The 452,495-nt window shown below is 63.2% G+C and carries 421 protein-coding genes, 3 tRNA genes and 5 pseudogenes (2 of these 429 running past the window's edge); 242 read left to right on the top strand and 187 right to left on the bottom strand.

Going from position 1 to position 452,495, the window contains the following annotated elements:
- From ACYHH6_RS04420 to ACYHH6_RS04410, 3 genes are all read right to left on the bottom strand, one after another.
- Nucleotides 1–302 carry the beginning of an SDR family oxidoreductase gene (locus ACYHH6_RS04420; protein ID WP_352583096.1) on the bottom strand. The gene continues 535 nt to the left of window position 1, outside the view, so the window shows 302 of its 837 coding nt (coding positions 1–302); its start codon is at nt 300–302; its stop codon lies beyond the left edge, outside the window.
- 130 nt (nt 303–432) lie between these two features.
- Nucleotides 433–1,326 carry a LysR family transcriptional regulator gene (locus ACYHH6_RS04415; RefSeq protein WP_352583098.1) on the bottom strand — a complete coding sequence of 298 codons (894 nt, stop codon included), beginning with the start codon at nt 1,324–1,326 and terminating at the stop codon, nt 433–435.
- Between the two features lie 230 nt (nt 1,327–1,556).
- Nucleotides 1,557–1,748: a hypothetical protein gene (locus ACYHH6_RS04410; protein ID WP_352583099.1), complete on the bottom strand. Its 192-nt coding sequence runs from the start codon at nt 1,746–1,748 to the stop codon at nt 1,557–1,559.
- A gap of 117 nt (nt 1,749–1,865) precedes the next feature.
- Between ACYHH6_RS04410 and ACYHH6_RS04405 the strand changes: the two genes are divergently transcribed.
- Nucleotides 1,866–2,162, top strand: a complete 297-nt coding sequence (locus ACYHH6_RS04405) for a type II toxin-antitoxin system TacA family antitoxin (protein WP_352557893.1) — start codon at nt 1,866–1,868, stop codon at nt 2,160–2,162.
- A 36-nt stretch (nt 2,163–2,198) separates the two neighbouring features.
- The gene (locus ACYHH6_RS04400) at nt 2,199–2,702 is read left to right on the top strand and encodes a GNAT family N-acetyltransferase (RefSeq protein WP_352583308.1); all 504 of its coding nucleotides are present in this window, start codon (nt 2,199–2,201) and stop codon (nt 2,700–2,702) included.
- A gap of 43 nt (nt 2,703–2,745) precedes the next feature.
- Here ACYHH6_RS04400 and ACYHH6_RS04395 read toward each other — a convergent pair whose 3' ends face one another.
- From ACYHH6_RS04395 to ACYHH6_RS04375, 5 genes are all read right to left on the bottom strand, one after another.
- The gene (locus ACYHH6_RS04395) at nt 2,746–3,942 is read right to left on the bottom strand and encodes a trans-sulfuration enzyme family protein (protein ID WP_352583101.1); all 1,197 of its coding nucleotides are present in this window, start codon (nt 3,940–3,942) and stop codon (nt 2,746–2,748) included.
- Nucleotides 3,939–5,372: a pyridoxal-phosphate dependent enzyme gene (locus ACYHH6_RS04390; protein WP_352583102.1), complete on the bottom strand. Its 1,434-nt coding sequence runs from the start codon at nt 5,370–5,372 to the stop codon at nt 3,939–3,941. Before ACYHH6_RS04390 ends, ACYHH6_RS04395 begins: the two co-directional genes overlap by 4 nt.
- A 573-nt stretch (nt 5,373–5,945) precedes the next feature.
- Entirely contained in the window at nt 5,946–7,298 is a 1,353-nt protein-coding gene (locus ACYHH6_RS04385; protein ID WP_352583104.1) for an FAD/NAD(P)-binding protein, read from the bottom strand.
- Between the two features lie 16 nt (nt 7,299–7,314).
- Nucleotides 7,315–7,791 carry an RrF2 family transcriptional regulator gene (locus ACYHH6_RS04380; RefSeq protein WP_352557898.1) on the bottom strand — a complete coding sequence of 159 codons (477 nt, stop codon included), beginning with the start codon at nt 7,789–7,791 and terminating at the stop codon, nt 7,315–7,317.
- A gap of 438 nt (nt 7,792–8,229) precedes the next feature.
- Entirely contained in the window at nt 8,230–8,838 is a 609-nt protein-coding gene (locus ACYHH6_RS04375; RefSeq protein WP_352583106.1) for a histidine phosphatase family protein, read from the bottom strand.
- Nucleotides 8,839–9,056: 218 nt separating this feature from the next.
- Here ACYHH6_RS04375 and tauA point away from each other — a divergent pair, with 218 nt between their 5' ends.
- The 8 genes and pseudogenes from tauA (at nt 9,057) to ACYHH6_RS04335 (ending at nt 16,181) form a co-directional block, all read left to right on the top strand.
- The gene (gene tauA, locus ACYHH6_RS04370) at nt 9,057–10,070 is read left to right on the top strand and encodes a taurine ABC transporter substrate-binding protein (RefSeq protein ID WP_352583108.1); all 1,014 of its coding nucleotides are present in this window, start codon (nt 9,057–9,059) and stop codon (nt 10,068–10,070) included.
- Between the two features lie 108 nt (nt 10,071–10,178).
- Nucleotides 10,179–10,946, top strand: coding sequence for a taurine ABC transporter ATP-binding protein (locus ACYHH6_RS04365; protein ID WP_352583110.1), 768 nt, complete (start codon nt 10,179–10,181; stop codon nt 10,944–10,946).
- Nucleotides 10,943–11,803 carry an ABC transporter permease subunit gene (locus ACYHH6_RS04360; RefSeq protein ID WP_352583111.1) on the top strand — a complete coding sequence of 287 codons (861 nt, stop codon included), beginning with the start codon at nt 10,943–10,945 and terminating at the stop codon, nt 11,801–11,803. Before ACYHH6_RS04365 ends, ACYHH6_RS04360 begins: the two co-directional genes overlap by 4 nt.
- Before the next feature lie 80 nt (nt 11,804–11,883).
- Entirely contained in the window at nt 11,884–12,066 is a 183-nt protein-coding gene (locus ACYHH6_RS04355; RefSeq protein ID WP_352583113.1) for a hypothetical protein, read from the top strand.
- Between the two features lie 340 nt (nt 12,067–12,406).
- Entirely contained in the window at nt 12,407–13,360 is a 954-nt protein-coding gene (locus ACYHH6_RS04350) for a sulfonate ABC transporter substrate-binding protein (RefSeq protein ID WP_352583114.1), read from the top strand.
- Nucleotides 13,361–13,428: 68 nt separating this feature from the next.
- On the top strand, nt 13,429–14,598 hold the full coding sequence (gene ssuD / locus ACYHH6_RS04345; RefSeq protein ID WP_352583116.1) for an FMNH2-dependent alkanesulfonate monooxygenase: 1,170 nt from the start codon (nt 13,429–13,431) through the stop codon (nt 14,596–14,598).
- A gap of 12 nt (nt 14,599–14,610) precedes the next feature.
- Entirely contained in the window at nt 14,611–15,369 is a 759-nt protein-coding gene (locus tag ACYHH6_RS04340; RefSeq protein ID WP_352583117.1) for an ABC transporter permease subunit, read from the top strand.
- A gap of 7 nt (nt 15,370–15,376) precedes the next feature.
- Nucleotides 15,377–16,181 (top strand): annotated as a pseudogene (locus ACYHH6_RS04335) (ATP-binding cassette domain-containing protein).
- A gap of 33 nt (nt 16,182–16,214) precedes the next feature.
- Here ACYHH6_RS04335 and ACYHH6_RS04330 read toward each other — a convergent pair.
- On the bottom strand, nt 16,215–16,400 hold the full coding sequence (locus ACYHH6_RS04330) for a hypothetical protein (RefSeq protein ID WP_162711955.1): 186 nt from the start codon (nt 16,398–16,400) through the stop codon (nt 16,215–16,217).
- Between the two features lie 355 nt (nt 16,401–16,755).
- Here ACYHH6_RS04330 and ACYHH6_RS04325 point away from each other — a divergent pair, with 355 nt between their 5' ends.
- The 4 genes from ACYHH6_RS04325 (at nt 16,756) to ACYHH6_RS04310 (ending at nt 20,064) form a co-directional block, all read left to right on the top strand.
- Nucleotides 16,756–17,061, top strand: a complete 306-nt coding sequence (locus ACYHH6_RS04325; protein WP_434221202.1) for a septal ring lytic transglycosylase RlpA family protein — start codon at nt 16,756–16,758, stop codon at nt 17,059–17,061.
- Nucleotides 17,062–17,312: 251 nt separating this feature from the next.
- Nucleotides 17,313–18,590 carry a polyhydroxyalkanoate depolymerase gene (locus ACYHH6_RS04320; RefSeq protein ID WP_352583121.1) on the top strand — a complete coding sequence of 426 codons (1,278 nt, stop codon included), beginning with the start codon at nt 17,313–17,315 and terminating at the stop codon, nt 18,588–18,590.
- A gap of 192 nt (nt 18,591–18,782) precedes the next feature.
- Entirely contained in the window at nt 18,783–19,400 is a 618-nt protein-coding gene (locus ACYHH6_RS04315; RefSeq protein ID WP_352583122.1) for a transglutaminase-like cysteine peptidase, read from the top strand.
- Between the two features lie 439 nt (nt 19,401–19,839).
- On the top strand, nt 19,840–20,064 hold the full coding sequence (locus tag ACYHH6_RS04310; protein ID WP_352583124.1) for a hypothetical protein: 225 nt from the start codon (nt 19,840–19,842) through the stop codon (nt 20,062–20,064).
- 65 nt (nt 20,065–20,129) lie between these two features.
- On the opposite strand, the gene ACYHH6_RS04305 is transcribed toward ACYHH6_RS04310, so the two are convergent.
- The 4 genes from ACYHH6_RS04305 to ACYHH6_RS04290 are packed head-to-tail and all read right to left on the bottom strand — an operon-like array spanning nt 20,130 to nt 22,856.
- Complete coding sequence (locus ACYHH6_RS04305; protein ID WP_352583126.1) at nt 20,130–20,498, bottom strand: helix-turn-helix domain-containing protein; 369 nt, start codon at nt 20,496–20,498, stop codon at nt 20,130–20,132.
- A gap of 13 nt (nt 20,499–20,511) precedes the next feature.
- Nucleotides 20,512–21,030: a Smr/MutS family protein gene (locus tag ACYHH6_RS04300; RefSeq protein WP_352583128.1), complete on the bottom strand. Its 519-nt coding sequence runs from the start codon at nt 21,028–21,030 to the stop codon at nt 20,512–20,514.
- Nucleotides 21,027–22,127, bottom strand: a complete 1,101-nt coding sequence (gene mltA / locus ACYHH6_RS04295; protein WP_352583130.1) for a murein transglycosylase A — start codon at nt 22,125–22,127, stop codon at nt 21,027–21,029. The genes ACYHH6_RS04300 and mltA overlap by 4 nt, the downstream gene beginning before the upstream one ends.
- Nucleotides 22,128–22,151: 24 nt before the next feature.
- Nucleotides 22,152–22,856 (bottom strand): Tim44/TimA family putative adaptor protein, encoded by a 705-nt coding sequence (locus ACYHH6_RS04290; RefSeq protein WP_112560229.1) that lies wholly within the window; start codon nt 22,854–22,856, stop codon nt 22,152–22,154.
- A gap of 199 nt (nt 22,857–23,055) precedes the next feature.
- On the opposite strand from ACYHH6_RS04290, the gene ACYHH6_RS04285 reads away from it, so the two are divergent.
- Nucleotides 23,056–23,556: an FxsA family protein gene (locus ACYHH6_RS04285; RefSeq protein WP_112560247.1), complete on the top strand. Its 501-nt coding sequence runs from the start codon at nt 23,056–23,058 to the stop codon at nt 23,554–23,556.
- Between the two features lie 338 nt (nt 23,557–23,894).
- Nucleotides 23,895–24,398 carry a protein-export chaperone SecB gene (gene secB, locus ACYHH6_RS04280; protein ID WP_112393905.1) on the top strand — a complete coding sequence of 168 codons (504 nt, stop codon included), beginning with the start codon at nt 23,895–23,897 and terminating at the stop codon, nt 24,396–24,398.
- A gap of 250 nt (nt 24,399–24,648) precedes the next feature.
- Here the strand turns inward: secB and dnaQ are convergent, their stop codons facing one another.
- The 5 genes from dnaQ to ACYHH6_RS04255 all read right to left on the bottom strand — a co-directional run bounded on the left by dnaQ (nt 24,649) and on the right by ACYHH6_RS04255 (nt 28,602).
- Nucleotides 24,649–25,353, bottom strand: a complete 705-nt coding sequence (gene dnaQ / locus ACYHH6_RS04275; RefSeq protein ID WP_352583133.1) for a DNA polymerase III subunit epsilon — start codon at nt 25,351–25,353, stop codon at nt 24,649–24,651.
- A 127-nt stretch (nt 25,354–25,480) separates the two neighbouring features.
- Nucleotides 25,481–26,065 (bottom strand): dephospho-CoA kinase, encoded by a 585-nt coding sequence (gene coaE / locus ACYHH6_RS04270; protein WP_352583135.1) that lies wholly within the window; start codon nt 26,063–26,065, stop codon nt 25,481–25,483.
- A gap of 13 nt (nt 26,066–26,078) precedes the next feature.
- Complete coding sequence (locus ACYHH6_RS04265; RefSeq protein WP_352583137.1) at nt 26,079–26,906, bottom strand: shikimate dehydrogenase; 828 nt, start codon at nt 26,904–26,906, stop codon at nt 26,079–26,081.
- Complete coding sequence (locus ACYHH6_RS04260; RefSeq protein ID WP_352583139.1) at nt 26,899–27,498, bottom strand: Maf-like protein; 600 nt, start codon at nt 27,496–27,498, stop codon at nt 26,899–26,901. The genes ACYHH6_RS04265 and ACYHH6_RS04260 overlap by 8 nt, the downstream gene beginning before the upstream one ends.
- A gap of 282 nt (nt 27,499–27,780) precedes the next feature.
- Complete coding sequence (locus ACYHH6_RS04255; protein WP_352557921.1) at nt 27,781–28,602, bottom strand: pyruvate, water dikinase regulatory protein; 822 nt, start codon at nt 28,600–28,602, stop codon at nt 27,781–27,783.
- Between the two features lie 401 nt (nt 28,603–29,003).
- Between ACYHH6_RS04255 and hemE the strand changes: the two genes are divergently transcribed.
- The 3 genes from hemE to rho all read left to right on the top strand — a co-directional run bounded on the left by hemE (nt 29,004) and on the right by rho (nt 32,013).
- Complete coding sequence (gene hemE / locus ACYHH6_RS04250) at nt 29,004–30,035, top strand: uroporphyrinogen decarboxylase (protein ID WP_352583141.1); 1,032 nt, start codon at nt 29,004–29,006, stop codon at nt 30,033–30,035.
- Entirely contained in the window at nt 30,035–30,583 is a 549-nt protein-coding gene (hemJ, locus tag ACYHH6_RS04245; protein WP_352583143.1) for a protoporphyrinogen oxidase HemJ, read from the top strand. Before hemE ends, hemJ begins: the two co-directional genes overlap by 1 nt.
- Nucleotides 30,584–30,747: 164 nt before the next feature.
- On the top strand, nt 30,748–32,013 hold the full coding sequence (gene rho, locus ACYHH6_RS04240; RefSeq protein ID WP_112560220.1) for a transcription termination factor Rho: 1,266 nt from the start codon (nt 30,748–30,750) through the stop codon (nt 32,011–32,013).
- A 215-nt stretch (nt 32,014–32,228) separates the two neighbouring features.
- Here the strand turns inward: rho and ACYHH6_RS04235 are convergent, their stop codons facing one another.
- A complete protein-coding gene (locus ACYHH6_RS04235) occupies nt 32,229–34,247 on the bottom strand; it encodes a thioredoxin domain-containing protein (RefSeq protein WP_352583144.1) in 2,019 nt (672 codons plus the stop codon).
- A gap of 69 nt (nt 34,248–34,316) precedes the next feature.
- On the opposite strand from ACYHH6_RS04235, the gene mnmE reads away from it, so the two are divergent.
- The 7 genes from mnmE to ACYHH6_RS04200 all read left to right on the top strand — a co-directional run bounded on the left by mnmE (nt 34,317) and on the right by ACYHH6_RS04200 (nt 42,505).
- A complete protein-coding gene (mnmE, locus tag ACYHH6_RS04230; RefSeq protein WP_352583146.1) occupies nt 34,317–35,639 on the top strand; it encodes a tRNA uridine-5-carboxymethylaminomethyl(34) synthesis GTPase MnmE in 1,323 nt (440 codons plus the stop codon).
- A 436-nt stretch (nt 35,640–36,075) separates the two neighbouring features.
- Nucleotides 36,076–37,950 (top strand): tRNA uridine-5-carboxymethylaminomethyl(34) synthesis enzyme MnmG, encoded by a 1,875-nt coding sequence (mnmG, locus tag ACYHH6_RS04225; protein ID WP_352583148.1) that lies wholly within the window; start codon nt 36,076–36,078, stop codon nt 37,948–37,950.
- Nucleotides 37,947–38,579, top strand: a complete 633-nt coding sequence (gene rsmG / locus ACYHH6_RS04220; protein ID WP_352583150.1) for a 16S rRNA (guanine(527)-N(7))-methyltransferase RsmG — start codon at nt 37,947–37,949, stop codon at nt 38,577–38,579. The genes mnmG and rsmG overlap by 4 nt, the downstream gene beginning before the upstream one ends.
- A gap of 67 nt (nt 38,580–38,646) precedes the next feature.
- Complete coding sequence (locus tag ACYHH6_RS04215) at nt 38,647–39,444, top strand: ParA family protein (protein ID WP_112560215.1); 798 nt, start codon at nt 38,647–38,649, stop codon at nt 39,442–39,444.
- Nucleotides 39,445–39,507: 63 nt separating this feature from the next.
- Nucleotides 39,508–40,395, top strand: a complete 888-nt coding sequence (locus ACYHH6_RS04210; protein ID WP_352583152.1) for a ParB/RepB/Spo0J family partition protein — start codon at nt 39,508–39,510, stop codon at nt 40,393–40,395.
- 490 nt (nt 40,396–40,885) lie between these two features.
- On the top strand, nt 40,886–41,512 hold the full coding sequence (locus ACYHH6_RS04205) for a DUF1326 domain-containing protein (protein ID WP_352583154.1): 627 nt from the start codon (nt 40,886–40,888) through the stop codon (nt 41,510–41,512).
- Between the two features lie 126 nt (nt 41,513–41,638).
- Nucleotides 41,639–42,505 carry a DUF2182 domain-containing protein gene (locus ACYHH6_RS04200; protein ID WP_435053208.1) on the top strand — a complete coding sequence of 289 codons (867 nt, stop codon included), beginning with the start codon at nt 41,639–41,641 and terminating at the stop codon, nt 42,503–42,505.
- A 94-nt stretch (nt 42,506–42,599) separates the two neighbouring features.
- On the opposite strand, the gene holA is transcribed toward ACYHH6_RS04200, so the two are convergent.
- A complete protein-coding gene (holA, locus tag ACYHH6_RS04195; protein ID WP_352583156.1) occupies nt 42,600–43,646 on the bottom strand; it encodes a DNA polymerase III subunit delta in 1,047 nt (348 codons plus the stop codon).
- Nucleotides 43,647–44,178: 532 nt separating this feature from the next.
- On the opposite strand from holA, the gene ACYHH6_RS04190 reads away from it, so the two are divergent.
- From ACYHH6_RS04190 to ACYHH6_RS04170, 5 genes are all read left to right on the top strand, one after another.
- Nucleotides 44,179–45,411 carry a 3-methyl-2-oxobutanoate dehydrogenase (2-methylpropanoyl-transferring) subunit alpha gene (locus tag ACYHH6_RS04190; RefSeq protein WP_352583158.1) on the top strand — a complete coding sequence of 411 codons (1,233 nt, stop codon included), beginning with the start codon at nt 44,179–44,181 and terminating at the stop codon, nt 45,409–45,411.
- Nucleotides 45,412–45,413: 2 nt separating this feature from the next.
- Nucleotides 45,414–46,427, top strand: a complete 1,014-nt coding sequence (locus ACYHH6_RS04185) for an alpha-ketoacid dehydrogenase subunit beta (protein ID WP_352583160.1) — start codon at nt 45,414–45,416, stop codon at nt 46,425–46,427.
- 1 nt (nt 46,428) lies between these two features.
- Entirely contained in the window at nt 46,429–47,736 is a 1,308-nt protein-coding gene (locus tag ACYHH6_RS04180; protein WP_352583162.1) for a dihydrolipoamide acetyltransferase family protein, read from the top strand.
- A gap of 232 nt (nt 47,737–47,968) precedes the next feature.
- Entirely contained in the window at nt 47,969–49,357 is a 1,389-nt protein-coding gene (lpdA, locus tag ACYHH6_RS04175; protein ID WP_352583164.1) for a dihydrolipoyl dehydrogenase, read from the top strand.
- Nucleotides 49,358–49,474: 117 nt separating this feature from the next.
- The gene (locus tag ACYHH6_RS04170) at nt 49,475–50,338 is read left to right on the top strand and encodes a glycosyltransferase (protein ID WP_352583166.1); all 864 of its coding nucleotides are present in this window, start codon (nt 49,475–49,477) and stop codon (nt 50,336–50,338) included.
- Between the two features lie 209 nt (nt 50,339–50,547).
- Here ACYHH6_RS04170 and ACYHH6_RS04165 read toward each other — a convergent pair whose 3' ends face one another.
- Nucleotides 50,548–51,651: a saccharopine dehydrogenase family protein gene (locus ACYHH6_RS04165; RefSeq protein WP_352583168.1), complete on the bottom strand. Its 1,104-nt coding sequence runs from the start codon at nt 51,649–51,651 to the stop codon at nt 50,548–50,550.
- Nucleotides 51,652–51,800: 149 nt separating this feature from the next.
- Here ACYHH6_RS04165 and ACYHH6_RS04160 point away from each other — a divergent pair, with 149 nt between their 5' ends.
- On the top strand, nt 51,801–52,229 hold the full coding sequence (locus ACYHH6_RS04160; protein ID WP_112560245.1) for an Lrp/AsnC family transcriptional regulator: 429 nt from the start codon (nt 51,801–51,803) through the stop codon (nt 52,227–52,229).
- 38 nt (nt 52,230–52,267) lie between these two features.
- On the opposite strand, the gene ACYHH6_RS04155 is transcribed toward ACYHH6_RS04160, so the two are convergent.
- The 5 genes from ACYHH6_RS04155 to ACYHH6_RS04135 form a co-directional block, all read right to left on the bottom strand.
- Nucleotides 52,268–54,298 carry an aldo/keto reductase gene (locus ACYHH6_RS04155; protein WP_352583169.1) on the bottom strand — a complete coding sequence of 677 codons (2,031 nt, stop codon included), beginning with the start codon at nt 54,296–54,298 and terminating at the stop codon, nt 52,268–52,270.
- Between the two features lie 30 nt (nt 54,299–54,328).
- On the bottom strand, nt 54,329–55,408 hold the full coding sequence (locus ACYHH6_RS04150) for an ABC transporter ATP-binding protein (RefSeq protein ID WP_352583171.1): 1,080 nt from the start codon (nt 55,406–55,408) through the stop codon (nt 54,329–54,331).
- 13 nt (nt 55,409–55,421) lie between these two features.
- Entirely contained in the window at nt 55,422–56,258 is an 837-nt protein-coding gene (locus ACYHH6_RS04145) for a carbohydrate ABC transporter permease (protein ID WP_112560204.1), read from the bottom strand.
- 13 nt (nt 56,259–56,271) lie between these two features.
- Entirely contained in the window at nt 56,272–57,132 is an 861-nt protein-coding gene (locus tag ACYHH6_RS04140; protein WP_112560203.1) for a carbohydrate ABC transporter permease, read from the bottom strand.
- Nucleotides 57,133–57,441: 309 nt separating this feature from the next.
- The gene (locus ACYHH6_RS04135; protein ID WP_352583174.1) at nt 57,442–58,710 is read right to left on the bottom strand and encodes an extracellular solute-binding protein; all 1,269 of its coding nucleotides are present in this window, start codon (nt 58,708–58,710) and stop codon (nt 57,442–57,444) included.
- Nucleotides 58,711–58,816: 106 nt separating this feature from the next.
- Between ACYHH6_RS04135 and ACYHH6_RS04130 the strand changes: the two genes are divergently transcribed.
- Nucleotides 58,817–59,701, top strand: a complete 885-nt coding sequence (locus ACYHH6_RS04130; protein WP_352583176.1) for a helix-turn-helix domain-containing protein — start codon at nt 58,817–58,819, stop codon at nt 59,699–59,701.
- 115 nt (nt 59,702–59,816) lie between these two features.
- Here ACYHH6_RS04130 and ACYHH6_RS04125 read toward each other — a convergent pair whose 3' ends face one another.
- The 4 genes from ACYHH6_RS04125 to ACYHH6_RS04110 all read right to left on the bottom strand — a co-directional run bounded on the left by ACYHH6_RS04125 (nt 59,817) and on the right by ACYHH6_RS04110 (nt 63,293).
- Complete coding sequence (locus ACYHH6_RS04125; protein ID WP_352556862.1) at nt 59,817–60,125, bottom strand: DUF1236 domain-containing protein; 309 nt, start codon at nt 60,123–60,125, stop codon at nt 59,817–59,819.
- 668 nt (nt 60,126–60,793) lie between these two features.
- Nucleotides 60,794–62,173, bottom strand: coding sequence for a HAMP domain-containing sensor histidine kinase (locus tag ACYHH6_RS04120; protein ID WP_352583178.1), 1,380 nt, complete (start codon nt 62,171–62,173; stop codon nt 60,794–60,796).
- Nucleotides 62,174–62,177: 4 nt separating this feature from the next.
- On the bottom strand, nt 62,178–62,558 hold the full coding sequence (locus ACYHH6_RS04115) for a YkvA family protein (RefSeq protein ID WP_352583180.1): 381 nt from the start codon (nt 62,556–62,558) through the stop codon (nt 62,178–62,180).
- A 57-nt stretch (nt 62,559–62,615) separates the two neighbouring features.
- On the bottom strand, nt 62,616–63,293 hold the full coding sequence (locus tag ACYHH6_RS04110; RefSeq protein ID WP_352583182.1) for a winged helix-turn-helix domain-containing protein: 678 nt from the start codon (nt 63,291–63,293) through the stop codon (nt 62,616–62,618).
- 457 nt (nt 63,294–63,750) lie between these two features.
- Here ACYHH6_RS04110 and ACYHH6_RS04105 point away from each other — a divergent pair, with 457 nt between their 5' ends.
- Entirely contained in the window at nt 63,751–64,212 is a 462-nt protein-coding gene (locus ACYHH6_RS04105) for a methyltransferase family protein (protein ID WP_352583184.1), read from the top strand.
- On the opposite strand, the gene ACYHH6_RS04100 is transcribed toward ACYHH6_RS04105, so the two are convergent.
- The gene (locus ACYHH6_RS04100) at nt 64,206–64,421 is read right to left on the bottom strand and encodes a hypothetical protein (protein WP_352583186.1); all 216 of its coding nucleotides are present in this window, start codon (nt 64,419–64,421) and stop codon (nt 64,206–64,208) included. The two genes, ACYHH6_RS04105 and ACYHH6_RS04100, sit on opposite strands and share 7 nt — an antisense overlap.
- Nucleotides 64,418–65,167, bottom strand: coding sequence for a COG4280 domain-containing protein (locus ACYHH6_RS04095; RefSeq protein WP_352583188.1), 750 nt, complete (start codon nt 65,165–65,167; stop codon nt 64,418–64,420). Before ACYHH6_RS04095 ends, ACYHH6_RS04100 begins: the two co-directional genes overlap by 4 nt.
- A 334-nt stretch (nt 65,168–65,501) precedes the next feature.
- On the opposite strand from ACYHH6_RS04095, the gene ACYHH6_RS04090 reads away from it, so the two are divergent.
- The 4 genes from ACYHH6_RS04090 (at nt 65,502) to ACYHH6_RS04075 (ending at nt 70,136) form a co-directional block, all read left to right on the top strand.
- Complete coding sequence (locus ACYHH6_RS04090) at nt 65,502–66,410, top strand: sugar ABC transporter substrate-binding protein (RefSeq protein WP_352583311.1); 909 nt, start codon at nt 65,502–65,504, stop codon at nt 66,408–66,410.
- A gap of 200 nt (nt 66,411–66,610) precedes the next feature.
- On the top strand, nt 66,611–68,110 hold the full coding sequence (locus ACYHH6_RS04085) for a sugar ABC transporter ATP-binding protein (RefSeq protein ID WP_352583190.1): 1,500 nt from the start codon (nt 66,611–66,613) through the stop codon (nt 68,108–68,110).
- The gene (locus ACYHH6_RS04080; RefSeq protein ID WP_352583191.1) at nt 68,107–69,123 is read left to right on the top strand and encodes an ABC transporter permease; all 1,017 of its coding nucleotides are present in this window, start codon (nt 68,107–68,109) and stop codon (nt 69,121–69,123) included. The genes ACYHH6_RS04085 and ACYHH6_RS04080 overlap by 4 nt, the downstream gene beginning before the upstream one ends.
- Nucleotides 69,124–69,134: 11 nt before the next feature.
- A complete protein-coding gene (locus ACYHH6_RS04075) occupies nt 69,135–70,136 on the top strand; it encodes a LacI family DNA-binding transcriptional regulator (RefSeq protein WP_352583193.1) in 1,002 nt (333 codons plus the stop codon).
- A 252-nt stretch (nt 70,137–70,388) separates the two neighbouring features.
- On the opposite strand, the gene ocd is transcribed toward ACYHH6_RS04075, so the two are convergent.
- Nucleotides 70,389–71,447, bottom strand: a complete 1,059-nt coding sequence (ocd, locus tag ACYHH6_RS04070; protein WP_352583195.1) for an ornithine cyclodeaminase — start codon at nt 71,445–71,447, stop codon at nt 70,389–70,391.
- A complete protein-coding gene (rocF, locus tag ACYHH6_RS04065; protein ID WP_352583197.1) occupies nt 71,444–72,379 on the bottom strand; it encodes an arginase in 936 nt (311 codons plus the stop codon). Before rocF ends, ocd begins: the two co-directional genes overlap by 4 nt.
- Nucleotides 72,380–72,524: 145 nt before the next feature.
- Between rocF and ACYHH6_RS04060 the strand changes: the two genes are divergently transcribed.
- Nucleotides 72,525–72,965, top strand: a complete 441-nt coding sequence (locus ACYHH6_RS04060) for an Lrp/AsnC family transcriptional regulator (protein WP_352583199.1) — start codon at nt 72,525–72,527, stop codon at nt 72,963–72,965.
- A gap of 14 nt (nt 72,966–72,979) precedes the next feature.
- On the opposite strand, the gene ACYHH6_RS04055 is transcribed toward ACYHH6_RS04060, so the two are convergent.
- Together ACYHH6_RS04055 and ACYHH6_RS04050 are read right to left on the bottom strand one after the other, a co-directional pair.
- Nucleotides 72,980–73,177: a hypothetical protein gene (locus ACYHH6_RS04055; protein WP_352583200.1), complete on the bottom strand. Its 198-nt coding sequence runs from the start codon at nt 73,175–73,177 to the stop codon at nt 72,980–72,982.
- A 116-nt stretch (nt 73,178–73,293) separates the two neighbouring features.
- Nucleotides 73,294–74,580, bottom strand: a complete 1,287-nt coding sequence (locus tag ACYHH6_RS04050; protein ID WP_352583202.1) for a M15 family metallopeptidase — start codon at nt 74,578–74,580, stop codon at nt 73,294–73,296.
- A gap of 789 nt (nt 74,581–75,369) precedes the next feature.
- Here ACYHH6_RS04050 and ACYHH6_RS04045 point away from each other — a divergent pair.
- The 3 genes from ACYHH6_RS04045 to ACYHH6_RS04035 are packed head-to-tail and all read left to right on the top strand — an operon-like array spanning nt 75,370 to nt 78,978.
- On the top strand, nt 75,370–76,584 hold the full coding sequence (locus ACYHH6_RS04045; RefSeq protein WP_192258801.1) for a glycosyltransferase family protein: 1,215 nt from the start codon (nt 75,370–75,372) through the stop codon (nt 76,582–76,584).
- A gap of 1 nt (nt 76,585) precedes the next feature.
- Entirely contained in the window at nt 76,586–77,830 is a 1,245-nt protein-coding gene (locus ACYHH6_RS04040; RefSeq protein WP_352583204.1) for a glycosyltransferase family 4 protein, read from the top strand.
- Entirely contained in the window at nt 77,827–78,978 is a 1,152-nt protein-coding gene (locus ACYHH6_RS04035; RefSeq protein WP_352583206.1) for a glycosyltransferase family protein, read from the top strand. The genes ACYHH6_RS04040 and ACYHH6_RS04035 overlap by 4 nt, the downstream gene beginning before the upstream one ends.
- 37 nt (nt 78,979–79,015) lie before the next feature.
- On the opposite strand, the gene ACYHH6_RS04030 is transcribed toward ACYHH6_RS04035, so the two are convergent.
- Nucleotides 79,016–79,657 carry a class I SAM-dependent methyltransferase gene (locus ACYHH6_RS04030; RefSeq protein ID WP_488500401.1) on the bottom strand — a complete coding sequence of 214 codons (642 nt, stop codon included), beginning with the start codon at nt 79,655–79,657 and terminating at the stop codon, nt 79,016–79,018.
- 307 nt (nt 79,658–79,964) lie between these two features.
- On the opposite strand from ACYHH6_RS04030, the gene ACYHH6_RS04025 reads away from it, so the two are divergent.
- Genes ACYHH6_RS04025 through ACYHH6_RS04015 form a run of 3 tightly spaced genes read left to right on the top strand, consistent with a single transcriptional unit; the run spans nt 79,965 to nt 84,038 of the window.
- Nucleotides 79,965–82,679, top strand: a complete 2,715-nt coding sequence (locus ACYHH6_RS04025; protein WP_352583207.1) for an ABC transporter transmembrane domain-containing protein — start codon at nt 79,965–79,967, stop codon at nt 82,677–82,679.
- A gap of 34 nt (nt 82,680–82,713) precedes the next feature.
- Nucleotides 82,714–83,160, top strand: coding sequence for a cyclic nucleotide-binding domain-containing protein (locus ACYHH6_RS04020; RefSeq protein WP_192258797.1), 447 nt, complete (start codon nt 82,714–82,716; stop codon nt 83,158–83,160).
- Nucleotides 83,161–83,183: 23 nt separating this feature from the next.
- Nucleotides 83,184–84,038: an MBL fold metallo-hydrolase gene (locus tag ACYHH6_RS04015; RefSeq protein ID WP_352583209.1), complete on the top strand. Its 855-nt coding sequence runs from the start codon at nt 83,184–83,186 to the stop codon at nt 84,036–84,038.
- Between the two features lie 84 nt (nt 84,039–84,122).
- Here the strand turns inward: ACYHH6_RS04015 and ACYHH6_RS04010 are convergent, their stop codons facing one another.
- Together ACYHH6_RS04010 and ACYHH6_RS04005 are read right to left on the bottom strand one after the other, a co-directional pair.
- On the bottom strand, nt 84,123–84,884 hold the full coding sequence (locus ACYHH6_RS04010; protein WP_352583211.1) for a polysaccharide deacetylase family protein: 762 nt from the start codon (nt 84,882–84,884) through the stop codon (nt 84,123–84,125).
- Nucleotides 84,881–85,969 carry a glycosyltransferase family 4 protein gene (locus ACYHH6_RS04005; protein ID WP_352583213.1) on the bottom strand — a complete coding sequence of 363 codons (1,089 nt, stop codon included), beginning with the start codon at nt 85,967–85,969 and terminating at the stop codon, nt 84,881–84,883. The genes ACYHH6_RS04010 and ACYHH6_RS04005 overlap by 4 nt, the downstream gene beginning before the upstream one ends.
- A 74-nt stretch (nt 85,970–86,043) precedes the next feature.
- Here ACYHH6_RS04005 and ACYHH6_RS04000 point away from each other — a divergent pair, with 74 nt between their 5' ends.
- From ACYHH6_RS04000 to ACYHH6_RS03965, 8 genes are all read left to right on the top strand, one after another.
- Complete coding sequence (locus tag ACYHH6_RS04000) at nt 86,044–87,222, top strand: DUF3095 domain-containing protein (RefSeq protein WP_352583215.1); 1,179 nt, start codon at nt 86,044–86,046, stop codon at nt 87,220–87,222.
- A 113-nt stretch (nt 87,223–87,335) separates the two neighbouring features.
- Nucleotides 87,336–88,679, top strand: a complete 1,344-nt coding sequence (locus tag ACYHH6_RS03995; RefSeq protein WP_352583216.1) for a nucleotide sugar dehydrogenase — start codon at nt 87,336–87,338, stop codon at nt 88,677–88,679.
- A 240-nt stretch (nt 88,680–88,919) separates the two neighbouring features.
- Entirely contained in the window at nt 88,920–90,260 is a 1,341-nt protein-coding gene (locus ACYHH6_RS03990) for an adenylate/guanylate cyclase domain-containing protein (RefSeq protein WP_488500400.1), read from the top strand.
- 152 nt (nt 90,261–90,412) lie between these two features.
- Nucleotides 90,413–92,308 (top strand): ABC transporter ATP-binding protein, encoded by a 1,896-nt coding sequence (locus tag ACYHH6_RS03985; RefSeq protein ID WP_352583218.1) that lies wholly within the window; start codon nt 90,413–90,415, stop codon nt 92,306–92,308.
- Nucleotides 92,305–94,203, top strand: coding sequence for an ABC transporter substrate-binding protein (locus ACYHH6_RS03980; protein ID WP_352583220.1), 1,899 nt, complete (start codon nt 92,305–92,307; stop codon nt 94,201–94,203). Before ACYHH6_RS03985 ends, ACYHH6_RS03980 begins: the two co-directional genes overlap by 4 nt.
- A 2-nt stretch (nt 94,204–94,205) precedes the next feature.
- Nucleotides 94,206–95,204, top strand: coding sequence for an ABC transporter permease (locus ACYHH6_RS03975; RefSeq protein ID WP_192258788.1), 999 nt, complete (start codon nt 94,206–94,208; stop codon nt 95,202–95,204).
- Nucleotides 95,201–96,382, top strand: coding sequence for an ABC transporter permease (locus ACYHH6_RS03970; protein WP_112560172.1), 1,182 nt, complete (start codon nt 95,201–95,203; stop codon nt 96,380–96,382). Before ACYHH6_RS03975 ends, ACYHH6_RS03970 begins: the two co-directional genes overlap by 4 nt.
- 145 nt (nt 96,383–96,527) lie before the next feature.
- Entirely contained in the window at nt 96,528–97,007 is a 480-nt protein-coding gene (locus ACYHH6_RS03965; protein WP_192258786.1) for a class I SAM-dependent methyltransferase, read from the top strand.
- A 133-nt stretch (nt 97,008–97,140) separates the two neighbouring features.
- On the opposite strand, the gene ACYHH6_RS03960 is transcribed toward ACYHH6_RS03965, so the two are convergent.
- Nucleotides 97,141–98,556: an adenylate/guanylate cyclase domain-containing protein gene (locus ACYHH6_RS03960; protein ID WP_112560170.1), complete on the bottom strand. Its 1,416-nt coding sequence runs from the start codon at nt 98,554–98,556 to the stop codon at nt 97,141–97,143.
- Between the two features lie 201 nt (nt 98,557–98,757).
- Here ACYHH6_RS03960 and ACYHH6_RS03955 point away from each other — a divergent pair, with 201 nt between their 5' ends.
- From ACYHH6_RS03955 to ACYHH6_RS03945, 3 genes are all read left to right on the top strand, one after another.
- Nucleotides 98,758–99,582 (top strand): hypothetical protein, encoded by an 825-nt coding sequence (locus tag ACYHH6_RS03955; RefSeq protein WP_352583223.1) that lies wholly within the window; start codon nt 98,758–98,760, stop codon nt 99,580–99,582.
- Between the two features lie 74 nt (nt 99,583–99,656).
- Nucleotides 99,657–100,172 carry a GNAT family N-acetyltransferase gene (locus ACYHH6_RS03950; protein WP_352583225.1) on the top strand — a complete coding sequence of 172 codons (516 nt, stop codon included), beginning with the start codon at nt 99,657–99,659 and terminating at the stop codon, nt 100,170–100,172.
- Complete coding sequence (locus tag ACYHH6_RS03945; RefSeq protein WP_352583226.1) at nt 100,172–101,551, top strand: hypothetical protein; 1,380 nt, start codon at nt 100,172–100,174, stop codon at nt 101,549–101,551. Before ACYHH6_RS03950 ends, ACYHH6_RS03945 begins: the two co-directional genes overlap by 1 nt.
- Nucleotides 101,552–101,567: 16 nt before the next feature.
- Here ACYHH6_RS03945 and ACYHH6_RS03940 read toward each other — a convergent pair whose 3' ends face one another.
- Nucleotides 101,568–103,331, bottom strand: a complete 1,764-nt coding sequence (locus tag ACYHH6_RS03940; protein WP_352583228.1) for an adenylate/guanylate cyclase domain-containing protein — start codon at nt 103,329–103,331, stop codon at nt 101,568–101,570.
- Between the two features lie 280 nt (nt 103,332–103,611).
- On the opposite strand from ACYHH6_RS03940, the gene ACYHH6_RS03935 reads away from it, so the two are divergent.
- The gene (locus ACYHH6_RS03935; protein WP_352583230.1) at nt 103,612–106,896 is read left to right on the top strand and encodes an adenylate/guanylate cyclase domain-containing protein; all 3,285 of its coding nucleotides are present in this window, start codon (nt 103,612–103,614) and stop codon (nt 106,894–106,896) included.
- 19 nt (nt 106,897–106,915) lie between these two features.
- Entirely contained in the window at nt 106,916–107,596 is a 681-nt protein-coding gene (locus ACYHH6_RS03930; RefSeq protein ID WP_352583315.1) for a redoxin domain-containing protein, read from the top strand.
- A gap of 67 nt (nt 107,597–107,663) precedes the next feature.
- Here ACYHH6_RS03930 and ACYHH6_RS03925 read toward each other — a convergent pair whose 3' ends face one another.
- The 3 genes from ACYHH6_RS03925 to ACYHH6_RS03915 all read right to left on the bottom strand — a co-directional run bounded on the left by ACYHH6_RS03925 (nt 107,664) and on the right by ACYHH6_RS03915 (nt 113,008).
- Nucleotides 107,664–109,109: an adenylate/guanylate cyclase domain-containing protein gene (locus ACYHH6_RS03925; protein ID WP_352583231.1), complete on the bottom strand. Its 1,446-nt coding sequence runs from the start codon at nt 109,107–109,109 to the stop codon at nt 107,664–107,666.
- A 175-nt stretch (nt 109,110–109,284) separates the two neighbouring features.
- Nucleotides 109,285–111,459 (bottom strand): SAM-dependent methyltransferase, encoded by a 2,175-nt coding sequence (locus ACYHH6_RS03920; RefSeq protein ID WP_352583233.1) that lies wholly within the window; start codon nt 111,457–111,459, stop codon nt 109,285–109,287.
- A gap of 295 nt (nt 111,460–111,754) precedes the next feature.
- The gene (locus tag ACYHH6_RS03915; protein ID WP_352583235.1) at nt 111,755–113,008 is read right to left on the bottom strand and encodes a YcaO-like family protein; all 1,254 of its coding nucleotides are present in this window, start codon (nt 113,006–113,008) and stop codon (nt 111,755–111,757) included.
- A 73-nt stretch (nt 113,009–113,081) separates the two neighbouring features.
- Here ACYHH6_RS03915 and ACYHH6_RS03910 point away from each other — a divergent pair, with 73 nt between their 5' ends.
- The 3 genes from ACYHH6_RS03910 to ACYHH6_RS03900 all read left to right on the top strand — a co-directional run bounded on the left by ACYHH6_RS03910 (nt 113,082) and on the right by ACYHH6_RS03900 (nt 117,766).
- The gene (locus ACYHH6_RS03910) at nt 113,082–115,568 is read left to right on the top strand and encodes an adenylate/guanylate cyclase domain-containing protein (protein WP_352583237.1); all 2,487 of its coding nucleotides are present in this window, start codon (nt 113,082–113,084) and stop codon (nt 115,566–115,568) included.
- A 139-nt stretch (nt 115,569–115,707) separates the two neighbouring features.
- On the top strand, nt 115,708–117,279 hold the full coding sequence (locus ACYHH6_RS03905) for a peroxidase family protein (RefSeq protein WP_352583239.1): 1,572 nt from the start codon (nt 115,708–115,710) through the stop codon (nt 117,277–117,279).
- Between the two features lie 13 nt (nt 117,280–117,292).
- Nucleotides 117,293–117,766 (top strand): hypothetical protein, encoded by a 474-nt coding sequence (locus ACYHH6_RS03900; protein WP_352583241.1) that lies wholly within the window; start codon nt 117,293–117,295, stop codon nt 117,764–117,766.
- A gap of 184 nt (nt 117,767–117,950) precedes the next feature.
- On the opposite strand, the gene ACYHH6_RS03895 is transcribed toward ACYHH6_RS03900, so the two are convergent.
- Nucleotides 117,951–118,025: transfer RNA gene (locus ACYHH6_RS03895), tRNA-Gly, on the bottom strand.
- A 226-nt stretch (nt 118,026–118,251) separates the two neighbouring features.
- Between ACYHH6_RS03895 and ACYHH6_RS03890 the strand changes: the two genes are divergently transcribed.
- From ACYHH6_RS03890 to ACYHH6_RS03875, 4 genes are all read left to right on the top strand, one after another.
- Nucleotides 118,252–118,749 (top strand): prolyl-tRNA synthetase associated domain-containing protein, encoded by a 498-nt coding sequence (locus ACYHH6_RS03890; RefSeq protein ID WP_352583243.1) that lies wholly within the window; start codon nt 118,252–118,254, stop codon nt 118,747–118,749.
- A gap of 86 nt (nt 118,750–118,835) precedes the next feature.
- On the top strand, nt 118,836–119,831 hold the full coding sequence (trxA, locus tag ACYHH6_RS03885; protein ID WP_352583245.1) for a thioredoxin: 996 nt from the start codon (nt 118,836–118,838) through the stop codon (nt 119,829–119,831).
- 110 nt (nt 119,832–119,941) lie between these two features.
- Nucleotides 119,942–120,613, top strand: a complete 672-nt coding sequence (locus tag ACYHH6_RS03880) for an LON peptidase substrate-binding domain-containing protein (protein ID WP_192258777.1) — start codon at nt 119,942–119,944, stop codon at nt 120,611–120,613.
- Between the two features lie 47 nt (nt 120,614–120,660).
- Entirely contained in the window at nt 120,661–120,915 is a 255-nt protein-coding gene (locus tag ACYHH6_RS03875) for a Trm112 family protein (protein ID WP_112560160.1), read from the top strand.
- 282 nt (nt 120,916–121,197) lie between these two features.
- Here ACYHH6_RS03875 and ACYHH6_RS03870 read toward each other — a convergent pair whose 3' ends face one another.
- The 3 genes from ACYHH6_RS03870 to ACYHH6_RS03860 are packed head-to-tail and all read right to left on the bottom strand — an operon-like array spanning nt 121,198 to nt 126,918.
- Nucleotides 121,198–124,476, bottom strand: a complete 3,279-nt coding sequence (locus ACYHH6_RS03870) for an error-prone DNA polymerase (RefSeq protein WP_352583248.1) — start codon at nt 124,474–124,476, stop codon at nt 121,198–121,200.
- The gene (locus ACYHH6_RS03865; RefSeq protein WP_352583250.1) at nt 124,473–125,945 is read right to left on the bottom strand and encodes a DUF6504 family protein; all 1,473 of its coding nucleotides are present in this window, start codon (nt 125,943–125,945) and stop codon (nt 124,473–124,475) included. The genes ACYHH6_RS03870 and ACYHH6_RS03865 overlap by 4 nt, the downstream gene beginning before the upstream one ends.
- Nucleotides 125,887–126,918: an ImuA family protein gene (locus tag ACYHH6_RS03860; protein WP_352583251.1), complete on the bottom strand. Its 1,032-nt coding sequence runs from the start codon at nt 126,916–126,918 to the stop codon at nt 125,887–125,889. Before ACYHH6_RS03860 ends, ACYHH6_RS03865 begins: the two co-directional genes overlap by 59 nt.
- 178 nt (nt 126,919–127,096) lie before the next feature.
- On the opposite strand from ACYHH6_RS03860, the gene ACYHH6_RS03855 reads away from it, so the two are divergent.
- On the top strand, nt 127,097–127,519 hold the full coding sequence (locus ACYHH6_RS03855) for a metallopeptidase family protein (protein ID WP_112560156.1): 423 nt from the start codon (nt 127,097–127,099) through the stop codon (nt 127,517–127,519).
- A 162-nt stretch (nt 127,520–127,681) separates the two neighbouring features.
- On the opposite strand, the gene ACYHH6_RS03850 is transcribed toward ACYHH6_RS03855, so the two are convergent.
- The 3 genes from ACYHH6_RS03850 to ACYHH6_RS03840 form a co-directional block, all read right to left on the bottom strand.
- Nucleotides 127,682–127,888 carry a DUF1737 domain-containing protein gene (locus tag ACYHH6_RS03850; RefSeq protein WP_352583253.1) on the bottom strand — a complete coding sequence of 69 codons (207 nt, stop codon included), beginning with the start codon at nt 127,886–127,888 and terminating at the stop codon, nt 127,682–127,684.
- Nucleotides 127,889–127,950: 62 nt separating this feature from the next.
- Entirely contained in the window at nt 127,951–128,832 is an 882-nt protein-coding gene (locus ACYHH6_RS03845; protein ID WP_352583255.1) for an HpcH/HpaI aldolase/citrate lyase family protein, read from the bottom strand.
- 225 nt (nt 128,833–129,057) lie between these two features.
- Nucleotides 129,058–130,221: an IS4 family transposase gene (locus tag ACYHH6_RS03840; RefSeq protein ID WP_352593680.1), complete on the bottom strand. Its 1,164-nt coding sequence runs from the start codon at nt 130,219–130,221 to the stop codon at nt 129,058–129,060.
- 449 nt (nt 130,222–130,670) lie between these two features.
- Between ACYHH6_RS03840 and ACYHH6_RS03835 the strand changes: the two genes are divergently transcribed.
- From ACYHH6_RS03835 to ACYHH6_RS03815, 5 genes are all read left to right on the top strand, one after another.
- Nucleotides 130,671–132,200: a DUF4153 domain-containing protein gene (locus tag ACYHH6_RS03835; protein WP_352593358.1), complete on the top strand. Its 1,530-nt coding sequence runs from the start codon at nt 130,671–130,673 to the stop codon at nt 132,198–132,200.
- 4 nt (nt 132,201–132,204) lie between these two features.
- Nucleotides 132,205–132,900 carry a response regulator gene (locus ACYHH6_RS03830; protein ID WP_352593355.1) on the top strand — a complete coding sequence of 232 codons (696 nt, stop codon included), beginning with the start codon at nt 132,205–132,207 and terminating at the stop codon, nt 132,898–132,900.
- Nucleotides 132,888–134,483 carry an ATP-binding protein gene (locus ACYHH6_RS03825; RefSeq protein ID WP_352593352.1) on the top strand — a complete coding sequence of 532 codons (1,596 nt, stop codon included), beginning with the start codon at nt 132,888–132,890 and terminating at the stop codon, nt 134,481–134,483. The genes ACYHH6_RS03830 and ACYHH6_RS03825 overlap by 13 nt, the downstream gene beginning before the upstream one ends.
- Nucleotides 134,484–134,506: 23 nt before the next feature.
- Nucleotides 134,507–135,673 (top strand): NAD(P)/FAD-dependent oxidoreductase, encoded by a 1,167-nt coding sequence (locus tag ACYHH6_RS03820; protein WP_352593349.1) that lies wholly within the window; start codon nt 134,507–134,509, stop codon nt 135,671–135,673.
- A 294-nt stretch (nt 135,674–135,967) separates the two neighbouring features.
- Nucleotides 135,968–136,909, top strand: coding sequence for an IS110 family RNA-guided transposase (locus ACYHH6_RS03815; RefSeq protein ID WP_352593346.1), 942 nt, complete (start codon nt 135,968–135,970; stop codon nt 136,907–136,909).
- A gap of 65 nt (nt 136,910–136,974) precedes the next feature.
- Here ACYHH6_RS03815 and ACYHH6_RS03810 read toward each other — a convergent pair whose 3' ends face one another.
- Together ACYHH6_RS03810 and ACYHH6_RS03805 are read right to left on the bottom strand one after the other, a co-directional pair.
- The gene (locus ACYHH6_RS03810) at nt 136,975–137,706 is read right to left on the bottom strand and encodes a DUF72 domain-containing protein (RefSeq protein ID WP_352586410.1); all 732 of its coding nucleotides are present in this window, start codon (nt 137,704–137,706) and stop codon (nt 136,975–136,977) included.
- Nucleotides 137,707–138,125: 419 nt separating this feature from the next.
- Nucleotides 138,126–138,551, bottom strand: coding sequence for a GNAT family N-acetyltransferase (locus ACYHH6_RS03805; RefSeq protein WP_352586411.1), 426 nt, complete (start codon nt 138,549–138,551; stop codon nt 138,126–138,128).
- 153 nt (nt 138,552–138,704) lie between these two features.
- On the opposite strand from ACYHH6_RS03805, the gene leuD reads away from it, so the two are divergent.
- From leuD to ACYHH6_RS03775, 6 genes are all read left to right on the top strand, one after another.
- A complete protein-coding gene (leuD, locus tag ACYHH6_RS03800; protein ID WP_352586412.1) occupies nt 138,705–139,310 on the top strand; it encodes a 3-isopropylmalate dehydratase small subunit in 606 nt (201 codons plus the stop codon).
- 63 nt (nt 139,311–139,373) lie between these two features.
- A complete protein-coding gene (locus tag ACYHH6_RS03795; protein WP_352586413.1) occupies nt 139,374–140,297 on the top strand; it encodes an Ivy family c-type lysozyme inhibitor in 924 nt (307 codons plus the stop codon).
- 184 nt (nt 140,298–140,481) lie between these two features.
- On the top strand, nt 140,482–140,865 hold the full coding sequence (locus ACYHH6_RS03790; RefSeq protein ID WP_352586414.1) for a RidA family protein: 384 nt from the start codon (nt 140,482–140,484) through the stop codon (nt 140,863–140,865).
- A gap of 13 nt (nt 140,866–140,878) precedes the next feature.
- A complete protein-coding gene (locus tag ACYHH6_RS03785; protein WP_352586415.1) occupies nt 140,879–141,229 on the top strand; it encodes a VOC family protein in 351 nt (116 codons plus the stop codon).
- An 80-nt stretch (nt 141,230–141,309) separates the two neighbouring features.
- The gene (gene leuB / locus ACYHH6_RS03780) at nt 141,310–142,413 is read left to right on the top strand and encodes a 3-isopropylmalate dehydrogenase (RefSeq protein WP_352586416.1); all 1,104 of its coding nucleotides are present in this window, start codon (nt 141,310–141,312) and stop codon (nt 142,411–142,413) included.
- Nucleotides 142,385–142,897, top strand: a complete 513-nt coding sequence (locus ACYHH6_RS03775) for a GNAT family N-acetyltransferase (protein WP_352586417.1) — start codon at nt 142,385–142,387, stop codon at nt 142,895–142,897. The genes leuB and ACYHH6_RS03775 overlap by 29 nt, the downstream gene beginning before the upstream one ends.
- Here the strand turns inward: ACYHH6_RS03775 and ACYHH6_RS03770 are convergent.
- Both ACYHH6_RS03770 and ACYHH6_RS03765 read right to left on the bottom strand, forming a co-directional pair.
- On the bottom strand, nt 142,894–143,601 hold the full coding sequence (locus tag ACYHH6_RS03770; protein ID WP_352586418.1) for a DUF805 domain-containing protein: 708 nt from the start codon (nt 143,599–143,601) through the stop codon (nt 142,894–142,896). The genes ACYHH6_RS03775 and ACYHH6_RS03770 overlap by 4 nt on opposite strands.
- A 315-nt stretch (nt 143,602–143,916) precedes the next feature.
- Nucleotides 143,917–145,758 carry a DEAD/DEAH box helicase gene (locus ACYHH6_RS03765; protein ID WP_352586419.1) on the bottom strand — a complete coding sequence of 614 codons (1,842 nt, stop codon included), beginning with the start codon at nt 145,756–145,758 and terminating at the stop codon, nt 143,917–143,919.
- Nucleotides 145,759–146,418: 660 nt separating this feature from the next.
- On the opposite strand from ACYHH6_RS03765, the gene ACYHH6_RS03760 reads away from it, so the two are divergent.
- Nucleotides 146,419–147,453, top strand: coding sequence for an aspartate-semialdehyde dehydrogenase (locus tag ACYHH6_RS03760; RefSeq protein ID WP_352586420.1), 1,035 nt, complete (start codon nt 146,419–146,421; stop codon nt 147,451–147,453).
- Nucleotides 147,454–147,628: 175 nt separating this feature from the next.
- On the opposite strand, the gene ACYHH6_RS03755 is transcribed toward ACYHH6_RS03760, so the two are convergent.
- Nucleotides 147,629–148,039, bottom strand: coding sequence for an ACT domain-containing protein (locus tag ACYHH6_RS03755; protein WP_352586421.1), 411 nt, complete (start codon nt 148,037–148,039; stop codon nt 147,629–147,631).
- A gap of 185 nt (nt 148,040–148,224) precedes the next feature.
- On the opposite strand from ACYHH6_RS03755, the gene ACYHH6_RS03750 reads away from it, so the two are divergent.
- The 4 genes from ACYHH6_RS03750 to ACYHH6_RS03735 all read left to right on the top strand — a co-directional run bounded on the left by ACYHH6_RS03750 (nt 148,225) and on the right by ACYHH6_RS03735 (nt 150,595).
- Nucleotides 148,225–149,130 carry a bestrophin family protein gene (locus tag ACYHH6_RS03750; protein ID WP_352586422.1) on the top strand — a complete coding sequence of 302 codons (906 nt, stop codon included), beginning with the start codon at nt 148,225–148,227 and terminating at the stop codon, nt 149,128–149,130.
- A 122-nt stretch (nt 149,131–149,252) separates the two neighbouring features.
- The gene (locus ACYHH6_RS03745) at nt 149,253–149,663 is read left to right on the top strand and encodes a DoxX family protein (RefSeq protein ID WP_352586423.1); all 411 of its coding nucleotides are present in this window, start codon (nt 149,253–149,255) and stop codon (nt 149,661–149,663) included.
- A 19-nt stretch (nt 149,664–149,682) separates the two neighbouring features.
- Entirely contained in the window at nt 149,683–150,210 is a 528-nt protein-coding gene (locus ACYHH6_RS03740) for an SRPBCC family protein (RefSeq protein WP_352586424.1), read from the top strand.
- A gap of 121 nt (nt 150,211–150,331) precedes the next feature.
- Nucleotides 150,332–150,595, top strand: a complete 264-nt coding sequence (locus ACYHH6_RS03735) for a YMGG-like glycine zipper-containing protein (RefSeq protein WP_352586425.1) — start codon at nt 150,332–150,334, stop codon at nt 150,593–150,595.
- A 64-nt stretch (nt 150,596–150,659) separates the two neighbouring features.
- Here the strand turns inward: ACYHH6_RS03735 and rpsP are convergent, their stop codons facing one another.
- From rpsP to ACYHH6_RS03710, 5 genes are all read right to left on the bottom strand, one after another.
- Nucleotides 150,660–151,061: a 30S ribosomal protein S16 gene (gene rpsP / locus ACYHH6_RS03730; protein ID WP_112560130.1), complete on the bottom strand. Its 402-nt coding sequence runs from the start codon at nt 151,059–151,061 to the stop codon at nt 150,660–150,662.
- Between the two features lie 105 nt (nt 151,062–151,166).
- Nucleotides 151,167–151,493: a chorismate mutase gene (locus ACYHH6_RS03725; RefSeq protein WP_112560129.1), complete on the bottom strand. Its 327-nt coding sequence runs from the start codon at nt 151,491–151,493 to the stop codon at nt 151,167–151,169.
- A gap of 7 nt (nt 151,494–151,500) precedes the next feature.
- Nucleotides 151,501–153,108: a signal recognition particle protein gene (gene ffh, locus ACYHH6_RS03720; RefSeq protein ID WP_112560128.1), complete on the bottom strand. Its 1,608-nt coding sequence runs from the start codon at nt 153,106–153,108 to the stop codon at nt 151,501–151,503.
- 309 nt (nt 153,109–153,417) lie between these two features.
- Entirely contained in the window at nt 153,418–154,377 is a 960-nt protein-coding gene (locus tag ACYHH6_RS03715; protein ID WP_352586426.1) for a CPBP family intramembrane glutamic endopeptidase, read from the bottom strand.
- 185 nt (nt 154,378–154,562) lie between these two features.
- Nucleotides 154,563–154,967: a hypothetical protein gene (locus ACYHH6_RS03710; protein WP_352586427.1), complete on the bottom strand. Its 405-nt coding sequence runs from the start codon at nt 154,965–154,967 to the stop codon at nt 154,563–154,565.
- Between the two features lie 245 nt (nt 154,968–155,212).
- Here ACYHH6_RS03710 and ACYHH6_RS03705 point away from each other — a divergent pair, with 245 nt between their 5' ends.
- Nucleotides 155,213–155,584, top strand: coding sequence for a hypothetical protein (locus ACYHH6_RS03705; RefSeq protein WP_352586428.1), 372 nt, complete (start codon nt 155,213–155,215; stop codon nt 155,582–155,584).
- 70 nt (nt 155,585–155,654) lie between these two features.
- Here the strand turns inward: ACYHH6_RS03705 and ACYHH6_RS03700 are convergent, their stop codons facing one another.
- From ACYHH6_RS03700 to rplS, 8 genes are all read right to left on the bottom strand, one after another.
- Complete coding sequence (locus tag ACYHH6_RS03700) at nt 155,655–156,851, bottom strand: GGDEF domain-containing protein (protein WP_352586429.1); 1,197 nt, start codon at nt 156,849–156,851, stop codon at nt 155,655–155,657.
- A gap of 162 nt (nt 156,852–157,013) precedes the next feature.
- Nucleotides 157,014–158,423 carry a 3-isopropylmalate dehydratase large subunit gene (leuC, locus tag ACYHH6_RS03695; RefSeq protein WP_112560122.1) on the bottom strand — a complete coding sequence of 470 codons (1,410 nt, stop codon included), beginning with the start codon at nt 158,421–158,423 and terminating at the stop codon, nt 157,014–157,016.
- Nucleotides 158,424–158,830: 407 nt separating this feature from the next.
- The gene (locus ACYHH6_RS03690; RefSeq protein WP_352586430.1) at nt 158,831–159,466 is read right to left on the bottom strand and encodes a class I SAM-dependent DNA methyltransferase; all 636 of its coding nucleotides are present in this window, start codon (nt 159,464–159,466) and stop codon (nt 158,831–158,833) included.
- 58 nt (nt 159,467–159,524) lie between these two features.
- Nucleotides 159,525–160,340, bottom strand: coding sequence for an amino acid ABC transporter permease (locus ACYHH6_RS03685; RefSeq protein WP_352586431.1), 816 nt, complete (start codon nt 160,338–160,340; stop codon nt 159,525–159,527).
- Nucleotides 160,341–160,509: 169 nt separating this feature from the next.
- Nucleotides 160,510–161,310 (bottom strand): transporter substrate-binding domain-containing protein, encoded by an 801-nt coding sequence (locus ACYHH6_RS03680; protein ID WP_352586432.1) that lies wholly within the window; start codon nt 161,308–161,310, stop codon nt 160,510–160,512.
- 236 nt (nt 161,311–161,546) lie between these two features.
- On the bottom strand, nt 161,547–162,044 hold the full coding sequence (locus tag ACYHH6_RS03675) for a MarR family winged helix-turn-helix transcriptional regulator (protein ID WP_352586433.1): 498 nt from the start codon (nt 162,042–162,044) through the stop codon (nt 161,547–161,549).
- Nucleotides 162,041–162,469: an organic hydroperoxide resistance protein gene (locus ACYHH6_RS03670; RefSeq protein ID WP_352586434.1), complete on the bottom strand. Its 429-nt coding sequence runs from the start codon at nt 162,467–162,469 to the stop codon at nt 162,041–162,043. The genes ACYHH6_RS03675 and ACYHH6_RS03670 overlap by 4 nt, the downstream gene beginning before the upstream one ends.
- Before the next feature lie 156 nt (nt 162,470–162,625).
- Nucleotides 162,626–163,177 (bottom strand): 50S ribosomal protein L19, encoded by a 552-nt coding sequence (gene rplS / locus ACYHH6_RS03665; RefSeq protein ID WP_142867183.1) that lies wholly within the window; start codon nt 163,175–163,177, stop codon nt 162,626–162,628.
- A gap of 340 nt (nt 163,178–163,517) precedes the next feature.
- On the opposite strand from rplS, the gene ACYHH6_RS03660 reads away from it, so the two are divergent.
- A complete protein-coding gene (locus ACYHH6_RS03660; protein WP_352586620.1) occupies nt 163,518–164,270 on the top strand; it encodes a sulfite exporter TauE/SafE family protein in 753 nt (250 codons plus the stop codon).
- Here the strand turns inward: ACYHH6_RS03660 and trmD are convergent.
- Nucleotides 164,252–164,950 carry a tRNA (guanosine(37)-N1)-methyltransferase TrmD gene (gene trmD, locus ACYHH6_RS03655; RefSeq protein WP_352586435.1) on the bottom strand — a complete coding sequence of 233 codons (699 nt, stop codon included), beginning with the start codon at nt 164,948–164,950 and terminating at the stop codon, nt 164,252–164,254. The genes ACYHH6_RS03660 and trmD overlap by 19 nt on opposite strands.
- Nucleotides 164,947–165,546, bottom strand: a complete 600-nt coding sequence (gene rimM / locus ACYHH6_RS03650; RefSeq protein WP_352586436.1) for a ribosome maturation factor RimM — start codon at nt 165,544–165,546, stop codon at nt 164,947–164,949. The genes trmD and rimM overlap by 4 nt, the downstream gene beginning before the upstream one ends.
- 96 nt (nt 165,547–165,642) lie before the next feature.
- On the opposite strand from rimM, the gene ACYHH6_RS03645 reads away from it, so the two are divergent.
- The gene (locus ACYHH6_RS03645; RefSeq protein WP_352586437.1) at nt 165,643–166,581 is read left to right on the top strand and encodes a tyrosine recombinase XerC; all 939 of its coding nucleotides are present in this window, start codon (nt 165,643–165,645) and stop codon (nt 166,579–166,581) included.
- A gap of 62 nt (nt 166,582–166,643) precedes the next feature.
- The gene (locus ACYHH6_RS03640; RefSeq protein WP_192251281.1) at nt 166,644–167,711 is read left to right on the top strand and encodes a TraB/GumN family protein; all 1,068 of its coding nucleotides are present in this window, start codon (nt 166,644–166,646) and stop codon (nt 167,709–167,711) included.
- A gap of 714 nt (nt 167,712–168,425) precedes the next feature.
- Here ACYHH6_RS03640 and lpdA (ACYHH6_RS03635) read toward each other — a convergent pair.
- The 10 genes from lpdA (ACYHH6_RS03635) to mdh all read right to left on the bottom strand — a co-directional run bounded on the left by lpdA (ACYHH6_RS03635) (nt 168,426) and on the right by mdh (nt 179,679).
- The gene (gene lpdA / locus ACYHH6_RS03635) at nt 168,426–169,832 is read right to left on the bottom strand and encodes a dihydrolipoyl dehydrogenase (RefSeq protein ID WP_352586438.1); all 1,407 of its coding nucleotides are present in this window, start codon (nt 169,830–169,832) and stop codon (nt 168,426–168,428) included.
- Nucleotides 169,833–169,923: 91 nt separating this feature from the next.
- On the bottom strand, nt 169,924–170,679 hold the full coding sequence (locus tag ACYHH6_RS03630) for an SDR family oxidoreductase (protein WP_352586439.1): 756 nt from the start codon (nt 170,677–170,679) through the stop codon (nt 169,924–169,926).
- Nucleotides 170,676–171,164, bottom strand: coding sequence for a hypothetical protein (locus tag ACYHH6_RS03625; RefSeq protein WP_352586622.1), 489 nt, complete (start codon nt 171,162–171,164; stop codon nt 170,676–170,678). The genes ACYHH6_RS03630 and ACYHH6_RS03625 overlap by 4 nt, the downstream gene beginning before the upstream one ends.
- A 75-nt stretch (nt 171,165–171,239) precedes the next feature.
- Nucleotides 171,240–172,529, bottom strand: coding sequence for a 2-oxoglutarate dehydrogenase complex dihydrolipoyllysine-residue succinyltransferase (odhB, locus tag ACYHH6_RS03620; protein ID WP_352586440.1), 1,290 nt, complete (start codon nt 172,527–172,529; stop codon nt 171,240–171,242).
- Between the two features lie 43 nt (nt 172,530–172,572).
- Nucleotides 172,573–175,560, bottom strand: a complete 2,988-nt coding sequence (locus ACYHH6_RS03615) for a 2-oxoglutarate dehydrogenase E1 component (protein ID WP_352556939.1) — start codon at nt 175,558–175,560, stop codon at nt 172,573–172,575.
- Between the two features lie 146 nt (nt 175,561–175,706).
- Nucleotides 175,707–176,609, bottom strand: a complete 903-nt coding sequence (gene sucD / locus ACYHH6_RS03610) for a succinate--CoA ligase subunit alpha (protein ID WP_352586441.1) — start codon at nt 176,607–176,609, stop codon at nt 175,707–175,709.
- Between the two features lie 12 nt (nt 176,610–176,621).
- Entirely contained in the window at nt 176,622–177,119 is a 498-nt protein-coding gene (locus ACYHH6_RS03605) for a DUF1579 family protein (protein WP_352586442.1), read from the bottom strand.
- A 2-nt stretch (nt 177,120–177,121) separates the two neighbouring features.
- On the bottom strand, nt 177,122–177,493 hold the full coding sequence (locus ACYHH6_RS03600; RefSeq protein WP_352586443.1) for a cupin domain-containing protein: 372 nt from the start codon (nt 177,491–177,493) through the stop codon (nt 177,122–177,124).
- A gap of 4 nt (nt 177,494–177,497) precedes the next feature.
- The gene (sucC, locus tag ACYHH6_RS03595; protein ID WP_352586444.1) at nt 177,498–178,691 is read right to left on the bottom strand and encodes an ADP-forming succinate--CoA ligase subunit beta; all 1,194 of its coding nucleotides are present in this window, start codon (nt 178,689–178,691) and stop codon (nt 177,498–177,500) included.
- A 19-nt stretch (nt 178,692–178,710) separates the two neighbouring features.
- Complete coding sequence (gene mdh / locus ACYHH6_RS03590) at nt 178,711–179,679, bottom strand: malate dehydrogenase (protein ID WP_352586445.1); 969 nt, start codon at nt 179,677–179,679, stop codon at nt 178,711–178,713.
- 234 nt (nt 179,680–179,913) lie between these two features.
- On the opposite strand from mdh, the gene ACYHH6_RS03585 reads away from it, so the two are divergent.
- Together ACYHH6_RS03585 and ACYHH6_RS03580 are read left to right on the top strand one after the other, a co-directional pair.
- Entirely contained in the window at nt 179,914–180,333 is a 420-nt protein-coding gene (locus ACYHH6_RS03585; protein WP_352586446.1) for a GNAT family N-acetyltransferase, read from the top strand.
- A gap of 30 nt (nt 180,334–180,363) precedes the next feature.
- Nucleotides 180,364–180,702, top strand: a complete 339-nt coding sequence (locus ACYHH6_RS03580) for a hypothetical protein (protein WP_352586447.1) — start codon at nt 180,364–180,366, stop codon at nt 180,700–180,702.
- A 4-nt stretch (nt 180,703–180,706) separates the two neighbouring features.
- Here ACYHH6_RS03580 and zapE read toward each other — a convergent pair whose 3' ends face one another.
- Together zapE and ACYHH6_RS03570 are read right to left on the bottom strand one after the other, a co-directional pair.
- Entirely contained in the window at nt 180,707–181,918 is a 1,212-nt protein-coding gene (gene zapE / locus ACYHH6_RS03575) for a cell division protein ZapE (RefSeq protein ID WP_352586448.1), read from the bottom strand.
- Between the two features lie 30 nt (nt 181,919–181,948).
- Nucleotides 181,949–182,488 (bottom strand): protease inhibitor Inh/omp19 family protein, encoded by a 540-nt coding sequence (locus ACYHH6_RS03570; RefSeq protein ID WP_352586449.1) that lies wholly within the window; start codon nt 182,486–182,488, stop codon nt 181,949–181,951.
- 275 nt (nt 182,489–182,763) lie between these two features.
- On the opposite strand from ACYHH6_RS03570, the gene ACYHH6_RS03565 reads away from it, so the two are divergent.
- From ACYHH6_RS03565 to ACYHH6_RS03530, 8 genes are all read left to right on the top strand, one after another.
- Nucleotides 182,764–183,774 carry an MBL fold metallo-hydrolase gene (locus ACYHH6_RS03565; protein WP_352586450.1) on the top strand — a complete coding sequence of 337 codons (1,011 nt, stop codon included), beginning with the start codon at nt 182,764–182,766 and terminating at the stop codon, nt 183,772–183,774.
- Nucleotides 183,775–183,837: 63 nt separating this feature from the next.
- On the top strand, nt 183,838–183,999 hold the full coding sequence (locus ACYHH6_RS03560; protein ID WP_023683859.1) for a DUF1328 family protein: 162 nt from the start codon (nt 183,838–183,840) through the stop codon (nt 183,997–183,999).
- 73 nt (nt 184,000–184,072) lie between these two features.
- Nucleotides 184,073–184,957, top strand: a complete 885-nt coding sequence (gene dapF, locus ACYHH6_RS03555) for a diaminopimelate epimerase (RefSeq protein ID WP_352586451.1) — start codon at nt 184,073–184,075, stop codon at nt 184,955–184,957.
- Nucleotides 184,957–186,261, top strand: a complete 1,305-nt coding sequence (gene mtaB / locus ACYHH6_RS03550; RefSeq protein ID WP_352586452.1) for a tRNA (N(6)-L-threonylcarbamoyladenosine(37)-C(2))-methylthiotransferase MtaB — start codon at nt 184,957–184,959, stop codon at nt 186,259–186,261. Before dapF ends, mtaB begins: the two co-directional genes overlap by 1 nt.
- A 12-nt stretch (nt 186,262–186,273) precedes the next feature.
- Nucleotides 186,274–188,265: a signal recognition particle-docking protein FtsY gene (ftsY, locus tag ACYHH6_RS03545; protein ID WP_352586453.1), complete on the top strand. Its 1,992-nt coding sequence runs from the start codon at nt 186,274–186,276 to the stop codon at nt 188,263–188,265.
- Nucleotides 188,266–188,326: 61 nt separating this feature from the next.
- The gene (locus tag ACYHH6_RS03540) at nt 188,327–188,998 is read left to right on the top strand and encodes a septation protein A (protein ID WP_142867208.1); all 672 of its coding nucleotides are present in this window, start codon (nt 188,327–188,329) and stop codon (nt 188,996–188,998) included.
- Between the two features lie 92 nt (nt 188,999–189,090).
- The gene (locus ACYHH6_RS03535; protein WP_192251234.1) at nt 189,091–189,711 is read left to right on the top strand and encodes a pyridoxamine 5'-phosphate oxidase family protein; all 621 of its coding nucleotides are present in this window, start codon (nt 189,091–189,093) and stop codon (nt 189,709–189,711) included.
- Nucleotides 189,712–189,771: 60 nt separating this feature from the next.
- Nucleotides 189,772–190,305 carry an NADPH-dependent FMN reductase gene (locus ACYHH6_RS03530; protein ID WP_352586454.1) on the top strand — a complete coding sequence of 178 codons (534 nt, stop codon included), beginning with the start codon at nt 189,772–189,774 and terminating at the stop codon, nt 190,303–190,305.
- A 224-nt stretch (nt 190,306–190,529) separates the two neighbouring features.
- Here the strand turns inward: ACYHH6_RS03530 and ACYHH6_RS03525 are convergent, their stop codons facing one another.
- Together ACYHH6_RS03525 and ACYHH6_RS03520 are read right to left on the bottom strand one after the other, a co-directional pair.
- Nucleotides 190,530–190,736 (bottom strand): tautomerase family protein, encoded by a 207-nt coding sequence (locus tag ACYHH6_RS03525; RefSeq protein WP_127280266.1) that lies wholly within the window; start codon nt 190,734–190,736, stop codon nt 190,530–190,532.
- Between the two features lie 165 nt (nt 190,737–190,901).
- Nucleotides 190,902–191,822, bottom strand: a complete 921-nt coding sequence (locus ACYHH6_RS03520) for an SMP-30/gluconolactonase/LRE family protein (protein WP_352586455.1) — start codon at nt 191,820–191,822, stop codon at nt 190,902–190,904.
- 289 nt (nt 191,823–192,111) lie between these two features.
- Here ACYHH6_RS03520 and ACYHH6_RS03515 point away from each other — a divergent pair, with 289 nt between their 5' ends.
- Nucleotides 192,112–192,279 carry a hypothetical protein gene (locus ACYHH6_RS03515; RefSeq protein WP_352586456.1) on the top strand — a complete coding sequence of 56 codons (168 nt, stop codon included), beginning with the start codon at nt 192,112–192,114 and terminating at the stop codon, nt 192,277–192,279.
- Between the two features lie 42 nt (nt 192,280–192,321).
- Here the strand turns inward: ACYHH6_RS03515 and ACYHH6_RS03510 are convergent, their stop codons facing one another.
- From ACYHH6_RS03510 to ccmA, 4 genes are all read right to left on the bottom strand, one after another.
- Nucleotides 192,322–192,903, bottom strand: a complete 582-nt coding sequence (locus tag ACYHH6_RS03510; protein ID WP_352586457.1) for a DsbE family thiol:disulfide interchange protein — start codon at nt 192,901–192,903, stop codon at nt 192,322–192,324.
- Complete coding sequence (ccmD, locus tag ACYHH6_RS03505) at nt 192,900–193,091, bottom strand: heme exporter protein CcmD (protein WP_112560085.1); 192 nt, start codon at nt 193,089–193,091, stop codon at nt 192,900–192,902. The genes ACYHH6_RS03510 and ccmD overlap by 4 nt, the downstream gene beginning before the upstream one ends.
- A gap of 105 nt (nt 193,092–193,196) precedes the next feature.
- On the bottom strand, nt 193,197–193,862 hold the full coding sequence (gene ccmB / locus ACYHH6_RS03500) for a heme exporter protein CcmB (RefSeq protein ID WP_352586458.1): 666 nt from the start codon (nt 193,860–193,862) through the stop codon (nt 193,197–193,199).
- 52 nt (nt 193,863–193,914) lie between these two features.
- A complete protein-coding gene (ccmA, locus tag ACYHH6_RS03495; RefSeq protein ID WP_352586459.1) occupies nt 193,915–194,523 on the bottom strand; it encodes a heme ABC exporter ATP-binding protein CcmA in 609 nt (202 codons plus the stop codon).
- A 285-nt stretch (nt 194,524–194,808) separates the two neighbouring features.
- Here ccmA and acnA point away from each other — a divergent pair, with 285 nt between their 5' ends.
- The 3 genes from acnA (at nt 194,809) to ACYHH6_RS03480 (ending at nt 199,440) form a co-directional block, all read left to right on the top strand.
- The gene (gene acnA, locus ACYHH6_RS03490; RefSeq protein WP_352586460.1) at nt 194,809–197,499 is read left to right on the top strand and encodes an aconitate hydratase AcnA; all 2,691 of its coding nucleotides are present in this window, start codon (nt 194,809–194,811) and stop codon (nt 197,497–197,499) included.
- Between the two features lie 328 nt (nt 197,500–197,827).
- Nucleotides 197,828–198,622 carry a DUF1223 domain-containing protein gene (locus ACYHH6_RS03485; RefSeq protein ID WP_352586461.1) on the top strand — a complete coding sequence of 265 codons (795 nt, stop codon included), beginning with the start codon at nt 197,828–197,830 and terminating at the stop codon, nt 198,620–198,622.
- A 428-nt stretch (nt 198,623–199,050) separates the two neighbouring features.
- Nucleotides 199,051–199,440, top strand: coding sequence for a DUF2794 domain-containing protein (locus ACYHH6_RS03480; protein ID WP_112560078.1), 390 nt, complete (start codon nt 199,051–199,053; stop codon nt 199,438–199,440).
- 140 nt (nt 199,441–199,580) lie between these two features.
- On the opposite strand, the pseudogene ACYHH6_RS03475 reads toward ACYHH6_RS03480, so the two are convergent.
- The 4 genes and pseudogenes from ACYHH6_RS03475 to ACYHH6_RS03460 all read right to left on the bottom strand — a co-directional run bounded on the left by ACYHH6_RS03475 (nt 199,581) and on the right by ACYHH6_RS03460 (nt 204,636).
- Nucleotides 199,581–200,157: pseudogene (locus ACYHH6_RS03475) on the bottom strand (GNAT family N-acetyltransferase).
- 118 nt (nt 200,158–200,275) lie between these two features.
- Nucleotides 200,276–201,016 (bottom strand): Bax inhibitor-1/YccA family protein, encoded by a 741-nt coding sequence (locus tag ACYHH6_RS03470; protein WP_352586462.1) that lies wholly within the window; start codon nt 201,014–201,016, stop codon nt 200,276–200,278.
- Nucleotides 201,017–201,256: 240 nt separating this feature from the next.
- On the bottom strand, nt 201,257–203,755 hold the full coding sequence (locus ACYHH6_RS03465; RefSeq protein ID WP_352586624.1) for an ABC transporter permease: 2,499 nt from the start codon (nt 203,753–203,755) through the stop codon (nt 201,257–201,259).
- A 185-nt stretch (nt 203,756–203,940) separates the two neighbouring features.
- Complete coding sequence (locus tag ACYHH6_RS03460) at nt 203,941–204,636, bottom strand: ABC transporter ATP-binding protein (protein ID WP_352586463.1); 696 nt, start codon at nt 204,634–204,636, stop codon at nt 203,941–203,943.
- Between the two features lie 85 nt (nt 204,637–204,721).
- Here ACYHH6_RS03460 and ACYHH6_RS03455 point away from each other — a divergent pair, with 85 nt between their 5' ends.
- A complete protein-coding gene (locus ACYHH6_RS03455; RefSeq protein WP_352586464.1) occupies nt 204,722–205,366 on the top strand; it encodes an arylesterase in 645 nt (214 codons plus the stop codon).
- A gap of 137 nt (nt 205,367–205,503) precedes the next feature.
- On the top strand, nt 205,504–206,100 hold the full coding sequence (gene thpR / locus ACYHH6_RS03450) for an RNA 2',3'-cyclic phosphodiesterase (RefSeq protein WP_112560072.1): 597 nt from the start codon (nt 205,504–205,506) through the stop codon (nt 206,098–206,100).
- Here thpR and ACYHH6_RS03445 read toward each other — a convergent pair.
- Nucleotides 206,004–206,516 carry a low molecular weight protein-tyrosine-phosphatase gene (locus tag ACYHH6_RS03445; protein WP_352586465.1) on the bottom strand — a complete coding sequence of 171 codons (513 nt, stop codon included), beginning with the start codon at nt 206,514–206,516 and terminating at the stop codon, nt 206,004–206,006. The genes thpR and ACYHH6_RS03445 overlap by 97 nt on opposite strands.
- Before the next feature lie 103 nt (nt 206,517–206,619).
- Here ACYHH6_RS03445 and ACYHH6_RS03440 point away from each other — a divergent pair, with 103 nt between their 5' ends.
- From ACYHH6_RS03440 to ACYHH6_RS03430, 3 genes are all read left to right on the top strand, one after another.
- On the top strand, nt 206,620–206,916 hold the full coding sequence (locus ACYHH6_RS03440; protein WP_352586466.1) for a 4a-hydroxytetrahydrobiopterin dehydratase: 297 nt from the start codon (nt 206,620–206,622) through the stop codon (nt 206,914–206,916).
- Between the two features lie 132 nt (nt 206,917–207,048).
- On the top strand, nt 207,049–207,411 hold the full coding sequence (locus tag ACYHH6_RS03435) for a YkvA family protein (protein WP_352586467.1): 363 nt from the start codon (nt 207,049–207,051) through the stop codon (nt 207,409–207,411).
- Nucleotides 207,412–207,729: 318 nt separating this feature from the next.
- On the top strand, nt 207,730–208,233 hold the full coding sequence (locus ACYHH6_RS03430; RefSeq protein WP_112560070.1) for an invasion associated locus B family protein: 504 nt from the start codon (nt 207,730–207,732) through the stop codon (nt 208,231–208,233).
- Nucleotides 208,234–208,380: 147 nt separating this feature from the next.
- Here ACYHH6_RS03430 and ACYHH6_RS03425 read toward each other — a convergent pair whose 3' ends face one another.
- The gene (locus tag ACYHH6_RS03425; protein WP_352586468.1) at nt 208,381–208,680 is read right to left on the bottom strand and encodes a hypothetical protein; all 300 of its coding nucleotides are present in this window, start codon (nt 208,678–208,680) and stop codon (nt 208,381–208,383) included.
- 270 nt (nt 208,681–208,950) lie between these two features.
- On the opposite strand from ACYHH6_RS03425, the gene rlmN reads away from it, so the two are divergent.
- Together rlmN and ACYHH6_RS03415 are read left to right on the top strand one after the other, a co-directional pair.
- Nucleotides 208,951–210,186, top strand: a complete 1,236-nt coding sequence (gene rlmN, locus ACYHH6_RS03420) for a dual-specificity RNA methyltransferase RlmN (RefSeq protein ID WP_352586469.1) — start codon at nt 208,951–208,953, stop codon at nt 210,184–210,186.
- The gene (locus ACYHH6_RS03415; RefSeq protein WP_352586470.1) at nt 210,183–210,656 is read left to right on the top strand and encodes a hypothetical protein; all 474 of its coding nucleotides are present in this window, start codon (nt 210,183–210,185) and stop codon (nt 210,654–210,656) included. The genes rlmN and ACYHH6_RS03415 overlap by 4 nt, the downstream gene beginning before the upstream one ends.
- Here the strand turns inward: ACYHH6_RS03415 and ACYHH6_RS03410 are convergent.
- Entirely contained in the window at nt 210,628–211,269 is a 642-nt protein-coding gene (locus ACYHH6_RS03410) for a LysE family translocator (protein ID WP_352586471.1), read from the bottom strand. The two genes, ACYHH6_RS03415 and ACYHH6_RS03410, sit on opposite strands and share 29 nt — an antisense overlap.
- 58 nt (nt 211,270–211,327) lie before the next feature.
- On the opposite strand from ACYHH6_RS03410, the gene ACYHH6_RS03405 reads away from it, so the two are divergent.
- The 3 genes from ACYHH6_RS03405 to ACYHH6_RS03395 all read left to right on the top strand — a co-directional run bounded on the left by ACYHH6_RS03405 (nt 211,328) and on the right by ACYHH6_RS03395 (nt 213,441).
- The gene (locus ACYHH6_RS03405; protein ID WP_352586472.1) at nt 211,328–211,453 is read left to right on the top strand and encodes a hypothetical protein; all 126 of its coding nucleotides are present in this window, start codon (nt 211,328–211,330) and stop codon (nt 211,451–211,453) included.
- Between the two features lie 41 nt (nt 211,454–211,494).
- Complete coding sequence (locus ACYHH6_RS03400; RefSeq protein WP_192254702.1) at nt 211,495–212,718, top strand: argininosuccinate synthase; 1,224 nt, start codon at nt 211,495–211,497, stop codon at nt 212,716–212,718.
- 150 nt (nt 212,719–212,868) lie between these two features.
- Nucleotides 212,869–213,441: a hypothetical protein gene (locus tag ACYHH6_RS03395; RefSeq protein WP_352586473.1), complete on the top strand. Its 573-nt coding sequence runs from the start codon at nt 212,869–212,871 to the stop codon at nt 213,439–213,441.
- A gap of 95 nt (nt 213,442–213,536) precedes the next feature.
- Here the strand turns inward: ACYHH6_RS03395 and ACYHH6_RS03390 are convergent, their stop codons facing one another.
- Nucleotides 213,537–214,334 carry a lytic murein transglycosylase gene (locus ACYHH6_RS03390; protein WP_352586474.1) on the bottom strand — a complete coding sequence of 266 codons (798 nt, stop codon included), beginning with the start codon at nt 214,332–214,334 and terminating at the stop codon, nt 213,537–213,539.
- 141 nt (nt 214,335–214,475) lie between these two features.
- Here ACYHH6_RS03390 and ACYHH6_RS03385 point away from each other — a divergent pair, with 141 nt between their 5' ends.
- From ACYHH6_RS03385 to ACYHH6_RS03345, 9 genes are all read left to right on the top strand, one after another.
- A complete protein-coding gene (locus ACYHH6_RS03385) occupies nt 214,476–215,723 on the top strand; it encodes a flavin monoamine oxidase family protein (RefSeq protein WP_352586475.1) in 1,248 nt (415 codons plus the stop codon).
- Between the two features lie 90 nt (nt 215,724–215,813).
- Nucleotides 215,814–216,911 (top strand): zinc-binding metallopeptidase family protein, encoded by a 1,098-nt coding sequence (locus ACYHH6_RS03380; protein WP_352586476.1) that lies wholly within the window; start codon nt 215,814–215,816, stop codon nt 216,909–216,911.
- A 64-nt stretch (nt 216,912–216,975) separates the two neighbouring features.
- Complete coding sequence (locus tag ACYHH6_RS03375) at nt 216,976–217,575, top strand: DUF1236 domain-containing protein (RefSeq protein WP_112560060.1); 600 nt, start codon at nt 216,976–216,978, stop codon at nt 217,573–217,575.
- Nucleotides 217,576–217,961: 386 nt separating this feature from the next.
- On the top strand, nt 217,962–218,381 hold the full coding sequence (sdhC, locus tag ACYHH6_RS03370) for a succinate dehydrogenase, cytochrome b556 subunit (RefSeq protein WP_352586477.1): 420 nt from the start codon (nt 217,962–217,964) through the stop codon (nt 218,379–218,381).
- Nucleotides 218,381–218,776 (top strand): succinate dehydrogenase, hydrophobic membrane anchor protein, encoded by a 396-nt coding sequence (gene sdhD / locus ACYHH6_RS03365; RefSeq protein ID WP_352586478.1) that lies wholly within the window; start codon nt 218,381–218,383, stop codon nt 218,774–218,776. The genes sdhC and sdhD overlap by 1 nt, the downstream gene beginning before the upstream one ends.
- Before the next feature lies 1 nt (nt 218,777).
- Nucleotides 218,778–220,610 (top strand): succinate dehydrogenase flavoprotein subunit, encoded by a 1,833-nt coding sequence (gene sdhA, locus ACYHH6_RS03360; RefSeq protein WP_352586479.1) that lies wholly within the window; start codon nt 218,778–218,780, stop codon nt 220,608–220,610.
- 2 nt (nt 220,611–220,612) lie between these two features.
- Nucleotides 220,613–221,050 (top strand): DUF3052 family protein, encoded by a 438-nt coding sequence (locus ACYHH6_RS03355; RefSeq protein ID WP_352586480.1) that lies wholly within the window; start codon nt 220,613–220,615, stop codon nt 221,048–221,050.
- Nucleotides 221,050–221,829, top strand: coding sequence for a succinate dehydrogenase iron-sulfur subunit (locus ACYHH6_RS03350; RefSeq protein ID WP_352586481.1), 780 nt, complete (start codon nt 221,050–221,052; stop codon nt 221,827–221,829). The genes ACYHH6_RS03355 and ACYHH6_RS03350 overlap by 1 nt, the downstream gene beginning before the upstream one ends.
- A gap of 233 nt (nt 221,830–222,062) precedes the next feature.
- Nucleotides 222,063–222,692 (top strand): YceH family protein, encoded by a 630-nt coding sequence (locus ACYHH6_RS03345; RefSeq protein ID WP_352586482.1) that lies wholly within the window; start codon nt 222,063–222,065, stop codon nt 222,690–222,692.
- Between the two features lie 227 nt (nt 222,693–222,919).
- Here the strand turns inward: ACYHH6_RS03345 and ACYHH6_RS03340 are convergent, their stop codons facing one another.
- Nucleotides 222,920–223,345 carry an OsmC family protein gene (locus ACYHH6_RS03340; protein WP_112396149.1) on the bottom strand — a complete coding sequence of 142 codons (426 nt, stop codon included), beginning with the start codon at nt 223,343–223,345 and terminating at the stop codon, nt 222,920–222,922.
- Nucleotides 223,346–223,566: 221 nt separating this feature from the next.
- On the opposite strand from ACYHH6_RS03340, the gene ACYHH6_RS03335 reads away from it, so the two are divergent.
- Complete coding sequence (locus ACYHH6_RS03335; protein WP_352586483.1) at nt 223,567–223,791, top strand: hypothetical protein; 225 nt, start codon at nt 223,567–223,569, stop codon at nt 223,789–223,791.
- Nucleotides 223,788–224,144, top strand: a complete 357-nt coding sequence (locus ACYHH6_RS03330) for a YciI family protein (protein ID WP_352586484.1) — start codon at nt 223,788–223,790, stop codon at nt 224,142–224,144. Before ACYHH6_RS03335 ends, ACYHH6_RS03330 begins: the two co-directional genes overlap by 4 nt.
- A 37-nt stretch (nt 224,145–224,181) precedes the next feature.
- Here ACYHH6_RS03330 and ACYHH6_RS03325 read toward each other — a convergent pair whose 3' ends face one another.
- The 9 genes from ACYHH6_RS03325 to ACYHH6_RS03285 all read right to left on the bottom strand — a co-directional run bounded on the left by ACYHH6_RS03325 (nt 224,182) and on the right by ACYHH6_RS03285 (nt 235,519).
- A complete protein-coding gene (locus tag ACYHH6_RS03325; protein WP_352586485.1) occupies nt 224,182–225,786 on the bottom strand; it encodes a GMC family oxidoreductase in 1,605 nt (534 codons plus the stop codon).
- Nucleotides 225,783–227,306: an FGGY-family carbohydrate kinase gene (locus ACYHH6_RS03320; RefSeq protein ID WP_352586486.1), complete on the bottom strand. Its 1,524-nt coding sequence runs from the start codon at nt 227,304–227,306 to the stop codon at nt 225,783–225,785. Before ACYHH6_RS03320 ends, ACYHH6_RS03325 begins: the two co-directional genes overlap by 4 nt.
- Nucleotides 227,299–228,141 carry a class I fructose-bisphosphate aldolase gene (locus tag ACYHH6_RS03315; protein WP_352586487.1) on the bottom strand — a complete coding sequence of 281 codons (843 nt, stop codon included), beginning with the start codon at nt 228,139–228,141 and terminating at the stop codon, nt 227,299–227,301. The genes ACYHH6_RS03320 and ACYHH6_RS03315 overlap by 8 nt, the downstream gene beginning before the upstream one ends.
- Nucleotides 228,053–229,861, bottom strand: coding sequence for a glycerol-3-phosphate dehydrogenase/oxidase (locus ACYHH6_RS03310; protein WP_352586488.1), 1,809 nt, complete (start codon nt 229,859–229,861; stop codon nt 228,053–228,055). Before ACYHH6_RS03310 ends, ACYHH6_RS03315 begins: the two co-directional genes overlap by 89 nt.
- 75 nt (nt 229,862–229,936) lie before the next feature.
- On the bottom strand, nt 229,937–230,932 hold the full coding sequence (locus ACYHH6_RS03305) for an aldo/keto reductase (protein ID WP_352586489.1): 996 nt from the start codon (nt 230,930–230,932) through the stop codon (nt 229,937–229,939).
- A complete protein-coding gene (locus tag ACYHH6_RS03300; protein WP_352586490.1) occupies nt 230,922–231,902 on the bottom strand; it encodes a sugar-binding transcriptional regulator in 981 nt (326 codons plus the stop codon). The genes ACYHH6_RS03305 and ACYHH6_RS03300 overlap by 11 nt, the downstream gene beginning before the upstream one ends.
- A gap of 1 nt (nt 231,903) precedes the next feature.
- On the bottom strand, nt 231,904–232,890 hold the full coding sequence (locus tag ACYHH6_RS03295; RefSeq protein ID WP_435053334.1) for an ABC transporter permease: 987 nt from the start codon (nt 232,888–232,890) through the stop codon (nt 231,904–231,906).
- Between the two features lie 17 nt (nt 232,891–232,907).
- Nucleotides 232,908–234,434: a sugar ABC transporter ATP-binding protein gene (locus ACYHH6_RS03290; protein WP_352586491.1), complete on the bottom strand. Its 1,527-nt coding sequence runs from the start codon at nt 234,432–234,434 to the stop codon at nt 232,908–232,910.
- 65 nt (nt 234,435–234,499) lie between these two features.
- Entirely contained in the window at nt 234,500–235,519 is a 1,020-nt protein-coding gene (locus tag ACYHH6_RS03285) for a substrate-binding domain-containing protein (RefSeq protein ID WP_352556994.1), read from the bottom strand.
- A gap of 364 nt (nt 235,520–235,883) precedes the next feature.
- Between ACYHH6_RS03285 and ACYHH6_RS03280 the strand changes: the two genes are divergently transcribed.
- Entirely contained in the window at nt 235,884–236,414 is a 531-nt protein-coding gene (locus ACYHH6_RS03280; RefSeq protein ID WP_352586492.1) for a hypothetical protein, read from the top strand.
- A gap of 273 nt (nt 236,415–236,687) precedes the next feature.
- Here ACYHH6_RS03280 and ACYHH6_RS03275 read toward each other — a convergent pair whose 3' ends face one another.
- Complete coding sequence (locus ACYHH6_RS03275; RefSeq protein ID WP_352586493.1) at nt 236,688–237,944, bottom strand: ubiquinone biosynthesis hydroxylase; 1,257 nt, start codon at nt 237,942–237,944, stop codon at nt 236,688–236,690.
- 114 nt (nt 237,945–238,058) lie between these two features.
- Between ACYHH6_RS03275 and tesB the strand changes: the two genes are divergently transcribed.
- The 6 genes from tesB (at nt 238,059) to ACYHH6_RS03245 (ending at nt 245,922) form a co-directional block, all read left to right on the top strand.
- Nucleotides 238,059–238,934 carry an acyl-CoA thioesterase II gene (tesB, locus tag ACYHH6_RS03270; protein ID WP_192254745.1) on the top strand — a complete coding sequence of 292 codons (876 nt, stop codon included), beginning with the start codon at nt 238,059–238,061 and terminating at the stop codon, nt 238,932–238,934.
- Between the two features lie 217 nt (nt 238,935–239,151).
- The gene (locus ACYHH6_RS03265) at nt 239,152–239,490 is read left to right on the top strand and encodes a P-II family nitrogen regulator (RefSeq protein ID WP_023670499.1); all 339 of its coding nucleotides are present in this window, start codon (nt 239,152–239,154) and stop codon (nt 239,488–239,490) included.
- Between the two features lie 31 nt (nt 239,491–239,521).
- Entirely contained in the window at nt 239,522–240,952 is a 1,431-nt protein-coding gene (locus ACYHH6_RS03260; RefSeq protein WP_352586494.1) for an ammonium transporter, read from the top strand.
- A 503-nt stretch (nt 240,953–241,455) separates the two neighbouring features.
- Nucleotides 241,456–244,122: a DNA translocase FtsK gene (locus tag ACYHH6_RS03255; protein WP_352586495.1), complete on the top strand. Its 2,667-nt coding sequence runs from the start codon at nt 241,456–241,458 to the stop codon at nt 244,120–244,122.
- A gap of 152 nt (nt 244,123–244,274) precedes the next feature.
- Nucleotides 244,275–244,955 (top strand): outer-membrane lipoprotein carrier protein LolA, encoded by a 681-nt coding sequence (locus ACYHH6_RS03250; protein ID WP_352586496.1) that lies wholly within the window; start codon nt 244,275–244,277, stop codon nt 244,953–244,955.
- A gap of 160 nt (nt 244,956–245,115) precedes the next feature.
- Nucleotides 245,116–245,922, top strand: coding sequence for an exodeoxyribonuclease III (locus ACYHH6_RS03245; protein WP_352586497.1), 807 nt, complete (start codon nt 245,116–245,118; stop codon nt 245,920–245,922).
- Between the two features lie 230 nt (nt 245,923–246,152).
- Here the strand turns inward: ACYHH6_RS03245 and ACYHH6_RS03240 are convergent, their stop codons facing one another.
- Both ACYHH6_RS03240 and ACYHH6_RS03235 read right to left on the bottom strand, forming a co-directional pair.
- Nucleotides 246,153–246,608, bottom strand: a complete 456-nt coding sequence (locus ACYHH6_RS03240; protein WP_352557000.1) for a cyclic nucleotide-binding domain-containing protein — start codon at nt 246,606–246,608, stop codon at nt 246,153–246,155.
- Nucleotides 246,609–246,828: 220 nt separating this feature from the next.
- Complete coding sequence (locus tag ACYHH6_RS03235) at nt 246,829–247,512, bottom strand: response regulator transcription factor (protein WP_112561232.1); 684 nt, start codon at nt 247,510–247,512, stop codon at nt 246,829–246,831.
- 145 nt (nt 247,513–247,657) lie between these two features.
- On the opposite strand from ACYHH6_RS03235, the gene ACYHH6_RS03230 reads away from it, so the two are divergent.
- Nucleotides 247,658–248,194 (top strand): L,D-transpeptidase family protein, encoded by a 537-nt coding sequence (locus tag ACYHH6_RS03230; RefSeq protein WP_352586626.1) that lies wholly within the window; start codon nt 247,658–247,660, stop codon nt 248,192–248,194.
- Nucleotides 248,195–248,361: 167 nt separating this feature from the next.
- Here the strand turns inward: ACYHH6_RS03230 and ACYHH6_RS03225 are convergent, their stop codons facing one another.
- A complete protein-coding gene (locus ACYHH6_RS03225; protein WP_352586498.1) occupies nt 248,362–248,616 on the bottom strand; it encodes a hypothetical protein in 255 nt (84 codons plus the stop codon).
- Between the two features lie 130 nt (nt 248,617–248,746).
- Between ACYHH6_RS03225 and gcvA the strand changes: the two genes are divergently transcribed.
- Entirely contained in the window at nt 248,747–249,691 is a 945-nt protein-coding gene (gcvA, locus tag ACYHH6_RS03220; protein WP_352586499.1) for a transcriptional regulator GcvA, read from the top strand.
- Between the two features lie 31 nt (nt 249,692–249,722).
- Here the strand turns inward: gcvA and ACYHH6_RS03215 are convergent, their stop codons facing one another.
- The 4 genes from ACYHH6_RS03215 to ACYHH6_RS03200 form a co-directional block, all read right to left on the bottom strand.
- Nucleotides 249,723–250,145 (bottom strand): DUF1761 domain-containing protein, encoded by a 423-nt coding sequence (locus ACYHH6_RS03215; RefSeq protein WP_352586500.1) that lies wholly within the window; start codon nt 250,143–250,145, stop codon nt 249,723–249,725.
- A 108-nt stretch (nt 250,146–250,253) separates the two neighbouring features.
- The gene (locus tag ACYHH6_RS03210) at nt 250,254–250,952 is read right to left on the bottom strand and encodes a class I SAM-dependent methyltransferase (RefSeq protein WP_352586501.1); all 699 of its coding nucleotides are present in this window, start codon (nt 250,950–250,952) and stop codon (nt 250,254–250,256) included.
- The gene (locus tag ACYHH6_RS03205; RefSeq protein WP_112561238.1) at nt 250,907–251,332 is read right to left on the bottom strand and encodes an EVE domain-containing protein; all 426 of its coding nucleotides are present in this window, start codon (nt 251,330–251,332) and stop codon (nt 250,907–250,909) included. Before ACYHH6_RS03205 ends, ACYHH6_RS03210 begins: the two co-directional genes overlap by 46 nt.
- 88 nt (nt 251,333–251,420) lie before the next feature.
- On the bottom strand, nt 251,421–251,717 hold the full coding sequence (locus tag ACYHH6_RS03200) for a YciI-like protein (RefSeq protein ID WP_352586502.1): 297 nt from the start codon (nt 251,715–251,717) through the stop codon (nt 251,421–251,423).
- A gap of 387 nt (nt 251,718–252,104) precedes the next feature.
- On the opposite strand from ACYHH6_RS03200, the gene ACYHH6_RS03195 reads away from it, so the two are divergent.
- From ACYHH6_RS03195 to ACYHH6_RS03180, 4 genes are read left to right on the top strand one after another with little or no spacing between them, the layout of a single operon-like run.
- On the top strand, nt 252,105–253,334 hold the full coding sequence (locus ACYHH6_RS03195; RefSeq protein WP_352586503.1) for a glycosyltransferase family 2 protein: 1,230 nt from the start codon (nt 252,105–252,107) through the stop codon (nt 253,332–253,334).
- The gene (locus tag ACYHH6_RS03190) at nt 253,324–254,328 is read left to right on the top strand and encodes a glycosyltransferase (RefSeq protein WP_352586504.1); all 1,005 of its coding nucleotides are present in this window, start codon (nt 253,324–253,326) and stop codon (nt 254,326–254,328) included. Before ACYHH6_RS03195 ends, ACYHH6_RS03190 begins: the two co-directional genes overlap by 11 nt.
- Before the next feature lie 4 nt (nt 254,329–254,332).
- The gene (locus ACYHH6_RS03185) at nt 254,333–254,833 is read left to right on the top strand and encodes a GtrA family protein (RefSeq protein WP_352586505.1); all 501 of its coding nucleotides are present in this window, start codon (nt 254,333–254,335) and stop codon (nt 254,831–254,833) included.
- On the top strand, nt 254,830–255,459 hold the full coding sequence (locus ACYHH6_RS03180; protein ID WP_352586506.1) for a class I SAM-dependent methyltransferase: 630 nt from the start codon (nt 254,830–254,832) through the stop codon (nt 255,457–255,459). The genes ACYHH6_RS03185 and ACYHH6_RS03180 overlap by 4 nt, the downstream gene beginning before the upstream one ends.
- Nucleotides 255,460–255,515: 56 nt before the next feature.
- On the opposite strand, the gene ACYHH6_RS03175 is transcribed toward ACYHH6_RS03180, so the two are convergent.
- Nucleotides 255,516–256,364 (bottom strand): methyltransferase domain-containing protein, encoded by an 849-nt coding sequence (locus ACYHH6_RS03175; RefSeq protein ID WP_352586507.1) that lies wholly within the window; start codon nt 256,362–256,364, stop codon nt 255,516–255,518.
- Nucleotides 256,365–256,627: 263 nt separating this feature from the next.
- On the opposite strand from ACYHH6_RS03175, the gene ACYHH6_RS03170 reads away from it, so the two are divergent.
- The gene (locus tag ACYHH6_RS03170; protein WP_352586508.1) at nt 256,628–258,322 is read left to right on the top strand and encodes an ArnT family glycosyltransferase; all 1,695 of its coding nucleotides are present in this window, start codon (nt 256,628–256,630) and stop codon (nt 258,320–258,322) included.
- Here ACYHH6_RS03170 and ACYHH6_RS03165 read toward each other — a convergent pair.
- Together ACYHH6_RS03165 and tsaD are read right to left on the bottom strand one after the other, a co-directional pair.
- A complete protein-coding gene (locus ACYHH6_RS03165; protein WP_352586509.1) occupies nt 258,319–259,335 on the bottom strand; it encodes an NAD(P)H-dependent glycerol-3-phosphate dehydrogenase in 1,017 nt (338 codons plus the stop codon). The two genes, ACYHH6_RS03170 and ACYHH6_RS03165, sit on opposite strands and share 4 nt — an antisense overlap.
- Nucleotides 259,332–260,417 carry a tRNA (adenosine(37)-N6)-threonylcarbamoyltransferase complex transferase subunit TsaD gene (tsaD, locus tag ACYHH6_RS03160; protein WP_352586628.1) on the bottom strand — a complete coding sequence of 362 codons (1,086 nt, stop codon included), beginning with the start codon at nt 260,415–260,417 and terminating at the stop codon, nt 259,332–259,334. Before tsaD ends, ACYHH6_RS03165 begins: the two co-directional genes overlap by 4 nt.
- A 101-nt stretch (nt 260,418–260,518) precedes the next feature.
- Here tsaD and hemC point away from each other — a divergent pair, with 101 nt between their 5' ends.
- The 7 genes from hemC to ACYHH6_RS03125 all read left to right on the top strand — a co-directional run bounded on the left by hemC (nt 260,519) and on the right by ACYHH6_RS03125 (nt 268,863).
- Nucleotides 260,519–261,442, top strand: a complete 924-nt coding sequence (hemC, locus tag ACYHH6_RS03155) for a hydroxymethylbilane synthase (protein WP_352586510.1) — start codon at nt 260,519–260,521, stop codon at nt 261,440–261,442.
- A gap of 1 nt (nt 261,443) precedes the next feature.
- The gene (locus ACYHH6_RS03150; protein ID WP_352586511.1) at nt 261,444–262,157 is read left to right on the top strand and encodes a uroporphyrinogen-III synthase; all 714 of its coding nucleotides are present in this window, start codon (nt 261,444–261,446) and stop codon (nt 262,155–262,157) included.
- A 113-nt stretch (nt 262,158–262,270) separates the two neighbouring features.
- A complete protein-coding gene (locus ACYHH6_RS03145) occupies nt 262,271–263,785 on the top strand; it encodes a phage tail protein (protein WP_352586512.1) in 1,515 nt (504 codons plus the stop codon).
- 10 nt (nt 263,786–263,795) lie between these two features.
- Nucleotides 263,796–265,403, top strand: a complete 1,608-nt coding sequence (locus ACYHH6_RS03140; protein WP_352586513.1) for a heme biosynthesis protein HemY — start codon at nt 263,796–263,798, stop codon at nt 265,401–265,403.
- 22 nt (nt 265,404–265,425) lie between these two features.
- Nucleotides 265,426–265,905 carry a tellurite resistance TerB family protein gene (locus tag ACYHH6_RS03135; protein WP_352586514.1) on the top strand — a complete coding sequence of 160 codons (480 nt, stop codon included), beginning with the start codon at nt 265,426–265,428 and terminating at the stop codon, nt 265,903–265,905.
- Between the two features lie 14 nt (nt 265,906–265,919).
- Nucleotides 265,920–266,636 (top strand): glutamine amidotransferase, encoded by a 717-nt coding sequence (locus tag ACYHH6_RS03130; RefSeq protein WP_352586515.1) that lies wholly within the window; start codon nt 265,920–265,922, stop codon nt 266,634–266,636.
- Between the two features lie 379 nt (nt 266,637–267,015).
- Nucleotides 267,016–268,863 carry a TPR end-of-group domain-containing protein gene (locus tag ACYHH6_RS03125; protein WP_352586516.1) on the top strand — a complete coding sequence of 616 codons (1,848 nt, stop codon included), beginning with the start codon at nt 267,016–267,018 and terminating at the stop codon, nt 268,861–268,863.
- 204 nt (nt 268,864–269,067) lie between these two features.
- Here the strand turns inward: ACYHH6_RS03125 and ACYHH6_RS03120 are convergent, their stop codons facing one another.
- The 7 genes from ACYHH6_RS03120 to ACYHH6_RS03090 all read right to left on the bottom strand — a co-directional run bounded on the left by ACYHH6_RS03120 (nt 269,068) and on the right by ACYHH6_RS03090 (nt 277,976).
- The gene (locus ACYHH6_RS03120; RefSeq protein ID WP_352586517.1) at nt 269,068–270,309 is read right to left on the bottom strand and encodes an MFS transporter; all 1,242 of its coding nucleotides are present in this window, start codon (nt 270,307–270,309) and stop codon (nt 269,068–269,070) included.
- A 161-nt stretch (nt 270,310–270,470) separates the two neighbouring features.
- Entirely contained in the window at nt 270,471–271,571 is a 1,101-nt protein-coding gene (locus ACYHH6_RS03115; RefSeq protein WP_352586518.1) for an aminotransferase class I/II-fold pyridoxal phosphate-dependent enzyme, read from the bottom strand.
- 131 nt (nt 271,572–271,702) lie between these two features.
- Nucleotides 271,703–272,167 (bottom strand): Ros/MucR family transcriptional regulator, encoded by a 465-nt coding sequence (locus ACYHH6_RS03110; protein WP_352586519.1) that lies wholly within the window; start codon nt 272,165–272,167, stop codon nt 271,703–271,705.
- A 213-nt stretch (nt 272,168–272,380) separates the two neighbouring features.
- Nucleotides 272,381–273,085 carry an ROK family protein gene (locus ACYHH6_RS03105; protein WP_352586520.1) on the bottom strand — a complete coding sequence of 235 codons (705 nt, stop codon included), beginning with the start codon at nt 273,083–273,085 and terminating at the stop codon, nt 272,381–272,383.
- Between the two features lie 14 nt (nt 273,086–273,099).
- Complete coding sequence (zwf, locus tag ACYHH6_RS03100) at nt 273,100–274,476, bottom strand: glucose-6-phosphate dehydrogenase (RefSeq protein WP_352586521.1); 1,377 nt, start codon at nt 274,474–274,476, stop codon at nt 273,100–273,102.
- Nucleotides 274,477–274,498: 22 nt separating this feature from the next.
- Nucleotides 274,499–275,512, bottom strand: coding sequence for a phosphogluconate dehydrogenase (NAD(+)-dependent, decarboxylating) (gene gnd / locus ACYHH6_RS03095; protein ID WP_142867296.1), 1,014 nt, complete (start codon nt 275,510–275,512; stop codon nt 274,499–274,501).
- A gap of 31 nt (nt 275,513–275,543) precedes the next feature.
- Nucleotides 275,544–277,976: a glucan 1,4-alpha-glucosidase gene (locus tag ACYHH6_RS03090; RefSeq protein WP_352586522.1), complete on the bottom strand. Its 2,433-nt coding sequence runs from the start codon at nt 277,974–277,976 to the stop codon at nt 275,544–275,546.
- Nucleotides 277,977–278,180: 204 nt separating this feature from the next.
- Here ACYHH6_RS03090 and ACYHH6_RS03085 point away from each other — a divergent pair, with 204 nt between their 5' ends.
- The 8 genes from ACYHH6_RS03085 (at nt 278,181) to ACYHH6_RS03050 (ending at nt 287,787) form a co-directional block, all read left to right on the top strand.
- Nucleotides 278,181–279,194: an ABC transporter substrate-binding protein gene (locus ACYHH6_RS03085; RefSeq protein ID WP_352586523.1), complete on the top strand. Its 1,014-nt coding sequence runs from the start codon at nt 278,181–278,183 to the stop codon at nt 279,192–279,194.
- Nucleotides 279,195–279,240: 46 nt separating this feature from the next.
- The gene (locus tag ACYHH6_RS03080; RefSeq protein WP_352586524.1) at nt 279,241–280,710 is read left to right on the top strand and encodes a sugar ABC transporter ATP-binding protein; all 1,470 of its coding nucleotides are present in this window, start codon (nt 279,241–279,243) and stop codon (nt 280,708–280,710) included.
- A gap of 1 nt (nt 280,711) precedes the next feature.
- Nucleotides 280,712–281,683 carry an ABC transporter permease gene (locus ACYHH6_RS03075; RefSeq protein WP_352586525.1) on the top strand — a complete coding sequence of 324 codons (972 nt, stop codon included), beginning with the start codon at nt 280,712–280,714 and terminating at the stop codon, nt 281,681–281,683.
- 2 nt (nt 281,684–281,685) lie between these two features.
- Nucleotides 281,686–282,633: an ABC transporter permease gene (locus tag ACYHH6_RS03070; protein ID WP_352586526.1), complete on the top strand. Its 948-nt coding sequence runs from the start codon at nt 281,686–281,688 to the stop codon at nt 282,631–282,633.
- Nucleotides 282,634–282,741: 108 nt separating this feature from the next.
- The gene (locus ACYHH6_RS03065; RefSeq protein WP_352586527.1) at nt 282,742–283,767 is read left to right on the top strand and encodes a BMP family protein; all 1,026 of its coding nucleotides are present in this window, start codon (nt 282,742–282,744) and stop codon (nt 283,765–283,767) included.
- A gap of 218 nt (nt 283,768–283,985) precedes the next feature.
- Nucleotides 283,986–285,497, top strand: coding sequence for an ABC transporter ATP-binding protein (locus ACYHH6_RS03060; protein WP_352586528.1), 1,512 nt, complete (start codon nt 283,986–283,988; stop codon nt 285,495–285,497).
- 293 nt (nt 285,498–285,790) lie between these two features.
- On the top strand, nt 285,791–286,846 hold the full coding sequence (locus ACYHH6_RS03055; RefSeq protein ID WP_352586529.1) for an ABC transporter permease: 1,056 nt from the start codon (nt 285,791–285,793) through the stop codon (nt 286,844–286,846).
- Entirely contained in the window at nt 286,843–287,787 is a 945-nt protein-coding gene (locus ACYHH6_RS03050) for an ABC transporter permease (RefSeq protein ID WP_352586530.1), read from the top strand. Before ACYHH6_RS03055 ends, ACYHH6_RS03050 begins: the two co-directional genes overlap by 4 nt.
- A 233-nt stretch (nt 287,788–288,020) precedes the next feature.
- Here the strand turns inward: ACYHH6_RS03050 and ACYHH6_RS03045 are convergent, their stop codons facing one another.
- Complete coding sequence (locus ACYHH6_RS03045) at nt 288,021–288,788, bottom strand: SDR family NAD(P)-dependent oxidoreductase (protein ID WP_352586531.1); 768 nt, start codon at nt 288,786–288,788, stop codon at nt 288,021–288,023.
- 235 nt (nt 288,789–289,023) lie between these two features.
- Here ACYHH6_RS03045 and ACYHH6_RS03040 point away from each other — a divergent pair, with 235 nt between their 5' ends.
- Nucleotides 289,024–289,179 (top strand): hypothetical protein, encoded by a 156-nt coding sequence (locus tag ACYHH6_RS03040; RefSeq protein ID WP_112561314.1) that lies wholly within the window; start codon nt 289,024–289,026, stop codon nt 289,177–289,179.
- 5 nt (nt 289,180–289,184) lie between these two features.
- Here the strand turns inward: ACYHH6_RS03040 and ACYHH6_RS03035 are convergent, their stop codons facing one another.
- Complete coding sequence (locus ACYHH6_RS03035; RefSeq protein WP_352586532.1) at nt 289,185–289,406, bottom strand: hypothetical protein; 222 nt, start codon at nt 289,404–289,406, stop codon at nt 289,185–289,187.
- Between the two features lie 27 nt (nt 289,407–289,433).
- On the opposite strand from ACYHH6_RS03035, the gene ACYHH6_RS03030 reads away from it, so the two are divergent.
- Nucleotides 289,434–290,393, top strand: a complete 960-nt coding sequence (locus ACYHH6_RS03030; RefSeq protein WP_352586533.1) for an LLM class flavin-dependent oxidoreductase — start codon at nt 289,434–289,436, stop codon at nt 290,391–290,393.
- 21 nt (nt 290,394–290,414) lie between these two features.
- Here the strand turns inward: ACYHH6_RS03030 and ACYHH6_RS03025 are convergent, their stop codons facing one another.
- Nucleotides 290,415–291,089, bottom strand: coding sequence for a cysteine hydrolase family protein (locus ACYHH6_RS03025; RefSeq protein ID WP_352586534.1), 675 nt, complete (start codon nt 291,087–291,089; stop codon nt 290,415–290,417).
- A 434-nt stretch (nt 291,090–291,523) separates the two neighbouring features.
- Here ACYHH6_RS03025 and exbB point away from each other — a divergent pair, with 434 nt between their 5' ends.
- The 13 genes from exbB to ACYHH6_RS02960 all read left to right on the top strand — a co-directional run bounded on the left by exbB (nt 291,524) and on the right by ACYHH6_RS02960 (nt 305,238).
- Nucleotides 291,524–292,483 carry a tonB-system energizer ExbB gene (gene exbB, locus ACYHH6_RS03020; protein WP_352586535.1) on the top strand — a complete coding sequence of 320 codons (960 nt, stop codon included), beginning with the start codon at nt 291,524–291,526 and terminating at the stop codon, nt 292,481–292,483.
- Between the two features lie 6 nt (nt 292,484–292,489).
- The gene (exbD, locus tag ACYHH6_RS03015) at nt 292,490–292,951 is read left to right on the top strand and encodes a TonB system transport protein ExbD (RefSeq protein WP_352586536.1); all 462 of its coding nucleotides are present in this window, start codon (nt 292,490–292,492) and stop codon (nt 292,949–292,951) included.
- Nucleotides 292,948–293,892, top strand: a complete 945-nt coding sequence (locus ACYHH6_RS03010) for an energy transducer TonB family protein (RefSeq protein WP_488500399.1) — start codon at nt 292,948–292,950, stop codon at nt 293,890–293,892. Before exbD ends, ACYHH6_RS03010 begins: the two co-directional genes overlap by 4 nt.
- Nucleotides 293,893–294,143: 251 nt before the next feature.
- Entirely contained in the window at nt 294,144–294,632 is a 489-nt protein-coding gene (locus tag ACYHH6_RS03005; RefSeq protein ID WP_352586538.1) for a hypothetical protein, read from the top strand.
- A gap of 182 nt (nt 294,633–294,814) precedes the next feature.
- Nucleotides 294,815–295,909, top strand: a complete 1,095-nt coding sequence (locus ACYHH6_RS03000) for a transporter substrate-binding protein (protein WP_352557039.1) — start codon at nt 294,815–294,817, stop codon at nt 295,907–295,909.
- The gene (locus ACYHH6_RS02995; RefSeq protein ID WP_352586539.1) at nt 295,906–296,535 is read left to right on the top strand and encodes an ANTAR domain-containing response regulator; all 630 of its coding nucleotides are present in this window, start codon (nt 295,906–295,908) and stop codon (nt 296,533–296,535) included. The genes ACYHH6_RS03000 and ACYHH6_RS02995 overlap by 4 nt, the downstream gene beginning before the upstream one ends.
- A gap of 19 nt (nt 296,536–296,554) precedes the next feature.
- The gene (locus ACYHH6_RS02990; RefSeq protein WP_352586630.1) at nt 296,555–297,421 is read left to right on the top strand and encodes an ABC transporter permease; all 867 of its coding nucleotides are present in this window, start codon (nt 296,555–296,557) and stop codon (nt 297,419–297,421) included.
- Nucleotides 297,418–298,338, top strand: a complete 921-nt coding sequence (locus ACYHH6_RS02985) for an ABC transporter permease (protein ID WP_352586540.1) — start codon at nt 297,418–297,420, stop codon at nt 298,336–298,338. Before ACYHH6_RS02990 ends, ACYHH6_RS02985 begins: the two co-directional genes overlap by 4 nt.
- Nucleotides 298,339–298,437: 99 nt before the next feature.
- A complete protein-coding gene (locus tag ACYHH6_RS02980) occupies nt 298,438–300,033 on the top strand; it encodes an ABC transporter substrate-binding protein (protein WP_352586632.1) in 1,596 nt (531 codons plus the stop codon).
- Nucleotides 300,023–300,967, top strand: a complete 945-nt coding sequence (locus ACYHH6_RS02975) for an acetamidase/formamidase family protein (RefSeq protein WP_352586541.1) — start codon at nt 300,023–300,025, stop codon at nt 300,965–300,967. Before ACYHH6_RS02980 ends, ACYHH6_RS02975 begins: the two co-directional genes overlap by 11 nt.
- Before the next feature lie 163 nt (nt 300,968–301,130).
- Nucleotides 301,131–302,897, top strand: a complete 1,767-nt coding sequence (locus tag ACYHH6_RS02970) for an ABC transporter ATP-binding protein (protein WP_352586542.1) — start codon at nt 301,131–301,133, stop codon at nt 302,895–302,897.
- A gap of 132 nt (nt 302,898–303,029) precedes the next feature.
- Nucleotides 303,030–303,980 (top strand): hypothetical protein, encoded by a 951-nt coding sequence (locus tag ACYHH6_RS02965; RefSeq protein WP_352586543.1) that lies wholly within the window; start codon nt 303,030–303,032, stop codon nt 303,978–303,980.
- A gap of 52 nt (nt 303,981–304,032) precedes the next feature.
- Nucleotides 304,033–305,238 (top strand): hypothetical protein, encoded by a 1,206-nt coding sequence (locus tag ACYHH6_RS02960; protein ID WP_352586544.1) that lies wholly within the window; start codon nt 304,033–304,035, stop codon nt 305,236–305,238.
- A 46-nt stretch (nt 305,239–305,284) separates the two neighbouring features.
- Here ACYHH6_RS02960 and ACYHH6_RS02955 read toward each other — a convergent pair whose 3' ends face one another.
- The 3 genes from ACYHH6_RS02955 to ACYHH6_RS02945 all read right to left on the bottom strand — a co-directional run bounded on the left by ACYHH6_RS02955 (nt 305,285) and on the right by ACYHH6_RS02945 (nt 309,843).
- Nucleotides 305,285–308,710 carry an acyl-[ACP]--phospholipid O-acyltransferase gene (locus ACYHH6_RS02955; protein WP_352586545.1) on the bottom strand — a complete coding sequence of 1,142 codons (3,426 nt, stop codon included), beginning with the start codon at nt 308,708–308,710 and terminating at the stop codon, nt 305,285–305,287.
- Between the two features lie 93 nt (nt 308,711–308,803).
- Nucleotides 308,804–309,091: a YiaA/YiaB family inner membrane protein gene (locus ACYHH6_RS02950; protein WP_192254861.1), complete on the bottom strand. Its 288-nt coding sequence runs from the start codon at nt 309,089–309,091 to the stop codon at nt 308,804–308,806.
- A 65-nt stretch (nt 309,092–309,156) separates the two neighbouring features.
- Nucleotides 309,157–309,843: a PspA/IM30 family protein gene (locus ACYHH6_RS02945; protein WP_352586546.1), complete on the bottom strand. Its 687-nt coding sequence runs from the start codon at nt 309,841–309,843 to the stop codon at nt 309,157–309,159.
- Nucleotides 309,844–309,951: 108 nt separating this feature from the next.
- On the opposite strand from ACYHH6_RS02945, the gene ACYHH6_RS02940 reads away from it, so the two are divergent.
- Nucleotides 309,952–310,560, top strand: coding sequence for a TetR/AcrR family transcriptional regulator (locus ACYHH6_RS02940; RefSeq protein WP_352586547.1), 609 nt, complete (start codon nt 309,952–309,954; stop codon nt 310,558–310,560).
- A gap of 103 nt (nt 310,561–310,663) precedes the next feature.
- Nucleotides 310,664–312,628: an acyltransferase family protein gene (locus tag ACYHH6_RS02935; RefSeq protein ID WP_352586548.1), complete on the top strand. Its 1,965-nt coding sequence runs from the start codon at nt 310,664–310,666 to the stop codon at nt 312,626–312,628.
- 76 nt (nt 312,629–312,704) lie between these two features.
- On the opposite strand, the gene ACYHH6_RS02930 is transcribed toward ACYHH6_RS02935, so the two are convergent.
- A tRNA-Ala gene (locus ACYHH6_RS02930) sits at nt 312,705–312,780 on the bottom strand.
- A gap of 157 nt (nt 312,781–312,937) precedes the next feature.
- Here ACYHH6_RS02930 and ACYHH6_RS02925 point away from each other — a divergent pair.
- Both ACYHH6_RS02925 and ACYHH6_RS02920 read left to right on the top strand, forming a co-directional pair.
- Entirely contained in the window at nt 312,938–313,228 is a 291-nt protein-coding gene (locus ACYHH6_RS02925) for a YggT family protein (RefSeq protein WP_023668602.1), read from the top strand.
- Nucleotides 313,229–313,241: 13 nt separating this feature from the next.
- The gene (locus ACYHH6_RS02920) at nt 313,242–313,553 is read left to right on the top strand and encodes a DUF167 family protein (protein WP_142869063.1); all 312 of its coding nucleotides are present in this window, start codon (nt 313,242–313,244) and stop codon (nt 313,551–313,553) included.
- Nucleotides 313,554–313,670: 117 nt separating this feature from the next.
- Here ACYHH6_RS02920 and ACYHH6_RS02915 read toward each other — a convergent pair whose 3' ends face one another.
- Genes ACYHH6_RS02915 through ACYHH6_RS02905 form a run of 3 tightly spaced genes read right to left on the bottom strand, consistent with a single transcriptional unit; the run spans nt 313,671 to nt 316,443 of the window.
- Nucleotides 313,671–314,552 (bottom strand): MurR/RpiR family transcriptional regulator, encoded by an 882-nt coding sequence (locus ACYHH6_RS02915; RefSeq protein ID WP_112561284.1) that lies wholly within the window; start codon nt 314,550–314,552, stop codon nt 313,671–313,673.
- Nucleotides 314,553–314,602: 50 nt separating this feature from the next.
- Nucleotides 314,603–315,670: an ABC transporter ATP-binding protein gene (locus tag ACYHH6_RS02910; protein WP_352586549.1), complete on the bottom strand. Its 1,068-nt coding sequence runs from the start codon at nt 315,668–315,670 to the stop codon at nt 314,603–314,605.
- Nucleotides 315,671–315,672: 2 nt separating this feature from the next.
- Nucleotides 315,673–316,443 carry an SDR family oxidoreductase gene (locus tag ACYHH6_RS02905; RefSeq protein ID WP_352586550.1) on the bottom strand — a complete coding sequence of 257 codons (771 nt, stop codon included), beginning with the start codon at nt 316,441–316,443 and terminating at the stop codon, nt 315,673–315,675.
- A gap of 177 nt (nt 316,444–316,620) precedes the next feature.
- On the opposite strand from ACYHH6_RS02905, the gene ACYHH6_RS02900 reads away from it, so the two are divergent.
- The 4 genes from ACYHH6_RS02900 (at nt 316,621) to ACYHH6_RS02885 (ending at nt 321,416) form a co-directional block, all read left to right on the top strand.
- A complete protein-coding gene (locus ACYHH6_RS02900; RefSeq protein WP_352586551.1) occupies nt 316,621–317,853 on the top strand; it encodes an ABC transporter substrate-binding protein in 1,233 nt (410 codons plus the stop codon).
- A gap of 376 nt (nt 317,854–318,229) precedes the next feature.
- Nucleotides 318,230–319,099, top strand: a complete 870-nt coding sequence (locus tag ACYHH6_RS02895) for a carbohydrate ABC transporter permease (RefSeq protein WP_352586634.1) — start codon at nt 318,230–318,232, stop codon at nt 319,097–319,099.
- Nucleotides 319,096–319,920, top strand: a complete 825-nt coding sequence (locus ACYHH6_RS02890) for a carbohydrate ABC transporter permease (RefSeq protein WP_112561290.1) — start codon at nt 319,096–319,098, stop codon at nt 319,918–319,920. Before ACYHH6_RS02895 ends, ACYHH6_RS02890 begins: the two co-directional genes overlap by 4 nt.
- Nucleotides 319,921–319,940: 20 nt before the next feature.
- Nucleotides 319,941–321,416 (top strand): M81 family metallopeptidase, encoded by a 1,476-nt coding sequence (locus tag ACYHH6_RS02885; protein WP_352586552.1) that lies wholly within the window; start codon nt 319,941–319,943, stop codon nt 321,414–321,416.
- Nucleotides 321,417–321,599: 183 nt separating this feature from the next.
- On the opposite strand, the gene ACYHH6_RS02880 is transcribed toward ACYHH6_RS02885, so the two are convergent.
- The 6 genes from ACYHH6_RS02880 to ACYHH6_RS02855 all read right to left on the bottom strand — a co-directional run bounded on the left by ACYHH6_RS02880 (nt 321,600) and on the right by ACYHH6_RS02855 (nt 326,966).
- Complete coding sequence (locus ACYHH6_RS02880) at nt 321,600–323,654, bottom strand: M3 family metallopeptidase (protein WP_352586553.1); 2,055 nt, start codon at nt 323,652–323,654, stop codon at nt 321,600–321,602.
- 87 nt (nt 323,655–323,741) lie between these two features.
- Nucleotides 323,742–324,155, bottom strand: coding sequence for a nuclear transport factor 2 family protein (locus ACYHH6_RS02875; RefSeq protein ID WP_352586554.1), 414 nt, complete (start codon nt 324,153–324,155; stop codon nt 323,742–323,744).
- A 10-nt stretch (nt 324,156–324,165) separates the two neighbouring features.
- Nucleotides 324,166–324,810 (bottom strand): carbonic anhydrase, encoded by a 645-nt coding sequence (locus tag ACYHH6_RS02870; RefSeq protein WP_112561294.1) that lies wholly within the window; start codon nt 324,808–324,810, stop codon nt 324,166–324,168.
- A 150-nt stretch (nt 324,811–324,960) separates the two neighbouring features.
- Nucleotides 324,961–325,725: a DUF429 domain-containing protein gene (locus ACYHH6_RS02865; RefSeq protein WP_352586555.1), complete on the bottom strand. Its 765-nt coding sequence runs from the start codon at nt 325,723–325,725 to the stop codon at nt 324,961–324,963.
- Complete coding sequence (gene pdxY / locus ACYHH6_RS02860) at nt 325,722–326,606, bottom strand: pyridoxal kinase PdxY (protein WP_203280705.1); 885 nt, start codon at nt 326,604–326,606, stop codon at nt 325,722–325,724. The genes ACYHH6_RS02865 and pdxY overlap by 4 nt, the downstream gene beginning before the upstream one ends.
- Before the next feature lie 108 nt (nt 326,607–326,714).
- Nucleotides 326,715–326,966 (bottom strand): hypothetical protein, encoded by a 252-nt coding sequence (locus tag ACYHH6_RS02855; RefSeq protein WP_203280706.1) that lies wholly within the window; start codon nt 326,964–326,966, stop codon nt 326,715–326,717.
- A 150-nt stretch (nt 326,967–327,116) separates the two neighbouring features.
- On the opposite strand from ACYHH6_RS02855, the gene ACYHH6_RS02850 reads away from it, so the two are divergent.
- From ACYHH6_RS02850 to ppa, 7 genes and pseudogenes are all read left to right on the top strand, one after another.
- The gene (locus ACYHH6_RS02850; RefSeq protein ID WP_112561319.1) at nt 327,117–327,749 is read left to right on the top strand and encodes a LemA family protein; all 633 of its coding nucleotides are present in this window, start codon (nt 327,117–327,119) and stop codon (nt 327,747–327,749) included.
- Between the two features lie 201 nt (nt 327,750–327,950).
- Nucleotides 327,951–328,766, top strand: a complete 816-nt coding sequence (locus ACYHH6_RS02845; protein ID WP_352586556.1) for a TPM domain-containing protein — start codon at nt 327,951–327,953, stop codon at nt 328,764–328,766.
- A 49-nt stretch (nt 328,767–328,815) separates the two neighbouring features.
- Nucleotides 328,816–329,283: pseudogene (locus tag ACYHH6_RS02840) on the top strand (TPM domain-containing protein); the annotation flags it as partial.
- A gap of 51 nt (nt 329,284–329,334) precedes the next feature.
- Nucleotides 329,335–330,228, top strand: coding sequence for a TPM domain-containing protein (locus ACYHH6_RS02835; RefSeq protein ID WP_352586558.1), 894 nt, complete (start codon nt 329,335–329,337; stop codon nt 330,226–330,228).
- A gap of 5 nt (nt 330,229–330,233) precedes the next feature.
- Entirely contained in the window at nt 330,234–330,872 is a 639-nt protein-coding gene (locus tag ACYHH6_RS02830) for a TPM domain-containing protein (protein WP_352586559.1), read from the top strand.
- Nucleotides 330,873–331,040: 168 nt separating this feature from the next.
- The gene (locus ACYHH6_RS02825; RefSeq protein WP_352586560.1) at nt 331,041–331,547 is read left to right on the top strand and encodes a GNAT family N-acetyltransferase; all 507 of its coding nucleotides are present in this window, start codon (nt 331,041–331,043) and stop codon (nt 331,545–331,547) included.
- A gap of 128 nt (nt 331,548–331,675) precedes the next feature.
- Complete coding sequence (gene ppa / locus ACYHH6_RS02820; protein WP_192254916.1) at nt 331,676–332,209, top strand: inorganic diphosphatase; 534 nt, start codon at nt 331,676–331,678, stop codon at nt 332,207–332,209.
- A 262-nt stretch (nt 332,210–332,471) separates the two neighbouring features.
- Here ppa and ACYHH6_RS02815 read toward each other — a convergent pair whose 3' ends face one another.
- Together ACYHH6_RS02815 and ACYHH6_RS02810 are read right to left on the bottom strand one after the other, a co-directional pair.
- The gene (locus ACYHH6_RS02815) at nt 332,472–333,068 is read right to left on the bottom strand and encodes a hypothetical protein (RefSeq protein ID WP_352586561.1); all 597 of its coding nucleotides are present in this window, start codon (nt 333,066–333,068) and stop codon (nt 332,472–332,474) included.
- Between the two features lie 263 nt (nt 333,069–333,331).
- Nucleotides 333,332–333,949 (bottom strand): TetR/AcrR family transcriptional regulator, encoded by a 618-nt coding sequence (locus ACYHH6_RS02810; RefSeq protein ID WP_352586562.1) that lies wholly within the window; start codon nt 333,947–333,949, stop codon nt 333,332–333,334.
- Nucleotides 333,950–334,023: 74 nt separating this feature from the next.
- Between ACYHH6_RS02810 and ACYHH6_RS02805 the strand changes: the two genes are divergently transcribed.
- Together ACYHH6_RS02805 and ACYHH6_RS02800 are read left to right on the top strand one after the other, a co-directional pair.
- Complete coding sequence (locus tag ACYHH6_RS02805; RefSeq protein WP_352586563.1) at nt 334,024–335,307, top strand: MFS transporter; 1,284 nt, start codon at nt 334,024–334,026, stop codon at nt 335,305–335,307.
- A 320-nt stretch (nt 335,308–335,627) separates the two neighbouring features.
- The gene (locus ACYHH6_RS02800) at nt 335,628–337,202 is read left to right on the top strand and encodes an alkaline phosphatase D family protein (RefSeq protein ID WP_352586564.1); all 1,575 of its coding nucleotides are present in this window, start codon (nt 335,628–335,630) and stop codon (nt 337,200–337,202) included.
- A gap of 169 nt (nt 337,203–337,371) precedes the next feature.
- On the opposite strand, the gene ACYHH6_RS02795 is transcribed toward ACYHH6_RS02800, so the two are convergent.
- Nucleotides 337,372–337,650 (bottom strand): hypothetical protein, encoded by a 279-nt coding sequence (locus tag ACYHH6_RS02795; protein ID WP_352586565.1) that lies wholly within the window; start codon nt 337,648–337,650, stop codon nt 337,372–337,374.
- Nucleotides 337,651–337,846: 196 nt separating this feature from the next.
- Here ACYHH6_RS02795 and typA point away from each other — a divergent pair, with 196 nt between their 5' ends.
- Nucleotides 337,847–339,676: a translational GTPase TypA gene (typA, locus tag ACYHH6_RS02790; protein WP_112561307.1), complete on the top strand. Its 1,830-nt coding sequence runs from the start codon at nt 337,847–337,849 to the stop codon at nt 339,674–339,676.
- A gap of 60 nt (nt 339,677–339,736) precedes the next feature.
- Here typA and ACYHH6_RS02785 read toward each other — a convergent pair whose 3' ends face one another.
- Both ACYHH6_RS02785 and ACYHH6_RS02780 read right to left on the bottom strand, forming a co-directional pair.
- Nucleotides 339,737–340,363 carry a DUF1062 domain-containing protein gene (locus ACYHH6_RS02785; protein WP_352586566.1) on the bottom strand — a complete coding sequence of 209 codons (627 nt, stop codon included), beginning with the start codon at nt 340,361–340,363 and terminating at the stop codon, nt 339,737–339,739.
- Nucleotides 340,364–340,705: 342 nt separating this feature from the next.
- Complete coding sequence (locus tag ACYHH6_RS02780; protein ID WP_352586567.1) at nt 340,706–341,740, bottom strand: L-idonate 5-dehydrogenase; 1,035 nt, start codon at nt 341,738–341,740, stop codon at nt 340,706–340,708.
- 173 nt (nt 341,741–341,913) lie between these two features.
- On the opposite strand from ACYHH6_RS02780, the gene ACYHH6_RS02775 reads away from it, so the two are divergent.
- Nucleotides 341,914–342,528, top strand: coding sequence for a LysE family translocator (locus tag ACYHH6_RS02775; RefSeq protein WP_352586568.1), 615 nt, complete (start codon nt 341,914–341,916; stop codon nt 342,526–342,528).
- Nucleotides 342,529–342,617: 89 nt separating this feature from the next.
- On the opposite strand, the gene ACYHH6_RS02770 is transcribed toward ACYHH6_RS02775, so the two are convergent.
- Both ACYHH6_RS02770 and ACYHH6_RS02765 read right to left on the bottom strand, forming a co-directional pair.
- Nucleotides 342,618–342,941, bottom strand: coding sequence for a YciI family protein (locus tag ACYHH6_RS02770; RefSeq protein ID WP_352586569.1), 324 nt, complete (start codon nt 342,939–342,941; stop codon nt 342,618–342,620).
- A gap of 173 nt (nt 342,942–343,114) precedes the next feature.
- The gene (locus ACYHH6_RS02765; RefSeq protein WP_352586636.1) at nt 343,115–343,678 is read right to left on the bottom strand and encodes a peroxidase-related enzyme; all 564 of its coding nucleotides are present in this window, start codon (nt 343,676–343,678) and stop codon (nt 343,115–343,117) included.
- A 161-nt stretch (nt 343,679–343,839) separates the two neighbouring features.
- On the opposite strand from ACYHH6_RS02765, the gene ACYHH6_RS02760 reads away from it, so the two are divergent.
- Together ACYHH6_RS02760 and ACYHH6_RS02755 are read left to right on the top strand one after the other, a co-directional pair.
- On the top strand, nt 343,840–348,639 hold the full coding sequence (locus ACYHH6_RS02760) for an NAD-glutamate dehydrogenase (RefSeq protein WP_352586570.1): 4,800 nt from the start codon (nt 343,840–343,842) through the stop codon (nt 348,637–348,639).
- 316 nt (nt 348,640–348,955) lie between these two features.
- Nucleotides 348,956–350,335 carry an MFS transporter gene (locus tag ACYHH6_RS02755; RefSeq protein ID WP_352586571.1) on the top strand — a complete coding sequence of 460 codons (1,380 nt, stop codon included), beginning with the start codon at nt 348,956–348,958 and terminating at the stop codon, nt 350,333–350,335.
- Between the two features lie 38 nt (nt 350,336–350,373).
- Here ACYHH6_RS02755 and purH read toward each other — a convergent pair whose 3' ends face one another.
- The 4 genes from purH to htpX form a co-directional block, all read right to left on the bottom strand.
- Nucleotides 350,374–351,990 (bottom strand): bifunctional phosphoribosylaminoimidazolecarboxamide formyltransferase/IMP cyclohydrolase, encoded by a 1,617-nt coding sequence (gene purH, locus ACYHH6_RS02750; protein WP_352586572.1) that lies wholly within the window; start codon nt 351,988–351,990, stop codon nt 350,374–350,376.
- 106 nt (nt 351,991–352,096) lie between these two features.
- Entirely contained in the window at nt 352,097–353,821 is a 1,725-nt protein-coding gene (locus ACYHH6_RS02745; protein WP_352586573.1) for a heparinase II/III family protein, read from the bottom strand.
- A 223-nt stretch (nt 353,822–354,044) separates the two neighbouring features.
- Nucleotides 354,045–355,430, bottom strand: a complete 1,386-nt coding sequence (locus tag ACYHH6_RS02740) for an RsmB/NOP family class I SAM-dependent RNA methyltransferase (protein ID WP_352586574.1) — start codon at nt 355,428–355,430, stop codon at nt 354,045–354,047.
- The gene (gene htpX / locus ACYHH6_RS02735; protein WP_112567326.1) at nt 355,421–356,446 is read right to left on the bottom strand and encodes a zinc metalloprotease HtpX; all 1,026 of its coding nucleotides are present in this window, start codon (nt 356,444–356,446) and stop codon (nt 355,421–355,423) included. Before htpX ends, ACYHH6_RS02740 begins: the two co-directional genes overlap by 10 nt.
- A gap of 105 nt (nt 356,447–356,551) precedes the next feature.
- Here htpX and ACYHH6_RS02730 point away from each other — a divergent pair, with 105 nt between their 5' ends.
- Nucleotides 356,552–356,773 carry a DUF1674 domain-containing protein gene (locus ACYHH6_RS02730; RefSeq protein ID WP_352586575.1) on the top strand — a complete coding sequence of 74 codons (222 nt, stop codon included), beginning with the start codon at nt 356,552–356,554 and terminating at the stop codon, nt 356,771–356,773.
- 84 nt (nt 356,774–356,857) lie between these two features.
- On the opposite strand, the gene ACYHH6_RS02725 is transcribed toward ACYHH6_RS02730, so the two are convergent.
- A complete protein-coding gene (locus ACYHH6_RS02725) occupies nt 356,858–357,523 on the bottom strand; it encodes an HAD-IA family hydrolase (protein WP_352586576.1) in 666 nt (221 codons plus the stop codon).
- Nucleotides 357,524–357,703: 180 nt separating this feature from the next.
- Here ACYHH6_RS02725 and ACYHH6_RS02720 point away from each other — a divergent pair, with 180 nt between their 5' ends.
- The 3 genes from ACYHH6_RS02720 (at nt 357,704) to ACYHH6_RS02710 (ending at nt 361,967) form a co-directional block, all read left to right on the top strand.
- A complete protein-coding gene (locus tag ACYHH6_RS02720) occupies nt 357,704–358,573 on the top strand; it encodes a transglutaminase-like domain-containing protein (RefSeq protein ID WP_352586577.1) in 870 nt (289 codons plus the stop codon).
- Nucleotides 358,574–358,867: 294 nt separating this feature from the next.
- Complete coding sequence (locus tag ACYHH6_RS02715; RefSeq protein WP_352586578.1) at nt 358,868–360,343, top strand: TadE/TadG family type IV pilus assembly protein; 1,476 nt, start codon at nt 358,868–358,870, stop codon at nt 360,341–360,343.
- A gap of 355 nt (nt 360,344–360,698) precedes the next feature.
- Nucleotides 360,699–361,967: a class I SAM-dependent methyltransferase gene (locus tag ACYHH6_RS02710; RefSeq protein WP_352586579.1), complete on the top strand. Its 1,269-nt coding sequence runs from the start codon at nt 360,699–360,701 to the stop codon at nt 361,965–361,967.
- A 30-nt stretch (nt 361,968–361,997) separates the two neighbouring features.
- On the opposite strand, the gene ACYHH6_RS02705 is transcribed toward ACYHH6_RS02710, so the two are convergent.
- Together ACYHH6_RS02705 and acs are read right to left on the bottom strand one after the other, a co-directional pair.
- Nucleotides 361,998–362,741 (bottom strand): MOSC domain-containing protein, encoded by a 744-nt coding sequence (locus ACYHH6_RS02705; RefSeq protein WP_352586580.1) that lies wholly within the window; start codon nt 362,739–362,741, stop codon nt 361,998–362,000.
- An 8-nt stretch (nt 362,742–362,749) separates the two neighbouring features.
- Nucleotides 362,750–364,705: an acetate--CoA ligase gene (acs, locus tag ACYHH6_RS02700; RefSeq protein WP_352586581.1), complete on the bottom strand. Its 1,956-nt coding sequence runs from the start codon at nt 364,703–364,705 to the stop codon at nt 362,750–362,752.
- A gap of 302 nt (nt 364,706–365,007) precedes the next feature.
- Here acs and ACYHH6_RS02695 point away from each other — a divergent pair, with 302 nt between their 5' ends.
- Entirely contained in the window at nt 365,008–365,280 is a 273-nt protein-coding gene (locus tag ACYHH6_RS02695; RefSeq protein WP_352556825.1) for an usg protein, read from the top strand.
- A gap of 33 nt (nt 365,281–365,313) precedes the next feature.
- Here the strand turns inward: ACYHH6_RS02695 and ACYHH6_RS02690 are convergent, their stop codons facing one another.
- The 3 genes from ACYHH6_RS02690 to ACYHH6_RS02680 all read right to left on the bottom strand — a co-directional run bounded on the left by ACYHH6_RS02690 (nt 365,314) and on the right by ACYHH6_RS02680 (nt 368,941).
- Nucleotides 365,314–366,348: an aldo/keto reductase gene (locus ACYHH6_RS02690; RefSeq protein WP_352586582.1), complete on the bottom strand. Its 1,035-nt coding sequence runs from the start codon at nt 366,346–366,348 to the stop codon at nt 365,314–365,316.
- Nucleotides 366,349–366,392: 44 nt separating this feature from the next.
- A complete protein-coding gene (locus ACYHH6_RS02685; RefSeq protein WP_352586583.1) occupies nt 366,393–367,682 on the bottom strand; it encodes an SGNH/GDSL hydrolase family protein in 1,290 nt (429 codons plus the stop codon).
- 65 nt (nt 367,683–367,747) lie between these two features.
- Nucleotides 367,748–368,941: an MFS transporter gene (locus ACYHH6_RS02680; RefSeq protein WP_352586584.1), complete on the bottom strand. Its 1,194-nt coding sequence runs from the start codon at nt 368,939–368,941 to the stop codon at nt 367,748–367,750.
- Nucleotides 368,942–369,066: 125 nt separating this feature from the next.
- Here ACYHH6_RS02680 and ACYHH6_RS02675 point away from each other — a divergent pair, with 125 nt between their 5' ends.
- Nucleotides 369,067–369,975 (top strand): LysR family transcriptional regulator, encoded by a 909-nt coding sequence (locus tag ACYHH6_RS02675; RefSeq protein WP_352586585.1) that lies wholly within the window; start codon nt 369,067–369,069, stop codon nt 369,973–369,975.
- Nucleotides 369,976–370,024: 49 nt separating this feature from the next.
- Here the strand turns inward: ACYHH6_RS02675 and ACYHH6_RS02670 are convergent, their stop codons facing one another.
- From ACYHH6_RS02670 to ACYHH6_RS02655, 4 genes are all read right to left on the bottom strand, one after another.
- Complete coding sequence (locus ACYHH6_RS02670; protein WP_352586586.1) at nt 370,025–371,074, bottom strand: aldo/keto reductase; 1,050 nt, start codon at nt 371,072–371,074, stop codon at nt 370,025–370,027.
- 151 nt (nt 371,075–371,225) lie between these two features.
- A complete protein-coding gene (locus tag ACYHH6_RS02665; protein WP_352586587.1) occupies nt 371,226–371,627 on the bottom strand; it encodes a type II toxin-antitoxin system VapC family toxin in 402 nt (133 codons plus the stop codon).
- Nucleotides 371,627–371,881 carry a type II toxin-antitoxin system Phd/YefM family antitoxin gene (locus ACYHH6_RS02660; protein ID WP_112559772.1) on the bottom strand — a complete coding sequence of 85 codons (255 nt, stop codon included), beginning with the start codon at nt 371,879–371,881 and terminating at the stop codon, nt 371,627–371,629. The genes ACYHH6_RS02665 and ACYHH6_RS02660 overlap by 1 nt, the downstream gene beginning before the upstream one ends.
- 70 nt (nt 371,882–371,951) lie before the next feature.
- Entirely contained in the window at nt 371,952–372,614 is a 663-nt protein-coding gene (locus ACYHH6_RS02655) for a YggS family pyridoxal phosphate-dependent enzyme (protein WP_352586588.1), read from the bottom strand.
- A gap of 147 nt (nt 372,615–372,761) precedes the next feature.
- Between ACYHH6_RS02655 and leuS the strand changes: the two genes are divergently transcribed.
- Both leuS and lptE read left to right on the top strand, forming a co-directional pair.
- Nucleotides 372,762–375,389 carry a leucine--tRNA ligase gene (gene leuS, locus ACYHH6_RS02650; RefSeq protein WP_352586590.1) on the top strand — a complete coding sequence of 876 codons (2,628 nt, stop codon included), beginning with the start codon at nt 372,762–372,764 and terminating at the stop codon, nt 375,387–375,389.
- Nucleotides 375,376–375,951, top strand: a complete 576-nt coding sequence (gene lptE, locus ACYHH6_RS02645) for an LPS assembly lipoprotein LptE (protein WP_352586592.1) — start codon at nt 375,376–375,378, stop codon at nt 375,949–375,951. Before leuS ends, lptE begins: the two co-directional genes overlap by 14 nt.
- A gap of 219 nt (nt 375,952–376,170) precedes the next feature.
- Here lptE and fsa read toward each other — a convergent pair whose 3' ends face one another.
- Nucleotides 376,171–376,827 (bottom strand): fructose-6-phosphate aldolase, encoded by a 657-nt coding sequence (gene fsa / locus ACYHH6_RS02640; protein ID WP_352586594.1) that lies wholly within the window; start codon nt 376,825–376,827, stop codon nt 376,171–376,173.
- 90 nt (nt 376,828–376,917) lie between these two features.
- On the opposite strand from fsa, the gene ACYHH6_RS02635 reads away from it, so the two are divergent.
- From ACYHH6_RS02635 to ACYHH6_RS02600, 8 genes are all read left to right on the top strand, one after another.
- Entirely contained in the window at nt 376,918–379,101 is a 2,184-nt protein-coding gene (locus tag ACYHH6_RS02635) for a primosomal protein N' (RefSeq protein WP_352586596.1), read from the top strand.
- A gap of 37 nt (nt 379,102–379,138) precedes the next feature.
- On the top strand, nt 379,139–379,834 hold the full coding sequence (locus ACYHH6_RS02630) for an aspartate/glutamate racemase family protein (RefSeq protein ID WP_352586598.1): 696 nt from the start codon (nt 379,139–379,141) through the stop codon (nt 379,832–379,834).
- A 95-nt stretch (nt 379,835–379,929) separates the two neighbouring features.
- Nucleotides 379,930–380,325, top strand: coding sequence for an AGROH133_08824 family phage infection protein (locus tag ACYHH6_RS02625; RefSeq protein ID WP_352586600.1), 396 nt, complete (start codon nt 379,930–379,932; stop codon nt 380,323–380,325).
- A 247-nt stretch (nt 380,326–380,572) separates the two neighbouring features.
- The gene (locus ACYHH6_RS02620) at nt 380,573–381,133 is read left to right on the top strand and encodes a F0F1 ATP synthase subunit delta (RefSeq protein WP_352586602.1); all 561 of its coding nucleotides are present in this window, start codon (nt 380,573–380,575) and stop codon (nt 381,131–381,133) included.
- Nucleotides 381,133–382,662, top strand: a complete 1,530-nt coding sequence (gene atpA, locus ACYHH6_RS02615; protein ID WP_023822025.1) for a F0F1 ATP synthase subunit alpha — start codon at nt 381,133–381,135, stop codon at nt 382,660–382,662. Before ACYHH6_RS02620 ends, atpA begins: the two co-directional genes overlap by 1 nt.
- 32 nt (nt 382,663–382,694) lie before the next feature.
- Nucleotides 382,695–383,579, top strand: a complete 885-nt coding sequence (locus tag ACYHH6_RS02610) for a F0F1 ATP synthase subunit gamma (RefSeq protein ID WP_112559755.1) — start codon at nt 382,695–382,697, stop codon at nt 383,577–383,579.
- A gap of 70 nt (nt 383,580–383,649) precedes the next feature.
- Nucleotides 383,650–385,233 carry a F0F1 ATP synthase subunit beta gene (gene atpD / locus ACYHH6_RS02605; protein ID WP_352586604.1) on the top strand — a complete coding sequence of 528 codons (1,584 nt, stop codon included), beginning with the start codon at nt 383,650–383,652 and terminating at the stop codon, nt 385,231–385,233.
- 111 nt (nt 385,234–385,344) lie between these two features.
- A complete protein-coding gene (locus tag ACYHH6_RS02600) occupies nt 385,345–385,752 on the top strand; it encodes a F0F1 ATP synthase subunit epsilon (protein ID WP_192252660.1) in 408 nt (135 codons plus the stop codon).
- A 158-nt stretch (nt 385,753–385,910) separates the two neighbouring features.
- On the opposite strand, the gene ACYHH6_RS02595 is transcribed toward ACYHH6_RS02600, so the two are convergent.
- Nucleotides 385,911–387,410, bottom strand: coding sequence for a mannitol dehydrogenase family protein (locus ACYHH6_RS02595; RefSeq protein ID WP_352586606.1), 1,500 nt, complete (start codon nt 387,408–387,410; stop codon nt 385,911–385,913).
- Nucleotides 387,411–387,583: 173 nt separating this feature from the next.
- Between ACYHH6_RS02595 and uxaC the strand changes: the two genes are divergently transcribed.
- The 8 genes from uxaC to ACYHH6_RS02555 all read left to right on the top strand — a co-directional run bounded on the left by uxaC (nt 387,584) and on the right by ACYHH6_RS02555 (nt 394,716).
- Nucleotides 387,584–388,993: a glucuronate isomerase gene (uxaC, locus tag ACYHH6_RS02590; protein ID WP_352586608.1), complete on the top strand. Its 1,410-nt coding sequence runs from the start codon at nt 387,584–387,586 to the stop codon at nt 388,991–388,993.
- A gap of 39 nt (nt 388,994–389,032) precedes the next feature.
- Nucleotides 389,033–390,010, top strand: a complete 978-nt coding sequence (locus ACYHH6_RS02585; protein ID WP_352586610.1) for a TRAP transporter substrate-binding protein — start codon at nt 389,033–389,035, stop codon at nt 390,008–390,010.
- 66 nt (nt 390,011–390,076) lie between these two features.
- Nucleotides 390,077–390,640, top strand: coding sequence for a TRAP transporter small permease (locus tag ACYHH6_RS02580; RefSeq protein ID WP_435053333.1), 564 nt, complete (start codon nt 390,077–390,079; stop codon nt 390,638–390,640).
- A complete protein-coding gene (locus ACYHH6_RS02575) occupies nt 390,641–391,921 on the top strand; it encodes a TRAP transporter large permease (RefSeq protein ID WP_352586612.1) in 1,281 nt (426 codons plus the stop codon).
- A gap of 33 nt (nt 391,922–391,954) precedes the next feature.
- Nucleotides 391,955–392,731 carry a FadR/GntR family transcriptional regulator gene (locus tag ACYHH6_RS02570; RefSeq protein ID WP_192252646.1) on the top strand — a complete coding sequence of 259 codons (777 nt, stop codon included), beginning with the start codon at nt 391,955–391,957 and terminating at the stop codon, nt 392,729–392,731.
- Between the two features lie 20 nt (nt 392,732–392,751).
- On the top strand, nt 392,752–393,603 hold the full coding sequence (gene kduI / locus ACYHH6_RS02565) for a 5-dehydro-4-deoxy-D-glucuronate isomerase (protein ID WP_352586614.1): 852 nt from the start codon (nt 392,752–392,754) through the stop codon (nt 393,601–393,603).
- Nucleotides 393,600–394,367, top strand: a complete 768-nt coding sequence (kduD, locus tag ACYHH6_RS02560; protein ID WP_352586616.1) for a 2-dehydro-3-deoxy-D-gluconate 5-dehydrogenase KduD — start codon at nt 393,600–393,602, stop codon at nt 394,365–394,367. The genes kduI and kduD overlap by 4 nt, the downstream gene beginning before the upstream one ends.
- Nucleotides 394,368–394,377: 10 nt before the next feature.
- Nucleotides 394,378–394,716, top strand: coding sequence for a cupin domain-containing protein (locus ACYHH6_RS02555; protein ID WP_352586618.1), 339 nt, complete (start codon nt 394,378–394,380; stop codon nt 394,714–394,716).
- 64 nt (nt 394,717–394,780) lie between these two features.
- On the opposite strand, the gene ACYHH6_RS02550 is transcribed toward ACYHH6_RS02555, so the two are convergent.
- Nucleotides 394,781–395,944 carry an IS4 family transposase gene (locus ACYHH6_RS02550; protein WP_352593680.1) on the bottom strand — a complete coding sequence of 388 codons (1,164 nt, stop codon included), beginning with the start codon at nt 395,942–395,944 and terminating at the stop codon, nt 394,781–394,783.
- Between the two features lie 342 nt (nt 395,945–396,286).
- Here ACYHH6_RS02550 and recQ point away from each other — a divergent pair, with 342 nt between their 5' ends.
- Entirely contained in the window at nt 396,287–398,125 is a 1,839-nt protein-coding gene (recQ, locus tag ACYHH6_RS02545) for a DNA helicase RecQ (protein WP_352593089.1), read from the top strand.
- Here the strand turns inward: recQ and ACYHH6_RS02540 are convergent, their stop codons facing one another.
- The 3 genes from ACYHH6_RS02540 to ACYHH6_RS02530 all read right to left on the bottom strand — a co-directional run bounded on the left by ACYHH6_RS02540 (nt 398,126) and on the right by ACYHH6_RS02530 (nt 400,748).
- Nucleotides 398,126–399,457 (bottom strand): ATP-binding protein, encoded by a 1,332-nt coding sequence (locus ACYHH6_RS02540; protein WP_352593084.1) that lies wholly within the window; start codon nt 399,455–399,457, stop codon nt 398,126–398,128. It abuts the gene before it with no gap.
- A gap of 5 nt (nt 399,458–399,462) precedes the next feature.
- The gene (locus tag ACYHH6_RS02535; RefSeq protein ID WP_352593081.1) at nt 399,463–400,200 is read right to left on the bottom strand and encodes a response regulator; all 738 of its coding nucleotides are present in this window, start codon (nt 400,198–400,200) and stop codon (nt 399,463–399,465) included.
- Between the two features lie 134 nt (nt 400,201–400,334).
- Nucleotides 400,335–400,748, bottom strand: coding sequence for an organic hydroperoxide resistance protein (locus ACYHH6_RS02530; RefSeq protein ID WP_352593078.1), 414 nt, complete (start codon nt 400,746–400,748; stop codon nt 400,335–400,337).
- 233 nt (nt 400,749–400,981) lie between these two features.
- Between ACYHH6_RS02530 and ACYHH6_RS02525 the strand changes: the two genes are divergently transcribed.
- Together ACYHH6_RS02525 and ACYHH6_RS02520 are read left to right on the top strand one after the other, a co-directional pair.
- Nucleotides 400,982–402,028 (top strand): alpha/beta fold hydrolase, encoded by a 1,047-nt coding sequence (locus tag ACYHH6_RS02525; protein ID WP_352593075.1) that lies wholly within the window; start codon nt 400,982–400,984, stop codon nt 402,026–402,028.
- A 291-nt stretch (nt 402,029–402,319) separates the two neighbouring features.
- A complete protein-coding gene (locus ACYHH6_RS02520) occupies nt 402,320–402,958 on the top strand; it encodes a glycoside hydrolase family 25 protein (RefSeq protein ID WP_352593072.1) in 639 nt (212 codons plus the stop codon).
- A gap of 29 nt (nt 402,959–402,987) precedes the next feature.
- On the opposite strand, the gene ACYHH6_RS02515 is transcribed toward ACYHH6_RS02520, so the two are convergent.
- Nucleotides 402,988–403,929 (bottom strand): AraC family transcriptional regulator, encoded by a 942-nt coding sequence (locus ACYHH6_RS02515; protein WP_352556795.1) that lies wholly within the window; start codon nt 403,927–403,929, stop codon nt 402,988–402,990.
- Nucleotides 403,930–404,055: 126 nt separating this feature from the next.
- Between ACYHH6_RS02515 and ACYHH6_RS02510 the strand changes: the two genes are divergently transcribed.
- The gene (locus ACYHH6_RS02510; RefSeq protein WP_352593069.1) at nt 404,056–404,949 is read left to right on the top strand and encodes an SDR family oxidoreductase; all 894 of its coding nucleotides are present in this window, start codon (nt 404,056–404,058) and stop codon (nt 404,947–404,949) included.
- A 183-nt stretch (nt 404,950–405,132) separates the two neighbouring features.
- On the opposite strand, the gene ACYHH6_RS02505 is transcribed toward ACYHH6_RS02510, so the two are convergent.
- The 3 genes and pseudogenes from ACYHH6_RS02505 to ACYHH6_RS02495 all read right to left on the bottom strand — a co-directional run bounded on the left by ACYHH6_RS02505 (nt 405,133) and on the right by ACYHH6_RS02495 (nt 406,428).
- Complete coding sequence (locus ACYHH6_RS02505) at nt 405,133–405,330, bottom strand: hypothetical protein (protein WP_352593066.1); 198 nt, start codon at nt 405,328–405,330, stop codon at nt 405,133–405,135.
- An 88-nt stretch (nt 405,331–405,418) separates the two neighbouring features.
- On the bottom strand, nt 405,419–405,697 hold the full coding sequence (locus ACYHH6_RS02500; protein ID WP_352593086.1) for an Atu4866 domain-containing protein: 279 nt from the start codon (nt 405,695–405,697) through the stop codon (nt 405,419–405,421).
- A gap of 26 nt (nt 405,698–405,723) precedes the next feature.
- Nucleotides 405,724–406,428: pseudogene (locus ACYHH6_RS02495) on the bottom strand (SDR family oxidoreductase).
- 110 nt (nt 406,429–406,538) lie between these two features.
- On the opposite strand from ACYHH6_RS02495, the pseudogene ACYHH6_RS02490 reads away from it, so the two are divergent.
- Nucleotides 406,539–407,430 (top strand): annotated as a pseudogene (locus ACYHH6_RS02490) (LysR family transcriptional regulator).
- A gap of 43 nt (nt 407,431–407,473) precedes the next feature.
- Here ACYHH6_RS02490 and ACYHH6_RS02485 read toward each other — a convergent pair.
- The gene (locus ACYHH6_RS02485) at nt 407,474–408,520 is read right to left on the bottom strand and encodes a class I SAM-dependent methyltransferase (RefSeq protein ID WP_352593063.1); all 1,047 of its coding nucleotides are present in this window, start codon (nt 408,518–408,520) and stop codon (nt 407,474–407,476) included.
- A 268-nt stretch (nt 408,521–408,788) separates the two neighbouring features.
- Here ACYHH6_RS02485 and ACYHH6_RS02480 point away from each other — a divergent pair, with 268 nt between their 5' ends.
- Complete coding sequence (locus ACYHH6_RS02480) at nt 408,789–410,768, top strand: putative bifunctional diguanylate cyclase/phosphodiesterase (RefSeq protein ID WP_352593060.1); 1,980 nt, start codon at nt 408,789–408,791, stop codon at nt 410,766–410,768.
- A gap of 192 nt (nt 410,769–410,960) precedes the next feature.
- Here ACYHH6_RS02480 and ACYHH6_RS02475 read toward each other — a convergent pair whose 3' ends face one another.
- The 6 genes from ACYHH6_RS02475 to ACYHH6_RS02450 form a co-directional block, all read right to left on the bottom strand.
- On the bottom strand, nt 410,961–411,164 hold the full coding sequence (locus tag ACYHH6_RS02475; RefSeq protein WP_352556788.1) for a hypothetical protein: 204 nt from the start codon (nt 411,162–411,164) through the stop codon (nt 410,961–410,963).
- A gap of 510 nt (nt 411,165–411,674) precedes the next feature.
- A complete protein-coding gene (locus ACYHH6_RS02470) occupies nt 411,675–411,896 on the bottom strand; it encodes a hypothetical protein (RefSeq protein WP_352593058.1) in 222 nt (73 codons plus the stop codon).
- Between the two features lie 524 nt (nt 411,897–412,420).
- Nucleotides 412,421–412,711: a hypothetical protein gene (locus ACYHH6_RS02465; RefSeq protein ID WP_352593055.1), complete on the bottom strand. Its 291-nt coding sequence runs from the start codon at nt 412,709–412,711 to the stop codon at nt 412,421–412,423.
- Nucleotides 412,712–412,851: 140 nt separating this feature from the next.
- A complete protein-coding gene (locus ACYHH6_RS02460) occupies nt 412,852–413,562 on the bottom strand; it encodes a pentapeptide repeat-containing protein (protein ID WP_352593052.1) in 711 nt (236 codons plus the stop codon).
- A 357-nt stretch (nt 413,563–413,919) separates the two neighbouring features.
- Nucleotides 413,920–414,228, bottom strand: a complete 309-nt coding sequence (locus ACYHH6_RS02455) for a hypothetical protein (RefSeq protein WP_352593049.1) — start codon at nt 414,226–414,228, stop codon at nt 413,920–413,922.
- A 215-nt stretch (nt 414,229–414,443) separates the two neighbouring features.
- Nucleotides 414,444–414,794, bottom strand: a complete 351-nt coding sequence (locus tag ACYHH6_RS02450; RefSeq protein WP_435053481.1) for a DUF6946 family protein — start codon at nt 414,792–414,794, stop codon at nt 414,444–414,446.
- A gap of 702 nt (nt 414,795–415,496) precedes the next feature.
- On the opposite strand from ACYHH6_RS02450, the gene ACYHH6_RS02445 reads away from it, so the two are divergent.
- Together ACYHH6_RS02445 and ACYHH6_RS02440 are read left to right on the top strand one after the other, a co-directional pair.
- Nucleotides 415,497–417,662, top strand: coding sequence for a cadherin domain-containing protein (locus tag ACYHH6_RS02445; protein ID WP_352593046.1), 2,166 nt, complete (start codon nt 415,497–415,499; stop codon nt 417,660–417,662).
- Nucleotides 417,663–417,871: 209 nt separating this feature from the next.
- Entirely contained in the window at nt 417,872–419,203 is a 1,332-nt protein-coding gene (locus ACYHH6_RS02440) for an adenylate/guanylate cyclase domain-containing protein (protein WP_352593043.1), read from the top strand.
- Between the two features lie 728 nt (nt 419,204–419,931).
- On the opposite strand, the gene ACYHH6_RS02435 is transcribed toward ACYHH6_RS02440, so the two are convergent.
- A tRNA-Ser gene (locus ACYHH6_RS02435) sits at nt 419,932–420,021 on the bottom strand.
- Between the two features lie 347 nt (nt 420,022–420,368).
- Between ACYHH6_RS02435 and ACYHH6_RS02430 the strand changes: the two genes are divergently transcribed.
- The 3 genes from ACYHH6_RS02430 (at nt 420,369) to ACYHH6_RS02420 (ending at nt 422,153) form a co-directional block, all read left to right on the top strand.
- The gene (locus ACYHH6_RS02430) at nt 420,369–421,064 is read left to right on the top strand and encodes a 50S ribosomal protein L21 (RefSeq protein WP_352593040.1); all 696 of its coding nucleotides are present in this window, start codon (nt 420,369–420,371) and stop codon (nt 421,062–421,064) included.
- A 100-nt stretch (nt 421,065–421,164) separates the two neighbouring features.
- A complete protein-coding gene (gene rpmA / locus ACYHH6_RS02425) occupies nt 421,165–421,434 on the top strand; it encodes a 50S ribosomal protein L27 (RefSeq protein WP_352593037.1) in 270 nt (89 codons plus the stop codon).
- A gap of 131 nt (nt 421,435–421,565) precedes the next feature.
- Complete coding sequence (locus ACYHH6_RS02420; RefSeq protein ID WP_352593034.1) at nt 421,566–422,153, top strand: GNAT family N-acetyltransferase; 588 nt, start codon at nt 421,566–421,568, stop codon at nt 422,151–422,153.
- Between the two features lie 195 nt (nt 422,154–422,348).
- On the opposite strand, the gene ACYHH6_RS02415 is transcribed toward ACYHH6_RS02420, so the two are convergent.
- Nucleotides 422,349–423,212, bottom strand: coding sequence for an endonuclease/exonuclease/phosphatase family protein (locus ACYHH6_RS02415; protein WP_352593030.1), 864 nt, complete (start codon nt 423,210–423,212; stop codon nt 422,349–422,351).
- A gap of 170 nt (nt 423,213–423,382) precedes the next feature.
- On the opposite strand from ACYHH6_RS02415, the gene obgE reads away from it, so the two are divergent.
- From obgE to ACYHH6_RS02385, 6 genes are all read left to right on the top strand, one after another.
- Nucleotides 423,383–424,414, top strand: a complete 1,032-nt coding sequence (gene obgE, locus ACYHH6_RS02410) for a GTPase ObgE (protein WP_352593027.1) — start codon at nt 423,383–423,385, stop codon at nt 424,412–424,414.
- Between the two features lie 2 nt (nt 424,415–424,416).
- On the top strand, nt 424,417–425,595 hold the full coding sequence (proB, locus tag ACYHH6_RS02405; protein WP_352593024.1) for a glutamate 5-kinase: 1,179 nt from the start codon (nt 424,417–424,419) through the stop codon (nt 425,593–425,595).
- 3 nt (nt 425,596–425,598) lie between these two features.
- A complete protein-coding gene (locus tag ACYHH6_RS02400) occupies nt 425,599–426,885 on the top strand; it encodes a glutamate-5-semialdehyde dehydrogenase (protein ID WP_352593021.1) in 1,287 nt (428 codons plus the stop codon).
- Between the two features lie 164 nt (nt 426,886–427,049).
- Nucleotides 427,050–427,637: a nicotinate-nucleotide adenylyltransferase gene (locus ACYHH6_RS02395; RefSeq protein ID WP_352593018.1), complete on the top strand. Its 588-nt coding sequence runs from the start codon at nt 427,050–427,052 to the stop codon at nt 427,635–427,637.
- 91 nt (nt 427,638–427,728) lie between these two features.
- Complete coding sequence (locus ACYHH6_RS02390) at nt 427,729–428,667, top strand: IS5 family transposase (protein ID WP_488500398.1); 939 nt, start codon at nt 427,729–427,731, stop codon at nt 428,665–428,667.
- 203 nt (nt 428,668–428,870) lie between these two features.
- Nucleotides 428,871–430,145 (top strand): MFS transporter, encoded by a 1,275-nt coding sequence (locus tag ACYHH6_RS02385; protein WP_352592676.1) that lies wholly within the window; start codon nt 428,871–428,873, stop codon nt 430,143–430,145.
- 21 nt (nt 430,146–430,166) lie between these two features.
- Here ACYHH6_RS02385 and ACYHH6_RS02380 read toward each other — a convergent pair whose 3' ends face one another.
- Nucleotides 430,167–431,021, bottom strand: coding sequence for a mechanosensitive ion channel family protein (locus ACYHH6_RS02380; protein ID WP_352592673.1), 855 nt, complete (start codon nt 431,019–431,021; stop codon nt 430,167–430,169).
- Between the two features lie 243 nt (nt 431,022–431,264).
- Here ACYHH6_RS02380 and rsfS point away from each other — a divergent pair, with 243 nt between their 5' ends.
- The 8 genes from rsfS to ACYHH6_RS02340 all read left to right on the top strand — a co-directional run bounded on the left by rsfS (nt 431,265) and on the right by ACYHH6_RS02340 (nt 439,431).
- Nucleotides 431,265–431,642 carry a ribosome silencing factor gene (rsfS, locus tag ACYHH6_RS02375; protein WP_112559829.1) on the top strand — a complete coding sequence of 126 codons (378 nt, stop codon included), beginning with the start codon at nt 431,265–431,267 and terminating at the stop codon, nt 431,640–431,642.
- A 27-nt stretch (nt 431,643–431,669) separates the two neighbouring features.
- Entirely contained in the window at nt 431,670–432,152 is a 483-nt protein-coding gene (rlmH, locus tag ACYHH6_RS02370; protein WP_352592670.1) for a 23S rRNA (pseudouridine(1915)-N(3))-methyltransferase RlmH, read from the top strand.
- 123 nt (nt 432,153–432,275) lie between these two features.
- A complete protein-coding gene (locus ACYHH6_RS02365; protein ID WP_352592667.1) occupies nt 432,276–433,619 on the top strand; it encodes a murein hydrolase activator EnvC family protein in 1,344 nt (447 codons plus the stop codon).
- A gap of 1 nt (nt 433,620) precedes the next feature.
- Nucleotides 433,621–434,946 carry a S41 family peptidase gene (locus ACYHH6_RS02360; protein ID WP_162712000.1) on the top strand — a complete coding sequence of 442 codons (1,326 nt, stop codon included), beginning with the start codon at nt 433,621–433,623 and terminating at the stop codon, nt 434,944–434,946.
- A 186-nt stretch (nt 434,947–435,132) separates the two neighbouring features.
- Nucleotides 435,133–436,311, top strand: coding sequence for a divergent polysaccharide deacetylase family protein (locus ACYHH6_RS02355; protein WP_352592664.1), 1,179 nt, complete (start codon nt 435,133–435,135; stop codon nt 436,309–436,311).
- Between the two features lie 31 nt (nt 436,312–436,342).
- On the top strand, nt 436,343–436,855 hold the full coding sequence (locus ACYHH6_RS02350; protein WP_352592661.1) for an RNA pyrophosphohydrolase: 513 nt from the start codon (nt 436,343–436,345) through the stop codon (nt 436,853–436,855).
- A 74-nt stretch (nt 436,856–436,929) separates the two neighbouring features.
- Entirely contained in the window at nt 436,930–438,075 is a 1,146-nt protein-coding gene (alr, locus tag ACYHH6_RS02345; protein ID WP_352592658.1) for an alanine racemase, read from the top strand.
- A gap of 99 nt (nt 438,076–438,174) precedes the next feature.
- Complete coding sequence (locus ACYHH6_RS02340) at nt 438,175–439,431, top strand: D-amino acid dehydrogenase (protein ID WP_488500397.1); 1,257 nt, start codon at nt 438,175–438,177, stop codon at nt 439,429–439,431.
- Between the two features lie 3 nt (nt 439,432–439,434).
- Here the strand turns inward: ACYHH6_RS02340 and ACYHH6_RS02335 are convergent, their stop codons facing one another.
- The 3 genes from ACYHH6_RS02335 to ACYHH6_RS02325 form a co-directional block, all read right to left on the bottom strand.
- Nucleotides 439,435–441,588, bottom strand: a complete 2,154-nt coding sequence (locus tag ACYHH6_RS02335; RefSeq protein ID WP_352592652.1) for a phospholipase D-like domain-containing protein — start codon at nt 441,586–441,588, stop codon at nt 439,435–439,437.
- Nucleotides 441,585–442,025, bottom strand: coding sequence for a phospholipase A2 family protein (locus tag ACYHH6_RS02330; RefSeq protein WP_352592649.1), 441 nt, complete (start codon nt 442,023–442,025; stop codon nt 441,585–441,587). Before ACYHH6_RS02330 ends, ACYHH6_RS02335 begins: the two co-directional genes overlap by 4 nt.
- Nucleotides 442,026–442,152: 127 nt before the next feature.
- Complete coding sequence (locus tag ACYHH6_RS02325) at nt 442,153–443,034, bottom strand: LysR family transcriptional regulator (RefSeq protein ID WP_192252482.1); 882 nt, start codon at nt 443,032–443,034, stop codon at nt 442,153–442,155.
- A 376-nt stretch (nt 443,035–443,410) separates the two neighbouring features.
- Here ACYHH6_RS02325 and ACYHH6_RS02320 point away from each other — a divergent pair, with 376 nt between their 5' ends.
- Nucleotides 443,411–444,907, top strand: coding sequence for a CoA-acylating methylmalonate-semialdehyde dehydrogenase (locus ACYHH6_RS02320; RefSeq protein WP_352592646.1), 1,497 nt, complete (start codon nt 443,411–443,413; stop codon nt 444,905–444,907).
- 373 nt (nt 444,908–445,280) lie between these two features.
- Nucleotides 445,281–445,592, top strand: a complete 312-nt coding sequence (locus ACYHH6_RS02315) for a hypothetical protein (RefSeq protein ID WP_352592643.1) — start codon at nt 445,281–445,283, stop codon at nt 445,590–445,592.
- A gap of 8 nt (nt 445,593–445,600) precedes the next feature.
- On the opposite strand, the gene ACYHH6_RS02310 is transcribed toward ACYHH6_RS02315, so the two are convergent.
- Nucleotides 445,601–446,290 (bottom strand): GntR family transcriptional regulator, encoded by a 690-nt coding sequence (locus ACYHH6_RS02310; protein ID WP_352592640.1) that lies wholly within the window; start codon nt 446,288–446,290, stop codon nt 445,601–445,603.
- A gap of 69 nt (nt 446,291–446,359) precedes the next feature.
- Here ACYHH6_RS02310 and ACYHH6_RS02305 point away from each other — a divergent pair, with 69 nt between their 5' ends.
- The 3 genes from ACYHH6_RS02305 to ACYHH6_RS02295 are packed head-to-tail and all read left to right on the top strand — an operon-like array spanning nt 446,360 to nt 449,732.
- The gene (locus ACYHH6_RS02305) at nt 446,360–447,253 is read left to right on the top strand and encodes a dihydrodipicolinate synthase family protein (RefSeq protein ID WP_352592637.1); all 894 of its coding nucleotides are present in this window, start codon (nt 446,360–446,362) and stop codon (nt 447,251–447,253) included.
- 45 nt (nt 447,254–447,298) lie between these two features.
- Nucleotides 447,299–448,717 (top strand): NAD(P)/FAD-dependent oxidoreductase, encoded by a 1,419-nt coding sequence (locus ACYHH6_RS02300; protein WP_352592634.1) that lies wholly within the window; start codon nt 447,299–447,301, stop codon nt 448,715–448,717.
- Between the two features lie 13 nt (nt 448,718–448,730).
- Nucleotides 448,731–449,732, top strand: a complete 1,002-nt coding sequence (locus ACYHH6_RS02295) for a 4-hydroxyproline epimerase (RefSeq protein WP_352592631.1) — start codon at nt 448,731–448,733, stop codon at nt 449,730–449,732.
- Here the strand turns inward: ACYHH6_RS02295 and ACYHH6_RS02290 are convergent.
- Entirely contained in the window at nt 449,725–450,624 is a 900-nt protein-coding gene (locus tag ACYHH6_RS02290; protein ID WP_352592628.1) for a LysR substrate-binding domain-containing protein, read from the bottom strand. The two genes, ACYHH6_RS02295 and ACYHH6_RS02290, sit on opposite strands and share 8 nt — an antisense overlap.
- Nucleotides 450,625–450,758: 134 nt before the next feature.
- Here ACYHH6_RS02290 and ACYHH6_RS02285 point away from each other — a divergent pair, with 134 nt between their 5' ends.
- A complete protein-coding gene (locus ACYHH6_RS02285; protein ID WP_352592679.1) occupies nt 450,759–451,145 on the top strand; it encodes an ectoine synthase in 387 nt (128 codons plus the stop codon).
- Between the two features lie 448 nt (nt 451,146–451,593).
- On the top strand, nt 451,594–452,495 hold the 5' portion of the coding sequence (locus ACYHH6_RS02280) for a branched-chain amino acid ABC transporter permease (protein ID WP_112559711.1). 1 nt of this gene lie beyond the right edge of the window; the window shows 902 of its 903 coding nt (coding positions 1–902); its start codon is at nt 451,594–451,596; its stop codon straddles the right edge of the window (only 2 of its three bases are visible, at nt 452,494–452,495).

Raw genomic sequence — 452,495 nt, 5'->3', positions numbered from 1 at the left:
ATCTCAGTGGTGCTCAGTTCTTCGAAATTGCCGAGCAAGCTGTAGCCGGCATTGTTGACCAGAACGTCGATGCGGCCAAACGCCTTCATCGACTCGTCGACCGCCGCCTTCGCCTGCGCTTCACTGGCGACGTCCAATTGAACGAACGCAAGCCTGTCGCCCGCGACGTCGCTAAGCGCATTACGGACCTTGTCGAGATTGCGGCCGGTCGCGACCACCCGATCGCCTGCCTTCAGGGCCGCCTTGGCGGTGGCGGCGCCAATGCCGCTGCCCGCACCCGTGATGAACCAGACCTTGCTCATGTCCAACTCCTGTTTTCGATAACAGGGAGTTAGGCCTTATCGCTCTATCTGATTAGCCGATACAATCTGCATGCAGTTAGAAATGGCATTTATAAATGGGCCGAACCTCGATTCGCCTCCCGACTTGCCATCAGCCCTTGTAGCGGAGCGCCTCGAGCAAGAGAGCGAAAGCCGGCGTATGCTGCCGCCGGCTTGGATAATAGAGATGATAGCCGGAGAATGGCGGGCACCAGTCCTCTAGGACGCGGATCAGACGGCCGTCGGCAACATACTTGGCAACCTGGCTTTCGAAAGTATAGACCAGCCCCAGTCCGCCGAGCGCCGCATTTACCAGCATCTCATTGTCGTTGATGATCAACGGCCCGTTGACCCGGACGTCGAGCTCGACACCGCCGCTTTCGAACTCCCAGGCATAGAGCCCGCCGCTCGTGCTCTGTCGGTAGCTTACACATTTGTGATCGTTCAGCTCACGCGGCGTTTGCGGGATCGTCCGGCCGGCAAAGTAGGACGGAGAGCCGACCACGGCCATGCGCACATCCGGGCTCACCCGAACCGCCACCATGTCCTTCTCGACCTGCTCGCCGACACGGATGCCGGCATCGAACCGGCCGGCGACGATGTCGGTCAACCCTTCATCGACGTTGATCTCGACGGCGATGTCCGGATATTCCGGCAGCAGCTTCAGCAGGACAGGCCAGAGCACCGTCCTTGCGGCGTGGCGGAAGGTGGTGATGCGGATGGTGCCCGCGGGCTTGTCTTGAAGCGCGGTGAGGGCGGCCAGTTCGCTGTCGATGTGATCGAATGCCGGACGCAAGCTGCGAAGCAGCCTTTCGCCGGCGTCGGTCAGCGACAGGCTGCGCGTCGTTCGCGAGATCAGCCTCACCTTGAGCCGCTCTTCGAGCATGCGGACGGCATAGCTGAGCGCCGACTGGGACAAACCGAGTTTTGCGGCAGCGCGGGTAAAGCTGCCTTGCTCAGCGACCTCGATGAACATGGCCAGCTCGCTGAAGTCGCCTTTTCTCATCCATAAATCCCGGTTCTAAATCGATGCGGATTATACTGCCGATCTGCATGACGTCCTCGGGTATTTCATCATCACCACACGCCACAGGATCGCGTGAAGGACAAGACTCTGCGGTTACTGTTTTGCATGCCAGCGGAGACGGGTTCAGAACGACTTAAATAAAAGCCCGGCTCATCCGGCTTTCATCTTCAAGGCTCGCCGTACAGGCGGCGGAGCAGATTCACGGCCGGCTATTTCACCGAGCCGGTGACGGTGCGGTCGATGGCGTCGGGATTGCGCTGGTTGCCGGCAAGTGCGGCGATGACCAGAAGGCTGGCGACGACCGGGACAAACAGGATGGCCACACGGGCCTGCACATAAAAAATGGTGCGCCATTCGCTGCGCTTTTCCGGGCTGTTGTCCATCACACTCACTCTTGCCATGCCTCCCCCGGCGGGAGATAGCGGCGAAGGGTTAAGCAAAGGCTTCCGGGTTTGTTAACGGGGGAGCGTAGCTCAGGCTATAATGACAATGTCATTACGATCTGCTATGCTGAAACGATGAAGCACGAATCTCCAACCGAAGCTTCCAAGCGAAGCACGCTGAACATTCGCATCAAGCCCGAAGAGCGGGGCCTGATCGACGAGGCTGCGCGCGCGCTCGGAAAAACGCGAACGGATTTCATCCTCGATGCAGCACGGCGCATGGCCGAGGATACGCTGCTCGACCGCACTCTCATCAAGGTCTCGCCGGAAGCCTATGCGGAATTCCTCGCTTTGCTCGATGCGCCGGCCAAGCCTGATAAGCGCTTGTCCAAGCTGATGAACGCTCGCCTGCCATGGGAGACGGGCGAATGAGCCGGATGGAACATCCAAGGAATGCGCGACGCTGTAATGACGCTGCGACCGCCAGAGCCCCTGGACCGCACCCATGACCTGTCCTCGTTTTCGTCCGGTGTGCCGGTCCTGGACGACTGGCTGAAACGCCGAGCGCTGGCCAATCAGGACAGCGGCGCGACACGTACGTTCGTCGCCTGCCGAGACGGCAATAGGGTTGTTGCCTACTATGCACTGGCGTCGGGCGGCGTTGCCGCCAGCTATGCGTCTGGTCGTTTCAGGCGCAACATGCCGGACCCGATCCCTGTCGCCATTCTTGCTCGCCTTGCCGTCGATGCCTCCCATCAGCGTCAGGGGTTGGGCATGGCGCTCATGCAGGACGCTGCGCGCCGGGTGATGAATGCAGCAGACACCCTTGGTATACGAGGCATCCTGGTCCACGCGATTTCCGAGGATGCGCGGGCCTTTTACACAAAGCTCGGCTTCAATCCCTCGCCGCTTGACCCGATGACGCTGATGATCTCACTGGCGGATTTGCGCCTAGCCGCAGACGACGACTAAACAACAGCTTCAACGGGTTCTTCGCTGCCAAGCAGACAGCTGCCTAAGCGCTTAGCGCCTGATCCAGATCCGCGATCAGATCATCGCCATCCTCGATGCCGGCGGACAACCGCACCAGCGAATCCGAGATGCCGATCGCTGCCCGCTTTTCGGCCGGAATCGAGCCGTGCGTCATCAGAGCCGGGTGCTCGATCAGGCTTTCGACGCCGCCGAGGCTTTCGGCCAGGGTGAACAATTGCGTACGTTCGAGGAAGCGTTTGGTGCCGGCGAGGTCGCGGTCGAGGTCGACCGAGATCATGCCGCCGAAGGCGTGCATCTGCTGGACGGCGATGGCGTGCTGCGGATGGCTGGCGAGGCCGGGATAGACAACGCGGCGCACGTCTTTTCGCGCTTCCAACCATTGCGCGATCTTAAGGCCGTTCGCCGAGTGCCGCTCCATCCTGAGCGCCAGCGTCTTGATGCCGCGCAGCGCCAGAAAACTGTCGAACGGGCCGGAGATGGCGCCGATGGCGTTTTGCAGGAATTTCAGCTGGGCGGCGAGATCCTTGTTGTCGCCGACGACCGCGACGCCGCCGACCATGTCGGAATGGCCGTTGAGATACTTTGTTGTCGAATGGACGACTATGTCGATGCCGAGCTCCAGCGGCCGCTGGATATAGGGGCTGCAGAAGGTGTTGTCGGCGACCGTCAAAACGCCCTTGCGCTTGGCGAGTGCTGCGACGCCTTCGAGGTCGACGATACGCAGCAGCGGGTTGGTGGGGGTCTCGACCCAGAGCAGTTTCGTCTCCGGGCGGATCGCGGCTTCGACGGCGGCGAGGTCGGTGAAGTCGACGAAGGAGACCTGCAGATTGGCAGAGCGCTTGCGCACCCGCTCCATCAGCCGGAACGAGCCGCCATAGATGTCGTCGGTGGCGACGATATGGGCTCCGCTGTCGAGCAGTTCCAGCACGGTCGAGATCGCTGCCAGCCCGGACGCGAAAGCGAAGGCGGCCGAGCCGCTTTCGAGATCGGCCACGGCGCGCTCGAAGGCAAAGCGCGTCGGGTTCTGGCTGCGGGCATATTCAAAACCCTTGTGCACGCCGGGCGACTGCTGGCCATAGGTCGAGGTCGCGTAGATCGGCACCATGACAGCGCCGGTCAGCGGGTCGTGGCTCTGGCCGCCATGGATGGTGCGCGTCGAGAAAGCCAGGCGGTTTTTGCCAGTTGATGATCCCGAAGAAGGGGGGGTGTTTGCGTTCATCGGGCGCGCCTCAAATGGTTGATCAGGTCGATACGGGTTATCAGGCCGACGAACTCGTCGCCATCGAAGATGATGGCGACCTCGTTACGGTCGAACACCGGCAGCAGCGCATCCAGTGTCTGATTGGCCTGCAGCGTGTGCAGATTGGAGGTCATGGCGGTGCGCACCGGGGCGTTGAAACGATCCCAGCGGCCGTCATAGGGCCCGTCGACCTTGGCTAAAATATCACTTTCATCGACGATGCCGACGAGCTTGCCGTTGTCCAGCACCGGCAGCTGCGAGACGTCGGAGCGGCGCATGCGGCCATAGGCGTTGAGCAGGCTCTCGTCCGGGCCGACATAGACCGTGTCGCCGGTGCGGTGCGAGCGCATGACGAGATCGCGCAGGTCGCCATGCTGCTCCTGTTCGGCCAGCCCCTGTTCGGCCAGCCAGAAATCGTCGAACACTTTCGACAAATATTTGTTGCCGCTGTCGCAGACGAAGGTGACGACACGTTTGGGCGTCGTCTGCTCGCGGCAATAGCGCAGGGCTGCCGACAGCAGTGTGCCCGAGGACGAGCCGGCGAGAATGCCTTCCTTGGACAAGAGATCGCGCACCGCCAGCATGCTCTGCTTGTCGGGGATGGAGTAAGCCTTCTTGACCAGCGACAGGTCGGCATTGGGCGGCACGAAATCCTCGCCGATGCCTTCGACGGTCCAACTGCCGGCCTCTTCCATCTTGCCGGTCTTGATCAGAGGCGCCAGCACCGAGCCCACCGGATCGGCGAGCACCATCTCGGTGTTCGGCGAGACTTTTGCGAAGTAGCGGCCAAGCCCGGTGAGCGTGCCGCCGGAGCCGACGCCGACCACCACGGCGTCGACATCGCCCTCGAGCTGCGAAAAGATTTCCGGGCCGGTGGTGGTCTCATGCGCCTTAGGATTGGCCGGATTGGCGAACTGGTTGGCGTAGAAAGCGCCGGGCAGTTCGGCGGCAATCTTCTCGGCCATGTCCTGGTAATATTCGGGGTGACCCTTGCCAACGTCGGAGCGCGTCATGCGCACCTCGGCGCCGAGCGCGCGCAGATGCTGGATCTTTTCGCGAGACATCTTGTCGGGCACGACGAGGATGATGCGGTAGCCCTTCGGGATGCCTACCTGGGCAAGGCCGAGGCCGGTATTGCCGGCGGTCGCCTCGACGATGGTGCCGGCACGCTTCAGCCTGCCTTCTTTCTCGGCCGCCGCGATCATCGACAGCGCGATGCGATCCTTGATCGAGCCGCCGGGATTCTGACTTTCGAGCTTGATGAACAGCCGGCATTTTCCGGTGTCGAATTTGGTCAGCTCGACCACCGGCGTCTGGCCGATAAGGTCGAGCACTGAGGCGTAGGGTGGACGCAGGCGGGATAACGCGCCGTCCGAACTGCCTGGCGCAGCTTTCCTGTGCTCGCTCATGTCGATGTGCTCCCTTGATCAAGCGACCGCCTCGGGGGCAGAGCGGCAGCGTAGCTTCTTTTCAAGCCGTTTGCAGGCGGAAAGAAGGTAGATCGTGCCAATCAACTGGCCAGAGGAGGAATGGAATTCCGCGAGCGGTTGCCCGGGGTCGCGATCGACTTGCGAGACCGGGAAACAGTCAGGGCACGCCTGGTGTGCGAGGCATTGGGCGGCTGAACGCGCGCGCTCTCTTTGATTTTTGACACACTCCCTGGGTAAGCGCTAACGCGCTTTGGCCGGGGAAAGCGCTCACACTTTTCCCCGGAATGATGTCCAGACGTCCCATTACGGCAGGGACTTCAGTCTTAATTGAGATACAGCTAATATATATGTAGCTTTGTCAGTGCGGGGCGACGATCCCAAAATCCAAGCCTAATCCCGCAATGGCCGGTGCGGTACGCTTTCAACCCAAGCATCCTCCGCACCGGCCATTCTTTTGCCTGCCGCCGGGTAACCCATGGTGCGATCGCGGAAGGCGCTCTCGGGTCGAGCCGAATACGGATCTGTCAGATTTATAGTCTTTCCGGAATCACCCTAGCCCAGCAATTGCTTGCTCAGCCGCGCGCACTGGACGCGAATATCCGGGATGGCATCGATCTCGAAGAAGGTTCCCCGGGTCAGCGGTCCGACGGCGAGGATCTTGGCTGAAACCGAACCGTCGCCGGCGATGATTTCGCATTTGGCTGAGACATCGAGGCCGAGCCGCAGCGGGTCCGGCCGCGCCAGGCCGCGGTCGACCAGCGAGCGCACGACGCTGTTCGACGTGGTCGAGATGTCCCTGGCGATGCCCGTGCAGTCATAGATGCGGTCGACCTGGAGCGTCTCCAGCGCCTGCGTGTGGCGCGACTGGATGTCGATGGTGAAGCCATCGCCCGCCTCGATGCCTACGACACGGCCGGCGACGGGCCGGATGCGGCCGGTGCGCACCGCCTCGGTGACGCGGGCATGCACGTCCGGCGCCAGGCGGTGGCGGTGGATATCCCACCAGGCCTTGGTGTGCTCGACGAAACGGCGCTTGGCCGAGGATGGCCAGTTCTGCCAGATCTTCTGGTTGAAGGGGCGCAGACCATCGACGACGTCGCGCCAGTCGATGCCGGCTTTCTGGTTTTCGCGGATCAGGTCGCGGAACCAGCTGACGAAATAGGACAATTGGGTGCCGAGCGGAATGTCGGCGACGTCGAGCTTGATCGGGTTGCCCTTGCGGTGCGGTGACGGCAGCAGGCCGCGCCGCGACACGGCGACGATCTCGCCCTTGTGGCCACGCTGCTCGAGCGACAGGAAGGCGTCGACCATACTCAGCCCTGTGCCCACCACCAGCACGCGGGCTTCAGGATCGAGCGCGGTATCGGCCTCGGTGCCCATGCGGATGGCGTGGCCCTGGCCGGCGCCGGGCTGTTCGTCATGGCCGGTGGCAAGCACCGCCAGATGCGCGACCACGCTGGTGCCGTTGGCGAGCGTCACCTCGACCCCGGAAGAGGTCGGAGAGATCGACAGGCTCTCCTCGCGGATCAGCCTGAGACGGCCGGTTTCCTTTTCCCGCTCTTCGAGTTCGTCCAAAAGTTCCTTGAGATAGCGGGCATAGACGCTGCGCGGCGCGTAGAATGGTGTCTGCGGCGTCTGCTCCTGGCTCACCAGGCCGCGCCCCTGCAGCCAGCGCCAGAAATTGCCGGGATCGTCGGCATAGGCGCTCATCCCGGCGGCGCTGACGTTAAGCACATGCGCCGACAGCAGCGTCGAATAGGCGATGCCCTGGCCGAAATGCGGGCGTTTTTCGATCAGCGTGACGCGCAGATCGGGGTGGGGCGATTTGAGGAGATGCGCGGCAAGCACGACGCCGCTGGCGCCGCCACCGACAACAATGATCGAATTGGTGCGCCCGACACTCATGTGCGCACGCTCAGGATCAGGCGAGGACCTTCTGCGTCAGCGGCAGGCCGTCTATGCCCCTCGCGACCGCAAGGTCGTCGAGGACGATGTCGCGCATCTCGGCCAGCGAACGCTGGTCGAGCACCTCGGCGATGGCCTGCCGGACCTCGAGCATCAGATGTCGGACTTGGCATGTCGCCTCATTGCAGTCTTCACAGCGCTGATACTGGGTGCGGCTGGCGCACGGGATGGGTGCCAGCGGTCCGTCGAGCACGCGCACGACATGGCCGACCTTGATCTCGTCGGCCGGGCGCGCCAGGCGATAGCCGCCTTCCTTGCCCTTGCGGCTCTGGACGAAGCCGGCATTGCGCAATTCGCCGAGAATGGCGTCAAGGAACTTCTTCGGGATGTTGTTGCCGCTGGCGATGTCGCCGACGAAGGCGAGCTGCCCGACCGGCAATTGCGCCAGGTGGACCAGCGCCTTAAGGCCGTACTTGCCTTTTTTGGTGAGCATAGAGCGAACGTTTCCCTGTCGGGCGATGGCTCAAAACCATCGGTTGCGAAACGCCTGACGTGCCTCCCCGCCGCGTGCAAGCTACTTCGACAGATAAATTCTAGTGACATGATATACAAGCCGAGAAACCTTGATTTTGCTTCGTTTTCACGCCGCAGGGGCGACTTTAGCAGGGCTTTGTGCCGTTAAAGGTCACAGGCTGGGCTGTAAAGGCAGGCGGATGCCGCGAGCGATCATGGTGGCAGAGTGGCCGCGCATCGTCTCCTCCATTCCTCAATGTCGATAAGATTACTATACTTACCCTCGAACCGGCGGAACGTGTTTTCAAATCGGCGGCTATTTACAGCATGGATTTGCTCAGCCAAGGCGCTGCGCGCAATCTCGTTCGCTGTCGGCGACCAAGATCGGTATGGGCGGGACGAATGCCCAATACTCCGCTCAGGACTGGGCGCCGTCGCCTTGCAACTGGTCAGACTTGGCGGGTTTGGCCACCGGCACCCCGCTCGAGCGCAACATCCAGCGATGGCCGTCGCTGCGGAAATCGGTGACGCTCAGCGGCTCGACATCGATCCTGCGGCAGGCCGTAAGGGGCGCATCGAGGACGTGAACGATGGCCGCGCGGATAACACTGGCATGCGTCACGGCGATGGTGTGGCCGCTCGTCCGAATCAGGTCGTCTAAGAAGCTCGCGGTGCGACGCGCCACATCGGCCAGCGACTCGCCGCCATGCGGAGCGGCCTCGGCATCGCCGAGCCAGGCCGCGACGCCGTTGGGATCAAGCGCCTGCACCTCCGCGAAACCCTTGCCGGCCCAGCGGCCAAAATCCTGCTCGGCCAGCAGCGGCTCGGCCGACGGTCTGAGCCCCATCGCCTCAGCGGTCTGCCGGGCGCGCAGCGCCGGGCTGGTCCAGACCCGGTCGGCACGGCGCAGGGTCATCGCTGCCGCCAACGCCAGGGATTGCGGTTCCAGCGCCTCGTCGAGAGGGAACGACCCCTTGCGCGTGGCGGGCGTTGCGCCGCTGCAGATCAGGGTCAGGCGTACCAGCATGAAAAGCTGCCTCTTTCCGGCCAGCCGGGCCGGCGGATTGATGGTTTGCGCCGGCTCTACACGGTCGCGTGTAGAGTATCACGGTTCATTGACGGGTATCGGCCGGTGGCTTTTTTCTAACAAGCCCGTCTTGCTTGGAAGGATTTAACTCTACAAGAACGATAGAATTAGCTGACTATGAACAGGCATCCGGTTTTTCTCATTTCATGGAGCCTTTCATGTCCAGCATTTCGCGACGCATTGTCCTCCTGTCGTCGGCAGCCTTGGCGGGTGCGGCCTTCCTTGGCTCGGCCCAGGCGCAGGATTTCAAGATCACCATCGGCTACCAGACGGTGGTCGAACCTTCGAAAGTGGCGCAGGCCGACGGCGCCTATGAAAAGGCGACCAAGGCCACGATCGACTGGCGCAAATTCGATTCCGGCGCCGATGTCATCGCCGCCGTTGCTTCCGGCTCGGTCGATATCGGCTATGTCGGCTCGAGCCCGCTGGCGGCAGCCGCCAGCCGCGAACTGCCGATCCAGACCATCTTCGTCGTCGGCCTGATCGGCGAATCCGAAGCGCTGGTTGCCCGCAACGGGTCCGGCATCGAAAAGATCGCCGACCTCGCCGGCAAGAAGGTGGCGGTGCCGTTCGTGTCGACGACGCATTACAGCCTGCTCGCCGCGCTGAAGCACGAGAATGTCGATCCGAAGTCGGTCGAGATCCTCAATCTCAGGCCACCGGAAATCGCCGCCGCCTTCGCCCGCGGCGACATCGACGCCGCCTATGTCTGGGATCCGGCGCTCGGCCAGATCAAGACGACAGGCAAGGTGGTGCTGGATTCTTCGCAGGTTGCCGCCTGGGGCGCGCCGACCTTCGACGCCTGGATCGTGCGCACCGACTTTGCCGAGAAGAACCAGGAAGCCGTGCGCGACTTCGTCAAGGTGACGGGTGAGTCCTATGCGGAATTCCTGGCCAAGCCGGACGCCTGGTCGGTGTCGTCGCCGGAAGCGGCGAAGATCGCCAAGATCACCGGGGCCAAGCTGGAAGAAGTGCCGCAACTGCTCAAGGGCTACGTCTTCCCGACGCTGGAAGAGCAGGCTTCCGACAAGTTCCTCGGCGGCGGCACGGTCAAGGCGATCGAGGCGGCGTCCGCCTTCCTCAAGGAGCAGGGCAAGATCGATGCCGTGCTGCCGGACTATTCGAAATACGTGTCGTCGAAATACGTCACCGAGGCCTTGGCTTCGAACTGACCCCAACACGCGCGGTTTCTTCTTCCCTGACGCCGCGTGTTGCCTGTCCCGGAGCCGCTAAACGAGGAGCGGTTTCGGGGCAGGCTGATCTCTTTCGGAGCCTGTTCCATGTCCCATCTCGTCCTAGACAAGGTCTCGGTTCACTATGACGGCCAGCCGGCCGTCGAGCGGGTGTCGATTGATGTCGCCAAGGGCGATTTCGTCGTGCTGGTCGGCCGCTCCGGTTGCGGCAAGACCTCGCTGCTCAATGTCGCCGCCGGCCTGGTCGAGCCCGCGCGTGGTGTAGCCACCATCGGCGGCTCACCGATCACCGGCCCAGGCCCGGACCGCGCCGTGGTGTTCCAGAACGATGCTTTGTTTCCCTGGCTTACGGCACGCGAAAACGTCGCCTTTGCGCTCCGACTGCGCGGCGTGCTGCAGGCTGAACGCGCGCGGCGCGCCGATGAGCTGCTCAAGCTGGTGAAACTCGACGGCGTCGGCGACAAGCGCATCTGGGAATTGTCCGGCGGCATGCGCCAGCGCGTCGGCCTCGCCCGTGCACTCGCCGCCGAACCGGAATTCCTGCTGCTCGACGAACCGCTCGGCGCGCTCGATGCGCTGACGCGCGAACGCATGCAGACGACGCTGCTCGATTTGTGGACAGCCGCCCAGGTCGGCGTGCTGATGGTGACGCACGGTATCGAGGAGGCGTTGGTGCTGGCCACAAGCATTGTCGTGCTGACGCCGGGACCTGGCCATGTGGTGCGGACATTCGAGACCGGCTTCAGCCGGCGCTATGCCTCAGGCGAGCCCATCCGCTCCATCAAGGCCGACCCTGCCTTTGCCGCGGCGCGCGGCGAACTGACCGACGCAATCTTCGAAGGAGAGGCGGCATGAGCGTCACCTCGTACAATGAGCGGCCGACCATCAAGGCCGGCGAAACTGATACCATCTCAGTGCCGTGGTCGCGGCCGCGGCCTAAACGCAGCTGGATCTCTTCCCGCGCGGTCAGCGCCGTTACCATTCTGGTCGTGCTGGCGGCCTGGGCGCTGTCGGCCCGCCTGCAGCTGGTGTCGCCGGTGTTTTTGCCCTCGCCCGCCGCCGTGTGGACCAAATTCATTGTCGTCGCCCGCGACGGCTTCGTCGACGCCACGCTGCTCCAGCATATCGTTGCCAGCCTCGGTCGCGTCTTCGCGGCGCTGATCGCGGCCATCGTCATCGGCGTGCCGGTTGGTCTGGCCATTGGCATTTCGACGGTCGGGCGCGGCATCTTCGATCCGCTGCTCGAATTTCTGCGGCCGATCCCGCCGCTCGCCTATCTGCCGCTGGTCATCATCTGGTTCGGCATCGGCGAGCCGTCAAAGATCCTGGTCATCGCCATTGCCATGCTGGCGCCGGTGGCGCTGTCGACGGCTTCTGGCGTGCGCGGCGTCTCGCAGGAGCGCATCAATGCGGCGCGTTCCCTCGGCGCGACCCAGCGCCAGGTCGTGCGCCATGTCATCCTGCCCAGCGCGCTGCCTTCGATCCTGACCGGCCTTCGCATTGCGCTCGGCGCCGGCTGGTCGACCCTGGTCGCGGCCGAACTGGTGGCGGCGACGCGCGGCCTTGGCTTCATGATCCAATCGGCCGCCCAGTTCCTGGTCACCGATGTCGTGGTGATGGGTATTCTGGTGATCGCGACAATAGCCTTCGTGCTGGAATTCATCATCCGCCGGATCGAGCGTCAGCTGGTTCCGTGGGCAGGACGCGAATGACAACAGGGCCCGCCGGTTTGGCCGGCTGCTTCCCTTCGCAGCGCGCGGACCACCGATCCCGGAACAGAAGGAGTGATGACATGACCCAATCCACAGCCGTGCTGTTCGCCCATCTCGGCAACTGGCTGCTCGCCTGGCGGGATAACCAGTTGCCACAGCCGCAGCCGAAATCGCCGGCGCCGGTGCAACTCGACGCCGAACGCGACCGCCTGCCGCCGCGCGACGAAGGGTTTTACTGGGCCTGGCAGTATTGGTCGCAGTGAGGGGTGGCGATTAGCGTCCCTCTCCCCGTCTCTATACGGGGAGAGGATGCCGGCAGGCAGGTGAGGGGCGGCGCCAAGCCTTTTTCGATACCTAGCCCTGAACGCAACCCGCCAAAGCCGGCGCTGCCCCTCATTGCCCTGCCGGGCATTTCTCCCCGTGAACGGGGAGAAAGAGGCTTGCGCCGGCTGTCTCCGCTTAGTCGTAGAAAGCAATTCCGCCTCTTCAACTCATCTCGCAACTTCATTCCTCTACTAAATTTATAGAACTACCTAGCCTTAGCCCTCATCCAACGGCAGGGAGCCCTTCCCGGCGCCGGTTCACAAGCGAAGGAGAGGGATCATGTTCAGCCTGACCAGACGCGTTTTCGGCCTCGGCCTTTTGGCGGCGAGTGTCGCCTTGTCCTTCAGTGCTTCAGCGCAGGAGCTGAAGCAGCTCAACATCGGCTACCAGAAGACCGGCCTGCCGGTCATCGCCCGGCAGCAGCAGGTGGTCGAAAAGGCGCTGAGCGACAAGGGTGTCGCGGTGAAATGGGTCGAATTCACAGCCGGTCCGCCGCTGGTCGAAGCGCTCAATGTCGGCGCCATCGATGTCGGTTACACCGGTGACGCGCCACCGATCTTCGGACAATCGGCCGGGGCCAACATCGTGTATGTCGCAGCGATGCCTTCCAATGGCGATGGCGAGGCGATCTTCGTCAAGCCGGCTTCCCCTATCCAGTCGGTCGCTGATCTCAAGGGCAAACGCGTCGGCGTCGGCAAGGGCACCAGCGCTCATAATCTTCTCGTCGCTGCGCTGGAAAAAGCGGGCGTCGGCTTCGATCAGATCACGCCGGTCTATCTCAGCCCGGCGGACGCCGCCGCCGCTTTTGCCAGCGACCAGATCGACGCCTGGGTGGTGTGGGATCCATTCTTCGCCATCGCCGAAACACGTTACCAGCCGCGTGTGCTGGCGCGGTCCAGCGACGTGCTCAAGGTCAACAGCTATATTCTTGGCAACAAGGATTTCGCCAAGGCGCATCCTGAAGTCGTTACCACGACGATCGCGGCGCTCAGCGAGGCTGCAAAATGGGCGGACGCAAACCGCGACAAGGTGGCCGCGGCGCTGCACGAAGTGACCGGCGTGCCGCTCGACGCACAGACGATCGCCGCCAACCGTAGCAAATTCGGCATCTTCCCGATCACCGACGCGATCATCGCCGGCCAGCAGGCGACCGCCGACCGTTTCTACAAGCTCAAGCTGATCCCGAATGCAGTGCGCATCTCCGACGCCGTTTGGACCGCACCGGGCAATTGATCTTTCTCGCGCGGCGCCGGGCGGAAACGTCCGGCGCCTTTTGCCGTTTCCGCTTTGAGGATTTCGCCATGACCGCTCCAGCCGCTCCGCAAGCCAGGCCACTCGATTTCTTCTGGTTTATTCCGACACATGGCGACGGGTCCTACCTCGGCTCCGAGCAGCAGCAGCGCCCGCCGGAATTCGCCTACTTCAAGGAGATCGCGCAAGCGGTCGACCGGCTCGGCTTTCCCGGCGTGCTGCTGCCGACCGGGCAGAATTGCGAGGATTCCTGGATCACCGCCTCTGGCCTTGCGGCGCTGACCGAAAAGCTCAAATTCCTGGTAGCGCTGCGGCCTGGCGTGACGCTGCCGACCTTCGCGGCGCGCCAGACCGCGGCGCTCGATCGCTTAAGCAACGGCCGGCTGCTGCTCAATGTCGTGGTCGGCGGCAATCCGACCGAACTTGCCGGCGACGGCGTCTTCCTGCCACATGACGAGCGCTATGCCCAGGCGCAGGAATTCCTGACCATCTGGCGCGCGCTGGTGTCGGGCCAGAGCGTCAATTTCAACGGCAAATACTACCGCGTCGACAATGGCCGCCTCGACCTTCTGCCGAGCCAGGAGCGGCCGTCGCTCTATTTCGGCGGCTCGTCCGAAGCTGGCCAGGAGCTCGCCGCCGATCTCGTCGACATGTACCTGACCTGGGGCGAGCCGCCGGCGCAGGTCGCAGAGAAGCTAGCTGCCGCGCGCAACAAGGCCGAACGGCGCGGCCGAAAACTGCGTTTCGGTATAAGGCTGCATTTCATCGTCCGCGAAACCGAGGAAGAAGCCTGGCGCGCCGCCGACCGGCTGATCAGCCATGTCACCGATGCACAGATCGAAAATGCCCAGGCGCGTTTTACCAAGGAGATGGACTCGGTCGGCCAGCGGCGCATGGCCGAACTGCATGGCGGCCGCCGCGACAGGCTCGTGGTCTCGCCCAATCTGTGGGCCGGCGTCGGCCTGGTGCGCGGCGGCGCCGGTACGGCGCTGGTCGGCTCGCCGGAGCAGATCGTCGAACGCATCCGCGAGTACCAGGCGATCGGCATCGACACCATCATCGGCTCCGGCTACCCGCATCTCGAGGAAGCCTACCGCGTCGCCGAGCTTTTGTTCCCGCGGCTTGGGCTGGGAACCAAACGGGCGCAGGCGCATGAAAACATCGCCAATGAATTCGCCGTCGGCTTCCATGGCGCCAACCGCCTGCAGGCTTCGTCATGAGTCTGGCCCTGCGTGAAACAGAGCGGCATTGGCTGGCTGTTGCCGGCGCTCCTCATCGCCGGCTGGGAGACAGCTTCCCGCGCCGGAATCATGCCGGCCAATGTGCTGCCGGCGCCGAGCGCCGTGGCCGAAGCCTTCTGGCGGCTGACGCTGTCGGGCGAGCTGATCCAAAACATCGGCGTCAGCACGGCGCGCGCGCTGGCCGGCTTTGCCATTGGCGGCTCGATCGGCTTTGCGCTTGGCCTTGCCAACGGGCTGTCGGCGCTGAGCCGCGGCCTGACCGACACGACGCTGCAGATGATCCGCAACATCCCCCATCTGGCGCTGATCCCGCTGGTCATCCTGTGGTTCGGCATCGACGAGGAGGCCAAACTGTTTCTGGTGGCGCTCGGCGTGTTCTTCCCGATCTACGTCAACACGCTGCTCGGCATCCAGAGCGTCGACCCGCAACTGGTCGAGATGGGCCGGGTCTACGGCATGGACCGCCGCGCGCTGTTCTTTCAGGTGATCCTGCCCGGCGCGCTGCCGGCGATCTTCGTCGGCCTGCGCTATGCGCTTGGCATTATGTGGCTGACGCTGATCGTCGCCGAAACCATTTCGGCCAGTTCCGGTCTCGGCTACATGGCCATGCAGGCGCGCGAATTCCTGCTCATCGACGTCGTCGTGCTGTCGATCTTGATCTATGCGCTGCTCGGCAAGCTTGCCGACAGCCTTGCCCGCCTGCTCGAGCGGCTGTCGCTCGGCTGGCACCCCGCCTTCCAGAACGCCTGAGGTATCGATGCCCGCCGCCAGCCTCGCCGCCGTCCGCTCCTTTGTCGCCGCGCCCGAGCCGTCCCGGCCGGCGCAAGCGATCGAAAGCCCGCGCGCCTTTGCCTTCAAGGGCGTTGAGAAGCGCTTCGGCGACAAGATCGTGCTCGACGGCATCGATCTCGACGTGCCGGTCGGACAGTTCGTGGCCGTGATCGGCAAGAGCGGCTGCGGCAAGAGCACGCTCTTGCGGCTGCTGGCCGGGCTCGACCGGCCGACCGCCGGCTCCCTGACATTCGGGCCGGAGGCGAAAGCCGGCGCCGGGGAAGAGAGCCGCTTCATGTTCCAGGAGCCGCGGCTGTTGCCCTGGGCCAGCGTGGTGAAAAACGTCGAGGTCGGGCTGACCGGCCTTGCCGCTGGTGCGGAAGCCAGGCGGCGCGCGCTCGCTATTCTGAGTGAAGTCGGCCTTGCCGACCGCGCCGACGAATGGCCCTCGGTGCTCTCAGGCGGCCAGAAACAGCGCGTGGCGCTGGCGCGCGCACTGATCGGCCAGCCGCGCATCCTGGCGCTGGACGAGCCGCTCGGCGCGCTCGATGCGCTGACCCGGATCGAAATGCAGCAGCTTCTGGAACGCATCTGGCTGGAGCAGAAATTCACCGCCGTGCTGGTCACGCATGACGTCGCCGAGGCGGTTGCGCTGGCCGACCGGGTGGTGGTGATTAACCAAGGCCGCATCGCGCTCGACCTCGACGTGCCCGTGGCGCGGCCGCGCCGGCGCGGCTCGGTCGAGCTTGCCCGCCTGGAAGGCTAGGATTCTGGACCAGCTGTTCGGGTAGTTCCTTGACCACGATCGCCCGGCGGCCGCCCACTCAGCCGCGCGAGCGGCTCGCCCATCCCAGTCCCAGCAGGCCGACCAGCATGGTGACGATGCCGATATAAAGCCATTGCGACTGGCCGGTCATGAAGCTGCCGCCGACCACGCCGAGGCCTTGCAGCGACCACAGCGCGCCTATGGCCAATACAATCAGGGCCAGCAGATATCTGAACAGTCTCATCGCCGAGATTCCTTTCCCAAGTCGATTGTCAATTGCGCCATGGCCGTGATGAAAGAGCGAAAGGAAGAGGTCCAGTCGCGCGTGTTTTTACTTGTATAATAATGCCTTATCTTGCTGAAGGTATCTGCAAAATCGCCCCGAAAGCCGCCTGAAATACCCCGGCGCATCGCGAAAAACCCCTGACAAACTGTTTCCCAGTGACTCCAAACGTGTGCCAGTGCCACGGAACCGCCAGATACTTGCCGCATTTCCTGCCTTATTCAGCACTTACCGGCTGGGGTCCGTAAAAGGAGCCTCCCAAGTGAACAAGAAGAACCAGACCGCGCTTGTCGCGGTAACGATCGCGGCTGGCCTGATGGTCGGCGTATCCGCCTCTTCTGCCGCCGGCCAATGCGGCCGTGCTTCCTGGTACGCGCTGCACTCCAGGACCGCCAATGGCGAGCGCATGAACCCGTCGGCAATGACCGCCGCGCATCGCAGCCTGCCCTTCGGCACCAGGCTGAAGGTGACCAACCAGAACAATGGCCGCAGCGTCATCGTGCGCATCAACGACCGCGGCCCGTTCATCAAGGGCCGCATGCTCGACCTGTCGAAGGGCGCCGCCGGCCAGCTCGGCTTCATCGGCTCCGGCCATACCTCCGTCTGCGTGGCGCGCGTCTGATCTGTCCAAGTCCGGCCCATCCGGGCCGGACGCATCTGCTCTCAATTTCCGACGGCCGTGCTTTCGCAGCTGCACATTGAGCCGGCTGGTCCCGTTCGAAGCGGATTCTCAAGGCCTTGGACCAAAGAATGGGATATGTCACGCCACGTGACGTATTGCATCGCAGCAATATCTTGTTAACCTCCGCGCGAGACATTCAAGGATCGGCGCTGCTCGTCGTCCCTTCGATCACGGCAGCTGCGGAGTACCTGATGTTCTACCAGCTCTATGAAATGAACCATGCCGCCCTGCAGCCCGCGCGGCTCTATGCCGATGCAGTGCGGCTGTTCTACACCAACCCGCTCAACCCGTTTTCGCACACGCCGTGGGGCCGCTCAGTGGCTGCCACCGCCGAACTCTTCGAACGCACGACGCGCCGCTACGGCAAGCCGCATTTCGACCTGAGCAAGACCGTGGTCGACTGGAAAAGCGTCGAGGTCAGCGAAAAGACGGTGTGGTCGCGGCCGTTCTGCAACCTCACCCGCTTCGAACGATCGGTGCCTGCCGGGCGCAAGGCCGACCCCAAGCTTCTGATCGTGGCGCCGATGTCGGGCCATTATGCGACGTTGCTGCGCGGCACGGTCGAGGCGATGCTGCCCTATGCCGACGTTCACATCACCGACTGGGTCGATGCCCGCATGGTGCCGCTGACCGACGGCCATTTCGACCTCGACGATTACATCGACTACATCATCGACATGCTGCATGCGCTGGGGCCCGACACCCATGTGATGGCGGTGTGCCAGCCTTCGGTGCCGGTGCTGGCGGCGGTGGCGCTGATGGAAAAGCGCGGCGATCCCTTCGTGCCCTCGACCATGACACTGATGGGCGGGCCGATCGATACCCGCCGCAACCCGACCGCGGTCAACCTCCTGGCCAAGGAAAAGGGCATCGACTGGTTCCGCGACAATGTCATCATGAACGCGCCCTGGCCGGTGCCGGGCTTCGGCCGCGAGGTCTATCCGGGCTTCCTGCAGCTGTCGGGCTTCATGAGCATGAACCTCGACCGCCACATCATCGCCCACAAGGACTTCTTCATGCACCTGGTCAAGCATGACGGCGACAATGCCGAGAAGCACCGCGACTTCTACGACGAATATCTGGCGGTGATGGACCTGACGGCGGAGTTCTATCTGCAGACCGTCGACACGGTGTTCGTGCGCCATACGCTGCCCAAAGGCGAGATGATGCATCGTGGCGAAATCGTCGATACTAAGGCGATCAGCAACGTCGCGCTGTTCACGGTCGAGGGCGAGAACGACGACATTTCCGGTCTCGGCCAGACCCAGGCCGCGCATGACCTCTGCCCCAACATCCCAGCCGACCGGCATGCGCATTACATGCAGCCGGCTGTCGGCCATTATGGCGTCTTCAACGGCTCGCGTTTCCGCTCGGAAATCGTTCCGCGCATCGTCGATTTCATCACCAGCTACGGTCGCCAGAACCGCGTTGCGGTCAAGCCGAGGCTGGTTCGCTCCGCCAAGGGTTGAGGCTCGACACAGCTGCGGCGTGCATAGCCTGCAGAAGCGGCGCGACTTCGCACGCCAGAGGCGTTCTGTTGCACAATAGACGCTGTCGGGCGAGCGCGGGTAACCATGCCGGAGAATCTATCTCCCCCCATAATTGACACGGACTGTAAATCCCCTTTAACCTTTCGTTAACAACAAGGGCGAACGGGGACAATGACTTCCTCAGCGATGGCACGGACGCTGCGCTTGTGTGCGGCAACAGGGCTGGCGGTTTTGGGATGCTGGGCGGCGCCGGCTTCGGCGGGCGGCGCCATGGCGACCGGCGGCATGACCTCGCAGCCGATCGGCCATTATGATTTCTGCAAGTCCAATCCGGGCGAATGCTCGATCCGGCCAAGCAATCTCAACCCGGCTGCGATGACCGACACCTTCATGCGCAAGCTGATCAGCGTGACATCCAGGGTCAACGCCACCGTCAAGCCGATGAGCGATTACGACATTTACGGCAAGGACGAAGTCTGGGCCTATCCCGACAAGGGCGTCGGCGATTGCGAGGACTATGTGCTGGAAAAGCGCCGCCAGCTCTCCCGCTCGGGCGTGTCGCTGGCCGATCTCCTGATCACCGTCGTGCGCAAGCCGGACGGCGAAGGCCATGCGGTGCTGACGGTGCGCACCGACAAGGGCGACTACGTCCTCGACAATCTCACCGACAAGGTGAAGATCTGGGACGCCACCGGCTACCGCTTCCTCAAGCGGCAGGCGATCGACAACACCGGCCGCTGGGTCTCGATCCGCGGTGGCCAGCAGGTGCTGGTCGGCGCGGTCCAGTAAAGTTTTAGCACGCCCATTCAGGCACGCCGCGTCGAAGCGGCTTCTCATGGCGCGCGCTTTAGCTGCTTCACATCATAGGCCAGCACCGCCCCTCATTGCCCTGCCGGACGTTCGTCATTCGAAAAGCCAAGCAGTTGGCTTTTCGTCCGCTTCGCGGACCATTCCTCAACTCCCCGTATAGTACGGGGAGAAAGACGCTGTCATCGATGATTTCGCCAATCGCCAACGTTGCAGAATAGGCGCCAGCGCGGCGGCCATTCACCTTCTCTCCGTTCACCGGGAGAAGGTGCCGGCAGGTGGATGAGGGGCAGCGCCGGTGTTGCCAACCGCGCGCCCGAACCGCCTTCCAAAGATTTTGCAGTCTCCGTGAACCAAATCGTCTCCGCCGGCGACACACAGCCGTAAACGAACCCAACCAATCCAACCAAGGAGACTTCAAATGACTGCTTTTCTGCGTAACACCTTCCTTGCCGCCGTCGCGGTGTCGTCCCTGGCCGGGTCGGCCTTGGCCGATCAGACCATCACCTGCTCCAACACCCAGACCAACGACTGGTGGGCTGGCCGTTGCTGCAGCGCCGGCACTGCAGATTGCCTTGGCCACGAGGGCCATGGCCGCGACCATCACGACAATGGCGGCCGTGGTAGCACTGCCGGCAAGAAGTGATGCAACGTCTCGCCGGCGATCGCCTCTGCAATTGAGGCGAACGCCGGCAAGCGCCTCATGCCATCCTATCCGGCACGCCCAAGTGCCCCCCGGATCGACGCAGTGATGCGGCGAAGCTCGGCTTCGTCCAGCTTCTCGATGTTCTCGGCCAGCAGATTGGCAAGTTCGGTCGCGGCCGGGCTGAGCCCCGACGTATCGAGCTTTACGCGCGGATGCGAGGCTTCGGCCAGCCGGGCCAGCTCTTCGGCATCGTCCCAGATGACGTTGAAATAGCCGATGATCTTCTGGATCAGCGTCCAGGTCGGCGCGCCACGGCGGCCATGTTCCAGCGCCGATAGATAGGCGGCGGAAACACCGATCGCCTGCGCCATGTCTTTCTGGCGGACGCCGCGCTCGGCTCGAAGCGCCCGCAGTTTTTCGCCGAATGGCGTCATCGGACCGACCCCATCAGCGCAGCCGCCTGAGCCGGACATAGAGCGCGCCCGAACCGCCATGGTTGCGGGCGGCATGGTCATGGCTGGAGACCAGCGGCCGGAAGGCGGGCGTCGACAACCAGGCCGGCACGGCTCGCCGCAAGACGCCGTCGCCGCCCGACGACGAACCTTTTCCGGTAATGATCAGGACATAGCGGATACCGCCGGCATGCGCCCGGTGTAGGAACGAGAACAACAGCGAATAGGCCTCGTCCTGGGTCATGCCATGCAGGTCGACACGGCCTTCGATCGGCAGCCGGCCCTTCTTCAGCTTGTCCAGCGTCGGCTCGTCCAGCGCATGCGAAACCTGTTGCGCTTTCGGTTTGGAGGCAACGATCGGGCCGACAGCGACCGGAGTCTGTGACGGCTTGGGGTCGACGACGATGTCTGGAATGTCGACCGCCATCCTTCCCTTCAATGGTCGCGCCGTGCGCGCCACCAGGTTCCACAACACCCGGTCGTCCTCGCTGAGCCTATCGGGGCGCTTGCTCATCGATTCGTCTCCGAAACGAGAGCTCTTGGAACCAGCGCATAGAAATCCGCCTCGTTGCGCACGACCCCAGCGATCTCGCCGGCGGCATCGCCTGAACCGGCGAAGAGATCGCCGCGCGCCGGTCCGGTGATGGCCGAGCCGGTGTCCTGCGCGATCATCAACCGCCGGAAAGGCTTTTTGTCGAACGCTGTCAGTGTCGGTGCATCGATGTAAAAGGGCGTGCCGAATGTGTGCAGCAGCCGGTCGACCGCGAGCGAGCGGCCCGGCGTCAGCGGCACCTTGGCGGCGGCGATCGGACCGAGTGCTGCATCATCGACATCCGCTTCTCGAAAGAAGATGTAGGAGCGGTTCTGCCAGAGGATCTCGTCGATGCGGTCGGGATGCGCCCTGAACCAGGCACGGATCGACTGCATGGTCACTTTTTCGAGCGGGATCTCGCCGAGATCGGCGAGGATCTTGCCTGGCCCCGTAAAACGCTGGCCGGATTTGGCGGCATAGGTGACGCGGCAAAGCCGGCCGTCGGTCATCTTCAGTCTGGCGGCGCCCTGCACATGGATGAAGAACGCATCGACTTTTTCTGCAAGCCAGGCGATTTCCAGGCCTTTGCAGGCCAGCGCGCCGCGCTCGATCTGGCCGCGGTCGAAATACTCGACCGGCCCCTGCGGCGTGTCACGGGCGAAGACCAGATACTCGTCCATGCCCTCGGGACGGTTGGCACCGTCGATGTCGATGAGATCGCTCGGTCGCGCCAAAAGCGGTACCGTGAATTCTTCCACGCGCACCGGCGAGGCCTCGACCTCCGGTTCGTAGAAGCCGGTGACCAGACCCGCATTTTCAGCCTGAACCTTGGCTGGAACGAAATGACGCTCGAAGAAATCCTTGGCTGCCGACCGATTCGCCGGCGAAACGGAACGCGCCTCGTCATAGGCCCCGGCGAATGCGTCGAACCGGACACCGAGCGAACCGGTGCGATAAGGCTTGGTCAGGACATGACAGGCCGAACGGCGGAAGGCTTCGAAGGCGGCAAGGTGATCGTCCGCAGCCCAGCCGGGAAGATCACCAAAGGATTTCTCGACGAAAAGGGACGATAGCGACACCGTGGCCCCGCCAATGTCCGGGATTCAGTCTTCTTCCTCAGTGGCGACCAGCTTCCAGTTCGGATCGCGCGAACGTGTGTCGCGGGCAAAGGTCCAGACATCCTTGACCTCGGCCACCGTCTCGGGATCGCCATCGATGACAGCACCCGCCTTGTCGCGGGTCGCCGAAATCAGCTCGCTGACGATGCGCAGCGTGATATGGGCCTCGCCACCCTTCATCTCGGCCGAGACGATGTCGGCCTTGTCGATGCCGACGAAGGAGGACTGGATCTTTTCGGCTTTCGCCTCGCGGTCGCCTATTGCGGCCACGAAACCGTCAAAAACCTCACGCGACAAAAGGTTCTTCAGCGTTTTGCGGTCGCCATCGGCATAGGCCATGACGATCATCTCATAGGCCATCTTGGCGCCGTCGACGAAACCCTTCGGGTCGAAGGACGGATCATTATCCTTGATCGTGCGCAGGCCTTTGTTCAGATCGGTGTCGGGCTTGGCGAAAGCGTCGATGGCCGCATAGGTTTCGGCAGCCGTCTCGCCCGGCAAGCGTTTGCGCGGCAGTGAAACCACATTTTCGGGCTTTTGGGTCGCGTCCTTGTCGTTGCGGCTGGCCGTGTAAGGATCGAAGGGCGGGCGTTCGCTGCCCGTGCGGCGGCCGAGCACGTTGCGCAGCTGGAAAAAGATCACCACTGCGGCAATCAGAAAGAAAATGGTGCCGAAGTCGAAGAATCCCATATCTTTCGCCACTCAATCCCTGACCTGGCCTGGACCGCCGGCCAATCCGGGCCGCGGTCGCATAGCGTTCAACATGCAAAGCATATAGAACGCATGGCGCAATCATTCAAATCAAAGGCAGGCATACCTATCTAACGGCCTCAGTGCCAGCGGCGATTGTACGCCGCCCGGCAAAAACATGGAAACGATCGGTCAAGACTTGCGCATTTCCTTCCTCCCCTTGTTCCTGCTTGCTCTGCCGCTGCTGGAAATCGCCGGTTTCGTCATTGTCGGCCGCGAGGTCGGGGCGCTGGCGACGGTCGGCCTGGTGCTGGCTTCCAGCCTTGCCGGCGTGCTTCTGCTCAGGCACCAGGGTTTTGGCGTCATGGCGCGGGTGCGCGCCGAGATGGCCGGCGGCGGCGACCCAAGCCGCCAACTCGCGCACGGCGCCATGATCGTGGTCGCCGCGATCCTTTTGATCATTCCCGGCTTCATCACCGACATTATCGGCCTGCTTCTGTTCCTGCCGCCGGTGCGTGACCTTGCCTGGAGCAGGCTCAAGGGCCGCATCGTCGTCGCCACTGATTTCACCACCGGTGGTTTCCGCGGCAGGTCGCGCGACAAGGTCATCGATCTCGACGACGGCGACTATTCGCGCGAGGACGATTTCAAGCGCGGCCCCGACCACAACTCGCCCTGGCGGCGGCTGAAGGACGACTGAGGCTGCGCTTCGTCATCCTGGGGCGGACCAAGGCGCGCGAAGCGACGCGCGCAGACCCCAGGATCCATGCCGCGACCTTCGAACGCTGCAACAGTGCAGAATCTGGGGTGTCAGTGGGGTGTCAGGGAGACGATGGCCATTCTGAACCGCCGCGCCCTTCGACCAACGTCACGGCATGGATCCCAGGGTCTCCGCGACGCCGCTGCGCGGCTGCTTCGCCCTGGGATGACGAACGGAGAAGCAAGGCGGCAAACCTTGTCTTGTCATGCCGACCATGCTAGCCAACGCCCGATTTCAATTCGGTCAGCGCTGCTGCCCAGGCAAAAGGATCAAGGCTCATGGCCAGCAAAGATGACGCGCCGGTCGGCGCCGCCAACGGCAACAACGGCGAAACGGCGCAGCCGTCGCTCAACGTGCTCGCCCAGTATGTGAAGGACCTGTCCTTCGAAAGCCCCGGCGCGCCGAACTCGCTGCGCGGCCGCGACAAGGCCCCCGGCATCGCCATCAACGTCAATGTCAACGCCAACCCGCTCTCCGACAAGCAGTTCGACGTCAATCTGACGTTGAACGCCAAGGCGTCCTTCGACCAGGAAGTGCTGTTCAACGTCGAGCTGGTCTATGGCGGTGTCTTCGCCATCTCCGGCTTCCCGCAGGAACACATGCTGCCGATCCTGTTCATCGAATGCCCGCGGCTCCTGTTCCCCTTCGCCCGCCAGATCATCGCCGAAGCCACCCGCAATGGCGGCTTCCCGCCGCTGATGCTCGACCCGATCGATTTCGCGCAGATGTTCCAGCAGAAGCTGGCCGAGGACCAGGCCGCGTCGAAGGTCAAGGTGAGCTGAGGGTTCGCCATTATGGATTGAAAAGCCCGGCCTTGTGCCGGGCTTTTTATTTGAGAGGCCGGCGGGACAGCACCCCTCTGCCTTACCAGGCATCTCCCCCTCAAGGGGGGAGATTGGCCGTCATCGCAACCTTCGCCAATCGACCTTGCAGGAATGGCTGGAGCGGCGAAGCTGCTGATCTCCCCCCTTGAGGGGGAGATGGCCGGCAGGCCAGAGGGGGGTGTGACGGAACGCTACCTACGCAGTCCGCTCACCCTGCCGCCACCTTCAGCCACAGCGCCTTTTCGCCCAGCGTCGCCACCAGTCCCGCGTGCGCGGCGCGTTCAGCCTCGGTCAGGCGCGAGGGAAGGGCGATCGGCCGGGCGGCGATCGAGATGTCGATGTCGGCGACGTCACCGTTGCTATTGACCTGCACCGCCACCGTTTCGAGGATGAGCGCCGCCTGCTTGCCGCCGATGAGCTCGATGTAGACTTCGGCAAGCAGTTCGGAATCGAGCAGCGCGCCGTGCTTGGTGCGGTGGCCGTTGTCGATGCCGTAGCGGCGGCAGAGCGCATCGAGCGAATTGGGACCCATCGGGTGCTTGCGTCGCGCCAGCGCCAGCGTGTCGACGACGCGCCCCGTATCGATGACCGGCTGGCCGAGCCGGCCGAACTCGGTGTTGAGGAAGCCGATATCGAAATTGGCGTTGTGGGCGACGAGCTTGGCGCCGTCGGTAAAGGACAGCCATTCCTCGGCGATTTCGGCAAAGGTCGGCTTGCCGACCAGGTCGGCGGCGCTGATGCCGTGCACGGCCTGCGCCTCGTGATGAACGGCGCGCCCTTGCGGGTTGATGAATTTGTGGAAGGTGCGCCCGGTCGGGAAGCGATTGACCAGTTCGACCCCGCCGAGCTCGATGATGCGGTCGTCACGCATGTCGAGGCCGGTGGTTTCGGTATCGAAGATGATCTCACGCATCGAATCAGCTCCCTCCTAAGCAAGCAGAATCATACGAGGGAATAAAATGGCAATGGGCTATGCCTGACAGCCTGCCGTCAGGAGGCTGGCCCGACCACTTATCCCCCGGGAGTTCTGCCCGAACAGTTCATCGCGCGGAGAGTTCGGCAATGATGGCGTCGACAGCGGCGCGGGCCGCGTCCATCCCTTCGCCGGTGTCGATGACGAAATCGGCCAGCCGGCGTTTTTCGGCGTCAGGCACCTGCTTGGCCAGGATTGCCACCAGCTTTTCCTCACTCATGCCGGGCCGCGCCAGCACGCGGGCGCGCTGAACCTCCGCCGGCGCGGTGACGACGACGACCTTGTCGACGCGGTTGCGGCCGCCGGTTTCGAACAGCAGCGGAATGTCGAGCACGATCAGCGGCGCGCCGGCGTCGCGGTGTCTTGCCAGAAAGGCATCGGCGTCGGCGCGGACCAGCGGGTGGATGATTGTCTCCAATGTCTTCAGTGCGGCGGCGTCACCCAGCACCCGCGCGCCTAATTTCGCACGATCTACGACGCCGGACACGGTGGTGCCGGGAAAGGCTGCTTCGACCAAGGGCGCGGCCTTGCCGGAATAAAGCCGGTGCACGGTCTCGTCGGAATCATGCACTGGCACGCCGGCGTCGGCGAACATCTTCGCCGTCGTCGACTTGCCCATGCCGATCGATCCGGTAAGGCCGAGCACGATCATGTCTTGGCGTCCATCATTTGCCGACGATGTCGGCGACGATCGTCTGCCGCAATTCGGCAGTGACCTCCGGCTTCTGGCCGAACCAGCGCTCGAAGCCGGGCACGGCCTGGTGCAGCAGCATGCCGAGCCCGTCGACGGTCTTCAGATTTCTCGCGCGGGCGGCGGCGAGAAGCGGCGTCTCGAGCGGCACATAGACAATGTCGGCGACAATGGCGTGGCCAGGCAGGCCTGCCGGATCGGCGGCGAGCGTGGCATCGCCATGCATGCCGAGCGCCGTGGTGTTGACGAGCAGACCGGAATCGGCAAGCAGGTCGCCGACCGCGCCATGCGCCGTGACGCCGGCGCCGAAGCGGTCTGCCAGTTCCTGCGCCCGCGCCAAAGTGCGATTGACGATGCGAATATCCCTGACGCCACGCACCTTCAGCGCGTGGATGACCGCGCGCGAGGCGCCACCGGCGCCGAGCACCACGGCCGGGCCGTTCCTGTCCCAACCCGGAGTATACTCGTCGAGATTGCCGGCAAAGCCGATCCAGTCCGAATTGCCGCCCCACAGCAGGCCGTCTTCCAGCCACAGCATATTGACGGCGCCGATCATGTCAGCCGCTTCGTCGCGGCGCTCGACCCGGGCGAAGGCGACTTCCTTGTGCGGGATGGTGACGTTGCCGCCCTGGTAGCCGTTGGCCTGCAGCGATGTGAGGAATGCGGGAAAATCGGCCGGCGCGACATCGATGGCGCGGTAGCTGCCGTCGATGCCGTATATCTTCAGCCAGTAGCCGTGAATCTTCGGCGAACGCGAATGCGCGATCGGGTGGCCGGTGACGAAAGCTTTTCTCTCAACCATCGATGGCTCCGAGCGCGCGCAATTCCTTGAGCACCGGCAAGAGCGGCAGGCCGACAATGGTGAAATAGTCGCCTTCGATCTTTTCGAACAGCTGGATGCCTTCGCCCTCGATCTGGTAGGCGCCGACGCTAGAGAGCGCCTTGGCGCCGACGCGGGCCAAATGCCGGCCGATGAAAGCAGGATCGAGCTTGCGCATGGTCAGGCTGGCGATGCCGACATGGCGCCACAGCACCTTGCCGTCGCGGCACAGCACCACGGCGCTGTTCAATTGATGGGTCTTACCGGACAGCGCCAAGAGATGGCGGCGGGCGCCTTCCATGTCGGCCGGCTTGTGGAACACTTCATCTCCCAGTGACAAAGTCTGGTCGCAGCCGAGCACCAGCGCCCCCGGTCTGCGCTCGCTGACTTCGGTGGCCTTGGCCTCGGCGAGGATCAGGGCGACATCTTCCGGCGACACGCCGCTATCCTGCAGCGGCGCCTCGAGCGCGCGTTCATCGACATCGGCCGGGACGGCTTCGATGTCGAGCCCGGCAGTGACGAGCATTGCTTTGCGGAACGGACTGCCGGAAGCGAGGATGATTTTTTCGGTCATTTTAGCACTCGGCGCAGATACAGGGACGGTTGGAGTATCGGGCGTTAATCCGCAACGTTGACGCCGCCCCTCATTGTCCTGCCGGACATTTCTCCCCGTATAGTGACGGGGAGAAAGGGCAGCTTCGGTCCACGCGCCACCTCTTGCCACGCTGGTGATTGGCGAAACCATCGAAGGCAGCGCCCCTCTCCCCGTCACTATACGGGGAGAGGATGCCGGCAGGCAGGTGAGGGGCAGCGCCGAACCTCCGCTAAGAAGAGCGGCAAAGTCATCTCCGCTCAATTACCTATTCTTCCCCCGCAGGGCAACAATGGCCGCTGCCGTCTCCTCGATCGAGCGGCGGCTGACGTCGATCATCGGCCAGTTATGGCGGGTGCAGATCTGGCGGGCATAGGCGAGCTCTTCGGTGATCAAGGCGCGGTCGACATAATCGGTCGCTTCGTAGGTGCTGCTGTTGCCGAGCACGCGGTTTTGCCGGACATGCGAGATGCGTTCGGCGGTGGCGATCAGGCCGACGATCAGCGGCTTGCTGGCGGCGACCAGGCTTTCCGGCACCGGCACGCCGAGCACGATCGGGATGTTGGCGGTCTTGATGCCGCGATTGGCGAGATAGATGCTGGTCGGCGTCTTCGATGTCCTGGAAATGCCGATCAGAACGATGTCGGCATCATCCATATTGGCCGGCAGCTGGCCGTCATCATGCTCCATAGTGAAGTTGAGCGCATCGATGCGTCGGAAATAGTCGGCGTCGAGCACATGCTGGGCGCCGACGCGGCGGCCGGCCGGGGTGCCGAGATAGGACTGGAAGACGGTCAGCACCGGCTCCAGCACCGAGACGCAGGGCAGGCCCATCGCAGCGCAACGCTCGTCAATGCCGCGCGCCAGCTTCTGGTCGACGACGGTGTAGAGGATGATGCCCGGTTCCTCCTCAATGTCCTCGAACACTTTCGCCACCTGCTTCTCGGTGCGGATGAGCGGATAGATGTGCTCAATGGCGCGCGCATCCTTGTATTGCGCCGAGGCTGCCCGGCCGGCCGCCAGCAGCGTTTCGCCGGTGGCGTCGGAAATCAGGTGCAGGTGGAAGAAGCTCTGGGGTTTGTTCACAGGGGGCACCTGGGGCTGTGGGCTGGTGTGGATAAACAGGGACCGGAAAGGCGACCGGCTGGAGGCGACTGTATCAGAAGGCAGGTTGTCCACAATTCGATGCGCTGTCGGCTTCGTCGGGCGGTTGGGGACAAATCTGGGGACGGGGATTCTTGCCAGCGCTTCGTCCACAGAGCCCGTTTTGCACGGCTGGCGTCAAGCCCTTGACTCCAGTGATGGAATCCCGGTCATCCACACTCTCCGCCAATCCCAGGGAAGAAGCACGCGACAATATGCTGGCTGGCCTTTTCCAGGGCGAAGCGGGACAGGTGACAACCACCACAACCAACAGACTCTTAGAATCAGAAGATTCTAGAAATAGACTATTTAATTATAGAGAAGGCAGGGGAAGAGAGCGCTCAATGCCCGAGAACCGCATCATGCTGGACGTGCTGAGAGGCAAGGCAGCGTTTCCGCCGCCGCTCTGGATGATGCGTCAGGCCGGGCGTTATCTGCCGGAATATCGCGAGACAAGAAAGCGTGCCGGATCGTTCCTCGATCTCTGCTACAATCCAGACCTCGCCGTTGAAGTGACGCTACAGCCGATCGAACGCTTCGGCTTCGATGCCTCGATCCTGTTCTCGGATATCTTGGTCGTGCCGCATGCGCTGGGCCGCGATGTGCGCTTCGAAGAAGGCCGCGGACCGCTGCTGACGCCGATCAACGCGGCCGAGATTTCTCAGCTCAACAGCGAAACGTTTCACGTGAATCTCGAACCGGTCTACGAGACGGTTCGCCGATTGCGGGCAAAACTGCCTGACGAGACGACATTGATCGGCTTCTGCGGCGCCCCGTGGACAGTGGCGACCTATATGATCGCCGGCCATGGCACGCCTGACCAGGCGCCGGCCAGGCTGTTTGCCTATCGCGAGCCGGTCGCGTTCCAACAGCTCCTGAAAGTTTTGGCTGATCATTCGGCGGCCTATCTGATCCGCCAGATCGAGGCCGGTGCCGACGTGGTGCAGATTTTCGATTCCTGGTCCGGCGTGCTCGACGATGCGTCATTCGACCTCTTATGCGTTGCGCCGGTGGCTGAGATCGTCCGCCAGGTAAAGGCAGTCCACCCGGACGTCCCGATCATCGGTTTTCCCAAAGGCGCCGGTGCTCGCTACCAGAGCTATCGACAGAAGACTGGCGTAACAGGGCTGGGGATCGACTGGACCGTACCCCTGGCAGCAGCGAAGGCATTGCAGGCCGGTGGCGCCGTGCAAGGCAACCTCGATCCCTTGCGGCTCGTGGCTGGCGGCAAAGCCCTGTCCGATGGCGTCGATGCGATCCTGAAGACGCTGGGCGACGGACCGCTGATCTTCAATCTCGGCCACGGCATCACGCCGGAGACGCCGGTGGCGCATGTCGAGGCAATGGTGAAGCAGGTGCGGAGCGCGACACGCTGATGGCTCAGTCGAACGATACGGGCAACGCTGCCGGGAGCACGGGTCAGGCAATGGTGCGCATGACCGTTGGCATCGGAGTGCTGGTAGCTCTCACCGCACTTTTGGTTTTCTTCGCGCCCGAGGGTTTTTATCCCTGGGCGAAGGCGATCCATATCCTCGCCGTCATCTCCTGGATGGCGGGCATGCTCTATCTGCCGCGGCTACTGGTCTATCACGCCGATGCCGAGAAAGGTTCGGTTCAGTCTGAAACCTTCAAGGTGATGGAGCGGCGCCTGCTGCGCGGCATCATCAATCCGGCCATGGTCATCACCTGGGTGTTCGGCCTGTGGATGGCCTGGAAGATATTTGGTTTCCATGGCGGTTGGCTGCACGCCAAGATCGGCTTGGTGCTTCTGTTGTCCGGCGTGCATGGGTATCTGGCGGGCGCCGTGCGCAAATTCGCCGAGGATCGCAACGAAAAACCGGCCAGGCACTGGCGGATCGTCAACGAGATCCCCACATTGCTGATGATCGCCATTGTGATCCTGGTTGTCGTCAAGCCGTTTTAGACCTCTTTTGGTTCCGCAAAAGGCGGCTTGCTCTTTCAAACGACCGACGATACAAGACGGGTCTTCCTTCCCGTCATGCGCCGCCCATTTCGCTTTTCGGCCGCGCCCGGCATTTGTCGCATCCAGCCGATATTTCCCTCAAAAAGCCTACTCAGAGTCCGTCTATGCAAGAAATGAAACTCGCAGAGTTCAAGAACAAGAAACCGCCAGAGCTGATCGCCTATGCCGAATCGCTCGAGGTGGAAAACGCCAGCGTCATGCGCAAGCAGGAGCTGATGTTTGCCATCCTGAAGAAACTGGCCGCCCAGGAAATCGAGATCATCGGTGACGGTGTGGTCGAGGTGTTGCAGGACGGTTTCGGTTTCCTGCGCTCCGCCAACGCCAACTACCTGCCGGGTCCCGACGATATCTACATCTCGCCCTCGCAGATCCGCCGCTTCTCGCTGAAGACCGGCGACACCGTCGAAGGGCCGATCCGCAGCCCGAAAGAGGGCGAGCGCTATTTCGCCCTGCTCAAGGTCAACACCATCAATTTCGACGATCCCGAAAAGATCCGCCACAAGATCCACTTCGACAATCTGACGCCGCTTTATCCGACCAAGCGGCTGAAGATGGAGATCGACAATCCGACCAGCAAGGACATCTCGCCGCGCGTCATCGACCTGGTGGCGCCGATCGGCAAGGGACAGCGCGCGCTGATCAACGCGCAGCCGCGCACCGGTAAAACCGTGCTGATGCAGAACATCGCGCATTCGATCACCGCCAACCATCCGGAATGCTATCTGATCGTGCTTCTGATCGACGAGCGCCCCGAGGAAGTGACCGACATGCAGCGCTCGGTGAAGGGCGAGGTGATCTCCTCGACCTTCGACGAACCGGCGGTGCGCCACGTCCAGGTCGCCGAAATGGTCATTGAGAAGGCCAAGCGCCTGGTCGAGCATGGCCGCGATGTCGTCATCCTGCTCGATTCGATCACCCGCCTCGGCCGCGCCTACAACACCGTGGTGCCGTCATCCGGCAAGGTGCTGACCGGCGGTGTCGACGCCAATGCGCTGCAGCGGCCGAAGCGCTTCTTCGGTGCGGCGCGCAACATCGAGGAAGGCGGCTCGCTGACCATCATCGCCACCGCGCTGATCGACACCGGCAGCCGCATGGACGAAGTCATCTTCGAAGAGTTCAAGGGCACCGGCAATTGCGAAATCCAGCTCGACCGCAAGGTCGCCGACAAGCGCATCTATCCGGCCATGGACATTCTGAAGTCCGGCACCCGCAAGGAAGACCTGCTGGTCTCCAAGCAGGATCTGCAGAAGATCTTCGTGCTCCGCCGCATCCTGGCGCCGATGGGAACCACCGACGCGATCGAGTTCCTCATCGACAAGCTGAAGCAGACCAAGACGAATGCGGATTTCTTCGATTCGATGAATACGTAAAAACGGTCCAGTCCGGTCCAAACACTGAAGCCCCATTCCGGGAAATCGGGATGGGGCTTTTCTTTGACAGGCGACAGGTCGCATTCCCGATACGGAGTGGGCATAGGTGGCAACCGATACAGTGGTCGCCGGCAAGGATTTGCTGTTCAGGCCGCGGTCGCCATCCATTGATGCAACGCCGCTCCCTTAGGCCTTGGACGGCAAGACCGGCTGAGCTACTGGCGGCGCAGGAGCTGTTCGAGTTCCTGCGGATCCGTCACCACTGGCAGGCAGACTTGGCCGGTGCACAGCCAGGCGCCCGGTCGGTCGGTTGGTGGCAGGATACCGCCCGGCAAAGTCGGTCGATTCGCCTCCGTTCCGATTGCCACAACGATATCGATCCGACGGGGGTCAGGATTCCGATTCGCAACCGGAACGAGGCTTGGGCTCTCTGGGGTATCGACCAATACCAGCTTCAGCGGTTCAAGCGCCAGGGCACAGACGTTGACGATGCCGGCCTGGCCGTAGGACTGGTGCCCTGCCCGGCCCATGGCGTGTTCGGCGACGCGCCATGCTTTCTCCTGCAAAACGAGATCGCCGGTAACCGAGGCCAGCCGAACCAGCGCCTCGATAATCTGGCTGGTGGCCGAAGAAATCGCTTCATCGACATCGCCGCGGATGCGGATCGGCACGTCGGTGCTGTCGGACGCCGTCAGATAGTAGCCAGTCTGATCGCCATCCTGATGCCAGCGATCCAGCTGGTCGATGAATTGCCTGGCCTGGTCGATGTAGCCCGGATCGCCCGTGGCTTCGAACAGCGAGATCGCCGCGTTGGTCATCGCGGCATGATCGCTGGACAGCGCCGGAAACAGTTTCTTGGCGCCGAGCATGGAGTGCGGCAAGCGGCCGTCATGACCGGCATCGGCAATGTGGGCGAAAGCCTTTGCTGCGGCGTCGATCCAGTCCCGCCGGTTCAGCGAGCGGCCGGCTTCGGCGAGGGCCGCGATCATCAGGCCGTTCCAGTCGGTCAGCGCCTTGCCGTCCCTGCCCGGACGGACACGCTGCTCCCGTGCTGCCAGCAGCTGTTCCTTCAATGCGACCAGTACGTCCCGGTCAGGCACGCTTTGGCTTTGCTGTGCGTCCGTCTGGTGGATGATCGGCTTGCCTTCCCAGCCATGCGGACTGGACAGCGTGAAATATTTGAAAAACAAGGTCGAATCGTCTGCGAGAACAGTTTCGATCTCTTGCCTGTTCCAGGTATAGAAAAGCCCCTCCTCGCCGTCGCTGTCGGCATCGAGGCTGGCGGCGAAGGCGCCGCCGTCGACGCGCATTTCGCGCAGCAGCCAGGCGACCGTGTCTTCGATTCGTATCCGGAACAAATCGTTGCCGGTCGCGGCATAGGCCCAGTTGCACAGGCGGATCAGCTGCGCATTGTCGTAGAGCATTTTCTCGAAATGCGGCACCAGCCACTCGGCATCGGTGGAATAGCGGCTCAGCCCGCCGCCGACATGATCGTAAATGCCGCCGGCCAGCATCTTTTCCAGGCTGATGAGAACGGCGTCGCGATGCGACGCGACGCCGTCGCGCAGCCAGGACAGCCACAGCGTGTGCATGAACGGCGCGTTGGGAAACTTCGGCGCGCCGCTTAAGCCGCCGAGATCGCGGTCGATCATGCCGTCGATGCGGCCGGCGAGATCGCTGAGCGTCGCTTTGTCGAGCAGGGCCTTGGCGTGAACGCCGGCCAGGCGCGCCTCGACATGGCCGATCAGGCCGTCGGCGCTCTGGTCCAGGCTTTGCCGCTTCTCGCGCCAGGCCTTGTCGACTGCTTCCATCACCTGGATGAAGCCCGGGCGGCCATAACGCGGCTCGCGCGGGAAATAAGTGCCGCCCCAGAACGGCTTGCCGTCGGGGTTGAGGAACATTGTCAGCGGCCAGCCGCCCTGCTCGCCCATTGACGACAGAGCGGCCATATAGATCTGGTCGATGTCCGGCCGCTCCTCGCGATCGACCTTGATATTGACGAACAGCCGGTTCATGACGGCGGCGACTTGGTCGTTTTCGAAACTTTCATGCGCCATGACATGGCACCAGTGGCAGGCGGCGTAGCCGATCGAGAGCAGGATTGGCCGCTGCAAGGCCTTGGCTTCGGCCAGTGCCGCCGGCGACCAGGCCCGCCAATGCACCGGATTGCCGCTGTGCTGCTGCAGATAGGGGCTGGCTTCTTCGGCAAGCAGGTTTTGCGCAGGCAAGGTCACGGGCGGGCAAGCTCGGTTTGGCGGTGTCGGGATGGATTTCAAGCTAGGGCGATTGGCTAGAGCGGGCAAATGATTTCAGACGATTCGATAGTTGCGCTGTCCAGCGGCCGCCTCCCCGCCGGCATCGCTGTCATTCGCATTTCCGGGCCGAAGACTCGATTCGTTATCGAAACGATTGCCGGCGGCATGGTTAAGGACCGTGTTGCCGCCCTGCGCAAGCTCCGGGCGGACGACGGATCGCTTATCGACAACGGCCTGGTGCTGTTCTTTCCTGGGCCGGCCAGTTTTACCGGCGAAGATGTCGCCGAATTCCACGTCCATGGCGGCCGCGCTGTCGCCGGCAGGATGCTGGAGACCATGGCCGGTTTTGATGGCGTCCGGCATGCCGAGCCGGGCGAATTCACGCGCCGCGCCTTTCTCAACGGCAAGCTCGATCTGGTCGAGACCGAGGCGCTGGCCGATCTGGTCAACGCCGAAACCGAAGCGCAGCGCCGCTTTGCGGTGCAGAATGCCGAGGGCGCGCAAAGCGCGCTCTATCTCGGATGGCGCCGGCGGCTAATTCATGCACGGGCAATGATTGAGGCCGAGATCGACTTCTCTGACGAGGAGGACGTCCCCGGGTCCGTTTCGGATACGGTCTGGTCGGATGTCCGGGCGATGATTGATGAGATCAGCCGCCATATCGACGGTTTCCATGCCGCGGAAATCATTCGCGACGGTTTCGAGGTCGTCATCCTCGGCGCGCCGAATGCCGGTAAGTCCAGTCTGTTCAATGCGCTGGCCCGGCGTGAGGCCGCGATCGTCACCGATGAACCGGGCACGACGCGGGATTTGCTTGAGGTGGTGCTGGACCTCAACGGCGTGCGGGTAAGGGTAACCGACACGGCTGGCCTGCGCGAAGCGCCGGGCAAGGTCGAAGCCATCGGCATCGAGAAGGCACGCGCCAAGGCGCAGGCGGCGGACCTGATGTTGCTGCTGGAAGATCTGGCGAACCCGGTCGCGATCGGTGACATCCCGGCCGACATCCCGGCTTTGAGGGTCGGCTCCAAGGTCGACCTGCAGAAGGGCGCGCCACCGTCGGGTGCCTATGACGCGTTGATATCGACGGTGGAAGGCACGGGGTTAGCCGAACTGCTGGCGGAGATCGGTGCGCGCGCGGCCGCCGCGATCGGCGATGCCGGTGACATCCTGCCGTCACGATTGCGGCATGTGGAGTTGCTCAGCGAGACCAAGCGCTTTCTGACCTCGGCTTTGTCGGGGCAAGAGCGCGGCCAGGAACTGCGGGCGGAAGAGCTACGCCTTGCCGCGGACCGACTAGGTCGCATCGTCGGTGCGGTCGATGTCGAGGATTTGCTCGACGTGATCTTCTCGCAGTTCTGCATTGGAAAGTGACTCACGTGAAACAGTGCGCTGCTGCGCAAGGGTGATTCACGTGAAACATGGCCACCGGGTCGTTTCACGTGAAACATGCACTCACCGTCTCCGGAAGTATGCGCCGCCCCTCATTGTCCTGCCGGACTTTTCTCCCCGTAAGGTGACGGGAGTAAGATGATGTCATCGACGGTTTCGCTATCCTGCCAACGTGGAGGTTTGGCGCCGACGCGGAAGCCCATCCTTCCTCCCCGTTATTATACGGGGGAAGGTGCCGGCAGGCGGATGAGGGGCAGCGCAGTCCAAAAGTGGTTATCCACCAAGGCTTTGATTCACGTGAAACACGCGCGAGCGTAGTACTTTCGTGCGACCTCACGTCAAACGGTAGCCCTGCCATCCTTGACAGCGCCGCCTCGCAGGGACATGTGTCGGGCAATCTCTGAATCTGGAACGGAAAATGATCGATCACTATGATGTGGTTGTGGTGGGCGGCGGCCATGCCGGGTGCGAGGCGGCGAGCGCTGCTGCGCGTGCCGGCGCCAGGACGGCGCTGATCACGCTGCGCGTCGACACGATCGGCGTCATGTCTTGCAATCCCGCGATCGGCGGGCTCGGCAAGGGCCATCTGGTGCGCGAGATCGACGCCATGGACGGGCTGATGGGTCGGGTTGCGGACGCGGCGGGCATCCAGTTTCGGCTGCTCAACCGGCGCAAAGGCCCTGCCGTCCGCGGGCCGCGCACCCAGGCGGACCGCAAGCTTTATCGGCTGGCCATGCAGGAAGCGATTCGGCAGCAGAACGATCTCGACGTCGTCGAGGGCGAGGTTCTGGATTTTGAGATCGAAGAAGGACGTATCGCCGCCGTGCTGCTGGCCGACGGGCGGCGACTGGTCTGTGGCGCCGTCGTGCTGACCACCGGGACCTTCCTGCGCGGGCTTATCCATATTGGCGAGAAGAAAATCGTCGCCGGTCGCATGAACGAGCAGGCGAGCCTTGGCCTGTCGGCAACGATGAGCCGCGCGGGATTTGCGCTCGGTCGACTGAAGACCGGCACACCGCCGCGGCTCGATGGCCGCACCATTGATTGGGAGTCGCTGGAAAGCCAGGCGGCGGATGAGCATCCCTCGCCGTTCTCGCTGCTGACTGATACGATCAAGAATCCGCAGATCCATTGCGGCATCACCCGCACGACGCCCGCCACCCACGACCTCATCCGCGCCAATCTCGGCCGCTCGGCCATGTATTCCGGCTCGATCGAAGGGGTCGGTCCGCGTTATTGCCCGTCGATTGAGGACAAGATCGTCAAGTTCGGCGATCGCGAGGGTCACCAGATCTTCCTTGAGCCGGAAGGCCTCGACGACGACACCGTCTACCCCAATGGCATTTCGACTTCCCTGCCCGAGGATGTGCAGCTCGACATTCTGAAGACCATCCCCGGCCTGGAGCGGGCGACCATGCTGCAGCCGGGCTATGCCATCGAATATGATCATGTCGATCCGCGCGAGCTCGAGCCGACGTTGGAGACCAAGCGCATCGCCGGCCTGTTCCTGGCCGGGCAGATCAACGGCACCACCGGCTATGAAGAAGCCGGCGCGCAAGGCTTGCTCGCCGGGCTGAATGCCGCGCGCAAGGCTTCGGCCGGCGAGCAGATCGTGCTTAGCCGCACCGAAGCCTATATCGGGGTGATGGTCGACGATTTGACCAGCCGCGGCATTGCCGAACCCTACCGCATGTTTACGTCGCGGGCTGAGTTCCGGCTGTCGCTGCGCGCCGACAATGCTGACGAGCGCCTGACGCCGCTGGCGACGAAGCTTGGAATTGTATCGCAGGAGCGAACGCAGCGGTTCAACCAAGTCACCGTTGACCTTGAGAAGGCGCGCGAACTGGCGGTTGCTACGACGATGACGCCCAATGAAGCGGCGCGTCACGGGCTGGAGGTCAACAGAGACGGTGTGCGCCGCTCCGCCTATGAGTTGCTGGCCTATCCAGGCGTGGATGTTGCCTGGTTGACCCGCGTCGCACCGGCATTCGGCGCCATCGACGCCAAGACCGCAGAGCGGCTCGAAACGGAAGCGAAATATTCGGTTTACCTCGATCGTCAGCAGGCTGATGTCGCGCAGATCCGGCACGAGGAAAGCCGGCTGATTCCTACCTCTGTCGATTTTGCAGATGTTCCAGGACTTTCTAATGAGCTGAAGCAGAAGATGCGGACGCGGCGGCCGCGCTCGATTGCGGATGCACAGCGCATGGAGGGCATGACGCCGGCGGCGCTGGCGATCATCGTCGCGCATGTCCGCAATGCCGAATCGGCTGCGCAAAGGGCCGTTGCGTGAGCGCTGCCTCATGGACGAGCCTGCAGGAAGCAGCGGGACCGGTTTCACGTGAAACATTCGAACGTCTGGTGGCGTTCCAACATCTGTTCCTGAAATGGAACCGCAGCATCAACCTTGCCGCGCCATCGACGCTGGACGATGTCTGGGGCCGCCATATCCTGGACAGCGCGCAGCTGGCGCGAATCGCACCTGAGGCAAAACGCTGGGCCGATCTCGGTTCGGGCGGCGGTTTTCCGGGCCTGGTGCTGGCTTTCCTGTTGGTCGAACGGGACGGGGCGTCGATCGATCTGGTCGAGAGCAACCGCAAGAAAGCATCGTTCCTGCAGGCGGTGATCGGCCAGTTCGGTTTGCCGGCTCGCGTGGTCGCCCGGCGCATCGACGACAGCTATGCTCTTGTTTCCACGCCGGAAATTGTCACAGCGCGGGCGCTTGCCGCCCTACCCGCCCTACTCGATTTGTCGGCGCCATGGCTGACCAAGGGGTCGAGGGCGCTGTTCCACAAAGGCCGGGATTACCGCGCCGAAGTGGAAGAAAGCACTCACCGCTGGGCCTTCGATCTGGTAGAACATCCGAGCATGACCGACGCCCATGGCGTCATCCTCGAAGTGACCGATCTGCGGGCTGCGTAGGCTTCCCTTCGCAACCGGTTGACGACCTTTTTGGTGACCCCGCGAAATGAATATTTGGCATAGACCCATGAAAACTGGCCCCCGCATCATCACCGTCGCCAACCAGAAGGGCGGCGTCGGCAAGACCACCACCGCCATCAATCTGGCCACGGCGCTGGCCGCCATCGGCGAAAAGGTGCTGATTGTCGATCTCGACCCGCAAGGCAATGCCTCGACGGGTCTCGGCATCGACCGCAAGGACCGCACGGTGTCGTCCTATGACGTACTGACCGGCGAGCTTGACCTGGAAGCCGCAGCAATCCCGACGGCGGTGCCTGGCCTGTCGATCGTGCCGTCGACGCTCGACCTGCTCGGCATCGAGATGGAGATCGCTTCGGCGCCCGACCGGGTGCTGAAGCTACGCAATGCGCTGCGTGCCGCGTCCGAGCGCGGCGCGCCCTTCGGCTATGTGCTGATCGACTGCCCGCCATCGCTCAACCTTTTGACTTTGAATTCAATGGCGGCAGCCGATTCTGTTCTCGTGCCGCTGCAATGCGAATTCTTCGCGCTGGAAGGCCTCAGCCAATTGCTGGAAACGGTTGAGCAGGTGCGCCGCACAATCAATCCGGATCTGATCATCCAGGGCATCGTGCTGACCATGTATGACGGCCGCAACAACCTCGCCAACCAGGTGGTGCAGGATGTCCGCGCGCATATGGGGGACAAGGTTTACGAGACCATCATTCCGCGCAATGTGCGGGTGTCCGAGGCGCCGTCCTACGGGAAGCCGGCGATTCTCTATGATTTGAAGTGCTCGGGCAGCCAGGCCTATCTGCAGCTGGCCTCCGAAGTGATCCGCCGCGAGCGTAAATTGCGCGCCGCTTGATTAGGATGGGCTGATAAACCAAGCCGATTCGATACCGAAACGATTTCAAGACCTGGAACAGAGATGAGCGAAGACCTTTCGAGAAAAAGACTGGGGCGGGGACTGGCGGCGCTAATCGGCGAGATCGATCGTCCGGCGGCAGCTGAAAAGCCGGCTGCGAGCGCCGACGGCAAGGTGCCGATCGAGTTTCTGAGCCCGAATCCGAAAAACCCGCGCCGGCATTTTGGCGATGCCGATCTGACCGACCTGGCGCAATCGATCCGCGAGCATGGCGTGGTGCAGCCGGTGGTGGCGCGGCCGTCGCCGACCCAGGCCGGCCGCTACGAGATCATCGCCGGCGAACGGCGCTGGCGCGCCGCGCAACGTGCCGGGCTGACCGAGATCCCGATCATCGTGCGCGACGTCAACGACCGCACGGCGCTCGAACTGGCGATCATCGAGAACGTCCAGCGCACCGACCTCAACCCGGTCGAGGAGGCGCTGGGCTACCAGCAGCTGATCGACGACCACGGCTACACCCAGGCCGATCTCGGCAATGTCATCGGCAAGAGCCGCAGCCATGTCGCCAACACGCTGCGGCTGTTGAAGCTGCCGGACGCAATCCGCGACATGCTGGTCGACGGCGCGCTGTCGGCAGGCCATGCCCGCACGCTAGTGACGGCGCAGGATCCGGCCGGGCTCGCCAAGCAGATTGTCGAGGAAGGGCTTTCGGTGCGCCAGGCCGAGGCGCTGGCGCAGATGCCGGCAGGCGGCACGCCGCCCAAGGCCAAGCCGGCGCAAGGCGGGTCGGACAAAGATGCCGACACGCTGGCACTGGAAAAGCTGATGACCGACACGATCGGCATGATCGTGACCATCGAGCACAAGGGCAAGGGCGGCGCGATCCGCGTGAATTATCGCAGCCTGGAGCAGCTCGACGAGTTGTGCCGGCGCTTGAAGGACGAGCGCTAGGCGATTGAGGCGCCACGGTATTTAGCCGGCGAAAGATGTTTTGGCTTAAGCTTAGGTTTTAGCGCTGATATATCGGTGATAAACACGGGGAATGGCGCCTGTCGCCTCGCCCGGTTCAGGATTGATCGCGAATGCCAGTGGAGGCCACGCTGTGGTTTGAGACGTCTGCGGGACAGCGCGCCCCCTCTGGCTTGCCAGCCGGTCGTCGCTCGAAAAGCCAAAGCAATTGGCTTTTCGTCCGCTGCGCGGACCACTCCTCAACCCCCACAAAGAGGATATCAGCCATCGCTGCTGCTTTCGCCAATCGCCAGCATCGGCGTTGCGGCTTGACAGTTCCGGGCAACGGCGTACCCTAAATTAGGTATGGCTTAAATTATCTGCCCTAGCGTGCCGATCAGTCGCGGGGGGCTAATTGCCGTTCCCGTACATTTGTGAACGGCACCACCTCGCCCAAGCGATATGCCGACGCGCCTGACGTGGGGAGGCGCAAATGGCGGTCAGTTGGCAACTGTCTGGAAGTTACTTCGAAAATTGCAACTGCGATGTCGTGTGTCCTTGCCTGCTGTCCACCAACGCGCAGCTGACATCGAAGCCGACGCAAGGCGTTTGCGACGTTGGCCTGGTCTTTCATATCGATACCGGCAAATACGGTGACGTTCGGTTGGATGGCCTCAATGTTGCGATGGTTGCTCACGCGCCGGGCCCGATGGCGGACGGCAATTGGACGGCTGCTGCGTATATCGACGAACACGCCGACGATAAGCAAACAGAAGCGCTGGGCGCGATCTTCACCGGCGCTGCAGGCGGTCCGATGGCGGTGCTGGCACCCATGATCGGCACAAACCTCGGAGCCAAGAAGGTGCCGATAAGCTACCGGATCGACGGCAAGAAGCGGTCGGCGCAGATCGCGGGCATCATGCAGATGGCGGTCGAACCGTTGCCGACAATGCGCGAGGACGGGCAGATGTGGGCGGCCACCGGCCATCCGGTCAACCCCGACTGGCTCGCTCTGGCGATGGGGGCGGAAGGCAGCACATTCAGCGACCACAGCATGAGCTGGGATAATTCCCGCCGAAACGGGCACTATGCCCCGATCAATTGGTCCGGCCAGCACTAGAGCGTCTCACCGTTTCATGGAAATGGCGATCCGCTCTATCTCTTTGTTTTGACGCAATTTCGGACGGAAAACCGCTCACACTTTTCCTGAAATTGCTCTAGTTCCCGGCCGCAACGGACTTAGCCCATGGCGCTGATATTGCAGCGAAACATCATTCTCGCGCTGCTGATTGTTGTCGCCGCGGCAGCGTGGACCGTGCTTGTCTGGCAGTGGCTCGGCATGGACGCGGACATGCGCATGTACTCACCCACCATGGGGATGAAGGCGCCGCTGTTTCTTGCCGTCTGGATGATCATGATGATTGCCATGATGTTCCCTACCGCCGCGCCCATGGTGCTGACATTTCATCGCGTTCAGGCCGGCAAACGGGGGTGCGGCGAGACTTTTGTCTCGACCTGGTTTTTCGTGGCTGCCTACATGCTGCTTTGGGGCGCGATGGGTGCGCTCGCCTTTGCCGGTGCGGCGGGCGGAGAGCTCATTGCAGCGCATGCGGGAATGTCCGCCGCCACGGCTGCGCGCATCGGCGGCGTGCTGCTGATGCTGGCAGGCGCCTATCAACTTTCTCCGCTGAAGGATCTGTGCCTGGCCAAATGCCGTACGCCCATTGGTTTCATCCTGACCTCATGGCGCGATGGTCAGTGGGGGCGCGGTACGCATGGGCCTGGAGCATGGGCTTTTTTGCCTGGGCTGCTGCTGGCTTTTGTTCCTCGCTCTTTTTCCTCTCGGGATCATGAACATCGCCGCGATGGCCGTGGTCACCTTGCTGATCTTTGCAGAAAAGACCCTGCCGTCAGGGCAGAGGATCGCAAAGCTGTCGGGTGTCGCTCTGCTCTTTTATGGCGCAGTAGTGTTGGTCTTTCCGCAGGCGCTGCCAACCTTCCAGCCCATGGAAGCCATGGTCATGAATTGACCGATGGAGGCAGCGGTGGAGCTGCTGATCTCCCCCCTCGAGGGGGAGATGGCCGGCAGGCCAGAAGGGGTCGCATCGCGTGAAGCGCGACCCCCTTTTTCATCACGGATGAGGTCGAGGCGGCTGAGACGACACCCTCTGTCGTCTTCGGCGACATCTCCCCCTCGAGGGGGGAGATCAGCTGCGCTGCCCCAGCCTCGCGCTTTCCACTGCAATGCCAAGCAGCGCCTGGCGCGCCAACGCTTCGGACAGGTCCGGCCTGCGCCTGGTCTGTAGCACGGCCGACTGCAGCCGGATCAACGCACGGCCGAGCGCATCGACGCTCCAGCGTTCCAGCGCCTTTTCCACCAGCTTGCGCCTGGAGAAAAAGACCGGAGGCCTTGCGCCCGCAACCGCGGAGGCAGCGTTGCGGCCGGCGGAGTCCATCTGTCCACGCATGACCTGAAGCTGCTGGAACTGCCGCATCGCCGAGGACAGCACAAGAAAAGGCTGGCCGCCGGACAGGCAGTGGCGGGTGAAGGCGGTGTCGAAGTCACTGACTTTGCCTTCCAGCACCGCGTCGACGGCATCGTCGAAGGAGGCGCCGGAGACGTCGCCGGACATCGCCCTGACGTCGTCGAGGCCGATTTCCCTCTGGCCGTGCGCGTAAAGCACCAGTTTTTCGATCTCGCCGCGCGACGCCAGCCGGTCGCCACCGAGATTGCGGCGCAGCGCCTGGCGGGCGTCGAGCGCCATCGACATGCCGGCTTTGCGCAATTCGTCGTCGATCACGCTGTCGATATCGCGAGCCTCGTCGGCATAGCAGGGCAGCGCCATGGCGGTGTCGGCAGCCTCGACGATGGCGCGCAAGCCGACGCCCTTTTTCAGGTCGCCGGCTTCGATGAGAATGACGGCGTCGCGCGCGGGCTCTACCGTCAGCGCCTTGACGTCCTCGGCCAGCGGCTTCTGGCCACTGGCGTTGCGCACCCATAAAAGCCGTCGGTCGGAAAACATCGGCACGGTGCGGGCTTCATCGAGCAGCCGGCCCTGGTCGCGATCGACCTCCACGCCATCGAGCCGAACCACCGAAAAGGGGTCGTCGAGCGGCAGGCCGGTCTTTTCGGCAAAGGCTTTGGCGCGTTCGGCAACGAGGCCGCGGTCGGGGCCGTAAAGCAGGACGATCGAGATACGCGCGTCCGGCTTCGCCAGCCACGAATCGACCTCGTATCCTTTCTTCTGCGCCATGATGGGTGGTTAGCATGATGCGGGCGCGGAGTGAACGGGAGCCAGTGAAGTGCGACTGTTTCTATGCGGCTGCAGTGATGGGTGCCTCATATCCAGGCGACAGCGCTGCCCCTCACCTGCCTGCCGGCATCCTCTCCGCGTATAGTGACGGGGAGAGGGGTCGCTCTCGTCGCTGGCTTCGCCAATCGCCAGCGCTGCAAGAATGGCGCCGAGGCTGCGCCAGCCCTTTCTCCCCGTCACTATACGGGGAGAAATGCCCGGCAGGGCAATGAGGGGCAGCGCTGACATTGGCAGAATTGTCTGCTGTTGCGCCGGACCCATCATGTCCATTCGCCTAATTGCGCGCAGACTGAAAACATCGACAAGAAATTTCGCCGCCATATCTGCATCCTGTCGCCGCGTGCCGCATCGGCCCTGAGCAGGCCGATGACCGGGAGGATGGGTGCGCGTTCTGGCCCTCACGAAATCGCACTGGTCTGGCGGCGCAGATGTGTTGATATACGCGACCGGGCAACATTGGAGGATGAAGGTCATGGCCGATGCTGGGATGTTGCGGTTTCATGTGCCGGAGCCTGAGGTGCGGCCGGGCGGGACGCCTGACTTTTCCAACGTACCCATCCCGAAGGCCGGTTCGGCGCCGCGACCGGAGATCGATGTCGATCCGCGCACCATCCGCGACATGGCGTTTTCGATCATCCGCGTGCTGAACCGCGACGGCGAGGCGGTCGGGCCATGGGCCGGGCTGCTTACCGACGAGGAACTGCTCGAGGGCCTGCGCAATATGATGACGCTGCGCAGCTTCGATGCCCGCATGCAGATGGCGCAGCGCCAGGGCAAGACCTCGTTCTACATGCAGCATCTCGGCGAAGAGGCGGTGAGCTGCGCCTTCCGCAAGGCGCTGCAGCTGGGCGACATGAATTTCCCGACCTATCGGCAAGCCGGCCTGCTCATCGCCGACGGCTATCCGATGGTCACGATGATGAACCAGATCTACTCCAACGAGGCCGATCCGCTGAAAGGCCGGCAATTGCCGATCATGTATTCGTCGAAGGAGCACGGCTTCTTCTCGATCTCCGGCAATCTGGCGACGCAGTACATCCAGGCGGTCGGCTGGGCGATGGCCTCGGCGATTTCCAACGATTCGAAAATCGCGGCGGCCTGGATCGGCGACGGCTCGACCGCCGAATCGGATTTCCACTCCGCACTGGTGTTCGCCTCGACCTACAAGGCGCCGGTCATCCTCAACGTCGTCAACAATCAGTGGGCGATCTCGACGTTTCAGGGCATTGCGCGCGGCGGCTCCGGTACGTTTGCCGCGCGCGGCCTTGGCTTCGGCATTCCAGCGCTGCGCGTCGACGGCAATGACTATCTCGCCGTGCACGCGGTGGCCAAATGGGCGGCGGAGCGGGCGCGGCAGAACCTTGGGCCGACGCTGATCGAATATGTCACCTACCGCGCTGGCGCGCATTCGAGTTCGGACGATCCGTCCGCCTACCGGCCGAAGACCGAATCCGACGCCTGGCCGCTCGGCGATCCGGTCGTGCGGCTGAAAAACCATCTCATCCACAAGGGCGTCTGGTCGGACGAGCGTCATGCGCAGGCCGAAGCGGAAATCCTGGAAACGGTGATCGCGGCGCAGAAGGAAGCCGAGAGCCACGGCACGCTGCATGCCGGTGGCAAGCCGTCGACCCGCGACATGTTCGAAGGGCTCTATGCCGAGATGCCGCCGCATCTGAGGCGGCAGCGCCAGCAGGCGGGGGTCTGACCATGCCAAGACGCACCATGATCGAGGCCATTCGTGATGCCATGGACGTGTCGATGGCGCGCGACGAACGCGTCATCGTCTATGGCGAGGATGTCGGCTTTTTCGGCGGTGTCTTCCGCTGCACGCAAGGCCTGCAGGCCAAATACGGCAAGAGCCGCTGCTTCGATGCGCCGATCAACGAATCCGGCATTGTCGGCTCGGCCATCGGCATGGCCGCCTATGGGTTGAAGCCCTGCGTCGAAATTCAGTTTGCCGACTACATGTACCCGGCCTACGACCAGCTGACCCAGGAAGCAGCTAGACTGCGCTACCGCTCGAACGGCGATTTCACCTGCCCGATCGTGGTCCGGATGCCGACCGGCGGCGGCATTTTTGGTGGCCAGACGCATAGCCAGAGCCCGGAAGCCTTGTTCACTCATGTGTCGGGTCTGAAGACGGTGGTGCCATCCAACCCGCATGACGCCAAGGGTCTGCTGATCGCGGCGATCGAGGATCCGGATCCGGTGATCTTCCTCGAACCGAAGCGACTCTACAACGGCCCGTTCGACGGCCATCACGACCGGCCGGTGACGCCATGGTCGAAGCATGAGCTGGGCGAAGTTGCCGATGGGCACTACACGGTACCGCTCGGCAAGGCGGCAATCCGCCGAGCAGGCTCGGCTGTCACCGTTCTGGCCTACGGCACCATGGTCTATGTCGCGCAGGCTGCTGTCGAGGAGACCGGCATCGATGCCGAGATCATCGATCTCAGAACCCTGCTGCCGCTCGACCTCGACACGATCGTCGCCTCGGTGAAGAAGACCGGGCGCTGCGTCGTCGTGCACGAAGCGACGCTGACCTCGGGCTTCGGCGCCGAGCTTTCGGCGCTGGTGCAGGAGAACTGTTTCTATCACCTCGAGGCGCCGGTGGCGCGCGTCACCGGCTGGGACACGCCCTATCCGCATGCACAGGAATGGGAGTATTTCCCGGGGCCGGCCCGTGTCGGACGCGCACTCATTGAAACCATGGGAGCTTAAGATGGGCGAACACATCATCAAGCTGCCCGATGTCGGCGAAGGCGTCGCCGAGGCGGAACTTGTGGAATGGCACGTCAAGGTCGGCGATCTCGTGCGCGAGGATTCCGTGCTTGCCGCCGTGATGACCGACAAGGCGACGGTGGAAATCCCCTCGCCGGTCGATGGCGAGATCCTGTGGCTGGGTGCCGAGATCGGCGACACGGTAGCGATCGGCTCGCCGATCGTGCGGCTGAAAGTGGCGGGTGAGGGCAATGTGAAGGCGGATGCGGCCGGGCAGACGGCGAAGGCCGAAGAGCCGGCGAAGCCGGCCGAGGCCAAGCCCGAAGCTCCGCCTGCGGCCAAACCCAAGGTGTCAGAGCCGGTAGCCAAAGCTGCGCCTGTTGCGGTCGCGCCCAAAATCCCGGAGCGGGTTTCCGACGCGCCGCGCCCGGAGGGCGAAAAGCCCTTGGCATCGCCAGCCATTCGGCTGCGGGCCAAAGAGGCAGGCATCGATCTGCGCCAGGTATCGGGAACCGGCCCGGCCGGCCGCATCAGCCATGAAGACATCGAGGCTTTTCTGGCGCGCGGGCCGCAGGTGGCGAAAGCATCGGGCCTCGCCCGCAATGACAGCGTCGAGGACATCAAGGTCATCGGGCTCCGACGCAAGATCGCCGAGAAAATGTCGCTGGCGAAGTCACGCATTCCGCACATCACCTATGTCGAGGAGATCGACGTCACCGCGCTCGAGGAATTGCGCGCCGCGCTCAACAAGGAAAAGCGCAAGGGTGTCGAAAGGCCGAAGCTGACGCTGCTGCCGTTCCTGATGCGGGCGATGGTCAAGGCGATCGCCGACCAGCCCAACATCAACGCGCTGTTCGACGACGAGGCCGGCATCATCCATCAGCATGGCGGCGTCCACATCGGCATCGCCGCACAGACGCCGTCGGGCCTGGTGGTGCCGGTGGTCAAGCATGCCGAGGCGCGCGACCTCTGGGATTGCTCAGCCGAACTCAACCGCCTGGCCGAGGCGGCGAAGTCGGGCACGGCGAGCCGCGACGAGCTGTCGGGATCGACCATCACCATCACCTCGCTCGGCGCCATGGGCGGTGTCGCGACGACGCCGGTGATCAACCACCCGGAAGTGGCGATCGTCGGCGTCAACAAGATGATGGTGCGGCCGGTCTGGGACGGCACCCAGTTCATCCCGCGCAAGATGATGAACCTGTCGTCGAGCTTCGACCATCGGGTGGTCGACGGCTGGGACGCGGCGGTGTTCATCCAGCGGATCAAGGCGCTACTGGAAACGCCGGCGCTGATATTTGTGGATTGAGGGTGATGGAGTTGATCGTAAGGCGCGAGCCGCAGGGTTCCTGGCTCCCCCTTCTCCCCTTGTGGGAGAAGGTGTCGCCGAAGGCGACGGATGAGGGGTGTTCCAGCGGAGTGAGGCGTTGGCGTTCCATGGAACACCCCTCATCCGTCTCGGCGCTATCGCGCCGATCCACCTTCTCCCACAAGGGGAGAAGGGAAGGCGCGCGGCGGCCGTCGCCGAAAGGACAGCCATCATGAAAGAAATCTCCTGCAAGCTGCTTGTCATCGGCGCCGGGCCTGGTGGCTATGTCTGCGCCATTCGCGCTGGCCAGCTCGGCATCGACACGGTGATCGTCGAAGCCGGCAAACCGGGCGGCACCTGCCTCAATGTCGGCTGCATCCCGTCCAAGGCACTGATCCATGCGGCGGAAGAGTTCGAGGCGGTCTCGCATATGGCCGGCGGCAGCAGCCCGCTCGGCATTTCGGTCAGTGCCCCAGCGCTCGATCTCGGCAAGACCGTCGCCTGGAAAGACGGCATTGTGAGCCGGCTGACCAGTGGTGTCGCCGGGCTGCTGAAGAAGGCCAAGGTGAAATCCGTCTATGGCTGGGGGACGTTCCGCGACGGCAAGACCGTCGCGGTCGAGACCGAGACCGGCACCCAGATCATCCGCGCCGAGACCGTGGTGATCGCCACCGGTTCGGCGTCGGTCGAGCTGCCGTTCCTGCCGTTCGGCGGGCCGGTGATTTCGTCGACCGAAGCGCTCGCTCTCAGCGAAGTGCCGAAAAAGCTCGCGGTTGTCGGCGGCGGCTATATCGGCCTTGAGCTCGGCATGGCCTTTGCCAAGATGGGCGCCGCGGTGACCGTGGTCGAGGCGCTGCCGCGCGTGCTGGCGCAGTATGACGCGGAGCTGACCCGGCCGGTGGTGAAACGGCTCGCCCAGCTGGGCGTGGACGTCATGACTGGCGCCAAGGCCAAAGGCGTGAAGGGCGACGCGCTGCTGGTCGAGACTTCGGATGGCAAGAGCGCTAAAATTGCCGCGGACAAGATCCTGGTCACCGTCGGCCGCAGGCCGGTGACCGAAGGCTGGGGCCTCGACCAGATCGACCTCGACATGGCCGGCAAGTTCATCAAGATCGACGACCAGTGCCGCACCTCGATGCGCGGCATCTATGCCATTGGCGACGTCACCGGCGAGCCGATGCTGGCGCACCGGGCGATGGCGCAAGGCGAAATGGTGGCCGAGATCGTCGCCGGCCACAAGCGCAGCTGGGACAAGCGCTCGATCCCGGCCGTGTGCTTCACCGATCCGGAACTAGTCACGGCCGGGCTGACGCCTGAAGAGGCGAAGGCGCTGGGCGAGATCAAGATCGGCCAGTTCCCCTTCGCCGCCAATGGCCGGGCGATGACCAAGCTCGGCGAGGACGGGTTCGTGCGCGTCGTGGCGCGTGCGGATAACCATCTGGTGCTCGGCATCCAGGCGGTCGGGCAAGGCGTGTCGGAACTGGCGGCGGCGTTCGGCCTTGCGCTGGAGATGGGCGCGCGGCTGGAGGATATCGCCGGCACGATCCATGCGCATCCGACGCAAGGCGAAGGATTCCAGGAAGCGGCGCTGAAGGCGCTGGGCCACGCGTTGCATATTTGAGGGTTGCTTACCCTCCCCCTTGTGGGGAGGGTGAAGAAGCTCACCCCGCCAGCCAGCCGAAGCGACAGAAACGAGCCGTCGATGTCGCAAATTGACGAAATGTATTAGTGCTTGTCCATGGGCACTGCACTGAAGAAATATACCGCGATTCGCTACAACACGGCCACTGGCTTCAACCCGAGCCAATGGGACGGACAAGGGCGGGCAAATCTCGACCCGGTCTGGCTTGTCGAGCGACTGGCGTTGTTCGACACCTATTGCGCGCCTTCGCTTGAAAGCCAGACCCTAAAAGATTTTTGCGTGCTCATCGCCTTCGATGCCGACACGCACGAGAACTACATCCGGACCGTCTGCGATTGCGTGAAGGGAGTTGAAACCAAGCCGGTCCTCATTGACGCCGGTGCCAACTACAATGATCGCTTCAATGCGTTCGTCCAGGACGATACGGACGCCGAATTCGTCGCGCTCACCCGGCTCGACAGCGACGATGCGCTGGCGCCAGACTTCATGGAGCGCGTCGACCACTATGCGCGCCGGGAGATCGAAAAGGGACTGGAGGAGCCACTCTACATCGCCTTTCCCCATGGCCAGAATTTCGACACCGCGACCAGACGCTACACCCGGCATGAATATGCGGCGTCGGCTTTCGGCACCCTGGTCGAAAGAAGAGTGCCTGCCATGAAGGGCGTCTACAGCGAAGGCCATACCAAGATCGCGACCCGCTACAACACCGTGGTGGCAGCATCAAAGAGCGCGCAATGGTGCATCGTCATCCACGACAACAATGCCGCCAATGTCCTGAGGGGCAAACCGGTCGCGGAGCCGTCCTTCACGGTGGGCCGGCCGGGTGTGGACATCCAAAGGCCCGATCGAAAAGAGAGCAAGCCAAAACAGGCCGCGCAGGGTTTGACCATAGCCCCGCGCACGGCGGGAAATGCCATCCGGTTTCTGCTCGGACGACCGATGCAGCTGCGGAAGTAGGGGCGACGCTGAAGGCGCTGAGCCACGCGCTGCATATTTGAGGGTGCGTGATCTCCCCCTTGAGGGGGAGATGGCCGGCAGGCCAGAGGGGGTCGGTTCGACTGGAATGCGACCTCCCTTGCGACAGATGGAAGTTAGCGCTTCACGCGCGGCGACCCCCTCTGTCGCCTTTGGCGACATCTCCCCCTCAAGGGGGGAGATTAGGCTCCTCAGCTCGCGAGCCGGCTTACCATCTCGTGCTGGGCGTAGGCGCGGCCGAAGCGGTTGGCGAGGAAGGCGTCGAGCGCGATGTCTTCCTGCTTGACGAAGCCGGTGGCCGGCAAGGTGCCGTCGGCCAGCATGTCGAGCACGGCGCAGATGCCGGAGGCGGTGGTGATCTGGATGGCGCTGCGGACCTGGTCGCCGACGCGCTGCGAATAGATCTTGTTGGCGTAGGTCTCCTGCAGCAGGCGGCCGTTGCGGCGGCCCGAGACGGTGACGAAGACGATGACCACGTCCTGCAGCGTTGCCGGCAAAGCGCTCTCGAAAATGTCCTTCAGCACATCGCGGCGGTGGCGCAGGCCAAGGTCGTTGAGCAGCGCCTTCATGATCGCGGCATGGCCGGGATAGCGGATGGTGCGGTAGTTCAGCGTGCGCACCTTGCCCTTCAGCGTCTCGGCCAAAGTGCCGAGCCCGCCGGACGTGTTGAAGGCCTCGTAGGTGACGCCATCGAGCGAGAATTCCTCGCGCTCTTCCAGCGGCGGCACTTCGATCAACTCGCCTTCGACGATCGCCTCGCAAGGCTCGCAATATTCATTGATGACGCCGTCGGTGCTCCAGGTCAGATTGTAGTTCAGCGCGTTGGACGGGTATTGCGGCAGCGCGCCGACGCGCATGCGTACGCTTTCCAGCGTATCGAAGCGGCTGGCGAGATCATTGGCGACGATGGAGATGAAGCCCGGCGCCAGGCCGCATTGCGGAATGAAGGCGCTCTTGCCCGACTTGGCCAGTTCCTTGACGCGGCGGGTCGAGACGACATCCTCGGTCAAATCGAGATAGTGGATGCCGGTGGCGGCGGCCGCTTCGGCGATGCGCGTGGTGAGGTGGAAGGGAGCGGCGCTCAGCACCGCGAAAGCGCCGGCAAGGGCTGCTTCCAATGCGCCGGGAGCGGTGATGTCGAGCTCCAGCCCCTCGACACCGGCGGGGAGTTCGGCCGCGGCAAGCTGTGTGGCCGCGCGGTCGACAACGGTGACGTGGTAGTCGCCGGTGTCGGCGAGCATGCCTGCAATGGTGGAGCCGATCTTGCCGGCGCCGACGACGATGATTTTCTTCATGATTCGATCCCTCACAAAAGCCCTTGGCCCGAACCGCTGCGCGGTGGGCGGCATGACCTTGAGAATCGCAGCTTGCCTGGCGAAAGGAAGCGTGGAATTGTTCGAAACGAACCCTCTCTTTGGACGATAAGACGACAAGGATCGTCGAAATGCTCAGCGACGCCGAACAAAAGCTGCTTTCCCTGCTGCGCGCCAATGCGCGAGCCTCGACCGCCGAGCTGGCGCGCCAGCTCGGCGTGTCGCGCACCACAGTGCAAAGCCGGATCGAGCGGCTGGAACAGCGCGGCATCATCACCGGCTATGGCGTGCGGCTGGCGCCGGACTATGAGCAGGGACTGGTCCGGGCGCATGTGCTGCTCACCGTGACGCCGAAACTCGCCGACAAGGTGGTGCGGGCGTTGCAGGCGTTGCCGCCGGTGAGGACACTGCATTCGGTGAGCGGCAATTTCGACATGATCGTCATCGTCGACGCGCCGTCGATAAGGGATCTCGACGCGCTGCTGGACGAGATCGGGGCGATGGACGGGGTGGAGCGGACGTCGTCGTCGATTATTTTGTCGACACGGATCGATCGGTGAGGAGCTGATCTCCCCCTCGAGGGGGGAGATTAGCAGCGCTAAGCCCTCCGCCTTTCCGGCCCATTGTCCAGCCACGCCACATCCTCCGCCGACAGCTTGATATCCAGCGCCTTCAAACTGTCCTCCAGCTCGTCCAGCGTGCGCGGGCCGATCAACGGCACGGACGGGAAGGGCTGTGCCAGCACATAGGCGAGCGCTATATGGATCGGGCTTTTGCCCAGCCGGTTCGCCAGTTCGATGGCGCGGTCCCGGCGGCCGAAGTTTTTCTCGGAGTACCAGACCCGGACCAGCTCCTCATTGTCCTGCTTTTCGCGGCCGGCGCGGTCGGTGAAGAAGCCGCGGCCCTGGCTCGACCAGGCGAAGTTCGGCATCTGCCGCTTCGTCAACCATGCCTTCCAGTCGTCGGTGGATGAGGTGATGCATCCGGCCCAGATCGGCTCCAGCATCTCGGCCAGCGAGAAATTGTTGGAAAGGGCGCCAGGCTTCTGTTTGCCGGTCCTCTCGGCATAAGCGATCGCCTCGTCCATGCGCGCCATCGTCCAGTTCGAGCCGCCGAAAGGGCCGCGGATGCGGCCGGCCTTGGCCTCCGCATCCATGGCGTCGACGAACTCGCCGACCGGCACATCCGGGTTGTCGCGGTGCATGAAATAGATGTCGACATGGTCGGTCTGCAGGCGGTCCAGCGACTGGGCGAGCTGCTTGCCGATGACATCGGGATAGCAGAGCGGCGAGTGCGCGCCCTTGGCGATAACGACCGACTGCTCGCGCACGCCGCGGTTGTTCAGCCACTGGCCGAGCAGCGTCTCGGTATAGCCGGCGCCGTAGACATAGCCGGTGTCGAACAGATTGCCGCCGGCCTCGAAGAAGGCATCGAGCAGGATCGAGCCCGAGGAGAAGGTGCGGAAATCCTCAAAGCCGAGCGCCACCACGGAAGCCGGTTTCGACAGGCCTGGAATCTTGCGCTTGCCGATGGCGGTGCCGTCGGTGCGTAGCGGCCGGCCGGAGATGGTGCTGATACGCTTAGCCGGCTTTTCGATCTCATATTCGAGCCCGACAGCAGTGCGCCATCTGTCGAGCACTCGCAGCGTGCCGAGGCTGTCGTTCCAGGACATACCAGGCCAGGCGAATTCCTGGTTCCCGGCCAGGATCGCCTCGCCCGCGGCGTCGACCTCGAAGGAATAGAGATGGCGGGTTTCGTTGACGCTGATGGTTTCTCGTTTGCCTTTCGAGCCGATCACGTCGATCTTGCCCAGGCCGACATCGCGGTTTCCGCCGGCGAACCAGAAATCCGGCACCTCGATGCGGCCCTTGGTGCCGAGGATCGAGAGCACATTCTCCTGGTTGAGTGAGATGCTGCAGGACACTTCGGCAACGACGCCGCCAGGGAAATGCAGCAATGCCGAAGCCCATTCATCGACGCCGGACTGGCCGAGATGGGCGGCGCCGGCAACCTTGTCTGGCTCGGCGAAGGGTTTTCCCGTCGCAGCGCCTGCGATCAGCCGCACCATCGAGACGGGATAGCCGCCGACATCGAGTATGCCCCCGCCGGCGAGATCATTGGCGTAGAGCCGGTGCTCCGGCATGAAGCCCGGCATGGCGAAGCCGAAGCTCGATTTTATCATGCGCACTTCGCCGATGACGCCGGACTTGATCAGCTCGACCAGCTTCAGCGTCTGCGGGTGCAGCCGGTACATGAAGGCCTCGCCGAGGAAGGTGCCGGCCTTGCGCGCGGCATGGATCATGGCGTCGGCCTCGAAGGCGGTCAGCGCCAGCGGCTTTTCGCACAGCACATGCTTGCCGGCCTCGGCCGCCTTGATCGCCCATTCGGCGTGGCCGGGATGCGGTATGGCGATATAGACGGCGTCGATATCGGGGTCGTCGAGCAGCGCCTGGTAACCGTCGAGGATGCGGGCGCCGGGAAATGTCTGGGCTAAGCCCTCCTTGCCGGGGTTGCGGGCGCCGAGCGCTGCCAGCGTGCCGGTGCGTGATCCGGCCACGCCGCCGGCAAAGGCTTTGGCGATGTCGCCCGGCCCGAGGATTCCCCAACGGATGGGCGCGGTTGAAGTCATGGTCATTCTCCTTGGAAAGGCTTGAAGGGCTCAGCGCAGACGCTGGCCGTTTTCATCGAACAGATAGGATTTGCGGATGGACACGGTGATCTCGGAGGTTTCGGGGACCTTCGCCGCGTCGCGCTGGATCACCAGGTCCTCGCCATGGGCGGTCCTGGCATAGATGAAGCTGGTGCCGCCGAGATGCTCGACCACGTCGATACCGACGGTAAGGTCGGCATCGCCTTCGCCGGCATTGCCGAAATGTTCGGGCCGCACGCCGACGATGACCTTGGCTCCGGTTTCCGGCACGGCGCCGGCCAGCGGCTGCATGATACGGGCCTTTTCCTCACCCACCAGCTCGACGGTGACGCTTCTCGTGTTGCGGCCGACGACGCGACCCTCGATGAAATTCATCTTCGGCGAACCGACAAAGCCGGCGACAAACTGGTTGTCGGGACTGTCGTAGAGATCGAGCGGCCGGCCGATCTGCTCGACATGGCCGCCGCGCAGCACCACGATCCGGTCGGCCAGCGTCATCGCTTCGGTCTGATCGTGGGTGACGTAGATCATCGTCGTGCCAAGCTCCTTGTGCAGGCGCGAGATCTCGACCCGCATCTGGACCCTGAGCTCGGCGTCGAGATTGCTCAGCGGCTCGTCGAACAGGAACACTTGCGGTTCGCGCACAATGGCGCGGCCGATGGCGACACGCTGGCGCTGGCCGCCGGAGAGTTGCTTGGGCCGCCGCGCCATCAGCTCGCTGATGCGCAGGATCTCGGAGGCCCGTTTCACCCGCCGATCGGTGTCCTCCTTCGGGTTGCCGGTCATTCTGAGGCCAAAGCTCAGATTCTGCCCCACCGTCATGTGCGGGTAGAGCGCGTAGGACTGGAACACCATGGCGATGCCGCGGTCGGCCGGCTCGACATCGTTCATCACCTTGCCGCCAATGGCGATCTCGCCGCCGCTGATGTCCTCCAGCCCGGCGATCATCCTGAGCAAGGTCGACTTGCCGCAGCCGGACGGGCCGACAAAGACGACGAACTCGCCGTCGGCGATATCGATGTTGGCGCCATGGATGATCTCATAGACGCCGAAGCGCTTGATGACGTTGGTGAGGGTGACTGCCGCCATGTCGCTGTTGTCCCTATTTCACGGCGCCGGCGGCGATGCCGGCGATGAAGTGGCGCTGCAGCAGCACGAAGACGACGAGCATCGGCACGGTCAGCATGACGGCGCCGACCATCAGGCCGCCCCAGGAGACCTTGGTCAGGCCGATCAGCGTGCCGAGCGCCACCGGTGCTGTCATCGCCCCGGGCTGGCTGTTGATCAGCAGCGGCCAGAGGTAATTGTTCCAAGAGGCGAGGAACAGGATGATGGCGAGCGCGGCCAGCATCGGCCGCGCCAAAGGCAGTGCGACGAACAGGAAGATGCGCCATTCCTTGACGCCTTCCACGCGGGCGGCGTCGAACAGATCGTGCGGCATCATCGAGAAGGCCTGGCGCATGAACAGAACGCCGAGCGAATTGAACAAAGGCGGCACGATCAACGCCACCCAGGTGTTGGCGAGCTGGAAGTCGCGCGCCACCATGATGAATTGCGGGATCAGCACCACCGCGTAAGGCAGCGTGATGGTGCCGAGAATGATGGCGACGACAAAACCTTTGCCGACGAAATGGTAGCGCGCCAGCGCCCAGCCAGCCATCGAGGTCAGCAGCACCGACAGCACGGTGTAGGTCACCGCCACCGAGACCGAAATGCCGATGGCACCGACAAAGTCGGTGTCGCGCTGCAGATTGTGGAAGTTTGCGAGGAAATTGTCGTGCGGCAAGAGTTCGATGCCGGGACTGAAGATGCCGTTGTCGGGCATGGTCGAGAAGACAATCATCATCCACAGCGGAAACAGCCAGATCACCGCCAGCGGCGTCAGGAACAGATGCAGCAGCAGGCTGCGGCCGAGCCGGCGTTGCGAGAGCGAGCTCATTTCGGCTCCCCTCTCATTTCGGCTCTCTCGTCAGCCACAGCTGCACCAGCGTGATGGCGATGGCCAAGCCCGCCATGGTGTAGGCGACGGCCGAGGCGTAGCCGAAATTGAGCGAGCGGAACCCCTGGCGGTAGAGCAGCAGGCCGAGCGTCTCGGTGCCGCCGCCCGGGCCGCCGCGCTCGGTGATCAGGAACGGCTCGGTGAAGAGCTGCATGGTGCCGATGATCGACAGCACGGCGCAAAAGACGATGACCGGCTTGAGCAGCGGCAGGGTGATGTAGAAGAATTGTTTGACCTTGCTGACGCGGTCAAGCGTCGCCGCCTCATAGACATCCTCGGGGATCGATTGCAGGCCGGCGAGCAGGATGATGGCGTTGTAGCCGGCCCAGCGCCAGGTCACCGCGATCATGATCAGCGCCATGGCCGGCGTCACATTGGAGAACCAGTCGATCTTGGCCAGGCCGACGCTGGCGAGCAATTTGTTGATGATGCCGAAATCGAGATTGAACATCAGCCGGAACACCGCGGAGTAGGCGACCTCGCCGACCACGACCGGTGCGAAGAAGGCGAAGCGGTAGAGGCCGCGCGCTTTCAACAGCGGCGAGTTCAGCAGCACCGCCATGACGATCGCCAGCGAGATCATCACCGGCACCTGGATGACGAGGATGAGCAGCGTGTTCTTCAGCGCGTTGAAGAAAGCGGGGTCGCCGATAAGCCGGCCCCAGTTGAAGGTCGGCGCAAAGCGCCACGGCACGGTGCGCGTCGCCTGGAACGAGATCATGAACGAGGAAATGATCGGCCACACCCAGAAGATGGCGAAGATCAGCAAATAGGGCGTGAGGAAGCGATACGCGGTGGCATTCTGATAGCGCATGGTTCTCCTCCTTCCTTCGTGCTTTCCTAGGTTGATATCCGGCTTGTTGTTAGCCGGCGTTCAATTGTTAAGGCTTTGCGCCGCCCCTCATCCCCCTGCCGGGACCTTCTCCCCGTATAGTGGCGGGGAGAAGGGGCTGGCCGCAGCCTTGGTGCTCTTCCTGCAACGCTAGCGATTGGCGAAATGTTCGGCGAGAGCGTCCCTCTCCCCGTCACCATACGGGGAGAGGATGCCGGCAGGCAGGTGAGGGGCAGCGCCAACAGTCCGACAAGTTGCCCTATATCTGACCCGCCAACATCTCCGCCTTCGTCACTTGATCGGCAATCCAGTTGCCGAGGCGATCTGGCTGGCAGCATCGTCAAGCGCCGCCTTTGCATCCGGATAACCACCGCCCAGATATTTGGTCTGCACCGCGCGCATGATGATCTCGGCGTCGCTCTGGAACGGGGTGCCGCGGCTCGGCACCACTTTGGGCAGGGTGGCCAAAATATCCTTCCACACCGCCTGGCCGCCCCAATAGGGCAGGCCTTCCGAGACATAGGGATCGTTTAGCGCCGAGATCAGCGACGGCACCAGGCCGAACTCCTTCAGCATGGTGATCTGGCCTTCGTTCGTCTCCAGCGTGTATTTCAGATAGGCGTAGGCGGCTTCCTTGTTCTTCGAGGCCGAGGTGATGGCCAGCGACGAGCCGCCGAGATTGGCGGCGCGCGGACCGTCGGCGGTGAGCGACGGCATCAGGTAGACGCCCCATTTGCCGTTTTCGCCGGCCGATTCGGTGCGGATGGTGCCCTCATACCAGCCGCCATAGACCTGGGTGGCGACGGTGCCCGCGGTGTTGTTGGTGATCTTGGTGCCCCAGTCGGCCGACGACATGATGCCGGCGTCCTTCATCTCCTTGATCTTGGTCAGCGTATCGACGCATTTCGGCTGGTTGACGGTGATCGACAGCCCGTCCTCGGCGAAATAACCGCAGCCCTGCTCGTTAGCGATCATGCGGAAGAATTCGGTGTCGCCGTTGAAATCGGCATTGGTCATGGTGACGCCGGGATTGGCGGCCTGGATCTTCTTGCCGGCGGCGATGAAATCGTCCCAGGTCTTGATCGAGGCCGGATCGACGCCCGCCTTCTCGTAGAAGTCGCGGCGGTAGAAGGCGGCGACCGGGCCGGAATCCCACGGCATGGCATAGGCCTTCTCGCCGACTTCCAGTTCGGTGCGCTTGAAATCGGGGAATTTCTTCTGGTCCTCAGCGGTATAGCCCAGCGTGTGCAAATCGACGAAGCAGTCGGGGAACTGGCTCCAGTAGTTCTCGGCTTCGCCGTTCTCCACCGAGACGATATCCGGCAGGCCGACACCACCGGCCGCACAGCCGGCGATCGACTTGTCATAGGTCGGCTGGTTGCCGAGATCCTGAACGGTGACCTTGACGTCGGGGTATTGCTTGTTGAAGCCGGCTATTGTGGCCTTCAGCGACGAAGCGGCGATGTTCCAGCTCCAGATCGTGATTTCGCCGGACTGCGCAAAGGCCGGGGCTGAGCCCAGGGCAAGCGCCAGCGCGGCACAGGTCAGTGTCGTGCGCATTGAAATCCTCCCATTTCATTTGCTCTCTCTTCGCGAGCATGGCTAAACTAAGCAGCGCGGAAGGCTTGTCCCCGACAACGGGAATAAAGAATGGGCGGAAAGTAAGATGCCGGAACGGCCGTTTTACCAGCCTGGCGCCAGCAGCGTCGAAGGCCTGCCGATGGCCTTGCAGATGTTCCACAATCACCCGCTGGTGATGCTCAAGCCGCATTGGCATGCCCAGGTCGAAGTCAATTTCATCGTCCGTGGCAGTGTGCATTACCGCATGGCCGAGCACGAGATTTCGCTGTCGGCCGGTGACATGTGCCTGTTCTGGGGCGGGCTGCCGCACCAGATGGACGATCTCTCCGACGACGCCATCTATGCCGGCGCGCATCTGCCGCTGGTGCATTTCTTCCGCCTGCATCTGCCGACGGACATCCGCCACCGGCTGATGACGGGCGCCACGCTGGTGACATCGGCCACCGACCCGGCAGACCATCACAATTTCGAGCGTTGGAACCGCTATTTCCGCTCGGGCGATCCGGCGATAACCGAGCACGCGGTGAATGAGCTGCTGCTGCGGCTGGAGCGGGTGCGGTTCGAGCCCTACCGGCTGGTGCCGGAAACCGCCATCGGCCAGGAAACCGGCGGCCCGTTCGACCAGCAATCGCTGCGCAATGTCGGGCGCATGTGCGACTTCATCGCCGAGAATTTTCTCTACGACATAGACTGCGTCGACATAGCGGCGGCGGCCGACATCCATCCGAAATACGCCATGAACATTTTCAAGAAGTCGACCGGCATGACGCTCAACGAATATATGAACCTCTTGCGGCTGAGCTACGCGCAGGCGCTTTTGATGCATGAAGACGCCAATGTGCTGCGCGTCGCTATGGATTCAGGCTTCGGCTCGCTCAGCGCCTTCAACAAATCGTTCCGCAAGCTGGCCGGCATGTCGCCCTCGGATTTTCGCCGCGAGCGTACGAGCGCCGGATATACCGTGCTTTAGTCGGGTCCTTGTCCTAGCGGCTGCGACCGCGGACTATTCAACGCGAAAAACCCGCTCCCAAAGAACAACTCTAGGAGCGGGCCGTCAGCGACCGGAGGACATCCAGCCGAAGCTGCTACTCGATGATCTGAACGATCTTGCGCGTATCCGGGTCGACGAGGACTGCATGGTCTCCGACGACCGTATACTTGTATTTGACGTCGGGGACGTCGATTGCGTGAAGCTCGACCGTATCCGGCAGAGCAGTGCCGACGTTGAGTTCTACACCGAGCAGGCTGACCGATGCGAGCTTCTGCTTGTGGATGTATTCGCGGACCATCGTCTGCTGCTCAGGCTTAAGAACGACGACAGTGTCCGCTACGGCAGCGCCAAGTCCGGCGACTAGTGCAAGACCTGCAGCGATTGTGACAAGGTATTTTTTCATGACAAAAACCTTTCGATGTTAAGGGCCGATTTCAACACTACATGATCTCTGCCCAAAACATCCAACTCTTCCAGATATCTATTGTTCCGTAAGCTTGCTAATTATTGGCTCTGCGCTCTAGTGACTAACTGCCGAGTTAGCATGCCCGCCCGATGGTTCGTCGAGCATCCCTCACAAACGATCGGGCCGCTGGCCAGTCACGTAAGCCAGAAACCGGCGAAAAGAACCGTCAACATAAGGGAGACGGGCACAGCAAGAAGCCACCGAGCTTCCATAACGCTGGTGTTTCGATCATCCATTGCCTTTCGCTCCTGTTAGCCGACTTCACTGCAGAGAACGGTGCCCCTGTGCGATCGTTCCGCCTGTGGGACTACGGTCCCAGGGGACGTCCGACCGAAGTCCTAACGTCAAAGGCAGAGGGCCGGATGCGGCAACCAAGTCCTTGCCAAGACATTGGTGGCCGACCACCAAAGTCGCATCATCGGCGGTCACCGGGTGCTCGCTGTTGTCCCCCATCAGCGGCACCCGTTTTGGCGTCCCCAGCAGCGGCAAGAGGCGATGGCAAGGATAGCGCCGCCATCGCCGCGAAAGACCAACGCTTCATTCGGCCACCCTTCGCGAGAAGTGGCCCTGGCGTGACGTTCATATCTTGGCTGACGCCTCTCTTCTCAGCTCAGCGATGCCTTTGCCGCAGGAAAACCGACCACCACCGCCAACCCGGGACGGCGGTCCTCGAGCGCGATCGATGCCCCATGCAGGTCGGCGATGGCCCGCACCAGGCTGAGCCCTAGCCCGCTGCCGGGCGTGGTGCGACTGGTGTCCAGCCGGTAGAGCCGCTGGAACACTTTTTCGCGCTCTTCGGCAGGTATGCCAGGGCCATTGTCCGCGACTTCAGCCACGATGCGGTCGGCCCGCCGCGTCACGGATAGCCGGATAGTTGTGCCCTTCGGGCAATGCCGCAGCGCGTTTTCCACCAGATTGGCGAACAGTTGCGTCAGCAGGTCGCGATCGCCATGAACCAGGCATGGCGCGCCAGGGACAATCCGAGCCGACAGTGACTTGCCGTTGTCATCGGCGACGTCGGCGTAAATCTCGCCGATGCTTTCGACAACGCCGTTGAGGTCGAGATCGACAAAGCGCGCCTTGCGCGCGCCGGCCTCGATCTGGGCAATGCGCAACAGCGCATCGAAGGTCTCGTTGATCTGCAGGCTTTCTTCGCGTGCCTCCGCCATCTCGTCGGCAACGGCTTCGCCCCGCGCGGTCTTGTCGGCGGCGGCCTCGAGAATCATTTGCAACCGGTTCAGCGGCGTCTTCAGGTCGTGCGCGATGTCGGCGCTGACCTGGCGCATGCCGTCGACAAGGGATGCCAGCCGTTCCAGCGCGGTGTTCACCTGCGAGGAGACGCCGTCAATGTCGTCGCCATTGCCAAGCAGCGGAATGCGGGCGTCGAGCCGGCCGTTGGAGACATCGTCCATGGTGGCGGCAATGCCGTCGAGGCGACGTTGCACCCGCGACGCCAGCAAGGCGCCGCCGGCAACCCCAAGGCCGGAAATGATCAAGGTTGCCCAACCGAAGCTCATCAGCACGATTCTCTCCAGCTCCTCGGTTTCGGAGAGCGAGAAGGCAACGGTCAGGCTGTTTGGCCCGACCGAACCGGACCAGGCGCGGTATAGGGTGCCGGGCGCCACGCCCGGCAGGGAAGCGGCAAAATCCGAAAAGCCGTCGGGAAGGTCGGCCGCGGTGAAATTCCCGGCCAGGCGATTGCCATTGCCGTCAGTCAGCGAAAACAGCTGCTCCTTTTCGGGGCTGAGGGCGGCATGGCTGTCGACCGCCAGGACCAGATCCTCCTGGTCGCTTTGCGAATAGGTGACCGCGACGACGGAATAGGTCTCCTTGATCCCCTCGTCCAACCGCTCGGCAAGATCGGCGCTCATCAGCTGGTAGACGATGGCGCCGGACAGAATGAAGGCGAGCACGAACAGCAAGGCAAAGGTGAGCGCCAGCCGGAACGGCGTGCTGCGCAGCAGGTTGGCGCTTGTCTCCTTCATCGCTTCAGGCGGACTTCGGCCAGAACAGCCATAGCAACGCCATGGCCGCCAATATCCAGACAGCAATCATGAAGACCAGTCCGGCCTTGCCAACCGGCCTGGCGCGGCGCGTGGCCGCATCACGGAATTCCTGCATAAGACCGGCTGGCACCAGCTCGACCGCAAGCATGATGCCGAGCGGGACGATCAGCAGATCATCCAGATAGCCGATGACAGGGATAAAATCAGGAATGAGGTCGATAGGGCTCAGAGCATAGGCCGCAACCGCTCCGGCGGCGGCCTTTGCATACCAAGGCACACGTGGATCGCGAGCGGCAAGCCACAATGCCACCGTGTCGCGCTTGATGCCGCGCGCCCATCGCTTTGCAGAGTCCAGCATCGACATTTCGCTTATATACGGACAGCCGGTCGGACGTGCGAGATGCGGTCGAGCTTGGCCCATTCAACTCGGCGCATGCAGGCTGTAGCCGGTGTTGCGCACGGTGTGGATGAGCGACACGTCGAAAGGCTTGTCGACCTTGGCCCGTAGCCGACTGATATGGGTCTCGACGACGCTGGTCTTGGGATCGAAATGGAAATCCCAGACACGTTCGAGCAGCATGGTGCGGGTGATCACACGGCCTTCGCCGCGCATCAGCACTTCGAGCAGGCTGAATTCCCGGGGCTGCAGGTCTATGGCCTGGCCTTGCCGGGTCACGCGGCGCATGATCAGGTCCATTTCGAGATCGGCGATGCGCAGCATCGTCTTCTGCTCCTGCGCCGCCGGGCGGCGGCCGAGCGCGTTGATACGGGCAAGCAGTTCGGAAAAGGCGAAAGGCTTGACCAGATAATCGTCGCCGCCGGCCTCGAGCCCCTCGACGCGGTCGTCGACACCGCCGACCGAGGTCAGAAAAATCGCCGGCGTGCGCACGCCGGCCGCGCGCACCGCCTTGATCATCGACAGGCCGTCGAGACCAGGCAGCATGCGGTCGGCGACGATCACGTCATAGGCGTCACGGGTCGCCACAAACAGCCCGTCGCGGCCATCGCGCAGCAGATCGCAGATATGGCCTGCCTCACTCAGGCCCTTGACGACATAGTCGGCCGTGCGTGGGTCGTCCTCGACAAGCAGAAGTCGCATCGTTGTTCCGATCGCTGGTTGACCGCCCCGGCGATCCTCTAACGCCCTGTTTTGGCGCAATTCCGGCCGAAAAGCGGCTTCAAACTTTCTCCTGGAATAGTCGGTTCCACCTTGTGATGCCGGATTGTCAGGCGTCACGAGCCGAAAAAGCCCAGCAGCGGTCCGCCCGCTTACAAATTCGTAAGAATGCCAAAATCCCTGCCGGTCGCCTCGCCATCGCCGCACTGAAGCGCTAGTGGGTGGCGAGACACCGGCGCGATGGGCCCTTCCGGAGAGCAGGAACTACGATGAGCGACGCTCCCCCCAAGCCGGCGGCGAAGGCGTTCGACCAGCACAAGCGGCTGATCGTCGTACAGGTGGCCGCAGTCCTCGCCATTGCGCCGCTGCTGTTCGCCAAGCCCTTTTCGTCGAAGGCTCGGAGGGGCACGAATACATCGAAACGCTGGGTATCAGCTTCGTGCTGGTCTGCTTCCTCGGCCGTCTGTGGAGCATTCTCTATGTCGGCGGCAGGAAGAACGAAGAGCTGGTCACCATCGGCCCGTTCTCGATGAGCCGGAATCCGCTCTATTTCTTTCCCACGGTCGGCGCCGCGGGCATCGGGTTGATGTATGGCTCGGTGCTGGTGGCGGCGGCGCTCGCTCTGGTGAGCTACCTTGTGTTCCGGCTGACGGCGCGCAAGGAGGCCGAGTTCCTGGTTGGAAAGTTCGGCCCCGCCTACAGCGCCTATGCCGAACGCACGCCGCCGTTCTGGCCGAAACCGCTGCTGTTTCACGACCAGGCCGAACGCCGGTTCTCGACCAAGGCGTTGCGGCGGACATTCGTCGACGGGCTCTATTTCCTGGCGCTGTTTCCGGCCATCGAGACGGTCGAGCAGTTGCGGATCAGCGGCGTGCTGCCGGTGTTTTTCACCCTCTACTGACCGGAGCGCCGCGCCGCGCGGCGCACGCTGTAGAGCAGGATGGCGAGGCAGCCCGCCAGAAGCAGGATGCCGCCGGCAAGCGGCGGCAGCGCCAGCAGCTTCACCGCCGCGGTGATCGCCACGATCAGTACCAGCGCCAGCGTCGCCAGGCTGCCGTCGTCGATGAACATGCCGACGAGTTCCTTCAGGATGAGGCGCAGGACTTTCATCGGGCAGCTCCTTGTGCAGCCTTGGGGTCGCGCAACCAGCGCACGATGGCGAATGACGCGACGGCGATGACGGCGAAGATGGCCAGCAGCGCCAGATCGGCGCCCGGCCAGTCGGCGCCAAGGCCTTCGCCGGTCCAGAAAATGCCGAAGCTGGTCAACATCAGGCCGATGGCGAATTTGAGCGCATTCTCCGGCACCCGCGCCAGCGGCCGATGCACAGCCAGGCCGATGATCGTTACCAAGATGAAGGCGGCCAGCGCGCCAAGGCTGGCATAGAAGGTCTGCGCATGCGCAGCGCCCACGGCAATGACGATGAACACCACCTCGACGCCTTCGAGCAGCACCGCCTTGAAAGCCGCGAGCCCGGCCAGGTAATCGGCGCGGCGGTCTTTGGCCTGTTGCTGCAAGGCGGCGGTTTCCTTGGAAAAGGCGGCGTCCTCGTCATGCAGGGCAATGACGCCGACGCTGCGCAAGATGGCTTTCCGCAACCAGCGCATGCCAAACAGGATCAGGAGCAAGCCGACGACGAACTGCAGCACGCTAATGGGAACCAGCGCCAGCAACGGTCCGAAGGCCAGCACCAAAGCCGCCAGCAGCGCCAGCGCCAGGGCGGCGCCCGTCAGCGCCGGCCGCCAGCTGCGGGTGACGCCGACCGCCAGCACGATGGTGAAGGCCTCGACCACTTCGACGAAGGAGGCGAGGAACGAGGCGGCCACAGTGGAAAGTATGGGCGTCAGACCATGCATGAAGGCTTCCTGTCTGCTCGGGAATCACTGGACCGGGAATCACCAGGTATTGAGAACGATATAGCGCTGCGGCGGCAGCGAGAATGCGATCGATGCGTCGGCCGGTGGCGTTTTGGCCCATCGAGACGGACGCGTTGCGGCCCGAGCCACCGTAAGGTGCGCCAGCGACGGCGCTGGAAGTTGCCGCCGCCGATATTGACACCTGGCAAAGCGGCGCACTAACCTGCGGCGTAATCGGTTACGTAACCGATTACTAGAGGTCACAGAGGAGGAAATCATGAGCAAGAAAACAATTACGGACGGACTCGGCCCGTTCTCGCGCCGCCAGTTCCTGATGACCAGCGCCATGGCCGCGGGCGCACTCGCGCTGCCGCTTAAGCCGGTCTTTGCCGCCGACAAGCCGAAGGTCGGACTGGTCATGAAGTCGCTGGCCAATGAGTTCTTCAAGCAGATGCAGGCCGGCGCCGAGGAGTATGCCGCCAAGAACAAGGACAAGTTCGACTTCGCCGCCGTCGGCATGAAGGACGAGCGCGACTTCGCCGCCCAGGTCGACGCCATCGAGAACTTCATCACCCAGAACTACAACATCATCGTCGTCGCGCCGGCCGATTCGAAGGCCATGGTGACGCCGATCGCCAAGGCGCTGCAAGCCGGCATCAAGGTCATCAACATTGACGTCGCGCTCGACACCGAAGCCAAGAAGAAGGCCGGCATCGACCTTGCCTTCTTCGGTCCGGACAATCGCGGCGGCGCCAAGCTTGCCGGCGATGCGCTGGGCAAGGCGCTGGGTAAGGGTGGCAAGGTCGTCATCCTCGAAGGCAACCCGGAAGCCGACAATGCCAAGGAGCGCAAGCTCGGCTTCGACGACGCGGTCAAGGAGAACGGCCTCGAGCTGCTCGACTCCAAGACGGCGCATTGGGAGACCGAGGAAGCCAACACGTTGATGACCAACTTCCTCACCCAGTATCAGGACATACAGGGTGTGATGGCGGCCAACGATTCAATGGCGCTCGGTGTCGTCAAGGCGCTCGACGCGGCCGGCAAGTCGGGCCAGATTAAGGTTGTCGGCTTCGACAACATCCCGGCCGTCGGCCCGCTGCTCAAGGCGGGCAAGATGCTCGCAACGGTGGAGCAGTATGGCGCGCAGATGGCCGCCATGGGCATCGACTACGGCCTGCGCGAAATGGCCGGCGAGAAATTCTCCGGCTGGGTCAAGACCGATATCAAGCTGATCACCGGCTGAGGCGAACGAAGGCGCCGGTACTCCCTCCGGCGTTTCCGCTTGTCTCATCATCGCCGCCGGCAAACTGTCGGCGGCGATGGCGACGCGCCCGCGCCGCTTTCGCGTGGTCTAACTATTTGTTTTTACGCAATTCCGGACGGAAAACCGCTGCGCACTTTTCCTGAAATTGCTTGAGAGCGCAGTTTAGGATTCCGCTGCCCATGGATGCGATTCTCTCCCTTGAAGGGGTCGGAAAGATTTTTCCCGGCGCCGTCGCGCTGAGCGAGGTGTCGCTGTCGATCGCGCGTGGCGAAACCCACATCATCCTGGGCGAGAACGGCGCCGGCAAATCGACGCTGATCAAGCTCTTGGCCGGCATCTACCAGCCGGACACAGGCTCGATCGCCTTCAACGGCCAGCCCTATCGGCCGAAGACGCCGCATGATGCGCAGCTCTCCGGCATCCGCATCGTGCATCAGGAACTTAACCTGTTGCCCTATCTCAGCATCGCCGAGAATCTGATGCTGGAAAAACTGCCGCGCCGCGCCTTCGGCATCGTCGACGGCAAGGCCCTCAACAGCCGCGCCGTGGCGCTGTTGAACGAGGTCGGGCTCGACATCGATCCGCGCACCCGTGTCGAGGCGCTCGGCGTGGCGCAGATGCAGCTGGTCGAGATCGCCAAGGCGCTGAGCAATGACTCAAAGCTGCTTGTCCTCGACGAGCCGACGGCGACGCTGACGCCGCCGGAGATCGAGCGGCTGTTTGCCATCATCAAGCGGCTGAAGGCCAAGGGCGTCACCATCATCTACATCTCGCACCGTCTGCACGAGGTGTTCGAGATCGGCGACCGGGTGACGGTGTTGCGCAACGGAAAACTGGTCGCGACCCGCGACTTGCAGGGCCTCACCGTGCCGGACCTGGTGCGGATGATGATCGGCCGCGACATTGCCGACGAATACGGCTTCGATGCTTCGATCGTGCCGGGCACCGTCGCGCTCAGCGTCGCCAATCTCAAACGCAGCACCGAGACCCCTGCCATTTCCTTCGCTGTTCGCCATGGCGAGATTCTCGGGGTCGCCGGGCTGGTCGGCAGCGGCCGCACCGAGGCCATGCGGGCGCTGTTCGGGGCCGATCCGAAACTAGACGGCGTGGTCGAGATCGACGGCAAGCCGGTGGCGATCACCGCGCCCAAGGATGCAGTGCGGCACGGCTTGAGCCTGCTCACCGAAGACCGCAAGGGGCAGGGCCTACTGCTCGACATGGCGGTCGACAAGAACATCACCATCACCGATCTGAGCAAAGTCTCGCGCAACGGGCTTATCAACCGCCGGTCCGAGGCTGCCGCCGCCAACGACCTGGTCGGCCAGCTCAGGGTCAAGGCGAGTTCGATCGAGCAGGCGGTGCGCAATCTCTCGGGCGGCAACCAGCAGAAGGTGGTGCTGGCGAAGTGGCTGTTCAGGGGCACCTCGACGCTGATCCTCGACGAGCCGACGCGTGGCGTCGACATCGGCGCGCGGCGCGAGATCTACCAGCTGCTGTGGATGCTTGCGGCGGCAAAAAAGGGCATCATCATGGTGTCGTCGGACCTGCCCGAGCTGATGGGCATGTGCCACCGCATCATCGTCTTTTCCAAAAACAAGATTGTCGGCGACGTGCCGCGCGCCGCGTTCGACCAGGAGCACATCCTGTCGCTCGCCTATCAGGAGTATGTGCGACCATGAGCGAGACGTCGCAAGTGACTGCGTCGGCCCCCCTGTCCCCGGGCCGGGCGAAATTTCTGCGCTTTCTGGTGCGCGATGCCGGCGTGCTTTTGGCGCTGGTGCTGATCACCGTGTTCTTCTCGGCGACGGCGCCCTACTTCGCCACGTCAGGCAATGCGCTGAAGATCTTCGTCCAGATCGCCATCAACACGGTGCTGGCGGCCGGCATGACCTTCGTCATCCTGACCGGCGGCATCGACCTTTCGGTGGGATCGGTGCTGGCGCTGTGCACGGTGGTCGGCGCCACGGTCATGATCGATGAGAGCCTGTCGCCGAGGGTGGCGATCCTGCTGGCGCTGCTGGCCTGCATGGCCACGGGAGCGGCCTGCGGCTTCCTTAATGGCTGGATCTCGACGCGCTGGAAGATCCCGTCCTTCATCGTCACGCTCGGCATGCTCAACATGGCGGCGGGCGCGGCCCGCGTTGTCAGCGACAATTCCACCATCACCGGCCTGCCGCAGAGTTTCGTCGATTTCGGCAATCTCATCATCGGCGGCTTCCTGCCGTCGATCTTCCTGATCGCGGTGCTGGTGATCGCGGCCGGCTGGTTCGTGCTGCGCTTCACCGTGTTCGGCCGCATGATCTTCGCCGTCGGCACCAATGACGAGGCGGTGCGGCTGTCCGGCCACAATCCGGATTTCTACAAGATCGCCGCCTTCACCATCAGCGGCCTGACCGCCGGCATCGCGGCGATGGTCTATCTGTTGCGCCTCAACATCGGCAGCCCGATCGCCGGCGTCGGCTACGAGCTCAACGCGATTGCCGCCGTCATCATCGGCGGCACCAGCCTCAGCGGCGGCAAGGGCTCGATCATTGGCACGCTGGTCGGCGCCTGCATCCTGCAGGTGCTGTCGACCGGACTGCAGCTGCTTGGCGTCGGCGATAATTTCAAGCCGATTGTGATAGGCCTTGTCATTGTGCTTGCCGTCATCCTAGACGCCTATCGGGAAAAGCTGCTGAAGGTGATCCGCTAGAGGGACAACTAATGACGACGATTGCCGATGTCGCGCGCCATGCCGGAGTATCGGTCGCAACCGTCTCGCATGTGATGAACCGCACGCGCCATGTCGAGCCGGAGACGGCCGAGCGCGTGCATTCGGCCATCGCCGCTCTGCGCTACAGGCCCAACACGTTGGCGCGCAGTCTCAGGCGCGGCGAGACCAAGACCATCGGCCTGCTGCTGCCGGACAATTCCAACCCGTTCTTCGCCAGCGTGGCGCGCCAGATCGAGGATGCCGGCTTCCTCGCCGGCTATACGGTGATCCTGTGCAATTCCGACGGCAGCGCCGAGAAGGAGGAGCGCTACCTCCAGGTGCTGATGGCCAAGCAGATCGACGGGCTGATCTTTGCCGGCTCGTCCGACCATGCGCGGGTGTTCTCCAGCGTGCTGCCCGGCGTGCCGGCGGTGCTGCTCGACCGCGAGATCCATTCGGTCAATGTCGATTCCGTGCTGGTCGATCACGATCATGGCGGCTATCTCGCCGGTCGCTATCTGGTCGGGCTCGGCCACGAGAAGATCGGCGTCATCGGCGGCCCGCGCGATTCCAGTTCCAGCCCGGCCCGCCTGCGCGGCTTCGCCAGGGCGCTGCAGGAAGCCGGGCTCGACCTGCCGGCGAATGCCGTGGTCGATTCCGATTATCACTTCGCCGGCGGCCGCACGGCGATGGAACGGCTCATGGCGCAGGCGCCCGGCATCACGGCGCTGTTTGCCTGCAACGATCTGATGGCCATGGGCGCGCTGACGGTGCTGCGGGCGCGCGGATTGCGGGTTCCCGACGACATGTCGATGATCGGCTTCGACGACATACCCTATGCCGTCACCACCTGGCCGCCGCTGACGACGATCGCACAACCGGTCGAGAAGATCGGCACGCGCGCCGTCAGCCTGCTGCTCGCGCGTGTCGCCGAGCCGGCGGCGCATTCGCGCCGCGAAGTGCTCACCCCGGTGCTCGTCGAACGGGAGAGCTGCGCGCCGCTTCGACAGTAGAGCCAGCTTTCTAGGCGTCTGTGCTGCCCCTCACCTGCCTGCCGGCATCCTCTCCCCGTATAGTGACGGGGAGAGGGGCGCTCTCATCGATGGTTTCGCCAATCGGCGGCGTTGCAAGACATAATGCCGAAGGTGAGGTCAGCCACTTTCTCCCCGTCACTATACGGGGAGAAATGCCCGGCAGGGCAATGAGGGGCGGCGCTGCCCTGGCAAGCAGAGTTTCGATCGGCTTTGACTACTCAAGCAATTTCTTCACGCGGCCGGCTGCAGCGCTGCCCGGAGCAGCATGCCGAACAGGTCGCGCGGCTCGTCGGGATCGGCGAGCAGGTCGAGCTCCTCATAGAGGCCGGTGGCCTGGAGCTGGTCGCGAACATAGCGAAGTGCGGAGAAATCTTCCGTGGCGAAGCCGACGGAATCGAACAGCGTGATCTGCTTCGCTGACGTACGACCCTCGGCCTGGCCGGTCATCACCTGCCACAGCTCGGTCACCGGATGGTCGGCATCGAGCTGCTGGATCTCACCTTCGATGCGCGTCTGCGGCGGAAATTCGACGAAGATGTCGGAGCGCAGCAGGATGTCGCGATGCAGCTCGGTCTTCCCCGGGCAGTCGCCGCCGACCGCGTTGATGTGAACGCCGGAGCCGACCATGTTGTCGGTGAGGATGGTGGCGTACTGTTTGTCGGCGGTCACCGTAGTGATGATGTCGACGCCTTCCACCGCATCCTGGCCGGCCGTGCAGATGGTGATGTCAAAGCCCTTGCCGGCGAGGTTGCGGGCGCATTTTTCGGAAGCCGAGCGGTCGATATCGTAGAGCCGCAGCCGGTCGATGCCGAGCAGCGCCTTGAAGGCGACGGCCTGGAACTCGGACTGGGCGCCATTGCCGATGATGGCCATGGAGCGCGAACCCTTGGGAGCCAGATATTTGGCGGCGACAGCCGAGGTTGCCGCAGTGCGCAGCGCCGTCAGGATCGTCATTTCGGTCAGCAGCATCGGATAGCCGGAACCAACATCGGCGAGCACGCCGAAGGCGGTGACCGTCTGGCGGCCCTCGCGCATGTTCTTCGGATGGCCGTTGACATATTTGAAGCCATACATCTTGCCGTCGCTGGTCGGCATCAGCTCGATGACGCCGTCATGGCTGTGCGAGGCGATGCGTGGCGTCTTGTCGAACAGCTCCCAGCGGCGAAAATCCTCCTCGATATAGGCGGCGAGTTCGGTCAGGAACCGCTCGACGCCGATGGTCAGCACCAGCTTCATCATGCGGTCGACGCTGACGAAGGGAACGATGGCAAGGCGGGAAGGCTGGGTCATGCAATGCTTCCGGAATGGCTGCGGGTCGGGCGATCCATGATGCGGCGGCCCATCAGGCTGGCGGCGAGATCGACCATCAGCGTGGCGGTACGGCCGCGCTCGTCGAGGAAAGGGTTGAGCTCGACAAGGTCGAGACTGGAGACCAGGCCGCTGTCGGACAGCATCTCCATCACCAGATGCGCCTCGCGGAAGGTGGCGCCGCCGGGCACTGTGGTGCCGACAGCCGGCGCGATCGAAGGGTCGAGGAAGTCGACGTCGAGACTGACATGCAGCAGGCCGTTGGCCTCTTCGACAAGGGCGAGGAAGGCGCGCAGCAAAGGCGCGACGCCGTGCTCGTCGATGGTGCGCATGTCATGCACGGTCACGCCCGCTTCGCTCAGCGCCCGCCGCTCGGCCGGATCGACGCTGCGCAGGCCCATGACGCAGATGCGGGCGGGATCGACGGCGACGGGCAGGTCCGGAAAATAGCCGTTGAAGCCCGGCCGGCCGCTGGCATAGGCAAGCGGAACGCCGTGCAGATTGCCGGTGACGGTGGTGTCGAGCGTGTGGAAATCCGGATGCGCGTCGAGCCACAGCACGAAGAGCGGCCGGCCGCGCTCGGCCGCCCGGCGCGCTATGCCTGATACGGTACCGGCTGATATCGCGTGGTCGCCGCCAAGAAAGATCGGCATGGCGTCCTTCGAGGCCGCATAGGCGGTCTCGGCGATCGCCGCCGTCCAGGCGGAAATCTCCGGCAGCGCCTTCAGCGCAAGATTGCCGTGGACGATGGCGCGCGCCGCAGCCGGCTGCACCGCGCCCCAGTCCTCGACCTCATGGCCGAGTTCGGAGAGGACCGAGACAAGCCCTGCCGTGCGCAGCGCGCTCGGCCCCATCTCGCATCCCATCCTGCCCGCGCCGTCCTGCACCGGCGCGCCAACGATCCTGCAGCGCATGATTCTTTTTGTCCTTGCAATTGATTGGGCGATTGATGCGTGGAATGAACCATCCCGGCCCGGCAGTTTGAACAGGCGAAATTGGCATTTCGAAAAGATTGATTTATCATTCCGGTAAGTCGTCCTGATCAAAGTGGATAGAAACATGGATGCGCTCGACGAAAGGCTGGTCACGTTGCTGCGGCACGACGCCCGGCGCAGCATCTCCGACCTCGCGGTCGATCTCAGGGTGTCGCGCGCCACGGTCCGGGCGCGCATGGAGCGGCTGGAAAAGTCGGGTGAGATCATCGGCTACACCGTGGTGCTGCGCGCCGACGCCGTCGACCAGAGGATACGCGGGGTGATGATGATCGAGATCGAAGGCCATGCCGCCGACCGCGTGGTCCGGGCGCTCGGCGGCCTCGCCGAGGTCTCGACCATCCACACCACCAATGGCCGCTGGGACCTGGTGGTCGAGCTCGGCACGGCCTCACTCACCGATTTCGACGCGGTGCTGCGCCGCATCCGGCTCATCCCCGGGATAACGGGCAGCGAGACCAGCCTTTTGCTGGCGACGCCGCGTACGACAAGGGCAAGGCTAGCGTAGTCAGGCCGGCATCTCTAGGCGAAGCTGGGGTGCGGACCTGGCGAACGGGTCGCCTGCCTGACGAAGCTCGCATTGGCCTGCGCGGCAAGCTGCTCGGCTTCGCGCCGCGTCAGCCCCATCAGCAATCGTCCTTCTACCTCCGCCGGCAGGGCTGACATCAAATCGTAGACAAACCAGTGGTCACATGGATCTTGGATGGCCGCGAATCTCATTGGCGCTCCTCTTATCAGCGCACTTAAATTTTTGAGGCGGTTGGACCGCTCCGCCTACAATCGATAAAACTCGATTAATGAGTGAAATATCGAGAAACTGCAGACGCTACGCACTGTCAGAACAGCTTCGGCTGATCGGTGGCGGCAAGCTCGAAATGCATGTAGTCCTTGGTGCCGATAGCAGCGCCCAGCCAGCGCAGGCCGCCGCCGTCGCTGGCGGCCAACCCGGCTGCGGCTTGCGGAGCAAGATTGAAGAAGCCGAAGCGGGCAACCGAAGCGTCGGTACCGATGATCTTGGGTGAGCTGACCCTGGCCGCCCTGCGGGAGAGGTCGGCGGCATCGGCCAGCAGCTTCGCGGTGGACTTGGCCTTGGCCGGCGTGGCGCCGGCGCCCTGAAGCAGCGTGGCGAGATCGGTCTGCTTGGCCGGCACGGCGGTTGCCAGCGCATGGGCCGTGGCAAGCTTCGCCGCCGGCAGGGTCACGCCGGCCAGCCGTGTTATGGCGTTGCCCATGGCGGCCTTGAGGCCATCGGCATTGGCGAAAGCGGCAACGACAGCGGCGTTGGCCTTCGACAGTACAATAGCCGCCGGCAGCAGCGTGTCATAAGGGCCGCCGGCGCGCAGCGTGGCGCTCTCGGCGCCGTAGAGGTCGACACCGGTGAAGGCGGCGATAATGGCCAATGGCAGATTATCCTTGTCGACATTGGGGTTGATCGCCGGATCGATGTCCACCGCCCAGCCGAAGGAATGATTGCTGAGCCGCGCGGGCGAATTGACATTGGGCCTGATGTTGAACCCGCCGACGCTCTTGATCTTGGTCAGCGCGGCTGTGGCGCCCTTGGCCGTCAGCAGCGCCACCGTGTTCGCCAGCCGGGCCTTGAGCACGGGATGCACCGGCGACTTGAAGCTCGCCTTGGGGAAGCCGGCACCCGAGAGCTGGCTGTAATAGGCGTTGACGCGGTCGATCGCCTTGGCCGGATTGCTGGGCGCGCCGAACTGGGTATAGAGCCGGGTGCGAATATTCTGAAATCCGGAAAAGCCATCGCTGATGTTGTTTCTGACGAAGGCCGAAAGCTTGTTCCATTCCGCCAGTATGTCGGCAGCACTTGTGGGCGCGGCGGCCTCGAGAGGGCTGATCCTGTCCAGGATCGTCAGCAGCGCCAGCCTTAGCGTGGCGGCCAGTTCGCGCCGGCTGAGCGCCCTCGGCAACGCCGTCACGGCAGGCGCCTCGAAACCTGGAAACAATGTCGTCTGTAGATGGCCGTCATAGGACGTCAGTTGCTTTTCAACCTGCGGCCACAGCCAGATCAGCGCCTCGCGGTCCGTGACCCGCGCCGTGATTGCCGCAACGATGGCTTCGACACCCTCCCTGGTAAGCTGATCAGTATTGGCTTCAGCTGTCATGGCAAATCCCCGAAGATACGGCGCGACACAGTCTGAAAGACCGCAGAATCGCGCAGCCCCAGTGTTGCCGGCCAGCGCTTGAAAGAAGACGTATCCACTGCACCCCCCGGTCAAGCAGTCGCAAACATCTGATGCGATACTACCGCATCCCGGTTTTCTTTCAACGGCCAGCTGATGCTTTTGTCTCAGAACTACGACTTGCTTTCCCCACGCGTCAAAGTCACGAACAACTTCGGCTGTGGTTGCAACCTTGTGGCGATCCGCGTCACCGAAATCTGCGTCGACCGATTGGGCAGATCATGTGCGCCCAGCTGTCGGCCTTGTGCGGCGGTCGCTATCCGGAAACCCTTCCACGTGACAGGCTTGCCACCGGCCTACGCTGATGGCAGGATAAAAGGCCGCAACGAGCGGCCTCTGGCGGTCGTTGCGTTTCAATGGATTATGAAGCATTTTCCCAAGGTGCGGGGTTCTCCTCACAATGTGCGGCAACCTCGTTTCCCCTGGTCGCTCTCAACTTTTCGCAATATGCGCGCTGCCTGCCTCAGGCCGCAGGCATGTAATTCCACGGGGTCAAGCCTCATGACAGAGATTTGTGCTCGGGTCGTCTATCGTCTGCGAAGACAAGGGATCGCGCCACAAACAGCGCCCCTTGGCATTCGTGCCCAGGGGACGAACGCCGTTGTGTACCTCGCGCCCATCATGTCTCAGAACAGGTCGGCAGGCCCGCGGATGATTTCGAAGCTTGCGGGGTTGCCCACCGTCCGGCGAGAATTCTAAAAGACGTTCAACATGACACAGCACGCAAAAGACGCTCGAATTCTGATGTACAGCCACGACACGTTCGGGCTCGGCCACCTGCAGCGGTGCCGAACGATCGCGCACTCGCTGGTCGGGGATTTCCGCGGACTTCAGGTGCTTATCATCTCGGGTGCGACCATCGCCGGCGCCTTCGACTACCGCGCCCGTGTCGACTTCGTGAAGATTCCCAGCGTCATCAAGCTGCGCAACGGCGAATACACCTCGCTGGAAAAGGATATCGATCTGCATGAGACGCTGAGGATGCGTCAGTCGATCATCCGCCACACGGCCGAGAGCTTCCGGCCGGATATCTTCATCGTCGACAAGGAGCCGCTCGGCTTGCGCGGTGAGATCGAGGACACTCTGTCCTACCTCAAGACGCGGGGCACCACGCTCGTGCTCGGCCTGCGCGAGGTGATGGACGCGCCGCATCTGCTCGAAGCTGAGTGGGCGCGCAGGGATGTGATGCGCAAGATCGGCCTGTTCTACGACAAGGTCTGGGTCTATGGCCCGCCGGATTTCTACGATCCGTTGACCGGCCTGGATGTGCCGCCGGCGGTCAGGGCAAAGATGAAGTTTGTCGGTTTCCTCCAGCGGAGCCTGCAGCAGAACGAGTTGCCCGGCCACAGGCCCGAGGGCGACTATATCCTGGTTACCACCGGTGGCGGCGGTGACGGCGCCGACCTGATCCACGACGTCATCGATGCCTATCAGCAGGATTCGCAATTGCAGCATAGGGCGCTGATCGTGCTGGGGCCCTACATGCCGGCGCGCAAGCGCAACAAGCTGGTCAGGAAGGGTGCCAAGATCCCCTATGTCAAGATCATCGAGTTCGACAACCGCATGGAAGAGCTGATTGCCGGCGCCAAGGCGGTGGTGGCGATGGGCGGTTACAACACCTATTGCGAGATATTGTCTTTCGACAAGCCGGCGCTGATCGTGCCACGCGTCACGCCCCGCGAGGAACAACTGATCCGCGCCCGGCGCGCAGCCGAACTCGGCCTCATCGAGATGCTTTTGCCGGAAGAAGCCGAGGATTCCCAGCGGTTCGCCGATGCATTGAAGGTGTTGCCGGATCGGCCCCGCCCATCGCAAAGCAATCCGCATCTGACGCTGGAAGGGCTCCCTCATATTTCCGAAATCGTCGCAGAACTGCTCGACCGCCGGGCCGGCCATCACCTTTCGGTCATTGAAGGTGTGAACTGAGTTGCAAAGCCGCAAGATCGTCGTGGTTCTGAAGGGCTATCCGCGGCTGTCGGAAACCTTCATCGCGCAAGAACTGCTCGGTCTGGAGCGTGCGGGGTTTGACCTCATACTTTTCGCGCTCAGGCGGCCGACCGACGCACAGCGTCACCCGGTGCATGACGAGATCAAGGCGCCCGTCCATTATCTGCCGGAATATCTGCATAGAGAGCCGCTGCGCGTGGCTCGCTCGCTGTTTGCCTGTCTGCCGCGGCCGGGCTTCTGGCGCGCGCTCAAATCGCTGGCTGCCGATATCCCCCGCGACTTTACGCGCAATCGCGTGCGCCGCTTCGGCCAAGCGCTCGTGCTGGCGGCCGAATGGCCGCAAGATGCAGGCTGGCTGCATGCCCATTTCGTGCACACGCCGGCATCGGTGACGCGCTATGCCAGCCAGCTTCGTGGCCAGCCCTGGAGCTGCTCGGCCCATGCCAAGGACATCTGGACTTCGGCGGACTGGGATCTGGCCGGCAAGCTTTCCTCGGCGCGCTGGACGGTCACCTGCACGCAAACCGGCTTCGACCGCCTGAAAAAACTCGCCAACGGCAGCGCGTCCGTGCATCTGAGCTATCATGGGCTCGACCTCGATCGCTTCGGCAGTTTCGACGCGGCGCGAAAACAACATGACGGCTCGGCGCCGGACGAACCGGTCCTCATCTTGAGTGTCGGGCGCGCCGTTGCAAAGAAAGGTTACGACACGTTGCTGGAGGCTCTCGCCCTCTTGCCTGGTGATCTGGCGTGGCGGTTCGAGCATATCGGCGGCGGCGAGGAACTGGAACGGCTCAAGGCGCTGGCGCGAAAGCTCGGACTGGAGGGTCGCGTCTCCTGGAAAGGCGCGCTGGCGCAGAAGGAGGTGCTCGAGCACTATCGCAGCGCCGACATCTTTGCGCTCGCTTGCAGGATCACCGCGGATGGCGACCGGGACGGTCTGCCCAATGTTCTGGTGGAGGCGGCCAGCCAGCGGCTTGCCTGCGTGTCGACCGACATTTCCGGCGTGCCGGAGCTTTTATCGTCGGATGAAACCGGGCTGCTGATTCCCTCGGAAAACCCGGCTGCCCTGGCACAGGCGCTGGAGCGCCTGATCCGTGATCCCGTGCTGCGCGCCCGCCTCGGCGACGCCGCGGAGCGGCGCGTGCGCGGCAATTTCGATCATATGGCAAGCATTGGACAGCTCAAGGACCTGTTCGAGCGGGAGTGGCGGGCCGCCGAATGAAGCGGCTGCGCGCTTTCTTCTATGTCCAGCACCTGCTCGGCATCGGCCATCTCGCCCGCGCCAGCCGCATTGCGGCGGCCCTGGCCGATGACGGGTTTGACGTCACCGTCGTGACCGGCGGAACGCCGGTCGCGGGGTTTCCGGGACCTGGTGTAAAATCTGTAACGCTGCCGCCTGTTACCTCCGGCGATGAAGGATTTTCCGGGCTTGTCGACCTGCAAGGCAAGCCCGTCGACGATGATTTCAAGACGCGGCGTTGCGGGATGCTGCTGCAGGCATTCCGCGATTGCAGGCCTGACATCGTCATTGTCGAGGCGTTTCCCTTTGGACGCCGGCAGATGCGTTTCGAACTCTTGCCGCTGATCGAGGCCATCGACGCGATGTCGCCCAGGCCGCTTTTGGCGACGTCGGTGCGCGACATCCTTCAGGAGCGCGTCAAGCCGGGCCGAAACGAGGAAACGGTCGATCTCGTCAACAGGCATTTCGACCTTGTCATGGTCCATGGCGATCCGGCTTTCGCAACCATCGGCAAGACATTTCCACTGGCGGGAGCGATCAGGGCCGAGGTTGCCTACACAGGGCTCGTTGCCGCGCCCCCGGCGCCCGCGGCTTCCGAGCGCTTCGACGTCGTGGTGTCGGTTGGCGGCGGGGCTGCCGGAAAGTGCCTTGTCCGATCCACCATCGCGGCGGCGCACAATGCCGACAACGCCCGGAAGTGGTGTTTGATTACCGGCCCAAACCTGCCGAAGGACGAGTTTGACGCGATTTCACGCGATGCCACGCCGGGCCTGTCCATCTTCCGGTTCCGCGAGGATTTCGCCAGCCTGCTGACCGGTGCCCGGCTGTCGGTCTCGCAGGCGGGTTACAACACGGTCGGCGATGTCCTGCGCGCGGGGTGTCGCTCCCTGCTTGTACCGTTCGCGGCCGGCGGGGAAACCGAACAGACGGTCCGCGCCCTGATGCTCGAAGAACTCGGTCTGGCGACGGTGCTGGCGGAAAAGGACCTGACGCCTGAGGGTCTGGCGAAAGCGATCGAGCAGGCGCTTGCGGGACCGGAGCCGGCCGCGCATCGTCTCGATCTGGAAGGCGCGCGCCGCTCGGCGCAAATCCTGCGCGAGCGGTATCGGACCTGGTCCCCGAAAACCTAACGCGGGTCGCGTCCGGGTTCGATTCGCCCAACGCGCTTCAAACAGTTCCAATCAGCATGAAGCGCGTATAATTTTTTGTCGGCAGTTCGCCGGAAAACCTGATCTCCCGCAGCGCCGCCATGGCTTCGAAGGCTGCCAGTGACGCCACGCAGTTGATGTGCGTCGGCTCGCTGAAGTAATCGTTCGATTGCAGCAGCACAGTCGTGCCCCGCGGAAGCAGGGCAAGCCACGTGCTGAGGTCCGCTATGTGTTCGCAGCTCGTATTGACCACCAGGTCAGGCTGCCCGGCCGCATAGTCGAGTGCGTACATATCTTCCGTCAGCGCCCGGAAGCGGTCGCCGGCTTCCCGGTTGAGGGTCCGGGCGACCGGCCCGACTTCGGGATCGATGTCGATGCTGTCGACCGCTGCGATGTCGAAACGGGCGTCGTTGAAAAGCATTGCCGGCAACACGCCGTACCATCCACCCAGAACCCATATGCGCCCGAACCGGCCGCCGCAGCTTTCGAACAGCCTGTCGAGCGCCCACATCTTGCAGGCGACCTGCTTGTGGTTGAAGGCGTTGGCGATATCGGCCTGCGGATGCTTGGCGATGACGCGCGCCAGCGCGGCCACGAGAGGGTGGTTGACGTAGGCAGCAATTCCCCGCGTGAGGTCCAGGGCTTGCTCGTGCCCGTCCATGCCGGCATTGCGTGGTTGCGTGACATCCATCATATTCGTCTTCTATGTTGGGATTTCGGGCGACACAACGCAATCTTGCCTCCCACGAGGCTGTTCGACTTGCGGACGTGACTATGCCGCAAGTCGTTTTGCCATTGCCCGCTGCCGGAGGGAACCTATTGCATCTGTTCGGACCATTGGCGTCCATCCGCCGGCACGAGTCGCGCAGCGGCGGCCCCCTGCTGTTAGGCTATTCGCCAAAATCCCACGCAAGCCGCCAGCCGTTTGGCCGCTTGCATCGTTCCAACTGAGGGGTCCGCAGTCGCATATGGAACCCAGCCTAGCCCGCTATATCTGGAGGCACACCAGGAAGCAGCAGATCTGGATATTGGCGATCGTCTTGCTTTCGATGATCCCTTATTTCATGTCCTTCAACCTGCCCAAGCTGATCGTCAACGGCCCGATCCAGGGCAAGGGCTTTGAGCAACCCGGCGCGACCCTTCCCTTCATGAGGCTGCACTATGACCTGCCGTTCATTGGCGAGGTCCAGTTCTTCTCCGGTTTTCAACTCGACCGCACGGCGACGCTGCTTGCCCTCAGCATCGTGTTCCTCTTGCTGGTCGTCATCAACGGCCTGTTCAAACTCTACATCAATACCTACAAAGGCCGCCTCGGCGAGCGCATGCTGCGGCGTATCCGCTTCGATCTGATCGATCGTGTGCTGCGTTTTCCGCCGATTTACTTCAAGCGGGTGAAATCCGCCGAAGTGGCGACCATGGTGAAGGACGAGGTGGAGCCGCTGGGCGGCTTCATCGGCGATGCCTTCCTGCAGCCGGTGCTGCTCGGCGGCCAGGCGCTGACGGCCATGCTGTTCATCATGGTCCAGAACGTCTGGCTCGGCATGATAGCGGTGGTGATTGTGGTGATCCAGATCGTGCTCATCCCGCGCATGCGGCGGCGCCTGCTCGTGCTCGGGCGCCAACGGCAATTGACGGCGCGCGCGCTTTCGGGCCGGGTTGGCGAAATCGTCGACGGCATCGGCGCGGTTCACGTCCACGACACCTCGAACTACGAGCGCGCCGACATAGCCGCCCGGCTAGGGCTCATCTTCAAGATCCGCTTCGATCTTTACCAATGGAAATTCATGGTAAAGTTCCTCAACAATTTTCTCGCGCAGCTCACGCCGTTTCTGTTCTACATGATCGGCGGCTATCTGGTCATCGCGGGCCGGCTCGACGTCGGCCAACTGGTGGCCGTGATCGGCGCCTACAAGGACCTGCCCGGACCGATGAAGGAACTGATCGACTGGGATCAGGATCGGCAGGATGTCCAGGTCAAATATCAGCAGGTCGTTGAACAGTTCACCGTTGAGAATATCATTGCGCCGGGAATCGGAGCACTGACGATCGACGATCCCGGTCCGATGACAAAACCGCTGTCGGCGGTCGGTCTGTCCATAGCAGACGATGGCGGCGCAATGCTCCTCAACCGTATCTCCATGCGGGTCAAGCCGGGCGAGACGGTGGCGCTGGTCAGTACCTCAACAGGTGGAGCGGAGGCGCTGGCAGAAGCCTTCGCACGGCTGAACTGGCCGGAAAGCGGAAAGGTCGCTTCGGGCGCCGACGACCTGCTTGAACTCCCCGAAGCAGTGACTGGCCGGCGCATGTCCTACGCCTCGTCGGATGTTTTCCTGTTCCAGGCAAGCCTGCGCGATAACCTGCTCTACGGGTTGAAGCATGCGCCGCTGACATCGGTGACTTATGAAGGCGCCGCGGCAGACAAGCAGCGCTGGAACATCGACGAGGCGCGCCGGTCGGGCAATCCGGATTTCGATATCCACAGCGACTGGATCGACTATGTCTCCGCCGGTGCTACCGGCCCGCATGACCTCTTTGAAGCCGTGCGCCGGGTGCTCGACGCGGTTCTTCTGTCGCGCGACATTCTGGATCTTGGCTTGCGCTCTTCGGCTGACCTCACGCGTCACACGAAGCTTGCCGGGCGGATCGTCGAACTGCGTGCAGCGCTGCGAACCCGGCTGGAACAGGAAGGGCTGCGCGAACTGGTGGTTCCTTTCGAGCCGGGCGCTTACAACACGGAAGCGACGATCGGTCAGAACCTGCTTTTCGGCGCTGCTGCCGGCCCCGAGCTGGCCGACAAGGCTCTGGCGGCCAATCCCTATTTTGCTTCCGTGCTGAAGCAAGCTGGCCTCGACCGCACGCTCTACGAAATGGGCATGGAGATTGCCGAACAGGCGATCGAGCTGTTTGCCGACCTGCCGCCCGATCACCAGTTCTTCCAGCAGCTCGCCTTCATGAGCGCCGAGGAGATACCCGCCTACGAGACCTTGCTGCAGCGGCTCAAGAACCGTCCCTACGAGGCGGTTTCGGAGGCCGACCGCGCCATGATCATCACCTTGAGCTTTGCTTATATCGAGCCCCGGCACCGCTTCGGCCTGCTGACCGACGAGCTGATGGGCAAGATCGTCGCCGCGCGCAACCAGTTCTATGAAAATCTGCCGCCCCAGCTGCAAAACGCGATCGAACGGTATGATCCTGACAAATACATTGCCGCGGCCACCGTCATGGACAATGTCCTGTTCGGGCGTGTGGGCACCAACCATCCCGACGCGCCGGACCGCATACGCTCAATCGTCTATGACATTCTTGACGAACTGGGCCTTTATGCCGAGCTGCTGGATGTTGGCCTGGACTTCAATGTCGGCGCCGGCGGCAGGCGGCTGACCGGTGGACAGCGCCAGAAGCTCGATGTTGCCCGGGCCCTGCTCAAGCGTCCCGATTTTCTCATTCTCAACCGGCCGCTATCGGCGCTCGACCAGCGCATTCAGGACAAGGTGCTGCGAAACGTGCTCGAGGAAGCCAGACGCGACGGCCATTCGCCGGCAATCGTGTGGGTCGTGACGAGTCCGGCAATGGCGATGATGTTCGACCGCGTTATCGTCTTTGACTCTGGCCAATTGGTGGAAGACGGTACGCACGAGACACTTTTGGCAGGGAACGGTATCTTCAAGGAACTTCTGTCATAGTCTGGCAGACGCGAATTTAGGAAGGTTTGCGACAATGCTGCTCAAGGATGAAGTTGGAATGCTGCAACGCGTTCCCTTGTTCTCTGGCATCGAGCCGGCAAAGCTCAAGCTGCTTGCGTTCACATCCGACCGCGTGAACTACAGCGCCGGCGAGATTCTTTTCCGGCAGGGCGATGAGGGAGACGCCGCCTATGTCATCCTTTCAGGCAAGGCTGATATTCTGGTCGATTCCGACAGCGGGCCGATAAAAGTTGCCGAACTGCTGCCAAATTCGATCGTTGGCGAGATCGCCATATTGTGCAACAGCTCCCGCACCGCCACCGTCAGGGCGGCAACTTCGCTGGAAGTCCTGAGAATCCGCAAGGATCATTTCCTGAGGCTTATGAAGGAGTTTCCGGAAATGACCATCGAGATGGTGCGGGTTCTTGCCGATCGGCTAAGCCATACGACCGCGGATCTGATCGATGCACGAAACGCCTGAAGCTACGGTAGGCAAAAGGTAGCATGGACGACGATTTTTTCCTGGTCAGGTTTTGGGGCGTGCGCGGCAGCATTGCGGTATCCGGGCCAGAATTCGCTCGCTATGGCGGCAACACAATCTGCATTGAAATGCGATGCGGCAAGCATACGATTCTGTTCGATGCGGGCTCCGGCCTGCGGCCTGCCGGCAGGGCGCTTCAGGCGTCGGATGTGACCGATTTCGACCTGTTTTTCACCCATTGCCATTACGATCACATCATCGGACTGCCGGCTTTTGCGCCGATCTTTGACCCGAGCGTCAAGCTTACGCTTTGGTCCGGGCATCTTGCAGGACGCATGACGACCCGGCAGATGATCGATGAGTTCATGCGGCCGCCATGGTTTCCGGTGAAAATGGACGTCTGCAAGGCAAAGCTCGACTGCCGTGACTTTGTGTCAGGAGACGTGCTTCGGCCGCGCGAAGGGGTGGTGGTTCGGACCGGCAGCCTTACCCATCCGGGCGGCTGCATAGGCTACCGGGTCGAATGGGGCGGCCGCGTCGTGGCGGTGATCACGGACACCGAGCACGAGCCGGGCAAACTCGATCAGTCGGTGCTCGGCCTGATCGACGATGCCGACCTCGTCATTTATGATTGCACCTACACCGAGAAGGAAATGGAACGCCGCCGCGGTAACGGGCACTCGACATGGCAACAGGGAGTCAAGCTCTGTGAGGCGGCCGGTGCGCGGGGGCTTGCGCTGTTTCACCACGATCCGACACGCACCGACGGGCAGCTGGACGAGATGGAGAAACTGGCCAAGGACAGGTTTGCCGGCGCTTTTGCCGCGCGGGATGGCCAGACGCTCCAATTCCCGGTCTCGTTGCACAAAAAGCGCTGAGCTATTTTTCTCTCCTTGTTTGAGCATGATCTCTGGACAAACGGAAACCGTTTGTCCGAGAAAACCGGAGTCCACTTTTCGGGATCATGCTCTAGCGGCGCTGCGCCCGATCAATGTCCGGATCGGAAGCCATGTGCAGGCTTCAGTCCGAGCGGTGACTGCGAACAGCCGTTCAAGGAAAAGCCAGGCCGATTCATCATGGACGAGGTGGTGGGTGAGCAGGCCGACCGGTTCGCCGCCATCGAATGCATGCTGCAATTGCGCGATGATGGCCTGAACCAACAGGCCATGGTCGCGGCAGCCGCGGGTGCCATGCCAATCCATGATGTCGACATTGCTGTTGATGACGGCCAGGGAAGCCGGCTTCGGCGGCCCATAGACCGACAATGCCGCAAATCCTATGGATCCTAGGTCGGATACCAGACCGGCGTCGATCCTGTTCCAGGGTGGCACCAGCATCGGAACGGCACGTGCGCCGTGCAGGCCGCCTAGGTGCGACAGCCCGCGAGCCAGATCGTCGAGCACCGCCTCGCGTGGCCGATGCGGGCCGAGCTCCTGCTTTTTCTGGTCCGCGGGCGCATGATTTCGGTGCGCCCAGCCATGGATGGCGACCGTGGCATGCGGCGCCTCGTCAAGCCGGACGACAAGCTTGCCGTCGGTCTCGGCCGGAATGACAGCCAGAGTGACCGGAACCGCGAATTCACCGGTGAGGTCGAGCAGCCGATCAAGCGCGGGCGTCGGATCCACGGCGTCATCGTCGCGCAGCCAGAACTCCGCCTTGCGGCCCGCCCGTTGCCGGCGCGCCAGTTCGTCCACCAAGGGCTGCCAGATCGGATCGGGTGTCATGAGACCGGGCTCTTCTTGAGAAGTTCGGCCAGACGCGCCGCCGCACCACCCAGCGAGCGCTCTTCGAGGACGAAACGCCTGGCTTCTGCGGCCATGATGGTCCTTTCGTCGTTATGGGCCAGAAGCCTTGCAATGGCGGAAGCGAACGCCGCCACATCGCCCGGTGGGGTGAGAAACCCGGTCTGGCCATCCCGCACGACCTCCGGCACGCCGGCAATGTCCTGAGCCACCACCGGCAGGCCGGCGGCCTGGGCTTCAAGATAGGCAACGCCATAGGCCTCGCCGTAACCCGGCCAGACGTAAATTCCCTTGGTGTAAAGGACATCCGGCACGGCGGCCGGCTCGATCGCGCCAAGCCATTCGATACGGTTGGCGGGCAAGCCGGCGAATTGCGCTTTGACCTCGTCACGGGCAGGCCCGTCGCCGACGACCGACATGGTCCAGGGCAGGTGGCCGATCGAGCCGAGCGCTTGGGCCAGCATGCGATAGCTTTCGACTTTGTCGCCTGGGCGCATCATGGCAACGGTAACAAGGCGCGTCGGACAACCCCGGGCCGGCGTTTCCCTGAATGCCGATGTGTCGATGAAAGGCGAAAGCATGCCGAGAGCGGCGTCAGGAATCACATCTGCCAGTCCCTGCCGATCCCTTTGTGTGAAGCAGATGTTCAGCGCCGCCTGTTCGATGGCTCGCGCCACCAACGCCTGGCTATCGGCCCATAAGCCGGCGTTGCGCCGCCTGGAATAGGAGGCTTCCGCTGTCACATAGGGGACAGCAAAGGCCGACGCCAGCTCTGGCCCGATCAGGTCGGGCGCCTTGTAGTAGGGATGATAGCAGAACCAGAGATCGGGCTTGCCGTCACGCTGCCAAAGCCTTGTCAGCCGCGCGGCTTCGTCCCGGGCCTCGATCTTGAGCGCATCGAAACTTTTCGGCTCCGGCTGGCGTAGATAGAAGCGCAACTCCGATGCCAGTTCGACGCTATGCCCGCCGTGCTGCAGCGCCTTGATCAGCATCCGTGCCATCTGGCGGTCGCCGGAGACAACGGGATCATTGGGCGACTTCAGCGGCGCGTAAAAGGCAATTCGCATTGCGCGATCCTATCATCGCAAAGCTGTACCAAGTCAATTTCGACGCATGATCGACTTCACCTTCAAGCGCTGGAATGTGCTATCTGATGCTCATGGAAACAGCTGTCGCGTCCGACCCGTTTGTCGCTTCTTTGCCGGTCTTCGCAAAGTTCGAAAGCGTTGCCGATATCGATAACTATCGGCCGCTCCCCGATGGCTGGGCGCTGGCCACCGCCGACATCGTCGGCTCGACCAAGGCGATCGGGGCCGGGCGCTATAAAACCGTCAATATGGCCGGCGCCAGCGTCATTTCGGCGCTGCTCAATGCGCTGGGTCGGCAAGATCTTCCCTATGTCTTCGGCGGCGACGGCGCACTCGTGGCGTTTCCCGGCTCGGCGCTGGAGATCGCCCGCAACGCGCTGGCTTCTGTCCAGAGATGGGTGGCGGACGAACTGGACCTGACCTTGCGTGCGGCAATAGTGCCGATAAAGGACATAAGAGCGCAAGGCCTCGACGTTCGCGTGGCGCGTTTCCAGGCCTCCGAAGCGGCCTTCTATGCCATGTTCGCCGGCGGTGGCGGCAGTTGGGCGGAAGCCGAGATGAAAGCGGGGCGCTACCGCATCGACCCTGCGCCGGCCGGCGCGCGGCCGGATCTGACCGGCCTCTCCTGCCGCTGGAACCCGATTGAGGCCCGGCACGGCGAAATTGTCTCGATCATAGCCATACCAGGGGCTTCGCGAGATTTGCGCGGTTTTCAGTTTCTGGCGTCCGACATCATCGCCCTTGCCGGCAGGCAAGAACGCGATGGCCACCCGGTGCCGGTAGACGGGCCGGCCTACAGTCTGCTGCCCGCCGGCCTCGATGTCGAGGCGCGGGCCACGGCGCCGCCAGGGCGGCGGTGGCTGACGAAGCTGTGGGTGATATTCCTGATGACGCTTACGGCCGTCACCGACAGATTTGGCTGGACGATCGGCCGTTTCGATCCGAAGGTTTACAAACGCGAAGTGGCCAGCAATTCGGATTTCCGCAAGTTCGACGACGGCTTGAAGATGACCATCGACGTTGACGCGGATGTGTTGCAACGAATCGAGAGCCGGCTGAAACAGGCGGAGGAAGCGGGCATTTGCAGCTATGGCCTGCACCGCCAGAAATCGGCCTTGATGACATGCCTCGTCATCTCGCCGCTGCAGCCTGATCACGTTCATTTCATCGATGGCGCCGACGGCGGCTATGCGATGGCTGCCGCGAGCCTGAAGGCTAAGGCGCCGGCCTGATGACGGCTTGCGGAAATCGTTTTTCCGCAATATGCCTCGGCCACGGCTCTCGGGGCCAGGTGAGCCTCGCCATGGAGCGGATAGTCTGTCCGAATTGACGGGAAAGCAGATTTTTGGACGCCTCACGATCGACATATGACCGTCTTCTGAACCGGATTTCGACGCGCGCCGCGCAAGTCGGCGTGATCGGACTGGGCTATGTCGGGTTGCCGCTGTCGGTTGCAATCGCACGCGCCGGCTTCCCGGTTTCCGGCTTCGACATCGAAGCCCGGAAGGTCGAGAGCCTGAACAGCGGCCAATCCTACATCGAGGCTGTGACGCCGACGGCCCTTGCCGGCCATGTGGCGAGCGGACGGTTCCGCGCCACCGCGGATTTTGCCGAACTGGCCGTCTGCGATGTCATCATCATCTGCGTTCCGACACCGCTGACGAAACACCGTGAGCCGGACCTCTCCTTTGTCAGGAACACGGCAGGCACCATCGCCAAGCACCTGCGTCTCGGCCAGCTGATCGTGCTGGAGTCGACCACCTATCCCGGCACCACCGACGACGTGATCAAGCCCATACTGGAAGAAACCGGCTTGCACTCGAAGACGGACTTCTTCCTCGGCTTCTCGCCCGAACGCGAGGATCCCGGCAACCGCAGCTTTGAAGTCGCGACAATCCCCAAGGTCGTGGCAGGCGACGGCGTTGAGGCAGCGACGCTTGTGCAGGCTTTCTATCAAAGCGTGGTCAAGACCGTCGTTCCGGTTTCCAGCACGGCGACCGCCGAGGCGGTCAAGCTGACGGAAAACATCTTCCGCTCGGTCAACATAGCCCTCGTCAACGAGTTGAAGGTCGTGCTCGGTGCAATGGGTATCGACATCTGGGAGGTGATCGAGGCGGCAAAGAGCAAGCCCTTCGGCTACATGCCTTTCTATCCTGGCCCAGGCCTTGGCGGGCACTGCGTTCCGATCGATCCCTTCTACCTGACGTGGAAGGCGCGCGAATACGAACTGCCGACCCGCTTCATCGAGCTGGCGGCGGAAATCAACACGGCCATGCCGCGTCATGTGGTCGATGAACTGGCAAAGGCGCTGGACCGGCGCTGCGGCAAGGCGCTCAGCCGCTCGCGTATTCTCATCATCGGGCTCGCCTACAAGAAAAATGTGCCCGACATCCGCGAAAGCCCCTCACTGCGGCTCATTGAACTCATCGAGGAATGGGGCGGCAAGGCGGAATTCCACGATCCGCATGTTACCGAGATTCCGACCACACGCGAGCATATGGCGATCAAAGGGCGTCGCTCGGTCGAGCTGACCGAGGCGGCCTTGAAGGAGTTCGATGCGGTCGTCGTCGCAACCGACCACGACGCGATCGACTATCAGGTGATCGCTGATCACGCACTTCTGATCGTCGACACACGCAATGTTTTTGGCCGCCTCGGGCTCGCCCGAGAGACGGTGGTGAAGGCCTGACGGCGGCTGAGCCGGCGAATTCTTTGCCCGATGTCAGGATTGGGATTGCACTTGCACTCCGGGGGCGGCCTCGCCACATAATGTTTCGCGAAGTAAACGCAGTTACGCCTGTTTCCTTCCTGCAAGGACAGTCATTCGGGAAATTCTTCGCCGGCTTTTGCCCCCGAAGCCGGTTTCATTGACTTCGAGGATTTGGCAAATCAAAGGAGATGGCTCGTCTTCGACGGGTTTCGGGATAGCATGAGCACAACGCAAGCAGAAATTTCCAGCATTCTCATGGATAAGGTTGCCGATTGGCTGACCCAATCGGCGCTGGCCGGCGACGACCTGGAAACCTTGGTAAAGGGCTTTTGTGAACGGCTGGCTGCTGCCGGGGTGCCGCTGAAGCGGGTGCATTTGAGCTTTTCGATGCTTCATCCGCTTTATGACGCGCTTGGCTTCACCTGGCTTCGCGGCCAGGGCCTGGAAGTGGAAGGCTTCCGCAGTGAGAACGGCGTTCATTCCGACAAATTCCTGACCAGCCCATACTACCATCTGCTCAGCAACAAGCTCGACCATCTGCGCCGCCGGCTCGACCCGTCGGTGCGGTCGGAGTTTCCTGTTTTCGATGACCTCAGGCTTATGGGCGTCACCGATTACATGGCTTTCGTCCATCCCTTCAACGGCGATACCAGCCAGGGCATGATGGGATCCTGGTCCACGGACAGTGCTTCAGGCTTCAGCGACAGCATGATTTCGGCGCTGCTGCGCATCCAGAACCATCTCGCTATCGCAGCCAAGATGGCGGTGCTCACCAAGCTCGCCGACAACATGATGACCACTTATCTCGGTGGCGACGCCGGCAGGCGCGTGCTGGACGGCCAGATCAAGCGCGGCGAGGGCGATACAATCCGGGCCGCACTGGTCATGGGCGATATGCGCGGGTCGACGAGGCTTGCCGAAACCTCCGGCCGCGAGCTCTATATCGATACGTTGAACCAGTTTTTCGATGCCATTGCTGCGCCTTTCAATCGCAAAGGCGGGCAGATCATGAGTTTCCTGGGGGATGGCTTCATTGCCGTCTATCCCTGCGAAAGGCACCGCGCGCAGTCCGAGATCGCGTGCCAGGCCGCTCTTGCGGCAGCGCACAAGGCCAGCACGCGTATGATGGAGCTCAATCTGCGCAGAAAAGAGCAGGGGTTGGGCGACATAAAATTTGGTATCGGCCTGCATGTCGGCAATGTGATGTTCGGCAATGTCGGGCTTACCGACCGGCTCACATTCTCGGTCTTCGGCTCGGCTGTAAACGAGGTCCAGCGCCTCCAGACCCTGACCAAGAAATATCCGCACAGCGTTCTCGCCAGCAAAGAGTTCGCCGGCTACTGCGGCGCCACCAGCTGGCTGACGCTCGGCAAGGAAGAACTGGCGGGTATCAAGCAGAAGCTGACGGTGCTTTCACCTGACCTGTCGGGTGCTTTGGCACTCGATGAAGACGCTGCGCTGGAGCCGTTTCACGACCGGATATCGGACGCCGAGCAGGTCATGCTGCTTCATCGCGATGCCGCGCGGCTGTCGGCGGGCGACCGGAGGAAGCTCCAGTAACCGCCACGATGATCCGACCGCCTTTGTAAGTCCGGTCGGCGGTTCCGCCGGGGAATTCGTTTAGAATCCAAGTTGCTCTAAGCTGGCAATGCGCTAGTCTCGCTCAGGGCCTGCCGGCCGGCAGGGTCGCCAGGAGTGGGGCTGGTGTGAGAATGAATTCGAGCGTTGATCTGCTGCGAATCGAGGATGTTGGCATCTCGTTTGCCATTGTCGGGGGACCGTTGCATGCCGTCAGGCGCGCAAATCTTCGCGTCCTGCCGGGCAAGGTTACCGCGCTTGTTGGCGAGTCCGGTTCCGGAAAATCGGTTCTCAGCCAGGCAGTGATGGGCATTTTGCCGAACACAGCCAATGCTCGCGGCCGTATCCTGTTTTCCGATCCTGAGAAGCCCGGCACGACGCAGGATATCCTGAAGATGCCGCGCGATGGACCAGAAATCCGGGCGTTGAGAGGCAGCCGCATCGGCAAGATCTTTCAGGAGCCGATGACATCCCTGTCGCCGCTGCACACGATCGGCAATCAGGTCAGCGAATCTCTGCAGATTCATACGCCCATGGCTCGAGCGGAGCGCAAGGCGCGGACCGAGGAGATGCTCAGTCTTGTCGGGTTTCCCAATCCCAAGCGCGCCTATGACATGTATCCGTTTGAACTTTCGGGAGGATTGCGGCAACGCGCCATGATCGCCATGGCGCTTATCTGCCGGCCCGCTCTGTTGATCGCCGATGAGCCGACGACGGCGTTGGACGTCACCATCCAGGCGCAAATCCTGCAATTGCTGCGCAGGCTTCAGACCAAGCTGAACATGGCGATGCTGCTGATCACGCACGACCTCGGCGTTGTCGCCAATGTCGCCGACGAGGTGGTGGTCATGTACCACGGCGAGATCATGGAAGCGGGACCTGTGGAGGCGATATTCCGCCGGCCAGGTCACCCTTACCTGAAGGGCTTGATGGCAGCCGTTCCGCATTTCGACCTGAAGCCCGGCGAGAGGCTAAAGGCGCTCCGCGAGGTGCCGGTGAATGTCGGCAACCTGCTGGGCAAACAGACGGCGCCGGACTCGAAGGGGCCGGACGACATCCTGCTGTCGGTCAGGGATCTGAAAAAGGTCTACACCACCCGCAAGTCCGCATGGTTCGGCGGGAGCCATCAAACGTCTGTTCGCGCCGTGGACGGCGTGAGCTTCGATATCAGGCGGGGTGAGTGCCTGGGTCTGGTCGGCGAAAGCGGCTGCGGCAAAACCACCGTCAGCAAGATCCTGATGCGGGCTGTCACCCCCAGCGGCGGCTCCGTGGTCTTCAACGGCCGCGAAGGACCGATCGACGTCCTGGACGCCGAGGGAGACGCCCTGCAGTTGCTGCGCGCGAAAATCCAGATGGTCTTCCAGGATCCGGTTTCGTCGCTCTCCCCTCGCATGACGGTGGAGAACATCTTGAGCGAGCCGTTGGAAATCCATCAACGTGGCAATGCCGCGTCCCGACTGGCCACGGTCAAGAGCCTGATGCAGGCAATAGGGCTCGATCCGCGCTTCATCCAGCGCTATCCCCACAGTTTCTCCGGCGGGCAGCGTCAGCGTATCGGCATCGCGCGCGCGTTGGCGCTGGGGCCTGAGCTGCTGATCTGCGACGAGCCGGTTTCGGCGCTCGATGTTTCTGTCCAGGCGCAGATCCTGAACCTTCTGAAGGACCTGCAGAAAGAACTGGGTCTGACCTACCTGTTCATATCCCACAATCTGGCGGTGGTGGACTACATGGCGGACCGCATCGCGGTGATGTGCGGCGGGCGTATCGTCGAGCTTGCGCCGCGCGAAATTCTGCTCAGGAAACCGATCCACCCCTACACGCGCTCACTGCTCGCCGCAGTCCCTTTCCCCGATCTCGACCGGCCAATGGATTTCAAGACGCTGAAGCTCGGCGGCGCTTCCGACACCAGCGCATGGGGACCGCAATTCCGCGACGAGGGCGAAGAGGATATGCTGTCGCCGCTCGATCTTGGCGGCGGCCATCTCGTGCTGGCCCGACGTTCCGCCGACGTCAGCGAGTTGCGCCATTGATCAGCCGTCGCACCCTCCTTGGCCTCATGGCTTCGGCACTCCTGCCGGGCACGTCGCGCGCTGGCGATCTGGAGCCGGATTTTCTTCAGCCGCAGCTGACGGCCAAGGCGCTGCCGGCACTCGCTGAGCGCTTGCCCAAGAGCCCGCGCGCGTTGAATCTCGCCGCCATGGGCCGGCAACCCGGCGAGTATGGCGGCACGCTGCGGACGATCATCGGCAGCCAGAAAGATATCCGGATGATGACGATCTACGGGTATTCTCGGCTGGTCGGCTATGACGAAAAGCTTAACTTGCAAGCTGACATTCTCGAAAGTTTCGACGTAGCGGATGATCGCATCTTCACCTTCAAGATAAGGGAAGGACATAAATGGTCCGACGGCAGCCTGCTGACGCCGGAGGACTTTCGCTATTGCTGGGAAGATGTCTGGCTGAACGATGAGCTTTCGCAAGGCGGGCTCGCTCCGGCCCTGATGGCGGGCGGCAAGCCGCCACGCTTCGAGATCGTCGATCCGTTGACGGTGCGCTACAGTTGGGATGCGCCCAATCCCGACTTCCTGCCCAAGCTCGCTGCCGCTGCGCCGCTATCGCTTGTTCTGCCGGCCGCCTATCTCAAGCAGTTCCACAAGAAATACCAGGATCCATTCCGGCTCGCCGGCCTGATGAAGGAGAACCGGGCCAAGAAATGGACGCTCCTGCATATCCGCATGTCGCGGCAGTATCGCCCGGAGAACCCTGATCTGCCGACGCTCGATCCCTGGCAGAACCGGACCAAGCCGCCGGCCGAGCAGTTCATCTTCGAACGCAACCCGTTCTTCCATCGAATAGACGAGAATGGCCGGCAACTGCCCTATGTCGACCGGATCATCCTGAATGTCAGCTCATCGGCGATCATCTCCGCCAAGACCGGCGCGGGCGAGAGCGACCTGCAAGGCCTGGGAATTGACTTCACTGATTACGCTTTCCTGAAGGACGCGGAGAAGCGCTACCCGGTGAAGATGCATCTGTGGAAACGCACTCAGGGTTCGCGGCTGGCGCTGCTACCCAATCTGAACTGTGCCGACCAGGTGTGGCGTGGCCTTTTGCGTGACGTGCGCGTGCGCCGCGCCCTTTCGCTCGCTGTGGACAGGCGCGAGATCAATTTGGCCGTGTTCTACGGATTGGCGCAGGAAAGTGCAGATACGGTCCTTCCGGAGAGCCCGCTCTACCGGCCGGAATTCGCGAAAGCATGGGTCGCCCATGATCCCGACCAGGCCAATGCCCTGCTCGACGAGGCCGGGCTTCAGGCACGTGACGATGATGGCCTGCGGATGCTTTCCGATGGACGTTCTGCGAAGATCATCGTGGAAACGGCCGGCGAAAGCACGCTGGAAACCGACGCGCTCGAACTAATCACCGATCACTGGCGCAAGATCGGCATCGCCTTGTTCATCCGGACTTCGCAGCGCGACATCTTCCGCAGCCGCGCGCTTGGCGGCCAGATCATGATGTCGATGTGGTCGGGCATCGACAATGGCGTGGCGACCGCCGACATGAACCCGTATCAGCTGGCTCCCACCATCGACGACCAGCTGCAATGGCCGCTCTGGGGCGCGCACTACCTATCTCATGGCAAGATGGGCGAGGCGCCCGATCTTCCTGAAGTGGTCGAGCTGATGGCTTTGCTCGAACGCTGGAACGCATCGACCGCAACCACGGAGCGCGCCGAAATCTGGAATTCGATGCTGTCGATCTACACCGATCAGGTGTTTTCGATAGGCACGGTGAACGGAACGCATCAGCCGATTCTGGTGTCCTCGCGGCTGCGCAATCTGCCTGACAAGGCGCTCTACGGCTACGACCCGACTGCCTATTTCGGTGTCTACATGCCGGATACATTCTGGCTTGGAGGCTCCTGAGCGTGCTTCGATATCTTGTCTGGCGCATCGCCGTGATGGTTCCAACGCTGCTGGTCATATCGGCACTGGTGTTCACGATCATCGAACTTCCGCCGGGCGACTATTTCGACAGCTATGTCGCCGAGCTTCGGGCCCAGGGCGAAGCGGTGGATTCCGATCGCATCGAGATGATGCGCAAGGAATATGGTTTCGACCAGCCGCCGGTCATTCGCTACTTCTACTGGGTCGGCGGGATGCTACACGGCGATTTCGGCTATTCCTTCGAATATGAGCTGCCGGTTCGCGACGTCGTCGGGGACCGAATGTGGCTGACCGTGCTGGTTTCCTTCGTCACGATCATCTTCACCTGGCTCATTGCCTTTCCGATCGGCATGTACTCCGCCACGCATCAATACAGCTGGGGCGACTACGGCCTGACTTTCTTCGGCCTTCTCGGCCTTGCCATTCCGAATTTCATGCTGGCGCTGATCCTGATGTACTTCGCCAACATCTGGTTCGGCACGTCCATCGGCCACCTCATGGACCAGCAATATCTCGGCGAGCCGATGAGCTGGGCCAAGGCGAAGTCGATCCTCGCCCATCTCTGGATCCCGGTCTTGATCATCGGCACCGGGGGCACGGCAAGCATGATCCGGCGGCTGCGCGCCAATCTGCTCGATGAGCTACACAAGCAATATGTCGTGACCGCGCGCGCCAAAGGCCTTCATCCGTTCAGGGCACTGGTCAAATATCCGCTGCGCATGGCGCTCAATTTCTTCATTTCCGACATCGGCTCCATCCTGCCGGCCATCATCTCCGGCGCCGAAATCACGGCGATCGTGCTGTCATTGGAAACGACCGGGCCGATGCTGATCAAGGCGCTGCAAAGCCAGGATATGTATCTGGCAGGGTCGTTCCTGATGTTTCTCGCCTTCCTGACGGTCATCGGCGTGCTGATTTCCGACCTGGCGCTGGCGATGCTTGATCCACGAATTCGTTTGCAGGGCGGCAGCACCAAATGAACACGCAATCCCCGCTGCCCGCTCCGGGTGCTCCACTGCAGCACTACATTTCCATCGAGCCCTTTGACCTGCAGTCGGTCGAGGCGATGACGCCGGAGCAGTCGAAGGTCTTTCAGGCATCGCAGTTGCGGCTGATGTGGTGGAAATTCCGCAAGCACCGGCTTGCCCTTGTATCCGGCATCTTCCTGGCGGTGCTGTATTTCGGGATACTGATCTGCGAGTTCCTGGCGCCCTACAATTTGCACACGCGCAACATGGACTACATCTATTCGCCGCCGCAGCAGGTGCACCTGTTCCACAATGGCGAGTTCATCGGGCCGTTCGTCTATGGCCGCCAGATGATGCTGGACATGGACACGCTCAAGCGGAACTACATCGACAAACAGGATGATGTTCAGCGGCTCCGTTTCTTCTGCAAGGGCGACAGTTACCAGTTCTGGGGCCTGATCGAAGGTGACAGGCATTTTGTCTGCCCGGTCGAAAACGGCCAGCTCTTTCTGGCCGGCACTGACAGGCTGGGGCGCGATGTGCTCTCGCGCATGATCTATGGCGCACGCATTTCTCTGACAATCGGCCTCGTCGGTATCAGTTTCAGCTTCCTGCTCGGCATCGTCATCGGAGGGCTGGCCGGCTACCACGGCGGTATCTTCGACCTGATCGTTCAACGGATAATCGAAGTTCTGCAATCGATCCCCAGCATTCCGCTATGGCTGGCTCTGGCGGCGATCATGCCGATAACCTGGAGTCCAATCCTGATCTATTTTGGCATCACCGTCATCCTCGGGTTGCTCGACTGGACCGGACTGGCGCGTGCGGTGCGTTCAAAGCTTCTGGCCTTGCGCGAGGAGGATTACGTTCTGGCCGCGCAATTGATGGGCGCCGGGAGCAGCCGCATCATCCGGCGGCATCTCATTCCCGGCTTCATGTCGCATCTGATCGCGACGGCGACGCTGTCCATACCCGGCATGATCCTGGGCGAGACGGCGCTGAGCTTCCTCGGGCTCGGCCTGAGGGCGCCGATAACCAGCTGGGGCATCCTGCTCACCGAGGCGCGCAGCGTCAGCGTGATCGCGTTCTATCCATGGCTGCTTTTGCCGATGCTCCCCGTCATTCTCGTCATCATGGCGTTCAACTTCCTCGGCGACGGCTTGCGGGACGCCGCAGACCCCTACAAGTGACATCGCAGTTGCGCGGCGGCGGGCCGCCTATTCCACCCGGTATGATCCTTGTCGGCAGCCTATGCGGTTGTTGCAGGGTTCGTCATTCGCCTCTATATGCGGCAAGCCTCGATCGGGGCTGCTGGTTCAGGACATACAATCGCATATGAGTCGCCTCGATAATTTCATCAGCAGGATGACCGCACAGCGCGACATTCTCAATCAAATCTGCCCCGAGGTGGCGAAGATGGAGGGGCTTGTGTTCGAGCTCGGCCTCGGCAATGGCCGGACGTTCCACCATCTGCGCGAGCGCCTGCCCGGACGCCGGATCGTGGTGTTCGACCGCGAAGTTGGCGCACACGCCAGCTCAATTCCCGACGCTGAAAATCTCGTGCTCGGCGATATACGCGAGACGGCGAGGAGATTCATTGGCATCGACGCCGCTCTTGTCCATGCCGACATCGGCACCGGCTATGAAGATCGCGATGCAGTGACTGCCACCTGGCTTCCCGATCTGATTGCGGGCATGCTTCGCGTCGGCGGCTTCGCGGTGAGTGGCACGCCGCTCGATCACCCGCAGCTGCAACGCCTGCCGGCGCCGACTTCGGAGCCCGCCGATCGTTATTTTCTCTGCAAGCGCGTGTGAGGGTGGAGACGGGTCTTTAGAGCGTTTCACCGTTTCACGGAAACGGCGAACCGCTCTATCTCTTTGCTTTTCGCAATTCCCGGACGGAAAACCGCTCACACTTTTCCTGGGAATTGCTTTAGGGACCAAGTCTTCAAGGGATCGTATAGACTGCTATCTCCCGCTCAATGCCGCGCAGCGAGACCTCATGAGGCACGGGCGTCAGCGCCTTCCTTTGCAACAGATCGGCGGTGAGATTGTCGTCGATCACCGCACGCGTGGCGAAGATCGCCTGTGCCTTGGCAAGGTTCTGGACCCGTGAAGCTATGTTGACCGTCTGGCCGAAATAGTCCTGCCGCTCGTTCATGGACACGGCGATGCAGGGCCCGGCATGGACTCCGATCTTGAGCAGAAGGTCCTCGCGCCCGCTCTTGTCATTGAGCGCACGCATGGCATCGCGCATCCTAAGGGCCGCGGCAATCGCACGATCTGGCGTCGCGAAGGTCGCCATCACCGCATCACCGATCGTCTTCACAACCGCGCCTGCCTCCGCCGCGACGATCTCGTGCAGAACCTGGAAGTGCTCGCGCACGAGATCGAAGGCTGAAAGATCGCCCACCCGCTCGTAAAGCTCGGTCGATCCGCGCAGGTCGGTGAACAGGAAGGTCAGGCTGGTGATCTTCAGCCGCTGGTTGATGTCCAGCGTGTCCGTTCGATAGAGATCGCGGAACGTCTGGTTGGTGAGCAGGCGCTTGGCGGTCAGGAAAGGCCGGCGCTTGCCCAGGAAATCATGCAAGGCATGGCCGGCGATGAAGACCGTCGGCAGCACGCGGGTGTCGGTCCTGTTTTCCAGCGAAATGCGCAGCGGACCTGGTTGCATCTCCAGCGTCTGGTTCTGGACATGGTCGCGGTCGAAAACCAGGGAAAGGCTTCGGCGCTCCTTTGTGGGTTCGCCCTTGGCGTCGATGAACTGCGCTGAATGCGTAACCGGCTCGAAGACGATGACGAATTCGGACGGAAGCTGTATGGGCAGAACCGCCTTTTCACCGGGCGCAAGTTCGATATCCTCGAGCCAGAACGCTTCCATCTTCTCCGCCAAATCCTCTTCCGGCAGATCGGCGCCGGACGCCCAGTAGATCTGGCGGAAGTATTCAATCAACGGCAGTTCGTGCGGATTGTGGGCGGCAATCCTGCGCATGCGGGGGCTGACGGTGAATGTCACCTCGACCATCTCGTCGAGGGTCGGCGAATAGCCCTGGGAGCACAGCGCGCAGGTGTATTCGTCCCTCTGCATCGTTTTCAGCGTGGCGTTGGTGTCGAGCACGCCGCCACAGCCGGGGCACAGAACATTCCAGGAAATGTCGAAGATGCCCACCCGCGCCGCATGGAGAAAGGCGCTGATGGCGCGTTCCTCGTCGAGGCCATGCTTGCTGGCGAAGGCCAGCGCGTTGATGCGGCAAAGTTCGCGGTCCTTGCCTTCCGCGATGGTTCGCCGGATCGCGTCGATTGCCTGCGGATCGACATCGGTCGATTGCCGCAGAAGCGAGAACAGATCCTGAGCTTCGTTCATCGTGCAGGCTCCGGAGAATGCGCCCCGAGGCGGGTTGGCGGACCGCTCCTTGGTCCGAGTCCGCCATTTTACGCCGAAACGGGCCGTACGACCATTCGAATAGACAAGCCTTGTGACAGTTCAATTTCCGTCCGCCGATTTTCACCGGCCGCAAGCGGCACTATGATGCTACATTGGGCATGCATTTTGGGGGCTTTCTCCATGCCGACATCCGACAACCCGCCATTTCCGGCGGCCCTGCGCATTTTCTCCTTAGGGGTCATCATCGTCCTGATCGTAGGTGCCGGCCTGTTTTTCGCGCCGGCACTGGTCAAGCCGCGCTGGCCCTGGCCTGTCACGCCATTCAGTGCCCGCTTCCTCGGCGGCTTCTACACCGCCGAAATGGCGGTGATGGCGGCGCTCTTGTTCTGGAATCGCTGGTCGCCCGGCAGGCTGGTGCTCGTCATGGCCTTCATCTTCACCGTCATCGTGTCGGCGGTTTCGTTGATCAATCTCGGCTATTTCAACTTCGGGCGAAAAGCGAGCTGGCTATGGTTCCTGGTCTATCTTGCCTCGGCCGCGGTATCCGGGCTGTTCCTGTGGCGTTCCAGGGCCCGTCCTTCAGCAAAAGGCATGACCCTGAACCCCGCATGGCGCGGCTACATGTTGGCAGAAACGGCGATCCTTGGGCTCTATGGCGTCGGCATGTTGCTGTTTCCCCTGATGGTCAGCAGCACCTGGCCATGGCCGGTCGATCCCTTTCACGCCCAAGTCTACAGCGCCATCTTCCTCGCCGGCGCTGGCGGCGCATATCTCGTCTCGAAAAGCGCACCGCGCGAGGAGCTGCTGGTGCTCGGCCTGGCGCAGTTTCTGGTTGGCCTGCTTGCCATTCTTGGCCTTGTCATCACTGACGCTGCAGTGCACCGGATCGACTGGACGGCGACCAGGACATTATGCTGGCTCGCCCTTTTTGGCTGGATCGGCGTCAGTGGGGGCGTCAAACTCACCACCGCTTCCCGGTATTTCAGCGCGCAATCGGCATCATAGGCTGCAGAGACGGCTGGATTTTAAGGTGATGTCCGGTGCATCGTGCGGGGCTGATAGCCTTCGCCAGGAAAACCATGACCTTGCCATCCCTAGAGAAGATCCAGCCGCAGCTCCGGGCCGTACGGCCAAGCGATGCGGAGGCGCTTTGCGCCATCTTTAACATGCCGGGCTTCCGCAGGGGCACGCTCAGGATGCCGTTCGAGATGGTGGAGCAGGTGGAGCGGCGCATCGCCAAGTCCGGTCCGGAAACCACCTGGATCGTTGCCGAAATGGACGGCAAGGTGGTCGGCCATGGCAGCCTGGTCGTGCAAGGTTCGCCGCGCCGTTCGCATATAGGCGAGATCAACATCGGCCTTGACGACGGCTTTGTCGGCAAGGGCATAGGCTCTGCCATACTCGCCGCGCTGCTTGATGTGGCCGACAACTGGCGCGCCCTGAAGCGGGTCGAATTGACCGTTTATGCCGACAACGAACCGGCCATCCGCCTCTACACCAGCCACGGCTTCGAGGTCGAAGGCCGACATGTAAAGGCCGGCTTTACCGACGGGCAGTACCACGACCTCCTGAGCATGGCGCGGCTGCGGTTCTGATGACCGCCATCCTTGCCCCAGCCCCTGCGCCTCCGGCGGAAATTCTGGCCGTGCTGTCGCTGCTCTGCCCGGAAGTGGTGCGTGACATCGAGCAGAACTGGAATGCGCCGGTTTCCGACTACGCCCGCCATCTGTGGCGACCTGTCGCAAGGCCTGCATCAGGCCCGTCGATCGCTGCCCGCTCGATCCTGCGCGACGTTCTGCATCAGCGCCTTGCTGCGATCATGCAGCCCGAAGAGGTCGGCAAGGCGCTCGACGAATTCGAGCACAGACCAGTGATCCAGTCCGGCCTGCACTGCCTGCTTCTGATGGACCGGATCACCTTCGATGCCCTGCTGCTTGCCTGGCTCGGCGCGGTCGAAAACGGGCTGTCGGCCTTCTTCGGCTTCATGGGAACGACGATGACCATGGAGACCGTCGGCCAGGAGGGACCGGGATGGCTCGATGTCGGCGACGACAAGGTCAATTTGTTTGGCATGGGGCGCCACAAACTGTGCCGCAAAAGCGTCTGCGCGGCCGGTCCCGTCTCCCTCAACAAGCGCGCCCTCGAAGCGGTGGGCGATGAGACGGATGCCAGCCGCTGGCTGGGTACACTGCTCGCCAGCCAGGACAAGGTGTTTGCAACCGCTGCCGATGCGCTGACAGAACTCAACGGGGATCTGGTCGCCGATTGGGATCGTTCCGGCATGGCCCGGCCGGTTTTCATCGACGATCGGCTCGCCGCTTCCGCCATGGCGCGGCATCTGGACGATGATGGCAGCCTTCTTTCCAGGCTGCTCTTTGAGCCCGCAAAGCGCCAGCGTCTCGACCATGCCTTGCAAGAGGCCGCATCGGGCTCATTCGGCAGATTCCTGCCCAATGCCACTGACTATTTCTGGGGCATTCGCGAAGAGCGCGTGCGCAAGCTTGTGCTGGAGAACGGGCGCCTGATCGAGCCCTACAGGCCGCATGGTGTTTCCATCCCGTTCGAGCGGCTGCATCTCAGGCAGGCGCTGCTGGACGGCGTGCTTTTGCCGAACTTGTTCCTGATGTTCCTTGTGCTCGCCATTTTGCCGCGGGTGCGGGTTGTGGGTGGCCTGAGACAGATTGGCTATGTCGCGCTTTTCCACTCGATCCTGCTGGCTGCGCTCGATGAAAACGCTCCTGAGGAGCGCGATCTGGCTGCGGAACTGCAGGTTCGGGAAAATGCCTGGGGCATGCGGGTCATCGATGAGAAGCTTTCGGTCCGCGAGCAGCTTGCCGGCCTGCCGGAAGGGGCGCTCTTTCCGGATCTGCTCCGGCGATACCGTTTGCGGACATTTGCGGAGACGACCGACGACTTGAAACTGGTTCGCGAAAACGCCCGATGGCGCAAGATCGGCCGGGCCTTTGGCGTCTGAGCAGGCCGCTACCCGATCATTGCACCACACCGGCCTTGCGGAGGCCGTCGACCATGAGTTCGAAATCGGCAGGGTTCTTGTAAGGCAAGACTTTGCGACGGTATTCCAGCGAAAAGTCGGGATTGACGCGAAGCACCTCCTGCCATGCCGCGCGAGCCTCCTCCAAGCGGCCCAGATGGCCGTAGCTGGCGGCCAGAAGCGCGCGCGAGACATCGGTGGCAGCGTTGCGAGCCAGCCGTTGCAGCAAGAGGTCAACGGCCTCGTCGTACCTTCCCAGTTGAAACAACGCCAAAGCTTGGAAGTGCAGAACCACATCCGGAAAGTACGGGTTCAAGGTCTTTCCCCGGGCGAAACTCTCGAGGGCCTCCTCGGGTCTGCCTGAATAGTACAGCGTTTCGCCGCGGCAGACATGCGCTTCGGCGAAGTTCGGATTGAGGGCCAGTGCGCGCTCGACCTCGTCGACGGCCTCATCGTGCCGTCGTGTGTACAGCTTGGCTATCGCCAGCGCCCAGTGCGCCCAGGGATCGTTGTCATCCAGCGTCACCGCTCGCGTTGCGGCCTCTTCGGCTTGCGCCATCGATTCCGGCGGTGACGCACCCCACCTGTTCAGGTAATCAATGCCGTGCGTGAGGGCAAGGAAGGCGTAGGCAGAGGCAAAGTTCGGGTCCAGCTCGGTGGCACGTTGCAAGAGGTCGCGGGCCGCGGTGTTCGTCTCCTTCGTCAGCCGGTGCCACAGCTCCCGGCCGCGCAGGAAGCAGTCATACGCCTCCGTGTTGCGCGGGGGCTCCGGAGCCAGCCGCGGACGGGCGCCATCAGTCAGGTTGAGCGCTAGCGCACCGACGATCTGCTGCGTCACGTCGTCCTGCACGGCGAATATGTCGGTCAGGTCGCGATCGAACCGCTCCGCCCACAGATGGCCGCCCGAGATTGCATCGATGAGCTGCGCGGTGATGCGCACCCTGTTGCCCGATTTGCGTACGCTGCCCTCAAGCACATGCCGTACGCCCAGCTTCGCGCCGACGTCCTGCACATGAACATTCTGGCCCTTGAAGGTGAACGACGAATTGCGTGCGATGACGAAGAGTTGCGACAGTTTGGACAGCGCCGTGATGATGTCTTCGGAGATGCCGTCGGCGAAGTAGTCCTGTTCGGCGTCACCGCTCATGTTGGCGAACGGCAGCACGGCGATCGACAGATTCGGCGGCGCTGCCGTTGCCGGCCGGCTCGTCGCGGGTTCCGGGGTCGCGGCCGCCTTGGTCCCGACTTGCAGCGAATAGACCCGGATCGGCTCGGCGATGTTTTTGAGCTGTGTGCTGCCGAGATCGCTGACCGAAAGGTCGAGCCTCGCCTTGACCTGGCGATAGGCATCCTCGGACAGGCAGATAGCGCCGGGCGCCGCGACGCCCTCCAGACGCGAGGCGATGTTGACGCCGTCGCCCATCAGGTCGCCGTCGCTTTCTTCGACCACATCCCCCAGATGGATGCCGATCCTGAACTCGATGCGGCGGTCCTGCGGCACGCCGGCATTGCGCTCAGCCATGCCGTTCTGAACCTCAACGGCGCAGCGCACGGCATCCACCACACTGCGGAACTCGACCAGTGCCCCATCGCCGGTGCGCTTGATCACCCGTCCGTTGTGCACTGCGATGGTCGGATCGATCAGGTCGCTGCGCAGCGTCCGCAACCTCGCCAAGGTACGATCTTCGTCCGCGCTCGCGAGCCGGCTGTATCCGACCACATCTGCGGCCAGGATTGCGGCCAGCTTACGGTTCTCGCTCATGCGTCCGCCTCCTCATCTCCACGATACAGGAAGATGGGGGCTGGGAGGGAACTTTTGCAAACAACGGCTAGCCGCCTATATCGGCAGCGCTCTGCCGCCGAACCCACCCGGATGCCCATTTGCGCTGCCGCTTGCCGGTTGACGGCTATCGGTTCATCCTTGTGCTGGCCGTGACGAGCGTGGCGAGGTCACGCGTCATCACCCCGGTCAAAGAGATAGAACATGATGTCGTCCGAAAACCGCTTTACATTTTTCGGCATCATGCTCTGGTGAGGTGACTATGGACTGCTCGGGCTGCGGTTTCGAGATTGAGGGCGGCTACGCCTTCTGTCCGAAGTGTGGTCGGCGCCAGCCCGTGCCTTGCGCCAGTTGCGGCTACGCCTGCGCACCCGATTTCGAGTTCTGTCCGAAATGTGGGGCAAGCGTCGGTGCGTCCACAAAAGCCGTTGAACGGCCTGCTCCGACACCAGGCCGGACCATTGCGCCACCCTCTCGAACTCCGTCGCCGAACATCGAAAGCGAGGAAGGGCAGCCTCCCGTCTCTGACGCCGATCGACGGACGGTAACGGTCCTGTTCGCCGACCTCTGCGGCTTCACGACACTCAGCGAGCAGCTCGACCCCGAAGTCATGCAAGCGCTGCAGAACGAACTGTTCAAGGAATTGACGGCGGCGGTGCGAAACTTTGGTGGCTTCGTCGACAAATTCATCGGCGATGCACTGCTCGCCTTGTTCGGTGCGCCGGTCGCGCATGAGGACGATCCGGAACGCGCGCTTCGCGCCGCTCTCGACATGATCGCCCGGACGGCGCGGCTCGGTGAAAGCACAGCCCGCTCCGGTTCGCCTCTGTTGCTCCATATCGGCATAAACACGGGTCCGGTCGTTACCGGCGGATTGGGCATCGGCACCGCCAAATCCTATTCGGTGACCGGCGACACGGTGAACACCGCGCAACGCCTGCAATCGCTGGCAGCGCCGGGTGAGGTGCTGGTGGGTGAGCTCACGCACAGGCTGACCCGGCATGCCTTTTCTTACGAGTCGCTGGGCGATGTCGTCTTGCGCGGCAAGGCCGGCAGTGTGCTCGTCCATCGACTGGATGCACCGCTGGCCGCGCCGCGTGCAGCGCGTGGGCTCGAGGCGCTCGGCCTCAGTGCGCCGATAATAGGCCGTGATGCGGAGCTCAACAGAATGCTGGCGAGCCTTGACCAGGCATGCGGCGGCTCGGCCCAACTTGTCCGCCTCGTCGGAGAAGCCGGTATCGGGAAATCGCGGCTGGTGAAGGAGTTCGTCGCCCGCGTCGGCGACGAGGATCGTTTTCGCAATGTCGCCGTGCGGCAGGCCACGTGCTCACCGCTGGGCGAACAATCATTCGGCGCCCTGGGCGCAGTGGTGCGCAGCGCTGCCGGGATGATGCAAAACGACAATGGCGACGAAATGCGGGACAAGCTCGCAGCCTTGCTGACCGATCTCGGCCTGCAGGGCGAGGAGGCGAAGCGGCTGATGCCTTTGCTCTACCATGTGCTTGGCCTTGGCGACCCCGATGCCACTTTGCAGCATGTCGAGCCCGAGCAGCTGCGGCGGCAAATTCTCTACGCAGTCCGCACAATCATCGAACGGCGGCTTGCGTTGTCGCCGCTGTTGATTGTCGTCGAAGACCTGCACTGGGCCGACGCCGTCTCGCTCGAGGCACTGCGTTTCGTGATGGACAGGCTCGAACGCACGCGGTTGATGTTGCTGGTCACGCATCGTCCGGCGCCGGACAACGACCAGCTCGACTCAAGTCGGGTCAGTCACACAGCGCTCAGGCTTTCGCCGCTCAGCAGCCATGACGGACGCAGCCTGGTGGCGGCACTTTTCGGTGAGAGCTGGGTAAACTCCGCGGGAGGGCTTCTCGACCAGATCCTCGAGCGCGCGGGCGGCAACCCGCTTTTTATCGAGGAGATCGTTCGTGGCCTTATCGATCGCGGTGTATTGACGCGCGAGGGCCAGCAATGGCGGACCGTGGCAGGCGAAGTCGCAACCGGCATCCCCGCCACGATCCAGGCAATGTTGCTTGCTCGCGTCGACCGGCTGCCTCATGACGTGCGCCGGTTGGCCCAGGAAGCCGCGGTAATCGGCCCACGCTTCGATGCCACGCTTCTGAAGGCCGTGACGGCCGACCCCGGCCGCCTGGAGGCCGGCTGCGAACTGCTTTGCGATGCGGAAATCATCGAGGAAGTTGCCGGATCTGGTTCTGTCTCGTCGCAAAGCTACCGCTTTACGCAAACATTGCTGCAGGACGTGATCTACCAGAATCTGCTCCTGCAACGCCGGACCGACATCCACGGGCGGGTCGGCGCCGCCTTGGAGCGATTGTGCGGCGACAAGCCGGAACGGCTCGAGGATTTGACCGTGCTCGGTCACCATTTCGCACTGAGCGCCGAGCGCGAGAGAGGGGCGCATTACCTGCAGGCGGCGGGCGATCGCGCTCGCATGATATACGCCAATGACGACGCCCTTCGTTTCTACGAGCGCGCGCTGACCGCGTTGGGCGAGAAGGCACAAACACCGCTCAAACTGGCAATTGCAGAGCGCATTGCCGATTTGAGCGGCCCGGCAGGCCGCCGCGAGATCGCGCACCAGCACTACGAGACGGTGCTGCAGGCATACCGCGCGTCAGCCGATCGCGTCGCTGCGGCGCGCGTTTTGCGCAAGATAGGTCGACTGCTCTGGGACGTCGGCAAGCGGGACAACGCGGAATCCCGCTATGCCGAAGCGGCGGCGCTCCTCGATGGAGCGGATGCCCCGATCGAGCAGGCGCATCTGTGGCAAGAGCGTGGCCGACAGGCATTCCGTAGCGGAGATCACGCGCTCGCGGCAAAATGGGCGGACGCGGCGCTGGATTGCCTACGCGCTCTGACAACTGAGCATGTCCCCGAGGATGCCACTCTCGTGACCGCCGAGGCACTCAATACAAAGGGTGTTGCGCTGGCTCGCCTTGGGCGAAACCATGAAGCCGTGCGGGAGGTCGAGCGCAGCATTGAATTGGCCGAAGCCGCCGGTCTGCTGGGCGCGGCCTGCCGCGGCTACACCAATCTCGGCGTGCTTTACACGACCATCGATCCGGCCAAGGCGATGGAGGTCTGTCGGCGCGGTCTTGAAGTGGCGCGCCGTATTGGTGATCTGGGCTTCCAGGCGCGCCTCCTCGTCAATCTGGCGGTGGCTTGTTGTACTTTCACGGATCGCTGCCCAACGGAGGGCGTGCCTGCTGCCGAGAAGGCCATCGAGATCGACCGGGCGCTAGACCAGCGCGAACACCTGGCGGTGCCGTTGATCGTGCTTGGGCAGATCCACCAGTGCAACGGCCGTCCGGACCTGGCGGTTGGCTTGTTCCACGAAGCACTGGACGTAGCCCGCGAAACGGGCGAACCGCAACTGCTGTTTCCGTGCTATGATGGTCTTGCAACGCTTAATCTCGACCTCGACAATCTGCCCGAGGCCGAACGCTACTTTTCCCTGGCGCAGGGTATATGCGCCCAGCACGGGCTCGACCCGGAAGGGCTTGTGGTGCTGCCGTTTCTCGACTAGCCGGGGGTGGAGGTTGGAAATGTCCGCGCATAGTGACTTGTTGCCGCTTCAGCCGGGCGACCGTGCGCCGAACGTGGTCCTCGACGCCATTACCCAGGAAGGCAAGATCGCGCTAGACGACTTTCGCGGACAAAAGCCCGTGCTGGTCGGCCTGTTTCGAGGTCTGCATTGTGCGTTTTGCCGGCGCCACATCGCCGCCCAGGCGCGGCTTGATCCGGAGCTGCGCGAAAGGGGCGTGGGGAGCCTGACGGTGGTCAACACGCCGATCGAACGGGCGCGTCTCTATTTCCGTTATCACCCGATGCCGAACCTGCTTGCGGCCTCGGACCCGGAACGCGCTTCACATCGTGCTTTTGGACTGCCCAATCTCGAATTCACCGAGAACGAGACGAACTGGCCGTACAAGGTCGCAATGGCAGCGGCACAGGATATGCGGGTCGACGTCCCTGGCGAATTGCCCGGTCCCATGGATCCTATGACGGCCGCCGCAATCCTCGACAAGAAGGACCACTACGAACTGACCGAAGCCGACGAGCGGATGATCGCAACGGGACACGGACAATTGGTCGGTCAGTTCCTGCTGGACCGGCAGGGTATCGTCCGCTGGAGCTTCACCGAGGTGCCGGAGGGTGGGCGATACATGTTTGGCGCGCCAAACCCGCAGGAACTGATGTCAGCCGTGTCGCAGGTCGCCCAATAGGCTTGTGAACGAGGTAAACAGGCGGGTTACTCGGGCCGAGGCAATGGCTGCGGCAGGCAGTCGCGTTCTATCCTCGCATGATGCGATAGACAGTTGCATCGCCCTCTACGCCTCGAAGAGGCGCGTCAAACGCGACGACGCTTCGACCCGCAAGCAGGTCACTCACGCCGGGCGCGCAATAGAGCGCCTCGGAGATGCAGAGCTGTCCGGCTTCCGCCAGTGACTGCACGCGCGCGGCGACGTTCACGGTCTGGCCGAAATAGTCGAGGTTGTCGTTGAGCGTCACGGCAATCGACGGTCCACAGTGGGCACCGATCTTGAGGATGATCCCCGGCCCGTCGTGGTCGCCGTTGAAGCGATCGATTTCTTCAAAGATGTGGAGTGCGGCCGAGATTGCATCCGACGGCCGCGAAAATACTGCCATCACCGCATCTCCAATAGTCTTGACCACCGCTCCGGAATGTTGCTGAACCGCCGCGTTGACCAGAGCGAAATGCTCGCGGACCAGGGCATAGGCGTTGAGATCGCCGAGGCGCTCATACATGGCGGTGGAACCCTTGAGGTCCGTGAACAGGAAGGTGATCTGCCGGATGCCGAGCCCCTCCTTCTCGTCGACACGCTCGGAACGGAAGAGGTGGCGGAAGGTTTGCCGCGCGAGCAGCGCCCCGCCGGAAACATATGGGTCGAAATCGAGCGTCGGTTTGGTCGTCAACGCGACAAGCTCGGGCGGCCAGTTGATGAGAAGCAACGCGCCACGATCGGGTCCGGTATTCGTAACCTCAATGACAACCGGACCGGGCGGCACTGTCGGCAACGACGGCAAGAAACGCTTGCCGTCATAGTTGATCTTGAGAAGTGTCGGCGCCAACACCGGATCCCCTGATATGGGTACAGCGAATGCCGCCTGTGTCTGCACGTTGACGCCCGACAGGGAGCCCGGACCGAGATCAGCGCGCAGCATTGTTGTGGTGCCCGGCGGCAGGAACGTCATGCCGCGCACGAAGCCTCGCAGAACATCCAGAAAGCGTACATCCTGCCCGGGCAGCCGCCCGTCATTGCCGAAGCGCAGCTTCCAGTGAAAATCCTCGACAGAGAGCGTTTGGGGTTCGTGAAACGGAAGGCGCCGCAGATGGGGCGACACGGAGAAGGAGACCTCGATGAAGTCGTCGAGGTCGGTATCGCCCGACACGTCGCACAGGCCACAGACGTAATGCGTCTGCAGCGTGCGCAGGGCGCCGAAACTGTCGAGCACCATCCCGGACTGGGGACAGAGCACATCCCAGCTCATATCGAACAGGCCGCAGCGGGCCGCGTAAAGGAAAAGGTCGATTGCTTCAGGCTCGGCGATTGCGCGGTCTCGGGCGAAAGCCAGCGGATTGACGCGATAGAGCGCCTGGTCGTCGCCGCTCCTGATAAGCGTTTCGAATTTTGAGATGACGCGCGGACTCCATGCTCGCGCTTGCTCGATCTCGGTCATCTTGCCTTCGAGAAGACGATCGTTGACCACCATCACGCCGAAATCCCCAATTTGCCTGCGGCAGCCTACTAAAAATCCTGCCCGATGCGAATGGATGGAATCCTTCGCGTGTCTCAGGACTTAGGGCGGCGCTGGCACGGGACTATGCGCTTACGCTGCGGGGCGTCTCGTCGATTGTATCTTGCGCATTGTGGGCGGGACACTGACACGTTCAGCGTTCATCGAGCACGGCCTCGACAGTGGCAACAAAGTCATCGAGCGAGCGGTCCCCGCGTATCTCGATGCGCGGAAGGTCGATGGGATTGCTATCGAGGTCCGCCGGCCCGTGTTTGCGGCCGAAGCCCACTCGATAGCCGCACTCCCTGGCCAGCCGGCCGAGGCGTCGGTCGGTGACAGAGAAGGGTGCCGCGAACGCGGTGCTTGGCCGGCCTGTCCACCGTTCGATGAACATGCGAGAGCGCAAGAGTTCGGCGGCCAGGTCAGCGCTCGACAGACCATCGATCGCGCGATGCGTCGCCATATGGCTGCCGAAGAACGCGCCTTCGGCGGCGAGGCGTCGCACCGTCCCGGCGCCCATAAGCTGCGCCGGCGGACCGCTGTAAGCGTCCCATCCTGCAGTTTCACCCACCAGGTCCGTCACCAGGAACACTTCCGCGGTCAGGTCGTTGGCGCGCAAGATCGGCCAGGCGTGGTCGGCGAAATTCTGGAAGCCGTCATCGAAGGTGATGACCACCGGGCGGCCAGCGAACGGCTGACGGTTGGCGATAAACCCTTCCAGCTGCTCGGACCCGATCGCGTGAAAGCCGTTGGCGCGCAGCCATGCCATCTGGCTGGCGAATGCGGCGGGCGCAAGCCGAAAACGGGCGAGCGCGGCCGGACCTTCATCGGCGACGCCGTGATACATGAGAACAGGGATGCGTTGGCGCTGTTCGCTGCGCGCAACGTCGCGGCGCAAGGCCCGAGCCCCACCCCAGACGATGTTTCGCGCGACCCCGATTTCGATGGGCGCGCGGATTGGCACATGATCGATCACCGGTTCCGTCACCACATCGTCCGGGGACAGGCGGCGGAACCGGTCTATGCGGTAGAGCTCGGTCTGGATCGATTGCTCGAGCACGAGGCCTTCGGTCGCTGCCAGCGTCTCGGAGATCGCTTGGGCGCCGAATGTGTTCCAGTCGAAGCCCGTCTTTTCGACATTGTCACGCAGCACGAATGCGTGTGCGCTGATGAAACTGCCGCCAGGCGCCAACGCCGCAGCGAATTTCTTGGCGATGCGCCGCAACTCGGCGAGGTCATCGAGGTAGTAGAGCACTTCCGAACAGAAGATCAGATCCATCTCATCCGGCAACGTGTCGGCAGCGAAATCGAGCACGCCGAACTCAACATTCGGCTGATCGCTGCATCGCGCACGGGCCCGCTCGATGGCTATGGCGGAGATGTCGGTTGCGGTCAAATGGCCCACGCGCGGCGCCAGCTGCCGTGTGAAATGGCCCTCCGCGCAGGCCAGCTCAAGCGCCCGTCCGATGGGACCGGTGGGCAGAATTTCGAGCTGCCGTTGATATTTTTCCTGCTCATAGAGCGAGCCGTATTTCCACGGATCCTCGGTCGCGAAATAGCTGTTCCAGAACGCCGTGCGATCATTCCTGTCCGCGATCCGTCCTCGGCGTGGCGTTGCAGGAGGCTGTGCAGGTTCGGCGCTCGACCGAACCAACTCCCGCGCTTGCGCGGCCAATTGCGCGAGTTTGCCAAAATGGCTGTCCGGATCGGGCCCGCGTTCCGCTGAGGTCGACAATGCCTCAGCTGCAAGGCCAGGCCGCTCAGCGGGCACGACATTCCGGATCAATTCAATCCAATGATCCCTTGTCACTGTCCCGAGTACGCCGAACTGTACGATAGCCTCGATCCGGCCATCCATCATCAGGTGGGCGTAGATCTGATCGATCCCTTCAGGCAGTTCGGTTGCGGCCGGGTTTCGAGCGTCGACGCGAATTCCAAGCGTCCGCGCCAGCCTGCGCGGCACGGCAAGATCGTCGGCGTCGAGAAGCATTTGCTCAAGCTGATACTGGATGCGGCGAGCTGCCGCAGGATTGTCCCAGATCTTGCCGAGTCCGACGATCAGCTCGGTGATGGCGCCGCCGAACCTGTCCCATCCGGCAGCCAATTGCGCCGGCGCCGACAGGCTTCCCGCCACAAGGCCATCGACGATCACCCTGGCGATCTCACCCGCCCACTTGCGTCCTGCCGGGAGCGCGCGCAGGGGCTGCGTGTCGATCGAGCGCAAACCTGAGCCGCAATCCGACGCGGCGTTCCGCAACGCGAGCCACGCGAGTGCTTCGGCAGCGGTGCCGCCGTTCGCCGAACTGGAAACCAAGGAATTATGCGCCACGCCGTCTTACCCACGCCTGGTTCTAAGGTAGAACGAGAGTCCCGCAACGCGCTTACATCGCCGGTTTGGCAAAAGCAAAAGGCGCCCCGCCTTGCGGTTCCCCTCGGAAACCCGATGGATGATCAACTCATTAAACACGAACGCGCGGGGGAGCAAATGGCTACGACGAGCAAGAAGTGAACGACGAACCAGGTACTTGAACGCATGGAGCTGCCAAAAAACAGAGCAACTGGAGATTGGTGACGATTTGTGGATAGACCATCCTGGGTGGAGGCCCTCGAATATGCTGCCAACACTAAACTAAAAGCAACGGCTGATCCGCGGGCGAACTGGGGTCGAAGCTTAGATCGCGGGCATCGGGAGCAAGGAGTCGTGTGCGTCCGAAGCGTGGTTTGTAGTGGCAGAGCAGGGTAGATATGGCGCGAAACACGGGAATGCCGATTTCCGCGCGGGTCATTTCGGCAAACCACAAATCGATCCCTCTCTGCGCCAAGGCGTCGAGCACGTCCGATAGGTCACGTTCAACCGCGCGATGAGGCAGACTTGGCGCGACATATTGGATCGGCGCCATATTCAGCGGCCGGGTATTCATCGAGGTTTTCTCCCGCCATCGCGACCAGGTACCAGCTTTGTCGCCAAGCGCTCGTGAAGCCCTGAGCGATATCTCCATTTGAAGCATCTCGGTCAAGGCGGCCGTCGCAGCGGACTGCAGGCTTTTGCCCGCAGCAAAGCCTACCGAGACGTCGCTGCCGTCCGGCTCCGCCGAGGCAGCGGCAATCACCGGGACGTCGATGTCGGAGGTAATGTCGAAGAGCCGGGTTCGACGCTCGCGATCCCACACCCAGTCAACAAGCGCGTCGACGCCCGAGAGACAGTGCGGATCAATTGTTCGGCGCTGCCTTCTTCCATACCACCACCGACCCGCCGCATCCCTCTCGACCAACTCCAGGACAGCCGCCAGTTTCGCTGCATCCGCACCAGGTCCTGCAGCGCACCCACTGCTATCGCCGATGGCGACCGCGCCCTCCTCGCCGACCTTTTTCCGTCCTATGAAAGCAAAGTCTGCCGGTATGAACGCCCCATTCCCCCCAAATGCATCTTCAACCCGCAGCCAGTTCAGCGCGGCGGAGCCATCCCTGATCGGCGGCCGCCAATCGAAGCCGTTGTTTTCCTTGTTCCACGCAGCGCGGGCGGCGATTTGATCGGGACTGAACCCGTTCAGCCGTTCAGGAGCGATTGCCGCCGATCCGATCTCGTCGACCGTAGCGGTGATCAACGGCTCGTCACCCCACGAGCAGCAACTGAAGAGTTCGGCTGCCTCGCCAAGGCAACTCGCCCGACAATCGTCGATGCTCAATCCTCGGCCGCTCGCCAGCCTCCCCGTTTCGGGCATTGCTGCGCGCGGTGCTGCTGGCATTTGCAGCAGAGCGTCCTTGGGGATTGCGATAGCGAAATGAGCCGGAACATCCGTCACAGGCAGGTCAATCACGTCGAACAACTCGCCGACCCTGGCGAGCTCGCTAGAGCCGTCAATGAAAGCATTTGCCATCAGTTCTTTGTACCGTCGACTAAGCGTGCGTTGGGGAGCAGAATAACACATTCGACGGGCATGGGCGGCGACTATGCAAGCGAGATCGGAGCGAGCGACCCTTAAATCAATCCTGTTTGCGGACCTGGCTCAGTATAGCCGGCTAACCGCGGCCGACGAACTTGGAACACTCGATCTCGTTTCGCAGTGTTTCCAACTCTTCCAAACCCATTGCGAGGAATTCGGCGCCGAGTTCATCAAGACGACAGGCGACGGGGTCCTGATACTGTTCGACGGTGTATCGAACGCCATCGACTACGCCATTTTCATGCAGGGTTGCCTGGCTGACCTCCTGGACAGGAGAGCGTTCTACAGTCGATTCCGGATCGGATTGCATATTGGAGAGGTTCATCGCCGTGACGGCGACGTGTTCGGCCATGCGATAAACGTGGCCGCCCGGGTGCAGGCCATGGCCGAGTCAGGCGGTGTGTGTGTGACCCAGGACGTCTACTGGGCGGCCCGCAACACCGGGCGGTGGCGTTTTCGGTTCGCCGGTCGGCCCGCCTTGAAGAACATGCCTGAGCCGCTGACGCTCTACAACGTGGTTGCCTCCAACCTCGCGGATGTCCCGGATAACGGCCATCAGCGACTGATTTCGGTCATCGATGGGCTTGGCCTTTACCGGGAAGATGGCGAAGCAATCGCCTTGCGTTCCCCGAAAGCGCAGGCCCTGATCGGATATCTTGCACTGTCCAGCAATTTTCAGGAGGTGCATGACCGGGTGGCTACCTTGATCTGGCCAGAACGAAGCCCGGTAGCCGCTCGGCGTGCGATGGCGAACTGCCTGCAGATCGCCGAAAGATCAATTGCGGGCAACTCGGCGGCAGGAATTCTCAGGCGCGGAAATATTATCGGGTTGAGCCCGTCGCGCGTAACCGTCGATGTCGTTCGCATGTTGAAGGATCTTGGAGAGGGCAAGATCGACGAGCTGCTGCTTCGACGATCGGATTGGTCCGATGCGATCCTGTTTGGCCTGGAAGACACCAGCGACCTGTTCAGTGCGTGGCTGAGCGTCACCAGGCACAACTGGCGTGACCACGCATTGGAAGCCCTGGAGGCCATGCTGGAACGCTTCGAGATAGCCGAACCTGCAATGCGCAGGGCGGCAAATGCCCTCTTGGTCCTCGAGCCCAGCCATGAGCGCGCTGCGCGCTGTCTCATCCGCCACCATGCGGAACTGCAGAATGTCGCCGCAGCAATGCGCGTCTACGAAAATCTGCGCGACCTTCTGCGCGAACGATATCAGTTGCTGCCGAGCATGGAAACGACGGCTTTGGCCGAGGCCCTCAAGGGTCCGGAGCCGCTATTGTTGAACAGAAAGAAACCACCTCGACCGAGCGGACCCGCGCCAACGCTTGCGGTCGCAAAATTTGAGGCTCGAACAAAGAAGATCTCTCTTCTGGTCTGGGGATTCCGCTCCGAACTGATCGCCAATCTATCCAAGTTCCGGGAGTTCACAGTCATCGAGTTAAAAGATACTGCAATCGAAAGTCCCGACACGGACTATCTGCTGGCGGCCCAATGCGTGGACAACCAGGACGACATGCAGTTGATCGTCTCGGTAAGCGATGCCAACACGAATCAGGTCATTTGGAGCGATTCGTTCAGATTTTCGCTTGGAAGCTGGCTCGCTTTGCAGAAGCAGCTGGTCGGAAGGATTGCTTCCACTTTGGAAGTTTACCTTTCGCATGACAGGCTGTCGCGTCAGGTCAGGGGCCTCCCGCAAAATCTCAATATCTATGATGCCTGGTTGCGCGGCGAGGACTTACTGACGCGCTGGACACCAGATGCCGAGGACGAGGCCCAACGGCTGTTCGAAGGCGCGATCGTTGCTGACCCGAACTTCGCTCCTGCCTACGCCAGTCTGGCCAGCATCCACAACGCGCGACAATTCATCCGACCGGGAATTGCTGCCGATCCTTCGATAACGGAGAGGGCTGCCGAGCTCGCCCAACGCGCTGTGGCGCTCGATCCCTTGGATGCACGCAATCATTTGGTCGTCGCTTGGTCGACAGCCATGACCCGACACTTCGAACAGTCGGAAGTGCACTACGAACTGGCCGCCGAACTCAACCCCAACAGTCCCAAGACACTGGTGTCGGCCGCTTTGGGCATGGCGTTCATGGGCCGCGTCGATTCTGCGTCGCGTCTGCTGGAGCGTGCAATGGATCTGACATCCATGTTTTTGGACTATCAGTGGTCGCACATCGCGGTAATCCGCTATTTTGCTGGAGATTTCGAAGGCGCAATCGAGGCGGCCGATCGGTCCAAAAACGCAATCGTCGACACCGCTGGTTGGAAAACTGCCGCCCTGCGCAAGTTAGGCAGAACGGATGAAGCGCGTGCGGCGCTGATGCAATTGCAGGAGTCTATTGCCGCAGCCTGGGCAGGACCCGCAGCACCGGCTCTGGAGGACATCTTGGACTGGTTTCTAGGCGCCTTCCCAATCAAGCGGGACGAGGATCGGCGTGATCTGGAACGGCTATGCCAGGTAGATGTCCACACGCACAAGCTCCCTTGATCCATCAGCCGGCACCAGGCCGTCATCGATGCTGTTCCAATACTCGCAGGCTTTCAAGCCCGATCAGACAAATGCGAAACTGCTGACTTGTGCCGATCGGTTGATAAGTTCATACTAAAATACGGCCCGGTGGAATACTATGGCCCGCCATGCTCAAAAAGCTTATCTCGTCAGAGCGGATGACCGTATCTTGCTATTTGAGCGTCGCAAGACGCCAAAGGAAGTTGGCCACGAAGAATTCTTGGCGTTGGTCCGCGTAGCCAACACGCCCGCCTATAAGCACATCTTCGGATTGCATGAAGGCAAGGCGCTTCCGTCCATAAAGGCTCTGGTGGCGCTTGGAGACGCACTTACCCACAAGCCCTATGCCTCGTCGGATGATAGCGATATCCCGGCAGGGTACACATATTTCGGCCAGTTTATTTTCCACGACATCAGTTTTATGGGACCGGGTAAGGATCCCGCCAACGATAGAACACCTGCTCTCGACCTAGACAGCGTGCTCCGGATTGATGCATCAGTTATGCTGGGGGCCGGATGTCATGACTCCGGACCGTTGCCGATAGGCTGTACGTCAGGCAGCGTGGTCATGCCTGAAGATCTGCCTCGTGTCGATCTCGGACTGCCTGAGGAAGGCAAGCCGCTGATAATGGACAACCGCAACGATGATTTCTTGCCGTTGGCGCAGTGTCACGTGGCCTTGTTAAAGTTTTTCAATGCCATTGCGAAAAGAGAGGGCTACGACCCCGCCAAGAAGGGTTCTTACGACAAAGTGTGGTGGCAGAAAGTTCGTCGCATTTGGCTGCAGCATTTTCAATCTGCGGTCTTACATGACTATCTACCCCGCATCGTAGATCGATCCTCCTTTCGCAATGTAATGCAGCACGGCCGCTGCATCGTTAAAGCCGGAGCATCGTCTCAAAACCCAGATTGGCTTCCTATCGAATTCGGAGCGGCGGTCGCACGTTTCGGCCACAGCATGATCAGGGATGCGTACCGACCGTGGAACCGGATCGAGGGGTTGGCGCGGCTGTCCGAATTTATGGAATCCAGCTACGCAAATTCTGGCGATAAATTGAACTCATCGGCTCATCGCCTTCTAAGAAACTGGGTCACGAACTGGTTTCTGTTGCTGGATTTTTCTGGCACCGCGTATGATGCGCAAGCGATTGAACCGATCAAGGCAAATAAGATCAATCTTAGCCTCTCCCCTTCATTAGCAAGCTTGCCCAACTGCCTGTTCGACGAATTGTGCTGCAACCCGGCTCCGGGGGACGTGTTCGGACTCGCTGAGGAGACCATGAAAACGGGCCATGAACTGGGCCTCGCCACTGCGCAGCATGCTGTCCTTTTGACCAACGCTGCATTGGTTTCAAAGCAGCAGCCGCCCCTGGCCTACCTTTTGCCTGAACAAATTCCGACTGACGACCCATCAATCCGGCAAGCCTTCACCGACCACCCCGACCTGCTAACCCGAACGCCCCTTTGGTATTACATCCTGAGAGAGGCAGAGCATTTTGGCGGTGGATGCCACTTAGGTCCGCTGGGAAGTCGCATCATGATGGAAACAGTTCACGCCGCGATTGAATCAAGCGCAAACTCAATTCTTTCTGAGCCGGCGTGGCGACCAGAGCTACCATCTGCAAATTTCAGATATTTCTCTATGCCCGACCTGATTGCGACGGCGGGACATCCGAATCCAATTGGCTAAATGGAGGGAGAAAATGGCTAAGCTTAAAATCTTTAAGGACAACAATTTCAACGCTGAAATTCCGAGCGCAGACGGGTATGTGAATGTCACGAAAAATCTCATCCTGACCGCCAACAGTTATGACTATTTTAGGGCAAACAACCACAAGGCGGAGAGGCCCGGCCTGCTGACCGGCCACGCCGGATACGAGGGGAACACAAAACTAAAAGTTTATCACGAGCTGGCAGCCGGCGGTTCCGCGGAAATTACAGACGCAAATTGTACGATCGAGGTCACCGAGGATCAGAAAAAGCCAAATGGGGGCAACCCGTCAAAGTTTAATATCGGATTTCCTCCAGAACGTCCGCTATCGGTCAATTATCTCAAGCCGTATGTGCAGGTCCTTGGCAGTATATTGTTTGATCCAAGCGAGCCTGACGGTGACAAGAGGCTGGAGCGAGCATGTCAATTCCTTTTCGGCATGATGCTGCTAACCCGCTGCCGCTGACGTGCAGTGCAGCTCCTCTCGGAGCATCGCCCCTGGAGGTTGCCGGCGCGGGCTCCTCAAAATGCGGAGTTCAGCCCCGCTAGGTGGCGAGCCGAGGCAGCTCCCCCTTGGCGTTCCCCGGCGCCAGACAGCAAAAAGGCCCGGTTTCCCGGGCCCTTTTTGCTTTTCAAATCTAAAGAAGATTTGGAGCGGGTGAAGCGATTCGAACGCTCGACCCCAACCTTGGCAAGGTTGTGCTCTACCCCTGAGCTACACCCGCTCACACGGCCCTAGGGCCGCAAGCCGGGCCTATATGGCTGAAGAGCGCGGCGATTGCAACAGGGAAATGACGGGCTTTTTGGTCGCGCCAAATCGCCTGGCCGAACCTCGTTGGCAACGCTGGTCATTCATTGACTTCCCGCATCACGGTCTTGTCTCGGCGGCATCATTGGCCGTAAACGGCTTTGCGCGTGGCCAGACTTGTACCAGGTAGGGAAAGACCATCGATGCCGAAGACTGAAGCCGAGCTTTTCTCCTTTCTTGCCGATCTCGGCATATCGGTGTCGACCGTGCGTCATCCGCCGCTCTACACGGTCGCCGATTCGCAGTCGCTGCGCGGCGAGATACCGGGCGGCCACACGAAGAACCTGTTCCTCAAGGACAAGAAGGACAATTTCTTCCTGGTCAGCGTCGGCGAGGATGCGGTCGTCGACCTGAAGCAGATCCACACGATCATCGGCGCCGCCAGCCGTGTCTCCTTCGGCAAGCCGGAGATGCTGATGGAGCTGCTCGGCGTCGTTCCGGGCGCCGTCACCGTGTTCGGGCTGATCAACGACACCGAGAGACGGGTCAAGGTGGTGCTCGACCAGGATTTGATGGCGCATGACGTCATCAATGCGCATCCGCTGATCAATGAGGCGACGACGTCGATCGCTTCCGCCGACCTCATCAGATTCGTCGAGGCAACCGGCCATGATGCTGCTATCTTGAAAGTCTCGGCTTGATCGCCACATGGATGGCGAAAACTGACCTCTAGCATGGATGTCGCGCCTGCTCCGCTGGCGAGGGGCGCGACCGGAAGGGCGACGACATGAGCGACAACAACAATCCGTTTGGCCGCCAATTCGGCGGCAATTCCGGTCAGTACACCACCTCCGTGCAGTATGGCGGCGCCGAGCCGGCCAAGGCCGTGCCCGGCGCGGCACCGGCCGGTGGAGACCTGATCAAGGACACCACGACCGCCGCCTTCGCCGCCGACGTCATCCAGGAATCGCGGAAACAGCCGGTGCTGGTCGATTTCTGGGCGCCATGGTGCGGCCCCTGCAAGCAGCTCACGCCGCAGCTGGAAAAGGCGGTCAAGGCCGCCGGCGGCAAGGTCAAGCTGGTCAAAATGAACATCGACGACCATCCCTCGATCGCCGGCCAGCTCGGCATCCAGTCGATCCCGGCGGTCATCGCCTTCAAGGACGGCCAGCCGGTTGACGGTTTCATGGGCGCCATTCCCGAGAGCCAGATCGGCGAATTCATCACCAAGGTCGGCGGTAAGGGTAATGGCGCGCCGCCGGTCGCAGAAGCTTTGACCGCGGCAGCCGAAGCGCATGCGGCGGGCGATGCGCAGACCGCAGCCGACATCTATGACGCCATACTGGCGCAGGCGCCGGAGACGATCGAGGCTATCGCCGGGTTGGGCGAGCTTCTGTTCGAGGCCGGCGACAGCGAGGGCGCCGAGGCGCTGCTGGCAACGGCGCCGGAGGCCAAGAAGGATGCGCCCGCACTTGCCGCGCTGCGCGCCAAGATGACGCTGGCGGCTGAAGCGGCAGCGCTTGGCAATCCCGCCGAGTTCGAGCAGCGCCTGGCCGCCAATCCCGGCGACCACCAGGCGCGTTTCGATCTAGCCATGGTCCAGAATGCGCGAGGCGATCGCCATGCGGCGGCCGACAATCTGCTGGCCATCATCAAGGCCGACCGCGCCTGGAACGAGGACGGCGCCAGGGCGCAGCTGCTGAAGCTGTTCGAGGCCTGGGGCATGACCGACGAGGCGACGCTGGCGGCGCGGCGCAAATTGTCGTCGCTGCTGTTTTCCTGAGCCGTTCGCCGGCGAAATTACCGGCGGAATGGTTTTGGGACCTTGCGGCCGGCGTCGGCTGCGCCAGATTAGGCCGATACTGTCGCGCCCGAAGCGATCGGAGGACTTAAGTGCAGGTCGGAAACGCACATTACCGGGTCGGCAAGGATCTGCCGTCGACCATCCCGGTGTTTCCGCTTGCCGGCGCGCTGCTTCTGCCGGGCGGCCGTATGCCGCTCAACATTTTCGAGCCGCGCTATCTGCAGATGGTGGATGAGGCTATCGCCGGCGCGCGGCTGATCGGCATCATCCAGCCCAGCCTCGACGGCGCGCTGCGTGCCGATGGTGAGCCCGAACTGTGCAATGTCGGCTGCGCCGGGCGCATCATCTCGATGGCCGAGAGCGGCGACGGCCGCTATCTGATTTCGCTGCAGGGTGTGTGCCGGTTCCGCATCACGCATGAGCTGCCGTTGAAGACGCCGTTCCGGCAATGCAAGCTGGCGCCGTTCCTCACCGATCTTAGCGAAGACCAGGCGGCGAGCGAGGTCGACCGGCCTGCGCTGCTTAAAGCGTTTCGTGCCTATCTGCAGGCCAACGAGCTCGAGGCCGACTGGGAAAGCGTCAGCCGCGCTGAAAACGCCATGCTGGTCAACGCGCTGTCGATGATGGCGCCTTACGGCCCGGCCGAGAAACAGGCGCTGTTGGAAGCGCCCGACTTGAGAGCCCGCGCCGAGACGCTGATCGCCATCACCGAAATGGCGCTGGCGCGCGAGAATGAGGATTTTGGCTCGAGTTTGCAGTAAGGTGTGTCAACGCATCTTGGGCCGGTGGTTGGCTGAAAGAGGAAACGATGGCAGCGGACGGACGTGACGGCAAGACGGCCAATGTCGATCCAAAACTGCTGGAGCTGCTGGCCTGCCCGCTGACCAAAGGGCCGCTGGCCTGGGACCCGGAACGCGGCGAATTGATCTCGCGGCTCGCCAAGCTCGCCTATCCCGTGCGCGACGGCATCCCGATCATGCTGCCCTCGGAGGCGCGGACGATTTCGGCGGAGGATGTGCTGTCGCCGCCGCGGCTGAGTGGGCCGGCGCAGGCTGGACGCTGATCGGCAGGTAGCCCTTGATCGTTCCTTTTAGGGGCAAATCGCAAACCTTGGAGATTGACCGAAACGCTCCTCCCTTCGTCATCCTAGGGCGGAGCAGCCGCGAAGCGGCGTCGCGGAGACCCTAGGATCCATGCCGCGACCTGATCGAAGGGTGCAGCGGAGCAGAATTCTGCACCGTTTCAATGCCTTAATGTCACTGCATGGATCCCGGGGTCTGCGCCGCGTCGCTTCGCTCCTTGCTTCGCCCCAGGATGACGATGCGATGGGCGTCTCCATAAAGCCCTACTGAAAATTCCTTCCCTTGGGCATGACCCTCTCGGCCTTGTCCGACAGCGCTGCGATGTCGGGCCGGACCGGCACGGCCGGTGTCATCTCCTCCAGCAGCACTGTCAGCCAGGGCGTCAGATCCTCGATCTTTTCGGCGACGATGTGGATGACATCGGATTCCGACTGCAGCTTGCCGGTGACCTTGACGAAGCGGGCGCCCATGACGATGGGGCGGAAGCGGGTAAACGTCCTTTCCCAGAAAATGACGTTGGCGACGGCCTTGTCGTCCTCCAGGGTCAGGAAGATCGCATTGCCTTTGCCGGGCCGCTGGCGCACCAGCACCAGCCCGGCGACGGAAACCCGCCGGCCGTCGCGAACCGCGCCAAGGTTGGCATTGGGGATGACGCCGGCGCGGTCGAGCCGCTCGCGCAGGAAGGCGACCGGATGCGCCTTTAGCGACAGGCCGAGCGAACGGTAGTCATGGATGACATGTTCGCCGAGCGGCATTATCGGCAGTTTTGTTTCGGGTTCGAGTTCGCGCAGCCGGATCGCCGGCTGGTCGAACAGTGGCAGTCTTTCGGCGGCACTCTTGCCGTCCAGCGCGCGCACCGCCCACAAGGCTTCACGACGGTCGAGGCCGAGCGAGCGGAAGGCGTCGGCCTGCGCCAGTCTTTCGATGTCGTCGACATCGAGACCGGAGCGCAGCCAGACATCCCTGACGCTTGAATAGCCGGCGCCGCGCCGCTCGGCAAATTGCTCCATGCGCTCCTTGGACAGTCCCTTGATCTGCCTGAAGCCGAGCCGCACGGCGTGCTTTGTCTCGATGACACCGCGCATCTCGGCATGGCGCGGCAGGATGCGGGCCGGGTCGAATTCGTCTTCCTCCAGCGTGCAGTCCCAGCCGGAAAAATTGACGTCGACGTCGCGGATATCGACGCCATGGTCGCGCGCGTCGCGCACCAGCTGCGCCGGTTGATAAAACCCCATCGGCTGCGAATTGAGGATCGCGGCGCAGAACACGTCGGGATAGAAAGTCTTGAACCAGCACGAGGCATAGACGAGCAGCGCGAAGGAGGCGGCGTGGCTTTCGGGAAAGCCGTATTCGCCGAAGCCTTCGATCTGCTTGAAGCAGCGCTCGGCGAAGTCCTTGGTGTATCCCTTGCCGACCATGCCGTCGATCATGCGCTGGCGGTAATTGCCGATGGTGCCGGTGCGCTTGAAGGTGGCCATGGCGCGGCGCAATTCGTCGGCTTCGCCCGGCTTGAAGCCGCCGGCGACGATGGCGATCTTCATCGCCTGCTCCTGGAACAGCGGCACGCCCAGCGTCTTCTTGAGGATCGCCTCCAGCTCCGGCTTTTGATACTCGGCCTTCTCCTTGCCTTGCCGGCGGCGCAGATAGGGATGAACCATGTCGCCCTGGATCGGGCCCGGCCGCACGATCGCCACCTCGATGACAAGGTCGTAGAAATCCTTTGGCTTGAGCCTTGGCAGCATCGACATCTGGGCACGCGATTCGATCTGGAAGACGCCGAGCGTGTCGGCGCGGCCGATCATGTCGTAGACATGCCTGTCCTCAGGCGGGAGGCTTCCCAGCACATAGGGCCTGCCATACTCATCGCGCGCATCCGGGTAATGATTGGTGAGCAAGGTGAAGGCGCGTTTCAGGCAGGTCAGCATGCCGAGCGCCAGCACGTCGACCTTCAAAATCTTGACCGCGTCGAGATCGTCCTTGTCCCATTCGACCATCTTGCGTGCCTCCATCGCCGTCTTGACGATGGGGACGATCTCGTCGAGCCGGTCTCTGGTGATGACGAAGCCGCCGACATGCTGCGACAAATGCCGGGGAAAGCCCATGATCTCGTTGGCGTGGGCGATCACGTGACGGGTCGAGGTCTCGTTGCGGTCGAGGCCGCCGGCATGGGCCTCCTTCTCGCCGAGCTCCGAGGTCGACCAGCCCCAGATCGAACTGGAGAGCGCGCTGCGGACATCGTCCGACAGGCCCATGGCCTTGGCCACCTCGCGCAATGCCGAGCGGCCGCGATAGCTGATGACGGCGGCCGCCAGCGCGGTGCGCTTGGCGCTGTATTTGGAGTAGATGTATTGGATCACCTCCTCCCGCCGCTCATGTTCGAAGTCGACGTCGATATCGGGCGGCTCGTTGCGCTCCTCGGAAATGAACCGCTCGAACAGCGTGTCGATGCGCTCGGGGCCGACCTCGGTGATGCCGATGCAGAAGCAGACGATCGAATTGGCGGCCGAGCCTCTGCCCTGGCACAGAATGCCCTCGTTGCGGGCGAACTGGACAATGTCGTAAACGGTGAGGAAATAGCGCGCATAGTTCAGGCGCTCGATCAGAGCGAGCTCTTCGCCGATGCGCTGCGAGACGGAAGCGGGGACGCCCGCCGGATAGCGCGTGGCGGCCCCCTCCCTGGCCAGACGCTCGAGCTCGGCCTGCGGCCCGAGGCCCGATTGCGTCGGCTCGTCGGGATAGTTGTACTGGAGATCGCCAAGCGAGAAGGTCAGCTCGCCGGCAAAGCGCAGCGTCTCGGCCAGCGCCTGCGGATGGCGGCGAAAGAGGCGGGCCATTTCCAGCGGCGGCTTTAGATGGCGCTCGGCATTGGCCGTCAGTTCCAGCCCGACCTCGGCGACCGGCACATTGAGGCGGATGGCGGTAAGCACATCCTGCAGCGAGCGCCGCTCGGCTGTGTGGTAGAGCACATCGTTGGTCGCCATCAGCGACACGCTGGCGGCTTCCGCCATGGCGGCCGCCTGCTCGATGCGGAAGCGGTCATTGCCGCGATAATCCGGCGCCACGCCTAGCCGCAGGTTGGCGCCAAAACGATCCTTCAGCTGGCGGATCAATGCCAGGGGATCGTCGGCATTCGTCGAGAGATCCGGCAGCACCGCCAGCGACAGAAGATCGCCCCATTCGAGCAGGTCGCTGTGCTGGAGAAGAGTTGCACCTTTCTCGTTTTCGTCGCGCAGATTGGCCTGCGTCAGCATGCGGCAGAGATGGCCCCAGCCCTTGCGGTTCTGCGGATAGGCGAGAATGTCCGGCGTGCCGTCGCCGAACACCAGCCGGCAACCGGGGTGGTAGGCGAGCTTCTCGACCTTGGCCTGCTGCCAGGCGCGCACGACGCCGGCGACGGTGTTGCGATCTGCCAGCCCGATCGAGGAGAAGCCGAGGAATTTGGCCGCCACCACCAGTTCCTCCGGCTTGGAGGCGCCGCGCAGGAAGGAGAAATTCGACTGGATGCCGAATTCGGCATAGGGAATGACGGTCAGCGCGTTCATGCGAAGATACCATGCATGAACCAGCGCGGCGAAGGCTGCCCGGCGCCGTAGAGCCCCTGGCGGTAGAGCCAGTAGCGGCGGCCGTCGCTGTCCTCGATGCGGAAATAGTCGCGCGTCGGCGCGTCCTCCTCACTCTTCTGCCACCATTCCGGCGCGATGCGCTCTGGCCCTTCGGCGCGGGCGACCCGGTAGAGCGCGCGGCGCCAGCGGAAATTCATCGGCGGCCCCTCGGGCATTTCGGTGGCCGGCACCTCGATCGGCTCGGGCGAACGGAACAGCCGGATCGGCCGCTCAGGCGGGAAGATGGTTGCCGGCGGCGCGTCTTTCCGGTCCGGCCTTTTCGGCGGCGTGGTCCGTTGCGGCGCCTCGGAGAAGGGGATGGTGGCGACGGCGCGCTCCGGCAAATGGCTCTCGACGGCGACCGCTTTCAGCACCGCGCTGTCGCCGAGCCGGGCGCGGATGCGGTCGGCAAACAGCGCGATGTCGGCGCCGTCGTCCTCGGTCTCGCCGGTCAAATCGGCCTGCTGCATGTCGAAGGCGGCAGCCACCAGCACGGAAAGCCGCACCAGGTCGAAGCCGTAGCCGGCATCGATGTCCTGTTCGAGCGCGGTAAGCCGCTCGTGGAACAGGCGCTGGATCAGCTTCGGTTCGCGCAACGGGCGTGATGTACCGACGGCGATGCGGCTGACGGCGCCGTCGACGCGAAACAACAGCAACGCCAGCGTCCGGGCGCCCTCGCCGCGGCGCTCCAAGTCGACCTTCAGCGTCACAGCCAGCATTTCCACCAGCCGCTCGATCTCGGCGGTCAACACGACCGGCTCGGCGAGGTGGCGCTCGACCGAAAGCGGCGCCACCGGCAGGCGCGGCGATACCGCCTCGTCGAGGCGGCCGAGCGCCTGGTCGAGGCGCAAGAGCAAGCTGGCGCCGAAGCGGCGGGCAAGCGGCGCGCGCGGTGCGGCCATGACCGCGCCCGCGGTGCGCAGGCCGACACTTTCCAGGCTGGCGCGGATATCGGCTTCGATGCGCAGTGCGGCCAGCGGCAAAGGGGCCAGCAGCGCTTCCTCCTCGCCGGAGGGAACGATGCGGTCGCCGCAGAAGCGCGCCGCCGCCCAGGCCGCGCCCGGCGTCGCGGCAAGCCCGGCGCGGACCTCGAAACCCTGCTGGAAAAAGCGTGCAAGAATGTCATCCAGCATGGCGCGCTCGCCGCCGAACAAATGCGTGCAGCCGGTGACGTCGAGATAAAGGCCATCGGCGCCGTCCAGCGCCACCAGCGGCGTGTAGCGGTCGCACCAGTCGGCGAGACCTTCGAGCAGCCGGCGGTCGGCTTCCGGATCGGCCTCGACGATGTCGATCGAGGGATGCATGGCGCGCGCGTCGGCAATGCCCATGCCGCGCTTCAGATGCAGCGCCTCAGCCCGCTCGTCGAGGGCCGATATGCGCTGGGCGCTGCGGTCGCGATGGCTGATCACCAGAGGCAAATGATCCGACGGCCGGGAACGCCACGACCGTCCCAGGCGCTGGCGCAGGATCCGCTCTGCCCCGAGATGCGGAAACCACAGCGACAGAATTCTCTGGCCGTTCTTCCCGTCTTTCTTCGAAACTGTGTTCATCGGGGTTCCACTCCAGTGTGAATTGTCCGGGCAGAGCGCTACGGCTCTTGCCGATGCTGACGGTGAAGGCGGGGCGGCCGATTGAGCCGGCGAGCGGCCCGGCGATGGTCCGGCGGCTTGCAGCCGCTGCGGCCGACACGATAAGGCGTACGGGTGCCGCCGTTGGCTCGGCCTCGCCGGCCTGGCGCAGCAGAAACACCGGCCGGCCGGCGCTTTGCGCGCGGGCGTGCAGCCGGCGCGTTGCGGTGAGGTCGAGCCGCTGCGGGCTGCCGCGGATTTCGAGGATGATTGCGGCCAGCGCGGTCATCTTCGCGGCTTCCTCGGCCACCCACAGCGCATCGGTGAGTTTCGCCGCCTCGGAAAACAGCAATTGCTCCGGCGCGATGCCGAACATGCCCTGCAATCCCCTGGCATAGGGAAAGCCGGCCTCGCGAAAAATCTCTGACGTGCCGATCCACAGCACGGGCAGGTTCTGTCCCTTGAGGATCAGGCTGACCAGCGACAGCACAAAGCCGGCGACAGCCCCGGCATTGCGGGTCTCGAGGCCATGGATTTCGCTAAGCGCGGCTTTCGGCAGGCCGCCGTTCAGCGCGGCATCGAGGCGCTCGACGCCGGTGGGCAGGAAGGCATCCGGCGAAGCCACGGCAAGGCCGCGCCGGATGATGGTGACATCGGCATTAGATTCGGGCGCACCGCCGACATTGCCTTCAGCATGCGCACGAGGTCGCTCGCCGGCGGGCGCTTGCAGGCGCTCGGGCAGCGTTCCCTCGATCTTCGCGATCTGGCGGCGCAGGGCAAAAACAGTCTCCCGCGCCACGGCTGATGTCGCCATGACGGTCAGTTTCTTTCACAATTGTTCCTGTTATGTTCCTATAGATTCCAGAGGGTGCCCCAAGAGTCAAGCGGAGTCAGAAGGAATTTATTCCTCTATGACCATTGACGTCATGGAATTGCCGCTTCATTGCCGAGTCCGGTGCGAAAGCCTATATGCCGGGATCAAAGGACACAGCATGGCCCGCATCTACAAGACCCGCACCTGGCACGACGAACTCTCGCCTTCGATCGAGGAGATGGAGTTTCTGGCGCTGGAGGCGTACGCGCATCTGCCGGACGATTTTCGCAAGCTGACCGGCGAGATCGTCATCGTGATCGCCGAGTTCCCGACCGACGAGATCATGGACGATCTGTCGCTGGAGACGCCGTTCGACCTGCTCGGCCTGTTCGAGGGCCGCGGCATCGCCGAGCGCTGGAACCCGCAGACCGGCGAAGGCCCCAACCGCATCACGCTGTACCGCCGCGCCATCCTCGACTACTGGGCCGAGAACGAAGAGACGCTGGGCGACATCGTCACCCACGTGCTGATCCACGAGATCGGCCACCATTTCGGCCTGTCGGACGATGATATGGAAAAGATCGAAGAGGCGGCTGAGTAAGGCTGTGCCGATATTCAGGTGAGGCCGGCCTGCGAACGGCAGCTTCCTGCGCTTCCGGTGCTCACGTACCAAAAGTACGCTCCGCTCCGGTTCTCGGTATCAGCCATTCTCGGCTCGGCCTGACCTGAATCTCGACACAGCCTGCGTCGGTGCTTGCAAAGCCTACCAATCGCTCAGCTTGGTATCCGGCCCGTATTCCTGGCCGTCGATATCCTTCACCACCGACTGGCCGCAGCGCATCGATTTGGTCTTCTTGTCGTAGGCGTAGGTCGGTGAGCCGTACAGGTGCCAGCCCCTGTTCAGCGCCGCGGTCACCTTGTGGCAAAAGGTGGAATCGTCGGGGGCAGATAAAAAGCGGTAAAGTCTCATGGGTCAGGTCCTGTCGTGAGTGTCTTGTCGAGGCGTGATCTTTTCAAAGCCGGCTTAGGCAATCATGCGCCGATGGCGGCGGCCTTCGCCAGCAGTTTTTCGGCCTGTGCCAGATGCAGCCGCTCGACCATCCTGCCGTTCAGCGCAATCACGCCCTTGCCCGTGTTTTCCGGCAAGGCGAAAGCATCTTTCACCGCGCGCGCCTCGGCCAGCGCTTCGGGCGCGGATGCAAAGGCGCGGTTGGCGGCGTCGATCTGGGCCGGATGGATCAGCGTCTTGCCGTCGAAGCCCATGGCGGCGGCCTCCGTGCATTCGCGCGCAAAAGCATCAGGATCGCGAAAATCGTTGGAGACGCCGTCGAGCATGTCGATGCCGCCGGCGCGCGCGGCCAGCACCATCTGCATCAGCCAGGGCACGAGGTAGCGCCGGTCCGCTGTCGCCAGAATGCCGGTCTCCTTGACCAGATCGTTCGTTCCGGCAACGAAACAATTGAGACGCGAGGCCGGGTCGCGGCCGAGTTCAGCAATGGCGCCGATGTTGAGCATGGCCTTGGGCGTCTCGATCATTGCCCAGAGTTTGACACTGTCGGAGGCAAAATTGTCGTCGAGCACATCGCCGACTTCGAGGATGTCGCGCGGCGTTGCGACCTTGGACAACAGGATGCCGTCGGGTTCGAATTTTGCCGCGGCCAGCAGGTCATCGGTGCCCCATTCGCTGGACAACGCGTTGACGCGCACGATCATCTCGCAGCGCCGCTTCGGCCGGCTGGCGAAAATGCCGGCCAGCTTTTCGCGCGCCGCGACCTTGTCGGCGGGAGCGACGGCGTCTTCGAGGTCGATGATCACGGCATCGCAGGCAAGCGTCGCGATCTTGGCCAGCGCCTTGTCGTTGGAGGCCGGAACGTAGAGTACAGAGCGGCGCGGGCGGTAGGGTTCGCTTGTCATGGCCGATCTATGCCGCCTGCAATAGGCCGAGGCAAGTGTGCTGAGCAATCGGCCAATCGCCGAAGCTGGCGCTGCCCCTCACCTGCCTGCCGGCATCCTCTCCCCGTAAACGGGGCGAGGGACGCTGTCATCGGCGATTTCGCCAATCGCCAGCCTTGCAACACGAGCGCAGCCCTTGCGGCCAGCCCCCTTCTCCCCGTTCAACGCAGGACTGTCCGGGGAAAGTTATTCATATATGAAGGCCATCTGATTGAGGGAGGATCGGTCTCTTGGTCGGCTCGGATTGACCGGCGGCGGCTTGTCGATGGCGTTTATTTTTCGCCGCCCGAACAAGTATTGGGCGACCAGCTCTGTGAACCGCAGGATTGGAATGGCGACACCTCGGGTGCGCGCGACGATGCGCAGCAGTGCATAGGCGATCATTGCCGCGAAGAGCTGCAGGCGGATTGCATTGCCGTTGTTGCCCAGGAACTTGCCGATCTTGAGGTGCTGCTTGATCCAGCGGAACAGAAGCTCGATTTGCCAGCGGCCTTTGTAGAGCTGCCCGATCTCGACTGCGGAGCGCGCCATGTCGTTGGTCAAAAGCATGATGGTGTCGCCTTCCTGGCGCTGGATGCGCAGGCGCCGCAGGCGTATCGGCAGCTTGCAAGCGCCCTTGCTGACCAGGTTCACCTCACTGTCTTCCAGGATCAGGAAGCCGTCGCCCTGCGGCTCGGCCACGGGGCGGTTGCACAGCTGCGCCAGCCCCATGTTGGTCTTGGGCCGCGTTACGAAGACCGACCCGGCCTCGGCGATCGCCGTCCACCAGCCATAGTGGCAATAGCCCTTGTCGAACACATAGGTCGCCGCGGGCTCGATGGTGATCCGGCGGCCGATCTGGGCGTCGTTGACGTTGGCGTCGGTGATGTCGAGGACGCGCGGATGGTCGGCCTTCGGGTCATAGACGACATGGACTTTCATGCCGCGGATGCGTCCGTTCGACTTGGCCCACTCGCACAGCTTGCCCAGTGGAATGGGGGTCGAGTCGATCAGCCGCAGCATTTCTTTACCCTCTTGCCGCGTCTGCCGGTCGAGCAGACCCGCCACCAGGCTGAAGGCCTCGGCAAAAATGGCGACCGGGCGCCGTGCGTTGGCGTCCGACAAGGTCGAACGCATCAGCGGACCGCTGCCCAGGTGGTAATGATGCTGGCTGTTGGCGTTCCAACCGGCTTCCAGGCCACGCAGGCTGTCGCTGCCGCAGAACTGGGCATAGATCAACGCCACCAGATGATCCCAACTCCTGAACGATTTGTCGTAGGCATCGCCGTCGTGACGATCCACAATGGCTTGGAATTGACGGCGATCCATGGCTTCAAGAAGCTGCCCGAAGATGCTAGGTGCAAAGCGCATGCCCCGTTCCTTTTCTGAGTCTCGACAACCAGAGAGAAGACGGACAAACCCCGTTTTACGGGGCATGCACATGCGGCATTTCGATTCACTCAAAACTTTCCCCGGACAGCCCTGCGTTCAACGGGGAGAAGATGCCGGCAGGCAGATGAGGGGCAGCGCAAACGCCTGAAAACAAAGCTCGAAGCGCCCATTCCGCCCTGCACGAAAACTGCACACGATTGCGGAAATCCTCCTCGTATCCGCCCTGCCGTCTTCATGCGAGCCCGCGACAACAGCGGCATGCAACAGCGAAGCACCCACCGTTGGTCCCTGCCCTGCCGGCTGCGCAGCGAAAGCTGGTGGCTGGTCGATCCGCCCCGGCCGGAGGCCCGCCCTCGCACGGAGGCAAGCCTGCTCCCTTTTATCCGCCCGCCCGCCGGCCAGATCCAGCCCATCAGGAAAGTCCTCGCATGACATCATTCGTCAGCTTTTGCAGCCGCTTCGGCATCGCCGTCCTGCTCGTCGCGCTGGCGGATTTTTTCTTTTATGGCCAGCCGGCCGGCATCACCGTTCTTTTGTTCGCCATCGTGACGGCCGGCGCGGTCGTCGCCGTGCATCCCGCTGCCCTCAATTCCCCCATTCCCTGGCTCAGGCCGGCCGCCCTGTTCGTCGCGCTGCTGCCGCTGGCCGAAAATGTCAGCGCGCTGTCGGTCTCGGTCGCGCTCGTGGCCATGGTGGTGTTTGCGCTGTCGCTGGCCGGGCGGCTGCGGCGCAGCGTTGCGCGCATTGTCGGCCAGATCGCATTGTTTCTCCTGGCGGTGCCATTGCGGTTCGTCAGCGATTTCATCCGCTGGCGCAAGACGGCGCGTCGCTTTGGCCGCCGCCGGATCCGGTTTGCGTCCATCGCGGTCTGGGTCATGCCGCTGACGCTGGGCGCCGTTTTCCTGACGCTGTTCGGCGCCGCCAATCCTGTCATCGACTACTGGCTGTCGCTGATCGACCTGATGAAGCTCCTCGATCTCATCCAGCTGGCGCGGATTGCCTTCTGGCTGTTTGTGCTCGCTTGTGTCTGGGCCCTGCTGCGGCCGCGCCTGCCGCGCTTCCCGCGCCTTATCCCACGGCCGAGACAGAACCTTGCCGGCGCCCAGCCGGCAACCAAAGCGGAGCGGCATGTGGTCGAGGACATCGTCTTCGGCAAGGGCGCCATCTTGCGCGCTTTGATCGTCTTCAACGCCTTGTTTGCGCTGCAGACCGGGCTCGACGGTGCCTATCTCTGGGGCGGGGTCGCCCTGCCCGACGGCTTGAGCTACGCCGCCTATGCGCATCGCGGCGCCTATCCGCTGATCGTCACCGCGCTGCTGGCCGCCGGCTTCGTGCTGGCGGCGCTGCGGCCGGGCAGCGAAACCTCAGGCGATCCGCTGATCCGCCGGCTGGTCTATGCCTGGGTGGCGCAGAACATCGTGCTGGTGATCTCGTCGATCCTGCGGCTCGACCTCTATATTGGCATCTATGCGCTGACCTACTGGCGCATCGCCGCTTTTGTCTGGATGGGGCTGGTGGCGGCAGGGCTGGCCCTGATCATCGCCCGCATCGCGCTCAGGAAATCCAACGAATGGCTGTTCTCGGCCAATCTTCTGACGTTATCGGCGACGCTTTATGCCTGCTGTTTCGTCAACTTTGCAGCAACGATCGCCAACTTCAATGTCGACCACTCGCTTGAAATGTCCGGTTCCGGCACCCCGCTCGATGCGCAGTATCTGCGCTCGTTCGGCGCTGTTGCCATGCCGGCGCTGGATCGCTTCTACATGCATAAATTCGGGAACCAAATCACCTATCTGGCCGACCAGGTGATGATCGACGACACTATCGCCGAACAGAAGCAGTGGCGAGCCTGGAGCTTTCGCGGCTGGCGGTTGGCCAAAATTCTCGACAAGAGAGGCCCGCTCGTGCTTCCTCCGGCACAGCAACCGCCTGCCATGCCATCCACGCCGGACCGCTAGACCCATGCCGCATCAGATCCTGGTCGCCGACGACGATCCGCACATCCGCGAGATCATCTGCTTTGCGCTGGAAAAGGCAGGGATGAAGACTCAAGGTGTGTCTGACGGCGCGGCCGCCTTGCAGGCCATCGAACGCCGCGAGCCCGACCTCGTCGTGCTCGACATCGGCATGCCGGAGATGGACGGGCTGGAGGTCTGCCGGCGGCTCAGGCAACGCTCCGATGTGCCGGTGCTGTTCCTGTCGGCGCGCGACGAAGAGATCGACCGCATCCTCGGGCTCGAAATGGGCGGCGACGACTATGTCACCAAGCCGTTCAGCCCGCGCGAACTTGTGGCGCGCGTCAACGTCATTTTGCGTCGCGCCCGCCCAGTGGCGCCTGACCCGACCGACGACAGGGCTTTCGCGCATGGCAAGCTCAGCCTGACGCCGGCCAGCCACGGCGCCAGTTTCGACGGCAAGGCGCTGGCGCTGACGGCGATCGAATTCTCGATCCTGAAAGGGTTTCTGGCACGGCCGGCGCATGTGCTGGGCCGCGACCTGGTGGTGGCCAGCGCCTATGCCGCCAACATCCATGTCGCCGACCGCACCGTCGACAGCCATATCCGCAACATCCGCGCCAAGCTGGCGGCGGCGGGCTGCCACGACGCCATCGAAACCGTGCATGGGGTCGGCTTCCGGCTTGGCCGATGCGGCGCCTGAGCGACCGCAAATGGATCGGCACCAAATGGCGGCCAAGGCTGGCCACGGTGGTTCTCGCCATCCTCATCATGGTGCTGGCGCTGCCTCTGGTCGGCCTGTTCTTCTTTCGCCTCTATGAAAACCAGCTGATCCGCCAGACCGAGGGCGAGTTGATCGCGCAGGGCGCCGTCATCGCCGCCATCTATGCGCAGGATGTCCGCGACGCCGGCATTTCCCTGGACAAGCTTGGCGGGCCGGTTGAGGCTGAGAACGACGATGCCAGCCGCGGCGACGATTCGCCTTACCAGCCGATCGAGCCGAGCCTGGATCTCGCCTCCGATTATCTGCTGCCGACACGGCCCGCCGGCATCGTGGCCACCACCGATCCGGCCTTCGCGGCGATCGGCGCGCGGCTGTCGGGCATTCTCGACACGACGCAAAAGACCACGCTGGCCGGCTTCCGGCTGCTCGATCCCAAGGGCGTCGTCATTGCCGGGCGCGATGAGGTCGGCCTGTCGCTCGGCGGTGTCGAGGAGGTGCGGACAGCATTATCCGGCCACTACGCCAGCGCGTTGAGACAAAGAATTCCTGATCAGCCACCGCCGCCGCTCTATTCGGTCAGCCGCAGCACCAAAGTCCGCGTCTTCGTCGCCATGCCGGTTGCGGTCGACGGGCGGGTCGCCGGCGTGATCTATCTGTCGCGGACGCCGAACAACATCGTCAAACACCTCTATGGCGAGCGCGGCAAGGTGACGCTGGCGGCCATCGCCATGCTTTGCGGCACGCTGCTGATCGCGCTGGTCTTCCTGCGCACCGTCAGCCGGCCGATCTATGCGCTGATGGAGCGCACCAGGCGCATCGCCGCCGGCGACCGCGACGCGATCCGGCCGCTCGACCACCACGGCACGCGCGAAATGGCCGAACTGTCCGCCGCCTTCCTCGACATGGCTGAAAAGCTGCAGGCGCGCTCCGACAGCATCCAGACCTTTGCCACTCATGTCTCGCACGAGCTCAAATCGCCGCTGACGGCGATCCAGGGCGCGGCCGAGCTGTTGCGCGATTCCGGCGGTGCGATGGACGCCGCCGAGCGCAAGCGGTTTTCCGGCAACATCGTCACCGATGCCGGCCGGCTCAACCTGTTGGTTCGCCGCCTGCTCGACCTGGCGCGCGCCGAAAACCTGGCGCCGAGCGGCGAAAGCACATCGCTCGATGCAGCGCTGGCGCTGCTGCCGGTGGATGGCAGGCTGGCGGTCAACGTCGAGGCGGGTGGCGCGATAGGTCTGCGCATCTCGGCCGAGAATGCGGCGATCGTCCTTGCCAATCTGATCGACAATTCGGCCAGGCATGGCGCCACGCAGGTCTTGTTGGCGGCAGCCGGCGCGGAGGGCAAGGTGACCATTGCGGTCAGCGACGACGGCGGCGGCATTTCGCCGAGCAACCGGGCACGCATCTTCGAACCGTTCTTCACCACACGGCGCGAATCCGGCGGCACCGGCATGGGCCTCGGCATCGTGCTGGCCCTCCTGAAAGCGCATGATGGCACGATCGCGCTGGTTGACTCCGGGCGCGGCACGCGCTTCGAGATTTCCTTGCCGGCCACGTAAGGCCAGCGGATTGGAGAACAAGAGTGCGCTACGACATCGTCATCATCGGCGGGGCCATCGTCGGCTCCTCTGTCGCCTACTATCTGCGCGAGGAAGGCTTTTCCGGCTCGATCGCGCTGATCGAGCGCGATCCGCAATTCGCCCATGCGGCGACGACGCTGTCCATGGCCTCGATCCGCCAGCAATTCTCGATCCCGGAGAACATCCGGCTGTCGCAGTTCACGCTAAAACTGTTCCGGCGGCTGAAGGAGACCTTCGGCACTGATGCCGATATCGGCTTTCGCGAGGGCGGCTATCTGATCCTGGCCGGCGAGGCCGGGCTGCCGATCCTGAAGGCCAATCACGAGGCGCAGATCGCCGAGGGCGCCGATATTCTGCTCGAGGACGCCGACCAGCTGGCAAAGCGCTTTTCCTGGCTGTCGACGGAGGGCATCAGCGCCGGCGCCTTCGGCCGCACCGGCGAGGGCTGGTTCGACGCGCATGCCATGCTGACGCTGTTCCGCAAGGCGTTGCGCGACAAGAAGGTCGATTTCATCGCCGCCGATGTTACCGGTATCGAGCGGCAGGGTGGCCGCGTCACCGGCGTGACGCTCGACAATGGCGAAAAACTCGAGGCCGGCATCGTCGTCAACGCCACCGGTCCAAACGCCGGCAAGGTCGCCGCTCTTGCCGGGCTCACGCTGCCCGTCGAGCCGCGCAAGCGCAACGTCTTTGTGTTCGAGGCGCGCGAAAAATATACCGACATGCCACTGCTGGTCGACTCTTCAGGCATCTATGTCAGGCCGGAAGGCTCTGTCTATCTCACCGGCGGCGCCGAGCCGGAAGAGGGCGACGGCCCGGCCGACCCCAGGGATTTCGATGTCGATTGGCCGCTGTTCGAAGAGGTGATCTGGCCGGTGCTGGCGACGCGCATCCCCGCCTTCGAAGCGATCAAGGCGACACGCGCCTGGGCCGGCCATTACGACTACAACACGCTCGACCAGAACGCGGTGATCGGACCGCACCCGGAAGTCGGCAATTTCATTTTCGCCAACGGATTTTCCGGCCACGGCCTGCAGCAGGCGCCGGCGGTCGGCAAGGCGCTGGCCGAACTGATCGTCCATGGCGGCTACCGGACGGTGGATTGCTCGGCGTTTGGGTATCAACGGGTGGCCGAGGGCAGGGCGTTTCGGGAATTGAATGTGATTTGAGGCTGACGCTTCTTCCTTCTCCCCTCGTGGGAGAGGTGTCGCCGCAGGCGACGGATGAGGGGTGTTCCAGCGGAGTGAGACGTTGGTGTTCCCTGGAACACCCCTTGTGTCTCTAGAATCATGCAGGATTGGGCTGGCGGGTGATCCGGATCACGACCGGATCACCCGCTGCGACGGAAGCCCGTATACCCCTTGGTATAAGCCCGTGGATGAGCAAGGAGCTCCGCCGCATCTTCCATAGCCCGAACGGTTGCAAGGGATTCGACCCCGCACCAGCAAGGAAGGGATCAGAAGATGACACAAATTGCGCTTCATGTCGGCATCGATGTAGCCAAGGATCGGCTGGACATAGCCATTCTGGAAACAGGGGAGTTGTTCACGCTCGACAATGACGAAGCCGGTCATGCGGCCTTGATCGAGCGGCTGTCGGGTAGCGCGATCGACACGATCGGTCTCGAGGCGAGCGGCGGCTATGAACGGGCCGCGCTCAAGGCGCTATGGCGGGAGGGCCTTCCGGTGCGTCGCATCAACCCGCACAGGCTGCGCCAGTTCGCACGGGCAGCCGGCATCAACGCCAAGAATGATCGCATCGATGCACGTCTGATCGCTCGCTTCCTGGCGACACTGCCGGTCCACCCGACCGATCTCGACCCTCGCCTTGAGCTGGTGACCGAACTGGTCACGGCACGGCGCCAGCTCCACGCCGAACTCGGCCGCGTCAACAACCAGCTTGAGCATGTGCGCGATACGGCTCTCCAGCGCCTGGCCAAGCGGCGTGCGACCCGGCTCCATGCCGATATCCTGCTGCTCGACAAACGGATCGCACAGGCGATCGCGGGCGACCGCAGCTTGGCACATCGCGACCGCCTGCTGCGTTCCGCACCCAGCGTCGGCCCGGTTTTAAGTGCCACTCTGATTGCGCTGCTACCCGAACTGGGTCGCTTGTCCAATCGGCAGATCGCCGCTTTGGTCGGGCTTGCTCCCTATGACCACGACAGTGGCAAGCTCAAAGGCAAGCGATCCATCTGGGGCGGCCGAGAGTCCGTCCGCAACGTCCTCTACATGGCTGCGCTCAGCGCCGGAGTGCATAATCCCGTCTTCGCCACCTTCCGCCGGCGCCTGCGTGAAAACGGCAAGCTGGCAAAGGTCGCCATCGTCGCCGTCATGCGAAAGCTCATCACAACCCTCAACGCCATGGTCCGAGACAACAAACCCTGGAGCCCAGCTTCAATCTGAAACACGGTTGCTCATCCGTCGCCTTCGGCGACACCTTCTCCCACAAGGGGGGAAGGAAAAAGCGTCTAGGCGATCATCGCATCGACCACCATCGCGTTGCCCAGCGCATGCCCATTCGCCGTGTTGTCGAAAACCCCCCAGACCTCGGCCCCGGCATCTGCCGCCGCTTTCACCTGACGGCCAAACCGGTCGAGCGCTTCGGCGTCGTAATCCGAATAGTAGATCCTTGGCGCGCCGTGCCAGCGGAAATAGGCGAGGCCGGACCAGCCCCCCGGCAACGCCGCCTCAGGGACCGGGGCCGGATCGGCGGCAACGCGGGCAATCCGGCCGCCGGCCAGAAGCGCATCCGCCTCGGCGCCGAACCAGCTGGGATGGCGCGGCTCGCAAGCCAGCCTTGCTTTGGTACGTTTGCCAAGCATGGCGAAGAAACCGCCTGCTACCTCTGGTTCGAAGGGCAGGCTCGGCGGTAGCTGCACCAGAAGCACGCTCAGCTTCGCGCCGAGACCTTCGACCTGCTCGAGAAAGTCCTCTGCCAGCGCCTCGCAATCGGCGAGGCGATGCTCATGGGTCATGGTTTTCGGCGTCTTGACGGCGAAGCGGAAGTGCTCGCGCACCGAGCTTGCCCAGCGCTCATAAGTCTTACGCCGGTGCGGCTTGTAGAACGAGGTGTCGATCTCGACGACCGGAAAGCGCTTTGCGTAGCGCTCGAGATGCGAACCGGATTGCGGAAAGTCATCCTTGTATCGGGACGGAATTCCCCAGCCGGCGGTGCCTATCAGAGATCGGCGATTTTCCATGCCGGGGATGTGGACCCGATGAGGCGCGGGTCAAGGGCGGCGGCTACTGGGCGGCAGAATGCATTGTTCCGCCCCGCCCCAAACACCGTTCCGCATTGCCCAAGAACCTCGATCCCCGTGCCGCTATAGCCAGTATCCAAGTCGAGGGAAGTTCCAAGCGCATTCGACAGCGGCCGATCTGTGGTTTCCTGCTCACCAAAACGGCAGGTCGACGCCAAAAGGGGGGCTGGTGCCGCAGGCACCCAACTCTGGAGAGTGCGCGGGAACAACCCTTCCAAAACGGATCGGAGGCTCCCCCCAAGCGGCAGCCGATGCGTCTACGGCACGACCGGCGGCGCTGACCCTGCCCGCCGGTCGTGGACTTGGCTTTTCTGAATCTTATTCCCTAGTCGATGGATTACCCCCACCTGGGCGTCAGGTCAGCGCTTGCGGGAGAACCAGAAGGCATCGGCCATGCGCTTCATGCCGATGCGCTCGTAGAAGCCGACGGCATCGGGCATCGAGATCAGGCTGATGGCGACGGAAGGGCCGAGCTCGCGCCGCGCGGCGTCCATCAGGCCTTTGCCGATGCCAAGCCCTTGCGCCGATTGGGACACGGCAAGTTCGGAGATGTAGCAGACCCAGGAAAAGTCGGTGATGGCCCTGATAACGCCAATCAGTGGTCGGCCTTCGATGTCGAGGCGCGCGGTCAGCACCAGGTTCGCGCCGGAAAGCATCGCCTGCAGGCGGGCTTCGTCGTCGACAGGACGCGTTTCGCCGAGTGTGGATTCGACCAGCACGCGACGGAACTCAGCGACGTCGAGCTCCGGCTCGCTGGCATAGATTATCTTCGATTGTGTGGTCATGAGCGCAAGGTGCACCAGCAGCGGCCGGTTTTGAAGATGGTGCCGCGCCGATCCTTCGATCCGGGCACGCACAAACAGTTGCCTTTTATTTGCCTCCGGCTTTGTGTAAACGGTGCCTCAGCAATCTCCCGCAACGAAATACGGGCAAAAGCCATGGACAAATTCACCAAGCTCACCGGCGTCGCCGCTCCGATGCCGATCGTCAATGTCGACACCGACATGATCATCCCCAAGGATTATCTCAAGACGATCAAGCGCACCGGGCTCGGCAGCGGGCTGTTCGCCGAAATGCGCTACAAGGATGACGGTTCGGAAAACCCGGATTTCGTGCTCAACAAGCCGGCCTACCGCAAGGCGCAGATCCTGGTCGCCGGCGATAATTTCGGCTGCGGTTCGAGCCGTGAGCACGCGCCGTGGGCGCTGCTCGATTTCGGCATTCGCTGCGTCATCTCGACCTCGTTCGCCGACATTTTCTACAACAACTGCTTCAAGAACGGCATCTTGCCGATCACCGTCAGTCCGGAGGATCTGGAGAAGCTGATGGACGACGCTTCGCGGGGTTCCAATGCGACGGTCTCGGTCGACCTCGAAGCCAAGGAAATCCGTGGTCCGGACGGCGGCGTGGTCACGTTCGACCTCGACGATTTCAAGCGCCACTGCCTCCTGAACGGCCTCGACGATATCGGCCTGACCATGGAAAAGGCCGGCGCCATCGCCTCGTTCGAGAAGAAGAACGCCGCCGAGCGCCCCTGGGCCTGAGCAGTATGACTTAACCCGACCGTCAAAGGCCGGGTTCGTGGCGGCTGAACGGAGGGGACAGTCATGACACGTTCGCTTCTTGCTGGCGCCTGCGTGTTGGCGTGGATGCTGATGCCGGTGGCTGGCGCGCATGCACAGACCGACACGGTGCTGGTGCCGGCTGAAGATCCGTCCGGCGAGGCCGCCGACCCGGGCGCGTCGAGCAATACGGCCCTGGCCGGCGATGACAGCCAAGGGCCGATCCCGTTCGAGGGTGGGCAGCTGACCATCACCCAGCAGGAAGAGTATGGCGAGAAGGTGCTGGCCTATGACGGCAAGCAGCTGGCCAGCAACTACGACGTGTTCTTCGACAAGGTGGTCAAGGTCGGCGGCGTCAACGTGGCGCTGGTCAATGTCGGCGATGGCGGCAACCAGTGCGGCCCGGCCACGGTGATCGTCTGGAAGCCAGAGGGCGGCGAGATCCAGAGCCTTACTGTCGAGCAGGACGAATGCGGCGCGCCGCCGGCGGCGGTGGCCGATAATGCGATCTATTTCGTGCCCTATCTGTTGCCGGGCGCTGAGCAGCAGGCGCTGCAATGGTCGCCCAGCGAAGGGCTGACGATTTCAGGCGAGCTGACATATGCGCCCGAGCCCGGCACCGACTGGAAAGATGTCGATCCGTCCAAGTACCAGAACATCATCGACGCCTTCCACAACGAGGCCGTCTACAAGGCGGCGAAGACGCTGCTTGGCGACACCATGCCGGACATGGCGACCAGCCTGCTGGTCGGCGGCGGCACCGAAAAGACGGCGTCCGGCGCCTTCTATGCCAGCGGCTGCGTGCCGCACGATTGCGGCGGCAGCGATGGTTTCATGGCCGTCGATCCGGTCAAGCACACGCTCTACTTCGCCCGCCGCGGCGATGATGGTGAGCCGCAGGCGTGGCCGGACGTGAAGACCTGGCCGGCGGATATCAAGCAAGCGTTTGACAAGGCGCAGGGGAACTAGGGTTTTCACGGGGCGGGCCTTCTGGTCCGCCGCGATCCTTCGCGCCCCCCTCTGTCCTGCCGGACAGAGAGGGGCGCTGTCCCGCCAGCATAAGACCTTTTGCACCGCCACTCCATCTGAGTTGGCCCACGACCGGTCCAGCACTCCTCTGCTAGACGAGCGCTTACGATCACGGGGAATCCTCATGCGCAAACTCATCTCCACCGGTTCGCCCTTCGAGAAAACCGCCGGCTATTCGCGTGCGGTGGTGCAGGGCGACTGGTGTTTCGTGTCGGGAACCACCGGCTACGACTATGCGACGATGACCATGCCGGAGACGGTCGAGGCGCAGACGCGCAATTGTCTCGCCACCATCGCCAAGGCGCTTCGGGACGGCGGCTTCGAGATGGCCGATGTGGTGCGGGCGCATTATTACATCACCGACCAGGCCTTCGTGGATGTCGTCTTCCCGATCCTCGGCGAGGCATTCGGCGACATCCGCCCGGCGGCGACGATGATCGTGTGCCAGCTCAACAAGCCTGAGATGAAGATCGAGATCGAAGTCACGGCGCTGCGGCACACGACATGAGGAGGCCAAAGCCATGACGGTCCGGCGCATCGTCGCCAATATCGGGACGCAGGACGCGGCAGCGGCGAAACGCTTCTACCAGGACGTGCTTGGCCTCGATGTGCTGATGGATCAGGGCTGGATCGTCACCTACGGTTCCGACGAACGGATGCAGGTGCAGATCAGCTTCATGGCTCAAGGCGGCTCGGGCACGCCGGTGCCGGACCTCTCCATTGAGGTCGATGATGTCGAAGCGGCGCTCGACGCCATGAAGGCCGCCGGCTTTGCCATCGAATACGGCCCGGCCGACGAACCCTGGGGCGTGCGGCGCTTTTATGTGCGCGATCCGTTCGGCAGATTGGTCAATATTCTCTCGCATCGGTGATTGCGCTTCCAGGCTTGCATGCAGCCCGCTTGGCGTTTAGCAAGGCCGCGGTTTCTCCAAACAGTGTCGGGACGGTTCTGATGGCTTCGAAAAATCTTCTCCTGCTCGCCGGCGACGGCATCGGCCCCGAGGCGATGGCCGAGGTGAAGAAGCTGATTGCGGCCATGAACGCCAAGCTGGGCAGCGGTTTTATCACCGATGAAGGCCTGGTCGGCGGCTGCGCCTACGATGCGCATGGCGCGGCGATTTCCGATGCCGACATGGCAAAGGCGATGGCGGCGGATGCCGTGCTGTTCGGCGCCGTCGGCGGACCGAAATGGGACAAGGTGCCTTATGAGGTGCGTCCCGAGGCCGGGCTGCTACGGCTGCGCAAGGACATGGAGCTGTTCGCCAATCTGCGCCCGGCGATCTGCTATCCGGCGCTCGCCGCATCCTCCTCGCTCAAGCAGGAGGTGGTCGAAGGCCTCGACATCCTGATCGTGCGCGAGCTCACCGGCGGCGTCTATTTCGGCGAGCCCAAGCAGATCATCGATCTCGGCAACGGCCAGAAGCGCGGCATCGACACCCAGGTCTACGACACGTTCGAGATCGAGCGCATTTCGGGCGTCGCCTTCGAGCTGGCGCGCACCCGCAAGAACCACGTCACGTCGATGGAAAAGCGCAACGTGATGAAATCCGGCGTGCTGTGGAACGAGGTCGTCACCCAGACCCACAAGGCTAGATACGCCGACGTCAAGCTCGATCACATGCTGGCCGATGCCGGCGGCATGCAGCTGGTGCGCTGGCCAAAACAATTCGACGTCATCGTCACCGACAATCTGTTCGGCGACATGCTGTCCGACATCGCCGCCATGCTGACGGGCTCGATCGGCATGCTGCCGTCGGCCTCGCTCGGCGCGCCTGACGTGAAGACCAGGAAGCGCAAGGCGCTGTACGAGCCGGTGCATGGCTCGGCGCCCGATATTGCCGGCCAGGGCATCGCCAACCCGATCGCCATGATCGCATCCTTCGCCATGTGCCTGCGCTATTCCTTCGGCATGGTTGCCGAGGCCGACAAGCTCGAAGGCGCAATCGCCGCCGTGCTCGATGACGGCCTGCGCACCAAGGACATTTTGTCCGAGGGCATGACAGAGGTGGGCACGGTCGCGATGGGCGATGCCATCATCGCCATATTCCTTGGCTGATCCGGTGGCGGTCGACGTCCGCTGGGCGACGACCGACGATGCGGAAGCGCTTGCCACCGTGCTTTGCGAGATGGCGACGCACTACCGGCAGGCGCCGCTCGATCATCGCCGGACGGCTGCCACGGCACGAAAATGGCTCGGCGATGAAAGCCCAGCCTATCCGCATTTCGCATTGGCCTTCGCCGGCAGCAAGGTTGCGGGGCTGGCCTCGGTGGCGATCGCGCATCCCGGCATCGATCTCGAACGGCTGATGTTCCTCAAGGATCTGTTTGTGCGCGAGGATGCTCGCAACGCCGGCACCGGACGGGCGCTGCTCAGCTTTCTCGCCGGCCATTGCCTCAGGGAAGGAATCGGCCGCATAGACCTGACCACCGAAGACTGGAACGAGGGCGCGTTGCGTTTCTACGACCGGCTCGGCGCCGAACGGCACGGGCGGAAGGTGTTTCTCAGGCTGTCCGGTGATGCGCTAAGAAGAACTCTCTAAACCCTGACACCCTGCGGCACAGGCCCCCACTGGTTTTCGTGGCCCTGGGTCGGGATCAGTCCGAACACGATGATGGCCAGGGTGCCGAAGGTCGGCACGAGAATCAGCAGGACGAGCCAGCCGGTGAGGCCGATATCGTGCAGCCGGCGGACAATGAGGCCGAGCCAGGGCAGGAACGTCGCCAGCACAAACAGGCCCCAGACGCCGACCATCACGATCGGCCCGTTGCCGTCATTGAAATTGCCTATCGTCTGGTCGGCGAGGGCGCCGACCAGACCGACCAGGATGAAGCTGACGGTCCAGAACAGGCAGTAGGCCCAGAATTCCTTGCGGCAGGCGCGCTCGGCGAAGTTGATGTAGTTGCGCGTCACGCCCCGCCAGAAATAACCCGGCAGTCCGCTATCGTGGACCGCGCCGTCGTCAGCCAGGCGGCCGAAATGCTGCGGCGCGGCTGAAGCGGCGGCGGGTTTGGGCGGCGCGGCGCTTGCAGCGGGAGCTGCGGTGGCTTGTCCAGCGGCCTGGGCGCGGATCGAGAAAACGTCGCGCGCCTGGCCGCTCGCGGGCAGGAACTCGACCACGGCGCCCTTGGCAATCACCGTATCGCGGCGCAGATCTTCGCGCGCGAAGGTGTAGCGGTTGCCGTCCGCCCCGGTGATGAAACCGAACCCCTGGGCCTCGTCATAATGAAGAACTTCGCCCTGCATCCGCCTCACCCCCGTGTTGGCGTAGACTGTTCAAAGTTGCGGCGGACTGCAAGGGGGTGGACGAAATGGAGCGCGCCCTAGTCATCGCCGGAGTGCAGCGGTGTAGAATCGCGCACTCCTCCATTGAGTTCCTTCACACCCCCCCTCTGTCCTGCCGGACATCTCCCCGGGGGGAGATTAGATGCCGCGAATGCCTTCGCTAATCTCCAACGTTGAAGAGAGGGCGCTGAGGCAGGAGCTGCCGATCGCCCTCCTTGCGGGGAGATGGCCGGCAGGCCAGAGGGGGGGTGCTGTCCCTCCAGCGTTCCAAAAATCCTACTCCGGCCGCTTCTTCGGCTTCTTGTTCTTCGGCGGTCCGGCCTTGTCGAATTTTGGCTTCCCGGCCCAAGGCTTTGCATCGCCAGCCGGGCGTTCCCGCTTCTCGAATTTCGGCTTGTGCGCAGTTTGCGGCGCCTCGAACGGGCGCTTGCCGCGATGCGGCTTCTTGTCGGGCTTGGGCGTCTGGTAGCCGGCGCGCGACAGGTCGGGCGTGCCGTCCAGGCGCTTCACAACGATGTTGCCCTGCAGCTTTTTGTCAGGGCCGATGGCGGCGAGGAAGCGGTCGGCCCAATCGGCCGCAATCTGCACGAAGGTTTCTTCCTGCTGCATCTTGATGGCGCCGATTTCGCGCTTGGAGATGTTGCCGGTGCGGCACAGCATCGGGATCAGCCAGCGCGGCTCGGCGTTCTGCCGCCGTCCGATCGACAGCGAGAACCAGACGCTGTCCCCGAAATCGTCGCGACGGCTGGGCGCCTCATCCCGGCGTTCGAACTTTTCGCCCGCCGGTTTTTCACGCGATGGCGTGAACGGCGCTACGTCCATGAGATCCTCGGGCGCCGAGCGGCTGGCGCGGCACTGGCGCACGAAAGCGGCTGCCACCTGTTCGGCGCCGTGCTTGGCCAGAAGCGCCTCGATGAAGCCGCGCTCGTCATCGGCCACCGGCTCGTCGAAAGCCGGATCGGCAAGGATCCGCTCGTCGTCGCGCTTGATTACGTCGTCGGCCGAGGGCGGGCTCGCCCAAGTCGCCTTAAGCCCGGCATTCTGCAGCAGCCGCTCGGTGCGCTTGCGGGCGCCGTTGGGCACGATCAGCGCGCTGACGCCCTTGCGTCCGGCACGACCGGTGCGGCCGCTGCGGTGCAGCAGCGTTTCGGGATTGGTCGGCAAATCCGCGTGGATGACCAGTTCGAGATTGGGCAGGTCGATGCCGCGCGCGGCGACATCCGTTGCGATGCAGACCTTGGCGCGGCCGTCGCGCATCGCCTGCAGCGCATGGCTGCGCTCGTTCTGGCTGAGCTCACCCGACAGCGCCACGACGGAAAAATTGCGGTTGTTGAAGCGCGCGGTCAGATGGTTGACGGCGGCGCGGGTGTTGCAGAACACCAGCGCGTTCTTCGCCTCGTAGAAACGCAGCACATTGATGATGGCGTTCTCGCGGTCGGGGTAGGCGACATTCAGCGCCCGGTACTCGATGTCGAGATGCTGCTTTTCCTCGCCTCCGGCCGAGATGCGCACGGCATCGCGCTGATAGCCCTGCGCCAGCGTGGCGATCGAGCGCGGCACGGTGGCCGAAAACATCAGCGTGCGGCGCTGGGCAGGTGCTGCGTCGAGGATGAATTCGAGGTCTTCGCGAAAGCCGAGATCGAGCATCTCGTCGGCTTCGTCCAGCACCACGGCCTTCAGCGCCGACATGTCGAGCGAATTGCGGGTGATGTGGTCGCGCAGCCGGCCGGGCGTGCCGACGACGATATGGGCGCCGCGCTCCAGCACGCGGCGCTCGGAGCGCATGTCCATGCCGCCGACGCAGGAGGCGACGGTCGCGCCGGTCGGCGCATAGAGCCATTGCAGCTCGCGCGTGACTTGCAAGGCGAGCTCGCGGGTCGGCGCCACCGCCAATGCCAAAGGCACGCCAGCCGGGCCAAAGCGCTCGGCGCCTCCAAGCAGCGTCGGCGCCAATGCCAGGCCGAAAGCGACGGTCTTGCCGGAGCCGGTCTGAGCCGACACCAGAGCGTCGGCCTCGCCCAGCTCCAGCACCGCCTTCTGCACCGGCGTCAGCTCGACATAGCCACGTTTTTCCAGCGCCTCTGCCAGCGCAGGAACGATACCTTCGAAATTGGACATGTTACTCTTTCGGAATTTGGCCGCCTACGGGCGGCAACGCCGGCTCATGCACACGCCAGCCCAAGCATTTCTCGGGCGTTCCTACTTCCTGCGGTCGCCATTGTACAGAGCAGGCGGCATAGCGCCGGCGATTGGCGAAATCGTTGACTCGAGCGCCCCTCTCCCCGTCACTATACGGGGAGAGGATGCCGGCAGGCAGGTGAGGGGCAGCGCCAACGCTGATGGGTAAGCCGGGGAGCAAGGCTTCAGGCCCTTACTTCCGGATGAGCTAACCATCGAAGTCAGCGCCGCCCCTCATCCGCCCTTCGGGCACCTTCTCCCCGTAGAGTGACGGGGAAAAGGGACGGTCGCGCCAATTGACTCCTGACGCAAACCGCGTAAAAGCCGGCATCGAACGGGATCATTTTCGATGCGCGGCCTTCTGATGGCGCTTCTTGCATTCGACTTCCCCGGCCACGTCAGTGGGGCCGGGCGCGTTCGCGCGTCTTACCGTTCAACCAAAACCGCATTCTTGGCCGATAAAACTGGCAAAACCACCACCAAAACGGTGTGATTCCCTTGGCCTAACCACCCTCTCCCGGGTCCGGCCCGGGGGACGGAACCCGCATTGGCCGGCGGGTTTTCTCCAAAAACCAAGCGGAGAGGGACAGGAGATTTCGAATGAGTTTCAAGGTTGCAGTAGTCGGCGCCACGGGCAATGTGGGTCGCGAAATGCTCAACATACTGGAAGAGCGCGGCTTTCCGGTAAGCGAAGTTGTGGCGCTGGCCTCGCGGCGCAGCCAGGGTACCGAAGTGTCCTTCGGCGACCGTACGCTGAAGGTCAAGACGCTCGACCAGTATGATTTTTCCGACACCGACATCTGCATCATGTCGGCCGGCGGCACCGTCTCCAAGGAGTGGTCGCCGAAGATCGGCAAGCAGGGCTGCGTCGTCATCGATAATTCGTCGGCGTTCCGCTACGATCAGGACGTGCCGCTGATCGTGCCGGAAGTGAACCCGGACGCGATCTCGCTGTTTTCGCGCAAGAACATCATCGCCAACCCGAACTGCTCGACGGCGCAGCTGGTGGTGGCGCTGAAGCCGCTGCACGACTTCGCCACCATCAAGCGCGTCGTCGTCGCCACCTACCAGTCGGTGTCCGGCGCCGGCAAGGAAGGCATGGACGAGCTGTTCACGCAGACGCGCGCGGTCTTCGTCGCCGACCAGGTCGACGTCAAGAAGTTCACCAAGCGCATCGCCTTCAACGTCATTCCGCATATCGACGTCTTCCTCGATGACGGCTTCACCAAGGAAGAGTGGAAGATGGTTGCCGAGACCAAGAAGATGCTCGACCCCAAGATCAAGCTGACGGCGACCTGCGTGCGCGTGCCGGTGTTCATCGGCCATTCGGAAGCTGTCAACATCGAGTTTGAAAAGCCGATCACCGCCGACGAAGCGCGCGATATTCTGCGCGAAGCGCCGGGATGCCAGGTCTTGGACAAGCGCGAGGACGGCGGCTACATCACGCCGCTCGAATCGGCCGGCGAGGACGCTACCTTTATCTCGCGCATCCGTGAGGATTCGACCATCGACAACGGCCTGTCGATGTGGATCGTCGCTGACAATCTGCGCAAGGGTGCGGCGCTCAATGCGGTGCAGATCGCCGAACTGCTGGTCGAGCGCGGCCTGATCCAGCCGAAGAAGAAGGCGGCCTGACGGCGGTCTAGTTTTCGCTCACGGGCCGTATCGCCGCTGCCGCGGCGGGCCCTCCGCGGGGGCGCCGGAAAGCCGGCGGCCCGCAGTCGCGGGCTCGGCCTTCGGCCGTTAGCCTCCTTCTCCCCGTTCACGGGGGAGAAGGTCCAGGCAGGGGATGAGGGGCGGCACGGGCGTTTCAAGTAAGCCGGCTCTCCTCCGCCAAACTTTCCAGTATCACTATTGCCTCCTCCGCCCGTTCAGCGGGAACGAACAGATGGTCGTGATAAAAAGCCGAGACTGGGTTGACGCCCATGCCGGCAGCGGCCAGCCGGGTGGTGATGGCGGCGAGGAAGCCGACGGCTTCAAGCGAGGAGTGGATGTTCAGCGTGATCATCCGGCAGCGGAACGTCCCGGTGAGGCCGGCTGCCTTCGCCTGCTCCTCCGGCACGATCAGCGTCATGCCTTCCCGCTCGCAAAACTGCATGACCGGGTCGAGGTCTTCCGGCATCGGCGTGCCGGGCGCCAGCGCGGCAAAGACATGGACGCCGGCAAGAAGGTGCGGCATCATCGACGCCAGCAGTTTTTTCAGATCGGTCTCGCCGGCCATGGTGCCTCCTTGGGCGTTCCCAAGCTGCGGGAACTGTCCCGCTTCGTCCTTAGACCGGCCGGCATCGCGCCGGTAGTCCCCCACTTGGGCGACATGGCGATGTCGCTGGCGGCCGAGCTTGCCTTGCCGGTGCATTGCACACTAGACGGGCTCAGGACCGGCGCCGGTCCGTGAAAGGGGTTTCGATGATCGTTCGTCCGCGTCCGGGATTCCTGCATCTGTTCTTCATCATGCGCGGCTCCGTGGTGCCGCGCATCCTGCCGCAAATCTTCGGCTTTGCCGCCTATGGCGCGATGGTGGTGGTCATCGTCAGGGCCTTGAAGCTCGACTTCGGCAATGCCGGCACGGCACCCTTCGCATTGCTTGGCGTCGCGCTGTCGATCTATCTCGGCTTCCGCAACAACGCCGCCTATGACCGCTGGTGGGAAGCGCGCAAGCTATGGGGCCAACTGGTCTTCGACATCCGCAACCTCGCGCGCGCCTCGAGCGGCCTGATCGAGGACCGTAACGAACTGCGCGGCCTGCTGATGGAAGCGACCGCCTTCTGTCACTTCCTGCGTGGCTTGCTCAGGCGCGTCGACGCCACGGCGGAAGCCCGCACCTTCATCGGCGACGACGTTGAAGGCGCCGCCAAGGCCGCCAACGCGCCGGACGCCATGGTGCGGCGGATGGGCGGACGCATCGCGGCACTCCGCAAGGCCGGTGCCATCGATACGATCGGCTACCGCATCCTCGATGAGCGGCTGTCGGAAGTCGCCGCCGCGCAGGCCGGCTGCGAGCGCATCGCCGGGACGCCGCTGCCCTTTGCCTACACGCTGCTCCTGCAGCGGACCGCCTACATCTTCTGCCTGTTGTTGCCATTCGGGCTGGCGTCCGCCGCCGGTTGGGCGACGCCGCTGTTCACGGCGCTGATCGCCTACACTTTCTTCGGCCTCGACGCACTGTCGGAAGAGCTCGAGGATCCGTTCGGCACCCAGCCCAACGACCTTGCGCTGGACGGCCTCTGCCGCGTCTGCGAGATCTCGGTGTTCGAGGCGCTGGGCGAAACGCCGCCGAAGATGATCCCGGCCGAAAAGTTCTATTTCTCCTAGGCCTCGATACGGGTGACGCCGCCGCGCCCAAAAAGAATCCCTGTCCTGTAGGATCGCATGCCTCATGCAGCGTCCTTGGTTCGAAGCCAGCAAACGGCTCAAATCACCTAGGAGGGAGCAGCATGAGCATTTCTCAAACCACGCCCGTCTCGCCGGGCGCCTTGTGGACCGGCCGCGTGTTCAGCGGCCTCATCGTCCTGTTCATGATCTCCGATGGCGTCATCAAGCTGCCGCCGCTCGATGTCGTCACCCAGACCATGGTGCCGCTCGGCTGGCCGGCCGATGTCAGTGTCGCGCGTATGCTCGGCATCATCGGGCTAATCTCGACGGCGCTCTATGCGCTGCCGCGCACTTCGGTGCTCGGCGCCATTCTGCTCACCGGCTATCTCGGCGGCGCCATCGCCACCAATATGCGCGTCGGCAGCCCGTTGTTCTCGCACACGCTGTTCGGCGTCTATCTCGGCATCATCCTGTGGAGCGGCCTGTATCTGCGCGACCCACGCGTCCGTGCCCTGATCCCGTTCAGCCGCTAAGCACGAAGGAGAGAAAAAGATGCTCACCACCATCCTCATCATCCTGGTCGTTATCATCGCCGCCGTCCTCATCTATGCCGCGACACGGCCGAATGATTTCGTCACCGCCCGCACGGCCAGCATCAAGGCCGCGCCGGAAGCGATCTTTCCGCTGATCAACGATTTCAAGCGCTGGCCCGAATGGTCGCCCTATGAAAAGCTCGACCCGGAGATGAAGCGCACGCTGTCCGGCGGCGAAAGCGGCAAGGGCGCGGCCTATGCCTGGGAAGGCAATGCCAAGGCCGGCAAGGGGCGCATGGAAATCGTCAATTCCGTGCCATCCTCGCTGGTATCGCTGAAGCTCGACTTCGAAAAACCGTTCCGGGCCAACAACAGCGTCGACTTCACGCTGAAGCCGGCCGGTGACATCACCAGCGTCACCTGGGCGATGCGCGGCAGCCGGCCCTTCATTGCCAAGCTGATGGGCCTGTTCATGAATTTCGATACGCTGATCGGCAAGGATTTCGAGGCGGGCCTCGCCAATCTGAAGCGTGCCACGGAGAAATAGGACGAGCCGCACCGGCCGGAATGGGCCGGAACGCATCTTCCCTCCAATGGATCAATTCACGGTGTCATGCGTTGTCGAGCCAAGGCGCGTGGAGGCGCTTTCGGTTGGAGAGGAAACGACAATGAAGAAAATTCTTACCATTCTGGTCTTGGCAACGGCGCTCGGCGCCTGTTCGCAAACGGAAAAGGGCGCGGCTGTCGGCGGTCTGGGCGGAGCGGCCATAGGCGCTGCGGTCGCAAATGATCCCGTGGAAGGGGCCGTCGTTGGCGGCGCGGTTGGTGCCGTTGCAGGAGCACTGATCGGCCGGGCCAACGAACCGGACCGTTGCCGCTATCGGGACCGCTATGGGCGTGTCTATATCGCCCGCTGCCCGGATGGCTATTGAGCGGACGTCAACGAAAAACGGCGGGCCTAGGCCCGCCGTTTTCTTAAAGCGATGAAGCGAACGCTTACTCGGCGGTGGCGGCTTCCGCCTCGGCCGGGGCCGCGGCAGCGGCGGCAACGGCTGCTGCTGCGTCTTCCTGTGCCTTCTTCAGCAGAGCGGCGCGTTCCTGCGCCTTCTTGCCCGGCTCGGCCTTCTTCGGGTTGGAGCGGGCTTCGCGCTTGAGCAGGCCGGCCTCGTCGAGGAAGCGCAGAACGCGGTCGGTCGGCTGGGCGCCGTGCGACAGCCAATGCTTGACGCGGTCGGCGTCGACCTTGACGCGCTCGCCATCCTTCGGCAGCAGCGGGTTCCACGAGCCGATCGACTCGATGAACCGGCCGTCGCGCGGCGAACGGGCGTCGGCGATGACGACGTGGTAGTAAGGACGCTTCTTCGAGCCCGCACGGGCCAGTCTGATCTTCAGTGCCATTTCATTTCTCCTAAAAGCTCTGATTTCATTGATAGGGTGTGGCTTTTGTCTTGTGCAGGTCGTTATCCCAAAACCGCTGCGCACTTTTGGGCGACATGCACTTACTTAGCCGGCTTTGCTTGCGCCGTTGGACGCGGCGATCTGCTCATGATGGCGGATCACTTCGCGGACGACGAAGTTGAGGAATTTTTCCGCGAAATCGGGGTCGAGATGGGCATCCTTCGCCAGCTGGCGAAGGCGGGTGATCTGTTGCTGCTCGCGCGCCGGGTCGGCCGGCGGCAGGCCATGCTCGGCCTTCAGAACGCCGACCGCCTTGGTGCAGCGGAAGCGCTCGGCCAGCATGTGGATGAGGGCGGCATCGATGTTATCGATCGAAGCGCGATAGCCGGCCAGGATGATGCGGGCATCGGCCATGTCCTTTTCTTCGTTCATAGCGTCCTCACTTCTTCTTCCCAAGCCCGGGCAGTCCGCCGCCGCCAAGGCCGGGAAGCCCCGGAAGTTTCATGCCACCAGGCAGACCCGGCAGGCCACCGCCGCCAGGAAGGCCACTGGGCAGGCCCTTCATGCCGCCAAGGCCGGCGGCCTGCGCCTGCTTCTGCAAGGCTTCGAGCTGCTTGGGGTCCATCTTGGAGAGGTCCGGCATGCCGCCACCCATCATACCCCCGGGACCACCAGGCATCATGCCGCCCAGGCCCATCTTGGAGGCCAGGCCGCCCATCATGCCGCGCATCAGGCCGCCGCCTTTGCCCTTGCCGCCCATCGCCTTCATCATGTCGGCCATACCGCGATGCATCTTCAAGAGCTTGTTGATTTCGGCGGCGTCGGTGCCGGAACCGGCGGCAATGCGCTTCTTGCGCGAGTGTTTCAAAATATCGGGATTGGCGCGCTCGGCCTTGGTCATCGACGAGATGATGGCGAGTTGGCGGCCGAACATCTTGTCGTCGAGGCCGGCGGCGGCCATCTGGTCCTTCATCTTGCCCATGCCGGGCATCATGCCCATGATGCCGCCCATGCCGCCCATTTTCGACATTTGCTGAAGCTGGCCGGCAAGGTCGTTCAGATCGAACTTGCCCGACTGCATCTTCTTGGCCATCGCCGCCGCCTGCTCGGCGTCGATGTTTTCAGCAGCCTTTTCGACCAGCGAAACGATGTCGCCCATGCCGAGGATGCGGTCGGCGATGCGCTTGGGGTGGAATTCCTCCAGCCCATCCATCTTTTCGCCGGTGCCGATCAGCTTGATCGGCTTGCCGGTGACGGCGCGCATCGAAAGGGCTGCGCCGCCACGGCCGTCGCCGTCCATGCGGGTCAGCACCAGGCCGGTTATGCCGACGCGCTCGTCGAAGCTCTTAGCTAGGTTGACCGCGTCCTGGCCGGTCAGCGAATCTGCGACCAGCAGGATCTCGTGCGGGCTCGACACCTTCTTGATGTCGGCCATCTCGACCATCAGCGGCTCGTCAATGTGGGTACGGCCGGCGGTGTCGAGGATGACGACGTCATGGCCGCCGAGCTTGGCCGCCTGCACGGCGCGCCGTGCGATGTCGACCGGGTTCTGGCCTGATATGACCGGCAGCGTCGCCACCTTGACCTGCTCGCCGAGCTGGCGGAGCTGCTCCTGCGCGGCGGGACGCCGCGTGTCGAGCGAGGCCATCAGGACCTTCTTGTTCTGGCGCTCGGTCAGCCGCTTGGCGATCTTGGCCGAGGTGGTCGTCTTGCCGGAGCCCTGCAGACCGACCATCATGATGACGACGGGGGCCGGCGCATTGAGGTCGATGGCGACGCCTTCGGCGCCCAGCATGTCGACCAGCTCGTCATGGACGATCTTGACGACCATCTGTCCGGGCTTGATCGACTTGACGACCGCGGCGCCGACGGCCTTCTCGCGCACCTTGTCGGTGAAGGAACGCACCACTTCCAGCGCCACGTCCGCCTCGAGCAGTGCACGGCGCACCTCGCGCAGCGCTGCCGAGACATCGGCCTCCGACAGTGCGCCGCGGCCGGTCAGGCCGTTCAGGATGGAGCCAAGGCGCTCCTGAAGTGATTCAAACATTCTGTTTCCTTTTCTCAGGCACCCGGATGGTGCCCGAGAGGTAATGCGTTCGCGCCAAGTGTCCAAACAAAAGAGCTTGTCCAAACAAAAGCCCGGGCAAGCGCAAAGCCAAAAAGCACCCGGGGGCGCTCAGCGCTGCCGGGTGTTGGCCTCCAGGATCTGTTTACAGCACCCACCTCAAAGAGGTTTTGGCGTCCTGGTCGGCTTGCTCGGAGGGATACTCGTCGCGGAATTCGGGGGGTGTAGACAGGAAATCGGCCGAAGAGTCAAGACTTGGGCGGCCTGCCGGGTCTCTGCGCCGATCCTGGCTCAGTTCACCCTGGCTGCATCCCGAAGGTCTGTCGTGACCTTCAGCGGCGAGCGCGGGTGCAGGAGCAGCAGGATCGTCAGCAAGGTGCAGACGATGCCGATCGCGGCGATGATGACCGCATCGGTCGTCGTCCAGTCGGGGCCTTCCAGCGGCTTGGCGTTGAACAGGGCGAAGGAATTGTAGCTCTGCTGGTGCGAGATCAGCAGGAAACCGGTGAGATTGTTGCCGAGATGGGCGCCGAAGGCGGCGCCGAGATTGCCGGTGACATAGACCAGCAGCGTCAACAGCAGAGCGAAGGCGGCGATCGAGGCCAGCACGCAGGCGTTGATGGCGAGGCTCGAATCCGGGCTCCAATGCAAGGAGGTGAACAACAAGGCGGGCAGCAGTGCCCAGACGTACGGGCTCTCGAAGCGCCTGGCCAGGCCGCGCAGCAGATAGCCGCGAAACAGCATCTCCTCGGACGAAGTCTGCAGCAGCGCCAGCGCCACGATCGGGATCAGAAACAGCAGCCATGTCGACAGGCTGATCGCGCCGCGCGCGATCTCAGGCTGCAGGCAATAGAGCAGGACTTCGGAGAGCGCCGAGGTGATCAGCACCGCGATCAGGCCCTTGACGAAGCCGGGCCAGGAGACGCGACGGCTGGGGCCAAGAAGCGCGGTCAGCGGCTCGCCATGGACGAGACGCATGGCGAGCCACAGGCCGAGCCAGATACCGGCAAACGAGGTGAGCGCTGTGAGTATCCCGATGGGCGAGGCCAGAAAGCCCTGTAGCGGCCCGCGCGGATCGCCCGGCAATACATGCCAGATGATAGCGAGATAGGTGCCGCCAAGCACCACCACCAAAGTGATCGCCACCCAGAACAGGACGACGATGGCCGTTCCGATTGTCAGGCGCGGCAGGTTGGTCTTTTCGGTAGCCGTGTTGCGATAGCGCTCGAAGGCGGTTGGATCTGATATCACGCGAATTCCTCTGCCGAACGCTCGGGTCGCATGATCTAGGGGATCGGCGTCTTGCGCGCAATTGCTCCCGCATTCCTGCCGGCAGGACGACATACGAAACATTTATGGGATCGGCGAAAGCCGCTATTGCCGACGCGATCTGCCGTTCGCAAGCCGCCTCACCTGAAATATCCGCGCATCCGGGGTCAGCGTTTGCACGTCACCGGCGTCTTCCCACCCTTCATCACCAGCGCCTCGCGTCCGTCGATCACGATTGCGTCATGGGCCGCGCCATACCGGCTGTTCTGGTTGGCGGGGGAGGCCGGCAGATCCTCGGCAGTGCCGTCGGGGCTGAGCACGTGCAGCGATGTGCCGAGATTCTCGATGGTGATTCTGCCGCCACCGGCGCAATTGTAGGTAGCGGTGCGCGGTTGCGGGGCGGCCGTTTCGACAGCGATGGGGGCAGCGGTCACAGGTGCGCCGGGGGCCATCGAGACGGCGGGAGCGGCAGCGCTTGCGGCCTTCGGCGCGTTGTTTTGCGGCACGCAGGCAGCTGTGCTCAGCAAGGCAACAAGCGCGAGCGTTATCCGACAGGCCCGGCGTAACGCCATATGATTGTCCTCCGCGCGGGAAACTAGCCGCGATGCTGCGCCAGGATCAAGCTCACCGGGCGTCGTTCCAATTTCCGGTCGATGGTGCGGTCAAGCATGGCCGAAAGATGGCCGGCGGGTTTTCCAACCCGTCGGATATTAACCATGTTTGACGAGAGATCGCCGTTGGATGCACCTGCCCTCTTAACAAAGGTTAATAAAAGGTTAATTTCCGATTCGAACGGGTCCAGAGCAGAGAGGACACCATGCTTTCGAATTCAGGAAGAACGCGCCTTGCGGCGCTTGTGCTGGCCGTGACCGCTGTCGGTTTCGCTGCCCCGGCAATGGCCTGGTCGCGCCATCATGACCGCGTCTATGCCGATTCCTTCGGCAATCTCGTCATCGACAGCGCCGCCGGCTACAAGCGCATCATCGTCGGCGAGGGCAGACTGGCCAAGAAATTGTCCGACTACACCGGTGCCGGGCAGCCGGAAGCAGAACCGGAAGTCCTTTATGAAGATGAGGCAGATCACATCTCCAGACGTGGCTGCTATCAGCCGCCGGTGTTCGTGAAGGGCCGCTCCTATATGTACGGCCTCTCCGACGGCGAGATGCCCAACCTCAGCCCTTGCCGCTAGACCAATCGGTATGGTCGGCCTTTGTGGCCGGCTGTCGTACGATGGTTAGCCCGTGAAACGGCGAGGCGTTCTAGCTGGCGCTGCCGGAATCCGGGATAAACACCGTTTCGGCCCGCTCATAGGACAGCCGCACGCTGTCGCGGCCGTTCTTCTTGGCCTTGTAGAGCGCCTCGTCGGCACGCCGCATCAGCGGCTCCAGCCCTTCGTCGCCGGTGCGCGCCGCGACGCCGAAGCTCGCGGTCACTCTTGTGCCCGGCGGCAACCCGTCGACGCTGCCGGCCGAATAGTGCGTGCGCACGGCCTCGGCAAACAGCCGCGCCGTGGCGAGGTCGCTCAGCGACAAAAGCACGGCGAACTCCTCGCCGCCGATGCGCCCGGCAACGGCGCGCGCGCCGGCGGCGGCACGAAGCTTGGCCGCGAAGTCGGCGATCACCTGGTCGCCCGCGGCGTGTCCGTACCTGTCGTTGAGCGCCTTGAAGTGATCGAGATCGGCCAGCACCAGTGCGACCGGCACCTTGGCGGCGGCGCAGTGTTGCAGCACCAGCAAAGCGCGCTCCTCAAACCCCCTGCGATTGAGCAGGCCGGACAGCGGGTCGGTATGCGTCTCGGTCTTCAGCGCCTTCATCACGTCGAGTGCTGCGGCCGAGAACAGGCAGAGCGCGATCAGCAACGACAGCAGCGCGTGCGTCAGCAGTGCCGTCGTCCAGTAGGACGAGCCATAAAACCCGTCATAGCTGGTGAAGGGCCCGTGCGAGATGACGACGAGCAGAGTCCGGCCGATGAAGTTCAACCCCGACAGCAGCGACAGCACGAACAGGATCTTTTCGGTCGGGCCATTGTCTCGCACGGCGCGCAGCTCGGCGGCGACCAGCAGACTAAGTCCGCCAAAACCGAAATTGATGGACAGGATGCGCCAGGTGAGGTCCGGCTCCACGAACAAGAACCAGCAAAACGCAGCCAGCCCGCCACCCGCCAGAATGCCGATCGCGACGTAGGGCACGCGCCTGCCGTAGCGCGCGATGATCGCGCCGACGAGGCAGCACGCGGCGAAGGTGAAGCAGAGGTTGGAGGCGAGCTTGGTCAGCACCATGCCGACGGGCAAGGTAAAATACTGCAGCAGGAAGCCGGGCGCGGATACGCAATAGCTTACGCCGAGCACCGCCAGATAGGGCCGGTGGCGCTGGTAGAGCCATAGCACGAGAAACGCCGCGCCGAGCGCCAGCGCGATCGTCGGATTGAGCAGCGCTATGAACAGACCGGTGTCCAAAGGACGGTGACTTCCCCGCGTGACGTCGGGGAAGACCATAGAGCGCAAGCCCCAACAAGCGGTTAAGCCAGAGCGAATATGCGGGCAGAGCGGATGAAAAAAGGTCCCGGAACCGCGATGCGGTCCGGGACCTGATATGGATTATGAGCTGCGCGCCGGAAACTATTTCCAGTCGCGGATGTCGACGAAATGCCCGGCGATCGCCGCCGCTGCCGCCATCGCCGGCGACACCAGATGGGTACGGCCCTTGAAGCCCTGCCGTCCTTCGAAGTTGCGGTTCGATGTCGAGGCGCAGCGCTCATGCGGCTTCAGCCGGTCGTCGTTCATGGCGAGACACATCGAGCAGCCCGGCTCGCGCCAGTCGAAGCCGGCGGCGATGAAGATCTTGTCGAGACCTTCGGCCTCCGCCTGTTCCTTGACCAGGCCGGAGCCCGGCACGATCATCGCGTCGACATGCGCACTCACGGTCTTGCCTTCGACCACCTTGGCCACGGCGCGCAAATCCTCGATGCGGCCATTGGTGCAGGAGCCGATGAAAACGCGGTCGAGCGTGATGTCGGTGATCTTGGTTCCAGGCGTCAGCCCCATATAGTCGAGCGCGCGGATCTTTGAGCTGCGCTTGTTCTCGTCCGTGATCTCTTCCGGATTGGGAACGACGCCCTGCACCGAAACCACATCCTCGGGCGACGAGCCCCAGGAAACGATCGGCGGCAGTTTGGCCGCGTCGAGCACGATCACCTTGTCGAAATGCGCACCCTCGTCGGACTGCAGTGTCTTCCAGTATTCGAGAGCGGCATCCCAGGCAGCGCCTTTCGGGGCACGCGGCTTGTCCTTGACATAGGCAAAGGTGGTTTCGTCGGCCGCGATCAGGCCGGCGCGCGCGCCGCCCTCGATCGACATGTTGCAGATCGTCATGCGGCCTTCCATCGACAGCGCGCGGATCGCCTCGCCGGCATATTCGATGACATAGCCGGTGCCGCCGGCGGTGCCGATCTCGCCGATGATGGCAAGGATGATGTCCTTGGCGGTGACGCCTTCCGGCAGCTGGCCGTCGACACGCACCAGCATGTTCTTGGCCTTGCGCTGGATCAGCGTTTGCGTCGCCAGCACATGCTCGACCTCTGACGTGCCGATGCCATGCGCCAGCGCGCCGAAGGCGCCGTGGGTCGAGGTATGGCTGTCACCGCAGACGATGGTCATGCCGGGCAGCGTAAAGCCCTGCTCCGGTCCGATGATGTGGACGATGCCCTGGCGGATATCGTTTTCGGAATAATACTCGACGCCGAAATCCTTGGCGTTCTTGGCCAAGGCCTCGACCTGGATGCGGCTTTCCTCGTTCTTGATGCCGAACTTGCGCTCGGGCGAGGTCGAGACATTGTGGTCGACCACGGCCAGCGTCTTTTCCGGATGCCGAACCTTGCGGCCGCTCATACGCAAGCCTTCGAAGGCCTGCGGGCTGGTCACCTCATGGACGAGGTGGCGGTCGATGTAGAGCAGGCAGGTGCCGTCGTCCTGGCGATCGACGACATGGTCGTCGAATATCTTGTCGTAGAGGGTGCGCGGTGCGCTCATGTGCGTAAATCCGTCGATTTGAAATAGGGGAAGGGCAGACGCGCCGGAGGCCTTCGGCCCGGCGAAAGCGGCCTAGCTAAGTCGGCTGGTGAGCGCGCCCGAAACGCGCGCAGAAAAGCGCGACGGCAGGCGTTTTCTGTCCTGCAGCACGAAACCCTTGAAGGCCGGATCGCCAAAAAGCTCTTCCATGGCGTGGCTCATACCAATGTTTTGGCTTTTCGGCAATTGCGGAGAGCGGCGGCTTCACCTTCCCCCCTTGTGGGGGAAGGTGGATCGGCGCGCAGCGCCGAGACGGACGAGGGGTGTTGGAAGGATCGCCGTCCTTGCCAAGCTGGAACACCCCTCATTCGACCTCGCTTCGCGAGGCCACCTTCTCCCACGGGGGGAGAAGGGGAAGAGGGCTGCGCTCAAAGCACCTCGAACACAAACGTCTTCACCAGCGCGTCGGGCTCGGCGACGGCGTAGCAGCGGAACCACGAGCTTTGCTCTACCGGCCGCCATTTCCCGGCTCGCTCCAGCGCGTCGAACACCGCTTGGAAGCCGCCGCTTTCGAACACCTGGTCGCGCACGGTGAAAATGGCGTGGCCACCCTTCCTCGTGATGCGCACAAGCTCGTGCAGGCCGGAGGCCGGCGCGTGGCTGATGGTGAACACGCCGGTCGAGAAGAAGGCGCGGAAATGCCCGTCCGGCCAAGGCAGCGGGCCGCCGAGCATCGCCTTTTTCAGTTCGCTGTAGGCGTTCCGGCTGCCGGCGATCTTGAGCATGTCGTCGGAGAGGTCGAGCCCGGCAATGTCATCATAGCCCAGAGCCTTGAGCGAAGGGCCCGACAGGCCGGTGCCGCAGCCGGCGTCGAGCAGCGGGCCGTCGCCCACCGGCACATGGCGCGCCACCCAGGCGGTGATCAGGAACGGCAGGAGATAACCGAGCGAGGCGGTCTCGCTGTCATAGGTCGCCGCCCAGTCTGCATAGGCTTGCGCCAGCGTTTCCGGCGTGTCGGCCGAATAGACGGAGTCCAGCGCTGCATTGGCCTTGTCGACATTCATCGCTTGTATCCTCCCGGCACGATCTGGTCTCGATCGTAGCCCGGTCTCCGCGGGACTTCTATTCCTCGTGCGCGCGGCGCAGCCGCTTCTCCAGCGCCCGCAGCGCCAGCGACAGGCCGACGGTCAGGATGAGATAGATATAGGCGACGATCGAATAGGTCTCGAAGAAGCGGAACGAGCCGGCCGCATAGATCTTGCCCATCTGGGTGATGTCGGCAACGCCGAGCACCGAGACCAGCGAGGAATCCTTGACCATGGCGACGAAGTCATTGCCGAGCGGCGGCAATATGGTGCGGATCGCCTGCGGAAACACGATCAGCCGGAAACGTTGCGTGCGCGAAAGACCCAGCGCCTTGGCCGCCTCGATCTGGCCTTTCTCGACAGACTGGATGCCGGCGCGAAAGACCTCGGAGATGAAGGCGGAATAGCCGATGGTTAGCGCCATGATGGCCCGCCACAACAGCGAGACGTCGCGCACCAAAAGCTCGCCCATCAGGCCGGCATTCTGCAGCGGCGCGGTCAGCGCATTCCAGGCGGCGACGAAGGCCGGCGCACCGGCAAAGGCGATCCAGAACAGCAGCACCAGGATCGGCACGCCACGGATGATCTCGACATAGAAGCGGGCGATTTGCCTGAGCCATCGCGACCCCGACAACCCCATCAGCGCAATGCCGAGCCCGATGGCTGAGGCGAGAGCGAAGGCGACCACGGTGACAAAAATGGTGATCCCGATGCCTTTGGCGACGGTGGCGAAGACCTGGGCGTAGAGATCGCTGGTGCCAATGTAGAGCGCGGCGATCACCGCGAGAACGATCGCGGCGGCCAGCCACCAGGGGAAATCGGATTTGGGGGTGGAGACGGGTGGCGTGGCCATCAGGGCGCTTCACCCTCCCCCTTGTGGGGAGGGTCGGCGAACAAGCTTTGCATAGCAAAGCTGGTGAGCCGGGGTGGGGGTGGTGACAAGGCGCTGGCGCTGGCACCCCCACCCCGCTCCGCTTCGCGGATCGACCCTCCCCACAAGGGGGAGGGTAAGGCGTCGGACATCACTGCCCCATCTTGTAGTCAAGAAACCACTTCTTGTTCAGCGCATCCAGCGTGCCGTCGGCCTTGAGGGCGGCGATTGCGGCGTTGACCGGCTTCACCAGCTCCGATCCCTTCGGGAAGATGAAGCCGAAATCCTCGGTGCCGAGCGGGCCGCCGATCAGCTTGAGCTTGCCTTCAGAGGCGTCGACATAGCCCTTGCCCGCGGTGCCGTCAGTCAGGACGACATCGACGTCACCGGACTTCAGTGCCTGCACGGTGGCGCCGAACGTCTCGAACAGTTTGATGCGCGGGTTCTGCTCATTGCCGTCGAGCACGCTGTAGACGGCGGTGTAGAACGGCGTAGTGCCGGCCTGGGCACCGATCAGCCCGTCCTTGAAGGCGCCAAAGGTCTTGGCGTCGGTGAAGCGGCTTTCGTCGCCGCGCACCAGCATGAACTGCTCCGAACGCATATAGGGGTCGGAGAAATCGACCTTCTCCTTGCGGTCGTCCTTGATGGTGATGCCGGTCATGCCGATGTTGTACTGGTTGTCGGAAACCGCCTGGATCATCGCATCCCAGGAGGTGTTCTGATACTCGACCTTGAAGTTCAGCCGCTTGGCGATCTCGTCCATCGCGTCATATTCCCAGCCGATCTGCTTACCGGTCTTGGGGTCGATGAACTGCAGCGGCGGATAGGCGTTTTCCGTCACCACCACCACCTTCTTGCCGCCGAGGTCGGGCAGCGCATCGGCCGCCCATGCAGCAACGGGCGCGAGGAAACAGGCCAGCAGGCCGGCCAGCAGCAGTTTCGATTTGGTCATGATACACTCCAGGATGAGAAGCCCGCTTGCAGCCGGGCTCACATGAAAATCCAGGCGCGACTTTAGCCGTCCGCAGACGGCTTGCAAGCCGGTCCGGTGCTCAGCGTCCGGTGAAAGTGGATTCCAATGCCTTCAACCGGCGCGGTTTTAGAACGCTTCGCGGTCGGCATTCTTCCGTGACCCGCTATGGCTAACTAGGCCGCTTTCGAGCACAAGGGAAACCGTCAAACGACGGGTCAGGATGGTGACGCCGCGTCACGCAATTTTGCGACAAACCCGGTCAAGGTCCGGTGCAGCGACTTCAGCTCCTCGACTTCCAGCGGCATGGCGCAGGCAAGGCCGGCGGATACATCCTTGATGCGTGCGCGCAGCGCCTGGCCCTTTGCGGTCGGTTCGACCAGCACGCGGCGCTCGTCGGCTGGGTCGCGTCGGCGGGTGACCAGGCCACCCACCTCAAGCCGCTTGAGCAGCGGCGTCAGCGTCGCCGAATCCAGCCCCAGCGCCTCGCCGAGCTCGCCAACCGTGCTCGGCGCATGCTGCCACAGCGCCAGCATCGCCAGATATTGCGGATAGGTGAGGCCGAGCGGGTCGAGCAGGGGTCGGTAGAGTTTGGTCATCAGCCCGCTCGCGGAATAGAGCGCGAAGCAGAGCTGCTGGTCCAGGCGCGGAACAGCGATCGTCCCGGCGGTATCCGCCGGGACTTCTGTGGCTCTGGTTTCGGTCTTCGTCGTCATGCTGCCTTTGCCGGAAGCGCCACTGTCGAAAGCGCCACCTCGACATTGCCCTTGATCGCGTTTGAATAGGGGCAGATCTTGTGCGCTTCCGATACAAGCGCTTCCGCCGCCGCCTGATCAAGGCCCTTCGTCTCGGCGGCGAGCGCGACACCGAGCTTGAACCCTTCGCCGTTGGGAAGCAGGCTGACGGTCGAGGTCACAGACGCATCGGTCAGCGGCAGCTTTTGCTTGCGCGCGACGAAGCGGATGGCGCTTTCGAAGCAGGCGGCATAGCCGACCGCGAACAGCTGCTCGGGATTGGTGGCGCCACCCTGTCCACCGAGTTCCCTAGGCAAAGCGAGGTCGACCTTGAGCAGGCCGTCGCTGGTTTCGCCATGGCCGGCGCGGCCGCCGGTGACGCGAGCCTGTGTGGTGTAGAGTGCCATTTCAGTTCTCCAATTAATTTGTGTACGATTATTTAGTACACAAGATAATGCGCGGTCAACAGCCGAGCCCCAATTTCTCGGCCGACAATCGTTCACAGTCTGGTGAAACGAAAAAAGGCGGCCGAAGCCGCCTTTCCAAAATCCTTGGTCGAGATCTTATTCGGCCGGGGTGGCTTCCGCAGCGGCCTTGGCTGCCGCTTCAGCCTCGTCGGCGGCCTTCTTCTCGGCGGCTTCCTTAGCGGCCGTCTCTGCGGCCAGCGCCTGGGCGGCGGCGACCTTCTCGGCTTCGATGCGGGCCTTCTCGGCGTTCAGCGCATCGCGCTCCTCATCGTTGAGCTTGCGGGCGCGCACGCCGGTGTTTTCCGAAATACGGGCCGACTTGCCGCGACGGTCGCGCAGATAATAGAGCTTGGCGCGGCGCACCTTGCCGCGGCGCACGATCTCGACGCCCTCGACCATCGGCGAGAAGACCGGGAAAACGCGCTCGACGCCTTCGCCGTAGGAGATCTTGCGGACGGTGAAGTTTTCCTGGAAGCCGGCGCCGGAGCGGGCGATGACGACGCCCTCATAGGCCTGGACACGGGTGCGGGTGCCTTCGGTCACGCGGACCTGGACGCGCACGGTATCGCCGGGCTGGAATTCGGGAAGCTTGCGCTTGGCTTCGATCTTGGCGGCCTGTTCGGCCTCGAGCTGACGGATGATATCCATCTCAATAGTCCACTTCTTGTTCTTCCGACAGTCAGAGCGTCCGACACTCGCCTTGCAGTTCCATTGACCGCTCGGCTATGCCCTTTGTCTCCGAGACATCTGTCTTCTGGACATTGGGCAGGGGCGACTACACCGTCATTGTTGACGGGTCTGGGAGATTTTTCTCGCCAGTACGGGCGGGCACATACAGCTATTTCACTCACTTGTCACGCCTTGGCCCTGTCTTTTTTGGTCGCATGCCACCACGCAATCGTCCAGTGCAGGGTTGCGCCTGCCCTCCAAGCTTCCTAAGCCGGACGACGCATACTTGTCCGGCGCCACTCTCATGACGATTTTCGACATGTCCGTTCTCGACGCGGCCCTGCTGTTTGCGGCAGGCTTTCTGTCGGGCGCATGCAACGCGGTCGCCGGCGGCGGCACGTTCATCACCTTCGGCGCCATGTCGCTGGTCGGCGTACCGCCGATCGTCGCCAACGCCACGTCCTCGGTGACGCAGTTTCCGGGCTACATCACCTCGACGCTCGCCTACTGGACCGACATCGAGCATTTCTGGCGCGGCGCGCTGCTGCTCTGCCTGATTTCGGCCGCCGGCGCGCTGGCCGGCGCCCTCATCCTTCTGGCGCTGTCCAACCCGTCCTTCCGCGTCATGGTGCCGTGGCTGTTGCTGGCCGCCACCGCGCTGTTCGCCGCCGGACCGTGGCTGAAGCCGGCGCCCAAGCCGGGACACGAGGCCGCGGTCGGCTCGCTCGCCGGGTCGCTGGCGCAGTTCCTCACCGCGGTCTATGGCGGCTTCTTCGGCGCCGGCATGGGCGTGATGATGCTGGCGACGCTCGGCCTGACTCAGGCCGGCGACTATCACCGGCTGAATGCGCTGAAGAACATGCTGGCCGTGGTTATCGCGGCGGTAGCGATCATCGTCTTCGTCTCCGGCGGCGTCGTCGCCTGGCCGCAAGCGATCGTCATGATCCCCGGCGGCGCGCTCGGCGGCTATGCCGGTGTCTGGATCGCCAAGCGCGTGCCGCAAAACGCAGTACGCGGCTTCGTCATCGCCGTCGGCCTGTTTCTGGCGTTTTACTATTTTGCCAAGGGCTGAGCGGCGAGCAAATCCGGTCGTCGATCCCTGGTCAGCTTCTCGGACTCCGCGCGGCGCCAGGCGGCGATCTTCTTGTGATTGCCTGACGTCAGCACGTCGGGGATCGGCCTGCCCTCGAATTCCTGTGGCCGCGTGTAGTGCGGATGTTCGAGCAGGCCGTTCTCAAAGCTTTCCTCTTCGCCTGACACCGCATTGCCCATCACGCCGGGCAACAGCCGCACCACGGCGTCGAGCAGCACAAGTGCGGCCGGCTCGCCGCCAGAGAGGATGAAGTCGCCGATGGAGACCTCCTCCAGGTTCCGCGCCTCGATCAGCCGCTGGTCGACGCCTTCGAAGCGGCCGCAGACGATGATGGCGCCCGGCCCGGCCGCAAGCTCGCGCACGCGCGCCTGCGTCAGCGGTTTGCCGCGCGGGCTCATCAGCAGTTTTGGCCGCGGATCGCCCTCTGGCGCCGTATGGTCGATCGCCTTGGCCAGCACATCGGCGCGCATCACCATACCGGCGCCGCCGCCGGCCGGCGTGTCGTCCACCGTGTGGTGGCGGTCCTCAGCAAAGTCGCGGATCTGGACCGCTTCCAGTGACCAAGTACCTGCCTCCAGCGCCCGCCCGGCCAGCGACAGGCCGAGCGGACCCGGAAACATCTCGGGATAGAGCGTCAGCACCGATGCCTTGAACGTCACCGGTTGCCTCCGGCGTCCTTGGGCCCGCGCGGCCGGCCCTTCGCGTCGAAATTGTCTTCACGCGGCGTCTCGCCATCCTCGTCCTCGATCAGACCGGCGGCGGCCGGATCGACGCGGACAAACCCCTCGGCAACCGCCACCTGCGGCACGGCGGCCTGGGTGAACGGGATCAGCACGCCTTTGCGCCCGCCGAGTGTGACGTCGAGAATGTCGCCGCCGCCGAAATTGTGCACGGCGACCACCTTGCCGATGACCGCGTCCTTATCGACGCGGACCTCGAGCCCGACGAGATCGGCGTGGTAGAACTCGTCCTCCTCGCCATCGTCCGGCAGCATCGAGCGGTCGACGAACAGCTCCGTGCCAGCCAGCGCCTCGGCGGCATTGCGGTCGGCAATGCCCTTGAAGCGCACCACGACGACGGTGTTGGCGGGCCTTATGTCGATGATCTGGAAGGCGCGGCCGTCCTTGGCATAGAGCGGCCCATAATCGGCCAGCGCCAGCGGCTCGCCAGTGAAGGTTTTGACCCTGAGTTCGCCCTTGATGCCGTGGGCGGCGCCGATCACGGCCATCTGGACGGGGTTCTGGGGCTTGCTCATGGCTGATGTCCTTTGCCCTGCTCTAACGCCCTCCCGTGGCCATTTCAATGACAGCTTCTTCACCGCTTCCTAACCCGGCTGCCTGACAATGGTCGCATGCAGGAATTTCTCATCCCGGCAAAACCCGACCTCCAGGCGGCGCGCGAGAGCTGGCTGAAGATGCTGGCGCGCGAACGCCGGCTGTCGCCGGCGACAGTCGAAGCCTATGAGCGCGACACGCGCCAGTTCCTGCATTTCCTGACGGGACATTGCGGCGGCTCGCCCGGCATTGCCGACATCGCCACTTTGCGTCCGGCCGATCTGCGCGGCTTTCTCGCCGCGCGGCGCAACGCCGGCGCCGGCGCCCGTACGCTCGGCCGGGGTCTTGCCGGCATCCGCTCGCTGCTGCGTTTCCTCGAACGGCGCGGTCTCGCAAACGCAGCGGGAGCAGCGGCGCTGCGCGCGCCGCGCCAGCCAAAATCACTGCCCAAGCCGCTGACCGCCAGCGACGCCAAACATGTCGTCTCGGTGGAGGGCCAGTTGGCGGAGGAGCCCTGGATCGCCGCCCGCAATGCCGCCGTGCTGACGCTGCTCTACGGTTCGGGCCTGCGCATTTCCGAAGCGCTTGGCCTCAGTGCCGCCGACCTGGCCTCGGAAGCCGACACCGTGCTGCGCGTCACCGGCAAGGGCGGCAAGACCCGGCTGGTGCCGGTGCTGCCGGTGGCGCTGCGCGCCATCGCCGAATACCGCAAACTGTGCCCCTACCATCTCGACCCCAAGGGCCTGCTGTTTCGTGGCGCCCGCGGCGGACCGCTCAATCCGGCCATCGTCCAGCGCGACATGGCCAAACTGCGCTCGGCGCTCAACCTGCCGGATACCGCCACCCCGCACGCGCTGCGCCACTCGTTCGCCACCCATCTGCTTGGCCGCGGCGGTGACTTGCGCACCATCCAGGAGCTTCTCGGCCATGCCAGCCTGTCGACGACGCAAGTCTATACCGGCGTCGACACCGCAAGGCTGCTCGAAATCTATGAGTCCGCCCACCCAAGGGCGTGAACTCTTCAAATTTGCGCCGCCGATTAACCGTTTCGCCGCTTTTCGGTCCTAGAAAAGCGATCATGAAACGCGTCATCGCCATCGCCGACCGCGCGGCCCTCGCGTCGCTGAAGCTGCTTGTCGCGCTCAACGCGCTGTTTTTCCTGTCTTTCCTCATCGTGCTGCTGCTCGCCGCCGGTAAGGCGCATGCCGACGTCCCGGTCTGCACCGGCGCTGATCTGCTGTCGGCCCTGCAGAAGGACGACCCCGCCACCTATGCCAGGATCGAGGCGCAAGCGGCGGCGACGCTGAACGGCAAGGGCCTATTGTGGAAGTTGGAAAAATCAGGCGAAAAGCCATCCTTCCTGTTCGGCACGATGCACATGACCGACCCGCGCGTGACCGCGCTGCCGCCGGCCGCCAAGCGGGCCTACGACGCCGCCGGCACCATCATCATCGAAACCACCGACGTGCTCGACAAGCAGAAGATGATGGAGGCCATGCTCAAGGAGCCCGAGCTGATGATGTTCACCGACAGCACGACGCTGTCGTCGCTGTTGTCGCCGGAGGATGCGGCGGTGGTGAACAAGGGGCTCGATGCGCGCGGCATTCCGCCGGCGAGCGTCTCCAAGATGAAGCCGTGGCTGCTGTCGGCCATGGTCGCGCTGCCGGTCTGCGAGGTCGCCCGCCAGGCGGGCGGCGCGCCGGTTCTCGACGTCAAGCTGGCTGAGGACGCCAAGGCTAATGGAAAGCCGGTGGAAGGCCTGGAAACCGCCGCCGGCCAGCTCCGCGCCATGGCTTCGCTGCCGATCGCCTTTCACATCAAGGGGCTGGTTGAAACCTTGAAGCTCGGCGACAAGATAAACGACATCAACGAGACCATGATCGTGCTCTACCAGCGCGGCGACACCGGCACGTTCTGGCCGCTCCTGCGGTCAATGTCCCCAGGCGAAGAGGACGACGCTGCAGGGTACGCCGCCTTCGAGCAGGCCATGATCACCGACCGCAACAAAGTGATGGTCGACCATGCCCAGCCGATCCTGGCCAAGGGTAACGCCTTCATGGCGGTCGGCGCCCTGCATCTTCCCGGCCCCGAAGGCCTGGTGGAGGATTTTCGCAAAGCCGGCTATACTGTCACTGCCGTCGACTGATCTGCGCGGCTCCTTGCCTGCCGAATCACGCAAGGCTCGGTTGTGTCTGGGTCCGCAGCTGATTCGCGGTCCGAAGACCAGTTGGCCCTATTCTTGGCGAAAAAGTACAGGTAAGCTCATTTTTGCGAACTCGCGATTGATTTTGCGGGGGAAATACAGGCCACCGAGCGGTTGCAAATCAGAATTTTCCTGCGTTCGGCGATTTCCAGGCCTAGTATGAAACCCGTTCAACGGTTGCGCGTTGATGGGTGTTGTTTGATGCTTTTCATCCACGGAGGACACTTTTATGTCGAACCCTAACGACCCGGGCCCGGCGCCCAAATCGGGCGGTGGCAGCGGCTGGCTGATTGCGCTGGTCGTCGTCATCCTTGCGATTGTCGCGTACTATGTTTTTGGAAGAAGCGGCGAGCATCCGGCACCCGCCGAGCCGCCGGCAGCCAGCACACCGGCACCTGCGCCTGCACCGGCTGAGCCGATGAAGCCCGCCGAACCGGCCCCCGCGCCAGCCCCGGCGCCCGCACCCGCGCCTGAGCCCGCTCCGGCACCAGCCCCGGCTCCCGCGCCTGCTCCGGCTCCCGCACCGGCCCAGTAATCAGGCCACTGAATTTAATAACGAACGGCCCGCTGCGAAGCGGGCCGTTTTGTTTTGGGGCCTGTTATTGGCGAGGGTAGCGATCCTTCACCGGCGACGTGCCGCAAACTTCCCTGTCGAAATCAGATATGGATCGGCTTGAAGAACGTGGCCAGTGCCGCTTCCTTGACCGCTTCCGACATTGTCGGGTGCGCGTGGCAGGTGCGGGCGAGGTCTTCGGACGAGCCGCCGAACTCCATCAGTACCGCAGCCTCATGGATCATCTCGCCGGCGCCGAAGCCGACAATGTGGACGCCGAGCACGCGGTCGCTGACCTTGTCAGCGAGGATCTTCACGAAGCCGTCGGTGTGCAGCATGGCGCGCGCGCGGCCGTTGGCGGTGAACGGGAATTTGCCGATCTTGTAATCGATGCCGGCCTTCTTCAGCTCCTCCTCGGTCTTGCCGACCGAAGCGATTTCCGGGCTGGTGTAGACGACGCTCGGGATGACGTCGTAATTCACATGACCGGCCTGGCCGGCAATGGTCTCGGCCACCGCCACGCCTTCATCCTCCGCCTTGTGCGCCAGCATCGGTCCGGCGATGACATCGCCGATGGCGTAGATGCCAGCGACGTTGGTCCTGAGATGCACGTCGGTCTTGACCCGGCCGCGCTCATCGACCTCGACGCCGGCCTCCTTCAGCCCGAGACTGTCCGAATAGGCGCGGCGTCCGGTCGAGATCAGCACCGCGTCGGCCTCGATGGTCTCGGCCGCCCCGCCCTTGACCGGCTCGAAGGTAACCGTCGCACCCTTCTTGGCCTTGGTGACCCCGGTCACCTTGGCGCCGAGCTTGAACTCGAAGCCCTGCTTGGAGAGCAGGCGCTGGAACTGTTTGGAAACCTCACCGTCCATGCCGCCCAGAATGGTGTCGAGGAACTCGACCACGGTGACCTTGGCGCCGAGCCGCGCCCATACCGAGCCGAGCTCCAGCCCGATGACGCCGCCGCCGACCACCACCAGTCGCTCCGGCACTTTCTCGAGCGATAGCGCGCCGGTCGACGACAGGATCACCTTCTCATCGATGTCGACCTTGACACCGGGAATGCCGGCGACATCCGAGCCGGTGGCAATGACGATGTTCCTGGTCTCGATCTCCTCGACCTTGCCGTCCTCAGCCGTCACCGACACCTTGCCGGCGGCGACCACCTTGCCGGTGCCGCGGAACGAGTCGATCTTGTTCTTCTTGAACAGGAAGGCGACGCCGTTGACGTTGGCCGAAACGGTCGCATCCTTGTGCGCCATCATCTTCTTCAGATTGAGTTTTGGCGCCGGTATCTCGACGCCTAGCGTATCGAAGGAATGGCCGGCCTCCGCGAACATCTCGGAGGCGTAAAGCAGCGCCTTGGACGGGATGCAGCCGATGTTGAGGCAGGTGCCGCCGAAAGTGGCGTTTTTCTCGACCACCGCGACCTTCAGCCCGAGCTGCGCCGCCTTGATGGCGCAGACATAGCCGCCCGGTCCCGATCCGATGATAACGACGTCATAAGCCATGATGGGTGTCCTTCTTGCCTAGAGCATGATGCCGAAAAGTGTGAAGCGGTTTTCGGAGACCATCATGCTCTATCCCTTTGATTTGTGGCCTTCAGCGGCCGCCGCTAACATTCAGGATCGCGCCCGTCGTATAGGACGCTTCATCCGACAAAAGATAGAGAACCGCATGGGCGACTTCATCCGCCGTGCCGGCGCGTTTCATCGGCAGCATGTCGCGGAACCGCTCGACCCGGTCCGGCTGGCCGCCGGAGGCATGGATCTCGGTGTCGATGATGCCTGGCCGTATCGCATTGACACGCACGCCTTCAGTCGCGACTTCGCGCGCCAGCCCGAGCGTGAAGGTGTCGATCGCCGCCTTGGACGCGGCATAGTCGACATATTCGCCGGGCGAGCCGTGTATCGACGCCGCCGACGAAATGTTGACGATGGCGCCGCCCTGGCCGCCATTCCTGCTCGACATGCGCCTGACCGCTTCGCGGGCGCACAGAAACGAGCCGATGACATTGATGCGCATCATGCGCTCCAGCCGCGCCAGGCTCATCTCGTCGACGCGCGCCTTGACGTCGACGACGCCGGCATTGTTGACGAGGCCATCGAGCCTGCCGAAGCGGTGGTCGACCGCCTCGAACATTGCCACGATGTCGCCTTCGTTGCCGACGTCACCCTTGACCGCAAAGGCGTCACCGCCCATCGCCTCGACTTCGGCAACCAGCGCCTTGGCGGCGGCCTCGTTCGCGGCATAGTTGACCGCGACGCGGTAGCCGGCCTTCGCCGCAAGCCGGCAGGTGGCCGCGCCAATGCCGCGGCTGCCGCCGGTGACCAGAAGAACCTTCTTGGCCGCGCTCATTCCTGGCAACCTTTCAGCAGAAACACGTCCCACGGCAGTTTCGAGAAACCGTTGGCGCCGAAGGCCGACGATATCTGCAGCGACGGCCCGAGATCGGGGAAGATCAGGCTCTGCGGTGCGTCCGTGCCCTCCGCCGCCATGAGCGCGATGTTGCCCTTGTCGTCGGCGCTGTAGACGACACCTTGCCAGACCGTGCAGGCGGCGAGCTCGTCACCGGTGACGTCGCCGGTTGGGCATTTGTACATCAGCGAGCCGTGCGGCCGCGAAACACCTGATGTCCACATGACGATGCCGTCGAGCACGACGCCCTTGTCGAGCACCATCTTGAAGGCGTTGGTGACGGTGGCCGCACCCGTCGTCGGCCGAAAATCGATGCCGGCCTCGCTCTCGGCATCGCCATAGACGGCGAGCGCCAGCGGGCAGGCGGCGTGGGCTGTAGATACAGCTTGCGTGACGCCGACCGCACACACTGCCGTGAAAACCATTCCGGACCGGAAGCGCGAGGAACGGGTCGTCATGCGGCGGCGCAGTCCTTTCCCCGGCTCAAAACCGACCAGCCTCTAGAGATCAAGCACCAGCCGCTCGGGATCCTCCAGGCTGTCCTTGACGCGGACCAGGAAGGTCACTGCTTCCTTGCCGTCGACGATGCGATGATCGTAGGAGAGCGCAAGGTACATCATCGGTCGGATCACGATCTGGCCGCCGACCACGACGGGCCGGTCCTGGATCTTGTGCATGCCCAGAATGCCCGACTGCGGCGCATTAAGGATCGGCGTCGACATCAGCGAGCCGTAAACGCCGCCGTTGGAAATCGTAAACGTGCCGCCCTGCATGTCGGCGACCGACAGCTTGCCGTCGCGCGCGGCAATGCCCAGCCGGCCGATATCCTTTTCGATCTCGGCGATCGACATCTGATCGGCATCGCGCACCACCGGCACGACGAGGCCCTTTTCGGTGCCGACGGCAACGCCGATATGGGCATAGTTCTTGAAGATGATGTCGGTGCCGTCGATCTCGGCATTGACCGAGGGGATCTCCTTCAAGGCATGGGTGACCGCCTTGGTGAAGAAGCCCATGAAGCCGAGCTTCACGCCATGCTTCTTCTCGAAGATGTCCTTGTACTTGGTCCTGAGCGCCATCACCGCTGACATGTCGACCTCGTTGAAGGTGGTCAGCATGGCGGCGGTCGACTGCGCTTCCTTCAGCCGGCGCGCGATGGTCTGGCGCAGCTTGGTCATGCGCACGCGTTCTTCACGCGAGGCATCGTCACCGGAGGACGGCGCGCGCAGCACGACGGGCGCCGGTGCGGCTCTCGGCGTTTCGGCCGGCTGCGACGGCGCGCCCCGGGCGATGGCGTCGAGCACATCACCCTTCAGCACCTGGCCGCGCTTGCCCGAGCCGGACACCTGATCGACCGACAGATTAGCCTCGGCGATCAGCTTTGCGGCGGCCGGGGCCGGCGGCATAGAGCGCGGCTCGACCGCGCCGGCGTCACCGGCGATCTTGGCAGTCTCGGCCGCGGCCTGCTTGGTCGTATGGGCCGCGTCGGGGCTCGACGCTTGCGAGACGGCTTGCGGCTTGGCCTCCTGCTTGTTTGCAGGAGCGGCAGCACCACTGGCCGAGATCGACCCAAGCAAAGCGCCGACGCCGACCGTCTCACCTTCCTTGGCGGTGATTTCGCCCAGCGTCCCAGCGGCAGCCGCTGGCACCTCCACCGTCACCTTGTCGGTTTCGAGCTCGACCAGCGGCTCGTCGACGGCAATGGCATCGCCGACCTTCTTGAACCACTTGCCGATGGTCGCCTCGGTGACGGATTCGCCGAGAGTGGGAACGCGGATTTCGGTAGCCATTGTGCCTGTCCGTTTCTTCTCTGTCTGTTCTATGTGCCAGGTTCTATTCGCCGAGCGCGTCTTCGAGCAGGGCGGCGAGCTGCGCCAAATGCTTGGACATCAACCCGGTCGCCGGCGATGCAGCCGCCGGACGTCCGGTGTAGCGCACCCGCTGATGCTTGGCGTCGATATGCGCCAGCACCCATTCCAGATACGGATCGATGAACGACCAGGCGCCCATGTTCTTCGGCTCTTCCTGGCACCACACCATCTCGGCGTTACGGAAACGCGACAATTCGGTGATCAACGCCTTGGCCGGGAACGGATAGAGCTGTTCTACGCGCAACAGATAGATGTCGTTGATGCCGCGCTTCTCGCGCTCCTCATAGAGATCGTAGTAGACCTTGCCTGAGCACAGCACGACGCGGCGGATCTTGGAATCCTTGACTAGCTTGATCGCCTGGTTCTGCAACAGCTGGGCATCGTCCCAAAGCAGCCGGTGGAACGAGCTTTCGCCCGAAATCTCAGGCAGCGTCGATACGGCCCGCTTGTGGCGCAGCAGCGACTTCGGCGTCATCAGGATCAGCGGCTTGCGGAAGTCTCGCTTCAGCTGCCGGCGCAGGATGTGGAAATAGTTGGCCGGCGTGGTGCAGTTGGCGACTTGCATATTGTCTTCGGCGCAGAGCTGCAGGAAGCGTTCGAGACGCGCCGAGGAATGCTCCGGACCCTGGCCCTCATAGCCATGCGGCAGCAGGCAGACGAGGCCCGACATGCGCAGCCACTTGCGCTCGCCGCTGGAGATGAACTGGTCGAACACCACCTGGGCGCCGTTGGCGAAGTCGCCGAACTGCGCTTCCCAGAGCGTCAGCGCCTTCGGCTCGGCCAGGCTGTAGCCATATTCGAAGCCGAGCACCGCCTCTTCCGACAGCATCGAGTTGATGACTTCGTAGCCCGCCTGCGCCGCCGACAGATTGTTGAGCGGGATGTAGCGGGTCTCGTCGCGCTGGTCGTAGAGCACGGAATGGCGCTGCGAGAAGGTGCCGCGCTCGGAATCCTGGCCCGACAGACGGATCGGATTGCCGTCGAGCAGGATGGCGCCGAAAGCCAGCGCCTCGGCCGTCGACCAGTCGATGCCTTCGCCGGATTCGATCGCCTGGCGGCGGTTTTCGAGGAAGCGGATAATGGTCTTGTGTGCCTCGAAACCCTTCGGCACCTCGGTCAGCTTCTTGCCGATCTCCTTCAGCACCTTAACCGGCACGGCGGTCTTGCCGCGGCGCTGTTCGTCCTGGTTGTCGGCGGTGCGCAGACCCGACCAGGCGCCGTCCAGCCAGTCGGCCTTGTTTGGCTTGTAGTGCTGGCCGACTTCCCATTCGGATTCCAGATGCGCGCGCCAGTCGGCCTTCATCTTGTCGAGTTCGGCCTGGGTGATATGGCCCTCGGCGATCAGTCGATCGCCATAGATCTGCACGGTTGTCTTATGATTGCGGATGTTGGCGTACATGATCGGCTGGGTGAAGGCCGGCTCATCGCCCTCATTGTGGCCGAAGCGGCGGTAGCAGAACATGTCCACCACCACCGGCTTGTGGAACTTCATGCGGAATTCAATCGCCACCTTGGCGGCATGGACCGTGGCTTCCGGATCGTCGCCATTGACGTGGAAAATCGGCGCCTCGATCATCTTGGCGACGTCGGACGGGTAGGGCGACGAGCGCGAGAAGCGCGGATTGGTGGTGAAGCCGATCTGGTTGTTGATGATGAAGTGCAGCGTGCCGGCGACGCGATGGCCGCGCAGGCCCGACAGGCCGAGGATTTCGGCAATCACGCCCTGGCCGGCGAAGGCGGCGTCGCCATGCAGAAGCAGCGGCAGCACCTTGGCGCGTTCTTCCAGCGGCACGATCTCCTCGCGGCTTCGGCCAAACAGATAGTCCTGCTTGGCGCGCGCCTTGCCCATCACCACCGGATCGACGATTTCCAGATGCGAAGGGTTGGCGGTCAAGGACAGGTGCACCTTGTTGCCGTCGAACTCGCGGTCCGACGAAGCGCCGAGATGGTACTTGACGTCGCCCGAGCCCTCGACCTCGTCGGGAGCGGCCGAGCCGCCCTTGAACTCGTGGAAGATGGCGCGGTGCGGCTTGGCCATCACCTGGGAGAGCACGTTCAGCCGGCCGCGATGCGCCATGCCGAGCACGATCTCCTTCATGCCGAGCTGGCCGCCGCGCTTGATGATCTGCTCCAGCGCCGGGATCAGGCCTTCGCTGCCATCGAGGCCGAAGCGCTTGGTGCCCTTGTACTTGACGTCGATGAACTGCTCGAAGCCTTCGGCCTCGACCAGCTTCTGCAGGATCGCCTTCTTGCCGGTGGCGGTGAAGGAGATCTCCTTGTCGGTGCCTTCGATGCGGGCCTGGATCCAGGCCTTCTCCTCGGGATCGGAGATGTGCATGAACTCGACGCCGAGGGTCGAGCAATAGGTGCGGGTGAGAATCTCCAGCATCTGCCGGATGGTGCCGAATTCGAGGCCGAGCACATTGTCGAGGAAGATCGGCCGGTCGTAGTCGGCAGCGGTAAAACCGTAATTCTCCGGCGATAGCTCGTTATAGTCCTCGAGCGGCTTGGCGATGCCGAGCGGGTCGAGATTGGCGTGCAGATGGCCGCGCATGCGGTAGGCTCGGATCATCATGATGGCGCGCACCGAATCGCGCGTCGCCTGATGCACGTCGGCATCCGACAGCACGACGCCGTTGGTGACGGCCCTGTCCTTGACCTTCTTTTCGACCGTCCTCTCGACCAGGCCCCAATTGCCGTCGAGCGCCGACACCAGCTCGCCATTGGCCTGCAGCGGCCAGGAGGGCCTTGCCCAGGAGGCGCCCTTGGCGTTCTTGCGCACATCGCCGGCGTCGTCCTTCAGCGCCGCGAAGAAGTCCTGCCATTCGGGGTTTACCGACTCCGGATCATCCTCATAGGAGGCATAAAGCGCGTCGATGTAGTCGGCATTGCCGCCATAGAGGAATGAAGTGAGTGAAAACTGGTCGTTGGCCTGATCTTGTCTTGCCATTTTGTCTGCGGAGCCTGGCTCCGTCTCCTTACGTTTGGAGGGGAGTAGGGCAGTAAGGCAATAGGGTAGTAGGAAAGTGGCGTTGCCGCCGCTCGTCCCGTTCTTCCTATTCCCCTACTGCCATACTGCCCTACTCCCTTATTGCCTTAACCCTTGATCGCCTCGACCAGGGTCGTGCCCAGCCGTGCCGGCGACGGCGATACTTTGATGCCGGCCGATTCCATTGCCGCGATCTTGTCTTCCGCGCCGCCCTTGCCGCCGGAGATGACCGCGCCCGCATGGCCCATGGTGCGGCCGGCCGGCGCGGTGCGCCCGGCAATGAAGCCCGCCATCGGTTTCTTGCGGCCGCGCTTGGCCTCGTCCTTGAGGAACTGCGCGGCGTCTTCCTCGGCCGAACCGCCGATCTCGCCGATCATGATGATCGACTTGGTCTCGTCGTCGGCGAGGAACATCTCCAGCACATCGATGAACTCCGTGCCTTTGACGGGGTCGCCGCCAATGCCGACAGCGGTGGTCTGGCCGAGGCCGACATTGGTGGTCTGGAAGACCGCCTCATAGGTAAGCGTTCCCGAGCGCGAAACAACGCCGACCGAGCCCTTGCGGAAGATGTTTCCGGGCATGATGCCGATCTTGCATTCGTCGGGGGTGAGCACGCCCGGGCAGTTCGGCCCGATCAGCCGCGAGGTCGAGCGGTCGAGCCGCGCCTTGACCTTGACCATGTCCATCACCGGAATGCCTTCGGTGATGCAGACGATCAGCGGGATCTCGGCCTCGATCGCTTCCAGGATGGCTTCGGCGGCACCTGCCGGCGGCACATAGACGACCGAGGCATTAGCGCTGGTCTTGGCCTTGCCCTCGGCAACGCTGGCAAAGATCGGCAGGCTTTCGCCCTTGGCGCCGGTCCAGGTCTCGCCACCCTTCTTGGGATGGATGCCGCCGACCATCTTGGTGCCGTGATAGGCCAGCGCCTGTTCGGTGTGGAACGTGCCGGTCTTGCCGGTCAGGCCCTGCACCAGCACCTTGGTGTTCTTGTCGATGAGAATGGACATCGGAGCCCTTTTCTAAAAACCGTTGATCGAGGAAGGCGAGACGCGCCGGTAGACGCCGCTCACCATGTCTTGCCAGCCATCACTGCCGGCGGGTTTGAAATGCAGTCGCATGCGGTAGGCATCGGCATCGTCGAAAATATATGTGACGCGCGCGGAGCCGCGTGGCGACGTCCGCTCCAGAGTGAGCTCCGCGCCGTTCCACGTGCCCGTGGCCGGCGAGGCCGGCACAAAGCCCATCGAATCGAATTGATGCATGGTGACGACGCTGTTCTGCTGGTCGAAGCCGAACACGCTGTGCGACCCGAAGGAGACGGTGCCGTCGCGGCGCTGGCGATAGCGCTGCACCACGAACACCCCGCCGAACTCAGCCTCTGCCAGCACTTCCGACGTCGCCGCGCCGCCATCGGCCCATTGCGTTTCCGCGACCTCTTCCTCGCCACGCCACGCGCCGACCAGCGCCTGCAGGCGCTGGTGATCGGCCGAGAGCGAGGAGAAGGACGCAGCGTTCATGGTCAGAGCCGCTTCAGGTCGGTGACGGTGAGGGCGCTCTTGGCGTTGCCGGTGTTGAGCGTCGTTGCCGGCTCGAACATCAGCACGACCGGCTCCGCGGTCAGCGACCGCGGCCGATGCTCGACGCCCTTCGGCACGACGATGAAATCGCCCTCGCCGAGCTCGACCGGACCGTCGCGGAAATCGATGGCAATCCTGCCCCGCAGCACGAGGAAGGCTTCGTCCTCATGTTCATGCGCATGCCAGTCGAAGGTCTCGCCGAACTTGGCAACCTTCGCCTGGCTGTCATTGACATCGCCGGCAATATGCGGATCGAAGACCTTCGTGATCTTCTGATCCGCCGCCTCGACGAGGTTTATCTTGCGCGGAGGCATCCGCTCAGCCCTTCACCGCTGCCACGATCTTCTTGGCCGCGTCGTCGAGGTCATCGGCCGACACGACATTCAAGCCGCTGTCGTTGATGATCTTCTTGCCGAGTTCGGCATTGGTGCCTTCGAGGCGCACCACCAGCGGCACTTGCAGGCCGACTTCCTTGACCGCGGCAATCACGCCCTCGGCAATGATGTCGCACTTCATGATGCCGCCGAAGATGTTGATCAAAATGCCTTTGACGGCCGGGTCCTTGGTGATGATCTTGAACGCCGCCGTCACCTTCTCCTTGGACGCGCCGCCGCCGACATCGAGGAAGTTGGCGGGTTCGGCGCCATAGAGCTTGATGATGTCCATCGTCGCCATGGCAAGGCCTGCGCCGTTGACCATGCAGCCGATATTGCCGTCGAGCGCGACATAGGCGAGGTCGTATTTCGACGCCTCGATCTCCTTTTCGTCCTCTTCGGTGGTGTCGCGCAGGTCCATCAGCTCGGGGTGGCGGAAGAGAGCGTTGTTGTCGAACGACACTTTGGCGTCGAGCACGCGCAGCCGGCCGTTCTTCATCACGATCAGCGGATTGACCTCGAGCAGGCTCATGTCCTTTTCGACAAAGGCCTTGTAGAGGATCGGGAACAGCGTTGCGGCATCCTTGGCGGCGTCGCCAGTGAGCCCCAGCGCTTCTACCAATATGTCGACGTCGATGGTCGTCACGCCGGCCAGCGGGTCGATGGCGCGGGTGATGATCTTTTCCGGCGTGTCGTGGGCGACACCCTCGATGTCCATGCCGCCTTCGGTCGAGACGACGAAGGCGATGCGGCCAACCGCGCGGTCGACCAGGATCGACAGATAGAGCTCGCGCTCGATGTCGGCGCCGTCCTCGATGTAGAGCCGGTTGACCTGCTTGCCGGCCGGGCCTGTCTGCTTGGTCACCAGCGTATGGCCGAGCATCTCGTTGGCGTTGGCGACGACATCGGCAACCGACTTCGCCAGCCGCACACCGCCCTTGGCGTCCGCGCCAAGCTCCTTGAACTTGCCCTTGCCGCGGCCGCCGGCATGGATCTGGCTCTTCACCACATAGAGCGGGCCGGGAAGCGCTTGTGCCGCGGCTTCCGCCTCGCTCGCCTTGAACACCGGCACGCCTTCGGCCACCGGCGCGCCAAAGCTCTTCAGCAGCGCCTTGCCTTGATATTCATGGATGTTCATCTGGATGGTCTCCGGGGGATCACTTCGAGGCGAGATGCGGGGCGATCTTGACGCAGGCCTCGGTCAGGCCCTGCACCGTCGCCACCGAAGCGTCGAACATCTTCTGCTCGCTCTTGTTGAGGTCGATCTCGATGATGCGCTCGACGCCGCCGGCGCCAATGACCACGGGAACGCCGACATAGGTGCCCTTGACGCCATACTGGCCCGAGAGATGCGCAGCGCAAGGCAGCACGCGCTTCTTGTCCTTGAGATAGGATTCGGCCATCGCGATCGCGGAAGCCGCCGGCGCGTAGAAGGCCGAGCCGGTTTTGAGCAGGCCGACGATCTCGGCGCCGCCATCGCGGGTGCGCTGCACGATCTGGTCGAGCTTTTCCTTCGAGGTCCAGCCCATTTTGATGAGGTCGGGCAGCGGAATGCCCGACACCGTCGAATAGCGGATCATCGGCACCATGGAATCGCCGTGGCCACCGAGCACGAAGGCGGTGACGTCTTCGACCGAGACCTTGAACTCTTCGGCGAGGAAATAGCGGAAGCGCGCGCTGTCGAGCACGCCGGCCATGCCGACGACATGCGTCTTGGGCAGGCCGGAGAACTTCTGCAGCGCCCAGACCATGGCGTCGAGCGGGTTGGTGATGCAGATGACGAAAGCCTTGGGCGCGTACTTCTTCAGGCCGGCACCGACCTGTTCCATGACCTTGAGGTTGATGCCGAGCAGGTCGTCGCGGCTCATGCCCGGCTTGCGCGGCACGCCGGCAGTGACGATGCAGACGTCGGCGCCCTCGATGCCGGCATAGTCATTGACGCCGGTCAGCCTCGAATCGAAGCCGTCGACCGGCGAAGACTGCGCGATATCGAGCCCCTTGCCTTGCGGAATGCCCTCGGCAATATCGAACAGCACCACGTCGCCGAGGTCCTTGAGGCCGATCATGTGAGCGAGAGTGCCGCCGATCATGCCGGAGCCGATAAGCGCTATCTTGTTGCGTGCCATGTGAGGAAATTTTCCCTTTGTCTGTGACGACGCCCAAATCTGTGGCGATCTGGTTGACGGCGTCGAGGAAGAGGCCGGAAGGCTGCGGTATCCGCGAGATTTCGCCGCATCCAGTAGCCCTGGCGGAAAATATATTCAACCGATTATTTTCGAGTGAATAATTTCAATCGGTTAGAAACAATGGGATTTACGTAAACGTAAAAGTTTGTAAGCCGACTTGAGAGGTTTTACACGATGAACGTGGAAATCAGAAGACTATATGCCGGCGATGACGCCCTTGTGAAGCAGGTCGCCGAAGACGTGTTCGACGAGCCGGTGCGCGCCGACAGGCTCGCGGCCTATCTCGCCGCACCAGGCCATTTCATGATCGTGGCACTGTCCGAAGATGTCGTCGTCGGCCAGTGCGCCGCCGTCATCCACCGCCACCCCGACAAGGTCAGCGAACTCTACATCGACGAGGTCGGCGTGTCCCCGGCCTTCCAGCGCCAGGGCATCGCCCGAAAGATGCTGGATGCGATGTTCATGATCGGGCGCGAACAGGGCTGTGAGGAGGCATGGGTCGGCACCGAGCCGGACAATGTCGCGGCGCGCTCGCTTTATGAGTCGCGCGGCGCAGTAGCCGAGCCATTCGTGATGTATGTCTACAGGCTCTAGAATGCCGCCACGACAACAGGGAGGTTAGCCATGACTGAGACAGAACCGCTCATTCTGCGTCGCTGGTCGTCCGTCATCCGTACACAGGATCGCGTTGCCTATGCCGCCTATGTCGAGAGGACGGGAGGCCTCGACTACGCGGCTACGGCCGGCAATCGCGGTTTCCAGATGCTTATGCGCGATCGCGACGATGGCTCGACGGAGATCGTCACATTGAGCTGGTGGTCATCAATGGACGCCGTGCGAAGCTTTGCCGGGGATGCACCCCAACTGGCCCGCTACTATCCCGAAGACGATCGCTACCTTCTGGAAAAGCCCGAATTCGTCGACCACTACACGGTTGTTGCCGGAACCTTGCCGCCCACTTGAAGGCTTAGGCCATCGCGACCGGAGGCTCGCTATGCCTGCCGTCGGGCTTCTGCGCCTTCTGCCGTTCCGCCCAGTCTTCCAGCCAGTCGCGGCTTTGCATCTCGATCAGCCGTGAGGCGGTGCGTTCGAATTCGAACACCTCGACGCCGCGCTTGGCCGTATAAAGCTCAGACGGCGCGGCCTCGGCGCTCACCACCAGCCGCGTGTGGTGATCGTAGAGCGTATCGATCAACAGGATGAAGCGCTTGGCCTCGTTGCGCCTGCCTTCGCCGAGCACCGGCACGCGATCGATGAAGATGGTCGAGAAGCGGCCGGCAATGGCCAGGAAATCGCGGGCGCCAAGCGGCTTTTCGCAGAGATCGGCGAAGGAAAACCGCGCCGTGTCGCCGGCGGCGGCCGGCACCACCACCTGCCTGCCCTTCACCGCCACGGTGGTCTCGACGACGGGCGCGCCGCGTGTCATCGCCTGCCACGCCTCGTCCAGCATACGGTCGGCCTCGGCATCCGCCGGGGTGACATAGACAGGCGTGCGCGTCAGTTTTTCCAGCCGGTAGTCCTTGTCGGCATCGAGTGTCAGCACTTGGGCGTGACGCTCGAGAATGCTGATGAAGGGCAGGAAGAGCTGGCGGTTCAGCCCGTCGCGATAGAGGTTTTCGGGCGCGACATTGGAGGTGGCGACCAGCACCACGCCATTGGCAAACAGCGCCGAAAACAGCCGCGACAGGATCATCGCATCGGCAATGTCGGTGACCGAAAACTCATCGAAGCACAGCACCCAGGCCTGTTCGGCAAGCTGGAGCGCGACCGGCGGGATCGGATCGTCCTCCTTGGCGTCGCCATTCTTGCGCGCCTGCCGGTGCTTCTGGATGCGATCCTGCACATCGGCCATGAAGTCGTTGAAATGGGCACGGCGCTTGCGGCGAACCGGCAGCAGTTCGAAAAATATGTCCATCAGCATGGTCTTGCCGCGGCCGACGCCACCATGGATGTAGAGGCCCTTGACGACCTCGCGCGTCTCGCGCTTGCGGGCAAACAGCCAGCCGAGCGCACTCGACTTCTGCGCCAGCCGCTTGACCGAGATCTCATCGGTCAGCCGGTCGAGTGCGGCAGCGATGCGCTCCTGCGCCGGATCGCGTTCGATGGCGCCGGTGTCGACCAGATGGTCGTAGCGCTGCCTGACGGTCGCATGGGTCTGGAGGCCGTCACGCAGATGCATCGGTCACGTCGCTGTCTAGGGATAGGCAGCTTATCTTGTAAGCGAAATCGGCAAGCCGGTGGAAGTCTGGCCGTCGAATTTCGAACCGCCCGACGAATAGAGCCGCGCCAGGGTGCCGCCATTCTCGTCATAGAGCGTCAGCTGCTTGCCGGCGACGTTCCACGACTTGATGCCGTCGATCGGTGCGGGGCAATGCAATGGTCCGGCGCGATAGCCGGCGCCGAATTTGGTCTGCGGCGTCGCCACCTTGCAGCTCTGTCCGGAAACGCTGGCGTTCCAGACGCCGGCGACGCTGGCCGCGGTGAGGTCGGTGGCGCCCGCAGGCGCCGATCCATCCGGCGGCAGCGAGGCGACCTGAGTGCCGGCCGGCGCCGTCGGGAATTGCGACGGGTCGGTTGTGCCCGGCGCTGCCGGCGGCGGCAGCTGGCTTCCGCTCACCGTACCGGCGGGCGCGGGCTGCAGCGGCGCCGGCTGCTGGTCATCCATCGATGAAAAACGCGAGGTCGAACAGCCGCTTGCAAACAGCGCTGCCAGCGATACGGCCACCAGGCCGCTTCTCGAAAAAATCATTTCAACCTCCGTCGGATCCGGCTGGGGGGAAGCCGTCCGCACACTCTCACCCTCACCAAGATGGAGAAGGTGGCGAAATTTCAACCCGATATGGTTAAAATAGGGTTTGCAGCAAAAATTGTTGCAAATTTATCGCAAAATTCCTGGCGGGCGAGGGGCGTGCCTTGGCTCTAGCGCGGTTCGAACCAGTAGATCGGTTGCGACAGCGGCAAATGCTTGCGCCGGAGGCCCTCGTCCCTATCTAGCAGGGACAGAAACCTGCCGGAGCCGAAACCTTGGCCGCGAGAAAGAGAGCCGCCAACCGCTATTACAGCGGCCCGCCCAGCGACCATTTCGACGGTACTCTCTTCTTCAATCCCGACGGCCAGATGCCCGGCCGCTTCACAGATCTGCTCAAATGGCAGCTGAGCGGCGAGCGTTCGAAATGGCCGACAGCCAATCCAAGCCCGTTCGAACCGACAGAGCCGGCGGCGCGCATCGACAGCGGCGGGCTGCGGCTGACCATGGTCGGTCATGCGACGCTGCTGATCCAGACCGCCGGCCTCAACATCCTGACCGACCCGGTGTGGTCGTCGCGCGTCTCGCCGCTCTCCTTTGCTGGGCCCAGGCGCGTCAATGCGCCAGGCATCGCGTTTTCCCAGCTGCCGCCGATCGACCTGGTGCTGGTCAGCCACAATCACTACGACCATCTCGACCTTGCCACGCTCAAGCGGCTGAAGGCGAAGCACGATCCGCTTGTGCTGACGCCGCTCGGCAACGACGCCATCATCGATAGCGCCGTGCCGGGCATGCGAACGACGGCGCATGACTGGGGCGAGCGTGTCGAGATTACCAAGGACATCGCCGTCCATGTCGAGCCGGTGCATCACTGGTCGGCGCGTGGCGCGCGCGACCGCCGCATGGCGCTGTGGGCTGGCTTCGTCGTCGAAACCCCCGCCGGAAAGATCTATTTCGCTGGTGACACCGGTTTCCATGGCGGCGCCAATTACCGGCTGATGGCTGAGAAACATGGCGGCTTTCGCCTCGCCATCCTGCCGATCGGCGCCTACGAGCCGCGCTGGTTCATGGCGCCACAGCACCAGAATCCGGAGGAGGCGGTGCAAGGCATGCAGCTGTGCAACGCGGCTCACGCCGCAGGCTGCCACTGGGGCACGTTCCATCTCACCGACGAACCGGTCGACGAGCCGGTTCGAAAACTGGCCGAGGCGCTGGAAGCAAAGGGTGTTCCGCACGAGCGCTTCCGCGCCTTGCGGCCGGGCGAAATCTGGGACGTGCCGGAGATCTAGGGAAGGAACCCAACGGGCCAAAACGCGTTGTTTGCGCAACGCAATTTGGCCGGGAGCCTTTCCATGATCAAATGGATCATCATTCTTCTGATCGTCGCCGCTGCCGCGAGCCTGCTCGGCATGCCGGCGCTGGCGGGCGCCGCCGCCACCGGCGCGCGCGTCCTTATCGGCATCGTTCTAGTCATCTTCCTGCTGATCGTGCTCGGCGTCTTTGCCGTGACCTGAGACCCCGTCGCACTGGTAATTCCCGCCCGTTTCCGCCATATAGCGGCAAAACGGACAGGAACTACTGGAAGCTATGGCAGGCACGGCCCCCTTCGCCAAGATGAACGGCATCGGCAACGAGATCATCGTTGCCGACATGCGCGGCCGTGCCGATCGAGTGACGGCAGCGTCGGCTGTCGCGCTCAACGCCGATGCGGCGACCAGATTCGACCAGATCATGGCCATCCATGACGCCCGCACGCCCGGCACCGCCTACTACATCGACATATTGAATTCCGACGGCTCGGGCGCACAGGCCTGTGGCAACGGCATGCGCTGCGTCGTCCAGGCGCTGGCCGCCGAAACCGGCCAGAAGAACTTCACCTTCGAGACCCGCGCCGGCATCCTCAACGCCGTCGAGCACGCTGATGGCACCATCTCGGTCGACATGGGCACGCCGCGCTTCGGCTGGCAGGATATTCCGCTGGCGGAAGAGTTTCGCGACACCCGCATGATCGAATTGCAGATCGGCCCGATCGACGCGCCGGTGCTGCATTCGCCTTCGGCTCTCTCGATGGGCAACCCGCACGCCATCTTCTGGGTCGATCGCGATGTCTGGTCCTACGAGCTCGAGCGTCTCGGCCCGCTGCTCGAAAACCATCCGATCTTCCCTGAGCGCGCCAACATTACAATCGCACAGGTGACGTCGCCGGAGACGATGATCATCCGTACCTGGGAGCGCGGCGCCGGCCTGACCAAGGCCTGCGGCTCGGCCGCTTGCGCAGCGGTAGTCGCCGCAGCCCGCACCCGGCGCACCGGCCGCAGCGTCACGCTGATGACGCCAGGCGGCGGCTCTCTGCATGTCGAATGGCGCGAGGACGACCACGTTATCCTGACCGGCGCTGCCGAATGGGAGTTTTCCGGCAGTTTCGATCCGTCGACCGGAAGCTGGGCTCGCGACACTGAAAGCGCGGCCTGATGTCTGGTCTTGCCAACGCAAAAGGCATAGACGTCGTCACCTTCGGCTGCCGCCTCAACACCTATGAATCCGAGGTGATGCGTCGCGAAGCCGAAAGTGCCGGCCTCGGCGCGCTCGCAGGCGGCGCCATCATCTTCAACACCTGCGCCGTCACCTCGGAAGCGGTGCGCCAGGCCAAGCAGTCGATCCGCAAGGCCCGCCGCGAAAACCCGCAGGCGCGCATCATCGTCACCGGCTGCGCGGCGCAGACCGAACCGCAGAATTTTGCCGCCATGGACGAGGTCGATCTCGTGCTCGGCAATGAGGAGAAGTTGAAGGCGAACTCCTACCGCGCGCTGCCGGATTTCGGCGTCAACGACACCGAGAAGGCGCGCGTCAACGACATTTTCTCGGTGCGCGAGACCGCTGGTCACATGGTCGACGCCATCGAGGGCCGGGCGCGTGCCTTCGTCCAGGTGCAGAATGGCTGCGACCATCGCTGCACCTTCTGCATCATCCCCTATGGCCGCGGCAATTCACGCTCGGTGCCAATGGGCGCCGTGGTCGAGCAGGTCAAAAGGCTCGCCGGCAATGGCTATGCCGAAATCGTGCTGACCGGCGTCGACATGACCAGCTTCGGCGCCGATCTGCCGGGTGCGCCGAAACTCGGCAGACTGGTCAAAACCATCCTCAAGCAGGTGCCTGAGGTGAAGCGCCTGCGGTTGTCCTCCATAGATTCCATCGAGGCCGATGACGATCTGCTTGATGCCATTGCCACCGAGCCCAGGCTGATGCCGCATCTGCACCTGTCGTTGCAGTCGGGCGACGACATGATTTTGAAGCGGATGAAGCGCCGCCATTTGCGCGACCAGTCGATCCGCTTCTGCGAGGATGTGCGCAAGCTGCGTCCCGGCATCGTCTTCGGCGCCGACATCATCGCCGGCTTTCCGACCGAGACCGAGGACATGTTCGAGAATTCGATAAAGATCGTCGAGGAATGCGGGTTGACGCATCTGCATGTCTTCCCGTTCTCGCCCCGCGAAGGCACACCCGCCGCGCGCATGCCGCAGGTCCGCCGCGAACTGGTGAAGCAGCGCGCCGCAAGGCTGCGCGCCGCCGGCGAGGCCGCGTATCGCCGCCATTTGTCGGCACTCCCGGGAACGCGTCAGTCGATCCTGGTCGAGCGCGACGGCCTCGGCCGCACCGAAGGATTTACGCTGGCCGCCATCGCCGCCGGTGCGCCGGGCGAGATCGTCGAGGCCACCATTACCGGCCATGACGGCGCGCGGTTGACCGCAGCGCCGCTCACTGCCCGCGCCGCCTGAGACGATTGAAGCATGGCCGGTTTTTTCAAGAAGATATTTTCGTTCGGCAAGAAGGAACTCGTCGAGGCGCACATCGACGAAACCGCGCCGCTGCCGCCGATCAAATGGGATGCGCTTGAGGCGCTGAAGCCTGCCGCCGAGCAGGTCGTTCCGGAGTTTTTGAAGCGTGACGAGGCGCCAGCGCCCCACCCTCCCCTCGATGGGGAGGGTCGCCACGAAGCGGCGGGGAGGGGTGACAGCGCCGACGCCGATCACCCCCACCCCCAAGCTTCGCTTGGGACCTCCCCCATCGAGGGGGAGGTAAAGGCAGCGCCGGAGCCGGCGCCCGAGGAGCCGAAGCCCGAACCAGCGCCGACCATTCCGCCAGCACCGGAGCCGGTCGTCCCCTCCGAGCCGGAACCGCTGCCGGAGCCTGTGCCGGAGGAAGAGCCGCAACCGGAACCTGAGCCCGAGCCGCTGGAACCCGAGGAGGTTCCTGCGTCGCCCGCCGCTCCGGAGCCCGAACCGCAGCCGCAAGAGGTGCCGCCGGCACCAGCCAAGCCGGAGATCGAACCGTCGCGCCCGGAAGGGCAGCCTGAGCCAGCGCCTGACGAGGTGCCGACACCGGCCGAGGTTCCCGCCGAAGCGCCCCCGATCGAGGTGCCGCCACCGGCGCCGTCTCCCGCGCAGCCGATCTCAGAAGCCAGCGCCGCCCCTCATCCGCCTGCCGGCACCTTCTCCCCGTATAGGGACGGGGAGAAGGAAGAAGCTTCTGCGCCAGCGCCTTACCCTCCCCTCGATGGGGAGGGTCGACGCGAAGCGGCGGGGTGGGGTGATGGCGTCGGCGTTGGTGCCAGTCACCCCCACCCCCGAGCTGCGCTCGGGACCTCCCCCATCGAGGGGGAGGTAAAGCGCACACCGCCCGAAGCTACACCTGCGCCGGTCGAAGCACAGCGAGTCATTGCCGAGATCGCGCCCGAACCGCAGCCCGTCCCGCCTCCAATCCCGCAACCTTCGCCAGAGCCCAAACCCGCTCCCGGCAAGGTGACCGTCACCAAAAAGGTCGAGCAGAAGGCTGAGCCGGTCAAGGCGCCGGAACCGACGCCGCGTCGTTCGTGGTTCCAGCGCATGCGCGACGGGCTTGCCCGGTCGTCGCGCGAACTCACCGGCAACATTGCCGGCGTCTTCACCAAGCGCAAGCTGGATGAGGACACGCTGCAGGACCTAGAAGATGTGCTGATCCGCGCCGATCTCGGCCTGGAAACCGCGCTCCGCGTCACCGATGCGCTGGCCTCCAGCCGCTACGGCAAGGATGTCTCCGACGCGGAAGTGCGCGCCGTGATGGCGGCCGAGGTCGAGAAGGTGCTGACCCATGTCGCCATGCCGCTGGAGCTCGACCTCTCGCACAAGCCGCATGTCATCCTGGTCGTCGGCGTCAACGGCACCGGCAAGACCACGACCATCGGCAAGCTGGCGGCAAAACTGACCGATGGCGGCTTGTCGGTGATGCTCGCCGCCGGCGACACCTTTCGCGCTGCAGCCATCGAGCAATTGAAGATCTGGGGTGAGCGGACGAAATCGCCGGTCATCGCCTCCAAGATCGGCGCCGATGCCGCCGGCCTTGCCTACGACGCCTTCGAGAAGGCCAAAGAGTCCGGCTCCGACGTGCTGATCATCGACACCGCCGGCCGGCTGCAGAACAAGACCGAACTGATGGCCGAACTGGAAAAGATCGTGCGCGTGCTCGGCAAGCTCGATCCGGAAGCGCCGCACACCGTGCTGCAGACGGTCGACGCCACCACCGGCCAGAATGCGCTCAACCAGGTCGAGATCTTCCGCAATGTCGCCGGCGTCAACGGCCTGGTGATGACCAAGCTGGACGGCACGGCGCGCGGCGGTATTCTGGTGGCGATCGCGGCAAAGCATAAACTGCCGGTCTATTTCATCGGCGTCGGCGAACAGGTCGATGACCTCGAACCATTCTCGGCCAGCGAATTCGCCAGGGCGATCGCGGGCGTAGCGTAACAGGCAATGATCTCGAAGAGCTGACGGCTTTTTGGACAAGATCATGCGTCAGAAGGAAGTCATGAACCCTCCCATCCTCGAACGCGACCCGTCCGACCCGCAAAAGAAGAAGGAAAGCGTCAATCCGCTGCTCAAGCTCGTGCTGGAACTCGGGCCGCTGATGGTGTTCTTCTTCGCCAATGCGCGCGGCGCCTGGCTGGTCGAGAAATTTCCGGTGCTGGCCGAATTCGGCGGGCCGATCTTCGTCGCCACCGGCCTGTTCATGGCCGCGACCGCAATCGCGCTGATCGCCTCCTGGCTGCTGATGCGCACCTTGCCGATCATGCCGATGGTCTCGGGCGTCGTCGTCTTCATCTTCGGCGCGCTGACGCTCTATCTGCAGGACGACGTCTTCATCAAGATGAAGCCGACCATCGTCAACACGCTGTTCGGCGGCGTGCTGCTTGGCGGCCTGTATTTCGGCCGCTCGCTGCTCGGCTATGTCTTCGATTCGGCCTTTCGCCTCGATGCCGAAGGCTGGCGCAAGCTGACCTTCCGCTGGGGCCTGTTCTTCCTGTTCCTGGCTCTTGCCAATGAAGTGGTGTGGCGGAATTTTTCGACCGACTTCTGGGTTACCTTCAAGGTCTGGGGCATCATGCCGATCACGCTGCTGTTCACCTTCAGCCAGATGCCGCTGATCCTGCGCCATTCGCTGGATGACAAGACCGAGAATGCGGAGAAAGCTGGCAAATAGAGCAATTCCAGGAAAAGTGTGTAGCGGTTTTCCCGGGAAAAGCGCGTATCGCTTTCCCTTGGGAATTGCGCTGGAATTGGAGGAGAGGGGCCATGGAATTCGTCACCACAAGCGACGAGTTGAGGACAATCTACAAGACGCCGCGGCCGACCGACGCCTCGATGCGCAAGGAGCTCAGGGCGCTCGACGGCCACTGCCGCTCCTTCATCGGCAAGAGCCCCTTCGTGCTGATCGGTTCTTCCGATAACGCCGGCAATGCCGACGTGACGCCGAAAGGCGACAGGCCCGGCTTCGCCCTTGTCCTCGACGACAAGACCATCGCCATCCCCGACCGGCCCGGCAACAATCGGCTCGACACGCTGGAAAACATCCTGCTCAACCCTTCGGTCGGGCTGCTGTTCCTCATCCCCGGCATGAACGAAACGCTGCGCATCAATGGCGACGCCCGCATCACCGTCGATGCGGATTTGCGTGAGCGCCTCACCGTCGACGGCAAACAGCCGCAAAGCGTCGTCGTGGTGAGCGTCAAGGCCGCCTACATGCATTGCGCCAAGGCCTTCATGCGCTCGCAATTGTGGAAGCCGGACAGCTGGTACGACCGCGCGACGCTGCCGACGCTCGGCCAGATCCTGTCCGATCAGATGGCGCATGCCGAAACGCCCGATGATTTCGACCGCTCACTGGACGAGGCCTACAGCAAGACCCTGTGGTAGATTTCGGGCACGATTCGCCATTCCGGCCCCTTGCCCGGTTCTCCTTTGCCCGGTTTTCCCGTGATCGAACTCCTCGCCATCTCCGGCAGTCTGCGCGCTGCCTCGACCAATTCGGCGCTGCTCGCGGCGCTGGCCGCGAACGCGCCTTCGGATTGCCGCGTAGCCGTTTATGACGGGCTGGGCCTGCTGCCGATCTTCAATCCCGACGACGAAGGCGAGCGCACGCCACGCGAAGCCGCACGGCTGATCGGGGCCGTCACCAGCGCCGACGGCATTATCGTTTCCTGCCCCGAATATGCGCATGGCGTGCCGGGCGGCATGAAGAATGCACTCGACTGGCTGGTCTCGCGCGACGCCGCCGTCGGCAAGCCGGCGATGCTGGTGCACGCCTCCGCACGCTCGCTCTACGCCCGCGCCGCGCTGGCCGAGATCATGCGGACGATGTCCTTCGCGCTTTGTGAGGACGCCGTGCTGGAGATTGGATTGCTCGGCAAGAAACCGCCAGAGATGGAAGCGATCCTGGCGGAGCCGGAAAGCGTGCTGGCGATGCGGGAAGCGGTTTCAACCTTCGCGGAGTTCATCCGGGCGCGGTGAGCGATGGCAATCATCATCGCTTGCGATCCTTCGCACCCCCCTCTGCCCTGCCGGGCATCTCCCCCTCAAGGGGGGAGATTGGCAGCTTTGCGGTCTTCGCCTTCCTTCAACGCTGGTGGTTGGCGAAAGCAGAGGCGACATCCGATCTCCCCCCTTGAGGGGGAGATGGCCGGCAGGTCAGAGGGGGGTGCTGTCCCGCCGGCTTAGCAAGGCTGCACCCCAGCCTACCCCTTCCGCAGCGTCTCGACATCGGTCTTGCCGACATACCAGTCGCGCGCATTGACCTCTTCGAACACCACCCAGACATCGTCGTTGCCGAGCCCGGTGGCGTCCATGATGGCCGCCGTTACCTTTCTAGCGATGTCAGCCTTCTTGCCCGCCGGATCAGCGGCGATCACTTCCTTGACGATGCGGATGTTGACGAATGGCATGACGTCCTCCCCTTGAATTGTGCCTGATATCGCCACTGGCAGACGGCTTAGGAATCCGCTCCAGCGAACCACTTCGCGGCGGTTCCGGCAGCCGCAGCGCAACCGGCGTCGCGGGCATGCGCAGGAGCGCCATCAAGGGCCGCCAGAGAAGTGTTTCCAGCAGCCTCAATAGGTCTTGGCCCCGTTCACCATCAGCCGCACCATGTAAAGCGACGTCGTGCCGGCGATGTAGAGGCAGTTCAGCTTGTTGCCGCCGAACACGCAATTGGCGGTGACTTCCGGCACCTTGACCTTGCCGATCAGCGTGCCGTCGGGATCGTAGCAGTGGATGCCGTCGGCGGCGCTGGTCCAGATGCGGCCGGCCTCGTCGAGCCGGAAGCCGTCGAACAGGCCGGCCGTGCAGTCGGCGAACACCTTGCCGCCCGACACTTTCTTGCCGCCCTTGCCGATGTTGAAGACCCGCATATGCGCCGGGTTTTGTGAGCCATGGGTGCGGCCGGTGTCGACGACATAGAGCTGGCTTTCATCGAGCGAGAAGGCAAGCCCGTTCGGCCGGACCATGTCGGTGATGACAGCCTCGACCTCGCCGCTGTCGGGATCGACCCGGTAGACGTAGCAGGCGCCGATTTCGCTCTCGGCCTTGTCGCCCTCATAGTCAGTGTCGATGCCGTAGCTCGGATCGGTGAACCAGATCGAGCCATCGGAGCGCACCACGACGTCATTTGGCGAATTCAGCCGCTTGCCTTTCCATTTGGCCGCGATGGTGGTGATCGAGCCGTCATACTCGGTGCGGCTGACGCGGCGGCCAGAATGCTCGCACGTCACCAGCCGGCCCTGGCGGTCGACGGTGTTGCCATTGGAATTGCCGGAGGGCTGACGGAACACGCTGACATTGCCGTCGGTCTCGTCATAGCGCAGCATGCGATTGTTGGGGATGTCGGACCAGACCACATAGCGGCCGGCAGCGAACCAGGCCGGCCCTTCCGCCCACTGACATCCGGTGAACAGTTTTTCCACCTGCGCGTTGCCATTGAACAGCCGCGCGAAACGCGGATCGAGAATTTCGTAATAGTCTGCGGCCGCCATGCTTTTCCTCCGGGCATCACGTGACGCGCGGATCAAGCCAGCCTGCGGGCGAGAAGGCAAGATGGCGCATGCGCAATTTGTAAGACAAAAGGCATGCGGCCCGGCATTGGCTCGCCAGCCTGCCCGGCCGGGTACGGTGCTGTTAGCGCTGCATTAACCGGCTATGCGCTCTGTGCAATGGTGCATTGCAACATCTTCTTTTTGCATCGCACCATTCCTATGTCATGCTGCGTACAGTCAAGGGAGGAACAAATTCGCCGCTGATATGCGGCACGAAAGGACCCTTGCTATGATCTTCGACAGTTTCATGACCCGCGCTCGCACCTCGATTGCCAAGCGCAAGCACTACAACCGCCTCGTCGCCGAAATCGAGAACCTTTCCGGCCGCGACCTCGCCGACCTGCGCGCCGATCGCTCGGAAATGCTCTACCAGGTCCGCAAGCAGATCTACGGCTGAGCTTAATGCCCTGACGGCCCCGCGTTCGAAGCGAGGCGGCCGTCAGCCCGGTGCCGCGAGCGCATTCTCAATTTCAGGCATCAGCACCGTCTGCGAGGACTCGCCCGTCAGCGGCCCGACATGCTTGTAGGCGATCTTGCCATCCTTGCCGATGACGAAGGTTTCCGGCACGCCGTAGACACCCCAGTCGATGGCCGTGCGGCCGGCTTCGTCGACGCCGATGGCCTGGAACGGATTGCCGAGATCGCCGAGGAACCGGCGCGCGTTTTGCGGCTCGTCCTTGTAGTTCAGCGCTGCCATGACGAAGCGCTTGTCTTGCGACAGCGCGAGGAGCACCGGATGTTCTTCCCGGCACGGCGCGCACCACGATGCAAAGACATTGACCAGCGTCACCTTGCCGGCGAAGGTTTTTGAATCGAGGCCGGGCAGGTTTGACCCTTCCAGCGCCGGCAAATTGGTCTGCGGCGCCGGCAGGCCAAGCAGCGCCGACGGCACTTCCGCCTCGTCGCGCCCCGACAAAAGCTGCAACAGGAACAGCCCCGCAAGGCCGAGGAAAACCAGCAGCGGCAACAGCACAATCAGGCGGCGGCGCGGCGGCGCCGGCGTTTCGCTTTCCGTGCTCATGGTTTGTTGGCCCCCGTGCTGGCCCCAGTGCTGGCCTTGTCCGAACGCCGCCGTACGCCTGCTGCCTCTAGTTCTGCCAGTTCGCGTTTGCGCCCACGCTGGTCGAGCAGGATCCAACCGATCAGCCCGGCCAGCACGATCGCCGTGATGCAATAGGCGGCGGTTACATAAAGGGCGTGTGCGCTCATGCAGCCCGCTTCCCTTCCGCTGTCGCTTCGCCGTGCTCGATCATGGCCTTCCCATAGCTTTGCAGCTTCGGCTTCGCAATTGGCCGCTGCGCCGCAGCCGCCACGTCAATCCGTTCCATGCCGCAGCGCCAGCGCTGCCGCCACCGGCCCCAGCACGGCAAGAAACAGCGTCAGCGCGGCAAGAATGAGGAAGGGCTGCGCGAACGGGTCGGGATCGGCCACCGCGCCGTAGCTGGCCGACACGCCGAAGATCAGCACCGGAATGGTCAGCGGCAGCACCAGCACCGAGATCAACAGCCCGCCGCGCGGCAGCGCCACCGCCACCGCCGCGCCCACCGCACCGATGAAGGTGATTGCCGGCGTGCCGACCAGAAGGGTCAGCGCCGTCGCGCCGATGCCGAGTGGCTCCATGTTCATGAATAGGCCGAGCAGAGGGGCGGCGACCACCAGCGGCAGAACGCTGCCCGCCCAATGTGCCAGGCACTTCACCAGCACCGTCAGCGCCAGCATATGGCGGTCATTGCCCAGCACCAGAAGATCGAGGGACCCGTCCTCGCGGTCGGCCTGGAACAGCCGGTCGAGGCCGAGCAGGCAGGCGAGCAGAGCGCCGATCCACAGGATCGCCGGACCGATACGGGCCAGCAGCTTCAGGTCCGGCCCAACGCCGAAGGGGATGGTGGCGATGACGGCGAGGAAGAAGATGACGCCAGTCAACGCTCCGCCGCCGGCACGGATAGAGAGGCGGATGTCGCGGAGGAAGAGGGACCACATTACGAAGTGGTCCTTTGTTGAGGAAGGCGTTCTTGCACGTAGAGGACCGACATCAAGCGGCTTCCCCCATCACCAACGCCTGCGCCCCATCCAACCCCAGTGGCAGATGCGTCGCCGCGACAACAATCCCGCCCTCCGCGCAATGCCTCGCCATCAGCCCCGCAAACCGCGCTTCCGAAGCCTTGTCCAGCCCCGCCGTCGGCTCATCCAGCAGCCACAAGGGCCGATGGCTGACCAGCAATTTCGCTATTGCCGCCCGCCGCCTCTGCCCGGTCGAGAGGTACCCGAACGGTAGATAGCCGATGCCGCCGAGACCGACCGTCTCCAGCGCCTCTTCGACACCCAACTGGCCATCGCCATTGAAATCGCGCCAGAAGCGCAAATTTTCCATCACGCTCAGCGCCGTCTTCATCGCATTGAGATGGCCGAGATAATGGACGGCCGAAGCGATCGTCGGAAACGTCTCGCCGCCGCCTTCAAGCCGCACGTCGCCTTCTGCTTTCGGCAGCAGCCCGGCGATGATCCTGAGCAGGGTCGATTTGCCTGATCCGTTCGGTCCGGTGACGACCAGCGCCTGGCCGTTCTCGAGCGCAAAGCCTATGTCGGAAAAGACCGTCTCGCCGCCGCGTTCGCCGCCCAGATTTTCGGCGATCAGCCGCATCCTTGCCCGTCCCGAAAACTTTACCGTGCGACAGCTGCCGCATCGCACAAAATTGCCTGTCGCCTGTCTAGAACTATTCCAGAAAATTCTCTATATGCGGGACATCCGTGCCAGCGGTCGGCACGGGAAGAGAATTTGCGCCGAACCAGCGCACGCGCCGCCTTGAACGGCTCGGGTTGCTTGGGAGCGGACAGCGGAAATGGCCGTACCCGCACCTTTGCGCGTGATTGCATGCCCATCGGCGTCCGTTCCCTTTCAGGCTGAACAGACAAGGACGGACCGCACGTGTCAAAATCCCTCGACAGTTTCAATTGCCGCCGCACCCTCACCGTGGGTGGCGCGGACTATGTCTATTACAATCTGGTCGAGGCCGAGAAGAACGGCCTCACCGGCATCGCCCAGTTGCCCTATTCGATGAAGGTGCTGCTGGAGAACCTTTTGCGCAATGAAGACGGCCGCTCCGTCACCAAGGAATCGATCCAGGCGGTTGCCGGCTGGCTGACCGACAAGGGTACCGCCGGCGTAGAGATCGCGTATCGCCCGGCCCGCGTCCTGATGCAGGATTTCACCGGCGTTCCGGCGGTGGTCGATCTCGCGGCGATGCGCGACGGCCTCAAGGCGCTCGGCGGCGATCCGCAGAAGATCAACCCGCTGGTGCCGGTCGATCTCGTCATCGACCACTCGGTCATCGTCGACGAATTCGGCACGCCGATGGCCTTCGCCCGCAATGTCGAGCTCGAATATGAGCGCAATGAAGAACGCTACAAGTTCCTGAAATGGGGCCAGCAAGCGTTCCGCAACTTCCGCGTCGTGCCGCCCGGCACCGGCATCTGCCACCAGGTCAACCTCGAATATCTCGGCCAGGTCGTCTGGACCAACACCGAAGACGGCGAAACCACCGCCTATCCCGACACCTGCGTCGGCACCGATTCGCACACCACGATGATCAACGGCCTTGGCGTGCTGGGCTGGGGCGTCGGCGGCATCGAGGCAGAGGCCGCCATGCTCGGCCAGCCGGTCTCCATGCTGTTGCCGGAAGTCATCGGCTTCCGCCTCACCGGCAAGCTGAAAGAAGGCGTCACCGCCACCGACCTCGTGCTCACCGTCACCCAGATGCTGCGCAAGAAGGGTGTCGTCGGCAAGTTCGTCGAGTTCTTCGGCCCCGGCCTCTCCAACATGACGCTGGCCGACCGCGCCACCATCGGCAACATGGCACCCGAATATGGCGCCACCTGCGGCTTCTTCCCGGTCGACGGCGAAACCATCCGCTATCTCACAATGTCCGGCCGTGAGGAAAGCCGCATCGCTCTGGTCGAAGCCTATTCCAAGGCGCAAGGCATGTGGCGTGACACCGGCTCGGCCGATCCGGTCTTCACCGATTTGCTCGAGCTTGAACTCAGCGAGGTCGTGCCGTCGATGGCCGGCCCCAAGCGCCCCGAAGGCCGCGTTGCGCTGGAAGGCATTCCGGCCGGCTTCGCCAAGGCGATGGAGACCGAGTACAAGAAGGCCGCCGAAATCCACAAGCGCTACGCCGTCGAAGGCACCGACCATGATCTCGGCCATGGCGACGTCGTCATCGCCGCCATCACCTCCTGCACCAACACCTCGAACCCGAGCGTGCTGATCGGCGCCGGCCTGTTGGCGCGCAACGCCAACCGCCTCGGCCTCAAGCAAAAACCCTGGGTGAAGACGTCGCTCGCGCCCGGCAGCCAAGTGGTCGCCGAATATCTCGAAAAATCCGGCCTGCAGAAGGAGCTCGACCAGATCGGCTTCAACCTGGTCGGCTTCGGCTGCACCACCTGCATCGGCAATTCCGGCCCGCTGCCGGCGCCGATCTCCAAGACCATCAACGACAAGGGCCTGATCGCTGCCGCGGTGCTCTCCGGTAATCGCAATTTCGAAGGCCGCGTCTCGCCCGACGTGCAGGCGAACTACCTGGCGTCGCCGCCGCTGGTCGTCGCGCATGCGCTGGCCGGCACGGTCACCAAGGACCTCACCACCGAACCGCTTGGCGAAGGCCGCGACGGCACGCCGGTCTACCTCAAGGATATCTGGCCGAGCTCGGCCGAGATCCAGGAGTTCATCGAGAAGAACGTCACCCGCGAGCTGTTCGCCCGCAAATATGCCGACGTCTTCAAGGGCGACGAGTACTGGCAGAACGTCAAGGCGCCGGAAGGCCAGACCTATGCCTGGGACGACAATTCGACCTATGTGCAGAACCCGCCCTATTTCGCTGGGATGACCGCGGGTTTCGGCAAGATCGGCGACATCAAGGGCGCGCGCGTGCTGGGTCTCTTCGGCGACAAGATCACCACCGACCACATCTCGCCGGCGGGTTCGATCAAGGCGGCGTCGCCGGCCGGCAAATACCTCACCGACCATGGCGTCGGCGTTGCCGACTTCAACCAATACGGCACGCGGCGCGGCAACCATGAGGTGATGATGCGCGGTACCTTCGCCAACATCCGCATCCGCAACCACATGCTGGGCGAGAATGGCCGCGAGGGCGGCTACACCATCCACTACCCGTCGAAGGAAGAGGAATCGATCTACGACGCGGCGATGGAGTACAAAAGGGAAGGCGTGCCGCTGGTCATCTTCGCCGGCGTCGAATACGGCAACGGCTCGTCGCGCGACTGGGCGGCCAAGGGCACCAACCTCCTCGGTGTCCGCGCCGTCATCGCCCAGTCCTTCGAGCGCATCCATCGCTCCAACTTGGTCGGCATGGGCGTCATCCCCTTCGTCTTCGAGGAAGGCACCTCATGGGCCTCGCTAAACCTCAAGGGCGACGAGCTGGTCGAGATCGACGGCCTGAGCGCCATCAAGCCGCGCCAGACGATGATCGCCAAGGTCACCTATGGCGATGGCACGGTGAAGAACGTGCCGATCATCTGCCGCATTGATACGCTGGATGAACTCGACTACTTCAAGAACGGCGGCATCCTGCAATACGTGCTGCGCGATCTGGCCGCGTAGGGAATAGGGCGTAGGCAGTAGGGAATAAGGCCTCCCACTGCCTACTGCCTACCGCCCAGTCTTTCCAAAGCATTGGCCGGGCGGATGGAAGTTCCGTCCTGTTTGCTTGCAGTAAAAACCGGCTGAGCTCAGCAAGATCTGCCGCAAGCTCCTGATGCCATGCCCCCGATCGAACCGGGCGGTGAAGTGCACCGTCCTGTAGCGGCCATACCCGCGGTTGCGGCAGCAAAAATTTCACCGCAACGTGACTTCCCGTTGACTGTCGCTTCTGCCACAAATCTGGGCAACCAGAACAAGGCCGGCGTCACCGGCGGGAATCGGAACGGCCATGGCATCTCGACAACCTCTACGGCTTGCGGCTTTCGCGCTGGCCTTCTCGGCGCTTGCCGGGACCGGGTTTGCCGAGGAGTCCGGCACCACCCAGGCCGACAAGCCGCAGACCGACAAGTCCCAGATTGACAGGCCCTTGGGCGTCGTCGAGCTTTTCACCAGCCAGGGCTGCAATTCCTGTCCGCCGGCCGACGCTTTCTTTGCCGAGCTGGCAGCCAAGGACAACGTCGTCGCGCTCGCCTACCACGTCAATTACTGGGACTATCTCGGTTGGCAGGACACGCTGAGCAACAAGGACAACACCGACCGGCAATATGACTATATGCGCGCCTTCGGCACCCGCTCGGTGTACACGCCGCAAGCCGTCATCAATGGTCGCAGCCATGTCAACGGCGCCAGCCGCAGGGAGGTCGACGGTGCGCTTGCCCGCATGGAGAAGTCGGGCGAAGGCATGCGGGTCAGCATCAAGGTCAGCCGCACCAGCGACCGCGTCATGATCGATACCGGCGACGCCGGCAGCGGCCCGAGCGACGCCCATGTCGTCATCGTCTATTTCGAACCGCCGCAGACGGTTACCATCGCCAAGGGCGAGAACACCGGCCGCAGCATGACCTACTGGAACGCCGTCACCGGCATCCAGACCGCCGGCATGTGGCACGGCAAGGCGCAGCGCTACGAATTGCCGATGACCGAGATCGCCAAGAAAGGCGGCTGCGCCGTGCTGCTGCAATCGGTCGGCAGGGACGGCCTGCCCGGCCCGATTTTGGGCGCCGCGTTTATTCACAAGCCGTAGCGCCACCTCTTCCTTCTCCCACAGGGGGAGAAGGGAAGCGCATCGCCCAACAAAAAACCGACGTCAGCTTGCTTCTGACGTCGGTCATTTAGGTTTTGGGATCGTCGCACCCGGTCTCTCCCTAAGGAAAGTCCGAGGTTGGTTCGATCCGACGCAGACCCGTGGGCGGGGGGCTTGGGGTTTACGAGCCGGTGCCGGACCGAACCGTCTCAGGCAACGCCGGTAAATTCGTCGGACATTGGGGCATGAGCGCGGATAAAATAAGGCAGGAATGTGGCGGAGCATCACCAATTCAAACACCGCGTTTTATAAAAGTGACTGGACGTTGCGAAAACAGCGCAGCCCCGGGATGGTTAGCCGGGTCTTGCAATTCCACCGCGAACACGCCAACTTCTGCAAGCGAGATTCATTTTTAAAGGGATCGCGGTATGACCGATCGCAGCAGCGGTGGAGCGGAGGATGGGGACTCATCCGCAATATTGATCCCGCTGCAGGAGGCGCGACGCGAACGCCTCGACCAGCCGGTTCGCTTCGACCGGCGTGAACTCGATGAGATCCTGAGACTCTACGGACGCATGGTCGCCGCCAATGAGTGGCGCGACTACGCCATCGATCATCTCGCTGATCGCGCTGTGTTTTCGGTCTTCCGCCGAGCCAGCGAAGTGCCGCTGTTCCAGATCGTCAAGGATCCGAAACTGGCGCGCCGGCAAGGCGCGTTCGCCGTCATCGCTGCCGGTGGCCGCATCCTCAAGCGCGGCCAGGAACTCGGCCGCGTGCTCGGCGTGTTCGATCCCAAGCTGAAAGTTGTCGAGGCCTGAGTTGGGGAATTGAAGAACTTAGGAATTGGGGAATTGAAGAAATAGAGAGCTGAGGAATTGAGAAGACGGGATTTCTCCAGGACGTAGTCCCTTTTCTCCAATTCTTCAGTTCATCAATTCCCCAGTTCCTACAACCCCACTCACTTCCCGCCAAGACTCTCGCGAAATTTCCGCTCCGGCAGCGAGTCCGGATCGGGCGAGAGTTGCCCCGCCATTCAGCGACAGCTGCATGAACACCGTGTCCAGCCAGCGCCCGTGCTTGTAGCCGGAGCCTTCCAGGCGGCCGGAATGGCGAAAGCCGAGCTTTTCATGCAGCCGCACCGAGGCGCTGTCGGCATGGCCGTCGCCGATCACCGCTATGATCTGGCGAAAGCCCGCGACCCGGCAGGCCTCGATCAGGGCCTGCATCAGCATCAGCCCGACGCCTTGCCCCTTGGCATCAGGCGCGACATAGACCGAATCCTCGACGATGAAGCGGTAGGCCGGACGCGGCCGGAAGGCGCCGGCATAGGCATAGCCAAGCAGGTCGCCATCCTTTTCCGCCACCAGATAGGGAAAGCCGCCGCCCGTCAGGCTGTCGAAGCGCACCCCCATCTCGGCGCGGCTGGGCGGCTCCAGCTCATAGCTCGCCGTGCCATGCGTCACCGCATCGGCGTAGATCTCGGTGATTCGGTCGAGGTCGCCCTCCAGGGCCGCGCGTATGGAAATAGTGCTCATAATTTGTGCAAACGATTCATCTGCCTCCCATCACAGCAAAGGCCGGCACAAAAGAAAAGGGCGGCCGTTGGGCCGCCCTTCGCAAACTCGATGGTCCAGTTGCCTGGATGGAGACCGCTTAGCGGCGATCGCCCATGAACTGCAGAAGGAACATGAACAGGTTGATGAAGTCGAGATAGAGCCTCAACGCGCCCATAATCGCCTTGCGGCCGGCAACGTCGGCCTGGTCGCCTTCGTAGTACATTTCCTTGATGGTCTGCGTGTCATAGGCGGTGAGGCCGGCGAAGATCAGCACGCCGATCGCCGAGATGGCGAAGCCGAGCGCCGACGACTGCAGGAAGATGTTGATCACCATGGCGATCACCAGGCCGACCACGCCCATGACCAGGAACGAGCCGAACGCTGAAAGATCGCGCTTGGTCGTGTAGCCATAGAGCGACAGTCCGCCGAAGGCGGCAGCCGTGGCGAAGAAAGTCTGGGTGATCGAGGCGCCAGTGTAGACCAGGAAGATGGTCGACAGCGACAGGCCGACCAGGCCCGAATAGACCCAGAAGGTCGTCTGCGCCGCAGCCACGCTCATCGACTGGATCCTGAACGACAGGAAGAAGACTGCGGCGAGCGGGGCCAGGATGACCACCCAGCGGAAGGCGCTGGCGTAGATCAGCGTGCCGAAAGCGGTCAGCTGTCCGTCGCCGGTGACGGCGAGCTGGAAAGCGCCCCAGGCGGCGATGCCGGTGATGAGGAGACCAAGCCCCATCAAATTGTAGACCTTCAGCATGTAGCTGCGCAGGCCCTGGTCAATGTCGGCGCGTGCGCCCGGCACGGCCGAAGTCTGGTAATTGCGAATGGGCTCAGCCATTGGAATCCTCTGTTGCTTCTGCCCCGTACGGTGTCAGGCCCTTCCGGGCCTGGGCGCCGCTGGCGGGGCTCCAGCATGCCTGTGGCGAAATATGATGGTTCTTGACGTCAAGAACAAGACCGTAACGGGCCGCAACGCTTGGTGAATCGCCGGAAGCCGGTTTTCCAGGCTTTCGCGGCCGCTGCATTACCAAGATTTAATCGGAAACGGCCGGATTCGGCCGGCTTTGCCGCTTGAGACCTAGAGGTCGCGCAGCACCGGCGCCGCCTTGTGGCCGAGCACCCGCCAGGTGCCGGCAAGGCCGATGCCGACGGTGATCGCCAGCGCAAACACCAACGTCGCCACCGCCACCTCCGGCATGAAATGCGATGGCAGCGTCATGATGCGGGCGACGATGTACCAGGCCGCGATGCCGCCGGCGGCAAGCGCGAACACCGCGGTGGCCAACCCGATCAGCATGTATTCGAGCGAAAACGCCGTGATCAGCGTCCGCCTCGTGGCCCCCAGCGTCTTCAGCACCACGGCATCGTGGATGCGGGCGCGGTTGCCGGCGGCGAGCGCGCCGGCCAGCACCAGCACCGAAGCGATCAGCGCCACACCGGCCGCAGCCCGGATCGCCGTGCCGAGTTGGCCGACCAGTCGGTTGACGATATCGAGCGCGTCCTTGACGCGGACCGTCGTCACCGCCGGAAAGGCACGGGTGACGGCGTTGAGCAGGCGCGCGTCATCCGCTACCGACGCGTCCTTCTCGGTCAGCGTCGCCAGCCAGCCATGCGGGGCGCCGGCAAAAGCGTTGGGCGAGAACACCATGACGAAATTGATGCCCATTGTCTCCCATTGCACCTCGCGGAAATTGGCGATCCTGGCCGTCACGTTGCGGCCCAGCACATTGACGGTGACGGTGTCACCGAGTTTCAGCCCGAGCGCCTTGCCTTCATTGTTGGAAAACGAAACCAACGGCTCGCCGGTATAATTGTCCGGCCACCAACTGCCTTCGGTCAGCGTCGCGTTGGCGGGCTGCTTGGCGTCATAAGTCAGGCCGCGATCGCCGCGCAGCACCCAAGCGCCTTCAGCCGGCACATTGGCCTTGTCGACATCGACGCCGTTCAGCGCCATCACCCGGCCGCGCAGCATCGGCACCTTGATCAGCATGCCCTTGGGCGCCTCTTTGCCGACCAGCGCCGAGAAGGCGTCGACATCGCCGTTCTGGATGTCGACGAAGAAGAAATTCGGCGCCCGCTCCAGCAGGCTGCCTGAGATCTGCTGCCTGAGATTGCCGTCGATCAGCGCCAACGTCACCAAGAGCGTCAGCCCGAGCCCCAGCGACAGCACGACGGAAGGCGTCAGCGCGCCGGGCCGGTGGATGTTGCCGATGGCGAGTCTGAGCGCGACCGAGCGCACGCGCGGGCTTTTGCGCGCCACCCACTGCACCAGCGCGCCGACCAGGCGCAGCACCAGAAAGGCAAAGATTGTCGCGCCGACGAAGATCGAGGCGATGCGCTGGTCACCGGAAAACAGGATCGCCAAGGCGGCCAAAGCGAGCGCGATGCCGACCGCCGCCGCAAGGTAGGGCAGGCGCGGAAAACCGCGGCCCTCAAACCCCATTTCGCGAAACAGCGCCGTTGCCGGCACATCGCGGGCGCGGCCGAGCGGCAGCAGCGCGAACGCCAGCGTCACCAGCAGCCCGAACAGCGCGGCAAGAGCCAGCGCGCCGGGATAGAAGCCGCCTTCGGCCGGAACCGGAATGACCGACTGCAGCGCGGCACTCGCCGCGAACGGCATGGCGGCGCCGAGGATGAGGCCGAGCACGATGCCGAGGCCGGCGATCATCAGGATCTGTACGAGATAGACGGTGAAGACGAAGCCGCCCGAAGCGCCAAGGCTCTTGAAGGTGGCGATGACGCCGCGCTTGCCGTCGAGATAGGCGCGCACCGCATTGGCGACGCCGACGCCGCCGACCACCAGCGCCGTCAGCCCGACCAGCGTCAGGAACTGCGAGAAGCGTTCGATGTTGGAGGACAGTGCGGGTGCGGCGTTGGAGCGCGTGCGGATCGACCAGCCGGCTTCGGGGAAATCGCTCGCGGCCCGTTTCTGGATGCTTTTGAGATCGGCCTCGCTAGCGCCGGCCGGTAGGCGAACCTTGTAGGCATTCTCGACCAGGCTGCCCGGCTGGATCAGCCCCGACGCGGCAAGCCCCGCGGTCGAGACCATCAGCCGCGGCGCGAAGCCGAATCCATCCGACACCGCGTCCGGCTCGCTCACCAGCCCGGCGCGCAATTCGAATGTCGCGCTGCCGAGTTTCAACCGATCGCCGATCTTCACATTGAGCCGATCGAACAGCAGGTCGGGCGCCACGGCGCCGAAGATTCCGGATTTCTCACCGAACAGATCCTGTCTGCCAAGCTGCGGCTCAGTCTGCAGCGCGCCATAGAGCGGATAGGCGTCGTCGACTGCCTTGGCCTCGACTAGCGCCTGGCCGGAGCCGTCCTCGAGCCGCGCCATCGAGCGCATGCTGGCGCTGTGCGACACAGCACCCAGGCCACCGAGGAAGGCGCTTTCGGCCGGCGTCGTATCGCGCTGGTTGATCTGGAAGCGCAGATCGCCGCCAAGCAGCGTCTGGCCCTGGTCGGCAACGCCGGCGGTGATCGCCTGCGCCACCGAATTGACGCCACCGATGGCGGCAACGCCGAGCGCGATACAGGCCAGGAAAATCATGAAGCCGGACAGCCCACCGCGCATCTCGCGCAGCGAAAAGCGGAACGCGAGTTTCAGGGTGCGGAGCCAGGTCGCCCCCTCATCCGGCCGCTTCGCGGCCACCTTCTCCCCGAGGGGAGAAGAGGTCACCAGCGCCGGCGTCAGCCTCTTCTCCCCAGCGGGGAGAAGGTGGCCCGAAGGGCCGGATGAGGGGGTCTTTCCAGCCATGGCTACGCCGTCACTTTGAGCAGAGGCGCATCCTCGATGCGGCCCGAGCGCATCGACACCTGGCGCGAGCAGCGCGCCGCAAGGGCCGGATCATGAGTGACCAGCACCAGCGTCATGCCGCGCTCGGCCGCCTTGGCGAACAAAAGGTCGGCGACCTGCCGCCCCGTCACCTGGTCGAGATTGCCGGTCGGTTCGTCGGCGATGAGAATGCGCGGCGCGGGCGCCAGCGCCCGCGCAATCGCCACGCGCTGCTGTTCGCCGCCGGAGAGTTCGCCGGGATAGTGGGTGACTCGGTCGCTGAGGCCTACGGCTGTCAGTTCACGCGCGGCTACGCCGAACGGATCGGCATGGCCGGCCAGCTCCAGCGGCACCGCGACATTTTCCAGCGCCGTCATATTGGGAATGAGATGGAAGGACTGAAAGACGATGCCGATGTTTCGGCCCCGAAACGATGCGATCTGATCCTCGCTTTTGCCGTTAAGCGATTCGCCGGCAATGCGCACCGTGCCCGAATCGACCCGCTCCAGCCCGGCCAGAACCATCAGCAAGGTCGATTTGCCGGAGCCGGAAGGGCCGACAATGCCGGTCGCCTCGCCGCGCGTCACGTCGAGGCTGACGCCTTTCAGGACATGCACGGACGACGCGCCTTGGCCGAGGGTCAGGGATATGTCTTTCAGCTCGATGACGGCTTCTGTCACAATTAAAGCGTCCTATATGGAGATGAAGGCTCTGCCTGCCGGAAGCCGTCGCCGGAAGAATTCTTGGTCATATGGGGCCTGCCGCATGTCTTTCAAACGCTCGATTGCCGCAGGGCTCATCCTTTTCCTCACCCTTTGCGGCGCCATTTCGTCGGCGCGGGCCGAGACATTCACCGTCGTCGGCTTCGGCGACAGCCTGATGGCGGGCTTTGGCCTCGGGCCCGGCGAAGGCTTCACCGACAAATTGCAGGCAGCCCTTCGCGCCAAGGGCCTTGATGTGAGCGTCGCCAATGCCGGCGTTTCCGGCGATACGTCGAGCGGTGGCCTGTCGCGGCTCGACTGGTCGGTGCCGGACGGCACCAAGCTTGTCATCCTGGAACTCGGCGCCAACGACATGCTGCGCGGCGTCTCGCCCAGCATTACTGAAAAGAACCTGGACGACATGCTGGCGAAGTTGAAAGCGCGCAACATCGCGGTGCTTTTGGCCGGCATGCGCGCCGCCCCCAATCTCGGCGCCGACTACCAGACCGCCTTCGATGCGATCTATCCGAAGCTGGCCGCGAAATACGATGTGCCGCTCTATCCGTTCTTTCTCGACGGCGTTGCCGGACAGTCCGGCCTGAAGCTGGAGGACGGCTTGCACCCCAACCCGAAAGGCGTCGATGCGATGGTCGAGCGCATCCTGCCCACCGTGGAAAAGGCAATTGCGGCGGTCGAGGGCGGCGCCTGAGGCCGGACATTCGCTCCTGGCGCGGCCTTCCGTAAGGGAAACATTAGGGAAAGCCTGCGACCAACAAACCACTTGCCCTGCTTGAATATCGATGATTCGGTAGGGGCATAGTTCGATTCGAGGAAGGGAGGCTCACCATGCCGCGTCTTTTCACCGCCCTCGAAATACCGCGTGACGCCGCGCTTTCGCTGTCCCTTTTGCGAGGTGGCCTGCCCGGGGCCCGCTGGATCGATGTCGAAAACTACCACATGACGCTGCGCTTCATCGGCGATGTCGAAGGCCATGTCGCTGACGAGATCGCCAACGCGCTCGACCGGGTTCACCGCCCATCCTTCTCGCTGACGCTGTCCGGGGTCGGCGCCTTCGGCCAGAAAAAGCCGCATGCCGTCTGGGCCGGCGTTTTTGCCTCGCCCGACCTTTCCGCACTGCAAGGCGAGATCGACCGTATCTGCCAGCGGCTCGGTCTGCCCGCAGACCCGCGCAAATTCACACCGCATGTGACGCTGGCCCGGCTGCGCAATTCGAGCCCGCTCGACGTCGCGCAATATCTGTCGGCGCGCGGCAATTTCTCGACGCTGCCGTTTCGCGTCGGCCGCTTCGTCTTGATGTCGTCGCGCGATTCGGTCGGCGGCGGCCCCTACATCGTCGAGGAAGCCTGGCCGCTGTCCGGCGCCGATGCGCGCTCCTCAAGCAGCTTTGCCAGCGCCTCCGACGCTTCGCGGATCATGCGGTAGACCGAAGCGAAGGCTTCCGCCCCGTCGTAATAGGGATCCGGCACGTCGCGGGCTTTTCCCTGCGCGAACTCCACAAGCAGATGGATGCGTTCGCCGGCACCGGCCGGCGCCATCACCTTCAGGTCTCGGACATTCTGCCGGTCCATACCGAGGATCAGGTCGAAGCGGGCAAAATCCTCCGACCGGACCTTGCGCGCCCGCTGCCCGGAAATGTCGATGCCGTGGCGGGCAGCGACCGCGACCGAACGCGGGTCGGGTGCTTCGCCGAGGTTCCAGCCGCCGGTCGCGGCCGAGTCCAGCACCATATCGCGGCCGCGCTCGGCCAGCACGGCGCGAAACACGCCTTCGGCGAGTGGCGAGCGGCAGATGTTGCCGAGGCAGACGAACAGAATGGAATTTATCGGCTTTATGCTCATTCGATATGCGCCGTTTGTGCATTTGGCATCTCAAAACGCAAGGCACGTTTGGGCGACTTGCACTATGGTGAGGGTCAAGATCGGGATAGCACAGGACATCATTATGACGAGAGAGAAACTCAGCAAGGACGCCATTACAGCTGCACTGGCCGAACTGGGCGGCTGGTCGCTGGCCGCGGACGGCGCTTCCATCAAACGCAGCTTCGTCTTCAAGAATTTTTCCGAAGCCTTCGCCTTCATGACCCGCGTCGCTCTGGCTGCGGAAAAAATGGACCATCACCCCGACTGGTCGAACGTCTACAAGACCGTCGACGTGACGCTGAACACCCACGACGCCGGCGGCGTCACCGCGCTGGACATTGCGCTAGCGAAGAAGATGAACGGGTATTTCGGCGGCTGACAGCCCAGCGTTGCAACGCGCCAGTGCCGGCAAATCGGCGTCGTCCTCTTGTAGCGGACCGGCACTTTCACCACATTTTCCCGTGCCGGCCGCGCGCAACACAGTGCGCGACAGCCAGCAGAGGAGACATTGATGGCGCAACAACCCGGTTTTGATTTCTTCGGCTTCGGCAACAGGCTGGGCGATGAAAGCGAAGTGCGCGCGAAATTCTGGCGCACGGCCAAGAAGGCGGCGCGGCAGATACCCTTCATGGAAGAGGTGGTCGCCGCCTATTACTGCGCGCTCGACAAGAAGACGCCTTTGCGCGCCAAGGGCATATTGCTCGCCGCGCTCGGCTATTTCGTACTGCCGGTCGACGTCATCCCCGATTTCGTCCTCGGCCTCGGCTTCACCGACGACATCGCTGTGCTGACCGCAGCGATCACTGCCGTCAGCGCCCATATCACGCCTGCCCATCGCAAGGCCGCCAAGGAAGCGATCGCCGACAAGAGCTGAACCGGCGGCCGTCCCATCAGCGAACTTGTTTTCCAGAAATCCGGCGTTCAAACAGGGCGATAGCGGCTTGGCTTCGGGTTCCGCTGCGGCCGTTGAAAAAGTCAAACTCTTGCCGCTTTCGTGGCCTCCAAGTCGCCGCAGGGACATTGCGAAAGCCGTTTTTCAACAAGCGGCGCGGAAATGGCGGTGGTTTCCATGGGTGAATGTCCTTTTCCGAGGGAAATTCACCGTTTGGTAACCCAGATTAAATCAAAATGAAGCGACGGGCAGGACGCCAAGCCGGCCTGCCCCCGCACCATTTGGAATACGGGAAAAGCGATGCGCGGATTGATTGCACTAGTCTCGAGCCTGGTCCTGGTGGCCTCTGCAGCGCCGGCGCTGGCGCAGCAGGCGACCAAGATCGGCCAGCACAACGCCTGGGGCACCTACAGCTATCAGGCGCAGGGCGGCAAGGTCTGCTACGTCCTGACCGTGCCGACCGACAAGCAGCCGCCGACGCTCGACCATGGTGACATGTTCTTCTTCGTCAGCCAGCGGCCGGGCCAGCAGGTGTCCTACGAGCCGCAATTCATCGCCGGCTACACCTTCCAGGAAGGCTCCAAGGCCACCGTCACCATCGACAAGAAGTCGTTCTCGATGTTCACCCGCGGCAAGTCGGCCTGGGTGGAGAACGCCGCCGAAGAACCGGTGCTGATCGCTGCCATGAAGACCGGCACCGACATGAAGGTGTCGGCGAAATCCGGCCGCGGCAACACGACAACCTATGTGTTTTCGCTGAAGGGCATCTCGGCCGCGTTGTCGTCCATCGCCAAGTGCAAGTAGGCCAATTGGCCTGACGGAATTTGAATGAAGGCCAGGCCGCAAGGTCGAACTGCCACTCAGTTCAAGGCCACTTTCGCGCAGGCATTCGAGATTAGCCCGCCGACGCCTGCGCCGGCGGGAATGCCCGAAGCGAGGCCGGTTCGAACCTCACATGGCCATTTTTTCACATTCGGCCTGAGCCTTCTTGGTGGACGTGTCGATCATGTAGGCCTTGCCCTGGGCGTCGGTCATCATCATCATGCAGTGCTTGATCGGCTTTGCCATCTTCATCATCTCGGCGCCCATCTTGGCATCCGGCATCATTGTGCCCATGTGGCCGTCCGGCATGATCGCCGTCACCTGCCCGCCCTTCATCATGGTCATCGTTCCCATCGCATCCTCGGCAAACGCCGGGGCGGCAGACATGCCGATGAGTCCGGCAACAACAATAAGCTTGATTGATTGCATTCCGCGTACTCCCATTTTTACAGAGGCATAGTCGCCCCCTTTCAGATTTCGCGATGGACTGCCAATCGTTACGCCAACACGAACATGTGATCGATTTTCCGCGATGGGATGGCGCTTCGCCGCCCGCGACGGGTCAGCCGGACGATGGGATCGGCAGGCCGCAACATTCGCCGCCCCGCATGACTCTCGCCGCAAGCTGTGCTATGCGCCGCGCTTCATTTCCGGCACGATGGATGAAATCGGCCGCAATTCGCTTATATTGGCGCTGATATGACCCTTTCCTTCGATCTCACCACTGAGGGCGCACGCGATGCGTTGCGCGCCCGTGCCACATCGGCCGAGAAGCCGTCGCTGATCGGCATGACCCGGGCCGAGCTCGGCGAAGCCCTTGTCGGCGCCGGCATCGTGCCCGAGCGCCAGGCAAAGATGCGCGCCCAGCAGCTGTGGCACTGGATGTATGTGCGCGGCATGTCCGACTTTGCCGGCATGTTCAACATCTCCAAGGATTTGCGCGCCGAGCTCGACAAGCATTTCACCGTCGCCCGGCCCGAAATCGTCGAGGAGCAGATTTCCTCCGACGGCACCCGCAAGTGGCTGTTCCGCTTTCCGCCGCGCGGCGCCGGCCGTCCGGTCGAGATCGAGACCGTCTACATCCCCGAGGAAGGCCGCGGCACGCTGTGCATCTCCTCGCAGGTCGGCTGCACGCTGACTTGCTCGTTCTGCCACACCGGCACCCAGAAGCTGGTTCGCAATTTGACTGCCGAGGAAATCCTGGCGCAATTGCTCACCGCCCGCGACCGGCTCGGCGATTTCCCCGACCGTGACACGCCCGACGGCGCCATCGTGCCGGCCGAGGGCCGCAAAGTGTCCAACATCGTCATGATGGGCATGGGCGAGCCGCTCTACAATTTCGAGGCGGTGAAGAAGGCGCTGCTGATCGCCTCCGACGGCGACGGCTTGTCGCTGTCGAAACGCCGCATCACGCTGTCGACCTCGGGTGTGGTGCCGGAAATCCTGCGCACCGGCGAAGAAATCGGTGTCATGCTGGCGATCTCGCTGCACGCCACCAATGACGACCTGCGCGACCTGCTTGTGCCGATCAACAAGAAGTATCCGCTGAAGGAGCTGATCGCGGCGTGCCGCGCCTATCCCGGCCTCTCCAACGCCAAGCGCATCACCTTCGAATATGTGATGCTGAAGGACGTCAACGATTCCATCGAGGACGCCAAGGGGCTGATCAAATTGCTCAAGGGCATTCCGGCCAAGATCAACCTGATCCCGTTCAACCCGTGGCCGGGTACCAACTACCAGTGCTCGGACTGGGAGACGATCGAGAAATTTGCCGACTACATCAACAATGCCGGCTATGCTTCGCCGATCCGCACCCCGCGCGGCCGCGATATCCTCGCCGCCTGCGGCCAGCTCAAGTCGGACTCCGAGCGCATGCGCAAGGTCGACCGGCTGGCGCTGGAGGCCATGATGATCGCGGGACACGGCGAGGCGTGAGCCGCGTCATCGCCTATCTCGTCCGCTTCGCCGTCATCCTGTTCGGCTATGTCGTCGCCTCGCTGGCGGCGAGCGCCTTTCTCAACGTCCTGTTCCTGGCCTCGCTCGGTTACGCGCCCGAACATGCCCATCCGACGGCAACCGCATCGCTGTATTTCTCGATCCCCTTCGTGGCGCTGTTCATCGCTTATTTCGCCTTCATGCCGGCGGCCATCGTCATCTTGATCTCGGAGATACTCAGCCGCAGAGACTGGCTGTTCTATGCCCTTGCGGGCGGCATCGTGGCCGCGGTGTTCCTCGGCTTCGTCCACCAGAATGCCGACATCAATTTCGACGTCACCGATCCGCACGCCATCGCCGCCGTGATCGGCTGCGGCATGGTCGGCGGCATCTTCTACTGGCTAAGCGCCGGCCGCTGGGCCGGAAGCTGGTGGCAGGCGGCTACTTCGCCTGAGCAGTCAAAATCTTGAGCGCGAAGGCCGAAAACACCCCGGCAAAGAGATAGTCGACCACCCGCGTGACGCGCGGGCTGGCCTTCATCGCCGCCGAAAACTTTTCCGCGGCAAACACCATCGGCGCCGTCACCGGGATCGACAGCACGATGAACATCACGCCGAGGAAGAACAGTTTTCCCGGTGCGTTCGGGTCATGTGCCGAGACGAACTGCGGCAGAAACGTCATGAAAAACAGGATGATCTTCGGGTTGAGCAGATTGACGCCGAGCCCGGCGACCCAGCTGCGAAACAGCGAAATCTCAGGGCCGCTCTTCTTCTGCGGCGAAAATGCCGAGCCTTTGGTGAGCGCCTGCCAGGCCAGGAAGACGAGATAGGCAGCGCCAAAAATCTTTAGCACGAGGAAGGCCATTGGCGAGGCGACGATCAGCGCCGAGATGCCGACCGCCACCAAAGTGGTGTGGATCAGCGTGCCGCACAGCGCCCCGGCCAGCGAGGCAAAGCCGGCAGCGCGGCCCTGGCTCAGCGTGCGCGAGACGAACAGCGTCATGTCTGGCCCCGGCGTTATCGCCAGGATCATGGTGGCGACGGCGAACTGGATCAGCGTCGTGGTGTCGGGAATGAAGGACATTGGTGGCCCCTGGCAGAGCGTCGGACCCAAAAGTGGAAGCCGGTTTTGGGAGAATCCGATGCTTGAACAAAAGGAAGCGCAGCCTATAGCGCAGGCGCTTGGCCCGTTCCAGCCGCTGACGGCCGCAGCATCTGGTCCAGCCTTGATCGGCGTTCGTCCCTTGCGCTGGCCGGAAAGCCCGTGATACCTCGCCCGCGAAGAACCCTTGTCGCGGAACCGCCAACAATGTCGAAGACCAAAGACGTCAAGAAGGTCGTGCTCGCCTATTCCGGCGGCCTCGACACCTCCATCATCCTGAAATGGCTGCAGACCGAACTCGGCGCCGAAGTCGTCACCTTCACCGCCGATCTCGGCCAGGGCGGCGAGCTGGAACCGGCGCGCAAGAAGGCCGAGATGATGGGCATCAAGGATATCCGCGTCGTCGACGTGCGCGAGGAATTCGTCTCAGACTTCGTCTTCCCGATGTTCCGCGCCAACGCCGTCTATGAAGGCACCTATCTGCTCGGCACCTCGATCGCCCGTCCGCTGATCTCGAAACACCTGGTCGAGATCGCCAGGGAGACCGGCGCCGACGCGATTGCCCACGGCGCCACCGGCAAGGGCAACGACCAGGTCCGTTTCGAGCTTTCGGCCTATGCGCTGAACCCCGACATCAAGGTCATCGCGCCGTGGCGCGACTGGTCGTTCAAGTCGCGCACCGACCTGATCAACTTCGCCGAGCAGCATCAGATCCCGGTGGCGAAGGACAAAAGAGGCGAGGCGCCCTTCTCGGTCGACGCCAACCTCTTGCACTCCTCCTCGGAGGGCAAGGTGCTGGAAGACCCGTGGAGCGAACCGCCGGAATTCGTCCACCAGCGCACCGTCTCGCCGATGGATGCGCCCGACAAGGTCACCGAGATCGAAATCGAATTTTTGAAGGGCGATCCGATTGCGCTCAACGGCAAGAAGCTGTCGCCGGCTGAGATGCTGACGGCCCTCAACGACCTCGGTCGCGACAATGGCATCGGCCGGCTCGACCTGGTCGAGAACCGCTTCGTCGGCATGAAGTCGCGCGGCGTCTACGAAACACCCGGCGGCACGATCCTGATCGTGGCTCACCGCGCGATCGAGTCGATCACGCTCGACAGGGGTGCAGGCCACCTAAAGGACGAGTTCATGCCCCGCTATGCCGAGCTGATTTACAACGGCTTCTGGTTCTCGCCCGAGCGGCTGATGCTGCAGGCTATGATCGACAAGAGCCAGGAAGATGTCGAAGGCACGGTGCGCCTGAAACTCTACAAGGGCAATGTCATGGTCACCGGCCGCAAGTCGAAGAAGACGCTTTATTCCGACGCATTGGTCACCTTCGAGGATGACCGCGGCGCCTACGACCAGAAGGACGCCGCCGGTTTCATCCGCCTCAACGCGCTGCGGCTGAGGACACTTGCAGCACGCAACCGCAAGGGTTGAGCCCAACTACTATTCCAGGCAAACCCGGTGGAGACGCCGGGTTTTTATTTGACATCTCTAATATAAGAAAAGTCAAACCAGCCAGGCGGATCCTGTTGACGTTCTAAAAGCTTCATCTAAATTCCCTCGCGGGACGGAGGGATTCTGATCGTGAAGAACGCCATTTTTCTTTTGCTTGCGGCGGCCGTCGTCTTTACCGGATGCCAGTCCTCGCAGGCGGCCGCGAAACGCGAGCAGAATCCAGACGGGTGCATCTCCGCTGTCCATTTATGGAGCATCACGTTCAAGCACGAAATCGCCTCTTTCATGGGCGTTTCACAAGAGCGCATGCCGGCCTTGTTCTGCCAGCGCCTTGGCGAAGGGATACGCAGCGGGCGGATCAGCTACTCCGACTTGAACCGGCTGCAGCTCGACCAATCGACCGAGATATGGCTGGTCATCAAGGGCAAGTCCAAGGCTGCGGCTACGGCCACGCCGGCGCCACGGAACCCCAACTTCCGTACCTGCAAAGGTACTGCAGGCATCTTCCAGGTTCCCGCTTCCCGGAAATGCCCGTTGAGCGGCTACGCGCAGTTCGACCAACCGACCAAAATCGATATGAAGGGCAGGCCAAAGGCGGCTCCTCCAACGCCGCGGAACTCCAAGTTCCGTACCTGCTCAAATCTTTACGGCGGCTTCTTCGAGGTTCCCGCTTCCGAGAAATGCCCCTTGGGCGGCGGCTAATTGAGAACCCAGGCGCTCGCTGCTCTTGGCATGCCACACGCACCGACAAAAAAGCCCGGCACATGGCCGGGCTTTCCGTTGAATGGGATTGTCGCTCAATTGCCGTCGATTGCGTCGGCGATCTGGGCGATGGCCTGCTGATAGACGCTGGCGGAATTCCAGCCGGCAATTGCGCCCATATTGGCACTTGCGCTCGCACCCGCCCGCCAGCCATGAGCCTTGAGGAAGTTGGCGGTGGACGCCAGCGCGGTCGCCTTGTCGCGCAGATTTGCGTTGCCGACGCCATACTTCAGAACATTGCCCGGCAGGAACTGAGTATGGCCGATCTCGCCATGCGCGGCACCCACCGACGAGGCGCTCAGCGCGCCGCGATCGACCAGCTTCAGCGCTGCAATGGCATGCGGGTAGAAGAATCCCGGGCGGCGGCAATCGTAAGCCAGCGTCAGGATGGCGGAGACCGTGTTCTGGTTGCCCAGGGAGGCACCGAAGCCCGTCTCCATGCCCCAGATGGCGAGCAGCACGCCCGGCGAGACGCCGTAATTGCTCTCGATCCTGTCGAACATCGCCGCGTTCGACTTCTTCAGCGCACGGCCCTTGGAAATGATGGCAGCCCCGCCACGGCGCTTCATGAAAGCGTCCACCGAGCCGCTGAATGCCTTGTGGATGGCGCGGTCGACGGAGATCGTCTTGGTCGCGTAGTTGGCACCGGCCAGAGCAGCCAGACCCTTCCCGCCGATACCCTCGGACCTGGCCTGTGCGGCGAAGTCCGACTTCCACGCGTCAAAGCCCGCGCCGGTCTTGCCGCAGCTGGCGGCCGCCTGCGCGCCCGTCGCCAGCGCAAATACCGCCACTGCCGCGGCCACAAAAACTCTTCCCTTGGCAAACAATGCCATGCTGTCTCTCCTGATTGCCTGAATCACGTCCCGGTTGTGAACTTGCCAGTGAAACGCGCCATTGTCACCGTAGCCCCGGCGCCACGCTGGCCAATGCAGCGGAATTTGCCTACGATCAAGTGCTTATTGTGGCGGGGAACCATGGAAGACGTTGATGTCGTCATCATCGGCGCCGGCTCAGCTGGCTTAGCTGCCGCCAGGACCATTCGTGCCGCAGGCCTTTCCTTCAAGCTGCTCGAAGCCATGGGCCGCATCGGCGGCCGCGCCTGGACCAGCGACCAGCATTTCGGCATCCCGTTCGACATCGGCTGCGCCTGGCTGCACGCCGCCGACCGCAATCCCTATTTTCCCGAAGCGCAGGCTGCCGGCTGGACGCTGCATCACCACGACATGAATGTCGACCATCTCTATTACCGCCAGCGCAAGGCGAGCGAGCAGGAGGAGGCAGAGATGAAGGCCGCCGATGCGCGGCTGTTCGAGCTGCTGGCCACGCATCAGGTCGAAGAGGGCGACGACGACCGGCTGTCGACGCTTCTGGCCAAGGGCCAGGCGCCGCGCGCCGCCGCCACTTTCGCCGGACCGATGGATTTCGGCGCCGACGAGGACGAGATCTCGATCCGCGACTTCCAGGCCGCCGCCGATCTCGACCCGAACTATTTCAGCAAAGAAGGCTTCGGCGCGCTGGTCGCCCGCTTCGGCGCCGACCTGCCGGTCGAACTGTCAACGCCGGTGCGCAAGATCCTGTGGGATGTGCCGGGCGTCGCCTGCGTCACCGATCGCGGCACCGTGCGCGCCAAGGCGGTGATCGTCACCGCCTCGCCGGCCGTCCTCGCCTTCGAGGAGATCGAATTCTCGCCTGCACTTCCCGACGCGCATTTTGGCGCCTTCTTCGACCTGCCGATGGGCATGCTGACCAAGCTGCCGGTGGAGATCCGCGGCACCAGGCTCGGCCTGGAGCCCTTCGACGACCTGTTGATCGAACGCATGGCCCGGCACGACATCTATTTCCTGTGCTTCCCCTTCGACCTCGACCTGATGGTCGGTTTTGTCGGCGGCGACTTCGCCTGGGAAATGTCGGCGGCGGGCGAGGCGGCCGGCATCGACTTCGTCGTCGACCGGCTGTGCGGCATTTTCGGCAGCGACACCAGAAAGCATGTGGCACGCGCCATGATGACCAATTGGGGCGGCGAGCGCTTCGTGCGCGGCGCCTATGCCGCGGCCCGTCCCGGACGCTCGGAGGCCCGCGCAACGCTGATGCAGCCGGTGGCGGAGAAGATCTTCTTCGCCGGCGAGCATCTGGCTGGCCCGCTGATCCAGACCTGCGGCGGCGCGCGCCTGTCGGGCGAGAACGTGGCGCGGCAAGTCGCCGCACGGCTGGCCGTGAAATAGCGTCGGAAAAGCGGAACGCCCGCCGGTCACTGGCGTTTTGGGCCGCGCGCCGCGCGTACCATATAACTGCCGTGACGATTTGAGGCCGAGATGAAACTGTTCGACTGTCCGCATTGCGGCCACCGGCTCTATTTCGAGAACGCGCAGTGCCTGAGCTGCTCGAACCTCGTGCTCTACGACCCAGAGCATGCGCGCTTCGCCCTGTCTGATATCGACGGCATCTTCCACTGCACCAACGCCGATGAATGCGCCTGCAACTGGATGGCCGAGCCGGGCCACCGCTTCTGCCGCGCCTGCGTGCTGAACCAGCTGATCCCCGACCTCTCCGTCGACGGCAACCGCCGCCGCTGGATCCGCGTCGAGGCGGCCAAGAAGCGCGCCATCTATTCGCTGCTCGCCTTCGGCCTGCCGGTGGCGCCCAAGCAGAACCCCGGCGACGAGATCGGGTTGGCCTTCGACTTCCTGGCCGACCCGATCGGCGGTGGCCCCGGCGGCGAGCGCATCCTGACCGGCCACGACAACGGCCTGATCACGCTCAATGTCGCCGAGGCGGACTCGGCCGAGCGCGAGCGACGGCGCGTCGAGATGGGCGAGAACTACCGCACACTGCTCGGCCATTTCCGCCATGAGCTCGGCCACTATTATTGGGACCGGCTGATCCGCGACGACCCGCAAAGGCTCGACGCCTTCCGGGCGCTGTTCGGCGACGAGCGCGCCGATTACGAACAGGCGCTGCAGACCTACTACGCCAACGGTGCGGCGCCCGACTGGCAGCAGAACCACATCTCTGCCTACGCGACATCGCATCCGTGGGAGGACTGGGCGGAGACCTGGGCGCACCATCTGCACATCACCGACACGCTGGAGATGGTGCACGCGTTGAACTTTCCGCTCGGCCAGCTGGAGACGATGGAGGCCAATGTGTTGCCGCAGGGCGACACCGGTGGCCGCCTGCAGCCCGCCCCAGCCGAGCCTCACGCCGTGCCCGAGCCGTTCGAAAAGATCCTCGCCCGCTGGCTGGTGCTGTCGGAAGCCTCCAACTCGATCAACCGCTGCATGGGCCTGCCCGACCTCTATCCCTTCGTCATTTCGGACGTCACGGCGCAGAAACTCGCCTTCGTACATGAGCTTCTGACGGGTTTACCGAAAGAAACCGGAATAAATCGTGAGCCGGCACAGGCATTTTAGCCGGAACGCATAAGGCCCGGTTTCGTTTCGGCTCGCGAGGGACCAACGAAAACGGAGCGAAATCATGAGACGCATACTGTTTCCGGCCGTCGCCGGGGCGCTTGTCGCCATGTCGGGTGCGGCACTCGCCGATACTGCCGTCTCGGCCGTCACCGATCTTAACGTGCGCGCCGGCCCCGGCCCGCAATATCCGGTGATCGGCGTGCTTGCCGCCGGCCAGTCGGCGACGCTCAATGGCTGCATCGAAAACAGCAAATGGTGCACCATCGCCGAGGCCGGCGGCCAGGGCTGGGTCTATTCCGACTACGTGACGGCCGATTTCGGCGGCAGCCGCGTCGTGCTGACGCGCCGCCCCGCCGACGCCGCCATCACCGTCGTTGCACCGCCGCAGGATGATTATCCCGACACCTATACCGGCGCGATCCTTTCCGACGACGGCCCTATCGACGCTATCGACAGGCCGCCGGCGGAAGTCGGCACCTATGTCAGCACGCACCGGCTCGACCCGGTCTATCTCGACGGCGAGGTGGTGACAGGCGCGACCTTGCCTGACACCGTCGAACTGCGCGAAATCCCCGATTACCGCTACCGCTATGTCTATGTGAACGGCCAGCCTGCGCTGGTCGACCCGCAGACACGGCGCATCATGTATGTTGTGCGCTGATTGAGTCCCCGAAGGCGGTCCCCATCCGGCGGCCGCCTTCTCCCCGGTGTCGGCCTGGTCAGGCCGCTTGGAGCTGCTCTGTCGATCTCGACCTTCCTGGCCTTGCTCCCGACGGCGAGGTCATAGCTCGCCTGCATGTTCATCCAGAACCGCCGTCGCGGAACGATTATTCCGCACTGCAGCGAACGTTGCGCCGCCTTCGGGCCAGCCCCTAATCGATTGAAGCAATCGTCAGCCTTTTTGTCAGACTAAATGACGTTTCCAAAACGATTTTCTGGCTTTGACGCGGTGCAAAAAGAGCATTAGAAACCGGCTGTCTGAAGTCATACGTGAAGGCGGCAAACGCCGCATTCCATTGCGGCTCCGGACTTCGAACTGGGGCAGCCATGAGCAAATCACCAGCCACCCGAACCGCCAGACGTGAACAGCCGCTCTCGCCGCATCTGACGATCTACCGCCCGCCGATCACCATGACGATGTCGATCATCCATCGCATCACCGGCGGCGCGCTGTATTTCGGCACGCTCCTGGTCGCGGCCTGGCTGATGGCGGCGGCGAGTTCGCAAGCGACTTTCGATTGGGTCAATTGGGCCTTCGGCACCTGGCTCGGCCGCCTCATCCTGTTTGGCTACACCTGGGCGCTGATGCACCATATGCTGGGTGGCGTGCGCCATCTCGTATGGGACACCGGCGCCGGGCTCGAGAAACGCACGGCATCGAAGATCGCCTGGGCGACGCTCGCCGGCTCGGTTGCGCTCACGCTGCTGATCTGGGTCGCCGGCTATATGGCGCGGGGAGCCCTGTGATGAGCGGCAGCAACAACGACATGCGCACGTCGCTGGCGAAAGTCCGTGGTCTCGGCTCGTCCCACGAGGGGACACAGCATTTCTGGCGCCAGCGGCTGACGGCGCTCGCCAACATTCCACTGACACTGTTCTTCGTCGGCTTCCTCATCGCGCTCAATGGCGCCGGCTATACCGAGGTGCGGGCAGCGCTCGCCAATCCGTTCGTGGCGCTGGTGATGATCCTTTTCCTGATTTCCGGGCTTTACCATATGCGGCTCGGCATGCAGGTGATCATCGAGGACTATGTGATCAGCGAAGGCCTGAAGCTGCTGACGATCGCGCTCAGCACATTTTTCACCATAGCGGTCGGCGTCGCCTCGATCTTCGCCCTGCTCAAGCTCGCATTCGGAGGCTGAGTTGGCCAAGGACGCAAAATCAGCCAACCCGGCTTACACCTATGTCGACCACAAATTCGATGTCGTGATCGTCGGCGCCGGCGGCGCCGGCTTGCGCGCCACGCTCGGCATGGCCGAGCAAGGCCTGCGCACCGCCTGCATCACCAAGGTGTTCCCGACCCGCTCGCATACGGTGGCGGCGCAAGGCGGCATTGCCGCCTCGCTGTCCAATATGGGTCCGGATTCGTGGCAGTGGCACATGTATGACACCGTCAAGGGATCGGACTGGCTGGGCGATGTCGACGCCATGGAATATATGGTGCGCGAAGCACCGGCCGCGGTCTACGAACTCGAGCACTATGGCGTGCCGTTCTCGCGCACCGAAGAGGGCAAGATCTATCAGCGGCCGTTCGGCGGCCACATGATGAACTATGGCGATGGCCCGCCGGTGCAGCGCACCTGCGCGGCGGCCGACCGTACCGGGCATGCCATCCTGCACACGCTCTACGGCCAGTCGCTGAAGCACAATGCGCAGTTCTTCATCGAGTATTTCGCGCTCGACCTGATCATGGAGCCGGATGGCACCTGCACCGGCGTCGTCGCCTGGAACCTCGACGACGGCACCATTCACCGCTTCTCGGCCAAGATGGTGGTGCTGGCGACCGGCGGCTACGGACGCGCCTATTTCTCCGCGACCTCGGCGCACACCTGCACTGGCGATGGTGGCGGTATGGCCGCACGCGCCGGCTTCCCGCTGCAGGACATGGAATTCGTGCAGTTCCACCCGACCGGCATCTACGGCGCCGGCTGCCTGATCACCGAAGGCGCGCGCGGCGAGGGCGGCTATCTCGTCAATTCCGAGGGCGAGCGCTTCATGGAGCGCTACGCGCCGTCGGCCAAGGACCTTGCCTCGCGCGACGTCGTCTCGCGCTGCATGACGCTGGAGATCCGCGAAGGCCGCGGCGTCGGCAAGAAGAAGGACCACATCTTCCTGCATCTCGATCATCTCGACCCGGCCGTCCTGCATGAGCGGCTACCCGGCATTTCGGAATCGGCCAAGATATTCGCCGGCGTCGACCTGACCAAGGAGCCGATCCCGGTGCTGCCGACGGTGCACTACAATATGGGCGGCGTGCCGACCAATTACTGGGGCGAGGTGCTGAACCCGACAGCCGAAAATCCCGACCGGGTATCGCCCGGACTGATGGCGGTCGGCGAAGCCGGCTGCGCCTCGGTCCACGGCGCCAACCGGCTGGGCTCGAACTCGCTGATCGATCTCGTCGTGTTCGGCCGTGCCGCGGCGATCCGTGCCGGCCAGGTCATCGATCGCAATTCGGCGATCCCCGCGCCCAACGAAGCCTCGGTCGAAAGGATCATGGACCGCTTCGACCGCCTGCGTCATGCCAACGGCTCGACGCCGACCGCCGTGCTGCGTGAAAGGATGCAGAAGGCGATGCAGGAAGATGCCGCCGTGTTCCGCACCCAGGAATCGCTGGAGAACGGCTGCAAGCGCATTTCCGAAATCTGGACCGAGCTCAAGGACATCAAGGTCTTCGACCGTTCGATGATCTGGAACTCGGACCTGGTCGAGACGCTGGAGCTGGAAAACCTGATGGCCAATGCCATCACCACGGTCTACGGCGCCGAAGCCCGCAAGGAGAGCCGTGGCGCGCATGCGCGAGAGGATTTCTCGGCCCGCGACGACAAGGTCTGGCGCAAGCACACGCTGGCGCGGCTCAATGAGGACGGCAAGGTGAGCCTAAGCTACCGCCCCGTGCACACCGAGCCGCTGCAGGCGGAAAAGGACGGCGGCATCAGCCTCGCCAAGATCGCGCCCAAGGCCAGGGTGTATTGACCATGGCGCTGTCGGCCTCGGGATATTCGGGCACGCCGCTTCCGGCCAAGCTTGGCCTGAAGGACGGGATGGTCGCGGCGTTCATCGCGCTGCCCGACGATCTCAGCGATCTCACGGACGCCGTCGATTTCGCCCTGGTCGACCGGCTGGGCGACTGGTCGGCGATTTCGGGAACGTCCCTGAAATACGATGCCGTCCACGCCTTCACCCGGCAGCGCACCGAGATCGAGGATCGCCTCGGCGATGTCGAAGCGGCGATCAAGCGTAACGGCATGGTCTGGGTGTCCTGGCCGAAAAAGGCTTCGAAAGTGCCGACCGATATCACCGAAGGCGTCGTTCGCACTGAAGCGCTGAAGCGCGACCTGGTCGACGTCAAGGTCGCTGCCGTCAATGAAATCTGGTCCGGGCTGAAGCTCGTCATCCGAAAGGACCTGCGGTAATGGTCGAACTCACGCTTCCCAAGAACTCGAAGGTGCAGCCGGGCAAGACCTGGCCCAAGCTGGAGGGCGCCACCAACCTGCGGGAATATCGGATCTACCGCTGGTCGCCGGACGATGACGAGAACCCGCGCATCGACACCTATTTCGTCGACATGGACGATTGCGGACCGATGGTGCTCGACGCGCTGCTCTACATCAAGAACAAGATCGACCCGACGCTGGCCTTGCGCCGCTCCTGCCGCGAAGGCATTTGCGGCTCCTGCGCCATGAACATAGACGGCTCCAACACGCTGGCCTGCACCAAGGGCTGCGACGACATTTCCGGCGCCGTCAAAGTCTATCCGCTGCCGCATATGCAGGTGGTCAAGGATCTGGTGCCCGACCTCACCAATTTCTACGCCCAGCATGCTTCTATCCAGCCCTGGCTGCAGACGGTTTCGCCGACGCCGGCCAAGGAATGGCTGCAAAGCCATGAGGACCGCGAAAAACTCGACGGGCTCTACGAGTGCATCCTGTGCGCCTGCTGTTCGACCTCGTGCCCGAGCTACTGGTGGAATGGCGACCGCTATCTCGGCCCGGCAACGCTGCTGCAGGCCTATCGCTGGCTGATCGACAGCCGCGACGAAGCCAAGGGCGAGCGGCTCGACAATCTCGAAGACCCGTTCCGGCTCTATCGCTGCCACACCATCATGAACTGCGCCCAGACTTGTCCCAAGGGGTTGAACCCGGCCAAAGCAATTGCCGAAATCAAGAAGATGATGGTGGAGCGGCGGGTTTAGGCCCGGCGGGCCGCTCGCGGCGATCTCGAACGCAGCGATCCTTCGCGCCCCTCTGTCCTGCCGGACATCTCCCCCAACAGGTGGGGAGATTGGCTGTCATCCCCTCGTTCGCCAATCTCCAAGGTTGAAGGATGGCTCGCTGTCGGCGAAGCTGGCGATCTCCCCCCATGTGGGGAGATGTCCGGCAGGACAGAGGGGGCTGTCCCGCCAGCCTCAGAAAGGATTGCAACCCAATGAGCGAAGACCTTCCCATCCTTAATCCCGTCGAAGCTCGCGTGCTCGGCTGCCTGATCGAAAAGAAGGAGCTGACGCCTGACGTCTATCCGCTGACGCTGAATGCGGCACTTGCCGCAGCCAATCAGAAGACGGCGCGCGAGCCTGTCATGGCGCTGGAGCAGACGGAGGTGCACCGCGGGCTGAAGCTGCTCGAGCAGAAGGGGCTGGTGCGGCAGATGTTCGGTTCGCGCGTCGAGCGCTATGAGCATCAGATGGCGCAGCGCTTCTCGCTGACCACACCGCAGACCGCCTTGCTCGGGCTGCTCCTGTTGCGTGGACCGCAGACGGCGCATGAGCTCCTGGCGCGAGCTGAGCGCATGGCGCGGTTCTCGTCGATCGAGGATTTGCGCGCCGAACTCGACATGCTGATCGGTCGCCGGCCGCCGCTGATCCAGGAAATCCCACGCGGTCCGGGCCAGCGCGAGGACCGCTACGTGCATCTGCTCGCTGGAGCGGTGGATGTCGCAGCATTATCGGTACAGCGCAGCGCGCAAGCCATGCCTGCTTCCGACCTGGCAGAGCGCGTGAGGGTGCTGGAAGAAGATGTTGCCGCGCTGCGCGCCCGGCTCGAAGCGCTGGGCGGGTAAGATTTCCGAAGTTCGCGCTGCCCCTCATCGCCCTGCCGGGCACTTCTCCCCGTATAGTGACGGGGAGAAGGAGGCCGGCCGCAACCGCGACGCATTTCTTGCAACGTTGGCGGTTGGCGAAACCGTCGATAACAGCATCCCTCGCCCCGTTTACGGGGAGAGGATGGCGGCAGCCAGGTGAGGGGCGGCGCTGACGGCGAAAGTACGGTGCAGACCCTGCCGGCCCTTCACCCCAATTTCGCGTCGAGTGACACCTTGATGGCCCCAAGCGCCTTGGACACCGGGCACTCCGCCTTGGCCTTCTCGGCCAATTCCTTGAATTTCGCCGCATCGATGCCGGGCACCTTGCCGACCAGGGTGATGGCGCTGCCGGTGATGCCGGTGCCGGGCACCAGCGTCACCACCGCCTTGGCGTCGAGCTCGGTGGCGGGCGTGCCGTTCTCGGCCAGGAAATGCGACAGCTGCATGGCGTAGCAGCCGGCATGTGCGGCGGCGATCAACTCTTCGGGGTTGGTGCCGGATTTGCCGCTCTCGTCCTCGAAACGCGCCTTGAACGAATAGGGCGTGCCTTTCAAAGTGCCGCTCTGGCTGTCGAGCGTGCCCTTGCCCTCCTTCAGATTGCCTTTCCAGACGGCGTTTGCGGTGCGGTCCATAAAATCCTCCTTGATTGCAGCGATGGCGCCGGCGAGGCGGCGTTCTCTTCAACTATAGCGCGGCGGCAGGGGAAGACCACCGCGCTGTTTCGGTGTGGGTACGGCCTTGACGATTACGGCCAAGATTTTTTTGAAAAAATCTGCGTGCAAAAATGTCGACTTGTCCCGGCCCCGGCCGTCCTGCGGGCGGCCACGGATTCTCGTGGCGGATGGAGGTACCCATGAACAATCTGTTTTCTGCCCATTGGACAGGCCCTGGCCGCCGCAGGGCTGATCGACAAGAAATCGACCGGTTGTGTCTGCCGCCTTCCGGCTTCGGCCGGCTGCTCGCGGCAATTGCCATCATCGGCCTTGCGGTCATCCTTCTCGACCATGTGGCTGCCGGCAACGGCGCAAATGATACCGTGATCGCCTATGGTTCGTCTGAGGAAGGGAGCTGGAAATGAAATATGTCTGTCTGGTCTATGGCGAGGAAAAAGACCTCCATGCCATGACGCCGCAGCGTCTGGCCAAGCTCGACGCCGATTCGATGGCCTATGACCGGTCGCTGGATCAGCAAGGCAAGCTGATCATCGCGCAGGCGCTGCAATCGGTGAAAACATCGAAGACGGTCCGGCGGCGCCAGGGCAAACGGCTGATCACCGACGGTCCCTTCGCCGAAACCAAGGAGCAGTTGCTTGGGTTCGTCATGATCGAGGCCGACACGCTCGATGAGGCGCTGGAGATCGCCGGCGAGATTCCGCTGGCCGAAATCGGCACCATTGAGGTCCGGGCGATCTACGACGTGCCAGGGTCATAAGAAGGACGGAACGCTTCGTCGGCCGCGTGTGGCAGGCTCACGCGCGGCGGATCATGTCCGCCGCCTTCTCGGCGATCATCACCACCGGCGAGGCTGTATTGCCGGAAACGATGCGCGGCATGATCGAGGCGTCGATGACGCGCAGGCTGTCGAGACCGGTCACGCGCAGGTCCGGGCTGACGACGGCGCGGTCGTCGATGCCCATGCGGCAGGTGCCGACCGGATGGAAGATGGTCGTGGCGATCGAGCCGATCTGGTGCAGCAAATCATCGTCGGACTGGTGCGCGAGACCGGGCAGGATTTCTTCCGGATGGAAGGCCTCAAGCGCCTTGGCGGTCATGATCGCGCGTGCCTGGCGTACCGAGCGCAGCGCGATCTCGCGGTCGCGGACGGTGGACAGATAGTTCAACCGGATTTCCGGCTGCACGGCCAGTTCGCGCGTCGTGGCGTGCACGGAGCCGACGCTGTCGGGCCGCAGATTGCAGACCGACATGGTGATCGCCGGGAACGGGTGCAGCGGGTCGCCAAGCCGATCCGTCGACAGCGGCTGGACGTGATATTCAAGGTCCGGCGTCGCCATCGACGGATCGGATTTCGAGAACATGCCGAACTGGCTCGGCGCCATCGACATCGGCCCCGAGCGGGCAAAGGCATATTGCAGCGCGATCCGCGCCTTACCGGTCAGGCTGTTGGCCAGTGTGTTGAGCGTCAGCGCCGACGACACCTTGTAGACGGTGCGGATCTGCAGGTGGTCCTGCAGGTTTTCGCCGACATCGGGGCTGGCGTGCACCACGTCGACGCCGAGTGCGGCGAGGCGATCCTGCTGGCCGACGCCGGAAAGCTCGAGCAGTTTCGGCGTGTTGATCGAGCCTGCCGTCAGCAGCACCTCACTTTCGGCCTTTGCCTCGATGGCTTCGCCGCCGGCGAGATAGCGGACGCCGATCGCGCGCTTGCCGTCAAACAGCACCTTCTCGACATGCGCGTTGACAACCAGACGAAGGTTGGGCCGCCGCAGCACCGGGCGCAGGAACGCCTTGGCCGTGTTCCAGCGCACGCCCTTGCTCTGGTTCACTTCGAAGAAGCCGGAGCCCTCATTGTCGCCGTCGTTGAAGTCCTCGCGCGGCATGATGCCGAATTCCTTCGCGGCTTCCTGCACCGTGTTGAGGATCGGCCAGGACAGGCGTTGCCGCGCCACTTTCCATTCGCCGCCGGCGCCATGCAGCCTGGTCTTGCCGGCATGGTGGTCCTCGGATTTGAGGAAGTAGGGCAGCACCTCGTCCCAACCCCAGCCGACATTGCCCATCTGCCGCCAGCCATCATAGTCGGCCGCCTGGCCGCGCATGTAGATCATGCCGTTGACCGAGGTGCAGCCGCCCAGCACCTTGCCCCGGGGATAGACCAGCGAGCGGCCGTTCAGGCCTGCTTCCGGGGCGGTCTTCATCATCCAGTCGGTGCGCGGATTGCCGATGCAATAGAGATAGCCGACGGGGATATGCACCCAGTGGTAATTGTCGCTGCCGCCGGCCTCGAGCAAAAGCACGCGTGTCGCCGGGTTTTCGCTCAGGCGGTTGGCCAGCACGCAGCCGGCGGTGCCCGCGCCGACGATGATGTAGTCGTAGTCGCCATCGAGCCGTTGGGTCATTGCGGTGTTCTACTCGGTCCTGCGGCCTGTTCGGCCCAGAACGATCGCAGCGTATCGGCGAGGCCGCAATAGGCGCGATAACGCCTGTTGTAATGGTCCCGCATGGCCGGGTCCGGCCGATAGGCGGCGCTTTGCCGGGTCATGGCGTCGACGCCGGCCTCATAGTCGGCGAACAGGCCGGCCGCGACGCCGGCGCCTATCGCCGCGCCGAGCGCGCCGGTCTCGCGCGCCTCGGGTACGCTGATCGACACGCCAAGCCCGTCGGCGAAGATTTGCGGCCAGTGTTCGCTGCGCGAGCCGCCGCCCGACAGCACAGCCTTGTCGAAGCCGACGCCGGCGTTCTTCAACACCTCGATGTGGCGCCTGTGCTCGAACATCACGCCTTCGAACAGCGCACGCAGCAAATGGCCTTCTTTGTGCCAGCCGGCGAGGCCGTAGAAGCCGGCGCGGAATTCCGCGCCTTGCCCCGAGCCGTAGAGAAACGGATGGAAAATCGGATCGTCCCAGGCCGGCGTTACCGCGCCCACCGCGGCGTTGCAGTGAGCGAAGGGGTCGTCATGGTGGGCACCACGCTCGACAAATTCGCGCACATACCATTCGAGATTGGCGGCCGATGTCGCGCTGGATTCGATGTTGGCGAAGCGGCCGGGGCCGAAGCGTGCCACCATGAAAACATTGGGGTCGACCACCGGTTCGGTGGAGAAAACCTGATTGACCGACCAGGTGCCGGCGATGACAGAGGCTTCGCCGGGCCGCACGACGCCGGCGCCCATGGCGCTGGCGACAACGTCGAAATAGCCCGCAATGACCGGCGTGCCTTCAGCCAGCCCGGTCTCTTCAGCTGCCTTCGCGGTCACCGCACCGGCAATGTCGGCGCTGTCCAACAATCGCGGCAGTTTTGCCTGCGCATCCTCGATGCCGTAGAGCGCGAGCAGCTCGGCATCGTAAACGCCTTCGGGCATGCGGACGAGGCCACAACCGGACATGTCGGAGACATCGCTCACCCGCTCACCGGTCAGGCGAAATGTGATGAAATCCTTGCACAGCATCGCCGTGCCGGTCGCGGCATAGAGGTCCGGTGCGTGCTGCTTGACCCAGGCCAGCAAGGTCGGGGTCTGCGCCGGCCACGGCTTTTGCAGGCAGATGGCGTGCAGTGCCTCGGCGTTGCGCGACGCCAGCGTCGTCGCCGTGCCGGCGGCGCGTGTATCGAGCGACTGGATGCCGATCAGCGGGGCGCCGGCGCGGTCGATCAGATAGAGGCCATTGCCATGGCCGGCGCAGCCGATGGCAGCGATCTCACGCGCATCGATGCCGGCCTGCGCAATGCAGGCGCGGATGGCGTCGCGCGCATCGGCCCACATGCCGCCGAGGTCGCGCTCAACATAACCGGGTTGCGGCGTGTGCGAGCGGCCGGCGACGGCATGCATGGCGAGCTGCCGACCGGTTTGGTCGAACAACACCGCCTTGATGATGGTGTTGCCGGCGTCGAGGCCGAGCAGATATGCGGCTTGATCAGCCATTGTTGTAGATGTCCCAGGCCTCTTCGCCGCCGGCGTCGTTGTGGATCATCGCCATCAGCGCGTTGACCACCGCCTTCGGGTTGGCATGCTGATAGATGTTGCGGCCATAGACCAGCCCTTTGGCGCCTTGTCTGAGCAGAGCCGACGATTTTGCCAGCACCGTCTTGAGGTCATCCTTGCCGCCGCCACGAACCAGCACCGGCACGCGCGCTGCTTCGACGACGCGGTGGAAATCCTCCGGCCGGTCAGTCGGGTCGGCCTTGATGATGTCGGCGCCCATTTCGGCGGCGAGCCGCACCAGCGTCACGATCTTTTCGGCGCCGCCATCGACCTGATAGCCACCCCTGATATCGTTCGGCAGCATGACCAGCGGCTCGATCATCAAGGGCATGCCGTAGCGGTGGCAGGCGGCGCGGACCTTGCTGATGTTTTCGACGCATTGGCGAAACAGCTCCGGCTCGTCCGGCAGCATGAACAGATTGACGACAACGCAGGCCGCGTCCATCTCCAGCGCGCCGATGATCGGCTCATCATGGTTCTGCAGCATCGACCACATCACCCGGTGGCGCTCAGCGTTATAGGGATTGCCCATGTCGATGCGCATGACCAACGCCGGCTTGTCCTTGTCGGGCCGCGATTGCAAGAGATCGGCCTGGCCATAGGCGAGCTGCAACGCGTCGGGGCCGGCCGCGATCAGCGTGTCGATGACCCTGGGCATGTCCTCCAGGCCGACGAGGAAACCCGGTTCATTGCACACGCCGTGATCGAGCGCCACGTCGAGGCAATTGCCGTTGGTGAACATCCGGTTCATCCGGGCTTTGGCGCTGACTTTCATTTTGTGCTCCTGAGATCGTGCGTTGGTCGAGCATCTCTTGCGAGACGCCGTGATAGGTGTCGAGTTCGGCGACCAGGCTTTTTACCTCGTCGTCGCGGCGCTGGCGGTTCCAGCCGCGCTCGGCGGCCAGAGCATCGGCGATGCGTTCGATTGAAACCATCGAGATGTCACCGGCAATGGCAAGCGAGGTGCGACGCAGGACAAGGTCCGACAGGCAGGTCACGAACTCATGTCGGATGAGGTAGACGATCTCGGCCGCCGTGGTTTCGGTCCGGTCGTCCAGCCTGATATCGTCGGGACGTCCGAGACAGAACAGGATGATGTCGCGCGCGCCGCTGCCGTAACGATCGACGAGATAGGGGGCGCGTTCGTCGCTGATCGCAAACTCACCCGCCAGATCGGCAGCCAGCGACGCCGGGTGTGCGGAGAATCCGAGGCCGCCACCAATCGGCAGGGTCAGCGTACCGCAAAGGCGTTCGCGGCCAAGCTCGGCCAGCACTTCGTCGGCCGCCTGTTCGGCGAAGGCGCGGAAGGTCGTCCACTTGCCGCCGATCATGCAGAATTGCGGGATGTCGCCGGCAATGCGATGCACGGAATGGCCACGCGAGATTCGGCCGGTGAAGGCATGGTCGCTCTTCGGCAATGGCCGGATGCCGCTATAGGTGAAGACGACCTCGTCGGCGTGGACGGGAATGGACGGAAACACCAGCCGCGCCGCCGCCAGTATGTAGTCGGTCTCAGCCGGTTCGCAGCGCACGCGCCCGGCCTCGCTGACGCGGATATCCGTCGAGCCGACCAGCACCTTGCCGAGATAGGGAAACATGATGCAGACGCGGCCGTCGGCGTTCTCGAAGAAGATCATATGGCCGCCGAGGGCCTGGTAGAGCGGTTCGTTGTCGAGGATCAGATGCGAGCCCTTGGTGCCTTCGACCAAGGGCGCTGCAGGCGTTTCGGAGGCGTCGAGCCGGGCGATCGCCGAATCCAGCCATGCGCCCGTCGCGTTGACGATCACCTTGGCGGTTACGGAGAAGCGCTCGCCGCTCGTCGTGTCGTTGAGTTCGAAGGTCGACCCCACCCGCGCGATCTCGGCGCGGTTGAGCGCGAGGCTGTCGGGCGCCAGCCGTGCGGTGTCGCGCAGCAGTTCGATGCCGAGCCGTTCCGGATAACTGATCCAAGCGTCGTAATAGGTGGCGGAAAAGCGCAGCTTTGGGTCGAGCGCCGGCCATTGCGCGAGCGTCGCCCTGGCGCCGCGGAAATTGTGGCGCGGCAGTAACCGGCGCTTGCGTGTCGTCCAGTCGTAGAGCGCGAGCCCGGCCTTGATCGCCAGCGCGCCGCGGCTCGAAGGTGTTTCCGAAAGCCCGAGAAAGCCGGCTGCGCCATTCATCAGCCCGGAGAAGACGGTGCGGATCGGAATCGTCGTCGGCAGCGGCCGCACCATATGCGGTGCATTGGCCAGCAGCGCGTCGCGTTCGTGCAGCGATTCCTGGACAAGGCCAAACTCGCCATTTTCGAGATAGCGCAGGCCGCCATGGATCATGCGCGAAGGCGCGGCGCTGCAGCCGGAGCAGAAATCATTGCGCTCGACCAGCAGTACCCTCAGGCCCTGCAGCGCCAGTTCGCGGAGAACGCCGATGCCGTTGATGCCGCCACCCACGACGACGACATCGAACGCGCCGTCGCGGCGGATCGTGTCGAGGATGGCGGTTCTCTGATCAGGCATGGCTTTGCCGGGCAAGGTTGGCCGTTCTGCCGTCCGGTGGACGGCAGCTCAACTGGATTTCGGTTATGGATGGCGTCAGGCGGCGAGATTGGTCAGATGGCGGCTGGCGGCCTCACTGATCTGGTTGATCTCCTGTCCTGACAATCTAATGCGGCCGGCTTGCGCGTTTTCCCTGGCCTGCTGCGGGCTGCGCGCGCCGCAGAGCGAGAAGGTGATGCCCGGCTGCTGCAGGGTCCAGGCGATGACCACCTGTGCCTCGCTGGCGCCATGCGCCTCGGCAATCGGCCCGATCGCGTCCATCAGCGCAGCGACCTTGCGGCGGTTGGCCAGCGAGAAGCGCGGATTGTCCTTGCGCTGGTCGTCGCCGGTGAAGACGCGGTCCGGACCGATCTTGCCGGAGAGCAGGCCCAGCGCCAGCGAGGAGTAGCTGAGCACCGACACGTTGTTCTCGGCGCAGAAGGGCAAAAGGTCTTGTTCTATGCCACGCGCAACCATGCTGTATTCCTGCTGCACGGCGTCGAGTTGGCCAGCCGCGAGATAGGCCTCCACATCGCCGATGCTGACATTGCTGGCGCCGATGGAGCGGATCTTGCCTTGGGTTTTCAGCCGGTCGAGTGCTTCCATGGTCTCGGCGACCGGCGTCGTCGGATCCTGCCAGTGGGTGATGTAATGGTCGATATGGTCGGTGCCGAGACGACGCAGGCTCTGCTCGACTTCATAGACCACCGAATCGGCGCCGAGATAGCGATGCACCGGCGCGCCGTCATAATCGAAGAAGTGGTTGCCCTTCTTCGTGTGCCAGACCAGCCCAAGTTTGGTGGCGAGCACTACCTTGTCGCGGCGGCCCTTGATTGCCTTGCCGACGATTTCCTCCGACAGGCCCTGCCCGTAGGCCGGGGCGGTATCGATCAGCGAAACACCCTCGTCGATCGAGGCACGGATGGTGTCGATGGACTGCGTTTCGTCGGTGCCGCCCCACATCCAGCCGCCGATGGCCCAGGTGCCGAGGCCAATCGCGGAGGCGGAGATTCCCGACGCGCCAATGGTGCGCGTCAACATTTCAGGCGACATTGCGTATGCTCTCCGCGTTGTTCAGGACTGCGTTGGCCGTCTCTTCGTCGACGACCAGTGATTTCAGATAGGCGCCGCGCAGTGCGGCGCGGATCGGCCAGACTTTTTCGGCGCCGCTGGCCACGCCCATCACCGACCGGCAGCGGCCGAGCTCCGAAGGCGCCAGCGCCACTAGGCGGTCATTTGGCGGGTAGTCGGCCAGCGTGCCGTCGTCGCGGATGAGATGCGCAAGGAACTCACCGACCGCACCGCTGGCAGCGAGTTTTTCGCGGTCGGGGTCGAGGCCCGGGTGAAGGTCGTAGTAGCTGGAGCCCGGCGTCTGGATCGATCCGACGCCGACCAGCGCGATCGCGGCCTTGCGGGCCAGGTCGAAGATTTCGCGCACCGAGGCCATCTCCAGCAAAATGTCACGCTGCTCCCGGCTCTCGGCGAACAGCGGCGCATGCAAGAGCATGCTGGTGCCGCCGAGCCGTTCGGCCAGCCGCGTCGCCAGATGGTTGACGTCGGTATAGTGCTTGCCCTGGACGCCGCCGGTCAGCGGCACGACGGTGATGTCGAAGGCGCGTTCCGGCTGCAGATTCTCGACCAGGGCGCTGATCGCCTTGCCGCCGGTAATGGCGATGACGTCGCCGTCGCGCAAGGTCTCGAGCAACTGGTTGGCCGCCGCGCGTCCCACCTGCTGCAGCGTGCTGTCGGGGCTGCCGGCCACGGTTGGCGTCACGATTGCGCCCGCCAATTGGGCGACCTCGATCAATTGCTTTTCGATATCGACCAAACGCTGGAACGGGCTCTCGACCGCGATCCTCAGCATGCCGAGCTTGCGACCCTGGGCAATCAGGCGATTGACCTTGGACGCCGACAGATTGAGCGCCGCGGCGATGTCGTTCTGCTTCATGCCGTCGACGAAGTGCAGCACCAGCACCGTGTGGATCTGCCGGATCGCCTCGAAATCTTCCCTGCCGTCCGCCATCTCAGCCCCGCCGCTTGTTGAAGTAGTAATCGGCGGTGACCGCCGTCAGCAGAATGGACCCGCGGATGATGTCCTGCCAATAGACGGACACGTCGAGCAGGGCTAGCGAGCTTGAAACGACGGAGAGCAGGATGGTGCCGAGGATGGCGCCGAGAATTGTGCCTGAGCCGCCGGTCAGGCTGGCGCCGCCGATCACCGCCGCGGCAATGACGTTCAGCTCCATGCCGGCGCCGAATGTCGGCTGGGCCGAACCGAAGCGGGCCATGTAGATGACCCCGGCAAAGCCGCACAGCGTCGAGCAGAGCGTCGTCGTGAGGAACACGACCTTCTTGGTGCGGATGCCGGAATAAGCCGCCGCCTTCTCATTGCTGCCGGTGTAGAAGACTTTGCGGAACATCGTCGTGCGGCGCAGCATGAAGTCGGACAGGACGGTGAAGACGATGAAGATGATGATGACAACCGGAATGCCGCCAATGGCGCCCTGGCCGATGAATTTGAACTCGGGCGGCAGCGTGTAAAGCCCAAGTGGGCGGCCGCCGGTGCCGAGCAGGCAGAGCCCGCGCGCAATCACCATCACCGCCAGCGAGACGATGAAGTGGTGCAGCCCCACTCTGGTGACGAAGAATCCCATGAAGGCACCGATGCCGGCGCAGGCTGCAATCGCTGCCAGTGACGCCAGCCAGGGGTCGACACCGCCGAGGAATAGCAGGCCGGCGATCACCATGGCGAGTGCGGTGACCGAGCCGACCGAAAGGTCGATGCCGCCGGAAATCAGCAGGATGGTCATGCCGACGACGACAATGCCTTCGACCGCGAAGGCCATCGCCATCGCCCGCATATTGTCCCAGGTCAGGAAATAGGGTGAAGCGAACGACATGACGGCAAACAGCACGGCGATGATCAGGATCAGGCCGATCTCGCGCATTCGGATCAAGCCGCCAAGCCTTTCGCCGAGACCCATCCGGGCGGCTCGCGTCGAGCTGTCCATGCTTTCCCCCACGATGCTCATGCGGCGCTCCGTTCCCGGTCTTCATCGGCAAGCGATGCCAGGACCATGATGTTTTCTTCCGTCATCGCGTCGCCGGTGACCTCGCCGGTGATACGGCCCTCGCGCACGATCAGCACCCGGTCGCAGACGCCGATCAGTTCCGGCAACTCGGACGAGATGACCACGATGCCGACGCCGTCACGCGCCAGCTTGCGCAGGATGCGGTGTATTTCGGCCTTGGCGCCGACATCGACGCCGCGCGTCGGCTCGTCGAGGAAGATCACCTTGGGATCGACCGACAGCATCTTGGCGATCGCCACCTTCTGCTGGTTGCCGCCCGACAGCGTCGAAACCGGCTGGCCGACATGGCCGCATTTCAGCGACAGCTGCCTGCCGATCGTCTCGGCCCGATGCTTCTCGCGCCGCTCGTTGATGAGGCCGAAGCGAGTCGAGATCCGATCCACAGCCAGCGCCGAGATGTTGGCGGCGATCGACATGTCGAGGAACAGCCCGTCGCCCTTGCGGTCCTCGGAGAGGTAGACGATGCCGGCGGCGATGCTGTCGGCGTAGTGGGTCAGCGACAGGCGCTTGCCGTGCAGGCTGACATCGCCGGTCACTGCACCCTCCAGCCGGCAGATGCCTTTGACGATCTCGCTGCGACCGGCGCCGATCAGGCCGCCAATGCCGAGGATTTCGCCGTTGCGCAGCTGGAAGCTGATGTCGCGGAAGGTAGTCGCGTCGCAGAGGTTGGCGACCTCGAGCAGGATGTCTTCGGATTTCTCGTCGTCACGCAGCTTCTCGGGATAGAGGCTGTCGATGACGCGGCCGACCATGGACGCCACCACCTGTTCGGGCGTCGTCGCTGGGATGTCGAGCGTGGTGATGTATTGGCCGTCGCGCAGCACGGTGACGCGGTCGCAATTGTCGAAGATCTCGGCCATGCGGTGCGAGATGTAGATGATGCCGATGCCTTCGCCGGCAAGCTGGTGAATGATCTCGAACAGCTTTTGCGCCTCGCGCTCGGTCAGCGCTGCCGTCGGTTCGTCGAAGATGAGGATGCGGCAGTCGAGCGTCAGCGCCTTGGCGATCTCGACCAGCTGCTGCTGGGAAATCGACAGGCTGCGCACCATCGCGGTCGGATCGATGTTGCCGAGCCGCGCCAGGATTGCCGCTGCGCGTTTCTCGAGGTCGCGGTAGTTCATCAGCAGCGCCTCGCTGGCGTTGGTGATCGACATGAAGATGTTTTCGGCCACCGAGACATCGGGGCAGAGCGCAATCTCCTGATGCACGAAGCCGATGCCGAGCTTCTGCGCCGCCAGCGGTGAGGGGATCGACACGGAGCGGCCGTCGACCTGGATGTCGCCGCTGTCGGGCGGCAGGATGCCGTCGATGACCTTCATCAGCGTCGACTTGCCGGCGCCGTTCTCGCCGGCGATGGCGTGGATTTCGCCGGCGCGCAGCTCGAAGGAGACATCACGCAACGCCCGGACAGGGCCGAACGATTTGCTGAGGCCGGATATTGTGAGAAGGGCAGGAGTTTCCACTTGTGCGCTCGCCTGGGAGGGTGAGGCAACCGCGCCGGGCGGCGCGGCTGCTCAATTGGGACGGATCAGCTGGGATCGCGACCTTGCATGTATTTGTTGAGGTCGAATGAGTCGGCATTCTCCTTGGTGATGACGGCAAAGCCGTTATCGGCGAAGGGGATGCTCATCGGGTTGTAGCCTGACGTCTTGTAGTCGTTGAACGGGTCGATCAGCTCGGGGTGCGCCGCCATGAAGGTGGCGACGAAACCGAGATAGCCCTGCATGCCCTGGTTTGGGCTCAACGCCATGTGGATGTTGCCGGCCTTGATCTGCTCCAGCGTCGCCGGGGTGATGTCGGCGTGCATGATCAGCACCTTGGCCTTGGCTTCGAGAACGGCAGCGACCGCGCCTTCTGCCGAACCGGCTTCCGGAATCCACAGCGCCTTCAGGTTCGGGTTGGCCTGCAGCATCGAGGCCACCGCCTTGTTGGCGACATTGGCGTCCTGGTTGGAGGCCTGGCGTCCCACCAGCTTCATCTTCGGATAGTTCTTGGCGAGGTAGTCGATGAAGGCGGTGACGCGCAGATCGTGGTTGCTCTGGCCGGGGTTCTCGAGAACGCCATATTCGGCATCGTCGCCGACCTGCTTGACGATTTCCTCGGCGGCAAACTTGGCTTCCGCCAGATTGTCCGAGGTGATGTAGGACACACGCTTGGACTTCGGCGAGTCGGCAGCGAAGGTGACGACGGTGGTGCCGTTTTCGATGGCGCGGTTGATCGGCTCGATGAACGGATCGGCCTGCATCGGGTGCAGCAGCACGCCGGCCGGCTTCTTGATCAGATCCTGTTCGAAGGAAGCAATCTGCTTGGCGATGTCATAGTCCGGCGTGCCTGAAAACACGGTCTTGCAGCCCATCGCCGCAGCTGCCTGCTTGAAGCCCTGGTAGACCGGCACCCAATAAGGATGCGCGGAGACCATGACGTTCATTACATAGGTCTCATCCGGCTTGCACTGAAACTTGCTCTCTGCCGACGCTGCGCCTGGCATCGCCAGGGTCAGCGTCATCACGGCGGCGCTCAATACGCCCGCCAGCCCAATCCTGTTCATTCTCTCCTCCGGGTTCCCCGACGATGAAAGCCTCGTCGCATAAGCTTTTGCAAGAAATTTCATCATGTGAAATCTCTGGCGAGTTTGAATAGGCCGGGATTTTTTGCGTGTCAATGAGTATGCATGAAAAATCACTCTGTGAAATTTCTTGCATGAGAGGTGCTGAGCCGGATAATGGCGTTATCGCAAAAAGGGGCATTGTCTGATTGGCTTTGCGGCCGGCGACCTGAAAACAAGATGTTCGGTCCCGGTGTCGGTGCTCCAAGGGGAAACCCTCTGTTTTCTTAACCAGCCGCAATTCTTGCGTGTTGAAGCAACGTCGGAGTTCTCTTATCGTCGCCGGGATTTTGGGGGAATTTTCGACATGCCTTTTCTGATTGCTCTTCTCGGCGTGCTGGGAGCGGCGGCGTTCTGGTGGTACCGCATGAAGGCCATGAACGACGCCGCGCGCGAGGTCGCCGATGTCGTCGGGCGCGTCCAGGGCAACATCCGCCGCAAGAAGCTGCGCAAGCAGGCGGCGCTGTCGCCGCTGACGGCGATCGACGACCCGGTCGTGGCGGCGGCAACGCTGATCACTGCCATGGCTGCGGAGCACGGCCCGATCCTGCCAAAGCGCGAAACCATCATCCGCGAAGTGATTTCGCAGATTGCCGAGAACCAGAAGAAAACCGACGAGGCCGTCGTCTACGCCAAGTGGGCCTCGGCGCAGATCGACGACACGACCATCGTCATCGACAAGCTGGCGCCTTTCCTGCGCGAGCGCCTCGATCCGCACGAGCGGGAAGATCTGCTGCAGATGCTGAACCGCGTCGCGCAAGGTGGCGAGCAGAGCTTCAAGGTCGCCGACCAGCGCATGCTGCGGCTGCGGCAGAAGCTGGGTTTCGAGGTGAACTGAGGTGTGCCGATATTCGGGGCGGTTGCTTCAGATTTGAATCCATGGCCAGCGTTTGCGCTGCCCCTCACCTGCCTGCCGGCATCCTCTCCCCGTATAGGGACGGGGAGAGGATGCGCTCTCATCGATGATTTCGCTAATCTCCAGCGTTGCAAGAAATAGTGCCGAGGGTGCGGTAAGCCCTTTCTCCCCGTCACTATACGGGGAGAAATGCCCGGCAGGGCAATGAGGGGCGGCGCTGACCTTCGATAATCTGTCGCTCGCACCGTGAGGGCTTCAGATCGCTTCGCCCTTCAGCAGCCGTGGCGTGTCGCCCGACAGCCCCGACGCTTGGCGGATGAAGAACTCCTTCAGCCGGGGCATGCGTTCGACGAGGCCGAGGCCGATGTCGCGGAGTTGGCGCAGCGGGCCGATGTCGTTGGAAAACAGCCGGTTCAGCACATCGGTGGTGACGCCCATCTGCACGGTGTCGAAGCGGCGCCATTGCTGGTAGCGCTCGAGCACGTCGAGCGCGCCGATGTCCTGCCCAAGGCGATCGGCCTCGACAATCACTTCGGCCAGCGCCGCCACATCCTTGAAGCCGAGATTGAGGCCCTGGCCGGCAATCGGGTGGATGCCGTGGGCGGCGTCGCCGGCAAGCGCGATGCGCGGGGCGACGAAGGCGCGCGCGATGGTCAGGCCGAGCGGCCAGGCGCGCGGCTTGTCGGTGACGCGGATCTCGCCGAGCTTGAGGCCGAAGCGCAATTCCAGCTCATGCTCGAAGACGAGGTCGTCGCCCGAAACCAGTTTCTCGGCATCCTCGGAGCGTTCGACCCAGACCAGCGATGAACGGTTGGTGCCGTCCTCGGTCGGCTTCAGCGGCAAAGTGGCAAACGGGCCGGCGGGCAGGAAATGCTCCTCGGCGCGGCCATTGTGCGGGCGCTCATGCGCCACCGTGCAGACGATGCCGGACTGGCCATATTCCCATTTCACCGTCTTGATGCCAGCCATGTCGCGCAATTTCGAATTGACGCCGTCGGCGGCGACAAGCAGCCGCGCTTTGAGCGTCGCGCCGTCGGCCAGATGCACGGTGACGCCGGCGCCGTTCGTGTCGAAGGCGCTGACCGCGACACCTTCGATGATATCGATGCCAAGCTTTTGCGCGCGGCGGCGCAAGGCGCCGTTCAGATCCCGGTTGGCGACCATGTGGGCGAACGGTTCGCCCGGCGCGACTTCGCCGTCGAAGGTGAGGAACACCGGGCGCACCGGATCGGCGGTACGCGAATCGGTGACGATCATTTCGGTGATGGCTTGCGAGTGGCCGACGATTTCCTGCCAGACGCCGAGCTGGTCGAGCATGCGGCAAGCGGCGGCGGCGATCGCCGAGGCGCGGCCGTCCTTCTGCCAAACGCCGGCTGGGGCTGCATCGACGACGGCAACCGCCAGGCTCGGCCGCGCCTGTTTCAGCGACACGGCGGCGGCGAGGCCAACATAGCCGGCGCCGGCGATCAACACGTCGAGCGAGTTTTTTGCGTCCGTCTTGCGGTCTGCCATGTCAATTCCTTTCGAAGCCATGACCGTCCTGCCTCCACGGGGACATTGCGGCCTTGACTGCCCGCCATTCCTGTCCGAAACCGCCATAGCATCTTTAAGGCGAGGTCACGAAGCATGACAGCGGCCATGGACGAGCTTCTCAGCATTCTCGACCTCGAGCAGCTGGAACACAATCTGTACCGTGGTCGCAGCCCAAAGCTCGATTGGCAGCGCGTCTTCGGCGGCCAGACCATCGCCCAGGCGCTGGTCGCCGCCCAGCGCACGGTCGAGCCCGAGCGCCATGTGCATTCGCTGCACGGCTATTTCATGCGGCCGGGCGACACCAAGGTGCCGATCGTCTACGAGGTCGACCGCATCCGCGACGGCGGCTCCTTCACCACGCGCCGCGTGGTGGCGATCCAGCATGGCCAGGCGATCTTTTCGCTGGAGGCCTCGTTTCAGCAGGACGAGGTCGGCCTCGAGCATCAGCTGCCGATGCCGCGCGACGTGCCGGCGCCCGACAGCCTGTTGTCGCAGCGCGAATTGCTGGGCAAATTCGGCGAGGCGGTGCCGGAAGGCATCAGGCGCTACTGGGAGCGCGACCGGCCGATCGAGATGAAGCCGGTGATGCTGAAACACTACACCAGCCGCGAAAAGCTGGAGCCGCAGCAGAACATCTGGATCCGCACCACCGGCCCGGTGCCGGCCGACCGCGGCATACAGGCTGCGGTGCTTGCCTACCTCTCGGACATGACGTTGCTGGACACCTCGACCTTTGCGCACGGACGCGCCATTTTCGACCGCGACATCCAGGCGGCGAGCCTCGACCACGCCATGTGGTTTCACCGCAGCCATCCGCTCGACGACTGGATCCTGTACACGCAGGACAGCCCGTCGACGCAAGGGTCGCGCGGCTTCACCCGCGGCTCGTTGTTTGCCCGTGACGGCACGCTGATCGCCTCGGTTGCCCAGGAAGGCCTGATCCGCCTGAAGCGTCCGCCTGCCGAATAGGCATTTTCTAAAAATTGCCCATTTTTTAATCAGTGACTGTCCGGTGACAATGTGCACCGCGCTGCTGCGGCCCGGTCAATCCGTTTGTTTACAATGAGTTAAAACACTGCTTCGGCAACTGGCACGGAGCTTGAATCCTGTTGGGCACTCTCCGGGCTCTTTGGGATCGGTGAAGGTGTAAAACGCGGGGGACCGCAACAGCAAAGGGTGAAACCTTATGAAAATCGTGATGGCAATCATCAAGCCGTTCAAGCTCGACGAGGTGCGCGAAGCGCTCACCGCCGTCGGCATCCAGGGCCTGACCGTCACCGAAGTCAAAGGCTACGGGCGTCAGAAGGGACACACGGAAATCTATCGCGGGGCGGAATACGCGGTCAGTTTCCTGCCGAAAATCAAGATCGAAGTCGCGGTCAGCACCGACCTGGTCGACAAGGCCGTCGAAGCCATCACGGCGGCGGCCAAGACCGGTCAGATCGGCGACGGCAAGATCTTCGTCTTCGGCATCGATCAGGCGGTACGCATCCGTACCGGCGAAACAGACACCGACGCGCTCTAAGCGGCGAACACGTATTCCAATGGAGAGTTCAATGAATATTCCTTCCACCTTGAAGACAGTGGCGCGCTCCGCGCTGCTGGGCTCGTTCGCGCTCGGAGCATTGGGCACGGTTGCTGCCTTGGCGCAGGAAGCGGCACCCGCCGTCGCCGCGGCAGCGCCAGCGGCGCCGGCCTTTACCGTCGACAAGGGCGACACCACGTGGATGATGATCTCCACCGTGCTGGTGCTGTTGATGACCATTCCCGGCCTTGCGCTTTTCTACGGCGGCCTGGTTCGCACCAAGAACATGCTGTCGGTGCTGATGCAGGTCTTCACCATCACCAGCGTGGTCATGATCATCTGGGTTTTCTACGGCTACAGCCTCGCTTTCACCCCGGGCAACGCCTTCGTCGGCGGCCTCTCCAAGATGTTTCTCTCCGGCGTCAATGTGTCGACGCTGTCGGAAACCTTCAGCAAGGGCGTCGCCATTCCTGAACTGGTGTTCGTCGTCTTCCAGATGACTTTCGCCTGCATCACGCCTGCCCTGATCGTTGGCGCCTTCGCCGAACGCGTCAAATTCTCCGCCTTGATCCTTTTCGTTATCCTCTGGGTGACGGTCATCTACTTCCCGATCGCGCACATGGTCTGGTTCTGGGGGGGCCCGAGCGCCTATGCCGACCCGTCCGGCCTGATCTTCGGCTTCGGCGCCATCGATTTCGCCGGCGGCACGGTCGTTCACATCAATGCGGGCATTGCCGGCCTCGTCGGCGCGCTGATGATCGGCAAGCGCATCGGCTACAAGAAGGACATCATGGCGCCGCACTCGATGACGCTGACCATGGTCGGCGCCTCGCTGCTGTGGGTCGGCTGGTTCGGCTTCAACGCCGGTTCGAACCTCGAAGCGAACGCCTATGCGGTGCTGGCCATGATCAACACCTTCGTCGCCACGGCGGCGGCGGCAGTGACCTGGATCGTGCTTGAATCGCTGCTGCGCGGCAAAGCCTCCATGCTCGGCGCTGTTTCGGGCGCGGTCACCGGCCTCGTCGCGGTCACGCCGGCGGCCGGTTTTGCCGGCCCGATGGGTGCCATCGTGCTTGGCATCGTCGCCACCTTCGTCTGCTACTTCTTCGTCTCGGTGGTGAAGAACACGTTCGACTATGACGACAGCCTCGATGTCTTCGGTGTCCATTGCATCGGTGGCATCATCGGTGCGCTCGGCACAGGCATACTGGTCAATCCCGCCCTCGGCGGCGCCGGCATCGTCGATTATTCGACCGCCGACTTTGCCGCCGGCTATGCCGGCACGGCCACACAGCTTCTGGCGCAAGGCAAGGGCGTCCTGGTGACCCTGCTGTGGTCGGGCATCGGCAGCGCCATCCTCTACAAGATCGTCGACCTGATCATCGGTCTGCGGCCGACGGCCGACGCCGAGCGCGAAGGCCTCGACCTGACCTCGCATGGCGAAGCGGCCTATCACTCGTAAGCCTTCCCGGGGGCGGCCTCGGCCGCCCCCGCATTCTCCCATCCCGTCGTGACGCTCCCGAAAAGGGCTCACGCTTTGAGGCCCGGGTCATTCCGGGCCTCTTTTTTTGCAGTACCGTCATCCGGGCGCTCGGCGGCGCCAACCGATGATCGACGCAAGTGATGGCCCCAGCGTCCCCCGCGCGGGGGATGCAAGCGCCGGACCGGTGTGACACCTCGTGGAAGATCGCGAGATTCGCGACCTCACTCGAACAGGACGTCTCACCATGAAAAAAGCCTATGAGAAGCCGACGCTGTCAAAGCGTGAAAAACTGTCCGGTGTCACCGCTGGCATCCCTTTATCGCAGCAGGCATGAGTCGAAACGGCCGTTGCGCGCTCTGTGCAAGATCGTTGCCCGCGGCCTTATAGTTAATGCGGCCTTAACCTTCCCCCCGATAGTCTGGCGTTCGAATCTGCCGGAGTGCGTCATGCGCCCGGCCAGGCAAAAACAGACGGGGAAGAGCATGCGTTCAGGGGCTTCAGCACCGCTCGCGCTGACCGATACGGGGCACGGCATCCAGGCATTCGCGCGCCGCCAGGTCGGGCGGCTGGTGGGCGCCGGCCTGTTTGCGCTGGTCGCCTTTGGGGTCGCGGCGCTGGCCACCTGGAACGTCGCCGATCCGAGCTTCTCGCACGCCACCGACAACATCGTCACCAATGCCATGGGCTATGCGGGCGCGGTGTTCTCCGACCTCGCCATGCAATTCTTCGGCCTTGCGGCGGTCGCCGCGCTGGTGCCGGCGGTGATCTGGGGCTTTCTCCTGTTTTCGGCGCGTGGCGTCGACAGGCTGCCGAAGCGCGGCCTCGCCTGGTTCGGCTTCGCGCTGCTTGCGGCGGCGATGGCCGGCTGCGTGGTGCCGCCCAAGACCTGGCCGCTGCCGACCGGCCTCGGCGGCGTGTTCGGCGACATGGTGCTTAACATCCCCGGCCTGCTCATTCGCGGCTACCCGACCGGCCTCGTTGCCAGCATCATTGCCATGGTGCTCATGGCGCCGGCGCTGTGGCTGTTTGCCTATGGCTCGGCGCTGATTGCGCGCAAGAACGGCTTTGCCGTCATGGAGCGCACTGCCGAGCCCGATCCCCGAGAGGACGACCTGCTCTTCGACGAAGACGAGGACGAGGGCGACGAAGGCATATTGGCGCTCGGCGCAATTACGCACTGGTGGCTGTCGTTCCGTGCCTGGATGCACCGCCGGGCTGTGCGCCGCCAGCAGGAGCGCGACGAGTACGAACCGGAGATGGAGCAGCGCTCCACCGCATGGCGCCGTGCCGCCGAACGGGTCGAATCGGCGGAATTCGCCGAAGCGCGGATGAGCCCGGATGGCCGAGCCCGCGTCGAGCCGGAATTCTTCGCCGCCATGGTCAATGACCGCAGCGTTTCCGTCGATCCGGACGATGACGACGTCCTCGATGCCGGGTTCGACAATGGTGACGAAGAGGTCGATCTCGACGACGAGCCGGTCCAACGCCGTGCCGCGCCGAATGCCAAGATGCAGAACTTCCGCTCCGATGCTGCGACCCGTGTTGCAGCACCTGCGCCGCGTCCCGCTCCTGGCGCCCGCGTCCAGCGCGAGGCGCAGACCTCGCTGATCGGCTCGGAAACGTTCGAAATGCCGTCGCTGCATTTCCTGTCGGAACCGAAGAATGTGGTGCGCGACGCCAGCCTGTCCAAGGACGCGCTGGAGCAGAATGCGCGCCTGCTCGAAGGTGTGCTGGAAGATTTCGGCGTCAAAGGCGAGATCATCGCCGTCCGGCCCGGCCCGGTGGTCACGCTCTATGAGCTGGAACCGGCGCCCGGCATCAAATCGTCGCGCGTCATCGGCCTGTCCGACGACATCGCGCGTTCGATGAGCGCCATCGCCTGCCGTGTCGCCGTGGTGCCCGGCCGCAACGCCATCGGCATCGAACTGCCGAATGCCAAGCGCGAGACCGTCTATCTCAGGGAGATCATGGCCAGCCGCGATTTCGAAACGACCAAGGCCAAGCTGGCGCTGGCGCTGGGCAAGACCATCAATGGCGAGGCGGTCATCGTCGACATAGCCAAGATGCCGCACGTGCTGGTCGCCGGCACCACCGGCTCCGGCAAGTCGGTTGCCATCAACACCATGATCCTGTCGCTGCTCTACCGGCTGACGCCGCAGGACTGCCGGCTGATCATGATCGATCCGAAGATGCTTGAACTCTCGGTCTATGACGGCATCCCGCACCTCTTGACGCCTGTCGTCACCGATCCGAAGAAGGCGGTGGTGGCGCTGAAATGGACCGTGCGCGAGATGGAAGACCGCTACCGCAAGATGTCCAAGGTCGGCGTGCGCAACATCGACGGCTTCAACGCGCGCGTGCAACTGGCCGAGAAGAAGGGCGAAAAAATCTCGCGCACCGTGCAGACCGGCTTCGACCGCCAGACCGGCGAGGCGATCTACGAAACTGAGAATCTCGACCTCGAGCCGATGCCCTATATCGTCGTTATCATCGACGAGATGGCCGATTTGATGATGGTCGCCGGCAAGGACATCGAAGGCGCGGTGCAGCGCCTGGCGCAGATGGCGCGCGCCGCCGGCATCCATGTCATCATGGCCACCCAGCGCCCGTCCGTCGACGTCATCACCGGCACCATCAAGGCCAATTTCCCCACCCGCATCTCCTTCCAGGTGACGTCGAAGATCGACAGCCGCACCATTTTGGGCGAGCAGGGCGCCGAGCAGCTGCTGGGCATGGGCGATATGCTCTACATGGCCGGCGGCGGCCGCATCCAGCGCGTGCACGGCCCGTTCGTTTCCGACGACGAGGTCGAGAGGATCGTCGCGCATCTGAAGCTGCAGGGCGTGCCCGAATATCTCGACGCCATCACCGAAGATGACGGCGAAGACGATGACGACGAGCCGTCAGGCAAGGGCGGTGGCGGCGGTGGCGGCAATTTCGAGGATTCCGACGATCCCTACGACCAGGCGGTGGCCGTGGTGCTGCGCGACGGCAAGGCCTCGACCAGCTACATCCAGCGCCGGCTCGGCATCGGCTACAACCGCGCGGCGTCGATCATCGAGAAGATGGAGAAGGAAGGCATTGTCGGCCCGGCCAACCATGCCGGCAAACGCGAGATCCTGGTGCCGACGGAGGACGACAAGTTCTGATTGGCCAATAGCGCCGGGGCAAAGACCGCCCGGCGGCAACCTTGAACCTTTTGGCGCGTTCAAGCGACAGAGTGCCGTTCGGCCGCCAAACTTAAGTCTAACTGGGGGTCCACGGACTGCAACGAGACACACACCACACGAGAGTGACCGGCATGAAAAACGATCCTTCCGCGCTCAGCGATTTCGCTCCAAACCGCCGCCAGCTGCTCGGCCTTGGCCTGGTTCTTGCCGGCGCCGCGGCCGTCAATGTCATGCCGGGGTTCCAGCTTCTGGCCTCTGCGCAGGCGGCGGTGCCGCCGACGGCGCAAAAGATCGCCGACCACTTCTCCTCGGTCAAATCGATGAGCGGCGAGTTCGTCCAGTTCGGGCCTAACAACCAGCAGACCGGCGGCAAGTTCTTCCTCGAGCGGCCGGGCAAAATCCGCTTCAACTATGACGGCAAGTCGAATTTCCGGGTGATTTCCGACGGCAAGTCGGTGGTCATCCTCAACAAGCGGCTGAACACGTCCGATCTCTATCCGCTGTCGAAGACGCCGCTGAAGCTTTTGCTCGACACCAAAATCGACCTCTCCGGCGGGCGCGTCAAATCGATCAAGGAAGAGAGCGACCTCACCACCATCCAGCTCGCCGACAAGTCGGTGTTCGGCAATTCGAAGATCACGATGATGTTCGATCCGAAATCCTATGATCTGCGCCAGTGGACCATCACCGACGCACAGGGCAAGGACACCACGGTGATGATCTACAACACCAAGGAAGGCGTCAGTTTCCCTGCGGATACCTTTGCCATCGATTATACGGCGAACCGCGAGCTGAACACCAAGACCAGATAGTGTTCTGCCGCTGCGGGCATTCCTCCTGCGCCGTTGGCGGTTAACGCCTGCTTGTTTTTAGATCGTGTGGCTGGCAGTAGTTCCAGGACCAATTTCATAGGCACAATGTCCTGTCGGGCTGTCCCGGCGGGATTTTCGCTGCCTCGGACCGGACTCCTGCATGCCCTTTTCCATCGCCACCTGGAACATCAACTCCGTGCGCCTGCGCATGCCGATCGTCGAGCGGCTGCTGGCGGAGCAGGCGCCTGATGTGCTCTGCCTGCAGGAGACGAAGGTTCCCGACGAGCTGTTTCCGGAAAAAGCCTTCCGCAAGGCGGGCTACGAGCACATCGCCTTCCACGGCCAGAAGGGCTATCACGGCGTGGCGACGGTGGCGCGGCGGCCGATCGAGATTGTCGAAAAGCGGCGCTTCTGCGAGATCGACGACAGTCGGCATTTGTCGGTCAAGGTACAAGCCGGCGGCAAGGCGATCCTGATCCACAATTTCTATGTGCCGGCCGGCGGCGACGAGCCCGATCCCGAGATCAACAGCAAGTTCCGCCACAAGCTCGACTTCGTCGCCGAGATGAACGCCATCCGCGCCGCGCATGATGAGGTGTCAGCCTCGATTCTGGTCGGCGACCTCAACATCGCGCCGCTGGAGCACGATGTCTGGTCGCACAAGCAATTGCTCAACGTCGTCAGCCACACGCCGGTCGAGACGGAAAATTTCGAGGCGATGCGGATGGCCGGCGACTGGGTCGACCTGATGCGGCTCAACGTGCCGCTTGAAGAAAAGCTCTACACTTGGTGGAGCTACCGGGCGCAGGACTGGGAAGCGTCGAATCGCGGCCGCCGGCTCGACCATGTCTGGTCGTCGCCGAACCTGGTGCCAAGTTTTGCCGGCTACGAAATCCTGCGCGCCGCACGCGGCTGGGATCGGCCGTCGGACCATGTGCCGGTGATTGCAAGATTTGATTTGGAGTAGGCTACAAAGGAATTCATCTGTAGCGATCCTTCACACCCCCCTCTGTCCTGCCGGACATCTCCCCCGCAAGGGGGGAGATTGGCAGTTCAAATGTCGCGTCAGGGTTTAAGCGTTGGAGATTGGCGAAAGCCGTGATGACATCCGATCTCCCTCCTTGCGGGGGAGATGGCCGGCAGGCCACAGAGAGGTGCTGTCCCTCATGCGTTTCTAACGATACGGCGCGCCGCGTCTCACTCGCCAAACCGCGGCGCCAGCTTCTCGATGCGGGCGATCATGGCCTGGAAATCGTCCAGGATGCGCTGGTGCAGTTTCACCGCCACGTCGGGATATTCCTCGAGGATGCGACGGAACATCTTGCGGCTGAGGCGGATCACTTCCGAATCGATCTCGGCCGATGCGCTGGTCAGCCGGTTGGTGTCGGCGATCAATGCCAGTTCGCTCAGGATCGTGCCGGGGCCGGCGGTGCCGATCGGGACGCGTTCGCCATTCTGCTCGCGATAGAGCACGATGCGGCCGCTGACCACGATATAGGCCGAATCGGCCTCGTCGTCTTCGCGGTAAAGCTTGTGGTCGGCCTGCAGATGCGTGGCTTCGGCGCCGAAGGCGAGCAGGCGCAGCTGTTCCTGCGTGAAACCCTCAAAGAGCTTCACGGCGGACAGGATGCGGATGTCGTCATCCAGCGCCATCTCTAGCTGCGTCCCCGAACGGTCAGTCCAATCCCTCCCTTAGAGCGCCACGCGTCCTCCTGGCCACGCAAAGGACGCTCCAACATTTTTCAATCTGCGCAGCGTTCTTCCCCAAAACCGAATCGATTTTGGGCTGATGCGCGGGGTCGATCCATGCTCCCCCAGCCGGATCGTACCCGAAAACAGTCCTGCCCCGACCGCCTATTGGATAATGAAATGTTTAAGGAACCAGCTTGTAGCCGCCGCTTTCTGTCACAAGAATTTCAGCATTGGAAGGATCGCGCTCGATCTTCTGGCGCAGCCGGTAGACGTGGGTTTCCAGCGTGTGCGTGGTGACGCCGGAATTGTAGCCCCACACTTCCTCGAGCAAGACGTCGCGCGTTACCACCTTCTGGTCGGCGCGATAGAGATATTTGATGATCGAGGCCTCTTTCTCCGTCAGCCGCACCTTGGCGCCGCGTTGGTCGATCAGAAGCTTCTGACTGGGCTTGAACGTATAGGGACCGACCGAGAAGGTGGCGTCCTCGCTCTGCTCGTGCTGGCGCAGTTGCGCGCGGATACGGGCAAGCAGCACGGCGAAGCGGAACGGCTTGGTGACATAGTCGTTGGCGCCGGCCTCAAGGCCCAGAATCGTGTCGGAATCGGTGTCGTGGCCGGTCAGCATGATGATCGGCGCCTTGTAGCCGCCCTTGCGCAGGATCTTCACTGCCTCGCGGCCATCCATGTCGGGCAGGCCGACATCCATGATGAGCAGGTCGATGAGCCCACCGCGCGCAGCAGCAACACCTTTGGCGGCGGTCGCTTCCTGCAGCACGTCGAATTCTTCGTAAAGGGCGAGTTGCTCGACGAGGGTTCCGCGCAGGTCGTCATCGTCGTCAACGATAAGAATGGTACGTGATGTCATGGATCAATCCGTTGTTTTGAAAAGAATTTTCAGTTGACCGACCCCCATTTATGCGGAAGCTGACCGGCGCAACAGTCCGATCACAGTGATTTGTTCCGTGACACGATCATACAAGAAAAAACGCGTTCGCAATGCAGCCGGCGCAATTTTGCCTAAAGGGCTGCGGGTGCTGGTGGTACGGGCGAGGCCCGGCAACCCAAGCCAGGGGATTTTGCAGGCCGGCAGCAAGGTGTTCGCGTGCGCGCTCGGACGCGGTGGCATCTCCGCCAACAAGCGCGAGGGCGATGGCGCGACGCCGCTTGGCGAGATGCGGATTCTATCGGGATATTTTCGGGGCGATCATTTTCCGGCGGCCCGCAAAACCCGGCTGGCAATGGCGCCGATCGGCCCAGATCTCGGCTGGTGCGAGGTGCCGGACGACCGCAATTACAACCGGCCGGTGAAAATCCCCTACGGCGCTAGCCATGAGCGGATGCGGCGCGACGACCGCCTCTACGATGCCTGCCTGGTGCTCGACTGGAACATGGCGCCGCGCCGGCGCGGGCGCGGCAGCGCCATTTTCTTCCACCTGGCGCGTCCCGGCTTCACGCCGACGCAAGGCTGCGTGGCGGTAACCGCGCGGACGATGGCGCGGCTGTTGCCGCTGATTTCGGACAGGACGGTGATGAGGGTGGTTAGGTAGGCAGTAGGCAGTAGGCGGTAGGCAGTAGGCGGTAGGCAGTAGGCAGTAGGCAGTAGGCAGTAGGCAGTAGGCAGTAGGCAGTAGGCAGTAGGCAGTAGGCAGTAGGCAGTAGGCAGTAGGGCCGGGTGTCGGTGCCGCCTCATTTTTCTCTACTGCCTACTGCCTATTCACCACTGCCTATTCCTCTGCCAGCCGATATCCAGCAGTCCCAGCCTGCCCAACTCCCGGTCCATGGCGCGGGCGACATCCTTGCGTTCGCCGCCAATGTCGCGCAGCTCGCGGTCGGAGAGATCCTCGACGTCCTGGTGGACGACATTTTGCTGGGTAAGGTGGATCGCGACCCTGGCGTGACGAAGCCAGTCGAGCACGGCGCGCAACCAGGTCGGACGGGCGATCGGCGAATGAAAAGCGACGGTGGACATGGTGTGATCCGTTCCTCCGGACATCAAATCCGGTTTGATGGTGTTTCGATTGCGTCCATCATGTCGGATTGAAAGACAAAGGAGAAACGAGTAGTTTTCTCCATATCATCAAGTTTTATTTGGAGATCGATTGGCCCGCCTGCTGCCCGGAACCCGCGCACTGAGGACGCTGGAAGCGGCGGCCCGGCACCTCAATTTCACCCGGGCCGCGGATGAGCTCGGGCTGACGCCGGCCGCGGTCAGCCACCAGATCAAGGAAATCGAGGATCAGCTCGGCATCGTTCTGTTCACCCGCACCAGCCGGACCATCCGGTTGACCGAGGCAGGCACGGTGCTGTTCGAAGCCTCGCTCGATGCGCTCGACCTGCTCAACCGGGCGGTGTCGCGGGCACAAAAGATGACGCGCGGCATGGCGCTCCTGAAAATTACGCTCGACCCGCAATTTGCAACCAAATGGCTGATGCGGCGCGTTGACGATTTCCGCAAGCATCAGCCCGGGATCGAACTTCGCTTCGACATCACCTATGAGGTGCGCGATTTCGAGCGCGACGACGTCGATATCGGCATTCGCTTCGGCACCGGGAAATATCCGGGCATTGTCAGCCACCGTCTGTTCGACAACATCATCATTCCGGTGTGCAGCCCGGCTTTGCTGACCTCCGGTCCCCCGCTTCGAGAGCCACGCGATCTGTTCCGGCACACGCTTGCCCATATCGTATGGGCGCGCCAGGGCGTGACCTGGCCGAACTGGCGCATGTGGATGGCGGCGGCCGGCATCGACGATTTTGATGACAGCCGGACCATCGTTTTCGGCTCTTCGTCAGATGCGGTGCAGGCGGCGCTCGACGGTAATGCGGTGGCGCTCGCCGATTTCGCCATGGTGGCCAACGACCTGTCGGAGGGACGGCTGGTGCGGCCATTCGAACTCGGCCTCAAGGTCGCGGCCGAGTTCGCCTATTTCCTGGTTTATCCAGCCGCGTCGGCAAACGATGCCAGGATCATCGCGTTCAAGGACTGGATCCTGGGCGAAGTCCACAACCCGCAGCCGGACCCCGACGCGCCGGACCTGGGATGAGTAATAGGTCATCCTCGACTTTTGGAAGGTCTCAGCCGGCGACGACCGGTGCGCCGAACCAGCCGATCACCGCGCCGATGATCAAAAGCACGCCGAGCCAGTGGCCGCCGTCGATCAGGGTCAGGTCCCAGCCGAAATTCTCATAGCGGTGGTTGGCCGTCAGCGTCGTGGCGACGAAGCCGAGCCAGAGGACGAAGCCGAAGACCAGGCCGGCGGCAAGGGCCGGCTCGCCGCCGGTCATGGCGCCGACAACCAGAGCAACAACCAGCGCCATGATGAGTTCGGCAATGAAGGAGATGACGAAGGGCAGCTTCGACTTGCTCATCGTCGCCGGATCGAGCTTGGCCGCCTTCAGCCACGGCTTGCTCAAAGCCATGTACCAGACGGCGCCGAACAGCCACGCCACCACGGCCGCGACAACGACCGCCAGCCAGTTCACTGCTGAAAAATCCATAAAGTCCTCCCCTCAAGCATGTCGCCCAAAAGTGTTGAGCGGTCTTGGGATAACGACATGCGTATTCTCAAATCAATCCCGCGATGGAATGCCTGTTCGGCAGTGCCGTCAAGCGAAGCGCCACACCGTGGTGCGCTTGACCAGGGAATCCTCCAGCGCCCGCGTCACCGCCACTTCGTAGATGGCCAGCGGCTCCAGGCCTACCTTCGGCATGTAGGAGCGGCCGGGATCGCCGACGAGGATGTCGGCGCCGTGCGCCTTCAGTGTCGAAAACCACGGCATCAGCGTGTCGGCGAAGGATCTGTCGTAGAACACGTCGCCGGCCAGCACCACATCCCAGCCGGCATCGGTGCCGATGCAGTCGGTGCCGCAAAATTCGATGGCAACGCCGTTGGCTTCGGCATTGAGGCGGATCGCCGTTTCGCAGAACGGGTCGATGTCGGTGGCGATCACTTGTGCAGCACCGGCCTTGGCGGCGGCGATGGCGACAAGCCCGGAGCCGGAAGCGAAGTCGAGCACACGTTTGCCGCGCACTTCAGACGGGTTGTCGAGGATATAGCGGGCAAGGCCCTGGCCACCGGCCCAGGCAAAGGCCCAGAAGGGCGGCGGCAAGCCGATTTCGGCCAACTCGTCCTCGGTTCGCTGCCAGAGGTCATGCGCCTCATCGGCAAGGCGCAGAAAAATTTCCGGCACGTGCGGCGGCGTCATCAGCGCCGTGTTGTCGAGAATGAACTTTTTCGCGCTGTTCGGCGTGAGGACCGTCACGGAGCGGGCGTCAGGCCGCCCATGCGGCAGACTTCCTTCCATTCGGTCGGAGTCACCGGCTGTACGGAAAGCCGCCCGAGCCTGACCAGCGCCATCTCGGCGAGTTTCGGATTGGCCTTGACCTGTTCTAGCGTTGGCGGGTTAGGCACGTCCTTGAAGGCGCGGATGTCGACACATTCCCAGCGCGGATCGTCGGTGGTGCTGTCGGGATGGGCAAGCGCGCAGACCTCGGCAATGCCGACGACGTTCAGCCCCTCATTGGAATGGTAGAAAAAGCCGAGATCGCCGATCTGCATCGCCTTCATGTTGTTGCGCGCCGCATAGTTGCGCACGCCGTCCCATTGCGTGCCAGCCTTGCCCTTGGCCTTCAGCGCCTCGAAGGAAAAGACCGAAGGTTCGGATTTGAACAGCCAGTAGTTCATGTCTTTGCTCCAACTACTATTTTTTGCGCAATTCCGGACGGAAAACCGTTACACACTTTTCCTGGAATTGCTCCAGGCGTGGCCGGAATTAACTAGCCGCCGGCTTGTTGAAGGTCCAGTTCCACTGGCGGATTTCGACGGTTTCAAACAGCCCGGCCTTGGCATAGGGGTCGGCGGCCGACAGCGCCTGCGCACCGGCCAGATCCGGCGCCTCGACGACGACGAGGCTGCCGTTCGGCTTGCCGTCGGCATCGAGGAACGGACCGGCAAAGGCCAATGTGTTGTCGGTGTTCAAGCCCTCGAGAAAGGCGACATGGGCGGGCCGCGTGTCGACGCGCACCTGCAGGCTGCCGGGCTTGTCCTTGCAAATCAACGCAAACAGCATGCTTTCGAAACTCCGGGTTGGGATTGCGACTACAGTTCGCCTTGAACTGCCGAAACCGCGTTTTTGCTTTTATGGTGCCTTCCGGTCAATGCCAAATGACGATCTGTCGCGTGGATCTCCGCCCCGCCCAAGGCCAAGGCATTGAAATGATTGATCCACTTGAGTTTGATGAAAGTCACAGACGATATCGCTTCGCCCGAAAGAGCAGACACAGGCAACAGCGCTGTATTGCGAAAAAACAGCGCCTGGCCTTTGCGATTACTGGCTCATGAGGCGCGATGGGATATTTCGTAAGTCAAAGATAATCAATTTTCGATATGATACGCTCCCAGCGGGTCAGTTGTGGGGATGGGCTGGTTCTTCCAGAACGCCTGAATAGAGGACGCCATGGAGAGCATCGCGGGTGACATGACAAGCAGGATCGACGACGCCACGCCTGCTTTCACGGCCAGCATGGAGACCGAGCGTGTTCTCGTTTCTGCAATCATTCCTTGCCTGAACGAAGAATTGACGATTGGCATCTGCATCCGCAAAGCTTTCGATGCCTTCTCGAGGCGCGGCGTCAAGGGGGAAGTCGTCGTCGGCGATAATGGCTCCACGGACAGGTCGGTGGAGATTGCGCAACAGTTGGGAGCGCGCGTCGTCCATCAGCCGGTAAAGGGCTATGGCGCGGCAATCAGTGCCGCGGCTGAGGCAGCCGAGGGCAAATATCTCATCATGGCCGATGCCGATGATTCCTACGACTGGAGCCAGCTCGGCGATTTCATCGATGCGTTGGAATTGGGTGCGGACTTTGTCATGGGCAATCGGTTCGCCGGCGGTATCGAGCCGGGCGCCATGCCGCTGTTGCATCGCTACCTGGGCAATCCCGTCCTGTCCACCATCGCTCGCTGGCTGCACAAATCTCCGATCCGCGACTTCCATTGCGGCATGCGCGGCTTCACTCGAGAGGCATTTCAGAAAATCGGCGCACGCTCGCCGGGAATGGAATTCGCCTCGGAAATGATCATCAATGCGCATCGCGCTGGACTGAGCATTCGTGAAGTGCCGATCAAGCTCTACCCCGACAAGCGAAACCGCGCGCCGCATCTGCGTTCCTTCCGCGACGGTTGGCGCCATTTGCGGCTCATTATTGCTCACGCGCCGGACACCATGTATCTCGTGCCTGGGCTGACCTTGCTGATCACTGGCATTGTCGGCCTGGCAGTTCTCGCTGCCGGACCTGTTCGCATCGGCGGATGGTACTTCGGAATTCACTTCGTCGCGCTCTCGGCTATGGCGACGTTGATTGGCCTGTCAGCGATCCTGTTCGGTATGCTGGCAAAGGTGGCAATCGCCATCTACCATCCGGTCTACAGCGGTCGAATTGTGTCATGGCTGACGCGCGGTCGCCCTTTGGAATGGCTGGTTTTTTCCGGTGGCGTACTCGCGGCAGCCGGCTTCGCGGCGGACGTGGCACTGGCGCTACATTGGATTTTTGTCGGCGGCCCCATGGAGCAATCAGTGCACCTGACCTTTGTGGTCACCACTATCTGCGTGGCCGGCATGTCCATGGTGCTATCCGGCTTCGTGCTCAAGTTGCTGCTTGATACATTGAGCGCCAGACATGAGTTCTAACCCTTCAGCAGCCTCGCGAGCGGAAATTCAAGCAGTAAGCCGCGCGGCCGAAAAGCCTTTTCTGTCGGTCGTCATGCCTGTCCATGACGGGGCGGCATGGATTGGAGCGACACTTGATTCACTTGCTGCGGAGCTGACTGGCGACCTGCAGATAATCATTATCGACAGCAGCCCGACGAATGCCACAGCTGCCATTGTCGAGCGATTCCTCCACCTGCCGGCGTTCCGGCTGCTTCGGCGAAATGATCTCGGGCCTTGGCAGTCGAAGACCAACCTGGGCGTTGAGCTAGCCGCCGCCGATTATGTCTGCATACTCCACCAAGACGACCTGTGGTTGCCCGGGCGCATTGAGGCCGCTCGACGCTGGCTCGCGGACGCACCCGAAGCAGCGCTTCATTTAGCCCCGACTGCGATCGTTGACCGCCACGGTCGGCGAATGGGATGCTGGAACTGTCCCTTGCCAAGCGAAAAGGTGCTCGAATCTGAATTCTTGCTGGAACGGCTTCTCATACAGAATTTTGTGTCTGTGCCTGCTCCGATCTTTCGTCGGAGTGCGTGGCTGGCATGCGGGGGCATGGATGAGATGCTCTGGTATACGGCGGATTGGGATATGTGGGCGAAGCTCGCTGTTGCCGGATCTGTCGTTTATCACCAAGAGATAACCACAGCCTTCCGGGTTCATGGAGGTTCGCTGACTGTAACCGGGTCGCGTAATGCGAATGAATTCCGTTCGCAAATGCAGACTGTCCTAGAGCGCCATCTGTACCGGCTTTCGGCGCGCAGCCAACGCCAGATTGAATCTGCTGCTCGGGCATCGATCAGCGTTAATGTGTCGCTGGCGGCTGCGTCGGGCGGCGACTTGAAGGCCTTGGTTCGAGCGGCTCGCACCATGCTGTCGCTCGGGCCGACGGGATTAACGCGCTACTTGCGCGATTCGCGATTGCTGGAGCGCGTCATGTGCCGGCTTCGCGCGAAACTGACAGGAGCGTTCTGAGGCAATGTTCAGCTCTGCCAGGATCGCCGACAAACAAGTGGACAAGAGCAACCATGCCGGCGCTCACGAAAGACCGCTTTTGGAACGTGGATGGCGGTACACTGTGGTGGGAGCGATATGCGCAATTGCGCACAATGCCATCATGATTGCGGTTGATCAGCTGGGTGGGCACTACCTGGTGGGCATCATGATTTCATTCCTGGCTGTGATGCCTACGGGATACGCTCTTCACAGCTGGTTCACCTTCGGCAAGCCACTTCGCTTGAAAGCATTTGCGCGTTTTGCGGCAGGTGTGGCTGCGGCCTACCCGATCTCGGTAGCCATGATGGTGCTTCTCTGTTCATGCCTCGGCCTTGGTGTTGCGATTGCGTCTCCGATCGCCACAGTTGCGTTACTCATCTGGAACGTTGTCGTTGCGCATTTTGCTATCTGGTCACGGTTCAATCTAAAGCCCGTCACCTTGCCGGCGACATCCTCTCGCTCAACCACGGGAAACGAGGAATGAGAATGTTGCCGCCAGGACAGATCATGCGCAGGGCTCTTGGCCGCCATTTCAAGCCGGTCGGAGACATCTACCGTCGTGTTTTCGTCAATCTCAATGCAATTGCGGATTTTCTCGATCGCGAATTGCCGAACGGCGCGAAGGTTTTGGATATCGGCGGCGGGGATGGAGCGCTCGTCGACCGGTTGCTTGATCGGCGCCCCGACCTAATGGTTACGATGTGCGATCTCGCACCTTCAATCGGTGCGTTTCTAAGCAACGCAAATCGGGCGAAGGTCGAACTTCTGCCCGCCACGGACCTTTCCAGCGTGCAAGGATCTTATGATGTTGTGACGATTTCCGACGTCATTCATCATGTGCCGGTCGATGGGCGCGACGCATTCTTCAAATCGCTGGCCGACAGTTGCGAACGCTGGGCCTGCCGGAAGATCATCTTGAAGGATATCGAGCCTGGTGGAATACGCGCCACCTTGTCGCTTCTTGCGGACCGGCACATTACCGGAGACAAGCATGTCGTGCTATTTTCACGCTCGGACTTCACGGCCATGGCAAGACGGCATTTCCCCACAGCAAAAAGAGCATCGGCGTTACCGGACCGGCCGAATTATTGTGAACTGCTCAGCTGGTAGTAGATTGGTAGATCCTGGCGGGTCGCGAGGCGGTAAGCGCGCGGATCAACGACACGCTATTTGGTCGCGATGGTGCCGAGCATGCTGGCGATCCGATGACTCTCCGGGCGATCGACCAGGAATTTGTCGATAAACTTCAACGGGAATGTCAGCGTCAGGATCGCGGCTTTCGCTACCATGTAGCGGGTTCGGTTCTCTCGACCAACAACGACGCCGATATATTCCGAAAGGATGTTGACGATCGCGCTTGTCGGTCCTTGATGTGTCTGGACCTCCACCTTTCCGAACCGCCGGAGGAGTTGCTCGATCCCGTCCTTGGTGAAGTTGCAGTAGTGGGCAGGATAGCCATGGTAGGGGAACAGGAAGGGGTTGATGCACAGCAGCTTTCCACCCGGCCTTAGGACACGGAACACTTCATCGACGACCGCTTCCGGATTGGGAACATGCTCGATCACGCTGTCCAGAATAACGAAGTCGACGGAATTGCTTGCAAGCGGCGTGTGCTCGATATTCGCGACCAGATCGACGTTCGGGGTGGGGAACAGGTCAATATTGAGGACATCGGAGCGAACGCGCCGTGCGCCAGAGCCGAACTCAACGATCATTGAGTCCTGAGGTATCAAAGCAAGAAACGAATTCAGCGTGTCGTGCGGTGAATATTCGCTTGTGATGACCTGCTTCAGCGAATTGTAGAGACGGGCGCGCGTACTGGTACCGGTATACGCCTCTTCATGGAAGCTCGCGTCGAAGCCCTCCCTCACCGGCGACTCGACAAAGAATGGAATGCCTTTGTGCACGGGATAGGTGGCAGGGCAAGATTCGCAGGTCAGGGCAACCTGGCTTGTGCCAAGCTTAGAATAGCAGATTGGGCAGACGAGGCCCGATGCCATCTTGGGTTGTAGCACGCGATGTCCTTTCAAGCCGCCGCATTGTCGCAGAAGGCAGGTTGCCGTGTTTGAATATAGCCCCTTCTTAACAAGCAAAACGCTAACAGCGGCTAAAGTCCGCTGCGTATAAGCTGGCTGGAGCGGAGCACTGCAAGAACCCGTATCATAAACGCGACGGCCGCAGCACAGTGCTCGGAAAATTAACCGCGCTGGAACATGCTCTGCCAAGCGGAGCTGCCGGGTAAGAGTGGTCTGCCTGGGGCACGATCGAGGGGGATGTCTTGAATACGCAGGAGCCGGGACCAAACAAGCTGTTCGCTCTCGGGCAGCGCCCAACCACAAGTCTTCTGCATGTCTTGATCGCACTCAAGATCATCTTGCTGTTCGTTCTGGCTTGGAACATCCGCTTCGTCATGGATGAATTCGTCCAACTCGGATGGGCCAAATATTTCTCCAACGGCCTGTTCGATACGATCTGGCACCCCAAGGCGGTCGGCTACGCGGTCTTTTATGAGATTGCTCATCTGATCGGCTGGAATGCCACATCAATTCTGCTTGCTGGCCGCATGCAGTCTGCGCTGCTGGCCTGCGGCACCATCGCTTTGATCTACGCATGCGCTCGCGCTCTTGGCGAGGACCGCGTGCGCTCTTTGACGATCGTCCTCATTCTCCTGTGCTTTTCGAATTTTATGGAACGCATCTTTCGCACAATTGCCGAACCGCCGGCAGTGTTCTTCGCCGTGGCGGCGCTGCTGGTTATCCTGCGCGCACCTGCGTTGAGCGCAAGGCAGCTTCTCGCCGCTGGCATGTTAAGTGGCCTTGCCTTCCTCACCACTCAGAAGTCAGTCTACTTTAACGTTGCGCTCGGGGTCAGCCTTGTCGCTGACGCAGCCTTGATGAGACGCTACGCGACAGGTGCGGTCCGCGGGGGGTGGCTCGTGCTCGGATGGGCGGTTCCCGTAATTGTCTATTGCTTCATCTTCGGCGGTGGCGCCCCCGTTCTCGCGGCCAAAAACCTCATACTAGGCCCGGTCGAGATTGCGACGCGTGGGGGGGGTGACTACGGTGGACTGAGGCAGTTCGTGGTGCAGACCCTGGCGCGGAACGCCATTCTTTACGGGATCTGTTTCTCCGGTATGGCTTTGTCGCTGATGCGGATCATGAAACTCGATGAACGAAGGCGAATTGCACTGATCTTTTCGCTCATCGTCACGGCGCTGGTGTTCGCGCACGACCAGCCCTGGCCTTATGTCTTCATCATGGCGCTGCCGTTCATTGCGCTCTGGTCATTGGAGCTTCTCGACGTTACCGCAGCCTACGCGCGCTACCGGGTTGTTGTCCTGACGGTGCTGATCACAGCAATGGCCATGAGCTACGCAAGCGATGTTGTCTACCTTCGCCTCAACAATCAGACCCAGCTTGAACTGGTCGCGCGCGCGGAAACGTTGCTCGCGCCGGGTGAGAAGTATTTCGACGGCATCGGGATGCTGCCCAATCGACAGGAGCCTTCCACACTCTGGCTCGACCAGCACCATGTCTTGAAAACGTTGCAGGAAGGCAGGGAATCGGAAGCGTACAAAATCCTCTCTGACTCTCCGCCCAAGGTGGTCCTCTGGTCATATCGCATGGATATGATCGACCCCGTGATCGCCCCTCTTATCCGCGACAGCTACGTCCAGATCGCTCCCAACATCAGAATGGCCGGCCGTCGCCTTCGCTCCGGCCGTCTGGACGTTTTCAAGGTGCCGGTCCCTGGACGGTACAACCTGTACACGACGAACGGGCAGCCAGCAGATGGCAAGGTCGAGATCAATGGCACCCCGCGTTCCTTGCCTTTGTCGTTGGAGGCCGGTGTCAGCGACGTTGTTCTGCGCAGCGGTCCGGCCGAGGCACTGCTGCTTCCGGAAGGTGACTACGAAAACCTCATCGTCGCCGGTGAGGACAATGCCGAGTTGTTCCGAGGTATATACAATTAGATATCAGCTTCGGTCTTCAGCGGCCGCGTCATCAGGGCGGACACAGCCTGCCGTATGGTGATCGTGCCATCCAGTATCGCCGACACCGCAGTAATGATCGGCGCGTCGATGTCGCGCTCGGTGGCGATGCGGGCGGCGATCGCCGCCGTCGGCACGCCTTCGGCGAGCGTCAGGCCGGCCAAGGGCTTGCCTTGTCCCAAGGCCAAGCCGTAGGCGAAATTACGCGACTGGGCGGACGAGCAGGTCAGCAGCAAATCGCCGAGGCCGGAAAGCCCCATCAGCGTCTCCGGTTTTGCACCGAAGGACGCGCCGATGCGGCGCAATTCGACGAAACCGCGCGTCACCATGGCGGCCTGCGCGCTGGCGCCGAGCCCGGCGCCGGTGACGGCACCGGCGGCGATGGCAAAGACATTTTTCAGCGCGCCGCCGATCTCGACGCCGATCAAATCGTCGCTGGAATAGCAGCGCAGGTTTTCCGCCGAAAAGCGGGCGGCAAGCTCGGCCGCCAGGGCGTCATCGCGAGCCGCGACCACGACAGCGGTCGGCAGGCCCTTGGCGACATCGGCGGCGAAGCTTGGGCCGGACAAGGCTGCGACCGGGGTTTCCGGCAAAATGTCCGCGACGATTGCCGACAACAGCGCGCCGGTGCCGCGCTCAATGCCCTTGGCGCAAAGAACCAGCGGAATGCCTTTCGGCATATGGGGCTTTGTCGTCGTCAGCATGGCGCGTAGCGCTTGCGCCGGCGCCACGGCCAGCACGCAATCGGCGTCGGTCAGCGCAGCGCCGATATCGCTCGTCGCCGCGATGCCGGGCTCGATGGCGATGCCGGGGAGATAGCGCGGGTTCTCGCCGCGGTGGATGGCGGCGACGGTTTCTTCGTCGCGTGCGTAGAGCCGGACATCGTGGCCGGCGCGCAGCATGGCCAGCGCCAGCGCAGTGCCCCAGGCGCCGCCTCCGAGCACGGCGACGCGCCAGCCGGTCTTGTCCCTGTCGCTTGCCTTGCTGCCGGTCATGCTTTCGCTCCACGCCGGCCGGAGCCGACCATCGGCGCCGAAATGCTGTCCAGCGGCCAGCGCGAACGCGGCACGAAATCGAAACCGTTCTCTTGCGACAACCCAGCCCGCAGCCGCTCAATGCCGGCCCAGGCGATCATCGCCGCATTGTCGGTGCACAGTTTCAGCGGCGGTGCGACGAAGGCAAAGCCGGCCTCGGCGCACAGCTTGTGCAACGTCGCCTTGATCGTGCGATTGGCGGCGACGCCGCCGGCAACGACCAGCGAGGGCATGGCCTTGTCCGGAAATTCCTGGCGAAAGCGGGCCAGCGCACGGGCAACGCGGTCGCCCAGCGCATCGGCCACCGCCGCCTGGAACGAGGCGCAGATATCGGCGACATCTTGCTCGCTCAGCGGCTGGATGGCGGTCGCCGCCTGGCGCACGGCGGTCTTCAAACCGGAGAAGGAGAAATCGGGCTGCGCCGAGCCTTTCATCGGCCGTGGAAAGGCAAAGCGGGTCGCATCGCCCGTTGCTGCCGCCTTCTCGACATTCGGGCCGCCGGGATAGGGCAGGCCGAGCATTTTCGCCGTCTTGTCGAAGGCTTCGCCGAGCGCGTCGTCGATGGTGGTCGCCCAGCGCTGGTAGTCGCCGACGCCGCGCACGGCGACGATTTGCGTGTGGCCGCCGGAGACCAGCAGCAGCAGATAGGGAAAGTCGAGCCCGTCGGTCAGTCTTGCGGTCAGCGCATGGCCTTCGAGATGGTTGATGGCGATCAGCGGCTTGCCGGCGGCCGCGGCTATCGCCTTGGCCGTCATCAAACCAACGATCAGCCCGCCGACCAGACCAGGCCCGGCGGTGGCGGCAATGGCGTCGATGTCGGCAAGCGTTGTGCCCGAATCGGCAAGGGCTGCCTCGACGATCCCGTCCAGCGCCTCGACATGGGCGCGCGCGGCGATCTCCGGCACGACGCCGCCGAAGGCGGCGTGCTCCTCGATCTGGCTGAGCACGATGTTGGACGCAATCACCGGCTCGGAAGCGCCGTCCAACGTCACCACGCTGGCGGCGGTCTCGTCGCAACTCGTCTCAATGCCCAGAACGCGGATCAATTCGTCGCTGTCTCCAGAGATTGTGTCGCCGGACGTTCCTCGTTAGAGGGAGTGCCGGAAACGCAAAGCCAGCCGGGGGTTATCACGGACCGCGCGCCATGCAAACTTTGAAAATCGGAACACGCGGCAGCCCGCTCGCGCTCGCCCAGGCGCATGAGACGCAGGCGCGGCTGATGGCAGCGCATGGCATGCCGGCGGAAGCGTTCGAGGTGGTCGTCATCTCGACCAGCGGTGACCGCATCCAGGACCGGCCGCTGTCGGAAGCCGGCGGCAAGGGACTGTTCACCAAAGAGATCGAAGAGGCGCTGCTGGCCGGCGCGATCGACATCGCCGTGCATTCCTCCAAGGACATGCCGACGGTGCTGCCCGACGGGCTGGAGCTTTCCGCCTTCCTGCCGCGCGAGGATGCGCGCGACGCCTTCATCGGCAAGGCTGCGAGGCGGATCATCGACCTGCCGCAAGGCGCCAGGGTCGGCTCGTCGTCGCTGCGACGCCAGGCGCTGATCCGGCGCATGCGGCCGGACCTCGACGTGGTGATGTTCCGCGGCAATGTGCAGACCAGGCTGCGCAAGCTGGAGGAAGGCGTCGCCGAAGGCACTATCCTCGCCCATGCCGGGCTGAAGCGGCTGGGGCTCGGCCATGTCGTCACCGATTTGATGCCGCTCGACGCTTTTCCGCCGGCGCCGGGACAAGGCGCGATCGGCATCGAGACCCGCATCGGCGACAGCGCTGTGGACCAGATGCTGACCGCCATCCATGATGTGCCGACGGGCCAGGCGCTGGCCTGCGAGCGCGCCTTTCTGGCGGCACTCGACGGCTCCTGCCGCACCCCGATCGCCGGCTATGCTACGATAGCGGACGGCACGCTGACCTTCGCCGGGCTGATCATTTCGCCCGACGGCACGCAGTCGCATGAGGTTAAGGCCGAGGGTCCGGAGCAGGATGCCGCTCGTATCGGCACGGACGCCGCCAAAACGGTGCGGGCCAAGGCCGGCGAAACCTTCTTCGACGGCTGGGTCTGATATGCGTGTCCTGGTGACGCGGCCGCAACCCGGGGCGTCGCGCACCATGCGGCGGTTGCAGGGGCTGGGATTTGAGCCGATCCTTGTGCCATTGACCGAAACCCTAGCGCTGCCGGTCGATGCTAGCGCAGCAGGCGACAATGCCGTGGCCGTCGCGATCACCAGTGCCAATGCCGTGCGCCATGCGCCGAAAGAGCTCATCGCGGCGCTTGCCGCCTTGCCTTGCCATGCCGTCGGCGCAAGGACGGCTGAAGCGGCGCGCGCGGCAGGATTTTTGTCGGTCAGCGAAGGGCCGGGCGACGCCGAGAAACTGGCCGAAGCGATTGCCGCCGGCATTTTCGGCAAGGCAATCGTCTATCTCACGGGACGCGTGCGGTTTCCGGCTTTCGAGACGCGGCTGCGGCAGGCCGGTGTCGAGGTCCGCGCCATCGAAACCTACGACACTGTCTCACTGAACTATTCCGATGATGAAATCCGTGCGCGCCTGTCCGGTCAGGCGGTTGATGCGGTGCTGCTCTATTCGGCCAAGGGGGCGGCAGCGTTGCAGGCCTTGGCCAAGCGGGCGGAATTGGGCGATCTCCTTGGAAAGGCGCGGATTTTTGCCCTCTCTGAGCGCATAGCAGCTGCGTTCGGCAATGCCACCGGCAAAAAAATCCGCATTGCCCGGGAACCGCAGGAGGAGGCGTTGCTTGAGCTGTTGCGTGCAGGCCCCTGACCCCCGTGTCATCACGCCGCCCCTTTTCACCGCTTGGTGATGTGCTAGACCATTTTTTAAACCATCACGCGCCGTCAGGCGTTGAGACGAAGCAGGATTTGCGGAGCCCAGGCATGGTCAAGACGCCGAAGATGCGACATTCGAAAGGCCGCCGCGAGCCGGTGACCATCGAGCTCGAACCCGGCGCCGTCTCGCGCATCGTCGATGCGGATGCCGCCAAGGCGGATGGCGATGTGGCGGCATCCCCAAGCCCCGATGCGACCGAGACCTCGGCCGAATCGGTCATGCACGAGGAGGCGGCTGCCACCACGGCCGATGCACAGCCGGAGACGCCTGACGAGCCGGTTCATGCTGACCAAGCCGATCTCGAGCCGTGGGAGCATTCCGACGCCGCGGCGCAGGCCGCGCCGGAGAGCACCGGTGCCAAGGTGTCCGGCGAACCGGAGAGGCCTTATCCCGCCGCCTCGGACGCGCCGTCGCACGCCAGGACCTCCGATTACAGTTTCGAGGATGCCTCGCCCAAGCCGGGTGCATCTAAGGAAACGCCTGATACAGCCGAGGTGAGGAGCCAGCCCATGGCAGCGCAGCCGAAGCGTTCCAACGGCATTGCCGCCGGCATCATTGGCGGTGTCATCGCGCTGGCCGCCGCCGGCGGGCTGCAGTTTGCCGGCGTGCTCGGCGCTCCGGGTTCGGGCGGTGGCACGGTCTCGCTCGACGGCGTCAATGGCGAGATCGCCTCGCTGAAGAGCGAAATCGCCGACCTCAGGGAAGCCAGCGGCAGTGGCGCCGCAACGGCCAAGGTGGACGGGCTGTCGTCGGCTCTGGATCAGGTGAAGGCCGATGTCGCATCGCTGAAATCGGCGGTCGAGCAAGGCGGCGCCGGCGACAATGCCGGGCTTGCCGCGCTTGGCGACAAGGTCAAGCAGATCGAGACGGCGGTCGCGGCCCTCGGCCAGGCCGGCAGCACGGCGCCCGTCGACCTCGCGCCGCTCACCGAAAAGCTGGCTGGTCTGGATACGTTGGTGAAATCGGCCGGCGAGGCAGCCAAAGCGCAGGAGGCCAAGATCGCCGCGCTCGAACAGTCGGTGACGCGGCTCGCTGGCAAGGTCGAGTCACAGGCCTCCCAGCCGAAGATCGCTATGGCCATCGCCGCTTCGGCGCTGAAGGCGGCGCTCGACCGTGGCGCGCCGTTTGCCGCCGAGCTGGAAACCTTCGCGGCGATCTCGCCCGATGCGCCGCAGATTGCGGCGTTGCGTCCCTATGCCGAAAAGGGCGTGCCGACCCGCACCGAGATCGCCGGCGAGGCCGATGCGGCGGCCAATGCGATGGTCGCTGCCGCGACGCCGGTCGACGAAAATGCCGGCTTCTTCCAGAACCTTTTGTCGAGCGCTGAATCGCTGGTCAAGGTACGGCCGATCGGTGCCGTAGAGGGCGCCGGCGCGCCCGAAACCGTGGCGCGCATGGAGGTGGCGGTCAACCAGGGCGACTACGCCAAGGCGCTCAGCGAATATGCGACGCTACCGGACGCGGTGAAAGCCGCGGGCGCCGATTTTGCCGGCAAACTGAAGGCGCGCATCGAGGTCGAGACGCAGGTCGACGCGCTGATTGCAGGCGCGATGAAGGCATGAGGACGACACGATGATCCGCATTCTCACCTTTCTCGCCGCCGTCTTCGCGCTCGGCCTGGGCTTTGCCTGGCTGGCCGACCGTCCCGGCGAGATGGTCGTCACCTTCAACGGCTATCAGTATCAGGTCAGCCTGATGGTGGCGGCGGTTGCGATCGTTGCCGTCGTCGCAGCAGTGATGATCGTCTGGTGGCTGATCAAGGCGCTGTGGAACAGCCCCTATACGATTTCGCGCTATTTCCGCGTGCGGCGCCGCGACCGCGGCTACCAGGCGCTGTCGACCGGCATGATCGCTGCCGGCGCCGGCGATGGCGCGCTGGCGCGCAGGAAGACAAAGGAAGCGGCCAAATTGATCCGCTCCGACCAGGAACCGCTGATCCATCTGCTCGAAGCGCAGGCGTCGCTGCTCGAAGGCGACCATGAGGGCGCGCGCGAGAAATTCGAGGCGATGCTCGACGATCCCGAAATGCGGCTGCTCGGCTTGCGCGGGCTCTATCTCGAAGCCGAGCGGCTGGGCGACCGCAACGCAGCGCGCCACTATGCCGGCCGCGCCGCTGCCGTGGCGCCGCAACTGGCCTGGGCCGCGGAATCGACACTCGAAGACCTGACCGGGCGCGGCGACTGGGACGGCGCGCTGAAGCTGGTCGAGGCGCAGAAGTCGACGCGGCAGATCGAACGCGACGCCGCCAATCGCCGCCGCGCCGTGCTGTTGACCGCCAAGGCGCAGGCGCTGACCGACAGCGATCCCAACGCGGCCAAGACAGCCGCAGTCGAGGCCAACAAGCTGGCGCCCGATTTCGCACCGGCCGCGGTTGCGGCGGCCAATCTTCTGTTCAAGCAGAATGACGTCCGCAAAGGCTCCAAGATACTCGAGGCAGCCTGGAAAGCTGAGCCGCATCCGGAGATCGCCGAGCTCTACACGCATGCAAGGCCGGGCGATGCGGTGGTCGACCGCCTGAACCGGGCGAAAAAGCTGCAGGAGCTGAAGCGCAACAACGCCGAATCGTCGATGACGGTGGCACGCGCCGCGCTCGACGCGGGGGATTTTTCCACCGCCCGCCGCGAGGCCGAAGCGGCGATCCGCATGGACCGTCGCGAAGGCGCCTACCTGCTCCTGGCCGATATCGAGGAGGCCGAGACCGGCGATCAGGGCAAGATCCGGCAATTGCTGTCCAAGGCGGTCAGGGCGCCGCGCGATCCGGCCTGGGTTGCCGACGGCGTCGTCTCCGAACGCTGGGCGCCGGTGTCGCCGGTCAGCGGCAAGCTCGACGCCTTCGCCTGGCGCGCGCCGATGGAGCGGCTCGGCCAGCTCATCGACAGCCATGAGGAGACGCCTGGGGCCGAGGTGCCGGTGCTTGCGGCACCCACCAAGCCGGCAAAGGAAGCCGAGGTGATCGATCATCCGGCCGTCGCCAGGACGATCACCGAGGCGCCGATTGAGCCGAAGTCTGTGATGGGCGACGACCATGTCACGCCGGTCACTGCCGCTGCCTTTGCCGCCGTGCCGTCGGATGCCGAGGCGGTCGAGCCGGCCGAGGAGGTTATCCGGTTGCCGGACGACCCCGGCGTCGACCCCGAAGACGAAGCGGAGAAATCACCACGCCGGTTCCGCCTGTTTTGACCTCTGACCTGATGTGAGCACCATGTTCGAACGCGTCCTGTCCTTTCTGAAAGACCTTCCTTCCGGGGCCGGTGCTCGCGCCAATGCGGACGATCCGCGCGTTGCCGCGTCTGCGCTGCTCTATCATGTGATGAATGCCGACGGCGTGCGCCAGGATGTCGAGTGGGAGCGGTTAAAGCAGGTGCTGGCGCAGAGCTATTCGATCAGCGGCGATGAGCTCGATGCGCTAGCTGCCGCTGGCGAGCGCGCCGACAATGAGGCGATCGACCTCTATGCCTTTACCAGCGTCTTGAAACGCCATCTCGATGTTGATGCGCGCAAGGCCTTCATCGGCCTGATGTGGGAGATCGTCTATGCCGATGGCGAACTGCATGAGCTGGAAGACAACACGGTCTGGCGCGTCGCCGAACTGATCGGCGTCGAACGCCAAGACCGGATCGAGGCACGTCGCAAGGCGGCCGCCGCCGCGCCCGGCGCCAGTGGAACGTCGAGCGACGAATAGGATCCCAGCTCTCCATGCCGCCTAGACCGAGCTCGAAACCGAAAATCCTGATCGTGCTGCATCAGGAGACTTCGAGCCCCGGCCGGGTCGGTCACATGCTGCTCGAGGAAGGTTTCGATCTCGACATCCGTCGGCCGCCGCTCGGCGACAGCCTGCCGGAAACACTGGATTTGCATGCCGGCGCAGTCGTGTTCGGCGGGCCGATGAGCGCCAATGACGAGGATGAATTCGTCCGCCGCGAGACCAACTGGCTGAACGTGCCGCTGCGCGAGAACCGGCCCTTCCTCGGCATCTGTCTTGGCGCGCAGATGCTGGCCAACCATCTCGGCGGCAAGGTCGAAGGGCATGGCGAGGGGCTGGTCGAGATTGGCTGGTATCCGCTGAAGCCGACCGAAGCCGGCAAAAAGCTGCTGCCTTGGCCCGACATGGTCTACCAGTTCCACCGCGAAGGCTTTTCGCTGCCCAGGGATGCGACGCTGCTGGCGACCGCCGAAACCTACCCCAACCAAGCCTTCCGCTATGGCGACAATGCCTGGGGCATCCAGTTTCATGGCGAACTGACCCGGCTGATGATGCAGCGCTGGGTGGTGCGCGGCGCGCACCGCTTCGAATTGCCCGGTGCGCAGCCCGGCCGCGACCATCTCGGCGGCCGGCTGATCTGGGACATGCATCTCAAGCGCTGGCTGAGCGAGTTTTTGCAGCTGATCTTCGGCAAGCCTACTGAGGGATAGAGTAAAGTCCAATTACTCTGAACGGCCAAGCATGACCCAAGAAGACTTACGTCCGCCGAGGCGTGGACGACTGCTTTGCGCCGCATGCCGGTCGTAGAGACAAATTGAAATCTGCTTATTGGCAGACTTTACTAACGAGGGTGGCTACCAAACTCCGGAACCCACATCTGCGCAAGACGACAACACTGGCGACATTACCTGTATGACGGGGCAATTCAGCGCAATGCCCTTCGCGGCTTTGCGACGTGAGAGCGAGGATTTACTTATCCAGGCATTCAAGATAGGCGCCAAACCATAACTTGGATTCGATTTCTCATGGGCGTAGCGCCAAGAACCTGCTACTGAAGGTTCAAATCAGCCAATATCCACAGGTAACTTTGTGCGCCGACTCGCAGCCATCCTTGCCGCCGACGTCGTTGGGTATAGCCGCCTCATGGGAGTGAACGAGGTCGGCACGCTTGCCGCGCTCAAGCTTCATCGTAAGGAACTGGTAGACGGCAAGATCGGCGAGCATGGAGGACGAATCGTAAAGCTGACCGGCGACGGAATGCTGGTCGAGTTCCCGAGTGTGGTGAACGCGGTCGCCTGCGCCGCCGACATTCAGCGAAAGATGCGCGAGCGGAACATCGACATACCCGAGGACAGGCGGATTGAATTCCGCATTGGCGTCCACCTCGGTGACATCATCGTCGATGACGATGACATCTATGGCGAGGGTGTGAACGTCGCGGCACGAATCGAAACCATCGCCAAGTCCGGTGGAATCGCGGTTTCCGGCCCAGTGCGCGACAATGTGGGCAACCGGCTCGACCTCCTCTTCGAGGATACCGGCGAGCAGAAGCTAAAGAACATCGAACAACCTGTAAGGGTTTACAACGTGTCGCTCGATCCACGTGCTGCGAGCGTAGAGCAGACGCCTCAAGGCAATCTGCCGCAGAGGGAGAAGCCTTCAATAGCGGTGCTCCCCTTCCTCAATATGAGCGGAGATCCGGAGCAGGAGTACTTTTCTGACGGGATTACCGAGGACATCATCACGGACCTCTCCAAGATCTCAGGCCTGTCGGTCATCGCCCGTAATTCTGTATTCACTTATAAGGGCAAGCCGGTCGACGTACAGGATGTGAGCCGGCGCTTCAACGTCACGACCGTTTTGGAAGGAAGTGTGCGCAAGGTTGGCCAGCGCGTGCGAATAACAGCTCAGCTCATCAACGGAAAGGACGGAACCCATCTGTGGGCCGACCGATACGACCGAGACCTGACCGATATCTTCGCTATCCAGGACGAGATAACGAGAACGATCGTCGAGCAGCTGAAGGTAAAGCTTCTGCCGGAGGAGAAAAAGATCGTTGGCCAAGCGCCAACCGAAAACATCGATGCCTACACCTACTATCTTCGCGGGCGGCAGTTCTTGCATAGGCACTCGAGAGCATATTACACGCTTGCGAGGCGAATGTTTTCGAAAGCGGTCGAGCTCGATCCGCTTTATGCCCGAGCGTATTCCGGGATCGCCGACTGCGACTCCTTTTTGTTTCTACATTATTATGAGAACATAGCAGTCGAGAGTATTCTGGCCACCAGCGCCAAGGCACTCGATCTTGAGGGTGGCCTGTCCGAGGCTCATGCTTCGCGCGCATTGGCCTTATCGCTCGGGGAGCGTTATCCCGAGGCTGAGACGGAATTTGAACGCGCGATTGCCCTGAATCCTAACCTGTACGAAGCCCACTACTTTTTCGCTCGCGCCTCCTTCGCGCAGGGTAAACTCGATCAAGCCGCGCGGCTATATGAACGGGCGATTGAGATCAAGCCAGATGACTACCAGAGCCAGATCCTGCTGATCCCGATCTACCGTTCCCTGGGCCGGGACAAGGATATTATCTATGCAGCGCGCACAGGAATTAAGCTGGCCGAAGCCGAGTTGGCTCTGCATCCCGATAACCCGCGCCCAGCCTATCTAGGCGCCAGCGCGCTTGCCGAAATTGGAGAGATCGCCCGTGCGAGGGAATGGACGTCGCGTGCGTTGGCCATTGATCCCGACGATATTCTAACCCAATACAATGCTGCTTGCGTCTACTCGCTTTTGGAGGATGCCGAGCCGGCGCTAGATCTGTTGGCGCGTCTGCTTCCGCACGCAAATCACGAGACCAAGGCATGGGTAAAACAGGACTCTGACTTCGCCAAGCTTCACAATCATCCTCGCTGGCAGAAAATACTTGAGCTGGTAACCTGATTGCAACGAGTGGACCTCATCTTGGCGACGGCTTGCCGCCCAAGCAACGACCGCTTCGGGCCAGCTCACGATGTTGCTCGCACCGGCCTGAGGGTCCCTATTGAAAATCTGAGGCCCGAAGCTGTCCGTCCGCTTCCGGCCCCATCTCAGCCGCGCAAGCTGATTGTCCCGAGCGTCGATCCAGCGACTAAGATCCGCGTTCAATCAGTTGCGGCTGTTCAGATGCCGCACCCTGCGCAGCTGCGGAAACAGCACCGCCCATAGACCAGCGACGGCAATCGCGCCGACGCCGCCGATCACCACGGCCGGCACGGTGCCGATCAGCGCCGCCATGGTGCCGGCGCGGAATTCGCCGACTTCGTTGGAGGCGCCGACGAAGACCTGGTTGACGGCGTTGACGCGGCCGCGCACCTCGTCCGGGGTCCACAGCTGGATCAGCGTTTCCCTGATATAGACGCTGAACATGTCGGTGGCGCCGAGGCCGGCAAGGGCCAGGATCGACAACCAGGTGATGGTGGAGACGCCGAACAGCACGGTGAAGGCGCCAAAGCCTGCGACGAAGCCGAGCATGATCTTGCCGGCATTGTCGCGCAGCGGGTGTCCGGCAAGCCAGACCGCGACACAGATGGCGCCGATGCCCGGCGCCGAGCGTAAGAGGCCGAGGCCCCAGGGGCCGAGTTCGAGAATGTCGCGGGCATAGACCGGCAGCAGCGCCGAGGCGCCGGACAGGAGCACGGCAAAGAGGTCGAGCGAGATGGCGCCGAGCACGATCTTCTCGCTCCAGATGTAGCGGAAGCCGGCAAACAAAGTTTCCATCGTCGGCTTGTCGGTGGCGCTTTGCTGGGCCGGCTTGGGAATGGTGAAGATCAGCAGGCCAGCCACCAGCATCAGCACGGAGGCGGTGGCGTATGCGGCTTCGGCGGAGACGCCATAGAGCAGGCCGCCGGCGACCGGGCCGACAATGGTTGCCGTCTGCCAGGCCGACGAGTTCCAGGCGATTGCGTTACCAAAGTCCTCCGGCGGCACCAGATTCGCGAACAGCGATGACGAGGCAGGTCCGTAAAAAGCGCGCGCTACGCCGAAAAAGGCGAGCACGGCGAAGATCGGCACGGGACTGACGAGGCCGCGCAGCGTCAAGACCAGAAGAACCAGCGCACAGCTTGCCTCGATCACCGTCGCCAGGGCCATGATCAGGCGGCGCCCAAAACGGTCGGCGACGACACCGGTGACCAGCACCAGCAGCAGCGACGGGAGGAACTGGACGATGCCGACAATGCCGAGATCGAAGGGATTGCGCGTCAGATCGTAGATCTGCCAGCCGACGGCGACGGACACGATCATGGTGGCGAAGGTGGTGAGGAAGCGCGCCGCCCAGTAGCTCAGGAAGGAGCGGTGGCGGAAAGCGGCGTAGCGCTGGTCCGGCGGTGTCTGGGAATGGGATGTCATGGATATGGCCCCGTTGCGATTTGCACTGGCCGGCGGGGCACTTCCCAAAGATGGGCGCTGTTCCGGCCAATGAGACGTATCAAAGTTCGGGGCGCGTATGCGTTATAATCCGGCCTGGATCAAGAGTTTTTCGTCCAATCCCGCCCGATTGCACGGTGAAGTTACTGCCTCAGTGCGGCGGAGATGGCATCCAGACCGCCGCGCAACTCGGCCTCCTTCGGCCAGCCGAAGCCGATGCGGAAAAACCGCTTCGGCATGTCGAACCAGTGGCCGGGGCCGACATAGGTGCCGTGGCTTTCCAGCAAATTGACATAGAAGCGGTCGAGGTCGAAGCTCGCGTCGACATTCAGCCTGGGAAAGCCGACGACGCCGCCTTGCGGCCGCACCCAGTCGACCAGAGGCTCACGGTCGATCCAGGCCTGGACGATGTCGCGGCGCCTTGCCATGTCCGGCAACAGCGCCGCCAGGAAGGCGTCGCGGCGCTCCAGCATGCCGCGCGCAATGCCTTCGTCGATGACGCTGCCGCAAATGCCGATCTGCTCCTTGGCGGCGAGGAAGCGCTCCTGCAGCTCGCCATCCCTGGTGATCAGCCAGCCGATGCGAATGCCGGGAATGCCGAAGGCTTTCGACAGTGACGAGACACTGATCGCCTTGGGGCTGAGAGAGGCCGCCGCCGGCAGGCGGTGTCCGTAGGAGAGGTCGCGATAGGTCTCGTCGACCAGCAGATGGCAGCCGCTCGCTTCGGCGAGCGTAATCAGCGCATCGAGATCGGCCCGGCCCATCATGGTACCGGTCGGGTTGTGCGGGCAGGTGACGCTGATCAGCCTGGTGTTCGGTTGCAGCTGGGCCGCGACGCGGCCGACATTGATGGCAAAACCTCTGTCGAAGTCGAGGTCGACATAGGAGATGGCGCAGCCGATCGCCTTGGGGGTCTCGATGTTGGTGGCGTAGTTCGGCCGGACGACGACGAGGTGGTCGCGCTCGGACAAAAGCGAGGTCGAGATGATGAACAGCGCGCCGGCCGCACCGGCCGTGACCAGTACATCGTCAGCGGAGATGCCTTTGTCCTGGGCCGCGATCAGCGCCCGCAGCTCCTTGTCACCACGATGCTCGCCATAGAACAGGGTCAGGTCAGGCAGCGACAGGCCGATGTCGGAGAGTTTCTGGTCGGCGATCGAGCTTTCGGAGAGGTTGTAGCGGATTCGGTCGTAACCGTATTCCTCCGGCGCCTCTTTCTCGATCACCATTCTGGCGTAGTTCATGGCCGCTCCCCCAAAGTCCTGACATTTCAGAGGTACAAGCCATAAAAGCACGAAGCCTGCCAAGGCTCATTCGCCGGCAGGCTTCTGTTCCAGTCGTCCAAACTGTTGGCTCAGCGCCGAGCTGCTGATGTTCAGGCCGGAACTTTGGCTTTGCGACCCTTCGCCTTGGCCGGCGCGGGCGCGGCGGCCTTGCGGCCGAGGCCGATCGACTTGGCCAGTTCGGAGCGCGACGCCGCATAGTTGGGGGCAACCATCGGATAGTCGGCCGGCAGGCCCCATTTGGTGCGGTAGGCTTCCGGCGTCAGGTTGAAATGAACGCCGAGATGGCGCTTCAGCGATTTGAACTTCTTGCCGTCTTCGAGGCAGATGATGTAGTCCGCCGTCACCGACCGCTTGGGATTGACGGCCGGGATTTGCGGCGGCGCTACCGGAGCCGGCGGCTGGCTGAGCCCGCCGATCGACGCCGCAACGCTGGCGATGAGATCGCTCAGGCCGGCAACGGGCAAGCGGTTCTTCTCGACGTAAGCGGACACGATATGGGCGGTTAGTTCGAGCAGGTCGATGTCCTTGTCAGAGTCGTTGCTGTCGTCGGCCAATTTATCTCTCCGTCGCTAGGGGGTGGCGGAAACTTCCGGAGCTGTCCCTGCGGAGCCGGAAATCCGCTCTAGTCATTTGTCTTGCCGCATTTGTACGGTTGCGCCAGATGATTCCATCCGGTGCAACCGCTCTAATCGCCAAATCTGCGTAACGCAATGACTTCGTGTCGCGTCACACGTTATTTTGAACAACTATACTGAATCTCAATACTATCAGACGATCAGCGCCCGGTCGCGCCATAGTCGAAAGCCGCCCTCGAAGGCGCGCGTATTGTCGCCGCGCCTGGATTTGGCGGGCAATTCATCCAGTCTGTCGACATTGCCGCCGCCGATGACGATGTAGTCCGGCTGCAGGGCCGCACGCAGCCGCTCGACGACGTCGAAGACGTATTTGCGCCATTTCTTCTTGCCGAATTTCTCCAGGCCGCGCTCGCCGATATAGTCCTCGAAACTGCGACCCTTGCGGTAGGGCAGATGCGCCAGTTCCATCGGCTGGCCGACATTGTCGAGGATCATCGCCGCACCGAGGCCAGTGCCGAGGCCGAGAAACAGCATGCGCCCGCCCTCATAGCTGCCAATGGCCTGCATCAGCGCATCGTTGACGACCTTGACCGGCTTGCCGAAGGCGGCGGTGAAATCATAGCCGTCCCAGCCCGTGCCGAGATTGGCAGGGTCGAGCGAAGGCTTGTTCTCCCTCACCGGGCCGGGATAGCCGATCGAGATGACATCATAGGCCAGCCCTTCGGCCAACGTCTTGACCGTAGCGATCATCTGCTGCGGCGTAAGCCCGAGACCGGAATCGGCGCGCCGCTCCTTGCCGCCGGCGCTGGTCAGGATCTTGACGTGCGAGCCGCCGACATCGACCGCCAAGACGATCTGTTCAGGCCCGGTCGTGGCGCGCTTGGCTGCCTTGGCCATATCGTCTCCTCCGCTCACTTGGCCGGATTGATCCAACCGTTGGGCGGCCCGAAGTTGGCCATCGCCTCGGCCGGGCCCCAGGTCTTGGGCTCGTAGATATGCGGCGGCGTGGTGTCGCCAAGCACCGGGCCGACGATGCGCCAGGCGAGTTCGCTGGCGTCCTGACGGGTGAACAGCTGACCATTGCCGTTCATGGCGTCGCCGATCAGCCGCTCATAGGGCGGCATGTCGCTCTTCGAGTCGTCAAGCGCGGTGAGTTCGACCTGCTCGCCGACCATGTCGTCGCCGGCCGCCTTGCGCTGCGCCCCGATCGAGATCGCCACCTGGGGGTCGATGCGGAAGCGGACATAATTGGCGTCACCAGGCTTGATCGGGTCGAAAACGTCGAGCGGCGGCCGCTTCAGCCGCACGATCACCTCGGTCACATGCACCGGCATGTTTTTGCCGGTGCGGATGAAGAACGGGACGTCCCGCCAGCGCCATGTGTCGACCATGAAGCGCACCGCGGCAAAGGTCTCGACCGGCGAGTTCGGCTTCACACCGGGCTCAGTGAGATAGCCCGTGAACTGGCCGCGCACGACGTCGTCCTTGGTCAGCGTGCGGATGGCGCGCAGCACCTGCACCTTCTCGTCGATCAGATCGTCGGCGGAGCGGCCAACCGGCGGCTCCATGGCGAGCAGCAAAAGGATGTTGAGCAGATGGTTTTCGATCACGTCGCGGATGGCGCCGACATCGTCGTAGAATTTGCCGCGGCCGTCGATGCCGAAATCCTCGGCCATGGTGATCTGCACGCTTTCGACGAAGTTGCGGTTCCAGATCGGTTCGAGGAAGGCATTGGCGAAACGGAAATAGAGCAGGTTCTGGATCGCTTCCTTGCCGAGATAATGGTCGATGCGGAAGATCGACTGCTCGTCAAACACCAGATGCAACACCCGGTTCAGCCAGCGTGCCGATTGCAGATCGTGGCCGAACGGCTTTTCCACCATCAGACGCGCGCCATGGGCGGTACCGGACTGTTCCAGCCCCTGAACCACCGTCTCGAACATGGTTGGCGGCACCGCCATGTAGTGCAGCGGCCGCTGCGCCGAGCCGAGCGCGGTCTTCAGCTTTGCGAAGGTCGCGCCGTCCCGGTAGTCGCCGCTGACATAGCGCAGCAAATTGGCGAATTTGGCGAAGATCTTTTCGTCGATCTTGCCGAGCGCGTTGACGATGCCGTCGCGGGCGCGTGCCTGCAGCTGCTTGATGTCCCAGGCGTCGAAGGCGACGCCGATCACCGGCTCGGTCAGCGTCCCCTTGGCGACCATCTGGTAAAGGGCGGGAAATATCTTCTTGTGGGCGAGGTCGCCGGTGGCCCCGAAGAGCACCAGCGTGTCGGACCGGTCCTGGCTCATGCGTTCGTCTCCCCTGTCGGCTTCACTTGCCGGCCTTCGGCTTCTCGACATGGCCGCCGAAGGCATAGCGCATGGCCGACAAAAGCTTGTCGGAGAATTCGGATTCGCCTTGCGAGGAGAAGCGGTCGAACAGCGCCGAGGACAGCACCGGCGCCGGCACACCCGTGTCGATCGCCGCCTTCAGTGTCCAGCGTCCCTCGCCGGAATCCGAGACGCGGCCGCCGAACTGGGCCAGCCCCGGGTCGCTCTTCAGCGCGCCGGCGGTGAGGTCGAGCAGCCAGGAGCCGATTACGCTGCCATGGCGCCAGACTTCGGCAACCTGCGGCAGGTCGATGTCGAACTGGTAGTATTGCGGGTTTTCCAGCGGGCTGGTCTCGGCATCCGCGGTGCGCTGCCTTTTGCCGGCATTGGCCGATTTCAGGATATTCATGCCTTCGGCGTAGGCGGCCATGACGCCATATTCGATGCCGTTGTGGATCATCTTGACGAAATGACCGGCGCCGCTCGGTCCGCAATGCAGATAGCCGAACGGCGCGGTTCCGCCCGCCTTGTCGGGCGTGGCGCCGGCATCGGCGCCGGGCGCCAGCGTGGCGAAGATCGGATCCAGATGTTTGACCGCCACGTCGGGGCCGCCGATCATCAGGCAATAACCGCGCTCCAGGCCCCAGACGCCGCCGCTGGTGCCGACATCGACATAGTGCAGGCCCTTGGCCGCAAGCTCGGCGGCCTGGTCGACCGCGTCGTGGTAGTAGGAGTTGCCGCCGTCGATGATGATGTCGCCGGGCTCCATCAATGCTGCCACCTGGTCGGCGATCTTGCCGGTGATCGCCGCCGGCAGCATCAGCCAGGCGCTGCGCGGCTTCGACAGCTTGCCGACGAACTCCTCCATCGAGGCGGCGCCGATGGCGCCGTCGGCGACCAGGGCGGCAACGCTTGCCGGGTTGATGTCGTAGACGACGCATTCATGGCCGTCGCGCATCAGGCGGCGCACCATGTTGGCGCCCATCCTGCCCAGTCCCATCATTCCGATCTGCATGGTGTTGTCCTAGTCGCTGGAGGAAAGAAAATTACTGGCGAGTTAGTTCTTCAATGCCGACGGTGAAGTCGACATTCTCCCAACGGTCGCCGTCGGGCCAGAAAAAAGTGAAGACGATGGTGTTACCCGGCGGAATATCGGCCACGGGCAAGTCAGCCAGATGAACGCCCAGAGCGTTTTCGGCGGTCTCGATTTCGTGGATGGTCTGCCAACGGTCGCTGCTCCAGCGGATCACCGCCGGCTGCAGCAATTCTACACGCAGCGTCTTGCCGGCATCCATGGTGCGCAGCTTGTTGCTGAAGCGCCATATCCTCAGCGGCGAGCCGGTCTTGTCCTCGATGTAGCGCTTGACGCCTTGCGGCGGCATGTCGAAGACGGCGCCGTCGCGCAGCGAACGCAAGAGCTTGATGTGCTCCGAATGTGCCCAGACCAGCGGCATGGCGCTGCCCGATGGCTTGCCCAACCATAATTCGCGTTCCGGCAAATCGGCGCCGTCCCAGACCTGTTCCGGCAGCAGGCCGCCTTGCCCGGCGGACGCCTCGAATGTCTTGAGCAGGCTTGCCGCTTTGTCCTTGTTTCCGGCGGCCAATTCGTAGTGGGCGCGTTCGCCGGCGAGCAGCGGCCAAGGGCGGCCCTCGCCGGTGCCATCGAAGGGCGCGCCGTCGGCGTGTTCGCCATAGCCGTCGCTGGTGTAGCGATACCAGAGAGGTCCTTGCGGCAGGTCGCAGCGCAATTGCGCGTCAATGATCTTGACCGTGTCGACGATGCGCGGATCGTCCGCGGCCCTGAGGCCGAAACGGACCAGCGCCAGTGCGTCCGGGCTGACAATCGCCTCGGCCGGCTTGTCGGTATCTCCCGGCGGACGGTTCTTGATCGGCACGAAGCCGTCCTTCGGCGAAGCCGCGCCGGCATCATCGGCCGGCGCGATGCGGACGTAATAGCCGTCGACGCCGGCTTGCCGGCACTCCGGCGTGTCGCTGACATAAGTCCAGCGCTCAATCTGGTCGTTCCAGCAGTCGGCGACCTCGCGCAAATAGTTAGCCGGCTCCGCCATACCCGAGGCTTCGAACAGATCGGCGGCGCCAAGCAGCGCCGATATCTCGACGGCAAGCGTGAACGGACTGTAGCCGGCATCCTCTTCCCAGCGGTCCTGCCCGGTAACGGGGCCGTTGCGCACGACATAGGACGCCGCCTTCTCGATCATCAGCATGAAAGCAGCGCGTTTGGCGCGCGGCAGATGTCCGGCACGGTGCAGCGCATCGGCCAGCAGCAGCGGGAAGGCACATTCGTCCATCTGGATGCCCGGCCAATAGGGCGATCCGTCAAGCCACACATTCTGCGGCCAGTGGCCGTCCGGCTGCTGGATCGAGCGGAGATAGGTAAGGATCTGCAACGCCTGCGCGGGGTCGCCGGCGGCGAGGAAGCCGCCCGCGGTTTCAACGAGGTCACGCGGCCAGACCAGGTGATAGCCGCCGAGGTCGTCGTCGCCCTTGCTGAAGCCCCACGGGATCGACAGGCTGGCGACGGCAGCACCTGGCCTGGCCAGCGACAGGTGCGTCGCCAGCACCGCTGTGCTGACGCGGTAGGTGTTGAGGCCGGATGCATCATGGTGGTCGAGCGGCAGCAGCCCCGCCTGCCATTTCTGCCATTTCGCGACATAGGCCTTTGCCGCCGGCTCAAACCCGCGCTTCAGGCTGGCGGTGGCGTTTTCGGCGGCTTCGTCTGGCGTCGAACCGAAGCCGAGCGCCAGCAGGGCCGTGTTGTTGCCTGAGGAAAAACCGATCTCGCCGGTCAGCGCGACATTGCCGTCCTCGGCTATTTGGCCGGATAGGCCGAGCCGGCCCTCACGGCTGAGCTGCTGCCAGCCGTCGGAAAAGCCGACATAGCCGGCCGAGCAGTCGCCCCAGGGCAGCGACGAGGCGAGCGCCAGGCAGGTGCCGCGCCCGGAGGCGAACAGCATCGGCTTGCCCTTGTGCTCGCCGACCCATGCGGTGTTGCCCATGCCGGCATTGACCAGATGCGGCGCCAGCAGGGCGTAGACGCGGTAGTCGGCGGCATTGCCCTCGAGCGGCGTGAAGCTGGTCTCCTGCAACAGCGCGGGGCGCGCCGGATCGGCCAGGATGCGCTTCTCGATCCGGTAACGGAGGGTGGTGTTGACCAGCCGGTATGCCGGCACGCCGTCCTCGAACGGCGCGATGACGTGGGTGGCGTCGCGCTTCTCCTCGGAGAACCAGCCGCCGGGGCCGGTGACCAGCAGCCCCATGTCGCGCGTGCAGGCGCTGTCGAGGCCGGGATAATAGACCTCGTTGACGATGCCGTGGCTGAGCGTGAACCAGATGCGGCTCGCCGGCGACAGCGCTGCGCCAACGCCGCTCTTGGCGCTCGACGTCCAGCGCGCCGGAATTCCGGGCGCGCCCATTTTTTCGGATGCACTGGGGGCTAGGGTCGGCGGCGTCGCTGCCATGCATGGTCTCCTGGACCCTTCCCTAGACCAGCACATGAAGGCTTTTCAATCATCGCACCTGAAGTTGATCGCCAAAGCGGGGCCGATCGCAGTTGACAAGCGGGCGCATCTGCATTTGTCTGACAATAGATAAAAAACAGGCAGCCAACGCCAAAATCATCAGCAACAGTCGGCGGAGCCGACAATCCATGGGAGGATAATGACATGAAGAAACTGCTCGTCCTGAGCGCGCTTGCGGCAATGCTCGCCTCGGGCACGGCGCTGGCCGACACCAGCGGCAAGAAGATCGCCTTCTCCAACAATTACGCCGGCAATTCGTGGCGCCAGGCGATGCTCGACAGCTACGGCATCGTCACCAAGAAGGCGGTCGAGGACAAGATCGTTGGCGCCGCCGACATCTTCACCACCGCCGACAAGGAAGTGCCGACCCAGGCAGCGCAGGTGCAGAACCTGATCCTGCAGGGCTACGACGCCATCGTCATCAACGCAGCCTCGCCGGATGCGCTGAACGGCGCCATCAAGCAGGCATGCGACGCCGGCATCGTCGTCGTCTCTTTCGATGGCATCGTCACCGAACCTTGCGCCTATCGCGTCGTCGTCGACTTCAAGGATATGGGCAAGCAGGAAGTCGAGCAGATGGCCAAGTTCCAGCCCAAGGGCGGCAATCTGCTTGAAATACGCGGCCTTGCCGGCACTTCGATCGACGACGCCATCCATGCCGGCATCCTCGAAGGCGTCGCCGCGCATCCCGAATTCAAGATCGTCGGCTCGGTGACCGGCGACTGGGACCAGACGACGGCGCAGAAGGCGGTCGCGACGATCCTGCCGTCGCTGCCGGATGTCGTCGGCATCGTCGACCAGGGCGGTGACGGCTATGGCGCCGCGCAAGCCTTCGCCGCCGCCGGCAAGCCGCGCCCGACCATCATCATGGGCAATCGGCAGGACGAGCTGAAATGGTGGAAGGAGCAGAAGGAGAAGGACGGCTACAAGACCTGGTCGGCTTCGATCGCACCAGGTGTGTCGACGCTCGCCTTCTGGGTGGCGCAGCAGGTGCTCGACGGCCGCAAGGATATTCCGCACGATCTCCTGGTGCCGTATCTGGCCTTCACCCAAGACGATTTTGAGGCCGCGCTGCCGAAGATCAAGGAGGGTGGCGTCGCCACCCACGAATACACGCAGGAAGAAGCCATCGCGGCGATCAAAGCCAACATCAAGTGATGCAAGTCCGGTTGCCGTCCGCATTGCCAACCGGATATCGTTGAGCATGCTCAAGGCGAATACCGACATCATCAGGCTGAACGGCGCCGAAAAACATTTCGGCGCCGTTCGTGCCCTTGACGGCGTCGACTTTCATGTCGGCGCCGGCGAATGCGTCGGGCTGGTCGGCCATAACGGCGCCGGCAAGTCGACGCTGATGCATATGGTGGCCGGCACGCTGCGGCCGGACGGCGGTCAGATCGCGGTGCGCGGCAATGTGGAAATCGACTACTCGGTGGCGCGCGCGCTAACGCTCGGCATACGCTGCGTGTTCCAGGAACTGTCGCTGTGCCCGAACCTCAGCATCGCCGAGAATACGCGCATCAATCATCCAGCGCTGACCGGCCTCGGTTGGCGGCGCAAAGCCGCTAATCTTATTGCCGCCAAGCTCGGCGAAATTTTCCCGGATCACGGCATCTCGGCCGACGACATTGCCGGCGACCTGTCGATCGGCCGACGGCAGATGGTCGAGGTGGCGCGCGCCTTCACGGTGACGCGCGATCCGCTCGACCTGGTCATTCTCGACGAACCGACCTCTTCGCTCGACGCACACACGGCCGGCCAACTGCTAGCCTTCGTGCGCCGATTCGTCGCCGCCGGCGGCAGCTGCATCCTGATCTCGCATGTCTTGGGCGAGGTGCTGCAGAATGCCGATCGCATCGTGGTGATGCGTGATGGCAAGGTCGTTGCCACGGACGCCGCAAAGGCGTTCGACCGCGACCGGCTGGTGGCGACGATGGGCGGTGCGGAAGCGCGCGAGAAAATAGCTGCAGAGATTGCCGCCGCCAGGCCGGCGGACAGCCCCATCAGGGTGCGGGCGCGGCCTGCCCGGCAAGAGGACGGCAGGGAGCTTGTCGCTCGCGCCGGCGAAATCATCGGCCTTGCCGGGCTTGCCGGCCATGGCCAGACGGATCTGTTGCTGGCGATCTTCGCCGCCGCTACGCGCAGAAAGACCGGCATCGAGGTGACCGCGCCGGTGGCGCTGGTGGCCGGTGACCGCCAGTCGGACGGCATTTTTCCGCAATGGTCGATTGCGGAAAATATCGGCATCCGCTCGCTGGCACGACTGCGCAACGGGTTGCTGATCTCGCCGCAGCGCGAGGCCGAGCTTGCCGAATTCTGGAAGCAGAAAATCGGCATCCGGACGCCCGACATGACCAACAACATCTTTTCGCTGTCGGGCGGCAACCAGCAGAAGGCGCTGTTTGCCCGCGCACTGGGTTCCGATGCGCAGATCGTGCTGATGGACGACCCGATGCGCGGCGTCGACATCGGCACCAAGCTCGAGGTCTACGACCTCGTGCGCGAGGAGGCGGCCAAGGGCAGAACCTTCCTTTGGTACACCACCGAGACCGAAGAGCTCGACAATTGCGACCATATCCATGTCTTCAAGAATGGCCGCATCGTCGCCAATCTGACGCGCGACGAACTGACGGAGGAAAAGATCATCCAGTCCTCATTCGGCGATGCGGCCTGAGATGACGGCTATCGCTCCCGGCACAACTTCCTCGCCGCGAAGCAGTGCCGCACGGGCCCGACTGCTGCGCAGCCTGTTGCCGGCGCTGTCGCTGTCGCTGGTGCTCATCGCCATTGCCTGGCTCAACCCCCGCGCCATCAGCTATTTCGGCTTTAGCCTGATGCTCAATCTGGCGATCCCGATCGCGCTGGCGACGATCGCGCAGATGTTCGTCATATCAGGCAATGAGCTTGACCTGTCGATCGGCACCTTTGTCGGTTTCGTCGGCTGCGTCACCGCGACATGGCTGAAGGATGCGCCGCTGCTTGGTGTGATTGTGCTCATCGGGGCCATAGGCGTCTATGCGCTGCTCGGTGCGCTGATCCATCTGCGCAACCTGCCGTCGATTGTGGTGACGCTGGGCATGAGCTTCGTCTGGCAGGGCTTGGCCATCCTGGTCCTGCCCAAGCCGGGCGGCAAGGCGCCGGACTGGCTGCTGGCGCTGATGTCGTTCAAGCCGCCCTTCATTCCATTTCCGATCATCGCCGCGCTGGTGATCGCGGCGGTGGTGCATTTCGGCCTGATGCGCACCTCCTATGGCGTCATCCTGCGCGGCTCGGGCGGCAATCCGGCGGCGCTGCGGCGCGCCGGCTGGTCGCTGCTGCGCACCAAGATCGTGCTGTTTACGCTGACCGGGCTGTTCGGCGTTTTGTCCGGCATGGCGCTGATCGGCATCACCACTTCGGCCGATGCCAATATCGGCAATGGCTACACGCTGCTGGCGATTGCCGGCGTCATTCTCGGCGGTGGTGAATTCGTCGGCGGCCGGGTGTCGCCGATCGGCGCCGTGCTCGGCGCGCTGACGCTGGCGCTGGCCGCATCGCCGCTGCTCACCTTCATGCACATCCCGCCGGACTGGCAGGTCGCCGCCAACGGCGCCATCCTGATCATCGTGCTGGCCGCTCGGGTGCTGATCAGCCGCAGGGAGAGGTAGCGATGACGCCGGTAAAATCGCTGGCCACCAAACCCTGGATCTGGTCCTTCCTCGGCGCGTTGCTGGTCTGGCTGGCGACCATCTCCTTCACCGGCGGCTACGGCGGCGGTGGCATGGTCACGGCAGCACTGTCGCTGGCCGTCTTCACCGTCATCGTCGGCGTCGGCCAGATGTTCGTCATCACGCTTGGCCCCGGCAATGTCGACCTGTCGCTGCCGGCCAATATCGGGCTCGCCAGCGCCGTCGCCATGAAGGTGATGGATGGCAGCGATTCCATGATCGTTGTGGGCTTGATTGCCGCGCTCGCCTGCGGCGCTGCCATCGGCGCCGTCAACTATCTGCTGATCTGGGCGCTGAGGATTCCGCCGATCATCGCCACGCTGTCGGCGAGCTTCATCATCCAGTCGATCGATATCAGCTACGGGCGCGGCCTGCAGATCAAGCCGCCGCCAGGCTTTGCCGATTTCGCCAACTGGCAGGTCCTTGGCATTCCGGTGCTGGCGATCCTGACCGTGCTGTTCACCATTGCTGCTGCCATCGCTTTGCAGCGCATGATCTATGGCCGCTCGGTGCTGGCGATCGGCCAGAACATTCGCGCCGCGTGGCTGGCCGGCGTCAATGTCGGCCGCACCCGGTTTCTCACCTACACGCTGTCGGGCGCGCTCGGCGGCATCGACGGCGCGCTGCTTGCCGGCTATTTCCGCGGCGCCAATGTCGATATCGGCAATGAGTACCTGCTGGCCTCGATTGCCGTCGTCGTCATCGGCGGCACTTCTGTCGCCGGTGGCAAGGCCAATGTTCCAGGCGTCTGGGGCGCGGCTTTGTTCCTGGTGCTGCTGTTGACCATGCTCAACACATTCGGCGTCAGCGCCGGCGTTCGGCTGTTGCTGACCGGGCTGATCATCGTCGGTGTCATCACTGTGGCCGGTGGCGAGAAGGCCTTGCGATAAATCGCGCCAAATTTGACCATGTGGACAAAAGTCCGCACCCGTTCCATAGTTCCGTGTCTGATTTCAGAACAGCCGGCTCGACACGGCTGTCAAACAGAGGGGCACTTGATGGAAAACCGGAAAAACAAATCGCAATCGACCGGCCTGTCGCGGCGCGACGTGCTGGAACTCGGCGCACTCGGCCTGGCCGCGGCCATGCTGCCGGGCGTCGCCTTCGCCAAGGACAAGAAGCTCAAGGTGGCGGCGATCTTCGCCACGCCGATCGAGGAGCCGTGGGACAACCAGATCCACGTCGCCTTGCAGAAGGCCGAGAAGGAACTCGGCATCGAATACAAATGGTCGGAAAAGGTGCAGACCGCCGATTTCAGCCGCGTCATGCGCGAATATGCGCAAGGCGGCTACCAGCTGGTGCTGGGCGATGCCTTCGCCGCCGAGCGCGAATCGCGCCGCACGGCAAAGCAGTTCCCGAAGACTGCCTTCCTGTTCGGCTCGGGCGCCGGCCCGGCCGAACCCAATTTCGGCGTCTTCGACAACTGGATCCACGAGCCGGCCTATCTCTCCGGCATCATCGCCGGCAAGATGTCCAAGTCGGGCACGGTCGGCGCCGTCGCGGCGATGGGCATTCCGGAGGTGAACCGGCTGGTCAACGCCTTCTTTGCCGGCGCCAAGGAGGTCAACCCGAACATCAAGAAGAAGGTCGCCTTCATCGGTTCCTTCTTCGACCCGCCCAAGGCCAAGGAAGCGGCGGTCGCCCAGATCGACGCCGGCGTCGACGTCATCTACGCCGAGCGCTTCGGCGTCATCGAGGCGGCGGTGGAGAAGAAGATCTACGCCATTTCCAACATGTCAGACCAGTCGAGCCTCGGCCCCGACACGGTCATTACCGGCCCGGTCTGGGACATGTACCCGACGGTCGAGCAGGCGATCAAACTGGTCAAGGCCGGCGTCTTCACCGCGCAGGACTATGGCGACTTCTCGCGCATGGCCAAGGGCGGGTCGTTCCTGGCGCCGTACCACAAATTCGACAAGACGCTGCCGGCGGACGTGAAGGACCTGGTCGAGAAGAAGAAGGCCGAGATCCTGGAAGGCAACTTCCGGGTGGATGTGGATGAGAATACGCCGGTCTCGGATTGAGGTTTGGTTGGAGGGTGGTGCCTGGGCACCCCCCTCTGCCCTGCCGGGCATCTCCCCCTCAAGGGGGGAGATTGGGAGCTTCGACGCTGGCGCTTCTATTTTCCGGCGGGAAAATTGGCGAAAGCCGGCGTGACATCCGATCTCCCCCCTTGAGGGGGAGATGGCCGGTAGGCCAGAGGGGGGTGTGACGGGCACGCCCTCACAATTCAGGAGCATCCTTGTCCGCCCCTCTCATCGAAATGCGCGGCATCACCAAGAGCTTCGGCGCCGTCAAGGCGAACGAGGCCGTCGACCTCAGCGTCGCGCCCGGCGAAATCCTCGGGCTGCTAGGCGAAAACGGCGCCGGCAAGACGACGCTGATGAACGTGCTGTTCGGCGCCTATGCGCCGGATGCCGGCGAAATACTCATCCAGGGCGAGCCGGTGCGGATTACCAGTTCGGCCGATGCGCTGGCCGCCGGCATCGGCATGGTGCATCAGCATTTTCATCTGGCGCCGCGGCTGACGGTTCTGGAAAACCTGCTCATCGGCATATCAGGCAAATCCGGCCGCATCGATCGTGCCGGCGGGCTTGCCCGGTTGTCTGACATCAGCAGACAGCATGGGCTGACGCTGGACCCCAATCTGCCGGTCTCTGCGCTGTCGGTCGGCGAGCAGCAGCGGCTCGAAATCGTCAAGGCGCTGTTTCGCGGTGCGAGGCTTTTGATCCTCGACGAACCGACGGCGGTGCTGGCGCCAAGCGAGGTCGACGGGTTGTTTTCGGCATTGCGTTCGATGGCGGCGCAAGGCCTCGGCATCATTTTCATCTCGCACAAGCTGAACGAGGTGCGGGCGCTTACCCATCGCTGCACCGTGCTGCGGCATGGGCGCGTCGCCGGCCGCGTTGACGATCCGGGCAACACGACGTCGGCGGAAATGGCGCAGCTGATGTGCGGCCACGAGATCGTGCCGCCGGCGAGGGGGCCGTCGACGCCGGGTGCGGCGGTGCTGACGCTCGACGGCATTTCAACCTCAAGGCACGCGGGCACGCCGCTGCGCGATATATCGCTGTCGGTGCGAGCCGGCGAGATCCTCGGCATAGCCGGCGTCTCCGGCAATGGTCAGCGGGCGCTGGCCGAAGTGATTTCCGGCACACGGGTGCCTGATGCCGGCGCGATGACGATAGCCGGCAAAGCAGTGACGCGGTTTTCGCCGCGCGAGGTGCAGGCGCTCGGCCTCGGCCGCATTCCGGAAGACCGCATGACGACCGGGCTGGTGACCAATCTGCCGCTCGCCGATTCCATGGTGCTGCCGCGCATCGGCACGGCGGCGTTCAGCAGCAAGGGCCTGCTCAAGCCGGATGCGATCCGCGCCTTCGCTGAAGAGCAGATCAAGGCCTATGATATCAGGTGCCCCGGGCCGATGATCCGCGCCGGCGCGCTGTCGGGCGGCAATCTGCAGAAAGCGCTGCTGGCGCGCGAGTTGGCCTTCGATCCCAAGGTGCTGATCGTCTCGCAGCCGACGCGCGGCCTCGATATCGGTGCCGCCCGCTTCATCCACGAAAAGTTCCTCGACATGCGCGCCAAGGGCTGCGGCATCGTCGTCATCGGCGAGGATCTCGAGGAGCTGCTGGTGCTCTGCGACCGCATCGCGGTGATGTATGAGGGACGCATCGCCGGGACGCTCGACAGCGCTGACGCCACGATCGCACGGCTCGGACTGCTGATGACAGGGGCGGAGGGGAGCGCTTGAACAATGCTGTTGGCTGACTTCCTCGGATATTGCCCACAACATAGTGCTTTGGCCGTCAGCGCTGCCCCTCACCTGCCTGCCGGCATCCTCTCCCCGTATAGTGACGGGGAGAGGGACGCTCTCATCACGGCTTTCGCCAATCGCCGGCGTTGCAGGAAAAGTGCCGAGGCCGCAAACAGCCCCCTTCTCCCCGTCCCTATACGGGGAGAAGGTGCCGGCAGACGGATGCGGGGCGGCGCCAACACCGGATACATCGGTGGGACAGCTGCGCTGAGGGTGGAGGGCCGTAGCTGATGTTCCGCCTGGAGGCCCGCACCTCGACCCCCGCCTGGTTCAACCTGGCGCTGCCGATCATCGCCATCGCTGCCACGCTTGTGCTCTGCAGCGGGCTCATCGCTCTGGCCGGCGCCGGGGTGCTGGAAGCGTATGGCGTGATGCTGTCGGCCTCGTTCGGCGACAGCTATGCCATCACCGAAACGCTGGTGCGCGCAGCACCCATGATCTTCACCGGGCTGGCGGTCGCGGTGGCCTTCCGGGCCAAATTCTGGAACATTGGCGCGGAAGGCCAATTGCTGGCCGGCGCCGTGGCCAGCTGCTTCGTCGGCGCCATCCCGATGCCGGGGGCGCTCGCAATCCTGTTGATGGCGCTGGCGGGCGCTGCTGCCGGTGCCGCTGTCGCGCTGGTGCCAGCGACCCTGCGAGTGAAATTCAAGGTCGATGACGTCGTCAGTTCGCTGCTGCTCAACTCGGTCATCTACTACGCGCTGATGGCGCTGATCGAGGGACCGTGGAAGGATAGTTTCAGCGGCTATCCGATCTCGCCGCCGATCGAGGATTCGGCGAATTTCCCAGTGCTGCTCGAAGGCACAAGGCTGCATCTCGGCGTCATCGCGGCGCTGATTGCGGCACCCTTGGTCTGGTTCCTGATCGTGCGCACCACGCTCGGCTTCCGCATCCGGGTCACAGGCGAAAGCCCGGAGGCCGCCCGCTATGGCGGCATCCATGTCGAGCGGGTGCTGATCTCGACGGCGCTGCTTTCGGGCGCGCTGGCCGGGCTCGCCGGCGTCGGCGAGGTCGGCGGCGTGCATTTCCAGGTGATGAGCGACATCTCGCCGGGCTATGGCTATTCCGGCATCGTTGTCGCCATGCTGGCCAGGCTCAACCCGCTCGGCGTCGTGCCGGCGGCGATCTTCCTCGCCGCCGTGATGACCGGCGCCGAGGCGATGTCGCGCGCCACCGGCGTTCCGGCCTTCCTCAGCGATGTCATCCAGGGAACCGCGCTGCTTGCCATGCTGGTGGCGCTGCTGTTCACGGCCTACCGCATCCGCCGCGTAGGAGCGGCGTCATGAGCGCGGTGTTCGAACAGATTTTTCAGGTCGGTTTTCTCGCCGCCATCATCCGTATCGCCACGCCGCTGGCTTTCGCGACGCTCGGCGAAATGTTTTCCGAGCGCGCCGGCGTGCTCAATCTTGGCATCGAAGGCATCATGCTCTTGTCGGCGATGACCGGCTTCACCGCCGCCAGCCTCAGCGGCAGTCTGTGGCTCGGCGTGCTGGCGGCTGTATTGACCGGCACGCTGATGGGGGCGCTGCATGCACTGTTCACCGTGGCGCTCGGCCTCAGCCAGCATGTCTGCGGCATCGGCGTGACCTTGTTCTCGTCGGGTCTTGCCTATTTCCTCTACCGGCTGATCTTCGGCCAGCAATCGGTGCCGCCGAGCATCAAGGGTTTTCAGACCCTGCCGATCCCGATCCTCTCCGACATTCCCGTTCTGGGCCCGGCGGTGTTCAACCAGTTTGCGCTGGTCTACATGGCGATCATCGCCATCCCGCTCGCCGCCTTCATACTCTACCGCACGCCCTGGGGCCTGTCTGTGCGCATGGTCGGGGAAAACCCGCGCGCTGCCGATTCCGCCGGCGTCAGCGTCATTGCCACGCGCGTCCAGGCGGTCATCCTCGGCGGCGCGCTGATGGGGCTCGCTGGCGCCTTCCTCACCATGGCGCAGTTCAACGCCTTCACCTTCGGCGTCGTCTCCGGCCGCGGCTGGGTGGCGATCGCGCTGGTCGTGTTCGGCCGCTGGGACCCGTGGCGCTCGGCGGGCGCGGCGCTGCTGTTCGCCTTCGTCGATGCGCTGCAATTGCGCATGCAGGCGAGCGGCCTCGGGCATATCCCCTACGAGGCGTTCCTGATGCTGCCCTTCATCTTCACCATCGTGGCGATGGCGGTGATGTCGCGCAATGCGGTGGCGCCGTCAGCGCTGCTGAAGCCGTTCCGACGGGAGGAGCGGTAGACGAGTAGGACTTGGCGCCCTTCCTCTCCCTCCGCAGGGGGGAGAGGTGGCGCTGCGAAGCAGCGACGGAGTGGGGGAACCAGCAGGCAACCGTCGCCAACGGACAGTGAAAGGGGACCAAGGCGCAAGAATCTTCCTGCACTGCGCCAAGGGTCGACCCCACTCCGTAGAGCTGCGCTCGACACCTCTCCCCCGATCGACGGGGGAGAGGAAGGGCGCCAAGCCTGGGATACTCACATCGCGGTAAAGCCGTTGTCCACGAACAGATGCGTGCCGTTGACGAAGCTGGACTCGTCGCTAGCCAGATACAGCGCGGCCTTGGCCACTTCCTCCGGCTCGCCGATGCGGCCTTGCTGCGCGGCCAACGCGGCATCCGAAACGTCGACGCCGAGCTTGCCGAGATCGGCCACCTCGCGCAGGCCGTGCGGTGTCCTGATAAAGCCGGGGCAGACGGCGTTGCAGCGGATGTTGCGGTCGCGGAACTCGACCGCAATGGCGCGCGCAAACATATGGCAGGCGCCTTTGGTGGTGTCGTAGAGCACCTCCATCGGTGTGGCCGCCACCGCCGAGATCGACGAGGTGCAGACGATCGAGCCGCCGCCGGCCGCGATCATGCCGGGCAGCACGGCGCGGGTCATCAGGAACATCGAGCGTACATTGACGGCATGCAGCCAGTCCCATTCCTGCACCGTCGTTTCCAGGAACGGCTTTATCACGATGGTTCCGGCATGGTTGAACAGCACGGTCGCGGGGCCAAGCTTGGCTATCGCCGCTTTCACCGCCGCCTCGACCTGTGCCTCGTCCGAGACGTCGGCGACGAAATGCTCGGCTATATGCCCGCGCGCCCGTATCGCCGCGGCGGTTGCGGCCGCCGCCTCGCCATTGCGGTCGATGATCGCCACCTTGGCGCCTTCGGCCGCAAACAGTTCCGACGCCGCCCCGCCCATACCCGTCGCGCCGCCCGAGATGATGGCGACCTTGCCCGCCAGTCTTGCACCCATGTTGTGTTCCCCATGCCCTGATTTGAAATCGTCCGCTTTTGCTCGGGAATGGCGATGCTATCGCCGATGCGAAGGCTGGCCAAGCTGGCTGGTCGCCTGCCTCGAATCGTGGCCTCCCAGCAATCTCAGACCAATTGACATCGAGGATTGAGAAAATTGTTCTGCGTATTGCCAAAAAATAGCAATCGACAAAGTCTACTGATTTTATAGATTAACCGGCGAGACGGAGGTCGATATGTCCTATATCCAGAACGCCGAGACGGATCGCAGCAGCCAGAGGCTGGCCAATGCCCAGGCTTTCCGCCCGGCCTATGCAGGCGCCTTCGCCTATCTCGTCTTTGCCCTTGCGTTCGCGTTCACCGGGGCAGTTGTGCTCGGCCTGATCCCCTGATCCGTTCAGGCCGAAAGGGTGGCGACCCAAAGCAATTCCAGGAAAGTGTGAAGCGGTTTTCCGTCCGGAATTGCGAGAAACAAAGAGATAGAGCGGTTCGCCGTGGCGAAACGCTCTAGCGCCTTCAGGCAACCGGAGTTGATGAACCGAACGCGGATGCGCTTTGGCGCGGACCGCTTTTTTTGCATGTCGCTGCCCCAAACCCGGAGGCCACGTTTGAGCGACATGCATCCAACGTGATGGAGGAGATGGCAATGCCGATCGAGTTCACGCATGTTCCCGGCAAAACGCAGGCCGCCGACGCCGGTTCGGCCGTTCCTTTCTTCTATGATTTCGTCGAGACGGCGACAAAGCTGTCGCTGATCGAGGATTCCGGCTTCCAGAAGATCGTCGTCGACGATCAGGCCGGGCTGTTGACCAATATGGACATTGCCGCCCAGGCGCTCGACCGCACCTCGTCGCTGGAAGTGGTTCTGACGCATTGGGCCGGCGTAATCGCGCCCGCGGTCGCGGCCAGGCAACTGGCGGCGCTCGACGCCAGGAGCGGTGGTCGGCTATCGCTGAGGATGCTGAGCGAGCCGCTGGACGACGACGATGCCGAGACGCGTCCGGTTGGCCACACGGTGGTCTGGCAGCGCATCGACGAATATCTGGTGTTGCTGAAGCGGCTGTGGTCGAACGACAGGCCCTTCGACCATGAAGGCGCCTTCTACAGCATCAAGGGTGGCTACGTGCCGCGCAAGGGGCCGCATGGCGCCGATATCACCATCCGCATGGGTGGCCAGTCCGGCACCGCGCTCCGGGTCGCCGGACGGCATGCCGACGTCTTTGAGCTGGCGCCCGGCTCGCTCGATGAGATCCGCCAGCTGATGGAGCGCGCGCGCAGCGCCGCCGCCGAGCATGGCCGCGCCGGCAAGCTGCGTTTTGCGCTTCCGATTCGTATCCGCTCAGAAGGCCACGTATCTACTGCCGGCCATAAGGCGGTGGAACTCTCCGGACCGCCAGCACAGATCGCTTTGTCGCTGCTACCCTATGCGGCGCTCGGCATCAGCGAGTTCATGATCGTCGGCGTCGACAGGCCGCGGGAGATCGCCAGCATCGCCCGCGAGACGATCGCGCTCACGCGCAACTCGCTAGCGCGTCGTGAGGCCGAAGTGCCGCAGCCCGGCGCGTTTGCGTCGCGAGCAGGGTCGGACATACACGCAGCGCGGTGACCTGCAACACAAGGCAGGCTTCTAGCCTGCCTTACCAACCAGCCGCGCCAGCGCGTTAAGGACGGCGCTTGAATCGGTCAGCGCGCCGAAAACGCCGTCCTCCACCGTCACCATATGCAGCGCCGCCTCATGCGCGTACTGGTCGCCGCTGGCGCAGGCGTCGGCGATGGTCAGGCACTGGAAATTGCGGTCGCAGGCCTCGCGCAGCGTGGTGTGGACGCAGACATCGGTCGTGCAGCCGGAAAACATCAGATGCGTGATGCCTCGTGCACGCAGCACAAGCTCGAAATCGGTGTAGGTGAAGGCGCTGTTGCAGGTCTTGTCGACGATGATGTCGTCGGCCGCGACCTCTATGTCGGCGACAATCTGAAAGCCAGAACCCGAGCGCAGCAGCACGTCGGTGCCTTCGAGGCCCGCCCGCTTGCGGCGCCATTGCTCATAAGGCGTCATGTCGGCCATGTCGCAGCGATAGCCTTGTCTGGTGTAGATGATGGTGAGGCCGGCCGCGCGTGCCGTTGATATCAGCCGGTTGACCGTCGGCAGGATGGCGCGCAGCGGGGCGGGGTCATAACCCTTCCTGGCAAAATAACCTGTCGGCGACAGGAAGTCCTCCTGCAGGTCGATGACGACGAGCGCGGTGTTTGCCGGCACCAGCCGGCCGTCATAGGGGAAATCGAACGGTGTCGCCTTGATCATCGCCGCATGCCTCCCGCTTGCCTCTCGTCATCGTGGCTCAGGACCGGCGCCGCCGTCCATCCCTTAGTGCGAAGACGCCAAGTGCTGAGATCGTGAAGGCGGCGATAGACGTAGCCGGCGCGAGGGTGAGGCTGGCCGAGGCAAGGATGCTGCCTCCATCTTCCGGCTTTTCGATGCGACGCCAACACGCCTCGACAAATTGTTGTCTCAAAAAGTCATCTTATTTGTTGACTAGTAAAGTCATGTTTCATAGTCAAACGGACACGGCTTGCCGGAACCGGTTTCAAGAAGAGCTCGCCGCGCCTGAGAAAGGCCAAGATCCGTGGCTGGACTTCACCGGCTCGGGCAACTCGACGCTGATCAAGCTGCTGGCGCGCCGTCGGCCGGCGGCCAGCCGATCGGCTACGTGTGCAATGATGAAGCGAGGACGAAGCGTGTCCAGAAATGGTTTGTTGGCGGCGCTGGCCGCGGTCATGCTGTCGGCCGGTAGCGTTGCGGCGCAGGAGCAGCCGGCCATTCAACCTCGAGTGACGACGGAACCGGCAGCAACCGGCCAGCCGGCGGCAGTCGCGCCGCCAGCGGCGATGGAACAGGCGGCACCCACCGCACCTGTCGCGCCGACCGCACCGCAGCCTGCAGGCCAGCCCGGTGCAACCGCGCGGACCGAGCCTTCGGCGATATCGCTGGCCCTGCCGCACGATCTGTCGCCCTGGGGCATGTTCATGGCCGCCGACATCATCGTCAAAGCGGTGATGATCGGGCTCGCATTCGCCTCCCTCGTCACCTGGACGGTGTGGCTGGCCAAGTCGCTGGAAATCCTGTTCGGCAAGCTCGGCGCCCGGCGCGCCGCGCGCGCCATCGGCAATGCCGCCACCTTGCTGCAGGCCAGTCGTGCGCTGGGCAACAGCGGCGGCCCCGGCGCGCTCCTGGTGCAGGCCGCCGAGCAAGAGGCAGCGCTTTCGGCCAGCGCGCTGGACCACGTCACCGGCGACGGGCTGAAGGAACGCGTGACGTCGCGCCTGTCGCGCATCGAGGCGGCGGCGGCGCGGCGCATGTCGCGCGGCACCGGCGTGCTGGCAACGATCGGCTCGACGGCACCCTTTGTCGGCCTGTTCGGCACCGTCTGGGGCATCATGAACGCCTTCATCGGCATCTCGCAGGCGCAGACCACCAACCTCGCCATCGTCGCGCCCGGCATCGCCGAGGCGCTGCTGGCCACCGCGATGGGCCTGGTCGCGGCCATTCCCGCTGTTGTCATCTACAACGTCTTTGCGCGCTCCATATCCGGCTACCGGCAGATCCTTGCCGATGCCTCGGCCGGCGTCGAACGGCTGGTCAGCCGCGATCTGGATTTCCGCACGGTGCCGCAAGTGCCTGCGCTGGCGGCGGAGTGATGGGCCATGGCGGCTAGAATTCGCGAGACCTTCGACGGCGATCTCGAGGAAAACCACGAGATCAACGTTACGCCGTTCATCGATGTCATCCTGGTGCTGCTGATCATCTTCATGGTCGCGGCGCCTTTGGCGACGGTCGACGTCAATGTCGATCTGCCGGGCTCGACCGCGACGCCAGCACCGCGGCCGGAAACGCCGCTGTTCCTGACGCTGAAGGACGATCTGACGCTGGCGATCGGCAATGACAGTGTGCCGCGCGCGGCCTTTGCCGCCGTGCTCGACGGCAAGACAAAGGGCGACAAGCAGACCCGCATCTTCCTGCGCGCCGACAAGGCGGTCGGCTATGGCGATCTGATGGAGGTGATGAATTTGTTGCGCGGCGCCGGCTACCTGAAAATTGCGCTGGTCGGGCTGGAAACGGTGCCGGCGGGACCGGCCGCGCCGTCGCAACCAGGCCCCGCCCCATGATGCATCTGGCCGCTGCAGTTCCCATGGCCGATCCGCCGCGCACTGGCGCGCGCGAGATCGGTCTGTGGACAATGGCAGCGGTGCTCATTGTCGGCGCGCATGTCGCGATCGCCTATGCCGTGCAGAGCTTCAGCCTGGCCAACGAGATGGATGGCGGCCCGCCGCCGGCGGTGGCGATCGAACTGTCGCCTATGATGGTCGCACCGGCAGTGCCGGACGACGCGATAGCCGATGTGGTGACGCCGGAGCCGACGAACCAGGTCGAGGAGACGGTCGCCGACGCAGAACCTGTCGTGGAGCCGGACGTCGGAAAGCCGGAGCCGGTCACCGAGGAGGCTGAAGAGGTCCAGCTCGACGAGCCCGCACCAGTCGAGACGGCCGCGGCCGAACAACCCGACCAGCCGCCGCTCGACGAGGTCGTACCCGACATTGTCCCGGCCATTGCGCCGGACGTGGTCATTCCGCTGCCGCAAGCCAAGCCGGTGGAGGATAAGCCGGTCGAGAAGGCGAAGAAGGCGGTCGAAAAGCCCAAGCCGCCCCCGAAGAAAGAGAAGAAGGAAAAGGCCACGCCGGCGAAAGCGGTCGTGACCGCCAGTGTCGATGCGAAGGCGGCGGCGAAGGCTTCCGCGCCGAAGGCGTCGCAATCGAGTGGATCATCAGTCAGTGCAAGCAAATGGAACTCACAGCTGATCGGATGGATCAATCGGCACAAGCGCTACCCGAGCGCGGCAAGGTCGCGGCGCGCCGTGGGTACCGCAAATGTGACCTTCGTCGTCAGCGCTTCGGGCAAGGTGACCTCCGTCCGGCTGACACGATCATCGGGTGACGCGGACCTCGATCGAGCCGCGCTGAGCATTCTGCAGGGTGCGACGGTGCCCGCACCACCGCCAGAGAAGGTCGGTACGGCTGTCGTGGCGCCTTTGATGTTCACGCTGCGGTAAAGTGGAGTCCAGCGAACGGTACCGACCTTGTTGGTGCGCGAAAAATTGCGCCCGGCGCCATGCGGCGAGAAGCCAAGCCCGTTCTCGGCATTCTTGCCGCGCACGATCAGCACCATGGCAAGCGGAAGGATGGCGACTCCGATACCTCGCCTTGCTCGGCCACCTTTTCGTGAAGCTGAACGGGTTGAACCGCTAGCCTGTTTGCCTAGGTAAAGAGCGTGGCCGGGCGCATTGCAAATCCGACAATCGGTATGACATTTTCCTGTATTAGAAAGCTTGCCCTTCCTGTTCTTGTCGTCGGCGTCCAGTCTTCCTGCGTCATTCCCGACGATACATCACGCATCGCCAAGGTTGACCCCACGGCGGCGGCGGCCCGCAAGGAGATGGTCGGCCTCAGCGAAGCCGACGTCCGGATGTGCGCGGGGTTTCCGACCGCCACCGCAGACGTTGGCGGGTCTGGCCAGATCTGGACCTACAAGCGCGTCGTTCAGCGCGGCAATCTCAGCATTGCCGTCCCAACCATGGCGGTAGGCGCGATCCCGGCGGTCGGCGGCTCCGTCAATGTCGCTCCCGGCGGTTATTGCGACACGCAAATTCGCATGGCCAACGGCCGCGTCGCCGAAGTCGCCTACGCGGGCGACAACAATTTGCCGAACAGACGGGACGCGCTTTGTGTCAGTACGGTGGACGCCTGTGTGGCCTATGCCCGCCAACACAGTCAAAGAGCGACAGCCAGATAGCTGGTCACGGCTGATTGGCGAGCCGTGGCGTTGCATGTCGACGTCGGTAAGGGCTTGACTGACCCGCCGGAGCGAATACGCTAAGGCGAAATACCGGCCCTGATCGCCGGGCGGCAAATATGCCTCGTATGCCTCGCCCCTGCGGTGCTGGCTGCGGGGCATTGTCATTTCTGGGGTCCAGTTTGAAACGGCGTATCGAGATCGGCATCCTCTATTCGCGCTCGGGCAGCTATCAGCTGGTCTCCGATGCGTGCCGGATGGGCGCCATGCGCGCCATTGCCGACATCAATGCCGACCGCAGCTCGGGCATCGAACTGGTGCCGGTCGAGCGCGATCCGCAAAGCAATGCCGATCGCTACGCGACGCTGTGCGAAGACATTTTCAGGACCAGCAGCGCCCGCCATGTCGTGGGCTGCGTCACCTCGTGGAGCCGCAAGGAGACCATCCCCGTGCTGGAGAAGGCGGGCGGCATGCTCTGGTATGCCTGCCCCTATGAGGGCTTCGAGGCCAACGAGCACGTCGTTTACATGCACGCTTGCCCCAACCAGCACCTAGTGCCGCTGATGGCGCATGTCGTGCCTCGCTTCGGCGCCAACGGCTTCCTGCTCGGCTCGAACTACATCTGGGGCTGGGAGATGAACCGCGTGGCGCGCGACCTGATCGCGGATGCCGGCGGCAAGGTGCTGGGCGAACGCTATCTGCGCATCGGCGAGACCGATGTGTCGCGGTTGATCGCAGAAATACGGGCAACGCGGCCGAATTTCATCCTCAACAATCTGATCGGCACCTCGTCCTATGCCTTCCTCGCCGCCTATCGCGATCTGGGCGACGAGGATGCGGCGTTCAGGCCGGAAAACTGCCCGGTCATTTCCTGCAACCTCACCGAGGGCGAACTGCCGGCGATCGGCGAAACCGGCAAGGGACATTTGTCGGTCGGGCCGTATTTCGCGCCGCGGCCGGCTGCCTTCGCCTCGTCCTTCGAGGCTTCCGCCTATGCCTCGGTGCAAGTGATGGCAGAGGTGCTGTCGCGCGACGCCGACGCCGGTCCGGCGGAGTTCTCGAAAGCCTTCGCCGAGCGGCGCTTCCCGACGCGGCTCGGGCCGATCGCCATTGACGCCCATTCCCAGCACGCGACACTGCCGGTGATCATCGGCCGGATCGCCGACGGCTTCTTTGAGGTCGTCAGTCGCGAGGATGAGGTGGCGCCGGATCCGTATCTGTCCCGCTACGATCCGGCAAAAACGTTCGGCCGTCCGCGCCTGAGGGTGGTGTCGTGACCAGGGCGCGCATCCCCAATCTTGGCGGCGCCAGGGCCTTCATCCTGCATCGACCGCACCCGACGGTGCAGGCGATCACCCGGCAATTGTCGGCCATCGGCCTGATCACTGTCGACTGCTGGCCGGAATTGCCGGCTGGGGCGCTGGCGGCCGATTTCGTCTTCTTCGACGCCGATCTCGGCTTTGACGAGCAATTTCCGTGGAAAGCGGGCGAGGCGCCGATGCCGTTGGTGGCGCTGATCGGTTCGGAGGCGCCGGGCCGTATCGAATGGGCGCTGTCGCACAAGGCCGATGCGCAACTCTTGAAGCCGGTCGGCAATGCCGGTGTGTACAGCGCGCTTCTGATCGCGAGGCAGAGTTTCGAGGCGCGAAAACATTTAGCCGGCGAAATTGCGTCGCTGCGCCAGCGCGTCGCCGAGCGCCAGACCATCGTGCGGGCGGTGGCGGCGCTGTCGAAGGGCAGCGACGACGAGCGCGCCTATGCGCAGCTGCGCTCGCTGGCGATGAGCTGGCAGATCAGTGTCGAGGATGCAGCGCGCCGGATCGTGGCGATGACAAGTGAGGAAGGAACGGGCGAGGAAGTAACGGGTGAAGAAGGCGGCGATGACCAGTCCTATCGCGCCTGATTTCCCGACGCCTGTGCGCATGCCGGTCAAGCCGCGCGCCGGCGTCTGGCGCCGGCTGATCAAACGCCGGCTGGCGCTGCTCGGGCTGGTCATCGTTGCCGTCGTCGTCGCCGGCGCCATCCTGGCGCCGTGGCTGACCGGCTACGATCCCAACGAGCAGATGTTCGATGGCCTGACCATCGAGGGGTCGCCCTTACCGCCGAGCGCCCAGTACTGGCTCGGCACCGACCTGCTCGGCCGCGACCTGCTGACCCGCATCCTCTACGGCGCCCGCACCTCGCTGATCATCGGCATTGTCGCCAATGGCGTGGCGCTTCTGATCGGCACGCTGGTCGGCGTCACCGCCGGCTATTTCCGCGGCTGGGTCGGCAGCGCGCTGATGCGCTTCACCGATCTGATGATGGCGTTCCCGGCCCTGCTGCTCGCCATCTGCTTGGCGGCGGTATTCCAGCCGAGCCTGTGGATCGTCGCCATGGTCATCGCGCTGGTCAACTGGGTGCAGACCGCGCGCGTCATCTACACCGAAACATCCTCACTCGCTGAGCGTGAATTCATCGACGCTGAACGCACCATCGGCGCCGGAGCGCCGCGCATCCTGTTTCGCCACATCCTGCCGCATCTCCTGCCGACCATCATCGTCTGGGGCACGCTCGGCATCTCGACCACGGTGCTGCTGGAAGCGACTCTCTCCTTCCTCGGCATTGGCGTGCAGCCACCAACGGCGTCGTGGGGCAACATCATTTTCGAAAACCAGACCTATTTCCAGGCCGCACCCTGGCTGGTGTTCATCCCCGGTGCGGCGATCCTGGCGCTGGCGCTGGCCTTCAACCTGATCGGCGATGCGCTGCGCGACATCCTCGATCCGACGCAAAGAGGCCGGGCATGATCGCCTATCTCGGCCGCCGCCTGATCCAGTCGCTGCTGATCCTGCTCGGCGTCTCGCTGATCACCTTTGCGCTGCTCTACCTCTTGCCGGCCGACCCGGTGCGCCAGATCGCCGGCCGCAGCGCCACACCGCAGACGGTGGAAAACATCCGCCAGCAACTCGGCCTCGACCAGCCTTTCGTCGTTCAGTACTGGCACTATCTCACCAAGCTCATCAGCGGTGATCTCGGCCGCTCCTACATCCAGCGCTCCGAAGTCACAGAGCTCATCGTCTCGCGTCTGCCGGCAAGCCTGCTTTTGATGGTCGGCGCCATCCTGTGCGAATTGCTGATCGGCCTGAGCATGGGCCTGATCGCCGCCGTCAAGCGCGGCACCGCCACCGACCAGACCTTGATGGTCGCTTCCTTCGTCGGCGTCTCGGCGCCACAATTCGTCGTCGGGCTGTTGCTGCTCTACGTCTTTGCGGTGCGGCTGAGTTGGTTTCCGATCGGCGGCTACGGCACCTGGCGGCATCTCGTGCTGCCGTCGCTGACCATGGGCATACTCGGCGCTGGCTGGTATGCGCGCATGATGCGCTCGTCGATGATCGACGTGCTGCGCCAGGACTATGTCCGCACCGCCCGCGCCAAGGGTCTGGCGCGCAGCGCCATCATTTTCCGCCACGCGCTGCCCAACGCCATCCTGCCTGTCATCGCCATGATCGGCATCGACATCGGCATCTTCATGGGCGGCATCGTCGTCGTCGAAAGCGTGTTCGGCTGGCCCGGCATCGGCCAGCTGGCGTGGCAGGCGATCCAGCGCGTCGACATTCCGATCATCATGGGCGTCACGCTGGTGTCGGCCTTCGCCATCGTGCTCGGCAATCTCTTGGCCGACATCATCGCGCCCTTCATCGATCCCCGTATCAAACTCAGATGATCATCAAGCTCAGATGAAAATGAAAAACAAACAGAGAAAGGGAACACAACAATGAAAAAGTTTCTTGCATCCACCGTCGCGGCATCGGGGCTGGCGCTCATGCTCGGCATGGCAAGCGTCCGCGCCGAAGACGCGGTCGACCCCAACGCCAAGCAAGGTGGCGCCATCATCGTCACCTATAAGGACGATGTCGCCACCCTCGATCCGGCGATTGGCTATGATTGGCAGAATTGGTCGATGATCAAGAGCCTGTTCGACGGGCTGATGGACTACGAGCCGGGCACCACCAATTTGAAGCCCGACCTCGCCGAAAGCTACGAGATCGCGCCGGACGGCAAGACATTCACCTTCAAGCTTCGCCACGGCGTGAAGTTCCACAATGGTCGCGAGATGACGGCCGACGACGTGAAGTACTCGCTCGACCGCGTCACCAATCCGAAGACGCAGAGCCCCGGTGCCGGCTTCTTCGGTTCGATCAAGGGCTATGACGATGTCGCTGCCGGCAAGGCGACAAGCCTGTCCGGCGTCACCGTCGTCGACCCCTATACCGTCAAGTTCGAGCTGACCCGTCCGGATGCCACCTTCCTGCATGTCATGGCTATCAACTTCGCTCATGTCGTGCCGAAGGAAGAGGTCGAGAAATACGGCGCCGATTTCGGCAGGCATCCGGTCGGTACTGGCGCCTTTAAACTCACTGAGTGGACACTTGGACAGCGGCTCGTCTTCGAGCGCAATGCGGATTACTGGCACAAGGGCCTGCCGCATCTCGACAAGATCACCTTCGAGATCGGCCAGGAGCCGATCGTGGCGCTGTTGCGTCTGCAGAAGGGCGAGGTCGACGTGCTTGGCGACGTCATTCCGCCGGCCAAGTTCCAGGAGGTGATGGCCGATCCCGAACAGAAGGCGCGCGTCGTCGAAGGCGGCCAGCTGCAGACCGGCTATGTCACCATGAACACCACCATGGCGCCATTCGACAATGTGAAGGTGCGCCAGGCCGTCAACATGGCGATCAACAAGGCGCGCGTCGTGCAGATCATCAACAACCGCGCCGTGCCCGCCAACCAGCCGCTGCCACCGTCGATGCCCGGCTACAACAAGGACTACAAGGGCTATCCCTATGACGTCGCCAAGGCCAAGGCGCTGCTGGCCGAGGCCGGCCATCCCGATGGCTTCGAAACGCAATTGTTCGCCATGAACACCGACCCCAACCCGCGCATCGCCCAGGCGATCCAGCAGGATCTGGCGGCGATCGGCATCAAGGCCAGCATCCAGTCGCTGGCACAGGCCAATGTCATTGCGGCCGGCGGCGACAAGGCCGGCGCGCCGATGATCTGGTCCGGCGGTATGGCCTGGATCGCCGACTTCCCGGATCCGTCGAACTTCTACGGCCCGATCCTCGGCTGCGCCGGCGCGGTGCCCGGCGGCTGGAACTGGTCGTGGTATTGCAACAAGGATCTCGACGCCAAGGCGGCCGAGGCCGACTCGGTGGTCGACCCGGCAAAGGCCGGCGAACGCGACAAGATGTGGAGCGCCATCTACGACAAGGTGATGGAGGACGCACCTTGGGCGCCGATCTTCAACGAGCAGCGTTTCACGCTCAAATCGGCCCGCATGGGCGGCGCCGACAACCTCTATGTCGACCCGGTCCATATCCCGATCAACTATGACAATGTGTACGTAAAAGATGTGCAGTAACTGCGACTACACCATCCACGGGCGCCATCACCATTTCGGCTGGGACAATTCGTTTGTCCCGGCCGAGCGGGTGGCGCCCGGCGCGACCATCGAGTTCCAGTGCCTCGATGCAGGGGGCGGCCAGCTTCAGGCCGACAGCACGGTCGCCGACGTCGCCAAGCTCGACTTCGAAAAGGTCAACCCGGTGACCGGACCGATCTTCGTCGAGGGTGCGGAGCCGGGCGATGCGCTGAAGGTGACGATCGAAATGTTCAAACCGTCCGGCTTCGGCTGGACGGCGAACATTCCGGGTTTCGGCCTGCTTGCCGAGGATTTTACAGAGCCGGCGCTGAACATCTGGAAATACGACGCCGCCTCGCTCGAGCCGGCGCTGTTCGGTAAAAATGCGCGCGTGCCGCTGAAGCCTTTCGCCGGCACCATCGGCAACGCCCCGGCTGAGGTGGGGCTTCACTCGGTGGTGCCGCCGCGGCGCGTCGGCGGCAATCTCGACATCCGCGACCTCGCCGCCGGCACCACACTCTATCTGCCGGTGGAAGTGGCGGGTGCGCTGTTCTCGGTTGGTGATACGCATGCCGCGCAAGGCGACGGCGAGGTCTGTGGCACGGCGATCGAAAGCCCGATGGACGTCGTGCTCAAGCTCGATCTGGTCAAGGACGCCAGGCTGAAGACGCCGCGCTTCACCACGTCGGGCCCGGTGACGCGCCATCTCGACGCCAAGGGTTATGAGGTAACGACCGGCATCGGCCCAGACCTGATGATGGGTGCGAAGGAGGCGGTCGCGCAGATGGTCGACCTGCTCGCGGGCCGCTACGGAATAGACCCGGTCGAGGCCTATATGCTGGCCTCGGTCTGCGGCGATCTCCGCATCAGCGAGATTGTCGACATGCCGAACTGGGTGGTGTCGTTCTACTTCCCGCGCTGCGTGTTTGAATGATCTTGGGTCGGCGCCGCACCCCCACCCCGCTGCTTCGCAGCGACCCTCCCCACAAGCGGGAGGGTGAAGCGCCGGCGCCCTACCTCCCCCTTGTGGGGAGGTCGGACCGAAGGTCCGGGTGGGGGGCGTGCCGGAATAAACTTCTCAGAACCCCGCTCTTGCGATGACCTCGATCCCCGAAACAATCCTCGACATCGCCAACCTCTCCGTCAGCGTGCGTGGCGAGGACGGTGAGCGGGAGGTTGTCTCCAACCTGTCGCTGACGCTGGCGCGTGGCGAGACACTCTGCATTGCCGGCGAGTCTGGCTCCGGGAAGTCAATGACCGCACTGGCGATCATGCAACTCCTGCCGCAGCCGGCTGCGCGTATTTCGTCCGGCAAGATCCATCTCGGCGACACCGATCTGGCAACCCTCGACGAGCGCCAGATGCGGCGCATCCGCGGTGACCGCATCGCCATGATCTTCCAAGAGCCGATGACCTCGCTCAACCCGGTGCTGTCGATCGGTCGGCAGCTGACCGAATCCATCGAGGCGCATACCAGCCTGTCGCAGGCCGAGGCCCGCCAGCGCGCCATCGAAGCGCTCAAGGCGGTGCGCATCTCTGAAGCCGAAAGCCGGCTAAAACAGTTTCCGCATGAGCTGTCCGGCGGCATGCGCCAGCGGGTGATGATCGCCATGGCGCTGGCGCTCGAGCCCGATGTGCTGATCGCCGACGAACCGACGACGGCGCTCGACGTCACCGTGCAGGGCGAGGTGCTGGAACTGTTGCGCGACCTGCAGCGTCAGCACGGCACCAGTGTCATCTTGATCACCCACGATATGGGCGTGGTCGCCGAAATGGCCGACCGCGTCATCATCATGCGGCATGGCCGCATGGTCGAGGAGGGCAAGACCGCTGATATCTTTGCCCGACCGCAGGCCGATTACACGTGCGAACTGCTGGCCGCCGTGCCGCGCATCGGCAGCGGCGTCGGGCGGCAGAAATCCAGGGATGTGCTTGAAGCCTCAAAACCGGCCAATGTCGCCGAGGTCAACGGCTTGCATGTCCGTTTCGATCTGCGCGGAGGCATCTTTGGCCAGGTCACCCGCCGCGTCCACGCCGTCGAAGGCGTCAGCTTCTCGATCGCGCCCAACGAGACGCTGGCGCTGGTCGGCGAATCGGGTTGCGGCAAGTCGACCACCGCCAAAGCGCTGGCAGGGCTGGTGCCGTATAGCGGTGACATCGTTATTGGCGGGCGCAATCTTTCCGGTCTCGGCCGCGTCGAGCGCAAGGCGGTGCGCCGCGACGTGCAGATGATTTTCCAGGACCCGTTCGCCTCGCTCGATCCGCGCATGCGTGTCGGCGATCTCGTCGCCGAGCCCTTGGTGATCCACGGCATCGCCTCGAAGGACGAGCGCCGCGATCGCGTGGCAGTGCTATTCGAGCGCGTCGGCCTGTCGGCCGACCAGATGGAGCTCTATCCGCATGAATTCTCCGGCGGTCAGCGCCAGCGCGTCTGCATTGCACGGGCGCTGGCGCTGCGGCCAAAGCTGATCATCGCCGATGAAAGCGTTTCGGCGCTCGACGTCTCGGTACAAGCGCGCGTGCTCGACCTGCTGAAGGAATTGCAGCGCGAATTCGGCGTCGCATATCTCTTCATCTCGCATGACATGGCGGTGGTCGAGAACATCTCCGATCGCGTCGCCGTCATGTATCTCGGCCAGATCGTCGAAATGGGCACACGCGACCAGGTGTTTTCCAACCCGCGCCATCCCTACACCAGGCGGCTGATCGAAGCCGTGCCGGTGCCAGACCCGGCGCAGCGCAGAAGCCGATTCGCCCGCCTCGACCAGGAGATACCGAGCGCGACCCGCAAGATCGGCGAAGCGCCGCTGAAGCTGGCGCTGAACGATGTCGGCAACGGCCATCTCGTCGCTGCGGAAAGCTGAGCCCGCACTGGTCGGCGATTGGAGCTATTCTTTTACCTTGTTGGGCACAACCAGGCATTGCTGTATTCGGGTTTACCACGCCTTAGGCGGCGGGAGGGATTATACTGGTTGGCTTGGCCTCAGGGGGAAACAGTGCTGAAGGCGGTTCTGCAGCTGCTGCCGGGTCGGTTCATGGATGTGCGTATGCGCGTGTCCGACGGCTACGAGACGCGCGTCGTGGAGCGGCCTGGGCGCTGGATGACGGCGGCCGATCTGGAGCAGCTGAGCAGCGATCTGCGGCTGGTGGCGTCGACGACGCTGAAGGCCGGCAGCCTGACCTATGGCGTGTTTTCCGGCGATCGCAGCCGGCTGGAACATTCCATCATCACCATCGTCTACCGGCGCAGCGACGGGCGGCCGATCGCCTTCAACGCGCTGGCGCTGATGGAGATTTCACTGGCCGGCAAGCCGTATGAGGTCCTGCACCTCGGCCTCGTCATGGTCGATCCGGACGAGCGCAGCCGGGGGCTGAGCTGGATCCTCTACGGCCTGACCTGCTTCCTGATGTTCCTGCGCAACCAGCTGCGGCCGATCTGGATCTCCAACGTCACCCAGGTGCCCGCCGTCGTCGGCATGGTCGCCGAAGCCTTCACCAATGTATTTCCCGGACCGCATGCCGGCGCACGGCGCTCGCTGACCCATGTGCTTTTGGCGCGGCAGATCATGGCGCGCCACCGCCATGTCTTCGGCGTTGGCCCGGAAGCGGGTTTCGACGAAGAGCGCTTCGTCATCACCAATGCCTATACAGGCGGCTCGGACGATCTGAAAAAAACCTTCGACGAGGCGGCCAAGCACCGCGTCGAGACCTATAACGAGTTCTGCCAGAAAGAGCTCGACTATGGGCGCGGCGATGACATGCTACAAATCGGCCAGATGAGTTTCCAGGCGGCGCGCACCTATCTCGCCGACGCGGTGCCGCGCGGCTCGCTTGCCGCCCTTGCCGTGGCGGGTGCCGCCGCCACGCTGCAGCGGCTGGTGCTGCCGGTGGTTCACTGGGCGGATTCGAGCCGGCAATGGAATGTGCTGAGACCATGGACACGCTAGCGGCCTCAGATGCGGTACGCCGTTTCACGCTCAAGCTGATGGCAGCGGAGCCATGAGTTTCGACGACACACTCGTCGCCGACACCATCACCTCGCTGGCGGCGCTGTTCGGCCTGCTGATCGTGATATCGGTCGTCGGCGGGCGCGACGATGGGTTGTCGCGCCGCTTCCTGTTTGGGTTGCGTGTGCTGGCGGTGCTGCTCGCCTGCCGCATTCTGGACTGGACGACCGGCCTCGCCCTCTTCCGCTTCGTCACCATCGCGGCAGCGGGCCTGCTGCCGCTGGCCGCTCTTTTGCTGACTGAGGGCTTGCTGCGCCGGCATGCGCCGTTTGCGCTTAAATTCTTCGCCGCAAGTGGCGCCCTGCTGTTCCTCCTGCTGGCTCTGATCCCGGAAAGCCTTGCAGAGCCATGGCGGATGGCGATGCTTCTGGCCTTCCAGTTCGGTGGTTTTGTCGCCATCGGCTGGCTGGTGATGACGCGCGATCGCGACAGCCTGTCGGCGGCCGAGAACCGCACCGTGGAGCGCATGGCGCTGTCGCTGCTGCTGATCCTTCCGTTCATGGTCACCGACTATCGGCCCGGCCTGTTCGAAGTGCCGGTGCGGCTCGGCGGCATCGCCATCCTGTTCCTGTGCTGGCTGACCATTGGTCTCGGACGGGCGAGCCTCGGCCACCGCGACACGATCGGCGCCTTTGCCGTCATCGCGCTGAGCTCGGTGTTTGCCGGGCTGGCGCTGGGCGGCATTGATGATCTCGGCTGGCGCGGCAGCGTGCAGGGCGTGGTGATCGTGCTGTCGGCGACGCTGCTGGCCGTCATCTACAATGACAGCGTCAGCCTCACCGCCGAAAAACGCCGCGACTCGCTGCTGAAGCACATGGCCGAGGGCGACCTGACGGATTCCGCGCGCTTCCTGCGCGGCCTGCAGCACCATATCCTCGTCGACGGCGCGCTGATCCTGCCGGCCGCCGACCTCGGCGATTTCGACCTGAAGGTGCTGGCGCGGGCGCTGGAACAGGCGCCGGTGCGCTCGCTCGCCGACGTGCAGCCGGATGCCCCCGTGGACGAGGACATACGCGAGCAGCTGGCATGGCTGTTCGAGAAATACGAGGCGACGCATGTGCTGCTGGCGACACTCGACCCGTTGGCCGTGGTCGCGCTCAACATGCCGGCGATGGCATCGTCGCCCGGCGTGGAAATGGAATTGCGCGCCGTGCAGCGCATGGCCATGCTGATCGCGCAGCGGGAGGCCGTGACGTGACGACAAGAAGGGCCGGCGTTTTGTGCCGACCCGTCTTGTGAGTGGATCAGGCGGCCTTGGTCTTCAAGGCCTCTTCGTCTCGGACCATCTTGGTGACGGCGGCGAAGTCGAGCTTGCCGGAGCCGAGCACCGGCACTTTTGAGACGACCCGCACCTCGGCCGGCACCATCAAATCCATGGCGCCATTGGCCTTGGCGAAAGCCAGGAAGTCCGCACGGGCCGCGCCGGGTGCCTCGGTGATGAGGATCAGCTTTTCGCCCTTGCGTGCGTCGGGCACGGTCGCGACCGCCGACAGCGAGCCCTTCCACAATTCTCCGGCCAGCGCTTCGACAGCCGCCAGCGAGATCATCTCACCGCCGATCTTGGCAAAACGCTTGGCGCGGCCGCGAATGGTGATGAAGCCACCCTCGTCGATGGCGACGACGTCGCCCGTGTCATGCCAGCCGTCTTCGAGCGGCTCGAGCACGCCGGGTTTCTCGGCTCGGAGATAGCCGGCCATGACATTGGGTCCGCGCACGAACAGCCGGCCGCCATCGTCGACGCCAGGCACCGGGTCGAGGCGATATTCCATGCCGGGCATGATCTTGCCGACGGTTCCGGAGCGGTTGTACATCGGCGTGTTGATCGAGATCACCGGCGCTGTTTCGGTGACGCCATAGCCCTCGAGGATGCGCACGCCGAACTTCTCCATATAGGTCATGCGCGTCGCTGCCTTGACCGGTTCTGCGCCGGCAAAACAATAGCGTATCGACCGGAAGTCGTAGGGGTGCGCGGTGCGGGCATAGCCTGAGAGGAACGTATCGGTGCCGAAAATGATCGTCGCGTTCGAGCCGTAGATCAGTTCGGGCACGAGGCGGTAGTGCAGCGGTGAGGGGTAGAAATAGACCGGCACGCCCGAGATCAGCGGCAGTACGGTGCCCGCCGTCATGCCGAAGGAATGGAAGATCGGCAGCACGTTGAAGACCTTGTCGCCCGAGTGGAAGTCGATGCGCGACGCCGCCTGGGCGGCATTGGCCAGGATGTTGCGGTGGGTAAGCACCACGCCCTTGGGCGTGCCTTCCGAACCCGAGGTGAACAGGATCACCGCAGGATCGTCGGGCTTGCGGGCAACGCGCGGCGTGCTTTTGCGCAGCAGGCCCAGGAGCTTGTCCTTGAGGCCAATGGTGGCGCGCAAATCATCGAGCCAGACGATGTTCACCGACCGGCCGAGCTCCTCGACCACGGCGTCGAGTTTTGCCTGTTCGATAAAGGCGCGCGAGGTGAGCACGGTCTTCACCTCGGCGGCCTTGCAGGCGGAGAGGATGTTGGCGGCGCCGGCGGTGAAGTTCATCATCGCCGGAACCTTGCCGGAAGACATGACGCCGAGCAGCGTCGCGCAGGAGCCGTTGGCGTTGGGCAGCATGATGCCGAGCGTCTGCTGGCCGGCGTAGAGGTTCTTGAATTTCTCGCCAAGCACGGCCGCAGCCGTCAGCAGCTTGCCGTAGCTCAGCGAACCGGTGACCGGGTCCTGCACGGCGAGCTCTCTCATGCCGCGTTCGGTGGCGGTCTGGATGATCTTTTCCAGCACTGTCTTGTCAATGTCCTGGGTGCGGAAGACGAGGTCCGACATCACCTGATAGAGGGCAGACCCGGCCGCGGCGCGGCGCTTGCGGCCCTTCAGTTCTTGCGGCACTTCGAGCTTGACCGGCTCCAGAATGGTCACCTTGACCTTTGGGAACAGGCGGCGGCGCACATGCTGCGAGCTCAGCCGCGAGAAGTAGGTCTTCTCCAGCCCGTCGATACGCACCGGCACAACCATCGAGCCGGTCTTGTCGGCGACCATGGCGGCGCCGTCATAGACCTTCATCAGGCCGCCGGTAACGGTGATGCGGCCCTCCGGGAAGATGACCAGCGGGTCGCCACCCTGCACGACCTTGATCAGCGTGCGGGTGGACATCGGCTTGGCCGGATTGAGCGGCAAAGCGCGGGCAAGTTTCATGAACGGCTTCATCCACCAGGCCTGGGCGATGGTGTAGTCGATGGCGAAGACCGGCTCCTCATCGGTCAGCGTCAGCGCCAGCGGACCGTCGAGGAAGCTGACATGGTTGAGCGCCAGGATCGGCGCCTTGCCGGCCGCCTTGAGGTTGTCCATGCCCTCGACCTCCAGGCGGAGGAAGGCCCGGAACAGGATGGAGACGAAATCGCGGAAGGGGCTCGTCGGCAGGAATTTCAGCATCAGCCAGGCAGCAATCGCATTGGCCGCGGCGAGGCCGAACAGAATGCCGCCGGTGGAGACTTTGGTCTGGATCAAGGCGACAATAATGCCGCCGACCGTCATGAAGCCGGCATTGACGATGCTGACCGCGGCGACGACACGGGCACGGCGCGCCTCGGGCGACCAAGCTTGCACGGCGGCGAAGGTCGGCACCACCAGGAAGGCGGCTGCGATGGCCATGCCGGCGAGGTCGATCGCGACCCGGATCGTGTTCGGGCCAGCGAAGAATGCACCAAGGGTTTCTGCCTGGGGCGAAGGCGTCATGCTCCAGATCGTCCAGGCCAGATGCAGGCCGAACAGCGCCAGCAGCGACGTGCCGACCGGTGCCGGCAGAAGCACGATGCGGCCCTGCGACATCCAGGCGGCGATGGCCGAGCCGATGGCGATCGAGACGGCGAAGACCGCGAGATAGACGGTGACCGCCATCTCGTTGCCGCCGAGCGAATCCTTGACCAGGGTCGGCAGGATCGACAGCACGATGGCGCCGATCAGCCAGAACCACGAGGTCATCAGGCCGGCGCGCCAGATGCGCATGTCGGCGCGCAACTCGGCAACCTGACGCCAGGTCGAGCGGAAGATGTTCCTGTCGATGACGAGGTCAGGCGCCGCCGAACCGGTGGATGGGATGTAGCGGCTGACGAGCCAGCAGCCGACGGCGAGCGCCATCATGATCGGTCCGAACACTGTGACACCGATGCCATCGGCGGAAACAACGCCGCCGGCAATGGTGCCACCGAGGATGGCGGCAAAGGTGGCGGACTCGATCCAGGCGTTGGCCTTGGGCAGTTCCTTGCGCTCGAGGTGATCGGGCAGGATGCCGTATTTGATCGGCCCGAACAGCGCCGAGATGATGCCGAACATCGAGAGCGCCACCATCAGCACGGGAATGGACGACAGCGCGATGCCGACGACAGAGACACCCGCCGCGGCGATCTCGGCGAATTTCAGACGCTTGGCGATAAGCGCCTTGTCGAAGCGATCGGCGATCTCACCGCCAAGCGCCGACAGAAGCAGGAAGGGGGCCATGAAGACGGCGCCCGCCAGAGTGACCAGAGACGCCGCCTGATCCGCCGCCAGCGTAAACAGAATAAGAAACACCAGCGTGTTCTTCAGGAAATTATCGTTGAAGGCGGACAGGAACTGCGTCCAGAACAAAGGCGCAAAGCGCCGGGATGTCATCAGATGAGCTGTGGGACGGTTGATCGGGGCGATTTCCATAGCGGCGACTTCCATTGGGCAAGACCGGTGAAATCCTGTTGGGATCGATCAGCGGTCTTGCGCGGTTTGAGCCTTGTTTTAGCGGGAACCCGGTTACACTTCGTTACTACGGCTGACTTCCATCAGCAGCTTCTCGGTCTTGGCGTCTTCCAGCCGGTTGATGAAGCGGCTTGCTTCTTCCGAGTCACGCAACGTCTTGGTGATGGTGATCGAGGTGTGCACGAGCATGATGGCGGCCATGGCGTAAAAGCCCTTGGCGGCGAAGCTCGCCTCCATGAAGTAGATGCCGCCGGCCATCATCGTGGCGGCAACGACGAAACTGGCCATGGTGAAGGTCTTCCAGGCGCTCGAGTCCTTGGGGGAGTAGGTGTTCGGGGTCATCGGTATAATCCTTTCGTTTCAGGGTTAGGTTGGTTGGGCGTGGGTCTGTTTCAGGCCGGATACAATCACGCCGGCTTGGTCATGGTCTTCGTCAGCCGTTCGAGCACGGCGTCGGCGCTGCTTCTGAGCGGTGCGCCGCAGCCGGCGGCCGCGAGCTTTTCGCTGACCGCGGCCGGATCGCCCGACTGTTCCATCTCGGCCATGGCGGCCGCGGTGGCGTCGATCTGCTTTTGCCGTGTGCGCAGGCGCAGCAGCGTCTCCTCGGCGTCCCTGAGCGCCGAGAGGCTTGAGCCCGGCGCGCTTTCGCGCAGGCGCTGGGTCGAGTCGACCGCGGCAACGATGCGCTGGCCGCGCTGCAATTCACGCAGGCGCATTTCAGAGACGCGAATAATCCGCTTCAGCCGTTCGATTTCGGTGCTGAAGCTTTTCTGCGCCTCGCTGGAGGCATCGCGTTCGGCTTCCAGCATGGCGATCGTTTCGGCGGCCTCGCGGGCCAGTTCATTTTGTCCCTGCTCGATCGCGGCGATCGTGCGCTTCTCCAGGTCGTCGATGCGGACGACCAGTTTCTTGAACTGCGCGACTTCCTGTTCGTTCTGGGCGATGGCAATTGCGACCGCCCGGCGGGCAGCGGCGATGGCGTCGGCGCAATCGCGGATCTGCTGGCGCAAGATCACCAGCGCGTTGCGGTCGACGACCGCCTCGGCGGCTTCGTAGCTGCGGCCGCGAACGAGTGCAAAAAACTGTTTCAACATTCCCGTTTCTCCTCTATGAACGTTGTTCACGAATGCAACGTAACACATCGTGAACGACGTTCAAGGGGAAAATGAACGGTGTTCATAAATTTCGTATGAGGAAGGTTAATGACGGCAAAACGGGACGCCAAACGTGAGGATCTCAGGGGCAGGCTGATCGAGGCCGCCCAGGCGCGAATTCAATCCTCGGGGCTCGCCGGGCTGCGCGCACGCGACATCACGGCCGATGCCGGCTGCGCGCTGGGTGCGCTCTACACCGCCTTTGCCGACCTCGACGAGCTCATCCTGCACGTCAATTCGATTACGCTGGCGCGGCTGGGAGAGGCCTTGCAGCAGGAGGCGACGGGCGCCGCAGAGCCAAGGGCGAGGCTGAAGGCGCTGGCCAAGGCCTATCTCGGCTTCGCCCGCGACAACCGCATGGCATGGAAGGCGCTGTTCGAACACCGCATGGCGCCAGGCGTGGCGGTGCCCGAATGGCACCTGGCCGAACATGCGGTGCTGATCCAGCATCTGGTCGAGCCGCTTGCCCAGTTGCTGCCCGCGTTGGACACGCCGGACCTGCTGGCCCGCGCGCGCACCCTGTTCTCCGCCGTCCACGGCATCGTCGCCATCTCGCTCGAAGACCGCTTCATTGGCCTCGCGCCCACTGACCTCGAAAGCGAGCTGCTGGGTTTCGTCGACACGCTGGTGAGCGGGCTGGAGACGGAAAGAGAATGAGCTGCCGCGATCGGCTCTTGCCTCGCCGCTCTCTGCCCTTATGAAGACCGTGGCGCGGACTGGCCTGTTGATTAAGGCCGGCTGAAACTGTTTGGGACATCAGGTGACAATTAATCAGGAACGTCGGTTTCGGCCCGAAATACAAGGGTTGCGCGGACTGGCCGTCACTCTGGTCGTCATCTTTCACCTGTGGCCCTATGTTCTTCCCGGTGGATATATCGGCGTCGACGTCTTTTTCGTCATCTCGGGCTATCTGATCACCGGCTTGCTGGCGCAGATGGCGCTGCGCGACGGTCGCGTCTCGGTGATAGAATTCTATTCGCGACGGATTCACAGGCTTCTGCCGGCCGCGATCCTCGTGCTTCTGGTGACGCTGCTCGGCACGCTGCTGTTCATTTCCAAGGCGCGCTGGGAGGAAACCGCCAAGCAGATTCTGGCCAGCGCGCTCTATGTCGAGAACTGGCGCCTGGCCCATCAGGCTGTCAGCTATCTCGACGCCGACAATCTGCCGACGCCGGTGCAGCATTACTGGTCGCTTTCCATCGAAGAGCAGTTCTACATCGTCTGGCCGGTGCTCATGATCGGCGTGATCTGGCTGGCGCGGCGATGGCAGCTCTCCCTAAGGCGATGCCTGGCGACGACATTGTCGCTCGTTTTCGTTGCATCGCTGGTCGCCTCGGTTATCCTGACGAAAACAGATCCCGCCCAGGCCTATTTCGTCAGTCACACCCGCCTGTGGGAACTGGCGCTGGGCGGCCTGCTGGTGCTTGGCGAGCGCCGGTTTCGGCTGGGAGCGGGTGCAAGGCGGCTGCTGGCGCTTGCCGGCATCGCCGGCGTCCTCGCATCCGCTTTTCTGTTTTCCGCAGCGACACCGTTCCCTGGCCTCAGTGCGATATTGCCAACCTTGGCCACCGTGCTCGTCATCCTGGCTGGCGAAGTCCAAGCCGGCCGGTTTCGTGGACTCGATTGGTGGCCACTTCGTTTCATCGGCGATCGATCATACTCGATCTATCTCTGGCATTGGCCGCTGATCACATTCTTCCTGGGACAGGGCCATTCGCCGACATTTGCCAGTGGTGTCGGCCTGATTGCGGTGACCCTGGTCCTGTCGGACCTGTCTTATCGCTATGTCGAACAACCTTATCGACAACCCCGGGGCGGCGCGTGGTGGAAGCCGCTGGGATACGGCACCATCGCGGTCTTGGCATGCGTGGCGGCATCCGAGGCGCTGCTGCATTTTGTGACGACGCAACGCACCGACATTACGCTGATTGGCACGCTTGCCTATCCTGGGCCCGCCGCTCTGCTGGCCGGCGCCGCGGTTCCGGAGGGTGTGGACCTGCTGCCGCCGTTGGCCAGGCTAAGGCGGGACGTGTCGAGTTTGTTCGCAGCGGGATGTCAGCAGAACCTGAAAGGCGCCAAACCGGTGGGATGTGTGCTGGGCGACCCGGCCGGCGCGAAAACCATCGTCCTCGTGGGGGATTCTCACGCGGCCCAATGGGGTCCAGCTCTGAACAAGATCGCCAAGGACCGCAAATTCAAACTGGTTTCTTTCTCGAAATCCGCCTGCGCATTCGCGCGTGCGCCCACCATGTCGGACGGCAAACCGTATCCATCCTGCTACGAGTGGCGAGAGAAAGTGCTGGCCGAAATCCTTAAGCTCAGACCGTTCGCTGTTATCACCAGCCAGTCCAACGCAGGATCGGTTCCCGATGACCTGATGATCGAAGGGCTGCGCGACGTCTGGAGCAGACTGACGGAGGCGGGCTCCCGGATCATCGTCATCCGCAACACGCCCTTGATGGCATTTGAGCCCGGCGATTGCCTGAGCGCCACGCCTGTAAAATGCTTCACCAAAAGAAGCGACGCCGAGCTCAACGACGTGTTGGCGCTTGCTGCAGAGGGTCAGAAAAATGTGCGCGTCGTCGATATGACCGACGCCATGTGCGGGCTGGAACTATGCCCGGCGGTTGTCGGCAATATGATCGTTTGGCGCGACAATGGTCATTTGACGGCCACCTATTCGCTTGCGCTCGCGCCCTATCTCGCTCCCAGGCTCGGGCTTTGACGCAATTCCCGAGAGGAAAGCGCTGCGCGCTTTTCCGAATCCGTTCGGGACGAGCAAGGAATGGGAAAAATTCCGCTGGTGGAGCTGAGGAGGATCGAACTCCTGACCTCGTCATTGCGAACGACGCGCTCTCCCAGCTGAGCTACAGCCCCGTCCAGCGGATGGCGCATTTATCGAAGGCTGCGGTTTCCTGTCAAGGCGGGGGTTTGCCGAAATCCCTTGTCGCCATGCCGCGTCGGCGCTGTGCAAAGGCTGCCCTTGCCGGTTTCGTGCGCAATGGCTACATGTCGGCAACAATTGGAGACCGGCATGCTCGCCCTCATTCAAACAATCGTCATGGCGCTCGACCTCTACTGGTGGGTCATCATCGCCTCAGCGATCTTTTCCTGGCTTTATGCCTTCAACGTCGTCAACTCGCGCAATCAGTTCGTCGGCAGCATCGGCAACATGCTCTACCGGCTGACCGAGCCGGCGCTGCGGCCGATCCGTCGATTCATGCCCGACCTTGGCGGTGTCGACATCTCGCCGATCATCCTGCTTTTGCTCCTGTTCTTCCTCAGGCAGCTCATTCTCACCACGATAGCGCCGCTGGTCCTGTGAGGCCGAAGATCGCTTGAGCGCGCCTTTTCGTACCCGCGAGAATGGCATCGACCTGTTCGTCCGGCTGACGCCGAAGTCTTCCGCGGACAGGCTTGAAGGCGTCGAAATATCGGCGGACGGGCGAAGCTATTTGAAGGCGCGCGTGCGCGCCGTGCCGGAGAATGGTGCGGCCAACGCCGCGCTGGAGCGGCTGATTGGTAAGGCGCTCGATGTGCCTGCATCGACCGTGTCGGTTGTCGGTGGAGGTACTTCACGGCTGAAGACACTGCGTGTCGCGGGTGATCCGGCTGTGCTGGCGCTGCGCGTTGAAACGCTCAGCGGCTGATCGAAGATCCAGCATTGCGGCATGTACACCCTTGATCTGTCGGCGGGACAGCGCCCCCCTCTGTCCTGCCGAACATCTTCCCCACGAGAGGGGAGATTGGCAGCTTCCGCGTCGCTCTCAATCCCCCAGCGGCAGCTTCGGATCGTCGACCTTCAGCGTGTTCACGCTTTGCTTGATGCGGCGCAGGTTTTCGAGAACCCTGGGTCCGCGCGTCTCGGCGACCGAAGTGACGATCATGTCGACGATCGACAGCAGTGCATAGCGCGACGAGGTCGGCTTGTAGATGTTGCCGTCTTCCAGCGATTGGAACTGGATGACCGTGTCGGCGGCTTTGGCGAGTGCTGAGTCCGGCGGGGTGATGGCGATGGTGGTGGCGCCATATTGCTGGGCAACCTGGACCGCATCGATGACCGAGCGCGCATAGCCGGACACCGAAAAGGCGATCAGCGTCGTCTCTGATGTGGCGACCGCGGCATACATGCGCTGCAATTGCCCGTCGATCTGCGCCAGCACCGGCACGCCCAGCCGAAATAGCCGGTTCTGCATCTCGGTCGCCATCATCGAGGAAATGCCGCCGGAGCCGATGCACAGCACATTGCCTGAATTGACGATGCGCGCGGCGACGCCCACCAGCGTCTTCATGTCGAGGTTTTCGCTGGCACGCTGGATGGCGGCAATTGCCGCTTCGGTGATGGCTGAGGCGATGCGCTGCTCGCGCGCATCGCGGCTGAGCGGCTCGGGCGACAGATACTGGCCGCCAATGGCGATGGCCTGCGCCAGATAGAATTTAAAGTCGCGCAAGCCCTCGCAGCCGAGATTGCGGCAGAAGCGGGTGACCGTCGGCTCGCTGACGCCGACTCGCGCGGCGATCTCGGAGATCGCAGCCTTGGAGGCGAAATCGAGATCGGTCAGCACGAGGCCGGCCAGCCGGCGGTCCGATTTGGTACCATCCTGCAACATCAGCTGCAGGCGCGTGATGATGTCGGCCGGCGTTTTCATTTCTGGGTTGTCGTCTTCATCCCTGGATTTTCGTTTTCATACCGGCGCTTTCATAGCGGCAGGCCTGTCGCCTTGTCGAACAGATGGATGTTGCCCGGCGCGACGGAGACCGGCAGCATTTCACCCGGCTTGACCTGTATCCGGTCGCGGAACACGGCACGGACCGTATCGGCACCGATGGCGCCATAGACATGGGTTTCCGAGCCGGTCGGCTCGACGACATCGACCTTGATCGCCATCGCGTCGACAGCCTCGCCGATGACGAAGTGTTCGGGCCTTATGCCGGCCTCGACCGTGCTGCCCGCCGGCACCGTCTTGCCGCCGAGCGCCAGCCGCCCACCGCCGGCCGACTCGAACCAGGTCTTCTCTGGCGTGGTCTTCAGCGCGCCGGACACGAAGCTCATCGACGGTGAGCCGATGAAAGAGGCGACGAATTTGTTGGCGGGACGGTCGTAAAGCTCCAGCGGCGCGCCGACCTGCTGGATCTCGCCGCGGTCCATCACCACGATGCGGTCGGCCATGGTCATGGCCTCGATCTGGTCGTGGGTGACATAGACAATGGTCGATTTCAGCCGCTGGTGCAGCGCCTTGATCTCGGTGCGCATCTGGACACGCAATTGTGCGTCGAGGTTGGACAGCGGTTCGTCGAACAGGAATACCGAAGGTTCGCGCACGATGGCGCGGCCCATGGCGACGCGCTGGCGCTGGCCGCCCGACAGCTCCCGGGGGTAGCGGTCGAGATAGGAGAACAGGTTGAGGATGCCCGACGCCTTCTTGACCTTCTCAACGATGGCAGGGCGTGCCTCGCCGCGAATCTTTGGACCGAAGCCGATATTGTCTGCCGCCTTCAGGTGCGGGAACAGCGCATAGGACTGGAACACCATCGCGATATTGCGCTGCTGCGGCGGCAAATCGTTGGCGCGCACGCCGCCGATCAGCAGATCGCCTGAGGTGATCGGCTCCAGTCCCGCCAGCATGCGCAGCAAGGTCGACTTGCCGCAGCCGGACGGGCCGACCAGCACGACGAACTCGCCACTTTTGATATCGAGGCTGATGTTCTCGAGGATCTTGTGTCGCCCGAAGGATTTCGACAGGTCGCGGAACTCGACATCGGTCATGGTCAGGCTCCCAATATGTCGTCGATGAAGGGCAAGAAGCCGGCGGTCAGTCCAGCGTCCACCGGCACCACCGCCCCCGTTATGCCCGATGCGCGCTCCGAGGCAAGGAAGGCCACCGCTTCGGCCACTTCCGTGGCATCGACGATGCGGCCGAGCGGATAGAGCCGCTGCAGCTTGCCGAGAATATCCGGGTTCTTGGCCAGGCGATGGTCCCAGGCGGCGGTGCGGATCGAACCGGGGCAGACGACATTGGCGCGCAGGCCGCTGCGGCCGAGCTCAACGGCGATCGATTTCGCATAGGCGTTGATGCCGGCCTTGGCCGCGGCATAGGCCGGGTTGCCGAAATGGGAAATCGCATTAACCGAGGAGATGAAAACCACGTTGCCCGAACCACGCGCGGCCATCGCCTTGATCAGCGGATCGGCGAACAGCATCACCCCGGTCAGATTGAGGTCGAGTTCATGCTCGATCTTGTCGGGGGTCAGCGCGGCAAGCGTCTCGGCGCGCGTCCAGCCGGCATTGTTGATCAGTATGTCGGGAACGCCGTCTTTCTCGAGGATCGCTGGTATCGCCGCTTCGATGGAAGCTCGGTCGAGCAGGTCGAAGACGTAGCGCGATGTCAGATGGGCGCCGCCGAGTTGGTCCGCCGATTGGTCGCAGCCGACGACCCGTGCGCCGCGCTCCGCCAGCAGCGCCACGATGGCCGAGCCGAGGCCCCCGCCGGCGCCGGTGACCAGCACAGTCTTACCTGCAAATTCGGCCTTTGAAACCACCCTGCGCGTCTCCCTGGGTCTACGATAGTCGCAAAACGCTATTTTAAGAAATGTAATTAAGCAACAGAATAATCCGCTTGCGCAGCGCGAAATGATGGATAATGTAGGAAAGTCACATAAAACCGAGGCCGCCTGAAAGCCGCAAGTGCGCAGGCGCCAATCAATGGGAGAGATCATATGACGCTTGCGAAATGGACCATGGGCCTGATGGCCGGAATGAGCATGCTGGCGATGACGGCGCAGGCGGACGCCGGCGACGTGCGCGTCACCGTCGCCGAATACAGCGCCAAGACCGGGCCGTATTTCGAAGCGGTGAAGAAGGAATTCGAAGCCGCCAATCCCGGCATCACCGTCAAGTTCGAAGTGGTGCCATGGGAAGTGCTGCTGCAGAAGCTGACCACCGACATCACCGCCGGCACCAATGCGGACCTGTCGATCATCGGCACGCGTTGGCTGATCGACTTCGTCCAGCAGGATGTCGCCGAGTCGCTCGACAGCTACATCACGCCCGACTTCAAGGGCCGCTTCATCGACACCTTCCTGTCGCCGTCGATCATGGACGGCAAGACCTACGGCCTGCCGATCGCGGCTTCGGCGCGCGCCTTGTACTACAACAAGGAATTGTTCGAGAAGGCCGGCATCGCCAACCCGCCGGCGACCTGGACCGAGCTGCAGGAAGACGCACGCAAGATCAAGGCGCTGGGCACCGGTACCTTCGGCTTCGGCCTGCAGGGCAAGGAAATCGAGACCGACGTCTATTACTACTATGCGATGTGGTCACAGGGCACCGAGATCCTCAACAAGGACGGCACGTCCGGCCTCGGCACGCCGGGTGCGCTCGAAGCCGCCAAGCTTTACAAGTCGATGATCGACGAGGGGCTGACCGAACCTGGCGTCACCTCCAACAATCGCGAGGACGTGCAGAACCTGTTCAAGCAGGGCAAGGTCGGCATGATGATCACCGCACCCTTCCTGTCCAACCAGATCAAGGACGAGGCGCCGAACCTGAAATATGGCGTGGCTGCCATTCCGGCCGGTCCGACCGGCGCGCGCGGCACATACGGCGTTACCGATTCCATCATCATGTTCAAGAATTCCAAGAACAAGGACGAGGCCTGGAAGCTGCTGGATTTCCTGTTCACCACCGAACAGCGCGCCAAGTTCACGCAAGGGGAAGGCTTCCTGCCGGTGAACAAGGAAGAGGCCAAGATGGACTATTACGTTAACAATGCCGATCTGGCCGCCTTCACCGCACTTCTGCCCGACGCCCGTTTCGCGCCGGTCATCCCGGGCTGGGAAGAAGTCGCCCAGATTACCTCGGATGCCATGCAGAAAATCTATCTCGGCGGCGACCCCGAGGCAGGCCTGAAGGAAGCGGCTGATAAGGCCAACGCGGTGCTGAAGAAATAGGGCGTATCTCCCTGCGCGCCCCTAGAGATCGGGGCGCGCCACTACTTTCAGTCTTCAGCAGAAAGACAGATTCGTTGATGTCAGTGCTGCCCCTCATTGCCCTGCCGGGCATTTCTCCCCGTATAGTGACGGGGAGAAAGGGGCCGGCCGCAGCCTTGGCGCTATTCCTGAAACGCCGAAGATTGGCGAAACCGTCGATGACTGCGCCCCTCTCCCCGTCCCTATACGGGGAGAGGATGCCGGCAGGCAGGTGAGGGGCAGCGCAAACGTCTGCAGGGAACTCAAATCCTGAAGCGCTGCTCTAGCACGATATGCAAGATTGATCCGAGCTGGGATGCCAGCGCCACTGATGTCCAACACGGTACAAAACCGGCCGATGCAAAATCGCTTCCTGCCCTATATGCTGACCTTGCCCAGCCTGCTGCTGGCGTCTGTGGTCATCTTCTGGCCGGTCTGGGACCTGATCCAGATTTCGACGCATGATGTCAGCCGCTTCGGCCAGCTGCGCGACTTCAACAATTTCGCCAACTATTCAGCCTTCCTCGCCGATCCCGACTTCCTGGCAGCACTCTGGCGCACCGGCCTGTGGACTGTGCTGGTGGTCGGCGGCGCGCTGCTTTTGTCGGTGCCGGTTGCGATGATCCTCAACACTGATTTCTATGGGCGCGGCATTGCCCGCGTCATCATCATGCTGCCCTGGGCGGTGTCACTGACGATGACAGCGGTGGTCTGGCGCTGGGCACTCAACGGCGAAAGCGGCATGCTGAACTCGGCGCTGATCGGGCTCGGCCTGATCCATGAAAACATCCAATGGCTGGCGCGCGCCGAGACGGCCTTCCCGATGCAGGTGCTGATCGGCATATTGGTGACGGTGCCGTTCACGACGACGATCTTCCTCGGCGGCCTGTCGTCAATCCCCGACGATCTCTACGAGGCGGCGGCGCTGGAGGGTGCCACGCCGCTGCAGCAATTTCGCGAGATCACCTTTCCGCTCTTAAAACCGTTCATCAACATCGCCATCGTGCTCAACACCATCTACGTCTTCAACTCGTTCCCAATCATCTGGGTGATGACGCAGGGCGGGCCGGCCAATTCCACCGACATATTGGTCACCCATCTCTACAAACTGGCTTTCCGCATCGGCAAGCTGGGAGAAGCGTCGGCGGTGTCGCTGCTGATGTTCGCCATCCTTTTGATCTTCACCATGATCTATGTGCGCCTCGCCATGCGGGAGCAACGGACATGACGCCCAAGCTGAAGCGCACGATCATCGCCTGGCTGCTGCTTTCGCCGCTGCTCGTGGTGACGATCTTTCCGTTTGCCGTGATGTTCCTGACCGCGGTCAAACCGAGGCAGGAAGTGTTGTCGCCGACCTGGTGGCCGAGCGAATTCCGCTGGTCGAATTTCGCCGACATGTGGGTGGCGACGGGCTTCGGCCAGGCACTGGCCAATTCGCTCTATGTCTCTGTCATTGCCACGGCCGGCGCCATCCTGATCTCGGTGCCGGCCGCTTACGCCATGTCACGGTTTCGCTTTGCCGGCTATGGCGCCTTCCGACAGTTCCTGCTGATCTCGCAGATGATCTCGCCGATCGTGCTGGTGCTCGGCCTGTTCCGGCTGATGGCAGCCTGGGGGCTGATCGAATCAACGACCGCGCTCGGCGTCATCTATATGGCCTTCAACGTCGCCTTCACCGTGTGGATGCTGCAGAGCTATTTCGACACCATTCCGCGCGATCTCGAGGAAGCCGCCTGGATGGAAGGCGCCGGCCGCTGGCTGACACTGCGTAAAGTGTTCCTGCCGCTGTGCCTGCCGGCGATCGCGGTCACCGCCATCTTCACCTTCATCAATGCCTGGAACGAGTTCGTCGTCGCACTCACCATGCTGCGCAGCCAGGAAAGCTACACGCTGCCAATCCAGGTGTTCTCGCTGGTCGCCGGCCGCTACACGATCGAATGGCACCATGTGATGGCGGCGACGCTGCTGGCGACCCTGCCGGTGGCGATCCTGTTCATCTGGCTGCAGCGCTATCTCGTCAGAGGGCTGGCGCTCGGGGCGGTCAAATAGCCTGACATCACGGAGCTTCCATGCGTATCTTCACCGCCTCGCTGGCGACGGAAACCAACACCTTCTCGCCGGTGCCGACCGACCGGGCCTCCTTCGAGATGGCGTTCTATGCCGGTCCGGGGAAGCATCCGGACACGCCGACCTTGTGCTCCTCGCCGATGGTCGCGCTGCGCCGGCGCGCGGTCACCGAAGGGCTGACCGTCATCGAAGGCACCGCCACCTGGGCGGAGCCGGGTGGGCTGGTGCAGCGGCAGACTTATGAAGCGCTGCGCGACGAGATTCTCGGCCAACTCCAGGCAGCGCTGCCGGTCGATGCCGTCATTCTGGGCCTCCACGGCGCCATGGTGGCGCAAGGCTATGACGATTGCGAAGGCGACCTGCTCGAGCGGGTTCGCGCCATGGTCGGGCCGGATGTGGTGGTCGCGGTGGAGCTCGACCCGCACAGCCATCTGACGCCGAAGCGCGTAGCAGCCGCCAACGTCATGGCCTATTTCCTCGAATTCCCGCACACCGATTTCTACGAGCGCGGCGAGCATGTGGTCGAGCTTGGCCTGGCTGCCGCGCGTGGAGAAATCAGGCCTGTGATCTCGACCTTCGACTGCCGCATGATCCAGGTGCTGCCGACCAGCCGTGAGCCGATGCGCTCCTTCGTCGACCGCATCAAGGCGCTGCATGGCAAGGACGGCGTGCTGTCGGTCTCGGTCATCCACGGCTTCATGGCGGCCGACGTGCCGGAGATGGGCACGCGCATCCTCGTCGTCACCGACAATGACAAGGCCAAAGGCGATGCACTGGCGGAGAAGCTCGGGCGTGAGCTCTATGCCATGCGCGAAAAGACGGCGATGACGATGCTGAACATCGAAGACGGCATCGCGCGGGCGTTGGCCGTGCGCGCGGACAATCCGAACAAACCGGTGGTTATCGCCGACATCTGGGACAATCCCGGCGGCGGCGTCGCCGGCGATGGCACCGTCGTGCTGCGCACCTTGCTGGAGCGCGGCGTCGACAAAATTGGTGTGGCGACGATCTGGGACCCGATTGCCGTCACCTTTTGCCAGGCGGCGGGTGAAGGCGCGGTCATCGATCTTCGCTTCGGCGGCAAGGCCGGCGCGCTGGCCGGCGAACCGATCGATGCGAAGGTGCGGGTGCTGAAGGCGGTTTCGGAGGGATGGCAAAGCTTCGGGCCAAGCCGGGTGACGCTCGGGCCGACGGCGCTGGTGCGCATCGAAGGCACCGAAATCGACATCATCCTCAACACCAACCGCACGCAGACCTTCGAGCCGGATATTTTCTCCAACATCGGCGTCGATCCGATGAGCAAGGATATCTTGCTGATCAAGTCGACCAACCATTTCTACGCCGGCTTCGAACCGATCGCGGCGGAGATTATTTATCTGTCGGCGCCGAGCTCGTACCCGAGCAATCCGGCGAAGACGAAGTATACGAAGCTGACGCGGCCGGTGTGGCCTAGGGTGGCGGATCCGTGGAAACTGTAATCTCCCCCTTGTGGGGGAGATGCCCGGCAGGGCAGAGGGGGGCGCGAAGGATCGCGACGCTTCCTCGTCATAGGACACGCAAAGACAAGTCGGCCAGCGCTTCCCGTTCACTGAAAGGTCGGCGGGACAGCGCCCCCCTCTGGCTTGCCAGCCATCTCCCCCACGAGGGGGGAGATTAGCTAATCACACCAACCCTCTTTTCACCATCATCGCCTCCGGCGACGGCATCTTGCCACGAAACGCCGTGTAGAGCTCCTCCGGGTCCTTCGAGCCACCGGCGGCGTAGATGTTCTTGCGCAGCCGTTCGGCCAGCGCCGGGTTGAACGGATCGCCGGTTTCCTCGAAGGCGGCGAAGGCATCTGCATCGAGCACTTCCGACCACATGTAGGAATAGTAGCCGGCTGAATAACCGTCGCCTGAGAAGACATGGCCGAAATGCGGGGTGCGGTGGCGCATGGCGATGGTGTCAGGCATGTGCAGCTTCTCCAGCGTTTCGGCCTCGAATTGAAGCGGCTGGTCCGGCGCATCCGAGCGCGCGTGATAGGCCATGTCGATCAGCGCCGACGCCGTGAACTCGACCGTGGCGAAGCCGGCGCCGAAGGTGCGGGCGGCCAGCATCTTGTCGAGCAGCGCCTTCGGCATCGGCTTGCCGGTTTTCACATGCAGCGCATGCTTTTCCAGCACCGCCGGCACCGTCAGCCAATGCTCGTAGAGCTGCGAGGGCAGTTCGACGAAATCGCGGCTGACCGAGGTGCCCGCCACGGACGGCCAGGTGACGTCGGTCAGCATGCCATGCAGGGCATGGCCGAACTCATGAAACAGCGTCTTGGCCTCATCGACCGACAGCAGGGCTGTTTCACCTGCCGGCGGCTTGGCGAAGTTCATGATGTTGTAGATGACCGGCTTGGAGCCATCGCCAAGCTTATAGCCGGACTTCAGTGCGCTCATCCAGGCGCCGGAACGCTTGGAGGATCGGGCGAAATAGTCGGCAAGAAACAGGCCGCGTTCGCTGCCATCGGCGTTCTTCACCACAAAGGTGCGTGCGTCGGGATGCCAGGTGGCAATGCCCTTCTTCTCCTCGAAGGTGATGCCGAACAGTTTGGTGGCAACGTCGAAGCAGGCGTCGATGACGCGGTCGAGCTGCAGGTATGGCTTCAGCTCCGCCTCGTCGAAGGCGAATTTCTCCGTGCGCAACTTCTCCTGGTAGAAGCGCCAGTCCCAAGCGGCAAATTTCTCGTTGCTGCCGGCCTCGTTCGCCAGCCGCTCCAGCTCCTTCTGGTCGGCCGCCGCTTTCTCCAGCGCCTTTTCCCAGACCGGATCGAGCAAATCGTGCACCGCCTTTGGCGTCTTGGCCATGGTGTCGTCGAGCTTCAGCGCGGCGAAAGAGCCATAGCCGAGCAGCTTGGCCTTTTCGGCGCGCAATTTCAGCATGTCGCGCACCACTGACGTGTTGTCGCTGGCGCCGCCGTTCTGGCCGCGCATGGTGAAGGCGCGGAAGGCGGTCTCGCGCAGGTCGCGGCGCTCGGAGAAGGTGGTGAACGGTTCGTAGATCGAGCGCGATAAAGTAACGGCGTAGCGGCCCTTCTGGCCGCGCGTCTCGGCGGCTTCGGCCATCGAGCTCTTCACGAAGTCCGGCAGGCCGGCAAGATCTGCCTCATCGAGGAACAGCGCCCAGTCGCGCTCGTCGGCCAGCACGTTCTGGCCAAAAGTGGTGCCAAGCGAGGACAGTTCCTCGCTGATGTTGGCCAACCGCTTCTTGCCGTCGGCGTCGAGCTTGGCGCCGGAGCGGACAAAGCCTTTCCAGGTCTTTTCCAGCACGCGCAGCGTCTCGGCGTCCAGTTTGAGCGTTTCGCGGCGCTGGTAGAGATCGTCGATGCGGGCAAACAGTTTCTCGTTCATCGAGATCGCCGAGAAATGCCTCGACATCTTTGGCGAGATCACGCGCTCCAGCGCCTGGATCGCGTCGTTGGTGTGGGCGCCGGCCCGGCACCAGAAGATCGACGAGACATGATCGAGCGGCTCGCCAGCAAGCTCAAGTGCTGCCAGCGTGTTGTCGATGGTCGGCGCATCCTTGTTGCCGGCAATGGCATCGATCTCGGCCTCATGCGCCTTCAGCGCTGCGTCGAACACTGCGGAGAAATCGCCGTCGCCGATGCTGGCGAAATCCGGCAGGCCGAGCGGCCCCTGCCATTTGGTCAGCGGATGGGCGGCGAGGTCGACGGTTTTCGTGGACGGCATGGGGACCTTTCGATGATTGGCGGGGCTTGCTGACCGATGTAGGGCGATGCCTGGCGCGGCGCAACAGCGTGGCTGTTCAAGCTGGCGTCAGAAGCCGTCGCAATTTTCCGCGATCGCCGCTTGCGAAGTGGCGGTGATGCGGTTGCCGGTGACGGCAAACGTCTCCTGCATCAGCATGTCATTGTTGGGAAAATCGTAGCAGGCGATGACCGTGGTGACGCCGGCCTCGCTCTTTTCGATGCGATGCCGGATCGCGGCGCTGGCGACCGCACCCTTCCATTCGTCGATTGAAGCGATGAATTCCTGTTTCGACTGCACGACGCCGAGATCGTCGAGCTTGATGCGGACATCGTCGGCGAGCAGCTCCGATAGTCCGGTGCGGTCGGCGACCAGCAGCGCCGAATACCAGCGGGCGATGATGGCGCCGTCATCGGCGCGGGCAGGGGTGAGCGTCAGCGTCAGTACTGCCACGACGAAAGGGGCCGCACGCCAATCCCGCATTTCTCGCCTCCTACGTCAAATCGGGCCGCTCGAAGTCGCCGGTGTCCTTGTTCATCACCCAGAGTTCGCCGGTCGAAATGTCGAACCAGGCGCCGTGCAGCGCCAGCCGCCCCTTGCCTTCGAGGATCGAGACGCAAGGGAAAGTCCTCAGATTGGCAATCGAATAGCGGATGGAAATGCGCTCGAGCGCCGTCTGCCGTTCGGTCGCCGTCATGAAGGTGCTGGACGACACGGTCTCGGCCGCCGGCGCGATCAGGCTCATCCATTTGCCGATAAAGTCGCCGGGCGACAGCGGCGCCGAATTGGGATCGAGCGCGGCGCGGATGCCGCCGCAGCGGCCATGGCCCATCACCACGATGTTTTTCACCTTCAGGCTCTGCACGGCGAATTCGAGCGCGGCGGAAGTCGAGTGGAACTCACCATCCGGCGCATAGGGGGGCACCAGATTGCCGACATTGCGCAACACGAAGAGTTCGCCGGGGCCGGCGTCGAAGATCGCTTCGGGGGCGGCGCGGGAATCGCAGCAGGCGACGATCATGGTTTCGGGCGACTGCCCCTCGCGGGCGAGCTCACGATAGCGTCCGCTCTCGGTGAGATAGCGGCCGTTCATGAAGTTGCGATAGCCGTTGAGAAGGTGTTCGGGGAGGTGGGGCATGGGCGGAGGACGGAGCCTTTCCGGGTTGGAGACGGCAGCTCGTTTTCAGTTGAGAAAGCCTCTAACGGCAAATGCCCGTCGCGGGCAATGCCGAATTGCGGATGACTCCGTCGCAAATCGCCATGCGGCACGCATGGGTCGCGGCCTGCCTTACGCCCAAATGGCGACGGGAATGCCGAAACGGTCGGCAAGTGGTGGGTCGGGAAACGGTCTTGCTTCGCCGCAGGCGAGGCGTCCGGCAATCAGCATCATCACTGCCGCGTCGAGGAAATCGTCGGCGGCAGCCCCTGTCGGCGGCTTCTGATCGAGAAAGGCTCTGACATAGCCGTGTCGGCACAGCAGCGCCTTGCGCTCTTCCATGCCGGCCGGGTTGACGGCGCCCTTGATCTTCTTCGGCAGCGTCATCGCCTTTTCACTGTTCAGCCGGCAGAAGGCGACTTCCGGATGCGATTCGTAGACGCGGGTGCGCAGCTCGGGGCGCGCAATCAGCAGCGCGTCGATCTCGCGGATCTTGGCAAAGATGCCGAAAGCCTGGATCGAGACGCCGCGCGGCGGATCGGAGGTCGTCTTGGCCACGTCGCTGGCGCGGCGATGCGCTTCATACCAGGCCTCAACCGTGGTGAAGTCGCTGATGTCGGCGTAAAGGGCAGCGCGGGAAGGGATAGAGAAGTCGCTGGACTGGCGCTGCCCGAGCAGCGACCGCACCAGTGCTTCCGGTCCGCGCCCGCCTCTTTGCGAGAAGTCAGGCAGGCCGATCGGCATATCGACAGCCACGATCGCATCGGTCGGCAAGGCGTCGAGCAGTTCTGCGAAGCTTGGAAAGACAGAGACTGACGGTGCGGCATCCAGATCGCGGCGGACGGCGATCCAGCCGGCCTTGCAGCCGTCGACGCCGACGAGCACACCGGATGTCACGCCCGGCGGTCCCGCCCTGGGTGTGTGAGATGGCGCAGTTGCACCATCGCCATCGGGTGCGACAGGCTTTGCGCATCGGTTTCGAGCTGCAGTTCGTCGCCGCCGCGCTTGGCTGTGCGCGCCAGGATCTCGTAGACCGCCGCCGTGGTCGACTGCAGCGCCTTGATCGGCGGCTGTCCCGACAGGATGCGGGCGAGGTAGACGGCAGCCGTGAGGTCACCCAGCCCATTCGGCGGCTTGTCGATGAGGCGGTGTTCGGCCAGCAGCGCCTGGCTGCCGTCGAGCAGCAGATTGCCGGTGCCGCCGGTCATCATCGACGGCGCCGACGTCACCAGCATGGTGCGTGGTCCGGCATGAAGGGCAGCTGCAATGACCGATTTCAGATCGGGCAAGGGCGCGCCGGCCATCCACTCCAGCTCGAAGCGGTTGGGGGTGGCGATATCCGCGATCGGCATCAACCGGTCGCGCATGGCGGCGGCCGTCGGCTCGGGTACGTAGAGCCCGCCGGAATCGCCCATCACCGGGTCACATATATAGACCGCGTCCGGCGTCTTCGCCTTGACCGCAGCAACCAGCGAAGCGACGGCCTCGGCCTGGCCGGCCTCGCCGAGATAGCCCGACAGCACGGCGCCGACCTCGCCCAGCCAGGGCGCGCGCTCGAGATCGGCCATCAGCGCCTTGAACTGGTCGAGCGGCGGCACGATGCGCGTGGCCCGCCCATGGCCGGGATGCCAGGGCAGGATGACCGTCGGCACCGCCCACACCGGGAAGCCCAGCGTTTCCAGCGCAAACACGGCGGCGCGGTTGCCGACCGAGCCGCGGGCGACATGGCTGGAAATGACGATGACCGCGCGCGGCGCGTCGGCTTTTTCGCTGTTCATGAAATTCCTAAATCGGGATGACGTTTCGTTGAATCGTCATCCCGATCTATCTCTTTTTTGGAGCATGATCTTTTCCGAAAACCGGTTCCCACTTTTCGGGATCATGCTCTAGCTGCCCCGGGAGACGAAATACACCAGCCAGATCAAAAGGCCGAGGGCGACGATGAGCCCAAGCGTTCGGCCAATGCGGGTGCCCCAGACCTCGATCGGATCGGAGCGGTCGGCCTCGGCGGCGGTGACGTGATCGCGCGCGCCTTTCGCGGCACGCGCGATGAACGACGTCCCGCCCGGGCCGCTCTCGTTTGCCACGCGCTCGATAATGCGGCGCGATTCGCTGTCATCGTCTTGGCGTTGCGCCATGATCCTGTCCTGTTTGCCGGCGACCTTATCGTGTTCGCGCGGTCAATCACAGGGCCTCGCGAGCGCATGCGTGCGCGCCAGCCGCAGACATTTTCTTGAGCGCAGATTGTGCTAATGCTTCCCATGCAACTTCTATCGAGGGACCACACCATGTTTGCCCAGCGTCTTGCCTTCCCCTTCCGCAGCCTGCCGGCCGTGCTGATGATGGCCATTGTGCTGCCGCTGCTTGCCGGCTGCGGCTACAACACCATCCCGACGGCGGAGGAAAATGCCAAGGCAGCCTGGAGCGAGGTGCTGAACCAGTATCAACGCCGTTCCGACCTGATCCCGAACCTGGTCGAGACGGTCAAGGGCTATGCGGCGCATGAGAAGGACACGCTCGACGCGGTGGTCGAAGCGCGCGCCAAGGCGACGCAGATCACGGTGACGCCGGAAACGCTGAAGGATCCCGAAGCCCTCAAGAAGTTCCAGGATGCCCAGGCAGGGCTAACCAGTGCGCTGTCGCGGCTGATCGCGGTGTCCGAGGCCTATCCCGATCTCAAGGCCAATCAGAATTTCCTGGCGCTGCAGGCGCAGCTCGAAGGCACAGAGAACCGCATTGCAGTGGCGCGGCGCGACTACATCCTGGCGGTCAAGGACTACAATCTGACACTGAGGACCTTCCCCTCGGTGCTGTGGGCAACCTTCTGGTTCCGCAGCAACGAGCCGTTCGCCAACTTCACCGTCGAAGAAGACAAGATGCAGCCCCCGAAGGTCGATTTCGGCACGAAGCAGGGCGGGTAAGCGATCGGTTGGCAAGCTTGGTCATTTTCGGCCTTGTATTCCTTCACACCCCCCTCTGTCCTGCCGGACATCTCCCCCGCAAGGGGGGAGATTGGCAGCTTCGTGGCCGGACATCTCTTTCAAACGGTGAAAATTGGCGAAAGCACAGATGACGTCCGATCTCCCCCCTTGCGGGGGAGATGGCCGGCAGGCCAGAGGGGGGTGGGACGGAACGCCTACCTAGCCTTCCTTGGCATACTTCTCTGCTTCCTCTTCCCCCTCAAAGCCTTCGCCGCCGATCTCCCCGCGCTGACCGGCCGTGTCGTCGACAATGCCGGCATCATCGATGCCGCGACCGAGGCGGCGCTCACCCAAAAACTCGCCGACTTCGAGACAAAAGGCTCCGATCAGATCGTCGTCGCCACCATCCCCAGCCTCGACGGGGAGGAGATCGAGCCTTACGCCAACCGGCTGTTCCGCTTCTGGAAACTCGGCCAGGCCAAGGAGAACAACGGCGTGCTGCTTGTGGTGGCGCCGAACGACCGCAAGATGCGCATTGAGGTTGGTTATGGACTGGAAGGCACGCTCACCGACCTGCACACCAGGCTGATCATCGAAAACGACATGGTGCCGGCGTTTCGCGCCGGCGATTTCTCCGGCGGGATTTCCAAAGCCGTCGACGACATGGTGATGGTGCTGGAAGGCAATCCGGAAGAACTGGAGGCGCGCGGAAAGCGCAATGAGCAACCGCCCATCGACATGGACAATCTGTTCTTCACCGTCTTCATAACCATCTGGGCGATCATCTTCTTCGGCAGTATGGCGGCCTCCATCCTGCCGCCGATCTTCGGCAAGAAACTCGGCCCCGGCCGCTATCGCTGGCTGGGCATGACATTCGAGCCGCACAAGCGGTCATCCAGCAGCGGCTGGTCTTCGGGCAGTTCGGGCGGCGGCTGGTCGTCGGGTTCAAGCGGTGGTGGCGGCTTTTCAGGCGGTGGCGGTTCGTCCGGCGGCGGCGGCTCCTCGGGAAGCTGGTGACGAGATGACCACACGCATCATCAGTTCTTGGCATGGCCGTCTCGTCGCAATGACCGGCGCTGCCTTGCTGGGCTTGGCGGTGTTGCTCGTCGGCTTCGCAGCGCTGGCGGCGGAGTTGCCCGTACTCACCGGTCGTGTCGTCGACAATGCCGACATCATCGACGCCGCGACCGAGGCGGCGCTGACGCAGAAGCTGGCGGATTTCGAGACCAAAGGCTCCGACCAGATCGTCGTCGCCACGATCAACAGCCTCGACGGCGAGGAGATCGAACCTTACGCCAACCGGCTGTTCAACTTCTGGCAGCTCGGCCAGGCGGGCAAGAACAATGGCGTGCTTCTGCTCGTGGCCAGGAACGATCGCAAGATGCGCATCGAGGTCGGCTATGGGCTGGAGGGCGCGCTGACCAATTCGCACGCCACACGGATCATTGAAAACGACATGGTGCCGGCCTTCCGCGCCGGCGATTTCTCCGGTGGCCTTTCCAAGGCCGTCGACGACATCATCAAGGTGCTCGAGGACAGTCATGGCGCTTGAGGGCAATCCGGAAGCGTTGGAGGCGGTGTCGATATGATGATGCCCATCATCAGCCTCTCCAGGCGTTTCACCGCCGGTGCGTTGTTTGCCCTGGCGGTGTTGATCTTCGGCTTTACCGCCATGGCGGCGGAGTTGCCCGCGCTCACCGGTCGCGTCGTCGACGATGCCGGTATCATCGACCCCGCGACCGAGGCGGCGCTGACCCAGAAACTGGCCGACTTCGAGACAAAGGGCTCCGACCAGATCGTCGTGGCAACGATCAACAGTCTCGACGGAGAGGAGATCGAGCCCTACGCCAACCGGCTGTTCCGCTTCTGGAAGCTCGGCCAGGCCGGCGAGAACAATGGCGTGCTTTTGCTGGTGGCGCCGAACGACCACAAGATGCGCATCGAGGTCGGTTATGGGCTGGAAGGCACGCTGACCGATCTGCACACAAAACTGATCATCGAAAACGATATGGTGCCGGCTTTCCGTGCCGGCGATTTCTCCGGCGGCATTTCCAAAGCCGTCGACGACATGGTCATGGTGCTGGAAGGCAATCCCGAAGAGCTGGAGGCGCGCGGCAAACGCAATCCGGCCGACAACAGCACGCCCATCGATCCTATCGTCGCGATCTTCCTGATCCTGTGGGCGACGATGTTCTTCGGCGGCCTGGCGATGGCCTTCCTGCCGCCGATCTTCGGCACCAAGCTGTCGCCGGGCGTGTATAAGTGGCTGGGCATGACTTTTCGCTATGGCCAGGGACCGAGGGGATCGTCTTCGGGTTCAAGCAGCTGGACAACGAGTTCGTCGTCGGGCTGGTCCTCGGGCAGTGGATGGTCGTCAGGAAGTTCGGGCAGCAGCTGGTCGTCGGGCTCAAGCAGCGGCGGTGGGTTTTCAGGTGGCGGCGGTTCGTCCGGCGGTGGCGGGTCTTCAGGGAGCTGGTGAGAGACATGGCAACACGACCGATCAGCCCGCAGGACCATCAGCGCATCGCCACCGCGATCCGTGCCGCCGAATCGAAAACCGACGGCGAGATCTACTGCGTCGTCGCGCATGCCAGCGACAGCTATTTCTTTCCGGCCGCCTTCATGGCGACATCCGGCATGCTGATCGTCAGTCTCGCCGTCGCCTATGGGCTGGAAGCCTGGTGGCTGTCGATCCGGCTGCCGCATTTCGTCATTGTACAGCTGCTGGCGCTGGCCTCGGTGCTAGTGCTGTTGTGGGCGCTGCCCGCTTTGCGCATCCATCTGGTGCCGCGCCGGCAGCGTTATCAGGCGGCACATGACAATGCGCTCAGGCAGTTCCTCGCCCGCAATGTCCATCGCACCACGGCGCGCACCGGCGTGCTGGTCTTCGTGTCGATCGCCGAACGCTATGCCGAAGTGGTCGCCGACTCGGGCATCAACAGCAAGGTCGGCCAGCATGTCTGGGACGGCGTCATCCGCGACCTTACGCAGCATGCCGGCGACGACCGGCTCGCCGACGGCTTCGTCAAGGCGATCGGGCAGGTCGGCGCGGTGCTGGCCGAGCATTTCCCGGTGACGTCAGGCGACGCAAATGAGCTGGACGATCATCTCGTCGAGATATGAAAAGCCAGCGAACGCACCTCAGCCGCACGCCTGACCGCCTCGGCTGAGCGCGTTTTTCAGGCAGGCTTTGCCCGATGTCACCAGTGTCGTGGTCGGCTGTGAGAAAGCGGTTGGCGAGTTGGCCTCGACTCTTGCAAATGGCCGATGCGGGTTTATGGTTAACAAATCATGAATACGCTGAGCATCGACATCAGGAAGGCAGAACCACGCGACGCTGGCGCCATCGCCGACGTGCATCAGCAGGCTTGGGAGGGCGCCTATTCCGGCATCATCCCGCATCGCTCGCTGACCTCGATGATCAACCGTCGCGGCGCCGACTGGTGGGCGAACGCGATTCGCCGTGCCGCCAGCGTGCTGGTGGTCGAGATCGGCGGCACCATTGCCGGCTATGCCACGATCGGCAAGAACCGCGCGCGCGAACTTCGGCAGCAGGGCGAGATATACGAGCTTTATTTGCGTCCGGAGTATCAGGGCATCGGGCTCGGCAGCCGGCTGTTCAAGGCGGCGCGGGCACGGCTTGCCGACCACGGTCTGAAAGGCATGGTGGTGTGGGCGCTGGAAGACAACCAGAACGCGCTCGCCTTCTATGCCGGCGCCGGCGGCCGCGATGTTGCCGAGGGCGTCGAGATTTTCGAGCAGAAGGCGCTGAAGAAGGTCGCCTTCGTCTGGGAATAGCAGGCGCCGCCTCGGTTACAGCCCATTCACAAACTGTGCGCTTCCATGAGCGCTGCGTACCAATCGCCGCATTGCGCGGCTGCGCTTCGCCCGCTATCGATCTTGGAAATCGAGAGAGGGATTGAGCCATGCGCATTGAAGCCATTGCCAGCGGAAAGAATCCGCCTGACGACGTCAACGTCATCATCGAGGTGCCGATCGGCGGCGAGCCGATCAAATACGAGATGGACAAGGAGGCCGGCACACTGTTCGTCGACCGCTTCCTGCACACCTCGATGCGCTACCCCGGCAATTACGGCTTCGTGCCGCACACGCTTTCGGGCGATGGCGACCCGATCGACGTTCTGGTCTGCAACACGCGCGCGCTGGTGCCGGGCTGCGTCATCAATGTGCGGCCGATCGGCGTCTTGATCATGGAAGACAATGCCGGCCAGGACGAGAAGATCATCGCCGTGCCCTCACCAAAGCTGACGCTGCGCTACGAAAACGTCACCGAATACACGCAGCTACCCGAGATCACCCGTGACCAGGTGCAGCACTTCTTCGAGCACTACAAGGATCTCGAACCCGGCAAATGGGTCAAGATCGAAGGCTGGCACGATTCCAAATACGCCAAGAAGATGATTATCGACGCGATCGCGCGGGCGAAGGCGGCGAAGTAGGCGGCGACGCTTGGGGGTGCGAGCGGCCGCTAAGCACGGCGCCGCCCCTCATCCGCCTGCCGGCACCTTCTCCCCGTGTAGTGACGGGGAGAAGGGAGTAGCCCTGTCCTCGGCTTCTCATTCTGCAACGTGTGAGTTGGCGAAAGCTGCGATGACAGCGTCTTTCTCCCCGTCACTATACGGGGAGAAATGTCCGGCAGGACAATGAGGGGCAGCACGAACCGACGACACTGCATAAGGGGCGTTCCAACGCGAACGGCCCTTAGTTATCCACCCTACCAAACGCCGGCACATCGCCAATGACGGTGTGCTTGTCCTTGCCGCAGGCGAAACTCTTCGCTTTCTCATCCGCCAGTTTGCGCGCCTGATCGTTGGCTTGCGGGTTGCCGGTGGCGAGCACAAGGCCGATGGTGCAGCCATCGCGGGCTTCCATCTGGGCGACCTTGGCGACGAGCAGCACTTCGGTCGGCTTGTTCTCGTCCTCGGGGTTGCCGATCGAGCGGCGGTGGATGACGGCGAAGGGAACGGCGACGTCCCCCTTGCTCTCGATGCGCCATTCGATCTTGGCGCCGGACGAGTTGAAGCCGGAAAAGCTCTCCCAGACCGAGGTCATGTCGCCGCCGGGCGGAAATCCGTAAAACAGCGATTCACGCGCATCGTCATAGGCGATCAGCACGGGATAGCCGCGATAGCCGGCGCAGGCGAGTTCAGCCCAGTCGCCGTCGCCTTCCTCCGCCTGCGCATAGGTCACGCAATCCTTTTGCGAGTCGAGATCGGTGTAGGCGCTGGATATGCCGTCGGAATGGGCTGCCTGGCAGAGGGCGGCAAGGGCAAAGGGGACAAGCAGCAGGGTGCGCATGTGGACGTCTCCCGTGGAGTTCGTTCCAGCCTATCGTCAAATTTTCGACAGGCCTAGCGTGCGCTATCAGCGGTTGGCGCCGCCCCTCATTGCCCTGCCGGGCATTTCTCCCCGTGAACGGGGAGAAAGAGGCTGGCCGCGCCCCAGCGATACTCTTGCAACGTTGGTGATTGGCGAAATCGGTGATGGGAGCGCCCCTCGCCCCGTTTACGGGGAGAGGATGCCGGCAGGCAGGTGAGGGGCGGCGCCAACGCTCGAAAATGTTATTTCTTCAAGCTGGCTTCGATCAGCAGGTCGGCGTTGCGCGCCACCGATGCCGCCGGGCCGCCAAGGCCGAACAGCTGGCCGCTGATATAGGCGCCCTCGATCAGAAGCAGCAGGCCGTCGCCCAGCGTGTCAGGGTCTTGTGCACCCATTGCTGCCGCCATTTCGCGCAAGCGGCGGCGTAGTTCCTGCTTGTTGGCTTCGCTGACGACGCGTGCCGGATGGCCGTGTTCCGGGTATTCCACCGCCGCGTTGGTCATGCCGCAGCCGCGATAGTCCGGTCTTTGCGTACGCTTGCCGACGCGGGTCAGGAAGGCGCTGATCTGCGCGCGCGGGTTGCCGGGATGAGCGGCCACGGCTTCGTCGAAACGCTCCCAATATTCACGGTCATATTGCCGCAGATAGGAGGCGGCGAGCTCGTCCTTGGAGGGAAAGCTGCGGTAGAGGCTGGGCTTGGTCACGCCGGCGCGCTTGACGATTTCGTCGACGCCGATCGCCCTGATGCCGCGCCGGTAAAACAGGTCGTAGGCGACGTCGAGGATCTTCTTGGCAGCCTTGGGCGGCGCCGCTGCATGACCGTCGTTGATGGTCAGTTCAATATTTTTGTCCGTTGGCATCATATGACTCGATTGACAATGTTACCGATCGGTACATATACCTGCCTCCACCCTGCAACGTACCGGTCAGTAACATGATAGCTCAATCCCGTCCCTTTGGCCAGCGCTACGCTTTCGTCGTGGTCGGCGTCATCTTCCTCTGCCTGCTGATCGCGGCCGGTCTGCGTTCGGCTCCCTCCGTGATGATGCTGCCGCTGGACAAAAGCTTCGGCTGGGGACGGGATACCGTTTCGATTGCCGCTGCCATCGGCATCTTCCTCTATGGCCTGACCGGGCCGTTCGCCGCCGCATTGATGGAGCGTATCGGTCTGCGCCGCACGCTGCTGGCCTCGCTGGTGGTCATGTCGGGCTCAACCGCGCTCAGCCTGCTGATGACCGAGCCTTGGCACTTGTTCATCACCTGGGGGGTGTTTTCCGGCATCGGCTCCGGTGCTGTTGCTACGGTGCTTGGCGCCACCATCGTCAATCGCTGGTTCAAGACCAATCGCGGTCTTGTCATGGGGCTGATGTCAGCCTCCAGCGCCACCGGCTTGCTGGTGTTCCTGCCGCTGCTCGCCTCGCTCGCCCAGTCGGGCGGCTGGCAGCCGGTTGCCATCGCCGTCTCTGTCGCCACCGCCTGTCTGTTGCCGCTGGTCTGGCTGCTGGTGCCGGAGCGCCCGGCTTCGATCGGCATGGTGCGCTATGGCGCCGAGGCCGATGACGTGCCGCCGGTGTCGCCGGCCTCGCAAGGCAATTTCCTGGCGCATACGCTGAACACGCTGCGCCGCGCCGCGGGAACCAGGGTATTCTGGTATCTGTTCGCCACCTTCTTCGTCTGCGGATTCACGACCAACGGGCTGGTCGGCACCCATCTGATCTCCTTTTGCGGCGACATGGGCATCGGCGAGGTGCAGGCGGCCGGCCTTTTGTCGATGATGGGCATTTTCGACCTGATCGGCACGACGCTGTCGGGCTGGCTCACCGACCGTTTCGACCCGCGCAAGCTGCTCGGTGTCTACTATGGCATTCGCGGCCTGTCGCTGATCTACCTGCCCTATTCCGGCTTCTCGGCGACCAGCCTGATCATCTTTGCCGTGCTCTACGGCCTCGACTGGATCGCCACCGTGCCGCCGACGCTGCGGCTCGCCAACGAAGCCTTCGGCGACCGCAGCGGCCCGATCGTGTTCGGCTGGATCGTCGCCGGTCATCAGGTCGGTGCGGCAGCCGCCGCAGCCTTCGGCGGCACCATGCGGGAATTGCAGGGCAATTATGAACTGGCCTTCCTGATTGCCGGCATGACGGCGATTGTGGCGGCGTGTCTGTCGCTGCTGATCAATACGAGCCGGCCGGCCTTCGACCCGGAGCCGCAGGTGGCTTGAGCGCGACGGTGGAGCGCTGATCTCCCCCCTTGTGGGGGAGATGCCCGGCAGGGCAGAGGGGGGCGCTGTCCCGCCGAGTTATCAGTTCAATCTTCGTGTTTTCCGTTCAATCGAATCGTTAAGCCGGCGCTTGGCCGGCAAGCACCCGAGTGGCTGGCGATCCTTCGCGCCCCCCTCTGGCCTGCCGGCCATCTCCCCCACGAGGGGGGAGATCAGCAGTTCGACTGTTCATTGTTATCAAAACTTCATCTTTCCGAGATGCGGCTGAAACATTGAGGCTGGACGCTGGTGGCGGACGTTCAAGCCATCAGGAGACAGCCATGAACAAGATCTCGATGACCCGCCGCGCTTTCGTCACCTCAGCGAGTGCGGCCGGTCTGCTCGGCGCATCGGGCCTCGCTTTGCCCTATTATTCGCGCGCCAGCCAGCGCCCGGCCTTTACCCATGGCGTCCAGTCCGGCGATGTCGATGCCTCGAGCGGCATGGTGTGGACGCGCACCGATCGACCCTCGCGCGTCATGTTCGAAGTGTCGTCGACCGAGAATTTCGCCAACGCCACCCGGCTGGCGCCGCTCGATACCTCGCCGGCCAGCGACTTTACGGTCAAGCGGCTGCTCACCGACTTGGCTGCCGACCAGGACATCTTCTACCGCATGACGGCCGCCGACCTCGCCGACATCAATGTCGTTTCCGAGCCGATCGTCGGGCGCTTCCGCACTGCACCGGCCTCGAAGCGCGACATCAAGTTTGCCTGGTCGGGCGACACGGCCGGCCAGGGCTGGGGCATCGACGAGACCGGCATGAAGACCTACGCCACCATCGCCAAGCACACGCCTGACTTCTTCCTGCATTCCGGCGACACGATCTATGCCGATGGCGCCATGAAGGATGAGGTCGACCTGCCTGGCGGCGGCAAATGGAAGAACGTCGTCCTCATCGACGGCAAGCGCAAGGTGGCCGAGACGCTGGACGAGTACCGCGACCAGTGGAAGTACAACATGATGGACAAGAACGTTCTCGCCCTGAGCGCCATCTGCCCGAACTTCTACCAGTGGGACGACCACGAAGTGCTGAACAACTGGTCGGATTCGAAGGATTTGAGCGCCGACAGCCGCTACACCGAAAAATCCATCCATGTGCTGGCGGCGCGTGCGGCGCGCGCCTTCCATGAGATGACGACGATCCGCTACGAACCGTCGGAGCCGGGCCGCGTCTATCGTAAGATATCCCATGGGCCGCTGCTCGACGTGTTCTTCCTCGACATGCGCTCCTATCGCGGCCCCAACGGCCCTGACATGCAGGACACCATGACGCCGGAGTCCCGTATGCTCGGCGAACAGCAGACCAAATGGCTGAAGCGCGAACTGACCAACTCCAAGGCGACCTGGAAGATCATCGCCGCCGACATGCCGCTCGGCCTCGTCGTCTGGGACGACGGCACCAAGAAGGTCGGCGCGGAAGCCGTCAGCAATGGCGACAACGGCCTGCCAAAGGGCCGCGAGCTCGAGATCGCCGACCTGTTGCGCTACATCAAGAACGCCGGCATCACCAACACAGTGTGGCTGACGGCCGACGTGCACTACACGGCCGCGCACTACTACAACCCCGACAAGGCGCAGTTCCAGGACTTCAATCCGTTCTGGGAATTCGTCTCCGGCCCGATCCATGCCGGCACGTTCGGCCCCAACGATTTCGACATGACGTTCGGCCCGGAGCTGAAATTCATCAAGGCGCCGAACGCCGAACAGGGCCAGAACCTGCCGCCATCGGCCGGCCTGCAGTTCTTTGGGCTGGTCGACATTTCAGGGGCGACCGAGCAGCTGACGGTGCGGCTGATGGATCGTGATGATAACGAGCTCTACAAGGTGACACTGGATCCGGTGCGGTCGGCGTAGGAGGGCCTTTTTTACCCTCCCCCTTGTGGGGAGGGTCGGCGAGGCGGCTTCGCGGAGCGAAGCTGGCGAGACGGGGTGGGGGTGAAGCGCCGGCGTCTGTGGGAGCACCCCCACCCCGATCCGCTTCGCGGATCGACCCTCCCCACAAGGGGGAGGGTAAAGCGCACCCTCAATCCGGGTAACAAACCGTCGGAATCTTTGGCCAAACCGCGCTGTCGCAGCCGGCAACCTGCTGCCTCTGCTTGAAGTAGGCGCTGACCGGGCCGGTAACCACGGGGTCGACGCCATCAGGGGCGTCGGCAAACATCTGCTCGGCCGTCTGGTCGGACGACGAAGCAGGATTGGCTTCCTTCAGCGCCGCGGCCGACTGGGCGGCATTGGCGGCCAGCACGGCAGCGAATGCGACCGAAGCGATGAGTGGCCAAAATCGGTTGAGTTTGTCGGTCATGAATGTCGAACAGCCCGGACCCCGAAAGGTTCCGCCTTGGTTAACAAAACCATCTCACACCGAGATGCTTAAGATTTGATGAGTATTTGGTGATGCGCCTCCTCTTTCGCAATTGCGAAAAACCCTGTATGAGCCGCGCAACCGAAAGAGGCGGCGCCTTTTGGCCTGCTGCCTGCAACGCTCCCGAGACCACAACATGAAAATTCGTAATATCGCGATCATCGCGCACGTCGACCATGGAAAAACCACCCTCGTCGACCAGTTGCTCCGGCAATCCGGCTCCTTCCGCGACAATCAGCGCGTCGCCGAGCGCGCCATGGATTCCAACGACCTGGAAAAGGAACGCGGCATCACCATCCTGGCCAAGGCGACCTCGGTCGACTGGAAGGATACCCGCATCAATATCGTCGACACCCCCGGCCACGCCGATTTCGGCGGTGAGGTCGAGCGCATCCTGTCGATGGTGGATTCGGCCATCGTGCTGGTCGACGCCGCCGAGGGCCCGATGCCGCAGACCAAATTCGTCGTCGGCAAGGCGCTCAAGGTCGGCCTGAAGCCGATCGTCGTCATCAACAAGATCGACCGTCCGGATGCCCGACACGTCGAGGTAGTCAACGAGGTGTTCGACCTGTTTGCCGCGCTCGACGCCACCGACGAGCAGCTCGACTTCCCGATCCTCTACGGTTCGGGCCGCGATGGCTGGGTCTCCGAAAACCCGGAAGGCCCGAAGGACCAGGGCCTGGCGCCGCTGTTCGATCTCGTTATCAAGCATGTGCCGGCGCCGACCGTTCACCCGGGTCCGTTCCGCATGATCGGCACCATTCTGGAAGCCAATCCCTTCCTTGGCCGCATCATCACCGGCCGCATCGAGAGCGGCACGTTGAAGTCCAACCAGCCGGTCAAGGTGCTGCACCATGACGGCACGCTGGTCGAAACCGGTCGTATTTCCAAGATCCTCGCTTTCCGTGGCCTCGAGCGCCAGCCGATCGAGGAGGCGCAGGCGGGCGACATCGTCGCCATTGCCGGCCTGTCGAAAGGCACCGTTGCCGACACCTTCTGCGACCCGGCGGTGACCGAACCGCTGCATGCGCAGCCGATCGATCCGCCGACCGTGACCATGTCCTTCCTGGTCAATGACTCGCCGCTCGCCGGCACCGAAGGCGATAAGGTGACCAGCCGCGTCATCCGCGACCGCCTGCTGCGCGAAGCCGAAGGCAATGTCGCGCTGAAGATCGAGGAATCGCCCGATAAGGATTCGTTCTTCGTCTCCGGCCGTGGCGAATTGCAGCTGGCCGTGCTGATCGAGACGATGCGCCGCGAAGGCTTTGAGATCGCCGTGTCGCGTCCCCGCGTCGTCATGCAGAACGGCGAGAACGGCGAATTGCTGGAGCCGGTCGAGGAAGTCGTCATCGACGTCGACGAGGAGCATGCCGGCATCGTCGTGCAGAAGATGTCGGAGCGTAAGGCCGAGATGGTCGAACTGCGCCCCTCCGGCGGCAACCGCCAGCGCATCGTCTTCCACGCGCCGACGCGCGGCCTGATCGGCTACCAGTCGGAACTGTTGACCGACACGCGCGGCACCGCCGTGATGAACCGGCTGTTCCATGCCTACCAGCCCTACAAGGGCGAACTGCCGGGCCGCACCAACGGCGTGCTGATCTCCAACGAACAGGGCGAAGCAGTGGCCTACGCCATGTGGAACCTGGAAGACCGCGGCCCGATGGTCATCGACCCGGGCGTCAAGGTCTATCAGGGCATGATCATCGGCATCCATAGCCGTGACAACGACCTCGAAGTGAATGTGCTGAAGGGCAAGAAGCTGACCAACATCCGCGCCGCCGGCAAGGATGAGGCGGTCAAGCTGACGCCGCCGATCCGCATGACTCTTGAGCGCGCGCTGGCCTGGATCCAGGACGACGAGCTGGTAGAGGTGACGCCGAAGACCATCCGCCTGCGCAAGCTCTATCTCGACCCGAACGAGCGCAAGCGCTTCGAGAAGTCGGCGAAAGTGGTCGGCGCGGCTTAATCGTCTGATTTTTCCGGATATGGGACGGGGCGAAGCACCAACATGCTTCGCCCCTTTCGTTTATCCGCTGGCCGCTGAGATGATAGCTTTGCGGTCGGCTTCGCTGGCGAGATCAATCCGCACGGTGGTGCCGTTGCGGGCCGGCTTGCGCAAAGCCTTGGCCCCTTCCGGATCAACCACCAGCAATCGCTTCTCCTCCAGCGCCTGAAGCCTCGACCGTGAGATGCCGAGCTCGCCGGCAAGCAAACGGTCGAGTCGCAGCGATGTCGGCATTTCCAGCGCGAGCCTGAGTTCGAGTGCGCCGGCGCGTTCGCCCTCGTCGCCGAGCCTCTGTTTGTGAATGGCGACGTCGGAAAACTCCTCGACGCGGCCAACCCGGCTTCGCAACGTCACGACATCGAAGGCGTGGCGGCGGGCGAGGGCCGGGTCGTTGCTTTCAAGGGCAGCCAGCAGCGCCGGTTCGATGTCGAGGCGGTTGCAGCGTTCGAAAATGCCGAAATTCCACGAATTGTCGCAGTCGATACAGCGATAGATCAGCCAGACGTCGATGCGCTTGCCATTGGCGTTGACGCGGAATTTGTCGCTGCAGCAATAGGCCTTCACCGTGCCGCAGCGGTTGCAGTTGATGAGAGGTCGAGGTGCCGTGCAGGGCGCGATCGTCCAGCGGATAGCGAGATGTCGAGACAAGCCGAAAAACCTTCCAGTCGGGAAGTTCTTCAGGCCGGCGATGTCGAGATGCCCATACGGGCACGGCGTGGCGAGAGCTAGCTATGGTCGGAAGTCAGGTGTCACGGGCGGAGCCACGCGACAGCGGTTCAGCAGTGCCAAACCGGTCTCGAACCGCCGCCTGAGGAACACGTGAAAATGGAGCAGGCTCCGCTGATGGCGGCGCCCTGCCAGGTGTGATCAGGGGAGTTGGCGAGACCGGTGGTTACTGAGGCAAAGTGAAGCTCGAAATGGATGTCGGGACGGCTCTTCTAGCGACAAGATGCCACGCGGGCAAGGCTCATAGCGGGTGTTCCGCCATGCTCAGGCGAAGGCGATCTGCACCTTCATGGATTGGGTGCGGTCGCCGGCGATCTCGAACGCCGCAACCGCCTCGTCCATCGGATAGATGCCGGTCAGCAGCGGCTTGACGTCGACGCGGCGGTTGTTGATCAGGTCGACGGCCAGCGCGAACTCATCGTGGAAACGGAAGGAGCCGCGCATCTCGATCTCCTTGGCGACGATGAGATTCTGTGGCAGGGACATGTCGCCGCCAAGGCCGAGCTGAACGAGCACACCGCGCGGCTTCAGCACGTCGAACCCCGCCCGCACCGCGCGCTCGTTGCCGGAGCACTCGAACATGACGTCGAAACTGCCCTTTTCGATGTTGTAGGCGGCGAGGCTGGCGCCGTCGGTGGCGACATTGATGGTGCGGTCGGCGCCGATCTCACGGGCCTTGACCAGAACGGCGTCCATGACATCGGTGGCGACGATCTCGCGCGCGCCGTGGACGCGCGCAGCCAGGATGCAGAGCGCGCCGATCGGTCCGCTGCCGGTGACCAGCACCCGCTTGCCGAGCAGCGAGCCGGCGCGGTTCACGGCGTGCAGCGTCACCGCGAAGGGCTCGGCGAAGGCAGCTTCGTTGATGGAGACATGGTCCGCTATTTTGTGGCATTGCCAAGCCTCGGCGACGAGTCGCTGGCGGAAGGCGCCCTGTATATGCGGCATCGGCATGGCGCTGCCGTAAAAGCGCATGTTGAGGCATTGGTTCTGCATGCCTTGCAGGCAGTAGCGGCAAGCATTGCAGGGCCGGGTGGGCGAAATCGCGACGCGGTCGCCGACGGTGAGGCTTGAGACACCAGCGCCAAGCGCTCTCACCGTGCCGGCAACCTCATGTCCCAGGATCATCGGCTCGCGCAGGCGGACCACGCCGAAGCCACCATGATTGTAATAGTGCAGGTCCGAACCGCAAATGCCGCCGGCCTCGACTGAAATCTCGACCTGTCCGGCGCCCAACACGCCCGGATCGGTCTCCTCGATGCGAAGGTCTTTTGCCGCGTGGATGACGATTGATTTCATGGCCGCGATCCTTTCTCAAACCATAGGTGCGGGCAAGGTCCGGCGGCTGAGATTGTCGCGCGCCGCAGGACTTGGGTTCCTCCTCCACTCGCGTGGGGGCGAAGAACCGCGTCTGCTTTGCCAAGCCGCCCGGAGTCGGGCTATTGTCGCTTGACCAATACCGAGATCCTGTCATGCACCTCACCTCGCTTCTGATCTTCGCCGCCGCTTTGTTCGTCGCTGCCGGCTCGCCAGGCCCGTCGATCGCCGCGCTGGTTGCGCGCGTCATTTCAAAGGGCTTTCGCGATGTGTTCCCGTTCCTGTTTGCCATGTGGATCGGCGAGGGCATCTGGCTGTCGCTGGCGGTGTTCGGGCTGGCTATCGTGGCGCAGACTTTCCATTTTGCCTTCGTCGTTGTGAAATGGGTGGGCGTCGCCTATCTCGCTTATCTCGCCTGGAAGATGTGGACCGCGCCCGTCGAGGCGAAAGAAGGCGAGATGCCACGCGAGGATTCGGCGACAAAACTGTTCTTGGCCGGCATGGCGGTGACATTGGGCAATCCCAAAATCATGATGTTCTATCTGGCGCTGCTGCCGACCATCATCGACCTGGCTTCGGTCAGCATCGTCGGCTGGGTCGAGCTGACGGCGACGATGGCGGTGGTTCTGATCGCCATCGATCTCGCCCGGGTGCTCGCGGCCTCGCAGGCGCGCAAGCTCCTGAAAAGCAAGCGCGCCATGAAGATCGCCAATCGCATCAGTGCCACAACGATGGCCGGTGCCGCGGCGGCGATCGCAGCGCGGTCATAGGGCATGATCCGGAACCGAAGGACCGGGTCAGCGAAAAGCGAAACCCGGTTTGCTTTGGTTCCGAAGATCATGCTGGAACAAACGGCACGTCACATCATTTCGATGATCGGCGCGATCTCGACGCTGAAGGCCGGGTCCATCAGGATGGGACAGTCCTTGGCCTTGGCGACGGCATCGTTGATGTCCTTTGCTTCGACGATGGTGTAGCCGGCGGTGGGATTGCTGCCGCCATTGTTCTCGACCTTGCCGCCGGGCAGCACCATCTTCGACATGCCGACCGGATTGCCACCGTCGACGACGGCCGAGCCGAGCTTGCCATACCAGTCCGTCCAGGCATCCGTTGCCGCTTTCCGTTCGGCCTCCTCGGTCGGCATCTTGCCCGAGCCGTGATAGACATAGAGAAACTTCGCCATGTTCTCCTCCCTTGATCGGCAGCGTCGAACCGGCATGCGGCCGCGCCGCCCTGCGATATGCGGCCTTGCCGCAATCGTTGATATGCGGCCACCGCAATCGTTAATCATCGGACCAAAATGGCGGAGACGCAATGAGAATGCGTAATCGCTAGTTTATAGGTGCTGGCGGTCCGTCAGCGCGCCATGGCGTGGTATTCGTCGTTCGGGCGCATGTCGATCGCGGCGGCGACGCGGTTCGACATGTTGAAGAAGGCGGCGGTGGAGGCGATGTCCCAGATGTCGCGGTTGGTGAAGCCGGCGTTGCGTAGGGCCGCCCGGTCCGCCTCGACGATCCTGGCCGGCTCTTCGGTCAGCTTGACGGCGAATTCGAGCATCGCTGTCTGCTTCGGCGACAGATTGGCGGCGCGGAAATTCATCACCATCATCTCGCCGAAAGCCGGGTCGCCGGAAAGCTGGCGCACCGCCGCGCCATGCGCGGTCAGGCAGTAATAGCAATGGTTGATCGAGGAGACGACGACCGCGATCATCTCGCGTTCCACCTTCGACAGGCCCGAATCGCCCAGCATCAGGTCGTTGTAGGTGTCGGTGAAGGCGCGCAGCTTCTTCTCGTCGAAGGCATAGGACAGAAGCACGTTGGGAACGAGGCCGAGCTTCTCCTCGCATTTGGCGAAGTAGGCTTTTGTCGCATCGCTGAGTTCGCCAGGGGCGAGGTCAAGTGCCGTGATCTTTCTGCTCATGCTGGCGGGGGTCTTGCCGGTCATGGGGGCCGTTCTCCTCACTCGTCGCTGATATCAGCCAAAATTCCGAATAATCTTCGCAAGCCGTCAAACCTTTGTCGCCAAACAGCAGTCATCTGCTACCATAATCGCAAAAGCATATGACGGGAGGGAATAGCATCATGGCCAGCCTGAAAACCGCAAGCCAGCCGAAAAAGACGGCTCCGGCCAAGAGAAGCGCGGCAAGGACGAGCGAAAGACAAGGCGGACTCGCCGACTATCTTCTGGCGCGCGCGCCGGCCGAAGACGTCGCCGCCTACGATGCTGCCGACCTTCAGCGCGCCGCCGATCTGGCCGGGCGCGCCGTCGCCAGGCATAAGAAGGGCGATTGCGTCGTCGCCATCGACGTCGACTCCGGCGTCGTGCGCCAGGGCCGGCCGCTGACGGTGATCACCGTCGTCAATGACAACATGCCGTTCCTATTCGATTCCATCCTCGGCGAGATTACCGAGAGTGCCGGCGAGCCGCTGCTGGTCACGCATCCGGTCATCGTCGTCAAGCATGGCAAAAGCGGCGTCGAGGAAATCCTCGGCGATGGCGGCTTCGCCAAGGGTGATCGCAGCCTTGACCGGCTGAGCGTGATTCATGTGCATATCGGCCGCCTTCCGGTCGACCAGGCCGAGGCTTTGGCCGGGCGGTTGAGGAAACTGCTGGGCCAGGTGCGCGCTGCCGTCACCGACTGGAAACCAATGCTGGCCCGCCTTGACCAGGCAATCCACGAATTCCGCTATGCGCCGGTGCCGCTCGACAAGGCCAGTGTAACCGAGGCCATCGCCTTCCTCGAATGGCTGCGCGACGACAATTTCACCTTCCTCGGCATGCGCGAGTTCAAATATACCGGTGGCGAAAAGAGCGGCACGCTGGAGCGCGCCGACAAGCCCGGCCTCGGCATCCTGTCCGATCCGGACGTGTTGGTGCTCAGGCGCGGCACCGAAGCGGTGACGACGACGCCGGAAATCCGCGCCTTCCTGCACGGGCCGGAACCGCTGATCGTCACGAAAGCCAACGCCAAGTCAGCCGTGCATCGCCGCATCTATCTCGATTACATCGGCGTCAAGACCTACACCGACAAGGGCACGCTTGCCGGCGAATTGCGCATCGTTGGCCTGTTCACCTCGACCGCCTACACGCGCTCGGTGATGAAGATTCCCTATCTCCGGTCGAAGGCCGAGACCATCATCGCCAAGTCCGGCTTCAATCCAGGCGATCATTCCGGGAAGGCGCTGATCAATGTGCTGGAGAGCTATCCGCGCGACGAGCTGTTCCAGGTCCCGGTGCCGATACTGCGGAAGCATGCCGAAGCCATATTGGGACTGGTGGAGAGGCCGCGGGTCAGGGCGCTGGTGCGCGCCGACCAGTTCGACCGCTTCGTCTCGATCCTGGTCTTCGTGCCGCGCGACCGCTACGACAGCGTCGTGCGCGAGAAGATCGGGGCGTACCTGAAGACGGCATTCGAAGGCCGCCTGTCGGCCTATTATCCAGCCTTCCCGGAAGGTGGCCTGGCGCGGGTGCATTTCATTATCGGCCGCTCCGGCGGCAAGACACCGAAGATCGAGCAAGCCACCATCGAGGCGGCGATCCGCGACATCGTGCGCACCTGGGACGACGCGCTGCGCGAAACCGCGGCCGAGACCGGCGCCGACGCGGCGATGACCGCGATCGCCTCACGCTTTTCGGAAAGCTATCGCGACAGCTTCCCGCCGGCGGTGGCGCTGGCGGACGCTGGGCGCATCGCCAAGATCAGCCCGGCCAATCCGATCGCCATCGACTACTACCGCCATGGCGACCAGAAGCCGCAGCAGGCGTCGCTGAAGATCTTTCACCACGGCCACCCGGTGGCGCTGTCCAGGCGTGTGCCGGTGCTGGAAAACATCGGCTTCCGCGTCATCAGCGAGCGCACCTTCGAGGTCGGTGACGATCCATCCAGCATGGTCTTCATCCACGACATGGAGCTCGAGAACAGCTACGGCAAGGCGATCGACCTCGGCGACGGCGGCGCGCTGTTCGAGGACGCCTTCCTGTCGGTCTGGCGCGGCGACGTCGACAATGACGGCTATAATGGCCTTGCCCAGACCGCCGGCCTGTGGTCGGACGAGGTCACCATCCTGCGCGCCTATGGCCGCTATCTGCAGCAGGCCGGCATTCCGCAGAGCCAGGATTTCATTGCCGCCGCACTCAACCGCTACCCCGACATTGCGCGCGGCCTGCATGCGCTGTTCGTCGCCCGCCTCGGGCCGACGGCCGGGACGGAAGGCGTGGTTGCCGCTAAGCATCTCAAGGCCAAGATCAAGGATGCCTTGGAAGAGGTGCCCAATATCGATGACGACACCATCATCCGCCGCTACCTCAATCTGATCGAATCTTCGCTGCGCACAAACCATTTCGTTGCCGAAACGAAGGCGCGGGGCCAGTCGCTGGCGATCAAGCTCGATTCGCAGGCGGTCGAAGGCCTGCCGGCGCCGCGGCCGTGGCGCGAGATCTTCGTCTACGGTTCCGAGGTCGAGGGCGTGCACCTGCGCTTCGGTCCGGTGGCGCGCGGCGGCCTGCGCTGGTCGGACCGCGCCCAGGACTACCGCACCGAAGTGCTCGGCCTGGTCAAGGCGCAGCAGGTCAAGAACGCCGTTATCGTGCCGGTCGGCGCCAAGGGCGGCTTCTTCCCCAAGCGCCTGCCCACGGGCGGCAGCCGCGACGCCATCTTCGAGGCCGGCACCTCGGCCTACAAGAACTTCGTCTCCAGCCTGCTGTCGATCACCGACAATATCGGCCTGGATGGAGTGATCCCGCCTGCCGGCGTTGTCAGGCGCGACCCCGACGATCCCTATTTCGTCGTTGCCGCAGACAAGGGCACGGCGACCTTCTCCGACACTGCCAACGCTATCTCGGAGAAACACGGCTTCTGGCTCGACGACGCCTTCGCCAGCGGCGGCTCGGCCGGCTATGACCACAAGAAGATGGGCATCACCGCCAAGGGCGCCTGGGAAGCGGTGAAGCGGCATTTCCGCGAGATGAACCGCGACATCCAGACCTCGCCCTTCACCGTCGTCGGCGTCGGCGACATGTCGGGCGACGTGTTCGGCAACGGCATGCTGTTGTCGCCGCAGACCAGGCTGATCGCCGCCTTCGACCATCGCGACATCTTCATCGATCCCGATCCGGACAGGGTGGCGTCGATGGCCGAGCGCGAGCGCATGTTCGCGCTGCCGCGCTCGTCCTGGCAGGACTACGACAAGACCAAACTGTCGGAAGGCGGCGTTATCGTCTCGCGCAGCCAGAAGTCGATCACGCTACCCGCGGCAGCCGCCGCCGCGATCGGCCTCACCAAGACCACCGCGACCCCGGTCGAGATCATGATCGCCATCCTCAAGGCGAATGTCGACCTTCTGTGGTTCGGCGGCATTGGCACTTACTTGCGGGCATCGGGCGAAACCAATGCCGAAGTCGGTGACCGCGCCAATGACGCCATCCGCATCACCGCGCTCGACGTCCGGGCGAAAGTGATCGGCGAGGGCGCCAATCTCGGCGTCACGCAGCGCGCCCGCATCGAGTTCGGTATGAATGGCGGCCGCTGCAATTCCGACGCCATCGACAATTCGGGTGGCGTCAACTGCTCCGACGTCGAGGTCAACATCAAGATCGCGCTGGCCTCCGCCATGCGCAAGGGACTGCTGACCCGGCCTGCGCGCAACAAATTGCTGGCTGAAATGACCGACGAGGTCAGCGGGCTGGTTCTGTCCAACAATTACGAACAGACGCTGGCGCTTTCGATCGCGCGCAAGCGTGGCCTCGCCGACATCGCGCATCAGAGCCGCTTCATGACGGCGCTGGAGGCGCGCGGCCTGCTCGACCGTGCGGTCGAGACGCTGCCGTCGCCGGCAGCCCTTGCGGATCGCGAGGCGCGCGGCGAGCCGCTGACCCGGGCCGAGCTCGGCGTGCTGCTTGCCTATGCCAAGATCGTGCTGTTTTCCGACATCGTCGCCAGCGACGTGCCGGACGATGCGCATTTCGACCGCGACCTGATGGGCTATTTCCCCGATCGGATGGCGAAGAAATACGCCACAGAAATCCATGGCCACCGGCTGCGCCGCGAGATCATCGCCCGCGTCGTCGCCAATGATCTCGTCAACCGCGGCGGCCCGTCCTTCGTCAACCGGCTGCAGGAAGCCACAGGGCGCAGCGCCGCCGATGTGGTGCGCACCTTCGCCGTGGTGCGCGATGGCTTTGGACTGCCGGGGCTCTACCGCGAGATCGACGCGCTCGACAGCCAGATCGATGGCCAGGCACAGCTCGACCTCTACCAGTCCCTCAGCCGGCTTATCTTTGTGACCAGCGGCTGGTATCTGAAGAACGACGCGGGCACGGCAGCGCTCGGCCAGCGCATCGCCGAATTGCAGGAGGCGCGCAAGGCGCTGGAGCCGAAGCTCATCTCGCTGCTGCCGGGCTTCTCGCGCGAGCGGGTCGAGGAACGGCGGCATGGCCTGTTCAAGGCCGGCGCTCCGGAAAAGCTCGCCGGGCAACTGGCTATGGCCGATCTGGCGGCACTGATCCCCGATATCGCGCTGACCGCGCGCACGGCCAATTCCGACATCGTCGCGGCGGCCAAGGCGTTCTTTGCTGTCAGCGATGCTTTCCGCATTCCCCGCGTCGAAGAGGCGGCGCGTTCGATCACGCCGTCGGATTATTACGACCAGCTGGCGCTGTCGCGTGCCACAGACACGATCGGCGCGGCGCGACGCGGCATCGCGGTCGCCGCTCTCACCGGCCATGCCGGCACGGCGGACCCGGTGGCGGCCTGGCTGGAGGCCGGCGGCGAGCGGGTGGCCCGCATCCGCGAGCGGCTGCAGGCTCTGACCGAAGGCGGCGACATCACCGTGTCGCGGCTGTCGGTGGCGTCGGGGCTGATGAGCGATTTGACGGGGATGTGAGGCTTACCCTCCCTCTTGTGGGGGTGAGCAGCCGGTTCGCGAAGCGAATTTATCGTGCCAGTGGCACGATGAAAGGCCGGCGAACGCCGGGACTCGCGTAGCAGCGGGGACCCGGCGGGGCGATCGGTCGCACCCGGCCCTTCGCTGGCTCAGGGCGTTCGAAGCTCGAAAAGCCAAGCAATTGGCTTTTCGTCCGCCAACGCGGACCGCTTCTCACCCCCACAAGGGGAGGTCGGGGCGCGGCGCTTGTTAATTGCATGAGCACCGGAAACATGCAGACATGGCGCCCGATACGGGCGGAGCAGGGATCTTCAGCATGGCGGCGGTAGAAACAGTGCAGCGGGCATCGGGACGCGGCATCTGGGGATGGATGCTGTTCGACTGGGCGGCGCAGCCTTTCTTCACCGTCGTCACCACCTTTATCTTCGGCCCTTACTTCGTCTCGCGCATGGCCAGCGATCCCGAAAGCGGACAGGCCGCCTGGGGTTATGGCATCGCCGCTGCGGGCCTGGTCATCGCCGTTTTGTCGCCGATCCTCGGTTCGATTGCCGACCAGACCGGCCCTCGCAAGCCATGGATCGCCTTCTTCGCCTCGATCAAGATCATCAGTCTTTGCCTGCTGTGGTTCGCCGCTCCCGGTTCGAACCTTTTCCTGGTGGTGCTGTTCTTCTCTCTCGCATCAGTGGCGGCGGAGTTTTCGACCGTGTTCAACGATTCGATGATGCCGCGCCTGGTGCCGAAGAGCGAGATCGGCCACATTTCGAATATGGCCTGGGGCCTCGGCTATCTCGGCGGCATGATCGCGCTGATCTTTGTCGTCACCTGCCTGGCGGGTTCGACGGAGACCGGCAAGACGATCATCGGCATCGACCCGCTGTTCGGGCTCGACCCGAAATTAGGCGAGGACGCGCGCGCCACCGGGCCACTGTCGGCCGGCTGGTATTTCCTGTTCATCCTGCCGATGTTTTTCTTCACGCCGGACGCCATCAAAGGCATTCCGATCGTGCCGGCGGTACGCGAAGGCCTGTCGGAGCTGACGTCGACACTGACCGAAGTGCGCCAGCGCAGTGGCATCCTTCGCTTCCTTGTCGCTCGCATGATTTATCAGGACGGCGTCAACGCGCTGCTCGCCTTGGGCGGCACATTTGCGGCGGCGATGTTCCACTGGTCGATCACCGAGATCGGCATGTTCGGCATCATCCTCAATGTCGTCGCTATCGTCGGTTGCCTGGTTGCCGCGCGTCTCGACACCGCGCTCGGCTCCAAGACGATCGTGATGATTTCGCTCGTCATGCTCAGCCTCGCCACCATCGGCATCGTTTCGACCGGGCCTGGTTACACGCTGTTCGGCGCCTGGATGATGCCGGGAGCCGATAGCGGCGGCCTGTTCGGCACGGCGGCGGAAAAGGCCTACATCTTCTACGGCTTGTTGATCGGGCTGGCCTTCGGGCCGGTCCAGGCATCGTCGCGCTCCTATATGGCGCGCAGCGTGACCGCTGCCGAGTCCGGCCGCTATTTCGGCATCTATGCGCTGGCCGGACGTGCGACGAGTTTCCTGGCGCCGTTCATGGTGGCGTCGATCACGCTCGCCAGCGGCTCGGCGCGGCTCGGTATGGCTGCGATCGTGCTGTTCTTGGGCGTCGGCATCGCTATATTGATCTGGACGCCGTATCCGGCGGATCAGCCGGTGGGGTGAGCTTTACCCTCCCCATCGAGGGGAGGGTAAAGGCAGCGCTAATGCCTAAAGTGCCTGACCCCGGTAAACACCATCGCGATGCCGTGCTCATCGGCGGCGGCGATGACGTCTTCGTCGCGCATCGAGCCGCCGGGCTGGATGACGGCGGTGGCCCCGGCTTCGATGGCTGAGATCAGCCCATCGGCGAAGGGGAAGAAGGCATCGGAGGCAACCACCGAGCCTTTGGTCAGCGGCTCCGCCAGGCCAGCCGCTTCCGCCGCGTCGAGCGCCTTGCGGGCGGCGATACGCGAGGAATCGACACGGCTCATCTGGCCGGCGCCGATGCCGACGGTGGCGCCGTCCTTGGCGTAGACGATGGCGTTCGACTTGACGTGCTTGGCGATGCGGAAGGCGAATTTGAGATCGGCCATCTCAGCCGCTGTCGGCGCGCGCCTGGTCACCACCTTGAGTTCGAGATCGTCGACCACCGCATTGTCGCGGCTCTGGACGAGCATACCGCCGGCGACGGACTTCACCGTGGTGCCGGCAGCGCGCGGATCGGGCAGGCCGCCGGTGACCAGCAGGCGCAAATTCTTCTTGGCGGCAACGATGCGGATGGCGTCTTCCGAAGCGTTCGGCGCAATGATCACTTCTGTGAAGGTTTTGACGATCTCCTCCGCCGCCTCGGCATCGAGGATGCGGTTCATCGCGACGATGCCGCCAAAGGCCGAGACCGGATCGCAAGCCAGCGCCCTTGCATAGGCCGCGGTCAGAGAAGCGCCTTCGGCGACGCCGCACGGGTTGGCGTGCTTGATGATCGCAACCGCGGCGCAGCGGTTGGGATCGAACTCGCCGACCAGTTCGAAGGCGGCGTCGGTGTCGTTGATGTTGTTGTAGGACAGCTGCTTGCCCTGCAACTGGCGGGCTGTGGCGACGCCCGGCCGCTTGTCGCCATTGACGTAGAAGCCGGCGCCCTGATGCGGGTTCTCGCCATAGCGCATGACGCTCTCCAGCCGGCCGCCGAAAGCGCGCCAGGTCGGGTGCTCGATCTCCAGCGTCTCGGCGAACCAGCTGGAGATCGCTGCGTCGTAGCTGGCGGTGCGGGCAAAGGCCTTGGCCGCCAGCTTCTTGCGGAAGTCCAGCGACAGCGAGCCGATGTTCATCTCCAGCGCGTTCAGCACCGAGGCGTAGTCGCCGGGATCGGTGACGATGGCGACATAGGCGTGGTTCTTGGCCGAGGCGCGGATCATCGCCGGGCCGCCAATGTCGATGTTCTCGACGATCGCTGCATAGTCGGCGCCGGACCGGCGGACCTCTTCGAACGGGTAGAGATTGGAGACGAGGAGATCGATCGGCTCGATGCCGTGATCGTGCATGGCCTTGGCATGTTCGGGGTCGTCGCGCACGCCGAGCAGCGCGCCATGCACCGACGGATGCAGCGTCTTGACGCGGCCGTCCATGATCTCGGGAAAGCCGGTCAGCTCGGAAACGTCGCGCACGGCCAGCCCCGCATCGGCGATCGATTTTGCCGTGCCACCGGTCGAGACCAGCTCGACGCCGGCCGCGGCCAGGCCTTTGGCGAAGTCGATCAGGCCGGTCTTGTCGAAAACGGAAAGCAAGGCGCGGCGGACCGGAACGAGGTCAGGTGCCGGAATGTTCTTGGCGGCGACGGCCATGGGCTGGCGGCCTTTCAGGGCTGATTGGAGAGCGTTGCCGGGCCGTAGCACATAAGGTCAGGAAATCAAGCCGGAAGCTCGATCAAGCCGGTGCCGGCGACGACGCTCAGTTGTTCTCGGGGTAGCCGGCGATGCCGGTCCGCGTCAGCTGCCAATGCACCTCGGCAATCTCCGAGGCCTTGAAGGCAAGCACGATCTGGCGGCTGCGGCGCGGACCGCCGAGGCCGGCGAAATAGATCGATTCCTCCACCTCCGGCGCCACCTCGGTGCAGGTGAACACCCAGGTGTCGGCCTCGTCGGCGGTCAGCACCAGGCGGTCATGCTCGTCTTGCAGCAGGTTGATGTCGGGATGAATGTGGAAGCGGACCACGACGAAGTCGCGGCCATTGTTGCGGATCGCCGCACCGCCGGGGCGCAGGAAGCGGTCCCGTCCGGCAAGCACATTGCCCTCGCTCGACAGTTTCAGTTCACGCTCATGCTGGAAACCAAAGCGCTGGACGTAACCGTCATGGCGGGCGATGAAGCCTTGCGCGCCCTTCTGGTCGATGCGCTTGCACGGCACATGCTGCGGGCCACCGAGCAATGGCGTGCCGAGCAGGTCGTTGACGCGCAGCGAATGGGAAAAGCGCGCCGACGAGGTGTCGTTGATGGTGGCGGTCGAATGCGCCGCGGTGGCGCGGGCCAGCGGCCGGAATTCGGCGGCGCCATAGGTGTCGATACCGGCATTGACGACATAGTGCTGGCGGCCCGAGGACAGTTCGAAGGCCAGGCAGCCGGCATGCGCAGCGTTGGAGACGTCGATGGGCGGCGACGCGCCGGTATCGGCAATGACGGTTACGCCGCCCATAGACAGCCGCTCATAGCCGGAATGCGGTGCATGCAGCAGCGGCGCGCCGGCGGTGTCGTCGTGGCGCAATATGGTGGCGATGCGGTCGTGGATGGTTGCGCCCATGCCGTTGAAGCGGGCGAGGCTGCCGTCCTGGTGACGGAAGAAGCGTAGCGCCGGCAGCATGCGGTCGATGGCGCCCATAAGTGCTGCCGGTGGCGTCTCGGCCTGGTTGGCATAGGTCTGGCGCAGCGGCAGAAGGTCGGCAAGCAGTTCCAGCACCGCCATCGGGTTGCGCGAAATATGGCCGCCGTCGGGAAGGATCTGGCGGTCGAGTTCTTCCGCCAGATTGCGGGTGGCGCCACGCAATGCCGAGGCCGGCGCCGGCAGCGACAGCGCGGCGAAGGCAAGCGCGATGCGGGCGCGCAGCCTGTCCTTGCCATCCGGCATTTCGCGCGCCATCGAGCGCAGATAGCGGATCTGCACGGCGAGCGATTTCAGAAAGGCGCGATAGAACGGAAATTCGGCGCCTTGTAGGACAACCGAGGAATGTTGCAGCCAGGCGATGACGCGCTTGGCGGTGGTGCCGGGCTCCCAGGCGATGCCGGATATCTGGTTGCCGTGCATGGCGATCCAGTCGGAAACCAGCGCGCGGGCGTTGGCTGCGGCCAGCTCGGTGCCGGCGGCGCGCATGTGGCGCAGCCAGCGGAAACCGTGCAGCGTTTTCACCCAACCACGATTGGCAACGTCGATCTGGAACGGCGATTTGCCGCCGGTCTCGACCAGATGGCCCGACAGCGGGTAGCGGCCATAATAGATTTCGAGCGCGATCTGCGGGTCGGCGAGCCTGAGATCCGGCGGCGCAATCAGGACGCGCTCCGGCGTGCGTCCGGAATAGCGCCAGCGATAGACTGGCCCTGCCCGCAGGCGCCGGCGCGTCTTGCGCCAAAACTCCTTAGCGACAAGCGTCCACAGACGTGTCGTACTGCCGGCAGCCAGTGCCAAAACCCCTCCTCGTCGTCCACTTCCCAAGCACAAGCTTATATGATTCAAGAACTTATGCGAAGTCGAATTCGGCCGACGTGAAGGGCTTCACGCTGCCGGCGGCCGGTCAACTTCGAAAAAAGTCGAGCGATTTCCGGGGGTAAGCCCGACAATCCGGCACTCACTTGCGGTTGTGACGCGGTTGATCACCAAGGTCTGCGGTCGGCAACCTGGACCGACGACCCTAGGCCGCGCGCCGCATGCGGGCGGCGAAGAAGCCGTCCAGGCCGGAACGGCCCGGCGAACCTAGGTCGAAATCGGCGGGCGTTGTGCGCAGCGTGCCCTGGCTGGTCAGGAAAGCATCGATGCCGTCGATCTCGCCCGGCTGCAGTGGATCGTCGGCGATGGTTTTGTTTCCGGCCAGAAAGACGCGATAAAGATCTTCGCCTTCGATCGGGTCGAGCGAGCAGTTGGAAAAAACAATCCGACCGCCCGGTTTGACCAAGGTGACGGCGCGGGCGAGCAGCCTTGCCTGCAGGTCGGCGAGCTTTTCGACGTCGGCCATGGTCTTCGTCCACGGCACGTCGGGATGCCGCCGCACCGTGCCGGTGGACGAGCAGGGCGCGTCGAGCAGCACGGCGTCGAACAGCGCCGCCGGCTGGTATTTCAGCAGATCGGCCTGGACAATGTCCGCCGACAGGCCGAGCCGTTCGAGGTTGTGGGTCAGCCGCGCCAGCCGGTTCTTCGAGTTGTCGACGGCGGTGACTTTTGCGCCGGCAAGGATCAGCTGGGCGGTCTTGCCGCCCGGGGCGGCGCAGAGGTCGGCGATGCGCAGGCCTTTGACATCGCCGAACAGCCGCGCCGGAAAACTGGCGGCGGCGTCCTGAACCCACCAGGCGCCTTCGCCGAAGCCGGGCAGTTCGGTGACGGAGGCGCTGAGCTTTTCCACCCGGACCGTGCCGGTCGGCAGCACGATGCCGCCGAGCTTTTCGGCCCAGAGTTCGGGATCGGCCTTGACGGTGAAGTCGACCGGCGCCTCGACCCGGTGAGCAGCGAGAATCTGCTTCGTCTTGTCGGCGCCATAGGCGGCCTTCAGCCTATCCGAGAACCACTTTGGCGCTTCGTCGGTGGCGGCGAGGGCTGCCGGCAGTTCGGTTTCCTTGGCGCGTGCCAACGTGCGCAGCACGCCGTTGACGAGGCCGGAAAAGCGCTGCGTGCGGGGATCGGACTTGGCGTGGGTCACGGCAAGGTCGACGGCGGCACTGTCGGGAATGTCGAGGAACAGAATCTGCGCCGCTGCGACATGGAGGACGTGCGACAGAGCCGTCGCGTTGGGTGGCAGCGGCTTTTCGAGGCGCTTGGCCAAAAGCCCGGCAATCGTCATGCGGTAGCGCAGTGCGGTGACCAGTATGGCGCGCACCAGGCCACGGTCGCGCAGGTCGAGCGCCTTGTATTGCGGATGGCCGTTCTCGTGGTCGGTCAGCCCGTCGAGCGGCGTGCGCGCATCGATGACAGCAGCGAGCAGCCGCGCCGCCGCCTTGCGCGCGGCAAGGCCGGCGACGGGCTCGCCTGCATTGTCTTCGCGATCGCCTGAATGTGCGGGCCGGCCTCTGGCTTCGCTCACGACCACGGACCTTTGGGTCCGGTCGGGTTGCGGCCCCACGGGTTGGGCTTTGGCTGTTCCGGTTCGGCCGGCGGCGCGGGCCGCGCCGGCCTGCCCCATGGGCCTTGCTGGCCATCGGCCTGCAGTTCTTCGGTGGGCACGGGCGCCTGGCGCGGCACCGGCTGGTTGGTGCGACCAGCCATGTCGCGCGCCATCTCTTGCAGCGCGGCGATGCGGTTGTCGGTGTTCGGGTGGGTCGAAAACAGGCTGTCCATGCGCTCGCCGTGAAGGGGATTGATGATGAAGAGATGCGCGGTCGCGGGGTTGCGTTCGGCATCCGGGTTGCGGATGCGTTCGGCGCCGCGGGCGATCTTGTCAAGCGCTGATGCCAGCCAAAGCGGATTTCCGACGATTTCGGCGCCACGCCGATCGGCCTCGTATTCGCGCGTGCGGCTGACCGCCATCTGCACGATCATGGCGGCGAAGGGCGCGACCAGCATCGCCACAAGCACGCCGACAAAGCCGAATGGGTTGTTGTTGTCGCGGCTGCCGCCGAAGAAGAAGGCGAAATTGCCGAGCATGGAGATGGCGCCGGCGAGCGTCGCGACGATGGTCATGGTCAGCGTGTCGCGGTGCTGAATGTGGGCGAGCTCATGCGCCATGACCGCCGCCACTTCCTCATGCGAAAGGCGCTCCAGCAGGCCGGTCGAGGCCGCGACGGCGGCGTTCTCGGGATTGCGGCCGGTGGCGAAGGCGTTGGGCTGCGGATTGTCGATCAGATAGGTCTTCGGCATCGGCAGGCCGGCCTGCTTGGCCAACGCCTCGACGATGGCGTAAAATTCAGGCGCATTCCTGGCGTCGACCTCGACGGCGTGGTTCATCGACAATACCATCTTGTCGGCGTTCCAATAGCTGAACAGATTGGTGCCGGCGGCGACCAGGAAGGCGATCATCATGCCGCCGGTGCCGCCGATCAGAAAGCCGACGCCCATGAACAGCGCCGTCATCGCGGCCAGAAGCATGGCGGTGCGTAGCGTGCTCATCATCTGCTCCGTTTGCGGCCGTGGCAAAAAGGGGTCGATCCGGGTGTCATCATCGCTATATGATGGGAAACGCCGCCTCTCGTTTCAATCCGCCGGAACTATCGCATGACCGATGAACCCAGTAAAACACCGGCCGGAGCGGAGGACGACGCGCTGCCAAAAGAGTTGACACCCGCCGCCCGCCGGGCGCTGGCCGAAGCCAAGGCGCGCCGTGACGAGTATCGCCAGAAGGAAGCTGCGCTGCCCAAGGAAATCGGCGGCCGCGGCGGCAAGGAACCCGGCCGCTACGGCGACTGGGAGGTCAAAGGCCTGACCAGCGATTTCTAGGAACAGAAGAACTGGGGAACTGAAGAGTTGAAGAAAAAGGCGCATAGCGCCCGATGTTCTCCAGTTCTCCAGCTCCTCAATTCCTCAGGCCGCGCTGCGCTGCGGCTCCAAGGTCATCCAGCCGCTGTCATCGACGGCGATGCCTACAGCGTCGTAGCCGGCAATCGCGCTGTGCAGTGTCGCCATCGGGTGCTGGTGGGTGGCGCTGATCACCATCACTGACGCGCCCGCAGCTTCCGCCGCAGCAATGCCGACCGGGGCATCTTCGAAGACCAGGCAGTCGCCGATATCGACGCCGAGGCGTTTTGCTGCCAGCAGGAAACAGTCGGGCGCCGGCTTGCCGTGCGAAACGTCCTCGCCCGCGACCATCAGGGCCGGAACCGGGATGCCGGCCGCCTGCATGCGCAGCAGCGCCAGCGGACGCGGCGCCGAAGTGACGATCGCCCAGCGCTCGGGTGGCAAAGCGTTGAGAAACGGTACGGCGCCGGCGATCGGAAGCACGCCTTCGACGTCGTCCGATTCGGCCTGCAACAGCACATGCGCCTCGTGGACCGGGTCGACACCGGGAAGCGCCAGCCTGGTGATGGTCTCGACCGCGCGCACGCCGTGGATCGTCGGCAGGAAGGCTTCGACGTCGAGACCGTGCCTAAGCGCCCACGCTGCCCAGACCCGCTCGGCCGAAGCAATCGAATTGAGCACCGTGCCATCCATATCGAAGAGGAAGGCGGCGAATTTTCTGCCTGCAAACATAAAGATTTTCCAATAGGGTCAGGGAGCGTTTCAGGAGGGTCAAAACATGTCGCTCGACCGTAACGTCGCCACGCCCGCCTGGGAAGGCGTGGGCGGTCCTTTTCGATAGTTCCAGGGAACCATGGTCCCGCTTCTGGCGTTGAGCAAAACTGTTTTCCACGAGATCGAGGGGGAATTGCGATGCTGATCCGGCTTGGCTACGAAATCGCCATTGACTGCGTGGATGCCACGCCGGTCATCTCGCTTCTCGAGATCCATGCGGATCGGCAAGCCGACATCAAGCGGCAGACGCGCGTGCTGACCTCGCCTTCGGTGCCGAGCAAGGTCTATCACGACCTGTTCGGCAATGCCTGCCGCCGCTTTGTCGTGCCCGCTGGCAATTTCCGTATCCTCTACGACGCTGTCGTCGAGGACAGCGGCGAGCCCGATGCGGTCAACACGCTGGCTAGGGAAGTGCCTGTGGCCGAACTGCCGGACGATGTGCTCGGCTATCTCCTCGGCAGCCGCTATTGCGAGACCGACCATCTGAGCGGGTTGGCCTGGCAGCTTTTCGGCCATCTGCCGTCCGGCTGGGCGCGGGTGCAGGCGATCGTCGACTATGTCCATAACCGGCTGTCCTTTGGCTATGGCTATGCCCGTCCGACGCGCACGGCCGCACAGGCGAATGAGGAGCGGGTCGGTGTCTGCCGCGACTTCGCCCATCTGGCGATCACGCTGTGCCGTTGCATGAACATCCCGGCCCGCTATGTGAACGGCTATCTCGGCGATATTGGCGTGCCGGTCGATCCGGCGCCGATGGATTTCTCGGCCTGGATGGAAGTCTACCTCGACGGCAAGTGGTACACGTTCGACCCCCGCCACAACACGCCCAGGATCGGCCGCGTCGTTATCGCGCGCGGCCGCGACGCCACGGATGTGCCGCTGCTGCACAGTTTCGGCCCGCATCGGCTCAGCCTGTTCAAGGTCTGGACCCATGAGCAGGAAGGCAAGCTATTCAATCCGCCCTATCACGGCGTCGACAAGACCGTCAGCGCGCACATGCTCGCATAGAGCGGTTCTTGGCCCGGATTCTGATCCGCTTCGACACACTGCATCCTCCGGACATCTGTGCCGGATCGGGATCGGCATTCGGCACGCAATGGATCATGGTAAGCACTTCGTAAACGAAGTCGCTTGCGTGAATTTCCGTTTACCGCCCGTTCACTTTGCTGCGATGCAGAACCCAGCAAAAACAACGGCTTGAATGATAGTTGGCTGCTTTCGTGGAGGCAACCGCGCGATCCGGCCGGAATCCTGCATTGGCCTTCCTACGGCGACTGGGCCGAGGCGAACGGAGGCTGAAGGATGCGGAATTACGGGGGTCTTATTCAGGCGGCGGGTGTTTTCACCAGGGATCGCAGTGGAAGTTTCGCGGTGCTGTTCGGCCTTGCCGCTTCGGTCCTGGCGCTCAGCGTCGGCTTTGCCGTCAACATCTCCCAGATTTACAACGCCAAATCGAGTCTGCAGGGCGCGGTCGATGCCGCCGTTACCTCCACGGCGCGCGACCTGACCACCGGGGTCATCAAGGAAGCCGATGCCAACAAGTCGGTGCAGGCCTTTCTCGACGGCAACAGCATGGCCGGCATACTGCAAGCCAACCAGATCGTTCTCGACAAGCTCACCGTCGACAGGACCGCCAACACGGTCACGGCCGACGCCCATGTCGATGTCGGGCTCTACTTTCCGCTGTTCAGCGTCGGCGACATGCAGCGCGTCGGTGCTTCCACCTCCGCGCTCTATTCGGACAAGCAGGTCGAGATCGCCATGATGCTCGACATAACGGGATCGATGGCGAAGCGGGGCAGTGTCGACAAGATCGGCGATCTGAAGGCCGCAGCGAAAAACGCCGTCCAGACGATGCTGCGGAACCAGGATCCGAAGAACCCCCGCATCCGCGTCGCGATCGTGCCTTACGCATCTGGCGTGAACGCCGGCAAGCTGGCGGAAAACGTCTATGCCGAGAAGGCAGTCAGTTCTGAACTGCCGCCTGTCGCCGGCAGTTCGCTTCTCGTCGCCAAGACGGGCAAGAACCTGCTGCCGTCCTTCAGCGACTATATCTCTATTGTTGGCGCGGCGGTGCCAAACCCCGATAATTGCGCCACGGAGCGCAAGGACAAAAACGGCAATGCCGATTTGAGCGCCGATGGCCCGGATACGATTCGCACGGACAAGAGCGGCAAGAAATATTATGCCCTGGTCAACCGGGATGATCATCTCGGTGGCGGAGGCATGAACAGGTGCCCCGATGCGGACGTGATCCCGCTGACCGCCGATTCCGGGGTATTGCTCGATGCGATCGACGACTTCCGGGCCGATGGTTATACGGCCGGCGCGATCGCCATTCAGTGGACCTATTATATGCTGTCGCCGCAATGGCGTACCGCGATCAAGAATGCGGGTCTCGGCAAGGGTGCGGCGGATGCCAATGCCAAGAAGATTGCCAAGGTCGCGATCCTGATGACCGATGGCCAGTTCAACACCGCCTTCGCCGGCGCCACCGGCAACTACAACAGCCAAGGCAACCTTACGCGCAGCAACGCCCAATCACTGTGCGGCAATATGAAAAATGACGGCATCGAGATTTTCACCATCGGCTTTGATCTAAACGACAAGGCCATGTCGGCAATCGAGCGAGACCAGGCAAAGGCGGTGCTGAAGGACTGTTCGTCGAAAGACACTTCCGCCGCCAATCATTATTTCGAGGCGTCCACCGGAGCAGAATTGGACGCCGCCTTTCAGGAAATCATCAGCAACACCGAAAAGGTCGCACTGACCCAGTAACGCTCCAAAGGAAAAGGCCGCCGCTTCTTGACGAAGCCGGCGGCCTTCCGTGTTTCCGTCCATGGCGCGGCCGATGGCGGCGACCGAAGTCACCCACCGCGCTTCTCGCGCCTTAACGGGAAGACTGCTTCCCGAAAGTGCAATCCGCTGAGGCCACGTTCTGGAAAACGAAATCACTCGACATCGGATCACCTCCTTTCGATTTGTTGAACACACCGTCATGATGGGGTGCGTTGCAGCAAAAGACAAGATGCCGGTTTGAAATAGCCGGCGGGCTAGCTTTTCCGGGCCGGGTTGCGATCGGCCGTCCAGCCGGGCAAACTCCCGCTGGGAGACCAGCATTCGGAGGAATGGCATGGAGGCAGCCGAGAAGGCCGCGCGCATCGTTCGCACGGTGATCGAGACGCTGAAGCCGGGTTTTGCCGTAAGGCTGTGGACCGGCGAGCGGATCGGCCCTGCCACCGGTCCGGTGCTGACCATCAACGACCAGGACATCGTCTGGCAGGTGGTGAAGCGTCCATCGTTGTCGACACTGATCGAGATGTGGATTTCCAAGACGATAGACATCGAAGACGGGACGATTTTCGATTTCTACGCCCTGCCGTCGCAAGGCAAGCTCAGAACCAAGATCAAGTCGCTGCCGAAGCTGGCGATCCTGCGCGACCTGCCGGCGGTGCTCTTGTCACGCAAACAGATGAGTGCGCGGACCGATCTGTCGGGGCGCAATCCCTATGTCAGCGGCTCGAGCCAGGAGGCGATCCAGCATCACTACGACATTTCGAATGCCTTCTACCGGCTCTTCCTCGACGAGCGCATGGTCTACAGCTGCGGCTACTTCACGGATTTCGCCAACGGCATCGATCAGGCGCAGGCCGACAAGCTCGACCATATCTGCCGCAAACTCCGGCTGAAGCCAGGCGAAAAGCTGCTCGACATTGGCTGCGGCTGGGGCGCCATGCTGATCCATGCGGTGAAGCATTACGGCGTCGTCGGCCACGGCGTGTCGCTGTCGCAGGCGCAGACCGATCTTGCTCGCGAGCGCATCTGCGCCGAGGGGCTGGAAGACCGCATCACCATCGAGATCAAATCCTATGCGGAGCTCGAAGGCAGCTTCGACAAGATATCCTCGATCGGCATGTTCGAGCATCTCGGGCTCGCTAACCACGCCACCTATTTCAAGACCATCCATCGCCTGCTCAAGCCGGGCGGCATCTATCTGCACCACGCCATCACAAGGCGCAGCAAGGGCGATTTGAAGAAGACCTTGCGCAAGGGGCCGGAGTTCAAGGCGCTGCTCAAATACATTTTCCCCGGCGGCGAACTCGACACGATCGGCATGACGCTCGGCAATTTCGAGGCGCATGGCTTCCTGGTCTATGACGTCGAGAATTTGCGCGAACACTATGCGCGCACCTGCCGGCTGTGGGCCGAACGGCTGCAGGCCCGTTTCGACGAGGCGGTGGCCGAAGTCGGAGAGGCCAAGGCGCGGCTGTGGCTGCTCTATCTCACCGGCTGTTCGATCACCTTCGAGCGCGCCTCGGCGCAGATTTTCCAGACCGTCGTCACCAAACGCGCGCGCGGCCCGAGCGGCCTGCCGCCGACACGGGCGGATTTGTATCGTTAGTGATCTGTCTGATCCGGGGCTGGCCCGGCGCTAATCCCGAACGAACCGCATCGGCGCGCCGATCTCGACGCTGGCTGGCCTGTCCACCGTGCAATAGACGCCGAGATTATGGGCGTTGTGGCGGACCAAATTGCGCAGGATGCCAGGGTCGTGGTCGAAGCCGTCCTGGGAGATGATGGTGAAGCCGCAGCGGCGGCATGGCGCCGAGATAGTCACCAGCAGGTCGCCGATGGCGAGCTTGCGGCCGATCCATTCGGTCTCGGGAAACGAACCTTCAACCGCCGCCATGTCGACGACGATGTTGGGGCGGAAGCGGCGCGTGTCGGGGGTGCCTTCCGGATGCAGCGCCTTCAGCCGCGCCAGCGATGCGGTGGTCAAGAGATGGATCGGCGCCTTGCGGTAGCTCTCGGCGGTCAGCGGGCCGGTGTAGCCGGGCGCTATCTCCTTGCTGAACGGCCGGATCGAGGCGGCGAAGCCGAGATAGGCCGAGATGGCGCGATCGCATTCAGCACCTGGTGCTGCCAGCCAGTCGCCGTCGGGAACGGCGATTTCAAGCTTCCGGTCGTTGCTCAGCCTTGTGCGGATGCGCGGCACCTTGTGCCATTTCGCGTCGCGATCGGGCCGCGCGATCTCGTTGTCCGAGACATCGACGAGGCCGAACAGCCGGTCACCGCCGATGGTCTCAAGGCCGACCGAAATGGCGTCCCGGCGCTCGCCGGCAAGCGAGCTTGCCGGGTAACGCCAGAGCTCCGTAACCGCCCCCAGTGCACTCATCAAACGGGTCAGCTCTTCTTGTTCTGGCGGTTGGCGATCAGGTCGTCGACCACGGCCGGGTCAGCCAGTGTCGAGGTGTCGCCAAGTGCGGAAAAATCGTCCTCGGCGATCTTGCGCAGGATGCGGCGCATGATCTTGCCGGAGCGGGTTTTCGGCAGGCCGGGAGCGAACTGGAGCTTGTCGGGCGACGCGATGGCGCCGATCTCCTTGCGGACATGGGCGACGAGCTCCTTGCGCAGCTCCTCGGTCGGTTCCACGCCTTTCATCAAGGTGACGTAGCTGTAGATTCCCTGGCCCTTGATGTCGTGGGGATAGCCGACGACGGCAGCCTCCGAAACCTTGTCATGGCTGACGAGTGCCGATTCGACTTCCGCCGTGCCCATGCGGTGGCCGGAGACGTTGATGACGTCGTCGACGCGGCCGGTGATCCAGTAATAGCCATCGGCGTCGCGCCGGCAGCCGTCGCCGGTAAAGTATTTGCCCTTGTAGGTGGAGAAATAGGTCTGCACGAAGCGGTCGTGGTCGCCATAGACGGTGCGCATCATGCCCGGCCAGGAATCGGTGATGCAGAGATTGCCGTCGGCGGCACCCTCCAGCACCTTGCCCTCGCCGTCGACCAGCTGCGGCTTGACGCCGAAGAAGGGCCGCGTCGCCGAGCCGGCCTTGAGGTCGGTGGCGCCGGGCAACGGTGTGATCAGAATGCCGCCGGTTTCGGTCTGCCACCAGGTGTCGACGATCGGCACCTTGCCGTTGCCGACGACGTTGAAATACCACTGCCAGGCTTCCGGGTTGATCGGCTCGCCGACCGAGCCCAGCACGCGCAGCGATTTGCGCGATGTCTTCTTCACCGGTTCGTCGCCGGCGCCCATCAGCGCGCGCAGCGCCGTCGGCGCGGTGTAGAAGATGTTGACCTTGTGCTTGTCGATGACTTCCCAGAAGCGTGACTGCGAAGGGTAGTTCGGCACACCCTCGAACATCAGTGTGGTGGCGCCGTTGGCGAGCGGGCCATAGACGATGTAGCTATGACCGGTGACCCAGCCGACATCGGCGGTGCACCAGTAGATGTCGCCGTCATGGTAGTCGAAGACATATTGGTGCGTCATCGAGGCATAGACGAGATAGCCGGCGGTGGTGTGCAGCACGCCCTTCGGCTTGCCGGTCGAGCCTGAGGTGTAGAGGATGAACAGCGGATCCTCGGCCTTCATCTTCTCCGGCTTGCAGTCCGCCTTCACGGTGGCGATCTCGTCATGGTACCAGACGTCGCGGCCCTGGACCCAGCCGGCTTTGCCGCCGGTGCGGCGCACGACCACCACCTTTTCGACCTTGGTGCCGGCCTTGGCCGCGATCTCGATCGCCTTGTCGGTGTTGTCCTTCAGCGGAATCGGTTTGCCGCCGCGCAGCCCTTCATCGGCGGTGATGACGAAGGTCGACTTGCAGTCGTCGATGCGGCCGGCCAGCGCGTCCGGCGAGAAGCCGCCGAAGACGATCGAATGGATGGCGCCAATCCGCGTACAGGCCAGCATCGCATAAGCGGCCTCCGGGATCATCGGCATGTAGATGGTGACGCGGTCGCCCTTCTTTACGCCGTGCTTCTTCATCACATTGGCCAGCCTGCAGACGTGCTCGTAAAGCTCGTTATAGGTGACCTTATTGTCGTCGTAGGGGTTATCGCCTTCCCAGATGATGGCGGTCTGGTTGCCGCGCTTCTTCAGATGGCGATCGATGCAGTTGTAGGAGACGTTGGTCTCGCCGTCCTCGAACCATTTGATCGAGACCTTGCCGTCGAAGGAGGTGTTCTTGACCTTGCTGAACGGCTTGAACCAGTCGATGCGCTTGCCGTGCTTGCCCCAGAACTTGTCCGGATTCTTCACGCTGTCGGCATACCATTTCAGGTAGGTGTCGTTGTCGATCAGCGCGTTCTTCTTCCACGCCGGCTGGACGCGGTGGACATGAACCTCGGACATTTCTGGCATTCCTCCCGAACCGTTCCGTCGGCTTGGCGCCAACGGTTTCGCGGCGACGCAGCCGCGAATTCGGCGGCATTATTAACAGTTCCGCGCTGACGGCAACATTAGACGTTGGATTCGCGCGGCGGGATGCCGCAGCCGTGGATTCAGCGGCTGTCAGCACTCTGCCAAGGTCGCTGCTAACTGCATGTTTTAGCGTGGAAAATGCCCGCGACGATCAAAAAAAATCAATAGACAGTTAAGCAAGTGAGCGCAGAATCCAACATTGGGAGGAAAGGAGATCGACGCAGGGGGCTGCAATGCGTGACCATGCCGAAATGGACTTGATGCTCAAAGGCTATGGGCTGACCACGGCCAAGATTCTCTATCACTTCCCCGACCACCCGCACCTGCTGCAGAGCTTCATCTGGCAGGATTACGATCTGGCACCGAAATTCCCGGTGCTGGTCCGCTTCATCGAATTCTGGCAGGCCAAGCTCGACGGCCCGCTGCATTCGGTGACCTACACGCACCAGAAGCTGATCGCACCGAACGAATGGCGCAAGGTCGATGGGGAGTTCGTGCTGCATTGAACGGCGGCAAAGCCGTTCAATGAAGAGCCAGGTTCAAACCGCCGGCGGGCTGAGCCGGGCGAAAGCTTCCTGGCGGCGATAGGGGAAGTACGGGTAGGGCGCGGTAACCTCGCTTGCCGCGTCGAGCTTCCCGATCTGCTCCGGCGTCAGCGACCAGCCGACGGCGCCGAGGTTCTGGCGCAGCTGCTCCTTGTTGCGGGCGCCGATGATGACGGAAGACACGGTCGGGCGCCGCAAGAGCCAGTTGATGGCGATCTGCGGCACGGTCTTGCCGGTATCTTCGGCCACCGCGTCGAGCGCATCCATGACCCGGTAGAGGTGCTCGTCGGCGACCGGCGGGCCGAAATCAGCGGTGTCGTGCAGCCGGCTCTTTTCCGGCAGGGGCTGGCCACGGCGGATCTTGCCGGTCAACCGGCCCCAGCCGAGCGGGCTCCAGACCAACGCGCCGACACCCTGGTCGAGGCCGAGCGGCATCAGCTCCCATTCATAGTCGCGGCCGACCAGCGAATAGTAGACCTGATGCGCGGCGTAGCGGGGATAACCGTGCTTGTCGGCTTCCGCCAGCGACTTCATCACTTGCCAGCCGGAGAAGTTGGAGACGCCGACATAGCGCAGCTTGCCGGCGCGTACGAGATCGTCCAGCGTCGACAGCACTTCCTCGATTGGTGTGCCGGCGTCGAAGGCGTGCAGCTGCAAAAGGTCGATGTAATCGGTGCCGAGGCGCTTCAGTGCCGCGTCGACGGATTTGATCAGGCGCGAGCGCGACGAGCCGTAATCGGCTGGCCCATCGCCCATCGGCAGCGAGGTCTTGGTAGAGATCAACACGGCGTCGCGGCGGCCCTTGATGGCTTCGCCAAGCACCTGTTCGGAAGCGCCATTCGAATAGACATCGGCCGTGTCGAACAGATTGACGCCGGCCTCGAGACAGATGTCGATCAGCCGCCGCGCCTCCTTGGCGTCGCTGTTGCCCCAGGCGCCGAACAGCGGGCCGGAGCCACCGAAAGTGCCGGCGCCGAAGGAGAGTGCGGGCACTTTCAGGCCCGATGCGCCGAGACGTCGATAATCCATTTTATGTCCTTTCAAAGTGTGAACCGAAGCAGCGGATGCGTCGCTCAGTTTTTGACCAGTGTGGCGAGGTCGATGGCGTCGGCCATGGCCTGGTTTCCCTTGTCGCCTGGATGCAGATGGTCGCCGGAATCGAATTCGGGCAGCAGGCGTGTCGGATGCGCCGGATCGTGCAGCAGGAGGTCGAAATCGACCATGGCATCGAAGGCGCCGCTGGTGCGGATCCAGTTGTTGACCTTCTGGCGCAGCGCATCCTTTTCCGGCGTGTAGTAGGCATCAAGCGGCGTTCCGCTCAGCGCGCCTTCGAAGGGCGTCAATGTGGCGCCGACAATGCTGAGATTGTGGGCGTGGGCCTGGGCGGCGAGCTGCAGGTATGCGCTTGTCAAGGTTTCGAAAGCGGGCAGGGATTTTTCGCGCACGAATGGCGTGCCTGGCCAGCTGATGTCGTTGATGCCGATGAGCAGGATCACCGCCTTGACGCCGGGCTGGGCCAGGACATCGCGGTCGAAGCGGGCGGATGCCTTCACGCCCATGGCGTCGTTCAGCAGCCTGGCGCCGGATATACCGGCGTTGAGCACCGCCACCTGTTTCGGGGCGAGGCGAGCGGCCAGGAAATCGGGCCAGCGGTTGTCGGCATCCAGAGTGGCGCCGGCGCCGTCGGTGATCGAATCGCCGATAGCGACGACTGCGCCGTCATTTGCGGGTGCGTCGACCAGGATTTCGCTGAGCAGGATGCGTGCGTCGGTGGTCTGCGTAGCCGCGAACGCGTCCGAAGCCGTCTGGTTGCCGTTGCCGATATAGGCGGTCTGCTTGCCGTCCCAATGGAAGGTGGCGAGCGGCGTTTCCTGCGGCAGATAGACCGAGACCGAAAGCCGGCTCAAGGCATCGAGCGGCAGGTCCACCGGGTCGCTGATCAGAGACGTGCCCGGCGCGATTGCGGCCTTGGCCTGTCCGCCAAAGGTCAGCACGCGATCGGTGCCGGCGACGATTTTCGATCCCTCGCCGGCGACCGCCACATAGGCCCCGCCGATCTGGACCGGCGTGGCGGCATACTCGTTCGACAGGACGACGCGGAATTTCTCGCCACCGAGGCTGATCCGGACCGTCTGGCGAATGGTCTGGTTCTCAAGCTGCGGTGGTATCTTCACCGGCAAGGCAAAATCGGCGCCCCACGTCGATTGCGGACTGGCCAGCCAGGTGCCGACCCACCCTTGCCTTTCGCCGGCTATCGCCGGATCGAACATCAACGACGCCGCCAGGGCGATAGGAACGAGCCTCAAATGCCTGACCGCATTGGCAAGGATGGCGTAGCGAACCGGATCTCTGCTGTTGGTCACAACGGTTTCTCCTGTTGGGTTCGTGTCTTGGCTTCTGTCGAGGTAGGAATGTTTCGGAGCTACGGTCACTCCGCGGCGCTTGGGCAGACGGCGGCCGGCACCAATCGCTCGCCGTTTCTGTCGAGGCGCAGCGCCAGGGCGGCGACGCCGAGTGCCGCGACCGGCAGCAAGGCGGCGACCCAAGTCAGCGAGCCGAGGCCGAGGCCATGGGCAATCACCGCGCCGCCGAGCCAGGCGCCGGCGGCATTGCCGAGATTAAAGGCGGCGATGTTGAAGGACGAGGCGAGGCTCTGGCCAGCACCTTGCGCCTTTTCCAGCACCCACATCTGCAGCGGCGCCACGGTGGCGAAGGCTGCGGCACCCAGCAGGCCGACATAGATCACGGCCAGGACCTGGCTGTGGACGGCAAAGGTCATGGTTGCCAGCACCAGCGCCAGCACCACGAGGCTGCCGAGCACCGCCGGTACCAGCCAGCGGTCGGCGACCTTGCCGCCAAGCAGATTGCCGGCGATGAGACCGCCGCCGAAGACGAGCAGGATCGGCGACACCGCCGCTTCCTTGAAGCCGCTGATCTCGGTCAGCAATGGGGCGATGTATGTGAAGACGGCGAAGACGCCGGCATAGCCGAGCACGGTGGTGGCAAGGCCGAGCAGCACCGGCGTGCGGCACAGCGCGGCGAGGTCGGCGCGCAGGCTGGTCTTCTCGGGCGCCGTCTGGCTGCGCGGCACCAGAAGGAGGATGACGGCGAAGGCTGCCAGACCGACCAGGGTTACTGCCCAGAAGGTGGCACGCCAGCCGAAGGCCTGGCCGAGCCATGTGCCGAAGGGGACGCCGAGAATGTTGGCGATGGTCAGGCCGGTGAACATCAGCGCGATCGCCGAGGCCTTCTTGTTGGGTGCGACCAGGCCGGTGGCGACCACCGAGCCGACGCCGAAGAAGGTGCCATGGGCAAAGGCGGTGATGATGCGGGCGCCCATCAGCGTCCAGTAGTCTGGCGCCAGCGCACAGGCGAGGTTGCCAATCGTGAAGATGGCCATCAGGGCCAAGAGCACGGTCTTGCGCGGCCAGTTGCCGGTGGCGATAGTCAACAGCGGTGCGCCGATGACGACGCCAAGTGCATAGCCTGAAATCAGCTGGCCGGCGGCCGAGATCGAGACGCCGAGATCTTTGCTGACATCGATCAGCAGGCCCATGATGACGAATTCAGTGACACCGATGCCGAAGGCACCGGCGGCGAGGGCATAGAGAGCAAGAGGCATGGCGGTTTCCACTTCCAAGACGATGAGCGCCTTGTCCAATCCGCGCCCCGACCCAAGAGATCGTGCACCCACGCCTTGTGAACCAGACTTGCCTTAGGCATATTTCCTGTGAAATAGATTCACAGATGGCCAGGCCCGACATCAACCGCTCCGGCGAGATCGAAGTGTTCGTGCGCGTCGTCGAGGCGGGCAGCTTTTCGGCCGCCGCTCGCGCGTTGCGCATGACGCCGTCGGCGGTCAGCAAACTGATCGCGCGGCTGGAGGCAAGGCTCGGGGCGCGGCTGGTCAGCCGCTCGACGCGCAAGCTGCAGCTGACGCCGGAAGGGACGGCCTTCTACGACAGCGGGCTGCGCATCCTGGCCGACATGGCGGCGGCCGAACGCGAGGCCGCCGTGGGTGCGGCACCGCGCGGACGGTTGCGCGTCAACAGCTATGTGCCCTTCGGGGTGCACCGGCTGATCCCGCTGCTGCCGCGCTTCCTCGAACGCTATCCTGAGATTTCGGTCGACCTGGTGCTGACCGACAGCGTCATCGACCTGATGCAGGAGCGCGCCGACGTCGCCATCCGCGCCGGTCCGCTCGGCGAATCGCGGCTGGTGGCGCGCAAGCTCGGGCAATGTCGGATGGTGGTCGTTGCAGCACCGTCCTACCTAGTCACACATGGCACGCCACTGACACCTGCCGATCTCGACCGGCACAATCGCATGGCTTTCGGCTTTGTCCGGCATGTCGATGGCTGGCAGTTCGTCGACGCAGCCGGCAACGCCGTCACGGTGCCGATAATGGGAAACACGGTGGTCAGCGATGGCGAGTCGATGCGGCTGATGGCGGTTGCCGGCGCCGGCATCGCCCGGCTGGCACATTGGCATGTGGCTGATGACATTGCGGCGGGCCGGCTGACGGGGCTGCTGGAGGATTTCAATCCGGGCGACGAGGAGCCTAGCCACGCCGTCTATGTCGGCCAGGGCCGGCATTTGCCGGCACGGGTGCGGGCCTTTCTCGACTTTCTGGTTGAGAGCGTGCGGATAGCCTGACAGACGTTCGGCAGCCAAATGGCTCCCGAAGCATCAGGCCGAGATGCGCCTACCTCTTCGGCACGAATGGCGCCGGGCGGCGGCCGGCGCCCTGACGCTCCAGCATCCAGCCGGGATATTCGGAGGGCAGCGCGCTGACCTCGTCCAGTTTGGCGAGATCGTCGACGTCGAGCTTCACATCGGCCGCGGCAAGGTTCTGTTCCAGCTGCTCCATGCGGCTGGCGCCGATGATGACACTCATCACGAAAGGTTTTGCCAGGACATAGCCGAGCGCCACGGTGGCGACGCTGACGTCGTGCTTCTTGGCGATGTCGCGCATGACGGCGACAGCTGCCCAGGCGCGATCCTCATTGACCGGCGGGAAGTTGAAGGCGGCGCGGCGGCCTTCGCCATTGCCGGGCGCGCCGGGGCCGTATTTGCCCGACAGCAGGCCACCGGCCATCGGCGACCACACCATCAGCCCGAGCTTCTCCTCGTTGATGAGCGGCACGATCTCGCGCTCGAGGTCGCGGCCGGCGATCGAATAATAGGACTGGATGGTCTCGAAGCGGGAAAAGCCCTTGCGCTCGGCAATGCCCAGCGCCTTGGCGATGCGCCAGGCCTGCCAGTTGGAGACGCCGACATAGCGAACCTTGCCGCTGGCGACGAGATCGTCCAGCGCCCGTAGCGTCTCGTCGATCGGCGTCACCGTGTCGGTGCCGTGCAACTGGTAGAGGTCGATATGGTCGAGCTGCAGCCGCTCCAGGCTAGCGTCGACCGAATCCATGATGTGGCCGCGCGACGAGCCGCGCTCGTTCGGGCCCTGGCCCATGGCGCCGTGGACTTTGGTGGCGATGATGACGTCGGAGCGCTTGACACCGAGATCCCTGAGCGACTGGCCGAGCAGACGCTCGGACTGGCCGAACGAATAGACGTCGGCCGTGTCGAAGAAATTGACGCCGGCGGCGATGGAGCGGGCAACGATGTCGTTCACGCCCTTCTGGTCGAGACTGGCGATGAGGCCCCATTGGGCATTCTCGCCGGCGGCGCCGAAAGTCATGGTGCCGAGGCAGAGTTCGGAGGCGAACATCCCCGTATTTCCGAGTTGGTTGTAGCGCATGGTGGCGGCTCCAGCAGAATTATGATGACGCCAAGCAAATAGGAACGGTACGTTTCGTTTCTAGTCGTGGCGCAATGATAGACTCTCGATTGGTCCAACCATGCCGGTGGTCCAACCACGCCGGCTCGCGTGCGTCAGGTAGCGGAGACGGTCAGTCGTCCCAAGGGTTGAGCACCGTCACGCCTGTATCATCGAAGTCAGTGACGTTGCGCGTCACAAGAATGAGATCATGGACGAGCGCGGTTGCTGCAATGAGCGTGTCCGCGCTGCCTCGCGTGCGACCGGCGGTGATGCGGCCCCAAGCCAACGCGACATCTTCCGTGACAGCAAGAATATGGCCGGCATTGTCGCGCCGAAGCTCGCGTAGCCATAGATCGAGGCGTGTTGCCTTTTCGGAATCGACCTTGCGCAACTTGATGATCCCACGCTCGATCTCTCCAAGCGTTATGACGCTGAGACTCACCGATGTGGGATCCACCGAAGCCAGCCATTCGGTGGGCTTGGGTAGTCGCCTCTGCACATCCGAAACGATGTTCGTATCGAGCAGATACATCAGAGGTCGACATCTCTGATCATCGTATCCGGGCGGCGGTTGACCTCCTCGGCGAAATCATCATCCCAAACCGGGCCGGTCAAAAGATACTCGGCCAACGACTTCTTCTTTCCGGCCAGACGGTCATAATCTTCGGCGGAAAGCACCACTGCGGCACGCTCGCCGCGCAACGTCACCGTCTGTGGTCCCTCGCTGCGCGCGCGTTGAACCACCTTGGAGAAATTATTCTTTGCGTCCTGAAGGTGCCAGTTCATAGATGCTTCCTAGCTAGCTTGGCTAGATATAGCATTCGGCCGACGACGCGGCAAGGAGTGCTGGGAGAAACTACCGACTGCCGAAGATCGCCGAGCCGACGCGGACGCTGGTGGCGCCGAAGGCGATGGCCGTCTCGTAGTCGCCGGACATGCCCATCGACAGTTTGGCGACGCCGGCCTCGCGCGCCAACTTTTCCAGCAAAGCGAAATGCGGGCCGGGGTTTTCGTCCGCCGGCGGGATGCACATCAGGCCTTCGATGGCCAGCCCGTGAATGTCGCGGCAATGAGCAACAAAGGCGACGGCGTCACGCGGCTCGATGCCGGCCTTTTGCGGCTCCGAACCGGTGTTGACCTGGACATAGAGTTTTGGAGTCCGGCCTTGCCTGGTGATCTCTTTGGCAAGTTCGGCGGCGATCTTCTCGCGGTCGACGGTCTCGATGACGTCGGCAAGGGCTACGGCTTCCTTCGCCTTGTTCGACTGCAGCGGGCCGATCAGATGCAGCTCGATGTCGGGGAATTCTTGTTTCAGAGCCGGCCATTTGGCCTGCGCTTCCTGCACCCGGTTTTCGCCGAAGACGCGCTGGCCGGCTTCGATGACCGGGCGGATGGCGTCGGCTTCAAAAGTCTTCGACACCGCCACCAGGGTCACGGAACCGGCGTCGCGGCCGGCTTCGCGCTCTGCAGTGGCGATCCTTGTCTTGACGGCGAAAAACTGTTCGACGGCGTTGGCCATGCCTATATCCTGCCTGTCTTTCTAGCCCTCGCCGGCTCGCCGCAGTTGACGGGTCCGGCAATCCATGGTGAACACCGCGACGACATTTACCTCGGCCACCGGGCCTTGTCCGGCGGCTTGCGCCTGCTTTTAAGTGAAAATCATCCGATGGCAACCGAACGATACAATCCGCGCGCGTCAGAGCCCAAATGGCAGAAAGCCTGGGCCGAAAAGAAGCTGTTCGAAGCGCACAACAACGACCCGAAGCCGAAATACTACGTGCTGGAGATGTTCCCCTATCCGTCGGGGAAGATCCATATCGGCCATACCCGCAACTACACGATGGGCGACGTGGTGGCGCGCTACAAGCGGGCCAAGGGTTTCAACGTGCTGCATCCGATGGGCTGGGACGCCTTCGGCATGCCGGCCGAAAATGCGGCGATGCAGAACAAGGTCCATCCCAAGGAATGGACCTACGCCAATATCGCCGCCATGCGCGAACAGCTCAAGATGATGGGCCTGTCGCTGGACTGGGCGCGCGAATTCGCCACTTGCGACGTCGACTATTACCACCGCCAGCAGATGCTGTTCCTCGATTTCGTCGAGAAGGGGCTGGTGACGCGCAAATCCTCCAAGGTCAACTGGGACCCGGAGGACATGACGGTGCTCGCCAACGAGCAGGTCATCGACGGGCGCGGCTGGCGCTCCGGCGCGCTGGTCGAACAGCGTGAGCTGACGCAGTGGTTCTTCAAGATCACCGATTATGCGCAGGATCTGCTGGATTCGCTGAACGGTCTCGGCGAGTGGCCGGAAAAGGTCAAGCTGATGCAGCAGAACTGGATCGGCCGCTCCGAAGGGCTGCTGATCCGCTGGCCGCTGGCAGCACCCGTTGGCGACACGCATGAGCTGGAAGTTTACACGACCAGGCCCGACACCATCTTCGGCGCTTCCTTCATGGCAGTTGCCGCCGATCATCCGCTGGCCAAAAAGGCGGCGGAGACCAATGTCGAGCTGGCCAAGTTCATCGACGAAGTGCGCCATATGGGCACGTCGGTGGCCGCACTGGAGACGGCCGAGAAGAAGGGCTTCGACACCGGCATCCGCGTCGTCCATCCGTTCGACGACTCGTGGACGCTGCCGGTCTATGTCGCCAATTTCGTGCTGATGGAATACGGCACCGGCGCCATTTTCGGCTGTCCGTCGGGCGACCAGCGCGACCTCGACTTCGCCAACAAATACGGCCTGCCGGTCATCCCGGTGGTGATGCCGGAAGATGCCGACGCAAAGAGCTTCCAGATCACGGAAGAGGCCTATGTCGATGACGGCGTGATGATCAATTCGCGCTTCCTCGACGGCATGAAGCCGGAGCAGGCGTTCGACGAAGTCGCGAAGCTGCTGGAGCAGAAAAGCATCGGTGGCCGGCCGATGGCCGAGCGCAAGGTGAACTTCCGCCTGCGCGACTGGGGCATTTCGCGCCAGCGCTATTGGGGCTGCCCGATCCCGATGATCCATTGCGAGGATTGCGGCGTGGTGCCGGTGCCGAAGGCCGACCTGCCGGTCAAACTGCCCGACGACATCGAGTTCGACCGTCCCGGCAACCCGCTCGACCGTCACCCGACCTGGCGGCATGTCAAATGCCCGCAATGCGGCAGGGATGCGCGGCGCGAGACCGACACGATGGACACGTTCGTCGATTCGTCCTGGTATTTCGCGCGCTTCACCGCGCCCTGGGCCAACGAACCGACCGAGCCCAAGGCTGCCGACGATTGGCTGGCGGTCGACCAGTATATTGGCGGCATCGAGCACGCGATCCTGCATCTGCTCTATTCGCGCTTCTTCACCCGCGCCATGCGCGAGACCGGGCATCTCGATCTCGCCGAGCCGTTCAAGGGCCTGTTCACGCAAGGCATGGTGGTGCACGAGACCTACCGCGTCGGCGGCGCGTCGACCAATGGACGCTGGCTGTCGCCGGCAGAGGTCAGGATCGAGGATGCCGGCGGCAAGCGCCGCGCCATCGAGATCGCCACCGGCGAAGAGGCGGCGATCGGCTCGCTCGAAAAGATGTCGAAGTCGAAGAAGAACACGGTGAGCCCGGAAGACATCACCGACGGTTACGGCGCCGACACCGCGCGCTGGTTCATGCTGTCGGATTCGCCGCCCGAGCGCGACGTCGAATGGACCGACGATGGCGCCGCCGGCGCGCATCGATTCATCCAGCGCGTCTGGCGCCTGGTGTCGATCGCCGCCGAGACGCTCGACGGCGTCAAGCCGCAGGCGGCGAAGGAGGGCGAAGCGGGTGCTGTTTCCAAGGCTGCGCACAAGATCCTGAAGGCGATCGGCGAAGACATTGAACGGCTCGGCTTCAACCGCGCCATCGCCCGCATCTACGAGCTGGCCAACGCCTTGACCACGCCGCTCAATGACGTCGCCGAGGGCAAGGCCGATGCAGGGCTCAAAGGCGCCTGCCGCGAGGCCGTGGAGATCCTGGTGCATGTGGTTGCGCCGGTCATGCCGCATCTGGCGGAGGAGTGCTGGCACACGCTGGGCGGCACCGATCTGGTCGCCGAACGGCCGTGGCCGGTCTACGATCCGGCGCTGGTCGTCGACAACGAGATCGTGCTGCCGGTCCAGGTCAACGGCAAGAAGCGTGGGGATTTGACAATTGCCCGCGACGCGGACCAAGGTGCGGTCGAAAAAGCGGTGCTGGCCCTCGACTTCGTGCAAAAAGCGCTGGAAGGTAAGGCGCCCCGCAAGGTGATCATCGTGCCGCAGAGGATCGTCAATGTCGTTGCCTGATCTGGAAAAGACGACGCATTTGCTGCGCCGCGCCGCGCTGTACGGCATGGTCGTCTCGATGGCGCTGGTTTCGGCCTGCACGGTCAGGCCGCTCTATTCCAGTGCGCCGTTGACGGCAGGCTCGACCGTCAGCGCTTCAGCCGAACTGGCGTCGATCGCGGTCAAGCCGGTCAAGACCCGCTATGCCCAGCAGGTCCGCAACAATCTGATCTTTGCCTTTGGCCAGGGCGCCGGCGAGCCGCCAGCGCCGGTCTACATGCTCGATCTCGGCGTCACCGAACTGGTCGAATCGGCCGCTGTGGTGCAGGTCCAGACCGACGAGGATGAGCCGACCGCAGGCACGGTGACGCTGACGGCGAACTATGTGCTGACCGATGCCAAGACCGGTGCGGTAATCGCCACCGGCAAGCGCTCGATCCCGTCATCCTTCGACAAGCCAAGGCAGGAGTTCGCTTCCTACCGTGCGCAGCTCGACGCCGAGAACCGCGCCGCGCGCGAACTGGCTGAAATGGTGAGCCTGTCGGTCGCCCAGGACTTGGTCAGGCACGGCAAAAAGGCCTGAGAGACCGTTTGGAAAGTCTACTCCGGCGGTCATCTGATGGCGTTTTCTGCGCTTCCGGTGCTCACGGACCGAAATGTCCGCTGCGCTCCGGTTCTCGAAACCACCACCATATGACTCGCCAGAGCGAATTTCGAAACGGTCTCTGAGCGTTCCCCAATATGCGGATCGCAATAAAAAAGGCCGGTTTCCCGGCCCTTTCGTTGATATCGAAGCCTGGTCTCAGCCGATCTTCTGGCCGGTCTTGGCCCAGTCGGCGAGGAACTGCTCGAGGCCCTTGTCGGTCAGCGGGTGCTTGACAAGCGCCTTTAGCGTCGCCGGCGGGGCGGTGATGACATCGGCGCCGATCAGCGCGGCCTGCTTGACGTGGTTCACGGTGCGCACCGACGCGGTCAGGATCTCGGTCGGGTAATCGTAGTTGTCGTAGATCTGCCGGATCTCCTGGATCAGCTCCATGCCGTCCGAACCGGTGTCGTCGATGCGGCCGACGAAGGGCGAGATGAACGAGGCGCCGGCCTTGGCGGCGAGCAGCGCCTGGTTGGCCGAGAAGCACAGGGTGACGTTGACCATGCGGTTCATCTGGGTACGGATCGTCTTGCAGGCCTTCAGCCCGTCCAGAGTCAGCGGCACCTTGATGCAGACATTGGGCGCGATCTTGGCCAGCACCTCGGCCTCCGCCATCATGTCCTTGTATTCGGTCGCCACGACCTCGGCCGAAACCGGGCCCTTGACGATGTCGCAGATCTGCTTGGTGACCTCGGCGATCTTGCCGCCGGATTTCAGGATCAGCGAGGGATTGGTGGTAACGCCGTCGAGCAGCCCCAGATCGTTCAGTTCCTTGATGTCCTTGATGTCAGCGGTGTCGACAAAAAATTTCATGGGGGTCTCCTGAAAGATTTCCATGTGCATGCCATGCACATTCGGGGTTGCCCTTTGATCTAGACCAAAGTCGGGGCAAGGTCACGCCCGATGATCGAAGATTCGCCCTTTGTCGCAGCCGCGCCGGTGCTAGTGCCGATGCCCGCCGAACGGCCTTACACCTATGCGGTGCCGGCCGGCATGCGCGTGGTGCCGGGCTCGATCGTGCGCGTACCACTGGGACCACGCCAGGTTGCCGGCATCGTCTGGGACGGTGTGACCGAACAGGTCGACGCCAAGAAATTGCGGCCGATCGAGCAGGTTTTCGACTGTCCGCCGATCGACCGCGGCATGCGCCGCTTCGTCGATTGGATCGCTCAGTACACGCTGTCGCCGCCCGGCATGGTGGCGCGCATGCTGCTCAGGGCGCCGGAGGCTTTCGATCCCGAACCATGGATCGAGGGCCTGCAGCGGACGCTTCTCATGCCCGATCGGATGACGGACGCGAGGACACGCGTGCTGGAGACGGCGGAAGGTGGCCTCGCCTGGACGCGATCCGGGCTGGCGCATGCGGCAGGCGTGTCGTCGACGGTGATCGAGGGGCTCAAGGCGCAAGGCGTGTTCGAGACGGTGATGATCCCGCCGCGACCGGTGGTTGCAGCGCCCGATGCCTCCTACGCCCTGCCGGAGCTTATGCCGGACCAGGCTGATGCGGCCGCCATGCTGCGCGCCAATGTCGCGGCCGGTGCTTTCAACGTGACGCTTCTCGATGGAGTTACCGGATCGGGCAAGACGGAGGTCTATTTCGAAGCGGTGGCGGCGGCTCTCGACCAGGGCAAGCAGGTGCTGATCCTGTTGCCGGAAATCGCGCTGACGCATGCCTTCCTCGAACGCTTCCAGCAGCGCTTCGGCGCCAAGCCGGCCGAATGGCATTCCGACCTGCCGCCCAGAATGCGCGAAAAGGTCTGGCGGCAAGTGGCGGAAGGCGGCGTGCGCGTCGTCGCCGGGGCGCGTTCGGCGCTGTTCCTGCCGTTCCGGGAGCTTGGGCTGATCGTCGTCGACGAGGAACACGACCCTGCCTACAAGCAGGAGGACCGCGTCTTCTACAATGCCCGCGACATGGCGGTGGTGCGCGGCCATATCAGCAGCTTTCCGGTGGTGCTGGCATCAGCGACGCCGTCCGTCGAAAGCCGGGTCAATGCGCAGCAGGGCCGCTACAGCAGGGCGGTGCTTTCGGCGCGCTTTGCCGAGGCCGCCCTTCCCGACCTCAAGACCATCGACATGCGGCGAGCGCCGCCGGCGCGCGGCGGCTTCCTGTCGCCGCTGCTGATCGACCAGATGCAGCGCACGCTGGAGAAAAAAGAACAGTCGCTGCTGTTCCTCAACCGGCGTGGCTATGCGCCGCTGACGCTGTGCCGGGTCTGCGGCCACCGCTTCGGCTGCCCGGTCTGCTCGGCCTGGCTGGTCGAGCACCGCTTTCGCGGCCAGCTTGTCTGCCATCATTGCGGGCACAATGAAAAGCGGCCGGAGGCCTGTCCCGAATGCGGCACGCTCGACCATCTCGTCGCCTGTGGGCCGGGCGTCGAGCGCATCGCCGAAGAGGTTGTGGCGCATTTCCCCGACGCGCGCACCATCGTCTTGTCCTCCGACCTGATGGGCGGCGTGCGGCGGTTGCGGCTGGAGCTCGAAGCCATCGCCAATGGCGAGGCCGATATCGTCATCGGCACGCAACTCGTCGCCAAAGGGCATAACTTCCCCAACATGACCCTGGTCGGTGTCGTCGATGCGGATCTGGGTCTCGCCAATGGCGATCCGCGCGCTGCCGAGCGCACCTTCCAGTTGCTCAGCCAGGTGACAGGCCGCGCGGGGCGCACCGGCAAGAAGAGCCTCGGCCTGCTGCAGACTTTTCAGCCGGACCATCCGGTGATGCGGGCGATCGTCTCGGGCGACGCCGAGGCGTTTTACGAGCGCGAGATCACCGAGCGCGAACGGGCGGCCCTGCCGCCTTTCGGCCGGCTCGCCGGCGTCATCGTCAGCGCGGTGACGCGGGCGGAGGCCGAAGGCCACGCTCGTGGTTTGCGCCGCGCAGCACCCCAGGCCAGCGACCTGTTCGTGCTTGGCCCGGCCGAGGCGCCGCTGTCCCTGCTTGGCGGGCGCCACCGCTTCCGCTTGCTGATCCAGGGCGAGCGGCGGGCCGACATGCAAGGCTTCATCCGCACCATGCTGGCTGAAGGGCCGAAGCAACGCGGCTCGGTCCGCGTACAGGTCGACATCGACCCGCAAAGCTTTTTATGAGATTGATCGTGCAAATTTTCGACGGAGCGAAGACGCTGTGAAAACCCTTGGCCTGCTCGGCGGCATGAGCTGGGAATCGACCGGCATCTACTACCGCCTGCTCAACGAGATTGTGCGCGAGCGATTGGGCGGGCTGCATTCGGCAAAGCTGCTGCTCCATTCCTTCGACTTCGCCGAGATCGCCGAGCGGCAGCATCACGGCGACTGGGACGGTGCGGGCGTGCTTCTGGCGGATGCCGCGCGCAAGCTGGAGGCGGGCGGCGCCGAGGGGCTGCTGATTTGCACCAACACCATGCACAAGCTCGCCCGCCAGGTGCAGGCGGCGGTGTCCATTCCACTTATCCACATCGCCGATGCCACGGCAGTGGCGGTCAAGGGCGCCGGCGTCAGACGGCCGGCGCTGCTGGCGACGCGTTTCACCATGGAGCAGGATTTCTACAAGGGCCGGCTGGCCGACAAATATGGCCTCGAGCCGATGGTGCCGGACCAGGCCGGCCGCGACATGGTGCATCGGGTGATCTATGACGAGCTCTGCCAGGGCATCGTTAGCGCACCATCGAAGGCGGCCTACCTCGACGAGGTCACCCGCTTGCGGCGCGATGAAAAGATTGACGGCGTCATCATGGGCTGCACCGAGATCACCATGCTGATCGGCCAAGGCGATTTCGACATTCCAGTGTTCGACACCACGCGCATCCATGCCGAGGCGGCGGTCAATTTCGCGCTCTCTTGATGCGCCGTTGTTAAACTGCCCACCGCCATCTGGCGCGCAGTCTTTCCTTCGCTAGAATGCTCGCGATTTCAGAGAGCCATTGCGAGGGGACAAAGATGGAGTTTGCGTTTCCGTGGCCGACCAGCCAGGGCGAATGGCTGGCGTGGTCGAGCGCCGTCGTCACCTTGGCGCTGGGCCTCATATTCTTCCTCGCGCCGGGGCTAGCCTTTCGCATCCTCAGGCTGCAGGTTCGACCGGAAAAGGCAGCGGCCATCGCCGAAGGGCGCGGCCGCATGTCGGGCTTCTATCTCGGCGTCAGCCTGTGCTGCATTCTTTTGGCGCAGCCATGGCTCTATATGGCGCTTGGCTTCTCCTGGCTGTTCACCGCTTTCGGCCGTTTGCTGTCGATGATGTCGGATGGCGCGAACACGCCTTTCAACTGGGCGTCGATCATTGTCGAGCTGGCGCTGGCCGCACTGCCGCTCGCCTTCGTCTTCGGCTTTCTGCCCTGAATCGGCGGCCAATCCGAAGGCTTTGGTTGAACTCTGCCGCCGGATGCGACAATAGTGCCTGAAAAGCATGCGGAACGACGCATTGCGGTCTTAAAATGCCTGTGCTAGACGGCAATCGACTTTCGGCCGGGGATAGCGGAAGCCGCGTCTTCGTGCTTGGAAAAACTTAGTAAGGTCAAAGATTTAGCCAGAGTTTTTTGCTCGCGCCAACAATCTGCGGCCTGTCAGACAAGAGAAAAGACGGTCCGTGGCTCAATCGTCATCGCCAATCTCAGGTGTCGCAGAACGCTACGCGGGTTCGCTGTTCGAACTCGCACTGCAGTCCAATTCAGTGGCCAAGGTCGAGGCCGACCTCAACAGCTTCGCAACGATGCTGGATGGCAGCGCCGACCTGACCCGCCTCATCAACAGCCCGGTGTTCTCCAGCGAGGACCAGGCCAAGGCCATCGCGGCGATCGCCGACAAGGCGGGCATCACTGGTCTCACTTGCAATTTCCTGCGCGTCGTCGCCCGCAACCGTCGCCTCTTCGCCGTGCCCGGCATGATCAAGGCATTCCGCCAGATCGCCGCCGAACATCGCGGCGAGACCGCTGCCGAGGTCACCTCGGCGCATGAACTGACGGCAGCGCAACAGACAGAACTCAAGGCCGCGCTGAAAAGCGTCGCCGGCAAGGACGTGGCCATCGCCGTCACCGTCGATCCGTCGCTGCTCGGCGGGCTGGTGGTCAAGATGGGCTCGCGCCAGATCGATACGTCGCTCAAAACCAAACTCAATTCGCTCAAGCTTGCACTGAAAGAGGTCGGCTGATGGACATCCGCGCCGCGGAAATTTCCGCAATTCTGAAAGACCAGATCAAGAATTTCGGCAAGGAGGCCGAGGTCTCCGAAGTTGGACAGGTGCTGTCCGTCGGTGACGGTATCGCCCGCGTCTATGGCCTCGACAATGTCCAGGCCGGCGAGATGGTCGAATTCCCCGGCGGCATCCGCGGCATGGCCCTCAACCTTGAAGCCGACAATGTCGGCGTCGTCATCTTCGGCGCCGACCGCGACATCAAGGAAGGCGACACCGTCAAGCGGACCGGCGCCATCGTCGATGCGCCAGTCGGCATGGGCCTGCTCGGCCGCGTCGTCGACGCGCTCGGCAACCCGATCGACGGCAAGGGCCCGATCAAGGCAACCGAACGCAAGCGCGTCGACGTCAAGGCGCCAGGCATCATCCCGCGCAAGTCGGTGAACGAGCCGATGTCGACCGGCCTCAAGGCCATCGACGCACTGATCCCGGTCGGCCGCGGCCAGCGCGAGCTGGTGATCGGTGACCGCCAGACCGGCAAGACCGCCATCATTCTTGACACGATGCTCAACCAGAAGGCGGTCCACGACAACGGACCGGAGAAGGAAAAGCTCTACTGCGTCTACGTCGCCATCGGTCAGAAGCGCTCGACCGTCGCGCAGTTCGTGAAGGTGCTCGAAGAGCGCGGGGCGCTCGACTATTCGATCATCGTCGCGGCCACCGCTTCCGATCCGGCGCCGATGCAGTTCCTGGCGCCGTTCACCGCCTGCACCATGGGCGAATATTTCCGCGATAACGGCATGCACGCGCTGATCAGCTATGACGATCTGTCGAAGCAGGCTGTCGCCTATCGCCAGATGTCGCTCTTGCTGCGCCGCCCGCCGGGCCGCGAAGCCTATCCGGGCGACGTGTTCTACCTGCATTCGCGCCTGCTCGAGCGCGCCGCCAAGCTCAATGACGACAATGGCGGCGGTTCGCTGACCGCGCTGCCGATCATTGAGACGCAGGCCAACGACGTGTCGGCCTACATCCCGACCAACGTGATCTCGATCACCGACGGCCAGATCTTCCTCGAAACCAATCTGTTCTTCCAGGGCGTTCGCCCGGCTGTCAACGTCGGCCTGTCGGTGTCGCGCGTCGGTTCGTCGGCGCAGATCAAGGCGATGAAGCAGGTCGCCGGCTCGATCAAGGGCGAGCTCGCGCAGTACCGCGAAATGGCGGCCTTCGCGCAGTTCGGCTCCGATCTCGACGCCGCCACGCAGCGCCTGCTCAATCGCGGTTCGCGTCTGACCGAACTCCTGAAGCAGCCGCAGTTCTCGCCGCTCAAGGTCGAGGAACAGGTCGCGGTGATCTTCGCCGGTGTCAACGGCTACCTCGACAAGCTGGCGATCAATCAGGTCGGCAAGTTCGAGCATGGCCTGCTCAGCCACATGCGCTCGGCCGGTAAGGACGTGCTTGACGGCATCCGCAAGGAGAAGGCGCTGTCGGACGATCTGCGCGCCAAGCTGAAGGCCGAGATCGATGCCTTCGCCAAGACCTTCGCTTGAGAAAGCCGGACGGACGGGATCAGGTTTGAAGCATGCCTTCGTTAAAAGACCTTCGTAACCGTATCGCCTCGGTCAAGGCGACGCAGAAGATCACCAAGGCGATGCAGATGGTCGCCGCGGCGAAGCTGCGCCGCGCGCAGGAAGCCGCGGAAGCCGCGCGCCCCTATTCGGAGCGCATGGGTTTGGTGCTCGCCAACATCACCCAGGCGATCGGCGGCGGCGGCGATGCCCCGGCGCTGATGACCGGCACCGGCAAGGACGACGTGCATCTGCTCGTCGTCTGCACCGCCGAGCGCGGCCTGTGCGGCGGCTTCAATTCGCAGATCGCGCGCCTCGCCCGCGACCACATCCGCCGGCTGTTGGCCGACGGCAAGCAGGTCAAGATCATTTGTGTCGGCAAGAAGGGTTTCGACATCCTGCGCCGCGACTACGGTTCGATGATCCTCGAACGCGTCGATCTGCGTGAGGTCAAAACGCTCGGGTTCGTCAATGCCGACGCCATCGCCCGCAAGGTCATCCATCTGTTCGGCGAGGGCGGCTTCGACATCTGCACGCTGTTCTATTCGCAGTTCAAGTCGGTGATCAGCCAGATCCCGACGGCACAGCAGATCATCCCGGCCGGTGTGGCCTCCGCGCCCGCCGAGGCGACCGCTGGCGGCAATGCCGTCTACGAATACGAGCCGGAGCCAGGCGAAATCCTGACCGACCTCATTCCGCGCAACATCTCGGTCCAGGTCTTCCGCGCGCTGCTCGAAAACGCAGCCGGCGAGATGGGCGCCAAGATGAGCGCCATGGACAATGCGACGCGCAATGCCGGCGACATGATCAACAAGTTGTCGATCACCTACAACCGCCAGCGGCAGGCGCAGATCACCAAGGAACTGATCGAAATCATTTCGGGCGCCGAGGCGCTCTAGGCGCGGCCGCCAGGAGGTCATCGACCTTGTGGTGGAGCGTGAGAAACAAAGGACGAAAAGGGTAAAGACGATGGCGAAAGCAGCGACCCCGAAGGCGGCAGCTCCCAAAGCGGCGGCAAAGGCTCCGGCAACAGCGGCGAAGGCCGCTCCGGCCAAGACGGCGGCTGCGCCCGCCAAGGCAGCGGCCCCGGCCAAGGCTACGGCAGCGAAGACGACGGCCGCCGTTGTGAAGAAGACCGGCGTTGTCGGCAAGGTCCGCCAGGTCATCGGCGCTGTCGTCGACGTCCAGTTCGGCGATCACCTGCCGGCCATTCTGAACGCCATCGAGACGACCAATGTCGGCAATCGCCTGGTGCTCGAAGTTGCCCAGCATCTCGGTGAAAACACCGTGCGCTGCATCGCCATGGACTCCACCGAAGGTCTGGTTCGCGGTCAGGACGTCTATGACACCGGCGCGCCGATCACCGTGCCGGTCGGCCCGGGCATGCTCGGCCGCATCATCAACGTCATCGGCGAGCCGGTCGACGAAGAAGGCCCGGTCGACGGCATCGAAATGCGCGCCATTCACCAGCCGGCTCCGTCCTATGTCGAACAGTCGACGGAAGCGCAGATCCTGATCACCGGCATCAAGGTTCTCGACCTTCTGGCGCCCTACGCCCGCGGCGGCAAGATCGGCCTGTTCGGCGGCGCCGGTGTCGGCAAGACCGTGCTGATCCAGGAACTGATCAACAACGTGGCCAAGGCACATGGTGGCTTCTCGGTGTTCGCCGGTGTCGGCGAGCGCACCCGCGAAGGCAACGATCTCTATCACGAGTTCATCGAGTCCGGCGTCAACAAGAAGGGCGGCGGCGAAGGCTCCAAGGCGGCACTGGTCTATGGCCAGATGAACGAACCGCCGGGTGCCCGCGCCCGCGTCGGCCTGACCGGCCTGACGGTGGCCGAATATTTCCGCGACCAGGGCCAAGACGTGCTGTTCTTCGTCGACAACATCTTCCGCTTCACGCAGGCGGGTTCGGAAGTGTCGGCGCTGCTCGGCCGTATCCCTTCGGCCGTGGGCTATCAGCCGACGCTCGCCACCGACATGGGCGCGCTGCAGGAACGCATCACCACGACGACCAAGGGCTCGATCACCTCGGTGCAGGCGATCTACGTGCCGGCCGACGATTTGACCGACCCGGCGCCGGCGACCTCGTTCGCCCACCTGGACGCGACGACCGTGCTCAACCGCGCGATCTCGGAAAAGGGCATCTACCCTGCGGTCGATCCACTCGATTCGACCTCGCGCATGCTCGACCCGCTGGTCGTTGGTGAAGAGCACTATGGCGTCGCTCGCCAGGTGCAGTCGATCCTTCAGCGCTACAAGTCGCTGCAGGACATCATCGCCATCCTGGGCATGGACGAGCTGTCGGAAGAGGACAAGCAGACGGTTGCCCGCGCCCGCAAGATCGAGCGCTTCCTGTCGCAGCCGTTCTTCGTCGCTGAAGTGTTCACCGGTTCGCCGGGCAAGCTGGTCGACCTCGCCGACACCATCAAGGGCTTCAAGGGCCTCTGCAACGGCGACTATGATCACCTGCCGGAAGCCGCCTTCTACATGGTCGGCGGCATCGACGAAGCAGTCGAGAAGGCACAGCGTCTCGCGGCGGAAGCGGCATAATCAAGGCAATAGGGAGTGGTCAGTAGTCAGTAGTGAATAGCAGCCGGGCGATCGGGACATTTGTCCTCTCTCCCTACTCCCTACTCACTATTCCCTACTCACTAAATTGACATGGCTGAAGCTTTCCAATTCGAACTGGTCTCGCCGGAGCGGCTGCTCGTTTCCGAGCAGGTCGAAGCCGTCGTCATTCCCGGCGCCGAAGGCGAGATGACCGTGATGGCGCATCACGCGCCGGTCATGACCACGATCAAGCCAGGCGTCGTCACGGTGAAGACCGCCGGCGGCAAGGAAGAGCGCTATGTGGTGTTCGGCGGCTTTGCCGACATCCTGCCTTCCGGCTGCACGCTGCTGGCCGAATCGGCGGTTGCCGTCGGCGACATCGACCGCGCCGATCTCGCCCGCCGCATCCAGGACGCCAAGGAAGACGCTGCCGATGCCAAGGACGATCAGTCCCGCAGCAAGGCCGAGCAGTTCCTCGCTCAGCTCACCACGCTCGAAAGCGCGCTGCTGGCAGCTTAGGCCGCAGGCGAAAACAAACTACGAGACAGGCCGGGTTCAACTCGGCCTTTTTTGTGCCCACAGATATGGCTGAAGCACGTCAGCAGTCGGACGGAGTCGCGACTTGCCGGCTCGGCAATGCGGGCTCTTTCGGATCAGAATCCGGGCCTGGATCGCCGTTAGGCACGTCTCGTCTTTCCGAGCGCCGAAAGCGCAAGCGCGACCCCGCCCTGCCGGATATGGACGCGGTGGGCGGCGACCAGTTCGATGAGCGGCTGACGCTCGGGCTTGCCGCTGGCGAAGCCGGCGAGGTCGAACACCGCCGCTACCCGTTCAAGAGTCCGCCGTTCGCCGAGCGCGGCCATTGCCGCGTCGAGGGGATCGGTGAAGTGGGCTTCCGGCAGGTCCTTGCCGCGCGCCTCGCACGCCGCGATCCAGGCAGCGATCACCAGCGTCAGATGCTCCGGGACCAGGCCGGCCTGGATGCGTTCGATGGCGGATGCGACAATACGTTGTGGCAGTTTCTGGCTGCCGTCATTGGCGATCTGCGCCGTGCGGTGGGCGAGCGCGGCGTTGGAGAAACGTTCGGCAAGCTCGGCCGTGTAGGCTGACGTGTCGAGCCCGGCATCTCTAGGCAAGGTCGGGATCGCTTCAGCCCAGAGCCGGTCCACGAATTCACGGATCGCCGGGTCGGCAAAGGCGCGGTCGACGGTGGCGTGGCCGCTGAGCAGGCCGAGATAGGCGATGCCTGAATGGGCGCCATTGAGCAGCCTGAGCTTCATGTCCTCGAACGGCCTGACATCCTCGACCATGGTGACGCCGAATTTCTCCCAGGCCGGTCGTCCCGCGGGAAAATGGTCCTCGATCACCCATTGCCGGAACGGTTCGGTCATCACCGGCCAGGCGTCCTCGACGCCGAGTTCGGCCGCGATGCGCGCGCGGTCGGCATCGGTGGTTGCCGGCACGATGCGGTCGACCATGCTTGACGGAAACGCGACCTGGTCGGCGATGTGGTTGGCGAGCGGGGCATTGCCCGATGCAGAGGCCCGGGCATCGCGCAGTTTCGCGAAGGCGACCAGCAACCGGTGCAGCGTGGCGCCATTGGCCGGCAGGTTGTCGCAGCACAGCACGGTGAAAGGCGGCGTGCCGGCGGCGCGGCGGCGCGCCAGCGACTCGGCCAGGAAGCCGTGCGCGGTCTTTGGCGATCCGGCATTACCGAGATCGTGGACGATATCGGGATGTTTTTCGTCGAGGCTGCCGTCGGCTGTCCTGAGGTAGGCTTTCTCGGTGATGGTCAAGGTGACGATGCGGGTTCGCGGATCGGTCAGCACGGCCAGCACCGCGCCGGGATCTTCCGGCGCCACCAGCATCGACTGGATAGAGCCGATGATCTGGAGCTGCTCGCCGCCGCTATCCCTGACCGCCAGCGTGTAGAGCCCATCCTGCGGCGTCAGCGCATCGCGCGTGTCGGGGCTGCGCAGCGACACGCCGATGATACCCCAGCCGGTCTCGCCGGCGGCCAGGCAGTCATCGACATAGGCTGCCTGATGGGCGCGGTGAAAGGCGCCGACGCCGAGATGGACGATGCCTGGGGCGACGGCGGCGCGGTCATAGGCCGGGATCGCAACCGAGGCCGGCAAGGATCGCACCGTGTCGTTGCAAAGGCGTCTGGTTGTCATGGTTTGGCTTGTCGGGCTCGGATTGATCGGTCGGGAGGCTAGCGGCGTAACATCCGTTCTCCCGCCGCACAATGACCCGGTGTTGGCTAAAAGTCATCATATAACAATCGAATTTTTGTATGTTGACATTACTTCTTCCCAATCCTACCGATAGCGCCCTTGGGAGGAGTGACGTGGCAGGATTGATCCACCCCGATCTGCTTTTTGCCGCTGAAGGGCGTGCGCTTTCGATCGCGCGCGATCTCTATGCCGGGGTCAAGGACCTGCCGATCGTCAGCCCGCACGGCCATACCGATCCGCGCTGGTATGCGCTCAACGAGCCGTTTCCGGACCCGGCGCAATTGCTGGTCGTGCCCGACCACTACATTTTCCGCATGCTGTTCAGCCAGGGCGTGCGGCTGGAGGATCTCGGTATATCAGCCCTCGACGGTTCATCAGTCGAGAGCGACGGACGGACGATCTGGCGGCGCTTTGCCGAGCATTATTACCTGTTTCGCGGTACGCCGACGCGACTGTGGCTCGACCATGTGCTCGAGCATCTGTTCGGCATTGACGAGCCGCTCAACGCCAGCACCGCCGACCGCCACTACGATACCATCGCCGGCCTGCTCAAACAGGACGGCTATCGCCCGCGTGCACTGTTCGAGCGCTTCAACATCGAGGTCATTGCGACGACCGAGGGGGCGCTGGACGATCTCCGATGGCACAAGGCGATCTGCGACAGCGGGTGGCAAGGCCGCGTCGTCACCGCCTACCGGCCGGATGCCGTCGTCGATCCGGACTTCGAGGGCTTCTTAGGCAACCTCGACCGTCTCGGCGAGGTCAGCGGCTGCGATACCGGCACATGGGCCGGCTATCTCGACGCGCATCGCCAGCGCCGCGCCTTCTTCAAAAGCTTCGGTGCGACCTCGTCCGACCATGGCCATCCGACTGCGGAGACCGCCAACCTTTCCGATGCGGCATCGGAAGAGCTGTTCAACCGCATCCGTCGCGGCTCTGACGACGAGCGCGAGCGCAAACTGTTTCGCGCCCAGATGCTGACCGAAATGGCCAAGATGAGCCGCGACGACGGGCTGGTTATGCAGATCCATCCCGGCTCGTGGCGCAATCATTCGCCTGGTATTTTCCAAAAATTCGGCCGCGACAAAGGCTTCGATATCCCGACCCGCACCGACTATGCGGCGGCGCTCATACCCTTGCTCGACTGCGTCGGGCTGGAGCGCGACCTGACCATCATCCTGTTCACGCTCGACGAGACGAGCTATGCGCGCGAACTGGCGCCGCTCGCCGGCGTCTATCCGGCGCTGAAGCTCGGGCCTGCCTGGTGGTTCCATGACAGCCCGGAAGGAATGCGCCGCTTCCGCGAGATGACCACCGAGACCGCCGGCTTCTACAACACCGTCGGTTTCAATGACGACACCCGCGCCTTTCCATCCATACCCGCCCGTCACGATGTGGCGCGCCGGGTCGACTGCGCCTTTCTCGCCCGTCTCGTCGCCGAGCACCGGCTACGGGAGGACGAGGCGCACGAGCTGGCGCGGGAGCTTGCCTACACGCTTGCCAAGAAGGCGTACCGGCTCTGAGCCGGGCGCTTTGATTTTTACAAAGGGAGGAAGACAGTCATGTTGCATTTTTCAAAACTGACGGCGGCCACATTCGCCTTCGGCTCACTGATGATCGGCGTCGCCAACGCCCAGACCGTGCTGCGTTCGGCCGACACCCATCCGGATGGATATCCGACGGTCGAGGCCGTCAAATATATGGGCGAGCTGATCAAGGAGCGCACCGCCGGGCGCTATTCGGTGGAGGTCTATCATTCGGCGCAGCTCGGCGAGGAGAAGGACACGATCGAGCAGACGCAGACGGGTGTCATCGATTTGAACCGCGTCTCGATGGGGCCATTCAACGGCATCGTGCCGGAAACCGCTGTGCCGTCGCTGCCCTACATGTTCCGCTCGGTCGACCAGATGCGCCATGTAATGGACGGGCCGATCGGTGACGAGATTCTGAAGGCCTTCGAGGCGCATGATCTGGTCGGTCTCGCCTTCTACGATTCCGGTGCGCGCTCCTTCTACAACACCAAGAAGGACATTACCTCGATCGCCGATCTCAAGGGCATGAAGTTCCGCGTTATCCAGTCGGACGTGTTCGTCGACATGGTCAATGCGCTCGGCGCCAACGCCACGCCGATGGCCTATGGCGAGGTCTATTCGGCGCTCGAAACCGGCGTCATCGACGGCGCCGAAAACAACTGGCCGAGCTTCGAATCCGCCAAGCACTATGAGGTCGCCAAGCACTACACCGTTGACCAGCATCAGATCGTACCGGAAGTGCTGGTGATGGCGAAGCCGAGCTGGGACAAGCTGTCGCCGGAAGACCAGGCGATCGTCAAGCAGGCGGCCAAGGACAGCGTCGTCAAGATGCGCGAACTGTGGGACGCGCAGGAAAAGAAGTCGCGCGACATCGTCGAGAAGGCCGGCGTCAAGGTCAGCGAGATCGACAAGCAGCCGCTGATCGATGCGATGAAGCCGGTTTACGACAAGTATCTGTCGACGTCGGAGCTCAAGGACCTCGCCGCGCGCATCCAGGCAACCAAGTAATCTCCTGGCGGGGCGGCCTAGCGCCGCCCGCCAATCATTTCAGGAACGGAAGACCGGGAGGATCGGATGACTGCGGGAAATGCCAGGAACGGCGCGCCGCCGCGCTTCAGCGCGGTGCTTTCGAAGATTTGCGACGGCGCGCTCTATCTCGCCTGTGTCGGGATGGTCGTCATGACCGCGCTCGTCGCCTACCAGGTGTTTTCCCGCTTCGTGCTCAACGCGTCGCCGAGCTGGACGGAAGTCACAGCCATCATGCTGATGAACTGGTTCATCTTCCTCGGGGCGGCGGTCGGCGTGCGCGAGAACTACCATATGGGCTTCGACGTGCTGCTCTACATCCTGCCGAAAGGCAGCAAATGGGCGCTGCGCACATTGTCCGACCTGATCGCGTTCGGCTTTGGCTTCGGCATGGTCTGGTATGGTTGGAAGCTGGTCGGGTTGACCTGGCACACCGTCATTCCGGCGCTCGAACTTCCCGGCGGCTTCGACTATCTGCCACTGGTCGCCGGCGGCGTCCTGATCTGCCTGTTCTCGGCCGAACGCATCGTGCTGCGCTGGTCGGGCGTCGACATCGACAAGGACATCAATCTCGAAGACGTACCGGAGATGCCGGCCGTGCAGGAGGCCTAGATGGAACTCTGGATCCTGTTCGGCGTCTTCACGCTGTTGATGTTTGCCGGCACGCCAATCGCGTTTTGCCTGGGTGCCGCATCTTTCGCCACCGTGCTTTATCTCGGCCTGCCGCCCCTAGTGGTGTTCCAGCAATTGAAATCAGGCATGTCGGCGTTCTCGCTGATGGCGATTCCGTTCTTCATCTTCGCCGGCGACCTGATGGTGCGTGGCGGCATCGCGCAGCGCATCGTCTCCTTTGCTGGCTCACTGGTCGGCCATGTCAGGGGCGGGCTTGGTCAGGTCAACATCATCGCCGCGACATTGTTCGGCGGCATTTCCGGCTCGGCGGTAGCTGAAGCCGCTGCTGTCGGCGGGCTGATGATCCCGCAGATGAAAGAGCGCGGCTACGGCGCGGACTATGCTGTCAACGTCACCTCGATGGCGGCACTGATCGCGCTGCTTTTGCCGCCGTCGCAGAACATGATCATCTATTCGATCGCCGGCGGCGGCAAGATTTCGATCGCCGACCTGTTCACCGCCGGCATCCTGCCCGGTCTGCTGTTCGCCGCGTCTCTGATGGTCACCGCCTATTTTGTCGCCCGCAGCCGCGGTTATCCGGTCGAGGCCTTCCCCGGCTTCTCGCGCGTCGGCCAGCTGGCGGTGATCGCCGTGCCCGGGCTTCTGCTCATCGGCATCATCTTTGGCGGCGTCCGCTCAGGCATTTTCACGGCGACGGAAAGCTCCTGCATCGCCATCCTCTACGCCTTGCTGGTCACCGTCTTCGTCTACCGGTCGATGGCCTGGAGCGATTTCGTCCATGCCACCAAGGGCGCGGTGCGCACGACCTCGATGGTGCTTTTGATCATCGGCACGGCGGCCTCGTTCAGCTGGCTGATGGCCTATCTCAAAGTGCCCGTGCTGCTGATCGCCGGGATGAACGCCATCTCCACCGACCCGCTGGTGGTGCTGCTTTTGCTCAACGTCCTGATGCTGCTGCTCGGCACCTTCATGGATATGGGGCCGATGATCATCATCTGTACGCCGATCTTCCTGCCGCTGGTCACGCATTACGGCGTCGACCCCGTGCATTTCGGCGTCATCACCATCCTCAACCTCGGCATCGGGTTGAACACGCCGCCGGTCGGCACGGTGCAGTTCGTCGCCTGCGCGGTTGGCAAGATCACGGTATGGGAAGCGATGCGCTCGATCTGGCCGTTCTATGGCGCGGGCATCGTGGTTCTCGGGCTGGTGACGTATATTCCGGCGATCTCGCTCTGGCTGCCGAGTGTCTTCAAATAGGGCAAATAGGGCGTCTTCAAACAGGGGTGCGACATGGCATCGGATAGCGCTGTTGATCTCAGGGTCGAGAGAAAACCCAAACTGTCGGAGACTGTCGTCGCGGCGATCCGCAAGCAGCTGCATGCGGGCGAGATCCTGCCGGGCCACAAATTGCCGACCGAGGGCCAGTTGACCGAGACTTTCGGCGTCAGCCGCACCGTCATCCGCGAGGCGCTGGCCAAGCTTGCCGCCGACGGCCTGGTCGAGGCGCGCCAGGGCGCCGGCGTCTTCGTCACCGAACACATCTCGACCATGTTCGGCGCGCTCGCCGCCGACATGGGAGCCAAGGATTCGGTCGCGCTCAACGTGCTCGAGGTGCGCCTGGCGGTCGAAATCGAATCGGCTGGGCTCGCCGCCATCCGCCGCAATGCGGCGCAGGAAGCGGCGATCCAGGAAGCCTTCTTCGAATTCGAGCGCCTGCTTCTCAACAGCGAGCCGACCGGTCCGGCCGATCTCGCTTTCCACCGGGCAATCGCCAGCGCCACCAACAACCCGTTCTATGTCGAGATGCTCGATGTGCTGGGCCGGCGAGCCATTCCCTGCGACGTGACCTCGCCCTGGTCGACCGAACTGGTGCAGTCCGACAGCTATCAGCGCGGGCTGCAGCGCGAGCATCTGGTGATCCTGAATGCGATCACATCGGGTGACGCCGAAGCCGCGCGCGAGGCGATGCGCGCCCATCTCACCGCCAGCCAGCAGCGCTATCGCGAGCGCCTGCACGCACGCCAGGTCTTTTATGCCGACTCGGTCAAGGCGGCGGAAACCGAATAGAAGAATCAGCTGGAGCAATGATGGATCATCCCCATACCGACTATACCTCGCGTTTCGCCATCGACCCGGTAGCCGCGGCGTGCATGGGAACCGACGAGTTGCGTCACAACTTCCACATTGACGACCTGTTCCAGCCGGGACGCGTCAGCCTGACCTATACCCATTATGACCGCTTGATCGTCGGCGGCGCCGTGCCGGTGGCGGAATCGCTGCCGCTGGAAGCGATCAAGCCGATGGGCACCAGGAATTTTCTCGACCGCCGCGAGCTGATCATCGTCAACATCGGCGGCGCCGGCTCGGTGACGGCAAATGGCGAAACCCACCCATTGCAGGCACGCGACATGCTTTATCTCGGCATGGGCAGCACCGATGTGTCGTTCGCTTCGGCCGATACGGGCCAGCCGGCCAAGTTCTACCTGCTCAGCGCGCCGGCGCATCACACCCATCCGAACCGATTGATCCGTATCGGCGATGCGAAGCGTCTCGACCTCGGCAGCAAGGAGACCTGCAACGAGCGCTCGATCTTCCAGTTCATCCATGCCGAGGGCGTCAAGACCTGTCAGCTGGTGGTCGGCATGACCCAGCTGGCGCCGGGCTCGGTGTGGAACACTATCCCTTGCCATGTGCATGACCGACGCATGGAGGCCTATCTCTATTTCGATGTGCCGGAGACGGCGCGCGTCTTCCATTTCATGGGCGAGCCGGACGAAACCCGACATCTCGTCATGGCCAATGAGGAGGCGGTGCTGTCGCCGGGCTGGTCGATCCATTCGGGCGCCGGCACCTCCAACTATGCCTTCATCTGGGCGATGGCCGGCGACAATGTCGACTACACCGATGTCGATCCGGTGCCGCTGGGCGAAGTGCGTTGAGCGGGCCGTCCGCCTTCAGCCTCGGCGGTAGGCGCATCCTGGTCACCGGCGCCAACACCGGCATCGGCCAGGGCATCGCGGTCTCGATTACGCGCGCCGGCGGCACCGTCATCGGCGTCGGCCGCTCGGGGATGGATGACACGGAAAGGAAGGTCGGCGAGGCCGGCGGGCAGTTCGAGGCCGTGCGGTGTGATCTCGCCGATCATGACGCCGCCAAGGCGATGCTCGACCAGGTCTGGGAAAAGACCGGACCGATCGACGGGCTGGTCAACAATGCCGGCATCATCCGGCGCGCCGATGCGGTCGATTTCTCCGAGGCCGACTGGGACGACGTCATCGACGTCAATCTGAAGACGCTGTTCTTTCTGAGCCAAGGTTTTGCCAGGCGCGTGCTGGCCGATCCCGGGCGCCGTGGCAAGATCGTCAACATCGCCTCGGTGCTGAGTTTCCAGGGCGGCATCCGTGTCGCATCCTATACCGCGTCGAAACATGGTGCGCTCGGCATAACAAGGCTGCTCGCCTGCGAATGGGCGGCCAAAGGCATCAACGTCAACGCCATTGCGCCGGGCTATATCGAAACCAATAACACCGAGGCGCTGCGCGCCGATCCCGACCGCAGTGCGGCCATACTGGCGCGCATCCCGGCCGGTCGCTGGGGCGGGCCGGAATGCATAGGCGACGCCGCCGTCTTTCTGCTGGCGCCGGCGTCCGACTATATGCATGGCGCCGTGGTTCCGGTCGACGGTGGCTGGCTGGCGCGATAAGGAGACAGCGTTGACCGAAGCCAAGATTTTCGCACAGCCCGGCGAGAGCGCCTGGACGCCGACACCGGACGGCAACAGGCGGCGCGTTCTCCTGCACACCGATGAGCTGATGCTGGTCGAATTCGGCTTCGACAAGGGCGGTGTCGGCGCCCTGCATTCGCACCCGCATGTCCAGGCCAGCTATGTCGCCGAAGGCCGATTCGAGGTCACCATCGACGGCCGCACCGAAACCATCGAGACCGGCGGCAGCTTCATCGTGCCGTCCAATCTGGTGCACGGCGTCAAGGCGCTGGAGGCCGGGCGCCTCGTTGACAGCTTTACCCCGCATCGGGGCGATTTCCTGGCCTGATAGCCTTTCCGGTCTGTTCCAGAAACGGAAAACCCGCGCCTCCTGCAGGACTGTCCGGGGAAAGTTATTCATATATGAAGGCCATCTGATTGAGGGAGGATCGGTCTCTTGGTCGGCTCGGATTGACCGGCGGCGGCTTGTCGATGGCGTTTATTTTTCGCCGCCCGAACAAGTATTGGGCGACCAGCTCTGTGAACCGCAGGATTGGAATGGCGACACCTCGGGTGCGCGCGACGATGCGCAGCAGTGCATAGGCGATCATTGCCGCGAAGAGCTGCAGGCGGATTGCATTGCCGTTGTTGCCCAGGAACTTGCCGATCTTGAGGTGCTGCTTGATCCAGCGGAACAGAAGCTCGATTTGCCAGCGGCCTTTGTAGAGCTGCCCGATCTCGACTGCGGAGCGCGCCATGTCGTTGGTCAAAAGCATGATGGTGTCGCCTTCCTGGCGCTGGATGCGCAGGCGCCGCAGGCGTATCGGCAGCTTGCAAGCGCCCTTGCTGACCAGGTTCACCTCACTGTCTTCCAGGATCAGGAAGCCGTCGCCCTGCGGCTCGGCCACGGGGCGGTTGCACAGCTGCGCCAGCCCCATGTTGGTCTTGGGCCGCGTTACGAAGACCGACCCGGCCTCGGCGATCGCCGTCCACCAGCCATAGTGGCAATAGCCCTTGTCGAACACATAGGTCGCCGCGGGCTCGATGGTGATCCGGCGGCCGATCTGGGCGTCGTTGACGTTGGCGTCGGTGATGTCGAGGACGCGCGGATGGTCGGCCTTCGGGTCATAGACGACATGGACTTTCATGCCGCGGATGCGTCCGTTCGACTTGGCCCACTCGCACAGCTTGCCCAGTGGAATGGGGGTCGAGTCGATCAGCCGCAGCATTTCTTTACCCTCTTGCCGCGTCTGCCGGTCGAGCAGACCCGCCACCAGGCTGAAGGCCTCGGCAAAAATGGCGACCGGGCGCCGTGCGTTGGCGTCCGACAAGGTCGAACGCATCAGCGGACCGCTGCCCAGGTGGTAATGATGCTGGCTGTTGGCGTTCCAACCGGCTTCCAGGCCACGCAGGCTGTCGCTGCCGCAGAACTGGGCATAGATCAACGCCACCAGATGATCCCAACTCCTGAACGATTTGTCGTAGGCATCGCCGTCGTGACGATCCACAATGGCTTGGAATTGACGGCGATCCATGGCTTCAAGAAGCTGCCCGAAGATGCTAGGTGCAAAGCGCATGCCCCGTTCCTTTTCTGAGTCTCGACAACCAGAGAGAAGACGGACAAACCCCGTTTTACGGGGCATGCACATGCGGCATTTCGATTCACTCAAAACTTTCCCCGGACAGCCCTGCGCCTCCTGGGAGGCGCGGGCCTGTTGCCTGTGCGCTCGTAGCGCAGCGGTACTCGAAACATCGCCGCAGGGTTCGGACGGTGCCGCAACATTGTGAAGATAGGTTTAACGGCGCGAGCCAGGTCGATCATCGGTGGGATGTTGCTGCTGCTTGTTGTGGTCGGACGGGGGCTGGGCTAATCGTTGCCCCATGCCGCTGCTTCGGGCGGCCGATCGAAAACATCAGTGATGCAGATATCGACGACGAGCGTTTCGACGCACGATCCCAAACGGCGCGTCCTGAAGAACGTGTTCGGCTTCGACGATTTTCGCCCCGGCCAGGCCGCCGTGATGGAGGCGCTGCTCGCCGGCCGTCATGTGCTGGCCGTGATGCCGACGGGTGCCGGCAAGTCGCTCTGCTACCAGGTGCCGGCGCTGGTCAAGGGCGGGCTGACGATCGTCGTGTCGCCGCTGGTGGCGTTGATGCAGGATCAGGTCGCGGCACTGCGCCTTGCCGGCGTCGCGGCTGACACGATCAACTCGTCGATCGATCGCGACGCCAATGTCGCGGCATGGCGGCGTGTTGCGTCGGGCCAGACGCGGCTGCTCTATCTGGCGCCAGAACGGCTGATGACCGAGCGCATGCTGGATGCGTTGGCCAGGCTCGATGTCAGGCTGATCGCCATCGACGAGGCGCATTGCATTTCGCAATGGGGGCCGGCGTTCCGGCGCGAATATGAAGATCTGTCGCAGCTGCGCGGCATCTTTCCCGACGTGCCGATCATTGCGGTGACGGCGACGGCGGACGAGACGACGCGGGCAGACATCGAGACGCGGCTGTTTGGCGGGCGTGTGGAAACGCAGGTGCTTGGCTTCGACCGACCCAACATCAAGCTTGCCATCGAGCCCAAGCAGGACAGCAAGCGGCAATTGCTCAATTTCATCGAGCGCCATCAGGGCCGCAGCGGCATCGTCTATTGCCTGTCGCGCAAGAAGACCGAAGAGATGGCGGCCTTCCTCGAGAAGAACGGCGTCACGGCGCTCGCCTATCACGCCGGGATGAGCAAGGAGGCGCGTGACGCCAACCAGAACGCTTTCATGACGCTGTCCGGCGTCGTCATGGTGGCGACCATTGCCTTCGGCATGGGCATCGACAAGCCTGACGTCGCCTATGTCTTCCACACCGATCTGCCGGGCAGCCTGGAGGCCTATTACCAGGAAATCGGTCGCGCTGGCCGCGACGGGCGAGCAGCGGAAGCTCATATGCTGTACGGCCTCGGCGATATCCGCATGCGCCGCATGTTCATCGAGGACGAAGACGTTGCTGTCGAGCACAAGCGCCGCTCGCATGGCCGGCTCGACACGCTGATCGGCTATTGCGAGACGGCGGAGTGCCGGCGCCAGGTGCTGCTCGGCTATTTCGGCGAAGAGGCTTCGCCTTGCGGCAATTGCGACAACTGCCTGGAGCAGGCGCCGCGCGCCGACGGCACCACCGAGGCTGGCATCATACTGGCGGCGGTCGCGCAGAGCGGCGAGCGCTTTGGCGCCGGCCATGTCATCGACATTCTGCTTGGTCACGAGACCGAAAAGGTGGCGGCAAGGGGCCATCACAGGCTGGCCGGTTTCGGCAGCGGTGCCGCGCACAAAAAGGACTTTTGGCAGTCGCTGATCCGTCAGTTGGTCGCGAACGGTTTCCTGATGCCGGACCCGGGCGGCCATGGCGGCCTGGCTATCGCTGAAAAAGGCCATGCGCTCGGTCGTGGCGAGGTGCAGTTCCAGTATCGCGTTGAGACGCGCACCCGCACCGCGCGCCGCGCGGCTCGTGCCGGCCAGAATCCCCAGGGTGAAAATGTCGATGCGTCGCTGCTTGCCGCGCTCAAGACGCTGCGGCTGCGTCTGGCCAAGGAGCGCCAGGTGCCGGCCTATGTGGTGTTTTCGGATCGCACGCTGATCGACATGGCCGAGCGTCGTCCGCAAGACCTCGACGATTTTGCCGAGGTGAACGGTGTCGGCGCCGCCAAGCTCAAGGAGTTCGGCAAGGCGTTCCTGAGCGCCATCGCCGCGCACCAAGCCGATGGATCGGTGTGATCACGAGTTACGGCCCATTTGCATCTGATTGGGCAAATGGATTTCGGCGATCAATCCGCCGCCGGGCCGGTTTTTCAGCTCGAGCTTGCCCTCGATCGCAAGCGACAATTGATAGGCGATCGCCAGGCCTAGTCCCGCGCCGCCGCTGCCGCGGTTTCGCGACTGTTCGAGGCGGAAAAACGGTTGCAAGACGGCCTCGAGCTGGTCGTCGGGAATGCCGGGGCCGCGATCGAGCACCTTTATGACGACGTGGTCGCCGGGTCCCTTTTCCGCCGAGACTTCCGCGCTGCCGGCAAATTTCAACGCATTGTCGACGAGGTTGGTGAGGATGCGCCGCAGTGCCTGCGGGCGCGTCACCACCGCAGCATCGATCTCCGCGCCGGCGGAGACGGCCTTGCCGGTGTCCTGGTAGTCGTAGACCAGGCTTTCGACAAAGGAGCCGAGGTCGATGCGTGAGGGCTTTTCGAGGCTGCCGCGGGCGCTGCGGGCGTAGGCCACGCCCTCATGCACGAGGTTTTCGATCTCGGCCAGATCGTGCATCAGCTTCTCCTTGCCGGGCGTTTCGTCGGACAGTTCGGCACGCAGCTTCATGCGGGTGATCGGCGTCTGCAGGTCGTGGGAGATGGCGGCAAGGATCTGCATCCTTTCTTCGAGATGCTCGGCGATGCGCTCGCGCATCGAATTGAAGGCGGTCGCGGCATGGACAACTTCCAGAGGTCCTGATTCGCTGAGACGAGGCGTGGGCTTGCCCGGATCGAGCGTGTCGGCAGCGTTGGCCAGATTGACAAGCGGACGGATAACCAGCCGAACGGCGAACCAACTGCACAGCACCAGCAAAAGCAGCTGCGCCACCAGCACATAAGGCAGCCACCGCGCCAGCGGCATCAGCGAGGGCCGGACATCGATGGTGAGCGGTGCGCCATCGCTCAGCATCAAATGCGCCTGAAGACGCTCTCCGTCGGCAGGAATGGCTTCGACTCTCACCGGGAAACGCGGGCCGGCCGCTTCGCGAATGGTCGCGCCGATCAAGGGGCCCCGGCCGGTCAGTTCGGGCACTCCCGGCAGTCCCGGCCCCAACACGTAGCGATAGGTATTCCGGTCGAGCAGCGGCAGCCATTGCGCCCGTTCCGCCGCGGGGACGCGGTCGAGGATGGCGATCGCTGATCTCACGTCCCTGTCCAGCGTATCGGACATGATTGTCTGCGCCGACGCGAAGCGCTCGGCGATCAAGAGCACAAAGGACAGACCCTGCGCCACGATCAGGCCGGCCAGCAGGATCAGGAACAGCCGCGAGCGCAAGGTGCGCGGCCAGGGCCGGAAGGATATTGCCATCGCGCTTAGCCCGGCTCGCTGATTTCGACAGGCATGGACAGCACATAGCCTTCGCTGCGCACCGTCTTGATGTAGGCCGGTTCGCGCGCATCGTCGCGCAGGCGCTGGCGCAGGCGGCTGACCAGCAGGTCGATGGAGCGGTCGAAAATCTCGGCTTCGCGCCCCTGCGTCAGGTTCAGCAACTGGTCGCGGTTCAAGACACGCTGCGGGTGGTCGACGAAGACGCAGAGCAGCCGGTATTCGGCGCCGCTCAGTGCGATCGCGGTGCCATCCTCGTCGAGAAGATGGCGCGCAACCGTGTCGAGGCGCCAAGTCCCGAATTTCAGCAGGCGCCCGGTCTCGGTCACCTGGAGATTTGGCGGCAGCATGCGCGTGCGCCGCAGCACGGCGTTGATGCGAGCCAGAAGCTCGCGCGCGGCGAAAGGTTTCACCAGATAGTCGTCCGCGCCCAGCTCTAGGCCGATGATCCGATCGGTTTCGTCGTTGCGGGCGGTCAGCATCAGGATCGGCGTTGCCTTGTGCTTGCCGGCACGCAGCTGCCGGCACAGAACCAGGCCGTCGTCGCCGGGCATCATCACGTCGAGGATGATGAGATCGATGGAATCCGTATCGAGGAAGGCGCGCATCTGCCGGCCATCCGGCACCGCGGTGGCGCGCAGGCCATTCTTCTTGAGATAGCCGGAGACCAGCTCGCGGATTTCGCGATCGTCGTCGACGATCAGGATATGATCGACATGATCCATCGTGGATGCTTCCTGCCTTTCTTCGCCTGCCACCAGTACATTTTCTCTGGGAAAGTGCACCAGGTGCCGCCGGCAGTGTATCCGCGAGACGAGATAAGCTGCCGGCGGCTATGCCGTTGTTCATTTCCGGCTGGCTAGACCAGCTCGATCGTGACGCCGACGTTACCACGCGTCGCCTTGGAGTAGGGGCAGGTCTGATGCGCGGCCTCCACCACGGCGTGGGCAGCTTCCCGATCCACACCCGGCAGGCTGACATTGAGACGGGCCTGGAGCAGATAGCCGCCCTCTCCAGTGGCCAGATCAACTTCGGCATCGACGGCGACATCGGACGGCAAGGCGACGTTCATCTTGCGTGCCGCAAGGCCCATGGCGCCGATGAAGCAGGCCGACCAGCCGGCGGCGAACAACTGCTCTGGATTGGTGCCGGCGCCGGTACCGGGCGGTGAAAGCTTGATGTCGAGATGGCTGTCCGAGCTGCGGGACGCGCCGTCGCGGCCGCCCGTGGTGTGGGTCTTGCCGGTGTAGAGGACTTTTTCGATCGCGGTCATGGGATAATTTCCTTAGGGGAGGATAACGTTGAGTCGCAATGGCCCGGAGGCCAGCGACCTCCGTATAAGAGGCAAGCGACGTATCCCGAATGTGTGCCGGTCGGCCGGAAATGTATCTCAGTGTGTCCGGATGCCGCCTCGCTACATCCGCTTTCAATTTGAACGGATGGGGACACATGGGAGATACACCCGGGCCATCCTTTCCAGCTGGTATCAACTCAGTAGGAGAACCCATGACCGACGAAATCAACCACGACCGCCGCCGCTTCTTTGGTGCGGCGACCCTGACCCTCGCCGCCGCCGGCCTGGCCGGCGCGACCGGCGCGCTGACCGGCACGGCAAAGGCGGCGACCCTGCCCACAGTCAAACCAGGGACGAACACGTCATTCGCCGCGCTGAAGCAGATCAAGGCCGGCGTTCTCGACATCGGCTATGCCGAGGCTGGTCCGGCCGACGGGCCGCCGGTCATTCTGCTGCATGGCTGGCCCTACGATATCTACGCCTTTGTCGATGTCGCGCCGCTGCTGGCGTCGGCGGGCTATCGGGTGATCATGCCCTATCTTCGCGGCTACGGCACGACGCGCTTCCTGTCATCGGAGACGATGCGAAACGGCCAGCAATCGGTGGTCGCCCAGGACATCGTCGCCCTGATGGATGCGCTCAGTATCCCCAAAGCCATCCTTGCCGGTTTCGACTGGGGCGCGCGCTGCGCCTGCATCATCTCGGCGCTGTGGCCGGAACGCTGCAAGGCGCTGGTCTCGGTGAGCGGCTATCTCGTCAGCAACGTCAAGACCGGCAAGGTGCCGCTGCCGCCAAGTGCCGAGCATGATTGGTGGTACCAGTTCTATTTCGCCACCGAGCGCGGCGCGGCCGGCTACGACAAATACCGGCACGATTTCGCCAAGCTGATCTGGCAGACGGCGTCGCCGAAATGGAACTTCGACGACGCCACTTTCGATCGCAGCGCCGCGGCCTTCGACAATCCGGACCATGTGGCCATCGTCATTCACAATTATCGCTGGCGCGGCGGGCTGGCGGCAGGCGATCCGCAATATGACGAGCTGGAAAACCGGCTTGCCGCCGGGCCGGTCATCGGCGTGCCGACCATCACGCTCGAGGGCGACGCCAATGGCGCGCCGCATCTCAACCCGACGGCCTATCGCAACAAGTTTTCGGGCAAATATGCGCACCGGACGATCGAGGGCGGCATCGGCCACAATCTGCCGCAGGAAGCGCCGCAGGCTTTTGCGCAGGCGGTGATCGACGTCGACGGATATTGATCCTGTCGCGGGAAACGAAACGGGCGGCCATTGGCCGCCTGTTGTGGAAGGACGCAAAGCCCGACGCTGTCAACGAGCGGATCGTCCGCTTCCTGCAAAACAGGACTGTGTGAAGGCGTTCACAGAGGCGAACTTAGATAGGGCTAATATGCCCTAACTTAGCGAAGACGAGACAGCCGGTTTTTCCATTCCGCATCTGTCCTCGCCGAGCTTCGGGGGACTCTACAACTTGCATGAAACGGACGGGGCGCGCCGAATTTTTCGGCGCCCGGTTGGCTATGGGAGCAGGGCATGCCGACGCGTGAGGGGATCGACGTTTCGCATTATCAAAACGAGGCCGGCGGCGGTGGCGCCAGCGCCATCAAGTGGACGCGGGTCGGCAATGCCGGGGTCAAGTTCACCTTCGTCAAGATATCCGACAAGACCAGCAAGGACGCATTCGCGGTGCGCAATGTTGCCGATGCCAAGGCGGCGGGATTGCTGGTGGGGGGATATCACTTCCTGCGCAACACCGCTTCGGGCGCCGACCAGGCGCATGCCTTCCTCAACACGGTGTCGTTCGGCAGCGGCGACCTCATTCCGTCGCTCGACATCGAACTCATTCCGGCAACGCCCGCGGCGCGGGCCGCCTATGTCCAGAAGGCGAAGGATTGGGTGGCGGCGGTGCGGTCCGCCCATAGTGGCCGTTGGCCGTTCATCTACACCCGCGCCAATATCTGGCAGGCGCTGGGCAACCCGAGCGGCTTCGGCAACTGCCCGCTCTGGCTCGCCCGCTACGGCTCCAGGCCGCCGCCGATACCGTCAGGCTTCACCAACTATGCCATCTGGCAATTCAGCCAGTCGGGCAGCATCGACGGGATCACCGGCAAGGTGGACGAGAACCATCTGGCGATGTCCTTCGCCGAGTTTCGCTCGCGCTACAGCCTGTAGGCAAGGTGATCCGGCATCGGATCGCCTGCTCAGGCGGCTTCGCGTTCGCCCTGCGCCGGCGAGTCCGTTTCCAGGCGCCGGCTGTATTGGCGCGGCGAACAGCCCATGACGCGCTTGAACGCCGTGCTGAAGGCGCTTTCGGATTCATAGCCGAGCGCCAGCGCAATAACGGACACCGGATCGCCGGAATGCATCAACCTGTCGCCGGCGAGCATCATGCGCCAGCGCGTCAGATAATCCAGGGGTGAGGCCCCGACCGTCTGCTTGAACTTCAGCGCAAAGGTCGATCGCGACATGCCGGCGCGCTCGGCCAGCGTCTGCAATGTCCAGGCATGCGCCGGGTCTTCGTGCATGGCGGCGATCGCGGCGCCGATCTGCCTGTCGGTCAGCGCGAACAGCCAGCCGACGCTGTCACGAGCCCCCATATGCAGGCGCAAGGCCTCGATCAGGATCATATGGGCGAGATGCTCGACGATGAGAAAGCCGCCGGGACGCCGCTGGCGCAATTCCTGCATCATCCGCTCCACCGGCCAACGCAGCGCCGAATGGTCACTGTCCCCACGGATGTGGACGATGGGCGGCAGCATCCGCAACAGGATGCCGGCATGGTCGCCGGACAGCGCGAAGCGGCTGCTGACCAGCAGGAAATCGCCGCCGCCATTGTGGGTGGTGATGCCGCCGGTGCGCGCCGGTGAAAAGATCGTTCGGGCGTCGACCGTCGGCAGGCCTAGATCGCTGGCAAGCCGAAAGGGCCGGCCGCGCGGCAGTAGGAAACAGTCGCCGGCGTCAAGGCGCACCGCGTCATCGACCCCCTCGACCGACAGCCAGCATCGACCGGAGACCACGGCGCCGCATTTGATGGCGGCCTGCTGGTCGGGGAATTGGATCGCCCAGTCGCCACCGGCCTCCAGGCCTGCGGACAGGTAATTGCGCGGCTTCAGCAGCGACAGCACGTCTGACAGCGGATCCATGAGCATTCCCGGACGATTGCGAAGATATTTCGGATTTTACAGCATAGATCGTATGATCTCAACCTTCTATCTCCTTCGGCATGCGGGCTGCCTGTGCGGCCTTCGACAACCCGAGGAGAAATCATCATGCGTGTGTTCGTTACCGGTGCCACCGGTTTTGTCGGTTCGGCCGTTGTGCGGGAATTGCTTGGGGCGGGCCATCAGGTGCTTGGCCTCGCGCGCTCGGAAGCGGGTGCGATGTCGATCGTCGCCGCAGGGGCCGAGGCGCATCGTGGCGATATCGAGGACCTGGACAGCCTGCGCAGCGGCGCCGCCCAAGCGGACGGCGTCATCCATACCGGCTTCAACCACGATTTTTCGAAATTCGCCGCCAGTTGCGCAGCCGACCAGCGCGCCATCGAAACGCTCGGCGCGGTGCTGGAAGGTTCGGAGCGGCCGCTGCTTGTCACCTCCGGCCTCGCCGGGTTTGCGCAGGGAAGGGCAGCGACCGAGGACGACAAACCCGCGCCTCCATCCGCCGCCATGCCGCGCGCTTCGGAAGCGACGGCCATGGCGCTTGCCGCGTGCGGGGTGCGCGCATCGGTCGTGCGCCTTGCCCCCACCGTTCATGGCGACGGCGATCACGGCTTCGTGCCGATGCTGATTGCCATTGCGCGTGAAAAAGGTGTCTCGGCCTATGTTGGCGACGGCATGAACCGCTGGGCCGCGGTGCATCGGTCCGACGCCGCCACGCTTTACAGGCTGGCGCTGGAGAAGGGGACCGGCGGCGTCAGCTATCACTCGGTTGCCGAACAGGGCGTGGCGGCCAGGGAGATCGCCGAGATCATCGGTCGCCGCCTCAACCTGCCGGTCGTCGTCAAGAGCCCTGAGGAGGCGGCCGGGCATTTCGGTTTCCTCGGCCATTTCATCGGCAGGGACCTGTCGGCTTCCAGCGAGCAGACCCGCAACGCGCTGGGATGGCTGCCGACCGGGCCGGGACTTATCGCCGATCTCGACCGTGTCAGGTATTTCGAGAGCTGAATGGGGTCAGGGCCAATTGCGTTGCATTGCATTGCTCGACAGCCAGGCGATCAGCCGCACGGCGAATAGAAGGGCCATCCGCAACCCCGCTGATCGCGCTCCGTCCATGTCGCTGTGCTGCAGCCGCAGCAAAGCCTGCACGGCCGCGGCAAGGACAAACACGGCGTAAAGGCCGCCCAGGGCCTAGACGAGTTGCTCGCCAGGCACTGGAACACCGGCCCGATGCAGCGCATCGCCGATGGCCGCTCCCGGTATCGCGATAAAGAAGGCGGCCGTGATGCCGAACAGGAAGCCGATCATAGCGCCGGGAAAGGCGGTCGCCGACAGCGCGACGACCACCGCCAGCAGCATGAGCAGGATGATGAATGCGGGCTGCGACACTGCCGGGAAACTCCGCCAACTGACGACCGAGTAGCAGCAAAGGCCTGGAGATCTGTTCCGATCGGCCCGGATTGCGCTCGGCGACCCGTCATTTGTCCCGGTAAAGGATCATGCCGGCGTGGTGCAGCACGCCATCAACAAAGTCTCCGTCGGCGGTGAAGCCGGTGTCGTCCCAATAATCGATGTGATTGCCCGTCACGACATATCGCCCGAGATAGGCGCGTTCGCGTTTTCCCCTTGCCTCGACATAGCGGCCGTTGGCCAGGAGTTCGTGGCGGATATTACGGTCGGCGGTGAACCACATGCCGACATAAGGATTGGTGTTCATCGGGGGGTGCTCGGTGGTTGCGGAGTTGAATAGCGCCAAGACAAGCGACGCGGCGACGGAACGCGTCAATGCGCCGCCCGCGTCGGGCGCACGACGATCTCGTTGACGTCGACATCGTCCGGCTGCTCGATGGCAAAGCGCACCGCCCGGCCGATGGCGTCGGGCTGCAGCGCGATGGCGCGATAGCTGCTCATCGCCGCCGCCGCTGCCGGGTCGGTGATCGTGCCGGCGAGTTCGCTCTCGACCACGCCCGGGTGGATGCAAGTGACGCGGATGTCGTTGCGTTCCTGCCGCAGTCCGTCGGAAATGGCGCGCACGGCATACTTGGTCGCGCAATAGACCGCCGCCGTTGGCGACACGGTAAGCGCCCCGACCGAGGCAATGTTGATGATGTGCCCCGAACCGCGCGCCGTCATCTCCGGCAACACCGCCGCGATGCCGTTGAGCACGCCCTTGATGTTGACGTCGACCATCTGGTCCCATTCATCGGTTTTCATCGATGCCATCAGGGACAGCGGCATGATGCCGGCATTGTTGACGATGACGTCGACCCGGCCCCAGGCCTAGCGCGCCGCGTCGGCGAAGGTCGCGACATCGGCGCGGTCGGTGACGTCGAGCCGGCGGGTCATGATCTCGCCGCCGCCTGCGCGGATTTTCTGGGCCAGAATTTCCAGCCGGTCGGTGCGGCGGGCGCCGAGCATCAGCCTGGCGCCGGCGGCGCCGATGCCGCTGGAGCCACCGGTGACGAGAACGATCTTGTCGAGGGACATGGCAACTTTCCTTATGTCTGGACTGAGAGGTGGGTTGCGGGGAGATACGCCGAGAGCATTGTTGCGATAAGACACCCATTTCTCCACACTCTGGAAAGCGGAGCTAACCAGTGTCACCTGACGTCAATGCACTGGTGGTCTTTGCGCTTGTCGCCGAGGAGCGGAATTTCCGCGCTGCAGCCGATCGGCTGGGCGTCAGCCGCTCGGCCGTCAGCCAGACGATCAAGCGGCTGGAGGAGAGCTTGGCATTGCCCTGGTGCAACGCACCACGCGCAGCGTTAGCCTGACCGAAGCCGGCGAGAGGCTCCATGCCGACGTCGGACCGGCCATTGCCGACATGCGCTCCGCGCTCGAGGCGACACAGGTACTGCGCGACCGCCCGCGCGGCCAGTTGCGGCTGGCCGTATCCTCGATTGCCGAACGCTTCCTGTCCGGGCCGTTTCTCGCGGCTTTCTGCACTGCCAATCCCGAGATCCAGCTCGATATCACGGTGACCGACGAAGAGTTCGACATCGTCGCCGAAGGCTATGATGCCGGGGTGCGGTTGGGAGAGGTGATCGACGAGGACATGATCGCCGTGCCGGTGGCGGGTGACGAGCGGCAGATTGCCGTCTGCTCGCCTGCCTATCGCGACCGCTTCGGCCTGCCGTCTCATCCCGCGGACTTGCCCAAGATCGCTGCATCGGCTGGCGTCCGGCGCCGAAGGTTGCGCCCTATCGCTGGGAATTCGCCGATCAGGGCCGCGAATTCCGGGTCGAGGTCCCGCCGGAGATCACGACCAACGAGATGAGCCTGATGATCAAGCTCGCTGTCGCCGGAGCGGGCATCACCTTCGGCATGGAAGAGAGCTTTCGCCGCGCAATCGAACACGGCGACCTGATACCAGTGCTCGAAAACTACTGCCCGCGCTTTGCCGGCTTCTACCTCTATTATCCGAGCCGCAGGAATGCCGCGCCGAAGCTGCGCGCGCTGATCGACCATCTTAAGCGCTGGCAGCTGTGATGCCGAAAATGGGAGACTCGCGCGATTCCCCGCACTGTGTCAGTTAGAGGTCGCCCTTCCTGACTTTGCCGTAAACGATATTTCGGTTCGAGCCATAATAGACTTTCGCGTCGAAAGAGCTCCCACCGAGGGCAGCATTGATGATGTCCCGCATATCGTCAGCCGAACGCAGGATGAGCGGCCAATCCATGAAGGTCTCCATGTAACCATCGGTCGTGATCTCGTCGCTGAAATTGGCAAACAGGAATTCGCCACCAGGCTTGACGAATTCCATGGCTCTTTGCAGCAGGCGGACGCCGATGGCACGCGGCAGGTAATCGTAAAGCCCCGATGCGTAGACGAGATCGAATGTGCCAAGAGCATAGGCGCGGCGAAGAATGCCGCGTACAGAGCCCTGGAGTGCCTCGACTGCCGTGCCGGCAAAGTCGTGGTTCACCGTGGCTACGCTGATGGGGTCCTGGTCCAGGCCTATCCAACGTTGCAATTTGCGCTTGGCCAACGCGTCGGAGCGTTCGGCTTCCCGCAGGTGGCCGCAGGCAATTGCCAGGACCTCCGCCTTCGCCACACCGCTGGCCGTCTCGTCGACGGTCCTGGCCAGGATATCCCGCCGCTCGCGCCCCGCCACCGAACTGGCGGCTTCACTGGTGTACGCGTAAATTTGCCGACCAAGTAAGGTCGACGAAGCCACGGCATCGTCGGCAGCGGGATGCTTGTAGTAAATGTCCAGCAGGCCTGCATCGCCTGAATACCCGCGCGGTTTTTCGACCGACCAACGCGTGAACGGATCCTGGATCAAATATTCCGCGACCCGATGCTGCTGAGCCAACGGGACGAGTTTCTGCCAGACCGCGGGAGCAACCTGCCGGCGGAGCTTATGGAGTCTGCCTGCCAGGCGGTGGACGATGGGGGCGGCCGGTTTGTGCCGCATGAAGGCTTGGTGAGCAAGATCCAGTATCAGGGCGAGCTGGGCCGTGCTGTTCCTCAACTCGTCGGCGTCAGTCGTCTCTTCCGAGGTCGCGGCATGTTTTTTCATCAGTCTGGTGGTGACGAGGCTGTATTCGTCGAGCTGCAATTTTGGGTCGATTGGCATGCCGTTTACTCTCCGGTTTTACCCCCCGGTCCCCGGCAAACAGCATAGGTGTGTCGCTGCACGATGCGAACTATTTTAATAAACTTTTAATAAAACTTTAGCCAATTGAGCGGTCCTTCACCTTGCTGAACTGGCTAAATCCGAACCGCCTGTTTACCGTCGGTTAGCGACATCCGACGTTTCCTGCGGACAGTGGCGCCTTCATTCTCCGATGGCAGGCAACCTCGGCTATTGCATTCGCTACTGCAGATCGCAGAGGAGCGTTGCAATGCAACTGAGCGAGGACGTTGCCCAGAAGGTGGCGGTTGCGATTGCACGCCCGCGGTGGCATTCGGCCGATCCGGAACTCCTGGCACTGTTCCTGCAGAAAGATGCCGATGAAAATCGCAGGCTCGTGCGATGGGGTATTGCGGCTGCTGTAGTCAGCTATGTGGCCTATGGCCTCTTCGATTGGTTTCTTTTTCCGGATATCGCCGATCGGCTTGTTTTGACCCGCGTTGTGCTGGGGATCACTTCCCTGGCGCTTGTTGAATTTGTCGCCCGACGGGGCTTCGCCCTTGCCACCTTGCACCTTGTAGCGGCGCTGGCGATCGTATCCGGTGCCCTTGGATGGCTCGTCTCCGCTCTTGGAACAGAGCATCAGGATGCCCTCTCCCATTTCATGGTTTTTGGCACCGTGTTTATCCTGGGTGCGAATTTGTTCTTCAACTTCCGGTTTTGGCTTTCGGCCATTGCCTCCGCGACGGTCGCCGCAAGCTTTGTGTGCGCCGCGCTGTTCTTCCTCCAGGCCGACATCGTTGGCCGAGTCGTGCTGTCGGCGTATTTCGTGAATTGTCTGGTGTTGTCGCTGTATCTTTCCTGGCGACTTAGCCTGGAGCGGTATCAGACTTTCCTGCACGCACTTCGGGCACAGTTCCAGGAGCAGGCTGCGATAAGGAAGGGGCAGAAGCTAACCGAAATCGCGGACACCGATCCGCTCACGGGAATGAAAAACCGGAGAGCGATCATTCGAGAGTTCTCGGAGCTGCGCGAAGACTGGGCCGCGGACGACGACGAGATAGGCCTCATTCTGATCGACGTCGACTACTTCAAAAGGTTCAATGACGGACTTGGTCATCAAGCCGGCGACGATTGTCTGATCAAACTCGCCCAGGTCCTTTCCGAAATAGCGGCTTCGAACAACGCCGTCGCGGCACGCTATGGCGGAGAAGAATTCGTCATTCTCTGCAAGGTCACCGGACGGGCTCACCTTCACGAAATAACGCAGCAATTTTGTCGCGCTGTGGAGGACTTGGACATCTATCACCCTGATCGGGGTGACAAGCTCAACATTGTCACGATCAGTGCCGGAGCCTCGTTGACGCGGGCCGATCAGAGCATAGAGCTTAGAATCCTGCTGCAGGAAGCTGACCGCGCACTCTACGCGTCCAAGTTTGCGGGTCGGGCTACGTTCACAATTTACGACCCGCACGCCACCGGCCGGGATCGCTCCGGCGAAAATCTTTCAGAACTGCTGAAGCTGGCAGTTTCCAACCAGCTCGTTTCTGTCGCCTACCAGCCAATTTGCGACCTGGCGTCTGGACGGGTGCTGGGCCACGAGACGCTGATGCGGGTGTGTGACTTCGACGGTACCATGATCAGTCCGTCCGTATTCATACCCGTTGCCGAGCAAACTGGCGCGATAGTGGAACTGGGTACGTGGCTGGTCGATCGAGCCTGCGGTGACATGGCGGAATACGGATTGGGCTCGGTCGTGACCGTGAACGTATCTGTTTTTCAGCTCAAGGTTCCTAACTTTTCACTCCGGATCACCGAAATCCTTGGACGGCACGGCCTCGCGCCACAGAAACTGGCCATCGAAATCACCGAAGGCAGTGACATCTTTCTGGAGGCGCAAGCGGTAAGAAACGTGGAGCGGCTGCGAAAATTGGGGGTTCAGATCTGGCTGGACGACTTCGGAACGGGATTTGCTGGCCTTACATGGCTCCGCCGTTTCAAATTCGACGTGGTCAAGATCGACCGCAGCTTCCTCCACGATTGCCAGACGTCTCATGGCTTGAGCCTGTTGCGGGACATGGTCGGACTGCTTCGCAATCTTGGCCATGTCGTGCTCGCCGAGGGCGTTGAAACGGAAGAGCAGTACATATTGCTGCAGCGCCTGGGGGTAGATTTGATGCAGGGCTTCCTCACCGGGCATCCGGTCCCGATCGAAGAAGTAAACCAGATCAGGCAAGGCCTCGTCGCCTAGCAGGCGCCGATCGGGCGCTGGCTGCTACGCAACAAGGCGTCACTGCCCCACGGTCATTTCGGGCCATGGCTCGATAAGCAACAAGGGCTTTCCCGCGGTATGGCGTGCAGTGCATGGCGCTGGCCACAGGCGGGCACCGGGACGCGCGGAGGGCTTCGCGGGCGTAGGAGCCCCGCTGGCCGCCTGGCGAGTCTATTGCGCCCTCTGTCTCTTGGCTTGTGCGGCAATAGCACAGAGGAAAGCCAGTGCTGCAGCGTCGCATGCCGTCCGCGACGGTCCTTTGGCGAAGAGCACGGCGTCCGCAATTGGGATCGTAAGGCCGTACTTTTTGGCGAAAGAGGTGATTTCGTACGGCTGATCGTCAGACGGATGGCGGATGTCGAATTCGAAATCCATGTGTCTAGTTCCTCCCAGTTCGCGACCCTTCCACTCCTTGGCCTGATGCAAAATTAAACTACCGACGCATCGCGCGAGTCCAGCAATTGGAAATTGAGTAAAACGATGCACTTTCCTGTCGCGCCAACATTGGCAGACGGTCGGCATAAATGCGCGCTGGCGCGGCTACTGGCGGCCCAGCGGTCAAGGGCGGGGGGCTTGGGGTTTGACCACCGGGCCTAACCGGCAATGGGTGCCGGCTGACAAGAGATCATATTCCATTAGGGAAGCCTAAACAAACGCGCCGGGATGATCGTGCTATAATCCCGCATGGCCGTCCGAATAGTGGCTGTCCTGGCGCTTCTTTTCGCCTTCGCCTACGGATTCGCAAAACTGGTGGAACGTTATGGCGGAGTTGGCGATCGGCCTCCTGCGTGTGAGCAATTGTCTGATTGCCCCGACCCGAACGCGCCGCCTCCTGAACCTGGGCTTAAGCCTTACTGAAGCCTCACCCCCGGACGCTCACCATCACTAGCATGGCCGCGCTTTGGGAGTAGCGACATACTTCAGGACGGCAAGCACACCACCCATGCTGGCGATAACCAGTGCCAGCAAGATGCCAGTAATCTGCACAACATTGAAAGCGCTTGGGAGATGATCGACCTTCGCACGCAGCGAAGTCATATCGGATTGGATCGATGATAGCTTAGTGTCGATCTTCTCAAACTTTTCCTCTTTCCCTGTCATCTTCAAGCCTTGCCTCCTATATTTCCCTCGTTGCGGCGACCCCTCGAATGGAGATCGCCATGCCTCAAAAAACCCTCGCCGACACCCTTGCCGCCCGCGAATCTGTCTACGTCAATTGCGCGCACCCGGTTTGCTGCAAATCCACAAAGCTAGACGTCCAGGCGCTCATCGACAGGCTTGGTCCTGATCACGGGTCCATGCATCAGGATCTCGTCTGGCTGTTCGCCTGCTCGGATTGCAAGGCTGCCGACCGCGACCGCCGGCCGGTGTTCTTCACCGTGGTCCCTGACTATGACGGCAGAAGCAAATCACCACCGCACCGCCGGCACAAGAGTCCAAGGCACGGGGACCGTCCTCATCTGTTCGGCCGATGTGCCGGGCAAAGGAAGGTGCCAAATTGCACATGTGATCCTCCCCGGGTCACACCGCCGAACAGCCCTTCAGCTAGTCCCTAAGTGGGCTGTTCCAAGAGCCCCACCGGCTGATTCCGGTGGGGCATCTTGCTATCCAGGCTTCAGCCAGGCGGCGCGTCAATATTTGATTTTTGTCGATCCCATAGGGCCAAGCCCATCCGACACACGTCTCGCTACGTCCCTGATCAAATGATGGATCGCACTCGGCTCATGCGTCGCGTATGCCGTGAAGAATTCCATCGACTGTGCGACCTGATAAATCTCGCGGAAGTTCTGGGACATCAGCTCGTCATTGTCGTCGAACGCATTCAACATGACATGTTCCATTCGCTCTACGGCGTCCGGGAACCTCGCGACGTAGGCTTTTAGGAATTCCTCGATCTGTTCGTCGCGGAAATGCTTGCCCATAGTCTCCTCACGAAAAGGCGCTAGCGAAACAGCATATAGGCGCCCGTGCCGGCCATCAGGAGGCATGCAGCCATCCCGAAGCTTACCCCCGCAAGGGCGCGCTTGACGATTTCAGCCCCGGCAGCGACACGGCGCCGAGCCTATGGCTCGCTACAGGGCCAATCTTCAGGTCTCGTCAAGCCAGAAGGCAACTCGGTCCGGGCGTCTCCGCAAGCCATGTTGAGTTGCCACTGGGATAGACCCGCCGAATTGGAAAGATCGAGGCCCTCGATACGGGTCAGAAAGAAAAAAGCGCGGTCAAAGTCTATCGGCGCGGTGAACGTCGCTCCTCGGAAGTCCGCCCGCGCGAGATTGGCAAACGAAAAGCGGCTGCCGCTGATATCGGCGTCATGGAACTGCGCTCGCCCCAATTCCGCCTTTGTGAAATCAACATTGGTCAGATTGGCGTCCTGGAAATTCGAGCGCTGCACTTCCGCGCCCGTAAACACAGCGCCCTGCGCGTCCATATGGCTGAAGTCGGTCCTGTAGGCCTCGATTTTGTCGAACCGGGCGCCTTTGGCGGTCGAGTCGGCCAGTGAAGCACGCACAAGCGTTGCCTTCTCAAAATTTGCCGCAAGGAGATTGCTGTTCCTGAGGTCGGTCGAAGTGAAATCAACACCGATCAGGTTCGCCCCGCTCAGGTCCTGTCCTTTTAGGATGAGAAGCTTTTTGTCACAGTCCTGCCAATTGACGCCAGGCGCCGCGGCTGCGTCGCAATCTTGAGCGGCAGCGGCGTTCTGCCAAGCAAATACAATGCAAACCGCTAGAACCAAGCTGGATGTGCCGTAGGCTCTGGTTCGTCTCAAAGTCATTGTTGCTGGACCTCTGCTACTCGCCGACAACCTTACCACATCTGCGGACACTCGAAAGCGACGGCATTTTGCCCGCTAATCCCGCTAGTCCCCACCGCCAGATGAAAAGCCCGCCGCCGTTGAGGCAGCGGGCGAAAATGGTGGGCGTTGGACCTATTGAATGCAAGAGCCCGGCGGGTAGCGCTCAGGGTCGTAGTGCGGCGGCGAGACGAGCATGAAATCGTCTTGAGTGCACACAGGGATCATTCCGAAGTTTGTTGCGGTAAGCGTGGTGGAACGGCAGAACGATCATGTCGTTGCTCGGCTCGATCGCTGCTGTGGCTGGGCTCTCCAAAGTACTCCGAACCGGAATAGTTTTCAGTTAACGTTCGGCGGCGTGTAGCTCTCCCATCGCGATAGACGGGTCTCGATGTCGAAACGGGACGCCTCGAAGTTGGTGCCGGTGTTGGCCTTGTTTTTGCCGTCGGTCAGCCGATACAGCTCGTCGTTCTCGACATCGTCGACAGGGTGGGTCGATCGCACCACCCGCAGCCATAGCGATCGTGCTCGATCGCAAACGTCCTTGACCCGGCTCATTTCTTCCTCCCGGCAGTCGCCGTGCTGCTCGAGGTTTTCATCGCACACGCGGTCTCGGCCGGGCCGCCCGGACTCGGTCGGTGCGCTCAACTTTGCTCCTGATCTGTCATCCCGTCAATGTCATCGCATCCAATCAGAGCCCGCTGCGTCGAAGCAGCAAACGCCGCTTCGATCCCGCCGCTCGAGTGCACGGCGGGTGAAGATCATGGCTTTCAGCCTAGCTGTGCAAGCGGCATCTTCGCAACCGACATCGGCCCGAAATCCTGCTTGCAGCGCGCCAACTGCGGATTGTGCCAAGCACGTGCTTACGGCGGAATTCCCATCGCAAGGTGTAATGGGATGAGCAATGTCGGAAGGATGGCACTGGCAGGGTTAGAAGGCGGGTAGCGGACCGTTTTTGGGCTGATGGTGGATCTCGCCCGACGCCCAGCCCACATACATCCGTGGGCGTGCTTTCGGGTGGACGCACACAAGCTGGTCAGTGTCCCGCAATCGCGCCGAACAAGGCGACGAATGCCGAATATTCCGCAAACCACCTTCGCGTTCGACGAGAGAGAGTGGACGATCATGGCAGCTATGTCCGTTTTGAAGCGCTGCGCCTCGATTGCCGCAGAAGCAGTGCGGTGAAGCAGTTGACAGCGGATGTTGTCGGGCAAAGGCTGTGTCAGGCCTAACAAGGTCGCAGATGAAAGTCAGCCATTTCCCGTTCGAGGCATTTGCCAACCACATCCCGAGTGGCTCATCGAATGGCTTCATCAACTTTTCCCTCTATGGTGACGGCAACCGAAGATCTCCAGCTCTGATCCAAGCGCAAAGATAGAAATCCAAGACCGGGGTCGTAAAAGCTGGCCGCCAATCCCGCGTTTTGATTTCCCCCATTTTTTCAGCCGATTTGACTGCCTGGTTCGCCACCGGTGCGATGTCGCCCGAAATTCTGAAAACCCTCTGAAGCCGAGGGACGCTGGTGGAGCGGCTGTGCTTTTCCGAGGAATATGGGTGTCCAAGTCGAACTTTCCTCTGTTGGCGACTTTTAACGGCGAGCGGGCGAGCTTCAGGGGTGAGAGCACTCGCGTTTCGGCCCTTGGCCGTCGTCGCGAGCGCGTTTACTTTAGGTTAACATTTCGTTAAGGTTACGCACGAGCTGCCCTTAATAAACGTAGGTGCCGAAATCTCCGTTCGGACTTACCGGCAGCCGAATGCCCTCGGCGGGCACGATAGAACTCTGACAAAGAACCATTTCACGGCAGGTGCGATGAGCGCCCGGAGTGTGGCTGCTTGGCAGCGTGGTCTTTGCAGAGAACGGACAAGTTCCGCCAGCACAGGCCAAAGTGTCATGGCCTGACCAGAGGAAGCCCGACATGCCAAGTTATAGTTACACCGCCATTGACGATCCCTTCGCCACCAACGGCACGTATGCCACCAGCATCAATGACTCGGCCCAGATCACCGGGTATTACACCGACGGCACCGGCACCCACACTTTCCTCTATAGTGGCGGCAGCTACACCACCATCGACGATCCCTTCGCCACCAACGGCACGTATGCCACAAGCATCAATGAATCGGGCCAGATCACCGGCTATTACTACGACGGCAGCGGCACCCACAGTTTCCTCTACAGCGGCGGCAGCTACACCACCATTTCCGATCCCTTCGCCCCCCACTTCACGTATGCCACTGACATCAACGCATCGGGCCAGATCACGGGGTACTACAACGACGGCACCGGCACCTACCGCGGATTCCTCTATAGCGGCGGCAGTTACACCACCCTCACAGCCGGTTACCTCACGTATGCCACCAGCATCAATGACTCGGGCCAGATCACCGGGAATTACAGCGACGGCACCGGCACCCATAGTTTCCTCTATAGTGGCGGCAGCTACACCACCATTGACGATCCCTTCGCCACCAGCACCGTTGCCGAAACGATCAACAACACGGGCCAGATCACAGGGTATTACACCGACGGCGGCGGCTTCCACGGGTTCCTCTATAGCGGCGGCAGCTACACCACCATCGACGATCCCTTAGGCGCTGCCGGCAGTATTGCCACTCGCATCAACGACCCAGCCCAGATCGCCGGGTTTTACGCCGACAGCAGCAACACCATGCACGGGTTCCTCTATAGCGGCGGCAGTTACACCACCATTGACGATCCCTTCGCAACCGACGGCACTACTTTTGTCGCTGGAATCAACGATTCGGGCCAGATCACCGGGACTTACGAGGACAGCAGCGGCATCACCCACAGTTTCCTCGCCGACTTGGCGGGTGATCAACCGCCGACCATCACCTCGAACGGCGGCGGCGACACGACGGCGGTGTCGATGTCCGAGAACAGCACGGCGGTCACCACGGTAACCGCCACTGATCCCGACGCGGGCCAAAGCTTGAGCTATACGATTGCTGGTGGTGCGGACGCAGCTCTGTTCGCAATCGACGTAACGACAGGCGCGCTCGCCTTTGTCACGGCACCTGACTTCGAGAATCCGACCGACGTCGGCTCCAACAGCGTCTACGACGTGACCGTCCAGGTTTCCGACGGCAACGGCGGTATCGACACGCAGGCGATTGCGGTGACCGCCCAGAATGTTGTTGGAGCGACGATTGTTGGAACTAACGCGGGCCAGCCGTTGACCGGAACTGGTGAAGAGGATTCGATCTCCGGGTTAGGGGGCAACGACACGATCTCAGGATTGGCCGGCAATGACCATCTGGACGGCGGAAATGGTGTGGACGTCTTGATCGGCGGGCTGGGCGCAGATTTCTTGGATGGGGGGCTGGGTCCCGACACGGCATCCTACGTGACATCGTCCGCGGGCGTTACGGTGAGCTTGGCGACGGGAACAGGACATGGTGGCGATGCTGAGGGCGATACGCTAGTCAACATCGAGAATCTGACGGGCTCTGGCCTTAACGACGTCATTGAGGGCAATAACGGCAACAACGTTCTTGACGGAAGAGCTGGTTTCGACACGGTCTCCTACGAGCACGCCGGAGCGGCAGTGACGGTTAGCCTCGCAGTAACGGCTCCACAGAACACCGTTGGCGCAGGGCAAGATACGCTGATCTCATTTGAAAGCCTTACGGGCTCCGCTTTTAACGACGTTCTGATTGGAACGACTGGTGCCAATACGATCATCGGCGGCGGTGGTGCAGACAAACTCACTGGCGGCGGCGGGGCCGATGTTCTGACCGGCGGGTCAGGTGCCGACACATTTATGTTTAAAGCGCTGGCCGACAGCGCGCCGGCCACTCCGACTACCATCACCGACTTCGACTTCCAGCATGCGGATCACATCGATTTGTTTGCAATTGATGCGAACACTTCCGTCAAGAAAGACCAAGGCTTCGCGTTTGCTGGTCACAACTCAAACGTCGTTGCGCACAGCGTTACGTGGTATGAGAGCGATGGAAACACATTTGTTCAGGCCGACGTGGACGGCGATACTACGGCGGACCTCACGATCATCCTGACGGGTATCGATCACGGTCTGACTGGGTTAGATTTCTTTCTCTAAAAGAAACTTCAGTGGCCCAGTTTGTAGCAGGCGTGAATGATGGACCGCAAATTCGGCAAACTGCGACCCGCCCCTCCCACAATCCGCTTAATACCGTGCCGCAAATCTGGACCGGCCCCTCCCGATGCCCCGCCTTCCTGGCGCGCCGTATGCCACTCCTCACGCGCATGCCACTATGCTCAGGCATTATCGCCAGGCGGGGAACTCGCATGACAGATCCGAACGTCACACCTAATACGCCGTGGCAGCTGTCAAAACTACTCCGAACGATGCTTCCAAAACTTGCCAGACTAGCTCGAAATCTCATCGCATTCGGGACAACCGGAAAAGACCAGGTGGCTAGTCGCCACCTTAAAGCGCTCAATGTATTTGTTGTATTGGTCGTGCTGAGCACAATATTTGTGCTGCTGCAATTCATTCTCGTTGACTTCTATAGTCATAAACGGCTGATTTTTTTAGCGTCGTTCGTGCTTTTTATGTGGGCGCTGACGCCGTTGTTGAATCGTTTTGGGGAAATAGTATCTACGGTATACTTTTGCGTTGTATCTTGGGTAGGATTTGTCGGCCAAGGGTACATCGCTGGATCCTCGCTAGGCAGTCACTATTTTTTTCTTGCGGCGCCGGCGGTATTGATCTCCCTAGGTTCTAAACGTCTAGTGCTGTCTCTATTTCTTACGATATTCTCACTTTATGGATTCTATTTAGTGCAATTTGATTTCCCGTCTCTATCGTTCGAACCCGTTAAGGGAGATCTTGCGCGATTTAACCTAAGATACTCGCTGCTAGGTTCGTCAGTTTTAGTGTTTTTCTCCATATACTACGCTCTTCGTGTAGGAGATCGGGCTGAAGCGGCGCTTGAGCGGGAATATAATCGGTCAGAAAGCCTGTTGCAGAACCTTATGCCTGCCTCAGTTGCTGCAAGATTGAAAGAACGACCTGAGGAGATAATTGCTGACCATTTCGAAGAGGTCGCCATTCTATTTGCAGATATAGTGGATTTTACTCCTCGCGCGAGCAAGTTGCCCGCGCCAGAGGTCGTAGAATTCCTCAATCGTGTCTTTACCAGGTTTGATCGCCTGGCAGCGAAGCATGGTTTGGAGAAGATCAAGACCGTTGGAGACGCCTATATGGTGGCCGGTGGAATGCCTGACCGCCAAGAAGGGCACGCTCGACGGGTAGCTGAGTTGGCGCTCGATATGCTGGATGCGACCCGCGATCTGTCGGAAGAGATGGGAGAGGAAATAGCCACACGAATAGGAATCCACGTGGGACCGGCCGTCGCTGGCGTGATCGGAACACAGAAGCTGTTTTACGACGTATGGGGAGATACCGTAAATACCGCATCTCGCATGGAGTCACTGGGCAGCGCCGGCCGTATTCAGATGACCGAGGCAGCTATGCAAATTCTGGCCGACGACTACGTGTTTGAGAGCCGCGCCCGAGTTCATGTGAAAGGGAAGGGGGAGATGGAACTTTACTATCTGCTCGCCCGCAAGGTCGGCGCCGGCAATCACCTGCCGCTCGCAGGTAGTTCCGACTAGTCCGGCACAGCCGGCCGCCATAGCTGGCAGCAATCTAAGCTGGCAGCGAAGCGATTGGAAATGTCGCCGGTACAATGACACCCAAGAAGGTCCCGTTGTTGGATCACGATATAAGCCCATAGGGCCGTGGAAAGGGTCGCTCTACAAGGACACCCGCCAAGTGCCTCACGCCATTGTCCGGTCATTTGTCGCCACGACACCGCAACAACCTGCTCAACCCGCTATGCCCTAGTCGGTTCTTTCTTAGCTGTGAGAAGAGAGCATGTTCCAACGGCAGCTTCGGCGTGGTGTGAGATAGGGGCAATCTCCACGATCAGGGTACTTCACTTCTCAATGGATGCTTCTTTTCGTTGGAAGGGGAATTCCAGACGCCCACACGACCAAATTCCTCGGTGGGTGATTGCGGTCTATGGTGAGCGACATGTCCTGGGCCGTCGCTCTTAGAAAGTCCTCTGGCATCGCTCTAAATTTGACTAAGTGTCTGATTGGCAAGGCTATGATAAGGCTTTCTGTGAATCGTGGCTCGCTACAGAAGGCGCGGGCTAACTAGGGACTGCAGCCGGGAAGCCTGTTCCGCCGTGATGCCGACAGCGTCATTTCCGACGAAGCAAGGGAACTTGGCAAATTTCTCATCTTTGCCACGGTGACGAAAAGATAAAGCTAAGATCGGCGGGGTCAGTCCGATATCGTTTTAATGCGGAGGAATATTGTACAACTTCAATGTTGTATGGCGGAGAGGGAGGGATTCGAACCCCCGATGGGCTTGCACCCATGCCGCATTTCGAGTGCGGTGCATTCGACCACTCTGCCACCTCTCCGCGGTCATGGTCGGCCGTTGCCGGCGCGGCGCACTAGATAACGGCTGGGCGGGCAGGTTACAAGGCCAAATCCGCGGCGAAATTCAGCTTCCTGCGCGGGCCTTGCCTGATCAGGCATTGGCGGCGTCGACAGGCGGCGTCGGCCCGCGTTCTGGAGCAAGGACCGGAGCAGCAGGGAATCGGGCCGTTTGCCTTGACTTCAGCCAAACCTTCGGTTAGGGGAAGCGCGCAATCGGCGTGGAGGGTTCTTCCGCGCCGCTTGTTTTTTGAACCCGCAGACTGACAAAAAGACGGCCGAACCGCCAGAGGCGGTTCATCAAGGCCGACCGAACAGCGAAAGGCAAAAAATGTTCGCAGTCATTAAAACGGGCGGTAAGCAGTATCGCGTTGCCGCCAACGATCTCCTGAAGATCGAAAAGCTCGAAGCCAATGTCGGCGATATCGTCGAAATCGGCAGCGTTCTCGCCCATGGCGAGGGCGAAAATGTCACCTTCGGCGCACCGTTCGTCGATGGCGCTCTGGTCACGGCGGAAGTCGTCGAGCAGGGCAAGAACCGCACCGTCATCGCTTTCAAGAAGCGCCGGCGGCAGAATTCGCGCCGCAAGATCGGCCACCGCCAGCTTCTGACCACGGTCAGGATCGCCGAGATCCTGCTGGGTGGCGCCAAGCCTTCCAAGAAGGCCGCAGCCAAGGTTGAAGCCAAGGCGCCGGAAGCCAAGGCAGACGTAGCGCCCGAGGCGAAGGCCGAGGCCGCGCCGAAGGAAGCCAAGGCCAAGAAGGAAGCCAAGGCAGAGGCCAAGACCGAGACCGCCGTCGCTGCGCCGCTGTTCAAGGCGCCGAAGGGCGAGCCGGACGATTTGACCGTGATCAAGGGCATCGGCCCGGTCGCCGCCAAGGATCTGGCCGAACAGGGCATCATCACCTTCGCGCAGCTGGCCAAGCTGACCGACAAGGATGTCGCCAAGATCGACGAGCACATGCCCTTCAGCGCCGACCAGATCAAGGACTGGCGCGAGCAGGCCAAGGAGCTGGCGAAGAAGTGATTTTTCCGGCGACAAGGTCGCCGGATCGGACTTGAAACGGAACGCGAACGCGTTCATAAGACCATTCAAGCGCCTCGTGAGGCGCATCGGAGTTAGTTAGATGGCACACAAGAAAGCTGGCGGCTCGTCGCGCAACGGTCGCGACTCGCATTCCAAGCGTCTGGGCGTGAAGAAGTTCGGCGGCGAAGCCGTCATCCCGGGCAACATCATCATCCGTCAACGCGGCACCACCTGGCATCCCGGCGTCAATGTCGGCATGGGCACGGACCACACCCTTTTTGCGCTTGAGACCGGCGCAGTCACCTTCAACAAAAAAGCCAACGGCCGAACCTACGTATCGGTCGACCCGATTACCAAAGCCGCGGAGTAGCCGGTTCCGCACTACAAAACCGGCGCCCATCTCGGGAACCGGTGTCTGGCCAAACCAGTGAATGGAGCCAGGAAAAGGATCAGGGGAGATGGGTTTTCCATCTCCCCTTTTTTCTTGCCTGGAGGACTGAAATGGTTGCCGAAGCGGAAGACACCGAAGACGAAAGTTACGCGATAGACTGCCCGGCGCTGGCCACGGAACGGCTGGTGATGCGGGCGCCCTGCGAAGCCGATATTGCGCAACTGGTCGAGCTTGCCGACAACCGTCATGTCGCCGAAATGCTGGCCCGCATGCCGCACCCCTATGGCGAGGCCGAGGCGCGCGCCTTCCTGGCCATGACCCGGTCGCGCCGCGCCGGCATTGCGTACGCCCTGACGCTCGCTGGCACCGACACCTTCGTCGGCTGCGCCGGCCTCAACATGACCGATCGCGGGCTGGAACTCGGCTACTGGATCGGCGAGCCCTACTGGAAGCGCGGCTATGCGACGGAGGCCGCGCATGCGCTGGTCGACCTCGCCTTCCAGCGGACGTCGACCCAGGTGCTGCAGGCTTCGACGCGAGTGATCAATCCGGCCTCGCGCCGGGTCATCCACAAATGCGGCTTCCAGTATGCCGGCCAGGGCATGCTGAACTCGATCGTCGCCGGCCAGGTGCCGGTCGAGCGCTATCGGTTAGACAGGAAGACGTGGATAAGTCTGCGAAACTGGGTCCACTTCTAGGTGTATTGATATTCAGGTGAGGCCGGTCTGCGAAAGGCGGCTTCCTGCGCTTCCGGTGCTCACGTACTTAAGTACGCTCCGCTCCGGTTCTCGGAAGCCACCATTCTCGACTCGGCCTGACCTGAATCTCAACACACCTAGGCGCGTGGCTCCAAACGACAGGTTTGGAAACGTCCGTTGTGGATCGGGCTTAGCTCAACCCATCTCTACCCAGACCGGGAGATGATCGGAACCGACGGCTTTTTGATCGACCCACAGGCGCTTCAGCGATCCGGCGAGCGAGGCCGAGGTGAAGATGTAGTCGATGCGCTTGTGGCGGCTTGTGTCTTGCGGCCGGTTGGGATCGACCCAGGTGACGATGTCCGGCGCGTTGAGGCGCTGGGCGACATCGACGGCGAGATCGGCGGTCAGCGGCATGCCGAACTCATGGTCCGGGCGGCCGACGAGTTCGACATACTCCGAGGAGCCGGGCAGCATGTTGAAGTCGCCCATGACGATGAAGGCTTCGGGATAGGGCAGGTCCGGCAGGCCGATCTCGGGAATGCCGGAGAGACCGCCGCCTTCGAGAGCATAGTTCAACAGGCGCTGGCGCAGAAAACGGATCTGGCTGGCGCGCTCAACCGGGCTGCGATGGTCGAGATGGGTGGAATAGAAGCGAACGAAGCCGAGCGGGGTCTCGATCAGCGCCTCGAGCGCGCCGCGTTGGAAGTTCATCGCCTCCAGGCTGCGGCTGCGCGGCAAAAGCAGATTGCGCGACAGTTGGATGGGCGTCTTCGACAGCACCATGTTGCCGAGCTGGAAGGTGGTGGTGATGGCGCGGCCGGCTTCCAGGCGCGAACCGACATTGACCTCGAAATTGCTGCCATAGGCGGCAAAATACTCGGGCAGTGCCTCGCCGATTTCGGCCACCATGTCGCGGTTGCCGTTCCTCGGATTGTTGCGGGTCACTTCCTGCAGCGCGATCACGTCGGCGCCGCGCACCGCATCGATGATGCGGCCGAGATCGTAGCGGCCATCGAGACCGATGCCGTACTGGATGTTATAGGTGACGACCTTCATTCCCACGCCCCCCACGCTCCGTCCCGCGAACACTGCTACCGCTTCCCCGGCAAAAGGGCATCCGGCGCTTTAGTCGCAAATCGGCCTCGCCCTTCGGTCCGCCTTGGTTTAGAGCAAGGCGCAAGGTTAGAGCAAAGCCGCAAGGCCAACAGCAGAAACTGCGTAGTCCAATGAAATTTCTCGATCAAGCCAAGGTCTATATCCGCTCCGGCGACGGCGGCGCCGGTTCGGTGTCGTTCCGGCGCGAAAAGTTCATCGAGTTCGGCGGCCCCGACGGCGGCGATGGCGGCCGCGGCGGCGATGTCTGGCTGGAAGCCGTCAACGGGCTGAACACGCTGATCGACTATCGCTACCAGCAGCATTTCAAGGCCAAGACCGGTGTCCACGGCATGGGCCGCAACATGACCGGCGCCAAGGGCGCCGACGTGACGCTGAAGGTGCCGGCGGGAACCCAGGTCTTTGCCGAGGACAATGAGACGCTGATCTGCGACCTGACCGTGGTCGGCCAGCGCTTCCTGCTCGCCAAGGGCGGCAATGGCGGTTTCGGCAACCAGCATTTCAAGACCTCGACCAACCAGGCGCCGCGCCGCGCCAATCCAGGCCTGCCCGGCGAAGAGATGAATGTCTGGCTGCGGCTCAAGCTGATCGCTGATGCCGGCCTGGTCGGGCTGCCCAATGCCGGCAAGTCGACTTTTCTTGCGGCGGTGACCGCGGCCAAGCCGAAGATCGCCGACTATCCTTTCACCACGCTGCATCCCGGCCTTGGCGTCGCCCGCATCGATGCGCGCGAATTCGTCATTGCCGACATTCCGGGCCTGATCGAAGGCGCGCATGAGGGTGTCGGGATTGGCGACCGGTTCCTCGGCCATGTCGAGCGCACGCGGGTGCTTTTGCATCTGGTCTCGGCGCAGGAGGAGAACCCGGGCAAGGCCTACAAGACCGTGCGCGCCGAACTCGACGCCTATGGCAATGGCTTGACCGACAAGGTCGAGATCGTGGCGCTCAGCCAGGTCGACATCCTTGACGCGGATGAACGCAAGAAGAAGGTTGCGTCGCTGAAACGCGCCGCGGGCCGCGCGCCGATGCTGTTGTCGGCGGTCACCGGCGAAGGCGTCGAAGCGGTGCTGCGCGCGCTGATGGCGGTGGTTGGCGAAGCGCGCAACGCGACCGCCACTCCCGTCGAGACCCGCTGGAATTCATAACGATGACGGCGCAGTCGCTGACAAAATACCGGCGCATCACGGTCAAGATCGGTTCGGCCTTGCTGGTCGACCGCACCAGCGGGCTGAAGCGCGACTGGCTGGCCTCGCTGGCCGATGACATTGCGGTGCTGGCCAATGGCGGCGCCGAGATCCTGGTCGTGTCGTCCGGCGCCATTGCACTCGGCCGCACCATTCTCGGTCTCGGCAAGCGGGCATTGAAGCTTGAAGAGAGCCAGGCGGCGGCCGCCGTCGGGCAGATCGCGCTGGCCGGCGCATGGTCGGATGCACTCGGCAAGGGCGGGCTGAAGTCGGGCCAGATCCTGCTGACGCTGGGCGACACTGAAGAGCGCCGCCGCTACCTCAATGCGCGCGCGACAATCTCGACATTGCTTAAGATGAAGGCGGTGCCGGTCATCAACGAGAACGATACGGTGGCGACCTCCGAAATCCGCTATGGCGACAATGATCGGCTTGCGGCGCGGGTGGCAACGATGATGGGCGCCGACCTTCTGGTGCTGCTCTCCGACATTGACGGGCTCTACACCGCACCGCCGGCGCGCGATCCGCAGGCGAAGTTCATCCCCGTGGTCGACCGCATCACGCCCGATATCGAGGCGATGGCGGGGGCGGCGGCTTCCGAACTGTCGCGCGGCGGTATGCGCACCAAGCTCGACGCCGGCAAGATCGCCACCGCCGCCGGCACCGCGATGATCATCACCTCCGGCACCAGGCTGTCGCCGCTGATGGCGATCGAGCGTGGCGAGCGCGCCACCTTCTTCAAGCCGAGCGCCAACCCAGTGAAAGGCTACAAGACCTGGATCGCCGGCCAGCTCGAACCGGCCGGGCGGCTCACAGTCGATGCCGGCGCCATCGGCGCGCTCTTGTCAGGAAAATCGCTGCTGCCGGCCGGCGTCAGGCTGGTCAGCGGCAATTTCTCGCGCGGCGACACGGTGGCTATCCTGTCACCCGAGGGCCGCGAGATCGCGCGCGGGCTGGTTGCCTACGATGCCGCCGATGCCGTAAGGATCGCAGGCTTGAAAACCGCCGAGATCGAAACAGTGCTCGGCTATGAGGCGCGCTCGGCGATGATCCACAGGGATGATCTTGTGGTGAGCGATCCGGGTGACCAGATACGAGCTGCCGGCCAGCTAAGGGCCGGGGGCGACGTAAGCGGAGGATGAGCCATGCTGAAGCTGCATGAAAAATCCGGGGATGACACGATCGCGCTGATGGCCGATATCGGCCACCGCGCCCGCGCCGCCGCCCGACCGTTGGCCATCGCCACCACCACCGCCAAGAATGCCGCGCTTCTCGCCATGACCGACGCGATCATCGCGCGCCAGCAGGAGATTCTCGACGCCAACGCCATCGATGTGTCGAATGGCCAGGAATCCGGGCTGTCCGCCTCCTTCATGGACCGGCTGAAGCTCGATCCGGCGCGTATCCGCGCCATGGCCGACGGAATCCGCGAAATCGCTGAACTCAAGGATCCGGTGGGCGACGTCATCGCCGCCTGGGAGCGGCCGAACGGCCTGCAGATCGAGCGCGTGCGCACGCCGCTCGGCGTCGTCGGTGTCATCTATGAGAGCCGGCCGAATGTGACGGCGGATGCCGGCGCGCTCTGCCTCAAGGCTGGCAATCCGGTGATCCTGCGCGGCGGCTCGGACTCGCTCAATTCATCCGCCGCCATCCATGCTTGCCTGGTCGAGGGGCTGAAAGCCGCCGGCCTGCCGGAAGACGCCATCCAGCTGGTGCCGACCACCGACCGCGCCGCCGTCGGCGAGATGCTGAAGGGTCTCTCCGGCAATCTCGACGTCATCATTCCGCGCGGCGGCAAAAGCCTGGTCGGGCGGGTGCAGAGCGAGGCGCGGGTGCCGGTCTTTGCCCATCTCGAGGGCATCTGCCATCTCTACATCGACCGCTCGGCCGACCTCGACATGGCGGTCAAGATCGCCGTCAACGCCAAGATGCGCCGCACCGGTGTCTGCGGCGCTGCCGAGACGTTGCTGGTCGATCGTGCCGTGGCGTCGACCCATCTGGTGCCGATCCTCGACGCGCTGCGTGCGGCCGGCTGCGAAATCCATGCTGATCTGGAGGTGATGAAGCTGTTCTTCGACGCCAAGCCCGCGACCGATGCCGACTGGGTGACCGAATATCTCGACGCCATCATCGCGGTGAAGCTGGTCGACGGCATTGCCGGCGCCATCGACCATATCGAAACGTTCTCCTCGCATCATACCGAGGCAATCATCGCCGAGGATGCAAAGGCGGTGGAGCGCTTCTTCAACGAGATCGATTCGGCGATTCTCTTGCACAATGCCTCGACCCAGTTCGCCGATGGCGGCGAGTTCGGCATGGGCGCCGAGATCGGCATCGCCACCGGCAAGATGCATGCGCGCGGACCGGTCGGCGTCGAACAGCTGACCTCGTTCAAATACCGCGTGCGCGGGTCGGGACAGGTGAGGCCTTGAGCGCTGGCCTTACCCTCCCCCTTGTGGGGAGGGTGGCGAGCGTGGCGAGCCGGGTGGGGGGTACGACGCTGAATTCTGCAACACCCCCACCCCGCTCCGCTTCGCGGATCGACCCTCCCCACAAGGGGGAGGGTAAGGGCGCTATTTCCTCCCGCTATCTCAAAATGCCCCACGCCGAAAAGGGTCTTTCTGTTGGCCTGTTTGGCGGCTCGTTCAACCCGCCCCATGCCGGCCATGCGCTGGTGGCAGAAATTGCGCTGCGGCGGCTGGCGCTTGACCAGCTGTGGTGGATGGTGACCCCAGGCAATCCGTTGAAGAGCACCAGGGAATTGGCGCCGCTCGGCGACCGGCTGGTTCAGTCGGAGCAGATCGCCAAGAACCCGAAGATCAAGGTCACCGCCGTCGAGGCGGCGCATCATATCCGCTTCACTGCGGACACGCTGGCGCTGGTCAAGGCGCGCAATCCCGGCGTCGATTTCGTCTGGATCATGGGTGCCGACTCGTTGCGCGACTTCCACCGCTGGCAACGCTGGCGCCAGATCGTCATGACCTTCCCGATCGCCGTCATCGACCGCCCGGGTGCGACGCTGTCCTTCCTGTCTTCGGTCGTCGCCAAGACCTTCGACTATGCCCGCGTCGACGAGGGCGACGCGCCCCGGCTCGCCCGCATGAAAGCGCCGGCCTGGACTTTTATTCACGGCCCGCGCTCCTCGCTGTCGTCGAGCGCTATTCGCAGGGCTGCGAAGGGGTAAGGAATGGCACGGAGTTCCCTTCTCCCATAGGGGGCCTGTTGCGTAATTGGCTGGTTGTGATTCTCTGAAGGCGAAAGCCGGGAGAGTCGCAATGGCGGTTAAGCGGACGGGTCAGTTGAGCCTGGTGGAGGCATTTCTGGGCGACAAGCTTGCGGGCGGTTCTTCGCCGCTCGACCGTCTGTCAGGTCTGGTGAAGTGGTACCGGTTCGAGAAGCTGCTCAACCGGCTGCGGGATGGCGGGCCGGGTCGGGCAGCCTGGCCGCCACTGGTGCTGTTCAAGGCGCTTTTGTTGCAATCGCTCTATGGCTTGTCTGATCGCGAGTTGGAGGAAGCACTCGGCGACCGGCTGTCGTTCCGGCGCTTTGCCGGGCTTGGCCTAGACGACACGGTCCCCGATCACACGGTTCTGTCGCGCTTTCGCAATCTGCTTGTCGGCGAAGGGCTGATGGAGAGGCTGTTTGGCGAACTGGACCGGCAGCTGGAGAAGGCCGGTGTGATCCTGAAGCGTGGGACGATGCTGGACGCCACGCTGATCGATGCGGTCTCGGCACCGCCGACACCCGAGCGGCCGTCGAAGGACGCAGACGCCCGCCCCACCATGCGCAAGGGCAAGGATGGCTTTACCTTTGGGGTGGATGAGGGTTCGGGCCTGATCCGCACGGTGATCACCACACCGGCCAACGTCAACGACACGGTGATGGCCGATGCCTTGATCTGCGGCGACGAGAAGACGGTGTGGGCGGATGCCGCCTATGACACCCATGCCCGCCGTGCCCGATTGAAGGCACAGGGCAAGAAGGTGCGCATTGCGCGCCGTCCCAACAAGCATCATGCGCTGCCGGCACGGCTCAAGCGCTACAATCGCCTGATCGCCAGACGGCGAGCGGCGGTGGAAACCACCTTCGCCACGCTCAAGAACCGCATGAAGCTGACCACGATCCGCTACATCGGACTGGCCAAGGCTACCGCTCAAGTGACGATGGCGGCCATCGCCTTCAACATGCGCCGATGGGCGGCCATCACGGGATAGGTGCGCCCTGCGTCGGCCTGAGGGCCTCCGCCACCATCAAACTCCACCCCAAAAGGCAAAGCCGAGCGAGACATCACGGTCAAACCGCTCCGCACGCCTTTCTCCCGTAACTGTGCAACAGGGCCATAGGGGGAGAAGGGAAGTCCTGCCGATGTCGCTTTTACGGCGGCCTTTCGACGCCGGCTGAGCGATGCTGCGCTGATATGGCCACGCCAGTGAATCACACCAACATCGACCCGCATCACGGCGCCCCGCCGGCGCCGGTGATCGCCATTGCCAGTGTCGTCGTGTCGATGGCGCTGATTGCGGTCGGCAATGGGTTGATGTTTGCCTATATCCCGGTCCGGCTCGGTGTGGAGCATTTCGATCCGACATGGGCCGGGCTGATCATCACCGGCCTGTCGGCCGGCGGCCTTGCCGGCTGCATCCTGACAGGACCTCTCGTCAGAAGGGTCGGGCACGCCCGCGCGTTCATGGTGCTGTCGGCGCTGATTGCGCTCTCCAACGCGGCCATCGGCGCCGGCACCTATCCGCTGCTGTGGATCGCGGCGCGCGCGCTTTACGGCTTTGCCATATGCGGCCTGTTCATCGTCGCCCAGAGCTGGCTCAACGATGCCGTGGCCAACGCCATTCGCGGCCGGGTGATGGCGGTGTTTTACGTCGCCTATGTCGCCGGGCTCGGCGTCGGCTATGCCCTGCTTGCGGCGGTCGACATCGCGTCGGCGCAGGCGCCGCTGATTGGCATTGCCTTCACCGCGGTGTCGATCCTGCCGGTGGGGATGACCCGTCTAGCTCAACCGCCACCACCTCGCGCGGCCTCGGTGGCGCTCGGGCGCGCCTGGCGAATCTCGCCGGTCGGCGTGGCCGGCATGTTGGCCGTCGGCGGCCTGTCGATGGCGATTTCGGGCTTCGCGCCGATCCACGCCACGGCCAAGGGCTACAGCCAGGCCGATGTGGCACTGCTGCTCTCGGCCATGCCTGTCGGCACGCTGATCCTGCAGATCCCGCTCGGCTGGATCTCCGACCGCACCGACCGCCGCTACGTGCTGGCCGGCGCTGCAGCACTCGCCATCGTCGCCGGCCTGCTCGCCATCGGCTTCGACGGCGGCGCGCTGGCGTTGCTGGTGGTGATCTATGTGATCTGGGACGGCGCCTCGGAATCGATCTATTCGCTGGCCAGTGCGCATGCCGCCGACCGCGCCGGCAAGGACGACATGGTGGCGTTGTCGAGTTCGCTGCTGTTTGCCTGGTCGCTGTCTGGTTTCATCGTGCCGGGCATCGTGACGGCGCTGTCGGCTGTCTATGGAACGCAGGCCTTCATCTATGTGGCGATCGTCATCGCCACCGTCTTTTGCCTGTTCGTGCTGTGGCGGGTGGCGACGACGCGGGCAGTCCCTGCTACTGAGACCGGCAGTTTCGCGCCGATGTCGGCTCAGGCGCCGTTGCCGGTGGAGCTCGCCTACGCGCCGGAAGAGTAGCGCTAGACCAGTCCCGCAGACCTACTGTCGGGTGGCGGAAGCCTCCTGCCGGGCCTCCGGCGGCGGCGCCGGAACCGAGATGGCCTCGGCGTCGAAGGCCTGCTTGACGCGCTTGGTGAGATCGATCTGGGTGGCGAAGAAATCCGCCGCCGATGTCCAGTAGCGCAAGGTGATGGCGACGGTGGCATCGCCGACGGTGGCGACAAAGGCAATCGGCGCCGGCTCGCGCTTGATGCGGCGCTCGGCGCCGGCAACGCCCAGCATCGTCTTCTGCGCCAGGTCGATGTCGTTCCAGGAGCCGATGGTCAGCGTGATGTCGCTGCGGCGCACGCCGTTGCGGGTGAAATTGCGAACCGGCTGGTTCCACAGCGTCGAATTGGGCGCCAGAACGTAGACGCCGTCCGTCGTGCGAAGCTTGGTGGCGAACAGGCCGATTTCCTGGATGGTGCCGGCAATGGCGCCGACCTCGACATATTCGCCGATGCGGAATGGCCTGAGCGCCAGAAGCATGATGCCGGCGGCAATGTTCTGCAGCGTGCCTTGCAGCGCCAGGCCGATGGCGAGGCCGATGGCGCCGATGGCGGCAATGATCGAGGCCGTCTGCACGCCGAACTGGCCGAGCACCATGATGACAACCAGGATCAGGATGGCGTATCGGACGATCTTCGAGAAGAAATGCCGCAGCGTCGCGTCGAAGCCATGGATATGGCCGAGCCCGGCTGAGATCGAGCGTTCGGCGAGACCGGCAACGAGGTAGCCGACAACCAGCAGGATGACGGCGCCGATGGCGGAGAAAGAATAGGAAACGATCAGGGTGCTCAGTTGCGCAAGGCCGGCCTGCACGGTGAGAAGCGTGTTTTGGGGATCGATGGGCATCAGAGAAATTCCGGTTGGGGGGGTGCGTCGATAACCCCTGTGGACGCCATGGGTTCCGATTTTTTTGGAGCCCGGCGGAACCGCAAGGTGGGCGCCACGTTCGCGCTGGCAGAGCCTGCGTCTTGAAACTGCAACGGAACTCTGCCTATCTATGGGGTGTCACCTGATTTCATGGGTGATTTGGTTGTTCTTGCTGCGAAAGGAAATACACTGAGAACAGCACTGCGGAAGAAGGCCGACATCGTGCCTTCGCCGGCCAGGATCAGCGTAGATGACGCCGTATCCCGTGCCATCAAGACAGTCCTTGCCAGTCTGGAAGACTCCAAGGCCGAAAATATTGTCTCAATCGACATTCAGGGGAAATCGAGCCTCGGCGACTACATGGTCGTCGCGTCGGGTCGATCGCACCGCCATGTCTCGGCTGTCGCCGACCATCTCCTCAAGGCGCTCAAGGATGCCGGGCTCGGCATGGCGCGCGTCGAGGGGTTGTCCGGCGCCGACTGGGTCCTGATCGATTCGGGCGATATCATCGTCCATGTCTTCCGCCCCGAAGTCCGCGAATTCTACAATCTTGAAAAGATGTGGCAGGCGCCGGATCTCGAGGAAGAGACCCTCCACTAAGGCGCTCGCGCGGCTTATAGAGGCGGGATGAAAGTATTCGTTCATGCCGTGGGCCGGATGAAGACCGGCCCCGAGAGAGAACTCGCCGACCGCTATTTCGAGCGTTTCGCCAAGAGCGGCCCGGCGATCGGGCTCGAATTCTCTGGTGTCGCCGAGATTGCCGAGGGACGCGCCCAGAACGCCAATGAGCGCCGCCGCGAGGAAAGCCAGAAGCTGCAGGCGCAGCTGCAGCCGGGCACGGCGCTATTCCTGCTCGACGAACGCGGCAAAAACCTGTCCTCAGACGATTTCGCCGGCCGCATCGGCCAGCTGCGCGATGGGGGCCGCAAGGCGCTGGTCATCGCCATTGGCGGCGCCGACGGACACGACCAGCCGCTGCGCGACCAGGCCGATCTGGTGCTGTCGTTCGGCGCGGCAACCTGGCCGCACCAGTTGGTGCGCGTCATGCTGGGCGAGCAGCTTTATCGCGCGGCGACAATTCTCTCGGGCCATCCGTACCATCGGTCGTAAACCGGTGGACGCAATCACCGTCATACCGATTTCCGGCCCAATGCGCGGCTGTCTTATGCTAGGCTTCGGTTTCGATCATGGTTGATGGTTCGTTAACGAAGCCACGCATAGAGTCGGGCTTCAATGGCTGACAACGGGAAATCAGGAACGGGCTTCTGGCACGCACGCTGCGGCATCGCCGCAGCCGTGGTTTTGCTGTCGCTCGGCCTTGCGCGGGCCGAAAACACGCTCGACGTGGCGCCCGATCCGGACCAGAGCCGCGCCGAATATGAGAAGGTTTCGGCCGAGATCACCTTGTCGTCCGAACGGCTGGCCAAGCTTGCCGCCGACATTGCGGCGGTCAAGAAGGACCATGCCTCGATCACCGCGGCCCTGATCCAGTCGGCGATGACCGAGCAGAAGCTCGGCCAGGACATCGAGGATATCGGCGCCAGGCTGGAAGGGCTGAAGGGCGAGGAACAGAAGATCCGCGTCTCGCTGGCGGCGCGACGCGACGTGCTGGCTGAAGTGCTGGGCGCGCTGCAGCGCATGGGGCTCAATCCGCCGCCGGCGATCCTGGTCAAGCCGGAAGACGCGCTGTCGTCGGTGCGCAGCGCCATCCTGCTCGGCGCGGTGGTGCCGGAACTGCGCCAGCAGACCGACAAATTGCTGGCCGACCTCAAGGAACAGACGCGGGTAACGGCCTCGATCGAGGCCGAGCGGACCCGGCTGACGGCGGCGATCGGCGAGCAGACGGCGGAAAAGAAACGCCTCTCCATGCTGCTCGAAGCCAAGCAGAAGCTTGAGGCGGACACCTGGACTGCAATGGTGGCGGAAAAGCAGCGCTCCCAGGCGCTTGCGGCCAAGGCCGGCAGCCTGAAGGACCTGATCGCCTCGCTCGAGGCCGACAAGAGCCGCAAGGCGGCCGATGCAGTTAAGGCAGGCGAGCAGAAGGCGGCTGGCGGCGACAAGCCGGACGCGGATACCACAGCGTCGACGGAACTGGCGTCACTGCCGGTGCCGGAAGGCCACCGTCTCACTGCATCGGCGCCGTTTTCGGCGCTTCAGGGCCAGGTCGCGCTGCCGGTCACCGGCAAGATCAAGCGCCGTTTCGGGACCGATGACGGTAACGGCGCGGTGATGCTTGGCGACATGGTTGCGACACAATCGGGAGCCATCGTCACGGCGCCGGCGGACGGAAATGTGCTTTATGCGGGCCCTTTTCGCTCCTATGGTCAACTCTTGATCCTCAATGCGGGAGACGGCTATCATGTCGTCCTGGCGGGGATGAGCAGAATCAGCGTCGCGTCTGGCCAATCGGTGCTCGCAGGAGAGCCGGTCGGCGCGATGGGGGAGGCCCGGGTGGCAAGCACCTCGGCCTCGAAGAATGGAAATGCCGCGCCGGAACTCTACGTCGAGTTCCGCAAGGATGGAAAACCCGTCGATCCGACCCCATGGTGGGCGGACCGCTTCTCTGGAAGGACGTGAAATGATGCGGAAACTGTCGCTTCTTATTGCCGGTGCGCTGATGGGCGCGTCAGCGATGAGCCTGGTCTATGGCGCGCCCGGCTCGACGGCGAACGCTGCAGGCTCCGAAACCTACAAGCAACTGGCGATCTTCGGCGACATCTTCGAGCGCGTGCGGGCGCAGTATGTGACGCCGCCGGACGACAAGTCGCTGGTCGAAAACGCCATCAACGGCATGCTCGCTTCGCTCGATCCGCATTCGTCCTACATGAATGCCGAGCAGGCGCAGGACATGCGCGTGCAGACCAAGGGTGAGTTCGGCGGCCTCGGCATCGAGGTCACCATGGAAAACGACCTGGTCAAGGTGATCACGCCGATCGACGACACACCGGCCGCCAAGGCAGGCGTGCTGGCCGGCGACTATATCGCCAAGATCGACGGCGAAGAGGTTCGCGGCCTAACGCTCAATGACGCGGTCGAGAAGATGCGCGGCCTGGTCAACACGCCGATCAAGCTCACCATCCTGCGCCAGGGCGCCGACAAGCCGATCGAGCTGACGGTTGTGCGCGACATCATCAAGGTCAAGGCGGTCAAGTTCCGGGTCGAGAACGACATCGGCTACATGAAGATCACCTCCTTCACCGAAAAGACCTATGACGACCTCGAGAACGCTATCGACACCATCAAGAAGCAGGTGCCGAACGACAAGCTCAAGGGCTATGTGCTCGATCTGCGCCTCAACCCGGGCGGCCTGCTTGACCAGGCGGTGAGCGTGTCCGACGCCTTCCTCGACCGTGGCGAGATTGTCTCGACCCGCGGCCGCGACCCGAAGGATGTCACCCGCTTCGACGCCAAGGCAGGCGACGACATCGGCGCCAAGCCGCTGATCGTGCTCGTCAATGGCGGTTCGGCCAGTGCTTCGGAGATCGTCGCCGGCGCGCTGCAGGACCTGCGCCGCGCCACCGTGGTAGGCACGCAGTCCTTCGGCAAGGGCTCGGTGCAGACGATCATCCCGCTTGGCGAGAACGGCGCGCTGCGCCTGACGACGGCGCTTTATTACACGCCGTCCGGCAAGTCGATCCAGGGCAAAGGCATTACGCCCGACATCAAGGTCGACCAGCCGCTGCCGCCCGAACTGCAGGGCAGGGACCTGACGCGTGGCGAATCGGACCTCAAGGGCCACATCAAGGGCGCCGACGAGGGTGAGACCGGTTCGGGCTCGGCAGCCTATGTGCCGCCGGATCCGAAGGACGATCTGCAGCTGATCTACGCCGAACAGCTGCTGCGCGGCCAGAAGACCGATCCGGCGTTCCCGCCGAATCCGGAGAAGGCCGTGCTCAACCAGTAAGTCGACCGGCAGCACTGGCTGCCTGATCGAAGCAATGCAATGCTGCCGGGACCGCAAGGTTCCGGCAGTTTGATTCGGAGGCAGTGGCTGGAGCGGTGCCTCAAAAGGCGCGCCGAGGACGCGCCGTCAGTTTTGGATCTGCGCATGGCGAAAAGGTTTCGCTGATCATGCGCCCGGGGATACGGCTTGGCTGACATCGGCAAGGAAATAGAACGCCCGCTCGGACAGACCGTCCGGCCGCGCGCTGCGTCGCGCGGGTTGAGCGCCCGTACTGTCGCGACGACGCTGGTCGTCCTGGCCGCGCTCGGCATCTCCGGCGCGATCGCGCTTCGCGAAAAGCCCTTCCGCAAGCCCGAACAGGCGGCGGTCTCGACGCCGAAGGTGACGGCGGCTGCGGAGCCTGCCGCGGCGGCACCGACTGCCGAGCCCGCGGCGCCGAAGGCGGAAACGCCGCCCAAGGCAGCCGGGCCGCAGATCATCCATGTGCAGACCCAGGAGAGCGACGGTCCAGCGAATGCGGCCATCGTCATCCATGACCCGTCGACGATCGGTCAGAATCTGAAGATCGCGCATATTCCTGACAAGGCGCTGATCGAGGCCAGCGACACCGGCCCGCTGCCGGTACGCGCCGCCGACGGCAGGCGGCCGTTCGACGTCTATGCGCGGCCGTGGTCCGGGTCGCGCGGCGCCCGCGTGGCGATCGTCATCGGTGGGCTTGCCGTGTCGCAGACCGGAACCCAGGCGGCGATCGCCAAGCTTCCGGCGGAAGTGACGCTGGCCTTTGCGCCGCAAGGCAACAGCATCGGCCGTTGGATGCAGGCGGCACGGCAGAGCGGGCATGAGGTGGTCATGCAGGTGCCGCTCGAACCGTTCGACTATCCCAACGTCAATCCCGGCCGCAACACGCTGACGGTGGCGGCGAGCCCTGACGACAACCTGAAGAGCTTGCGCTGGGCGCTGTCGCGAACGACCAACTATACCGGCGTCATGAATTATATGGGCGCGCGCTTTTCCGCCGACGCGACGGCGATGGGACCGTTCATGGCCGAGCTAGGCAAACGCGGCCTTGCCTATATCGACGACGGCTCGTCCGCGCGGAGTCTGGCGCCCGATCTCGCCCTGAAGGACGGCGTGCCGTTTGTCGCCGGCGATATGGCGATCGATGCCGTGCAGGATCGCGGCGCCATCCTGAAAAAGCTCGACGCGCTGGAAGCCACAGCGCGCGCCAAAGGCTCCGCCGTCGGCATAGGCTCGGCCTTCGATCTCACCGTCGACACGGTTGCGGCGTGGGTGCTCGAGGCGAAAAAGCGCGGCATCGAGATCGTGCCGATCTCGGCGGTGGCCATCGACCCGGAAGAAAATTAGCGCGAACTCCCGAAACGGCTGGACCTGACTGATGGCTAAAAAGATCGATCCCGAGACGCTGCCCTACCGCCCCTGCGTCGGACTGATGATCCTCAATGGCGACGGGATGGTCTGGGTCGGCCATCGCATCGCCGAGCCGGACAGCGAATTTGCCGGCACGAAGCAGCTCTGGCAGATGCCGCAAGGCGGCATCGACAAGGGCGAGGAGCCGCTGCAGGCAGCCGGGCGCGAGCTCTATGAGGAGACCGGCATGCGCTCGGTCACGCTGCTGGCCGAGGCGCCGCACTGGATCAACTACGATCTGCCGGCCGATCTGGTCGGCATCGCCTTCAAGGGCCGCTATCGTGGCCAGACGCAGAAATGGTTCGCCTACCGCTTTCATGGGGAGACCAGCGAAATCCAGATCAATCCGCCGCCCGGCGGCCATACGGCCGAATTCGATGAATGGGCCTGGCGGCCGATGCAGGACCTGCCCGGCCTGATCGTGCCGTTCAAACGCAAGGTCTATGAGGATGTGGTGGCGGCATTCCGGCATCTGGCGTAGGCACTCAAGCTGTTGCGGCGTCCAAAATGTGTCCTTACTGATAGAGTTGTTTGGTGCTCTGGTCAGGAGCCGGGATGAGCAGCGCCGTGGGGAAGTCATCGCGTTCAGAGCCGGAAGCCGGCTTGCAGCCGATCAGCGAAGCGGCGGCCGGCGCTATCCTGACCATCGATCTCGGCGCTATCCAAGAAAACTACCGGCGGCTGAAGGCGAAGCTTGGCGGCGTGCGCTGCGCCGGCGTCGTCAAGGCCGACGGTTACGGGCTTGGCGCGCGCCAGGTGGCGGCGGCGCTGGTTGCCGAGGGCTGCGACATCTTCTTTGTCGCGCATCTCACTGAAGGTGTCGCGCTGCGCGAGGCACTCGGGCCGCAGCCCGCGATCCATGTGCTGAACGGGCTGCCGCCGGGCTCCGAGCCGGAAGCGATAGCGGCGGATCTTGTGCCCGTCATCAACAGCGCCGGGCAATTGGAGGCCTGGAGCGAGGCCGGCCGAAAGGCCGGCCGCAAGCTCAAGGCGGCCGTTCAGGTCGATAGCGGCATGTCACGGCTGGGGATGGCGCCTGCGGAGGTCGAGGCGCTTGCGGCCGATGCCTTCGCCGGCGTCGACGTTGTCCTGGTCATGAGCCATCTGGCCCGTGCCGACGAACCCACCAATGCGGCCAATGATGCGCAACTCATGGAATTCGAACGGTTGCGCAAAATGTTGCCCAAGGCGCCGGCGTCGCTCGACAATTCCTCCGGCATCTTTCTCGGGCCGCGCTATCGGTACGACCTCGCCCGCCCAGGTGCTGCGCTCTACGGCATCAACCCGACGCCGGACGAGGCGAACCCGATGCTGCCGGTGGTACGGCTCGAGGCAAAGATCATCCAGACGCGCAGCATTGAAAAGGGTGTGGGCGTCGGCTACGGCCATGCCTTTCTGGCCAGCCGTCCCTTGCGCGCAGCGACAATCTCGCTCGGTTATGCCGATGGCTGGCACCGGCGCGCCGCATCGGCCGCCTGGTTCGAAGGTGTCAGGCTGCCCTTTGTCGGACGGGTGTCGATGGATTCGATCATCCTCGACATTTCGGCGCTGCCGGCCGGCCGGCTGCGCGAGGGCGACCTTGTCGAACTGCTGGGTCCGTCGCAGAGCGTCGACGATGCGGCCGGTCATGCCGGCACCATCGGCTATGAAATCCTGACCAGCCTCGGCCCGCGCTTTCATCGCCGCTACATCAACGAATAGAGGCGCGACACGCCACCCCTTGGCGGACGCGGCAAAATCCGGCAGACAGGAGGCGACGGCTTCAGGCTCGGATAAGATGTCGTCGTGGAGAGTGATGCGATGAAGATCTTCGTGTTGGGCGGCGGCGTTATCGGGGTCACCACAGCCTACTACCTCGCCGAGGCCGGCCACGAGGTCACGGTGTTCGACCGCCAGAAAGGGCCGGCGCTGGAAACCAGCTTCGCCAATGCCGGCGAGGTTTCGCCCGGCTATGCCTCGCCCTGGGCCGGTCCCGGCATTCCGCTGAAAGCGATCAAATGGCTGTTGATGAAGCATGGCCCGCTGGTCGTGCGACCGGCCTTCGATCCCTACATGTGGACGTGGCTGCTCAAGATGCTGCGCAACTGCACTGCCGATCGCTACGCCATCAACAAGGCGCGCATGGTGCCGCTCGCCGAATACAGCCGCGACACGCTGAAGGCGCTGCGCGAGGCGACCGGCATCGCCTATGACGAGCGGACCAAGGGCACGCTGCAGCTGTTTCGCACGCAAAAGCAGCTCGACGGCACCGGCGGCGATGTCGAGGTGCTGAAGAAATATGGCGTGCCCTATGAGTTGCTCGATCCCGATGGCTGCATCGCCGCCGAGCCGGCACTGGCCGGCGTCAGGGAAAAATTTGTAGGTGGGCTCAGGCTGCCCGGCGACGAAACCGGCGACTGCAAGATGTTCACCGACCGGCTGGCCGAGCTCTGCGTGGCGCGCGGCGTTACATTCGAATATGGCACGCAGATCAGGCGCTTCACCAAGAACCGCAATCGCATCGTCAGCTTCGGCACGGACCAGCGCTCGCGCGCGGCCGACGCCTACGTGCTGGCGCTGGGCAGCTATTCGGCGCGCTTCATGCGACTGCTCAGGCGTCCGATCCCGGTCTATCCGGTCAAGGGTTACTCGATCACCGTGCCGATCAAGGATGCGGCGGCTGCACCGGTCTCGACGGTGATGGACGAAACCTACAAGGTGGCGATCACCAGGCTCGGCGACCGCATCCGCGTCGGCGGCACGGCGGAGATTTCCGGCTTCGATCTGCGGTTGCACGAATTGCGCCGGCGCACGCTCGAACATTCGGTCGGCGACCTGTTCCCGGATGGCGGCGACCTCAAGGCCGCGTCGTTCTGGTGCGGGCTGCGGCCGATGACGCCGGATGGGCCGCCGCTGATCGGCCGCACCGAGTTCTCCAATCTCTATCTCAACACCGGCCACGGCACGCTTGGCTGGACCATGGCCTGCGGCTCGGCCAAGGTGCTGTCCGACATCATCTCCAGCAAAGTGCCTGATATCGATGTGCGAGAGTTGGGGCCGGAGCGGTATTTGCGGTAGGGATCAGAACGCCTCCTTCACCCAGCCCTTCGAAAACAGCCACCGGTAAGCCCAGGGTATCGTCACCTTGGTCGATACCGGGTTCGAATGGGCGACATAGTCGTCGTAGACCGGCTGCATCCTGGTGTAGAAGGCGGGGTCAAGCACCATCATGCCGTTCTCCAGGTCGTGGAAGAAGCTGCGGTTGTTGAGGTTGACCGACGAGATCGTCACCAGCCTTTCGTCGATCATCATGATCTTGGAATGCAGCACGACGTCGGGCGCCTTGAATTCGCGGATGTTGATGCGGTCGCCATATTTCTCGACGAACAGCTTGTTGAGCGCGGTCAGCAACTTGCCGCCAATGTCGCCCTTGAGGTCGATGCGGCCGACAATGTCGATCCTGACGCCGCGCGCCAGAGCCCGCTCGATGGCCATGCTGAGCTCCGGTGTCAGATTGAGGTAGGGATTGACGATCTCGATATGGTGCTCTGCGGTGTCGATCAGCTCGACGAAATAGGTCTCCAGCGCGTGGTTGTCCTCATAAGGCACGGAGATGAAATGGCGCACCGTGCCTGGGGGGCGCCGGCCGTCGGTGCGCACCGGAATGGAGAAAGGCCTGATAATGTCGGTGTCGGCGTCGCGCAGCCACAAGGTCGAGAGGTGCGCAGCCAATATCTCTACCGTTGCCGGGTCGGCGAACTCGATGTCGAAATCGCTCCAGTTCGAATAGTAGTTCAGCGAGAAGCCGTCGGTCTTGCCGTATTGCTCCAGGTTGGGATTGCGCGACAGGTCGATCGGCTTGTGGAACAGGAAGCCGTCATGGATGTTGCGGCCGCCGATGATGACGCGCGAGCGGGCGGGATTCTCGGCCAGCGTCGCCAGCATCTTGACGTGGTGGGTCTTGTGCAGTTGCGACAGCTGCTCGTCGATCGGCGCGCCCTGGTCGGCCCGCCAGCGGTATTCCTGCAGCTCGACATTGGGGTAGTCGGCCGCCAGCCGGTGCAGCAGCGCGTCGTCCTTGTCGCGTTCCAGCACGTCGGTCACCATGATGCGCACCTTAGTGCCGAGGGCGGCGTGGTAGCGGATCAGCCGCTCGAGGATGCGGCCGGAAAAGTCGGCCTTGAACTCCAGCGACGACAGGTAGATCAGCTTGAGTTTCGGCGCGCGCGAGAAGTCGAGCGGCAGTTCGGGGTCGGCCTTGTCGAAGGCGCTGTCGGGTAGCGGCACGCCGAGCAGCGCCTCGACCTTGGCGTTGAAGCCGTCGCGCGACTTGCGCAACAGGCGCGGTGACCCCAGCGGCAGCGAGCAGGTCTGCGACAGCCAGCGACCGGCATAGAAGACACGGTCGAGCTCCTCCAGCCCGGAGGGATCGGGCGCCGGACAGCGCTCGTAGCGGCTGTCGAGCGCGGCAATCGCCGGGTACGCGACCTCTTCGCGCAGGATGATGAGTGGCGTCCCCGCCAGGGCCAGACTGGAACTGACCTTGAGACTGCAGCGGTTAAGACCATCGCTCGGGAACAGGCTGGCGGTTTGCCCGGCCGACAGGCGGAGCCGGAGTGCAGCGCCGCTCGCCACGGTGCGCGAACCGCCGACGGCGCGGATCGCCAGCGCGCCGTCGCAGGCGCCCGATATGTCGACAGGCAGCTTTCCCGACTGGCGCAGCACGATCTCAACCGAGCGCGCCTGCAGGCCGGAGAAGCTGAACGTCTTGGGCGCGGAGGGTCGGGCAGCGGCGTCGATATAGAGGGTCTGCCGCGACACCCGCCAGCGGCCGTCAAAATGGCCTTCGCCAGCCGTGCCGCTCGCCGCTGGCATCCGCCCCGCGCCGACCGGCTTCGCCAGTCGTTCCAGCGTCCGGTAGGTGGCCTGGAAATCGCGGTTGGCGATGGCATGGCGGTCATAGCCGAACGGACCGGTGCCGTTCGCCCTGTCCATGGCACCGATCTGGTTGTGGGCGAGCAGCGCCAGAAACTTCCTTTCGTAGTCGCCGGTGCCGGCATCGCCGAAAAACTGCGTGGCAGCGACTTGCGGTCCTGGCGCGTCGGCCGACAGCGAGGGCCGCGCGCAGTCCTCGTTACCAGGGAAGAAGTCGCAGCTATGTTTAAGCGGACCAGCGCATGCGGCCAGCGCCATAAGCGCCAGCCCGGCCAGGACCAGGCAAGTGGCGCGGTTCATCCCGCCGTCCCGTTCATGGTTTTCAGCTCGGCCGGGTCGCGGGGTGGCAGGAAGCCTTGCGGAAAGACCTTGCAGACGGGAAGCGCAAAGGTGGCGATCAAAAGCTCGGCCTCGCCGCGCATCTTTTTCGGCACCGTCCTGTCGCCGCGGATTGCCTTTGCCGAGGCGACCAAAGCGCCGTCGCAGGCGCAATGGTTGCGCCGCGCGATGTAGCAGGCGTCATGGATCTGGCAGGCGCTGTCGAGCCGGTCGACCGGCCGGGCCGAGAGGTCGCCGGTGCGGGTGCCCGGGCCGCAATAATTGCCGAAGACGAAAGGCGAGGGGCGGGCCATTGCGGTGCGGACCGGCCTAGGCAGTTCAGCTTCCGGAACCGTGGTCCATGGGTTGGCGCAGGCCGAAAGCCAGGCCAGCAGGAGGATGGCAAGAACGGCTCGCATTGTTATTCGCGCCAGCTTTCCGAAAAATGTGCCACCCGGCGCTCCACCGTACCAGTGAGCGTGGCATCAGGCGCAGGATATTCCGTGGCAAAGGAAGGGGATTTTATGGCAAGGGAAAGGCGATAGCCTACACGAACAGCCCGCGCTCCCTCTCCACCGCCTTGGTGATGAAGTTGGCGACGATCTGCACGCGGCGGAGAGGGCGAACCGATTCATGATAGACCAGCCAGTAGGCGCGGCGGATCGGCGCCACGATGTCGACGGGGATCAGCTCCGGCATCGAGCGGGCGACGAAGGTGTGCAGGATGCCGATGCCGGCGCCGGAGCGTACCGCCTCGGCCTGGCCGAGGGCCGAGGAAATGGCAAAGCTGGTCCGCCAGTCCGGGCTGAACTCGGCCGCATAGTCGAGCGATGGGCTGACGATGAGGTCCGGCACATAGCCGATCAATGTATGCTGGCTAAGTTCCGCTGATGTTCGCGGCAGGCCATGTGCCTCAACATAGGCGCGCGAGGCAAACAGGCCGAGCGTGTAGTCGACCAGCTTTCCCGCCACCAGCCTGCCTTCGCTCGGCCGCTCGACGGTGATGGCGATGTCGGCCTCGCGCCGTGACAGCGAGAAGGAACGCGGCACCGGCACCAGCTGGATGGTCAGTTCGCGGTGCAGCGCCGTCAGCGCACCGAGACGCGTGGCGAGGAAGGCGACGCCGAACCCGTCGGGCGCGCCGATGCGCACCGTGCCGGAAATATCGTCGCCTTCGCCCGACACGGTTGAGCGCGCAGCGATCATGTCGCCCTCCATTCGCTCGGCAATGTCGAGAAAGCGCTCGCCGGCCGGCGTCAGCTCGCTGCCGGTGGTGAGCCGGCGAAAGAGTTTTGTGCGCAGCGCATCCTCGAGCGCCGCGATGCGGCGTGAGACGGTGGCGTGGTTGAGCTCGAGGCGCTTGGCGGCGCCGAGGATCTGCCCAGCGCGGGCCACGGCGAGGAAGATGCGGACGTCATCCCAGTTCATGCGGATGGTCCGATTTAGTGGCGAGCGCCGCGTTCCCGCCCACCCCCCTCTGGCCTGCCGGCCATCTCCCCCGCAAGGGGGGAGATTGGATGTCACTCCGGCTTTCGCCAATCCTGACCGCCGAAAGAAAGGCACCGTCGCTGACGCTGCTGATCTCCCCCCTTGCGGGGGAGATGGCCGGCAGGCCAGAGGGGGGTGTGAAGGATCGCAACTCTCTATCCTTGCTGCCAATCAACAGAACATCGCCATTTGCGGCAATTAATGCACACCGGGTCGCCGTTGTCTAATCCCTGCACAACGGTTGCGTTCTCCCTCGCGTTGCCTTCGCGCCTGCAAAGGCGTTGAATGCATCATCACAAACTCAGGGAGAGAAACCATGATCGAATACGGTCATTTCATCGGCGGCAAGCATGTCGCCGGGACCAGCGGGCGCAAGCAGGATGTCATGCAGCCGATGGACGGCACGGTGCGCGGCACGGTGGCGCTGGCTTCGCCAGCGGAACTGCGCGCGGCAGTCGAGAATGCCAAGGAGGCGCAGCCGAAATGGGCCGCCACCAACCCGCAGCGCCGCGTGCGCGTCTTGATGAAATTCCTCGAACTGGTCGCCCGCGACTATGACGAACTGGCCGACATACTGGCGCGCGAGCATGGCAAGACCATCGCCGACGCCAAGGGCGACATCCAGCGCGGCCTCGAAGTGGTTGAAGTCTGCATCGGCGCGCCGCACATGATGAAGGGCGAATTCACCGACGGCGCCGGCCCCGGCATCGACGTCTATTCGATGCGCCAGCCGCTCGGCGTCGTCGCCGGCATCACGCCGTTCAATTTCCCGGCGATGATCCCGCTGTGGAAGATCGCGCCGGCAATCGCTTGCGGCAACGCGTTCATCCTGAAGCCTTCGGAGCGCGACCCGGGCGTGCCGATGCGCATCGCCGAACTGTTCATCGAGGCCGGCCTGCCGGCCGGCATCCTCAACGTCGTCAATGGCGACAAGGATGTCGTCGACGCCATCCTCGACGATGCCGACATCAAGGCTATCGGCTTCGTCGGCTCGACGCCGATCGCCCATTACATCTATTCGCGCGGCACGGCGGCGGGAAAACGCGTGCAGTGCTTCGGCGGCGCCAAGAATCACATGATCATCATGCGCGACGCCGACATGGACCAGACGGTCGATGCGCTGATCGGCGCCGGCTACGGCTCGGCCGGCGAGCGCTGCATGGCGATCTCGGTGGCGGTGCCTGTCGGCAATGACACCGCCAACCGGCTGATGGAAAAACTGGTCCCGCGTGTCGAAAGCCTAAAGGTTGGCCCATCGACCGATTCCTCCGCTGATTTCGGCCCGCTGGTGACGCGCCAAGCTCTGGAGCGGGTCAAGGGCTATGTCGACATCGGCGTCAAGGAAGGCGCCAAGCTGGTCGTCGACGGCCGCGGCTTCTCCATGCAGGGCTACGAGGACGGCTACTATATGGGCGGCTGCCTGTTCGACAACGTCACCGCCGACATGCGCATCTACAAGGAAGAGATTTTTGGGCCGGTGCTGTCGGTGGTGCGCGCGCCGACCTATGAGAACGCCATCAAGCTCGCCAACGACCACGAAATGGGCAATGGCGTCGCCATCTTCACCCGCGACGGCGATGCCGCGCGCGACTTTGCTTCCCGTGTCCAGGTCGGCATGGTCGGCGTCAACGTGCCGATCCCCGTGCCGATCGCCTATTACACGTTCGGCGGCTGGAAGGCGTCATCCTTTGGCGACCTCAACCAGCACGGCCCGGACGCATTCCGCTTCTACACCAAGACCAAGACGGTGACGTCGCGCTGGCCGTCCGGCATCAAGGATGGCGCGGAATTCGTCATCCCGACGATGAACTGACCGGACGTTCTTTCACTTGTGCGTCCTCGCCTTTGGCTGCGCGCGCGGGCAGGCATCAAGGGCGGTGCGGAGTTCGTCATCCCGACGATGGAGTTCGGGAAACATTCCAAATACAGAATGAGGCGGGTCATCCTGCCTTTTTCGTCTTTGGCGGTTCGGTTGGCACCGGCGAGGGCAAGGCAATGGTGCTTGTTTTCGGATCGGGGCCTCACCATATCGATTCAAGGGAATGATAAAATTCCCTGACGACAGACCGGAAAACCAGAAGGAGTGACGTGATGAAGACGTCGAACCCGGCCTGGAGCGTTTCGGTGTATTGAGGCTGCCCCATGTGCCTCCCTTTGCCGGAACGCCAAGGCGAAGGAGGTGCCCAATGGCACACAAATTTTCGTTTCGATGGATCAGTATAGCCGCGATCGGCACCGCGCTGGCGCTGTCGACGCTATCGGCGCAGGCGCAATTTGTCTGCGGTGGCCACAGCGACCTCGTCGCGGGGCTGGCGCAGGCCTTTCAACAAAAGCAGATCGGCTACGGTGTGGTCGGCGAGGCCGCCATTGTCGAGATCTATGTTGCGGCAAATGGGACCTGGTCGATGCTGGTGACCGACGTGAAGGGCCGAAGCTGCATCTTCGCGACCGGTGACGGATGGGAGAATACCGCCATCGCCACCGCGCAAGGGATCTGATCGCCCGTTCAGCGCGTCGCCGCCGTCTCGGCATGGCCACGCAGCAGCGCCATCAGGCGCTTGGCGTCCTTGGCGGCGGCTTCCTCATCGCCGTCCAGGATCGAGCGGATCAGCGCGACATGGTGCTCGGCGGATTCGGCGAGCCCCGTATCGGCCTTGTAGCGAAACCAGAAGCGGCGGCTGTGGGTCTGCAAGGGCGCGGCCAGCCGCGCCGCGAACGGGTTGTCGGCAGCTTGCGCCAGCGCCTCGTCGAGCGCCTTGTCGGCCTGGATGAAGGCCAGCACGTTGCCCGAGATGACCGCCTTCTGCATGGCAAGTGCTGCGTCGTGAAACATGTCGGCGGCCTCGCGGGTGACGAAACGGGCGGCTGAGCGTGCCAGCACAACCTCGACGCCGCGGCGCGCGTCAAGCACGCGCAGCCAATCGCCGGGATGCAGCGGCGCAATGGCGATGCCGGCGCGTGGCCTTATGTCGAGCAAGCCTTCCCAGGCCAGGCGCTGGATCGCCTCGCGCACTGGCGTGCGGCCGAGGCCGAGCCTTTCGATCAGGGCGCCCTCGGTGACAAAGCTCGCCGGCGCCAGTTCCAGCGTCACGATCATATGTTCGAGCGCGCGATAGGCCTTGGTGGCAGCCGGCTCTGGGGATGCAGTGTCGGTGGATATCAAAGGTGCGCTCCTGATATATTTTAGATATATCATAGCAGATTCCGCATTGACAGTAGATTTCTTAGCAGATATACGGCTGATATATCAGATGGAGAGACAGCTATGTGGACCGGAGTTTTCCCTGCCGTCACGACCAAATTCACTGCTGACGACCGCCTCGACCATGCCGAGATGGAGCGCTGCTTTGCCTTGCAGATGGAGGCCGGCTGCGACGGCATCATCGTCTGCGGCTCGCTCGGCGAAGGCCCGATGCTGTCGCATGACGAAAAGATCGAGGTGCTGAAGACGGCACAGAAAGTCGCCGGGAACAAGCCGGTGCTGCTGACGGTCAACGAGGCCGGCACCCGCGAGGCGGCAAGCATCGCCAAGCGCGCCGCCAAGGAAGGCGCCAACGGGCTGATGGTGGTGCCGAGCCCGATCTATCACACCAACCCGGAAGAGACGGTCGCCGCCTTGCGCGCCGTCGCCCAGGCCGGCGACCTGCCGGTGATGATCTACTCCAACCGGCTCGCCTACCGCGTCGACGTCACCGTCGACCAGATGGAGGAGCTGGCCGCCGACAAGCGCTTCGTCGCCATCAAGGAATCGTCGGACGATATCAGGCGTTCGACCGAGATCATAAACCGCTTCGGCGACCGCTACGATTTGTTCACCGGCGTCGACAATCTCGCTTTCGAGGCGCTGTCGGTCGGCGCCATCGGCTGGGTAGCGGGTCTGGTCACGGCCTTCCCGCGCGAGACCGTCGCCATCTACCAACTGATGAAGCAGGGCCGCCGCGAGGAGGCGCTTTCGGTCTACCGCTGGTTCCGACCGCTGCTTGATCTCGATGTCTCGACCTATCTGGTACAAAACATCAAGCTTGCCGAAGTGTTCGCCATCCAGACCAACGACCGCGTGCGCATGCCGCGCCAGCCGCTGTCAGGCGAGCGCCGCAAGACAGTCGAGAAGATCGTCAAGGACGCATTGGCGGTACGGCCGAAGCTGCCGACGTTCTGAAAGCTTTCTTCTCCCCGTTCGCGGGGAGAAGATGGCGGCAGCCAGATGAGGGGCAGCGCCAGCGTGCAAGGAAATTCCAGATCGGCAGAGGCGGGGAGCCGCCCCTCATCCGCCCTTCGGGCACCGCAGCCCTTCGCTGGCGCTCCGGGCGTTCGTCGTTCGGAAAGCCAAGCAATTGGCTTTTCGTCCGCTGCGCGGACCACTCCTCACCCCCGTGAACGGGGAGAAGGGGAAGACATCGCCATTGTCGGTGGCGGCATTGTCGGCATCTGTGCCGCAGCCCTGCTGGCTGAGGCCGGGCGCAGCGTCACCGTTTTTGACCGTACCGGCATCTGCGAGGAAACCAGCTCCGGCAATGCCGCCGCCTTCGCCTTCTCCGATGTGCTGCCGATGGCGCATAAGGGCATGATGCGGCAATTGCCGAAATGGCTTGCCGATCCGCTCGGACCGCTCAGCATCCCACCGGCCTATCTGCCGAAGCTCCTGCCGTGGCTGTTCCGCTTCTGGCGCGCTGGCGCGCCGCGGCATTATGAGGCGAGCCTTGTGGCACAGGCGGGCATGATGAGGCTCGCCGAGGCCGAATGGATGGGGTTGCTCGAGCGGTCCGGCACCCGGCCGATGCTGCACGAGGATGGTTCGCTGGAACTTTACGAAAGCGAGGCAGAGTTCCAGGCCGGACTGTCGGGCTGGGCGGCGCGAGAGCGCTTCGGCATCGGCTTTCGCCATGTCGAAGGCGAGGAACTGGCGCGGCTGCAGCCTGGACTGTCACCGCGCTTCATCAAGGGCACGTTCGTGCCGGGATGGAAGACCGTCGCCGACCCGAAACTGCTCGGCAAGGCAGTCTGGGCCTATGCCGAAGGGTTGGGCGCGCGTTTCGAAAAAGCACGCGTCGAGCGCATCGCCGCCGATCATGCCGGCGTGACGCTGACGCTGGCCGACGGCACTGTCCGGCAGGCGCGGCATCTCGTCGTCGCGGCCGGGGCATGGTCGCATTTGCTGGCCAAGAACTTCGGTGACATTATCCCTTTGGAGACCGAGCGCGGCTACAACACGACATTGCCGAAGACCGCCTTCGCCGTGCAGCGGATGCTGATCTTCTCCGGCCACGGTTTCGTCATCACGCCGCTCGACACAGGCTTGCGCGTCGGCGGCGCCGTCGAGTTGGGCGGACTCGACCGGCCGCCGAATTTTGCGCGCTCGAAGGCAATGCTGGAAAAAGCCAAACAATTCCTGCCGGGGCTGGACCCGTCAGGCGGCCGCGAATGGATGGGCTATCGTCCGTCGCTGCCGGATTCGCTGCCGGTCATCGGCACGGCGCGCACTGCGCCCAACGTTGTCTACGCCTTTGGCCATGGCCATCTCGGCCTGACCCAGGCGGCGGCCAGCGGCCGCTTGATCCGCGATCTCGTTCTCGGGCAGACTTCGCCGATCGATCTTACCCCCTTCAGCCCGCAACGGTTTTGAGTTCGAGGAAATCATGGCCAAAAAATCCTTCTTCTGCATCGACGGCCATACTTGCGGCAATCCGGTGCGGCTGGTCGCTGGCGGCGGTCCCTTGCTCGAGGGGTCGACGATGATGGAACGGCGAGCGCATTTCCTGGCGGAGTATGACTGGATCCGCACCGGGCTGATGTTCGAGCCGCGCGGCCATGACGTGATGTCGGGCTCGATCCTTTATCCGCCGACGCGCGACGATTGCGACATCGCCATCCTGTTCATCGAGACATCGGGCTGCCTGCCGATGTGCGGCCACGGCACGATCGGCACGGTGACGATGGCCATCGAACATGGGCTGATCAAGCCGAAAACGCCGGGTGTGCTCAGGCTCGACACGCCGGCCGGGCTGGTCATCGCCGAATACAAACAGGTTGGTGATTATGTCGAAGAGGTGCGTATCACCAATGTGCCGTCCTTCCTTTATGCGGAAGGGCTGACGGTGGAGTGTCCGCAGCTTGGCGAGATTACCGTCGATGTCGCTTATGGCGGCAATTTCTACGCCATCGTCGAACCGCAGGCGAATTACCGCGATATGGCTGACTGCTCCGCTGGCGATTTCATCGCCTGGAGCCCGGTGGTGCGGCAGCGGCTCAACGAGAAGTATTCGTTCGTGCATCCAGAAAATCCTGAGATCAACCGGCTGTCGCACATGCTGTGGACGGGCAAGCCGACGGTGGCGGGCGCCGATGCGCGCAATGCCGTCTTCTATGGCGACAAGGCGATCGACCGTTCGCCCTGCGGCACAGGCACTTCGGCACGCATGGCGCAGCTTCACGCCAAGGGCAAGCTCAAGGCCGGCGACAGCTTCGTCCATGAATCGATCATCGGTTCGCTGTTCAAGGGTAAGGTCGAAAAAGACGTCACCGTTGCCGGCAAGCCGGCCATCATCCCTTCGATCGGCGGCTGGGCGCGGATGACCGGTCTGAACACTATCTTCATCGACGACCGCGATCCGTTCGCGCATGGGTTCGTCGTCAAGTAGCGGGCTGGTTGCCCTCGGCATCGACCGAGACTTCCCGACGGAACCAGTCGGCGAAGGTGAGTGCGGCGGCGGAGGCATTCGCCGCCATGGTCAGGAAATAAGCCTTGTCGCGGTTCGTCGATATGTCGGACAGGACCACCAGGTCGCCGCGCTTCAGTTCGTCGCGAAAGACATCGACCGGGCATAGCGCCACGCCATGCCCGGCGATGATCGCGGTGGCAAGGATGTTGAAGTCGGCAAAGACCGGCCCGTTGCCGACATCGACCTTGGCCAGTCCGGCCTCGGCAAACCACTCGCTCCAGCCCTGGCGGTTCTCGTCGTGCAGCAGGTCGGCGCCGGCGATCCCGGCAGGTGTCCTGAGATGCTCCCTGCCGGCCAGATAGTAGGGGCTGCACACTGGGCGGTTGAGGCGCGAAAACAGTTTCAGGCTGGTGACGCCGGGCGTCGGATCGGCGCCGAGCGTGATCAGCACGTCATTGTCGCCATCGCCAAGCCTGTCCTCGGCTTTGGCATAGGCGACGCGCATGCCGATGTCGGGATGGCTGGCGGTGAAGGCTGGCAGGCGGGGCACAAGCCAGCGGCTGGCGATGGACGGGATGCAGCCGACAGAAATCGCCGCCGCCGCGGCATTGCGCCGGATGCGCCGGCAGGTGGCGCCGAGTTCGGCAAGGGCTGCGCTCGCTGACGCCTGCAGGATCACGCCGGCATCGGTCAGCCTTACCTTGCGAGCGTCGCGGTGGAACAGAGGCACGCCAAGCCACTCCTCCAGGCGCCTTATCTGGTGACTGATCGCCGGATGGGTCACATGCAACTCTTCGGCGGCAGCGGAAAAGCTCAAGCGGCGGGAGGCAGCCTCAAAGGCCCGGATGGCATTCAGCGGAATGTAGTCCATCGGTAAGATTTACTAACATGACCGGTGAGAAGCAATCATTTGAAAGTCCGCCCGGCATGCGGCATCTCTACCGTGGATCACCAATCCATCCTCAACTTCTCGATCCTTGGCCGGCATCCGCAGGGAAAACCGCAATGTTCACCAGACAATTGGCTGATGTAGAAAAATCTGACTTCTTCGTGAATTGGGGCAACGGCACCAGCCACCGGCTGCTGACCCGGCAGGACGGCATGGGCTTCACCGTCTGCCACACTGTCGTGCGCGCAGGCAGCGAATCGCGCCTCCACTATGTCAGGCATTTCGAGGCCTGTTATTGCATCGCCGGCGCCGGCGAGGTCGAGGACATGTCCGGTGCGGTGCATCGTATAGAGCCGGGTACGATCTATGTGCTCAATGAGCATGACGAGCATTATCTGCGGGCCGACGCCGCAGGCGACATGATCCTGGTCAGCGTCTTCAATCCGCCCTTGAAGGGTACGGAGCGGCATGCGCTGAGCGACCACGGTGGATCCGCCTACTGATCACAGACGCGCAGTCGCTTCCTTGCCCGGCGGGCGGGCCTGGAAGCCTGGTTTTTTACACTGTCTTCTATCGACCATCACAATCCACTTGCGCATAGCCTAAGGCCAAGCGGCAAGAATCTTGCCCCCGAGGAAAGGAATGTGGCTAAAAAACGAAGCCTCTCAGAAACGCAACGAATCGTCTCATCACCTAATTTTGACGGCGATTTCTTCGAAATGAGGTGCATGGTCCGGCTGAATCGTCAAAGACATTGCGTTATGCCAATGATAGGGTCCGCGATAGTCCAGGGGTCGGGAGCAAAAAAACGGACAATCGGAAGGCGTGCCGACAAAACACGCACGACGTTTGAAAAATCACGTTGCAATCCGGGCTCGAAACTTTACGACTAGGGGAAATACGAAAAGGAATGCGTCTGCATGGGCGACATTCCAGGGGAGCCATGTACACATGCAGTACTTTGTCCAGCAGCTTATCAATGGGCTGACGCTGGGATCGATCTATGGGCTGATCGCAATCGGCTACACGATGGTCTACGGCATCATCGGCATGATCAACTTCGCCCATGGCGACATTTTCATGGTCGGGGCATTCGCCGCCCTCGTCGTCTTCCTCATCCTCGGCTCCTTGTTCTATTCGGTGCCGATCGTCCTGGCGCTGCTGATCATGATGATCGTGGCGATGCTGCTCACCAGCCTCTACAACTGGACGATCGAGAAGGTGGCCTACCGGCCGCTGCGCGGGTCGTTCCGGCTGGCGCCGCTGATCACCGCCATCGGCATGTCGATCGCGCTGTCGAACTTCATCCAGGTGACGCAGGGTCCGCGCAACAAGCCGATCCCGCCGATGGTCAGCCAAGTCTACAACATCAACGGCATCAGCGTGTCGCTGAAGCAGATCATTATCGTCATCGTCACCGCGCTGCTGCTGGCGCTGTTCTGGTACCTGGTCAACAGGACCTCGCTTGGCCGCGCCCAGCGCGCCTGCGAACAGGATCGCAAGATGGCCGCGCTGCTCGGCGTCGACGTCGATCGCACGATCTCGATCACCTTCATCATGGGCGCAGCGCTTGCGGCCGTCGCCGGCACGCTGTTCCTGATGTATTACGGCGTTATCGCCTTCTCCGACGGCTTCGTGCCGGGGGTCAAGGCCTTCACCGCGGCCGTTCTCGGCGGCATCGGGTCTCTGCCGGGCGCCGTGCTTGGCGGGCTGTTGATCGGCTTCATCGAGAGCATGTGGTCGGCCTATTTCTCGATCGACTACAAGGACGTCGCGGCGTTCTCCATCCTGGCGATCGTGCTGATCTTCCTGCCTTCCGGCATTTTGGGCCGGCCAGAAGTCGAAAAGGTCTG

The organism is Mesorhizobium sp. P171375 (assembly GCF_057786075.1).
The sequence above is the reverse complement of the archived record's forward strand: the minus strand, read 5'-3'. Positions and strand labels throughout refer to the sequence as shown.

Bases quoted from the DNA above. Each gene is read 5' to 3' on its own strand.
- ACYHH6_RS04215 (WP_112560215.1), top strand. From the start codon at position 38,647: ATGAAAACTGGCCCCCGCATCATCACCGTCGCCAACCAGAAGGGCGGC.
- ACYHH6_RS02535 (WP_352593081.1), bottom strand. From the start codon at position 400,200: ATGGATCATGTCGATCATATCCTGATCGTCGACGACGATCGCGAAATC.
- ACYHH6_RS02695 (WP_352556825.1), top strand. From the start codon at position 365,008: ATGCGTGACCATGCCGAAATGGACTTGATGCTCAAAGGCTATGGGCTG.
- atpA (WP_023822025.1), top strand. From the start codon at position 381,133: ATGGACATCCGCGCCGCGGAAATTTCCGCAATTCTGAAAGACCAGATC.
- ACYHH6_RS03410 (WP_352586471.1), bottom strand. From the start codon at position 211,269: ATGTCCTTCATTCCCGACACCACGACGCTGATCCAGTTCGCCGTCGCC.
- ACYHH6_RS03770 (WP_352586418.1), bottom strand. From the start codon at position 143,601: ATGCAGGGCGAAGTTCTTCATTATGACGAGGCCCAGGGGTTCGGTTTC.
- ACYHH6_RS03165 (WP_352586509.1), bottom strand. From the start codon at position 259,335: ATGACCGGCAGCAAGGCAAGCGACAGGGACAAGACCGGCTGGCGCGTC.
- ACYHH6_RS02950 (WP_192254861.1), bottom strand. From the start codon at position 309,091: ATGACCCCGAACACCTACTCCCCCAAGGACTCGAGCGCCTGGAAGACC.
- ACYHH6_RS03235 (WP_112561232.1), bottom strand. From the start codon at position 247,512: ATGACATCACGTACCATTCTTATCGTTGACGACGATGACGACCTGCGC.
- ACYHH6_RS03435 (WP_352586467.1), top strand. From the start codon at position 207,049: ATGGCGCAACAACCCGGTTTTGATTTCTTCGGCTTCGGCAACAGGCTG.
- ccmD (WP_112560085.1), bottom strand. From the start codon at position 193,091: ATGAGCGCACACGCCCTTTATGTAACCGCCGCCTATTGCATCACGGCG.
- ACYHH6_RS03140 (WP_352586513.1), top strand. From the start codon at position 263,796: ATGATCCGCATTCTCACCTTTCTCGCCGCCGTCTTCGCGCTCGGCCTG.
- ACYHH6_RS02390 (WP_488500398.1), top strand. From the start codon at position 427,729: ATGGCGGTTAAGCGGACGGGTCAGTTGAGCCTGGTGGAGGCATTTCTG.
- ACYHH6_RS04300 (WP_352583128.1), bottom strand. From the start codon at position 21,030: ATGAGCAAGCGCCCCGATAGGCTCAGCGAGGACGACCGGGTGTTGTGG.
- ACYHH6_RS03690 (WP_352586430.1), bottom strand. From the start codon at position 159,466: ATGAATGTCGACAAGGCCAATGCAGCGCTGGACTCCGTCTATTCGGCC.
- ACYHH6_RS03835 (WP_352593358.1), top strand. From the start codon at position 130,671: ATGACATCATTCGTCAGCTTTTGCAGCCGCTTCGGCATCGCCGTCCTG.
- ACYHH6_RS02540 (WP_352593084.1), bottom strand. From the start codon at position 399,457: ATGGCAATATCCTTCCGGCCCTGGCCGCGCACCTTGCGCTCGCGGCTG.
- ACYHH6_RS03305 (WP_352586489.1), bottom strand. From the start codon at position 230,932: ATGTCGCCTGAAATGTTGACGCGCACCATTGGCGCGTCGGGAATCTCC.
- ACYHH6_RS03330 (WP_352586484.1), top strand. From the start codon at position 223,788: ATGAAATATGTCTGTCTGGTCTATGGCGAGGAAAAAGACCTCCATGCC.
- ACYHH6_RS03765 (WP_352586419.1), bottom strand. From the start codon at position 145,758: ATGTCCAATTTCGAAGGTATCGTTCCTGCGCTGGCAGAGGCGCTGGAA.
- alr (WP_352592658.1), top strand. From the start codon at position 436,930: ATGAGCAGCGCCGTGGGGAAGTCATCGCGTTCAGAGCCGGAAGCCGGC.
- ACYHH6_RS02420 (WP_352593034.1), top strand. From the start codon at position 421,566: ATGGTTGCCGAAGCGGAAGACACCGAAGACGAAAGTTACGCGATAGAC.
- ACYHH6_RS04165 (WP_352583168.1), bottom strand. From the start codon at position 51,651: ATGAAGAAAATCATCGTCGTCGGCGCCGGCAAGATCGGCTCCACCATT.
- tesB (WP_192254745.1), top strand. From the start codon at position 238,059: ATGACAGCGGCCATGGACGAGCTTCTCAGCATTCTCGACCTCGAGCAG.
- obgE (WP_352593027.1), top strand. From the start codon at position 423,383: ATGAAATTTCTCGATCAAGCCAAGGTCTATATCCGCTCCGGCGACGGC.
- ACYHH6_RS02955 (WP_352586545.1), bottom strand. From the start codon at position 308,710: ATGGAAATCGCCCCGATCAACCGTCCCACAGCTCATCTGATGACATCC.
- ACYHH6_RS02515 (WP_352556795.1), bottom strand. From the start codon at position 403,929: ATGGATCCGCTGTCAGACGTGCTGTCGCTGCTGAAGCCGCGCAATTAC.
- ACYHH6_RS02850 (WP_112561319.1), top strand. From the start codon at position 327,117: ATGTTTGCCCAGCGTCTTGCCTTCCCCTTCCGCAGCCTGCCGGCCGTG.
- ACYHH6_RS03345 (WP_352586482.1), top strand. From the start codon at position 222,063: ATGAGCGAAGACCTTCCCATCCTTAATCCCGTCGAAGCTCGCGTGCTC.
- ccmA (WP_352586459.1), bottom strand. From the start codon at position 194,523: ATGCGGCTGATCGCCGAAAATCTGGGCGGCGAACGCGGCGGCGAGACG.
- ACYHH6_RS03465 (WP_352586624.1), bottom strand. From the start codon at position 203,755: ATGCGCGGTGGGCTGTCCGGCTTCATGATTTTCCTGGCCTGTATCGCG.
- ACYHH6_RS03485 (WP_352586461.1), top strand. From the start codon at position 197,828: ATGGCATCTCGACAACCTCTACGGCTTGCGGCTTTCGCGCTGGCCTTC.
- ACYHH6_RS03275 (WP_352586493.1), bottom strand. From the start codon at position 237,944: ATGGCAGACCGCAAGACGGACGCAAAAAACTCGCTCGACGTGTTGATC.
- ACYHH6_RS02885 (WP_352586552.1), top strand. From the start codon at position 319,941: ATGCGTATCTTCACCGCCTCGCTGGCGACGGAAACCAACACCTTCTCG.
- ACYHH6_RS03905 (WP_352583239.1), top strand. From the start codon at position 115,708: ATGGCCCGCCATGCTCAAAAAGCTTATCTCGTCAGAGCGGATGACCGT.
- ACYHH6_RS03130 (WP_352586515.1), top strand. From the start codon at position 265,920: ATGCCGCCTAGACCGAGCTCGAAACCGAAAATCCTGATCGTGCTGCAT.
- ACYHH6_RS02810 (WP_352586562.1), bottom strand. From the start codon at position 333,949: ATGCCAACGGACAAAAATATTGAACTGACCATCAACGACGGTCATGCA.
- rpmA (WP_352593037.1), top strand. From the start codon at position 421,165: ATGGCACACAAGAAAGCTGGCGGCTCGTCGCGCAACGGTCGCGACTCG.
- ACYHH6_RS03400 (WP_192254702.1), top strand. From the start codon at position 211,495: ATGTCGAAGACCAAAGACGTCAAGAAGGTCGTGCTCGCCTATTCCGGC.
- ACYHH6_RS04200 (WP_435053208.1), top strand. From the start codon at position 41,639: ATGGCGCTGATATTGCAGCGAAACATCATTCTCGCGCTGCTGATTGTT.
- ACYHH6_RS03935 (WP_352583230.1), top strand. From the start codon at position 103,612: ATGGACTGCTCGGGCTGCGGTTTCGAGATTGAGGGCGGCTACGCCTTC.
- ACYHH6_RS03105 (WP_352586520.1), bottom strand. From the start codon at position 273,085: ATGGCCAAGGCAGCCAAGCGCGCCACGACCGGGCCTGAACAGATCGTC.
- ACYHH6_RS04185 (WP_352583160.1), top strand. From the start codon at position 45,414: ATGCCAAGACGCACCATGATCGAGGCCATTCGTGATGCCATGGACGTG.
- ACYHH6_RS02705 (WP_352586580.1), bottom strand. From the start codon at position 362,741: ATGAGTGCACTGGGGGCGGTTACGGAGCTCTGGCGTTACCCGGCAAGC.
- ACYHH6_RS02975 (WP_352586541.1), top strand. From the start codon at position 300,023: ATGTGCAGTAACTGCGACTACACCATCCACGGGCGCCATCACCATTTC.
- ACYHH6_RS02315 (WP_352592643.1), top strand. From the start codon at position 445,281: ATGGCACACAAATTTTCGTTTCGATGGATCAGTATAGCCGCGATCGGC.
- ACYHH6_RS03120 (WP_352586517.1), bottom strand. From the start codon at position 270,309: ATGACATCCCATTCCCAGACACCGCCGGACCAGCGCTACGCCGCTTTC.
- ACYHH6_RS02360 (WP_162712000.1), top strand. From the start codon at position 433,621: ATGATGCGGAAACTGTCGCTTCTTATTGCCGGTGCGCTGATGGGCGCG.
- leuC (WP_112560122.1), bottom strand. From the start codon at position 158,423: ATGAGCGCACCGCGCACCCTCTACGACAAGATATTCGACGACCATGTC.
- ACYHH6_RS02440 (WP_352593043.1), top strand. From the start codon at position 417,872: ATGACAGATCCGAACGTCACACCTAATACGCCGTGGCAGCTGTCAAAA.
- ACYHH6_RS03380 (WP_352586476.1), top strand. From the start codon at position 215,814: ATGAAACTGTTCGACTGTCCGCATTGCGGCCACCGGCTCTATTTCGAG.
- ACYHH6_RS03050 (WP_352586530.1), top strand. From the start codon at position 286,843: ATGAGCGCGGTGTTCGAACAGATTTTTCAGGTCGGTTTTCTCGCCGCC.
- ACYHH6_RS04010 (WP_352583211.1), bottom strand. From the start codon at position 84,884: ATGACACCCGATCCGATCTGGCAGCCCTTGGTGGACGAACTGGCGCGC.
- ffh (WP_112560128.1), bottom strand. From the start codon at position 153,108: ATGTTTGAATCACTTCAGGAGCGCCTTGGCTCCATCCTGAACGGCCTG.
- dnaQ (WP_352583133.1), bottom strand. From the start codon at position 25,353: ATGCGTGAGATCATCTTCGATACCGAAACCACCGGCCTCGACATGCGT.
- ACYHH6_RS02610 (WP_112559755.1), top strand. From the start codon at position 382,695: ATGCCTTCGTTAAAAGACCTTCGTAACCGTATCGCCTCGGTCAAGGCG.
- ACYHH6_RS03180 (WP_352586506.1), top strand. From the start codon at position 254,830: ATGAGAATGTTGCCGCCAGGACAGATCATGCGCAGGGCTCTTGGCCGC.
- ACYHH6_RS02895 (WP_352586634.1), top strand. From the start codon at position 318,230: ATGCAAAATCGCTTCCTGCCCTATATGCTGACCTTGCCCAGCCTGCTG.
- lpdA (WP_352583164.1), top strand. From the start codon at position 47,969: ATGAAAGAAATCTCCTGCAAGCTGCTTGTCATCGGCGCCGGGCCTGGT.
- ACYHH6_RS03705 (WP_352586428.1), top strand. From the start codon at position 155,213: ATGCTTTCGAATTCAGGAAGAACGCGCCTTGCGGCGCTTGTGCTGGCC.
- ACYHH6_RS03225 (WP_352586498.1), bottom strand. From the start codon at position 248,616: ATGTCCACCGTCGCTTTTCATTCGCCGATCGCCCGTCCGACCTGGTTG.
- ACYHH6_RS03815 (WP_352593346.1), top strand. From the start codon at position 135,968: ATGACACAAATTGCGCTTCATGTCGGCATCGATGTAGCCAAGGATCGG.
- ACYHH6_RS04000 (WP_352583215.1), top strand. From the start codon at position 86,044: ATGTGCTATCTGATGCTCATGGAAACAGCTGTCGCGTCCGACCCGTTT.
- fsa (WP_352586594.1), bottom strand. From the start codon at position 376,827: ATGAAATTTTTTGTCGACACCGCTGACATCAAGGACATCAAGGAACTG.
- mnmG (WP_352583148.1), top strand. From the start codon at position 36,076: ATGATCGATCACTATGATGTGGTTGTGGTGGGCGGCGGCCATGCCGGG.
- mnmE (WP_352583146.1), top strand. From the start codon at position 34,317: ATGATTTCAGACGATTCGATAGTTGCGCTGTCCAGCGGCCGCCTCCCC.
- ACYHH6_RS03240 (WP_352557000.1), bottom strand. From the start codon at position 246,608: ATGGCGCTGGATGACGACATCCGCATCCTGTCCGCCGTGAAGCTCTTT.
- ACYHH6_RS03090 (WP_352586522.1), bottom strand. From the start codon at position 277,976: ATGGCAGCGACGCCGCCGACCCTAGCCCCCAGTGCATCCGAAAAAATG.
- ACYHH6_RS03470 (WP_352586462.1), bottom strand. From the start codon at position 201,016: ATGGCTGAGCCCATTCGCAATTACCAGACTTCGGCCGTGCCGGGCGCA.
- ACYHH6_RS04145 (WP_112560204.1), bottom strand. From the start codon at position 56,258: ATGAGCTCGCTCTCGCAACGCCGGCTCGGCCGCAGCCTGCTGCTGCAT.
- ACYHH6_RS03350 (WP_352586481.1), top strand. From the start codon at position 221,050: ATGGTCGAACTCACGCTTCCCAAGAACTCGAAGGTGCAGCCGGGCAAG.
- ACYHH6_RS02690 (WP_352586582.1), bottom strand. From the start codon at position 366,348: ATGGATTATCGACGTCTCGGCGCATCGGGCCTGAAAGTGCCCGCACTC.
- ACYHH6_RS04410 (WP_352583099.1), bottom strand. From the start codon at position 1,748: ATGGCAAGAGTGAGTGTGATGGACAACAGCCCGGAAAAGCGCAGCGAA.
- ACYHH6_RS04210 (WP_352583152.1), top strand. From the start codon at position 39,508: ATGAGCGAAGACCTTTCGAGAAAAAGACTGGGGCGGGGACTGGCGGCG.
- ACYHH6_RS03325 (WP_352586485.1), bottom strand. From the start codon at position 225,786: ATGACCCAACGGCTCGATGGCGACTACGACTACATCATCGTCGGCGCG.
- ACYHH6_RS04355 (WP_352583113.1), top strand. From the start codon at position 11,884: ATGACCCAATCCACAGCCGTGCTGTTCGCCCATCTCGGCAACTGGCTG.
- hemJ (WP_352583143.1), top strand. From the start codon at position 30,035: ATGGCTCAGTCGAACGATACGGGCAACGCTGCCGGGAGCACGGGTCAG.
- ACYHH6_RS02335 (WP_352592652.1), bottom strand. From the start codon at position 441,588: ATGAACCGCGCCACTTGCCTGGTCCTGGCCGGGCTGGCGCTTATGGCG.
- ACYHH6_RS02945 (WP_352586546.1), bottom strand. From the start codon at position 309,843: ATGTTGAAACAGTTTTTTGCACTCGTTCGCGGCCGCAGCTACGAAGCC.
- ACYHH6_RS04100 (WP_352583186.1), bottom strand. From the start codon at position 64,421: ATGAAAGTCCTGCGCCTCATCCTGAAGGAACTCGTCGGCATGTTCATC.
- ACYHH6_RS04265 (WP_352583137.1), bottom strand. From the start codon at position 26,906: ATGGTTGAGAGAAAAGCTTTCGTCACCGGCCACCCGATCGCGCATTCG.
- ACYHH6_RS02900 (WP_352586551.1), top strand. From the start codon at position 316,621: ATGACGCTTGCGAAATGGACCATGGGCCTGATGGCCGGAATGAGCATG.
- ACYHH6_RS02415 (WP_352593030.1), bottom strand. From the start codon at position 423,212: ATGAAGGTCGTCACCTATAACATCCAGTACGGCATCGGTCTCGATGGC.
- ACYHH6_RS03625 (WP_352586622.1), bottom strand. From the start codon at position 171,164: ATGGTTTTCACGGCAGTGTGTGCGGTCGGCGTCACGCAAGCTGTATCT.
- ACYHH6_RS02870 (WP_112561294.1), bottom strand. From the start codon at position 324,810: ATGCCCCACCTCCCCGAACACCTTCTCAACGGCTATCGCAACTTCATG.
- ACYHH6_RS03740 (WP_352586424.1), top strand. From the start codon at position 149,683: ATGCTCACCACCATCCTCATCATCCTGGTCGTTATCATCGCCGCCGTC.
- coaE (WP_352583135.1), bottom strand. From the start codon at position 26,065: ATGATCGTGCTCGGCCTTACCGGATCGATCGGCATGGGCAAGTCGACG.
- ACYHH6_RS04120 (WP_352583178.1), bottom strand. From the start codon at position 62,173: ATGAAGGAGACAAGCGCCAACCTGCTGCGCAGCACGCCGTTCCGGCTG.
- ACYHH6_RS03810 (WP_352586410.1), bottom strand. From the start codon at position 137,706: ATGGAAAATCGCCGATCTCTGATAGGCACCGCCGGCTGGGGAATTCCG.
- ACYHH6_RS03355 (WP_352586480.1), top strand. From the start codon at position 220,613: ATGGCGCTGTCGGCCTCGGGATATTCGGGCACGCCGCTTCCGGCCAAG.
- ACYHH6_RS03335 (WP_352586483.1), top strand. From the start codon at position 223,567: ATGAACAATCTGTTTTCTGCCCATTGGACAGGCCCTGGCCGCCGCAGG.
- ACYHH6_RS02485 (WP_352593063.1), bottom strand. From the start codon at position 408,520: ATGCCAATCGACCCAAAATTGCAGCTCGACGAATACAGCCTCGTCACC.
- ACYHH6_RS02300 (WP_352592634.1), top strand. From the start codon at position 447,299: ATGAGGGGCAGCGCCAGCGTGCAAGGAAATTCCAGATCGGCAGAGGCG.
- ACYHH6_RS03080 (WP_352586524.1), top strand. From the start codon at position 279,241: ATGCTCAAGGCGAATACCGACATCATCAGGCTGAACGGCGCCGAAAAA.
- ACYHH6_RS04090 (WP_352583311.1), top strand. From the start codon at position 65,502: ATGACCAGCGCCATGGCCGCGGGCGCACTCGCGCTGCCGCTTAAGCCG.
- ACYHH6_RS02880 (WP_352586553.1), bottom strand. From the start codon at position 323,654: ATGCCGTCCACGAAAACCGTCGACCTCGCCGCCCATCCGCTGACCAAA.
- ACYHH6_RS04050 (WP_352583202.1), bottom strand. From the start codon at position 74,580: ATGACAGCTGAAGCCAATACTGATCAGCTTACCAGGGAGGGTGTCGAA.
- ACYHH6_RS02340 (WP_488500397.1), top strand. From the start codon at position 438,175: ATGAAGATCTTCGTGTTGGGCGGCGGCGTTATCGGGGTCACCACAGCC.
- ACYHH6_RS04180 (WP_352583162.1), top strand. From the start codon at position 46,429: ATGGGCGAACACATCATCAAGCTGCCCGATGTCGGCGAAGGCGTCGCC.
- ACYHH6_RS02755 (WP_352586571.1), top strand. From the start codon at position 348,956: ATGGCGGCGGTAGAAACAGTGCAGCGGGCATCGGGACGCGGCATCTGG.
- ACYHH6_RS04030 (WP_488500401.1), bottom strand. From the start codon at position 79,657: ATGGACGGGCACGAGCAAGCCCTGGACCTCACGCGGGGAATTGCTGCC.
- ACYHH6_RS03390 (WP_352586474.1), bottom strand. From the start codon at position 214,334: ATGGCATTGTTTGCCAAGGGAAGAGTTTTTGTGGCCGCGGCAGTGGCG.
- ACYHH6_RS02805 (WP_352586563.1), top strand. From the start codon at position 334,024: ATGATAGCTCAATCCCGTCCCTTTGGCCAGCGCTACGCTTTCGTCGTG.
- ACYHH6_RS03775 (WP_352586417.1), top strand. From the start codon at position 142,385: ATGCCATCATCGCCATATTCCTTGGCTGATCCGGTGGCGGTCGACGTC.
- ACYHH6_RS03480 (WP_112560078.1), top strand. From the start codon at position 199,051: ATGACCGATCGCAGCAGCGGTGGAGCGGAGGATGGGGACTCATCCGCA.
- recQ (WP_352593089.1), top strand. From the start codon at position 396,287: ATGCAGATATCGACGACGAGCGTTTCGACGCACGATCCCAAACGGCGC.
- ACYHH6_RS03955 (WP_352583223.1), top strand. From the start codon at position 98,758: ATGCCGACATCCGACAACCCGCCATTTCCGGCGGCCCTGCGCATTTTC.
- ACYHH6_RS03680 (WP_352586432.1), bottom strand. From the start codon at position 161,310: ATGACCAAATCGAAACTGCTGCTGGCCGGCCTGCTGGCCTGTTTCCTC.
- ACYHH6_RS03850 (WP_352583253.1), bottom strand. From the start codon at position 127,888: ATGAGACTTTACCGCTTTTTATCTGCCCCCGACGATTCCACCTTTTGC.
- ACYHH6_RS03940 (WP_352583228.1), bottom strand. From the start codon at position 103,331: ATGAGCGAGAACCGTAAGCTGGCCGCAATCCTGGCCGCAGATGTGGTC.
- ACYHH6_RS02815 (WP_352586561.1), bottom strand. From the start codon at position 333,068: ATGCGCACCCTGCTGCTTGTCCCCTTTGCCCTTGCCGCCCTCTGCCAG.
- ACYHH6_RS03005 (WP_352586538.1), top strand. From the start codon at position 294,144: ATGACATTTTCCTGTATTAGAAAGCTTGCCCTTCCTGTTCTTGTCGTC.
- ACYHH6_RS02915 (WP_112561284.1), bottom strand. From the start codon at position 314,552: ATGAAAACGCCGGCCGACATCATCACGCGCCTGCAGCTGATGTTGCAG.
- ACYHH6_RS03185 (WP_352586505.1), top strand. From the start codon at position 254,333: ATGTTCAGCTCTGCCAGGATCGCCGACAAACAAGTGGACAAGAGCAAC.
- ACYHH6_RS02320 (WP_352592646.1), top strand. From the start codon at position 443,411: ATGATCGAATACGGTCATTTCATCGGCGGCAAGCATGTCGCCGGGACC.
- ACYHH6_RS04035 (WP_352583206.1), top strand. From the start codon at position 77,827: ATGAAGCGGCTGCGCGCTTTCTTCTATGTCCAGCACCTGCTCGGCATC.
- ACYHH6_RS02980 (WP_352586632.1), top strand. From the start codon at position 298,438: ATGCTCGGCATGGCAAGCGTCCGCGCCGAAGACGCGGTCGACCCCAAC.
- ACYHH6_RS03035 (WP_352586532.1), bottom strand. From the start codon at position 289,406: ATGTCGCTCAAACGTGGCCTCCGGGTTTGGGGCAGCGACATGCAAAAA.
- ACYHH6_RS04315 (WP_352583122.1), top strand. From the start codon at position 18,783: ATGACTTCCTCAGCGATGGCACGGACGCTGCGCTTGTGTGCGGCAACA.
- ACYHH6_RS02430 (WP_352593040.1), top strand. From the start codon at position 420,369: ATGTTCGCAGTCATTAAAACGGGCGGTAAGCAGTATCGCGTTGCCGCC.
- ACYHH6_RS03340 (WP_112396149.1), bottom strand. From the start codon at position 223,345: ATGGACCGCACCGCAAACGCCGTCTGGAAAGGCAATCTGAAGGAGGGC.
- ACYHH6_RS02780 (WP_352586567.1), bottom strand. From the start codon at position 341,740: ATGAAATCAATCGTCATCCACGCGGCAAAAGACCTTCGCATCGAGGAG.
- ACYHH6_RS02575 (WP_352586612.1), top strand. From the start codon at position 390,641: ATGGAACTCTGGATCCTGTTCGGCGTCTTCACGCTGTTGATGTTTGCC.
- ACYHH6_RS02720 (WP_352586577.1), top strand. From the start codon at position 357,704: ATGCTGATCCGGCTTGGCTACGAAATCGCCATTGACTGCGTGGATGCC.
- ACYHH6_RS04085 (WP_352583190.1), top strand. From the start codon at position 66,611: ATGGATGCGATTCTCTCCCTTGAAGGGGTCGGAAAGATTTTTCCCGGC.
- ACYHH6_RS03790 (WP_352586414.1), top strand. From the start codon at position 140,482: ATGCGCAAACTCATCTCCACCGGTTCGCCCTTCGAGAAAACCGCCGGC.
- ACYHH6_RS04360 (WP_352583111.1), top strand. From the start codon at position 10,943: ATGAGCGTCACCTCGTACAATGAGCGGCCGACCATCAAGGCCGGCGAA.
- ACYHH6_RS03605 (WP_352586442.1), bottom strand. From the start codon at position 177,119: ATGAACGCTGCGTCCTTCTCCTCGCTCTCGGCCGATCACCAGCGCCTG.
- ACYHH6_RS02330 (WP_352592649.1), bottom strand. From the start codon at position 442,025: ATGCGAGCCGTTCTTGCCATCCTCCTGCTGGCCTGGCTTTCGGCCTGC.
- ACYHH6_RS04405 (WP_352557893.1), top strand. From the start codon at position 1,866: ATGAAGCACGAATCTCCAACCGAAGCTTCCAAGCGAAGCACGCTGAAC.
- typA (WP_112561307.1), top strand. From the start codon at position 337,847: ATGAAAATTCGTAATATCGCGATCATCGCGCACGTCGACCATGGAAAA.
- ACYHH6_RS03195 (WP_352586503.1), top strand. From the start codon at position 252,105: ATGGAGAGCATCGCGGGTGACATGACAAGCAGGATCGACGACGCCACG.
- ACYHH6_RS02730 (WP_352586575.1), top strand. From the start codon at position 356,552: ATGACCGATGAACCCAGTAAAACACCGGCCGGAGCGGAGGACGACGCG.
- secB (WP_112393905.1), top strand. From the start codon at position 23,895: ATGGCCAGCAAAGATGACGCGCCGGTCGGCGCCGCCAACGGCAACAAC.
- ACYHH6_RS03965 (WP_192258786.1), top strand. From the start codon at position 96,528: ATGAGTCGCCTCGATAATTTCATCAGCAGGATGACCGCACAGCGCGAC.
- acs (WP_352586581.1), bottom strand. From the start codon at position 364,705: ATGTCCGAGGTTCATGTCCACCGCGTCCAGCCGGCGTGGAAGAAGAAC.
- ACYHH6_RS03075 (WP_352586525.1), top strand. From the start codon at position 280,712: ATGACGGCTATCGCTCCCGGCACAACTTCCTCGCCGCGAAGCAGTGCC.
- ACYHH6_RS02830 (WP_352586559.1), top strand. From the start codon at position 330,234: ATGGCAACACGACCGATCAGCCCGCAGGACCATCAGCGCATCGCCACC.
- ACYHH6_RS02800 (WP_352586564.1), top strand. From the start codon at position 335,628: ATGAACAAGATCTCGATGACCCGCCGCGCTTTCGTCACCTCAGCGAGT.
- ACYHH6_RS02670 (WP_352586586.1), bottom strand. From the start codon at position 371,074: ATGCGCTACAACCAACTCGGAAATACGGGGATGTTCGCCTCCGAACTC.
- ACYHH6_RS03675 (WP_352586433.1), bottom strand. From the start codon at position 162,044: ATGACGACGAAGACCGAAACCAGAGCCACAGAAGTCCCGGCGGATACC.
- ACYHH6_RS03840 (WP_352593680.1), bottom strand. From the start codon at position 130,221: ATGCGCTTTGCACCTAGCATCTTCGGGCAGCTTCTTGAAGCCATGGAT.
- ACYHH6_RS02350 (WP_352592661.1), top strand. From the start codon at position 436,343: ATGGCTAAAAAGATCGATCCCGAGACGCTGCCCTACCGCCCCTGCGTC.
- ACYHH6_RS03285 (WP_352556994.1), bottom strand. From the start codon at position 235,519: ATGAACAGGATTGGGCTGGCGGGCGTATTGAGCGCCGCCGTGATGACG.
- ACYHH6_RS04305 (WP_352583126.1), bottom strand. From the start codon at position 20,498: ATGACGCCATTCGGCGAAAAACTGCGGGCGCTTCGAGCCGAGCGCGGC.
- ACYHH6_RS02625 (WP_352586600.1), top strand. From the start codon at position 379,930: ATGGAGTTTGCGTTTCCGTGGCCGACCAGCCAGGGCGAATGGCTGGCG.
- ACYHH6_RS04095 (WP_352583188.1), bottom strand. From the start codon at position 65,167: ATGCATGGTCTGACGCCCATACTTTCCACTGTGGCCGCCTCGTTCCTC.
- dapF (WP_352586451.1), top strand. From the start codon at position 184,073: ATGGCAGGCACGGCCCCCTTCGCCAAGATGAACGGCATCGGCAACGAG.
- ACYHH6_RS03245 (WP_352586497.1), top strand. From the start codon at position 245,116: ATGCCCTTTTCCATCGCCACCTGGAACATCAACTCCGTGCGCCTGCGC.
- ACYHH6_RS02665 (WP_352586587.1), bottom strand. From the start codon at position 371,627: ATGTATCTGCTCGATACGAACATCGTTTCGGATGTGCAGAGGCGACTA.
- ACYHH6_RS02710 (WP_352586579.1), top strand. From the start codon at position 360,699: ATGGAGGCAGCCGAGAAGGCCGCGCGCATCGTTCGCACGGTGATCGAG.
- ppa (WP_192254916.1), top strand. From the start codon at position 331,676: ATGCGCATTGAAGCCATTGCCAGCGGAAAGAATCCGCCTGACGACGTC.
- ACYHH6_RS03855 (WP_112560156.1), top strand. From the start codon at position 127,097: ATGGCCCGCATCTACAAGACCCGCACCTGGCACGACGAACTCTCGCCT.
- ACYHH6_RS04025 (WP_352583207.1), top strand. From the start codon at position 79,965: ATGGAACCCAGCCTAGCCCGCTATATCTGGAGGCACACCAGGAAGCAG.
- ACYHH6_RS02400 (WP_352593021.1), top strand. From the start codon at position 425,599: ATGCTGAAGCTGCATGAAAAATCCGGGGATGACACGATCGCGCTGATG.
- ACYHH6_RS04365 (WP_352583110.1), top strand. From the start codon at position 10,179: ATGTCCCATCTCGTCCTAGACAAGGTCTCGGTTCACTATGACGGCCAG.
- ACYHH6_RS03750 (WP_352586422.1), top strand. From the start codon at position 148,225: ATGATCGTTCGTCCGCGTCCGGGATTCCTGCATCTGTTCTTCATCATG.
- ACYHH6_RS02285 (WP_352592679.1), top strand. From the start codon at position 450,759: ATGTTCACCAGACAATTGGCTGATGTAGAAAAATCTGACTTCTTCGTG.
- ACYHH6_RS02925 (WP_023668602.1), top strand. From the start codon at position 312,938: ATGCTCGCCCTCATTCAAACAATCGTCATGGCGCTCGACCTCTACTGG.
- ACYHH6_RS02635 (WP_352586596.1), top strand. From the start codon at position 376,918: ATGATCGAAGATTCGCCCTTTGTCGCAGCCGCGCCGGTGCTAGTGCCG.
- ftsY (WP_352586453.1), top strand. From the start codon at position 186,274: ATGGCCGGTTTTTTCAAGAAGATATTTTCGTTCGGCAAGAAGGAACTC.
- sdhC (WP_352586477.1), top strand. From the start codon at position 217,962: ATGAGCAAATCACCAGCCACCCGAACCGCCAGACGTGAACAGCCGCTC.
- ACYHH6_RS02585 (WP_352586610.1), top strand. From the start codon at position 389,033: ATGTTGCATTTTTCAAAACTGACGGCGGCCACATTCGCCTTCGGCTCA.
- ACYHH6_RS03710 (WP_352586427.1), bottom strand. From the start codon at position 154,967: ATGGCGTTACGCCGGGCCTGTCGGATAACGCTCGCGCTTGTTGCCTTG.
- rlmN (WP_352586469.1), top strand. From the start codon at position 208,951: ATGACCCTTTCCTTCGATCTCACCACTGAGGGCGCACGCGATGCGTTG.
- ACYHH6_RS03150 (WP_352586511.1), top strand. From the start codon at position 261,444: ATGCGTGTCCTGGTGACGCGGCCGCAACCCGGGGCGTCGCGCACCATG.
- mtaB (WP_352586452.1), top strand. From the start codon at position 184,957: ATGTCTGGTCTTGCCAACGCAAAAGGCATAGACGTCGTCACCTTCGGC.
- rimM (WP_352586436.1), bottom strand. From the start codon at position 165,546: ATGAGCAAGCCCCAGAACCCCGTCCAGATGGCCGTGATCGGCGCCGCC.
- sucC (WP_352586444.1), bottom strand. From the start codon at position 178,691: ATGAACATCCATGAATATCAAGGCAAGGCGCTGCTGAAGAGCTTTGGC.
- ACYHH6_RS02985 (WP_352586540.1), top strand. From the start codon at position 297,418: ATGATCGCCTATCTCGGCCGCCGCCTGATCCAGTCGCTGCTGATCCTG.
- ACYHH6_RS02795 (WP_352586565.1), bottom strand. From the start codon at position 337,650: ATGACCGACAAACTCAACCGATTTTGGCCACTCATCGCTTCGGTCGCA.
- ACYHH6_RS03845 (WP_352583255.1), bottom strand. From the start codon at position 128,832: ATGACAAGCGAACCCTACCGCCCGCGCCGCTCTGTACTCTACGTTCCG.
- ACYHH6_RS03045 (WP_352586531.1), bottom strand. From the start codon at position 288,788: ATGGGTGCAAGACTGGCGGGCAAGGTCGCCATCATCTCGGGCGGCGCG.
- ACYHH6_RS04205 (WP_352583154.1), top strand. From the start codon at position 40,886: ATGGCGGTCAGTTGGCAACTGTCTGGAAGTTACTTCGAAAATTGCAAC.
- leuD (WP_352586412.1), top strand. From the start codon at position 138,705: ATGGACAAATTCACCAAGCTCACCGGCGTCGCCGCTCCGATGCCGATC.
- ACYHH6_RS03540 (WP_142867208.1), top strand. From the start codon at position 188,327: ATGAACCCTCCCATCCTCGAACGCGACCCGTCCGACCCGCAAAAGAAG.
- ACYHH6_RS02570 (WP_192252646.1), top strand. From the start codon at position 391,955: ATGGCATCGGATAGCGCTGTTGATCTCAGGGTCGAGAGAAAACCCAAA.
- ACYHH6_RS02520 (WP_352593072.1), top strand. From the start codon at position 402,320: ATGCCGACGCGTGAGGGGATCGACGTTTCGCATTATCAAAACGAGGCC.
- ACYHH6_RS04015 (WP_352583209.1), top strand. From the start codon at position 83,184: ATGGACGACGATTTTTTCCTGGTCAGGTTTTGGGGCGTGCGCGGCAGC.
- ACYHH6_RS03725 (WP_112560129.1), bottom strand. From the start codon at position 151,493: ATGAACGAAGAAAAGGACATGGCCGATGCCCGCATCATCCTGGCCGGC.
- ACYHH6_RS03745 (WP_352586423.1), top strand. From the start codon at position 149,253: ATGAGCATTTCTCAAACCACGCCCGTCTCGCCGGGCGCCTTGTGGACC.
- ACYHH6_RS02715 (WP_352586578.1), top strand. From the start codon at position 358,868: ATGCGGAATTACGGGGGTCTTATTCAGGCGGCGGGTGTTTTCACCAGG.
- ACYHH6_RS04130 (WP_352583176.1), top strand. From the start codon at position 58,817: ATGCCGGAACGGCCGTTTTACCAGCCTGGCGCCAGCAGCGTCGAAGGC.
- leuB (WP_352586416.1), top strand. From the start codon at position 141,310: ATGGCTTCGAAAAATCTTCTCCTGCTCGCCGGCGACGGCATCGGCCCC.
- lpdA (WP_352586438.1), bottom strand. From the start codon at position 169,832: ATGGCTTATGACGTCGTTATCATCGGATCGGGACCGGGCGGCTATGTC.
- rpsP (WP_112560130.1), bottom strand. From the start codon at position 151,061: ATGGCACTGAAGATCAGACTGGCCCGTGCGGGCTCGAAGAAGCGTCCT.
- ACYHH6_RS02580 (WP_435053333.1), top strand. From the start codon at position 390,077: ATGACTGCGGGAAATGCCAGGAACGGCGCGCCGCCGCGCTTCAGCGCG.
- ACYHH6_RS03070 (WP_352586526.1), top strand. From the start codon at position 281,686: ATGACGCCGGTAAAATCGCTGGCCACCAAACCCTGGATCTGGTCCTTC.
- ACYHH6_RS04005 (WP_352583213.1), bottom strand. From the start codon at position 85,969: ATGCGAATTGCCTTTTACGCGCCGCTGAAGTCGCCCAATGATCCCGTT.
- ACYHH6_RS02970 (WP_352586542.1), top strand. From the start codon at position 301,131: ATGACCTCGATCCCCGAAACAATCCTCGACATCGCCAACCTCTCCGTC.
- ACYHH6_RS04375 (WP_352583106.1), bottom strand. From the start codon at position 8,838: ATGCTGGTACGCCTGACCCTGATCTGCAGCGGCGCAACGCCCGCCACG.
- ACYHH6_RS03455 (WP_352586464.1), top strand. From the start codon at position 204,722: ATGTCTTTCAAACGCTCGATTGCCGCAGGGCTCATCCTTTTCCTCACC.
- rocF (WP_352583197.1), bottom strand. From the start codon at position 72,379: ATGCGCTGCAGGATCGTTGGCGCGCCGGTGCAGGACGGCGCGGGCAGG.
- ACYHH6_RS02305 (WP_352592637.1), top strand. From the start codon at position 446,360: ATGTGGACCGGAGTTTTCCCTGCCGTCACGACCAAATTCACTGCTGAC.
- ACYHH6_RS02825 (WP_352586560.1), top strand. From the start codon at position 331,041: ATGAATACGCTGAGCATCGACATCAGGAAGGCAGAACCACGCGACGCT.
- ACYHH6_RS04110 (WP_352583182.1), bottom strand. From the start codon at position 63,293: ATGCGACTTCTGCTTGTCGAGGACGACCCACGCACGGCCGACTATGTC.
- ACYHH6_RS02525 (WP_352593075.1), top strand. From the start codon at position 400,982: ATGACCGACGAAATCAACCACGACCGCCGCCGCTTCTTTGGTGCGGCG.
- ACYHH6_RS03145 (WP_352586512.1), top strand. From the start codon at position 262,271: ATGGTCAAGACGCCGAAGATGCGACATTCGAAAGGCCGCCGCGAGCCG.
- ACYHH6_RS03055 (WP_352586529.1), top strand. From the start codon at position 285,791: ATGTTCCGCCTGGAGGCCCGCACCTCGACCCCCGCCTGGTTCAACCTG.
- ACYHH6_RS03580 (WP_352586447.1), top strand. From the start codon at position 180,364: ATGACTGAGACAGAACCGCTCATTCTGCGTCGCTGGTCGTCCGTCATC.
- ACYHH6_RS03910 (WP_352583237.1), top strand. From the start codon at position 113,082: ATGCAAGCGAGATCGGAGCGAGCGACCCTTAAATCAATCCTGTTTGCG.
- mdh (WP_352586445.1), bottom strand. From the start codon at position 179,679: ATGGCACGCAACAAGATAGCGCTTATCGGCTCCGGCATGATCGGCGGC.
- ssuD (WP_352583116.1), top strand. From the start codon at position 13,429: ATGACCGCTCCAGCCGCTCCGCAAGCCAGGCCACTCGATTTCTTCTGG.
- ACYHH6_RS03615 (WP_352556939.1), bottom strand. From the start codon at position 175,560: ATGGCAAGACAAGATCAGGCCAACGACCAGTTTTCACTCACTTCATTC.
- ocd (WP_352583195.1), bottom strand. From the start codon at position 71,447: ATGACCCAGCCTTCCCGCCTTGCCATCGTTCCCTTCGTCAGCGTCGAC.
- ACYHH6_RS03515 (WP_352586456.1), top strand. From the start codon at position 192,112: ATGATCTTCGACAGTTTCATGACCCGCGCTCGCACCTCGATTGCCAAG.
- ACYHH6_RS03915 (WP_352583235.1), bottom strand. From the start codon at position 113,008: ATGGCAAATGCTTTCATTGACGGCTCTAGCGAGCTCGCCAGGGTCGGC.
- ACYHH6_RS04125 (WP_352556862.1), bottom strand. From the start codon at position 60,125: ATGAAAAAATACCTTGTCACAATCGCTGCAGGTCTTGCACTAGTCGCC.
- ACYHH6_RS03600 (WP_352586443.1), bottom strand. From the start codon at position 177,493: ATGCCTCCGCGCAAGATAAACCTCGTCGAGGCGGCGGATCAGAAGATC.
- ACYHH6_RS03685 (WP_352586431.1), bottom strand. From the start codon at position 160,340: ATGGCCACGCCACCCGTCTCCACCCCCAAATCCGATTTCCCCTGGTGG.
- kduI (WP_352586614.1), top strand. From the start codon at position 392,752: ATGGATCATCCCCATACCGACTATACCTCGCGTTTCGCCATCGACCCG.
- ACYHH6_RS04115 (WP_352583180.1), bottom strand. From the start codon at position 62,558: ATGTCGATGCTGGACTCTGCAAAGCGATGGGCGCGCGGCATCAAGCGC.
- ACYHH6_RS03295 (WP_435053334.1), bottom strand. From the start codon at position 232,890: ATGGACAGCTCGACGCGAGCCGCCCGGATGGGTCTCGGCGAAAGGCTT.
- ACYHH6_RS04140 (WP_112560203.1), bottom strand. From the start codon at position 57,132: ATGCGCTATCAGAATGCCACCGCGTATCGCTTCCTCACGCCCTATTTG.
- ACYHH6_RS03795 (WP_352586413.1), top strand. From the start codon at position 139,374: ATGACACGTTCGCTTCTTGCTGGCGCCTGCGTGTTGGCGTGGATGCTG.
- ACYHH6_RS04380 (WP_352557898.1), bottom strand. From the start codon at position 7,791: ATGCTCACCAAAAAAGGCAAGTACGGCCTTAAGGCGCTGGTCCACCTG.
- ACYHH6_RS03985 (WP_352583218.1), top strand. From the start codon at position 90,413: ATGAATTCGAGCGTTGATCTGCTGCGAATCGAGGATGTTGGCATCTCG.
- ACYHH6_RS02395 (WP_352593018.1), top strand. From the start codon at position 427,050: ATGCCCCACGCCGAAAAGGGTCTTTCTGTTGGCCTGTTTGGCGGCTCG.
- ACYHH6_RS03310 (WP_352586488.1), bottom strand. From the start codon at position 229,861: ATGCCTGATCAGAGAACCGCCATCCTCGACACGATCCGCCGCGACGGC.
- ACYHH6_RS03265 (WP_023670499.1), top strand. From the start codon at position 239,152: ATGAAAATCGTGATGGCAATCATCAAGCCGTTCAAGCTCGACGAGGTG.
- ACYHH6_RS03025 (WP_352586534.1), bottom strand. From the start codon at position 291,089: ATGATCAAGGCGACACCGTTCGATTTCCCCTATGACGGCCGGCTGGTG.
- ccmB (WP_352586458.1), bottom strand. From the start codon at position 193,862: ATGTGGTCCCTCTTCCTCCGCGACATCCGCCTCTCTATCCGTGCCGGC.
- ACYHH6_RS04150 (WP_352583171.1), bottom strand. From the start codon at position 55,408: ATGGCGGCAGTCACCCTCACCAACGTCATCAAGCGCTTCGGCGTCTAT.
- ACYHH6_RS02445 (WP_352593046.1), top strand. From the start codon at position 415,497: ATGCCAAGTTATAGTTACACCGCCATTGACGATCCCTTCGCCACCAAC.
- ACYHH6_RS02680 (WP_352586584.1), bottom strand. From the start codon at position 368,941: ATGCCTCTTGCTCTCTATGCCCTCGCCGCCGGTGCCTTCGGCATCGGT.
- ACYHH6_RS04385 (WP_352583104.1), bottom strand. From the start codon at position 7,298: ATGAGTGTCGGGCGCACCAATTCGATCATTGTTGTCGGTGGCGGCGCC.
- sdhD (WP_352586478.1), top strand. From the start codon at position 218,381: ATGAGCGGCAGCAACAACGACATGCGCACGTCGCTGGCGAAAGTCCGT.
- ACYHH6_RS02365 (WP_352592667.1), top strand. From the start codon at position 432,276: ATGGCTGACAACGGGAAATCAGGAACGGGCTTCTGGCACGCACGCTGC.
- ACYHH6_RS03760 (WP_352586420.1), top strand. From the start codon at position 146,419: ATGAGTTTCAAGGTTGCAGTAGTCGGCGCCACGGGCAATGTGGGTCGC.
- ACYHH6_RS03255 (WP_352586495.1), top strand. From the start codon at position 241,456: ATGCGTTCAGGGGCTTCAGCACCGCTCGCGCTGACCGATACGGGGCAC.
- ACYHH6_RS04135 (WP_352583174.1), bottom strand. From the start codon at position 58,710: ATGCGCACGACACTGACCTGTGCCGCGCTGGCGCTTGCCCTGGGCTCA.
- holA (WP_352583156.1), bottom strand. From the start codon at position 43,646: ATGGCGCAGAAGAAAGGATACGAGGTCGATTCGTGGCTGGCGAAGCCG.
- leuS (WP_352586590.1), top strand. From the start codon at position 372,762: ATGGCAACCGAACGATACAATCCGCGCGCGTCAGAGCCCAAATGGCAG.
- zapE (WP_352586448.1), bottom strand. From the start codon at position 181,918: ATGCATCTGCGTGACGGCCTCCAGACCCATGCGACCGTCAGGCAGCGC.
- ACYHH6_RS02550 (WP_352593680.1), bottom strand. From the start codon at position 395,944: ATGCGCTTTGCACCTAGCATCTTCGGGCAGCTTCTTGAAGCCATGGAT.
- ACYHH6_RS03805 (WP_352586411.1), bottom strand. From the start codon at position 138,551: ATGACCACACAATCGAAGATAATCTATGCCAGCGAGCCGGAGCTCGAC.
- odhB (WP_352586440.1), bottom strand. From the start codon at position 172,529: ATGGCTACCGAAATCCGCGTTCCCACTCTCGGCGAATCCGTCACCGAG.
- thpR (WP_112560072.1), top strand. From the start codon at position 205,504: ATGCCGCGTCTTTTCACCGCCCTCGAAATACCGCGTGACGCCGCGCTT.
- ACYHH6_RS03315 (WP_352586487.1), bottom strand. From the start codon at position 228,141: ATGAAAGTCAGCGCCAAAGCCCGGATGAACCGGATGTTCACCAACGGC.
- ACYHH6_RS03445 (WP_352586465.1), bottom strand. From the start codon at position 206,516: ATGAGCATAAAGCCGATAAATTCCATTCTGTTCGTCTGCCTCGGCAAC.
- ACYHH6_RS02475 (WP_352556788.1), bottom strand. From the start codon at position 411,164: ATGGATTTCGAATTCGACATCCGCCATCCGTCTGACGATCAGCCGTAC.
- exbD (WP_352586536.1), top strand. From the start codon at position 292,490: ATGGCGGCTAGAATTCGCGAGACCTTCGACGGCGATCTCGAGGAAAAC.
- ACYHH6_RS03785 (WP_352586415.1), top strand. From the start codon at position 140,879: ATGACGGTCCGGCGCATCGTCGCCAATATCGGGACGCAGGACGCGGCA.
- pdxY (WP_203280705.1), bottom strand. From the start codon at position 326,606: ATGAACAGCGAAAAAGCCGACGCGCCGCGCGCGGTCATCGTCATTTCC.
- ACYHH6_RS02460 (WP_352593052.1), bottom strand. From the start codon at position 413,562: ATGACTTTGAGACGAACCAGAGCCTACGGCACATCCAGCTTGGTTCTA.
- ACYHH6_RS03260 (WP_352586494.1), top strand. From the start codon at position 239,522: ATGAATATTCCTTCCACCTTGAAGACAGTGGCGCGCTCCGCGCTGCTG.
- ACYHH6_RS04320 (WP_352583121.1), top strand. From the start codon at position 17,313: ATGTTCTACCAGCTCTATGAAATGAACCATGCCGCCCTGCAGCCCGCG.
- ACYHH6_RS03960 (WP_112560170.1), bottom strand. From the start codon at position 98,556: ATGAACGAAGCTCAGGATCTGTTCTCGCTTCTGCGGCAATCGACCGAT.
- ACYHH6_RS03085 (WP_352586523.1), top strand. From the start codon at position 278,181: ATGAAGAAACTGCTCGTCCTGAGCGCGCTTGCGGCAATGCTCGCCTCG.
- ACYHH6_RS03300 (WP_352586490.1), bottom strand. From the start codon at position 231,902: ATGGCGGACGGCAGGGAAGATTTCGAGGCGATCCGGCAGATCCACACG.
- ACYHH6_RS03660 (WP_352586620.1), top strand. From the start codon at position 163,518: ATGTCCGTTCTCGACGCGGCCCTGCTGTTTGCGGCAGGCTTTCTGTCG.
- ACYHH6_RS03135 (WP_352586514.1), top strand. From the start codon at position 265,426: ATGTTCGAACGCGTCCTGTCCTTTCTGAAAGACCTTCCTTCCGGGGCC.
- proB (WP_352593024.1), top strand. From the start codon at position 424,417: ATGACGGCGCAGTCGCTGACAAAATACCGGCGCATCACGGTCAAGATC.
- ACYHH6_RS02510 (WP_352593069.1), top strand. From the start codon at position 404,056: ATGCGTGTGTTCGTTACCGGTGCCACCGGTTTTGTCGGTTCGGCCGTT.
- ACYHH6_RS02875 (WP_352586554.1), bottom strand. From the start codon at position 324,155: ATGCGGGATTGGCGTGCGGCCCCTTTCGTCGTGGCAGTACTGACGCTG.
- ACYHH6_RS02290 (WP_352592628.1), bottom strand. From the start codon at position 450,624: ATGGACTACATTCCGCTGAATGCCATCCGGGCCTTTGAGGCTGCCTCC.
- rplS (WP_142867183.1), bottom strand. From the start codon at position 163,177: ATGGATATCATCCGTCAGCTCGAGGCCGAACAGGCCGCCAAGATCGAA.
- lptE (WP_352586592.1), top strand. From the start codon at position 375,376: ATGTCGTTGCCTGATCTGGAAAAGACGACGCATTTGCTGCGCCGCGCC.
- ACYHH6_RS03010 (WP_488500399.1), top strand. From the start codon at position 292,948: ATGATGCATCTGGCCGCTGCAGTTCCCATGGCCGATCCGCCGCGCACT.
- ACYHH6_RS03990 (WP_488500400.1), top strand. From the start codon at position 88,920: ATGAGCACAACGCAAGCAGAAATTTCCAGCATTCTCATGGATAAGGTT.
- ACYHH6_RS02910 (WP_352586549.1), bottom strand. From the start codon at position 315,670: ATGACCGATGTCGAGTTCCGCGACCTGTCGAAATCCTTCGGGCGACAC.
- ACYHH6_RS04400 (WP_352583308.1), top strand. From the start codon at position 2,199: ATGACGCTGCGACCGCCAGAGCCCCTGGACCGCACCCATGACCTGTCC.
- ACYHH6_RS03860 (WP_352583251.1), bottom strand. From the start codon at position 126,918: ATGGCGACATCAGCCGTGGCGCGGGAGACTGTTTTTGCCCTGCGCCGC.
- ACYHH6_RS04395 (WP_352583101.1), bottom strand. From the start codon at position 3,942: ATGAACGCAAACACCCCCCCTTCTTCGGGATCATCAACTGGCAAAAAC.
- ACYHH6_RS03190 (WP_352586504.1), top strand. From the start codon at position 253,324: ATGAGTTCTAACCCTTCAGCAGCCTCGCGAGCGGAAATTCAAGCAGTA.
- ACYHH6_RS03375 (WP_112560060.1), top strand. From the start codon at position 216,976: ATGAGACGCATACTGTTTCCGGCCGTCGCCGGGGCGCTTGTCGCCATG.
- gnd (WP_142867296.1), bottom strand. From the start codon at position 275,512: ATGCAGATCGGAATGATGGGACTGGGCAGGATGGGCGCCAACATGGTG.
- ACYHH6_RS02855 (WP_203280706.1), bottom strand. From the start codon at position 326,966: ATGGCGCAACGCCAAGACGATGACAGCGAATCGCGCCGCATTATCGAG.
- ACYHH6_RS03830 (WP_352593355.1), top strand. From the start codon at position 132,205: ATGCCGCATCAGATCCTGGTCGCCGACGACGATCCGCACATCCGCGAG.
- ACYHH6_RS03890 (WP_352583243.1), top strand. From the start codon at position 118,252: ATGCCGAAGACTGAAGCCGAGCTTTTCTCCTTTCTTGCCGATCTCGGC.
- tauA (WP_352583108.1), top strand. From the start codon at position 9,057: ATGTCCAGCATTTCGCGACGCATTGTCCTCCTGTCGTCGGCAGCCTTG.
- ACYHH6_RS04350 (WP_352583114.1), top strand. From the start codon at position 12,407: ATGTTCAGCCTGACCAGACGCGTTTTCGGCCTCGGCCTTTTGGCGGCG.
- rho (WP_112560220.1), top strand. From the start codon at position 30,748: ATGCAAGAAATGAAACTCGCAGAGTTCAAGAACAAGAAACCGCCAGAG.
- ACYHH6_RS03640 (WP_192251281.1), top strand. From the start codon at position 166,644: ATGAAACGCGTCATCGCCATCGCCGACCGCGCGGCCCTCGCGTCGCTG.
- ACYHH6_RS04080 (WP_352583191.1), top strand. From the start codon at position 68,107: ATGAGCGAGACGTCGCAAGTGACTGCGTCGGCCCCCCTGTCCCCGGGC.
- ACYHH6_RS03430 (WP_112560070.1), top strand. From the start codon at position 207,730: ATGCGCGGATTGATTGCACTAGTCTCGAGCCTGGTCCTGGTGGCCTCT.
- ACYHH6_RS03585 (WP_352586446.1), top strand. From the start codon at position 179,914: ATGAACGTGGAAATCAGAAGACTATATGCCGGCGATGACGCCCTTGTG.
- ACYHH6_RS03510 (WP_352586457.1), bottom strand. From the start codon at position 192,903: ATGAGCACGGAAAGCGAAACGCCGGCGCCGCCGCGCCGCCGCCTGATT.
- ACYHH6_RS03945 (WP_352583226.1), top strand. From the start codon at position 100,172: ATGACCGCCATCCTTGCCCCAGCCCCTGCGCCTCCGGCGGAAATTCTG.
- rlmH (WP_352592670.1), top strand. From the start codon at position 431,670: ATGAAAGTATTCGTTCATGCCGTGGGCCGGATGAAGACCGGCCCCGAG.
- ACYHH6_RS03825 (WP_352593352.1), top strand. From the start codon at position 132,888: ATGCGGCGCCTGAGCGACCGCAAATGGATCGGCACCAAATGGCGGCCA.
- ACYHH6_RS04045 (WP_192258801.1), top strand. From the start codon at position 75,370: ATGACACAGCACGCAAAAGACGCTCGAATTCTGATGTACAGCCACGAC.
- ACYHH6_RS03670 (WP_352586434.1), bottom strand. From the start codon at position 162,469: ATGGCACTCTACACCACACAGGCTCGCGTCACCGGCGGCCGCGCCGGC.
- ACYHH6_RS03535 (WP_192251234.1), top strand. From the start codon at position 189,091: ATGGAATTCGTCACCACAAGCGACGAGTTGAGGACAATCTACAAGACG.
- trxA (WP_352583245.1), top strand. From the start codon at position 118,836: ATGAGCGACAACAACAATCCGTTTGGCCGCCAATTCGGCGGCAATTCC.
- ACYHH6_RS03215 (WP_352586500.1), bottom strand. From the start codon at position 250,145: ATGGATTTTTCAGCAGTGAACTGGCTGGCGGTCGTTGTCGCGGCCGTG.
- ACYHH6_RS02600 (WP_192252660.1), top strand. From the start codon at position 385,345: ATGGCTGAAGCTTTCCAATTCGAACTGGTCTCGCCGGAGCGGCTGCTC.
- ACYHH6_RS03630 (WP_352586439.1), bottom strand. From the start codon at position 170,679: ATGAGCGCGGCCAAGAAGGTTCTTCTGGTCACCGGCGGCAGCCGCGGC.
- ACYHH6_RS02660 (WP_112559772.1), bottom strand. From the start codon at position 371,881: ATGAACTGGCACCTTCAGGACGCAAAGAATAATTTCTCCAAGGTGGTT.
- ACYHH6_RS04160 (WP_112560245.1), top strand. From the start codon at position 51,801: ATGCTCAGCGACGCCGAACAAAAGCTGCTTTCCCTGCTGCGCGCCAAT.
- ACYHH6_RS02770 (WP_352586569.1), bottom strand. From the start codon at position 342,941: ATGGCGAAGTTTCTCTATGTCTATCACGGCTCGGGCAAGATGCCGACC.
- ACYHH6_RS04060 (WP_352583199.1), top strand. From the start codon at position 72,525: ATGGATGCGCTCGACGAAAGGCTGGTCACGTTGCTGCGGCACGACGCC.
- ACYHH6_RS03320 (WP_352586486.1), bottom strand. From the start codon at position 227,306: ATGGCTGATCAAGCCGCATATCTGCTCGGCCTCGACGCCGGCAACACC.
- sucD (WP_352586441.1), bottom strand. From the start codon at position 176,609: ATGTCCATTCTCATCGACAAGAACACCAAGGTGCTGGTGCAGGGCCTG.
- htpX (WP_112567326.1), bottom strand. From the start codon at position 356,446: ATGAGCACGCTACGCACCGCCATGCTTCTGGCCGCGATGACGGCGCTG.
- hemE (WP_352583141.1), top strand. From the start codon at position 29,004: ATGCCCGAGAACCGCATCATGCTGGACGTGCTGAGAGGCAAGGCAGCG.
- ACYHH6_RS03970 (WP_112560172.1), top strand. From the start codon at position 95,201: ATGAACACGCAATCCCCGCTGCCCGCTCCGGGTGCTCCACTGCAGCAC.
- ACYHH6_RS02530 (WP_352593078.1), bottom strand. From the start codon at position 400,748: ATGACCGCGATCGAAAAAGTCCTCTACACCGGCAAGACCCACACCACG.
- ACYHH6_RS04075 (WP_352583193.1), top strand. From the start codon at position 69,135: ATGACGACGATTGCCGATGTCGCGCGCCATGCCGGAGTATCGGTCGCA.
- ACYHH6_RS03405 (WP_352586472.1), top strand. From the start codon at position 211,328: ATGCTTGAACAAAAGGAAGCGCAGCCTATAGCGCAGGCGCTTGGCCCG.
- ACYHH6_RS04055 (WP_352583200.1), bottom strand. From the start codon at position 73,177: ATGAGATTCGCGGCCATCCAAGATCCATGTGACCACTGGTTTGTCTAC.
- ACYHH6_RS03200 (WP_352586502.1), bottom strand. From the start codon at position 251,717: ATGCTGTTTGCGTTGATTTGCAAGGACAAGCCCGGCAGCCTGCAGGTG.
- ACYHH6_RS02960 (WP_352586544.1), top strand. From the start codon at position 304,033: ATGAGTTTCGACGACACACTCGTCGCCGACACCATCACCTCGCTGGCG.
- ACYHH6_RS03210 (WP_352586501.1), bottom strand. From the start codon at position 250,952: ATGGAAGGAAGTCTGCCGCATGGGCGGCCTGACGCCCGCTCCGTGACG.
- ACYHH6_RS03425 (WP_352586468.1), bottom strand. From the start codon at position 208,680: ATGCAATCAATCAAGCTTATTGTTGTTGCCGGACTCATCGGCATGTCT.
- ACYHH6_RS02990 (WP_352586630.1), top strand. From the start codon at position 296,555: ATGCCGGTCAAGCCGCGCGCCGGCGTCTGGCGCCGGCTGATCAAACGC.
- ACYHH6_RS04390 (WP_352583102.1), bottom strand. From the start codon at position 5,372: ATGAGCGAGCACAGGAAAGCTGCGCCAGGCAGTTCGGACGGCGCGTTA.
- ACYHH6_RS04260 (WP_352583139.1), bottom strand. From the start codon at position 27,498: ATGACCGAAAAAATCATCCTCGCTTCCGGCAGTCCGTTCCGCAAAGCA.
- ACYHH6_RS03735 (WP_352586425.1), top strand. From the start codon at position 150,332: ATGAAGAAAATTCTTACCATTCTGGTCTTGGCAACGGCGCTCGGCGCC.
- ACYHH6_RS04155 (WP_352583169.1), bottom strand. From the start codon at position 54,298: ATGACTTCAACCGCGCCCATCCGTTGGGGAATCCTCGGGCCGGGCGAC.
- ACYHH6_RS02725 (WP_352586576.1), bottom strand. From the start codon at position 357,523: ATGTTTGCAGGCAGAAAATTCGCCGCCTTCCTCTTCGATATGGATGGC.
- ACYHH6_RS03205 (WP_112561238.1), bottom strand. From the start codon at position 251,332: ATGAACTACTGGCTGTTCAAATCCGAACCTTCGGTCTTTTCCTTCGAG.
- ACYHH6_RS04415 (WP_352583098.1), bottom strand. From the start codon at position 1,326: ATGAGAAAAGGCGACTTCAGCGAGCTGGCCATGTTCATCGAGGTCGCT.
- zwf (WP_352586521.1), bottom strand. From the start codon at position 274,476: ATGAGCCAGGACCGGTCCGACACGCTGGTGCTCTTCGGGGCCACCGGC.
- atpD (WP_352586604.1), top strand. From the start codon at position 383,650: ATGGCGAAAGCAGCGACCCCGAAGGCGGCAGCTCCCAAAGCGGCGGCA.
- ACYHH6_RS02295 (WP_352592631.1), top strand. From the start codon at position 448,731: ATGGCCAAAAAATCCTTCTTCTGCATCGACGGCCATACTTGCGGCAAT.
- ACYHH6_RS02940 (WP_352586547.1), top strand. From the start codon at position 309,952: ATGACGGCAAAACGGGACGCCAAACGTGAGGATCTCAGGGGCAGGCTG.
- ACYHH6_RS02775 (WP_352586568.1), top strand. From the start codon at position 341,914: ATGCACCTCACCTCGCTTCTGATCTTCGCCGCCGCTTTGTTCGTCGCT.
- ACYHH6_RS03385 (WP_352586475.1), top strand. From the start codon at position 214,476: ATGGAAGACGTTGATGTCGTCATCATCGGCGCCGGCTCAGCTGGCTTA.
- ACYHH6_RS03900 (WP_352583241.1), top strand. From the start codon at position 117,293: ATGGCTAAGCTTAAAATCTTTAAGGACAACAATTTCAACGCTGAAATT.
- ACYHH6_RS04020 (WP_192258797.1), top strand. From the start codon at position 82,714: ATGCTGCTCAAGGATGAAGTTGGAATGCTGCAACGCGTTCCCTTGTTC.
- ACYHH6_RS03525 (WP_127280266.1), bottom strand. From the start codon at position 190,736: ATGCCATTCGTCAACATCCGCATCGTCAAGGAAGTGATCGCCGCTGAT.
- ACYHH6_RS03570 (WP_352586449.1), bottom strand. From the start codon at position 182,488: ATGATTTTTTCGAGAAGCGGCCTGGTGGCCGTATCGCTGGCAGCGCTG.
- ACYHH6_RS04170 (WP_352583166.1), top strand. From the start codon at position 49,475: ATGGGCACTGCACTGAAGAAATATACCGCGATTCGCTACAACACGGCC.
- ACYHH6_RS03870 (WP_352583248.1), bottom strand. From the start codon at position 124,476: ATGAACGCGCTGACCGTCATTCCCTATGCCGAATTCGGCATCCAGTCG.
- ACYHH6_RS02595 (WP_352586606.1), bottom strand. From the start codon at position 387,410: ATGACAACCAGACGCCTTTGCAACGACACGGTGCGATCCTTGCCGGCC.
- ACYHH6_RS04290 (WP_112560229.1), bottom strand. From the start codon at position 22,856: ATGGGATTCTTCGACTTCGGCACCATTTTCTTTCTGATTGCCGCAGTG.
- ACYHH6_RS03755 (WP_352586421.1), bottom strand. From the start codon at position 148,039: ATGGCCGGCGAGACCGATCTGAAAAAACTGCTGGCGTCGATGATGCCG.
- ACYHH6_RS04330 (WP_162711955.1), bottom strand. From the start codon at position 16,400: ATGAGACTGTTCAGATATCTGCTGGCCCTGATTGTATTGGCCATAGGC.
- ACYHH6_RS03440 (WP_352586466.1), top strand. From the start codon at position 206,620: ATGACGAGAGAGAAACTCAGCAAGGACGCCATTACAGCTGCACTGGCC.
- ACYHH6_RS02765 (WP_352586636.1), bottom strand. From the start codon at position 343,678: ATGAGCAGAAAGATCACGGCACTTGACCTCGCCCCTGGCGAACTCAGC.
- ACYHH6_RS03930 (WP_352583315.1), top strand. From the start codon at position 106,916: ATGTCCGCGCATAGTGACTTGTTGCCGCTTCAGCCGGGCGACCGTGCG.
- ACYHH6_RS03030 (WP_352586533.1), top strand. From the start codon at position 289,434: ATGCCGATCGAGTTCACGCATGTTCCCGGCAAAACGCAGGCCGCCGAC.
- ACYHH6_RS02380 (WP_352592673.1), bottom strand. From the start codon at position 431,021: ATGCCCATCGATCCCCAAAACACGCTTCTCACCGTGCAGGCCGGCCTT.
- ACYHH6_RS02465 (WP_352593055.1), bottom strand. From the start codon at position 412,711: ATGGGCAAGCATTTCCGCGACGAACAGATCGAGGAATTCCTAAAAGCC.
- ACYHH6_RS04310 (WP_352583124.1), top strand. From the start codon at position 19,840: ATGACTGCTTTTCTGCGTAACACCTTCCTTGCCGCCGTCGCGGTGTCG.
- ACYHH6_RS02760 (WP_352586570.1), top strand. From the start codon at position 343,840: ATGGCCAGCCTGAAAACCGCAAGCCAGCCGAAAAAGACGGCTCCGGCC.
- ACYHH6_RS03520 (WP_352586455.1), bottom strand. From the start codon at position 191,822: ATGGCGGCCGCAGACTATTACGAAATTCTCGATCCGCGTTTCGCGCGG.
- ACYHH6_RS03250 (WP_352586496.1), top strand. From the start codon at position 244,275: ATGAAAAACGATCCTTCCGCGCTCAGCGATTTCGCTCCAAACCGCCGC.
- ACYHH6_RS04325 (WP_434221202.1), top strand. From the start codon at position 16,756: ATGGTCGGCGTATCCGCCTCTTCTGCCGCCGGCCAATGCGGCCGTGCT.
- ACYHH6_RS02675 (WP_352586585.1), top strand. From the start codon at position 369,067: ATGGCCAGGCCCGACATCAACCGCTCCGGCGAGATCGAAGTGTTCGTG.
- ACYHH6_RS04190 (WP_352583158.1), top strand. From the start codon at position 44,179: ATGGCCGATGCTGGGATGTTGCGGTTTCATGTGCCGGAGCCTGAGGTG.
- purH (WP_352586572.1), bottom strand. From the start codon at position 351,990: ATGGCCGTCGCCGCCAAGAACATTCCGGCACCTGACCTCGTTCCGGTC.
- ACYHH6_RS03280 (WP_352586492.1), top strand. From the start codon at position 235,884: ATGCCTTTTCTGATTGCTCTTCTCGGCGTGCTGGGAGCGGCGGCGTTC.
- ACYHH6_RS02480 (WP_352593060.1), top strand. From the start codon at position 408,789: ATGCAACTGAGCGAGGACGTTGCCCAGAAGGTGGCGGTTGCGATTGCA.
- ACYHH6_RS03645 (WP_352586437.1), top strand. From the start codon at position 165,643: ATGCAGGAATTTCTCATCCCGGCAAAACCCGACCTCCAGGCGGCGCGC.
- ACYHH6_RS02835 (WP_352586558.1), top strand. From the start codon at position 329,335: ATGATGATGCCCATCATCAGCCTCTCCAGGCGTTTCACCGCCGGTGCG.
- ACYHH6_RS03950 (WP_352583225.1), top strand. From the start codon at position 99,657: ATGACCTTGCCATCCCTAGAGAAGATCCAGCCGCAGCTCCGGGCCGTA.
- ACYHH6_RS02310 (WP_352592640.1), bottom strand. From the start codon at position 446,290: ATGATATATCTAAAATATATCAGGAGCGCACCTTTGATATCCACCGAC.
- ACYHH6_RS02655 (WP_352586588.1), bottom strand. From the start codon at position 372,614: ATGGCCAACGCCGTCGAACAGTTTTTCGCCGTCAAGACAAGGATCGCC.
- ACYHH6_RS02890 (WP_112561290.1), top strand. From the start codon at position 319,096: ATGACGCCCAAGCTGAAGCGCACGATCATCGCCTGGCTGCTGCTTTCG.
- ACYHH6_RS03875 (WP_112560160.1), top strand. From the start codon at position 120,661: ATGGCAGCGGACGGACGTGACGGCAAGACGGCCAATGTCGATCCAAAA.
- ACYHH6_RS03040 (WP_112561314.1), top strand. From the start codon at position 289,024: ATGTCCTATATCCAGAACGCCGAGACGGATCGCAGCAGCCAGAGGCTG.
- ACYHH6_RS02385 (WP_352592676.1), top strand. From the start codon at position 428,871: ATGGCCACGCCAGTGAATCACACCAACATCGACCCGCATCACGGCGCC.
- hemC (WP_352586510.1), top strand. From the start codon at position 260,519: ATGCAAACTTTGAAAATCGGAACACGCGGCAGCCCGCTCGCGCTCGCC.
- ACYHH6_RS03560 (WP_023683859.1), top strand. From the start codon at position 183,838: ATGATCAAATGGATCATCATTCTTCTGATCGTCGCCGCTGCCGCGAGC.
- ACYHH6_RS03115 (WP_352586518.1), bottom strand. From the start codon at position 271,571: ATGAACTACGCCAGAATGGTGATCGAGAAAGAGGCGCCGGAGGAATAC.
- ACYHH6_RS02325 (WP_192252482.1), bottom strand. From the start codon at position 443,034: ATGAACTGGGATGACGTCCGCATCTTCCTCGCCGTGGCCCGCGCTGGG.
- ACYHH6_RS03065 (WP_352586527.1), top strand. From the start codon at position 282,742: ATGGAAAACCGGAAAAACAAATCGCAATCGACCGGCCTGTCGCGGCGC.